The 380,242-nt window shown below is 64.4% G+C and carries 370 protein-coding genes, 3 tRNA genes, 1 pseudogene and 1 riboswitch (1 of these 375 only partly in view); of the genes and pseudogenes, 210 read left to right on the forward strand and 164 right to left on the reverse strand.

The window, feature by feature from the left end:
* Positions 1-735: the 3' portion of a methylenetetrahydrofolate reductase [NAD(P)H] gene (metF, locus tag CEY09_RS10990; RefSeq protein ID WP_088588652.1), read on the forward strand. It extends 108 nt beyond the left edge of the window; 735 of the gene's 843 nt are visible here — the last part of the coding sequence; its start codon lies beyond the left edge, outside the window; it ends in the stop codon at positions 733-735.
* Positions 736-817: 82 nt separating this feature from the next.
* On the opposite strand, the gene CEY09_RS10995 is transcribed toward metF, so the two are convergent.
* The 7 genes from CEY09_RS10995 to CEY09_RS11025 all read right to left on the reverse strand — a co-directional run bounded on the left by CEY09_RS10995 (position 818) and on the right by CEY09_RS11025 (position 8,142).
* Entirely contained in the window at positions 818-1,816 is a 999-nt protein-coding gene (locus CEY09_RS10995) for a tripartite tricarboxylate transporter substrate-binding protein (RefSeq protein WP_088588653.1), read from the reverse strand.
* Positions 1,817-1,942: 126 nt separating this feature from the next.
* Entirely contained in the window at positions 1,943-2,707 is a 765-nt protein-coding gene (locus tag CEY09_RS11000; protein ID WP_088588654.1) for a DUF3800 domain-containing protein, read from the reverse strand.
* A gap of 349 nt (positions 2,708-3,056) precedes the next feature.
* Positions 3,057-3,920 (reverse strand): proteasome-type protease, encoded by an 864-nt coding sequence (locus CEY09_RS11005; protein WP_088588894.1) that lies wholly within the window; start codon positions 3,918-3,920, stop codon positions 3,057-3,059.
* Positions 3,921-3,974: 54 nt separating this feature from the next.
* The gene (locus CEY09_RS11010) at positions 3,975-4,778 is read right to left on the reverse strand and encodes a transglutaminase family protein (RefSeq protein ID WP_088588655.1); all 804 of its coding nucleotides are present in this window, start codon (positions 4,776-4,778) and stop codon (positions 3,975-3,977) included.
* 13 nt (positions 4,779-4,791) lie between these two features.
* Positions 4,792-5,790 (reverse strand): alpha-E domain-containing protein, encoded by a 999-nt coding sequence (locus CEY09_RS11015; protein ID WP_088588656.1) that lies wholly within the window; start codon positions 5,788-5,790, stop codon positions 4,792-4,794.
* 2 nt (positions 5,791-5,792) lie between these two features.
* A complete protein-coding gene (locus tag CEY09_RS11020) occupies positions 5,793-7,223 on the reverse strand; it encodes a circularly permuted type 2 ATP-grasp protein (protein ID WP_088588657.1) in 1,431 nt (476 codons plus the stop codon).
* A 244-nt stretch (positions 7,224-7,467) separates the two neighbouring features.
* A complete protein-coding gene (locus tag CEY09_RS11025; protein WP_035213137.1) occupies positions 7,468-8,142 on the reverse strand; it encodes a 5-formyltetrahydrofolate cyclo-ligase in 675 nt (224 codons plus the stop codon).
* A 126-nt stretch (positions 8,143-8,268) separates the two neighbouring features.
* Here CEY09_RS11025 and CEY09_RS11030 point away from each other — a divergent pair, with 126 nt between their 5' ends.
* On the forward strand, positions 8,269-10,398 hold the full coding sequence (locus CEY09_RS11030; protein ID WP_088588658.1) for a lytic transglycosylase domain-containing protein: 2,130 nt from the start codon (positions 8,269-8,271) through the stop codon (positions 10,396-10,398).
* Positions 10,395-11,498 (forward strand): tRNA nucleotidyltransferase/poly(A) polymerase-related protein, encoded by a 1,104-nt coding sequence (locus CEY09_RS11035; protein ID WP_088588659.1) that lies wholly within the window; start codon positions 10,395-10,397, stop codon positions 11,496-11,498. Before CEY09_RS11030 ends, CEY09_RS11035 begins: the two co-directional genes overlap by 4 nt.
* A gap of 21 nt (positions 11,499-11,519) precedes the next feature.
* Here CEY09_RS11035 and CEY09_RS11040 read toward each other — a convergent pair whose 3' ends face one another.
* From CEY09_RS11040 to CEY09_RS11050, 3 genes are all read right to left on the reverse strand, one after another.
* Positions 11,520-12,707, reverse strand: a complete 1,188-nt coding sequence (locus tag CEY09_RS11040; RefSeq protein WP_088588895.1) for a class I SAM-dependent methyltransferase — start codon at positions 12,705-12,707, stop codon at positions 11,520-11,522.
* 127 nt (positions 12,708-12,834) lie between these two features.
* The gene (locus tag CEY09_RS11045) at positions 12,835-14,646 is read right to left on the reverse strand and encodes a DEAD/DEAH box helicase (protein WP_006224793.1); all 1,812 of its coding nucleotides are present in this window, start codon (positions 14,644-14,646) and stop codon (positions 12,835-12,837) included.
* 279 nt (positions 14,647-14,925) lie between these two features.
* Positions 14,926-15,687, reverse strand: a complete 762-nt coding sequence (locus tag CEY09_RS11050) for a uracil-DNA glycosylase (RefSeq protein WP_088588660.1) — start codon at positions 15,685-15,687, stop codon at positions 14,926-14,928.
* Positions 15,688-15,809: 122 nt separating this feature from the next.
* Between CEY09_RS11050 and CEY09_RS11055 the strand changes: the two genes are divergently transcribed.
* The 3 genes from CEY09_RS11055 to CEY09_RS11065 all read left to right on the forward strand — a co-directional run bounded on the left by CEY09_RS11055 (position 15,810) and on the right by CEY09_RS11065 (position 20,030).
* Entirely contained in the window at positions 15,810-16,316 is a 507-nt protein-coding gene (locus tag CEY09_RS11055; protein WP_088588661.1) for an RNA polymerase sigma factor, read from the forward strand.
* An 11-nt stretch (positions 16,317-16,327) separates the two neighbouring features.
* Positions 16,328-17,329 carry a FecR family protein gene (locus CEY09_RS11060; protein ID WP_167390060.1) on the forward strand — a complete coding sequence of 334 codons (1,002 nt, stop codon included), beginning with the start codon at positions 16,328-16,330 and terminating at the stop codon, positions 17,327-17,329.
* Positions 17,330-17,540: 211 nt separating this feature from the next.
* The gene (locus tag CEY09_RS11065) at positions 17,541-20,030 is read left to right on the forward strand and encodes a TonB-dependent siderophore receptor (protein WP_234818268.1); all 2,490 of its coding nucleotides are present in this window, start codon (positions 17,541-17,543) and stop codon (positions 20,028-20,030) included.
* 51 nt (positions 20,031-20,081) lie between these two features.
* Here the strand turns inward: CEY09_RS11065 and tenA are convergent, their stop codons facing one another.
* Together tenA and CEY09_RS11075 are read right to left on the reverse strand one after the other, a co-directional pair.
* On the reverse strand, positions 20,082-20,744 hold the full coding sequence (gene tenA, locus CEY09_RS11070) for a thiaminase II (protein WP_088588664.1): 663 nt from the start codon (positions 20,742-20,744) through the stop codon (positions 20,082-20,084).
* A 100-nt stretch (positions 20,745-20,844) separates the two neighbouring features.
* Positions 20,845-21,630, reverse strand: a complete 786-nt coding sequence (locus CEY09_RS11075) for a 3-hydroxybutyrate dehydrogenase (protein ID WP_088588665.1) — start codon at positions 21,628-21,630, stop codon at positions 20,845-20,847.
* A gap of 292 nt (positions 21,631-21,922) precedes the next feature.
* Here CEY09_RS11075 and CEY09_RS11080 point away from each other — a divergent pair, with 292 nt between their 5' ends.
* On the forward strand, positions 21,923-22,585 hold the full coding sequence (locus tag CEY09_RS11080; RefSeq protein ID WP_377785531.1) for an N-acetylmuramoyl-L-alanine amidase family protein: 663 nt from the start codon (positions 21,923-21,925) through the stop codon (positions 22,583-22,585).
* Positions 22,586-22,653: 68 nt separating this feature from the next.
* On the opposite strand, the gene nhaA is transcribed toward CEY09_RS11080, so the two are convergent.
* Positions 22,654-23,880 (reverse strand): Na+/H+ antiporter NhaA, encoded by a 1,227-nt coding sequence (gene nhaA, locus CEY09_RS11085; RefSeq protein WP_088588667.1) that lies wholly within the window; start codon positions 23,878-23,880, stop codon positions 22,654-22,656.
* Between the two features lie 319 nt (positions 23,881-24,199).
* Between nhaA and CEY09_RS11090 the strand changes: the two genes are divergently transcribed.
* Positions 24,200-24,595, forward strand: coding sequence for a hydrogenase (locus CEY09_RS11090; RefSeq protein WP_088588668.1), 396 nt, complete (start codon positions 24,200-24,202; stop codon positions 24,593-24,595).
* Entirely contained in the window at positions 24,576-25,730 is a 1,155-nt protein-coding gene (locus CEY09_RS11095; RefSeq protein ID WP_088588669.1) for a glycosyltransferase family 4 protein, read from the forward strand. Before CEY09_RS11090 ends, CEY09_RS11095 begins: the two co-directional genes overlap by 20 nt.
* Positions 25,731-25,758: 28 nt before the next feature.
* On the opposite strand, the gene CEY09_RS11100 is transcribed toward CEY09_RS11095, so the two are convergent.
* From CEY09_RS11100 to CEY09_RS11115, 4 genes are all read right to left on the reverse strand, one after another.
* Positions 25,759-26,223: an HIT family protein gene (locus CEY09_RS11100; RefSeq protein WP_088588670.1), complete on the reverse strand. Its 465-nt coding sequence runs from the start codon at positions 26,221-26,223 to the stop codon at positions 25,759-25,761.
* Positions 26,220-26,669 (reverse strand): GNAT family N-acetyltransferase, encoded by a 450-nt coding sequence (locus CEY09_RS11105; RefSeq protein ID WP_088588671.1) that lies wholly within the window; start codon positions 26,667-26,669, stop codon positions 26,220-26,222. The genes CEY09_RS11100 and CEY09_RS11105 overlap by 4 nt, the downstream gene beginning before the upstream one ends.
* 23 nt (positions 26,670-26,692) lie before the next feature.
* Positions 26,693-28,159, reverse strand: coding sequence for a polyphosphate:AMP phosphotransferase (pap, locus tag CEY09_RS11110; protein ID WP_088588672.1), 1,467 nt, complete (start codon positions 28,157-28,159; stop codon positions 26,693-26,695).
* Between the two features lie 86 nt (positions 28,160-28,245).
* Positions 28,246-29,100: an MBL fold metallo-hydrolase gene (locus tag CEY09_RS11115; RefSeq protein WP_088588673.1), complete on the reverse strand. Its 855-nt coding sequence runs from the start codon at positions 29,098-29,100 to the stop codon at positions 28,246-28,248.
* Positions 29,101-29,200: 100 nt separating this feature from the next.
* On the opposite strand from CEY09_RS11115, the gene CEY09_RS11120 reads away from it, so the two are divergent.
* Complete coding sequence (locus CEY09_RS11120) at positions 29,201-29,536, forward strand: ArsR/SmtB family transcription factor (RefSeq protein ID WP_006224778.1); 336 nt, start codon at positions 29,201-29,203, stop codon at positions 29,534-29,536.
* Positions 29,537-29,595: 59 nt separating this feature from the next.
* A complete protein-coding gene (locus CEY09_RS11125; RefSeq protein WP_088588674.1) occupies positions 29,596-30,843 on the forward strand; it encodes an NAD(P)/FAD-dependent oxidoreductase in 1,248 nt (415 codons plus the stop codon).
* A 7-nt stretch (positions 30,844-30,850) separates the two neighbouring features.
* Here the strand turns inward: CEY09_RS11125 and CEY09_RS11130 are convergent, their stop codons facing one another.
* The 7 genes from CEY09_RS11130 to CEY09_RS11160 all read right to left on the reverse strand — a co-directional run bounded on the left by CEY09_RS11130 (position 30,851) and on the right by CEY09_RS11160 (position 39,406).
* Positions 30,851-32,119, reverse strand: a complete 1,269-nt coding sequence (locus CEY09_RS11130) for a phenylacetate--CoA ligase family protein (protein WP_088588675.1) — start codon at positions 32,117-32,119, stop codon at positions 30,851-30,853.
* Positions 32,120-32,201: 82 nt separating this feature from the next.
* Positions 32,202-33,056 (reverse strand): ABC transporter ATP-binding protein, encoded by an 855-nt coding sequence (locus tag CEY09_RS11135; RefSeq protein ID WP_088588676.1) that lies wholly within the window; start codon positions 33,054-33,056, stop codon positions 32,202-32,204.
* Positions 33,057-33,116: 60 nt separating this feature from the next.
* Positions 33,117-34,457 (reverse strand): ABC transporter substrate-binding protein, encoded by a 1,341-nt coding sequence (locus CEY09_RS11140; RefSeq protein ID WP_006224772.1) that lies wholly within the window; start codon positions 34,455-34,457, stop codon positions 33,117-33,119.
* A gap of 138 nt (positions 34,458-34,595) precedes the next feature.
* On the reverse strand, positions 34,596-35,660 hold the full coding sequence (locus CEY09_RS11145; RefSeq protein WP_006224771.1) for a branched-chain amino acid ABC transporter permease: 1,065 nt from the start codon (positions 35,658-35,660) through the stop codon (positions 34,596-34,598).
* A gap of 25 nt (positions 35,661-35,685) precedes the next feature.
* Positions 35,686-36,615: a branched-chain amino acid ABC transporter permease gene (locus CEY09_RS11150; protein WP_006224770.1), complete on the reverse strand. Its 930-nt coding sequence runs from the start codon at positions 36,613-36,615 to the stop codon at positions 35,686-35,688.
* Between the two features lie 11 nt (positions 36,616-36,626).
* A complete protein-coding gene (locus tag CEY09_RS11155; protein ID WP_006224769.1) occupies positions 36,627-37,424 on the reverse strand; it encodes an ABC transporter ATP-binding protein in 798 nt (265 codons plus the stop codon).
* Positions 37,425-37,429: 5 nt separating this feature from the next.
* Complete coding sequence (locus tag CEY09_RS11160) at positions 37,430-39,406, reverse strand: AMP-dependent synthetase/ligase (protein WP_006224768.1); 1,977 nt, start codon at positions 39,404-39,406, stop codon at positions 37,430-37,432.
* Positions 39,407-39,575: 169 nt separating this feature from the next.
* Between CEY09_RS11160 and CEY09_RS11165 the strand changes: the two genes are divergently transcribed.
* The 3 genes from CEY09_RS11165 (at position 39,576) to CEY09_RS11175 (ending at position 41,400) form a co-directional block, all read left to right on the forward strand.
* On the forward strand, positions 39,576-40,283 hold the full coding sequence (locus CEY09_RS11165; protein ID WP_006224767.1) for a Crp/Fnr family transcriptional regulator: 708 nt from the start codon (positions 39,576-39,578) through the stop codon (positions 40,281-40,283).
* Between the two features lie 66 nt (positions 40,284-40,349).
* Positions 40,350-40,811 (forward strand): MarR family winged helix-turn-helix transcriptional regulator, encoded by a 462-nt coding sequence (locus tag CEY09_RS11170; protein ID WP_088588677.1) that lies wholly within the window; start codon positions 40,350-40,352, stop codon positions 40,809-40,811.
* Positions 40,812-40,974: 163 nt separating this feature from the next.
* Complete coding sequence (locus tag CEY09_RS11175) at positions 40,975-41,400, forward strand: organic hydroperoxide resistance protein (protein WP_006224765.1); 426 nt, start codon at positions 40,975-40,977, stop codon at positions 41,398-41,400.
* A gap of 1,166 nt (positions 41,401-42,566) precedes the next feature.
* Here CEY09_RS11175 and CEY09_RS11180 read toward each other — a convergent pair.
* The 6 genes from CEY09_RS11180 to CEY09_RS11205 all read right to left on the reverse strand — a co-directional run bounded on the left by CEY09_RS11180 (position 42,567) and on the right by CEY09_RS11205 (position 49,439).
* A complete protein-coding gene (locus tag CEY09_RS11180; RefSeq protein WP_006224764.1) occupies positions 42,567-43,289 on the reverse strand; it encodes an ABC transporter ATP-binding protein in 723 nt (240 codons plus the stop codon).
* A gap of 18 nt (positions 43,290-43,307) precedes the next feature.
* Positions 43,308-45,236, reverse strand: coding sequence for a branched-chain amino acid ABC transporter ATP-binding protein/permease (locus CEY09_RS11185; RefSeq protein ID WP_088588678.1), 1,929 nt, complete (start codon positions 45,234-45,236; stop codon positions 43,308-43,310).
* 3 nt (positions 45,237-45,239) lie between these two features.
* Positions 45,240-46,112 (reverse strand): branched-chain amino acid ABC transporter permease, encoded by an 873-nt coding sequence (locus tag CEY09_RS11190; protein ID WP_088588679.1) that lies wholly within the window; start codon positions 46,110-46,112, stop codon positions 45,240-45,242.
* A gap of 143 nt (positions 46,113-46,255) precedes the next feature.
* Positions 46,256-47,419: an ABC transporter substrate-binding protein gene (locus CEY09_RS11195; protein WP_088588680.1), complete on the reverse strand. Its 1,164-nt coding sequence runs from the start codon at positions 47,417-47,419 to the stop codon at positions 46,256-46,258.
* Positions 47,420-47,753: 334 nt separating this feature from the next.
* A complete protein-coding gene (locus CEY09_RS11200) occupies positions 47,754-48,695 on the reverse strand; it encodes a LysR substrate-binding domain-containing protein (protein WP_167390061.1) in 942 nt (313 codons plus the stop codon).
* A 111-nt stretch (positions 48,696-48,806) separates the two neighbouring features.
* Positions 48,807-49,439 carry a LysE/ArgO family amino acid transporter gene (locus CEY09_RS11205; RefSeq protein ID WP_006224759.1) on the reverse strand — a complete coding sequence of 211 codons (633 nt, stop codon included), beginning with the start codon at positions 49,437-49,439 and terminating at the stop codon, positions 48,807-48,809.
* A 148-nt stretch (positions 49,440-49,587) separates the two neighbouring features.
* On the opposite strand from CEY09_RS11205, the gene CEY09_RS11210 reads away from it, so the two are divergent.
* Both CEY09_RS11210 and CEY09_RS11215 read left to right on the forward strand, forming a co-directional pair.
* Positions 49,588-50,487: a LysR family transcriptional regulator ArgP gene (locus CEY09_RS11210; RefSeq protein WP_088588682.1), complete on the forward strand. Its 900-nt coding sequence runs from the start codon at positions 49,588-49,590 to the stop codon at positions 50,485-50,487.
* 19 nt (positions 50,488-50,506) lie between these two features.
* Entirely contained in the window at positions 50,507-51,007 is a 501-nt protein-coding gene (locus CEY09_RS11215) for a copper chaperone PCu(A)C (RefSeq protein ID WP_088588683.1), read from the forward strand.
* Positions 51,008-51,189: 182 nt separating this feature from the next.
* On the opposite strand, the gene gdhA is transcribed toward CEY09_RS11215, so the two are convergent.
* Positions 51,190-52,536: an NADP-specific glutamate dehydrogenase gene (gene gdhA, locus CEY09_RS11220; protein ID WP_088588684.1), complete on the reverse strand. Its 1,347-nt coding sequence runs from the start codon at positions 52,534-52,536 to the stop codon at positions 51,190-51,192.
* 431 nt (positions 52,537-52,967) lie between these two features.
* Positions 52,968-53,579 (reverse strand): LysE family translocator, encoded by a 612-nt coding sequence (locus CEY09_RS11225; protein WP_088588896.1) that lies wholly within the window; start codon positions 53,577-53,579, stop codon positions 52,968-52,970.
* A 125-nt stretch (positions 53,580-53,704) separates the two neighbouring features.
* Here CEY09_RS11225 and CEY09_RS11230 point away from each other — a divergent pair, with 125 nt between their 5' ends.
* Positions 53,705-54,625 carry a LysR substrate-binding domain-containing protein gene (locus tag CEY09_RS11230; protein WP_088588685.1) on the forward strand — a complete coding sequence of 307 codons (921 nt, stop codon included), beginning with the start codon at positions 53,705-53,707 and terminating at the stop codon, positions 54,623-54,625.
* On the opposite strand, the gene CEY09_RS11235 is transcribed toward CEY09_RS11230, so the two are convergent.
* On the reverse strand, positions 54,607-55,395 hold the full coding sequence (locus tag CEY09_RS11235) for an exodeoxyribonuclease III (protein WP_006224753.1): 789 nt from the start codon (positions 55,393-55,395) through the stop codon (positions 54,607-54,609). The two genes, CEY09_RS11230 and CEY09_RS11235, sit on opposite strands and share 19 nt — an antisense overlap.
* Before the next feature lie 133 nt (positions 55,396-55,528).
* On the opposite strand from CEY09_RS11235, the gene pyrE reads away from it, so the two are divergent.
* Positions 55,529-56,215: an orotate phosphoribosyltransferase gene (gene pyrE / locus CEY09_RS11240; protein ID WP_006224752.1), complete on the forward strand. Its 687-nt coding sequence runs from the start codon at positions 55,529-55,531 to the stop codon at positions 56,213-56,215.
* Between the two features lie 127 nt (positions 56,216-56,342).
* Here pyrE and gatB read toward each other — a convergent pair whose 3' ends face one another.
* The 3 genes from gatB to gatC form a co-directional block, all read right to left on the reverse strand.
* Positions 56,343-57,800 (reverse strand): Asp-tRNA(Asn)/Glu-tRNA(Gln) amidotransferase subunit GatB, encoded by a 1,458-nt coding sequence (gatB, locus tag CEY09_RS11245; protein WP_006224751.1) that lies wholly within the window; start codon positions 57,798-57,800, stop codon positions 56,343-56,345.
* 115 nt (positions 57,801-57,915) lie between these two features.
* Positions 57,916-59,433, reverse strand: coding sequence for an Asp-tRNA(Asn)/Glu-tRNA(Gln) amidotransferase subunit GatA (gene gatA / locus CEY09_RS11250; RefSeq protein ID WP_088588686.1), 1,518 nt, complete (start codon positions 59,431-59,433; stop codon positions 57,916-57,918).
* Between the two features lie 3 nt (positions 59,434-59,436).
* Complete coding sequence (gene gatC, locus CEY09_RS11255; RefSeq protein ID WP_006224749.1) at positions 59,437-59,745, reverse strand: Asp-tRNA(Asn)/Glu-tRNA(Gln) amidotransferase subunit GatC; 309 nt, start codon at positions 59,743-59,745, stop codon at positions 59,437-59,439.
* Between the two features lie 227 nt (positions 59,746-59,972).
* Between gatC and CEY09_RS11260 the strand changes: the two genes are divergently transcribed.
* From CEY09_RS11260 to rodA, 5 genes are all read left to right on the forward strand, one after another.
* Positions 59,973-61,016, forward strand: a complete 1,044-nt coding sequence (locus CEY09_RS11260) for a rod shape-determining protein (protein WP_006216320.1) — start codon at positions 59,973-59,975, stop codon at positions 61,014-61,016.
* A gap of 84 nt (positions 61,017-61,100) precedes the next feature.
* Positions 61,101-61,985: a rod shape-determining protein MreC gene (gene mreC / locus CEY09_RS11265; RefSeq protein WP_035213078.1), complete on the forward strand. Its 885-nt coding sequence runs from the start codon at positions 61,101-61,103 to the stop codon at positions 61,983-61,985.
* Positions 61,972-62,532, forward strand: a complete 561-nt coding sequence (mreD, locus tag CEY09_RS11270; RefSeq protein WP_035213076.1) for a rod shape-determining protein MreD — start codon at positions 61,972-61,974, stop codon at positions 62,530-62,532. The genes mreC and mreD overlap by 14 nt, the downstream gene beginning before the upstream one ends.
* Positions 62,533-62,547: 15 nt before the next feature.
* On the forward strand, positions 62,548-64,476 hold the full coding sequence (gene mrdA, locus CEY09_RS11275) for a penicillin-binding protein 2 (RefSeq protein ID WP_088588687.1): 1,929 nt from the start codon (positions 62,548-62,550) through the stop codon (positions 64,474-64,476).
* Entirely contained in the window at positions 64,473-65,609 is a 1,137-nt protein-coding gene (rodA, locus tag CEY09_RS11280; RefSeq protein WP_006224745.1) for a rod shape-determining protein RodA, read from the forward strand. The genes mrdA and rodA overlap by 4 nt, the downstream gene beginning before the upstream one ends.
* 1,068 nt (positions 65,610-66,677) lie before the next feature.
* Here rodA and CEY09_RS11285 read toward each other — a convergent pair.
* The 5 genes from CEY09_RS11285 to argB all read right to left on the reverse strand — a co-directional run bounded on the left by CEY09_RS11285 (position 66,678) and on the right by argB (position 71,934).
* Complete coding sequence (locus CEY09_RS11285; protein ID WP_006224744.1) at positions 66,678-67,730, reverse strand: Ldh family oxidoreductase; 1,053 nt, start codon at positions 67,728-67,730, stop codon at positions 66,678-66,680.
* 12 nt (positions 67,731-67,742) lie between these two features.
* Positions 67,743-69,236 carry a DASS family sodium-coupled anion symporter gene (locus CEY09_RS11290; protein WP_035213074.1) on the reverse strand — a complete coding sequence of 498 codons (1,494 nt, stop codon included), beginning with the start codon at positions 69,234-69,236 and terminating at the stop codon, positions 67,743-67,745.
* Positions 69,237-69,535: 299 nt separating this feature from the next.
* Complete coding sequence (gene slmA / locus CEY09_RS11295; RefSeq protein ID WP_088588688.1) at positions 69,536-70,111, reverse strand: nucleoid occlusion factor SlmA; 576 nt, start codon at positions 70,109-70,111, stop codon at positions 69,536-69,538.
* Positions 70,112-70,166: 55 nt separating this feature from the next.
* On the reverse strand, positions 70,167-70,913 hold the full coding sequence (locus CEY09_RS11300) for a pyrimidine 5'-nucleotidase (protein ID WP_088588689.1): 747 nt from the start codon (positions 70,911-70,913) through the stop codon (positions 70,167-70,169).
* Positions 70,914-71,031: 118 nt separating this feature from the next.
* Positions 71,032-71,934 carry an acetylglutamate kinase gene (gene argB / locus CEY09_RS11305; RefSeq protein ID WP_006224740.1) on the reverse strand — a complete coding sequence of 301 codons (903 nt, stop codon included), beginning with the start codon at positions 71,932-71,934 and terminating at the stop codon, positions 71,032-71,034.
* A 264-nt stretch (positions 71,935-72,198) separates the two neighbouring features.
* On the opposite strand from argB, the gene CEY09_RS11310 reads away from it, so the two are divergent.
* Positions 72,199-72,987, forward strand: coding sequence for a MetQ/NlpA family ABC transporter substrate-binding protein (locus CEY09_RS11310; RefSeq protein WP_088588690.1), 789 nt, complete (start codon positions 72,199-72,201; stop codon positions 72,985-72,987).
* A 152-nt stretch (positions 72,988-73,139) separates the two neighbouring features.
* Here CEY09_RS11310 and CEY09_RS11315 read toward each other — a convergent pair whose 3' ends face one another.
* The 4 genes from CEY09_RS11315 to CEY09_RS11330 all read right to left on the reverse strand — a co-directional run bounded on the left by CEY09_RS11315 (position 73,140) and on the right by CEY09_RS11330 (position 75,562).
* Entirely contained in the window at positions 73,140-73,634 is a 495-nt protein-coding gene (locus CEY09_RS11315; protein WP_088588691.1) for a peroxiredoxin family protein, read from the reverse strand.
* Positions 73,631-74,374 (reverse strand): BON domain-containing protein, encoded by a 744-nt coding sequence (locus CEY09_RS11320; RefSeq protein WP_088588692.1) that lies wholly within the window; start codon positions 74,372-74,374, stop codon positions 73,631-73,633. The genes CEY09_RS11315 and CEY09_RS11320 overlap by 4 nt, the downstream gene beginning before the upstream one ends.
* Positions 74,371-74,964, reverse strand: a complete 594-nt coding sequence (locus CEY09_RS11325) for a phosphoheptose isomerase (RefSeq protein ID WP_006224736.1) — start codon at positions 74,962-74,964, stop codon at positions 74,371-74,373. The genes CEY09_RS11320 and CEY09_RS11325 overlap by 4 nt, the downstream gene beginning before the upstream one ends.
* Before the next feature lie 115 nt (positions 74,965-75,079).
* Positions 75,080-75,562, reverse strand: coding sequence for a YraN family protein (locus tag CEY09_RS11330; protein WP_088588693.1), 483 nt, complete (start codon positions 75,560-75,562; stop codon positions 75,080-75,082).
* A 68-nt stretch (positions 75,563-75,630) separates the two neighbouring features.
* On the opposite strand from CEY09_RS11330, the gene rsmI reads away from it, so the two are divergent.
* Positions 75,631-76,566, forward strand: a complete 936-nt coding sequence (gene rsmI / locus CEY09_RS11335; RefSeq protein ID WP_088588694.1) for a 16S rRNA (cytidine(1402)-2'-O)-methyltransferase — start codon at positions 75,631-75,633, stop codon at positions 76,564-76,566.
* Between the two features lie 3 nt (positions 76,567-76,569).
* Positions 76,570-77,154, forward strand: coding sequence for a methylated-DNA--[protein]-cysteine S-methyltransferase (locus tag CEY09_RS11340; RefSeq protein ID WP_088588695.1), 585 nt, complete (start codon positions 76,570-76,572; stop codon positions 77,152-77,154).
* Positions 77,155-77,185: 31 nt separating this feature from the next.
* On the opposite strand, the gene CEY09_RS11345 is transcribed toward CEY09_RS11340, so the two are convergent.
* Positions 77,186-78,142, reverse strand: coding sequence for a septal ring lytic transglycosylase RlpA family protein (locus CEY09_RS11345; RefSeq protein ID WP_088588696.1), 957 nt, complete (start codon positions 78,140-78,142; stop codon positions 77,186-77,188).
* Positions 78,139-79,011: an RNase adapter RapZ gene (gene rapZ, locus CEY09_RS11350; protein ID WP_006224731.1), complete on the reverse strand. Its 873-nt coding sequence runs from the start codon at positions 79,009-79,011 to the stop codon at positions 78,139-78,141. The genes CEY09_RS11345 and rapZ overlap by 4 nt, the downstream gene beginning before the upstream one ends.
* A gap of 186 nt (positions 79,012-79,197) precedes the next feature.
* Between rapZ and CEY09_RS11355 the strand changes: the two genes are divergently transcribed.
* Both CEY09_RS11355 and CEY09_RS11360 read left to right on the forward strand, forming a co-directional pair.
* Complete coding sequence (locus tag CEY09_RS11355; protein ID WP_088588697.1) at positions 79,198-79,956, forward strand: c-type cytochrome; 759 nt, start codon at positions 79,198-79,200, stop codon at positions 79,954-79,956.
* 12 nt (positions 79,957-79,968) lie between these two features.
* A complete protein-coding gene (locus tag CEY09_RS11360; RefSeq protein ID WP_088588698.1) occupies positions 79,969-81,252 on the forward strand; it encodes a cytochrome c in 1,284 nt (427 codons plus the stop codon).
* A 7-nt stretch (positions 81,253-81,259) separates the two neighbouring features.
* Here the strand turns inward: CEY09_RS11360 and CEY09_RS11365 are convergent, their stop codons facing one another.
* The 9 genes from CEY09_RS11365 to CEY09_RS11405 form a co-directional block, all read right to left on the reverse strand.
* Positions 81,260-82,693, reverse strand: a complete 1,434-nt coding sequence (locus tag CEY09_RS11365) for an aminotransferase-like domain-containing protein (RefSeq protein ID WP_088588699.1) — start codon at positions 82,691-82,693, stop codon at positions 81,260-81,262.
* Between the two features lie 22 nt (positions 82,694-82,715).
* Complete coding sequence (gene hprK, locus CEY09_RS11370) at positions 82,716-83,642, reverse strand: HPr(Ser) kinase/phosphatase (RefSeq protein ID WP_006216298.1); 927 nt, start codon at positions 83,640-83,642, stop codon at positions 82,716-82,718.
* Between the two features lie 21 nt (positions 83,643-83,663).
* Positions 83,664-84,119 carry a PTS sugar transporter subunit IIA gene (locus CEY09_RS11375; RefSeq protein ID WP_006224727.1) on the reverse strand — a complete coding sequence of 152 codons (456 nt, stop codon included), beginning with the start codon at positions 84,117-84,119 and terminating at the stop codon, positions 83,664-83,666.
* A gap of 377 nt (positions 84,120-84,496) precedes the next feature.
* Positions 84,497-84,835: a ribosome hibernation-promoting factor, HPF/YfiA family gene (gene hpf, locus CEY09_RS11380; protein WP_006216296.1), complete on the reverse strand. Its 339-nt coding sequence runs from the start codon at positions 84,833-84,835 to the stop codon at positions 84,497-84,499.
* Between the two features lie 221 nt (positions 84,836-85,056).
* Complete coding sequence (gene lptB / locus CEY09_RS11385; RefSeq protein ID WP_088588700.1) at positions 85,057-85,851, reverse strand: LPS export ABC transporter ATP-binding protein; 795 nt, start codon at positions 85,849-85,851, stop codon at positions 85,057-85,059.
* 33 nt (positions 85,852-85,884) lie between these two features.
* Positions 85,885-86,535 carry a lipopolysaccharide transport periplasmic protein LptA gene (gene lptA / locus CEY09_RS11390; RefSeq protein WP_006224725.1) on the reverse strand — a complete coding sequence of 217 codons (651 nt, stop codon included), beginning with the start codon at positions 86,533-86,535 and terminating at the stop codon, positions 85,885-85,887.
* Entirely contained in the window at positions 86,532-87,164 is a 633-nt protein-coding gene (lptC, locus tag CEY09_RS11395; RefSeq protein ID WP_006224724.1) for an LPS export ABC transporter periplasmic protein LptC, read from the reverse strand. Before lptC ends, lptA begins: the two co-directional genes overlap by 4 nt.
* A gap of 37 nt (positions 87,165-87,201) precedes the next feature.
* Complete coding sequence (locus CEY09_RS11400; RefSeq protein ID WP_081534199.1) at positions 87,202-87,810, reverse strand: KdsC family phosphatase; 609 nt, start codon at positions 87,808-87,810, stop codon at positions 87,202-87,204.
* Positions 87,807-88,796, reverse strand: a complete 990-nt coding sequence (locus tag CEY09_RS11405) for a KpsF/GutQ family sugar-phosphate isomerase (protein WP_006224722.1) — start codon at positions 88,794-88,796, stop codon at positions 87,807-87,809. The genes CEY09_RS11400 and CEY09_RS11405 overlap by 4 nt, the downstream gene beginning before the upstream one ends.
* Positions 88,797-88,900: 104 nt before the next feature.
* On the opposite strand from CEY09_RS11405, the gene purT reads away from it, so the two are divergent.
* The 8 genes from purT to CEY09_RS11445 all read left to right on the forward strand — a co-directional run bounded on the left by purT (position 88,901) and on the right by CEY09_RS11445 (position 98,017).
* A complete protein-coding gene (gene purT, locus CEY09_RS11410; RefSeq protein ID WP_088588897.1) occupies positions 88,901-90,118 on the forward strand; it encodes a formate-dependent phosphoribosylglycinamide formyltransferase in 1,218 nt (405 codons plus the stop codon).
* Between the two features lie 289 nt (positions 90,119-90,407).
* Positions 90,408-90,953 carry a GbsR/MarR family transcriptional regulator gene (locus CEY09_RS11415; RefSeq protein ID WP_088588701.1) on the forward strand — a complete coding sequence of 182 codons (546 nt, stop codon included), beginning with the start codon at positions 90,408-90,410 and terminating at the stop codon, positions 90,951-90,953.
* A 128-nt stretch (positions 90,954-91,081) separates the two neighbouring features.
* Complete coding sequence (locus CEY09_RS11420) at positions 91,082-92,656, forward strand: cytochrome ubiquinol oxidase subunit I (RefSeq protein ID WP_006224719.1); 1,575 nt, start codon at positions 91,082-91,084, stop codon at positions 92,654-92,656.
* Positions 92,657-92,669: 13 nt separating this feature from the next.
* Entirely contained in the window at positions 92,670-93,824 is a 1,155-nt protein-coding gene (gene cydB, locus CEY09_RS11425) for a cytochrome d ubiquinol oxidase subunit II (protein ID WP_088588898.1), read from the forward strand.
* A gap of 16 nt (positions 93,825-93,840) precedes the next feature.
* The gene (gene cydX / locus CEY09_RS11430; protein ID WP_006224717.1) at positions 93,841-93,966 is read left to right on the forward strand and encodes a cytochrome bd-I oxidase subunit CydX; all 126 of its coding nucleotides are present in this window, start codon (positions 93,841-93,843) and stop codon (positions 93,964-93,966) included.
* A gap of 77 nt (positions 93,967-94,043) precedes the next feature.
* A complete protein-coding gene (gene cydD / locus CEY09_RS11435; RefSeq protein ID WP_234818285.1) occupies positions 94,044-95,720 on the forward strand; it encodes a thiol reductant ABC exporter subunit CydD in 1,677 nt (558 codons plus the stop codon).
* Positions 95,717-97,411 (forward strand): thiol reductant ABC exporter subunit CydC, encoded by a 1,695-nt coding sequence (gene cydC, locus CEY09_RS11440; RefSeq protein ID WP_088588703.1) that lies wholly within the window; start codon positions 95,717-95,719, stop codon positions 97,409-97,411. Before cydD ends, cydC begins: the two co-directional genes overlap by 4 nt.
* A 54-nt stretch (positions 97,412-97,465) precedes the next feature.
* Complete coding sequence (locus CEY09_RS11445; RefSeq protein WP_088588704.1) at positions 97,466-98,017, forward strand: adenine phosphoribosyltransferase; 552 nt, start codon at positions 97,466-97,468, stop codon at positions 98,015-98,017.
* Positions 98,018-98,211: 194 nt separating this feature from the next.
* On the opposite strand, the gene CEY09_RS11450 is transcribed toward CEY09_RS11445, so the two are convergent.
* Positions 98,212-99,102: a LysR family transcriptional regulator gene (locus tag CEY09_RS11450; RefSeq protein WP_006224713.1), complete on the reverse strand. Its 891-nt coding sequence runs from the start codon at positions 99,100-99,102 to the stop codon at positions 98,212-98,214.
* Positions 99,103-99,485: 383 nt separating this feature from the next.
* Here CEY09_RS11450 and CEY09_RS11455 point away from each other — a divergent pair, with 383 nt between their 5' ends.
* The 8 genes from CEY09_RS11455 (at position 99,486) to CEY09_RS11495 (ending at position 108,209) form a co-directional block, all read left to right on the forward strand.
* Positions 99,486-99,869, forward strand: coding sequence for a DUF4148 domain-containing protein (locus CEY09_RS11455; RefSeq protein WP_088588705.1), 384 nt, complete (start codon positions 99,486-99,488; stop codon positions 99,867-99,869).
* Positions 99,870-100,099: 230 nt separating this feature from the next.
* On the forward strand, positions 100,100-101,299 hold the full coding sequence (locus CEY09_RS11460) for a tyrosine-type recombinase/integrase (RefSeq protein WP_023087357.1): 1,200 nt from the start codon (positions 100,100-100,102) through the stop codon (positions 101,297-101,299).
* Positions 101,296-102,417, forward strand: coding sequence for a PDDEXK nuclease domain-containing protein (locus CEY09_RS11465; RefSeq protein ID WP_023087358.1), 1,122 nt, complete (start codon positions 101,296-101,298; stop codon positions 102,415-102,417). The genes CEY09_RS11460 and CEY09_RS11465 overlap by 4 nt, the downstream gene beginning before the upstream one ends.
* Before the next feature lie 336 nt (positions 102,418-102,753).
* Positions 102,754-103,143, forward strand: a complete 390-nt coding sequence (locus CEY09_RS11470; RefSeq protein ID WP_023087359.1) for a hypothetical protein — start codon at positions 102,754-102,756, stop codon at positions 103,141-103,143.
* A 764-nt stretch (positions 103,144-103,907) separates the two neighbouring features.
* Positions 103,908-104,735, forward strand: coding sequence for a DUF932 domain-containing protein (locus CEY09_RS11475; protein ID WP_023087360.1), 828 nt, complete (start codon positions 103,908-103,910; stop codon positions 104,733-104,735).
* A 79-nt stretch (positions 104,736-104,814) separates the two neighbouring features.
* Positions 104,815-106,863, forward strand: coding sequence for a ParB/RepB/Spo0J family partition protein (locus CEY09_RS11480; RefSeq protein ID WP_023087361.1), 2,049 nt, complete (start codon positions 104,815-104,817; stop codon positions 106,861-106,863).
* 62 nt (positions 106,864-106,925) lie between these two features.
* A complete protein-coding gene (locus CEY09_RS11485; RefSeq protein ID WP_023087362.1) occupies positions 106,926-107,135 on the forward strand; it encodes a hypothetical protein in 210 nt (69 codons plus the stop codon).
* Between the two features lie 759 nt (positions 107,136-107,894).
* Positions 107,895-108,209 (forward strand): DUF736 domain-containing protein, encoded by a 315-nt coding sequence (locus tag CEY09_RS11495; RefSeq protein WP_023087363.1) that lies wholly within the window; start codon positions 107,895-107,897, stop codon positions 108,207-108,209.
* A 69-nt stretch (positions 108,210-108,278) separates the two neighbouring features.
* Here CEY09_RS11495 and CEY09_RS11500 read toward each other — a convergent pair whose 3' ends face one another.
* Positions 108,279-108,572 (reverse strand): helix-turn-helix domain-containing protein, encoded by a 294-nt coding sequence (locus CEY09_RS11500; protein WP_023087364.1) that lies wholly within the window; start codon positions 108,570-108,572, stop codon positions 108,279-108,281.
* A gap of 318 nt (positions 108,573-108,890) precedes the next feature.
* On the opposite strand from CEY09_RS11500, the gene CEY09_RS11505 reads away from it, so the two are divergent.
* The 10 genes from CEY09_RS11505 (at position 108,891) to CEY09_RS11555 (ending at position 116,241) form a co-directional block, all read left to right on the forward strand.
* Positions 108,891-109,241, forward strand: a complete 351-nt coding sequence (locus CEY09_RS11505; protein WP_023087365.1) for a DUF2958 domain-containing protein — start codon at positions 108,891-108,893, stop codon at positions 109,239-109,241.
* Positions 109,242-109,554: 313 nt separating this feature from the next.
* Positions 109,555-110,313 (forward strand): DUF2285 domain-containing protein, encoded by a 759-nt coding sequence (locus tag CEY09_RS11510; protein WP_023087366.1) that lies wholly within the window; start codon positions 109,555-109,557, stop codon positions 110,311-110,313.
* A gap of 125 nt (positions 110,314-110,438) precedes the next feature.
* Positions 110,439-110,720 carry a helix-turn-helix transcriptional regulator gene (locus CEY09_RS11515; protein WP_023087367.1) on the forward strand — a complete coding sequence of 94 codons (282 nt, stop codon included), beginning with the start codon at positions 110,439-110,441 and terminating at the stop codon, positions 110,718-110,720.
* 26 nt (positions 110,721-110,746) lie between these two features.
* A complete protein-coding gene (locus CEY09_RS11520; RefSeq protein ID WP_023087368.1) occupies positions 110,747-111,580 on the forward strand; it encodes a replication initiator protein A in 834 nt (277 codons plus the stop codon).
* A 253-nt stretch (positions 111,581-111,833) separates the two neighbouring features.
* Entirely contained in the window at positions 111,834-112,472 is a 639-nt protein-coding gene (gene parA / locus CEY09_RS11530) for a ParA family partition ATPase (RefSeq protein ID WP_023087369.1), read from the forward strand.
* The gene (locus CEY09_RS11535; protein ID WP_023087370.1) at positions 112,469-112,732 is read left to right on the forward strand and encodes a hypothetical protein; all 264 of its coding nucleotides are present in this window, start codon (positions 112,469-112,471) and stop codon (positions 112,730-112,732) included. The genes parA and CEY09_RS11535 overlap by 4 nt, the downstream gene beginning before the upstream one ends.
* Positions 112,729-113,262 carry a DUF2840 domain-containing protein gene (locus tag CEY09_RS11540; RefSeq protein WP_023087371.1) on the forward strand — a complete coding sequence of 178 codons (534 nt, stop codon included), beginning with the start codon at positions 112,729-112,731 and terminating at the stop codon, positions 113,260-113,262. The genes CEY09_RS11535 and CEY09_RS11540 overlap by 4 nt, the downstream gene beginning before the upstream one ends.
* Positions 113,259-113,846, forward strand: a complete 588-nt coding sequence (locus CEY09_RS11545; protein ID WP_023087372.1) for a S26 family signal peptidase — start codon at positions 113,259-113,261, stop codon at positions 113,844-113,846. The genes CEY09_RS11540 and CEY09_RS11545 overlap by 4 nt, the downstream gene beginning before the upstream one ends.
* Positions 113,843-114,286, forward strand: a complete 444-nt coding sequence (locus CEY09_RS11550) for a hypothetical protein (RefSeq protein ID WP_079279440.1) — start codon at positions 113,843-113,845, stop codon at positions 114,284-114,286. The genes CEY09_RS11545 and CEY09_RS11550 overlap by 4 nt, the downstream gene beginning before the upstream one ends.
* Positions 114,283-116,241: a relaxase/mobilization nuclease domain-containing protein gene (locus tag CEY09_RS11555; RefSeq protein ID WP_023087373.1), complete on the forward strand. Its 1,959-nt coding sequence runs from the start codon at positions 114,283-114,285 to the stop codon at positions 116,239-116,241. Before CEY09_RS11550 ends, CEY09_RS11555 begins: the two co-directional genes overlap by 4 nt.
* Before the next feature lie 38 nt (positions 116,242-116,279).
* Here the strand turns inward: CEY09_RS11555 and CEY09_RS11560 are convergent, their stop codons facing one another.
* Entirely contained in the window at positions 116,280-116,570 is a 291-nt protein-coding gene (locus CEY09_RS11560) for a DUF3861 domain-containing protein (protein ID WP_023087374.1), read from the reverse strand.
* 9 nt (positions 116,571-116,579) lie between these two features.
* Positions 116,580-117,254 (reverse strand): TetR/AcrR family transcriptional regulator, encoded by a 675-nt coding sequence (locus CEY09_RS11565; protein ID WP_079279441.1) that lies wholly within the window; start codon positions 117,252-117,254, stop codon positions 116,580-116,582.
* Positions 117,255-117,442: 188 nt separating this feature from the next.
* On the opposite strand from CEY09_RS11565, the gene CEY09_RS11570 reads away from it, so the two are divergent.
* From CEY09_RS11570 to CEY09_RS11670, 21 genes are all read left to right on the forward strand, one after another.
* A complete protein-coding gene (locus tag CEY09_RS11570) occupies positions 117,443-118,930 on the forward strand; it encodes an efflux transporter outer membrane subunit (RefSeq protein ID WP_079279442.1) in 1,488 nt (495 codons plus the stop codon).
* An 8-nt stretch (positions 118,931-118,938) separates the two neighbouring features.
* Positions 118,939-120,105 carry an HlyD family secretion protein gene (locus CEY09_RS11575; protein WP_088588706.1) on the forward strand — a complete coding sequence of 389 codons (1,167 nt, stop codon included), beginning with the start codon at positions 118,939-118,941 and terminating at the stop codon, positions 120,103-120,105.
* A 4-nt stretch (positions 120,106-120,109) separates the two neighbouring features.
* Positions 120,110-121,642, forward strand: coding sequence for a DHA2 family efflux MFS transporter permease subunit (locus CEY09_RS11580; protein ID WP_088588707.1), 1,533 nt, complete (start codon positions 120,110-120,112; stop codon positions 121,640-121,642).
* Between the two features lie 36 nt (positions 121,643-121,678).
* On the forward strand, positions 121,679-122,179 hold the full coding sequence (locus CEY09_RS11585; RefSeq protein ID WP_049875170.1) for a MarR family winged helix-turn-helix transcriptional regulator: 501 nt from the start codon (positions 121,679-121,681) through the stop codon (positions 122,177-122,179).
* 99 nt (positions 122,180-122,278) lie between these two features.
* Entirely contained in the window at positions 122,279-123,223 is a 945-nt protein-coding gene (locus CEY09_RS11590) for a LysR family transcriptional regulator (protein WP_023087379.1), read from the forward strand.
* The gene (locus tag CEY09_RS11595) at positions 123,220-123,468 is read left to right on the forward strand and encodes an EexN family lipoprotein (protein ID WP_023087380.1); all 249 of its coding nucleotides are present in this window, start codon (positions 123,220-123,222) and stop codon (positions 123,466-123,468) included. Before CEY09_RS11590 ends, CEY09_RS11595 begins: the two co-directional genes overlap by 4 nt.
* An 83-nt stretch (positions 123,469-123,551) precedes the next feature.
* On the forward strand, positions 123,552-124,709 hold the full coding sequence (locus tag CEY09_RS11600; protein WP_260442158.1) for a patatin-like phospholipase family protein: 1,158 nt from the start codon (positions 123,552-123,554) through the stop codon (positions 124,707-124,709).
* 249 nt (positions 124,710-124,958) lie between these two features.
* Positions 124,959-126,956 carry a conjugal transfer protein TraG gene (locus CEY09_RS11605; protein WP_023087382.1) on the forward strand — a complete coding sequence of 666 codons (1,998 nt, stop codon included), beginning with the start codon at positions 124,959-124,961 and terminating at the stop codon, positions 126,954-126,956.
* The gene (locus tag CEY09_RS11610) at positions 126,953-127,417 is read left to right on the forward strand and encodes a ribbon-helix-helix protein, CopG family (RefSeq protein ID WP_023087383.1); all 465 of its coding nucleotides are present in this window, start codon (positions 126,953-126,955) and stop codon (positions 127,415-127,417) included. Before CEY09_RS11605 ends, CEY09_RS11610 begins: the two co-directional genes overlap by 4 nt.
* Positions 127,414-128,439 carry a P-type conjugative transfer ATPase TrbB gene (trbB, locus tag CEY09_RS11615; protein ID WP_023087384.1) on the forward strand — a complete coding sequence of 342 codons (1,026 nt, stop codon included), beginning with the start codon at positions 127,414-127,416 and terminating at the stop codon, positions 128,437-128,439. The genes CEY09_RS11610 and trbB overlap by 4 nt, the downstream gene beginning before the upstream one ends.
* Entirely contained in the window at positions 128,436-128,819 is a 384-nt protein-coding gene (locus tag CEY09_RS11620) for a TrbC/VirB2 family type IV secretion system protein (RefSeq protein WP_023087385.1), read from the forward strand. Before trbB ends, CEY09_RS11620 begins: the two co-directional genes overlap by 4 nt.
* A complete protein-coding gene (locus CEY09_RS11625; RefSeq protein WP_023087386.1) occupies positions 128,816-129,085 on the forward strand; it encodes a VirB3 family type IV secretion system protein in 270 nt (89 codons plus the stop codon). The genes CEY09_RS11620 and CEY09_RS11625 overlap by 4 nt, the downstream gene beginning before the upstream one ends.
* A 15-nt stretch (positions 129,086-129,100) precedes the next feature.
* Positions 129,101-131,551 (forward strand): conjugal transfer protein TrbE, encoded by a 2,451-nt coding sequence (trbE, locus tag CEY09_RS11630; RefSeq protein ID WP_023087387.1) that lies wholly within the window; start codon positions 129,101-129,103, stop codon positions 131,549-131,551.
* Entirely contained in the window at positions 131,548-132,276 is a 729-nt protein-coding gene (gene trbJ, locus CEY09_RS11635; RefSeq protein WP_023087388.1) for a P-type conjugative transfer protein TrbJ, read from the forward strand. Before trbE ends, trbJ begins: the two co-directional genes overlap by 4 nt.
* An 11-nt stretch (positions 132,277-132,287) precedes the next feature.
* Complete coding sequence (locus tag CEY09_RS11640; RefSeq protein WP_023087389.1) at positions 132,288-132,581, forward strand: EexN family lipoprotein; 294 nt, start codon at positions 132,288-132,290, stop codon at positions 132,579-132,581.
* The gene (gene trbL / locus CEY09_RS11645; protein ID WP_023087390.1) at positions 132,578-133,945 is read left to right on the forward strand and encodes a P-type conjugative transfer protein TrbL; all 1,368 of its coding nucleotides are present in this window, start codon (positions 132,578-132,580) and stop codon (positions 133,943-133,945) included. Before CEY09_RS11640 ends, trbL begins: the two co-directional genes overlap by 4 nt.
* A gap of 12 nt (positions 133,946-133,957) precedes the next feature.
* Positions 133,958-134,662, forward strand: coding sequence for a conjugal transfer protein TrbF (gene trbF, locus CEY09_RS11650; protein ID WP_023087391.1), 705 nt, complete (start codon positions 133,958-133,960; stop codon positions 134,660-134,662).
* Positions 134,659-135,816 (forward strand): P-type conjugative transfer protein TrbG, encoded by a 1,158-nt coding sequence (gene trbG, locus CEY09_RS11655; RefSeq protein WP_023087392.1) that lies wholly within the window; start codon positions 134,659-134,661, stop codon positions 135,814-135,816. Before trbF ends, trbG begins: the two co-directional genes overlap by 4 nt.
* Before the next feature lie 2 nt (positions 135,817-135,818).
* On the forward strand, positions 135,819-137,099 hold the full coding sequence (locus CEY09_RS11660; RefSeq protein WP_023087393.1) for a TraB/TrbI/VirB10 family type IV secretion system protein: 1,281 nt from the start codon (positions 135,819-135,821) through the stop codon (positions 137,097-137,099).
* Positions 137,096-137,344, forward strand: coding sequence for a DUF2274 domain-containing protein (locus CEY09_RS11665; protein ID WP_003160610.1), 249 nt, complete (start codon positions 137,096-137,098; stop codon positions 137,342-137,344). The genes CEY09_RS11660 and CEY09_RS11665 overlap by 4 nt, the downstream gene beginning before the upstream one ends.
* A gap of 658 nt (positions 137,345-138,002) precedes the next feature.
* Positions 138,003-139,142 carry a porin gene (locus CEY09_RS11670; protein ID WP_088588709.1) on the forward strand — a complete coding sequence of 380 codons (1,140 nt, stop codon included), beginning with the start codon at positions 138,003-138,005 and terminating at the stop codon, positions 139,140-139,142.
* A 177-nt stretch (positions 139,143-139,319) separates the two neighbouring features.
* Here CEY09_RS11670 and ilvA read toward each other — a convergent pair whose 3' ends face one another.
* Positions 139,320-140,828 (reverse strand): threonine ammonia-lyase, biosynthetic, encoded by a 1,509-nt coding sequence (gene ilvA, locus CEY09_RS11675; protein ID WP_006224710.1) that lies wholly within the window; start codon positions 140,826-140,828, stop codon positions 139,320-139,322.
* Between the two features lie 107 nt (positions 140,829-140,935).
* Between ilvA and CEY09_RS11680 the strand changes: the two genes are divergently transcribed.
* The 4 genes from CEY09_RS11680 to CEY09_RS11695 all read left to right on the forward strand — a co-directional run bounded on the left by CEY09_RS11680 (position 140,936) and on the right by CEY09_RS11695 (position 146,703).
* Positions 140,936-141,556, forward strand: coding sequence for a YqaA family protein (locus CEY09_RS11680; RefSeq protein ID WP_088588710.1), 621 nt, complete (start codon positions 140,936-140,938; stop codon positions 141,554-141,556).
* Between the two features lie 131 nt (positions 141,557-141,687).
* Positions 141,688-145,647, forward strand: a complete 3,960-nt coding sequence (locus CEY09_RS11685; RefSeq protein WP_088588711.1) for a DUF3683 domain-containing protein — start codon at positions 141,688-141,690, stop codon at positions 145,645-145,647.
* Between the two features lie 192 nt (positions 145,648-145,839).
* Positions 145,840-146,283, forward strand: coding sequence for an Hsp20/alpha crystallin family protein (locus tag CEY09_RS11690; protein ID WP_088588712.1), 444 nt, complete (start codon positions 145,840-145,842; stop codon positions 146,281-146,283).
* A gap of 30 nt (positions 146,284-146,313) precedes the next feature.
* Positions 146,314-146,703, forward strand: a complete 390-nt coding sequence (locus tag CEY09_RS11695; RefSeq protein WP_088588713.1) for an Hsp20/alpha crystallin family protein — start codon at positions 146,314-146,316, stop codon at positions 146,701-146,703.
* An 87-nt stretch (positions 146,704-146,790) separates the two neighbouring features.
* Here CEY09_RS11695 and CEY09_RS11700 read toward each other — a convergent pair whose 3' ends face one another.
* Positions 146,791-147,759, reverse strand: coding sequence for a Bug family tripartite tricarboxylate transporter substrate binding protein (locus CEY09_RS11700; protein WP_088588714.1), 969 nt, complete (start codon positions 147,757-147,759; stop codon positions 146,791-146,793).
* A 165-nt stretch (positions 147,760-147,924) separates the two neighbouring features.
* Complete coding sequence (locus CEY09_RS11705; RefSeq protein ID WP_088588715.1) at positions 147,925-148,644, reverse strand: YggS family pyridoxal phosphate-dependent enzyme; 720 nt, start codon at positions 148,642-148,644, stop codon at positions 147,925-147,927.
* A gap of 200 nt (positions 148,645-148,844) precedes the next feature.
* On the opposite strand from CEY09_RS11705, the gene CEY09_RS11710 reads away from it, so the two are divergent.
* Entirely contained in the window at positions 148,845-150,086 is a 1,242-nt protein-coding gene (locus CEY09_RS11710; protein WP_006224703.1) for an aminotransferase-like domain-containing protein, read from the forward strand.
* Between the two features lie 191 nt (positions 150,087-150,277).
* Positions 150,278-151,294, forward strand: coding sequence for an amino acid ABC transporter substrate-binding protein (locus CEY09_RS11715; protein WP_006224702.1), 1,017 nt, complete (start codon positions 150,278-150,280; stop codon positions 151,292-151,294).
* 98 nt (positions 151,295-151,392) lie between these two features.
* Here the strand turns inward: CEY09_RS11715 and CEY09_RS11720 are convergent, their stop codons facing one another.
* The 3 genes from CEY09_RS11720 to dprA all read right to left on the reverse strand — a co-directional run bounded on the left by CEY09_RS11720 (position 151,393) and on the right by dprA (position 153,995).
* A complete protein-coding gene (locus tag CEY09_RS11720; protein ID WP_006224701.1) occupies positions 151,393-151,866 on the reverse strand; it encodes a hypothetical protein in 474 nt (157 codons plus the stop codon).
* The gene (locus tag CEY09_RS11725; protein ID WP_006224700.1) at positions 151,863-152,771 is read right to left on the reverse strand and encodes a hydroxymethylglutaryl-CoA lyase; all 909 of its coding nucleotides are present in this window, start codon (positions 152,769-152,771) and stop codon (positions 151,863-151,865) included. Before CEY09_RS11725 ends, CEY09_RS11720 begins: the two co-directional genes overlap by 4 nt.
* Positions 152,772-152,882: 111 nt before the next feature.
* A complete protein-coding gene (dprA, locus tag CEY09_RS11730; RefSeq protein WP_088588899.1) occupies positions 152,883-153,995 on the reverse strand; it encodes a DNA-processing protein DprA in 1,113 nt (370 codons plus the stop codon).
* Positions 153,996-154,219: 224 nt separating this feature from the next.
* Here dprA and def point away from each other — a divergent pair, with 224 nt between their 5' ends.
* Both def and fmt read left to right on the forward strand, forming a co-directional pair.
* A complete protein-coding gene (def, locus tag CEY09_RS11735; RefSeq protein ID WP_006224698.1) occupies positions 154,220-154,732 on the forward strand; it encodes a peptide deformylase in 513 nt (170 codons plus the stop codon).
* Between the two features lie 103 nt (positions 154,733-154,835).
* The gene (fmt, locus tag CEY09_RS11740; RefSeq protein ID WP_088588716.1) at positions 154,836-155,777 is read left to right on the forward strand and encodes a methionyl-tRNA formyltransferase; all 942 of its coding nucleotides are present in this window, start codon (positions 154,836-154,838) and stop codon (positions 155,775-155,777) included.
* A 4-nt stretch (positions 155,778-155,781) separates the two neighbouring features.
* Here fmt and CEY09_RS11745 read toward each other — a convergent pair whose 3' ends face one another.
* From CEY09_RS11745 to CEY09_RS11765, 5 genes are read right to left on the reverse strand one after another with little or no spacing between them, the layout of a single operon-like run.
* A complete protein-coding gene (locus CEY09_RS11745) occupies positions 155,782-156,300 on the reverse strand; it encodes a class IV adenylate cyclase (RefSeq protein ID WP_088588717.1) in 519 nt (172 codons plus the stop codon).
* A 20-nt stretch (positions 156,301-156,320) separates the two neighbouring features.
* Positions 156,321-156,947 carry a pyridoxamine 5'-phosphate oxidase family protein gene (locus tag CEY09_RS11750; protein WP_088588718.1) on the reverse strand — a complete coding sequence of 209 codons (627 nt, stop codon included), beginning with the start codon at positions 156,945-156,947 and terminating at the stop codon, positions 156,321-156,323.
* Positions 156,948-156,962: 15 nt separating this feature from the next.
* Positions 156,963-157,589 carry an HAD hydrolase-like protein gene (locus CEY09_RS11755; protein WP_088588719.1) on the reverse strand — a complete coding sequence of 209 codons (627 nt, stop codon included), beginning with the start codon at positions 157,587-157,589 and terminating at the stop codon, positions 156,963-156,965.
* 30 nt (positions 157,590-157,619) lie between these two features.
* Positions 157,620-158,186, reverse strand: a complete 567-nt coding sequence (locus CEY09_RS11760; protein ID WP_006224693.1) for a hypothetical protein — start codon at positions 158,184-158,186, stop codon at positions 157,620-157,622.
* Between the two features lie 36 nt (positions 158,187-158,222).
* Positions 158,223-158,810, reverse strand: a complete 588-nt coding sequence (locus CEY09_RS11765; protein ID WP_006224692.1) for an LOG family protein — start codon at positions 158,808-158,810, stop codon at positions 158,223-158,225.
* Positions 158,811-159,041: 231 nt separating this feature from the next.
* Between CEY09_RS11765 and CEY09_RS11770 the strand changes: the two genes are divergently transcribed.
* Entirely contained in the window at positions 159,042-159,602 is a 561-nt protein-coding gene (locus CEY09_RS11770; protein ID WP_006224691.1) for a ferritin-like domain-containing protein, read from the forward strand.
* A 79-nt stretch (positions 159,603-159,681) separates the two neighbouring features.
* Here CEY09_RS11770 and rimO read toward each other — a convergent pair whose 3' ends face one another.
* Both rimO and CEY09_RS11780 read right to left on the reverse strand, forming a co-directional pair.
* Positions 159,682-161,028 (reverse strand): 30S ribosomal protein S12 methylthiotransferase RimO, encoded by a 1,347-nt coding sequence (gene rimO, locus CEY09_RS11775; RefSeq protein ID WP_052017870.1) that lies wholly within the window; start codon positions 161,026-161,028, stop codon positions 159,682-159,684.
* 148 nt (positions 161,029-161,176) lie between these two features.
* Positions 161,177-161,428 (reverse strand): helix-turn-helix domain-containing protein, encoded by a 252-nt coding sequence (locus tag CEY09_RS11780; protein WP_006224689.1) that lies wholly within the window; start codon positions 161,426-161,428, stop codon positions 161,177-161,179.
* Between the two features lie 282 nt (positions 161,429-161,710).
* Here CEY09_RS11780 and CEY09_RS11785 point away from each other — a divergent pair, with 282 nt between their 5' ends.
* Both CEY09_RS11785 and CEY09_RS11790 read left to right on the forward strand, forming a co-directional pair.
* Positions 161,711-162,004, forward strand: a complete 294-nt coding sequence (locus CEY09_RS11785; RefSeq protein WP_088588720.1) for a CopG family ribbon-helix-helix protein — start codon at positions 161,711-161,713, stop codon at positions 162,002-162,004.
* Positions 161,989-162,285: a type II toxin-antitoxin system RelE/ParE family toxin gene (locus tag CEY09_RS11790; RefSeq protein WP_088588721.1), complete on the forward strand. Its 297-nt coding sequence runs from the start codon at positions 161,989-161,991 to the stop codon at positions 162,283-162,285. The genes CEY09_RS11785 and CEY09_RS11790 overlap by 16 nt, the downstream gene beginning before the upstream one ends.
* Positions 162,286-162,315: 30 nt before the next feature.
* Here CEY09_RS11790 and CEY09_RS11795 read toward each other — a convergent pair whose 3' ends face one another.
* Entirely contained in the window at positions 162,316-162,948 is a 633-nt protein-coding gene (locus tag CEY09_RS11795; RefSeq protein ID WP_088588722.1) for a LysE family translocator, read from the reverse strand.
* Between the two features lie 96 nt (positions 162,949-163,044).
* Between CEY09_RS11795 and rsmB the strand changes: the two genes are divergently transcribed.
* From rsmB to CEY09_RS11830, 7 genes are all read left to right on the forward strand, one after another.
* Positions 163,045-164,382: a 16S rRNA (cytosine(967)-C(5))-methyltransferase RsmB gene (gene rsmB / locus CEY09_RS11800; RefSeq protein ID WP_088588723.1), complete on the forward strand. Its 1,338-nt coding sequence runs from the start codon at positions 163,045-163,047 to the stop codon at positions 164,380-164,382.
* A 39-nt stretch (positions 164,383-164,421) separates the two neighbouring features.
* Positions 164,422-165,012 (forward strand): DUF4390 domain-containing protein, encoded by a 591-nt coding sequence (locus CEY09_RS11805; RefSeq protein WP_088588724.1) that lies wholly within the window; start codon positions 164,422-164,424, stop codon positions 165,010-165,012.
* Positions 165,009-167,324, forward strand: a complete 2,316-nt coding sequence (locus CEY09_RS11810; RefSeq protein WP_088588725.1) for a sensor histidine kinase — start codon at positions 165,009-165,011, stop codon at positions 167,322-167,324. The genes CEY09_RS11805 and CEY09_RS11810 overlap by 4 nt, the downstream gene beginning before the upstream one ends.
* 11 nt (positions 167,325-167,335) lie before the next feature.
* Positions 167,336-168,028 carry a response regulator gene (locus CEY09_RS11815; RefSeq protein ID WP_088588726.1) on the forward strand — a complete coding sequence of 231 codons (693 nt, stop codon included), beginning with the start codon at positions 167,336-167,338 and terminating at the stop codon, positions 168,026-168,028.
* Complete coding sequence (trkA, locus tag CEY09_RS11820) at positions 168,025-169,404, forward strand: Trk system potassium transporter TrkA (RefSeq protein WP_088588727.1); 1,380 nt, start codon at positions 168,025-168,027, stop codon at positions 169,402-169,404. The genes CEY09_RS11815 and trkA overlap by 4 nt, the downstream gene beginning before the upstream one ends.
* A 50-nt stretch (positions 169,405-169,454) precedes the next feature.
* Positions 169,455-170,924: a TrkH family potassium uptake protein gene (locus CEY09_RS11825; RefSeq protein WP_088588728.1), complete on the forward strand. Its 1,470-nt coding sequence runs from the start codon at positions 169,455-169,457 to the stop codon at positions 170,922-170,924.
* 327 nt (positions 170,925-171,251) lie between these two features.
* Entirely contained in the window at positions 171,252-172,493 is a 1,242-nt protein-coding gene (locus CEY09_RS11830) for a YbdK family carboxylate-amine ligase (RefSeq protein ID WP_088588729.1), read from the forward strand.
* A gap of 24 nt (positions 172,494-172,517) precedes the next feature.
* Here CEY09_RS11830 and CEY09_RS11835 read toward each other — a convergent pair whose 3' ends face one another.
* Complete coding sequence (locus tag CEY09_RS11835) at positions 172,518-173,453, reverse strand: methyltransferase domain-containing protein (protein WP_088588730.1); 936 nt, start codon at positions 173,451-173,453, stop codon at positions 172,518-172,520.
* Between the two features lie 315 nt (positions 173,454-173,768).
* On the opposite strand from CEY09_RS11835, the gene CEY09_RS11840 reads away from it, so the two are divergent.
* Positions 173,769-174,251 carry a ComF family protein gene (locus CEY09_RS11840; RefSeq protein WP_088588731.1) on the forward strand — a complete coding sequence of 161 codons (483 nt, stop codon included), beginning with the start codon at positions 173,769-173,771 and terminating at the stop codon, positions 174,249-174,251.
* Positions 174,252-174,356: 105 nt separating this feature from the next.
* Positions 174,357-174,827, forward strand: coding sequence for a tRNA (cytidine(34)-2'-O)-methyltransferase (locus CEY09_RS11845; protein WP_088588732.1), 471 nt, complete (start codon positions 174,357-174,359; stop codon positions 174,825-174,827).
* Between the two features lie 228 nt (positions 174,828-175,055).
* Here CEY09_RS11845 and CEY09_RS11850 read toward each other — a convergent pair whose 3' ends face one another.
* From CEY09_RS11850 to CEY09_RS11870, 5 genes are read right to left on the reverse strand one after another with little or no spacing between them, the layout of a single operon-like run.
* Positions 175,056-176,048, reverse strand: coding sequence for a Bug family tripartite tricarboxylate transporter substrate binding protein (locus CEY09_RS11850; protein WP_006224677.1), 993 nt, complete (start codon positions 176,046-176,048; stop codon positions 175,056-175,058).
* Positions 176,049-176,097: 49 nt separating this feature from the next.
* A complete protein-coding gene (locus tag CEY09_RS11855; protein WP_088588733.1) occupies positions 176,098-177,180 on the reverse strand; it encodes an NAD(P)H-dependent glycerol-3-phosphate dehydrogenase in 1,083 nt (360 codons plus the stop codon).
* Positions 177,181-177,195: 15 nt separating this feature from the next.
* Positions 177,196-177,735 carry a protein-export chaperone SecB gene (secB, locus tag CEY09_RS11860; protein WP_006224675.1) on the reverse strand — a complete coding sequence of 180 codons (540 nt, stop codon included), beginning with the start codon at positions 177,733-177,735 and terminating at the stop codon, positions 177,196-177,198.
* 39 nt (positions 177,736-177,774) lie between these two features.
* Positions 177,775-178,032, reverse strand: coding sequence for a glutaredoxin 3 (gene grxC, locus CEY09_RS11865; protein WP_088588734.1), 258 nt, complete (start codon positions 178,030-178,032; stop codon positions 177,775-177,777).
* Between the two features lie 50 nt (positions 178,033-178,082).
* Entirely contained in the window at positions 178,083-178,505 is a 423-nt protein-coding gene (locus tag CEY09_RS11870) for a rhodanese-like domain-containing protein (protein ID WP_006224673.1), read from the reverse strand.
* Positions 178,506-178,689: 184 nt separating this feature from the next.
* Between CEY09_RS11870 and gpmA the strand changes: the two genes are divergently transcribed.
* The 7 genes from gpmA to CEY09_RS11905 all read left to right on the forward strand — a co-directional run bounded on the left by gpmA (position 178,690) and on the right by CEY09_RS11905 (position 187,053).
* Positions 178,690-179,442: a 2,3-diphosphoglycerate-dependent phosphoglycerate mutase gene (gpmA, locus tag CEY09_RS11875; RefSeq protein ID WP_006224672.1), complete on the forward strand. Its 753-nt coding sequence runs from the start codon at positions 178,690-178,692 to the stop codon at positions 179,440-179,442.
* Positions 179,443-179,631: 189 nt separating this feature from the next.
* Positions 179,632-181,224 (forward strand): peptidoglycan DD-metalloendopeptidase family protein, encoded by a 1,593-nt coding sequence (locus CEY09_RS11880; RefSeq protein ID WP_088588735.1) that lies wholly within the window; start codon positions 179,632-179,634, stop codon positions 181,222-181,224.
* 85 nt (positions 181,225-181,309) lie between these two features.
* Positions 181,310-182,755, forward strand: a complete 1,446-nt coding sequence (locus CEY09_RS11885; protein WP_006224670.1) for a S41 family peptidase — start codon at positions 181,310-181,312, stop codon at positions 182,753-182,755.
* Positions 182,752-183,507, forward strand: coding sequence for a HesA/MoeB/ThiF family protein (locus CEY09_RS11890; protein ID WP_006224669.1), 756 nt, complete (start codon positions 182,752-182,754; stop codon positions 183,505-183,507). Before CEY09_RS11885 ends, CEY09_RS11890 begins: the two co-directional genes overlap by 4 nt.
* A gap of 139 nt (positions 183,508-183,646) precedes the next feature.
* Complete coding sequence (locus tag CEY09_RS11895; RefSeq protein WP_088588736.1) at positions 183,647-184,843, forward strand: GGDEF domain-containing protein; 1,197 nt, start codon at positions 183,647-183,649, stop codon at positions 184,841-184,843.
* 81 nt (positions 184,844-184,924) lie between these two features.
* Positions 184,925-185,644 (forward strand): FadR/GntR family transcriptional regulator, encoded by a 720-nt coding sequence (locus tag CEY09_RS11900; protein WP_088588737.1) that lies wholly within the window; start codon positions 184,925-184,927, stop codon positions 185,642-185,644.
* Positions 185,641-187,053, forward strand: a complete 1,413-nt coding sequence (locus tag CEY09_RS11905) for an FAD-binding oxidoreductase (RefSeq protein WP_088588738.1) — start codon at positions 185,641-185,643, stop codon at positions 187,051-187,053. The genes CEY09_RS11900 and CEY09_RS11905 overlap by 4 nt, the downstream gene beginning before the upstream one ends.
* A gap of 1,340 nt (positions 187,054-188,393) precedes the next feature.
* On the opposite strand, the gene thiC is transcribed toward CEY09_RS11905, so the two are convergent.
* Positions 188,394-190,307: a phosphomethylpyrimidine synthase ThiC gene (gene thiC / locus CEY09_RS11910; protein WP_006224665.1), complete on the reverse strand. Its 1,914-nt coding sequence runs from the start codon at positions 190,305-190,307 to the stop codon at positions 188,394-188,396.
* A 328-nt stretch (positions 190,308-190,635) separates the two neighbouring features.
* On the opposite strand from thiC, the gene CEY09_RS11915 reads away from it, so the two are divergent.
* Positions 190,636-191,193, forward strand: a complete 558-nt coding sequence (locus CEY09_RS11915; protein ID WP_006224664.1) for a SecDF P1 head subdomain-containing protein — start codon at positions 190,636-190,638, stop codon at positions 191,191-191,193.
* A 113-nt stretch (positions 191,194-191,306) separates the two neighbouring features.
* On the opposite strand, the gene CEY09_RS11920 is transcribed toward CEY09_RS11915, so the two are convergent.
* Positions 191,307-191,735 carry a helix-turn-helix domain-containing protein gene (locus CEY09_RS11920; RefSeq protein ID WP_088588739.1) on the reverse strand — a complete coding sequence of 143 codons (429 nt, stop codon included), beginning with the start codon at positions 191,733-191,735 and terminating at the stop codon, positions 191,307-191,309.
* Positions 191,736-191,835: 100 nt separating this feature from the next.
* Here CEY09_RS11920 and CEY09_RS11925 point away from each other — a divergent pair, with 100 nt between their 5' ends.
* Positions 191,836-192,633 carry a transcriptional regulator gene (locus CEY09_RS11925; protein ID WP_088588740.1) on the forward strand — a complete coding sequence of 266 codons (798 nt, stop codon included), beginning with the start codon at positions 191,836-191,838 and terminating at the stop codon, positions 192,631-192,633.
* On the opposite strand, the gene proB is transcribed toward CEY09_RS11925, so the two are convergent.
* From proB to CEY09_RS11950, 5 genes are all read right to left on the reverse strand, one after another.
* Positions 192,556-193,692 (reverse strand): glutamate 5-kinase, encoded by a 1,137-nt coding sequence (gene proB, locus CEY09_RS11930; protein WP_006224661.1) that lies wholly within the window; start codon positions 193,690-193,692, stop codon positions 192,556-192,558. The two genes, CEY09_RS11925 and proB, sit on opposite strands and share 78 nt — an antisense overlap.
* A gap of 55 nt (positions 193,693-193,747) precedes the next feature.
* The gene (gene obgE / locus CEY09_RS11935) at positions 193,748-194,884 is read right to left on the reverse strand and encodes a GTPase ObgE (protein ID WP_088588741.1); all 1,137 of its coding nucleotides are present in this window, start codon (positions 194,882-194,884) and stop codon (positions 193,748-193,750) included.
* 256 nt (positions 194,885-195,140) lie between these two features.
* Entirely contained in the window at positions 195,141-195,401 is a 261-nt protein-coding gene (gene rpmA / locus CEY09_RS11940; protein WP_006224659.1) for a 50S ribosomal protein L27, read from the reverse strand.
* A gap of 34 nt (positions 195,402-195,435) precedes the next feature.
* Complete coding sequence (gene rplU, locus CEY09_RS11945) at positions 195,436-195,747, reverse strand: 50S ribosomal protein L21 (RefSeq protein ID WP_006216228.1); 312 nt, start codon at positions 195,745-195,747, stop codon at positions 195,436-195,438.
* 282 nt (positions 195,748-196,029) lie between these two features.
* Positions 196,030-196,788: an IclR family transcriptional regulator gene (locus tag CEY09_RS11950; RefSeq protein ID WP_088588742.1), complete on the reverse strand. Its 759-nt coding sequence runs from the start codon at positions 196,786-196,788 to the stop codon at positions 196,030-196,032.
* 131 nt (positions 196,789-196,919) lie between these two features.
* Between CEY09_RS11950 and CEY09_RS11955 the strand changes: the two genes are divergently transcribed.
* The 19 genes from CEY09_RS11955 to CEY09_RS32145 all read left to right on the forward strand — a co-directional run bounded on the left by CEY09_RS11955 (position 196,920) and on the right by CEY09_RS32145 (position 212,754).
* Positions 196,920-198,077, forward strand: coding sequence for a fumarylacetoacetate hydrolase family protein (locus CEY09_RS11955; RefSeq protein WP_088588743.1), 1,158 nt, complete (start codon positions 196,920-196,922; stop codon positions 198,075-198,077).
* A 166-nt stretch (positions 198,078-198,243) separates the two neighbouring features.
* Positions 198,244-199,209, forward strand: a complete 966-nt coding sequence (gene ispB / locus CEY09_RS11960; protein ID WP_088588744.1) for an octaprenyl diphosphate synthase — start codon at positions 198,244-198,246, stop codon at positions 199,207-199,209.
* A 175-nt stretch (positions 199,210-199,384) separates the two neighbouring features.
* A tRNA-Pro gene (locus CEY09_RS11965) sits at positions 199,385-199,461 on the forward strand.
* Between the two features lie 447 nt (positions 199,462-199,908).
* Positions 199,909-200,760 carry a ParA family protein gene (locus CEY09_RS11970; RefSeq protein WP_088588745.1) on the forward strand — a complete coding sequence of 284 codons (852 nt, stop codon included), beginning with the start codon at positions 199,909-199,911 and terminating at the stop codon, positions 200,758-200,760.
* A gap of 3 nt (positions 200,761-200,763) precedes the next feature.
* On the forward strand, positions 200,764-201,162 hold the full coding sequence (locus tag CEY09_RS11975) for a hypothetical protein (protein WP_088588746.1): 399 nt from the start codon (positions 200,764-200,766) through the stop codon (positions 201,160-201,162).
* Positions 201,163-201,191: 29 nt separating this feature from the next.
* Positions 201,192-201,383, forward strand: coding sequence for a toxin-antitoxin system protein (locus tag CEY09_RS11980; protein ID WP_194956956.1), 192 nt, complete (start codon positions 201,192-201,194; stop codon positions 201,381-201,383).
* Positions 201,383-203,026 (forward strand): hypothetical protein, encoded by a 1,644-nt coding sequence (locus tag CEY09_RS11985; protein WP_088588748.1) that lies wholly within the window; start codon positions 201,383-201,385, stop codon positions 203,024-203,026. Before CEY09_RS11980 ends, CEY09_RS11985 begins: the two co-directional genes overlap by 1 nt.
* Positions 203,023-203,553 carry a hypothetical protein gene (locus CEY09_RS11990; RefSeq protein ID WP_088588749.1) on the forward strand — a complete coding sequence of 177 codons (531 nt, stop codon included), beginning with the start codon at positions 203,023-203,025 and terminating at the stop codon, positions 203,551-203,553. The genes CEY09_RS11985 and CEY09_RS11990 overlap by 4 nt, the downstream gene beginning before the upstream one ends.
* Before the next feature lie 397 nt (positions 203,554-203,950).
* Positions 203,951-204,409, forward strand: coding sequence for a hypothetical protein (locus tag CEY09_RS11995; RefSeq protein WP_088588750.1), 459 nt, complete (start codon positions 203,951-203,953; stop codon positions 204,407-204,409).
* Between the two features lie 7 nt (positions 204,410-204,416).
* Positions 204,417-205,874 carry a hypothetical protein gene (locus CEY09_RS12000; RefSeq protein ID WP_088588751.1) on the forward strand — a complete coding sequence of 486 codons (1,458 nt, stop codon included), beginning with the start codon at positions 204,417-204,419 and terminating at the stop codon, positions 205,872-205,874.
* Between the two features lie 130 nt (positions 205,875-206,004).
* Positions 206,005-207,057, forward strand: coding sequence for a PFL_4669 family integrating conjugative element protein (locus CEY09_RS12005; RefSeq protein WP_088588752.1), 1,053 nt, complete (start codon positions 206,005-206,007; stop codon positions 207,055-207,057).
* Positions 207,058-207,069: 12 nt separating this feature from the next.
* Positions 207,070-207,645 (forward strand): hypothetical protein, encoded by a 576-nt coding sequence (locus tag CEY09_RS31915; RefSeq protein WP_143219549.1) that lies wholly within the window; start codon positions 207,070-207,072, stop codon positions 207,643-207,645.
* A 25-nt stretch (positions 207,646-207,670) separates the two neighbouring features.
* Positions 207,671-207,919 carry a hypothetical protein gene (locus tag CEY09_RS12010; RefSeq protein ID WP_143219550.1) on the forward strand — a complete coding sequence of 83 codons (249 nt, stop codon included), beginning with the start codon at positions 207,671-207,673 and terminating at the stop codon, positions 207,917-207,919.
* A gap of 97 nt (positions 207,920-208,016) precedes the next feature.
* Entirely contained in the window at positions 208,017-208,424 is a 408-nt protein-coding gene (locus CEY09_RS12015) for a single-stranded DNA-binding protein (protein ID WP_234818270.1), read from the forward strand.
* Positions 208,425-208,947: 523 nt separating this feature from the next.
* On the forward strand, positions 208,948-209,142 hold the full coding sequence (locus CEY09_RS31920) for a hypothetical protein (RefSeq protein WP_143219551.1): 195 nt from the start codon (positions 208,948-208,950) through the stop codon (positions 209,140-209,142).
* Complete coding sequence (locus CEY09_RS12025) at positions 209,120-211,663, forward strand: DNA topoisomerase (protein ID WP_088588756.1); 2,544 nt, start codon at positions 209,120-209,122, stop codon at positions 211,661-211,663. The genes CEY09_RS31920 and CEY09_RS12025 overlap by 23 nt, the downstream gene beginning before the upstream one ends.
* Positions 211,650-211,958 (forward strand): hypothetical protein, encoded by a 309-nt coding sequence (locus tag CEY09_RS12030; protein WP_088588757.1) that lies wholly within the window; start codon positions 211,650-211,652, stop codon positions 211,956-211,958. The genes CEY09_RS12025 and CEY09_RS12030 overlap by 14 nt, the downstream gene beginning before the upstream one ends.
* Positions 211,959-212,084: 126 nt before the next feature.
* Positions 212,085-212,399: a glycosyltransferase family 9 protein gene (locus CEY09_RS32490; protein WP_272938457.1), complete on the forward strand. Its 315-nt coding sequence runs from the start codon at positions 212,085-212,087 to the stop codon at positions 212,397-212,399.
* Between the two features lie 193 nt (positions 212,400-212,592).
* A complete protein-coding gene (locus CEY09_RS32145) occupies positions 212,593-212,754 on the forward strand; it encodes a hypothetical protein (RefSeq protein ID WP_158218661.1) in 162 nt (53 codons plus the stop codon).
* Positions 212,755-213,119: 365 nt separating this feature from the next.
* Here the strand turns inward: CEY09_RS32145 and CEY09_RS12040 are convergent, their stop codons facing one another.
* The 8 genes from CEY09_RS12040 to CEY09_RS12075 form a co-directional block, all read right to left on the reverse strand.
* Positions 213,120-215,396, reverse strand: a complete 2,277-nt coding sequence (locus tag CEY09_RS12040; protein WP_088588759.1) for an SNF2-related protein — start codon at positions 215,394-215,396, stop codon at positions 213,120-213,122.
* A 72-nt stretch (positions 215,397-215,468) separates the two neighbouring features.
* Complete coding sequence (locus tag CEY09_RS12045) at positions 215,469-216,083, reverse strand: hypothetical protein (RefSeq protein WP_088588760.1); 615 nt, start codon at positions 216,081-216,083, stop codon at positions 215,469-215,471.
* A 45-nt stretch (positions 216,084-216,128) separates the two neighbouring features.
* The gene (locus CEY09_RS12050; RefSeq protein ID WP_088588761.1) at positions 216,129-216,560 is read right to left on the reverse strand and encodes a patatin; all 432 of its coding nucleotides are present in this window, start codon (positions 216,558-216,560) and stop codon (positions 216,129-216,131) included.
* Between the two features lie 261 nt (positions 216,561-216,821).
* Positions 216,822-217,925 (reverse strand): DUF6094 domain-containing protein, encoded by a 1,104-nt coding sequence (locus CEY09_RS12055; RefSeq protein ID WP_088588762.1) that lies wholly within the window; start codon positions 217,923-217,925, stop codon positions 216,822-216,824.
* A gap of 69 nt (positions 217,926-217,994) precedes the next feature.
* Positions 217,995-218,615 (reverse strand): DUF3275 family protein, encoded by a 621-nt coding sequence (locus CEY09_RS12060; protein ID WP_088588763.1) that lies wholly within the window; start codon positions 218,613-218,615, stop codon positions 217,995-217,997.
* 152 nt (positions 218,616-218,767) lie between these two features.
* A complete protein-coding gene (locus CEY09_RS12065) occupies positions 218,768-219,004 on the reverse strand; it encodes a hypothetical protein (protein WP_088588900.1) in 237 nt (78 codons plus the stop codon).
* 93 nt (positions 219,005-219,097) lie between these two features.
* On the reverse strand, positions 219,098-219,439 hold the full coding sequence (locus tag CEY09_RS12070) for a hypothetical protein (RefSeq protein ID WP_088588764.1): 342 nt from the start codon (positions 219,437-219,439) through the stop codon (positions 219,098-219,100).
* A 90-nt stretch (positions 219,440-219,529) separates the two neighbouring features.
* On the reverse strand, positions 219,530-220,138 hold the full coding sequence (locus tag CEY09_RS12075) for an outer membrane lipoprotein (protein ID WP_088588765.1): 609 nt from the start codon (positions 220,136-220,138) through the stop codon (positions 219,530-219,532).
* A gap of 298 nt (positions 220,139-220,436) precedes the next feature.
* On the opposite strand from CEY09_RS12075, the gene CEY09_RS12080 reads away from it, so the two are divergent.
* The 3 genes from CEY09_RS12080 (at position 220,437) to CEY09_RS12090 (ending at position 222,047) form a co-directional block, all read left to right on the forward strand.
* Positions 220,437-221,042, forward strand: a complete 606-nt coding sequence (locus tag CEY09_RS12080; protein WP_143219552.1) for a hypothetical protein — start codon at positions 220,437-220,439, stop codon at positions 221,040-221,042.
* Between the two features lie 18 nt (positions 221,043-221,060).
* Positions 221,061-221,336, forward strand: a complete 276-nt coding sequence (locus CEY09_RS12085) for a hypothetical protein (RefSeq protein WP_088588767.1) — start codon at positions 221,061-221,063, stop codon at positions 221,334-221,336.
* 249 nt (positions 221,337-221,585) lie between these two features.
* The gene (locus CEY09_RS12090; protein ID WP_088588768.1) at positions 221,586-222,047 is read left to right on the forward strand and encodes a DUF3577 domain-containing protein; all 462 of its coding nucleotides are present in this window, start codon (positions 221,586-221,588) and stop codon (positions 222,045-222,047) included.
* Positions 222,048-222,527: 480 nt separating this feature from the next.
* On the opposite strand, the gene pilM is transcribed toward CEY09_RS12090, so the two are convergent.
* From pilM to CEY09_RS12155, 13 genes are all read right to left on the reverse strand, one after another.
* Positions 222,528-222,905, reverse strand: a complete 378-nt coding sequence (pilM, locus tag CEY09_RS12095; protein ID WP_223264753.1) for a type IV pilus biogenesis protein PilM — start codon at positions 222,903-222,905, stop codon at positions 222,528-222,530.
* A gap of 116 nt (positions 222,906-223,021) precedes the next feature.
* Positions 223,022-224,263 (reverse strand): shufflon system plasmid conjugative transfer pilus tip adhesin PilV, encoded by a 1,242-nt coding sequence (gene pilV, locus CEY09_RS12100; protein WP_088588770.1) that lies wholly within the window; start codon positions 224,261-224,263, stop codon positions 223,022-223,024.
* A complete protein-coding gene (locus CEY09_RS12105) occupies positions 224,260-225,246 on the reverse strand; it encodes an ATPase, T2SS/T4P/T4SS family (RefSeq protein WP_223264754.1) in 987 nt (328 codons plus the stop codon). Before CEY09_RS12105 ends, pilV begins: the two co-directional genes overlap by 4 nt.
* Before the next feature lie 8 nt (positions 225,247-225,254).
* On the reverse strand, positions 225,255-225,821 hold the full coding sequence (locus CEY09_RS12110) for a type 4 pilus major pilin (RefSeq protein ID WP_234818271.1): 567 nt from the start codon (positions 225,819-225,821) through the stop codon (positions 225,255-225,257).
* Positions 225,822-225,871: 50 nt separating this feature from the next.
* Positions 225,872-226,921, reverse strand: a complete 1,050-nt coding sequence (locus tag CEY09_RS12115; RefSeq protein ID WP_158218662.1) for a type II secretion system F family protein — start codon at positions 226,919-226,921, stop codon at positions 225,872-225,874.
* Complete coding sequence (locus CEY09_RS12120) at positions 226,908-228,614, reverse strand: GspE/PulE family protein (RefSeq protein ID WP_088588773.1); 1,707 nt, start codon at positions 228,612-228,614, stop codon at positions 226,908-226,910. Before CEY09_RS12120 ends, CEY09_RS12115 begins: the two co-directional genes overlap by 14 nt.
* Positions 228,615-228,620: 6 nt before the next feature.
* Positions 228,621-229,136, reverse strand: a complete 516-nt coding sequence (gene pilP, locus CEY09_RS12125; RefSeq protein ID WP_088588774.1) for a type IV pilus biogenesis protein PilP — start codon at positions 229,134-229,136, stop codon at positions 228,621-228,623.
* Positions 229,126-230,454: a type 4b pilus protein PilO2 gene (gene pilO2, locus CEY09_RS12130; protein ID WP_088588902.1), complete on the reverse strand. Its 1,329-nt coding sequence runs from the start codon at positions 230,452-230,454 to the stop codon at positions 229,126-229,128. The genes pilP and pilO2 overlap by 11 nt, the downstream gene beginning before the upstream one ends.
* Before the next feature lie 10 nt (positions 230,455-230,464).
* Positions 230,465-232,222: a PilN family type IVB pilus formation outer membrane protein gene (gene pilN / locus CEY09_RS12135; RefSeq protein ID WP_088588775.1), complete on the reverse strand. Its 1,758-nt coding sequence runs from the start codon at positions 232,220-232,222 to the stop codon at positions 230,465-230,467.
* Positions 232,222-233,217, reverse strand: a complete 996-nt coding sequence (locus CEY09_RS12140; RefSeq protein WP_088588776.1) for a TcpQ domain-containing protein — start codon at positions 233,215-233,217, stop codon at positions 232,222-232,224. The genes pilN and CEY09_RS12140 overlap by 1 nt, the downstream gene beginning before the upstream one ends.
* A complete protein-coding gene (locus tag CEY09_RS12145; protein ID WP_158218663.1) occupies positions 233,218-234,465 on the reverse strand; it encodes a TraB/TrbI/VirB10 family type IV secretion system protein in 1,248 nt (415 codons plus the stop codon).
* Between the two features lie 74 nt (positions 234,466-234,539).
* Positions 234,540-235,508, reverse strand: a complete 969-nt coding sequence (locus tag CEY09_RS12150) for a TrbG/VirB9 family P-type conjugative transfer protein (RefSeq protein ID WP_088588778.1) — start codon at positions 235,506-235,508, stop codon at positions 234,540-234,542.
* A complete protein-coding gene (locus CEY09_RS12155; RefSeq protein ID WP_088588779.1) occupies positions 235,508-236,317 on the reverse strand; it encodes a VirB8/TrbF family protein in 810 nt (269 codons plus the stop codon). The genes CEY09_RS12150 and CEY09_RS12155 overlap by 1 nt, the downstream gene beginning before the upstream one ends.
* Positions 236,318-236,563: 246 nt before the next feature.
* Here CEY09_RS12155 and CEY09_RS12160 point away from each other — a divergent pair, with 246 nt between their 5' ends.
* Positions 236,564-236,776 (forward strand): hypothetical protein, encoded by a 213-nt coding sequence (locus CEY09_RS12160; protein ID WP_088588780.1) that lies wholly within the window; start codon positions 236,564-236,566, stop codon positions 236,774-236,776.
* The gene (locus tag CEY09_RS32150; RefSeq protein ID WP_157814457.1) at positions 236,773-236,934 is read left to right on the forward strand and encodes a hypothetical protein; all 162 of its coding nucleotides are present in this window, start codon (positions 236,773-236,775) and stop codon (positions 236,932-236,934) included. Before CEY09_RS12160 ends, CEY09_RS32150 begins: the two co-directional genes overlap by 4 nt.
* Positions 236,935-236,939: 5 nt before the next feature.
* Here the strand turns inward: CEY09_RS32150 and CEY09_RS12165 are convergent, their stop codons facing one another.
* The 8 genes from CEY09_RS12165 to CEY09_RS12200 all read right to left on the reverse strand — a co-directional run bounded on the left by CEY09_RS12165 (position 236,940) and on the right by CEY09_RS12200 (position 244,612).
* A complete protein-coding gene (locus CEY09_RS12165) occupies positions 236,940-237,959 on the reverse strand; it encodes a type IV secretion system protein (protein WP_088588781.1) in 1,020 nt (339 codons plus the stop codon).
* Position 237,960: 1 nt separating this feature from the next.
* Entirely contained in the window at positions 237,961-238,098 is a 138-nt protein-coding gene (locus CEY09_RS32155; protein ID WP_158218664.1) for a hypothetical protein, read from the reverse strand.
* Between the two features lie 167 nt (positions 238,099-238,265).
* Entirely contained in the window at positions 238,266-239,027 is a 762-nt protein-coding gene (locus CEY09_RS12175; RefSeq protein WP_088588783.1) for a TrbJ/VirB5 family protein, read from the reverse strand.
* A gap of 638 nt (positions 239,028-239,665) precedes the next feature.
* Positions 239,666-242,299, reverse strand: a complete 2,634-nt coding sequence (locus CEY09_RS12180; RefSeq protein WP_088588784.1) for a VirB4 family type IV secretion system protein — start codon at positions 242,297-242,299, stop codon at positions 239,666-239,668.
* Positions 242,290-242,622, reverse strand: a complete 333-nt coding sequence (locus CEY09_RS12185) for a VirB3 family type IV secretion system protein (protein ID WP_088588785.1) — start codon at positions 242,620-242,622, stop codon at positions 242,290-242,292. The genes CEY09_RS12180 and CEY09_RS12185 overlap by 10 nt, the downstream gene beginning before the upstream one ends.
* 4 nt (positions 242,623-242,626) lie before the next feature.
* A complete protein-coding gene (locus CEY09_RS12190) occupies positions 242,627-242,917 on the reverse strand; it encodes a hypothetical protein (protein ID WP_223264756.1) in 291 nt (96 codons plus the stop codon).
* A 73-nt stretch (positions 242,918-242,990) separates the two neighbouring features.
* Entirely contained in the window at positions 242,991-244,046 is a 1,056-nt protein-coding gene (locus CEY09_RS12195; RefSeq protein ID WP_088588787.1) for a TadA family conjugal transfer-associated ATPase, read from the reverse strand.
* The gene (locus CEY09_RS12200) at positions 244,046-244,612 is read right to left on the reverse strand and encodes a lytic transglycosylase domain-containing protein (protein ID WP_167390064.1); all 567 of its coding nucleotides are present in this window, start codon (positions 244,610-244,612) and stop codon (positions 244,046-244,048) included. Before CEY09_RS12200 ends, CEY09_RS12195 begins: the two co-directional genes overlap by 1 nt.
* A 1,120-nt stretch (positions 244,613-245,732) precedes the next feature.
* On the opposite strand from CEY09_RS12200, the gene mobH reads away from it, so the two are divergent.
* The 3 genes from mobH to CEY09_RS12220 are packed head-to-tail and all read left to right on the forward strand — an operon-like array spanning position 245,733 to position 250,629.
* Entirely contained in the window at positions 245,733-247,826 is a 2,094-nt protein-coding gene (gene mobH, locus CEY09_RS12210) for a MobH family relaxase (protein WP_088588790.1), read from the forward strand.
* Between the two features lie 3 nt (positions 247,827-247,829).
* Positions 247,830-249,944, forward strand: a complete 2,115-nt coding sequence (gene traD, locus CEY09_RS12215) for a type IV conjugative transfer system coupling protein TraD (protein WP_088588791.1) — start codon at positions 247,830-247,832, stop codon at positions 249,942-249,944.
* Entirely contained in the window at positions 249,934-250,629 is a 696-nt protein-coding gene (locus CEY09_RS12220; protein ID WP_143219553.1) for an IncC plasmid conjugative DNA transfer DtrJ family protein, read from the forward strand. Before traD ends, CEY09_RS12220 begins: the two co-directional genes overlap by 11 nt.
* A 206-nt stretch (positions 250,630-250,835) precedes the next feature.
* On the opposite strand, the gene CEY09_RS12225 is transcribed toward CEY09_RS12220, so the two are convergent.
* The 4 genes from CEY09_RS12225 to CEY09_RS12240 all read right to left on the reverse strand — a co-directional run bounded on the left by CEY09_RS12225 (position 250,836) and on the right by CEY09_RS12240 (position 255,382).
* Positions 250,836-251,939 carry a glycosyltransferase family 4 protein gene (locus CEY09_RS12225; protein WP_088588793.1) on the reverse strand — a complete coding sequence of 368 codons (1,104 nt, stop codon included), beginning with the start codon at positions 251,937-251,939 and terminating at the stop codon, positions 250,836-250,838.
* A gap of 773 nt (positions 251,940-252,712) precedes the next feature.
* The gene (locus tag CEY09_RS12230) at positions 252,713-252,937 is read right to left on the reverse strand and encodes a cold-shock protein (RefSeq protein ID WP_046804283.1); all 225 of its coding nucleotides are present in this window, start codon (positions 252,935-252,937) and stop codon (positions 252,713-252,715) included.
* Positions 252,938-253,029: 92 nt separating this feature from the next.
* Positions 253,030-253,890: a universal stress protein gene (locus CEY09_RS12235; protein ID WP_046804282.1), complete on the reverse strand. Its 861-nt coding sequence runs from the start codon at positions 253,888-253,890 to the stop codon at positions 253,030-253,032.
* Between the two features lie 10 nt (positions 253,891-253,900).
* Positions 253,901-255,382 (reverse strand): SulP family inorganic anion transporter, encoded by a 1,482-nt coding sequence (locus tag CEY09_RS12240; RefSeq protein WP_046804281.1) that lies wholly within the window; start codon positions 255,380-255,382, stop codon positions 253,901-253,903.
* A gap of 521 nt (positions 255,383-255,903) precedes the next feature.
* Between CEY09_RS12240 and CEY09_RS12245 the strand changes: the two genes are divergently transcribed.
* Positions 255,904-257,508 carry a peptide chain release factor 3 gene (locus CEY09_RS12245; protein ID WP_046804340.1) on the forward strand — a complete coding sequence of 535 codons (1,605 nt, stop codon included), beginning with the start codon at positions 255,904-255,906 and terminating at the stop codon, positions 257,506-257,508.
* A gap of 43 nt (positions 257,509-257,551) precedes the next feature.
* Entirely contained in the window at positions 257,552-258,808 is a 1,257-nt protein-coding gene (locus tag CEY09_RS12250) for an MFS transporter (protein ID WP_143219554.1), read from the forward strand.
* Positions 258,809-258,838: 30 nt separating this feature from the next.
* On the opposite strand, the gene CEY09_RS12255 is transcribed toward CEY09_RS12250, so the two are convergent.
* The 3 genes from CEY09_RS12255 to CEY09_RS32160 form a co-directional block, all read right to left on the reverse strand.
* Positions 258,839-259,315: a hypothetical protein gene (locus tag CEY09_RS12255; protein WP_046804279.1), complete on the reverse strand. Its 477-nt coding sequence runs from the start codon at positions 259,313-259,315 to the stop codon at positions 258,839-258,841.
* Complete coding sequence (locus tag CEY09_RS12260; RefSeq protein ID WP_088588795.1) at positions 259,305-260,933, reverse strand: hypothetical protein; 1,629 nt, start codon at positions 260,931-260,933, stop codon at positions 259,305-259,307. Before CEY09_RS12260 ends, CEY09_RS12255 begins: the two co-directional genes overlap by 11 nt.
* A gap of 845 nt (positions 260,934-261,778) precedes the next feature.
* Positions 261,779-261,922 (reverse strand): hypothetical protein, encoded by a 144-nt coding sequence (locus tag CEY09_RS32160; protein ID WP_158218665.1) that lies wholly within the window; start codon positions 261,920-261,922, stop codon positions 261,779-261,781.
* Between the two features lie 3 nt (positions 261,923-261,925).
* On the opposite strand from CEY09_RS32160, the gene CEY09_RS32780 reads away from it, so the two are divergent.
* From CEY09_RS32780 to cfa, 5 genes are all read left to right on the forward strand, one after another.
* Complete coding sequence (locus CEY09_RS32780) at positions 261,926-262,183, forward strand: NrtR DNA-binding winged helix domain-containing protein (protein ID WP_420093582.1); 258 nt, start codon at positions 261,926-261,928, stop codon at positions 262,181-262,183.
* Positions 262,184-262,573: 390 nt separating this feature from the next.
* Positions 262,574-264,184 carry a chaperonin GroEL gene (gene groEL, locus CEY09_RS12265; protein ID WP_046804277.1) on the forward strand — a complete coding sequence of 537 codons (1,611 nt, stop codon included), beginning with the start codon at positions 262,574-262,576 and terminating at the stop codon, positions 264,182-264,184.
* Positions 264,177-264,515 carry a TraR/DksA family transcriptional regulator gene (locus CEY09_RS12270; protein WP_088588796.1) on the forward strand — a complete coding sequence of 113 codons (339 nt, stop codon included), beginning with the start codon at positions 264,177-264,179 and terminating at the stop codon, positions 264,513-264,515. Before groEL ends, CEY09_RS12270 begins: the two co-directional genes overlap by 8 nt.
* 51 nt (positions 264,516-264,566) lie before the next feature.
* On the forward strand, positions 264,567-265,214 hold the full coding sequence (locus tag CEY09_RS12275; protein ID WP_088588797.1) for a class I SAM-dependent methyltransferase: 648 nt from the start codon (positions 264,567-264,569) through the stop codon (positions 265,212-265,214).
* Between the two features lies 1 nt (position 265,215).
* Positions 265,216-266,403, forward strand: coding sequence for a cyclopropane fatty acyl phospholipid synthase (cfa, locus tag CEY09_RS12280; RefSeq protein WP_088588798.1), 1,188 nt, complete (start codon positions 265,216-265,218; stop codon positions 266,401-266,403).
* Positions 266,404-266,513: 110 nt separating this feature from the next.
* Here the strand turns inward: cfa and CEY09_RS12285 are convergent, their stop codons facing one another.
* Positions 266,514-267,521: a tyrosine-type recombinase/integrase gene (locus tag CEY09_RS12285; protein WP_088588799.1), complete on the reverse strand. Its 1,008-nt coding sequence runs from the start codon at positions 267,519-267,521 to the stop codon at positions 266,514-266,516.
* A gap of 96 nt (positions 267,522-267,617) precedes the next feature.
* Here CEY09_RS12285 and CEY09_RS32165 point away from each other — a divergent pair, with 96 nt between their 5' ends.
* Complete coding sequence (locus tag CEY09_RS32165; protein WP_158218666.1) at positions 267,618-267,863, forward strand: hypothetical protein; 246 nt, start codon at positions 267,618-267,620, stop codon at positions 267,861-267,863.
* A 68-nt stretch (positions 267,864-267,931) separates the two neighbouring features.
* On the opposite strand, the gene CEY09_RS12295 is transcribed toward CEY09_RS32165, so the two are convergent.
* The 3 genes from CEY09_RS12295 to vapB form a co-directional block, all read right to left on the reverse strand.
* On the reverse strand, positions 267,932-268,432 hold the full coding sequence (locus tag CEY09_RS12295; protein WP_088588800.1) for an ankyrin repeat domain-containing protein: 501 nt from the start codon (positions 268,430-268,432) through the stop codon (positions 267,932-267,934).
* Positions 268,433-268,722: 290 nt separating this feature from the next.
* Entirely contained in the window at positions 268,723-269,124 is a 402-nt protein-coding gene (vapC, locus tag CEY09_RS12300) for a type II toxin-antitoxin system tRNA(fMet)-specific endonuclease VapC (RefSeq protein ID WP_088588801.1), read from the reverse strand.
* Positions 269,124-269,354, reverse strand: coding sequence for a type II toxin-antitoxin system VapB family antitoxin (gene vapB / locus CEY09_RS12305; protein ID WP_006227461.1), 231 nt, complete (start codon positions 269,352-269,354; stop codon positions 269,124-269,126). Before vapB ends, vapC begins: the two co-directional genes overlap by 1 nt.
* A gap of 215 nt (positions 269,355-269,569) precedes the next feature.
* On the opposite strand from vapB, the gene CEY09_RS12310 reads away from it, so the two are divergent.
* The 3 genes from CEY09_RS12310 to CEY09_RS12320 all read left to right on the forward strand — a co-directional run bounded on the left by CEY09_RS12310 (position 269,570) and on the right by CEY09_RS12320 (position 271,782).
* Complete coding sequence (locus CEY09_RS12310) at positions 269,570-269,962, forward strand: DUF1801 domain-containing protein (RefSeq protein ID WP_088588903.1); 393 nt, start codon at positions 269,570-269,572, stop codon at positions 269,960-269,962.
* A gap of 339 nt (positions 269,963-270,301) precedes the next feature.
* Entirely contained in the window at positions 270,302-271,348 is a 1,047-nt protein-coding gene (locus CEY09_RS12315) for a hypothetical protein (RefSeq protein WP_088588802.1), read from the forward strand.
* A gap of 68 nt (positions 271,349-271,416) precedes the next feature.
* On the forward strand, positions 271,417-271,782 hold the full coding sequence (locus CEY09_RS12320) for a lysozyme inhibitor LprI family protein (protein WP_234818273.1): 366 nt from the start codon (positions 271,417-271,419) through the stop codon (positions 271,780-271,782).
* A gap of 54 nt (positions 271,783-271,836) precedes the next feature.
* Here CEY09_RS12320 and CEY09_RS12325 read toward each other — a convergent pair whose 3' ends face one another.
* Positions 271,837-273,045 (reverse strand): ABC transporter substrate-binding protein, encoded by a 1,209-nt coding sequence (locus CEY09_RS12325; RefSeq protein ID WP_088588803.1) that lies wholly within the window; start codon positions 273,043-273,045, stop codon positions 271,837-271,839.
* A 51-nt stretch (positions 273,046-273,096) separates the two neighbouring features.
* Entirely contained in the window at positions 273,097-273,828 is a 732-nt protein-coding gene (locus CEY09_RS12330; protein ID WP_088588804.1) for an enoyl-CoA hydratase/isomerase family protein, read from the reverse strand.
* Between the two features lie 172 nt (positions 273,829-274,000).
* Between CEY09_RS12330 and CEY09_RS12335 the strand changes: the two genes are divergently transcribed.
* Entirely contained in the window at positions 274,001-275,623 is a 1,623-nt protein-coding gene (locus CEY09_RS12335) for an AMP-binding protein (protein ID WP_088588805.1), read from the forward strand.
* Between the two features lie 45 nt (positions 275,624-275,668).
* Here CEY09_RS12335 and CEY09_RS12340 read toward each other — a convergent pair whose 3' ends face one another.
* Complete coding sequence (locus tag CEY09_RS12340; protein ID WP_088588806.1) at positions 275,669-276,310, reverse strand: TetR/AcrR family transcriptional regulator; 642 nt, start codon at positions 276,308-276,310, stop codon at positions 275,669-275,671.
* A 219-nt stretch (positions 276,311-276,529) separates the two neighbouring features.
* Between CEY09_RS12340 and CEY09_RS12345 the strand changes: the two genes are divergently transcribed.
* From CEY09_RS12345 to CEY09_RS12365, 5 genes are read left to right on the forward strand one after another with little or no spacing between them, the layout of a single operon-like run.
* Positions 276,530-277,009, forward strand: a complete 480-nt coding sequence (locus CEY09_RS12345; protein WP_035213629.1) for a MaoC family dehydratase — start codon at positions 276,530-276,532, stop codon at positions 277,007-277,009.
* 5 nt (positions 277,010-277,014) lie between these two features.
* Positions 277,015-277,890 (forward strand): SDR family NAD(P)-dependent oxidoreductase, encoded by an 876-nt coding sequence (locus tag CEY09_RS12350; RefSeq protein ID WP_088588807.1) that lies wholly within the window; start codon positions 277,015-277,017, stop codon positions 277,888-277,890.
* Entirely contained in the window at positions 277,887-278,372 is a 486-nt protein-coding gene (locus CEY09_RS12355) for an acyl-CoA thioesterase (RefSeq protein WP_088588808.1), read from the forward strand. Before CEY09_RS12350 ends, CEY09_RS12355 begins: the two co-directional genes overlap by 4 nt.
* Positions 278,373-278,392: 20 nt before the next feature.
* The gene (locus tag CEY09_RS12360; protein WP_088588809.1) at positions 278,393-279,970 is read left to right on the forward strand and encodes an aldehyde dehydrogenase family protein; all 1,578 of its coding nucleotides are present in this window, start codon (positions 278,393-278,395) and stop codon (positions 279,968-279,970) included.
* Positions 279,971-279,986: 16 nt separating this feature from the next.
* On the forward strand, positions 279,987-281,192 hold the full coding sequence (locus tag CEY09_RS12365) for an acetyl-CoA C-acyltransferase (protein WP_088588810.1): 1,206 nt from the start codon (positions 279,987-279,989) through the stop codon (positions 281,190-281,192).
* A gap of 18 nt (positions 281,193-281,210) precedes the next feature.
* On the opposite strand, the gene CEY09_RS12370 is transcribed toward CEY09_RS12365, so the two are convergent.
* The 5 genes from CEY09_RS12370 to CEY09_RS12390 all read right to left on the reverse strand — a co-directional run bounded on the left by CEY09_RS12370 (position 281,211) and on the right by CEY09_RS12390 (position 285,131).
* Positions 281,211-281,600 (reverse strand): SecDF P1 head subdomain-containing protein, encoded by a 390-nt coding sequence (locus tag CEY09_RS12370; protein ID WP_088588811.1) that lies wholly within the window; start codon positions 281,598-281,600, stop codon positions 281,211-281,213.
* A gap of 62 nt (positions 281,601-281,662) precedes the next feature.
* Entirely contained in the window at positions 281,663-283,144 is a 1,482-nt protein-coding gene (locus CEY09_RS12375) for a caspase family protein (protein ID WP_088588812.1), read from the reverse strand.
* Between the two features lie 8 nt (positions 283,145-283,152).
* Entirely contained in the window at positions 283,153-283,773 is a 621-nt protein-coding gene (locus tag CEY09_RS12380; RefSeq protein WP_088588813.1) for an anti-sigma factor, read from the reverse strand.
* A gap of 2 nt (positions 283,774-283,775) precedes the next feature.
* Positions 283,776-284,441, reverse strand: a complete 666-nt coding sequence (locus CEY09_RS12385; RefSeq protein WP_088588814.1) for an RNA polymerase sigma factor — start codon at positions 284,439-284,441, stop codon at positions 283,776-283,778.
* Between the two features lie 111 nt (positions 284,442-284,552).
* The gene (locus CEY09_RS12390) at positions 284,553-285,131 is read right to left on the reverse strand and encodes a hypothetical protein (protein WP_088588815.1); all 579 of its coding nucleotides are present in this window, start codon (positions 285,129-285,131) and stop codon (positions 284,553-284,555) included.
* Between the two features lie 175 nt (positions 285,132-285,306).
* Between CEY09_RS12390 and CEY09_RS12395 the strand changes: the two genes are divergently transcribed.
* The 13 genes from CEY09_RS12395 (at position 285,307) to CEY09_RS12455 (ending at position 298,723) form a co-directional block, all read left to right on the forward strand.
* Entirely contained in the window at positions 285,307-285,768 is a 462-nt protein-coding gene (locus CEY09_RS12395; RefSeq protein WP_088588816.1) for a hypothetical protein, read from the forward strand.
* Between the two features lie 172 nt (positions 285,769-285,940).
* On the forward strand, positions 285,941-286,837 hold the full coding sequence (locus tag CEY09_RS12400) for a hypothetical protein (protein WP_234818274.1): 897 nt from the start codon (positions 285,941-285,943) through the stop codon (positions 286,835-286,837).
* A 1-nt stretch (position 286,838) separates the two neighbouring features.
* Complete coding sequence (locus CEY09_RS12405; RefSeq protein WP_088588817.1) at positions 286,839-288,443, forward strand: hypothetical protein; 1,605 nt, start codon at positions 286,839-286,841, stop codon at positions 288,441-288,443.
* Positions 288,433-289,329: a glycerophosphodiester phosphodiesterase gene (locus CEY09_RS12410; protein ID WP_234818275.1), complete on the forward strand. Its 897-nt coding sequence runs from the start codon at positions 288,433-288,435 to the stop codon at positions 289,327-289,329. The genes CEY09_RS12405 and CEY09_RS12410 overlap by 11 nt, the downstream gene beginning before the upstream one ends.
* 113 nt (positions 289,330-289,442) lie before the next feature.
* Positions 289,443-290,762, forward strand: coding sequence for a histidinol dehydrogenase (gene hisD, locus CEY09_RS12415; protein ID WP_088588905.1), 1,320 nt, complete (start codon positions 289,443-289,445; stop codon positions 290,760-290,762).
* On the forward strand, positions 290,759-291,526 hold the full coding sequence (locus CEY09_RS12420) for an SDR family NAD(P)-dependent oxidoreductase (protein ID WP_006227068.1): 768 nt from the start codon (positions 290,759-290,761) through the stop codon (positions 291,524-291,526). Before hisD ends, CEY09_RS12420 begins: the two co-directional genes overlap by 4 nt.
* Positions 291,523-292,560, forward strand: coding sequence for a LacI family DNA-binding transcriptional regulator (locus tag CEY09_RS12425; RefSeq protein WP_006227069.1), 1,038 nt, complete (start codon positions 291,523-291,525; stop codon positions 292,558-292,560). The genes CEY09_RS12420 and CEY09_RS12425 overlap by 4 nt, the downstream gene beginning before the upstream one ends.
* Positions 292,561-292,613: 53 nt before the next feature.
* A complete protein-coding gene (locus tag CEY09_RS12430) occupies positions 292,614-293,600 on the forward strand; it encodes a Bug family tripartite tricarboxylate transporter substrate binding protein (protein ID WP_088588819.1) in 987 nt (328 codons plus the stop codon).
* A gap of 32 nt (positions 293,601-293,632) precedes the next feature.
* Complete coding sequence (locus tag CEY09_RS12435; RefSeq protein WP_006227071.1) at positions 293,633-294,418, forward strand: HpcH/HpaI aldolase family protein; 786 nt, start codon at positions 293,633-293,635, stop codon at positions 294,416-294,418.
* A gap of 300 nt (positions 294,419-294,718) precedes the next feature.
* Positions 294,719-295,933: an ABC transporter substrate-binding protein gene (locus CEY09_RS12440; RefSeq protein ID WP_088588820.1), complete on the forward strand. Its 1,215-nt coding sequence runs from the start codon at positions 294,719-294,721 to the stop codon at positions 295,931-295,933.
* Entirely contained in the window at positions 295,930-296,805 is an 876-nt protein-coding gene (locus CEY09_RS12445) for a carbohydrate ABC transporter permease (protein WP_088588821.1), read from the forward strand. Before CEY09_RS12440 ends, CEY09_RS12445 begins: the two co-directional genes overlap by 4 nt.
* Positions 296,805-297,659: a carbohydrate ABC transporter permease gene (locus tag CEY09_RS12450; RefSeq protein WP_088588822.1), complete on the forward strand. Its 855-nt coding sequence runs from the start codon at positions 296,805-296,807 to the stop codon at positions 297,657-297,659. The genes CEY09_RS12445 and CEY09_RS12450 overlap by 1 nt, the downstream gene beginning before the upstream one ends.
* A gap of 8 nt (positions 297,660-297,667) precedes the next feature.
* The gene (locus CEY09_RS12455; protein ID WP_088588823.1) at positions 297,668-298,723 is read left to right on the forward strand and encodes an ABC transporter ATP-binding protein; all 1,056 of its coding nucleotides are present in this window, start codon (positions 297,668-297,670) and stop codon (positions 298,721-298,723) included.
* Between the two features lie 15 nt (positions 298,724-298,738).
* Here CEY09_RS12455 and CEY09_RS12460 read toward each other — a convergent pair whose 3' ends face one another.
* On the reverse strand, positions 298,739-299,761 hold the full coding sequence (locus tag CEY09_RS12460; protein WP_088588824.1) for a LacI family DNA-binding transcriptional regulator: 1,023 nt from the start codon (positions 299,759-299,761) through the stop codon (positions 298,739-298,741).
* Positions 299,762-299,874: 113 nt separating this feature from the next.
* Between CEY09_RS12460 and CEY09_RS12465 the strand changes: the two genes are divergently transcribed.
* From CEY09_RS12465 to CEY09_RS12475, 3 genes are all read left to right on the forward strand, one after another.
* Positions 299,875-301,020 carry a cupin domain-containing protein gene (locus tag CEY09_RS12465; protein WP_006227077.1) on the forward strand — a complete coding sequence of 382 codons (1,146 nt, stop codon included), beginning with the start codon at positions 299,875-299,877 and terminating at the stop codon, positions 301,018-301,020.
* A complete protein-coding gene (locus tag CEY09_RS12470) occupies positions 301,020-301,730 on the forward strand; it encodes an alpha/beta fold hydrolase (protein ID WP_088588825.1) in 711 nt (236 codons plus the stop codon). The genes CEY09_RS12465 and CEY09_RS12470 overlap by 1 nt, the downstream gene beginning before the upstream one ends.
* Positions 301,731-301,810: 80 nt before the next feature.
* Positions 301,811-302,260, forward strand: a complete 450-nt coding sequence (locus CEY09_RS12475) for a hypothetical protein (RefSeq protein WP_088588826.1) — start codon at positions 301,811-301,813, stop codon at positions 302,258-302,260.
* A 4-nt stretch (positions 302,261-302,264) separates the two neighbouring features.
* On the opposite strand, the gene CEY09_RS12480 is transcribed toward CEY09_RS12475, so the two are convergent.
* From CEY09_RS12480 to CEY09_RS12515, 8 genes are all read right to left on the reverse strand, one after another.
* Positions 302,265-303,068, reverse strand: a complete 804-nt coding sequence (locus CEY09_RS12480) for an N-acyl homoserine lactonase family protein (RefSeq protein WP_088588827.1) — start codon at positions 303,066-303,068, stop codon at positions 302,265-302,267.
* The gene (locus tag CEY09_RS12485) at positions 303,065-304,297 is read right to left on the reverse strand and encodes an alpha/beta fold hydrolase (RefSeq protein ID WP_088588828.1); all 1,233 of its coding nucleotides are present in this window, start codon (positions 304,295-304,297) and stop codon (positions 303,065-303,067) included. Before CEY09_RS12485 ends, CEY09_RS12480 begins: the two co-directional genes overlap by 4 nt.
* Positions 304,242-304,985, reverse strand: coding sequence for a GntR family transcriptional regulator (locus CEY09_RS12490; RefSeq protein ID WP_088588829.1), 744 nt, complete (start codon positions 304,983-304,985; stop codon positions 304,242-304,244). The genes CEY09_RS12485 and CEY09_RS12490 overlap by 56 nt, the downstream gene beginning before the upstream one ends.
* A gap of 117 nt (positions 304,986-305,102) precedes the next feature.
* Positions 305,103-305,816, reverse strand: a complete 714-nt coding sequence (locus tag CEY09_RS12495; protein ID WP_088588830.1) for an ABC transporter ATP-binding protein — start codon at positions 305,814-305,816, stop codon at positions 305,103-305,105.
* Positions 305,813-306,553 (reverse strand): ABC transporter ATP-binding protein, encoded by a 741-nt coding sequence (locus tag CEY09_RS12500; protein WP_088588831.1) that lies wholly within the window; start codon positions 306,551-306,553, stop codon positions 305,813-305,815. The genes CEY09_RS12495 and CEY09_RS12500 overlap by 4 nt, the downstream gene beginning before the upstream one ends.
* Complete coding sequence (locus CEY09_RS12505; RefSeq protein ID WP_234818276.1) at positions 306,546-307,514, reverse strand: branched-chain amino acid ABC transporter permease; 969 nt, start codon at positions 307,512-307,514, stop codon at positions 306,546-306,548. The genes CEY09_RS12500 and CEY09_RS12505 overlap by 8 nt, the downstream gene beginning before the upstream one ends.
* A gap of 5 nt (positions 307,515-307,519) precedes the next feature.
* Positions 307,520-308,380 (reverse strand): branched-chain amino acid ABC transporter permease, encoded by an 861-nt coding sequence (locus CEY09_RS12510; protein WP_088588833.1) that lies wholly within the window; start codon positions 308,378-308,380, stop codon positions 307,520-307,522.
* A 27-nt stretch (positions 308,381-308,407) separates the two neighbouring features.
* Positions 308,408-309,628 (reverse strand): ABC transporter substrate-binding protein, encoded by a 1,221-nt coding sequence (locus CEY09_RS12515; protein WP_088588834.1) that lies wholly within the window; start codon positions 309,626-309,628, stop codon positions 308,408-308,410.
* A gap of 206 nt (positions 309,629-309,834) precedes the next feature.
* Here CEY09_RS12515 and CEY09_RS12520 point away from each other — a divergent pair, with 206 nt between their 5' ends.
* The 9 genes from CEY09_RS12520 (at position 309,835) to otnK (ending at position 318,551) form a co-directional block, all read left to right on the forward strand.
* Entirely contained in the window at positions 309,835-310,248 is a 414-nt protein-coding gene (locus CEY09_RS12520) for a carboxymuconolactone decarboxylase family protein (RefSeq protein WP_088588835.1), read from the forward strand.
* Positions 310,245-311,159: an NAD(P)-dependent oxidoreductase gene (locus CEY09_RS12525; RefSeq protein ID WP_088588836.1), complete on the forward strand. Its 915-nt coding sequence runs from the start codon at positions 310,245-310,247 to the stop codon at positions 311,157-311,159. Before CEY09_RS12520 ends, CEY09_RS12525 begins: the two co-directional genes overlap by 4 nt.
* A 116-nt stretch (positions 311,160-311,275) precedes the next feature.
* The gene (locus tag CEY09_RS12530) at positions 311,276-312,253 is read left to right on the forward strand and encodes a Bug family tripartite tricarboxylate transporter substrate binding protein (protein ID WP_088588837.1); all 978 of its coding nucleotides are present in this window, start codon (positions 311,276-311,278) and stop codon (positions 312,251-312,253) included.
* A 237-nt stretch (positions 312,254-312,490) separates the two neighbouring features.
* On the forward strand, positions 312,491-313,129 hold the full coding sequence (gene otnC / locus CEY09_RS12535) for a 3-oxo-tetronate 4-phosphate decarboxylase (protein WP_006227082.1): 639 nt from the start codon (positions 312,491-312,493) through the stop codon (positions 313,127-313,129).
* 87 nt (positions 313,130-313,216) lie between these two features.
* On the forward strand, positions 313,217-314,536 hold the full coding sequence (locus CEY09_RS12540) for an MFS transporter (protein ID WP_088588906.1): 1,320 nt from the start codon (positions 313,217-313,219) through the stop codon (positions 314,534-314,536).
* A 40-nt stretch (positions 314,537-314,576) separates the two neighbouring features.
* Positions 314,577-315,362 (forward strand): 2-oxo-tetronate isomerase, encoded by a 786-nt coding sequence (gene otnI / locus CEY09_RS12545; protein ID WP_088588838.1) that lies wholly within the window; start codon positions 314,577-314,579, stop codon positions 315,360-315,362.
* A gap of 10 nt (positions 315,363-315,372) precedes the next feature.
* Positions 315,373-316,347, forward strand: coding sequence for a D-erythronate dehydrogenase (gene denD, locus CEY09_RS12550; RefSeq protein WP_088588839.1), 975 nt, complete (start codon positions 315,373-315,375; stop codon positions 316,345-316,347).
* A 45-nt stretch (positions 316,348-316,392) separates the two neighbouring features.
* Positions 316,393-317,301, forward strand: a complete 909-nt coding sequence (ltnD, locus tag CEY09_RS12555) for an L-threonate dehydrogenase (protein WP_088588840.1) — start codon at positions 316,393-316,395, stop codon at positions 317,299-317,301.
* Entirely contained in the window at positions 317,298-318,551 is a 1,254-nt protein-coding gene (otnK, locus tag CEY09_RS12560) for a 3-oxo-tetronate kinase (RefSeq protein WP_088588841.1), read from the forward strand. Before ltnD ends, otnK begins: the two co-directional genes overlap by 4 nt.
* Before the next feature lie 38 nt (positions 318,552-318,589).
* Here otnK and CEY09_RS12565 read toward each other — a convergent pair whose 3' ends face one another.
* The gene (locus CEY09_RS12565) at positions 318,590-319,297 is read right to left on the reverse strand and encodes a FadR/GntR family transcriptional regulator (protein ID WP_088588842.1); all 708 of its coding nucleotides are present in this window, start codon (positions 319,295-319,297) and stop codon (positions 318,590-318,592) included.
* 123 nt (positions 319,298-319,420) lie between these two features.
* Entirely contained in the window at positions 319,421-320,317 is an 897-nt protein-coding gene (locus CEY09_RS12570; protein WP_088588843.1) for a LysR substrate-binding domain-containing protein, read from the reverse strand.
* A gap of 181 nt (positions 320,318-320,498) precedes the next feature.
* On the opposite strand from CEY09_RS12570, the gene CEY09_RS12575 reads away from it, so the two are divergent.
* The 18 genes from CEY09_RS12575 (at position 320,499) to CEY09_RS12660 (ending at position 343,450) form a co-directional block, all read left to right on the forward strand.
* Entirely contained in the window at positions 320,499-321,830 is a 1,332-nt protein-coding gene (locus tag CEY09_RS12575; protein ID WP_006227090.1) for an MFS transporter, read from the forward strand.
* A complete protein-coding gene (locus tag CEY09_RS12580; RefSeq protein ID WP_088588844.1) occupies positions 321,827-322,945 on the forward strand; it encodes a M14 family metallopeptidase in 1,119 nt (372 codons plus the stop codon). Before CEY09_RS12575 ends, CEY09_RS12580 begins: the two co-directional genes overlap by 4 nt.
* Positions 322,946-323,365: 420 nt before the next feature.
* Positions 323,366-324,709, forward strand: a complete 1,344-nt coding sequence (locus CEY09_RS12585; protein ID WP_234818278.1) for an MFS transporter — start codon at positions 323,366-323,368, stop codon at positions 324,707-324,709.
* Entirely contained in the window at positions 324,709-325,806 is a 1,098-nt protein-coding gene (locus CEY09_RS12590) for a M14 family metallopeptidase (protein ID WP_377785527.1), read from the forward strand. Before CEY09_RS12585 ends, CEY09_RS12590 begins: the two co-directional genes overlap by 1 nt.
* Before the next feature lie 255 nt (positions 325,807-326,061).
* Positions 326,062-326,925: an ABC transporter permease gene (locus CEY09_RS12595; RefSeq protein ID WP_234818279.1), complete on the forward strand. Its 864-nt coding sequence runs from the start codon at positions 326,062-326,064 to the stop codon at positions 326,923-326,925.
* A 3-nt stretch (positions 326,926-326,928) separates the two neighbouring features.
* Positions 326,929-327,975, forward strand: coding sequence for an ABC transporter ATP-binding protein (locus CEY09_RS12600; protein WP_088588847.1), 1,047 nt, complete (start codon positions 326,929-326,931; stop codon positions 327,973-327,975).
* Positions 327,976-327,983: 8 nt separating this feature from the next.
* The gene (locus CEY09_RS12605) at positions 327,984-328,865 is read left to right on the forward strand and encodes an ABC transporter permease (RefSeq protein ID WP_088588848.1); all 882 of its coding nucleotides are present in this window, start codon (positions 327,984-327,986) and stop codon (positions 328,863-328,865) included.
* Positions 328,866-328,891: 26 nt separating this feature from the next.
* Entirely contained in the window at positions 328,892-330,139 is a 1,248-nt protein-coding gene (locus CEY09_RS12610) for a metal-dependent hydrolase family protein (RefSeq protein WP_006227097.1), read from the forward strand.
* Between the two features lie 5 nt (positions 330,140-330,144).
* Positions 330,145-331,803: an amidohydrolase family protein gene (locus CEY09_RS12615; RefSeq protein ID WP_088588849.1), complete on the forward strand. Its 1,659-nt coding sequence runs from the start codon at positions 330,145-330,147 to the stop codon at positions 331,801-331,803.
* Position 331,804: 1 nt separating this feature from the next.
* Positions 331,805-332,782: a CobW family GTP-binding protein gene (locus tag CEY09_RS12620; RefSeq protein ID WP_088588850.1), complete on the forward strand. Its 978-nt coding sequence runs from the start codon at positions 331,805-331,807 to the stop codon at positions 332,780-332,782.
* 93 nt (positions 332,783-332,875) lie between these two features.
* On the forward strand, positions 332,876-333,925 hold the full coding sequence (locus CEY09_RS12625; protein ID WP_088588851.1) for an ABC transporter substrate-binding protein: 1,050 nt from the start codon (positions 332,876-332,878) through the stop codon (positions 333,923-333,925).
* A gap of 265 nt (positions 333,926-334,190) precedes the next feature.
* Positions 334,191-336,203, forward strand: a complete 2,013-nt coding sequence (locus CEY09_RS12630) for a TonB-dependent receptor domain-containing protein (protein WP_234818290.1) — start codon at positions 334,191-334,193, stop codon at positions 336,201-336,203.
* Positions 336,204-336,424: 221 nt separating this feature from the next.
* Positions 336,425-337,195: an SDR family NAD(P)-dependent oxidoreductase gene (locus tag CEY09_RS12635; protein ID WP_143219555.1), complete on the forward strand. Its 771-nt coding sequence runs from the start codon at positions 336,425-336,427 to the stop codon at positions 337,193-337,195.
* Positions 337,196-337,244: 49 nt separating this feature from the next.
* A complete protein-coding gene (locus tag CEY09_RS12640; protein WP_088588853.1) occupies positions 337,245-339,452 on the forward strand; it encodes an alpha-ketoacid dehydrogenase subunit alpha/beta in 2,208 nt (735 codons plus the stop codon).
* Positions 339,430-340,158 carry an SDR family NAD(P)-dependent oxidoreductase gene (locus tag CEY09_RS12645; RefSeq protein ID WP_234818280.1) on the forward strand — a complete coding sequence of 243 codons (729 nt, stop codon included), beginning with the start codon at positions 339,430-339,432 and terminating at the stop codon, positions 340,156-340,158. Before CEY09_RS12640 ends, CEY09_RS12645 begins: the two co-directional genes overlap by 23 nt.
* A gap of 10 nt (positions 340,159-340,168) precedes the next feature.
* Positions 340,169-340,870: a GntR family transcriptional regulator gene (locus tag CEY09_RS12650; protein WP_088588855.1), complete on the forward strand. Its 702-nt coding sequence runs from the start codon at positions 340,169-340,171 to the stop codon at positions 340,868-340,870.
* Between the two features lie 12 nt (positions 340,871-340,882).
* Positions 340,883-342,127 (forward strand): dihydrolipoamide acetyltransferase family protein, encoded by a 1,245-nt coding sequence (locus tag CEY09_RS12655; protein WP_088588856.1) that lies wholly within the window; start codon positions 340,883-340,885, stop codon positions 342,125-342,127.
* A 126-nt stretch (positions 342,128-342,253) separates the two neighbouring features.
* On the forward strand, positions 342,254-343,450 hold the full coding sequence (locus tag CEY09_RS12660) for an ABC transporter substrate-binding protein (protein WP_088588857.1): 1,197 nt from the start codon (positions 342,254-342,256) through the stop codon (positions 343,448-343,450).
* 21 nt (positions 343,451-343,471) lie between these two features.
* Here CEY09_RS12660 and CEY09_RS12665 read toward each other — a convergent pair whose 3' ends face one another.
* The gene (locus CEY09_RS12665; RefSeq protein WP_088588909.1) at positions 343,472-344,362 is read right to left on the reverse strand and encodes a LysR substrate-binding domain-containing protein; all 891 of its coding nucleotides are present in this window, start codon (positions 344,360-344,362) and stop codon (positions 343,472-343,474) included.
* Positions 344,363-344,552: 190 nt separating this feature from the next.
* Between CEY09_RS12665 and CEY09_RS12670 the strand changes: the two genes are divergently transcribed.
* The 10 genes from CEY09_RS12670 (at position 344,553) to CEY09_RS12715 (ending at position 356,437) form a co-directional block, all read left to right on the forward strand.
* Positions 344,553-346,022, forward strand: coding sequence for an NAD-dependent succinate-semialdehyde dehydrogenase (locus CEY09_RS12670; RefSeq protein WP_088588858.1), 1,470 nt, complete (start codon positions 344,553-344,555; stop codon positions 346,020-346,022).
* An 18-nt stretch (positions 346,023-346,040) separates the two neighbouring features.
* On the forward strand, positions 346,041-347,675 hold the full coding sequence (locus CEY09_RS12675) for a GMC family oxidoreductase (protein ID WP_088588859.1): 1,635 nt from the start codon (positions 346,041-346,043) through the stop codon (positions 347,673-347,675).
* A 43-nt stretch (positions 347,676-347,718) separates the two neighbouring features.
* On the forward strand, positions 347,719-348,921 hold the full coding sequence (locus CEY09_RS12680) for an ABC transporter substrate-binding protein (protein ID WP_088588860.1): 1,203 nt from the start codon (positions 347,719-347,721) through the stop codon (positions 348,919-348,921).
* A gap of 81 nt (positions 348,922-349,002) precedes the next feature.
* The gene (locus CEY09_RS12685; RefSeq protein ID WP_088588861.1) at positions 349,003-349,917 is read left to right on the forward strand and encodes a branched-chain amino acid ABC transporter permease; all 915 of its coding nucleotides are present in this window, start codon (positions 349,003-349,005) and stop codon (positions 349,915-349,917) included.
* Positions 349,914-351,695, forward strand: coding sequence for a branched-chain amino acid ABC transporter ATP-binding protein/permease (locus CEY09_RS12690; RefSeq protein WP_006227113.1), 1,782 nt, complete (start codon positions 349,914-349,916; stop codon positions 351,693-351,695). Before CEY09_RS12685 ends, CEY09_RS12690 begins: the two co-directional genes overlap by 4 nt.
* Positions 351,696-351,704: 9 nt before the next feature.
* Positions 351,705-352,427: an ABC transporter ATP-binding protein gene (locus tag CEY09_RS12695; RefSeq protein WP_088588862.1), complete on the forward strand. Its 723-nt coding sequence runs from the start codon at positions 351,705-351,707 to the stop codon at positions 352,425-352,427.
* Positions 352,428-352,437: 10 nt separating this feature from the next.
* Positions 352,438-353,628, forward strand: a complete 1,191-nt coding sequence (locus tag CEY09_RS12700; RefSeq protein ID WP_088588863.1) for a CaiB/BaiF CoA transferase family protein — start codon at positions 352,438-352,440, stop codon at positions 353,626-353,628.
* Between the two features lie 11 nt (positions 353,629-353,639).
* Positions 353,640-354,581 (forward strand): hydroxymethylglutaryl-CoA lyase, encoded by a 942-nt coding sequence (locus CEY09_RS12705; protein ID WP_088588864.1) that lies wholly within the window; start codon positions 353,640-353,642, stop codon positions 354,579-354,581.
* 61 nt (positions 354,582-354,642) lie between these two features.
* Complete coding sequence (gene otnI, locus CEY09_RS12710; RefSeq protein WP_088588865.1) at positions 354,643-355,428, forward strand: 2-oxo-tetronate isomerase; 786 nt, start codon at positions 354,643-354,645, stop codon at positions 355,426-355,428.
* 28 nt (positions 355,429-355,456) lie between these two features.
* A complete protein-coding gene (locus tag CEY09_RS12715; RefSeq protein WP_088588866.1) occupies positions 355,457-356,437 on the forward strand; it encodes a Bug family tripartite tricarboxylate transporter substrate binding protein in 981 nt (326 codons plus the stop codon).
* A 12-nt stretch (positions 356,438-356,449) separates the two neighbouring features.
* On the opposite strand, the gene CEY09_RS12720 is transcribed toward CEY09_RS12715, so the two are convergent.
* Complete coding sequence (locus CEY09_RS12720) at positions 356,450-357,355, reverse strand: EamA family transporter (RefSeq protein ID WP_088588867.1); 906 nt, start codon at positions 357,353-357,355, stop codon at positions 356,450-356,452.
* Positions 357,356-357,420: 65 nt separating this feature from the next.
* The gene (locus tag CEY09_RS12725; RefSeq protein ID WP_088588868.1) at positions 357,421-358,065 is read right to left on the reverse strand and encodes a LysE family translocator; all 645 of its coding nucleotides are present in this window, start codon (positions 358,063-358,065) and stop codon (positions 357,421-357,423) included.
* A 192-nt stretch (positions 358,066-358,257) separates the two neighbouring features.
* On the opposite strand from CEY09_RS12725, the gene CEY09_RS12730 reads away from it, so the two are divergent.
* On the forward strand, positions 358,258-358,728 hold the full coding sequence (locus CEY09_RS12730; protein ID WP_088588869.1) for an Lrp/AsnC family transcriptional regulator: 471 nt from the start codon (positions 358,258-358,260) through the stop codon (positions 358,726-358,728).
* 64 nt (positions 358,729-358,792) lie between these two features.
* Here the strand turns inward: CEY09_RS12730 and CEY09_RS12735 are convergent, their stop codons facing one another.
* Positions 358,793-359,704 (reverse strand): tripartite tricarboxylate transporter substrate binding protein, encoded by a 912-nt coding sequence (locus CEY09_RS12735; protein ID WP_234818282.1) that lies wholly within the window; start codon positions 359,702-359,704, stop codon positions 358,793-358,795.
* A 188-nt stretch (positions 359,705-359,892) separates the two neighbouring features.
* Positions 359,893-360,816 (reverse strand): LysR family transcriptional regulator, encoded by a 924-nt coding sequence (locus tag CEY09_RS12740; RefSeq protein ID WP_088588870.1) that lies wholly within the window; start codon positions 360,814-360,816, stop codon positions 359,893-359,895.
* A gap of 151 nt (positions 360,817-360,967) precedes the next feature.
* Here CEY09_RS12740 and CEY09_RS12745 point away from each other — a divergent pair, with 151 nt between their 5' ends.
* The gene (locus CEY09_RS12745) at positions 360,968-362,140 is read left to right on the forward strand and encodes a M20 aminoacylase family protein (RefSeq protein WP_088588871.1); all 1,173 of its coding nucleotides are present in this window, start codon (positions 360,968-360,970) and stop codon (positions 362,138-362,140) included.
* Positions 362,141-362,156: 16 nt separating this feature from the next.
* Here CEY09_RS12745 and CEY09_RS12750 read toward each other — a convergent pair whose 3' ends face one another.
* The 7 genes from CEY09_RS12750 to CEY09_RS12780 are packed head-to-tail and all read right to left on the reverse strand — an operon-like array spanning position 362,157 to position 370,528.
* A complete protein-coding gene (locus CEY09_RS12750; protein WP_088588872.1) occupies positions 362,157-364,619 on the reverse strand; it encodes a mechanosensitive ion channel family protein in 2,463 nt (820 codons plus the stop codon).
* A 44-nt stretch (positions 364,620-364,663) separates the two neighbouring features.
* On the reverse strand, positions 364,664-365,443 hold the full coding sequence (locus tag CEY09_RS12755) for a 3-oxoacyl-ACP reductase (RefSeq protein ID WP_088588873.1): 780 nt from the start codon (positions 365,441-365,443) through the stop codon (positions 364,664-364,666).
* A gap of 1 nt (position 365,444) precedes the next feature.
* Positions 365,445-366,446 carry an ABC transporter substrate-binding protein gene (locus CEY09_RS12760; protein WP_088588874.1) on the reverse strand — a complete coding sequence of 334 codons (1,002 nt, stop codon included), beginning with the start codon at positions 366,444-366,446 and terminating at the stop codon, positions 365,445-365,447.
* 20 nt (positions 366,447-366,466) lie between these two features.
* A complete protein-coding gene (locus CEY09_RS12765) occupies positions 366,467-367,231 on the reverse strand; it encodes an ABC transporter permease (RefSeq protein WP_088588875.1) in 765 nt (254 codons plus the stop codon).
* Positions 367,228-367,992: an ABC transporter ATP-binding protein gene (locus CEY09_RS12770; protein WP_088588876.1), complete on the reverse strand. Its 765-nt coding sequence runs from the start codon at positions 367,990-367,992 to the stop codon at positions 367,228-367,230. Before CEY09_RS12770 ends, CEY09_RS12765 begins: the two co-directional genes overlap by 4 nt.
* Complete coding sequence (locus CEY09_RS12775; protein WP_088588877.1) at positions 367,989-369,449, reverse strand: acyl-CoA reductase; 1,461 nt, start codon at positions 369,447-369,449, stop codon at positions 367,989-367,991. The genes CEY09_RS12770 and CEY09_RS12775 overlap by 4 nt, the downstream gene beginning before the upstream one ends.
* The gene (locus CEY09_RS12780) at positions 369,446-370,528 is read right to left on the reverse strand and encodes a LuxE/PaaK family acyltransferase (RefSeq protein ID WP_088588878.1); all 1,083 of its coding nucleotides are present in this window, start codon (positions 370,526-370,528) and stop codon (positions 369,446-369,448) included. Before CEY09_RS12780 ends, CEY09_RS12775 begins: the two co-directional genes overlap by 4 nt.
* A gap of 69 nt (positions 370,529-370,597) precedes the next feature.
* Positions 370,598-370,689: riboswitch (TPP riboswitch) on the reverse strand.
* A gap of 166 nt (positions 370,690-370,855) precedes the next feature.
* On the opposite strand from CEY09_RS12780, the gene CEY09_RS12785 reads away from it, so the two are divergent.
* Positions 370,856-371,161, forward strand: coding sequence for a type II toxin-antitoxin system RelB/DinJ family antitoxin (locus CEY09_RS12785; RefSeq protein ID WP_088588879.1), 306 nt, complete (start codon positions 370,856-370,858; stop codon positions 371,159-371,161).
* Positions 371,162-371,236: 75 nt separating this feature from the next.
* On the opposite strand, the gene CEY09_RS12790 is transcribed toward CEY09_RS12785, so the two are convergent.
* Together CEY09_RS12790 and CEY09_RS12795 are read right to left on the reverse strand one after the other, a co-directional pair.
* Positions 371,237-371,312, reverse strand: a tRNA-Phe gene (locus CEY09_RS12790).
* Positions 371,313-371,443: 131 nt separating this feature from the next.
* Positions 371,444-371,519 (reverse strand) — tRNA-Phe (locus tag CEY09_RS12795).
* 273 nt (positions 371,520-371,792) lie between these two features.
* Between CEY09_RS12795 and hemA the strand changes: the two genes are divergently transcribed.
* The 5 genes from hemA to CEY09_RS12820 all read left to right on the forward strand — a co-directional run bounded on the left by hemA (position 371,793) and on the right by CEY09_RS12820 (position 376,108).
* Positions 371,793-373,067, forward strand: coding sequence for a glutamyl-tRNA reductase (gene hemA, locus CEY09_RS12800; protein ID WP_006227134.1), 1,275 nt, complete (start codon positions 371,793-371,795; stop codon positions 373,065-373,067).
* An 84-nt stretch (positions 373,068-373,151) separates the two neighbouring features.
* Complete coding sequence (gene prfA / locus CEY09_RS12805; protein WP_088588880.1) at positions 373,152-374,234, forward strand: peptide chain release factor 1; 1,083 nt, start codon at positions 373,152-373,154, stop codon at positions 374,232-374,234.
* A 10-nt stretch (positions 374,235-374,244) separates the two neighbouring features.
* Positions 374,245-375,078, forward strand: coding sequence for a peptide chain release factor N(5)-glutamine methyltransferase (gene prmC, locus CEY09_RS12810; RefSeq protein WP_088588881.1), 834 nt, complete (start codon positions 374,245-374,247; stop codon positions 375,076-375,078).
* A 132-nt stretch (positions 375,079-375,210) separates the two neighbouring features.
* On the forward strand, positions 375,211-375,537 hold the full coding sequence (gene grxD, locus CEY09_RS12815; RefSeq protein ID WP_006227137.1) for a Grx4 family monothiol glutaredoxin: 327 nt from the start codon (positions 375,211-375,213) through the stop codon (positions 375,535-375,537).
* Between the two features lie 7 nt (positions 375,538-375,544).
* Entirely contained in the window at positions 375,545-376,108 is a 564-nt protein-coding gene (locus CEY09_RS12820) for a UbiX family flavin prenyltransferase (RefSeq protein ID WP_006227138.1), read from the forward strand.
* Positions 376,109-376,150: 42 nt separating this feature from the next.
* On the opposite strand, the gene CEY09_RS12825 is transcribed toward CEY09_RS12820, so the two are convergent.
* Complete coding sequence (locus CEY09_RS12825; protein WP_088588882.1) at positions 376,151-377,224, reverse strand: tetratricopeptide repeat protein; 1,074 nt, start codon at positions 377,222-377,224, stop codon at positions 376,151-376,153.
* A 173-nt stretch (positions 377,225-377,397) separates the two neighbouring features.
* Between CEY09_RS12825 and CEY09_RS12830 the strand changes: the two genes are divergently transcribed.
* Positions 377,398-378,192: a MetQ/NlpA family ABC transporter substrate-binding protein gene (locus CEY09_RS12830; RefSeq protein ID WP_088588883.1), complete on the forward strand. Its 795-nt coding sequence runs from the start codon at positions 377,398-377,400 to the stop codon at positions 378,190-378,192.
* A gap of 28 nt (positions 378,193-378,220) precedes the next feature.
* Here the strand turns inward: CEY09_RS12830 and CEY09_RS12835 are convergent, their stop codons facing one another.
* The 3 genes and pseudogenes from CEY09_RS12835 to CEY09_RS12845 all read right to left on the reverse strand — a co-directional run.
* On the reverse strand, positions 378,221-379,036 hold the full coding sequence (locus CEY09_RS12835; RefSeq protein ID WP_088588884.1) for an SDR family NAD(P)-dependent oxidoreductase: 816 nt from the start codon (positions 379,034-379,036) through the stop codon (positions 378,221-378,223).
* Positions 379,033-379,824, reverse strand: coding sequence for a citryl-CoA lyase (locus CEY09_RS12840; protein WP_088588885.1), 792 nt, complete (start codon positions 379,822-379,824; stop codon positions 379,033-379,035). Before CEY09_RS12840 ends, CEY09_RS12835 begins: the two co-directional genes overlap by 4 nt.
* Positions 379,821-380,111: pseudogene (locus CEY09_RS12845) on the reverse strand (AMP-binding enzyme); the annotation flags it as partial. The gene CEY09_RS12840 and the pseudogene CEY09_RS12845, both read right to left, overlap by 4 nt.
* Positions 380,112-380,242 lie beyond the last annotated feature (131 nt).

The following is a 380,242-nucleotide window of genomic DNA, read 5'->3' on the forward strand; positions in this document are numbered from 1 at the left end:
CCCAAGTACGTCAGCGTGACCTTCGGCGCGGGCGGTTCCACACGCGCCGGCACGGCAGACGCCGTGCGCACGCTGCGCAACCTGGGTTGCGATGCCGCGCCTCACTTGTCGTGCGTGGGCGCCACGCGCCAGGATCTGCGGGACATCCTCCAGGCCTACAAGCATGAAGGCGTGCGGCGCGTGGTCGCCCTGCGCGGCGACCTGCCTTCGGGCATGGGCGGCGATGCGGGCGAATTGCGCTACGCCAACGAACTGGTCTCGTTCATCCGTGAAGAGACCGGCGACTGGTTCCACATCGAAGTGGCGGCCTATCCCGAAATGCATCCGCAGGCGTCCAATCCGTCGGCCGACCTGGACCATTTCGTGGCCAAGGTGAAGGCCGGCGCCGACGCGGCCATCACGCAGTACTTCTTCAACGCCGATGCCTACTTCGACTTCGTCGACCGGGCCCAGGCCAAGGGCGTGCGAGTACCGATCGTGCCGGGCATCATGCCCATCACGAACCACACGCAGCTGCTGCGCTTTTCCGAAATGTGCGGCGCGGAAGTGCCGCGCTGGATCCGGCTGCGCCTGGCAGAGTTCGGCGACGACAAGGCTTCCATCCGCGCCTTCGGCGTGGACGTCGTCACCGAGCTGTGCCAGACCCTGCTGGACAACGGTGCGCCGGGCCTGCACTTCTACACCTTGAACCACGCGGAAGCTCCGCTGGCGGTGTGGAAGGAGCTGTCGCTGTAGTCGTTGCGTCGCGTACGCGATGGGAAAGGCCGGCAGAAATGCCGGCCTTTTTTTCATGCTTGAAGCGGGCGGGGGCCCAGGTTCAATCCGCGTACACGCCCACCTTCCTGATGATGCCGCCCCATTTGTCGACTTCGGACTGCAGCCAGGTCTGCAGGCCTTCCGGCGTCTGCTTGGATTCGGGCACGATCTCGGCGCCCAGCTCGGCCATCTTCTGCGAGAAGGCCGGATCCTTGAGCGCCGTGCGCAGTGCCGTGTTGAACTTCGCGATGGCCTCGGGCGGCGTACCCTTGGGCGCATAGACGCCATGCCACACCTTGACCTCGAAGCCCTTCAAGCCGCCTTCCTGCAGGGTCGGCGAATCCGGCAGCGCCTTGATGCGATCCAGCGTCGTGACGCCATACAGCTTCACGCGTTCCGCCTTGATCTGCGGGATGGTCTGCGTGGTCTGGTCGCACAGCACGTCGACCTGGCCGCCCAGCAGGGCGGTCATCGCCGGGGCCGTACCGGCGTAGGGCACGGTCGTGAACTGCACCCCTAGCGACTCTTGCAGCAACATGCCGCACAGCTGCGACACGGCGCCCAGTCCGGCGTTGGCCAGGTTGACCTTATTGCCGTTCTCTTTGGCGTACTTGATGAAGCCCGCCATGCCGTCGGCGGGCAGGTCCTTGCGGCCCAGCAGCGTCATGGGCACGTCCGCCACCTGGCCGACATACGCAAAGTCCGTCAGCGGATTGAACGACAGCTTGCGGTACAGCGCCGGCGCCGTGGCCATGCCGTTGTGGTGGATCAGGAAGGTATAACCGTCAGGCGCCGCGCGCGCGACGTGCTGGGATGCCAACGTGCCGCCCGCGCCCGTCCGGTTTTCAATGATGATGCTTTGGCCCAGCGTCTTGGCCATGGAGGCGCCCAGGCTGCGCGCGACCACGTCCGTCGGGCCGCCCGCCGCGAACGGCACGACAAGCGAAATGGGATGGTTCGGATACGCGCCTTGCGCGCTGGCGGAACCCCAGGCAAGGCAGGACAGGGCCAGCATGGGCCAGGCGGCACGCGTCGCCGCGCGCGCGAAAATTGGGGGCATGTCTCGCTCCTTGTGGTTTTCTCGGACCCGCGAACGCATCGCGGACCACAGCCAGTGTGGCGTGTCATGCCAAGGATGAGAATTTGCCGTTTCACAAGCCGGGCTTCGGCAGCGGGAAAGGCGGGTTTACGCGATACCCCGCGCATCCAGCCCGCTATACGGCAATGCAGCGGCCTTCATGCGATCATGGAAATAATGATGGAAAATTTCCCAATCGTCATATTGGCTCGATTCCACTTGATAGGCGCATAGCCTGCCGATAAGGCCACATATCCAGTCTGCGCATTGAAGTGTCTGGAATAGGTGGCTTTCACCTTGAAGCGGCGGTTCGACCAGTGCTCTGCACCGGTCTGTTTCGGCGGCGAACATTGCGAGCGTGCAGGCCTCCACATTCGTTTCTCGCCAGACGCTGCCGGCTTGCTGTTCATCGAGCAACACCATGAACGTGGCGTCTCGCGCAGCACAAAACTGGTCTGCCTGACGGACGAGTTGCAGCAGATGATGCATGAAGACCTTTGCGGGCTCGTGGGCTGCGGTGTCGGTCGTTTTGTGCTCGCCGCCATAGATCACATGGCCACCGAACTGCCTTAGCTGATTGAGCAAACGTGCGGTGCCAGTCCTCAGCTCTCGATACTTCTCCACATTCTTGACGGTGTAGAGTTGTGCTCCCTTTTTCTCCCATCGATACGCAGGTTGATCCTGTCGCTCAAGCTCAAACTTCAAAAGTCGGCATTTCAGCTTGTAGAAGTAGATGGCAAAGTCACGTACTGCAGCAACGGGTAAAAGCAGTCCCCCAAATCCAAAAACGGGGCTGGTTCTGTGTCGTTCGTGGTCACGGGAGACGAAGGGGCCGATATGACCGAATTCGTCCAGATACACGACATAATGCATGGCGAAATCCTCTGCGCGGCATGCTTGGCGCATGCGATTGGACGCAGTGTAGGACGTGGAAAATCGGGAGGTTTGCGCCAGCGCGCGGAAATGTCACCATTGCTCTTCCCATGCGGGCGCATTCTGTCGAGCAAAGACACGAAAGCCCGCGACAATTGCTTGCGCGGGCCTCGGAAGGTGGGCACATGACGAGCATATGCGTTGAGAAGACTTTAGGTGAATCCGGGGCTTAGGTGCAAGCGGTAAGGTCGCAGAATTGCCCATGCAGCAGTCAACATCGTCGTTATCAGACCGAATCCGAACCCAGCGTATCCGGCAGTAGCCGAAAGCGGTCGACGTCGGTCCGGCCTTAATTCGCCTGATCCTTGCCCGGATCCTCAGCCAGCACCTGCGGGGTCGGGTAGCTGGGCTGCGGGGCGTTCACGGGTTCGATGCGCAGCGGCTGGTGGACGCGGCTGGGCGGCACGAGCGAACCGGGGTCATCCGGGTTGGTCCACAGCGGGTCCGGGATTTCGGCGAAGACCTGGCGCAGGCGTTCGCCCCAGGTGCCGCGGATCATGCGGAAGTACTCGTTGTGCTCGTCGATGCTGGCGAAGTGCGTGACGCGCAGCGCGTTCGTGTCGTAGACCAACAGGTCCAGCGGCAGGCCCACCGAAATGTTCGAGCGCAGCGTGGAGTCCATTGAGATCAGCGCGCACTTGGCGGCCTCGTCCAGCGAAGTGTCGGGACGGAGCACGCGGTCCAGGATGGGCTTGCCGTACTTGGCTTCGCCGATCTGGAAGTACGGGCATTCCTGGCCGGCTTCGATGAAGTTGCCGGCCGAATACACCTGGAACAGCCGGCAGCGCTCGGCGCCAATCTGTCCCCCGAAAATCATGCTGACGTTGAAGTCCACGCCTTGCTCGTGCAGGGCGGGGGCTTCGCGTTGATAGACCTCGCGCACGGCGGCGCCGACGCAGCGGGTGGCCTCGAACAGGTCGGCCGCGTTCCAGATGGTGTCGCCGCCTTCGTCGTGCTGGCGGGTCAGCACATGCAGCACGGCCTGGCTGACCGCCAGGTTGCCCGAGGTCATCAGGACCATGACGCGCTCGCCCGGGCGCTCGAAGACGGTCATCTTGCGAAAGACGCTGATCTGGTCGACGCCCGCGTTGGTGCGGGAATCAGACAGGAAAACCAAGCCGGCGTCGAGGCGGGCTGCTACGCAGTAAGTCATGATCGAAAATTTGAAAAAACCACGCCGCATTGTATTGCGGCGCGGGTGCGGCGGTTATTGCTGCCCGGAGGTCTGGACCTGCACGCTGATCTCCATGGATTCCTCGCCGCCGCCGCTGCGCACGCCGCGCACCGGCGAGGCCGAGTCATAGTCGCGCGCCACGGCCAGCCGGCAATGGCTGTCCGAGGCAAACTGGCGGTTGGTGATGTCGACGCTGGTCCAGCCGATGTCGGCCAGCCAGACATCGGCCCAGGCGTGGCTTGCCGAGTGTTCGGTCGTGGTGTGCACGTAGCCGCTGACGTAGCGGGCGGGCACGCCCAGGCCGCGCACGCAGGCCAGGAACAGGTGGGCATGGTCCTGGCAGACGCCATGGCCCATGGTCAGCACCTGGCTCGCCGCCGTGGTCACATCGGTCGTGCCCGGTTCGTAGGCCACGCGGTCACTGATGGCGTTGGCGAGCGCCAGGATGTCGTCTGGCGTCGTCAGCCCGCCGGGCAAGACCTCGCGTACGAAGGCCATGATCGTGTCGTCGGCCTGCGTCAGTGGCGTCTGCACGCAATAGGCATGCACGGGCAGGCGGCTGTCCTCGCCGCCTAGCAAGCCGCGCGCAAGCGGCGCGACCTGTACCTGCCCGACCACGCGCAGCTCGATGTCGGTATGCGGGTGGTTCAGCGTCAGCGTGTGCGTGATGTTGCCGTAGGCGTCCACCTGCTTTTCCAGCGCGCCGGGCGCTTCGATGTGCCAGCGCAGCACGCGCTGGTGCTCGTCGTCGCGCGGCGTCAGCCGCAGCGTCTGGATGCTGTAGGTGACCGGCGCGGTGTAGCGGTAATGGGTGACGTGGGTGATGAACTGTTTCATTGCTGTCTCCGTGTTATGCCGACAGCGGGACCAGGAAGTCCTGGCTGATCCGGTTGCCCAGGTCGTTGATGCGGTCCAGGAAGTGGTCCAGATACTGGTGCAGCCCGCTGTCGAGGATGTCCTCGACGCGGCCGTATTGCAGTTCGGCGCACAGCATGCCGGCGCGGCGTTGCGTTTCGGTCGAGCGCTGGTTGGAGACGCGCGCCAGATCGTCGGCCACCGCCCGCATCGACGCCAGCAGCGAACGCGGCATGTCGCCGTGCAGGATCAGCAGTTCGGCCACGCGGTCCGGCGTGATCACGTCGCGGTACACCTTGCGGTAGATCTCCAGCCCGGACACCGAACTCAGCAGGGCGGACCAGCGGTAGAACTCGCTTTGCAGCGCGGCGGTGCCGCTTGGTTCGGGGCGCGCCTCTTGCGTGCCGCTCTGCGACGCGCTCTGCGACCCGTTGCCGCCGCGTTCATGGAACTTCACGTCCAGCATGCGGGCGGTGTTGTCGGCGCGTTCCAGGTGCATGCCGATGCGCAGGAAGTACAGCGCTTCGTCCTCCAGCATCGTGCCGATAGTGACGCCGCGCGCCAGGTGCGAACGGAACTTCACCCATTCGAAGAATTCGCCCGGGTTGCGCTCCAGCAGGCCGGTGTGCAGGTGCTTGAGCAGTTCAAGCCAGGTGGTGTTGTAGGTCTCCCAGACTTCGGTCGTCAGGCTGCCGCGCACCGCGCGCGCATTCTCGCGGGCGGCACGCATGCACGAATAGATGGACGAGGGGTTTTCGGGGTCGCGCACCATGTACTGCAGCACGTCGTGCGGCGAGATGGCCGCGTACTTGCTTTGGTATAGGCCCTGCAGTTCAGAGATGCGCAGCACGCCCAGCCACGAGCCCTCGCGCGTCTGCGTGTCTTGCGGCAGCAGCGACATCTGCAGGTTCACGTCCAGCATGCGCGCGGTGTTCTCGGCGCGTTCGGTGTAGCGGCACATCCAGAACAGGTTGTCGGCGGTTCGGCTCAGCATGTTCAGTCCTCCAGAACCCAGGTGTCTTTGGTGCCGCCGCCCTGGCTGCTGTTGACCACTAGCGAGCCCTCGGTCAGCGCCACGCGGCACAGGCCGCCGGGCACGGTGCGGATGTCCTTGCCGCACAGCACGTAGGGACGCAGGTCCACGTGCCGCGGCGCAACGCCCGATTCCACATAGGTGGGGATGGTGGACAGCGCCAGCGTCGGCTGCGCGATGTAGTTGGCGGGGTTGGCGCGCACGCGGTCCTTGAACGCATCGACTTCGGCGCGTGTGGAGGAGGGGCCGACCAGCATGCCGTAGCCGCCCGCGCCGTGCACTTCCTTGACCACCAGGTCGTGCATGTTGGTCAGCACGTGGGACAGTTCGTCCGGCCGCCCGCAACGCCAGGTCGGCACGTTCGACAGGATGGGCTCTTCGCTGAGATAGAACCGGATCATGTCCGGCACGTAAAGGTAGGTGGACTTGTCGTCCGCGATGCCGGTGCCGATGGCGTTGGCAAGCGTCACGCGACCGGCGCGGTACACCGACAAGAGACCCGGCACGCCAAGCGCCGAATCCGCACGGAACGACAGGGGGTCGAGGAAGTCGTCGTCCAGCCGGCGGTAGATCACGTCCACTTTGCGCGGGCCTTGCGTGGTGCGCATGTAGACGGTGTTCTGCTCGACGAAGAGATCCTGGCCTTCGACCAGTTCCACGCCCATCTGCTGGGCCAGGAAGGCATGCTCGAAGTAGGCCGAGTTGTACATGCCGGGTGTCAGCACCACCACGGTGGGGTCGTCGCCGCCGTGCGGCGCGACCTCGCGCAGGTTGTCCAGCAGCAGGTCGGGATAGTGCGCCACCGGTTCGACCTTGATGCGGCTGAACGCGTCCGGCATCAAGCGCATCGACATCTTGCGGTTCTCAAGCATGTAGGACACGCCGGAGGGTACCCGCAGATTGTCTTCCAGCACGTAGAACTCGCCCGCGCCCGCGCGCACGATGTCCACGCCGGCGATGTGGCAGTAGATGTCTTCCGCCACGTCCACGTCCTGCATTTCCGGGCGGTACTGGGCGTTCAGGAACACCTGTTCGGCCGGCACGATGCCGGCGCGCACGATGTCGTGCCCATGGTAGATGTCATGGATGAACATGTTCAGCGCGCGCACGCGCTGCTTCAAGCCGGCTTCCAGATGACGCCATTCGTCGGCGGGGATGACCCGGGGGATCAGGTCGAAGGGAATCAGGCGTTCGGTGCCGGCGGCGTCGCCGGCGACCGAAAAGGTGATGCCGACGCGGCGGAAACTCAGGTCGGCTTCGAGCCGTCGCACGGCCATGGCTTCGGCCGATTGCTCTTGGTGCCAGCGCTCGAAGGCCTGGTATTGGGAGCGTATGCCGCCGGCGCTGTCGCGCATTTCGTCAAAAGCGGCTGGACGGGATGATCTGTCCTTCATGGCTCCTCCGATGCTGGGTGCTGCGGCCAGCCGGCACGCGGCGGCCTTGCACACGGTCATTACCCGGCCGATACGTGGCCAGTCCCAAAGAATAAGCAACCCGCATGCCAGCTTTTCGGGCAAGCCGGGGCCTTGGGCACAATATCCTCCCAAGGGCGCCGAAACGCCATCCCCCGCCGCGCGTAGAGCACCAGCGGTACTGTATGCACCGTATTGGTGCATGCCGCCGGGCCTATCTGGTGCGTCAGTTCATCCGGTACGTGTGTAGCGTGGTGCCGCTCGTGGCGCCTTGTTCCAGCGGCGCATGCGGCACCCAGCCGTCCTGCGTCAGCACGGCGTCCAGCGGGTAGTCGTGCGCGGCCGGGACATAGTCGGCGTCCAGTTCGCCGCAGCTCCAGGCGATGCCGATCGTGACGAACGGGTGGCCGCGTTCGCGCAGCGCCGCCAGGGTGCGGTCGTAATAGCCGCCGCCGTAACCCAGGCGGTCACCCTGATCCGTGTAACCGAGCGTCGGCACCAGGACCACGTCGGGCAGGACTTCGGCGCCAGCCACGGGTTCCTGGATGCCGTAGGGGCCGGCGCGCAGTTCCGCGTCAGGGGTCCAGGGAAGGAAGGCGAGGGGGGCGTTGCGTTCGCGCACCACGGGCAACGCCACCGCGACGCCGTTTTCCACCCATTGCGACAGCAGGGGGCGCAGGTCGGGCTCGTCCGCCATGGGCCAGAAAGCAGCCACGGTGGCAGGCGCCGGACGGCCGGCTCGGGCCGCTTCGTCGCGCGCCACATTCAGCCAGGTGAACAGACGCGCTCGCATCAGCAAACCGCCACGGCTGCGCTGGTCTTCGGGCATTTCGGCACGCAGTTTCCGCAATCGCGTGCGGTGCTGGACTGCGGTATCCTCTGGAGTATTTTGCGTAGTCATGCAGTGGCTGTGATGGGGGTGGACAATGAAGGCGAACATGCTGGAATCGGGCATGCAGGAATCTGAAACGCCAGTCGGCATGCCGGCGTGCAGGGCCGGTGTATGACGGCAAATGAGGGACGCGGCATGACACAGATTCTGCAAGTCCGACGGTATCAGAAAACCGGCCGGAAATCCCCGGGCGGCGCCGTCGCTTCGGACCCCCGTGCGGGGCTGCGCCGCTGGCTGCCGCTGCTGGCCCTGTTCACCGCCGCCTGTGCGCCGGTTGACGCGCAACAGCGCAGCGCCGCCGTCAATCCCCAGCCGCAACCCGCCGTCCAGGCGACGCAACCCATCATCTCGGTGCCGCCCGCCGTGCTGGCCGGCCTGCCGCCCACCGCCGACACGCCTGCCCTGGCTGCCGTGGTGGCCGCGCGCGAAGCGATGAACCGCAAGCAGTGGTCCGTGCTGGGGGCGCTGGTGCCGCAGGCCAAACCCGACACGCTGGGCATGTACCCCGAATACTGGTTGCTGCGCTATCAGCTCTGGACCCCGCCCGCCACGGGCCGGCCCACGGCCGACCTGCAGCGCTTCATCAGCAGCAACGGCGACGCCTACCTGGCCGACCGCCTGCGCGGCGATTGGCTGTTGGCGGCGGCCCGCAGCGGGGATTTCGAAACCGTGCGCAAACTGGCGCCCGTGAAGAACAGCAACGCCCAGATTGAATGCGCCATCCTGGACGCCAAGCACATGACCGGCCAGCGCGCCACGGCGGCGCAAGCCACGGCGGTGTTCGCGCCGGGTGGCGCCTGCTGGGCGCTGTATGACCAGTTGGTGGCCGACAGCATCCTGGGCTGGGAACAGCTGGAGCCGCAGCTGCGCGACGCCATCGAGGCCGACAAGACGGCCGACGCGCGCAAGCTCGTGCAATACATGTTCGAGGCGCGCGACATCAAGACCTACGACCTTCTGATGAAGGATCCGATGAAGTGGCTGACCCGGCAAGACCGCATGCCGGTAGGCCGCAACGAAAAAGAGCTGGTGACCATCGCGCTGGCACGCCTGGCGCGTTCGGACGTCAGCGTGGCCGATTCCTATCTGCGCCGCGAATGGGCCAAGTCCATGTCCAAGCCGAACCTGGCCTGGGTGCGCGGGCAGTACGCGCTGATGGCCGCCCTGAGGCTGGATAGCCGCGCCGACGACTGGTATCACGAAGCCGGCCACATCCGCATGACGGACTACAACGCCGGCTGGAAGGTGCGCGCCGCGCTGCGCCAACCGAAGATCGACTGGAAGTGGGTCATCGAGTCCATCGACGAGATGCCCGCGTCGCAGCGCGATGACCCCTCCTGGGTGTACTGGAAGGCGCGCGGCCTGGCCGCGACCGGCCGCAAGGACCAGGCCAACGCCCTGTACGCCAGCATTGCCGACCGCTTCGATTTCTACGGCCAGTTGTCCGCCGAGGAACTGGGCCGCCGCATCAATGTGCCGCCGCGCCCCGCACCCGTCAGCGACCGCGAAATCGCCGAGGCCCGCGCCAATCCCGGCCTGCAGCGTGCCGTCCAGCTGTTCCGCCTGGGCTGGCGCGGCGAAGCCGTGCCCGAATGGAACTTCACGTTGCGCGGCATGAGCGACCGCCAGTTGATCGCGGCCGCCGAACTCGCCCGCGCTGAAAACATCTACGACCGCGTCGTCAACACGTCCGACCGCACGGAAAAGGAATTCGACTTCAGCCAGCGCTTCATCGCGCCGTTCGAGGGCCGCGTCACCGCCAAGGCCAACGCCATCGCGCTGGATCCTGCCTGGGTCTACGGCCTGATCCGCCAGGAATCGCGTTTCATCATGGACGCGCGCTCGCATGTGGGCGCCTCGGGCCTGATGCAGCTGATGCCGGCCACCGCCAAATGGGTCGCGGGCAAGATCGGCATGACCGATTTCACTCCGGCCAGCGTCAACGACTTCGACACCAACACCGTGCTGGGCACCAATTACCTGAACATGGTGCTGCGCGACCTGAACGGGTCGCAGATGCTGGCTAGCGCCGGCTACAACGCCGGTCCGCGGCGGCCGCACAACTGGCGCTCGACGTTCACGCATCCGGTCGAAGGCGCCATCTTCGCCGAGACCATCCCGTTCAATGAGACGCGTACCTACGTGAAGAACGTGATGTCCAACGCGGTCTATTACGCGGCGATGTTCAGCGGGCAGTCGCAGTCCCTGAAGGAACGGCTGGGCAATATCGTGCCGATCGGCGCCGAGAGCACGTCGATTCCATGACGCGGGATCCGGCCATCGACGGCTTGCAGGTCTATATCGTGGGCGGTGCGGTGCGCGACGCGCTGCTCGGCCTGCCGCCGGGCGACCACGACTGGGTCGTGGTGGGCGCCACGCCCGAAGACATGGTCCGCCGTGGATTCATCCCGGTCGGCGGCGATTTTCCGGTGTTCCTGCACCCGCGCACCAAAGAGGAATACGCGCTGGCGCGCACCGAACGCAAGTCCGGCCGCGGCTACAAGGGGTTTACGTTCTACACCGGCGCCGACGTGACGCTGGAAGAAGACCTGCGCCGCCGCGACCTGACCGTCAACGCCATCGCCCAGACGCTGGACGGCGAACGGGTCGATCCCCTGGGCGGCGAGGCCGACGTGCGCGCGCGCGTCTTTCGCCACGTGGGCGAAGCATTCGAAGAAGACCCGGTGCGCATCTTGCGGCTGGGCCGCTTCGCGGCGCGCTTTCCCGACTTCGCCGTGGCCCCCGAAACGCTGGCCTTGTGTCGGCGCATGGTCGACGCCGGCGAGGCTGACGCCCTGGTGGCCGAGCGCGTCTGGAAGGAATTGTCGCGCGGCCTGATGGCGAAGAAACCGTCGCGCATGCTGGGCGTGCTGCAGGAGTCCGGGGCGCTGGCCCGCGTGATGCCCGAACTGCAAGGCGTGAAGGAAGTGGGCGCCGACGTGGACCGCGCAGCGGCGCAGGCGTTATCACTGGCGGGGCGCTATGCCTTGCTGTGCCGGCTGACACCCGACCGCGAGGCGCTGGGCCGGCGCATGCGGGTGCCCACCGAATGCAATGATTACGCCCGCTTGCTGCCCGAGGTGCTGGCAGGCCTGGACGCCGCCGAAGGGGGCGGCGCGGATGCGCACCTGGCGCTGATGGAGCGCGCCGACGCGCTGCGCAAGCCCGAACGTTTCTTCGATCTCTTGAAGACGGCTTCGGTCTTGCAACCCGTGGACATGGCGGCGTGGCAGTCGCGTGCGGGCGCCGTGCGCGGCGTGGACGCGGGGGCGATTGCCCGCGCCTGTGCGGGCGACCCGGCCCGCATCAAGGACAGCGTGCGCCAGGCGCGCCTTGAGCGTTTGGAACAGCTGCAGGCGGACTGAGGCCGCCCGGCCCTCCCGCCGCTACAGCTTGCCCAGCCGGTCGCCGCGCGCGAACCCGGCCAGCGACTCGGTCACGCCTCGGCCCACGGCCAGCACCTTGAAGAGTTCGCCCATCTCGGCTTCCGACAGCAGCTTCTGAACCGGCGCCACGGCTTGCGCGTATTGCTGCGCGTCTGACGGGTCCAGCTGGGCCAGCAAGTCCATCAGGCCGGCGTTCATCAGGAAGCGGGCCTGCGATGTGTAGCCCAGCACTTGCAAGCCGGATTCCATCGCCGCGTCCGCCATGGCGGTGAAATCCACGTGCGCGGTGATGTCCTGCAAACCCGGCGCGGTGAAAGGGTCGCCATGCGCATGGTGGCGCAAATGGCACATGAGCGTGCCGCCCGCGCGCTGCGGATGGTAGTACTCGCTGCGGGGGAAACCGTAGTCCACCAGCAGCGCCGCGCCGCGTTCCAGCCAGCTGCCCATCGCGGCGATCCAGGCCTCGCCTTGCAGATTGATTTCGGACACGTAGCCCGGCAGCGCCGGCATGCGTGCGGCAACGGCCGAGGCCAGCGCGACCGGGGCGGGGCGGTCTTCCCAGATGAAGCCCCCGCCGGCATCCAGCGCCACGCCGCGTTCCTGCACGGCGCCGGCGGCGTCCCAGGTGAACAGCGATACGGGCATCGCATCCAGCACTTCGTTGGCCAGCACGCAGCCCGCGAACGCATTGGGCAGCGCATCGAGCCATTGCACGCGATCGCCGAACGGCGCCAGGCGCGCCGCCTGGCGGGCGCGCAGGTCTGCGGACACTTCCAGGATCAGGTACCGGGTCTGGTCCAGCCCCATCGCATCCAGCTCGCGCAGCACGCCTTCGGCCAGCGCCCCGGTGCCCGCGCCGAATTCCAGCACGGCCTGCGTCTGCGTCTGACGCAGCACCTGGGCCGCCTGCCGGGCCATCGTGCGGGCGAACAATGGCGTCAGTTGCGGCGCGGTGACGAAGTCGCCCGCGGGCGTCTTGGCGTCGTCGTCGCCGTCGGCCAGCTTCACGTTGCCGGCGGCGTAATAGCCCAGGCCGGGCGCATACAGCGCTTCCGCCATCCAGTGGTCGAACGGCAGCCAGCCGCCGTTGGCCGTGATCGCGGCGCGCAGGTGCGCGGCAGCGGCGTCGCTATGTTCCTGGGCGGCGGCGGACAGCGGGGGAAGATTGGCGGGAGCGGGGCGTTGCATGGTCGAAGAAGGCGTGGTCATTGCGGCATTTTCCCAAAAAAAGAACGGCCCTGCTGCGCGCGTTTGCCGGCCTCAAAAGACAAACCCCGCGACGGGCGCGGGGTTTGTTTGGGGTCAAGCGGGTGAATTAGCCGCGGCGGTCAGCCGGCTTGGCGAAGCGCTTGGCGGGGCCGCCGGGGCGCTTGTCGAACGAGGGCTTGGCGCCACGGAAACCGCCTTCCGGACGGTCGCCGCCGCGGAAGCCGCCTTCGCGCTGGGGACGGTCGCCGAAGCTGGGACGATCGCTGAAGCTCGGACGGGCATCACGGTCACCGCCGCGGAAACCGCCTTCACGGGGAGCACGCTCGCTGAACGGGCGGGCATCGCGCTGGGGACGATCACCGAAGCTGGGACGGTCGCCGCCGAAGCTGGGACGCGCATCGCGGTCGCCGCCACGGAAGCCGCCTTCACGCTGGGGACGGTCGCCGAAGGGACGATTGCCCTGGTAGCCGCCTTCGCGCTGGGGACGATCACCGAAGCTGGGGCGGTCGCTGAACGAACGGGCCGGGCGGTCGCCGAAAGGACGATTGCCTTGGTAGCCGCCTTCGCGCGGCGCACCGTCGCGATTGCCTTGGTAACCGCCTTCACGCGGCTTGAACTCGCCACGCGGGGCGCCGTCACGCGGGCCGCCGAACGAACGGTTTTCACGGTTGCCTTGGTAGCCGCCTTCATGACGCGAACCACCGAAGCCGCCAGGACGCTTGCCGAACGGCTTGCCGCCACGCGGGGCGCCGCTGCCGCCAGCCGACGGACGCGGCGTGCGCTTGGGTTCCAGGCCGGCGATCACTTCAGGCGTGATCGATTGACCGATGTAGTGCTCGATACGGCGAACCTTGTGGCGCTCGGAGTGCGTCGCCAGCGTGAACGCCAGGCCGCTGCGGCCGGCGCGGCCGGTACGGCCGATACGGTGCACGTAGTCTTCGGCTTGCATCGGCAGGTCGAAGTTGACGGCGTGGCTGATGCCTTGCACGTCGATGCCGCGGGCAGCCACGTCGGTGGCAACCAGGATACGCAGCTGGCCGCGTTGCAGTTGCGACAGCGTACGGGTGCGTTGGCGCTGGTTCATGTCGCCGTGCAGGGCAGCGGCGGCAAAGCCTTGGTCGGCCAGGCGGTCGGCCAGGTCATCGGCGCCGCGCTTGGTCGACGTGAAGACAATGGCTTGGTCCAGCTTGGCGTCACGCAGCACGTGATCCAGCAGCTGCATCTTGTGGCTGGCATCGTCCGCGTACAGCAGGCTTTGCGTGATGTTGGTGTGCTTTTCCTTGGCGCCGGCCATTTCGATACGCTGCGGGTCGCGCATCATTTTGGCAGCCAGCTTGGCGATCGTGCCGTCCAGCGTGGCCGAGAACAGCAGCGTTTGGCGATCTTCCGGCAGGCGGCTGACGATGGTTTCGATATCTTCGATGAAGCCCATGTCCAGCATGCGGTCGGCTTCGTCGAGCACCAGCGTGTGCACGGTGTTCAGCTTGACGCGGCCCGATTGCAGGTGGTCGATCAGGCGGCCGGGGGTGGCGACCAGCACGTCAACGCGGCGCGACAGCGCCTTGAGTTGCGCGCCGTAAGGCATGCCGCCCACGACGGTAGCGGTGCGCAGGTCAGCCAGCTTGCGGCCATACGTTTCGGTCGCTTCGGTGACTTGCAGAGCCAGTTCGCGGGTCGGGGTCAGCACCAGCACTTGCACGCCGACGCCCTTGTTGGCGGGCATCTGGGCAATACGGTGCAGGGCCGGCAGCATGAAGGCGGCGGTCTTGCCGCTGCCCGTCTGCGAGGACACCATCAGGTCGTGACCGGCCAGCGCTTGCGGAATGGCAGCGGCTTGGACGGAGGTGGGGGTGCTGAAGCCAGCTTCTTGAACGGCCGACAACAGAGCGGGTGCAAGACCCAGGTTTTCGAAAGACATTACTTTCCCTTGCCGCAATCAATGCGACGCAGTGCTTGGTCGGGCCAGGGGATTAGGCGGCCGGATCCAGGCGACGGTTGATGGAGCATCGTGCCGACCGAATCAACCGTGCGCGTGGCGCGTTCTCGTATACAGAGTGGAACGCAGGGCGAAAGGAAAGGAGGTCAGGAATCGATGATAGTTCGGCATGGGGCCGGGGCGTAGGCTGCCCGGCAGACTGCAAAAAATTCCGCTAAATCAAGGCGGTAAATGCCGAACTCGTTTTGTGCAGTGCGGCGATCATAACCCGAATTCGCCTTGAAAGGGAATTATTTTTTTGTCCAGTCCCCAATCAATAGGGTTTTTCCCTTGGTCGACGAGCCAGTCGTTGGTCGCCCGGAAGTGGCCGCAGCCCAGAAAAGGCACCGGGGGACGCCGGGCGGAAAGCGGGGAGGGATGATTGGACATCAGGACGAGGTGGCCGCTGTTGTCGGGCAGCAACATCCGCTTGGCCTGGGCATGGGCGCCCCACAGCAGGAAGGCCTTGGGCGAGGGGTCCCGGGCGACCAGCGAAATCAGGGCGTCGGTCACGGTTTCCCAGCCGCGCTTGGCGTGGGAGGCGGGCTGGCCGTCTTCCACCGTCAGTGCGGTATTCAGCAGCAGCACGCCCTGGTCCGCCCATCGGCTCAGGTCGTTGCCTGCCGGGACGGGCGTGCCCGGGAACTCGTGTGCGATCTCATTGAAGATGTTGCGCAGGCTGGGCGGACGCTTGCAATCGTCGGGCACCGAAAACGCCAGGCCCTGGGCCTGGCCCGCGCCGTGATACGGGTCTTGCCCCAGGATCACCACGCGCACGTCCGATGGCGCCAGCCCGTGCAGGGCCCGGAACGGCGTGGCGGGATAGACCACCGCGCCTTCGGCAAGGCGCATTTCGACGTGGGCGGTGACCGCGGCCAGCGCGTCGGCGACGGCACGGCTACCGAACGCGGCGGCCCAGGCGTCGGGAAGTTGCGCCGTCTGGGCGGCGAGGGCGTGGGGAACGAGGCGGTTATCGATCGGCATGGGCGCGATTTTGGCATAGGCAAGGCGCCGCGTGCCGGCGTGGCGGCACGACGGGGATTTGTTTATTAATTGAGAATCATTGTTAATATTGCCGCCTTCGTGCCTTTGCCGCAGTGGCCCTCATGTCCCGTCCCCCCAGCAGCCTGAAAGCCTGGCTCGCCCATTACGGCGAGTTGGTGGGCGCGTGGGCCAAGCGCAATTCCAGGCCTTGCGATGCCGAGGACGCGGCCCAGGACGTGATGGCCGGTTTGTTGAGCGGCGGCAACAGCGGCGTATTGAATGGCAAGTCCTATCTGTTCCGAGCCGCGCAGAACCGGCTGATCAGTGAGATCCGGCGGCAGACGCGGCATGACGAGGTGTCGCTGGAGGCGTGGGCGTCAGATGACCCTGCGCAGTGGCATGATCCGGAGTCCGACGCGCGTGCGCGCCAATTGGCCGATGCGCTGGAATGCGCGCTGGCCAACCTGCCGTTGAAGAAGCGGCAAGCCTATGTCTGGTGTCGCCTGGAGGGCTATACGCAGCCCGAAGTCGCTGCCCGGATGGGCGTGGCGTTGAACACGGTCGAGCGCTATATCATGGACGCCACGCGGGAAATCCGCGAACAGCTGAAACACTTCTGCCCGGATTGATCCGCCGCGCAATGACAGACCCCATCGACCCAGACACCCTGACGGATCCCCGCGATGCGGCGGCCTTTTGGTTCGCCCGCGTGCATTCGGAACAGATGAGCCAGGCCGAACGGCAGCAGTTCGACGCGTGGCTGCGGGCAGACCCCGCGCACGACCTGGAATACCGGCGCGCGCGCGGCATCTGGAATGCCAGCAGCCAGTTGGGCGAAGACCGGTTGCGCGCGCTGCTGCAAGAGGCGCCCGCTGCTGCCCGCCGGCCCCGGCCCGTATCGTCGCGCCGCCGTGTCATGGCGGGCGTGGCGGTGGCCTGTACCGCCGCTGTGGTGGCAGCCGTGGTGTTGCCACGATGGATCGCGGGGGATCCCGGCTACTCGGCGCAGTACGCCACGCAGCCGGGGCACCGCCAGCACGTGACGTTGCCTGATGCGTCGGTCGTCGACTTGAACACGGCTACGACATTGTCGGTGGCGCTGTATGACGACCGCCGCGTGGTGGCGCTTGCTGCCGGAGAGGCCACGTTTTCCGTGACGCCGGACGCCAGCCGGCCGTTCTACGTGGAAGCGGGCGGCGCGACCGTCCGCGTGACCGGCACGCGATTCAACGTGCGGCGCGACGGCGACGCCGTGCGTGTGGCCGTCGAGGCCGGCACGGTGGCGGTCGAGGCCGGGCATTGGTGGAACCGCAGCCAGGTGCTGTTGAGCGCGGGGCAGGGCACCCGCACGGTCGAGGAGGGGCGCCTGTCGCCCTCCGAAAAATGGGACGTGCCAAACTTGCTGGCCTGGCATGCCGGCCGTGCGGTGTTCCGCGATGTCCCGCTGGCCGACGCCGTGGCCGAGATGAACCGTTATGGCCACGCGCCGATCCGCGTGTCCGGCGCGGACGTGGCCGCGATGCGGGTGTCGGGCGTGTTCAGCGTCGACAACCCCCGGGCGTTCCTGGACTTGTTGCCCGCGATTGCGCCGGTGCGCGTGCAAGCCGGCCCGGATGGCTCGTCCCTGATCGTCCGCCGTTAGCCAAGCAAGGCCGACGGTCCGCCGCCACCTTGCACGGCGAATGAAATTACGAATAGTTACTATTCAACAGCGTTTTTCCATCAGGGATTTCACCGCGACAGGCGTCTTGTCTCCCAAGGGCATCGATCCGATGCCGCTGCGCCGCCAGAATCTTCCGCATCCTGCTGACTGGCGAGCCCTGTCTCAAGACCCCTCCAGGAATGCTAGTCCCGTGAACCGTATCCCTTCTGGACCCTCTACCCGCGCCGCTGCGCGCCTGGCTGTGCCGACGCGCGGGTTGACCGTGCTAGCCGTGTCCGTGCTGCTGGCGCTGGCCATCCCGCAGCCTGCCGCCCAGGCGCAGGAGGCGCCGCTGTCCTTGAACATCCCCGCGCAATCGCTGGAAGGCGCATTGACGCAACTGGCGACGCAGGCCGCGCTGGAATTGGCCTACGCGCCCGACACCGTGCGGGGCTTGAAGGCGCCCGCGTTGTCGGGCACCCTGACGCCGGACCAGGCGTTGCGGGCCTTGCTGGCGGGCACGGGATTGGTGTTCGAACGGTCTGGCAGCAGCGTTTCCGTGTCGCGCCAGACGGTCGGCGACACGTCCAGCGTCATGTTGAACACCATCACGGTCGTGGGCAAAGGCAACTCGATCACTGAAGACACGGGCTCCTACACCACCGGCGCCATGAACACGGCGACCAAGCTGCCGCTGACCATCCAGGAAACGCCCCAGTCGGTCAGCGTGGTCACCCGGCAGAAGCTGGACGACTTTGCCATGCAGACGATCGATGACGTGGCCAATAGCACCACCGGCGTCACGGTGAACCACTGGAGCAACGATCGCTCGCGCTATTTTTCGCGCGGCTTCACCATCAACACCTTCCTGATGGACGGTCTGCCCGTGTCGTACGAGACGGACACGTCCACCTACAGCACCACGGCGATGTACGACCACGTGGAAGTCGTGCGCGGCCCCACGGGTCTCATGACCGGCATGGGCGACCCCTCCGGCACCATCAACTTCGTGCGCAAGCAGCCGACCGATGCCGCCCAATTCATCGCTACCGCGCGTGCGGGCTCCTGGAACAATTTTTCGGGTGAATTCGACGCGAGCGGCCCGCTGAACGACAGCGGTTCCGTGCGCGGCCGCTTCGTGACGTCGCAGCAATCGCGGGACTACTTCACCGATGGCTACAGCAGCCGCAAGCAGCTGTATTACGGGGTGCTGGACATCGACATCACCGACAACACCACGCTGACGCTGGGCGGGCATTCCAACCGCGAAGACAACCCCGGTTCCGAATGGATGGGCGTGCCCACCGCGCCGGATGGCTCGCCGCTGGACATCCGGCGTTCGCGTCGGTTCTCGCCGTCGTGGAGCTACTGGGACAAGAGCGAGTACAGCCTGTTCGCCGAACTGAAGCACACCTTCGACAACGGCTGGATCGCGCGCGCAGCGGCCCGCGGGGTCAATGGGAAATCGTCGCTGGATGGGGCGTACTTCGTGTCGGGCGACTACGACGCGCAAGGCGGAATCGTGTACGACGTGATGGGTGGGCGCTACGACTACGACAAGAAGCAGCGCAGCTTCGACGTGTCCGCGCAAGGCCCCATCATGCTGTTCGGCCGCGAGCACGAGATCGCGGTGGGCGCGAGCTATCGCAACGACAAGTGGCTGGACGACGGCTACAGCTATCTGGACGAGCCGGGCGGCTACTTGATGGTGTCCGGCGTGAATCCGTACACGTGGAATCCGGATTCGCTGCGCCGCCAGGACTTTGTGCGTGACACCATGTGGCGCCGAGACCAGCGCTCCGAGCTGACCTCGGGCTACGCCACGGGGCGCTTCAGCCTGGCCGATCCCCTGAGCATGATCCTGGGCGCGCGCATGGACTGGTTCGACTTCGACAACAAGCAGACCCAAGGCAGCTGGAGCAGCCACCGCAAGTTCGGCGAGGACGCCCACTTCACGCCGTACGCCGCACTCATCTACGACCTGAACGACAACCATTCGGTCTACGCCAGCTACTCCAGCATCTTCAAGCCGCAGTACTACCTGGACACGTCCGGCACCGTGATCAAGCCGGTGGAGGGCACCAACTACGAGATCGGCCTGAAGGGCAGTTACCTGGACGAGCGCGTCAACGCCGCCATCGCGCTGTTCTCGACCACGCAGACGAACCTGCCGCAGGCCGTCACGGATATCGCGTCCTGCTTTGTCGCCACCAATTGCTACCGTGCCGTGGGCGAGGTGAAAAGCGAGGGCGTGGAGATCGACATCAATGGTGAGCTGCTGCCGCGCTTGAATGTTGGGATTGGCTATTCCTACACGCGCGCGAAGGTGTCCAGCGGCGGCGTGGACGGCGCCGCTGGCCAGCCCTACGCCAGCTACATCCCGCAGCACCAGTTCAAGCTGGCCGCGATGTACCACTTGCCGGGCGCCTACGAGAAATGGCGCGTCGGCGGCGCGCTGCGGGCGCAAAGCAAGATCACCACGCAATCGCTGACCGGCAGCGCCGGGTACGTCATCAAGCAATCGCCTTACGCGCTGGTGGACCTGGTGGCGGGCTACCGGGTCAATCGCCAGCTGGATATCCAGTTGAACGTGAACAACCTGTTCGACAAGCGCTACTTCGAGTCGATGCAGGGCAACAATGGCGGCAATTACTACGGCACGCCGCGCAGCTTCCTGCTGAGTACGCGCTATCAGTTCTAAGCACGGGCCGGCACGCCCAACGGGGCAGGCAGACCCCCGCCCGTTCCGGACTCAGACCGGCCAGCCGGCCTGGCGGTGGGCCGAGTCCCAGAACATCCATTCCAGTTGGGCGGCGTGCGTGTAGGCCTGGTGCATGGCCTCGCGCGTTTGCGCCGACGCCGTTTCCGCGGCGCGGTCTACCGAGGCGATCACGGAACGCACCAGCGCGTGGAAATCGTCGCCGGCATAGGTGTCGATCCACGCCGCGTAGGGATTCGGGCGCGTCGCGCGGGCATGGATCTCGCGGCCGATCTCGGCATAGATCCAGAAGCACGGCAGCAAGGCGGCGAGCGCCACCGGGTAGGGCGCGCTCCAGGCGGTGGCGATCAGGAAGCTGGTGTAGTGATGGCTGGCGGGCGTCAGCGGGGTGGCTTCGAAAGTGGCCGCGTCGATGCCGAACTGCTTCATGAAGCCCGCGTGCAGCGAACGCTCGGCCACCACTGCGCCTTTGGCCGCGTCCGCGAATTGCACGACGCCGTCGGCGTCGTCCGCCTTGGCGGCCGCGATCGCCAGCGCGCGCCCGAACGCCACCAGGTAGTGCGCGTCCTGGATCATGTAGTGCTTGAATGCGTTCTCGTCGAGCCGGCCGCTGGCCAGTTCCTGGTTGAACGGCATGTCGCGCGTTTTTTCATAGAGCGCGGCGTTGCGCGCCCAGGCGTCAGAGCTGAAAGACATGGGATTCCTTATGCCCGCAGGCAGGCCTATGACGGCCAGCGCGCAACGCCGCGCGCCGGCTCAACGGCATAAGGGTATCAACTTCGGCGCATCCGTTCGCCTATTGCATGTACCAGCCGTGGCTGACCACGAATGACTGGCCGGTGAAGGCCGCGCTGGGAAAGGCGCACAGGAACAACGCGGTCTGGGCCACGTCTTCGACGGTGGTGAAGACGCCGTCCACCGTATCGCCCAGCATCACCTTCTTCACCACGTCTTCTTCGCTGATGCCCAGTTCGCGGGCCTGCTCGGGGATCTGCTTTTCCACCAGCGGCGTGCGCACGAAGCCCGGGCAGATGACGTGCGAACGCACGTTGTGCGCCGCGCCTTCCTTGGCCAGCACGCGGGCCAGGCCCAGCAGCGCATGCTTGGCTGCCACGTAGGCGGACTTCAGGGGCGAGGCTTCGTGCGAATGCACCGATCCCATGTAGATGACCACGCCGCCGCGATTGTCCTGGTACATGTGCTTGAGCGCCGCCTTGGTCGTCAGGAAGGCGCCGTCCACGTGGATGGCCTGCATCTTCTTCCAATCCGAAAAGGCGTAGTTCTCGATGGGGTTCACGATCTGGATGCCGGCGTTCGAGATCAGGATGTCGATGCTGCCGTAGGCAGCCGCGACCTTGTCGATGCCCTGGTTCACGGCGTCTTCGCTGGTGACGTCCATCGCCACGCCCATCGCCTTGCCGCCAGCCTGCTCGATTTCGCGGGCAACGGCGTCGGCGCCGGCCTGGTTCAGGTCGGCGATCGCAATGGTCGCGCCTGCGCGTGCAAGCGTCAGGGCGATTTCCTTGCCGATACCGCTGGCGGCGCCGGTCACTACGACGACTTTTCCATTCAACTGGCTCATGCTGCAACCTCCGGTTCAGGAATGCCGGCGGGCCCGTGCATGCTGCATCGTGGCGGGGGCCGGCAACAGGCCTTGCGGGGGAAGGCGCAGGTGCGCAGCCCCAACGCAAGGAGCATTCCTGGATGGTAGTCCTTCAGCTTGAGCAACGCCTGAATGCCATCGGGCCGCCGGTTGCCGGTAACATCTGGCCCATTCTGGCGGCTGGGCCTTTCCCAGATGCCTACCCTTCTTGCAGGCGGTCATCAGCGTGGCATCAGCTTTCATCCATCGTTTCCAAGGCACTGCGGCGTGCCTGGCGTTATGCGCGGGCGTCCTGCTGGGGTTGCCCGCGCAGGCCGCGCACATCGTGGTGGATACCGGGCACACCCCCAACCGGCCGGGCGCGACGAGCGCAAGCGGGCGGGTGGAGTACCTGTACAACCTGGATGTCAGCAATCTGGTGGCGGCCGATCTGCGCGCGGCCGGCGACCGCGTGACCCAGGTGGCAGCCAATGGCGCCGAAGTCGAACTGGGCAAGCGTTCGCGCATGGCGCCGACGGCGGATTTCTTTGTCTCGATCCATCATGACTCGATGCAACAGCAGTACATCGACGCGGGCCGCCAGCGCGAGTTTGCCGGCTTCTCCGTGTTCGTGTCCGAGCGCAATCCCAAGTATGAACAGAGCCTGCGTTGCGCGCGCGCCATCGGCGAGGAGCTGGTGGCTGCCGGCGAAAAGCCTTCGCTGTACCACGCCGAACCGATTGCCGGCGAAAACCGGCCGCTGCTGGACCGTCGCCTGGGCGTGCATCGTTTCGACGGGTTGGCGGTGTTGAAGACGGCGCCGATGCCTGCCGTGCTGGTGGAGGTGGGGGTGATCGTGAATCCGGACGAAGAGCGCCGCCTGGCTCGCCCCGAGGTCGTCAAGCGGGTGGCGCAGGCGATCGCGAATGGTGCGCACGCCTGCCAGCAGCCGTAGCGCAAGGCACGCGACAGCGCCGCCACCTTCGATTTTTCAATTCCAGATCGTCGGCGGCGGCGACTGGGTCAGTGAGGACTCATCTTGGCGGTTTCCAGCGGCTTGCCACTCAGGCGCAGCAGCAGGAATCCGGCCACCGCCGAAGCCAGCGAACCGGTCAGTACGCCGATCTTGGTGGCGTCTACGGTTGCCGCGTCGGTGAAGGCCAGCGCGCCGATGAAGAGGCTCATCGTGAAGCCGATGCCGCACAGCAGCGCCACGCCGTACAACTGCGTGAACGACGCGTGGCGCGGCAGGCTGGCGACGCCCGTCTTGATGGCCAGCCACGCGAAGCCGAACACACCCAGTTGCTTGCCCAGGAACAGGCCTAGCGCCACGCCTAACGGCACCGGTTGCGCCAGGCTGTCCAGCCCCATGCCGGCGAACGACACGCCCGCATTGGCAAAGCCGAACACCGGCACGATCAGCAGCGCCACGGGCTTGTGCAGTGCGTGTTCCAGGTCATGCAGCGGCGAATGCGCTTGCGGCTGGCCGGCATTGCGGGGACGCAGCGGGATCGTCAGCGCCAGCGCGACCCCGGCCAGCGTGGCATGCACGCCGGACTTCAGCACGAAATACCACAGCACGGCGCCGATCAGCAGGTAGGGGGTCAACCGCAGCACGCCTGAGCGGTTCAGGCAGAACAGGCACACCAGCAAGGCGCCCGCCATGACCAGGGCGAAGACGTTCAACTGCGAGGTATAGAACAGCGCGATGATGACGATGGCGCCCAGGTCATCCAGGATCGCCAGTGCGGTCAGGAAGATCTTCAGCGAGGTCGGCACGCGGCTGCCCAACAGCGCCAGGATGCCCAGTGCGAAGGCGATGTCGGTGGCGGCGGGGATCGCCCAGCCGCGCAGGGTGTCGGGGTTGCCCAGGTTGATCAGCACGTAGATCAGCGCTGGTACCAGCATGCCGCCCAGCGCGGCGATGCCCGGCAGGACGATTCTTGCGGCGCCGCGCAATTGGCCATCCAGCACCTCGCGCTTGATCTCCAGACCCACCAGCAGGAAGAACACGGCCATCAGGCCGTCGTTGATCCAGTGCAGCACGGTTTCTCGGAGCACAACGGGCCCCGTCTGGAAACCCAGTTTGGTGCCCAGTGCATCGAAGTAGAGCGGGGCGGCCGGGCTGTTGGCGATGAGCAGGGCTGCCAGGGCGGCGGCCATCAGCACGTAGCCACCCAGCGCTTCGGATTGCAGGAAAGCCTGGAGGAAAGAGGGGCGGTGCGAATGAGCCGGAACCTGCGGGGCCACTGGGTCTCCTCGGTAATGTTTTGTTAAGATGACAATTTGAAGCTGAATTTTAACTGAATAAATTCTTCGGATTGGATCGTTGATCGCTAACTTCGGCCAATTTCGATGAACATATTTAAAAACTCGCCGAATTCGAAGGAAAACGTGTGGATGGGCATTGCGGCCTCTACCAATGACTTCCTTTAGGATTTCGACTAAATTTCGGTCTTTGATGCGTCGACACGTAATAGATATTTCAGTCGATTTCTAAAACAGCTTTTTTCTTGAGCATATTGACCAGCTTGTGGCTTGCGATGCCGCCTGGCGACCTCTCTAGCACATGACCCTGCCTACCTTATCGGTGCTGATCCATACACCCGCTAACTCCGGCGCGAAGAGCCGTCTGGTCGAAGTGGGGGAGTCCTTGGCGCTTCCCGCAGGCCAACCCACGCATGGCCATTACTACGTCAAGCGCTTGGCGCCCAGCATGCGCCTATTGACGTGGCAACGGGAGGGGTCACGATTCGATTTGTCCCGTACTGGCGGAATCCGCGTGTGGACTGGCCGCGAACTTGCGGCGTCGGAGTGCGCGCACGAGTGCCAGGCGCAATCCGCGCTCCCGCTGGAGCCGGACGACGTTGCCTACCTCGAAGCCTTCCTGCTGCTGCAGAACCGCAGCTGGAACGATCTCAACGCTGCTGAAGACGAGTCAGCCCATGATGCCCACACCCGTTGAATCGCAGGCCGGCAACGCCGGCGCCTGCCTGCGCATCCTGCACACGGAGGCTGCCACGTCGTTCGGCGGGCAGGAATTCTGCATCTACAAAGAGATGATCGCCATGCGCGAGCGCGGCCATCACCTGGAGCTCGTCTGCCAGCCCGGAGCGGAGCTCGGAGATCGCTTGAGCGAGGCTGGCTTCACGGTACACCGCATCGTCATGGATGGCGCGGGCAACTTCCTGCGCGGTGTGGTGTTCATTCGGCGCCTGCTGCGGCGCGAGCGTTTCGACGTCGTGAACACCCACAGCCGCCGCGACACCGTGCTGGCCGCCATCGCGGCGCGCCTGGCCGGCACGCCGTTGATCGTGCGCACGCGGCATCTGGCCAAGCCCATCAATTCCCTTTATGCCTATACGTGGCTGGCGCACCGCGTCATTGCCGTCAGCCGCTATGTGCGCAAGCAATTGCTGGATGGCGGCGCGCGGCCGGAGTCGGTCGCGACGATCCATTCGCCGGTCGTGTTGCCGCAGGTACGCGAAGGCGCTTGCGTGCGCGATGAGCTGGGGCTGCCCCCGGACGCGCTGGTGGTGGGCTGCGTTGCCGTGATGCGGGCCGAAAAGGGCCACGGCGATCTGATCGACGCATTCCATCTGGTTTGCTCCCGCTTCCCGTCGGCCCATCTTGTCCTGGTGGGCGACGGCATGCCCTTGTTTGACCAGCTGCAGGCCAAGGTGTCGGCATTGGGGCTGGCGGACCGGGTGCACTTCACCGGCCGCCGGCACGATATCGGCAACGTGCTGATGGCTTTGGACGTCTTTGCCCTGCCCACGCACCGGGAGGCCCTGGGCACGGTGTTCATCGAAGCCGCGGCGATGGGCGTGCCCGTCATCGGCACGGACGTGGGCGGCGTGCCGGAAACCATGCAGGCCGGCGAGACCGGGCTGCTGGTGCCGCCGCGCGATCCCGCCGCGCTGGCGGTTGCGCTGGAAACCCTGCTGGCGAACCCGGCCCTGCGCCGTAGCATGGGCGACGCGGGCCGCGAGCTTATCCGCGGCCAGGGCCTGTTTTCCGCTGAGCGCACCGCAGGCCAGGTGGAACATGCCTACACGCATTGGCTGGCCGAACTGGGCCGACCCGTGCGCGTGGCCTGAGGTCTTATCTACCGGCAGGCGCCGGCGTTCAGTGCATGAGCAACGCGTTCATCGCCTCGATCACGCGGTTGCGATAGCGCGGCAGCAGGGCCTGCGTACGGGCCTGGCGTTCGCGCCATTCCGCAGGCTCCGAACCGACAGCGACGCGGGGCGCTGCCCAGATCGGGTCGGGGAAATGGCGGTCGCCGCGCCAGCGCGGAATTACATGCCAGTGCAGGTGCGGCACCATGTTGCCCAGCGACGCCAGATTGATCTTGTCCGGCGTCAGCACCGATTGCTGCGCCTCTTCCACCGCGTATACGGCACGCATCAGCAGATCACGCCCGTGCGTGGACAGGCTGGTCATTTCAGCCAGGTGAGCGTTCCAGATCACACGGGTGAAGCCAGGATAGTCGGCATCGTCCACTTCGATCACGCGCAAGTGCGGGCCACGCCACAGCAGCGTGCCGCCGTCTTCCTGGCACAGGGGGCAGTTCGGGTCGCGAGCGCTCAAGCCATCACCTTGCGGTACTGAATGAAACCGGAGCGGTCCGCGATGCGGTCGTACAACTGCATCGCGGTCGCGTTGGTCTCGTGCGTCAGCCAGTACACGCGCGCGCAGTTGTTGGCGGCGGCCTGGCCGTAGACGTGTTCGATCAGCTTGCGGCCCGCGCCGGTGCCGCGCACGTCCGGGTCCACGTACAGGTCCTGCAGATAACAGTAGTCGCCTGCGGTCCAGGTGGAGCGGTGGAAAATCCAGTGCACCATGCCGATGGCGCGGCCGCTGTCGTAGGCAAGCGCCGCGTGCATGGGCTCGGCGGGGTCCAGGAAGCGCGCCCAGGTGTTGCGGGTGACCGCGTCGTCGATGCTGACGCGATAGAAATCCTGGTAGCCCTTCCACAGCGGCAGCCAGACTTCGAAGTCAGCGGCGACAATGGGGCGGATGTCGGCGGTACTCATGGCGCAGGGCCTCCTGTCGGGATTCAGAGTTGGTTTTCCATCGCTTCGACGACGTGTCGCAGCACTTGCAGCCGAGCGTAGCGCTTGTCGTTGGCGGACACCAGATGCCAAGGCGCGTGCGCGATGTCGGTGCGGGCCAGCATCTCGTTGGCGGCGGCCGCGTATTCCTTCCATTTGTCGCGGTTACGCCAGTCGTCGGGCGTGATCTTGAAATTCTTGAAGGGCGATTTTTCGCGTTCCTTGAAGCGTTCCAGCTGCACGTCGGCGGTCACGGCCAGCCAGAATTTCAGCACGATCGCGCCGCTGGCCGCCAGTTGTTCCTCGAAGTCGTTGATCTCGGCGTAGGCGCGGCGCCAGTGGGCGGGCGCGGTCAGCTTCTCGACGCGTTCGACCAGCACGCGGCCATACCAGGACCGGTCGAAGATCGCGACGCGGCCATGGCGGGGCAACTGGCGCCAGAAGCGCCACAGATAAGGGCGTGACAGTTCATAGCTGTTCGGGGCGGCGACCGGCGTGATGTCGAATTGCCGGGCGTCCAGCGCATGGGTCACGCGCCGGATGGCGCCGCCCTTGCCGGCGGCATCCTGCCCCTCGAACACCAGCACCAGCGAACGGTCCTGGAATTTCCTGGACCGCGCGGCGCGGGCCAGCCGGCCTTGCAGCAGGCCGAGTTCGGACTCGTAGTCGCCCTTGTCGACGCGGGCTTCGTAATCCAGTTCGCCCAGGCGGTCGACAATGCGGGCAGGCGCGGAATGCGCCAGGAACGATTGCGGAATGCGGGGCACGCCGCGCTGGCGCATCGCCGCCAGTACCGCCTCGGCGGTGCGGGCCGACCGCAAGTTCTCGTCGGCACTGGGGATAACCACCCAGGGCGCGTGGCCGCTGTCGGTGTGGTTCAGGACAACCTGGCCGCCTGCGCGGATGCGGTCATATTTCTTGTAGACCTTCAAGTCCACGGGGCTGACCTGCCACGAGGTTTCGGGGCTGGCCAGGAGGCGCTCTGCCCGCTCCTTTTGCGCCTTGGCTGACAGGTGAAACCACAGTTTGACGATCTGCACGCCTTCGGCGGCCAGCATCGCCTCGAAGCGGCGGATCGCGGCGGATTGCGCTTCGATGGCGTCCTGGTTGGGCTTCTTGCGGGCCGATTCAATGATCAGCGGCGCATACCAGGATCCGAACACGATGCCCGTGCTGCCCTTGGGCGGCAGGTCTTTCCAGTAACGCCAGAAAGGCGGCCGGTCCTGCTCGTCGCCCTCAGGGGGGCCGTAGGCCAGCGTCTTGATGTGGCGCGGGTCCATCCATTCGTTCAGCAGGTTGACCGTGGCGCCTTTGCCCGCGCCGTCGATCCCCGCCACCACGATCAGCAGGGTCTTTTCTGCCTTTTCAAGGCGCTGGTATTGCGCGTTCAGCAGGGCGACGCGCAGCCGCGCTTCCACCGGTTTGAATGCTTCCTTGGACAGGCTGGGGTCGGCTTCGGCTTCTGCGAACATGGGGAATCCGTCTGATCGGCAATCGGGAGATCGGCCGATCTTGCGGGATAAGCGCTCGCCGCGCAAGTGCGGCGCGGGCGCCCGAGTCAGAGCCCGTCGATGGGGATTTTCAGGTAGCGCACGCCGTTGTCCTCCGGCGGCGGGAAATGGCCGGCGCGGATGTTCACCTGGATGGCGGGCAGGATCAGGGTGGGCATGGACAGGGTGGCGTCGCGCCGGGTGCGCATGGCGACGAACTCGTCTTCGCTGATGCCGTCATGCACATGGATGTTGGCGGCGCGCTGTTCGGCCACCGACGTCTGCCAGTGGGCTTCGCGCCCCGCTGGCGGGTAGTCGTGGCACATGAAGAGCCGCGTGCCGCCCGGCAGGCCCAGCAACCGCTGGATCGACCGGTATAGCTGATGGGCGTCGCCGCCGGGGAAATCGCAGCGCGCGGTGCCCACATCCGGCATGAACATCGTGTCGCCTACGAAGGCGGCGTCGCCCACCAGATAGGCCATGTCGGCCGGCGTGTGCCCGGGCACATGGATGGCCGTGGCCTCCAGTGTGCCGATGCGGAAGGTTTCGCCGTCGGTGAACAGATGGCCGAACTGGGAGCCGTCCAGCTGGAATTCGGGCTCCAGGTTGAAGATCTGCTTGAACACGCCTTGCACGGTGCGGATGCTTTGCCCGATGGCGATGACCCCGCCCAACTGCCGCTGCAGATAGGGGGCGGCCGACAGGTGGTCCGCATGAGCGTGTGTTTCCAGCAGCCATTGGGTGGTGAGGCCCGCCTGGCGCACATAGGCCGCCACGCGGTCGGCGCTGGCGGTGCTGCTGCGCCCGGATTTGGGGTCGTAATCCAGCACCGAATCGATGATGGCGCAGGCGCTGCCGTCGTGCACGACATAGGTGACGGTGGCGGTGACGGGGTCGAAAAAGGCTTGGATGTGAGGATTCATGGCCGCCCGCAAATAACAATATATATATTTAAATAATATTGTTTGATAATTTATCCGTCAATATAATGATCCGCTACTATCCGAATTGCCGATACGCCTTATGAATGCCGCCCTGACCGACTGCGAACTTGCCGTCTTGCGCGAATCCGCCGCCCAGGCCTGCGCGCTGCTCAAAGCGCTGGCCAACGAAGACCGCCTGCTGCTGCTGTGCCAATTGGTGCAGAACGAACGCAACGTGAGTGAACTGGAATCGCTGACCGGCATCCGCCAACCGACCTTGTCCCAACAGCTGGGCGTGCTGCGCGACGAGGGGCTCGTCACGACGCGCCGCGACGGCAAGTACGTCTACTACCAGATGGCCAGCTTCGAAGTCAGCCAGGTCATGAAGACGCTATCCAGTTTGTACTGCGGCCGCGCAATGGAGTCACTGGCGTGAACCCGGACTGGTCCGCCCTTGAACCATTCAAAAGCCGGTAACCCGGCGCGGAGACAAGCATGCCCCAGGTACAGTCAGCACCCGCCGCATCCGCCGATTTCGACGTGGTGGTGGTAGGAGGAGGCGCCGCAGGCATCGGCGTGACCGCCAGTTTGCTGCGGCGCCGGCCGGATTTGCGCATTGCCGTGATCGAACCCAGCGACAAGCATTATTACCAGCCGGCCTGGACGCTGGTGGGCGGCGGCGCGTTCGATGTGAAGAAGACCATGCGTCCGACCCGTTCGGTAATGCCGTCGCGGGCCACGTGGTTGCATACGTCGGCCGCGGGTTTCGAGCCGCAAGCGAACCGGGTGCGCCTGGCCGACGGCGGCTGCGTGACGTATCAGCAGTTGATCGTATGTCCCGGCCTGCGGCTGGCCTGGGACAAGATCGACGGCCTGTCCGACGCGCTGGGCCAGAACGGGGTGACGTCCAACTATCGCTACGACCTGGCGCCCTACACCTGGGAACTGGTGCGGTCGATGAGGCAAGGGCAGGCGTTATTCACCCAACCGGCCATGCCGATCAAATGCGCGGGCGCGCCGCAAAAGGCGATGTATCTGGCCTGCGACCATTGGCGCCGGACCGGTGTGCTGGACCGCATGCATGTTGAATTCGATCTGGCGGGCGCGGCGCTGTTCGGCGTGCCCACGTTTGTGCCGCCGCTGATGCGCTATGTCGAGAGCTATGGCATCGACCTGGCGTTCAATTCCGCGCTGGTGGCCGTGGATGGGCCGGCGCGCAAGGCCTGGTTCGATGTGAAGGGCGCCGACGGCCGTGTGTCGCGCGTGGAGAAGTCTTTCGACATGCTGCACGCCGTGCCGCCGCAAGTGCCGCATGACGTGGTGCGCGACAGTGCGTTGGCAGACGCGGCCGGCTGGTGCGAGGTCGACCCCGGCAGCTTGCGGCATGTGCGCTTTGACAACGTGTTCGGCCTGGGCGATGGCATCAGCACCAGCAACGCCAAGACGGCCGCCGCCGCGCGCAAGCAGATCGTCACCGTGGCCGAAAACCTGATCGCGGTGCGCGAAGGCCACGCCATGCCCGTCACGTACGACGGCTACGGCTCGTGCCCGCTGACGGTCGAGCGCGGCCGCATCGTGCTGGCCGAGTTCGGCTACGGCGGCAAGCTGCTGCCCACCTTCCCGCTGGACCCGACGGTGCCTCGCAAGAGCGCGTGGTTCCTGAAGGCCACACTGTTGCCGTGGATCTACTGGAACGGCATGCTGCGCGGCCGCGAATGGCTGGCGCGGCCGCTGGGCAACTGAATCTGCGCTACTCGTAGGTGCGTACGTCGTCGATGACCTTGCCGTCGTTCGGCAGGCCGTCGGCGTCTACCCATTCCACGTCGGCGCGCAGCTTGGTCACGTCGCGCACGGATTCGGCGATGCGGTTGGACAGCTCTTCGCCGCGTACCCGCGAGTCCACCTTCAGCACCATGCGGTCCGAACCGGTGCTGCCGCTGATGACGAGGCGGGCGCGCAGGATTTCAGGGTGGCGCCGCACCACGTCAGCGACCTGCGAGGGGTGGACGAACATGCCGCGCACTTTGGTGGTCTGGTCCGCGCGGCCCATCCAGCCCTTGATGCGGGTGTTGGTGCGCCCGCAAGGCGAAATGCCGGGCATGACGGCCGACAGGTCGCCGGTGCCGAAGCGCACCAGCGGATAGTCCGGATTCAGCGTGGTAACCACCACTTCGCCGACCTCGCCGTCAGGCACGGGCTCGCCAGTGCCGGGGCGCACGATTTCCACGATGATGTCTTCGCCCAACACCAGCCCCTGGCGGGCAGGCGTCTCGAAGGCGATCATGCCCAGGTCGGCGCTGCCGTAGGCCTGGTAGCCTTCGATGCCGCGGGCCGCCAGCCAGTCGCGCAGCGACGGCGGAAAGGCTTCGCCCGACACCAGCGCGCGTCGCAGCGAATCCAGCTTCACGCCCAGTTCGTCGGATTTCTCGAGGATGATCTTCAGGAAACTGGGCGTACCCGTGTAGCCGCTGGGCGCCAGGTCCTGAATGGCTCGCACCTGCTGTTCGGTCTGGCCCGTGCCGCCGGGAAAGACCGTGCAGCCCACGGCATGCGCCGCCGTCTCCATCATGGAGCCGGCCGGAGTGAAGTGGTAGGAAAAGCAGTTGTACGCCAGTTCGCCGGCGCGAAAGCCGGCAGCATACAGGGCGCGCGCAAAACGCCAGTAATCCGCGCGCGCGCTTTCCGGTTCGTAAATGGGGCCGGGCGAGGCGAAGACGCGCATCGCCTCTCCCCAGCCGATCGCGGAGAATCCGCCGAAGGCTTTGGCCGGGCCCGCAGGCGCCGCCGCATCGTCTCGGCTGTGCTGCTGGCGTTCCAGCAGTTCGTGCTTGCGCAGCACGGGCAGGCGGGCCAGCGCCGCGCGCGACGTGATGGTGGCGGGGTCAACGCCGCGCAGCTGTTCGGCGATTGCCGAGGCGCGCGCGATCGCTCGCGTAATCGCGCCGGGCAAGGCGGCCATCAGCTCGCGCTCGCGTTGCTCGGGCGCTCGGGTTTCCAGGACATCGAAAAACTCGGACATGGGATCGCACCCTCTCGTGTGCCGTACTGCGGTGTCGTTGCCGGCGGGGCACCGGTCCACACCGGCGCTGCCGCTCCAGGGATCAGGCCAGCCAGCGTTTGCGGCGGCGGTAGAACTTGTTGTCGCGGAAACTCTTTCTTTCGCCGCTGGAAATGCCCAGGTAGAACTCTTTGACGTCCTCGTTCTGGGCCAGGTCCAGCGCGGCGCCGTCCATCATCACGCGCCCGTTTTCCAGGATGTAGCCGTAGTCGGCGTAGCGCAGCGCGATGTTGGTGTTCTGTTCGGCCAACAGGAAGCTCACGCGTTCGCGCTGGTTCAGATCGCGCACGATCTCGAAAATCTCTTCCACGATCTGCGGGGCCAGGCCCATGGACGGCTCGTCCAGCAGGATCATGTTGGGGTTGGCCATCAGCGCGCGGCCGATAGCGGTCATCTGCTGTTCGCCGCCCGACGTATAGCCGGACTGGCTCCCGCGGCGCTGCTTCAGGCGCGGGAAGTATTGGTACACGCGTTCCAGCGCGGCCGCGGTGTCGCCGCGGCTCATGCTGCGGGTGTAGGCGCCGGTCAACAGGTTCTCTTCGATGGTCAGGTGGGCAAAGCAATGCCGACCCTCCATCACCTGCACGACGCCGCGCTTGACCAGTTCGGCCGGCGACAGCCGTTCGATGCGCTGGCCGCGGTATTGGATATGGCCCTTGGTGACGTCGCCGCGCTCGCCCTTGAGCAGGTTCGAGATGGCGCGCAAGGTCGTGGTCTTGCCCGCGCCGTTGGCGCCCAGCAACGCCACGATCCTGCCTTCGGGCACCTGCAGGGACACGCCCTTGAGCACCAGGATCACGTGGTTGTAGATCACCTCGATCCCGTTCACGTCGAGCAGCACGTTGGGCGCTTCGGCGGGGGAGGGGGCGATGGATGCAGCAGTTGTTGCAGCGGTCATGACGATTCCTGCGGCGTGGTGGCGGCGGGCGCCGGCAAAGGCGCCCGCCGCCGGTTCACATCAGTTCTCGCAAGTGCGGGGCGTGATGTTCTTTTCCTTGGCGTACTTGGCCGCGGCTTCCTTGACCATCGGGTCCAGAATGGTCTTGTCGGCCTGATACCAGTCGGAGGCGACCTTGAACTTGGCGCCGTCCCACTGCACGATGCGGGCCCAGTCGTCGCCCTTGTGGTTGCTGCACGAGGTCTTGACCGGGCGCATGATCTGGCCAAAGCCCAGCTTGTCCAGCTTCTCTTGCGTCAGGTTCAGGTTCTCGAAGCCCCAACGCACCTGGTCGGGCGTCAATGCCTTGCCTTTGCCGAACTTCTCTTGCGCCGTGCGGATCGCTTCCACCTGCAGCATCGAAATCATCATGCCGCGCGTGTGGGCGATGGTGCCCAGCGTGTTCTTGGCCGTCTTGTCCGAGCCCTGGCCCTTGTCGTAGACGAACTTCTTCAGGTCGTCATAGACCTTGTCGTGCTCGGCGCCGCTGTTGTGCACGGTGATGGCGTTGTAGCCCTTGGCGACGTCGCCAAGGTCCTTCACGTCGCCTTCAGAGCCGGCCCACCAGATCGCGTACATCTTGTCGCGGGGGTAGCCGCTGGCCTGCGCTTCGCGGATGGCGGTCGGCGTCATGATGCCCGCGCTCCACAGCAGCACATAGGCCGGACGCGCCTGGCGGATCTGCAGCCACGTGGACTTCTGTTCCACACCCGGCGCCGTCACCGGATACAGCACCAGCTCGAAGCCTTCCTTGGCGGCGCGTTTCTGCAGCAGCGGGATCGGTTCCTTGCCGTAGGGCGAGTCGTGGTAGACCAGGGCGATCTTCTTGCCCTTGAGCTTGTCCATGCCGCCTTCTTTCTTGGCGATGTCCTGGATCATCACGTCGGCCGCGGTCCAGTACGTGCCCAGGAGCGGGAAGTTCCACTCGAAGACGCTGCCGTCCACCGACTGCGACAGGCCGTAGCCCATCGTTTCGACGGGCACCTTGTCGACCATGGCCTTGTCGCTGACCGCAAACGTGATGCCGGTGGACTGGGTGTCGAAGCCCGAAGCCCCCGTGCCCTTGCCCTTCAGGCGCTCATAGCATTCCACGCCGCGGTCGGTGGCGTAGGCGGTCTCGCATTCTTCGTACGTGATCTTGACGCCGTTGACGCCGCCATCGCGCTCGTTGACCAGCTTCAGGTAGTCCAGCTTGCCGTCTGCCCAGGGTATGCCCAGCGGCGCGAACGACCCGGTGCGATACACCAGCAACGGAACGAACTGCTCTTCGGCCGCCATTGCCGGCGTGGCCACGGCGCCGACGGCGCCGGCTGCGGCCACCAGGGCTGCCGCCAACTTCAGGTTAAGACGCTTCATCTCCATTTACCTCCTGCGTGGTGTTTGGGGCAGTAAACCCTGGGACACCGGGATTGGCCCGGTCTTGAGCCGGGTATTCAGGATGTGGGCCACGGCACTTTTGCCGCCGCGGTCCGCAGAAATCAATGCGAAATCAGAATACGGTCAATGCGGGAACGGCCAGATGCGCAGCTTCTCTTTGCCAATGCTCCACAAGCGCGCCAGCCCGTGCGGTTCGGCGATCAGGAAGAACACGATCAGCGCGCCGAACACCATGTGTTCGATGTGCGCGGCGGTGTCGACCGACAGCGGGATGCCGAGCGCGTGCGGGATGTTCGACAGCGCCACCGGCACCAGCACGATGAAGGCCGCGCCGAAGAAGCTGCCGATGATCGAACCCAGCCCGCCGATGATCACCATGAACAGCAGCTGGAACGAACGCGTCAGGTCGAACGCCAGCGGCTCCCACGAACCCAGGTGGATGTAGCCCCACAAGGCGCCGGCTACGCCGACGATGAACGAACTGACGGCGAACGCAGTGAGCTTGGCGTACATGGGCCGGATGCCGATGACCGATGCCGCCACGTCCATGTCGCGGATCGCCATCCACTGGCGGCCGATGGCGCCGCGCACCAGGTTCTTGGCCAGCAGGCTGAAGATCACCACCAGGATCAGCACGAACAGGTACTTCTCCAGCGCGCTCTGCACGGGCAGGCCGAAGGCCGTCAGCGGCGGCACCGACACGTTGCCCGACGACGAGTAGTTGGTGAAGAACGGGATGCGCAGGAACGCCCAGTCCACGAAGAACTGCGCGGCCAGCGTGGCCACAGCCAGGTACAGGCCCCGGATGCGCAGGCTGGGGATGCCGAAGATCACGCCCACGATCGTGGCGAAGCAACCGCCCAGCAGGATCTGGATGACCAGCGGCATGCCGGGAAAGCGCACGCCGAAGTTCCAGGCCGCATAGGCGCCCACCGCCATGAAGGCGCCGGTGCCCAGCGAGATCTGGCCGCAGTACCCGACCAGGATGTTCAAGCCCACGGCGGCCAGCGACAGGATCAGGAACGGGATCAGGATGGCGCGCAGCAGGTAGTCGGACGACAGCGCCGGCACGGCGATGAACGCCACGGCCAGCAGCAGCCAGATGAAGATGCGGTCCTGGCGGATCGGGAAGATCTGCTGGTCGGCCCGGTAGCTGGTCTTGAATTGGCCGTTTTCGCGATAGAACATGTTTTTATCCTAGAGGGCCTGGTGGTTACACGCGGTCGATGATCTTCTCGCCGAACAGCCCTTGCGGACGGAACAGCAGGAACACCAGCGCCAGCACATAGGCGAACCAGATTTCGATACCGCCGCCCACGAGCGATCCCAGGTAGACCTCGGACAGCTTTTCCCCCACGCCGATGATCAGGCCGCCCAGAATGGCGCCCGGCACCGAGGTCAGGCCGCCCAGGATCACCACCGGCAACGCGCGCAGCGCCGCGGTGGACAGCGTGAACTGCACGCCGAACTTCGATCCCCAGATGATGCCGGCCACCAGCGCGACCAGGCCCGCCACGCACCACACGATCACCCAGATGCGGTTCAGCGGGATGCCGATGGATTGCGCGGCCTGGTGGTCGTCGGCCACGGCGCGCAGCGCGCGGCCGGTCGAGGTGTATTGGAAGAACAGCGCCAGCACGGCCACCAGCAGGGCGGCAATCACGGCGGCCGTCAGGTCTTCCAGGTTGATGAGCAGCCCGCCTTCGAAGACGGTGTCCAGGATCATCATCGGATCCTTGGGCATACCCACGTTGATGGAATACACCGAGCTGCCGAACGTGATCTGGCCCAGGCCGTCCAGGAAATAGCTGATGCCCAGCGTGGCCATCAACAGGGTCGTGGCTTCCTGGTTGACCAGGTGGCGCAGCACGAAGCGTTCGATGGCGACGGCCAAGAGGAACATCACCATGGCGCTGACGATGAACGCCAGCACGTTGGCCAGGATCATGTTGTCAAAGCCGAGCCAGCGCGGTATCCATTCCGAAAAACGCGCCATGGACAGCGCGGCGACCAGCACCATCGCGCCCTGCGCGAAGTTGAAGACGCCGGACGCCTTGAAGATCAGGACGAAGCCCAGGCCGATCAGCGCATACATCATGCCGCTCATCAGGCCGCCGAATAAGGTCTCTAGAAAAAATCCCATGTCTGTTCGCCTTAGTGCGAGACGCCGAGGTAGGCGCGGATGACGTCTTCATTCGCGCGGACTTCGTCCGGACGCCCGTCGCCGATCTTCTTGCCGTAGTCCAGCACCACCACGCGGTCCGAGATATCCATGACCACGCCCATGTCGTGCTCGATCAGCACGATGGTCGTGCCGAATTCGTCGTTCACATCCAGGATGAAGCGGCTCATGTCCTGCTTTTCCTCGATGTTCATGCCGGCCATCGGTTCGTCCAGCAGCAAGAGGCGCGGCTCCATCGCCAACGCGCGGCCCAGGTCCACGCGCTTTTGCAGGCCGTAGGGCAGGCGGCCGACGGGCGTCTTGCGATAGGCCTGGATCTCGAGGAAGTCGACGATGTTCTCGACGAATTCGCGGTGCTGAGTCTCTTCGCGCTCGGCTGGCCCCAACCGGAAGGCTTGCGACAGCAGCCCGCACTTCATGCGCAGGTTGCGGCCGGTCATGATGTTGTCCAGCACGCTCATGCCTTTGAACAAGGCCAGGTTCTGGAACGTGCGCGCGATGCCCATTTCGGCGGCGCGGCGCGGGTTCATCTTCGAGAAGCGCTCGCCCCGGAACGCGATGCCGCCTTGCTGCGGCGTGTAGACGCCGTTGATGACGTTCAGCATCGAACTCTTGCCCGCGCCGTTGGGGCCGATGATGGCGCGGATCTCGTGCTCGCGCACATTGAAGGAAATGTCCGTCAGCGCTTTGACGCCGCCAAAGGACAAGGAGATGTTCTGCATGTCCAGCATGACGTCGCCGATACGCTGGTCGCGGTCGTTGTTGCTCATGATCTCTACGCGGCCTTGGCAGTGATGGCGGGAAACGTCTTGACGGGGCGGATCTTCAGGTCGGCCGAGATCTTGCCGGAGCGTCCGTCTTCGAACTTCACTTCGGTCTCGATGAACTGCGATTGCTTGCCGCCGAACAGGGCGTCGATCAGCACGCCGTACTTTTGCGCGATGAAGGCGCGGCGCACCTTGCGCGTGCGGGTCAGTTCGTCGTCGTCCGGGTCCAGTTCCTTGTGCAGGATCAGGAAGCGGCTGACCTGCGAGGCCGAGAGCTTCGGGTCGGTGGCCAGGTCGGCATTGACCTGTTCCACGCATTCCGCGATCAGCTGATAGACCTCGTCCTTGGCCGCCAGGTCGGTATAGCCGGCGTAGGGCAGTCCGCGGCGTTCGGCCCAGTTGCCCACGGCTTCCAGATCGATGTTGATGAAAGCGCAGACATCTTCGCGATCTGCGCCGAAGGCCACGGCCTCCTTGATGTGCGGGAAGAACTTGAGCTTGTTCTCGATGTACTTGGGCGCAAACAGGCTGCCGTTGGCCAGCTTGCCCACGTCTTTCGCGCGGTCGATGATCTTCAACTGGCCGTCGGTGTCCAGGTAGCCGGCGTCGCCGGTATGGAACCACCCGTCGGCGCTGCGCGCTTCGGCCGTGGCGTCCGGATTGCGGTAGTACTCCTTGAAGAGGCCCGGACTCTTGACGAGGATCTCGCCGTTGTCCGCCACCCGGATCTCCACGCCGGCCACCGGCGGGCCGACGGTATCGTCGCGCACATGGCCGTCGGGCTGCACGCAGACGAACACGGACGTTTCGGTCGAGCCGTACAGCTGCTTCAGGTTGATGCCGATGGAGCGGTAGAAGACGAACAGGTCGGGGCCGATGGCCTCGCCCGCGGTGTAGGCCACGCGCACGCGGCTCATGCCCAGCGCGTTGCGTAAGGGGCCGTAGATCAGCACGTTACCCAGCGCATAGCGCAGGCGGTCCCAGGCGTTGACGGATTCGCCGTCCAGGATCTTGGTGCCCACGCGGCGCGCCAGGTTCATGCAGGCGCCGAACAGCTTGCGCTTGATGAAACCCGCGTCTTCCATGCGGATCATCACATGCGTCAGCAGGCCTTCCAGCACGCGCGGCGGCGCGAAGTAGTAAGTGGGGCCGATGTCGCGCATGTCGATCGACACGGTGTCGGGCGATTCGGGATGGTTCACGGTGAAGCCCGTGACCAGCAGCTGCGTGTAGGAGAACATGTTCTGCCCGATCCACGCGGGCGGCAGATAGGCCAGCACGTCTTCCTGGTCGGTCAGCTTCTCCATGTCGGACACGGCGCGTGCGCGGTCGATCAACGCGTGGTGGGTCAGCACCACGCCTTTGGGCTTGCCCGTGGTGCCCGAGGTATAGAACATGGCGGCCGGGTCGTGTGGCTGCACGGCAGCGATGGCGCGGTCCAGGTAGTCGGCGTGCTGGGCGGCGTATTCCTGGCCCAGCGTCTCCAGCTTCTCATAAGACAGCAGCATGGGGTCCGCGTAATGGCGCAGGCCGCGCGGATCGTCGAACACCACGTGCTTCAACGCCGGGCACTGCTCGCGCACTTCCAGCATCTTGTCGACCTGTTCCTGGTCTTCCACGACGGCCACGCTGATCTCGGCGTCTTGCAGCACGTAGACCATTTCTTGCGCGACGGCATCCTGGTAGAGCGGAACGGGGATTGCGCCCAGCGACTGCGCGGCCATCATCGCCATATACAGGCGCGGACGGTTTTCACCGATGACAGCGACGTGCATGCCGGGCCGGATGCCCAACGAGGCAAGGCCGTTCGCCACGTGCCGGACATGTTCGGCCACGTCGGACCACGTAAGGGTTTGCCAGATCCCCAGATCTTTCTCACGTATCGCGGGCCGCGACCCACGAACTTTGGCATGCGCGAACAGCAGCGCTGGAAAGGTGTCCAGCGCCGCCGGCACCTGTGCAGATGCGGGCGATGAATGTGCCACGTTGTCTCCTCCGGTTTGGGCACATCGCGCCAGGGGTCCGCGGGAGCGGCAGTGGCGATGAAGGGCTTGACCAGTTGGTTTTAGATTTACGGCAGGAGTTAAGGTATAAGGTTGGGTTGCTACCAACTGTCACCATCGCGACATTCAAGGAACTTTTAGGGTATTCCCGATGCAGCTAGCCGACTCCCTGCAACTTGCCGCGGCCTGGTTCCGTTTGCTCAACGCCGAACAGCAAACGCGCGTCGAGCGGGACTTGACCGTGCAGCAAGCCGTTGCCGGATCGATCATAGAGCGCAAAGGTGAACTCGCCCAGGCATGGATTGGCGTATTGGCCGGATTGGTCAAGGTGTCGGTCGGCAATGCGGAAGGCAAGGTCGCGTCGCTGACCGGCGTGCCCGCCGGCGGCTGGATCGGCGAAGGTTCGTTGCTCAAGCGCGAAGTCCGCAAGTACGACATCGTCGCGCTGCGCGATTCGGTGGTGGCGCGCTTGCCGGCCCCCACTTTCGATTGGCTGCTGGACACCAGCATCCCGTTCAACCGTTATCTGCTCCATCAACTGAACGAGCGCGTGGCGCAGTTCATCGGCAAGGCGGAGTACGACCGTCTGCTGGATCCGGACGCGCGCGTGGCCCGCTGCCTGGCCGAGCTCTTCAACCCTTTGCTGTATCCCGGCATGGGGATGCGCCTGACCATTACGCAAGAAGAAGTCGGCTATCTGGCCCGGGTATCGCGCCAGCGCGCGAACCAGGCGCTGCGCAAGCTGGAAGAGGCGGGCCTCTTGAACGTGGAGTACGGCGCCGTCCGGGTGCTGGATCTTGACGGGCTGAAACTGTACGGCTCCGACCGCAGCGCGGTCGAGGGCGAACAGGCGCTCTGAGCGGGTGCAGATTTCTTTTTGAAAAAAGCGCTTGACGTTAAATAGCGCGCTATTTAATATTGCGCAATGAAATCCAGACCCAAACCCAAAGGCGCTTTCAACCCGCTGCTGCTGGACAGCCAACTGTGTTTCGCCCTGTACTCGACCTCGCTGGCGATGAACAAGGTGTACCGCAAGCTGCTGCGCGGGCTGGACCTGACCTATCCACAGTACCTGGTGATGCTGGTGCTGTGGGAGGGCGACGAGATAACGGTGACGGATATCGGCGACCGCCTGTTCCTGGATTCCGCGACGCTCACGCCGTTGCTCAAGCGCCTGGAGGCCGCAGGCCTGGTCAGCCGCAAGCGCGCCGTGGACGACGAGCGCCAGGTGATCGTGTCGCTGACCAAGCAAGGCCGCGACCTGCGCGAGCAGGCCCAAACCGTGCCCCACGCCATCGCCGGTGCAGCACAATGCACGCTGGACGAGGCGCAGGGCATGATGAAGACGCTGCACGCGCTGCGGGAAAAGCTGGCCGACAGTATTTGAAGTGAGGGGTGACGGGCGCCGTCATCCGCTTAAATAAATAGCGCACGATATAGTTGTGTGCTATTAATATAGTTAGCAGGTTTGCATGTCATCGGTAAGCGCCAGCGCGGGAGGGCCCGCCCGGCGAGGCAGTTCAACTTTCATCCTACAAAGGAAACGCACCATGTCTATCGAAAAAGTCCTGTACCGCGCCAATGCCACCGCAACCGGCGGCCGCGAAGGCCGTGGCGTCAGCGATGACGGCAACCTCGACGTCAAGCTGACCACGCCGCGCGAACTGGGCGGCGCAGGCGCAGCCGGCACCAATCCGGAACAACTGTTTGCCGTGGGCTATTCCGCCTGCTTCCTGGGCGCCATGAAGTTCGTCGGCGGCCGCGACAAGATCGCCATTCCGTCGGACGTGTCGGTGAACGGCATCGTCGGCATCGGCCCGATCCCCACGGGCTTCGGCATCGAAGTCGAATTGAAGATCTCGCTGCCCGGTATGGAGCGCGAGTTGGCCGAGAAGCTGGTGGCCGCGGCGCATATCGTTTGCCCTTACTCGAATGCGACGCGTGGCAATATTGACGTGACGTTGACGATTGTCTGATCGTTGGGTCTCTTAGGGCGCGTGGGTGAGCTTCGTAGGTCGCCCGCCGACTGCGGCCGCCCGGGCGGCGCGCAATCGGCATACGCGCTTCTGGGCGTCGTGGCGATGCTCGCTTGCGCGCCACCCGTCTCTCGCAGTCGCCGTAGGATGGGTGGAGCGCGGCAAATCCGTTACAGGAACGATGCTAGACATCGCGCGCAACCCATCGTGCCGTCATTGATTGATGTGAATGATATGCGCCGATGAAAGCGATGTCCGGCATGCGTCGATGATGGGTTACGTGCGGCACGCTGCGGTCTTCGTAGCTAGACTCGAACGCACTCCACCCATCCTACGAAAAACAGCAAGACGCACGCACCAGTAGGATGGGTGGAGCGCGGCAAATCCGTTACAGGAACGATGCTAGACATCGCGCGCAACCCATCGTGCCGTCATTGATTGATGTGAATGATATGCGCCGATGAAAGCGATGTCCGTCCTGCGTCGATGATGGGTTACGTGCGGCATGCTGCGGTCTTCGTAGCTAGACTCGAACGCACTCCACCCATCCTACGAAAAACAGCAAGACGCACGCACCAGTAGGATGGGTGGAGCGCGGCAAATCCGTTACAGGAACGATGCTAGACATCGCGCGCAACCCATCGTGCCGTCATTGATTGATGTGAATGATATGCGCCGATGAAAGCGATGTCCGTCCTGCGTCGATGATGGGTTACGCGCGGCACGCTGCGGTCTTCGTAGCTAGACTCGAACGCACTCTACCCATCCTACGAAAAACAGCAAGACGCACGCACCACACGCGAAGCGGCATCACTCCGACGCAAGACTTCGCGTAAGCCCCACGAGGCCGCCTGCGCGGCCGGCATGGGGCGGGCCCCGCAAGACCCTCCACCACACCCCACGATCGATGCGAAGCCAAAGAACCCCATTCGCCCCGGCCGCGGTGAGATTGCAGCTGATGGAGCCCGGCGCGTAGGTGGCCTGCGGTGTGCGGGGAGTCGATAAGCCCGAGGGAATCTGAAGGCCGCGGCCGCAGGCCGCAACGAAGATGACGAAGGGGCAGTCCGGAGCGAAGGCTCCGGACCGCGATCGTTGACCCGCGCACCGCAGGCCACCTACGTGCCGGGCGGCCTTAAGAACCCAAACGCCCGCGCACAAAATCCCTGCTAATGCCCACCCCCGAGATAAGCAGCAACCACCGCCGGATCATCCCGCAGCTTCTCCGCGCTGCCATGAACAGAAATGCGCCCGTTCTCCAGCACATACCCATAATCCGCCACATTCAACGCCGCGGCCGCGAACTGTTCCACCAGCAACATCGTCACTCCCTCGTCCTTTAACCGCGCAATGATCCGGAACACTTCCTCAACCAGGATCGGCGCCAGCCCCATCGACGGTTCGTCCAGCAGCACCAGTTCGGGATTCAGCATCACCGCGCGCGCCATTGCCAGCATCTGCTGCTCACCCCCCGACAGCGTGCCGGCCAATTGCTCGCGGCGTTCCTTCAGCCGCGGGAACAGGTCCATGGCGCGCCCCAGGTCGGCCTGCACGTCGCCCTTGGGGCGGCTGCCCGTCAGGCGCGGGAAGGCCCCCAACAGCAGGTTGTCGGTCACCGACAGCGTCGGGAACACCCGACGCCCCTCCGGCGAATGGGCCAGGCCCAATCGCGCGATGCGGTGTGATTCCAGGCCGTCAATGCGCTTGCCGCTTAGCGTGACCTCGCCCGCAGTCGGGCGGATCATGCCGGACAGCGCACGCATCGTCGTCGTCTTGCCGGCGCCGTTCGAGCCGATCAGCGTCACGACCTTCGCCTTCGGCACCTCCATGCTGATGCCGTGCAGCACCTTCACCTTGCCGTAACCCGCTTCCAGATTCTTGATCGATAGCATCTTGTTGTCCTCTTGGCGTCAGGCGGGCGCGCCGCCCAGATACGCCTCGATAACCTTGGCGTTGCTTTGCACTTCGTTCGGCAGGCCTTCGGCGATCTTCTGGCCGAAGTCCAGCACCGACACCGTGTCGCACACTCCCATCACCACATCCATATGGTGTTCGATGAGGATCAGTGTGATGCCGTGGTCGCGCACCTTGCGGATGATGGCCAGCAGCTCGACGATGTCGGGCGCGGTCAGGCCGGCCGCGGGCTCGTCCAGCAACAGCAACTGCGGGTCCAGCGCCAGCGCGCGGGCGATTTCCAGCAGGCGCTGCTTGCCATACGGCAGGTTGCGGGCTTCCTCGCTGGCCAGCGACTCCAGGCCCACGAATTCCAGCAGCGCCATCGCGCGGGCCCGGGCGCCTTGCTCTTCGCCCTTCCACTTCGGCGTGCGCAGCGCGATGCCGGCCAGCCCGGTGGTGAAGGTGTGGTGCAGGCCCACCAGCACGTTCTCCAGCGCGGTCATTTCGCCGAACAGCTGCACGTTCTGGAAGGTGCGCGCGATGCCGGCGGCGGCGATGTCCGCGGGCGCCAGGCCAACCAGCGACTTGCCCGAGAACTCCACCGCGCCGGCGGTCGGCACATAGATGCCGGTCAGCACGTTCATCATGGTGCTCTTGCCGGACCCGTTAGGGCCGATCAGGCCGTGGATGGTGCCGCGCTTGATGGTCAGGTCCACCTCGTTCAACGCCTTCAGGCCGCCGAACTGCATCAGCACGCTCTTGGCCGTCAGCAGCGTTTCGCCCTTGCCGGCCACGGCCGCTGCTTCGGGGACCGCGTCTTGTTCCTTCACCAGGTCCGACTTGACCGTCAGCGCCGCGCGGCGGGTCGAGAAGAACAGGTTGCGGACGAAGCCGACGATGCCGTCGGGCAGGTAATACACGACGAACAGGATCATGGCGCCGAAGATGGTCAGGCGCCAGTCGGTCACGGCGTCCAGCCAATACGAGAAGACCGCCAGCACGATGGTGCCGACGACGGGCACCACCACGCGCCGCGGTTCGGCGCGGCCCTTGGACACCGCGACGATGCTGCCCACCGTTACCAGGATGGCCACGGCCAGTGCGATCAGCCGGAAGGTGCCGATGTCGTCCAGCATCTTGGGCAGCAGCACGATGATGGACGCGCCCAGCAGGGCGCCCGTGCGGCTCTTGCGGCCGCCCATGATGATGGCCAGCAGGAACAGGATGGTCAGTTCGAAGTTGTACGTGTTGGGCGAGATGTACTGTTCGGAGTAGGAGTACAGCGCGCCCGCCAGACCGGCGAAACCGGCGCTGATCACGAAGGCGAATACCTTGTGCCGGTAGACCGACACGCCCATGCAGTCGGATGCGATCGGGCTGTCGCGCAAGGCCTCGAAGGAGCGGCCCAGGTGCGACTTCAGGATGCGGTGCACGACGATCAGCGAGATCACCAGCAGCGCGCCCACCAGCCAGAAGTACTCGCTCTTGGTCAGGATGTGGCCGCCGATGGACGGCTTGGGAATCTTGATGCCCAAGGGGCCTTCGGTCATGAAGGTCATCTCGTTGATCAGGATCTGGATGATGGTGCCGAACGCCAGCGTCACCATGGCCAGGTAGGGCCCCGTGACCCGCAACGCCGGCAGCGCCAGCACCGCGCCGAACGCCGCTGCAATCAGAATGGCGGCGGGAAGAATCACCCAGATGGGCATTTGCAGATGGAAGAACAGCACGCCGGCGACATACGAGCCGATACCGAAGAGGCCTGCATGGCCCAGCGATACCTGCCCGGTGTAGCCCACCACGATATCGAGCCCGAACAGCAGGATCGAATAGATCATGATCGTTTCGATCAGATGCAGGTAGTACGTGTTGGTCACGCCCAGCGGCACGGCGGCCAGGCATGCGATCGCCACGATGGATAGCAACAGGTGCAAGGGTTTCATCGCTTACACCTTCTTGATCGCGGTCTTGCCGAACAGGCCGGCGGGCTTGAAGGTCAGAACGAGCAGCAGCAACACCAATCCCGGCACGTCTTTGTACCCCGTCGAAAGATAAAAACCGGTGGTCGTCTCGGCGATCCCCAGGATCAGCCCACCCACCACGACGCCCATCCCGCTGGACAGGCCGCCGATGATCGCCACGGCGAACGCCTTCAGGCCCAGCACTGCGCCCATGGTGGCGCCGGTCAGCGTCAGCGGCGCCACCAGCACGCCAGCGAACGCCGCGGTCAGCGACGACAACGCATATGAGAAAGTGATCACCATGCCGGTGTTGATGCCCATCAGGCCGGCTGCGTCGCGGTCATTGGAGGTGGCCACGAAGGCCTTGCCGTAGATGGACTTGCGATTGAAGATTTCCACCAGGATCATCATGCCCAGCGCCCCGAATACGACCAGCAGCTCCATGGGCAGCACGTTGGCGCCGAACACCTGGATCGGCGCCTCGGGCAGCGGGGAGGGGAAGCGCAGGTCGTCGCGGCCCCAAATGTTTTCGGCCACGTTCTTGAAGATGATCCCCAAGGCGATGGTGGCCATGATCCAGCCGAACTCCGACCGCGTCTTGATGGCCGGCCGCACGCCGACCCGTTCGACGAGCGCGCCTTGCGCGAAGCCGAATATGCAGACGATGGGGATCATGACCCAGTAGTTCACGCCCAGGCCGACCAGCGTCAGCCCGACCAGCGCGCCCAGCATCAGGGCTTCGCCCTGGCCGAAGTTCAGGGTGCCCGACGTGGCGAAAGTAAGCTGGTATCCGAACGCGATGACGGCATAGATCATGCCTAGCGCGATACCGCTATAGATAAGCTGTAGAAGAATCATGGTGTGTGTCTTGAGGCGCTGTGTTCCGTCCCAACCCCCTTGGGCAGAACGCTGTTTTCAGGCGGCTGCATGCCCCGCACCCGATGCCCGGGGCGCGGGCGGCGGCGGCCGGGAAGCCGCCGCCTTCCTGCTTTTTTCCAGGCTTAGTTGGCCTTGACGACGCGGCCGCCCTTGACCTCGCCGATGACCACTTCCTTCGCGGTGATCGCGTCGTGGTTGTCGTGCGTGAACGGCTTGTTGTAGGTCATCACCACGCCTTCGACCGGCGTTTGCAGGTTTTCAAGCGCTTCGCGGACCTTCGGGCCGTCGGTGGAGTTGGCCTGCTTGATGGCGGCTGCCAGCAGGAAGATCGAGTCGTAGCCCTGGGCCGCCGACACCGGCGAATCTATGCGGTTGTTCTTGGGCTTGAACTTGGCCAGGTAGGCGTCGATGAATGCCTTGCGCTTGGGGGTGTCAGGGTCCTGGATGAAGGTCTGCGGCATGCGCGCGCCTTCGCCGTTGGTGCCCGAGTTGTCGATGTAGTTGGCCATCGAGAGCGTCCAGCTGCCGATAATCGGCACCTTCCAGCCCAGCTTGGTCATGCCGTTGGCGATCTGCGCCAGTTCGGGGCCGATGCCGTAGGTCAGCACGGCTTCGGCGCCGGCGGCCTTGGCCTTCAAAAGCTGGGCCGTCATGTCGACGTCCTTGATGTTGAACTTTTCGACGGCCACGGCCTTGATGCCCTTGGCGTCCAAGGCCTTTTCCAGGTCTTCGCGGCCCAGCTGGCCGTAGTTGGTGGAGTCGGCCAGGATCGCGACCTTCTTGTAGCCGCGGCGGGTGATCGCTTCTTCCACGATCATCGGAGCCTGGATGCTGTCATGCGCCGCGTTGCGGAACACGTAGTTATCGGGGAATTCCGGCGCCTTGAACTGGTGCGTGATCACGCTGCCCGTGGCCACGTTGTTGAACACGGGGATCTTGGCGTCCTGGTAGAAGCGCTGCGAGGCCAGTGCCACGCCCGTATTGATGTACCCGACCGTGGCCGCGACCTGTTCCTTGTTGATCAGTTCCTGGGCGATCTGCACGCCGCGTTCGTTCTTGGCTTCGTCGTCGCGCTCGACGGCAACCAGCTGGCGGCCGAGTACACCGCCGTTCTTATTGATTTCTTCGATGGCCAGACGCACGCCGTCGCGCATGCTGACGCCCATGGATGAGGAGCCGCCGGTGTACGGGCCGGCCACGCCGATCTTGATGGGGTCGGCGGCGTAGGACGCGGCCGATGCGGCAAATGCAAGGGTTCCTGCTAGCAGCTTCAAACGAAAATCCATGGATGTCTCCGTTGTAATTAGATTGACTGCGTGGAAAACCGGTTGCCGGCGCCTGGCGGCGAGAAATCGATGTTGCGGCGCGCTCCTGTGTTGCGTGTTGTGACTGTCTGCTTAATCGCTTACGCGAATCTGACCCGGCGGGGTTTTTCCGCGTAAATACCTAGTACGGGCGCAAGGGGCGCGGGCCAGGCGTTGCAATGCAGCATGGCCAGGCGCGGCAAGCGGGGTCTTGCAGGGGGCCAAGGCGTGCGACGGGCGGACAGCCGCGTTGGCCGCATGCTAGCCAGCGAGGGGAGCAGTCGCGCGGAAATTCATTCCGCCCGTTACTGGAAATTTATTCCTGACGGGCCGGCAGGCCGCATGGCCATTGGGCTGCCTGTTTGCAGACGTCTGCGAGCCATAGGGAAAACGCTTGGACGGCGCGGCCCGGCGGGCGGGACATTTCGGTGCACAGGTGGTACTGGGATTCACCGGGGATGTCGATGTCCAGCACGCGCACCAGCTTGCCCTCATCCAGCCATTCCGCGGCCAGGGTGCGGCGGGTCAGTGCCAGCCCCTGGCCGGCGCGGGCGGCGGCCAGCATCATCCCCAGATCCACCAGCCAGACCCCGCGCGAGGGTTCAGGCCAGTCCAGGCCGGCCGCGTCCAGCCAGGGGCGCCAGGGCTCCATCGGGCAGCGCAGCAGGTCGGCATGAGCCAGGTCCGCGGGGCGATTGAACGGGCCGTGCGTGGCAAGATACGACGGCGAGCAGACGGCGAACACGGGGTCGGCCGTGAGCTGGCGCGCGTGCAGGCCGGGATACTTGCCGCTACCGAACCGTACCCAGACGTCGGCGTTGGGCGGCATGATGTCCAGATAGGGGATAGACAACATGATCTCCAGCTCGACGTCCGGATGCGCGGCGGTGAAGCCGGGCAGGTAAGGGATCAGCACCTGGCGGGCAAAGGTGGGTGTCGAGACGACGCGTAGCGGTTCCGGCTTGGGTTCGCCGCGCTTGTGCAGCGAGGCGTCCGACAGCAGGTCCAGCGCGGTGCGCACCTGGTTCAGGTAGTCGCGCCCGGCGGCGCTGAGCGTGGCGCCCCGGCTGCTGCGGATGAAGAGCGAGACGTCCAGCAGGGCTTCCAGCGCGGCGATGCGCTTGCCGATGGCGCTGGCGGTGACGAAAAGTTCTTCGCTCGCGCGTTCGAAAGAGCCCAGGCGGGCGGCCGCTTCGAATGCCTGGATGGCAGCCAGCGGCGGCAGCCGCACATCTTTGGAAGGAGAGGGTCCGCGCATGATCGTCTGGCGGGCCGGCCGTGCGCCCGACGAAAAAGTGGCAACGGAGAGATTATAAAAGTGATGGCGGCGCACCGTCCGAGCGCGCCGCCCTGATGCGGAAAGCGGGCCTTAGACGCCCTTGATGGCCAGGCTGACCGCCAGCCCGGCCATGACCACGGCGATGACGCCGTCCAGGATGCGCCAGGCCGAGGCGCTGGCGAAGAAGCGGGCGAACAGGCGTGAGCCGATGCCCAGCACGGCCAGCCACAGCAGGCTGGCGGTGAAGGCGCCGGCGGCGAACGCCATGCGGGCGTCCTCGAAGCCGTGCGCCAATGAGCCCACCACCACCATGTCGAGCCAGAAATGGGGGTTCAGCAGCGAAAAGCCCAGCGCGCCCAGCATGGCGGCGCGACGCGACGGTACTACGTCGCGTGCGGCGGCCAAGCCGCCCGTGGCCGTCCAGGCGCGGCGGGCCGATTGCACGGCGTACCAGGTCAGGAAGGCCACGCCGAACCACAGCACGGCGGTCGTCAGCCAGGGGAACCAGGCCGTCAGCGCCTGCAGCCCGGAAACGCTGGCGAAGATGAACACGGCGTCGATCAGCGCGCAGATGGCCACGACGCTGAGCAGATGCGCCCGCATCAGGCCTTGGCGCAGGATAAAGGCGCTTTGCGCGCCCACGACGGCGAACAGGCCCAGCCCGGTGGCGGTTCCGCTGGCCCAGGCGGTCAGGAAGAGGGGGGATGACAAGGTGGCGAACATGATGCAAATACCTGTAACTGCAACGCCTGTGGCGGCGCTTTGATGATGGTTCCAGAGGCATTGCGCACTCTGGTGATAGCGTATTTTCCCTTGCGCGCCAGATGAAATACAGCTAATTTTCCTTCACTATATTAAGTAAAACTAATCCATGAAACTCGATCACGGCAACTTGCGGGCGCTGGCCGCCGTTGTGCGCGAAGGCAGCTTCGAGCGCGCCGCGCTGTCCCTGAGCGTGACGCCGTCGGCGGTGTCGCAACGAATCAAGGCGCTGGAGGACCGCATGGGCCGCTTGCTGGTCCAGCGCACCGTGCCGGCGGCCGCTACGGCGGACGGCCAGGTGCTGGTGCAACTGGCGGAACAGACGGCGCTGCTGGAACACGATGCGCTGAATCGGCTGGGCGTGTCGGACGACGAGGTTCCCCACGCCAGCATCCCCATCGCGGTCAATCACGACAGCCTGGAGACCTGGTTCGTCGACGCGGCCCTGCAGTTTTCGGCCCGGACGCGGGCCACGCTGGACATGCTGTCCGAAGACCAGGACCACACGGCGGCACTGTTGCGCAACGGGTCGGTGCTCGGCGCCGTGACCACGCTGGCCGATCCCGTGCAGGGTTGCCGCATCCACGCGCTGGGCAGCATGCGTTACGTGGCGACCTGCACGCCGGATTTCCACAAGCGCTATTTCGCCCATGGGGTCAACGCGCAGACGTTGGCGGAAGCGCCGGTGCTGGTGTTCAACCGCAAGGACGCCCTGCAGGCGCGGTTCGCGCACAAGATCTCGGACCCGGCGCCGTGGCAGCCGCCTGTCTGGTGGGTGCCTTCCACGCGCGCGTTCGTGCAGGCCACGCTGGGCGGGCTGGGCTGGACGATGAATCCGCTGCCGCTGGTTCAAGAACACCTTGATGCCGGTCAGCTGATGCTGCTTCGGGGCCGCGCCTGGGAGGATGTGCCGCTGTATTGGCAGCATTGGCGGGTAAACTCCGAGGCGATGGAAGCCTTGACCGATTCGGTTCTGTCGGCCGCCCGCAGCTTGGTCCGGCGGCGTTAACCCACTAGGAGGACACCCCATGAACATCCGCAAGTTCGCACTCATTGCCGCCCTGGGCCTGTGTACGGCCGGTTCGGCGTGGGCGAAGGACTACAAGGTCGGCCAGATCGAAATCGACGACCTCTGGGTCCGCGCGTCGGCGCCGGGCCAGTCCAATGGTGCGGGGTATATGGATATCGACAACGATGCCAAGACGGAAGACCGCCTGCTGTCGGTGTCGTCAGAGGCCGCCGAGCGGGTCGAACTGCACACCGTGCAGACGGAAAACGGCGTGTCGAAGATGCGCCAGGTCGAAGGCGGCATTGCGCTGCCCGCCGATACCGAGGTCAAGCTCAGCCCGGGCGGCTATCACGTCATGTTCATCAAGCTGAAGGCGCCGTTCGCTGACGGCGCAACCGTGCCGGCCACCTTGAAGTTCGAAAAGGCGGGCGAAGTCGCGGTGCAATTCAAGGTCAAGCCGGCCTCGCACAACCCCGGCATGAGCCACGGCGGCATGGACCACGGCGCGATGAAACACTAAGCGCCCGCGCTGCCCGCGCCTGCTGTCGCGGGTGTGTTTCACCTGAACAGACTCTCAATCGGGCAAGTCTGTCCCGACCAGAGGCAGGTCTACCCCAATCGGGGCCGCGCGGAGCCGGCTTCGCCGGTCCGCAGCGGCGCCCCCCTGGGGGGGAAGCGCGCAGCGCTGCGGGGGGGGGGAGGTTAATACAGCCCTTGCTGACGCATCGCGTCGGCCACCTTCACGAAACCGGCAATGTTGGCACCGTCCAGGTAGTTGACGTATTCACGCTCGCTGTGGCCGTGACGCACGCAGTTCTCGTGGATGTCGCGCATGATGGCGTGCAGGCGGGCGTCGACCTCTTCGCGCGTCCAGGCCAGGCGGGCGGAGTTCTGGGCCATTTCCAGGCCCGACACGGCCACGCCGCCGGCGTTGGTGGCCTTGCCCGGGGCATACAGCACGCGGGCGGCGATGAAGGCCTTGGCGGCTTCCAGCGTGGCCGGCATGTTGGCGCCTTCCGCCACGCACAGCACGCCGTTCTTGATCAGCGTTTGCGCATCGGCCAGTTCCAGTTCGTTTTGCGTCGCGCACGGCAGGGCCACGTCGACAGGCACGTGCCACGGGCGCTTGCCGGCTTCGTACTTCAGGCCGAATTGCTGGGCATACGTGTCCAGGCGGCCGCGCAGGTCGTTCTTGATGTGCATCAGGGCGACCAGCTTCTCGTGCGTGAAGCCGGCTTCGTCCACCACGGTGCCGTTGGAGTCCGACACGGTGACGACCTTGGCGCCCAGCGACATGGCCTTCTCGATGGCGTATTGCGCCACGTTGCCCGACCCCGAGACCGACACGCGCAGGCCGTCGAAGGACTTGCCCACGCGCTTGAGCATCTCTTCAGCGAAATACACGGTGCCGTAGCCGGTGGCTTCGGGGCGAATCAGGCTGCCGCCGAAGGTCAGGCCCTTGCCCGTGAAGACGCTGGCGGTGGAATTCGACAGCTTTTTCATCATGCCGGCCATGAAGCCGACTTCGCGCGCACCCACGCCGATGTCGCCGGCCGGCACGTCGGTGTCCGGACCCAGGTGGCGATACAGTTCGATCATCAGCGCCTGGCAGAAGCGCATGACTTCAGCATCGGACTTGCCCTTGGGGTCGAAGTCCGAACCGCCCTTGCCGCCGCCCATGGGCAGCGTGGTCAGCGAGTTCTTCAGCGTCTGTTCGAATGCCAGGAACTTCAGGATGGACAGGTTCACCGAGGGGTGGAAACGCATGCCGCCCTTGTACGGGCCGATGGCCGAGCTGTGCTGGATGCGGAAAGCGCGGTTGACCTGGGCACGGCCCTGATCATCGGTCCAGCACACGCGGAACTGGATCACACGTTCCGGTTCCACCAGACGCTCAAGCAGCGCGTGCTCGGCATAGTGAGGGTGCTTCTCGATGAAAGGCCACAGGCTCAGCATCACCTCCTGGACGGCTTGCATGAACTCAGGCTGCTGCGGGTCGCGCGCGGCGACGCCACGCAGGAAGTCGTCCAGACTCTGCACTTTCAACATGATCTCCTCGGGGGTGCTTCGAACAGGTGCGGGTGTGCGCCGTTTTGGGGCGCGAATTATTTGTTCTGGTGCATTTATCGCACCAGCATGGTGCGGAATTGTAGGGGCAAATTGTTGCCCTGCGCAAAGCCGGAAACGCCGCCATCACCTTGATATCTAAGCACTTTTCTATGTCTTATATTGGGGACATATTAAATCACACGGAACAGGGTTTACAGGGGTGAAGACGTGATCCGACGGCGTTAGCCTTGTATTTACAGGGAAAATAAATATGTCCCCATTTTATGTCTTGATGTACGGGGGCTGCGAAATGGCGCATCCCTCAGTAAATAAGGGGCTCGCGGCGGTATCCGCGTGTCCTGAGCCCCGTTCTTTCTCTACTATACGTCCCCATTAATTATTTGAGAAAGATCACTTGAATTGGCGCGGAATCAGACCTGCACGACCGCCAGCGCGGCGCCCAATGCCATCAAGATGGCGCCCACCACCCGGTCAGCGGTGCGTTGGTGGTCCAGCAGCAGCCGGCGCAGGATGACCGACGACACCGACCACGCCACCACGCTGAACCACACCCAATGTGCGAAGGACATGAACAGCCCGTAGCCGAACTGCTGGGGCAACGGCGTGCCCGGCGCCACCACCTGCGTGTAGGTGCTGATGACGAACAGGGTGGTCTTGGGATTCAGCGCATTGGTCAGGAAGCCGCTGTACAGCGCCTGCCAGGCCGAAATCGGGGGGCGCGCCGACAGGTCCCGGCTGACCGGCGTGCGGTTGAAGAAGGTCTTCCAACCCATATAGACCAGATAGCAGGCGCCCGCCAGTTTGATGCCTTGCAACACGGGCTGCGCGTAATGGGCCAGCAAGCTCACGCCGAACATCGTATAGAACACGTGGACCTGCACGCCCAGGGCGATGCCGAGCGCACAGACAAGGCCCGTGCGCCGGCCGAACAGGTAGCTGTATCGGGTCACCATTGCAAAGTCCGGCCCCGGACTGATGACGGCAAGGACGGTGATGAGGGCAACGGCGATCAGTTCGGTCATGGCAGCGGCGGCGGAAAAGGCGCGCAATAGAGGCTTCGGAAAGGGTGCTCATTCTGTGATGCTGGCGCGGCAATGAAAAACGATTTTTAATGCCTGATATCCGTTAGAAAAAATCACCTATTGCGATGAAACTTCCCCCGCTGGGATCCCTGCGTGTCTTCGATGCGGCGGCCCGTCATGAAGCCTTCGGCCGGGCGGCAGAAGAGTTGCACGTCACACACGGTGCGGTCAGCCGGCAGATCAAGCAACTGGAGCAGGCACTGGGGCTGGTCTTGTTCGAACGCCGGAATCGGGCTGTTTTTCTGACCGATGCCGGGCGCCAGTTGCTGGTTCTGACGCGCAGCCTGTTCGAGCAATTGGCGGCCGGCTTGGCGCAACTGCGTCAACCTGCTGCCGACGCGCCGCTGGTGCTGTCATGCGAACCGACGATCGCCATGATGTGGCTGATTCCGCGCCTGCCCGATTTCCAGCGGGCGCATCCCGGTATCCAGGTGCATCTGTATGCGGCGGGCGGCCCCGTGGACTTCGCGGCGCAAGGCGTGGACGTGGCACTACGGCGCAACGATTTCGAATGGGACGCGGCCTTGCATGCGGAGCGCGTATGCGATGAATGGACGGGCCCTGTCTGCCGGCCGGGCGTGGCGGGCAGTCCCGGCGAGCAAGCCTGGAACGGTTCGCCGGCCCTGGGCAGCGCAACCCGGCCGGGCGCCTGGCGGCAATGGGCGCAGGCCTCGGGCCACAAGGCCCCGCGCAAGGCCGGGCCAGTCTATGAACATTTCTATCTCAGCCTGCAGGCAGCCGCGGCGGGTCTAGGCATTGCCATCGGCTCGGCGCTGATGGTGCGGGACGCGTTGCGCGACCACCGGTTGGAGGCGCCTTGCGGATTCATCCGCGACGGTTCGGCGTACTTCCTGTTGTCGTCTCGTCCCTACGGGGACGATCCCCGGGCGGTGGCGTTTCTGGCATGGCTGCGCCAGCAGGCTGCGGCGTCGTTGCCGGATGCGGAGGGCCGCGACGCCGGGCCGGATCAGAGCGTGGCGTCGTAGTCGATCGTCAGCGGCGCGTGGTCCGAGAAGCGTTCGTCCTTGTAGATGGCCACGTTACGGGCGCGGGCGGCGATGCCGGGGGTAGCGATCTGGTAATCGATACGCCACCCGACGTTCTTGGCCCAGGCCTGGCCGCGGTTGCTCCACCAGGTGTACTGGTCGGGCCGGTCGTCGATGGTGCGGAACACGTCCACGAAGCCGCGTTTGTCGAACACGTCGGTCAGCCAGGCGCGTTCCTCGGGCAGGAAACCGGAATTCTTCAGGTTGCCCTTCCAGTTCTTCAGGTCGATTTCCTTATGCGCGATGTTCCAGTCGCCGCAGATGATGAATTCCCGGCCGGTGGTCTTGTGCTCGTGCATCAGGGCGTCGATCCAGGGGCCGAAGCGGTCCAGGAAACGGTACTTGGCTTGTTGCCGTTCGTCGCCGCTCGATCCCGACGGCAGGTAGGCGCTGATCACCGACAGGTTCTTCCAGTCGGCGCGGATGATGCGGCCTTCGGGGTCGAATTCCTCGCAGTCCAGTCCGACGTTCACGCGTTCGGCGGCATCGCGCAGGTAGATGCCCACGCCGCTGTAGCCCTTCTTGACCGCGTGGTGGAAGTGGCCGGTATAGCCGGGCGGGTGGCGCAGGTCATCGGTCAGGTCCGCGTCGGCGATCTTGATTTCCTGAAGGCAAAGGACGTCTGCGGCATGCTTGTCCATCCAGGGTTGCAGGCCCTTGCGGAAGGCGGAACGGATGCCGTTGAGATTGATGGACGTGATGCGCAGCAAAGCGAGACTCCTGTAGAGCGGCCGTGGGGGCCGGAACAATGTCAGGAATTTAACCGACTCGGCGGCGGGGTCGGGCAATAGCCCTGACACCGGATAAAATGCCGGGGTTTGCCATCTACCGGATCCCCCTCGTATGCCCGCCGCCACCTCTTCCGCCACCTCCCTCGATTTTGTCCGCTTTGCCCTGAACGAAGGCGTGCTGCGCTTTGGCAGTTTCAAGGTTAAATCGGGCCGGATCAGCCCCTATTTCTTCAATGCCGGCCTGTTCAACAGCGGCGGTTCGGTCGGCAAGCTGGCGCAGTTCTACGCGCAGGCGCTGCTGGATTCGGGCGTGGAATTCGACATGCTGTTCGGCCCGGCATACAAGGGGATTCCGTTGGCGACCGCAACGGCCGTGGCGCTGGCCGGCCACCCGGCCATGCAAGGCCGTGGCGACGTGCCGTTTGCCTACAACCGCAAGGAAGCCAAGGACCACGGCGAAGGCGGCACCCTGGTCGGCGCACCGCTTAAGGGCAAGGTCGTCATCATTGACGACGTGATCACGGCAGGCACGTCGGTGCGCGAATCCGTTGAGATCATCCGCAGCGCGGGCGCCGAACCGGCCGCCGTGCTGATCGCCATGGACCGCATGGAACGCGCCGGCCCGGACGATGCGCTGTCGGCGCATTCCGCAGTGCAGGACGTGGCCAAGACCTACGGCATCCCGGTCGTGGCGATCGCGTCGCTGTCGGACATCATGGCTTTGTTGCAAGACGACGCATCGTTCGCTGAAAACCGCGACGCCGTGCAGGCGTACCGGACGAAGTACGGGGTGAAGTAAACAGGAGGCAAAGGGCTGGCGGGTGCGTGCCAGCCCGCTCAACCGTTGACCCTCCCCATTCTTCGCAAAAGAAAAGGCCGCGGCAATGTGCCGCGGCCTTTTATCCGTCTGATTCCCGAAGGAACGATCAGCTGTCGAGCTTCTGCTTGAGCAGGTCGTTCACTTGCTGCGGATTGGCCTTGCCGCGGGCGGCCTTCATGATCTGGCCCACCAGCGAGTTGAACGCCTTTTGCTTGCCGGCCCGGTACTCTTCCACGATGGCCGGGTTGGCGGCCAGCACCTCGTCGATCATGGCGCCGATGGCGCCCGTGTCGCTGATCTGCTTCAAGCCACGCGCGTCGATGATGGCGTCGGCGTCGCCGCCGTTCTCGCCTGCCCACATGGCGCCGAAGACTTCGCGGGCGATCTTGTTGGAGATCGTGCCGTCGATGATGCGGCCGATCAGCGCGGCCAGCGCCGGCGCCTGCACGGGCGAATCGGCGATGCTCTTTTCGTCCTTGTTCAAGGCGGCAGCGACTTCGCCCATGACCCAGTTCGCAGCCAGCTTGGCTTGACCTGCCGGCAGCGCGCGCGCTACGGCTTCGAAGTAGGCGGCCAGATCGCGGCTGACGGTCAGTTGGGCGGCGTCGTAGGCAGGCAGGCCGAATTCCGATTCGAAGCGGGCGCGCTGGGCGGCCGGCAGCTCGGGCATGGCGGCGCGCACTTCGTCGACCCAGGCGCTGGAGATCACGAGCGTGGGCAGGTCGGGGTCGGGGAAGTAGCGGTAGTCGTGCGCATCTTCCTTGCTGCGCATGCTGCGCGTTTCGTCGCGGTCGGCGTCGTACAGGCGCGTTTCCTGCACGACCGTGCCGCCGTCTTCGATCAGCTCGATCTGGCGGCGCGCTTCATAGACGATGGCGCGTTCCAGGAAGCGGAACGAGTTGACGTTCTTGATCTCGGTACGGGTGCCGAATTCCTTCTGGCCGACCGGGCGCACCGACACGTTGGCGTCGCAGCGGAACGACCCTTCCTGCATGTTGCCGTCGCAGATGCCCAGCCAGACCACCAGGCTGTGCAGGGCGCGGGCATAGGACACGGCCTCGGCGGCCGAGCGCATTTCCGGTTCCGTCACGATTTCCAGCAGCGGGGTGCCGGCGCGGTTCAGGTCGATGCCGCTGGCAGGCGAGCCGTTGGCCAGCGTGAAGTCGTCGTGCAGCGATTTGCCGGCGTCTTCTTCCAGGTGGGCGCGCGTCAGGTTGACGGTTTTTTCTTCTTCACCCACGAAGAACGACAGCGAACCGCCCACGACCACCGGCAGCTCGTACTGGCTGATCTGGTAGCCCTTGGGCAGGTCGGGGTAGAAGTAGTTCTTGCGCGCAAAGACAGAACGCGGCGCGATCGTGGCGCCCACGGCCAGGCCGAATCGGATGGCGCGCTCGGCCGCGCCGCGGTTCATGACCGGCAGGCTGCCCGGCAAGGCGAGGTCCACTTCGTTGGCATGCGTGTTGGGCGCGGCGCCGAATTCAGTGCTGCTGCCCGAAAAAATCTTGGAGCCGGTGGAAAGCTGGGTGTGCGTTTCCAGGCCGATTACGATTTCCCAGTTCATTATCTGTAGTTCCAATCAATAGTGCCGCGGCGGAGCGCGCCAGCGGCGCCGGGCCGCCCCAAGGCGCTGGCAGCCCCCTTGGGGGGCAGCGAACGGAGTGAGCGTGGGGGCCTCATCAGAGCGGGGACCGCGTATGCCAGTTGGTGACTTGTTGGTAGCGGTCGGCGATGGCCAACAGGCGGCCTTCGTCGAAGTAGTTGCCGATGATCTGCAGGCCGACCGGGCGGCCCGAGCCGAAGCCGCACGGGATCGACATTGCGGGCAGGCCGGCCAGGCTGACGCCCAGCGTGTAGACGTCGGCCAGCCAGTCGGCCGTCGGGTCGTCGCGGTTGTCGCCGATGTTCTTGGCGACCGTCGGGGTGACCGGGCCCATGATCACGTCGCATTGGCCGGCATAGGCGCGCTGGAAATCCTGCGCGATCAGGCGGCGCAGGCGCTGCGCTTGCAGGTAGTAGGCGTCGTAATAGCCGTGCGACAGCACGTAGGTGCCGATCAGGATGCGGCGCTTGACCTCGCTGCCGAAGCCTTCGGCGCGCGAGCGGCTGATCATCTCGGTGAGATCGCCGTACTGCTCGGTACGGTGGCCATAGCGCACGCCGTCGTAGCGGGCCAGGTTGCTGGACGCTTCCGCGGGGGCGATGACGTAGTAGGCGGGAATGGCCAGTTCGGTGCGCGGCAGCGACACCGGCACGCGCACGGCGCCCAGCGCTTCGAACTGGGCCAGGGCGGCTTCCACCGCCGCGGCCACGTCGGCGGCCAGGCCGGCGCCGAAATACTCTTGCGGCACGCCGATGCGCAGGCCCTTCAGGGGCTGGCTGCCGGCGGCGTCAAATGCGGCCTGGGCCGAATCGAAGTCGCGGCGGACGCGGCCCGGTTCGTTGACGGCGGCGTCGCACTTTTCCAGGCTGGTGGCGTCGCGCGGATCGAAGCCGCTGACGACATCCAGCAGTTCAAGCAGGTCGCGGCTGCTGGCGGCCAGCGGGCCGGCCTGGTCCAGGCTGGAGCCGAAGGCCACCATGCCATAGCGCGAGACCGTGCCGTAGGTCGGCTTGATGCCGCTCACGCCGCACAGGGCAGCGGGCTGGCGCACCGAACCGCCGGTGTCGGTGCCGGTGGCGGCGGCCACCAGGCGGGCGGCCACGGCGGCGGCCGAACCGCCCGAGGAGCCACCCGGTACGGCGGCGTGGTCCCAGGGGTTCTTCACGGCGCCGTAGGCCGAGTTCTCGTTGCCGGAGCCCATGGCGAATTCGTCGCAGTTCAGCTTGCCGATGGACACGGCGCCGGCCGCGCCCAGGCGTTCGACGACGGTGGCGTCGAACGGGCTGACATAACCTTCCAGCATCTTGCTGCCGGCGGTGGTGCGCCAGCCGCGGGTCACGAACGCGTCCTTGTGGGCGATGGGTACGCCGGCCAGCGGGCCTGCCGTACCATCGGCCAGGGCGGCGTCGGCGGCGCGGGCCTGCGCCAGCGTCAATTCAGCGTCAATATGTAAAAAGCAATTCAGGCCGCTGGCCGCATCGGCGGCCGCCAGGGCGCTTTGCGCCAGTTCCACGGCGCTGACCTGGCGTTGGGCGAGGGCCGCGCGCAAAGCGGCGATCCCCTCGAATTGGGTGTGCAAGGCGGGTTTCGTCATGGCTCAGTCCAGGACTTTAGGGACCAGGAACAAGCCTTCCTGGGCGTCGGGGGCGTTGGCCAGCAGCGCCTGGCGGCGGGCTTCCGAGCTGGCCTCGGTCACGGCGTCTTCACGCAGGCGCAGCACGATGTCCTCATGGGCGGACAGGGGGTGGGCCAGGGGTTCGACGCCTTGGGTGTCGACGGCCTGGAGCCGTTCGATCAGGTGGAGGATGCCGTTCAACTCGGCCTGCGCGACGGTGCGCTGGTCGGGGGTCAGTTCGATTCTGGCCAGCCGGGCAATGCGGGCCACATCTGTGTCATTAAGCGCCATAGGGATTGCAAAATCGATAAGCGAAGGCCGAAGGGCGGGACTGGGCAGTATGCATGCGCCAAACCCGTTACAAAGCTTGAATAGCCTGCATTTATGCGCTATTTCCGGTGAAATTATAAGTTATGATTCACGGTTTAATCGCCGTGATGACAGGCGGACCCGACGTTTTTCGGGCCAAACGCCCCATGGCATGAACCCAATTCCCCCCAGAATTTAGCTGAGCTCCCATGTTCGGATTCCTGCGCAGTTATTTTTCCAGCGATATGGCGATCGACCTCGGTACCGCCAATACGCTGATTTACGTCCGCGGCAAGGGCATCGTGCTCGATGAGCCCTCCGTGGTCGCAATCCGTCATGAAGGCGGGCCTCACGGCAAAAAGATCATCCAGGCCGTCGGCCACGAAGCCAAGCAGATGCTTGGCCGAGTTCCCGGCAATATCGAGGCCATTCGGCCCATGAAGGATGGCGTTATCGCTGACTTCACGGTCACCGAACAGATGCTCAAGCAATTCATCCGCATGGTGCACCCCCGCAACATGCTGGCGCCCAGTCCGCGCATTATCGTCTGCGTGCCCTGCGGCTCCACCCAGGTTGAACGTCGCGCCATCCGCGAATCGGCGTTGGGCGCGGGCGCGTCCCACGTCTTCCTGATCGAAGAACCCATGGCCGCGGCCATCGGCGCCGGCCTGGCCGTCTCCGACGCCAGCGGCTCCATGGTCGTCGACATCGGCGGCGGCACCACCGAGGTGGCGGTCATCTCGCTGGGCGGTATGGTCTATAAGGGTTCCGTGCGCGTCGGCGGCGACAAGTTCGACGAAGCCATCGTCAACTATATCCGCCGCAACTACGGCATGCTGATCGGCGAGCCCACCGCTGAACTGATCAAGAAGGAAATCGGGTCCGCATTCCCGGGTTCCGAAGTCCGCGAAATCGAAGTCAAGGGTCGCAATCTGGCCGAAGGCGTGCCGCGCAGCTTCACGGTCTCGTCCAACGAGATCCTGGAATCGCTGACCGACCCGCTGAACCAGATCGTGTCCGCGGTAAAGATCGCCCTTGAGCAGACCCCGCCCGAACTGGGTGCCGACATCACCGACAAGGGTATCGCCCTGACCGGCGGTGGCGCGCTGCTGCGCGATCTGGATCGCCTGCTTCAGGAAGAGACCGGCCTGCCCGTCGTGGTGGCCGACGATCCCCTGACCTGCGTCGTGCGCGGTTGCGGCGAAGCGCTGGAACACCTTGAGAAACTGGGCGCCATCTTCATCAACGACTAATACCGCCCGCCAGCCCGGAGCCTCGCTTTTTCACGGCTCCGGCCGCTGCGGGAGCGACGGACGCGGGTGCCCGGGCTGAGATTCATGCAACGACAAGGGACCCCCCCCCTATTCAGGCGCGGCCCACCTGCGGAGGTGCGGCTGGTCGTTCTGGTCGTCCTTGCTTTGGCCCTGATCATCATGGATTCGCAATGGCGCATGCTGGAACCGGCGCGCCGTGCGATGTCCGTGGCGCTTTACCCCTTCCAGCGTGCCGTCATGGCGCCGCGCGACCTCGTCCAGCAAGTCAATGAGTGGGTCAACGCGGCCAACCTCATCCGCAGCGAAAACGAAGCCTTGCAGCGCCAGCGCATCGAACTGGCCCAGGTGGCCAGCCATGCGGCGCAACTGGCCGCCGAAAATGCGCAACTGCGCCGCCTGCTGGGCGTGACCGACACCGTGGCGCAATCGGCCGTGGTGGTCGAAGTCATGTACGAGCCCACCAACGCGTTCACCCAGCGGCTGGTGTTCAACAAAGGCAGCAAGGCCGGCCTGGCGCCGGGCATGCCCGTCATCGACGAAGGCGGCGTGGTCGGCCAGATCGTGCGCGTAACGCCGATGACGGCCGAAGCCGCCCTGGTGACGGACGAGCAGGTCTCCATCCCCGTCCAGCTGCTGCGCAACGGGCTGCGCCTGATCGCGTTCGGCGGCAATTCGCCGGGCAAGATGGAAGTCCGTTACCTTGCCGCCAATGCCGACATCAAGGAAGGCGATACTATCGTTACCAGCGGCGTCGGCGGTTTGTTCCCTGCCGGCCTGCCCGTGGCCAAAGTGACCTCGGTCGAACGCGACACCGCATCCGGTTTTGCGCGGGCCGTGTGTGAACCGCTGGCCCACCCCGAACGCTATCGCCACTTCCTGGTCTTGCAGGTGGATGTGGCCCGCGCCGAGTCCAACCGTCAGGAGGTCGATTCCGGTGGATCGGACTAATCAATCGCAACCCAGGCGCCGCCTGGGTACCCCCAGCAACGTGCATCCAGACCGCCTGTCCGGTCCGGCCCACGGCGTTTTCGTCTGGGCCACGGTGCTGCTGGTGTGGCTGGTTTCGCTGCTGCCGTGGCGCTTGTGGCAGGGCGCGCCCGACGTGCTGCTGCTGATCATCGCCTTCTGGTGCGTGCACGAGCCGCGCCGCGTGGGGCTCTTCACCGCGTTCTTCTTTGGCTTGCTGATGGACGTGCACGACGCGGGTCCGCTGGGCGAGCACGCCTTGTCGTACACGCTGGTCGCCTACGGCGCCGTCGTGTTGCATCGCCGCCTGCAACGGTTCGACCTCTGGAGCCAGGCGATGCATATGCTGCCTGTCTTCTTCATCGCCCGCTTCCTGACCCAGATCATCCACGCCTGGCTGGCCGGCAAATGGCCGGGCTGGGACTGGTGCATCAGCGTTGCCATCACGGCTGCCCTGTGGCCGTTGGCGGGCTGGGTCCTGCACTTGCCGCAGCGCGGTGCCGACGACGCCGAATCCTCCTCCGCCTGATGGCGGCGTCGCCTCATGTTTGAATTCAAGAAAACCGGCCAGCAGCAGAAGCAGCGCTTCCGCCTGCGCGCCTGGGTCGGCGGCGTGTTCGCCCTGGCGTGCTTCGGCGTGCTGGTGGGCAGGTTCTGGTATTTGCAGGTCGACCGCTACGAAGGCCTGTCCGAGCGCGCCGACCGCAATCGCATCGCAGTCGTGCCGATCCCGCCGCGCCGCGGCGAAATCCTGGACCGCAACGGCGAAATCCTGGCGCGCAACTACCGTACCTACACGCTGGAAGTGGTGCCCGCCCACGCCGGCAACATGAACGAGCTCTTCGAGCGGCTGACTGAAGTTGTCTACATCAGCCCCACCGACCAGCGGCGCTTCAAGCGGCGCGCGGCGGAGTCCAGCCGCTACGCCAGCTTGCAGCTGCGCAATAACCTGAACGAGACCGAGGCCGCGTGGTTCGCCGCGCACTCGTTCCAGTTCCCGGGTGTCGAGCTGCGTGCGCGCTGGGTGCGCGAGTACCCGCAGGGCCTGTCGGCCGCGCACGTGGTGGGCTACATCGGCCGCATCGCCGAAGGCGACAACGAAGAATTGGAACGCGCCGGGCAGTTGGGCAACTACCGCGGCACCGACGTCATCGGCAAGAAGGGCATCGAGAAGACCTGGGAAGAGCAACTGCACGGCCGTACCGGCCTGGAAGAGGTCGAAGTCACTGCCGGCGGACGCCCCATGCGCACGCTGCGGCGGATCGACCCGGTGCCGGGATCGGACATCATGCTGTCCATCGACCTGGGCTTGCAGAAGGTGGCCGAAGAGGCCTTCGAGGGCCAGCGCGGCGCGCTCGTCGCGATCGACCCCGACACGGGTGAAGTCCTGGCCTTCGTGTCGCAACCGTCCTTCGACCCCAATCTGTTCGTGGACGGCATCGACGTGGACAACTGGCGGATGCTGAACGAGTCGCCGGACCACCCGCTGATCAACCGCCCGCTGTACGGCACCTATCCGATCGGTTCGACGTATAAGCCCTTCGTGGGCCTGGCCGCACTGGAACTGGGCAAGCGCCGCGCGACCGACCGCATCTCCGACCCCGGCTATTACGAATTCGGCGGACAGAAATTCCGCAACGCGGGCGGCGCGGCCTACGGCATGACTGACATGCACAAGGCGATCGTGGTGTCGTCGGACACGTATTTCTATTCGCTGGGCCCCGAGATCGGCGTGAACGCGCTGCACGATTTCACCAAGCAGTTCGGTTTTGGCCAGATCACCGGCATCGACCTGGAAGGCGAAAAGCGCGGCGTGCTGCCGTCCACCGACTGGAAGCGTTCGGCCTACAAGGACAAGGACCGCCAGCGCTGGTACGCCGGCGAGACCATTTCCGTGGCCGTGGGCCAGGGCTACAACGCCTTCACCTTGCTGCAGCTGGCGCAGGGCACGTCGACGCTGGCCAACAATGGCCTGTATCGCCGCCCGCATCTGGTGCACGCGGTACGCGACCCGCGCACGGGCGTGGCCAAGCCCACCGAGTCCGCGCCCGATTACCGGATTCCGTTGAAGCAGGCCAACGTGGATGTCATCAAGAACGCGATGGCGGATGTGGTGCGGGCCGGCACGGCGCGGCGCGCCTTCGCCAACGCCCCGTACCAGGCGGCAGGCAAGACGGGCACGGCACAGGTGTTCAGCCTGCGCGGCGGCCACTACCGCGCCAGCGCCATCGACGAACGTCTGCGCGACCACGCGCTATTCATGGGATTTGCGCCGCTGGAGCATCCCCGCATTGCCGTGTCGCTGATCGTCGAGAACGCAGGCTGGGGCGCCAGCGTGGCCGCGCCCGTGGCGCGCAAGGTGTTCGACTACTGGTTGGCCAAAGACCGGCAGGACAAGATCGTGCGGCCGGACCGGGCCGATCCGCTGGCGTCCGTTGAATCCATTACTTCCGACGTGGTGCGCCAACAATGAAGCGCCTGGGCCTTATCCTGCTACGCGTGTTCACGGCGTTCGATTGGCCGCTGCTGGCGATTCTGATGATGTTCGCCGCGCTGGGCCTGACCGTCATGCATTCGGCGGTGGGCGGCACGGACTGGCGCTTCGCGGAGCAGTCACGCAATTTCATCATCGCGTTCTTCGCGATGTGGACGATGTCGCTGATCCCGCCCAAGTGGCTGATGAAGCTGGCCCTGCCATTCTATGTAGTGGGCGTGGTGCTGTTGCTGGGCGTGGAGTTCTTCGGTGAAACCAGCAAGGGCGCGACCCGCTGGCTGAACCTGGGTGTGACGCGTATCCAGCCGTCCGAGATGATGAAGATCGCCGTGCCGATGATGCTGGCCTGGTACTTCCAGCGCCACGAAGGCGCCGTGCGCATCCGCGACTTCCTGGCGGCTGCCGCGATGCTGGCCGCGCCGTTCGGCCTGATCGTGCTGCAGCCTGACCTGGGCACGGCACTGCTGGTGTTCGGCGCGGGTTTCTTCGTGATCTATTTCGCGGGCCTGTCGTTCAAGTTGCTGGTGCCGGTGATGCTGGCGGGCATCATTGCGATTGGGACGCTGGTGTATTACGAAGACCAGCTATGCGAGCCGGATGTGGACTGGGTGGTGCTGCACGACTATCAGAAGCACCGGGTTTGCACGCTGTTGAATCCCAGCTCCGATCCCTTGGGCAAGGGCTTCCATACGATCCAGTCGATGATCGCGGTGGGCTCGGGCGGCGTCTACGGCAAGGGCTACATGAAGGGCACGCAGACGCACCTGGACTTCATTCCCGAACGCACGACCGACTTTATTTTCGCGGTGTACGCCGAGGAATTCGGCCTGTACGGCGGCATCGCGATCCTGGTGCTGTACGGCCTGATGATGGCGCGCGGCCTGACGATCGCATCGCGCGCATCGTCGCAGTTCGGCCGCTTGCTGGCGGGGGCGCTGACGATGATGCTGTTCATCTATGTGTTCGTGAACGTGGGGATGGTGACAGGGATCCTGCCCGTCGTCGGCGTGCCGTTGCCGTTCATGAGTTACGGGGGGACGGCGTTGTTTACGATGGGGATCGCATTCGGGATCATGATGAGTATTAGCCGACATCGGTCGGTTAAGGCTTGATTGCTGGTGTCGGGCGGGCTGGTGATTCCTTGAGGGGCTCGGTGGCGCTGCGGGTCGGGTTCGTCTTACTGCAGGTCGTGATTCGTCTTGCTGAGGATCGTGCTTCGTAGGTTGCCCGTCGGTGTGAGCGTCATGGCCACTCGCGCCCACGATTGCGGTCCGGCGCCCGGGCGCCGGACGTCCCCTTCGTCATCTTCGTTGTTGCCTACGGCAACTGCCTTCAGATTCCCTCGGGCGCATCGAGGTTGCTCGCGTCCATGCCGCCCACACCGACGGGCTCGCGCCGTCTTGGTTTGGTGCGGTGCTGGACCTGTGTTCAGTTTCGAGTTTGCGTGGCCCGCCGATTGCGGCCGCGCAGGCGGCCGTAATCGGCATACGCGCTGTGCGTCGTCGGGGTGGTGATCGCTTGCGCGCTTGCGTGGGGGGCGTGCTGATGGGTCCGCAATCACGTGGGGTGGGGTAGAGATGGGCGGCAAGCCGCCCATCCGGCAGCAGGGTTCAACTGACGAAGCTTGTAGGATGGGTGAAGCGCGGTTGGGTTTTTGGAAGAACGATTGCCTCGATCGCGCGCAACCCATCTCTTGGCATGCTTCGTGATGGGTTACGTGCGCTGAACGCTCGTGTTCTTGCCGGTGTCCGCACGCACTCCACCCATCCTACGAACGGCGAACAACGCTCCGGCCTACACGCGTAGCGGCTTGCTTCCGACGCAAGACACCGCGTAAGCCCCCAAAGGCCGCCCGGGCGGCCGGCCGGGGGCGGGCCCCGCAAGATATCTCTCACCCCAATACCGCGTGCAAGAACCCTAAGCACACGGCTCCCCCCAATGGACGTCAGGTTGCAACTGCGCGAGCCCGTCGCGGCGGAGGCCTGCCGTGCGCGGGGCGTCGATAAGCCCGAGGGAATCTGAAGGCAGTTGCCGCAGGCAACAACGAAGATGACAAAGGGGGGGGCCGCCGAGGCAAGTCCGGAGCGAAGGCTCCGGACCGCAATCGTTGACCCGCGCACGGCAGGCCTCCGTCGTGACGGGCGTCCTAAGAACCAGCACCCGTCACTAAGTACGTACCGTCAACCCGGTAACGCCTCCGGCACACCCAGGTCGGCTGCCAGCTTCTTCAAGCCATCCCAGATCCGGCTATCAAATTCCACCGAATCGGCATTCACGGCGCGGTTGCGGGCTTCGTATTCGCCCGGATACTGCACGGATTCCACGCCGGGTTGCGGCTTGCATGCGTGCAGGTAGTCGATGAACGCGCCGACTTCCATCGTTCGCCAGTCGGTGTTGAAGTCCACCTGCGGATCCAGCAGCAGCGCGAACATGTTGTTCGTCGCCACGCCGATGCGCGGGTGTTCGGGCTGGATCGTGCCGCCGCCGGACAGGACGCCTGCCAGCAGTTCGGCCACCAGCCCCAGCGCGTAGCCTTTGTGGCCGCCGAAAGGAAGCAGGGCGCCGGGCGGGTCGGTGAAAAGGGCGCCCGGGTCCGTCGTCGGGTTGCCGTCGGCGTCGATGAGAGATCCCGGGGGCGCTTGTTCCCCCTTGGCCGCCAGCACGCGCGCCTTGTTCACGGCGATGGAACTGGTGGCCATGTCCACGATGAAGGGCGGACGGCCGCCCGGCAGCGGGCCGGCGAAGCACAGCGGGTTCGTGGTCAGGCACGCCTGCGCGCCGCCGAACGGCGCCACGGTGGGCGAGCGGTTGATCACGTTGGTGAAGGCCAGCAGGATCAGGCCCTTGGCCGCCACCATTTCGCCGAAGTGGCCCATGCGGCCCAGGTGGTGGCTGTGGCGCAGGGTTACGATGCATTGGCCGTGTTCCTGCGTGCGCTCGATGGCCTTTTCGATGACGACTTTGCCGACGTACTGGCCCAGGCCGTGGTGGCCGTCGTAGGCCAGCATGGCGCCGCGGTCGTTGACCAGTTCGGGCCGGCCGTCCGGCTTGGCGAGGCCTTCGGACAGCACGCGCCGGTAGTTCGTCAGGATAGACAGGCCGTGGCTGGTGTAGCCCACCCGGTCGGACTCGACCAGGTGTTCGGCCACGTCGCGGGCGATGTCTTCGGGTACGCCTTGCGCCATCAGCACGCGGCGGCCGTATTCATTGGCTTGGGCAATGGAGAGTTTCATGATGCGTACTCCTTAGAGCCAGCCGAGCCAGCGCCAGTACGTCGCGCCCATCACCAGCATCAGCAGGTAGCCCACGATGGTGACGATGATGCCGACTTTGGCGAACTGCTTGGCGTTGAAGGTTTCCGTGCCCAGGCACACCATGTTCTGCGGCGCGTTGATGGGCAGGATGAAGCCGTAGCTGACAACGAAGCCCAGCAGCATGGTCATGCCCAGGCGGCTGAAGTCGCCCGGCAGCGTGGCCAGCACCGAGATCAGGATGGGCAGCATGGCCGAGGTCAGCGCGGTGGCGCTGGCGAAACCCAGGTGGATGACGATCAGGAACGCGGCAAGGATGGCGAAGATGGCCAGCGGTCCCAGGTGATCCAGCCCGGTGTGCGCCACGACCTGGTTGCCCAGCCATTGGCCCGCTTGCGTCGTCAGCAGGGCGGTGCCCAGGCTGATACCCACGCCGAACACGATCACCGTGCCCCATGGGATGCGCGATTGCACGTCTTTCCACGTCATCACGCCAAAGCGAGGCAGCATCAGCAGGACCAGGCCGAAGTAGGTGGTCGACGTGGTGTCGAACTTGTGCAGTTTGCCTTCAGTCGACCAGAACAGCAGCAGCATGACCGACACCGCCATCAGGCGCTTTTGCGCACCCGTCATGGGGCCCAGCTCAAGCAGCGATTTTTCGACCGCTTCCTTGCCTCCGGCGATGCTATCGCTTTCCGGCGGCAGCATCTTCAGCACCACGATGATCAGCACGGCCGACATGATCAGCGACCAGGGGGCGCCGGCGATCAGCCAGTCCGACCACGCCACGCGTTCGCCCAGCATCTTTTCCATGAAGCCGACCGTCAGCAGGTTCTGGGCGGCGGCCGTCTGGATGCCGACGTTCCAGATGCTGGTGGCTTGCGCCACGATGATCATGATGCCGGCGGCGATGTTCGAGCGCTTGTCCACGCCGAAAGCGGCGATGACACCCATCATGATGGGCACCACGGCGGCGCTGCGGGCGGTGGCGCTGGGTACGACCAGGCTCAGCACGATCGTCACGGCGATACATCCGATCAGGATGCGGCGCGTGCTGGTGCCGACCTTGGACAGGGTGACCAGCGCGATGCGCCGGTCCAGCCCGGTGAAGGTCATGGCGGCGGCAATGAACAAGGCGCCGGTGACCAGCGCCAGCGCCGAATTCGCAAAGCCGGTCAGCGCCATGCTGATGGCGGCCGACGTGCCGTACAGCACGTTCGGGTCTTTGATTGTCGGAGCCGTGCCCAACAGGAAAGCCATCAGCGTCGTGATCATGATCGCGCTGGCTTCGTAAGACACGGCTTCGGTAATCCAGACCACCACGGCAAACGCCAGGATCGCCAGCATGCGGTGTCCCGCGACCGGCAGGTCGGCGGGCAGGGGCATCATCAACACCCCGATCATCACCAGGATGCCGGCGACGAGTCCGATTGGGATTTTTGCTTTCTTTGGGGCTTGCGAGGCAGGGACAGCGGCTGGCGCGGTCATATCCATCTCCGGTTAAGGTCAAACTACCGACACACTCCCCGCGAGCACGGGTTATTCAATTCGATGTGTCGGTGCTACAGGATGATCGTGACGGCATTGAGGAAAACCCGTATTGATGTGGGTCAAACCGAAGAAGATTTGCGCTTGTGGAAAACCCACGTGGGGCATTATGCTCGTCCGCCCTCGCTGGTCGCAAGTCTAGGAATGTTGCATAAATGCACCCTAATTGTGCCGAAGCCACCGCGACGGCCACGACATTCTTACGTTAATTCGTTCGTGTTATGGCGCAAATGCGCTATTCAACCCAGCGCCAGGCGCAGCTGCTCGTCCAGGTGCAGCGTGGGCGCCACGCGCCAGCCGCTCTGCGCATACCGCAGCCACCGGCCCAGCACCAAGTGCGTCAGCAGGCTGGCATGCGCGGCCACATTGGCGTCCGGCGGCAGGCCGCCGTCCGTGATGGCGATGCGCAGCGACTGCTTCAGCGACGTTTCGATGCGGTCATTGATGTGGTTGATGCGCTCTTGCAGCCGATTGTCTTCCGTGACCAGCGCGTCGCCGGTCAGCACCCGTGTCATGCCCTTGTTGCGTTCCGAGAAGGTCAGCAGCATGGAGACGGTCTTGTGCGCTTGCGGCACCCCATAGGGTTCGGCGACGGCAATCTGGTTCACCAGCGTGAAGATGCTGGTTTCGATGAATTCGATCAGCCCTTCGAACATCTGCGCCTTGCTGGCGAAGTGCCGGTAGAGCGCGGCTTCCGACACTTCCAGGCGCGCGGCCAGGGCGGCTGTGGTAATGCGGGCCGCATGCGGCTGCTCCAGCATCTCGGCCAGTGTCTGCAGAATCTGGGTCTTGCGCTCGCCGGGTTTGCTCGCCATGGAAGGGACTGCTCTCGCGCAGGCTTGACGGTGAAGGGGAGGGAGGAGCGCGCCGCTATCCCCGCAGGGGACGTCGGCGTAACAACAAATCACTGACGGAGTTTACCCGCAAGTCGACGTAGGCCGGACGATGCGAGCGGCCGCGGGAAAAGGGCGTGCCGGGGTGATAGACGTGCACGGTACGTACACCCGCCTGGCGCGCGCCGCGCAGGTTGGCCAGCGTGTCTTCCACCAGGACCGCGCGGTGGGCCGGCACGCCTTCGCGGGCCAGCACGTAGCGCAGCAGGGCGGGCGACGGCTTGGGGCGGAATTCGCCGTGCAGGCGCATGTGCTCGATGGCCCACAGGCTGTCGAACTGGTGCAGGATGCCCAGGCGGGACAGCACCGCGCGGGCGTAATGCAGCGGCGCGTTGGTCAGCAGCACCTTGCGGCCGGGCAGTTGCCGCAGCTTGTAGGCCAGCGCCTTTTCGGCGCGCACCAGCGGGTTGACGTCGAAGTCGTGGCTGCGGTGCAGGAAGTCATGCGGGTTCACGCCGTGATGCCGAACCATGCCGATCATCGTGGCGCCGTAGCGCTTCCAGTACAGCCGTCGCACGTCGTTGGCCGTGTCGATGTCGACATTCAAGGCCTCGGCCACGGCCATCGTCATGCCGTGGTCGATCTTGGGGAAGATGGCGTGCGAGGTGTCGTGGAGCGTATTGTCCAGATCGAACAGCCACAGGCGTTCGGAATCGCCCGTGGCCTCGCGGCGCGAGCGGCGCAAGCGCACCGCCGGTCGCAACAATTGTCGGCGCGCTTGCATCAAAAACGCCACCGGAGAGACATGGCACAGCCGTCCCGATCCGGGCCGCGCGGATCCGGCTCCGCCGGTCCGCAGCGGCGCCCCCTGGGGGGAAGCGCGCAGCGCTGCGGGGGGGGCATCAATGCGAGCTGATCATCGTGCCGACACCCTGGTCGGTCAGGATTTCCAGCAGCAGGCAGTGCGGCACGCGGCCGTCGACGATGTGCACGGAATTCACGCCGTTCTTGGCGGCGTCCAGCGCCGACGAGATCTTGGGCAGCATGCCGCCCGAGATCGTGCCGTCCGCGAAGAGTTCGTCGATGGTCTGGGCGGACAGGCTGCGCAGCAGCTTGCCGGCCTTGTCCAGCACGCCCGGGGTGTTGGTCAGCATCAGCAGCTTTTCAGCGCCCAGCACTTCGGCCATCTTGCCGGCGACGACGTCGGCGTTGATGTTGTAGGCCGTGCCGTCTTCGCCATAGCCGATGGGCGAAATCACGGGGATGAACTGGTCGTCTTGCAATGCCTTCACGACGGCCGGCTCGACCAGCGTGATGTCGCCCACGAAGCCGATGTCGATCGGTTCGTTGGGGTTGTCCTTGTTGGCCATCAGCTTCTTCTGGGCCTGGATCAGGCCGCCGTCCTTGCCGGTCAGGCCCACGGCCTTGCCGCCGACTTCGTTGATCATCATGACGATGTCTTGCTGCACCTGGCCGCCCAGCACCCATTCGACCACTTCCATGGTCTCGGCATCGGTCACGCGCATGCCCTGGATGAAGGTGCCTTGCTTGCCGATGCGGCGCAACGCGTCGTCGATCTGCGGACCGCCACCGTGGACGACCACCGGGTTCAGACCCACCAGCTTGAGCAGCACGACATCGTGCGCGAAGCTGCGCTGCAAGCGCTCTTCCGTCATGGCGTTGCCGCCGTACTTGACCACGATGGTCTTGCCGTGGAATCGTCGGATATACGGCAGTGCTTCAGACAGCACAGCGGCTTTGACAGCGGGGGACGAAACGGCAGCAGGGTCGGGGGTGTCGGTCATGGCAGCTAAGTCGGCAAAATAAGTATGAGAGGTTAGAAAAAATGCCTGCACAAAATCGCGTTCGGAACGCGGTAGCGCAAGCATACGACGGATTGTAGTACCCACGCGTTTCATATGCCTAAAACCTATGTCCATATGCCCGACAAATAACCGGCATTCAGGTAAATTGGGGGCGTTTTCGAGAACGTGGCGCCCCGCAAAAGGGGGCGAATCCGCATCCGGGTGGACATCGGCCCCCATTTTTATCCTTATAAGAGGCAACACATGCGTTTGAACTTCGTCCGCGCTGCCCTCGTGGCATCGGCCTTCCTGGTGGCAGCCAATGCCGCCCATGCTGAAAAAGTGGTGGTGGGCGCGACCCAGGTGCCGCATGCCGAGATCCTGGAAGTGGTGAAACCGCAGCTGGCCAAGCAGGGTGTCGAGCTCGACATCAAGGTGTTCAGCGACTATGTGCAGCCTAACCTGCAATTGGTCGACAAGCAGCTGGACGCCAACTTCTTCCAGCACAAGCCCTACCTGGATTCGTTCAACAAGGACCGCAAGGCCACGCTGGTGCCGGTGGCGCTGGTCCATGTCGAGCCCTTTGGCGGCTACTCCAAGAAGATCAAGAGCCTGGCCGAACTCAAGGACGGCGCCATCGTCGCCATCCCGAACGACCCGTCCAACGGCGGGCGCGCGCTGGTGCTGCTGCAAAAGCAGGGCGTGATCAAGCTGAAGGACCCGTCCAACATCCTGGCGACCGCCGCCGATGTGGTCGAGAACCCCAAGAAGCTGAAGTTCCGCGAGCTCGAAGCCGCGATGCTGCCGCGTTCGCTGGATGACGTGGACCTGGCGCTGATCAACACCAACTACGCGCTGGAAGCCGGGCTGGTGCCGACCAAGGACGCGCTGTTCATCGAAGGCGCCGATTCGCCCTACGCCAACATCCTGGTGACCCGCACGGACAACAAGGATGCGCCGGGCATCAAGAAGCTGGTCGATGCGCTGCACACCCCCGAAGTGAAGAAATTCATCCAGGAAAAGTACAAGGGCGCCGTGGTTCCGGCTTTCTAAGCCCGTTCTCCGCTGTCTACCGCAGGAACCGCCCGCTTGCCGGGCGGTTTTTCTTTGGACAGCGGCCGCCGGGCGGCAGAGTAACTGCCCTCGGCCTGGCGAAAAAAAACCGCCCAAAGGGCGGTCTTCTTAAACGGGCGATGCGGCGGGCATCAGCCTGCCGCCAGCGCCTTTTTCACGGTGGCGTGGAATTCGGCCACATCGTATTCGCCCAGATAGCGCTTGATGATGTGTCCCTGCTTGTCGATCAGGAACGCCGTGGGCGTCAGCCGGATGTCGCCGAAGGCGCGCGCGATGTCGCCTTTGGTGTCCAGCGCCACGGGGAAGGGCAGCTTGCGCTGTTCGGCGAAGTTCAGCACGAAGTTGGGCGGATCGTAATCCATGGCGACCGCCACGGCCTCGTAGCCCTTGGCGGCGTACTCTTTATAGGCGGCAATGGTTTCCGGCATCTGCTTCACGCAGGTCACACAGCTGGTTGCCCAGAACTTGACCAGCACGACCTTGCCGCGCAAGTCCTGCATCGAGAAGGTCTTGCCTTCCAGCGTGGTGAACGTGACGTCGGGCGCCGTCTGGGCGGGGCGCCAGACGAACCAGGCGCCGATGCCGACCGCGACCAGCACGGCCAGGGCTACGATGGCTTTTTTCATTTGATGGGCATCGCTTCAACGCCATTGCTCGTGCCGGCCGCGCTGTTATCGCTGGGTGCTGCGCCGGCGCCGCTTTGAATGGGCGCTTTGGTTTCGGTGGAGGCGTCTCGGGTGCTGCTGTTGGACAGCCGGATCGCTTCCTCGCGGCTGATGGTTTCGAACAGTTTAACCACCTTGGCGACGCCGCCGACATCGGCGGTGGCGTTGGCGGCGTACTCGCCCTCGGCCTGGGTGACCTTGCCCATCAGGTAGACGACGCTGTGGTCGGTCGTCAGCGCGATGGTGCCGGACGGCACATACTTGGTGTTGATCAGCGCGGTCTTCACCTTGGAGGTGAGCCAGGTGTCGTTCGAGCGGGTGCCGAACGAGGCGATGGGGCCCACATTCAGCTGGTTGATGACCTGTTTGACGTTCTCGACGCCTTGCGCGATGGCGGTCGCCTGGGATTTGGCTTCCTCGGTGGGGACGTCGCCCGTCAGCAGCAGATGGCCGCCATAGGCCATGGCGTTGACCCGCGCGGTATCACCCAATTTCTGCGAGATCTGGCTTTGCGCCTTGAAGGCCATGTTCTGGTCTTCAAGCTGGGTGCCTGACGTGCGGCGGTCCGTGACCACGACCGCGGTGGTGGCGGCGGCGCCGCCCACGATCAGGGGCGCGCAGGCCGTCAGCGAGAGCGCCGCGGTGGACAGTGCGGCCGCGAGCATCAGGGGGCGGACTGCGGTTCTGACGTCAGAAATCATTCGGTGTCTCCAAGCAGAAGAGCGTCGATACCGTCGCACAGTGCGTGCAGCAGCAGAATATGGACTTCCTGGATCCGCATCGTGCGATCGCTGGGAACACATAGATGGACGTCCATGGGCGTAATGAGTTCCCCCATGACGCCGCCGCCCTTGCCCGTCAGGGCCAGCACGTGCATTTCGCGTGCACTGGCGGCTTCCATGGCGCGGACCACGTTGGGGGAATTGCCGCTGGTGGAAATCGCCACCAGGACGTCGCCGGCCTGGCCGAAGGCGTTGACCTGGCGCTCGTAGATTTCGTCGAAGCCGTAGTCGTTGCCGACGGCGGTGAGGATCGCGGTGTCCGTATTGAGCGCGATGCCCGCCAGCGGCAGGCGTTCGCGTTCGAAGCGGCCTACCAGTTCGGCGATGAAATGCTGCGCGTCCGCGGCGGATCCGCCGTTGCCGCAAGCCAGAATCTTGCCGTTGTTCGCCAGGGCGCCGAATAGCACGTCCACCGCCACTGCCAGCGGTTCGGCCAGGACGTTCATACTTTGTTCGCACGCAGCCATGGCGTCGCGAAAGTGCGACGTCATACGAGAGGTCATATCCATGGGCGCGATTATCTCACGGGGCGGTCGCGCTGTTCTGTCGATGCGTAACGACGTTGCGGCAGGGCGTTACGGGGGCGCCGGGCCGGTGGCGGGACGCGCCAGGCGGCAAGCGCAATCAGGGCAGCAGGAACGCGCCGCGCAGCCATTGCGGCTGGCCGGCGTCGAACACCACGGCATCAAAGCGCGCCGCCGGCTGCCTTCCCTGCCAGTGACGCCGGGCCAGTTCCGGCAGCCATTGCGCCGCGGCGCGGGTCAACCGGGCCTGCTTGTCGCGGCCGATGCTGGCCGCCGCACCGCCAAAGCGCGTGCGTCCCCGTGCCCGGACTTCAACGAAGACCAGCGTGTCGCCGTCCCGCATGGCCAGGTCGATCTCGCCCGCCCGCGTCCACAGGTTGCGGGCCAGCAGCACCAGGCCTTGGGCCTGCAGCAGGCGCAGCGCGGCGTCTTCGTGCTGGTCGCCGCGGCGTTGCATGGGCGAGCGGCGCGGGGGCGCGTCCTCGGGGGCTGCGCGCTGCCGGGCGCGGCGGCGGCGCTTGTCGGCCCGGCGGCGGGCCGCCAGCGCCAGTTCACAGGCCAGGCGCAGCGTGTCGTCCGTCATGGGGGGCTTCCGAAATAGGCGGGCATTGGCGGCTACACTGACATGGTTTTCCGTGTCAGTAGGCTGCAATGAATCAAAATGTCTCACCCCCGCCTGCCGGCGATGCCTGGAGCCGCGTTGCCGAACGCGTGGCCGGGCAGCATTGGCCCGCGTCGACCTTGTACGTGGTGGCCACGCCGATCGGCAATCTGGGCGACTTGGGGCTGCGAGCCTGGCATGCCCTGCAACGCGCCGATGTCATCGCGGCCGAAGACACGCGCGCCAGCCGTACCCTGCTGGACGCCTGGGGCGTCAGCACGCCGCTGATGGCGGCCCACCGCCACAACGAGGCCGCCGCTGCCCAAACCATCTGCGAACGCCTGGCCCAGGGCCAGCGCGTGGCGCTGGTGTCCGATGCGGGCGCGCCCGCCGTCAGCGATCCGGGCGCCCGCGTGGTGCGCGCGGTGCGCGAGGCCGGTTTCACCGTCGTGCCGGTGCCGGGTCCCAGTGCGGTGATCGCGGCCTTGATGGGCAGCGGCGTCACCACCGACGAAAACCCGGCCTATGCCTTCGCCGGCTTCCCGCCGCCCAAGGCCGTGGCCCGCCAACGCTGGCTGCGTTCGTGGTGCGCCTTGCCTGCGCCTGTCGTCATGTTCGAATCGCCGCACCGGTTGGCCGCCACGCTGGCCGACCTGCTGGAAGTCTGCGGCCCCGACCGCCAACTGACCGTGGCGCGCGAACTCACCAAACGGTTCGAAGAAATCGCCACCATTACGCTGGGCGAAGCCGCGGCCTGGCTGGCGGCCGACTCGCATCGCGAACAAGGCGAATTCGTGCTGATCGCGCACGCCCAGGCCGGTCAAGACGTCGACGAGGAAGCCGACCCGCGCACCGATGTGCTGCTGGACGCGTTGCTGGAATCGATGTCCGTGCGCGACGCCGCCCGCGTGGCCGCCAAGGTCACGGGCGTGGCCCGCGACGTGTTGTACAACCGGGCGCTGGCCCGCAAGAAGTCGTCGGAGTAAGGCATGGTGTATTCAACGGTCGTGTCGAACAAACCCGCCGACCCCCTCGAACCGATCGCTTACCGCGACATGGCCACGCCGCTGGGCGAACTGCGCCTGGTGGCCAGCCCCAAGGGCCTGCGCGGCGCGTGGTTCACCGATCAGGAATTGCTGCCCTCGGCCGAAGGCTGGACGCATACGGAAACCGATCCCATCCTGGAACAGGCGCGGCGCGAGCTGGAAGAGTGGTTCGCGGGCAAGCGCCAGGGTTTCGACGTGGCGCTCGACCCGGTCGGCACGACGTTCCAGCACAAGGTCTGGCATGCGTTGTGCGCCCTGGATTTCGGCAAGCTCACCAGCTATGGCGATCTGGCGCGCACCGTAGGGCGGCCCAAGGGCGCCCAGGCGGTCGGTGGCGCGGTCGGCCGCAATCCGATCATCATCATCATCCCCTGTCACCGCGTGATCGGGGCCGATACCTCGCTGACGGGATTTGGCGGCGGGTTGCCGCGCAAGCAGGCGCTACTGGCGCACGAAGGCAATCGGTACGTCAGCCGCAACGCGCGGGCGCGCCGCGTCTGCGACGGGCAGGCCGAATTGCCCTGGTAAGCATAGCGGCTGACGCGGGCGGGCCCGTCGCTTATTGCGTGGCGATGCTCGGCAGGATGCCGATGCGGTCCGAGACCAACTGCACGTCGTTCATGGCGCTTTGCCGATCGGGGTAGGGCCCGATCCTGACCCGGTACAGGTTGTTGGACTGCTCTACCTGGGCGGGCGGCGCGCCCGCTGCGCCCAACTGCGAATTGATGCGGGCGACGAGCGATTGCGCGTTGGCCGGCTGGCTGAACGCGCCGACCTGCAGATACACCGTGCCGGCGCCGCCCGACGGGGCCTGGCGAACCGGCGCGGAGCCGGGCGCGGGGCCTGGCAGCGGCTCGGCCGTCAGCGCGACGGGCGTGGCGGCCACCGGCGCCATTACGGGCATCGAGCCCGTGGCCGATGCGGGTTCCGGTGCGGCCGGCGCGCCTTGCGAGGCCAGGCGCCGGATCTCTTCCTGCGGAATGCTCTCTACCACCACCTGACCGCTGCCCGGCCCGATGATGCCCAGCTTGTACGCAGCGACGTACGACAGGTCCATGATCCGGTCGCTATGGAACGGCCCGCGGTCGTTCACCCGCACGACGATCGTCTTGCCGTTGACCAGGCTGGTGACGCGCGCATAGCTGGGGATCGGCAGCGTCGTGTGGGCGGCCGTCATGGCGTACATGTCGTAGGACTCGCCGATGGACGTGGAATTGCCGTGGAATTTCTTGCCGTACCAGGACGCGATGCCGCGCTGCTTGTACGGCTGGCCGCTGGTGTCGGGCACATAGCGCTGGCCGAACACCACGTACGGCCGGTTGGCGCCGCTGGCGTAGGGTTCGATGCGCGGCACCGCATCGGGCACCTGGTCCAGGTTCGACGGGGGATTCGCATCCGGGCCGTCGTCCTTGTAATACCCGCCGCCCTTTTTGCGTCCACCGGTGGAAGAACATCCGGCCACGGCAATGGCCAGCAACAGCATCAGGATCAGGTGGAGCGGGCGGGACAGGGTCATGCGGATTCGACGGGCAATTGGTTGCGGTGGCGCACCAGCAGGGGATCGTGGTCGGCAAAGCGCAGTGCCAGCTGTTCGACCACATAGACCGAGCGGTGCTGGCCGCCGGTGCAGCCGATCGCCACGGTGAGGTAGTTGCGGGTGTCCTGGGTGTACTGCGGCAGCCAGCGGTTCAGAAAGCCGGCGATGTCGTCGATCATCTGCCCGACCTGCTCGTACCCGGCCAGCCACGTGGCTACGGGCTCGTCGCGGCCGGTCAGCGGACGCAGGTTGCGGTCGTAGTGCGGGTTCGGCAGGCAGCGCACGTCAAACACCAGATCGGCGTCGCCGGGCACGCCGCGCTTATAGGCGAAGGATTCGAACGTCAGCACCAGCGGCGCGCGGTCGGCCTGGATCAGGTCGCGGACCCAGGCGCGCAATTGGCCGGGCGTCAGGTCCGAGGTGTCAATCACGTGCTCTTGTTCGCGCAGCGGCGCCAGCAGTTCGCGCTCCAGCGCGATGCAGTCGGTCAGCGAGGGCGCGGTGCCGCCGCGCTGCAGGCGATCGGTCAGCGGATGGCGGCGGCGGGATTCGGAGTAGCGCTGCACCAGCGTGGCGGTGTTGGCGTCCAGGAAGACCACGCGCAGGCTGGTGCCCATGGCGCGCAGGGCCGTGACCACATCGGGCAGTTCCGCCAATTCGCCGGGGGACCGGACGTCGATGGCGACGGCAACGCGCTCCAGGCCGTCATCGCGTGCGTTGGCGATGAACTCGGTCAGGAAGCGCACGGGCAGGTTGTCGACGCAGGTGTAGCTCGCATCCTCGAGCATGCGCAGGGCAACGGATTTGCCTGAGCCTGAGATGCCGGTGACAAGGACGACTTTCAACATGGACATGATTGTGGCACGCTTTTTCCAGGACGATGCCGGCGGGATGGCATCTGATATGGCCGTAAACTGGGAATCTGCGCCTGTACCGTTTCAACTGCCCTGGCGTAAGCTTGGGGCCGGATACTTTGATCGATTCACTTACGCGCCCCGCCGTCATGCGCTTCGGGGGATTGGAATTCGACATAGATGTTAGCCCTCATTTCCTTTCGTAGTGTTTCACTGCCGCGGTTTGGGGCGATTTTCCGCGTGATGGCCATGGCTGTTGTTGCCTTTATGACAACGTCCGCGCTGGCGCAGCCGGCCTCCCCAGACACCTTGCGCCCCGACACCATGGCGGCCCGGGTCGCGGCCTGTACGGCCTGTCATGGGGCGCAGGGCCGGGCCGGCACCGACGGCTACTACCCGCGCCTGGCCGGCAAGCCGCAGGAATACCTGTATCACCAGCTCCTGAATTTCCGCGATGACCGGCGCCAGTACCGCCCCATGGCGCATCTGCTGGCCGGTTTGCCCGACGACTACCTGCGCGAGATGGCCGCGTATTTCTCCGAACAGCACGTGCCGTATCCGGCGCCCGTGCGCGCGCAGGTCTCCAGCGCCACGATGGAAGCGGGCCGCACGCTGGCCTTGAACGGCGACGCGGCCCGCGGCCTGCCCGCCTGTGCGTCCTGTCATGGCGCGGCCCTCAGCGGCCTGATGCCGGCCATCCCGGGCTTGCTCGGCTTGCCCCGCGACTACATCGGCTCGCAGATCGGCAGCTGGAAGAACGGCTTGCGCCGCGCCGCCGCGCCCGACTGCATGGCGGACATCGCCGACAAACTTACCCCTACCGACATCGGCGCCCTGGCGGCGTGGCTGTCGTCGCAACCGGTCGTCGAGCCCTATGCGCCCGAGGCCGCCGGATCGCTGCGCCTGCCCGCCGAGTGCGGCAGCCAGGCGCAACGCTGAGAGGGGGCCCCGATGAAACTGCTAAAGAGAATCCTGGGTGTGGTGTTGCTGGCGGCGGTCGTCACCGCAGGCAGCCTGTATTGGCTGGGCACGCGCGATGACACCAGCACGGGGCCTGCCGCGGCGTCGGCCGACGCCTCCACGCTGATCGAGCGCGGGCGCTACCTGGCGCTGGCGGGCAACTGCATGGCCTGCCACACCAGCCGGGGCGGCAAGGCGTTGGCCGGCGGCACACCGATACCGACGCCGTTTGGCACGGTGTATGGGCCGAACATCACGCCGGACGACAAGACGGGCATCGGCACCTGGACCGCCGACGATTTCTGGCAGGCCCTGCACAACGGCAAGTCCAAAGACGGCACCTTGCTGTATCCGGCCTTCCCGTACACCGAATACACGCGCGTCACGCGCGCCGATGCCGACGCGCTTTATGCCTACCTGCGCAGCGTGGCGCCCGTCAGCCAGCCCAACCGTCCACCCGAACTCGACTTCCCCTACGACCAACGCGCCTTGCTGGCCGCGTGGCGCGCGCTGTATTTCAAGCCGGGCGTCCAGGAGCCCGAAGCGGGCCAGTCGGTGCAGTGGAATCGCGGGCGCTATCTGGTGGAAGGGCTGGGGCACTGCGCCGCCTGCCATACGCCGCGCAACAGCCTGGGCGCGACGCGTTCGTCCGAATCGCTGACGGGCGGCGTCATTCCCGTGTTGGACTGGTACGCGCCGCCGCTCACGAACGACATGCAGACGGGCATGGGCCGCTGGACGGCGGCCGATATCGCGGCCTTGCTCAAGACCGGCATTTCGGCGCATTCCAGCGCCAGCGGCCCGATGGCCGAAGTGGTGCTGGGCAGCACGCAGCACCTCACGGATGACGACGCGCTGGCGATCGGCGTCTACATCAAGTCGCTGCCGGCCACGCCGGCCTCCCCGCAGCGGCAGAGGGTGGCGGCGGCGCCAGCCGCGATGGAACTGGGCAGCAAGATCTACGAACAGCAGTGCGCGCAATGCCATCAGGCCAAGGGCGAGGGCAGTGGCACCGCCTGGCCGGCGCTGGCGGGTAATCCCACGGTCACGGCGCCGTCGCCGGTCAACGTGATACGCATGGTGCTCGACGGCGGCTATGCGCCGGCAACGGCCGCCAATCCCCGGCCGCACGGCATGCCGCCGTTCGGGCAGATCCTGAACGACAACGATATCGCCATGCTGGTGTCCTACTTGCGCAATAGCTGGGGCAATGAGGCCGGCGGCGTCACCGCGCTGGAGGTCAAACGAGCGCGGGCGGCATCGACGTTGAATTGACGCCGTGCTAGCTTGATCGGACGGCGCGCGCGCAGGCTTGCCGCGCCAATTCGCCCAGCACGCGGATAGCGGTGTCGTGGGCGGCGTCCCAGGGGTGGCCATAGTTCAGGCGCAAGGCGCTGGCGAACTGGCCGCTTGCCGAAAATATCGGGCCCGGCGCCACGCTGATGCCGCGCGCCAACGCATCGCGGTGCAGGGCCAGGGCGTCCACCGCGGCGGGCAGTTCCAACCACAGGAAGAATCCCCCTTGCGGACGCGTCACGCGCGTGCCGGCCGGGAACTCTCGTGCAATCGCGTCGGCCATGCGCTCTTGCTGCGCCTGCAGCGTTTCGCGCAGACGGCGCAGATGGCGGTCGTAGCCGCCTTGTTCCAGGTACTCGGCGATGGCGCCTTGCGCGGGGCCGGAGGCGGACAGGGTGGAGGTCAGCTTCAGCCGCTGCACGCGTTGCGTGTAGCGCCCGGCGGAGGCCCAGCCGATGCGGTAGCCTGGGGCCAGGCATTTCGAGAACGACGAGCAGTGCAGCACCAGCCCCTGCTTGTCGTAGGCCTTGGCGGGCACGGGCCGCGCGGCGCCGAAATACAGTTCGCCGTAGACGTCGTCTTCGATCAGCGGGATGTCGTGGCGCGCCAGCAATTCGACCAGTTGCCGTTTCTTGTCGTCGGGCATCAGGCTGCCCAGCGGGTTCTGGAACTGCGTCATCAGCCAGCACGCTTTGGGCGCATGCCGCTGGATGGCGGCTTCCATCGCGTCCAGGTCGATGCCGGTGCGCGGATGGGTGGGTACTTCCAGCGCCTTCAGCCCCAGCCGCTCCAGCGCCTGCAAGGCGCCATAGAACGTGGGCGCTTCCACGATGACGGTGTCGCCCGGCTGCGTGACCGCTTGCAGGCACAGGTTCAAGGCCTCTAGCGCGCCGTTGGTCACGACGATATCGCTGGCGGGCACGTTGATGCCGCCGATCAGGTAACGCAGTGCGATCTGGCGGCGCAGGCCCGGATTGCCAGGGCTCAGGTCTTCGACGGTATCCAGCGGGTTGTGGCGTTTCAGGTGCGAGGCCATCGCTTGTGCCAGCCGCGGCAGCGGAAACAGCAGGGGCGAGGGAAAGGCAGAGCCCAGCGGCGTCACGTCGCGGTTGCGCACGGAACCCAGGATGTCGAAGATGCGTTCGCTGATTGCCAGCTCGGTGGAGTCACCGCCAGGGCACGACGCGCCGGGTTCAGGCGGCAGGGATTCCGCGGGGGCGTGGACGTAGTAGCCCGAACGCGGCTGGGCGCGAATGAGGCCCTGGGCTTCAAGCAGGTAGTACGCCTGGAATACGGTGGAGGGGCTGACGCCGCGCGCGGCGCAGGCGTCGCGCACGGACGGCAGCTTGTCGCCCACGCGCATCACGCCGTCACGGATCGACTTGGCGATCTCGGCGGCAAGTGTTTCGTACAGGCTCACGGTGCCGCGTGGCGACGCGCGTTCATTTGCTGCTTTGCAGGATCGCCATGGCTTGGCGTTCCATGAACTCGCCCAGCGTATCGATCCCGCGCAGCTTGAGTATCGTGTTGCGCACGGCGGCCTCGACCAGCACCGCCAAATTGCGGCCGGCGGCCACTTGCAGCATCACCTTGCGCACGGGCAGGCCCAGCATGTCTTGCGTGATGTCCTGCAGGGGTAGGCGTTCGAACTTGTCTTGCGCGGTGGCGCGCACCAGATGCACGATCAGCTTCAGCCGCATCTTCCGGCGCACCGAGGTCTCGCCGAAGATGGTGCGGATGTCCAGCAAGCCCAGGCCGCGCACTTCCAGCAGGTTCTGCAGCAGCTGCGGGCAGTGGCCTTCGATCATGTTGGGGGCGGTGCGCGAGAACTCCACGGCATCGTCGGCCACCAGGCCGTGTCCGCGCGAAATCAGTTCCAGCGCCAGTTCGCTTTTGCCCAGGCCGGATTCACCGGTGATCAGCACGCCCAGGCCCAGCACGTCCAGGAAGACGCCGTGCACGGTGGTGGTGGGCGCAAGCTTCTTGCCCAGGTAGATGCGCAGCAGGTCGATCAGTTGCGCGGCCGCCACCGGGGTCGACAAGAGCGGCACCTGATGCTGGTCGCATTGGTCGACCAGGTCTTGCGGCGGCGTCAGTCCGTCGGCCAGCAGGATGGCGGGCACGCCGCCGATCAGCAGCTCGTCCATGTGGTGCATGCGGCGACGCAGGTCGAACCGCGTGTAGTACGCCAGTTCTTCCTGCCCGAACACCTGGATGCGCGACGGGTGGATCAGGTTCAAGTGGCCGACGAGGTCGGCTGCCGCCATGCCGTCATCGGGAATCGCGCGGTCAGCGGCGCCTTGGCCCGAGATCCAGTTGAAGGGGATTTTGTCGGCGTTGTCGTCGACGAGTTCCTGCACCGTGAGCATGGCAGCGTTTCCGCGGAGGGGTCAGAGTTGGCCGGTCGTGAGCATCTTGTGGACGATGGCCGGGTCGGCCTCCGTGGCCAGGGCCTCGCGCAATGCCTTGTTGGACATGAGTTGAGCGAGTTCGGCCAGGATGTCCAAGTGCTGCTGGGTGGCCGTTTCCGGCACCAGCAGGCAGAGCAGCATCGACACCGGTTGCCCGTCGGGCGCGTCGAAGGTGATGGGCTGCGCCAGGCGGATGAATGCCGCCAGCGCCTGCTCCAACCCCTTCACGCGGCCGTGGGGAACGGCTACGCCCTGCCCAAGGGCAGTGGAGCCAAGACGTTCCCGGGCAAACAGGCTGTCGAACACGAGCGCGCGTGCCAAGCCATGGTTGTTTTCAAAAAGAAGGCCAGCTTGTTCGAACGCCCGTTTCTTGCTCGTGGCGAGCATATCGAGCACGACGTTGCCGGCGGGTAGGATGCGCGACAAATGATTCATCGGATCATTATATGGTTATATGACGCAGTGCAATAAATTGGCCTTGCGCCGCGCCCATTGCGTGGGCGGACGACGGCACGGCAAGAGCGACAGCATAGACTGATCACGCGGGATTGTGGGCATTCCAGGGGGCAACGCGGTGTCCAAATGGCCGGATTCGGCCCGAAATGCCGGAAAACGACAACGCGCCTGCGATTCGCTGGAACAACCGGGAATTCGGGGACAAAGCTTCGTGGGGGAGTGACGCGGGAGGGGTAGTGCGGGGAGTTTGCCGATGCCCCGGCTGGACTGACGTCTAGCGGGACACCGGGACTTAGGCAGGATTTTTACAATCGCTGTTTAGCTTGATCGCCCAGGGCGAGTGATCATGAAGCGCATTACTGCTGGGGTGGCGAGAGGCTCGCCGCTTGCCGCTTCACGGACTCCGCTGAGTGACTTCGTACCTTGTCCTTGTGCTTGATGACCTGACGGTCGACTTTGTCAGCAAGAAGGTCTATGGCTGCATAGAGGTTTTCATCGGTTGCTTCACAATGAATGTCCTTACCGCTTAGACGCATGGTGATTTCGGCTCTATGCCGCAGGGGCTCTACTGAGAGCATGACCTGGGTATCGATGACGTGATCGAAATGCCGCAGCACTCGCGCCAATTTGTTCATGACATATTCCCGGATTGCCGGGGTGACGTCGAGGTGACGACCGCAGATGCTCAGGTTCATAGTGTGCTCTCCTTCTAAAAGAGAAAAAAGGGTGCGCAAAATGCGCGGTGAGGTCGTTAGGCGTTCTCCTTGATTGGGTGGCTTCGTTAAGTACTAGTGTATAGACTCGGGCCGATAAAACAAGCTGACCTAGCGCAAGAACATGGCATTTTTATGGCGGAGTCCCTGGGGCGTATTGTCCCTTGCCCGAGAGAGGGCTAGGGGTCTTCCCCAGGTGCCTGTTACATGCGGAAGTGCTCGCCCAGATAGACGCGGCGCACGGCCGGATCGCCCACGATTTCGTCGGGGTGGCCGTCGGTCAGCACCTTGCCTTCGCTGATGATGTAGGCGCGGTCGCAGATGCCCAGCGTTTCGCGCACGTTGTGGTCGGTGATCAGCACGCCGATGCCGCGGCCCTTCAGGAACCGCACAATGCGCTGGATTTCGATGACGGCAATGGGGTCGACGCCGGCAAAGGGCTCGTCCAGCAGGATGAAGCGCGGGCTGGTGGCCAGCGCGCGCGCGATTTCCACGCGGCGGCGTTCGCCGCCCGACAGCGAGATGGCGGCATTGCTGCGGATGTGGCCGATCTGGAGCTCTTCCAGCAAAGACTCCATCTGCTCGTTGATCTTGGGCGTGGACAGCGGGCGGCCGTCCTCGCCGACCTGCAATTCAAGCACGGCCCGGATGTTCTGTTCCACCGTCAGGCGGCGGAACACCGAGGCGTCCTGGGGCAGGTACGACAGGCCCATGCGCGCGCGCTTGTGGATCGGCATCGCCGTGATGACCGAGCCGTCGATTTCGATGCGGCCGGCGTCCGCGGGCACCAGGCCCACGATCATGTAGAAGCTGGTGGTCTTGCCGGCGCCGTTGGGGCCCAGAAGGCCCACGACTTCGCCGCTGACCACGGACAGGGAGACGTCCTGCACCACGGTCCGGCCGTTATAGGTCTTGCGCAAACCGGTTGCGCGCAGGCTGCCCTGCTTGACCCCCGAGGGGGCGGAGGTCACGGGGGTCGGCACAGAAGGTTGGTTCATCGTGGCTGCGAGTGGTGTTGCGTGGGGAGCGGCTTAGCGCCCTTTCTTGGCGGCTTGCTGCTTGCGGCATTCGGCGACTGCCGCGTCCGACTTGGCGCGCGGTTCGGCAACCGAGCGGACCCGGCCTCCGGCTGCGGCGGAATTGGGGCCGCCCTGGGCCTCGTACGTGCCGGTTTTCTCGTTGTAGCGTACCCGTTCGCCGCGAATCGTGTCGAACGGTTTTCCACAGACGTAACGGATAACGACGGCCTGGCCGATCAGGTCGAAGGTGCTCTTGGTGCCGTCGTATTCGGCGCGCAGGCCCTTGCCTTCGATCAGTTCGAAGGTCTCGGGGCGCTCCTGGCGGATGGTCACGACCTTGCCCTTGTTGGCGGTGGCCGTGCCGTATTGGCCGCCCTGGGCGTCCTCGTGCATTTCCAGCGTGTCGGAGGTCAGGGTCATCAGGCCGCGCGTCATGTTGACGTTGCCCGTGAAGACGCTTTGCTTCTTCACGTCGTCGTAGTGCAGGGTGTCCGACAGGATCAGCGTGCTGGGCTCCTCGGCGGGGGTTGCCGCCTTGCTGGCGCCGGCCGCGGGCTTGGCGGCGGCGTCCTGTGCGTGTACCGGCGCAAGCACCGATGCCGTCAGCAGGACGGCGCCAATCAGGCGGGTCGTCGGGGCAAGGAGAATCCGGAGGTCGGTCATGGTTTCTTCTGATCAGGGTTGTTGGCGGGTATCTCGGTCCGGCGCTGTTGCTTGCCTTCGGAACCGGCGATCTCGACGTCCGTCGACGCGGATACCTGCAATTGGCGTGTTTTGTTGTTGTAGTGCATGCCCTTGCCGTTCATGCGCGAACGGCCTTTGATGACTTCGGCGGGCAGGTCGGTAAAGACCACGTCATCATCGGGCAGGATAATCAACTGCTGGCTGCGCACGTCCAGCATGTCGTTGTTGGCGTCGGGCTGGCGATGCACGTGGGCGTCGCCGTTCATGACGATGCGCTTGCCGCCTTGCTCCATCACGGCGGTCTTCGAGACGCCCACCGTGATCGGGTTGGCTTCGCGCTGGCCCACCGCGCGGGGCGCGGTGATGTGGTACGAATCATCGTCCGGGAAGTGCTCGGCGTATTCGCCTTCCAGGCGGTTGATGGGGCGCCCCGACGGGTCGGTACGCAGCATCACGAAATTGCGCGACCACGCGTCCATCTCGTGCGTGAGGCGCCGCGGCGGGTCCACCTGGATGGCGCGCTGCGCGTAATCGGCCGCCCACCACGAACTGGTGACCAGCACCAGCAGGAGGAACAGCGCGATCAGTGAGGGGAAACGTTCTTTCATCAGGTTCGCCGCAACGGCGTATGCGTATTCAAGAGGGTCATTGGATGGCGCCCGGGCCTAACAGGCCTGGGGCCGCCAGGAACGCGCCCAGGCGCCCTTGCGAGGCCAGCAGCAGGTCGCAGCATTCGCGCACCGCGCCGCTGCCGCCGGATTGCGTCGATACCCAATGCGCCGCCTGGCTGACGTAGCCCGGGGCGTTGGGCACGCTGGCGGCGAAGCCCGCGCGCTGCATGGCCGGCAGGTCGATGATGTCATCGCCCATATAGCCGGTCTGGTTCAGTTGGACACCCAGGCGCTGCGCAAGTTCTGTCAGGGCGGCGCCTTTGTCGCGTACGCCCTGCGTGACTTCCGCAATGCCCAGTTCCGCGGCGCGGCGCGCCACGATGGGGCCCGAGCGGCCGGTCATCAGCGCCACCGTCAGCCCGCCTTCCATCAGCAGGCGCAGGCCGTGGCCGTCCAGTGCGTTGAAGCGCTTCTGCAGTTCGCCGCTTTCGCCATAGTAAAGGCTGCCATCGGTGAGTACGCCGTCGACGTCGAACACCATCAGGCGCACGGCCGCGGCGCGGTCGCGCACGGTGGCGGGGATACGGGCAAGGACCAGCGCTTCGGCCGGGTGAGTCACGGAAGCAGGAAGATTCATAGTCATACCACTTTAGCGGCCATCAGATCGTGCATGTGCAAGGCGCCGAGCAGCGCGCCGTCATTGTCCAGCACCAGCATATGGTTGAGCCGTTGTTCGTCCATTTGCTGGGCGGCCTCGACGGCAAGCGCGTCGGGGTTGATGCTGCGTGGCGACCGGGTCATGCCCGCCTCCACGGTCAGACTGCGGATATCGCCGTGCCGGGCGATCAGGCGGCGCAAGTCGCCGTCGGTGAAGATGCCCAGCGGGCGGTGCTGCGCGTCGGTCACGACCGTCATGCCCATGCCCTTGGCGGACATGACTTCCAGCGCCTGGGACACGGGGGTGCCGGCCAGCACGATCGGCAGGGCGCTGCCGTGGCGCATCACGTCGCGCACGTGGGTGAGCAGGCGGCGGCCGAGGGCGCCGCCCGGATGCGACCGCGCGAAATCCTGCGGGCCGAAGCCGCGGGCTTCCAGGCAGGCGACGGCCAGGGCATCGCCCAGGGCCAGCGCGGCCGTGGTGCTGGCGGTGGGCGCCAGGTTCAGCGGGCAGGCCTCCTGGGCCACGCTGCCGTCCAGGTGCACGTCGGCCAGCAGCGCCAGTTCCGATTGGGGGTTGCCGGTGATCGCCACCAGCTTGGCGCCCATGCGGCGCGCCACGGGCAGGATGGTCAGGAGTTCCTGCCCGGCGCCCGAATACGAGATGGCGATGACCACGTCATCCTGCGTGATCATGCCCAGGTCACCATGGACGGCCTCAGCGGCATGCACGAAAAAGGCGGGCGTGCCGGTCGAGGCGAACGTCGCCGCGATCTTGCGGGCGATATGGCCGGTCTTGCCGATGCCGGTGACGACCACGCGTCCGCGGCACGCCAGCAGCAGGGCGACGACCTGGGTGAAGGTGTCGTCCAGCCGCGCGGACAGGTCCAGTAGACCCTGACTTTCGATTTGCAGCGTTCTGCGCGCAGATGCCAGCGCGGTGTCGGACGATGTGGTGGGATGATCAGTCATGCGGCGATTTTAATATCAGTATGCGGGTTTGCCCCCGGCAGGGGCGTATGGCATCCTGGCGGCTGTTTTCAACGGCTTTCAATCCTTCTATCCAGGCCCGCTCCATGTCCAGCATTTCCAGCCCCGTCCTTGGCACGCCCCTGTCCCCCTTGGCCACCCGAGTCATGCTGCTCGGATCAGGCGAATTGGGCAAAGAGGTCATCATTGCCCTGCAGAGGCTGGGCGTGGAAGTCATTGCGGTGGACCGGTACGCCGACGCGCCGGGCCATCAGGTGGCGCATCGGGCACACGTGGTTTCGATGACCGACGCGGACGCCCTGAAGAAGATCATCGAACAGGAACGGCCGCACGTTATTGTCCCCGAAATCGAGGCCATTGCCACCAGTTTGCTGGTGGAACTGGAAGCCGCCGGCGTGGCGCGCGTCACCCCGACCGCCCGCGCCGCCCAACTGACCATGAACCGCGAGGGCATCCGCCGCCTGGCGGCCGAGACCCTGGGCCTGCCTACCTCGCCCTACAAGTTTGTCGATACCGAGGCGGAATTGCGCGCCGCTATCGATGGCGGCATCGGCTACCCCTGCGTCATCAAGCCGGTCATGTCCTCGTCGGGCAAGGGCCAATCCGTGATCAAAAGCGCGGATGACGTGGCGCAATCCTGGCGCTACGCCCAGGAAGGCGGCCGGGTTGGAGGGGGCCGCGCCATCGTCGAAGGCTTCATCCGCTTCGACTACGAAATCACGCTGCTGACCGTGCGCGCCCGCGGCGCCGACGGCAAGATCGAGACCCGTTATTGCGAACCCATCGGCCACAAGCAGGTCGACGGCGACTACGTCGAAAGCTGGCAGCCACACCCCATGTCGCCCGCCGCGCTGGCCCGCGCCCGGGAAATCGCCCTGGCGGTTACGTCCGACCTGGGCGGGCTGGGCATCTTTGGCGTCGAGCTCTTCGTGGCCGGCGATCAGGTCTGGTTCTCGGAAGTCAGCCCGCGTCCGCACGACACCGGCATGGTCACCATGATCACGCAGGCCCAGAACGAGTTCGAACTGCATGCCCGCGCGCTGCTGGGGCTGCCGGTGGACACCACCCTGCGCCAGCCGGGCGCCAGCAGCGTCATCTATGGCGGGGTGGACGCCGCCACGGTCACGTTCCACAACGTAGCCGAAGCGCTGACCGAATCCGGCACTGACATCCGTCTCTTCGGCAAGCCGGAATCCTTCGTGAAACGCCGCATGGGCGTGGGCCTGGCCGTTGCCGAGGACGTGGCGACCGCGCGCGCCAAGGCCAAGCGCGTATCCGCCGCCGTGTCGGTCAAGGCCGGCTGACGCCGGCGGGCCTGGCCCGTCCCCTTTAATTGCTGCCGGGGGCGCCGTCCTCCTTTACAGCCACCCGCCTCACAAGCCGGTGGCTGTCTGCATTGGGGCGCCTGCGGCGGTCATATCCGGTGGGTAACTTAGCCCGGGCGGCCCGCGGGGCAGGCTTGCGCCATTACCCCTGCGGGCAGTGTGGTTTGCGCTTTCTCACAGTTTGTTCGATAATTTCAGGAATTACTGAAAACGGTGTAACTGTGTATATCAGCCAAGCCGCTGTCCTGACCTGTTGGCGTCGATACTCATGGTTCTTACCCCCCAAAACGAACGTTTCGTGCTGCATTTTGGCGAAATGGGCAGCCGTTGGGGCGTGAACCGCACCGTCGGCCAGATCTACGCCTTGCTGTTCCTGCACCCTGAACCGTTGAACGCGGACGACATCGCCGAAACCCTCGGGTTTTCGCGTTCGAACGTCAGCCTGGGCTTGAAAGAGCTGCAGTCCTGGCGGCTGGTCAAGCTGATCCATCAAGTGGGCGACCGCCGCGACTACTTCGAGACGCCCAAAGACGTCTGGGAGATCTTCCGCATCCTGATGGAAGAAAAGCGCAAACGCGAAATCAATCCCACCCTTACCCTGCTGCGCGACACCCTGCTCGAGACCCCCTCGGGCCCCAACGACGCCTACGCGCAGCAGCGCATGACCGAAATGCTGGAGCTCATCGAACTGTCTTCCGGATGGTTCGATGAGGTTCAACGCCTGCCCCCGGAGACCGTACAAAAGCTCATGCGACTGGGTTCGCAAGTGCAGAAAGTGCTGGGCTTCGCCGGCAAATTGCGGGGCAAGAGCTAAATCCCCATGCGCCCCGATTTTTCAGGAAACCTCTATGAAGTTGTATCCATCGCCCGTAACATGGCGCGAGAGACGGCCTGGGAACCATGCCGGTTGCCGCGGCACCTCAACTGCTTGGGAGCGCCCCAATGATTGATCTCGACGTCGTAAATCTGTCGCGATTCCAGTTTGCCGCGACCGCGCTTTACCACTTCCTGTTCGTCCCTCTCACGCTTGGCCTGTCGTTCATCCTGGCCATCATGGAAAGCGTGTACGTCATGACCGGCCGCCCCATCTGGAAGCGGATGACGATGTTCTGGGGCACGCTTTTCGGCATCAACTTCGCACTCGGTGTCGCGACCGGCGTGGTGATGGAATTCCAGTTCGGTATGAACTGGTCCTACTACAGCCACTATGTGGGCGACATCTTCGGCGCGCCGCTTGCGCTTGAAGGGCTGATGGCCTTCTTCCTGGAAGCCACTTTCGTCGGCCTGTTCTTCTTCGGCTGGAACCGCATGTCCAAGGTCAGCCACCTGGTGGTGACCTGGTTGGTGGCGTTCGGCACGAACTTCTCGGCGCTGTGGATCCTGATCGCCAACGGCTGGATGCAGAACCCGGTGGGCGCGATCTTCAATCCCGACACCATGCGCATGGAGATGACCGACTTCGCGGCGGTGATCTTCAACCCGGTGGCCCAAGCCAAGTTTGTGCACACGGTCAGCGCGGGTTATGTTGCCGGCGCCATGTTCGTGATGTCGATCAGCGCCTGGTACCTGCTGAAAGGCCGTCATACCGACCTGGCCAAGCGTTCGATGGCGGTGGCCGCCAGCTTCGGCCTGGCCGGCGCGCTGTCGGTCGTGGTGCTGGGCGACGAAAGCGGCTACCTCACGACCGAACATCAGAAGATGAAGATCGCGGCCATGGAGTCCATGTGGCACACGGAACCCGCGCCCGCGTCCTTCAACCTGATCGCGATCCCCAACCAGGCCGAGCGCAAGAACGACTTCGCCATCGAGATCCCCTACGTCATGGGCATCATCGGCACGCGTTCCCTGACCACGCCGCTGCTGGGCATCGACGACCTGATCCTGCGTGCCGAGAACCGCATCCGCGACGGCATGGTGGCCTACGAGGCCTTGCAGAAGATCCGCGCCAACCCCAAGGACACGGATGCGCGCATGACCTTCGACAAGACCTGGCCGGACCTGGGCTACGCCTTGCTCGTCAAGCGCTACCAGGAAGACATGAGCAAGGTCACCGAGGCCGACATCAAGAAGGCCGCGGTAGACACCGTGCCCAATGTGGCGCCGCTGTTCTGGGCGTTCCGCATCATGGTGGCGGTGGGCATGTACCTGATCCTGTTCTTCGGCGTGGCCTTCTGGCTGGCGTCGCGCGGCCGGCTGGACAGCCGCCGCGGCCTGCTCAAGGTGGCGCTGTGGAGCCTGCCGCTGCCGTGGGTCGCCATTGAAAGCGGCTGGTTCGTGGCCGAATACGGCCGCCAGCCCTGGGTGATCGAAGGTGTGCTGCCGACGTACTACGCCGCATCCGGGCTGACGATTGCCGACCTGGCGATCAGCCTGGCTATCTTCCTGGTGCTGTACACGGTCCTCTTGATCATCGGCGTGAAGGTGATGTTGCACGCCATCAAGGCGGGTCCGAAATCCGATGGGCCGGTGGCGGGCAACGCCGCCGCCGATCCTGTGCGCGCCGCCGTGCGCGCCTGAGGGGGAGAAGCAGATGGATACCCTTATTCCTTTTGACTATGGCACCTTGCGCGTGATCTGGTGGGCGCTGCTGGGCGCCTTGCTGATCGGCTTTGCCGTCATGGACGGCTTCGACCTGGGCGTGGCCGCCTTGCTGCCGGTGGTGGCCAAGACTGACGCCGAGCGCCGCGTGGTGATCAACGTGGTGGGCCCGGTGTGGGAGGGCAACCAGGTCTGGCTGATCACGGCGGGCGGCGCGATCTTTGCCGCCTGGCCGCTGTTGTATGCCGCGTCGTTCTCCGGGTTCTACCTGGCGATGATGCTGGCGCTGATCGCGCTGATCCTGCGTCCCGTGGGCTTCAAGTACCGCAGCAAGATGGAAGGCACGCGCTGGCGCAACAGCTGGGACGGTGTGCTGTGCTTTTCGGGCGTCGTCGCCTCGCTGGTGTTCGGTGTGGCGGTCGGCAACATCATTCTTGGCGTGCCCTTCACGTTCCAGGGCTCGGCGCTGCGCATGGTGTACGAGGGGCATTTCTACCAGCTCTTCACGCCGTTCGCCCTGCTGTGCGGGGTGCTGAGCGTGGTGATGCTGGCCATGCACGGCGCGGTGCTGCTGGCCTGGCGCACGGAGGACCCGATTTCGTCCCGGGCCCGCAATTGGGGGCGCCTGCTGGCCTTGCTGACGGTGGCGCTGTTTGTGGCGGGTGGATTCTGGGTGGCGGGCGGCTTGAGTGGGCACGTCATTACCAGCGCGGTCGACATGAAGGGTCCGTCGGACCCCATGCTCAAGACCGTGACCGTGCAGACAGGCGCCTGGATGGCCAACTACGCGAAATGGCCGCTGATGTGGATCGCGCCCGCGTTGGGCGTGGCCGGTGCGGTGTTGGTGCTGCTGCTGTTGAGCGTCCGCGCGCACGTCCTGTCGTTCCTGGCGTCCGCGCTGTCGATCACCGGCGTCATCCTGACGGTGGGCTTCTCGCTGTTCCCGTTCCTGATGCCGTCGTCGACCAATCCCCAAGCCGGCCTGACCGTCTGGGACGCGTCGTCCAGCCACCTGACGCTGTGGATCATGGTGATCGCGGTGGCCATCTTCCTGCCGATCGTGACGCTCTACACCGCCTGGGTGTATCGCGTGATGCGCGGCAAGGTCACCCATGATTCCGTGGGCGACACGCCCAACTCTTACTGATAAAGGAGCCTCCACCATGTGGTATTTCTCGTGGATACTCGGCTTGGGTCTGGCGTGTGCGTTCGCTATCCTCAATGCAATGTGGTTCGAGCTGCGTGAAGGGCATTCGCATGACCCGCGCGCCAGCCGTAGCGACGAGTGAGCGGCGGCGCTAGCACCCTCGAGCACGACCCGTCCGCCAGCCTGCAGAAACCGCCGCGCGAACAGTCGGGGTGGCTGATGGCGCTTGCCAAGGCGGCGAGGGTTCCGCTGATGGTGGCGGGCGCTGCGCCGCTGGTCAGCGGCGCCTTGCTGGTCGTGCAGGCCTGGCTGCTGGCCAGCGTGCTGGATGCGGCGATCGTCCGCCAGGCGCCGCGCCAGGAATTGCTGGCAAGCATCCTGGGCATCGCCGGCTTGATGCTGCTGCGCGCATGCATCACCTGGGCGGGTGAACGCGCCGGGGCGGACGCGGCCGAACGCATCAAGCGCCATGTGCGCCAGTCGCTGTTTTCCCGGCTGGTGGCGAAGGGCCCCTATTGGAGCCGCGGCAAGGCGTCTGGCGAACTGGCCAGCGCAGTCGTGGACCAGGTCGAGGCGCTGGACGGCTTTTTCGCCAAGTACCTGCCTGCGATGGCCGCTGCCGCCATGCTGCCCGTGGCGTTTTCCGTGTTGCTGTTGCCCGTGGACGTGATCGCGGGCCTGGTGCTGCTGATCACCGCGCCGCTGATTCCGCTGTTCATGGCGCTGGTGGGGTGGGGCGCGCAAGGCGCCAGCCGCCGTCACCTGCGCGCGTTCGCCCGCTTGTCCGGCTTCTTCGCCGACCGCTTGCGCGGGCTGTCCACCCTGAAGCTGTATGGCCGCGCCGAAGCCGAGGCGGCTTCCGTGGTGGCCGCCAGCGACGCGCTGCGCCAGCGCACGATGTCGGTGCTGCGTATCGCCTTCCTGTCGTCCGCCGTGCTGGAGTTCTTCGCCGCGCTGGGCGTGGCGGGCGTGGCCGTATATATCGGGCTGACCTATCTGGGGTTCCTGGACGTGCGGTGGTCGCCCCTGACCTTGCAGGCGGGCCTGTTCTGTCTGCTGATGGCGCCTGAAGTCTATGCCCCGCTGCGCCAGTTCGCCGCGCACTATCACGACCGCGCCACGGCACTTGCCGCCGTCACGCAGATCGCGGTGCTCTTCGATGGCCTGCCGCAAGACGACGCCGCCGAGCCGAAGGCGGCCGGACGCGGAACCGTCGTGCCGCCGGCGTCGGAAGCCGGCGCGCCCGTCGAGGTGACGGGCCTGCGCGTGACGGCGCCGGGGCGTGGGCAGCTGGTGCTGGCCGACGCCGCGTTGCGGCTGGTGCCGGGCGAACAAGTGGCATTGATGGGCCCCAGCGGCATCGGCAAGTCCACGCTTATTGAAGCCATTGCCCGGTTGCGGCCATTCGATGGCGAGGTGAGCATCGACGGCGTGCCGCTGGGCGATTGGGACGAAGCCGCCTTGCGCCAGCGCGTGGCGCTGATCGGGCAGAAGCCGCAATTGCTGGCCGGGTCGATCGCCGACAACATCCGGCTGGGCCGGCCGGGCGCATCCGACACCGATCTGCGGGAAGCCGCCCGGCGCGCCTGTGTGCTGGAGTTTTCGGACGCGCTGCCGCAGGGCCTGGACACGCTGCTGGGCAGCCGGGGCCATGGCCTGTCGGGCGGGCAGGCACAGCGCGTGGCGTTGGCGCGCCTGTTTCTGCGGGATCCCGGGCTGATCCTGCTGGACGAGCCCACGGCGCATCTGGACGAGGCGACCCAGGCCCGGGTGCTGGATGAAATCCTGGAATTCTCCGCAGGCCGCACCTTGCTGCTTGCGACGCATGCACCCGTGGTGGCGGCCCGCTTCGGCCGCGTGCTGCGAGTAGCGGGCGGGAAAGTGGAAGACGCATGAAGAATCTGTTGTTGCTGCTGCCGCTGTACGCACGCCGGAAAAGCGGGCTTTTACTCGCATTGTTCTGTGCGCTGGCCACGGTGGCCGCGGGCGTCGGCTTGCTGGGCGTGTCCGGCTGGTTCCTGACGGGCGCAGCCCTGGCGGGGGCGGGCGGGGTCTTCAACCTGTTCGCGCCGTCCGCGCTGGTGCGTGGCTTGTCCTTTTTGCGCATCGTGTCGCGCTATGCCGACCGCGTGGTGGGCCACTCGGCCACGTTGCGCCTGCTGGCGGATCTGCGCGCCACGGTGTTCGGGGCGCTGATCCGGCTGACGCCGCGCCAGTTGGCGAAGTACCGCAGCGGCGATCTGGTGGCGCGCATGACGGGCGACGTCGACGCGCTGGATACGGTCTTCCTGTTCGTGCTGGCGCCGTTGGCCACCGCGATCCTGGGCGGCGCCGTGCTGACGGCGGTGCTGGGCATGTGGGTGCCTGCCGCCGCGCTCGCGTTTGCGCTGGCGTTGCTGACGGCCTGTGTGCTGGTGCCGGCATGGTTGCTGCGGGCGGCGCGCAAGCCGGGCGCCGCCGCCCAGGAAAGTGCGGCCGGCCTGCGCGCGGCGACGCTGGACGCGGTGGATGGCCACGCCGACATGGTGGCGTTGCATGCGCAGGCGCCCACCGCCGCGCATTTCGAACGGCTTTGCGAAGCCAGCGCGCTGGCGCGCCGCAGCCAGGCCCGGGTGGCGGCACGCGGGCAATGGTTCCTGCAAGTCGCGGCCGGCGTTTCGGTGTTGGCGTTACTGTGGTTCGGATTGGGGACGCATGAAGCGGGGCTGATCGAGGGACCCGTGCTGGTGGGTCTGCTGCTGGCCGTCATCGGCATTTTCGAAGTGGCGGGGCCCATCATGCGCGGCGCGTCCCGCATGGGTTCGGCCATGTCGGCGGCGGCGCGGATCCGCGAGGTGACGCAAGCCCAGCCCGACATGCAGGACGCGGCCACGGTGCGCGCCTTGCCGTCCGCCGGCGTGCTGGAGTTGGACGGGGTGGTGTTCCGCTATCCGGCCCGGGCGGAGGGTGCGCGCCCGGTCGTCCTGGACGGCATCGACCTGCGGGTGGAGCCCGGCGAACGCGTCGCCATCGTGGGGGCCAGCGGGCAGGGCAAGTCCACGCTGCTGCATCTGATCCTGCGCCTGGAAGACCCGCAAGCGGGACACGTGCGCTTTGGTGGCTGCGACGCGCGCGATTGCGCGCAGGCGGACTGGCACCGGCGCATTGCCTTGCTGTCCCAGGACGCGCCCGTTTTCCTGGGCACCTTGCGCACCAATCTGCTGATCGGGGACCCGCAGGCCGACGATGCGGCCCTGTGGGGCGCGTTGGACGCGGCCAGGCTGGGCGATTTCGTGCGCGGCCTGCCCGACGGGCTGGACACCTGGGCGGGCGAGACCGGTTCGCAACTGTCGGCAGGCCAGGCGCGCCGCCTGTGCCTGGCGCGGGCGCTGCTGTCGCCGGCAGCGGTCATCGTGCTGGACGAACCTACGGCCGGCCTGGATGCCGCGGCGCAAGCCGACTTCTTCAACGACCTGGAACGCGCGGTGCGGGGACGCACCGTGGTGCTGGCGACGCACGCGGCGTTGCCCCCCGGCGCCGTCGACCGCTGCTATGAATTGCGCGGCGCGCAATTACATGACTTGTCACCGGCGGCAATCCTGGCTTAAGCGCGGTGGCAAGGTTATAGTTCGCCTTGCTTCAATTCTTCAGGGCCGCCTTCCATGCAGACCGACAACGCCGAGTACATCCGGCGCACCATCCGCAGCGTTCCGGACTGGCCCCAACCCGGTGTCGTGTTCCGCGACATCACGCCGGTTCTGCAAGACCCGCGCGCGTTCCGGGTGTTGATCGATCTGTTCGTCTACCGCTATATGCGCCAGCGCCTTGACCTGGTGGCAGGCGTGGACGCGCGCGGCTTCATCGTGGGCAGCGTGCTGGCCTATGAACTGAATTTGGGTTTCGTGCCGGTGCGCAAGAAGGGCAAGCTGCCTTACCGCACCGTAGCCGAGGAATACTCGCTGGAATACGGCAATGCCGCCGTCGAGATGCACACGGATTCCGTGCGCACCGGCCAACGCGTGTTGCTGGTCGATGACCTGATCGCCACGGGCGGCACCATGCTGGCCGCGATCAAGCTGCTGCAGCGCCTGGGCGCGAACGTGGTCGAAGCGGCCGCCATCATCGATTTGCCCGACCTGGGCGGCTCGGCCAAGGTGGCCGCCACCGGCACGCCGCTCTATACGGTCTGTCAGTACGGCGACGCAACGCCGTAAGCGACCCCGATTGCAGGGCGTAGGATGGGTGGAGCGCGAGGGTTCTTAAGCAAGAACGCAGGTGCTCAGCGCGCGAAACCCATCAAGCAGCCTGTGCGTTGTGGCTGACGCTGGCAAGAACCCACCGCTGCTTGATGGGTTTCGCGCGCTGAAGGTCGGAGTTCTTGGCACTGAACCCTCGCGCTCCACCCATCCTACGAATCCGATAAGCGGGGCTGGATGAAGTCCAGGAACGCCTTGGTCTTGGCGGGCAGCATGCGCGAGGGCAGCAACGCGAACAGGGGCAGGGGCGTCAGGCTCCAGTCGGGCAGCACCCGCACCAGCCCTGCCTGCTTGATGGCGCGTTCCATTGCATCGAACACCAGCAGCGGCGTGATGCCCAGGCCCTGGCCGGCCAGGCGTCCCAGCATGCCCACATTGTTCGCCGACAGGCGGCCGGACACTTGCACGCGTTCCACCTTGTCGCCCGAATGGAGCATCCAGAAGGATGATTCTTCGCGCATCGTCGGCCGCAGGCATTCGTGGTGCGTCAGGTCGGCAGGCACCCGCGGTTCGCCGTGGCGGGCCAGATAGTCGGGCGAGGCATACAGTTGGTGCGCCATCAGCACGATCTTGCGCGAGATCAGGCTGGAATCCGGCTGCTGGCCGAAACGCAGGATCAGGTCGAACGGATTGCTGATGGGGTCGATCGGGCGCATGCTCAGATCGAAATCGCATTCGATGTCCGGATGCTGCTCGCGGAATTCGCTGATGACGGCGGGCAGGAACAGCTGGGCGAGGCTCGTGGGCAGCGAGATGCGCAGGCGGCCCTTGGGCTGCACCGCCATGTCCAACAGCTGGTCGTGCGCAATGCGCGCTTCTTCCACAATGTGCCGGCAGCGTTCGAAGTAGATGGCGCCGGCTTCAGTCAGGTCGATCTTGCGCGTGCTGCGGTTCAACAGGCGCATGCCGACGCTGCGTTCCAGTTCGCTGACGCGGCGCGAGAGCGTGGAGGTTGGAATATTCAAGGCTTCCGCCGCATGGCTGAAGTTCTTGCGCTTGGCGACTTCGACAAAAAGCGCGATGTCGTTAAGCTGGATATCCATAGTGCCCTCTAAACTCAAATTTCCATTTCTGGCAGATTTGTATGATAAATGGAATTATTGTCCCGCCAGCAGAAATGTCTATTTATCCACACGGAACATCCCATGCCTTGGGTGGTGGGCGCATGTTCCGTCACCCAGCTTGCTTCCAGCTGAATGCCCGCAAGGCTTGCGGTATCTTGCTCTACCAGGGGACTGCGCAATAATCGCGCAGATTGCACCGGATACATCGTGCAATTGTCCCATCGGTGAAAATATGTTCACCAAAATAAGGGTTTTTACTAGGCGCCAATCGCCAGATACTTCGTCCCAGCAATCAAACAGTCACATCGCACCTGCCAGCCTGGCAGAAGACGGTGTGCAAGGTTTAGGATGGAGTCATCACAATGAAAGCCCTAGCAACTGCACTTATGGTTACCGCAACCCTGGTTGGCATGACCGCCGCCCACGCCGATGGCAAGACGCGTGAACAGGTTCAACAAGAACTGCAAGCCGCCAAGGCCGCAGGCCAGGTCACGTTCGGTGAACTGGACTACCCGCCCGCCACCGCGACGCAAACCAGCATGACGCGCGACCAGGTTCAGCAAGAACTGCAAAGCGCCAAGGCCGCCGGCCAGGTCACGACCGCCGAACTGGACTACCCGCCGCGCGCCGCCGTGTCGCAATCGGGCGGCAAGACGCGCGAACAAGTCCGCCAGGAATTGGCCGAAGCCAAGGCCCGCGGCGAATACACCTTCGGTGAACTGGACTACCCGCCTAAGGGCAAGTAAGTCCCGCCCCGGGATGGTCACGAGAAACCCCTTGAGACGCCGAGGGGTTTTTTATTTCAGGATGACTCCCGCACCGTACTTCGCTGGACTACGCCATAGCCCGCTATAGCAGGTTTATCAAGGACTTAGGCGAGTTCAACATATGCCGGTGCTTTCCGAAACTTGACCCGACTTTCCTGCTGCTGGCCCCTACAAGGCTCCTGGAAACCGGGTCTTTCCGAGGAGTCATCATGGCAAAGATCAAGCTCACCAAGTCCGCTGTCGATGCGGCACAACCCCAGGCGCAGGCCATCGAACTCCGGGATACGCTGGTGCCCGGCTTCTTGTGCAAGATTACCCCGTCAGGCCGCAAGGTGTTCATGCTCCAGTATCGGACGAACGCCGGCGAACGTCGCAAGCCTGCCTTGGGCCAATACGGGGAACTGACCGTCGAACAGGCGCGCTCGCTCGCGCAGGAGTGGCTGGCCCAGGTGCGCCGGGGTGGTGATCCCGCCGCCGACAAGGCCGAGGCGCGCAAGGCGCCTACCATCGAGGAGTTGTGCAAGAAGTTCATGGAGGACTACTCCAAGAAGCGCAACAAGCCGAGTACTCAGGTCGGCTATCAAGGCGTCATTGACCGCAACATCATTCCGCTGCTGGGCCGCAGGAAGGTTCAGGACGTGAAGCGACCTGACATCGCGGGCTTGATGGAAAAGCTCTCATACAAGCAAACCGAGGCGAACAAGGTCTTCAGCGTCTTGCGCAAGATGTTCAACATGGCCGAAGTGTGGGGCTATCGGCCTGACGGCACCAATCCGTGCCGCCATGTCCCGATGTTCCCTGCCGGCAAGTCCACCCACCTCATCAGTGACGAGGACATGGGCAAGCTGTTCCGGCAGCTCGACAAGATCGAGGCCGAGGGGCTGGAGAACTACGTCATTCCGCTGGCGATCCGCCTGCAATTCGAGTTTGCCGGCCGCCGCTCCGAAATCGTCACGCTCGAATGGGAATGGGTCGATCTGGAGAACCGCCGCGTCGTCTGGCCCGACAGCAAGACCGGCGGTATGTCCAAGCCCATGAGCGAGGAAGCCTACCGGCTGCTTTCGACCGCTCCGCGGCAAAAGGACAATCCTTATGTGCTGCCGTCGCCACGCCATCCGGGGCAACACCTGACCACGGGCGAGTATTACGGCGGTTGGAGCCGTGCGCTCAAAGCGGCGGGTGCGACGCATGTGGGGACGCACGGCATCCGCCATCGTTCGGCGACCGACATTGCCAATTCGGGCATCCCGGTCAAGGTCGGCATGGCGCTGACGGCACACAAGACCGTCGTGATGTTCATGCGCTATGTCCATACCGAGGATGACCCGGTGCGCAAGGCCGCCGAGCTGGTGGCGAACCGGCGCAAGACGATCACTGGCGCATCGCGCAGCGTGGAGGCGACGGCATGAGCAAGCGGACGCTATCGGCGGCGGGGAAGACTCCCGCCGCCTTGCCTGCCGGCTACGCCGGCATCCACAGCGGCATCGTCGAACTGCTCGATGCCGCACGCCAGGCGGCGGCCCGCAGCGTCAATGCGCTGATGACGGCGAGCTATTGGGAAATCGGCCGCCGCATCATCGAAGCCGAGCAACGGGGCAAGCGACGCGCGGGCTACGGCGAGCAGTTGATGGAACGGCTGTCCGCTGACTTGACCGCGCAATTCGGGCGCGGGTTCGGCGTGAACAACCTAGAGAACATGCGGCGGTTCTTCCTCGCGTATCCTCTTTCCGCAATTTCCCAGACACCGTCTGGGAAATTGGGCCTCGCCGAACTGGCGCAAGTGTTCACGCTGCCGTGGTCGGCCTACACGCGATTGCTGGTGGTCAAGGACGACCACGCCCGCCGGTTCTACGAAGCCGAAGCCCTGCGCGGCGGCTGGAGCGTGCGCCAGCTCGACCGGCAGATCAACAGCCAGTTCTACGAACGCACGGCGCTGTCGAAGAACAAGGCGGCGATGCTGGTCAAAGGCGCCGTGCCGAAGCCGGAGGATGCCGTCAGCGCCGGCGACGCCATCAAAGACCCGTATGTGCTGGAGTTCCTGAACCTCAAGGACGAGTATTCCGAATCCGACTTGGAACAAGCCCTGATTCGCCGGCTGGAGGATTTTCTGCTGGAGTTGGGCGATGGTTTCACCTTCGTCGGGCGGCAGCGTCGCTTGCGCATCGACCAGACCTGGTATCGCGTCGATCTGCTGTTCTTCCATCGCAAGTTGCGCTCTCTTGTCATCATCGACTTGAAGCTCGGTGCGTTGACCCATGCCGACGTGGGACAGATGCACTTGTATTGCAATTACGCGAAGGAACATTGGACGTTCGGCGACGAGAACCCGCCCGTGGGGTTGATCTTGTGCGCCGACAAGGGGCACGCCTTGGCGCGGTATGCGCTCGAAGGCTTGCCGAGTAAAGTCATGGCGGCGAACTACAAGATGGTGTTGCCGGATGCCGAAGTGCTGCAAAAGGAACTGGAGAACACGCGGCTGTTGATCGAGTCTCGCGGAACGCTTCTCCTCAAGAAGCGCAAGAAATAGCCGGGCGTCCCAGCGTGCCGCTGTCGCGCTGTCGTGCTGCGCATCGAGCCGCCTGCGGCGTCTCGCCCCTGTCGGGCTTCCATCGTCCCCTCGCTTCACTCGGCTGACGCCTCCGGCCCTTGCGGGCCTGCGCGCTCCGCTTGCCTGTCCGAGCCTTCGATGAATGTAGCTGGGCGGTCTTGCTGTTCCCTTCACCGTACCACGGCGTTCTCGCCGTAAAGGGCTGCGCGTGCTCGCACGCTTGCGGCCGTGGCCGTCTTCGACCCTGTGACGGCTTGCGCTGCGCCGTGCTGGCGACGGTTCCGGGCAATTCCGCCCGTGCAACCGGAGATCGTCATGAACGATAAATCGCATGTTTCCCTCGAACAACACGTTTGCCTGGTCTGCGGCACTCGCTTCGACACCGGCGCGATCCTGCTGGACAAGCGCCTGCGCGCGAGCATGGAGCGCCATACGGCGACCGGCTGGGGCTTGTGCCCTGAACACCAGAAGCTGTCCGACGATGGCTTTGTCGCGCTGGTCGAGTGCGACCCGCAGCGCAGCGGCTCGCCGGGCGGCGGTAATCGCGTGAAGCCCGAACAGGCATATCGGACGGGCCGCCTGGCGCACCTCAAGCGCGAAGCGTTCGCGCAGGTGTTCAACGTGCCGATCGCGGCCGACCAGCCGTGCGTCTTCGTTGAACCCGGTGTGATCGAGCAGTTGCAGACGATGACGGCGGCGAACTGATCGCGCCTGGTGCCATCCGGTGCGCTGCCCTGCGGGGCGGCGCACCTTTTTTTCTGCTGCGCCCTGGTGCCGATGACTTCGCGCCTGCGGCGCTGCGCGCTGGCGCTTGCACTCCAGGGGAAGTGCCTTCGACACATCCCCGCCGCACTTCGCTTGGCGCCCCTGAAAGACCGCCGCCCCGGCTGCGCCGGCGCGGAAATACCGATGCCGCAAAGGCCGTTTGTCCACCACAGAAGATCCACGCTGCATCTTCACGACTGCATGGGCGTCCCCGGCCAGGAGGCACGGCCGGTCGCGCTGTCGTGCTTCGCATCGAGCCGCCTGCGGCGTCTCGCCCCTGACGGGCTTCCATCGTTCCCTCGCTCCGCTCGGCTGACGCCTCCGGCCCGGCTTCCAGCTTCGGGCCTGCGCGCTTCGCTTGCCGTGCGGTCAGCACATAGGGATGGCCGTTGCCTTGTCCAGCCGTCTCCCCTGACTTCATCACCTTGTCCGCGACTGTAGCCCGCGCCCGTGTGCCGTCAAGGCGCGCAAGGCCGTGTCCTCGGCTGCGCCTGCGGGCCGCACCAACCCTGCGCTTGTTTCCTTGACGGCCCCCGTCCGCGCGCTCCTGACCGTCGCGGGCGATGAACTCAGGAAAGACGGTGGCAACAGGGCCAACCGGGTTCCTCGTGCCGACCGCACCAAACAGCCGAAAGGCTGGGCTCCGAATCTAGGAATCCGGTGTGCGGTTTGAACAGCAAACCCTTTTCGTCAGGAGAAATGCCATGCAACTCGCATCCCGATTCGCTTCCCGTTCCCCGTCGCTGCGCAGCGATTACCCGCTGTCCGACGATCAAATCCGCAGGGTCGCGCCGTCCATCTTCGCGGACGCGCCGCACGAAAGCCGTTCCGAGCGGTACGCCTATATCCCGACCGCCGCCGTGCTGGCGGAGCTTCGCAAAGAAGGGTTCCAGCCCTTCATGGTGTGCCAGACCCGCGTGCGCGACGAAGGCAAACGCGAACACACCAAACACATGCTGCGCCTGCGCCACTCAAGCCAGATCAACGGCGCGGAAGCCAATGAAATCGTGCTGCTCAATTCCCACGACGGCACGAGTTCTTACCAAATGCTCGCGGGCATGTTTCGGTTCGTGTGCAGCAACGGTCTTGTCTGCGGCGACACCGCGGCAGACGTGCGCGTACCCCACAAAGGCGACGTGGCCGGACTGGTCATCGAAGGCGCTTACGAAGTCTTGAGCGGCTTCGACCGCGTGCAGGAATCCCGCGATGCCATGCGTGCCATCACCTTGAACGATGGCGAATCCGAAGTGTTCGCCCGCGCCGCGCTGGCCCTCAAGTACGACGACCCCGACAAGCCCGCGCCCATCACGGAATCGCAAATCCTGATGCCGCGCCGCTTTGATGACCGCCGCCCGGACTTGTGGAGCGTGTTCAACCGCACGCAAGAGAACCTGACCCAAGGCGGCCTGCGCGGGCGCAGCGCCAACGGACGCCGCCAGCAAACCCGCCCGGTGCAGGGCATCGACCAGAACATCCGCCTCAACCGTGCGCTTTGGCTGCTGGCCGATGGCATGCGCCAGTTGAAAGCCTGAATCCCCACGCGGCAGGGGCAGGCAGCAGCCCTTGCCGCTTCTCTCGCTGCTGCATCCCTAACCGCAAGGAGTTATCACCATGAACGCCGTTACCCAAATCGAAACCCGTGCCATCGAAACCGCCGCGCCGCTGGAAGTGGCCGACCCGACCAAGAACCTGATTTTGGTTCCGCTCTCGCAGTTGCTGCCGCGCCGCTCCAAGCGCAACGCACGCAAGACCCCGCGCCTGTCCATTCCCGAACTGGCCGCGAGCATCGCCCGCATCGGTCTGCTGCAAAACCTCGTCGTCATCCTGTCCGCCGATGGCGAGCAATACGAAGTGGTGGCGGGCGACCGCCGACTGACCGCGTTGAAGCTGCTGGCGAAGAAGAAGCGCATCGCCGCCGACTTTGAGGTGCCTTGCCTGCTGGTGCCGGACGCTTCGGCCCGTACCGTCAGCCTCGCGGAAAACCTGCTGCGCGAGCAGATGCACCCGGCCGACCAGTTCGAGGCGTTCGCCGCGCTGGTCAAGGAAGGCCGGCCCATCGAGGACATTGCCGCCGACTTCGGCGTGTCCCCGCTGGTGGTGCAGCGCCGCTTGAAGCTGGCCAACGTCTCGCCGCGCCTGCTGGCCGACTACCGGGCCGCAGCCGTCACGCTGGAACAGTTGATGGCCCTGACCATCACGGACGACCACGCCGCGCAGGAAGCCGCGTTCTACGGTGCGCCCGAATGGCAGCGTGGCGCGTCCGCGCTGCGCGAACGCCTGACCGAGCGCGAAATCGACGCCACGCATCCGCTGGTGCGCTTCGCCGGGCTGGACGCCTACACGGCGGCGGGCGGTGGCATCCGCCGCGACCTGTTCGCGGAAGGCGATGCCGGAACCTACCTGACCGACGCCGCGCTGCTGGAAACGCTGGTGCGCGACAAGCTGGATGCGCTGGCCGGGGACGTGCGCGCCGAGGGTTGGGCGTGGGTCGAAGCCGTGCCGCACATGAGCTATGCAGAGCGGCAGGCGTTCCAGAACGCGCCGCGCCAGCGCCGCGAACCGAGCGCCCGCGAAGCCCGCCGCATCGCATCGCTGCAAACCCGCCTCGACAAGATCGACGCCGAACTGGAAGAAGCCTACGACGCCGAGGACGAGGACAAGACCGAAGCGCTGGAACCGCGCCGCGAACAGGTCGCCGGGGAACTGCAAGCCGTGGAGGAAGCCTTGCAGGGCTACGCCCCGGACGTGCGCGCCGTGGCCGGTGCAATCGTCACCCTCGACCGCAGCGGCGAAGCCGTGATTCATCGCGGGCTGCTGCGCGAAGCCGAAGCCAAGGCGCTGCGCATGCTGGAACGCTTGCGGCAGGGTTTCGGCAGCGAGGAAGGCGAAGCCGGGAACGACGACGAAGGCGAGGACGCCGAGCAACCCAAGGCCGCGAGCCTGTCCGACCGGCTGGCGCAGCGTTTGAGCGCACATCGCACCGCCGCGCTGCAAATCGAAGTGGCCCGCCATCCGCAAGTCGCGCTGGCCGCGCTGGTGCATGGCATGGCGCAGACCGTCTTGCAGGACAGCCACTACGGCCACGACTTGCCGCTGGGCGTCAGCCTGAAAGTGCAAGACCGGCTGGAAGGCATGGCCCCCGACTGGCCCGAATCGCGCGCCGCCGTGGCCCTGCGCGAGTTGCAGCAGGTTGCGGGCGAAGCGCTGCCGCAGGACAGCGCCGAACTGTTCGCCGCGCTGCTGGCGATGGAGCAAGGCGAACTGGTGCGGCTGCTGGCGGTATGCGTGGCGGCGACCGTGGACGTGGTGACGCCTCGCGCCACGGCGCACCAGCCGGGCGCGGAACTGGCGCAGGCCGTGGGGCTGGACATGGCCGCATGGTGGCAGCCCACCGCAGACGGGTATTTCCAGCATGTGCCGAAGGCCGCGATTCTGGAAGCCGTGGGCGAGTTCGCACCGTCGCACGCTGCTCGACTGGCGAAGTTGAAGAAGGCCGACATTGCCAGCGAGGCGGAACGGCTGGCCGATGGTACGGGCTGGATGCCCGCCATCTTCAAGACCGAAGGCCCGGAAGCTGCGCCGGAGGAAGCGCAGGCGCAGGACGCCCCGGAGGATGCCGAGGCAATGGCGGATGAACCCGCCGAGGCACTGGCCGCTTGACCCGCGCCGAAGGCAAGCGCCCCGGCCTCGACCGGGGCGCTTTGCTTGAAGGAGAAGCCCCCATGACCCGCACCACCACCAGCCGCCCGCGCATGGCGGCGACCTATGCGCCCGGCACGGTACGCGCTCGCCGCTGGCACGGCGAAGGCGACGTGCGCGGCTACCGTCCGCCCCCTGGCTGGACAGCCTGCGCCGACCTGACCGACTTGCATCCCATCACGGGCCGCGCCTTGCCGCGTGCCGTGTGGTGGATCATCGAAACCAAGGAATAACGAGCAGCACCGGCCCCAAGCCGTTCCGCCTTGGGGCCGGTGGTCGAAGATCCGGGCGCGGCGGTGGCCGCGCCCGGTTCCAGCATCCAGAGCAAAATCGCCACGTCGCCGCCTTCGACCAGGCGGCGACGTGGCGGACGTGCAAGTGCCTTGCACGCGGTACAGCCATCGGCGCCCGCTGGCGCGGGCAAGGTTTCGATGGCGCCCCGCCGCAATGGGCGGGGCTTGTGGGGCTACGCCCCGGCTTGCTGCGGCAGGTTGTGCCAAAGCGTGCCGTCCTCGACGCTGGCGGTTCGCGCCTGTACGTCACGAAGGACGGTTCACCGACACGCCACCCGGCTTCGCTATGGAGCATCCACGCCACGCCTCAACCACGTCGTCGCAATCTGCGGCAAGGAGCGTTCTCGCTCGTCGTTGGGGTATTGGCCTTGCCCGCGTCAGGGCGCAGGCCGGTGAAGCCGTCATGCGGGGATGCCGAGTCGGCCACGTCTCCATTCGGGAGCGGGCGGCCGGTGCGTCCTTGGCTTGTCGTGAATCCTGGCGAGGGAACGGCTGCGCCTTGGGCTTCATGGCCGCAACCTTCCAGCGAAAACAATTTCCCCTGCGCTGCGCGCATTCCTCGCGGGACAAATTCTTTTCGCTTCCAGGTTCTCCACGGTGTTGCGACCGCTGCGCGGTGCGGCCAGCCCATCCCCCGCCGGCCGGATCACAACAAGGACGCACTGGCGCGACCTTGTTCAACCCGAAAGGAGAAACATCATGGCTAACATCGGCACCTTCACCGCAGAAAAAGACGGCTTCACCGGCCAGCTCCGCACCCTGACCCTGAACGTCAAGGTCAAGCTGATTCCCAACGACAAGGGCGACACCGAGAACGCCCCCGACTTCCGCCTTCAGGCGGCCGGCCACGACATCGGCGCGGCGTGGAAGAAGACCAGCGAAGCCGGGCGGCCCTACGTGTCCGTATCCCTCGACGATCCTTCGTTCCCGGCGACGGTCTATGCCCGCCTGATCGAGAACGAGGACGGCACGCACGACCTGATCTGGTCGCGCAACAAGCCCAAGGCGGCCTGACGGCGCCCACCGCGCCCCGCCCATTACGGCGGGGCGCCGTGCTGCTGGCGCAGCACGTCACGCACGCGCCTACGGCGTGTCGCGTTCCTTCAACACCGCCTCAAGCTCCTGGCGCACCTGCGCCAGGAGCTGATCGGCCTTGCGCGTGCTGTCGCCGGAATAGGCCAGCGTCAGCAACGTGAGCGGATGCACGTCCATGACCTCGCACAGCTCGGTCAGCTTGTGTACGGTCGGACTTTTCTGGTCGCGCTCCAGCGAACTCATGTAGGTACGGCTGGACACGTCGGAGAACGCTTCCTGGCTCAAGCCGCGCGCTTTCCTGACCGTCCGTATCGCCGTCGCCAATGAGTGCTTCGCCGCCACCTATGGTTTCCCCTGAAAAACCAAGATGACAGCCCATTGCGCCCTATAGGGCTACAATCTATAGTGTTCATTTGGCGTTATTGTTTTCCTTCTTCGTGACTTTACGGAAATCCGTATCGACGGCTTCCGTCAGAACCAGGGAGCCGCCTTCGTGCTTTTCCTGATCTGCGCAATGCCGCTTCTGTGTTTCCGAGCATGTCCGGATTCAGTCGCTTGCGACTTCGTGTTTTCGCATGAAAGCACGCATTCGCTTCGACGCTTACGTGCCTTGGTGGCAAAGCGTATTCATGCATTTTCGGCTTCGTGGGATTTCAACCCGTGAACCAGCCACTTCTTACCACCGAACAACGTACGCAACTGCTCGCGGCCGGGAAGGCGCGCGCGGCCGGCCATTGCATCGACCCGTTGCCTGTCGTGCGGCTGTTCACGCCGGACGCGCACGCGACCTGGCTGCTGGTTGCGCTCGATCCCGCCGATGGTGATACCGCCTGGGGCTTGATCGACCTCGGCATCGGAATGCCGGCGCTGGGGACGGTCAAGCTGTCCGATCTGGCTGGCATCGTCGGGCCGCGTCAGCGACCCATCCGGCGCGACCTGTATTTCCGCGCCACCCGGCCGCTATCGGAGTACGTGCAACTCGCGCAGCGCGACGGCTCCATCCCGGATTGACCGGGGCGTATTGTGTCTTTCTCGATCTCGTGTAAGACGGCTTCGGTCTGAATGAGAACTCTTGCACCAGGCGAGTGCGAGCTTGACCGAAAGAGACATGATGTACGGCGGAGCTTGCGGCAGGGTATCCGATGCTGCGCGCCGTTCCCGAGCTGCGCAACCGTCGCACTAGGACGATCCATGCAAGGCTTCGGAGCCAATCGGTCTTGACTACTTGCCAGCTTATTCCTCTTCGATGACGAAATGCCGATGATGCCGTAGCCCTGCATTTCAATGTCCGTGGCGACGCTCCTGCCAACAGGGAGGTCGCATCATGGCCGATCGAAGCGTCGATTCTTGGTATCCCACCGCTGCGTATCTCTATTCGTTGCACCTGGACGGTCCCGCACTCGCCTGGGAGTATCTGCGCCGCCATCCCAACTACCGGCGCGACTGGCTGCGCCGTCGCCAGCAGCCGGAGGCCGCGCACGCCTGGGGGCTGCGCCTGCTGGAAGACCCGACGCTGGATGCGCGTGACGCGCATCCAGCCTGGTTCCCTGACCATGCCGCCGTGCTCCAGCTCTACCCTGATGCCGACCCGCCGCTGAAAGCACACGCCTTCGAGTTCTGGTGCATCCCCGGTCACAAACACCTGGTTCACGACGGCAAGCGCCTCTTACTGACGGCGCGCTGGCCCGGCTGCTGCGTGAGGCTCGCACTGGCGCCGGGCTTGGCCGACGGTCTTGCCTACGTCTATGCCGTTCGCGCGGGCGCCGTGCCTTGCGCAAGCCATCGCACGATAACGGCCGAGTTGGACAAGCTGGCGGCGCTGAATGCGACGGCCGCGCCTGCGGCAGCGGCCCGTGCGCGGCCCACACCCGCCGCGCTGCTGGAACTGCACACCTTGCAGGCGCTCGACGCGACCCTCGCGGGCGCGTCCTTGCGCGAAATCGCCGAAGGGCTGTTCGGCACCGAAGCCGTGGCCGCCGGTTGGTATGCCGACGGTGGCCTGCGCTCGCGCGTGCGCCGCCTCGTGCGGCGCGGCCAAACGCTGATGCGCGGCGGCTACCGCCGCCTTGCACAGCTCGATTGACCTGCACAGGGTCGTTTTGCCTGCACCGCAAAACGACCCTCTGCGCAACGCATCGCTATCTTGAGACTGACTCCATCCGGCTGCGCTCGTGCTGCCGGCGTCCTTGCCAGATGGAGGTTCATCCGATGCGTCCCGCTCCCTTGCGGCCTGCCGCCGCACCCGCCACCACACTTGCACAACCCCAACGCTATCTCACCAACGACGAAGCCGCCGAGTACCTGCGGCTTTCGCCGCGTACGCTCGAAAAGCAGCGCGTGATCGGCAATGGGCCGAAGTTTCGCAAGTTCGGCCGCCGCGTCATGTACGCGGTGGCCGACCTCGATGCCTGGGCCGACCAGCGCAGCTACGAAACCACGTCCGATCCCGAATACGCCGAGCATCACTCGGCCGACAGCCGTGCGCGCTGATTGGTGGCTCGCCGGTGGCCGTCGCTATGTCCAGCCCATCGCGGGAGCGGGAACAGCTCGACCTGTTCCGCGCCTTGCCGGGCGATATGGTGCCGCGCGATGCCCAGGACTTGATGGCGTATCCGTTCTTCTCTCTGGCGAAGTCGCGGCGCACGGCGCCGATCGACTTCCGCAGCGGCAACGTCACGATCCGCGTGGAGGGCACGCAGGAGCACGGCATAGCGACCATTTGGGACGCGGACGTGCTGATTTGGGCGGCTTCGCAGATCGTGGAAGCACGCGACGCGGGCTTGCGCCCGTCGCGGCTGATGCAGGCCACGCCCTACGAGATCCTGCGCTTCATCGGACGCGGGGTATCGCTGCGCGACTACCAGCGCCTCAAGGCCGCGCTCGACCGGCTGCAATCGACCACGGTGGCGACTTCCATCCGCGAGATGACCGGGCGGCGGCTGCATCGCTTCTCGTGGATCAACGAATGGAAGGAACTGGCCGACGCCCACGGCACGCCGCTGGGCATCGAGCTGATCCTGCCGGACTGGTTCTATGCCGGCGTGCTCGACGCCGCCCTGGTGCTGACCATCGACCCGGCGTATTTCCGGCTCACCGGCGGCATCGAGCGATGGCTGTACCGCCTGGTGCGCAAGCACGGCGGCAAGCAGCCTGGGGGCTGGCAATTCGACTTCCGGCACTTGCACCGCAAGTCAGGCAGCACGGCGAAGCCCTACGACTTCGCCTGCGACCTGCGCGCGCTGGTCGCGCGGCAGTCGTTGCCCGGCTATGTGCTGGGCATCGAGCGGATGCTCGACACAAACGAGGAACTATTGACGTTCCGGCCCGTGCTGTCCACGGCACGGGGATAACTCGGGGACAACGTGTGGACGGCCTCGTGCTATCAGGCGTGCTGGGTATCGTGCTATCGGGCGTGCCCCTATCGTGCTATCAGGCGTGCGAAATCGCTGGAAAGCCAATACTGGCGCGGGTTTCGTCATCCTCTAACTTCCCTAACTTAAAAGCTCTAACTATTGATAGGAGCGCGCCGTTTCGGTGGATAACCGCGAGACGGCACCACACGCAACAGCCAAAGCCCGGCTTTCCAACATGGAGGGCCGCGCCATGATCGTCGCGGTGCTCAACCAGAAAGGCGGCGTCGGCAAGACCACGCTCGCCACGCATGTCGCCGGCGAACTGGCGATGCGCGGGCAGTCGGTCATCCTGCTCGATGCCGACCCACAAGGCTCGGCGCTGGACTGGACGCAGCGCAGAAGCCAGCAGGGCTTGCCACGGCTGTTCAGCGCCGTGGGCCTCGCCCGCGAGACGCTGCACCAGGAAGCACCGGAGCTGGCCCGTCGCGCCGATCACGTCGTCATCGACGGCCCGCCGCGCATCGCCGCCTTGGCGCGCTCCGCGCTGCTGGCGGCCGAGCGCGTACTGATTCCGGTGCAGCCCAGCCCCTACGACTTGTGGGCTTCGGCCGAGATGGTGGCGCTGATCCGCGAGGCACAGGTGTTCCGGCCCGCACTGCGCGCGGCCTTTGTCGTCAACCGGCGCGTCAGCACCACCATCATCGGCCGTGAAGCACGCGGCGCGCTCGCCGAGCAACCGCTGCCGGCGCTGCGCTCGGAAGTGCATCAGCGCATCGTGTTCGCCGACAGCGTGGCCGCTGGCCGGCTCGCACGCGAGACGGCACCGGACAGCGCCGCCGCCCGCGAGATCGCGGCGCTGACCGACGAGCTGCTGCGGTGGCCGACATGAGCCAGCGCAACGGCAAGCGCATCGGCATCGGCGCACGTCCACCGGCGAACCCGCACGCCGAGGCGTGGGTTCGCCAAGGCGATCCCGACGGCATCCAGAAAGCCGACCTCTACACCGCACGCCTGACTCTCGACATCACGCCCGCCATGCGGGCGCGCATCAAGGTATCGGCGTTCACGCAGGGCGTGACCGTGGCCGAACTGCTGCGCGCGTTGCTGGAACGCGAGTTTCCCGAAAGACGCACGGAGAACCTGCCATGACCGCATCCGCTCTGGCGGCCACGGCTGCGCCGCCGCCATCGCTCGCGGTGCTCGCCGGCCAGGCCGGCATCGCGCCGCTGACGCGCGTTTCGCTTGCCTACATCGAGCAGCGCATCGACGTGTACCTGCGCTTCGGCGAACCGGCGCGCACTATCCGGCTCGACCGCTGGCGGCGCGTCGCGGTGTTCCTGCCGCGTGCGATGTTCTGCCGCATCCACTGGCAAGCCAACGACTACGGCACGATTCGCTGGCAGCTCATCGTGATGCAGGCTTGCACGCCGCTGGACGCGGCGCAACGCATCCCCGGCGTGTTGCCGGGTGCGCGCCTGCTGCTGCACGCCGAGGGTGAACCCGCCGTGCGCGCCGTGCTGGCACAGCTCGACGCCATCGAGGCGCAGAACATCGCGCCCGCCGACGTGTCGCCCGCGTACTGGCGCACGCTCGGCAACCGGCTCGCTGCACGCTTGCCATTGCCGGCGTACACCGCCGAGCGGCACGCCGCCTGGCTGGCCGGGAGGGCGCTGCCATGACGACTGTTCCCACACCTGTCGTCCCGCCACATCCTCGCTCGCGCGGGCGCGCTCGCATCGTCGTGGCGACACTGGCCGCCGTCGGCTTCGCTGCGCTGGCCTGGGCGTCCTTCGTGTCGCCGCTGCCGCGTCTGGCCTACAACCCGTCCGACAGCGTGGCGGTCGGCTGGTATCGCATCGACCCGTTCGACCCGCGCACCGCCTCGCTGCCACGTCCGTTGTCCGTGGACAGCATCGTGCTGGTGCCGCTGCCGGCCGAGGCCGGTACGCTTGCAGCGCAGCGCGGCTACCTGCCGGTGCGCGTGCCGCTGCTCAAGCGTGTGGGTGCGATTGCGCCGCAGGAGGTGTGCATCGCGGGCGGTGTTGTCCGCATCGACGGCGTGCCTTCGGCTGCCGTGCTGCGTACCGACCGGCTGGGCCGGACGCTGCCATCCTTGCAGCTTTGCCGCCGCCTTGAACCCGGCGAGCTGTTCCTGTTGAGCGTGACAAATCCGGCATCGTTCGACAGCCGGTATTTCGGCCCGGTCAGCGCATCCACCGTGATCGGCGTCGCGCATCCGGTCTGGCTGGAGACACGCCGATGATGGCCGCCGATTCGCTGCGCTTCATCGTGCCATCCGGCGTGTTCTTCCGCTGGCCGTCGCCGTGTCGTCGCGCGTGTCGTGCGAGCGCATCCGCGCTGCACGTCGCGCAACATCCGGCGGCGCTTTCCCCCGTGCAGGCATCTTGCCTTGAACGCGCCCGGCCGATGGCCGTGGCTGCGTTCCCCGGCGCGCAGGCTGCAAGCAACCCTGCGCCGCCGGGCCGCCGATGCCCGGAGCGTCAGCGCAGGGCAAAGGCGGAAGGCAAGATAAAAGGTAGCGGCACATGGCCGCTTGAAAACCTTGTCTGCACATGGGGGGAGCGCGGCACGCGCTCAGGGGCGGCAGCGTGCCGCGAAGGTGCGCAATGCCGCATTGGCCTTGGCGAAATCGCGTGCTTCGTCTGCTGGACTGCGCCGGTCTTGGATGGGGCTACGCTATGAGCCAGCGCGACGATGACCACTTTCGCGTCCGGCCTGGTGCTCCGAAACAGCGCGGCGACGCCTACATCAACAAGGTGCTGCGGCAGGCCAACAAGACCGGCGCGAAGCTCGGCAAGGCGGCCGGCAAGGTCGGGCAGCGCCCCGGTTCTCGGCTGGGCCGCGGCCACGTCGCGGCGCGCTTCGCCGGTCGGGGACTTGGGGCCAACGCCCGGCGCGTGACGATCAAGGCGCGGCTGGTGAATCTGGCGAAGGCCGGGCTGCGTTCGACCGCCGCGCATCTGCGCTACATCGAGCGCGAAGGCGTCGATCGCCAAGGCGGGCCGGGCCATGCCTACGGGCCGACGACCGACGAGGCGGACACCAAGGCGTTCGAGGAGAGCGGGCGCGAGGATCGGCACCAGTTCCGTTTCATCGTCTCGCCGGAGGACGCCGAACAGCTCGACGACCTGCGCACCTACACCCGGCACCTGATGGCGCGCATGGAGGCCGACTTGGGTACGCGGCTGGAATGGGTTGCGGTCGATCACTGGAACACCGACAACCCGCACACGCACGTCGTCTTGCGCGGCAAGGACGACACCGGCAAAGACCTCATCATTTCCCGCGACTACATCGCCGAGGGAATGCGCCGCAGAGCATCGGAACTAGCGACGGAATGGCTCGGGCCGCGTACCGAACTGGAGATGCAGCGCGCCATGCAGCGCGAAGTCGATCAAGAGCGGTGGACGGGGCTGGATCGCACCTTGCAACGTGAGGCCGTGGACGGCCTGGTGCGACCGGAGGCGTTGGCCGAACCCCGGTTGCAGCGCCAGCGGCAAATGTTGATCGGCCGCCTGCAACGCTTGCAGCGTATGGGGCTGGCGACCGAACAGCAGCCCGGCACCTGGGCTGTCCACGCCGACGCCGAAACCACGCTGCGGGCAATGGGTGAGCGCGGCGACATCATCCGCACCATGCAACGGGCCATGAGCGGCCAGCAACGCGAGCTGGCCGTGTTCCAAGCTGGCGAGGATGGCCGCGCCATCATGGGCCGCGTCGCCAGCAAAGGACTGGCCGATGAGCTGTACGACAAAGGCTATTTGATCGTCGATGGCACGGACGGCAAAGCGCACTATGTCGCGCTGCCGCCGCGGTCGGAACTGGAGCAGTACCCGACCGGCGCCGTGGTGGAAGTCAAAGGCGCGGCCGACGTGCGCGCGGCTGACCGCAATATCGCCGCGCTGGCCGTCGATGGCGTGTACCGTACCGATCATCACCTGGCCGTGGCGCAAGGACAGGCGACGTCCGACCGCGACCCGCGCGAGGTCGTGGCCGCGCATGTGCGCCGGCTCGAAGCCCTGCGCCGCGCCGGCATCGTGGAGCGCGAGGCCGAAGGCGTCTGGCGCGTCCCCGGCGACCTGGCCGAGTGTGGCCGCCAATACGACGCGCAGCGGCTCGGCGGCGGCGTGGCGGTGGAACTGAAATCTCACCTGCCCATCGAGCGGCAGGCGCGTGTGATCGGCGCCACCTGGCTCGACCAGCAGTTGATCGGTGGCGGCAAGGGGCTGGGCGACCTGGGCTTTGGGGCCGAGGTGAAGGATGCGCTACGCCAACGCGCGGACTTCCTGGCCGAGCAGGGCTTGGCCGAGCAGCGCGGACAGCGCGTCGTGCTTGCGCGCAACCTGCTGGCGACGCTGCGCGGGCGCGAGCTGGCGAAGATCGGACAGGACATCGCCGGCGAAACCGGCCTGGAGCATCGGCCAGTGGCCGACGGGCAGCGCGTCGCTGGTATCTACCGGCGTAGCGTCATGCTCGCCAGCGGGCGCTACGCCATGCTCGATGACGGCATGGGTTTCTCGCTGGTGCCGTGGAAGCCCGTGATCGAGCAGCGGCTGGGCCAGAAGCTCGCCGCCACAGTACGCGGTGGCGGCGCATCTTGGGAAGTTGGGCGGCAGCACACCCTTTCCGTTGGTTAGCTGCCAGTGCACGGGCTTTGCTTTTCGATATGGTGCTATCAGGTGCCTTTCTTCAGCGTGGTCATGAAGTCACGGAAATGCGGAGCGAACACCTGGAAAAGCGGATGCTCCCTATTTTCCAGCATCACTTCGCTGAACAGCTTGAGCCCCACTGCGAGGGCTGCTGCGGAGGCGGGGTCAAAATCGACACGCTCACGGACACGATCAACGATCGCAAAGATATTGTCGTGATTGCCTACCTCGAACTGTAGCGGTTGCCTGTTGGGCAGCAGGCTATCGTGGGCATCGACAAGGTGTTCGACGGTTATGCGGTAACGATGCTGTTTCATGGCTGGTCCTTACCTATCGCGTCCGTAGGCGCGCATGAACGTCGTTACAGCGTCTTTCGCCCACCGATCTCTTTGGGCAGCGGACGCCGGAGCATCAGGGTGCATTACGCACTGCATCTGGGCCTCACCGCGCACCATGTTCACGAACAATGAGGCCGCGGAGTCGAGTCCGATGCTTCCAAGATCCAGCTCTCCCTTCGAGGCAGCGACTTCCAGCGTCTCCGCAACGATGTTGTTTATGGCGGCGGGGCCGGCCAGGTAGAAGCGTCTCCCGAGCTCGGGAAACCTCGGCGCTTCGGCCGCAATCATGCGGTATAGCGCCAACCCGTCGCGCGACAGCACAATCTCCAAGTAGCCGAGCGCCATCGCGTTCAGAATATCGGCGAGCCGTTCTTCTGGAAATTTGGGTTTACGAACCGCTCTAAGAAACCGCTCACATTCGGCCTCGACGACGGCCACGAACAAAGCTTCCTTGTTCGGGTAGTGTGAATACACCGTCGATTTCGATACGCCGGCGGCCTGCTGAATCATGTCGGTCGTCGCAGCGCTAAAGCCGTTTGCCAAGAAGACAGTCCTTGCGCCGGCAAGGACAAGGCGTGCTTTTTCTGATTGCACTGCGCCCCCAACGGACGAGGGATGCTTGGAAGGCGTGCTCGCCTTCGAGCGCGCTGACGAAGTGGTCATGTGTTCGGTCCACCGCTGCGGAAAGTAAAGCCGCACGATAGCACATAAGCGGTTCAAGTCAAACCGATCGGTACCGCACCGTCTTTCCACAACATGTTGAAAATGCTTGATTTCATGTTTGCGCTCCGCTCTTGACTAAACCGAGCCGCTCGGTTTACATAGCGCCATGCCAAGTCACGGGTGCCTCCATGTCAAGCCCATCGCTCCAATATTCATCCTTCGTCGATAAGCCCTCTGCCGCATGGCGTAAAACCGCTGCGGCGGCGATTTGCTGCGCAGTCCTGGCGTCATGCGCCTCCATCCCGGACCTGGGGCCGATGGAAAAGCCCGCATCAATGGACGGGCTTGCGGCCGACAAGAGCCTTGAGGCGCCTGTCGGTGAATGGCCGACGCAGGCGTGGTGGAAGTCCTTTGGCGATCCGCAACTCGACCAATTGATGGGCGAAGCGCTGGCTAACTCGCCGTCGATGGCGCAAGCGCAGGCTCGCCTCAATGCCGCTATTGCGCGATCGAAAGGTGCGCGCGCAGCGCTGTTTCCCTCTGTCTCACTGGACGCATCCGCCAGCGAGCAGAAGCTGACGTACAACAGCATCTTCCCAAGGGATGTCGTTCCCAAGGGGTGGAACGACTATGGCGCGGCTTCTCTGAATTTCGGATGGGAACTCGACTTTTGGGGAAAGAACCGCTCCGCACTGGATGCGGCCACATCCGAGGCGCTGGCGGTGCAAGCCGATGCCGCCGCAGCTCGTGTCCTGCTGACGACGGAGCTTGCAAGCCGCTATGTCCAACTCAATGGCTTGCATGTACAGCGCGATCTGGCGAGAGACACGCTCAGAAACCGTGAGGACTCCGAGCGCATGGCGATGCGGCGCGTTGACCAGGGTCTCGATACACAGACAACACTGGAACAGGCACATGCGAGGGCCAAGCTGGCACGGGCTGACTTGGCCGACGTGGAAGAGCGGATAGAACTGGCTCGCAATGGGATCGCGGCTCTGCTGGGGCGTGGACCGGATCGTGGTCTGGATATCCACGAGACGCATCTTTCGCCGAGCCTGTCCCTAGCGCTTCCGGAAACATTGAAGAGCGATCTGATCGGGCGCAAGCCCGAAATCGTGGCAGCGAGATGGCGTGTGGAGTCGGCCGCCAAGCGTATCGGCGTTGCAAAGGCAGGCTTCTATCCCAGCGTCAATCTGGTCGCCCTGGTTGGCTACGAGTCGCTGGGTCTGAACCGCCTGTTCGACTCAGGTTCCGATGCGGGCCGCGCTGGAGTCGCCATTCACCTGCCCATTTTCGAGGGCGGAAGGCTCCGGGCGAATTACAGCCGAGCCTGGGCCGAATACGAGTTCGCAGTAGCCAGCTACAACGATGCGCTGGTCCAAGCATTGAGAGAAACCGCGGACGCAGTGAGGAGCTTGCAAGCGCTTCCGATCCGCCTCGAAGCAACGGAGTCGGCGGTCGTTAGCAGCGACAAAGCCTACCAACTCGCCAAGCGCCGCTACGAGGGCGGCCTATCCAACTATCAAACCGTGCTGACGACGGAGGATGCCGCGCTCAATGCGCGGATGGCCGTCAATGCCCTGTGGGTGCGCGGCCTATCCCTAGACATTGCGCTGACAAAGGCCCTTGGCGGCGGCTTTTCCGATTCCTCAATGAATGAACAGGTGACCCGATGAGTGCTCCGATGCCCCCTGACCCTCAGGATTCTTCCGCAACGCCGGAGGCTTCACAAAAGCGAGCGAAGCGCAAACGTCTCGTTTTAATCGCGACGGTTGGTTTGGTCACCATCGGTGTTCTCTACGGTGCGTGGGCGCTTCTGTTCGCAGGCAAATCCGTCACCACGGATAACGCCTACACGGCAGCGGAAGTGGCCCAGATCACACCACTCGTTGCCGGCCCTGTAAAGGAAGTCAAAGTCAGTGACACGCAGGCCGTCAAGGCTGGCGACGTGCTGGTGATTCTGGACGATACCGACGCCAAGATTGCTGTCGCGCAGGCCGAGGCGGATTTGGCGCGTACTCAGCGCCAAGTACGGCAACTGCTGGGAAATGACGAGAGCCTTGCGGGACAAGTGGCCCTGCGGGCTGCGGAAATCGCCACCGCTCGCAGTGATCTGACCCGTGTAACTGCCGCCTATGAAAAAGCGGTCATCGACGAGCGCCGTAGGCAGAATCTGGTCGAAGAAGGCGCCGTCTCGAAAGAAGAGCTCACGAATGCGCAGACGCAGTTGCGCGAGGCACGGGCTGCGCTGGACCAGGCTCAAGCCCGAGTTCGCGCTGCCGAGGCCGCAAAGGAAGCTGCAAGCGGCGCCCGGACGGCCAACTCGGCGCTGATCGTCGATAGCACGGTCGATGACAACCCCGCCGTACTCGCGGCGAAGGCGCGACTTGACCAGGCGCGCGTGAATCTTGAACGGACGGTGCTGCGTGCGCCCTTCGATGGCGTCATCGCGCAACGTTCGGTGGAGATTGGACAACAGGTTCAGACAGGCGTGCGACTGATGACCGTGGTGCCGATCGGCCGCATCTATGTCGATGCGAACTTCAAGGAAGGCCAGTTGCAGAAGGTCCGCCCCGGGCAGCACGTGGAACTGACCTCGGACCTCTACGGCAGCGATGTCGTTTATACGGGCCGTGTCGAAGGCTTCGCCGGAGGATCAGGGTCTGCCTTCGCAGCGATTCCCGCGCAGAACGCCACGGGCAACTGGATCAAGGTGGTCCAGCGGCTACCCGTCCGGATTTGGATTGATCCCGAGCAGTTGAAGCAGCATCCGCTGCGGGTCGGTCTGTCAATGGAGGCTACCGTCGATCTGCGCGACCACGGTGAGTCCCAGCCGGTTGCGACGAGGTAGTGACATGACTTCCTCTGAACACAAGCCGCTTTCCGGGATGGATCTGGTCATCGCGGCAATCATCCTGTCTCTGGCGAATTTCATGGTGGTGCTCGATACCACTATCGCCAACGTAGCCATGCCCACGATCTCGGGGTCTATGGGTGTCTCGACGAGTCAGGGCACTTGGATCATCACGTCCTATGCTGTTGCCGAGGCCATCACCATCCCCCTGACCGGCTGGCTCGTTCGCCAGGTCGGCGAAGTGCGGTTGTTCATGATCTGCGTCGTGGCATTCGTTCTGTTCTCCGTGTGCTGCGGCCTGTCATGGTCTCTGGAAAGCCTCGTCTTCTTTCGCGTGTTGCAGGGATTGGCCGGCGGACCGCTGATTCCATTGTCATCGACGTTGATGCTGGCGGTGTTCCCCAAGAACAAGTCAAACATCGCGCTCTCGCTGTGGGGAATGATGACGGTCGTGGCCCCGATCTTCGGCCCAATGTTGGGCGGGATCATTTCGGATAACTGGCACTGGGGCTGGGTATTCCACATCAACGTCGGGTTCGGCATCTTGGTCATGCTGGGCGCCATGAAAGTGCTTCGAGGCCGGGACGAACCCACGGAGCGTTCCCGCATCGACGGAATCGGCCTGGCGCTTCTGGTGGCTTTTGTCACAAGCTTCCAAATCATGATCGACAAGGGCCGCGAGCTGGATTGGTTCGCTTCGCCGCTAGTGGTCACGTGCGCCATCGTTGCGGCCGTTTCGCTGATCTATCTGATTATTTGGGAACTCACCGACTCCGATCCTGTGATCGACCTGAGCGTCTTCCGCTCGCGCAACTGGCTGGTTTCCTCCATCACGCTGAGCCTGATGTTCGGCATCTTCTTCGGCAACATCGTGTTGACGCCTCTGTGGCTCCAGCAACAGATGGGATACACGGCGACATGGGCGGGCTTCGCCACCGCGCCGATGGGCATTCTCGCGGTGGCGACTTCACCGATCGTCGGTCGTCTCCTGCCGAAGGTTGACCCTCGTTGGATCGTCACCTATGGCATGGGTGTTTTGGCCGTCTCGTTCTTCATGCGGGCGCATCTGACGACCCAGGCCGACTTCATGTCGGTAGCCATCGCGATGTTTGTCCTCGGCGCTGGCATTCCCGCCTGCATGATTACGCTGACCTCGTTGGGTGTTTCCGACCTGCCGCCCGAGCGCATTGCGAATGGAGCCGGCCTGCAAAACTTCCTGCGCGTGCTCTCAATGGCGCTTGGATCGTCCCTGACCCAAACCTATTGGGAGCACATGTCGAAGGCAAGCCGGTCCGAGCTGGTTTCCATCATCGACCCGAATGCAGGGCATGAAATCGCTTCTGCGGCAGTGCACGCCGGAATACCGCCATCGAGTTCTACAGCATTTTTCTCGCGCCTGGTCGATGGTCAGGCTGTGATGCTGGCTACGAACGACTTTTATGCTCTGGCCACCGTGCTGATGATTCTCTCGATCGGCGCTATCTGGCTGGTCAAGCGGCCGAAGGGGCCACTCCAGAAAGTCACGGGGCATTGATCCAAGGAGCGTGAATACTGCCGACGGGAGTGTGACATGCAATTGATGTACGCAAGAGAAAGCAACGCCGATGTGCCACATGGTCTCATTCATCTGATGAGCCGGACCAACATGGCGATTTGGCATCTCATCACTCAGAGAACGTCTGCGCTGGGCGGCCTTACAGGCATGCAGGCGAGCGTGCTGCTGCTGTTGGCGTGCCGCCAAAGCATGACCTCCGTTGATCTTGCGCGTGAGTACAAGCTCTATCCGAGTGGCATTACACGACTGATAGATCGTCTGGTTAGTCGAGGGTTGGTTCAGAGGGTTCCTTGCGAGCGTGATCGCAGAGTGACGTACATCCTCGCAACACGCGATGGCAAGGAAGCAGCTTCGCAACTGCCGTCGGTCTTTGACGGCGCTTACACCATCCTCTTCGATGGAATGAATGAGAACGATGTTGATGCTCTCAAGCGATGCTTGAGGCACATGCTTCTAAACGCGCGCGCAGCGGAAGAGCTGAGCAATTCACCTGTAAATCAGAGCTTTCTAACTTAACCGAGGTTCTACTGCCGACAGCTTTCGTGGCCTGCGACAACGATGGGAACCGTGCAAATTGCACCGGCAAGGCGCGAGCGGTCCGCTTAGGAGACTGCGATGGAAATACGCCATCTTCGCTGCTTTATTGCAGTCGCCGAGGAATTGCATTTTGCTCGCGCTGCCGAGCGGCTGCACATTGAGCAATCTCCCCTGTCGCGCGCGATCAAAGAGCTGGAAGAAGACTTGGGTGCGCAGCTTTTCGTGCGCAATACACGCAGCACCCGACTGACTCGTGCAGGCCAGCTATTTCTGGAACATGTGCCGCGCGTCTTCACGGCTTTGCAGCAGGCGCGCGACAGCGTGAAGGCGGCTGCCAACGGTTTTCATAACCAGTTGCGCGTTGCGTTATCGGATGGCATCCCGCCTTCGCGCTTCTCAACCTTTCTGGCATTGTGTCGCGAAGAAGAACCGGAAATCGAGATACGTCTATCTGAAGTTTCGCTGGCCCAGCAGATCAAAGGGCTGCACGACGATCTTTACGACGTGGGGTTTGCTCGGTCGGATGAGGTTGGCGACGGCATCGTCGCCGAAGCTGTCTGGAGCGATCCATTGATGGTGGCGGTGCCCTCTCGGCACCCTCTATTGACGTACAAGCGCATCCCACTGGAGGAAGTTCTGCGACATCCGCTGGTGCTTGGCGATCCCCATGCGTGCGAGGGATATACGCGGCAGATTGAAAGGGTGCTGCGTAGGGTCGATCAAGAACCGCTGATCGCCGAACGGGTGGCCTCCGTTGATCTGATGATGGCAATGGTGGCAGCAGGTTTCGCCCTTGGTCTGGCCGGGGCTTCGCAGATCGCCGCCAGCCGTGAACAGGGTGTGATCGCGCGGCCTCTGGCTGGTCGCACACCCATGCTCACCACTTACCTGCTGCGCCGGGGCAACGAGCCTTCGGAAGTGTTGGCTCGTTTCATCGAGAGAACAAGCACTCTTGAACCATCCGCGACGAAGAAGCCGACCGTACTACCTGACCTTGATGCTTCGGAGGAAATCGAGCCATGAACAAGATTGTGCTGATTCTGCTTGCTGCGATGCTGACCGCCTGCGGCAAATCCGAACCCACCGAAACGGTAGAGGCACTTGCCGCCAATCCCGAGCGATTGAAGGAACTGCGGCAACAGTGCAAGACGGATCGCGCCAAGCTGGGCGACGAACTCTGCAATCGTGTGGCCGAGGCGACGAATCGACGGTTCTTTGGCGATGGGAAAGTGCCCTATACACCGCCGAAAGAGCAGCCGAAGTTTTGATCGGGCCATCACCTACCTAATTATCAAGCGGGCCCGCGATGCCACATACTAGGCCAGCCATTAGTGCTGCGAAGACGGCTCTCGTGCTGTCCGGTGGCGGTGCACGCGCCGCCTACCAGGTCGGCGTGCTTCAGGCTTTGGTGACGTTGCGCCGTGAATACCTGGGCGAAGGGGCACCCAACCCCTTCGGTATCCTATGCGGCACTTCGGCAGGCGCAATCAACGCCGCCGCTTTAGCCTGTCGCGCAGACTCCTTTGACGCTGGCGTGGAAGCTATTGCCGCAGTTTGGCGCAACTTCAATGCTGGTCAGGTGTATCGCACCGACGCGCTTGGTATCGCTCGCAGTGGCGCACAGTGGCTGAGCGCGATCTCGGTAGGCTGGATGTTGGCACGCTGGCGCAAAGAAGGGCCGCATTCACTACTGGACAATGGACCACTAGCCGAACTGCTGCGACATTGGGCGCCTTTGGAACTGCTGCCGCACATGTTGGCCCAGCGCCATCTGCGTGCGCTGGCGATCGGCGCGTCCAGTTACACCAGCGGCGAGCACTTCACCTTCTTTGAGTCCACCGGCGACATGACGGGCTACGAACGCTCGCAGCGGCTGGCCGTGCCTATGCGGCTGGGATTGGCGCACTTGCTCGCTTCGGCGGCTATCCCATTCGTGTTCCCGGCACAACGCATCGAACATACGGAGCATGCCGGCTGGTACGGCGACGGCTCGATGCGGCAGACCGCGCCGATCTCTCCGGCCATCCACCTGGGGGCACAACGTATGCTCATCGTCGGCGTCGGTCGGATGCATGAACCTCGCGGGCGAATCGTGCGTAACGGCGGCTACCCGACACTGGCCCAAGTCGGAGGACACGTGCTGTCGAACATCTTTCTCGACGCGCTCACGGTGGACATCGAGCGTATGGAGCGCGTCAACCGTACCCTTGGAATGATGACGCTGGGCCAGCGCATGGCCACCTCACTACGCCCGGTGAAGGCGCTGGTGATTGCGCCGAGCGAGCGCATCGACGACATTGCGGCACGCCACCAAAAGCACCTACCGCGGGCCGTGCGCGCTCTGTTGCGCGGCGTCGGCTCGTCCAGCGCGAGCGGCGACTTGAGCGGCGCCGCCCTGGTCAGCTATCTGCTGTTCGAGGCTCCATTCACCCAGGAGGTAATGGCGCTGGGTGAACGCGACACGCTGGCGCAACGGCAGGCAGTTTGCGAATTTTTCGGGTGGCTTTGAGGAAATGGGTGCTGCACTTCGACTCTCAGGATGCGGGCATTCGCATGTGCCGCGCGTATATCGCTCGACACGCCATAACCCGCCGCCGTAGGCGGCGTTTTCCGTACATTCGCCCGTGCATGAAATCTTGCTTTTTCCGCGATATTCCTGCCGATAACAGTCTTTGACCAACCCTTGACCTGACTCCGATCCTCACGTGTGCGGCACGCCTTTGTGCCGCGTGACAACGAGGAGAAAGCGGAGGCCGGGATGCAAGGTCAAGGCGTGCTGTTCGGGCAAATCGGTGTCGTGTTCGGCATCGTAATTGCCGGCGTGTGGAGCGCCACGCAGTGGACAGCCGCCGCCTTGGGCTATCAAGTACGCCTTGGCTCGCCCTGGTTCGACTTACTCGGCACGCCGGTCTATCACCCGTGGCGCTTGTTCGAGTGGTGGTTCTCGTTCGACGCATACGCGCCGCGCATCTTCGACACCGGCGGCGCAATCGCTGGTGGCAGCGGCCTGGTGGCCGTGCTGGTCGCCATTGCCATGTCCGTATGGCGCTCGCGGCAATCGAAGCTGGTCACGACCTATGGCTCTGCGCGCTGGGCCGACGCCGCAGACATTCGCAAGGCCGGCCTCGACAAGCCTGCTGGCGTGTTTCTCGGCCTTCATCGTGGTCAATACCTGCGGCATGAAGGCCCGGAGCATGTCCTGACCTTCGCGCCGACGCGCTCCGGCAAAGGCGTCGGCTTGGTCGTGCCCACGTTGTTGAGCTGGCCGGCGTCCGCCGTCATCCACGACATCAAGGGCGAGAACTGGCAGATCACGGCCGGCTGGCGTTCACGCTTCTCGCACTGCCTGCTGTTCAACCCGACCGATCCGAAGTCGGCCGCTTACAACCCACTGCTGGAAGTCCGACGCGGCGCGCATGAAGTGCGCGACGTACAGAACATCGCGGACATCCTCGTTGACCCCGAAGGCGCGCTCGAACGCCGTAACCATTGGGAGAAGACTTCGCACGCGCTGCTGGTCGGCGCCATCCTGCATGTGCTGTATGCGGGCGAGGACAAGACGCTGCGCGGCGTCGCCAACTTCCTGTCCGATCCCGCGTGCCCGTTTGAGCTGACGCTGCACCGGATGATGACGACGTGGCACCTCGGCGACGTGCCGCATCCCGTCGTCGCGTCCGCGGCGCGCGAGGTGTTGAACAAGTCCGACAACGAGCGGTCGGGCGTGCTATCCACCGCCATGTCGTTTCTCGGCCTGTACCGCGACCCCACGGTGGCCGAAGTCACGTCGCGCTGCGACTGGCGCATTGCCGACCTGATCGCGTCCGAGCATCCTGTCTCGCTGTACCTCGTTGTGCCGCCGTCCGACATCAGCCGCACGAAGCCGCTGGTGCGCCTGATCCTCAACCAGATCGGCCGACGCCTCACCGAGTCGCTCGACGGCAGCGATGGCATCGCGCGTCGTCACAAGCTGCTGTTGATGCTCGACGAGTTTCCGGCGCTGGGCCGGCTCGACTTCTTCGAGACAGCGTTGGCATTCATGGCCGGCTACGGCATCCGCAGCTTCCTCATCGCGCAGTCGCTCAACCAGATCGACAAAGCCTACGGCCAGAACCATTCCATCCTCGACAACTGCCATGTGCGCGTGACCTTCGCCACCAACGACGAACGCACCGCCAAACGCATCTCCGAAACGCTCGGCACCGCAACCGAGCTCCGTGCGCAGCGCAACTACGCCGGCCACCGGCTCGCACCGTGGTTGGGGCACCTGATGGTGTCGCGCCAGGAAACCGCGCGCCCACTGTTGACGCCTGGCGAAGTGATGCAGCTCTCGCCCGACGACGCCGTGGTGATGGTGTCCAGCGTTGCGCCGATCAAGGCCAAGAAGCTGCGCTATTACGCCGACACCAATTTCAAGCGCCGCGTGCTGCCGCCGCCCGCGCTCGCGGCCGGACGCTACGCAGATGCGCCGCCGGTTCGGCCCGACGACTGGAGCGGGCTGGCTATCCCCGCTGTTCCGGTCGCGCCTGCCGCTGGCCTGGCGGACGACGACACTGCCGCTGCCGACGGCGGGCCGCGTCGGCAGCCAGAGCTATCCGAAATCTCCGAATACAACCCCGAACAGCAGCCGGCCGACAACGACCTGGCGCTGCTCGATGACGACGACCTGCCGCTGCCACTTCCCCGCCAACTCGATCCGGCCATGCAGCGCACGGCTCGGCTGGCGTCCCTCGACCAAAACGACGGGATCGAGCTATGAGCCAGTACCGCCTCAACCTATTCATTCCGCACGAACACGCCAAGCGCCTCGACGAGCTGGCTGCCAAGAAAGGTGTGTCCAAGTCGTCCATCGTCGCGGCAGCGCTTGCGTCATGGCTGTCGCCTGACGCGGGCGACCAGCGCGAGGCCGCTATCGCAAAGCGGCTTGACCGACTGACGCGCCAGTTCGAGCGGCTGGAGCGCGATCAGAACATCGAGATCGAGACGCTGGCGCTGTTCGTCCGCTACTTCCTGACGGTCAGCACGCCGGTTCCCGAGGCGCATCAGGAAGCGGCCCGCGCGCAGGGCAAGGCGCGCTTCGAGCAGTTCGTCGAACAGCTCGGCCGCCACTTGATGCGCGGACGTAGCCTCGTGCGGGACGTGGTGGAGGAACTGAATCCCGATGCTGCGCGGCTCGATGACGCGGCGGCGCTGGCCGAAGCGCAGGAGCGTGCCTCATGAGCACGCAACCGCTGTCCTTCGCCACCACGTCGCTCGACCGCCGCATCCGCATGTTGCGCACGGCGATGGGGCCACTGATCGCCGCCGCGCTCGAAGACCCCGACGTGGTGGAAATCATGCTCAACCCCGACCGCACGCTATGGGTCGATCGCCTCTCTTCGGGCCGCGCGCCGTTGGGCGCGGAACTGCCCGAGGAAGACGGCGAACGCATCATTCGCCTGATCGCCGCACATGTCGGCGCGGAGGTGCATCGCGGGCAGCCGCTGCTGACCGCCGAGTTGCCGGAAACCGGCGAACGCTTCGAGGGCATTCTGCCACCGGCTGCGCCGGGGCCAGCCTTCGCGCTGCGCAAGCGCGCTGTCGGCGTCATCCCGCTGGATCGCTACGTCACCGACGGAATGATGACCGTCGAACAGGCCGAGTTCCTGCGCGTCGCCGTGCGTGAACGGCAGAACATCTTGATCGCCGGCGGTACCAGCACCGGCAAGACCACGCTCGCCAATGCCTTGCTCGCAGAGATCGCCGCCACCGGCGACCGCGTGCTGGTACTCGAAGACACCATCGAATTGCAGTGCGCGGCGCGCGACCACGTGCCGCTGCGCACCCGCGCCGGCGTCGTGTCCATGACCGAACTGGTACGCGCCACGATGCGCCTGCGCCCTGACCGCGTGATCGTCGGCGAGGTGCGTGGCGGCGAGGCGCTGGATCTCATCAAGGTGTGGGGCACCGGCCATCCCGGCGGCATCGCCACGATCCACGCCGGCTCCGCGCTCGGCGCGCTCCTGCGCTTGGAGCAACTGATTCTCGAAGTCGCCGTGAACCCGCCTCGGGCGCTCGTCGCCGAGGCGGTCAATGTCGTCATCCACATCGCCGGCCGCGGCCGGCGCCGTCGTATCGAGAGCATCGCCCGCGTCTTTGGCTTCGACGGCGTGGGCTATCGCCTGGCGGATGCGCTGGAGCAGCCGCTTCCAGAAGTGCCGCTTTCTTCCCCGTCCCCTAACCACCTTGGAGAACTGCCATGACGCAGACGCACGCCCATGCTTTCCGCCTTTCCGTAAATCCGGTTTCCATCCCCGCACGCCTGCGCCGCCTGGTCGGGCCGGCGCACCACGGCCTGTTGTCGGCGGCCGTCATGCTGGCGACCGCCGGCACGGCACAAGCCGCCGGTTCCTCGATGCCGTGGGAAGGGCCGCTGCAATCCATCCTCGAATCTATCCAAGGGCCGGTCGCGCGCATCGTCGCGGTCATCATCATCATCGCCACCGGCCTCGCGCTGGCGTTCGGCGACACCAGCGGCGGCTTCCGCAAGCTGATCCAGATCGTGTTCGGTCTGTCCATTGCGTTCGCTGCATCGAGCTTCTTCCTGTCGTTCTTCAGTTTCTCCGGCGGAGCCGTCGTATGAGCACGGCCACCGACCTGCCGGGCTTCGAGGTGCCTCTGCATCGCTCGCTGACCGAACCGATCCTGCTGGGCGGTGCGCCGCGCACCGTGGCGATCGCCAACGGGACGCTGGCCGCGGCCGTGGGCTTGGGCCTGCAACTCTGGATTCCCGGTGTCGTGCTCTGGATCGTCGGCCATTCGCTGGCGGTGTGGGGTGCGCGCGTCGATCCGCAGTTCATGCAGGTGTTCGCCAAGCACCTCAAGCACAAGCCGCTGCTGGACGTGTGACGGGAGGACGCCGCAATGCTTAACCTCGCCGAATACCGCCAGCGCCCGGCCTTGCTCGCGGACTGGCTGCCGTGGGCCGGGCTGGTCGCGCCCGGCGTCGTCTTGAACAAGGACGGCAGTTTCCAGCGCACGGCACGATTCCGCGGCCCCGATCTCGACAGCGCCACGCAAGGCGAGTTGATCGCCGCGTCTGCACGGCTCAACAACGCGCTGCGCCGGCTGGGTTCTGGCTGGGCCTTGTTCATCGAGGCAGAGCGCCAATCCGCCGCCGACTATCCGCATTCCGACTTCCCCGAACCGTTGTCCTGGCTCGTCGATGAAGAACGCCGCGCCGCGTTCGAGGAATCGGGCCATCACTTCGAGAGTGCCTATCACCTGACGGTGGTTTTCCTGCCGCCGGAGGAATCCCGCGCCCGCGCCGCGAAGTTGCTCTACGAGAACTCGCCCGGCGATGGCGTGGATTGGGGCGGCCGCCTCGATGCCTTCGTGGCGGAAACCGATCGTGTGTTCGACCTGCTCGACGGCGTGATGCCGGAAATCGCCTGGCTGGACGACAGCCAGACGCTGACCTACCTGCACGCAACCGTCTCGACGCGGCGCTACCGGATCGGTGTTCCCGAAGTGCCCTTCCATCTGGACGCGCTGCTGGCCGACTCCGCGCTGGTCGGTGGCCTGGCTCCCACGCTGGGCGACCAGCATTTGCGCGTGGTGTCGGTGCGCGGCTTTCCGACCTCGACCTGGCCGGGCTTGCTGGACGACCTCAACCGCTTGGGCTTTGCCTACCGATGGAGCACGCGCTTCCTCTGCATGGACAAAGCCGAGGCGGAAAAGGAACTGGGCCGCCTGCGCCGCCAGTGGTTTGCGAAAAGGAAGAACGTCGTCGCGCTGCTGCGCGAAACGATCTTCCAGCAGGAAAGTCCGCTGGTCGATACCGACGCCAGCAACAAGGCAGCCGATGCCGACGCGGCCTTGCAGGAGCTTGGCAGCGATCAAGTCGCGTTCGGCTACCTCACCGCCACGGTGACGGTGCTCGACGCCGACCCGGCCGTGGCCGACGAGAAGCTGCGCATGGTGGAGCGCGTCATCCAAGGCCGGGGCTTCGTGACCATCCCCGAAACCCTCAATGCGGTGGATGCCTGGCTGTCGTCCATTCCCGGCAACGCCTACGCGAACGTGCGCCAGCCCATCGTCTCGACGCTGAACCTGGCGCACATGATGCCGCTGTCGGCGGTATGGGCCGGGCCGGAGAAGAACGACCACCTCGACGGCCCGCCGCTGATCGTCACCCGCACCGATGGCGCAACGCCGTTCCGCTTGGTCACGCACATCGGCGACGTGGGGCATACGCTGGTCGCCGGCCCGACCGGCATGGGCAAGTCGGTACTGCTGGCGACACTAGCCTTGCAGTTCCGCCGCTACTTCGGCTCGCGGATCTTCGCCTTCGACATGGGCCGCTCCATGCGCGCCACCATCCTCGGCATGGGCGGCGAGCACTACGACCTGGGCGCCGATGGCGGCATCGCGTTCCAGCCGCTCGCCCGCATCGACCATGAGGGCTATCGCTCCTGGGCCGCCGAATGGGTGGAAGGTCGCCTGCTGCATGAAGGCGTGACCGTCGGCCCGGACGAGAAGGTGGCCATCTGGTCGGCGCTGGGCAGCCTCGCCGGTGCGCCGCAGGAACAGCGCACGATGACCGGGCTTTCCGTGCTGCTGCAATCGAACGCGCTGCGCCAGGCACTCGCGCCTTATGTCCTGGGCGGCGCGCACGGAAAGCTGCTGGACTCCGACCATGACCGGCTGGGCATGGCCGGCGTGCAGGGCTTCGAGATGGAAGAACTGATGCACAGCCCCGCCGCCGTGCAAGCGGTGCTGCGCTACCTGTTCGCTCGCTTCGACGAGCGTTTCGATGGTGCGCCCACGCTGCTGATTCTCGATGAGGCGTGGCTGTTCCTCGATGAACCGTCTTTCGCGGCCCGCATCCGGCAATGGCTCAAGACGCTCAGGAAAAAGAACGTCAGCGTCATCTTCGCTACGCAGAGCCTGGCAGACATCAAGGATTCGACCATCGCGCCCGCGATCATCGAAAGCTGCGCGAGCAGGATTTTCTTGCCTAACCCGCAGGCCACCGAGCCGCAGATTCGCACGATCTACGAGGGCTTCGGCCTCAACAGCCGGCAAATCGAAATCGTCGCAACCGCGCAGCCCAAGCGCGACTACTACTACCAATCGCGCCTCGGCAATCGCCTGTTCGACCTCGACCTGGGGCCGGCCGCGCTCGCGTTCGCGGGCGCATCCACACCGCAAGACCAACGCGACATCGACCGCGTGCTTACCGATGCCGGCGTGGCGGGCTTCGCCGGTGCCTGGCTACGCCATCGCGGCCTCGATTGGGCGGCTGACCTGCTGCCGTCCGCGCCATCCGCCGCGTCCTTTCTCGCTCCCCAACCACAGGAGATTTCACCATGAAGATTCGCCTTCTTTCTCTAGCCATCGCTGCGTTGATCGGTGTCACGTCCACCGCGCAGGCGCAATGGGTCGTCGTCGATCCGACCAACCTCGTGCAGAACACGCTGACCGCGGTTCGCACGCTGGAGCAGATCAACAACCAGATTCAGCAACTCCAGAACGAAGCGCAGATGCTCATTAACCAGGGGCGCAACCTGGCGAGCCTGCCGTTCAACGTGGTCAACCGGCTGCGCTCGACGCTGGCGACCACCCAGCAGCTCATCGCACAAGCGCAAGGGTTGGCGTTTCAGGTGCAGAGCATGGATCAGCAGTTCGCGCGCCTGTACCCGGAGCAGTACGCCGCGACCGTGAGCGGCAACCAGATGTACCAAGATGCCCACCAGCGTTGGCAGAACACGCTCGAAGGCTTGCAGACCGCGATGCGGATGCAGGCGCAGGTATCGCAGAACGTGACCGAGGACGAGGGCGTGCTGACCGATCTGGTCGGCCAGAGCCAGTCGGCCACGGGCGCCTTGCAGGCCATGCAGGCGACCAATCAGCTTTTGGCCTTGCAGGCGAAGCAATCCATTCAGGCGCAGCAGCTCCAGCTCACGCAGGGGCGCGCGGTGTCGCTGGAACTGGCGCGTCAGGCCGCCGCCGTCGAACGTGGCCGCGAGGTGACGCGACGCTTTCTCGGCACCGGCACGGCGTACACGCCGCAGTCGGTCAACTTCTACGGCAACTGACGGGCACGGCCATGAAGCACGCGCCCGTCCTGTTTGCCTTCGTGTGCCTGCTGGCGGGTTGCGACCGGCGGCAGGCGCTGTCGGTCGATGCACTGGCCGACAATCCGGCACGGCTGCATGCGCTGCGTGCGCAGTGCCGGCATGGCGAACATGACGGCGCGTTCTGCGCACAGGTCGCCCAAGCCGACCTACGCCGTCTCCTCTCCGGCCAAGCCGGCCCGGACGAATATCAGACGCTCGCCGATCTGCCGCCGATCCCGGCCAGCTTCGACGGCCCCGACGCGCCGCTGGAGGAACGGCCATGAACGACGTTTCGATCATCGACCACTTCCTCAACGTCTTCTCGACCTACATCGACTCCGGCTTCGGCCTGCTGCGCGGCGAAGTCGCGTTTCTGACCGCAACGCTGGTGGCGATCGACATGACGCTCGCCGGCTTGTATTGGGCGCTCGGCCACGCCACCGGCCAGGGCGAAGACGTGATGGCGAAGCTCATCCGCAAGGTGCTCTACGTCGGAGCCTTCGCCTACATCATCGGCAGCTTCAACATGCTGGCGAGCATCGTGTTTCGCTCGTTCGCTGGCCTGGGCCTAACGGCCACCGGCTCGACCTTGAGCATGGAGACGTTCCTGCAACCGGGGCATCTCGCCAAGACCGGCATCGACGCGGCAGCGCCGATCCTCGACCAGATCAGCGAGATGGCCGGCTTCCCCGAGGTGTTCATCAACCTCACACCCATCGTCGTGATGTTCCTCGCTTGGCTGGTGGTCATCCTCTGCTTCTTCGTGCTGGCGGTGCAGCTTTTCATCACGCTGATCGAGTTCAAGCTGACCACGCTCGCCGGCTTCGTGCTGGTGCCATTCGCGCTCTGGAACAAGACCGCGTTCCTCGCCGAAAAAGTGCTCGGCAACGTGGTGTCGTCGGGCATCAAGGTGTTGGTGCTGGCCGTCATTGTCGGCATCAGTACGGGCTTGTTCGCCGAGTTCCAGGTCACGCCCGATGAACCTTCCATCGACCATGCGCTGGTCGTGATGCTGGCCTCGCTCGCCATGCTCGCGCTCGGCATCTACGGGCCGGGCATCGCCACGGGCCTTGTGTCCGGCTCGCCGCAGCTCGGGGCCGGCGCGATGGCTGGTGCGGCGCTAGGCGCGGCGGGAACAGCCGTCGCTGTCGGCGCTGCCGCTACCGGCGTTGGCGGTGCTGTTGCTGCCGGTGCTCGCATGGCGCCGGCCGCCGCCAGCGCCATCGGCAGCGGCGCCCGTGCCGCCGCTTCGACCGCGACCGGCGCGCGGTCGGCGTTCCAAGCCGGTTCCGCCGCCGCCGGCGGCGGCGCGAAAGGCGCAATGGCTGGCCTGGGCAATGTTGCTAAGACTGGCGCGCAAGCAGTCGGCCAGAAGGCCGCCGCCGGGGTGCGCTCAGTTGGGCAGCGCGCAGCCGCCGCGTTTCGCTCGGACGGCGCGGGCGCCGCCGCATCCGGTGCCAGCGCATCCGGTCAGGCCGCGAGCGAAGCACAAGCCAACACTGCCGAGCAGTCGCAGCCCGCCTGGGCCAAGCGGCTGCACCGCCGTCAACAGATCGCCCATGCGGCGACCACTGCCGCGCACACATTGCGCGGCGGGGACGGCGGTGGCTCGGCGCAAGGCCCAAGCCTGGGCAATTCCGATTCTTGAGGAGAACGAGCCATGCGATTCAAGCGACCGCAGGTGCGCTACGCCGATACACCGCAGCCTGCCACCCCGTATCAAGCCGCCGCGCAGGTGTGGGACGAGCGTATCGGCTCGGGCCGCGTGCAGGCGAAGAACTGGCGGCTGATGGCCTTCGGCTGCCTCGTGCTCGCCCTGCTGATGGCAGGCGGCCTAGTCTGGCGCTCGGCGCAGTCCATCGTCACGCCCTACGTGGTGGAGGTGGACAAGACCGGCCAGATTCGCGCCGTCGGCGAAGCCGCCACGCCATACCGACCGGCGGATGCGCAGATCGCCTACCACCTCGCGCACTTCATCACGCTGGTTCGCTCGCTGTCCATCGACCCGATCGTCGTGCGACAGAACTGGCTCGACGCCTACGACTACACCACCGACCGCGGCGCGGCTGTACTCAACGATTACGCCAGCAAGAACGACCCGTTCGCCCGCGTCGGCAAAGAATCCGTGACGGTGCAGATCACCAGCGTCACGCGCGCCAGCGATTCGTCGTTCAACGTGCGCTGGACAGAACAGCGATTCATCAATGGCGCACCGGCCGGCACCGAACGCTGGAACGCCGTGCTTTCCATAGTCCTGCAAACCCCGCGCACCGAGCAGCGCCTGCGCAAGAACCCGCTGGGCATCTACGTCAACGGGCTGTCGTGGAGCCGCGAACTGGATGCGTCCGAAGGAGCCAAACCATGAAATCACTGCAAACCCGTCCTCTGCTATTACCCAAGCCCGGCAGTATCGAAAGAAAAACCCGTGTTGGGCGCAGCCAACCAGACGCCGACGAAAACGAATACCGCCGGCGTTTGAACGATGGGCTGATGCTGGCTTTCCCGCTGTTTTCGCCGCGCTTCGGACTGGATCGCCAAGTCCTCTACACGGTCAGCTTGTTGACCTTGGTGGCTGCGCTCGCTGGCTGCGCCTCGCAAGGCAAGCCGCCGCCACGCATCTCGCTCGATGAGCCGGTGCAGGCGCAGGCGCTACCGGAACCGCCCAAGCCTGTCGAAGTGGTGACGGTGCCGAAGGTGTTGCCGCTGCCGGCGCAGATGAAGCCACTGCCGGAAGCGGACGAGGCCAAGCCCGCACCGGAACCGGCCGACGAAACTGTGCGCGTGTCGCGCGCCAACGCCGAGGCGCGCATCGCGCCAACGCGCGAGGGCTACGTCAATGCGATTCAGGTCTGGCCCTTCACCGACGGCGCGCTATACCAAGTCTATGCCGCGCCGGGGCGCGTCACCGTGATTTCGCTCCAGCCCGGTGAGGAGCTGGTAACGGTCGCCGCCGGCGATACCGTGCGCTGGATCGTCGGCGACACATCCAGCGGCGCCGGCAACGATCTGCGCGTGAACGTGCTGGTAAAGCCCATCCGCTCCGGCCTTAAAACGAACGTGGTCATCACTACCAGCCGGCGCACCTACCTGATCGAGCTTACCTCGACCGACAAGGCATGGATGGCGTCGGTATCGTGGGAGTATCCGAAAGACCAGATGCTCGCGTTGCGGCGTCAGGATCAAGCCGCGCAAGCGGCCGCGCCGGTCGATACCGGCTTGTCGCTGGAAAAGATCCGCTTCCGCTACGCGATCAGCGGCAGCAATCCACCGTGGAAGCCGTTGCGCGCCTTCGATGACGGAGAGAAGGTCTATATCCAGTTTCCACCGGGTATCGCCCAAGGCGAACTGCCGCCACTGTTCGTCATCGGCGCGCAGGGCGACGGGCAACTGGTGAACTACCGCTTCCGCTCGCCGTACTACATCGTGGATCGGCTGTTTGGCGCGGCCGAACTGCGTCTCGGCGGAGACAAGGGCGACATGGTGCGCATCGAGCGTACGGATGGCACGCGGGGGAACTGACCATGAGCCACGACGGAATCCCGGACGTGCCGATTCCTGATGCCACGCCGAAGGTCGCGCCGGAGAATGTGGCGCTGCGGGCGCAGCCACGCCCGGTGACACGTCTCAATCGGCGCACGCTGGCGCTGCTGACTGGCGGCCTCGGCGTCGCGGTGCTGGGCGCAACGATGTGGTCATTGCAGCCGACGCACCGGCGCGGCGGCAACGAGCCGGCCGAGCTTTACAACGTGGATCGCGTGTCGAAGTCCGAAGGACTCGACCAGCTTCCCGCCGACTACTCGAAGCTGCCGCCGAAGGTGCCAGAGTTGGGGCCGCCGCTGCCGGGCGATCTGGGGCCGGCTATCGTGAACTCGCAGCAGCCAGCGGTGGCCCGCTACACGCCGCCCGGCCAGGATGCGGCGGCAGCCGAGCGTGACGCGAGGCGCAAGGAAGCCGAAGCGGCAGCGGGATCGTCGGTGTTCTTCCGCTCCAGCAACCAGCGTGCCGCTTCTGCGCCTGCGCAAGTGGCGGCTGCCGGCCCGTCATCTGGCTTGCCCGGCTTCGACCCGCAGGCCGCTGGGCCGGCCTCGACGGCGGCGCAGCCTGCCGACCCGACCACAGCTCAGAACCGGCAAGACCAGAAAGAGGCGTTCCAGAAAGCCGGAACCACGGAAACCCGTAATTCCGGCAACCTGCAAATGCCGTCCTCGCCCTATCAGGTAATGGCGGGGACGGTAATCGCGGCGGCGCTGGTGACAGGCATCAAGTCGGACTTGCCCGGCGACGTGATCGGCACGGTGACGGAGCCGGTGTACGACACCGCCACCGGCCGCTATCTGTTGGTCCCGCAGGGTTCGCGCATCTTCGGCAAGTACAACAGCCAGGTCGCCTACGGGCAGAGCCGGGTTCAAGTCGTCTGGAACCGCATCATCCTGCCCGACACGTCCTCGCTGACGCTGGACAACCTGGCTGGCACCGATCCGGCCGGCTACGCCGGCCTGGAGGATGGCGTCGATTGGCATTGGGATCGCGTCTTCGCCGGTGCGGCGCTGACGACGCTGCTGGGCGTCGGCGCCGAACTGGCCGCGCCGGAGAACCGTAACGGCGATCGCGTCATCATCGCCGGCCGCGACAGCCTGCAGGACAGCGTTAATCAGGTCGGGCAGGAGATGACCCGGCGCAACCTCAACATCCAGCCCACTTTGACCGAGCGGCCGGGCCTGCCGGTGCGCATCATCGTCAACCGCGACCTGGTGCTGCGGCCCTACCAGCCGCTGTTCTTCAATCGGGGAGCTTCGCAATGAGTACGACCAAGAAGCTGCGGCTCGGGCCGCTGCCCAAGACCGAGAGCATCAAGCTGACCTTCGCCTGTCCGGCCGGCCTCAAAGCCGACCTCGACCGCTATGCGGTGCTGCACGCGCAGACCTACGGCGAAACGGTCGATGCAACGACGCTGATCCCGCACATGCTGGAGGCATTCATCGCCGGGGATCGGGGATTCAGGAAGGGAGCGGCAGTCGCCAAGGCTTCGCCGCCGAAACCGCCCTGATGCTGTGGACGAGTCCGCTAGCATCCCCATGACGGAAGCGCAGCCCACGGGCTGCGCTTCGCTTTTGAGGGCGTCTTGCGATAAGTTGGGGCTATGATGACGACGCGACCTTGCCCGCTACGACGCCCCTGCGTTTACTACCGCGAAGCGCCTATGCGGCACCTAGCTCGATAAGCAGCAAGAGCACATGGTGGTCGAAATCTGGCCTAACCTCTCGCCCCATAAGACCTTTCGCACCGCTGCATGTCCGCACTAAGGGCTTGACAGCGGACATTTTTTATTGCCCGCAAGGCAGTGCGGCGGCGACACAGTGTGGCGTTTTTGCCGCAAAACTGTGCGCTCGCGTCAACAAGTGTTGTCGATGAATCCAGGCTGCCGAGCGGGCCGAACGCATCGGTTGTTCTATTTGCGAGCAAAGATTCATATTTATTTTCAAGGCGTTAACGCGGATTTCCACGCCTGGCGAAGAGTCAGCTGCGCGTCATTATCCCAACCATGGAAAGTAGTTCGTCGAAATCCGTGTTACTTCGGGTTGCCGCAAGCCGGACACTAGATTCAGTGCAGACGCCGCCTGCTGGTTCGCAGCGGCACGCGAAGGCCCCGTCGTTCGGACGGCGCGTTTGCGGCTGCCTTTCATCTCGCCATTTTGGGGATTTACATGAAGAAGACGCTATTGGCCGTCGCGTTGCTGGCAGGCTTTGCCGGCGCCGCGCAAGCCGCCGACTCCGTAACGCTGTACGGCTTGATCGACGCCGGTGTCGGCTACGAGCAGGTGAAGTTCAATGGGGTGTCGCAAAGCCGCTTCGGCGGTGTGCAGGGCGTGAGCAGCGGTTCGCGCTTCGGCCTGCGCGGCACGGAAGATCTGGGCGACGGCCTGCGCGCCGTGTTCACGCTGGAAGGCGGTTTCGGTCCCATGAACGGCAATTCGCTGCAGAACGGCCGCCTGTTCGGCCGTCAAGCCACCGTGGGCCTGGACAGCGATTCCTGGGGCCGCCTGGAATTCGGCCGTCAGACGAACCTGGCGTCGAAATACTTCGGTTCGATCGACCCGTTCTCGATCAGCTACAACACCGCCAACATGGGTACCACGTTCGGCAGCGCCAACACGATGCGCCTGGACAACATGGTCCTGTACCAAACCCCGAGCCTGAACGGCTTCAAGGTAGGCGTGGGCTACTCGTTCAGCGCGGACGACACGCTGACGGAGAAGACTAGCTCGACGGGCGTGGTCACTCCGGGTCAAACCGGCTTCGCTACCGGCAACAACAACCGCGTTCTGACGGCCGGTGTTCAATATGTCAACGGTCCGGTGAATCTGGCGGCCGCGTACGACCGATTCGACCCGACCAATGATCGCGCTGGCGGCAAGAATGCCGCACGCATCCAGGAATACATCATCGGCGGTTCGTACGACTTTGAAGTCGTGAAGCTGGCTGCTGCTTTCGGCCAGACCCGCGACGGCTGGTTCGTGGGCCAGAACATGGGCACCACGCCCGCCGGCATGAACAACCTGGGTTCGTTCAAGCTGGCTGACGGCTTCCGCGCCAACTCGTACCTGATCGGCGCCACCGTGCCGCTGGGCCGCCACGCCATCTTCGGTTCGTGGCAGCGTGCGACGCCGGGCAACGACAAGCTGACGGGCGACGACGCCACGTTCAACGTGTACAGCCTGGGCTACACCTACGACTTCACCAAGCGCACCAACCTGTACGCGTACGCCTCCTACGGCGACAACTACGCGTTCCAGCACGATGCGCGCGACACCGCCGTCGCGATGGGTATTCGTCACCGGTTCTAAGCGGCAACGCGCCCGGCCGGACCTTGCTGAATGCGCGGCTTATCTCCGTGAGCCGCCGAGTGACAGCGAGCCCCCCCTACATGGGTCCGGTCGATCGCGCTTGACGGTCAGAAGGGAAGGGCCTCCGCAAGGAGGCCCTCTCGCATTGGGGCGGCGGTGGGATGCCTGGCGCCGCTGCTACAGGAACAGCTTGTAGGCGGGGTTGTCGGTCTCGTTCCAATGCGGATAGCCGAGTTCGGCCACGAACGTGCGGAACTGCTTCTTGTCGGCCGCCGGCACCTGGATGCCGATCAGGATGCGGCCGTAGTCGGCGCCCTGGTTGCGGTAATGGAACAGGCTGATGTTCCAGTCCGGGTTCATCGCGTTCAGAAAGCGCATGAGCGCGCCCGGGCGTTCCGGGAATTCAAAGCGGTACAGCAATTCATCGCGCGCCAGCGCCGAACGCCCGCCCACCATGTGGCGCAGGTGGGTCTTGGCCATTTCGTCGTGCGTCAGGTCCAGCGTGTCGAACCCGTGGCGGCGGAAGTTCGCGGCAATCTTGTCCGGTTCGGTGGCGGACGACACCTGGATGCCGACAAAGACGTGGGCGCGGTCCGCATCCGAAATGCGGTAGTTGAATTCCGTCACGCTGCGTTCACCCACCAATTCACAGAAGCGGCGGAAGCTGCCGCGCTGTTCGGGCATGGTCACGGCGAAGACGGCTTCGCGCATTTCGCCCACTTCGGCGCGTTCGGCCACGAAGCGCAGGCGATCGAAGTTCATGTTGGCGCCGCAGGCGATGGCCACCAGCGTCTTGCCCTTCAGATGGTGTTCGGCCGCGTACTGCTTGGCGCCGGCAACCGCCATGGCGCCTGCCGGTTCCAGCACGCTGCGGGTGTCCTGAAAGACGTCCTTGATCGCCGCGCAGATCGAATCCGTGTCCACCACGACGAAGTCGTCGACGTACTTGCGGGTCAGCTTGAAGGTTTCAGCGCCCACCATCTTGACGGCGGTGCCGTCCGAGAACAGGCCCACGTCGTTCAGTTGCACGCGTCGGCCGGCGCGCACGCTGCGCAGCATGGCGTCGGAGTCCTCGGTCTGCACGCCGATGATCTTGATCTCGGGCCGCAACTGCTTGATGTAGGCGGCCACGCCGGAGATCAGGCCGCCGCCGCCGATGGCGACGAAGATGGCGTCGATCGGGCCCGGATGCTGACGCAGGATCTCCATGCCCACCGTGCCCTGGCCGGCGATCACGTCGGGATCGTCGAAGGGGTGGACGAAGGTCAGCTTTTCTTTCTTTTCCAGGATCTGCGCGTGCGCATAGGCGTCGGTGAAGCTCTCGCCCGCCAGCACGACCTCGCCGCCCAGCCGGCGCACTGCGTCGATCTTCACCTGCGGGCTGGTCGTGGGCATGACGATGACGGCGCGGCAACCCAGGCGGCTCGCGGCCAGCGCCACGCCCTGGGCGTGGTTGCCGGCCGAGGCCGCGATGACGCCGCGATTGCGCACGGCGGGCGTCAGGTTGGCCATCTTGTTGTAGGCCCCGCGCAGCTTGAAGCTGAAAACCGCCTGCGTGTCCTCGCGCTTGAGCAGGACCGTGTTCGAGATCCGCTGGGACAGCTGGGGCGCTATTTCCAGCGGCGACTCGACCGCGACGTCATAAACCTTGGAAGTCAGGATGCGTTTCAGATAATCAGTGGACATGGACCGCGCGTAGGGACAAGAGTGGGGACGTGGGCACGATTATTGCAGGGAAAGGCCCCAATCGTTTCCGACCTGGGTCCTCTTGCGCGCGGCTACACTCGCTCATCATGGAAGAAAGCCTCTTATCTGCTGTTCACTGGCTCCTGGGGATGCTGGCACTGCCCTCGGTGGGCTTGTCGGCCATCTTCACGGTGTCGCTCGTTTCCGCCACGCTGCTGCCGCTGGGCTCCGAACCCGCGGTGTTCGGCTACATCAAGCTGTCGCCGGACATGTTCTGGCCGGCCGTCCTGGTGGCCACCGCCGGCAATACCGTGGGCGGCGCAATCAGCTACTGGATGGGCCTGGGTGCCGAAAAAGCGGTCGAACGCTGGAAAGAGGCGAAGGCCCCCACGCCGCACCCGCGAAGCGGGCTTGCTGCCCCCCAAGGGGGCGTTCTCCCCTTGGGGCGGCCCGGCGGGGAGAATTATCCCCACCCGCACCCCGACGCGACCGAAGGCGGCCGCATGCGCGGACGCTGGAACGAGCGCGCGCACGACTGGATCCACCGGATGGGTCCGCCGGCGCTGCTGCTGTCCTGGTTGCCCGCAGTCGGCGACCCGCTGTGCGCGGTAGCCGGTTGGCTGCGCTTGCCCTTCTGGCCATGCGTCGTCTATATGGCGATCGGAAAATTCCTGCGCTATCTGGTCATGACCGCCAGCCTGCTGTGGTTCTTTCCCGGCCAACTCTGACACTGACACCACGCTTAAATAGGGACGGATATTCGCCGTTTCCTGCTGCTTTTGGCCGGCTTCCTAGGGGTATTTGGGGTCAAGTCCGCCCGATGGCATAAAATAATTTTTTATGGGCCCCTCTTGCCGCCATGAACGCCCCACTCGCTAGCCACATCTTGAACGGGGCGATGCCGCCCGCAGCACCCGCGCGATTGCGCGAAATTCCCTACAACTACACGTCGTTTTCCGACCGCGAGATTGTCGGCCGGTTGCTGGGCGAAGACGCCTGGAGCCTGCTCGGCGACCTGCGCGGAGAACGCCGTACCGGCCGCTCCGCCCGGATGCTGTACGAAGTGCTCGGCGACATCTGGGTCGTGCGCCGCAACCCGTACCTGCAGGACGACCTGCTGGACAATCCCAAGCGCCGCAAGCAGCTCATCGACGCCTTGCATCACCGCTTGGGCGAGATCGATCGCCGCCGCGAGCCGGGCTCCCCCACCGAGGAAGGCCACGATCCGCATCGCGACGAAAAAGTCGTCGGCCTGCTGGGCCGCGCCCGGTCCGCCATTGCTGCCTTCGAAGGCGAGTTCGACCAGACCGCCATGATGCGCAAGCAGGCGCAGAAGGTGCTGGGCCGCATCACGGCGCGCGACAACATCAAGTTCGACGGCCTGTCGCGCGTATCCCACGTGACCGACGCCACCGACTGGCGCGTGGAGTACCCCTTCGTGGTGCTGACACCGGACTCCGAAGACGAGATCGCCGCGCTGGTCACCGCCTGTATTGAGCTAGGCCTGACCATCGTCCCGCGCGGGGGCGGCACCGGCTACACGGGCGGCGCCATCCCGCTGACGTGGAAGTCGGCCGTCATCAATACCGAAAAATTCGACAAGCTGGGTAAGGTCGAGTCCTGTATTTTGCCCGGGCTCACGGAGCCCGTGGCCGTCATCCATGCCGGCGCCGGCGTGGTGACCAAGCGGGTGTCCGAAGCGGCTGAGGCCGCCGGCTTCGTGTTCGCCGTGGACCCGACCTCGGCCGAAGCGTCGTGCGTGGGCGGCAACATCGCCATGAACGCGGGCGGCAAGAAGGCCGTGCTGTGGGGCACCGCGCTGGATAACCTGGCCTGGTGGCGCATGGTCGATCCGGACGGCAACTGGCTGGAAGTCACCCGCCTGGAACACAACATGGGCAAGATCCATGATGTGGAGATGGCCCGCTTCGAGCTCAAGTGGTTCGACGGCAAGGGCAAGCCCGGCGAGCGCCTGCTCAAGACCGAAACGCTGGAAATCAAAGGCCGCGTGTTCCGCAAGGAAGGGCTGGGCAAGGACGTCACGGACAAGTTCCTGGCCGGCCTGCCGGGCATCCAGAAGGAAGGCTGCGACGGCCTGATCACGTCCGCGCGCTGGGTGCTGCACCGCATGCCGCGTCACACGCGCACGGTCTGTATGGAATTCTTCGGGCAGGCGCGCGACGCCATCCCGTCGATCGTCGAGGTCAAGGGTTACCTGGACGGCGAAGGCCGTGCTCGCGGCGCCATCCTGGCCGGCCTGGAGCATTTGGACGAACGCTACCTGCGTGCGGTGGGCTACGCCACCAAGAGCAAGCGCGGCGTGCTGCCCAAGATGGTCCTGATCGGCGATATCGTGGGCGACGACGATGACGCGGTGGCGGCTGCCGCCAGCGAAGTCGTGCGCCTGGCCAACACGCGCCACGGTGAAGGCTTTGTGGCCGTCAGCCCCGAGGCGCGCAAGAAGTTCTGGCTGGACCGCTCGCGCACCGCCGCGATCGCGCGCCACACCAACGCCTTCAAGATCAACGAAGACGTCGTGATTCCGCTGCCGCGCATGGGCGAATACACGGATCACATCGAACGCATCAACATCGAACTCTCCACCAGCAACAAGTTGAAGCTGCTGGGCGCGCTGGACGCGTACCTGTGCACGCCGCTGCCGGTGGGCAAGGCGGACGACGCCGACATCGACGGCACCCGCGCCGAAGTGCTGGCCGAGCGCACGCGTCAGGCGCTGGAACTGCTGGGCGCCACCCGCCAGCGCTGGCAATGGCTGCTGGACAACCTGGATCTGCCGCTGGGCCAGGCGCTGCCGGAACTGCAGGCGCTGGGGCTGGGCGACGTGCATGCCGCGCTCTCCGAGCGCCTGGCCGCGCAACCCGGCGCCCGCGTGTTCGACATCGTGCAGGACCGCACGATCCGCGTGTCCTGGAAGGTGGAAGTGCTGCCCGGGCTGCAGCGCGCGTTTTCGGGCGCCGCCTACAAGAAGATCGTCGATGAGCTGGTCGCCATCCATGGCCGCGTGCTGAAAAGCCGCGTGTTCGTGGCGCTGCACATGCATGCCGGCGACGGCAACGTGCACACCAACATCCCGGTCAACTCGGACGACTACGAGATGCTGCGCGAGGCCCATCAGGCCGTCGACCGCATCATGCAGATTGCCCGCGACCTGGATGGCGTGATCTCGGGCGAACACGGCATCGGCCTGACCAAGTACGAATTCCTGACCGAAGCCGAACTGGCGCCGTTCCAGGACTACAAGCGCCGCGTCGACCCCAACGGCCACTTCAACGCCGGCAAGCTGATGCCGGGCGCTGACTTGCGCCATGCCTGGACGCCCAGCTTCAACCTGATGGGCCACGAGTCGCTGATCATGCAGCAAAGCGACATCGGCGCCATCTCGGATTCCATCAAAGACTGCCTGCGCTGCGGCAAGTGCAAGCCGGTGTGCGCCACCCACGTGCCGCGTGCGAACCTGCTGTATTCGCCGCGCAACAAGATCCTGGCCACGTCGCTGCTGGTGGAAGCCTTCTTGTACGAAGAGCAGACCCGTCGCGGCGTCAGCCTGAAGCACTGGGAAGAATTCGAAGACGTGGCCGACCACTGCACCGTCTGCCACAAGTGCTACAACCCCTGTCCGGTCGACATCGATTTCGGCGACGTGTCGATGAACATGCGCGCCGTGCTGCGCCGCATGGGACGCAAGTCGTTCAACCCGGGCACGGCCAGCGCCATGTTCTTCCTGAACGCCAAGGACCCGGCCACCATCAACGCCACCCGCAAGGCGATGGTGGGCGTGGGCTACAAGGTCCAGCGCGCCGCGCACGACCTGTTTTCGGGCCTGGTGAAGAAGCAGACGGCCAAGCCGCCCGCCACCGTGGGCAAGCCGCCGCTGCGCGAGCAGATCGTGCACTTCGTGAACAAGAAGATGCCGGGCGGGCTGCCCAAGCAGGCCGCGCGCAAGCTGCTGGACATCGAAGACGCGAACTACGTGCCGATCATCCGCGACCCCAAGGGCACCACCGCCGATACAGAAGCGGTGTTCTACTTCCCTGGCTGCGGCTCCGAGCGCCTGTTCTCGCAAGTCGGCCTGGCCACGCAAGCCATGCTGTGGCATGCGGGCGTGCAGACCGTGCTGCCGCCGGGCTACCTGTGCTGCGGCTATCCCCAGCGCGGCAACGGCATGACGGACAAGGCCGAACAGATCATCACCGACAACCGGGTGCTGTTCCATCGCGTCGCCAACACGCTGAACTACCTCGACATCAAGACGGTGGTGGTCAGCTGCGGCACCTGTTACGACCAGCTGTCGGGCTATGAATTCGACAAGATCTTCCCCGGCTGCCGCCTGATCGATATCCACGAGTACCTGCTTGAAAAGGGCATCAAGCTGGAAGGCGCCAAGGGCGTGCGCTACATGTATCACGACCCTTGCCACACGCCGATGAAGCTGCAGGAGCCCATGAAGACGGTGCGCGCCCTGGTGGGCGACGACGCCATCAAGAGCGACCGCTGCTGCGGCGAATCGGGCACTCTGGCGGTGAGCCGGCCGGACATCTCCACGCAGGTGCGTTTCCGCAAGCAGGAAGAGCTGCAGAAGGGAGATGCCGCGCTGCGCAGCGACGGCTTTGCCGGCGACGTGAAGGTGCTGACCTCGTGCCCGTCGTGCCTGCAAGGCCTGTCGCGCTATGAAGGCGACACCGGCATGGACGCAGACTACATCGTGGTCGAGATGGCGCGCCACATCCTGGGCGAAGGCTGGATGGAAGACTACGTGAAGCGCGCCAACGCGGGCGGCATCGAGCGCGTTCTGGTGTAGGCGTCACGCCGCTTTCACACCCCTGCGCCACGCTGTGGCGCAGGGCGGACGATCCCTTTTTTCCCCATTTCGCCGACTCTTGAAGTCGGCGAAATTGCTCCCATCATTGGTCCTGAGGCGATCAGACCTGCGGTCGCACTAGCCGCGATTGCGTCGTGTCCTGATCTGTCCCTTTCCACTTGGGAGACCAACATGAGCAACTTTCCATTCAGCGATAGCGGCTTCGCGTCGGCCTTCGACGCGATTCAGGAACATATGGGGCGCGTCTTGCGCAGCGCCGGCGTGCCGGCGGCCTTGCGCGCCACCCCGCAAGCCTTGTTCCCCCCGGTGAATGTCGGGGTGTCTGGCGACTCGGTCGAAGTGGTCGCCTTTGTGCCAGGCATGCAGCCTGACGACCTGAACGTCACGCTCGAAAAGCGTGTGTTGACCATCAGCGGCGAACGTACCCCGCCGGCATTGCCGGAGAACGCCCGCTATTACGCGCGAGAACGGGCAGTCGGCCGGTATACGCGGGTGATCGAGCTGCCTGCCGACGTGGATCCAGACCTGGTGCAGGCGCGCTACACGGACGGCTGCCTGGCCATCTCGATCAAGCGCAAGGAGTCGTCCAAGCCGCGGGTCGTACCCGTGCAGTAAGTTCCGCCAACCGCATAAGGAGTACCGATCATGAATGAACGTAAAGATCTCACCGTGACCGCGGACGACTCGGCCAAGCGCGAAGACAGGGCAGTCACCGTGCCCGCCGTGGACGTCTATGAAGACCCGCAAGCCATCACGCTGGTGGCGGACCTGCCCGGCGTGTCCAAAGAACGGCTGCACATCAACGTGGAGTCTGACGTGCTGGTGATCGAAGGCGAGGCATCTGTTGCGACGCCGGGAGATCTGCAACTGGTGTTGGGCGAACTGCGCGCGCCTGTGTTCCGGCGCGCGTTCCGGCTTGGCCAGGAGTTCGACCGGGCGCAGATCAACGCCAGTCTGAAGCAGGGCGTCCTGACGCTTCGCATTCCGCGTGCGCGCGAGGCGCAGGCCCGGCGCATCCCCGTCACGGCGGACTGACGCCGGCGTCTCGCCGGCAGGCACAAAAAAAGCCGCGGCCCCAAAGGGCTGCGGCTTTTTTCCTAGGCCGGTCGGGCAGCGGCGCGATCACTCCAGCTTGATGTTCGCCTTCTTGATCACGTCGGCCCAGGCGCTGCGTTCCTGCTCGGCATAGGCCTTGAAATCCTGCGCCGACATCGGCATCGGGATCACGCCCATGTCCAGCATCTTCTGCGACACGGCCGGGGTCTTGAGCGTGGCGTCCAGGTCGGCCGACAGCTTCTTGACCACCGCTTCCGGCACGCCGGCGGGGCCCACCAGGCCCTGCCAGGCGTAGGCCGTAAAGTTGGCCACGCCTTGCTCGGCCATCGTCGGGGTGTCGGGCAGCACCGATACGCGCTCGGGCGTGGCGGCTGCCAGGACGCGCAGCTTGCCGGCCTTCACGTTGGGCAGGCCCGAGGCCAGGTCGATGAACATCACGTCCACCTGTCCGCCCAGCAGGTCCTGGATGGCCGGGGCGGCGCCCTTGTAGGGCACGTGCAGCAGGTTGGCGCCGGTGCGCTGCTTGAAGAGCTCCAGCGCCAGGTGGTGGGGCGAGCCCGCGCCGGCGGAGGCTGCCGTCAGCTTGCCGGGTTCCTTCTTGGCGGCGGCCAGCACGTCGTCGACCGTCTTGTAGGGCGAGTTGACGTTCACGGCCAGCAGCAGCGGGAACTTGGCGATGCCGCCGATGTAGGTGAACTTGGCCGGGTCGTAAGACAGCTTGGCGTACAGCGACGAGTTGAACGCCAGCGTGCCGGAGTCGGCCGTGCCGATCATGTAGCCGGTGGGTTCGGATTGCGCAATGGCGGTGGCGCCGATGATGGTGGCGGCGCCGGGGCGGTTCTCGACCACGATGGTCTGGCCCAGGGGCTTTTCCAGGCCGCTGGCAACCGTGCGGGCGACGACGTCGGCGCCGCCGTTGGCCGGGTAGGGCACGATCCAGCGGATGGGCTGCGTGGGCCAGGATTGGGCGGAAGCGGTGGCGGCGGCCAGCGACAGGGCGGCCAGCGCCACTAGGCGCCGTGCGGGGTTCTGCATGGGGTGTCTCCTCGTGCGGGGTCTGTATTGAGCGCGACGTCGGCGGCGTCGTGTCTTGCGCCGTCGGTCTGCGTCGCTATTTTTGCGACGCTATTATGCCTCGCGCGCCCGTCCGAAAGGGGACCTTGTGCCCCCCGGTTTTCCCGCAGTGCACCACGCCGCCGGCTACTGCGGATCGGGGTAGGTACGTGCGCCGAAGATCGCCGTGCCGATGCGCACTTCGGTGGAGCCTTCTTCGATCGCCAGTTCGAAGTCGCCGCTCATGCCCATCGACAGGCGGTCCAGCGAGATCCCGGCGATGTCCTCGTCCCGCAAGCGGTCGCGCAGCTGGCGCAGGGCGGAAAAGCACGCGCGCACCGCCTCAGGGTCGGGAGAGTTCACCGCCAGAGTCATCAATCCCTTCACCTTCAGGGTGGGGAATTCGGTGGCGATGCGGCGCAGGAAGGCAGGCACGTCTTCGGCGGCCATGCCGAATTTGCTGGGCTCGGTCGAGGTTTTCACCTGCACCAGCACGTCCAGCGTCCGGCCTTCGTTCAGCAGCCGGCGGTGCAGGGCTTCAGCCAGGTCGGGGCGGTCCAGCGACTGGACTTCGGTCGCGTCGCGGGCGGCGTCCTTCGATTTATTGGTCTGCAGGTGCCCGATCAGCACCCATTCCAGGCCTTGGCCCGCCAGCGCGGCGGCCTTCTGGCGGATCTCTTGCGTCTTGTTTTCGCCGAACCGGTTCAGGCCCAGCGCCATGGCTTCGCGGATCGCGTCCACATCGAAGGTCTTGCTGACAGGCAGCAGGACGACGCTGCCGGGCGCGCGTCCGGCGCGCGCGCACGCGTCGGCGATGCGTTGTTGAATCCGGGCAAGGCGCCCGGCCATGGTGTCTTCGACGGTCATGCAGCTCTCTTGCAGGAACAGGATGTCCCATAGTGTAGGACTCTTGCAGGATCGTTTCGCCACACCGGCCGCTTTCGCCGTTGACCCTGCGTAATCGCCAGGCTTAGAATTTACCGAGATTTGTTTATATTTCAATGTTCTATGCCCTCCCGGCGCCGCCCCTCGGGCGACACGGTCTCCCACCTTTCCAGTCCCCCGCCATGTCCAGCGCTGCGCCAGAATACGCCTTTGCCACGCCTTTCCTGAATCCCCCTGCATCCCCCATCCGATCGCTCATGCCCTACGCCATGCGGCCGGGCACGATTTCGCTTGCGGGCGGCTACCCCGCGCAAGAGCTGTTCGATGTGGAGGGCCTGTCGATCGCGTCGACGCAGGTCCTGGCCCGCCTGGGCGCCTGCCTGCAGTATTCCAACATCGACGGCCAGGCCAGCCTGCGCCACGAACTGGCGCGCCTGTCCGCCGCGCGCGGCCTGGAGTGCAACGCCGACACGGAACTGATGGTGACGGGCGGATCGCAGCAGGCGCTGGCGCTGTTGACCCGCGTGATGCTGCAACCCGGCGACCATGCCATTATCGAGTCGCCCGCGTTCCCGAATTCCGTCCAGGCGCTGCGCTACACGGGCGCCACGGTGCATACGGTGCCCTCCGGCCCCGACGGCATCGATGTGGACGCGCTGGATGAACTGGCGGCCCGCATCAAGCCCAAGATGGTCTGCGTGGTCGCGTCGTTCTCGAATCCTTGCGGCGCCACGCTGACGCGCCAGCGCCGACTGCGCCTGCTGGAGCTGGCGGTCAAGCACCGTTTCCTGATCGTGGAAGACGACCCTTACAGCGAACTGCGCTTTGCCGGCGAAGCGGTGCCGCCCATCGCGGCCCTGGCCGAAGGCGAAGCCCGCCACTGGGCGGTGTACCTGGCCAGCATGTCCAAGACCATGGCGCCCGCGCTGCGCATCGGCTGGCTGGTCGCGCCGCCCGAGATCCGCCGCCGCTGCGTCGGTGCCAAGGCGGCCGACGACATGGCCTCGTCCGCATGGATCCAGGAAACGGTGGCGCAGTACCTGGCCAACGGCCGCTATGAAGAGCACGTGCCGCGCATCCGCGCCGCCTACGGCCTGCGCTGCGACGCGATGGCCGAGTCCCTGGCCCGCGAGCTCAACGGCCGCATCAGCTTCAGCAAGCCCGAAGGCGGCATGTTCTTCTGGGCGCGTCTGACGGGTGACGTGGACGCCACGCGCCTGTTGCCGTACGCCATCGAGCACGAAGTGGTCTACGTGCCGGGCAAGGCCTTCTACGCCAATGCCGACCAGGCTGATCTCTTCGCTATGCGCATGTCGTTTGCCACCATGAACGAAAGCCAGATCGCCCAGGGCATGGTCCGGCTGGGCCGCGCGCTGGAAGCCTGCGAAGCCAACGAACCCGTCTCGATCTCGCTGGCGGCGTGATCGTGGCTTGACCGCGGCCAAGCCCGGCCGCGCAAGCCTTGGTTATGCTGGGAACCTGTCCGCCGGCGCCCGCATGCGGGGTGCGGGCGGATATACCTAAATAAGCGCTTGTTATTTGGCGCGGGCGCTTCATGTCTATAAGCTTCTCGCCTCGGCGCGTCCCCGCGCCCGGCATAACAGGAATCCAGGTCATGAACATTGCAAAAGGGTTGGTGGGCGCGGCGCTCTTGATGGCGGCGGCACAAGGCGCGCAGGCGGCAACACTGGACGTCGTGCGCCAGCGCGGCGCGGTGGCGTGCGGCACGACCACGGGCTTCGCGGGCTTCTCGGCGCCCGATGCGCAAGGCAAATGGCAGGGGCTGGACGTGGATCTCTGCCGCGCCATCGCCGCGGCGGTTTTTGGCGATGCCGACAAGATCAAGGTCGTTCCGCTGAATTCGCAGCAACGCTTCACTGCGCTGCAATCCGGCGAAGTGGACGTGCTGACGCGCAACACCACCGTGACGCAGCAGCGCGACACCGCTTTAGGCATCATCCACGCCGGCATCAACTTCTACGACGGCCAGGGTTTCCTGGTGCCGAAGTCGCTGGGCGTGAAGAGCGCCAAAGAGATCAACGGCGCCACGATCTGCCTGCAGACCGGCACGTCCAACGAGAACACGCTGGCCGACTGGGCGCGCGCCAACAACGTGACGTACAAGCCGGTGGTGATCGAGACGTTCAACGAAGTGGTCAACGCGTTCGCCGCGGGCCGCTGCGACGTCTTTTCCACGGACGCATCGGGCCTGGCTTCCATCCGCATCTCGAAGCTGCAGAATCCCGACGACTACGTCGTGTTGCCCGAGATAATCTCGAAAGAGCCGCTGGGCCCCTTCGTGCGCCAGGGTGACGACACGTGGCTGAACATCGTGCGCTGGTCGCTGTCGGCGATGATCGAAGCGGAAGAATACGGCGTGACGTCCAAGAACGTGGACGAACAGGCCAAGAGCGCCAACCCCAACATCAAGCGCATCCTGGGCGTCACGCCCGGCGGCGGCGCCAACCTGGGGCTGGACGAAAAATGGGCCTACAACATCGTCAAGCAGGTGGGCAACTACGGCGAGAGTTTCGAGCGCAACGTAGGCCAGGGCAGCCCGTTGAAGATCAAGCGCGGCCTGAATGCGCAATGGACGCAGGGCGGTTTGATGTACGCGTTGCCGATCCGTTAAATACAAGGCACGGCCATACAAGGCACGGCCAATATCGGCAGGATGGCGGAGCGCGCGGATTCGTCGGCAAGGATATCGTCGCCGATCGCGCGCAACCATCACCCCCGCCGGTACACCTGCGCGATCTTCACGAAGGCGCTGCGCAATTCGCGTGTGCCGCCCTGAAGGATCACGGGCCGTCCCCGGTGGGTGAACACCACCAGCCGTTTCGAGAACAGCATGGGCACGAAACGCGCATAGCGCACGTCTTCCCAGGCGACTTCGCGGCGCGTGAACCAGGTCTGGCGCAGGCCGCGGTCATCGATGGTGGTGATCGACGTCTGCATGTGCCAGGACACGAACAGCAGCCCCACGAAGCACAGCACCACCACCACCGCCAGCACGGTATCGAACGGCTGCGCGGGCGCACGGATGGCGGTCGTCACCACCTGCACGCCCAGCACCGCCAGGATCACCCAGGCCAGGATGCGTACCCAGTCGGGCCATGCCTGGCCCGACAGCGGCAGCGGGCCGATCTCGCGCAGGAGCGCGGCCCGGTCTTGCTCGGCGGGGGCGGTGTCAGGCGAGGTCATGCGGCCCGTTTGGCGGCGATTGCGTTGCCGGCACGGCTGGAACCCTTGCGGTTCAGGTGGGCCGACATCCATTGGCCGATATCGACCACGGCGTCGAAGTCCACGCCGGTGTCGATGTCCAGCCCGCGCAGCATGTACAGCACGTCTTCGGTGGCGACGTTGCCGGTGGCGCCCTTGGCGTAGGGGCAGCCGCCCAGGCCGGCGACCGAGGTATGGAAGATGGAAATGCCGGTTTCCAGCGCGGCCAGGATGTTGGCCAGCGCCTGGCCGTAGGTGTCGTGGAAGTGGCCGGACACGCGAGCCGGGTCGACTACGCGCGTCACCGCCGCCATCACGTCGCGCACGCGCTGCGGCGTGCCCACGCCGATGGTGTCGGCCACGTCGATCTCATCGACCTGCATCGCCAGGTAGCGTTGCGCCACGTCCACCACCGATTCCACGGGAACGTCGCCCTGGTACGGGCACCCCAGCGCGCAGCTGATGCTGCCGCGCACGCGGATGCCGGCTTCACGCGCGGCTTGCACCACCGGTTCGAAGCGGGCGATGGATTCGGCGATGGAACAGTTGATGTTCTTTTGCGAGAACGCTTCGCTGGCGGCGCCGAAAATCACGATCTCGTCCGCGCCGGCGGCCAGTGCGCCTTCAAAGCCCTTCATGTTCGGCGTCAGCACCGAATAGATCGTGCCGGGACGGCGTTCGATGCGCGCCATCACGTCTGCGCCGTCGGCCATCTGCGGCACCCATTTGGGCGACACGAACGAGGCGGCTTCCACATTGGGGAAGCCCGCCGCGGCCAGGCGGTTGACCAGTTCCACCTTGATGTCGGTGGGCACGAATTCCTTTTCATTCTGCAGACCGTCGCGAGGCGACACCTCGACGATCTTCACGCGGGAGGGCAAAGCCATGTCTCTTCCTGGTTCGGTATTGGGTGACGCAGCGCGCAAGGCTGCGGCGCTTGCGCCAATATTAGCGCCATCGCGAGGCACTTCGCTTGCACGGGGCGGGGGAATGCGGCCCTACTTCAGGCGCTGATAACGGCCGTCGTCCAGACGGGCGAGGCGGCCCTGCAATTCCAGTTCCACCAGCTGCGCTTGCAGGTCGCCGGTGTTGAGCGTCAAGCGCGCCTGCAGGGTATCGAGATGCAGCGGGTCGAAGCCCAGCGCCTCGAGCACGGGGTGGGCGGGCAGCGACGCTTCGGGCCGGGGGGCGCCGCGCACGCCGGGCATCGGGCCGCCGCCCAGCTCGTCGGTAATGTCGGCGGCCGTCTCCACCAGCTTGGCGCCTTGGCGAATCAACGCATGGCAGCCGCGCGACAGCGGCGAATGGATGGAACCGGGGATGGCGAACACCTCGCGTCCGCTTTCGCCCGCCAGCCGCGCCGTGATGAGCGACCCGCTTTGCTTGGCCGCTTCCACTACCAGCACGCCGCGCGCCAGTCCGGCCACAATGCGGTTGCGTTTGGGGAAGTGCGGGGGCAGGGCGCCCGTGCCCAGCGGAAATTCGGAAACCAGCGCGCCCTGCGCGGCGATGTGGTGCGCCAGATCGCGGTGGCGGGCGGGGTAGATGCGGTCGATGCCGGTGCCCATGACCGCCACCGTGCCCGCCCCGTCCGGGCCGGCGTCCAGCGCGCCTTCATGCGCCGCCGCATCGATGCCCAGCGCCAGTCCGCTGACGACGCGCCAGCCGTGCGTGGCCAGATGGCGGGCGAAGGCGCGGGCGTTTTCCTGGCCCCCGGGCGTGGCGTTGCGGGCGCCCACGACGGCCAGCGACGGGCCTTGCAGATAGGCCGGGTCGCCCGCCACGTACAGCAGGATGGGCGGGTCGGCGATGGTCAGCAGGCTTTGCGGATAGGTCGGGTCGGCCAGCGTCAGGATGTGCCGGCCGGGGGCGCTGACCCATTCCAGTGCGCTGTCCACCTGGGCCGCCATGTCCTCAGGCATGGGCGCGGCCAACTGGCGAGCCAGCGCTTCGGGAACCTGGCGGACCAGCGCCGTGGCGCGCTGCGCGTAGATCTGTTCGGGCAGGCCGAGCGCGCCCAGCAGCATGCAGGCGGTGGCGGAACCGATGTTGGGTTCCAGGGACAGCCGCAGCCAGGCGGACAGTTCGGCGGAAGAATGCGTAAGCGGCATGGGCAAGCGCGTGAAGCGTCGACGGGTGCGTGAGTGTCGCATGCGGGGCAGGCGACGCTGGGCGAGCGGGACAATACGCTCACACCATGCCTCTGTCGAACGTCGCAATAAGCGGGGACGCAGCAATGCCCGCAATGCTCGACTTAGCCGAAAACTATTAGAAATCAAGACTCTAATGAATTAAACTCTTAAGTAAGCATTCAATCACCGGCGACACCCCTGCAATGGCTTTACTTCCTATCCTTCGCTACCCGGACCCGCGCTTGCACAAAAAGGCAAAGCCGGTAGCCGAAGTCGACGACCGCATCCGTCAACTGGTGCGCGACATGGCCGAGACCATGTATGACGCGCCGGGCGTCGGCTTGGCCGCGACCCAGGTGGACGTGCACGAGCGCGTCGTCGTGATCGACGTATCCGAAGACAGCAATCAGCTGCTGACCTTGATCAATCCCGAGATCACCTGGCGTAGCGACGACCACAAGATCTACGAAGAAGGCTGCCTGTCGGTGCCTGGCGTCTACGACGAGGTCGAACGCGCCTCGCGTATCCGCTGCAAGGCGCTGGACATCGACGGCAAGCCTTTTGAATTCGAAGCCGACGGCCTGCTGGCCGTGTGCGTGCAGCACGAACTCGACCATCTGGAAGGCAAGGTCTTCGTCGAATACCTGTCTAACCTGAAGCAGAACCGCATCAAGACCAAGCTGAAGAAGGCCGAGCGCGAAGCGCTGCGCGACTGACGGGAAATCCCTCGTCCTACCCGCCGAGGGGAGGCGCCGGCTGGCCGGCAAAGCCGGATCCGCGGCGCCCCGGAATCCACTTTCATTCTTAGTTCTTCATCTCATGCGCCTAGTCTTTGCCGGCACGCCGGAATTCGCCCGTATCGCCTTCGACGCCTTGCGGGCCGCGGGCCACGACATCGCGCTCGTCATGACGCAGCCCGATCGTCCTGCCGGGCGGGGGCTGAAGCTGACGCCCAGCCCGGTCAAGCAGGCCGCGCTGGACGCGGGCATTCCCGTCGCCCAGCCGCGCAGCCTGCGCCTGGACGGCCGCTATCCCGATGAAGCCGCCGAGGCCCGTGCGCTGCTGGAGCAAGTCGCGCCCGACGTCATGGTGGTGGCGGCCTACGGCCTGATCCTGCCGCAATGGGTGCTGGACCTGCCGCGCCTGGGTTGCCTGAATATCCACGCCAGCCTGTTGCCGCGCTGGCGCGGCGCCGCGCCCATCCAGCGCGCGATCGAAGCCGGCGATGCGCAGACCGGCGTGACCATCATGCAGATGGACGAGGGCCTGGACACGGGCGACATGCTGCTGGAACGCGTGGTGCCCATCACGGGCGACACCAACGCGGCGCAATTGCACGACGCGTTGGCGCTGGCCGGCGGCGAAGCCATCGTCCAGGCATTGAATGCGCTGGACCAAGGCGGGCTTTCGCCCACCAAGCAGCCGGAAGCCGGCGTGACCTACGCGGCCAAGCTGGACAAGGCCGAAGCCGCCCTGGATTGCACCCAGCCGGCCGAACTGCTGGAACGCCGCGTGCGCGCATTCAACCCGGTGCCCGGCGCCAGCATCCGCCTGCCCGGCTTGCCCGATCCGGTGAAGGTCTGGCGCGCGCAGGCACTGGCGACGCCCACCACGGCGGAACCCGGCCGCGTGCTGCGCGCCGATGCGTCAGGCATCGATATCGCCACGGGCAACGGCGTGTTGCGGCTGCTTGAATTGCAGAAAGCCGGCGGCAAGCGCCAGCCGGTGGACGTGTTCGTGCGCGGCTGGCAGCCGGACTAAGGCGTTACGGCTGGCGGCCGGCCAGCAAGTCCAGGTAGGCGCCCGACAGCAACTGGGTGGGCGCCACGCCCAGCCCGTCCATCAGGGTGCGGGCTTCTTCCATGCCGGCCGCGGCGCTTTCGCCGTCGCGCAGCACCACTTCCAATTCCAGGAATTCCCCCAGGCCTTCCACCCGGTCCAGATGGATGCGGGTGCGTCCGGCCATGAACACCGTCCGCTGCTTCTTCACGCGGCCGATCGCGCCGTAAGCGTGCGTGAGGGCTTCCCGCAAGGTGTCAGGCGAATCGGTCGGCGAGATGACGTAGAAGCTTTCCTTCGGGCCCATATCGTCGGCGCGCTGGTAGAAGATCAGTTCGCCCGTGCCGTCGGCGAATGCGCGCAGCTTCAGCCGCCCATGCGTGCAGGTGAAGAAGGTATCGTCCTGGGCGATGGAGACGGGCTCCTGCCCAGACAGCGCGGCGGCCAGGGGCTCGATGGCCGCCAGGCTGTCGACTTGCGCCTTGATTTCGACGTTGCGGGCCATGGGGCGTCCTTCGGTGTGGATCAATACAGCGTGCTGGTGATGCGCGCCGGCAGGTCGCGGTCGTAGGTGGCGCCGTCGAAGGTGCCGGCGGTGAGGTCGGACAGGATGCGGCCGACGCTGGGCAGCGCGCTGCGTGGCACCTGCGTCTCCGGGTCCCACAGGCGTGAGCGCAGCAGGGCGCGCGAGCATTGGAAGTAGACCGTCTGCACGTCGACGATCAGCACGGAGCGCGGCAGCTTGCCGTCCACCTCGAAGCGCGCCAGCAGGGCGGGTTCCACGCTGATGCGCGCCGTGCCGTTCACGCGCAGGGTCTCGCCCACGCCCGGCACCAGGAACAGCAGCGCCACGCGGGGATCGGCCAGGATGTTCAGCAGGCTGTCGATGCGGTTGTTGCCGCGGCGGTCGGGCAGCAACAGCGTCTTTTCGTCTTCGACCACGACGAAGCCGGCGGGGTCGCCGCGCGGCGAGGCATCCAGCCGGCCGGGGCCCGACGTGGCCAGCACCGCAAACGGCGCTGCTTCGATGAAGGCGCGATAGTGCGGATGCACGTGATCCACCTCCTTCTTCAGCGAGGCTTCGCCGGGCGAGCCATACAGCGCCTGCAAGGCGGCGGCGTCGGTGACAAGGTGGGCGGGATCGGTGTGCATGGCGGAGGTCCGGGTTCAGGCCAGGATGGCGGGCAGGTCGTCGACGGCCAGGAAGATCGCGTCGGGGCCGCGTTCGCGCAGGGCATCTACATGGTTATAACCCCAGGCGACCGAACCCACTTGCACGCCTGCTTTACGGGCGGCGTCGATGTCGCGCATTTCGTCGCCCACCAGCAGGAAGCGTTCGGGGGCAACTTCGTGCCGGCGCATCAGGCGGTCGATCTTGGCGGCCTTGCCGAACAGGTCGGTGCCGCATTCGTAGTCGTCGAACAAGGCGCTTGCGTCCGGGCCCAACACGCGCTGCACGTTTTCAATGGAGTTCGAACTGATCACCGCCAGACGCAGCCCGGCGGCCTTCAGGCGCGCAAGCACGTCGGGGATGCCGTCGAACAGATGCACACTGGGATCGATGTCCTGCATCAGCGTGCGCACGTGCGACATGATCGCCGGCAGCTTCCACAGCGGGATGCCCAGGTACTTCAGGATTTCCGAGGCCTCGCGGTGGCGCAGGTTTTCGCGTTCCGACAAGTCGATTTTGCGAAAGCCGTATTTGGCGGCCACGGTGTTCAGGATGGAATTGAACCAGGGCATGGTGTCCGCCAGGGTTCCGTCAAAATCAAAAGCTGCGATGTCGTATTTCAAGTAAGAATCCATTAGCCGGCTGAGACGGGGCTACAAGCCGTTGGGGTGAAGCAGATAGTGCACGACCGGTGCCAGCGCTTCAAGCGGCGGGGCGCTGGCCACGACGCGCGCGGCGTTCGTCCACGGGTAGTCCAGCGCCAGCAGCCAGCCGAAGACGGCGGCCATGTCGCCCGGGGGCAGCGTCACCATGGTTTCGATCGTGATGGTCAGGTCGGTGGCGCGGTAGGGTTCGGCCTGGAATTTCCAGTCGTACCGGCCACAGCCCACGCGCACGTTGCCCGTGGCCTTTTCGGTCATGGCCACGATCCAGTCGCATTGGTAATCAGGCAAGCGGGCGCCCGGCTCCGGCCGCGACAGGTAGAACGTGTAGACGTTGTCGTAGGTCTGGCCGAACTTGCGCACCAGCGTATCGGCGATCGCGGCCAGACCATGCGATTCAGGCGGGAAGGCGATGGCCTGCGTGCGCAGGGCCATCTTCAGCACGGCGTCGTCGGCGAACGCGCGCGCCATGTAGTGCGGGCGGTTCTCGTCCTTGGCGTGGAAATAGTCGCGCAACACGGACTCGGTGGAGGAAGGGGACAACGAATCGAGGATCATTGCGTAGGCTTCCGTTGAGGGCATGAGAGGGCGGTTTTACGCCTTGATGGGGTCGAACCACTTCGAGACATTGGGCGCTTCGTAGATCGCGTAGCGGTCCAGCAGGACGGCGGGGTCTTCTTCCACGACCAGCATGTCGCGGTGCTGGGGGCGAATGAACGCTTCGTCGACGGCATGGTCCACGAATTGCACCAGCGCATCGTAGTATCCCGCGATGTTCAGCAGGCCGCAGGGCTTCTGATGCATGTTCAGCTGCGCCCACGTCCAGACTTCGAAGAATTCCTCCAACGTGCCGGCGCCGCCCGGCAGCGCGATGAATCCATCGGCCTTCTGGATCATCATGGCCTTGCGCTCGTGCATATTCTGCACCAGATGCAGTTCGGTCAGGCCCAGGTGCGCCTGTTCCTTCTTTTGCAGCATCTCGGGAATCACGCCGATCACGCGGCCGCCGCCGGCCAGCACTTCATTGGCGATGACGCCCATGATGCCGACGACCGATCCGCCATACACCAGGCCCAGGTCCCGTTTGACCAATTCGCGGGCCAGCACGCGGGCCTGCTCGATGTAGTCCGGGCGGGTGCCGGGGTTCGAGCCGCAATACACGCAAATGTTCTTCAGAGTCATAAAAGGTCGGAGATTGCCTGTCCCGTTACAGATTGCGTCACGGGCATTTCGGGAAGCCGATAGTTTACGCAAGGTTTGCGCAGGGTTCCCGCGGCCCGGGCGGCATGGCTAATGGGGGGCAGGAGCAATGTTTGGACACAGCAAGATCGCCCATGATCGGTAGACTGAGTTGTTCGGTACGACTGGAAATCCAGCGTCGTAGTGCATTCACTAACCCGAGGAGCTAACGATATGGAACAAGCAACCCAAAACACCCAGAAGGCAAACCGTCCGTTCGACATGGACGTGAAGGCCATCCGTGCCAAGGCGCGCCAGGACATTGAATCGGGGGCTGTCACCGATAGCTACCGCGCGGACCGGCAGACGGTGCTGAAGCTGCTGAATGAAGCGTTGGCCACCGAGATCGTCTGTGTGCTGCGCTATAAGCGCCACTTCTTCATGGCCCGCGGCTTGAATGCGGAGCCGGTGGCAGCGGAGTTCGCCGAACACGCCATGCAGGAACAAGAGCACGCGGACCGCCTGGCCGAGCGCATCGTGCAACTGGGCGGCGAACCGAACCTGTCGCCCAAGGGCCTCCTGGAGCGCAGCCATTCGGAATACGTGGAAGGCGCCACGCTGGAAGAGATGATCAAGGAAAACCTGATCGCCGAGCGCATCGCCATCGACAGCTACCGGCAGATGATCGATTACCTGGGCGAGCAGGACTCCACCACGCGCCGCATGCTGGAAGAGATCCTGGCGGTGGAAGAGGAACACGCCGACGACATGTCGGACCTTCTGGTCAAGCCGTAAGCAAGACGGCATAAAAAAACCCGGCCTCGCGAGGCCGGGTTTTCTCATTGCAGCGGCGCCCAGCGCCTAGCTGCATCGATCAGATCGCGTCGCCCCACAGGTCGTACTCGTCCGAATCGGTGACGCGCACGCGCACCATGTCGCCCGCCTTCAGGGGCTTGTCCGAACTGACGTAGACACAGCCGTCGATTTCCGGCGCGTCGGCGCTGCTGCGGCCCACGGCGCCGTCTTCGTCCACTTCGTCGATCAGCACGTCGATCTCGCGGCCGACCTTGCGGGCCAGGCGCGCGGTCGAGATCCCCTGCTGCAATTCCATGAAGCGTTCCCAGCGGTCCTGCTTCACGTCGTCCGGCACGGGGTTGTCCAGCAGGTTCGCGGGCGCGCCTTCCACCGGCGAATACTGGAAGCAGCCCACGCGGTCCAGCTGCGCTTCCTGCATCCAGTCCAGCAGGTACTGGAAATCTTCCTCGGTTTCGCCGGGGAAGCCGACGATGAAGGTCGAACGGATGGTCAGGTCGGGGCAGATCTCGCGCCAGCGCTTGATGCGGGCCAGGGTCTTGTCTTCGAAGGCCGGACGCTTCATGGCCTTCAGGATGCGCGGGCTGGCATGCTGGAACGGGATGTCCAGGTACGGCAGGATCTTGCCTTCCGCCATCAGCGGGATCACTTCGTCCACGTGCGGGTACGGGTACACGTAATGCAGGCGCGTCCAGACGCCCATTTCGGACAAGGCCAGACAGAGCTCGGTCATGCGGGTCTTGACCGGGCGGCCGTTCCAGAAACCGCTGCGGAATTTCACGTCCACGCCGTAGGCGCTGGTGTCCTGCGAGATCACCAGCATTTCCTTCACGCCGGCCTTGACCAGGCGCTCGGCCTCGCTCAGCACATCGCCTACCGGACGGCTGACCAGGTCGCCGCGCATCGACGGGATGATGCAGAAGCTGCAGCGGTGATTGCAGCCTTCGGAAATCTTCAGGTAGGCGTAGTGGCGCGGCGTGAGCTTGACGCCTTGCGGCGGCACCAGGTCCAGGTAGGGGTTGTGGTCTTGCTTGGGCGGGGCGGCGTCGTGCACGGCGCGCACCACTTCTTCATATTGCTGGGGACCGGTCACCGACAGCACGCTGGGGTGCACCTTGCGGATCACCGCTTCCTCAACGCCCATACAGCCGGTGACGATGACACGGCCGTTCTCGGCCAGCGCTTCGCCGATGGCTTCCAGCGATTCCGCCTTGGCGCTGTCGATGAATCCACAGGTGTTGACGACGACGACGTCCGCATCGTTGTATTCGGGCGTGACTTCGTATCCTTCGGTGCGCAATTGGGTCAGGATGCGTTCGGAGTCCACCAGGGCTTTAGGACAGCCCAGCGACACGAAGCCCACACGCGGCGCGCGACCCGGATTAGCGTCCTGGGCGGCCGCCGTGATGGCCTCCAGCGTCGAGTTGCTGCCATTGCTGGCGGAAGTGCCGGCGCCTTTGCCGGGCCGGGATTGCTCAAGAATTTCCAATCTGGTTCACCGTAGGTTCGCGCACCGGCTCATGCGGTGCGGCGGGGTATTCGTCAAATGTTCGGGTTCAGGCGGGTTTGCCTGGTTGGCGGGGCGGCAGGTCGCGCAGCGTTTCCGGGTGGAGGATGGCCACTTGCAGCAAGGTCTGCGCAGCGCCGGACGGATTACGCCGGCCCTGCTCCCAATCCTGCAAGGTGCGCACGCTGACGCCCAGCAATTCCGCGAAATCCGCTTGCGGCAAACCAACGCGGCTGCGCGCTTCGCTGATATGCGACGCCTGCCACCGGGCGGGAAGCGCCGGCGGTGCTACTTTCTTCATGACTCGTTCAATTTACGGGCAGCGCGACTGCTCGCCATCGCCAGGGTTCTTGCGATGCGCGGGGCAGCCACTGCGGGGAAGCGGGGAATTATACGGCAATGCCGTAGGGGGCGGTAGCGAAAGGGTTCCGCGGTGTGGCGTAGGCTGGGCGCCGTGCAGGGGCGTCTTCGCAACGCCGGGGACGTTCATACGGGAAATGGTCCGGTAGTGGTGCGTCCCTTATTAAGGGTGATATGGGTATGATAAGGTAATACTTCACAATACCTCCTTCTGGAGACTGCCATGCCCGCCGTCGCCGCTCGCCCTGTTGCAGTCAAGATCAACGACGACATCAAGACACGATTGAAACGCTTGGCGGAGTCGCGTCATCGCACTGCCCATTGGCTGATGCGCGAGGCGATCACGCAGTACGTCGAACGCGAAGAAAAGCGCGACGCCTTTCGGCAAGACACGCTCGAGGCCTGGAAGGAATATCGCAGCACGGGCCTGCACGCCACGGCGCAAGAGGTGGATGCATGGCTGGCCAGTTGGGGCGCTGATGAAGAACTGCCCGCTCCGCCGTGTCGCAAGCCGTAGTCAGATACGCACCCAACGCCATCCGCGATTTGGAACGTTTGCGCGAGTTCCTGCGGCCCGTGAATCCTGCTGCGGCCAGACGCGCCGGACAAACCATCATCCAGGCCATGCGTGTGCTTGCCCTGCAACCGCAGATCGGCCGGCCTATCGAAGATATGCCAGACGCATTCCGCGAGTGGGTGATTGATTTCGGAGACAGCGGCTATGTCGCGCGTTATCGAATCGATCCTGGCGCCGTCACCATTCTTGCCTTTCGCCACCAAAAAGAGCTCGGCTATTGAAAGCCTGGGCGCCCTGATCCCTTTTGCCCTTTACGGTGCCCCGCGTCGGTATAGCGCCAGCGTTCCCGCCAGGCCGATCATCAGGCTGCCGCAGACGCGGTTCAGCCAGCGCAGGCCCGATCCCTGTAAGGCGCGCACCAGTTGGGCGCCCAGCGTGGCGTAGACCAGCATGGTCAGGATATTGATGGTGGCCAGCACGCAGGCGACGATGGCGTACTGGGTCAGCAGCGGTGCTTGCGGGTCGATGAATTGGGGCAGGAACGCCGACATGAACAGCAGCGCCTTGGGATTGGTCAGCGCCACCATGAAGCTGCGTAACCCCAGCGTCAGGCCTGCGGGCCGGTCCGCGGCGGATGCGGCCGACGGCAGGACCAGCGCCGCGTCCGAGCGCAGCATCTTCCAGCCCAGGTAGGCCAGATAGGCCGCGCCCACCCACTTGATCAGCTGGAAGGCGACTTCGGAGGCCGCCAACACCACACCCAGGCCGGACGCCACGCAGCCCACCAGGATCAGATCGGCCAGCACCGCGCCGGCCATACCCCAGCCTGCGGCGCGCACGCCGTGGCGCGAGCCGTTGTTCAGGGCCAGCAGGGTCGTCGGGCCGGGTGTCACGATGGCGACGGCCGAAGCCAGGATGAACAGCAGCAGCGTGGCGGTAGTCATAAGAAAAGCGCTCCCAGGGAGAGGCCAGTTTGACGCGCGCGCCGCCATTCGTCCAGGTCCGGCTACCATATCGGTCTTATCCTCTGAATTCCCACCATGTCCACGCGTTCCGACTCCCCCCATCTGGCTCCCCCGCTTTCCTCCGTTCTTCTTTCCAGCGCGGGGGTGGTCGAGGGCGTGCTGGACGGCCGTTCCCTGACGGACGCGCTGACGGACGTGAGTTCCGCCCTGCGCCCGGCCACCCAGGCCGTGTCCTTCCATGCCATGCGTTATCTGGGCTGGGCCGATGCCGTGGGCCGTGAACTGGTCCAGCGCTACCCCAGCGTGCTGTTCGAATCGCTGCTCCTGGTATCCCTGACCTTGCTGAAAGAAGAGGGCGATGCCGCCGCCGCGTTGCCCGGCATGCCGGTGTACGCGCCGCATACGGTCGTGGACCAGGCCGTGACGGCTGCCTCCAATACCCGCGCCCTGGCGTCCTTCAAGGGCATGCTCAACGCCTGCCTGCGCCGCTTCCTGCGCGAGCGCGCGGCGCTGGAAGCCGCGGTGGCCGACAGCCCCGAGGCCCAGTGGAACCATCCTGGCTGGTGGGTCAAGCAGCTGGGCGTGGCCTATCCGCAGCAATGGCGCGAGATCCTGGCCTCGGCCAATGTGCCCGCGCCGCTGACCTTGCGCGTCAACCGGCGCCGCGCCAGCCGCGAACAGGTGCTGGCCGCTTTCCAGGAAGCCGGCCTGTCGGCCGAACCCGTGGGTCAGGCCGGCCTGGTGATGAGCAGCCCCAAGCCGGTGACCCAGTTGCCCGGCTTTGCCGAAGGCTGGTGGTCGGTGCAGGACGCCGGCGCGCAGTTGGCGGCTGAATTGCTGGCGCCGGCCGACGGCATGCGCGTGCTGGACGCCTGCTCGGCGCCTGGCGGCAAGACTGCCCACCTGCTGGAACTGGCCGACATCGATCTGCTGGCCCTGGATGCCGACGGCGAGCGCCTCGAACGCGTGGAACAGAACCTGGACCGCCTGGGTCTGGCAAGCAATCGCGTCCAGATGAAAGCGGCTGATGCGTCGGACCTGGACGCCTGGTGGGACGGCAAGCCCTTTGATGCCGTGCTGGCGGACGTGCCCTGCACGGCCTCGGGCATCGTGCGCCGCCACCCGGACATCCGCTGGCTGCGCCGCGAAAACGACGTGCGCCGCACCGCTACGCTGCAGGCCAAGATCCTGGATTCCCTGTGGCAGACCGTGGCGCCCGGCGGCCGCCTGCTCTATGTGACGTGCTCGGTCTTCCCGATCGAGGGCGCCCGCCAGGCCCTGGAGTTCCTGCAACGCCACCCCGAGGCCCAGCGGCTGGACGCGCCGGGCCAATTGCTGCCAGTTGCGGTCGATGCAACACCGGCAGCCCAACATGACGGGTTTTTCTACGCCTTGTTTGCCAAGCAGTCCTGAATCACCAAGAATAGGGGCATGACGGTGTTTCGGTGTCGTATGTCCATTATTTCGCGTTTATTTCTTGGGTTGTTGCTGGTATCTGCCTTGCTTTCCCTGGTGCCGGGCGGCGAGGTATATGGCGCTGAACCGAAGGTCGTACGGGTCGATCCCGTCGTGCGCAACGGCCGCCTCGAGATCGATGCCGACATCGAATTCGAACTGAATCAGCAGTTGCGGGACGCTGCCCAGCGCGGCGTCCCCTTGTATTTCACGGCCGATCTCACCATGACGCGGGAACGCTGGTGGTGGTTCGACAAGTCCCTGGTGGATACGTCCCGCACGTGGCGGGTCGTCTATAACGCATTGACCCGGCAATGGCGCGCGGGGGTGGGCGAACTGTCCTTCCCGGTGGCGTCGCTGGACGACGCCATGAGCGTCATCCGCCACATCCGCAATTGGCCCGTGGCGGACGCCGGCGAATTCGACGAAGGGGTGCTGTACGGCGGCCAGCTCCGGCTGCGCCTGGACACCTCGCTCTTGCCCCGCCCGTTCCAGGTGAACGCCTTGAATAGCAGCTCCTGGGCGCAGGGGACTCCCTGGATGGACTTCTCGTTCACGCTGAGCGGCAAGGAGAAAGATCCCTCATGAGGCTGTTGCTCCGGCTGGCCCTGATGGTGGGTGCCGTAAGCGGCCTGGCGTTGCTGGGTTTGCTGGCATGGTCCACGGGCAATGCCTCGCGCTTTGCGCGCTACTACGACACGTTGCTGGTGCTGAACGGCATTTTCGCCCTGGCGCTGTTCATCTGGGTGGTGGCGCTGACGGTGCGGCTGGCGCGCCAGATCCGGCGCCGGCAATTCGGCGCGCGCCTCACGGCGCGGTTTTCTTTGGCTTTCGCCTTGATCGGCGTGGTGCCCGGGGCCCTGATCTACACCGTGTCGGTGCAGTTCATGTCGCGCTCCATCGAATCCTGGTTCAACGTGCGGGTCGATACGGCGTTGGAAGCGGGCCTGAACCTGGGCCGTGCCGCCTTGGACTCCCTGCTGGCCGACCTGGATACCCGCGCGCGCTCCATGGCCATGGAGCTGAACCGCAGCACTGACAGCGGCGTGACGCTGGCCCTGACCCGGCTGCGCGAGACCAACGGCGTGCAAGAGGCCATGGTGTTCACGGGCAGTGGGCGCATGGTGGCGTTTTCCACCAGCCAATATGGCCAGTTGATGCCGGCGATGCCGCCGTCGACCGTCATGAACCAGCTGCGGCTGGCGCGCGGCTATTCCGCGGCCGAAGCCGATGACCCCGTTACGGCGGGCGCCGAAGGCGGGCTGCATCTGCGCGTGGTGATCCCGCTGACCGGGCCTGACCGCTACGACAACCTGCTGGGCGCGGCCTCCGAACCGCGCTGGCTGCAACTGCTGCAGCCCGTGCCCGAGCAGATTGCGCACAACGCCAATCTGGTGCAGCAGGGCTTTCGCGACTATCAAGAGCTGGCGCTGTCCCGCCTGGGGCTGCGCAAGCTCTATGGCATTACGCTGACGCTGGCGCTGCTGCTGGCCGCGTTCGGCGCAATCGCGGTGGCGCTGTCCCTGTCCAAGCGGCTGGTGCGGCCGTTGCTGAGCCTGGCCGGCGGCACGCAGGCCGTGGGCGTGGGCGACTACCGGCCGCTGCCCGAGCCGCCTGAACGCGACGAAGTCGGCCAACTGACGCGGTCGTTCAACGCCATGACACGGCAACTGGACGAGGCCCGGCGCATGGTGGAAAGCAACCGCCAGCAGCTGGAACGCTCCAACGTCTATCTGGAAAGCGTGCTGTCCAACCTGTCCTCCGGCGTGTTGGTGTTCGACGAGTCGTTCCGCGTCACCACGGTCAACCAGGGCGCCCAGACCATCCTGGGCGTGGACCTGCGTTCGGTGATCGGCCGCCCGCTTGAAACCGTGGACGGCATGCTGGAGTTCGCCAATATCGTGCGCCAGGCGTTTTCCACCCACGCGGCCGTGGGATCGGAGCGCCAGCACTGGCAGCAGCAGTTCGAGATCAGCCCGGCCCAGGGCGACGCGCCCGCCGCGCCGCAGCCGCTGACCCTGCTGGCGCGCGGCACCCACCTGCGAGTGGACGGGCGCGGCAACGGCTATCTGGTGGTGTTCGATGACATCACCGAAGTGATTTCGGCCAACCGGACCGTGGCCTGGGGCGAAGTGGCGCGCCGGCTGGCCCACGAGATCAAGAACCCGCTGACGCCGATCCAGCTGTCTGCCGAACGTCTGGCCATGAAGCTGGAAGGCAAGCTGCAGCCTGCCGAAGCGCAGATCGTCGAGCGGTCTACCAACACCATCGTCAACCAGGTGGCGTCGCTCAAGCAGATGGTGGACGACTTCCGCGAATATGCCCGCACGCCGCCGGCCGTCATGCAGCGCATCGATTTCAACGCGCTGGTGGCCGACGTACTGTCGCTGTATGGCTGGGAGCCGGAGGGCGGTGCGTCCCGGCTGACCGGCAAGGCCATGAACCTGGACGTGAACCTGGGGGCGGATTTGCCGGCGATCGAGGGCGATCCTACGCAGCTGCGCCAGGTGATCCACAACCTGATGTCCAACGCCCGCGACGCCATCGCCGAGTTGGGCGGAGAAGGCCGGGTCAGCGTCACGACTCAGCTGATGCGCAGCGAACAGCCCGACCGGGCTGATCAGCAGGCACTGAGATTTACCGTTGCCGACACCGGGCCGGGCTTCCCGCCGCAGGTGATGCAGCGTGCGTTCGAGCCCTACGTAACCACCAAGTCTCACGGGACTGGGTTAGGATTGGCAATCGTACGCAAGATTGTGGAAGAGCATGGCGGACGGATCGACCTTGCCAACCGCAAGGAAGGAGGCGCGCGGATTTCCATCTTGTTGACCCGGTTGGCTCCCGGGGCAGATACTATGGACGCGACCGCGCAAGAAAAGGATAATGCGGCTACGCAATAGGTGGATGCTTTATGGCCAGAATTCTGGTGGTTGACGACGAAGTCGGTATACGCGAGCTTTTGTCGGAGATCCTTTACGACGAAGGACACACGGTCGAATTGGCCGAAAACGCGGCGCAAGCGCGCGCCGCACGCCTTCGCATGCGTCCTGATCTGGTGTTGCTGGACATCTGGATGCCCGACACCGATGGCGTAAGTTTGCTGAAAGAGTGGGGTTCGCAAGGCCTGCTCGACATGCCTGTGATCATGATGAGCGGCCACGCCACCATCGATACGGCGGTCGAGGCCACGCGCATCGGCGCCATGGATTTCCTGGAAAAGCCCATCACGCTGCAACGTCTGCTGAAGACCGTTGCGGCGGGATTGGCGCGCGGGCGCGCCCCGCATCCGGCACCTGCCGCCGCGCATCCGGCCGCCGCCAGCGCTACTGTCGCGCTGGAAGACGAGCTGGATCCCCCGGTCTTGACGGTGGCGCCCGCCAACGAAGTGCCGGTCACGTCCAACGGCCAACTGGGCAGCATTTCGCTGGACCAGCCGCTGCGTGAAGCGCGCGACGAGTTCGAGCGCATCTATTTTGAATACCACCTGGTCCGCGAAAGCCACAGCATGACGCGCGTGTCCGAACGCACCGGGCTGGAACGCACTCACCTTTACCGCAAGCTCAAGCAATTGGGCATCGAGTCGGCGCGCAAGCGCAGCACATGAAAATCCTGATCATGGGCGCTGGTCGCGTAGGCACCAGCGTGGCCGAAAACCTGGTGTCCGAAGAAAACGACATCACCGTGGTGGATTCAGATCCCACGCAGCTTCAATACCTGCAAGAACACTTCGACCTGCGCGTCGTCCATGGCGACGGCTCGCAGGTGTCGGTGCTGGAAGCGGCCGGCGCCGCCGATACCGACCTGCTCATCGCCTGTGCGGCCTCCGACACCGCCAACATGGTGGCATGCAAGATCGCCCGCCAGCTGTTCAACATCCCCCGCCGCATCGCCCGCATCCGTTCGGCCGAGTTCCCGGAACACCCGGAACTGATGAGCGAAGACGGCTTCTGCATCGACGCCCTGATCAGCCCCGAACGCAGCGTCACCACCTATCTGCACAGCCTGATCGAGTTCCCGGAGGCCTTGCAGGTCGTGGAATTCGCCGAAGGCCGCGTTTGCGTCGTGACCGTGCGGGTAGGACATGGCAGTCCGATGGCGCATTCTCCCGTCGACAAGCTGCGCGACGTGTGGCCCGACGTGAAGGCGCGGGTGATCGACGTGCTGCGCGGCGGGCGTCCGCTACGGGCCGGCAGCGGCACAGTGATCGCCCCGGGCGATGAGGTCGTGCTGGTGGTGGATTCGCGCGATGCGCGCCGGGCCGTGCGCCAGCTGCGCGAAGCCGAACGCGCCGTGCGCCGCGTGATGATCGCGGGCGGCGGCAATATCGGCCTGCGCCTGGCGCGCCAGCTGGCCGAAGAAAAGTACAGCGTCCGCATCATCGAACGCGACCTGAAGCGCTGCGAATACCTGGCGACCCAGTTGCCCGACAGCGTGCTGGTCCTGCACGGCAGCGGCACCGACGAAGCCTTGCTGGAACGCGAGAACATCGAAGACATGGACACGTGGCTGGCGCTGACCAGCGACGACGAAGACAACATCATGTCCTCGCTGCTGGCCAAGCGCCTGGGCGCTCGCAAGGTGATCGCGCTGATCAACCGCCAGGCGTACGGCGAATTGATGCAGGGCAGCCATATCGATATCGCCGTGTCGCCGTCGCAGGCGACGATGAGCGAACTGCTGCGCCACGTGCGCCGTGGCGACGTGGCCGCCGTGCATCGCCTGCGCCAGGGCGTGGCCGAGGCGCTGGAAGCCATCGCCCACGGCGACCGCTCGACCTCCAAGGTGGTGGGCCGGCCGGTCGGGCAGATCAGCCTGCCCAAGGGCGCCAGCATCGGCGCGCTGGTCCGCGGCGACGAAATCATCCTGCCGGACGCCGACACCGTGATCGAAACGGACGACCACGTGATCGTCTTCGTACCCTCGCGCCGGCAGATGCCGCGCGTGGAAAAGCTGTTCCAAGTCTCGGCGTCGTTCTTCTGATGCCCACCCTTTCCCTGCTCCGCCGCGGGCATTGCGCCGGATAGGCTCCCATGAAGCGCGTTCTGGGCACCCTCTATATCCTGGGCCTGACCATGGTGATGTTCGCCCTCACCATGCTGATTCCGCTCATCGTCGCCTATGTCGGCGGCGACGCGGCGCGTGAGGCTTTCCTGAACGGCTTCCTGATTTCGGTGGGCATCGGGGGCGGGCTGGCCGCCTTGACCCGGCGCAGCCGCTGCGAACTGCGCGCGCGCGACGGTTTTGTGCTGGTCTCAGCCGTCTGGGCCGGGCTGCCGCTGCTGGCGGCCATTCCGTTGATGCTGTATTTCCACGGGGCCGGACTGCCGCTGTCTTTCACCGGCGCCTATTTCGAAGCCATGTCGGGGCTGACGACCACCGGCGCCACGGTCCTGACCAATCTGGACGCCTTGCCCGCGTCGATCAACCTGTGGCGCGCCACGCTGATCTGGATCGGCGGCATGGGCATCCTCGTGCTGGCGGTGGCGATTCTGCCCCTGCTGGGGGTGGGCGGCCATCAGGTCGTGCGGGCCGAAACGCCGGGCCCCATGAAAGACGAGCGGCTGACGCCCCGCATCGCCAGCACGGCCAAGGCCCTGTACGCGGTGTATTTCGTGTTTTCGATCCTGTGTTTCCTGGCTTACCGGGCTGTGGGGCTGTCCTGGTTCGAGGCCTGGTGCCACATGGCCACCACGATGGGGCTGGGCGGGTTTTCGACGTGGGACGACGGCTTCGCCCATTTCGACTCGGTGGCCGTGGAGATGGTGGCCATGGTGTTCATGCTGATCGCCGGCATCAACTTCGCCACGCACTTCAACGCGTTCCGCCAGCGCAGCGTGCGCGCCTATTGGCGCTGCCCGGAAGCGGTGCCTTACCTGGTCGTCGTCCTGGGCGTCGGGCTCGTCATTTCGGTCTTCCTGTACGTGAAGGGCGTCTACGGCTCGCCGCTGGAAGCCCTGCGCTACGGCATGTTCAACACCATTTCCATGGCCACCACCACCGGGTATGCCAATACCGACTTTGCGCAGTGGCCCCTGTTCGCGCCCCTGACCATGCTGCTGCTGTCGGGATTCGCGACGTCTGCCGGGTCGACGGGGGGCGGGATCAAGATGATCCGCGCCATCCTCCTGGTCAAACAGGCGAAGAACGAGCTTGTAACAATGTTGCACCCGCATGCGGTCAGTCCGGTGCGCATCAACGGCAGGGCAGTGGAAAGCCGGACCATGTCTTCCGTGCTGGCCTTCATGCTGTTCTACGGGCTCTCTATCGCGGTTTTCACCAGCTTGCTGCTGCTCTCCGGACTGGACCCCATCACGGCGTTCTCGGCCGTTTTCGCCAGCGTCAACAACACTGGGCCAGGCCTGGGACCCGTGGGCCCCATGGGCAACTTCGCGGTGCTGTCCGATTTCCAGATCTGGGTCTGCACCTTTGCCATGCTGATCGGCCGCCTGGAACTCTTAACCGTCCTGGTGCTGTTCACGCCCATTTTTTGGCGCAAATAAGGGCCACCAGGTCGGAAAAATCCTAAGGGATAACCCTAATAAGGGTTATCCCACCCCATCTCGAAAACCGCTTCCCGACTGCCATTGCGGCCGCCATCGGCCCGCAACCCGCGCCGTTTCTATGTTGTAAGCGCTTGCTCACTTCTCTTCAGAGGGCAAAACCGATTGCATCGCGATGTTGCACACAAATGTCACGATTTTCAATCGTTTTGCCACAAACCTGCGGCTATCATGCGTTCACAAGTCGCCGTCTAGTGCCCCCCGGGAAGTTACCGGGCTTCAAGGTCGAACGGCGCGTCCCTCATCAAACATTCAAAGGAGTCCGAGATGGAACAGATCCCGTTCATTTCGTCGGCCCCCAACACCTTGGGCATCGAACTCGAGCTGCAACTGATCGACCCCCGTAGTTTTGATTTGACTGCAGCCTCTGATGAGCTGCTGGCCCAAATGGCCAACCATCCCATTGCCGACCGCGTTAAACCGGAAATCACGCGGTCCATGATCGAACTGAACTCCTCGGTGCATGAGCACCCCATGGGCCTCTTGGCTGAAATGCGCGAGATGCGCGACGCCCTGGTCGAAGCGGCCGACGCAGTCGGCGTATCGGTCGCCGGCGGCGGCGCCCACCCCTTCATGCGCTGGCAAGAGCGCTCCATCTCGGACACCCCGCGCTTCCAGTACTTGGCCGAAATGTACGGTTACCTGGCGCGTCAATTTACGGTTTTCGGCCAACACATCCATTTGGGCGTGAAGAGCGGCGACGATTCCATCAAACTGTTGCGCCGCCTGTCGCCCTATGTGCCGCACTTCATCGCGTTGTCGGCCTCGTCCCCGTATTGCGAAGGCGTTGACACCCTGTTTTCGTGCTCGCGTCTGAACGCGGTGAACAGTTTCCCGCTGGCCGGCCACATGCCGCCCGAGGTCAAGGACTGGTACCAGTTCGAGGCGCACCTGTCGCAGTTGCGCGCCTACGGCCTGGCCGAAAGCATCAAGGACCTGTACTGGGATATCCGCCCGAAGCCGGAGTTCGGCACGGTCGAGATCCGCGTCTGCGATACCCCCTTGACGGTCGAGCGCGCCTGCCAGATCGCGGCCTTCGCACAGGCGCTGGCGGTCTTGCTGATGCGCGAGGATGACCCCAGCGACAACGCCTGGCTGTCCTATCGCAGCAACCACTTCCAGGCTTGCCGTTTCGGCCTGCAGGGCAGCTATGTCACGCCGGAAGGCCAGCGTATGCGCCTGATGGACCATCTGCGCGCCTTGTTCCAGCGGCTGATGCCGGTGGCCGAAGAACTGGGCACGGGCGACATGATCGCCGCGCTGCGCGACGAAGCCATGCGCAGCGGCAACGACGCCCGTTGGCTGCGCAGCCAGTTCCATCGTCTGCGCGATCTGCCGCTGGTGGTGGACGCCATGACGCACGCCTGGCGCGGCGAGGCGGCTGCGGCCGCCCCGGCGGAACCCACGGCCGTGCTGCGCCGGCGCATTCGCGCCAATTCAGAGCCTATGCAACCGCTGTCGGCCTCTGAACCCGGGGTCAGCGTGCCCCTGCCAGAACGCCTGCACTAAGCGGCTCGCCGCGGGCCCCTGGTTTCAGGGGTTCCCGCGGTGCCGGCCGCCGATCGCGCTGACGGACAGCCGGGTTTCCCCGGCCACCGTGCGGTGTGCAGCGGCGCGCCAGGCGTGGCCGTAGGCCACTTCAATCGTCAATGCAATCAGGCCGTCCGGCCGGCGTTGCGCTTCCAGCGCGGCGCACAGCCGGTCGCGCCAGTCGCGGCCGACCAGTCCGCCGCGGCGCCCCTCGGCGGGGTTGCCGCCCAGCGCACGCACGTCCGCCAGCAGCTTTTCAGGGCTGCGATAGGTCAGGGTCAGCAGTTCCTGGTCCATGACCGGGTCCGCAAAGCCGTTTTCCACCAGCAAGTCGCCAAAGTCATGCATGTCCACGAAGGACGGCGTAGCGGTCACGAGGCCCGCATCGGTCAGGGCCTGGCGCAGTTCGCGCAGGGTGGCCGGCCCCAGACAGGAGAACATCGCCAGTCCGCCCACCTTGAGGATGCGGCGCCATTCGGCCAGCACGGCGTGCGGGGCACGGTGCCAATGCATGGCCAGGTTGGACCACACCAGTTCCAGCGATTCGGGGGCCAGGCCGGTATCCGCCAGGTCTGCATGGATGAAGGCGGGGGCAGCCGGACCGCGGCGGGCCAGCTTGCCGATCCAGGCGCCCAGGCCCGCGGGCGCATGGCGCTTCCTGGCCTGTTCCAGCAGCGGGTCGCAGTTGTCCAGACCGGTATAGCCGGCGTCCGGATAGCGTTCGCGCAGCAGCGGCAGGTTGTCGCCCGCGCCACAGCCCGCGTCCAGCATCGCCTGAGGCTGCACTCGGATGTATTGCAGGCGGCCGAGCATGCGGCGGGCCACTTCCCCATAGAGGAATTGCGCGTCGGACAAGTCGCCGCGGCGGGCGAACTGCCGGGGCACGTCGGCGCTGACGAGGGGAAGGGAGGGAAGCGGTGCGGATTCTGGCAGGGACATTTCGGTCGCGCCCGCGTCTTCGCCGCGGGGCGGAACATGATTTCATGAGGGATGGCACACATTATTGCGCATCCCGGCGGCCGGGTCCGATTGTCCCTACAGGGCATGGGGCGGCGGCTGTGGTCCAAGATCGGCTGCGATTGCCCACTATGCGGCGCGCGGGTGGCGGGCGCGCGGCTATGCCGCGGATGTGAGGACGACATCACCGCTACGCCGGGGGAGCGGCCCCGGTGCTCCCGCTGCGGGCTGAGGCTGCCCGCCACCGCGTCGGCTTGTCCGGCCTGCCTGGGTACGCCACGGGCCTATGGGCGGACGATGGCCGCCTTCGATTACACGCCGCCTGCCGACGCCCTGATCCAGATGCTGAAGACCCGTCTGCGCCTGAGCATGGCGCCTGTTTTGGCGCGTTTGTTGGCCGCCGTGATCCGGCGCGAAGGGGGACTGCCCGCCGGCGTCCTGCTGGTGCCGGTGCCCGCCAGCCGCGCGTCGCTACGGCTACGGGGCATGAACCCGGCAGGCGAGATCGCCCGCAGTCTGGCCGCCGAATTGGCGCTGCCCCTGGCGCGCAGCGCGCTGCGGCGGCGTCGCGAAACCCCGCGGCAGACGTCGCTGGGGCGCCGCGCGCGCCAGACGGGCGCGGCGGGGCTGTTCGTCGGATCGTCCCGGGTGCGGGGGCGTCACGTGGCGGTCGTCGACGACGTCATGACCACGGGCAGCACGGTCCAGGCCGCCGCCGAAGCCTTGTTGGCGGCGGGCGCGGCCAGCGTGACCATTCTGGTGGTGGCGCGTACGCCTTGAGGCGCGGGGTTGCCGTGCCGGCCAGCGCGTCCCGCCGGCAAATCGGCGACAATTCGCCTGAGCGGCCAATCTGGCGCCGCAAGCCGTCCTTGTTCCTTATCCGCCATGTTCCACGTCATCCTCGTCTGCCCCGAGATCCCTCCCAATACCGGCAACGCCATTCGGCTATGCGCCAATACCGGCGCCCAATTGCACCTGGTGCGCCCCTTGGGTTTCGAATTGGATGACGCGCGCATGCGCCGCGCCGGCCTGGACTATCACGAGTGGCAACCCGTGCGCGTGCACGACACGCTGCAAGAGGCGCTGGACGACACCGGCGCCGACGCCTCCAGCATCTACGCGTTGACGACGCAGGCGCAGCGCAGCGTGGCGGACATCGGTTTCAAACCGGGCGACGTGTTCGTGTTCGGCCGCGAAACGGCCGGGCTGTCGGCCGAACATCAAGCCATGTTCGCGCCCCAGCAGCGCTTGCGGCTGCCGATGCGCGCAGGCCAACGCAGCCTGAACCTGTCCAACGCCGTCGCGGTGACCGTATTCGAAGCCTGGCGTCAACAAGGCTTCGAAGGCGGCGTGTAGGATGGGTGAAGCGCAAGGGGGCGGCGCCATGAATTCCGACCTTCAGCGCGCGTAACCCATCAGGCAGCGGTTGCGTTGTGGCTGAAGCAGCCAAGAATCCGGCGCTGCTTGATGGGTTTCGCGCGCTAGCCATCGGCGTTCTTTCCGAGTGCAGCGCGCGCTGCACCCATCCTACGGCCGGTCGTCGGGCGGGCAAGCCCCGCCGTCACGTCGGCGCGTCCGCCGCGCTTAATCCAGCGACAGCTTCAGCTTTTCGATCACCTGGTCCCAGCGCGCCTTTTCGCTCTTGATGCGGGCGGTCAGGGCTTCCGGGGTGGACGCCGCGGGGGTGAAGTACTGCAGCGCCAGCTGCTTGCGGACAGCTTCGCTATCGATGATGCGGGCCAGTTCGCTGTTCAGCCGTTCGATGATCGGCGTGGGCGTGCCGGCGGGGGCCAGCACCGCGTTCCACGAAATGGCTTCGAAGTCGGGATAGCCTTGCGAGGCCATCGTCGGGATGCCCGGCAGCGCTTCGCTGGGCTGCAGGCTGGTCACGGCCAGCAGCTTGACCTTGCCGTCGCGGGCCTGCGGCACGGCGATGGCCGGCACCATGAAGCCGGCTTGCACGTCGCCGCCGATGATGGCGGTGATGACCTGCGGGAATCCGGAGTAGGGGATGTGCGCCAGGTCTACGCCCGCGCTTTCCTTGAACATCTCCATGGCCAAGTGGGCCGAACTGCCCGGGCCCACCGAACCGTAGTTCAGCGAATTGCCGCGGCCTTTGACCAGCTTGACGAAGTCCTGGACGTTGTCGACCTTCAGGCTGCCCGGCACGACCAGCACGTTGGGGCTGGTGCCCACCAGCGAGACGGGAGCCAGGTCGGTGAGCGGGTCGTAGCCCAGCGTCTTCTTGTACAGCGTGGGCGCGGTGACCAGCGGCCCGTTGATCGTATAGAGCAGCGTGTAGCCGTCGGGCTTGGCCTGGGACACGATGCGCGTGCCGATGTTGCCGCCCGCGCCTGGTTTGTTGTCGATGACGATGGGCTGGCCCAGCGCCTGCGACAGCGGCTCCGAGATCGTGCGCGCCAGGATGTCGGGCGACGAACCGGGCGGGAAGGGCACGACCATGTGGATGGGGTGGTCGGGCCAGTCGGCATGGGCGGCTGCCGGCAGCACGGCGGCCAGGCTGAGGCACAGGCCGCGCAGGAGCGGGCCGACCCGGAACTTGCGGGTTTGCGTCATGAAGGATGTCTCCTCGGAATCGTGCGGAAGTCTTGTTGTCAGAAAGGGATCAAAGATGGCCGCCCAGCGACGGGTCCAGCGGGCCGCCGGCATCCGCGCTTTCGTCGCGCGCGTCGCGCGCCAGCAGGGCGGAAACCGCGGTCATGGGCGCCACGCCGTCGAACAGCACGGCGCAGACGGCTTCAGTGATGGGCAGTTCGACATTGATGGCGCGGGCGCGGTCCAGCGCGGCGCGCGCGCAGCGCACGCCTTCGGCCGTGATGCCGCTGGCCAGGATGTCGGCCAGCTTGCGGCCGGCGCCGATTTCCAGGCCGACGCGGCGGTTGCGCGACAGTTCGCCCGTGGCGGTCAGCACCAGATCGCCCAGGCCGGTCAGGCCGGCGAAGGTCTCGGGGCGGGCGCCCAGCGCGACGCCAAAGCGCGTCATCTCGGCCAGGCCGCGGGTGATGAGCGCGGCGCGGGCGTTGGTGCCCAGCTTCAGTCCGTCTCCGATGCCGCAGGCGACCGCGATCACGTTCTTCAGCGCACCGCCCACTTCCACGCCGATCAGGTCGGCGCTGGCGTAGACGCGCAGCGCGGCGCCATGGAAGGCGGTGGTGGTGGCCTCGCGCAGGGCGGCGCTGGTGCTGGCGACGGTCAGCGCCACCGGCAGCCCCTGCGCGACTTCGCGGGCAAAGGACGGGCCGGATAGCGCGCCACCGATGGCGCCAGGCAGCGCCTGGCGCATGATTTCGTGGGGCAGCCTGGCCGTGTCGGCTTCAAAGCCCTTGCACGTCCAGACGATGGGGGTGTCCTGCAAACCCAGGACGGGCAGCCGGCGCGACAGTTCGCCGCAAATGGCGGTCAGCCCGGCCACGGGCACGCCCAGCACGATCAGGCGGCGCGCACCCTCGTCTTGCAGGCTGCGCAGCGTGGCGTCGAGATCGGAGGAGAAATTCAAGGCCTGGGGCAAAGCGATGCCAGGCAGATAGCGCGCGTTCTCGTGCGTGGCGGCCATGCTGGCGGCCTGCGCGGCGTCGCGCGCCCAAAGCAGGGTGGCGTGGCGGCGGCTGGAGGCCGCCGCCAGCGCGGTGCCCCAACTTCCCGCACCCAGGACGGCGACGCGCAAGCGCGGCTCAGTGGGATTGTTCATCGGGGCGCGGCGTGCTTATTGGCGGGTGGCGCTGGGGGGCAGGATGATGCCCGAGTCACTACCGGCGCCATTGCCGTTGGCGGCGCCTTGCTGCTGTTGCAGCTCGGCCAGGCGCTGCTCGTACAGGGCCTGGAAGTTCACTTCCGTCAGGTGCAACGGCGGCATCGAGGTGCGGGTGATCGCGTCGGCGATGTTGGCGCGCAGGTACGGGTACAGCATCGTCGGGCAGACAATGCCTAGCAGCGGATCCAGCTGCTCTTCCGGGATGTTGGCGGCTTCGAAGATGCCGGCTTGCGTGCCTTCGACCAGGTACACGACCTTGTCGTTGATGCGGGTGGTGACGGTGACGGTGACCGTGGTCTCGAACACGGTTTCGGCCAGACGCTGGCCGCCCACGGTGATGCTCACTTCAACCTGGGGCGCTTCTTGCTCCAGGAAGACGTGGGGCGCGTTCGGCATTTCCAGCGAAAGGTCTTTCAGGTAGACGCGTTGCAGATTGAACGAGGGCGCGTCGTTGCCGCCTTCTTGCTGGGTGTTTTGGTCTTGATCAGCCATGAGTGTTTCCGTTGGTGGGAGGGGGCAAAAATGAGGCGATTAGCCGTTGAGCAAGGGGGCAAGGCCACCCGAGCGGTCCAGGGCCATCAAGTCGTCGCAACCGCCGACATGGGTATCGCCGATGAAGATCTGCGGCACGGTGCGCCGGCCGGTACGTTCGATCATGACATCGCGCTGGGACGGGTCCCGGTCGATCTGGATGATCTCCAGGTCGGTCACGCCGCGTTGCTCGAGCAGCGCCTTGGCGCGCGCGCAATAAGGACAATAGTCCTTGCTGTACATGACAACTTTATTCATAGGCGCTCCTGCGATTCGGTAGGAAAAGGGAAGGGGACGGGCGCCCCGGTTCAACCCTTCTGGGTGACCGGCAGGCTGGCGGCCGACCAGGCGCGCATGCCGCCATCCAGCGGCACCACGTCGGCGAAGCCTTGCGCACGCAGCTTGGCGGCGGCGCGGGCGGAATCACGGCCATTGTCGCAAACCACGACCAGCGGCTTGTTCTTGGGCAGCGAGGCGGCCTTCTGTTCGATGTCGGCGGCCGGCACGTTGCGGGCCTGGGCGATGTGGCCGGCCTGGAATTGCTCGGCGGGGCGCACGTCGACCCAGACGGCGTTGCGCTGGTTGACCATCTGGATGGCTTCGCCGGTGCTGACGGCCGAGCCGGTGCGTCCCTTGCGGAGCGCCGGAATGGCCAGCATCACGCCGGAGATGACGGCGACGGCGACGATGAAGACGTTGTTTTTATCGAGCAAGAATTGCAGAAGATCCACGGGGCATCCTGAAGTACGGCGACAAGCCTGGTAGGGGCGAACCCTTGGCGTCCCCTTAGGTGCCGCGCCAGGGAAATGGACGGGTGCGCCGGGGCAAAATCAAGGGCAAAATCACTCAATTATAAAATGAGCGCATTCTTTAACCATCCCTTAACTTTAACCCGCGCGGAAAGCGTGCCAAACCATGCATAAACTTGTTCTGATGCGCCACGGCGAAAGCCAGTGGAATCTGGAAAACCGCTTCACCGGCTGGACGGACGTCGACCTGACCGAAACCGGCCGCGAACAGGCCCGCAAGGCCGGTGAATTGCTGAAGAAAGAGGGTTACACCTTCGATCTGGCCTATTCGTCGCTGCTCAAGCGCGCCATCCGCACCCTGTGGATCGCGCTGGACGCCATGGACGCCATGTACACCCCGGTGGGCGTGAACTGGCGCCTGAACGAGCGTCACTACGGCGCCCTGCAAGGCCTGAACAAGGCTGAAACCGCCGCCCAGTACGGCGACGAGCAGGTCCTGATCTGGCGCCGCGCGTACGCTATCGCCCCGGAACCGCTGTCGCTGGACGACAAGCGCCATCCGCGTTTCGACAGCCGCTACGCCAAGATCCCGGCCGACCAGCTGCCGGCCACCGAGTGCCTGAAAGACACCGTGGAACGCGTGTTGCCGTTCTGGAACGATTCCATCGCCCCGGCCATCCGCGCCGGCCGCAAGGTGCTGGTCGCCGCCCACGGCAACAGCTTGCGCGCCCTGATCAAGCACCTGGACAATGTGTCCGATGACGACATCGTCAACCTGAACATTCCTACCGGCCAGCCGCTGGTCTACGAATTGGATGATGACCTGCGTCCGATCCGCCACTATTATCTGGGCGATGCCGCCGAGATCGAGGCGGCCATGGCTGCCGTAGCAGCTCAAGGCAAGGCCAAGAAGGACTAAAAGGACCTGTTCACACCAGATGGAACCTCGCATGATTGCGCAATCCCCCTTCGGGCAGGCTGGAAATCGGGCGCCAGGCGTCGTTGCGGCCTCCTTGCGTGGTGCAGGCCACGCGGCGTCGGCCGCGCCTAGCCCGGCACCCGATTTCCAGCCTGTGCGAGGCTCCCTCCGGTGAGAGCAGGTCCTTCTATGCGTCGCACGGCAGGGGTGTTGTTGGCGGTCATGTTGACCGGTGGGGTGCTGTCGGCTCGCGCTGCGCCCAACGACCTTGCCGGACGCCAGTCCGACGCCGAACGTCAGCAGGCCGCCTTGCGGGACCGCATCGAAAACCTGCAAAAGGATATCGATGGCCGTGAGGCTGCCCGCAAGGAAGCGGCCGACGCGCTCAAGCAGTCGGAATCCGCCATTTCCAAGATCAACCTGCGCTTGCGGGAGCTGGCCGAGGCCAACCGCCAGGCGCAGGCCGACCTGACCGGCCTGGAAAAGCAGATCGGCGCGCAAGAGGTGGTGCTGGCAAAGCGCCGCGCGGAGCTCGCCGACCAACTGCGCACCCAGTACACCAGCGGCTTGTCGCCCTGGACGGCGCTGCTGTCCGGCGACGATCCTCAGGTGCTGGGCCGCAATCTGGGCTACCTTGACTACGTCTCCCAGGCCCGCGCCAACGCCGTGCAGGCGCTGCGGGCCGACATCGAACGCCTGGCGGCGCTGCAGACGCGCGCCGACGCGCGTCGCAGCGAGATTGAAAAAGTCGTGGCCGAAACGTCCGAGCAGAAGACCGCGCTCGTCGGCCAGCAGAAAGAACGCGCCACGCTGCTGGCGCAGCTGGAAGGGCAGATCGCCGCCCAGCGCGCCGAAGCCAATAAGCTGGGTCGAGACGATCAGCGCCTGTCGCGTCTGATCACCGATCTGGACGCGGCGATCACCAAGCAGATCGAAGAGGCCCGCAAAGCCGAAGAGGCGCGCAAGAAAGCCGAGGAAGCCCGCCGGGTGGAAGAAGCCCGACGCGCCGCCGAAGAGGCCAAAAAGCGCGCCGAGGCGCAACGCCGCGCGGACGACGCCCGCAAGAAGGCCGAGGCGGACCGCAAGCTGGCAGCCGACGACGCCGCCCGGCGCGACCGCGACAGCCGCGATGCGCGCGAAGCCGCCCAGGCCCGCGAACAGGTGGAAGCGGCGTCGCGCCAAAACCGCGGCCCGGTCGCCGTGGCCGACCCGGACGCCGCCGGATTACGTCCGGCTGAACAGCGGCACACCCGCCTGACCGACCCGGCCGACACGCCGGCCCCGGCAAAACCCGCGGATCCCCCCAAAAAGGCGGAACCAGTCGAAGCCGAAACCACTCCAACCCGCAGTGCATCGGCCCAGCAGGCCTCCCGTGCCACCCCGCTTGGCGGCGGTAACGGCTTGAAGCATGGCCTGGCCATGCCGGTGCGCGGGCAGGTGCAGGGCCGTTTCGGGGTAGACCGCCCGGATGGCGGCGTCTGGCGGGGCGTGGTGCTGCGCGCGCCGGAAGGCACCCCCGTCAAGGTGGTGGCGCCGGGCACGGTCGTTTACGCGGAATGGCTGCGCGGCTTCGGCAACCTCATCATTGTGGATCATGGCCAGCAATACCTGACCGTCTATGCTTACAACCAAAGTCTGCTCAAGCGAGTGGGAGATTCGGTGACAGGTGGCGATACTATTGCTACGGTAGGGGCAACCGGCGGCCAAGTGGAATCCGGCCTATACTTTGAAATTCGCCATCGTGGCGCTCCTGTGGATCCGGCCCAGTGGCTGGCCCAGTAAGGGGCATTGGCAAAATTGTCGTTGGTAAAAAACCGTTGGTGAATTACCAAACCCCATCGGCGAAAACAAAATTCGGGAAGTGTGCATGGGCACTCGTAAGTTTCGCGGTTTCGGTCTGATTGCCATCGGCGCGGTGGCTGGCGTATTGCTTAGTGTTGGCGTGACAGCCGTCGCCCAGCGCGGCAGTCCCTTGCCCCTGGACGAGCTCAGGCAACTGACCAGTGTTTTCGCGGCCATCAAGAACAACTATGTCGAGGCGGTCGACGACAAGACCCTGATCGACAATGCCATTTCGGGCATGGTCTCCAACCTGGATCCGCATTCCGCCTATCTGGATGCCGACGCCTTCCGCGAAATGCAGACGGCCACGCAAGGCGAGTTCGGCGGCCTGGGCATCGAGGTCGGCGCGGAAGACGGCTTCGTGAAGGTGATCTCGCCGATCGAAGGCACGCCCGCCGCGCGCGCTGGCGTCATGGCCGGCGACCTCATCATCAAGATCGACGACACGCCCACCAAGGGCATGACGCTGAACGACGCGGTCAAGCTCATGCGCGGCGCACCCAAGTCGCCGATCACGCTGACCATCATGCGCGCCGACCGTCCCCAGCCCATCGTGCTGAAGATCGTCCGCGACATCATCAAGGTGCGCAGCGTGCGCAGCAAGATGCTGGACAACGGCGTGGGCTACATCCGCGTCGCGCAGTTCCAGGAAAAAACCGGTTCGGACCTTGCCAAGGAACTGAAGGAACTGGGCGCCAAAGAGCCGCTCAAGGGCCTGGTTCTGGATCTGCGCAATGACCCGGGCGGCCTGTTGACCAGCGCCATCGGCGTGTCCGGCGCCTTCCTGCCGGCCGACGCCCTGGTGGTGTCCACCGACGGCCGCACGCCCGACGCCCGCCACAAGTACCTGGCCACGCCGTCGGAATACGCCCGCGGTGAAAGCAACTACCTGGCGGGCCTGCCGGCCTGGACCAAGACGGTGCCGATGGTGGTGCTGGTGAACGTCGGTTCGGCCTCGGCTTCCGAGATCGTGGCCGGCGCGCTGCAGGACCACAAGCGCGCCAAGGTGCTGGGCAACCGCACCTTCGGCAAGGGCTCGGTGCAGGTCATCCTGCCGCTGTCGGAAAGCACCGCGGTCAAGCTGACCACGTCGCGCTACTTCACGCCCAACGGCCGTTCCATCCAGGCCACGGGCATCGAACCGGACTACGTCGTTGCCGATACGGCAGACGGCGACCTGTTCCGCCTGCCGCGCGAAGCCGACCTGCAACGCCACCTGTCCAACCCGGGCACGTCGAACGAAGTGAAGTCCAATTCGGACCAGGACAACGTCGACGTTCCGACCAAGGTGTTCGAATTCGGCGGCAAGGACGACTTCCAGCTGCAGCAAGCGCTGAACGTGCTGGCCGGCAAGCCGGTGCAAAAGGGTTCGGCCCGAGCGCAAGCCAAGGCTGACGCCAAGGCCGGCGGCGGCACGCCCACGCGCATGAAGATTACGCCGACCGGAGTCGAGCCCAGCAAGGACAAATGAACGACGAGCAACTGCTGCGCTACGCCCGCCACATCCTGCTCGACGAGCTGGGAATCGAAGGGCAGGAAAAACTGCTGGCGGCGCGTGTGCTCATCGTGGGGGCGGGTGGACTGGGTTCACCCGCTGCGCTCTACCTGGCCACCGCCGGCGTGGGCGACATCACCCTGGCTGACGACGACGTAGTCGAGCTCAGCAACCTGCAACGCCAGATCCTCCACACCACCGCCAGCGTCGGCCGCCCCAAGGCCGAGTCCGGGCGCGACATGCTGGCGGCGTTCAACCCGCAAGCGCAGGTCCATGCCCGCGTCGAGCGCCTGAAAGACCAGGCGCTGTCCGACGCCGTCGCCGCAGCCGACCTGGTGCTGGATTGCACCGACAACTTCACCACGCGCCACGCCATCAATCGCGCCTGTGTGCAGCATCGCAAGCCGCTGGTGTCCGGCGCGGCGATCCGCTTTGACGGGCAGGTCAGCGTCTATGACCTGCGCGACGACAACGCGCCCTGTTACCACTGCCTGTTCCCGGAAGCCGACGACGTCGAGGAAGCCAACTGCGCCACGATGGGCGTATTCGCGCCGGTGGTCGGCATCATCGGCAGCATGCAGGCGGCCGAAGCGCTCAAGCTGCTGTCCGGCGTGGGCGAAAGCCTGTCCGGACGCCTGCTGTGGCTGGACGTGCGCACCATGCAATGGCGCAGCGTCAACGTCCAGCGCGACCCGGAATGCGCGGTCTGCGGCCATCGCGGGCACTGACCCAGCCGTCTCACGCCAAGCGAAAATTCGTCTCACGCCGTGGCCTTATTGCCCTCGGGGACAATATTAAAGGCTTGAAATACCTGCTATAACGCCAGCCAGCCTACTTAATTCTGGTGATGGCGATGGACGTGACGGTGTGGAAACAGGACTGAAGTTCAGCTTGCCCCGGTGGCGCCTGACGCGGTGGTTGACGCACGCCGGGCAAGACACGCCTCCCGATATCCGCGCGGCGCTGATCGCCAGCCTGTTCGGCACGCTTCCCATCTTTGCCGGCGGGGTCATCAATACCCTGATGATTTCCGGCGTGGTCACCTGGCGTCGCCCTGAACCCCTGTACATCTCGTGGCTGGTACTCGAACTGGTGCTGGCCATCATCCGGGTCACGATCCTGCGGTCCGCCTTGCGCGCCGCGCCCAAAGGCGGCAACACCCATACCGATCTCTACATCCTGCTGGCGCTGCTGTGGGCGTTCAGCGTGGGCTACGGCGTGTTCATCACCTTCCTCAATGGGGATTGGCTGGCCGCCACCCTGGCGGGCGTGTCCTGCGGCGCGATGGCCGGCGGCATCTGCTTTCGTAACTACGGCGCGCCCCGGCTGGTTGGCGCCATGATCTTCCTGAGCCTGGGCCCCATGTGCCTGGGCGCCTTGTTCACGGGCGAATACGTCACGGCCATCGTCTTCATCCAGATCCCGTTCTATCTGGTCAGTATGAGCATCGCCTCGCATCGCTTGAACCGCATCCTGGTGTCCACCATGCTGGCCGAGCGCGACAGCGAGCGCCGCGCCAGCGAAGACGCGCTGACGGGCCTGGCCAACCGCAGCGGGCTGCAGGTGGCGTTGGAGCGGGTGTGCGCCAGCGCGCGCGGGCACGACAGCCACGCCGCGCTGCTGTACATGGACATGGACGATTTCAAGCGGATCAACGACACCTATGGCCATGCCGCGGGCGACCAGGTGCTGACCACCATCGCCCAGCGCATGCGCGGCATGCTGCGGGTGGATGACGTGGCGGCCCGGATCGGGGGCGACGAATTCATCGTGCTGGTGACCGGCATCGACGCCACGGCGGCGCTGCGCTTGGGTGAACACTTGCTGCGCGACGCCTCGCAGCCGATTGCGCTGGCGGACGGCACGCGGGTCAGCGTGGGCCTGTCGATCGGCATTTCGATCATTTCGGCGGCCAATCGCAGCCCGCAGGCCGCCCTGGATTCGGCGGACGCCGCCTTGTACCGCGCCAAGGCGCGGGGCGGCCGCTGCTGCGAGATCGTCGGGGACGCCGAAGTCGAAGTCGCCACGCTTTCCAGCGGCAACGGAGAGCCTGCCACGGCTTGATAGGCGGCCGGGCAGATCATCAGTGGCTTTTTTTGGCCCAAAGTTATCAGATAACCTGAAAAGTAGTCCTATAATCTACCCATGTTGACCAAGACCCTGACCCTGACCGAACAGGTCGCCCGCCAGATCGCGACAGACATCGCCGACGGCGTGCATTCCGTCGGCGCCAAATTGCCGCCTGGTCGTATCCTGGCCGAGCAGTACGGCGTCAGCGCCGCCGTGATCCGCGAAGCGACCGAACGCCTGCGCGCCCAAGGGATGATCCAAAGCCGCCAGGGTTCCGGCAGCACGGTGGTGTCGCGCACGGGCGCCCAGGGCTTCCAGGTGTCCAGCGGCATCGGCGTGGACCGCGCCCAGCTGGCCAACGTCTACGAATTGCGGATGGAACTGGAGGGCGGCGCGGCCGCGTTGGCGGCCCTGCGCCGTAACGCCACCGATCTTGCCGCCATGGCCGAGGCGCTGGCCGCCCTGGAGGCCCATCTTGAACATCCCGAACAAGGGGTGGAACACGACGTGGCGTTCCACCTGGCCATTGCCGCGGCGACGCACAACAGCACTTATCAAGAACTGCTGCAGTACCTGAACCTGCAACTGCGGCTGGCGGTGCGCACTGCGCGGTCCAACAGCCGTTTGCAGGACGGCCTGACCGCGACCGTGCATCAGGAGCACGTCGCCGTCTTCGAGGCCATCCGCGCCGGCAATCCCGAACAGGCCCGCCAGGCGGCGGTCTTCCATTTGCAGCAGGCGGCCAGCCGCCTGCAACTCGATCCCCTCTTTTCCGCGGCAACGCAGACACCATGAGCGCATCCGATTTCACTCAACGCCTGACCCAGGCCCTGGGCCCTGACACCGTCTACACCGCCGACGCGGACATCGCGCCCTGGCTGTCCGACTGGCGCGGCCTGTACAACGGCCACGCCCAGGCCGTCGTGCGTCCGCGCACCACCGCCGAGGTCGCCGCCTGCCTGGCCTTGTGCCAGCAAGAGGGCGTGCCGGTGGTGCCGCGCGGCGGCAATACCGGCCTGTGCGGCGGTGCCACGCCGGATGGCAGCGCGAAAAACGTGGTGCTTAGCCTGGACCGCATGAACGCCGTGCGTTCCATCGACACGGTAGCCAACACGATGGTGGCTGAAGCCGGCGCCATCCTGGGCATCCTGCGCCGCGCGGCGCAGGACGCCGGGCGCCTGCTGCCGTTGAGCCTGGCGGCGGAAGACTCCAGCCAGATCGGCGGCAACGTCGCCACCAACGCCGGCGGCGTGAACGTGGTGCGCTACGGCATGGCGCGCGAACTGGTGCTGGGTCTGGAGGCCGTGCTGCCCACGGGCGAGATCTTCAACGGCCTGCGTACGCTGCGCAAAGACAACACCGGCTACGACCTGAAGCAGTTGCTGATCGGCTCCGAAGGCACGCTGGGCGTGATCACGGCGGTGGCGTTGCGCCTGTTCCCGCGCACCGATGTGCGTTCGGTGGTGCTCACCGCGGTGGAGTCGCCCGCGCAGGCGCTGCAGTTGTTCGAGATTCTGTTTGAACAATGCGGCGCGCGGCTGCAGGCGTTCGAATACTTTTCGGGCGATTGCCTGGACCTGGTGCTGACGCATGCGGAAGGCGTGCAAGAGCCGTTCGATCAGCGCTACCCGGCCTATGTGCTGGTGGAGCTGGCCGATACGGCGGACGAGGCGGGCCTGACGACGCTGCTGGAAAACGTGATCGGCACGGCGCTGGAACGCGGCCTGTGCCTGGATGCTGCGGTGTCGGCGTCGTTGTCGCAACTGCAGACGCTGTGGAAGCTGCGCGAAGAAATCTCGGAAGCCCAACGCGCCGACGGCCCGCACTTGAAGCACGACGTGTCGCTGCCGATCGAGCGCATCCCGGATTTCATGGTGTCGGCAGAAGCGCGCGTGCGCGCGCTGTACCCGGATATCCGCCCGTTCATCTTCGGCCATTTCGGCGACGGCAACTTGCACTACAACCTGTCACGCCCCGCAGGCGCCGACCGCAACTGGGTGGCGGTGAATGGCGCGGCGATCACGGATGCGGTTCTTGATGAAGTGAATCGCTATGGCGGCAGCATTTCCGCGGAACACGGGATCGGGCAGCTGAAGCGGGAACATTTCCTGCATAGCAAAGATGCCGTGGAGTTACGATTGATGCGTGAGATCAAGAAGGTGATGGACCCGGCGGGGATCATGAATCCGGGGAAGTTGCTGTAGGGGTGTTGTAGGTTGCTGCTTGAGGGTTATCGCGTTATCGCGTTGTCGTGGCTTCGTGGGACGCTCGTCGCCGGGGTCGGGTGGGTGGCGCGCGCCCACGATTGCGGTCCGGAGCCTTCGCTCCGGACTGCCCCGTCGTCATCTTCGTCCAGGCCTGCGGCCTTCCCTTCAGATTCCCTCGGGCGCATCAAGGTTGCGCGCCACCCACCCGACCCCGGCGACGAGCTGCGCCGTCTGAGTTCGATGCGCTGCTAGAGCGCTGTTTACTGACGAGATTTTCGGGGCCCGCCGAATGCGTCCGCGCGGGCGGCCGCATGAGGCATACGCGTCGTTGATGCGTCGGGGCGGTAGTCGCTTGCGCGCGGGGGGCGAGTGGTTTTCTATTGGCTCCGCAGTCAGAGGGGGAGGTGGAGCGACGGGTGGCCGGTGATGGGATCCGGCGATGTCGTTCCTCTGGCGAATTGATCGTCAATCGTAGGATGGGTGGAGTGCGGCAAATGCGGCATAAGAATCAGGACGCATGCCGCGCGCAACCCATCGTGTCGGCATGCATCGATGATGGGTTACGTGCGGCATGCCTTCCGTGTACTTGCGTAAATCGGAACGCACTCCACCCATCCTACGGAGCTTGATCCGCATCCTTGCACCCACACGCGAAGGGAAACACGCGACGACGCAAGACGATGCGTAAGCGCCCGAAGGCCGCCCGCGCGCCACCCGTCTAAATGGGAGGCCGGTGATGGGGTCCGGCGATGTGTCGTTCCTCTGACGAATTGCTCGTCAATCGTAGGATGGGTGGAGCGCGGCAAATGCGGCATAAGAACCAGGACGCATGCCGCGCGCAACCCATCGTGTCGGCATGCATCGATGATGGGTTACGTGCGGCATGCCTTCCGTGTACTTGCGTAAACCGGAACGCACTCCACCCATCCTACAGAGCATGATCCGCATCCTTGCACCCACACGCGAAGCGAAACACGCGACGACGCAAGACGATGCGTAAGCGCCCGAAGGCCGCCCGCGCGGCCGGCCGGGAGCGGGCATCGCAAGATCTTCCACCACGCCCCGCCGTGGAGAAGAACCTTAAGCACGCCGCCCTCCCCAGCCGCCGTGAGATTGCGGCTAGTGGAGTCCGGTGTGTTGGGGGGCTGGGGTGCGAGGGGCGTCGATAAGCCCGAGGGAATCTGAAGGAACTGCCGCAGGCAGTGACGAAGATGACGACGGGGCAGTCCGGAGCGAAGGCTCCGGACCGCAATCGTTGCCCCTCGCACCCCAGACCCCCAACGCGACGGACGCCTAAAGAACTCGACCCCCGCCGCACGCCATCACCAACAAAACCCCTACTGCCGCTGATAAACCTCAGCCCCCTTCTTAACGAACTCCACTGACTTCTCCTGCATTCCCTTCTGCAACGCGTCCTTCTCACTGACCCCTTGCGCCGCCGCGTAATCCCGCACGTCCTGCGTGATCTTCATGCTGCAGAAATGCGGTCCGCACATCGAGCAGAAGTGCGCCACCTTCATGGAGTCCTTCGGCAGCGTCTCGTCGTGGAATTCCTTGGCGGTGTCCGGATCCAGGCCCAGGTTGAACTGGTCGTCCCATCGGAATTCGAAGCGCGCTTTTGACAGGGCGTTGTCGCGGATCGCGGCGCCGGGGTGGCCCTTGGCCAGGTCGGCGGCGTGGGCGGCGATCTTGTACGTGATGATGCCGTCCTTCACGTCCTTCTTGTTCGGCAGGCCCAAGTGCTCCTTCGGCGTCACATAACAGAGCATCGCCGTGCCGTACCAGCCGATCAGCGCGGCGCCGATGCCGGAGGTGATGTGGTCGTAGCCGGGGGCGATGTCGGTCGTTAGGGGCCCCAGCGTGTAGAACGGCGCCTCGTGGCAGTGTTCCAGCTGCAGCTCCATGTTTTCCTTGATCATCTGCATCGGCACGTGGCCGGGGCCTTCGATCATCACCTGCACGTCGTGCTTCCAGGCGACCTGCGTCAGTTCGCCCAGCGTCTTCAGTTCGGCGAACTGGGCTTCGTCGTTGGCGTCGTAACCCGAGCCCGGGCGCAGGCCGTCGCCCAGCGAGAAGCTGACGTCGTAGGCCTTCATGATGTCGCAGATGTCTTCGAAGCGCTCGTACAGGAAGCTTTCCTTATGGTGCGCCAGGCACCACTTGGCCATGATCGAGCCGCCGCGCGAGACGATGCCGGTCATGCGGTCGGCCGTCATCGGAATGAACGGCAGGCGCACGCCGGCGTGGATCGTGAAGTAGTCCACGCCCTGTTCGGCCTGTTCGATCAGCGTGTCGCGGAAGATCTCCCACGTCAGGTCTTCAGCCTTGCCGTCCACCTTTTCCAGCGCCTGGTATATCGGCACCGTTCCAATCGGCACGGGTGAGTTGCGGATGATCCATTCGCGCGTTTCGTGGATGTGGCGGCCGGTGGACAAGTCCATCACCGTGTCGCCGCCCCAGCGGATGGCCCAGGTCATCTTCTCCACTTCTTCGCCGATGCCGGAGCTGACGGCCGAGTTGCCGATGTTGGCGTTGATCTTCACCAGGAAGTTGCGGCCGATGGCCATGGGCTCGACTTCGGGGTGGTTGATGTTGGCGGGGATGATGGCGCGGCCGCGTGCGATCTCGTCGCGCACGAATTCCGGCGTGATGGCGGCGGGGATGGCGGCACCGAACGATTGGCCCGGGTGCTGGCGCAGCAGGCGTTTGACCATCTTTTCGCCATCGGGGCCGCTGTCGCGCAGCGTTTGCAGATAGTGCTCGCGGCGCAGGCTTTCGCGGATCGCCACGTATTCCATTTCGGGCGTGACGATGCCGCGGCGCGCATAGTGCATCTGCGATACGTTGGCGCCGGACTTGGCGCGGCGCGGCGGGCGCTGCAGGTCGAAGCGCATGGCCGTCAGCTTGGGATCGGTCAGGCGTTCGCGGCCGTAGTCGCTGGTCGGCCCCGACAGCACTTCCGTGTCGCCGCGTTCTTCGATCCAGGCGCGGCGCAGTTCGGGCAGGCCGCGGCGGATGTCGATCTTGACGTCGGGGTCGGTGTAGGGGCCGCTGCAGTCGTAGACCGTCAGTGGCGGGTTCTTTTCCCCGCCGAACATTGTCGGCGTGTCGTCCTGCTCGATCTCGCGAAAAGGGACGCGGATGTCGGGGCGCGAGCCCGTTTCATACACGCGGCGCGATTTGGGCAGCGGTGCGACGGCCGCCGCGTCGACTTCGGCGGTAGCGGCCAGGAATTTGGGATTGGCGTTCATGGAAAGCTCCAAGCGAGTTGTTGGAGCCGATCGGGAATGGACTTCCGCCAGGCGTGCGGGGACACGTGGCGGAAATACGGCTCCCAGCATCGGCATTATCCGTACTGGTACGAAGGGACTCTCTCAACACGTCCTGCCGGAAAGGCGGGACGAGTACCCCTGCGCGAAAGCGAAGTATAGAGCCACTGCGAGGAGGGCTGGTATTACTGCTTTACATTTGGATTCAGTCTGGGGCGACAGTGTCATTCAGGTTCGGTACACTTTTTCAATGAAATGCCCGGCAGGCAGTCGTCTTGTCGGGACCAGCCCACTTAAGAAGGAATCGAGCATGCAACTGACCCTACGCAAATTGGCGCCCGCCCTGGTTGTTGTGACGTTGGCGCTAGCAGGTTGCAAGACCGCCCCGACGAAGTCGTCCGGTGCTGCGGCCACGCCCGAAGCCGGCCAGCAGGCAACGCAGCCGGCCACCGCCTCGTCGGTGGACTTCTACCTGGCGCAGCAGCAGCCCGCGCCGGGCTTGCGCGAAATCGCGCTGCCTGACGGCAAGCTCTACATGCAGCAGACGCCCGTGCTGACGCGCGCTGACCTGACCGACGCCGCCGCGCTGGTGGATCGCCAAGGCCAGAACTTCGTGGGCCTGCGCTTCTCGGAAGCCGGCGCACGCAAGCTGACGGACGTCAGCACCAAGAACGTCGGCAACCGCCTGGCCCTGGTGATCGATCAGGAACTGGTCGCGGCCCCCAGCATCGCAGAACCGCTGAACCGCGGCGTGCTGGCATTTGGCGTGGCATCGGCCCAGGCCGCCTCTGAAATCGCTGCCAAGATCCGTGGCGATGCCGCACCGGCTCCGGCCGCAAACGGTACGGCGCCCGCGCCCAAGCCCTGATCTTCAGGCGGGCCTGCCCCGCTTACGCAAGACATAAAAAAATCCGCATCGTTCGATGCGGATTTTTTTTGCCCGAATCAGGCGTAGGTATTCAGGGCAGGGCGATGCGGCGATCAGCCCGGCTTGCGTCCGCGGGGCTTGACGGCGCGGCGGGCGTGCGCGGTTTCGATGAAAGTCAGCGTCAGCGCTTCGAGTTGCACGCGGTCTTCGGGTGACAGCCCGTCGAACAGCGACGGCGCGATATTGGGATAAGGCCACGGCGCATGCGGGCGGCGCCGCTTGGGCAGGCGCGGCATGGTTTCGGCAACGCCGGCCGGCGGAAGCGTATCGGACAAGTCATAGCCTTCCATGGGTAGTTCCATGGGGCCCTTGCCGGTTTCAAGCCATTCCGCTTCGATTTTCAGAATCTGGGCTAGCTTGCGCACGGACCGGCTGGAGTGCCGAAGCCCGCTTTCGTAACTGGCGATTGCACTTTGCGAAATCCGCGCCAGACGCGCGAGCGTCTTCTGCGTGTGACCACGCAGAAGACGGGCTTGCTTCAATCGGTCTGAAAATGTCTTCACGCATCGATTGAAGCTTGCTCGTCATCTACTTTGGTGGCTATAAGAATCACTTAAGTAATAATTCGGGAGGCGTGTTGGCATGCAGGAACGGGGCAATGTGTTCGTCGTGCAACTTGATGAAATGACGAACAATAATTTTGTCGCTGCCTTGCGTGAATTCCAATGGCAGGTCAGCGCGTTCGAATCGCCGGCCGAACTCTTGGAGCACCTGCAGACGGAGGATGCCCATGCGATGGTGCTGCGTGGCCGGGGCAAGCGGATCCCGCAGCTGATTGCCGCGTTACGGCGTGCGGCGCCGGATGCAGTAGTGGTGTGGCAGGCGCCCGCTGCCACGCCGCGCGAACGTGTCGAGGCCCTGGAGGCCGGCGTGGATGCCTACAGCTCGGTGCGCATGGAAGCGCCCGAATGGGACGCGTTGCTGCGCAATGTGCGCCGGCGGTTGCTGCCGCCGGCGACCGACGGGCCGGCGTGGCGCGTGCTTGGACGCGAACGGATGCTGTCCGGGCCCGCCGGTGAACGGCTGCCGCTTACCGTGACGGAGCGTGCTTTTTTTATCCGCCTGTTGAATGCGCCCGGCCAATGCCTGCGGCGCGAACGGTTCTTTCCAGGCAACCCGCAAGAGGGCGCGCGCAGCGTGGATGTGCTGGTGTCGCGGCTGCGCAGCAAGGCGCGCCGTCTTGATATCGACCTGCCGGTACTCGCCGTGCGCGGGTGGGGCTACATCTTCCTGCAGCACGACCCGGGCACGACGCGGCAGGGTGGCTGGAACCCTGCGCGAAACGCCGCGTGTGCAAAGCCCTTAGAGCACGACCAGGTTGTCCCGGTGCATCAGCTCGGGGTCGGTCATGCTGCCCAGGATGCGGGCGATCTGGGATGACGGCTGGCGCAGGATGCGCCGCGTATCCACGGACGAATAGTTGATCAGGCCGCGGGCGCATTCGCGCCCCTGGCTGTCCACGCATGCGACGACGTCGCCGCGGCCGAACTCGCCTTCCACTTCCGTCACGCCGATCGGTAGCAGGCTCTTGCCTTCGCGCAGCAGCGCCTGCACGGCGCCGTCATCCAGCACGACGCGACCGCGCAGCCGGAGGTGGTCGGCCAGCCATTGCTTGCGGGCGGACCACACGGGCAGCACGGCGCGCAATTCGCTGCCGATGCATTCACCCTGGGCCAGGCGCGTCAGCACGTTGCGTTCGCGGCCCGAGGCGATGACGGTGTGCGCGCCGCTGTGGGCCGCGCGTTTGGCCGCCAGCACCTTGGTCAGCATGCCGCCGGTGCCGATGCCGCTGCCGGCGCCGCCGGCCATGGCTTCCAAGGACGGGTCGCCGGCTTGCGCATGCGACATGAACTTGGCTTCGGGGTTCTTGCGAGGGTCGGAGTCGTACAGGCCGCGCTGATCGGTCAGGATGATCAGCGTGTCGGCCTCGATCAGGTTGGTGACCAGTGCGCCCAACGTGTCGTTGTCACCCAGCCGGATCTCGTCCGTGACGACGGTGTCGTTTTCATTGACGATCGGCACCACGCCCAGGCGCAGCAGCGCGAACAGCGTGCTGCGAGCGTTGAGGTAGCGGTGGCGGTCGGCCAGGTCTTCATGGGTCAGCAGGATCTGCGCGGTGCGCAGGCCGTACTCGGCGAACGCCGCTTCGTAGGCCTGGCACAGGCCCATCTGGCCTACGGCCGCGGCCGCCTGCAGTTCGTGCATGACGGACGGGCGCTTGCGCCAACCCAGCCGCGCCATGCCTTCCGCGATCGCGCCGCTGGAGACCAGCACGATCTGCTTGCCCTGCTTGTGCAGGGCGGCGATCTGCGCGGCCCAGTGCGCGACAGCGGCGCGGTCCAGGCCTCGGCCTTCGTTGGTGACCAGCGACGAGCCGACTTTGGCGACGAGGCGCTGGGCGTGGGTGACGACGGAAACGGCAGGTGTTTCAGCAGACATGATGGGCGCCGGCTGCGGCGAAAAAAGACGTAATCGTAAGGACTGCGATTATGGCTTATTCGTCGCCGGCGCGCGGCGCGGCGGGCTTGTCGGCATCCGACCGGGTGTCGTCAAAGCGGGGGTCCGGCGCCACGTAGGTGCCCTCAGCCTGGTCGCGCGACACGTATTCCTTTTCGCGCTCGGCGTCCAGGTAGTCTTGCAGCGCGTACAGCAGGTCTTGCGTGCCTTCGCCCGTCAGGCCGGAAATGGCGAACACGGGGCCCTTCCAGTCGTAGAGCTCCAGGAAGCGGCGCTTGGTGTCTTCGGGGTCCGGCACCATGTCCAGCTTGTTCAGAACAAGCCAGCGCGGCTTTTCCGCCAGTTCCGGGTCGTAGCGGCGCAGTTCTTCAACGATGGCGCGCGCGTCGATCACGGCCTGCTCGACGGGGTCGGCGTCCGGATCCGGCGTGGACACGTCCACCAGGTGCAGCAGCACGCGGGTGCGCGCCAGGTGGCGCAGGAACAAGTGGCCCAGGCCTGCGCCTTCGGAGGCGCCTTCGATCAGGCCCGGAATGTCGGCCACGACGAAGCTGCGCGACGGCGAGGTGCGCACGACGCCCAGGTTGGGGTGCAGCGTGGTGAACGGGTAGTCCGCGATCTTCGGCTTCGCATTCGAGATGCGGGTGATCAGCGTGGACTTGCCGGCGTTCGGCAGGCCCAGGAGGCCCACGTCCGCCAGCACCTTCAGTTCCATGCGCAGGTAGCGGTGTTCGCCTTCCTTGCCGGGCGTCCACTGGCGGGGCGCGCGGTTCAGGCTGGACTTGAAATGGATGTTGCCCATGCCGCCCTGGCCGCCGGCGGCCAGCACGACTTTCTGCTCGTGCGTGTCCAGGTCGAACAGGACTTCGCCGGTTTCGGCGTCATGGATGACCGTGCCCACGGGCACGCGCAAGGTGATGTCCGGGGCGGCTGCGCCGTACTGGTCGGAGCCGCGGCCGTTCTCGCCGCCTTTGGCGCGGTGCAGGCGCGCGTAGCGGAAGTCGATCAGCGTATTGATGTTGCGGTCGGCTACCGCATAGATGGTGCCGCCGCGTCCGCCGTCGCCGCCGTCCGGGCCGCCTTTGGGGATGAATTTTTCGCGGCGAAAGCTCGCCACGCCATTGCCGCCTTTGCCGGCGACCACTTCAATGGTGGCTTCGTCTACGAATTTCATGGTGTTTGCGCGTGTAGTGGGTAATGGGGCAGGCGCCCAGGGGGCGCCGCCAGGAGGCATTGGAAAGCTTACTCGCCAATTGCCCTAAAACAAAAAAGCCCCCCACGCTGCACACACTTCGTGTGCTTGCTACCCCCCAAGGGGGCCGCATTTTGTCTTGGGGCGGCCCGGCGACAAAAAAGCCCTGCCGCATGCGACAGGGCTTTTGCCGTTCGGCAACGCGGTAAACCGCGTTGCGCTGACCGTGCTTGTCCGATTACTCGGCAGCGATGATCGAAACGGTCTGCTTGTTCAATGCGCCCTTGAAGCCGAATTGAACCTTGCCGTCGACCAGCGCGAACAGGGTGTGGTCCTTGCCCATGCCGACGTTCACGCCAGCGTGGAAGCGAGTACCGCGCTGACGCACGATGATCGAACCAGCGGGAATCAGTTCACCGCCGAAGGTCTTGACGCCCAGACGCTTTGATTCTGAGTCGCGTCCGTTTCGCGTAGAGCCGCCGCCCTTTTTCTGTGCCATGTTTAGCTCCTGCTAAGTGGTACCGAGTCGCTTCTTAAGCCGTGATGGCTTCGATGCGGATTTCGGTGTAGTTCTGACGGTGGCCCTGACGCTTCTGATAGTGCTTGCGACGGCGCATCTTGAAGATCTTGACCTTGTCGTGGCGGCCTTGCGCAAGAACCGTTGCCTTGACCACAGCGCCGGAGACGAGGGGCGTGCCAACTTTCAGTTGGTCGCCTTCGCCCACGGACAGCACTTGGTCCAGGGTGATTTCTTGCCCAATGTCTGCCGGTATCTGTTCTATCTTGAGTTTTTCGCCAGCGGCAACGCGATACTGCTTGCCACCGGTTTTTACGACCGCGTACATGGGGTGTTCCTTAAATAGGTAAATGGGTCTATCCGCGCGACCCGCCCTGCTGGGTGGGATTGCCGCCCTGGAAAGATCGCTTTCATGTCTTGATGCCAGAACCTGGCAAGAAGGAAGGCGCCTATGTGCTTTCAAGCGTAGTGCTTGGAAAGTACCCAGAGGGTTTACGCGAACAACCGACGTAATTCGGGCATTGCTGACCGAATCCAGGATATTAGCCCGGGACTTTTCAAAAGTCAAAAAGCCGTTGCAGGCTAAGGGCTTAGGTGTGGCGCCCAGGCTTCAAGCCGCGGGAATCACCCGCAACGCGATGTCGCGGGCCACCTGGCGGATGCCTTCCATCACGTCGCGCCGGTGGGCGTCGTCCAGGCGGTCGGTGGGGATCGATGTGCTGACCGCCACCCGCTTGCCCAAAGGCGTGACCCCGATGTAGGCCGCGTAGCAGACCAGGCCCGTCGCCACTTCCTCAAGATCCTGGCCCAGCCCCATCTGGCGCACCAGATCCAGTTCCTGGTAGAGCGCTTCGCGGGTGGCCAACGTGCGGTCGGTGACGCGCGGCAACTCAGCCGGCACACAGGCGGCCAGGGCGTCGGCGTCCAGGTTGGCCAGCAGCGCCTTGCCCAGAGCGCAGGCGTGGGCGGGCAGGCGCATGCCCAGTTCCGACACCAGCCGGACGGGGCGGCGGGCGTCTTCGCGGGCGATATAGACCACGTCGAAGCCGTCCAGCACGGCCAGTTGCACTACCTCGTTGCAGCGGGCGACGAAATCGCTGGCGGCTTCATGGAAGGCGGCTTGCAGGCCGTCGTGGCGCAGGTAGGCAAAGCCCAGCGCCATCAGTTCGATCCCGATCAGGTAGCCGCCGTCTTTGCGTTCGATCCAGCGCCGCTGCTCCAGGCAGTCCAGCAACAGGTAGAGGGTGCTTTTGGCCAACTGGCAGGTGTCGGCCAGTTCGGCCGCCTTGACCGGCGTGCGGCGGCCGGCAAGGACCCGCAGGATGTCGTGCGTGCGCCGGATGGCGGGAACGTCATAGTCGATAGCCACGGCGCATTATTTCCAATATGTTGGAATGAAATTCATAATATTGGACATGATAAGGCCATTCTCCTAGACTCGTCCTGCATCAACGGCCTGCCGCATCCCAGGCGATGACCGGCACAACGCGAGGAGACAACATGAATCCGCAGCACGACACACTGCCTTCCGATCTATCCCAGGCGTTGCTGGTGGGCCGGGTCTGGCGCCCGGCACCGGTCAACGGCCCCAGCGTGGTGGTGGTGCGCGACGGCGAGGTTTTCGACATTACCGCCACGGCGCCCACCGTGTCCGACTTGCTGGACCGGGCCGACCGCGTGGCGGTAGCGCGCAGCGCCGACGGGGAATCGCTGGGCGACGTGCGGGCACTGATGGCCGCCACGTTGCAAGGCGGGGAGGGGCCACGTTTGCTGGCGCCGTGCGACCTGCAACCGGTCAAGGCGGCTGGCGTCACCTTTGCCATCAGCCTGCTGGAACGCATGATCGAAGAAGAAGCCGGCGGCGACGCGAGCCGCGCGGACGAGATCCGCGTGCGGATGCAGGCGCTGATCGGCTCGGACCTCTCGCGCTTGCGTCCAGGCTCTGCGCAGGCGCTCAAGCTGAAGGTCGAATTGCTTGAACGCGGACAATGGTCGCAATACCTGGAGGTGGGCATCGGCCCCGATGCCGAGATCTTTTCGAAGGCACCGCCCATGGCCTCGGTGGGCTTTGGTGCCCAGATCGGCGTGCTGCCGGAATCCGAATGGAACAACCCCGAACCCGAAATCGTGCTGGCCGTGGACAGCCGCGGCGAGGTCGTGGGTGCCACCTTGGGCAACGACGTCAACCTGCGCGACATCGAAGGCCGCAGCGCCTTGCTGCTGACCAAGGCCAAGGACAACAACGGATCCTGCGCCATCGGCCCCTTCATCCGGCTGTTCGACGGCGACTTCGATATGGACAGCGTGCGCCAGGCCGACGTGTCGCTGCGCATCGACGGCGACGACGGCTTCGCGTTGAGCGGCGTGAGCCACATGCGGGAAATCAGCCGCGATCCGCTCGACCTGGTGCGCCAGGCCTGCGGCGCGCATCATCAGTATCCCGACGGCTTCATGCTGTTCCTGGGCACCATGTTCTCGCCCAGCCAGGATCGCAAGGGCCCGGGCACGGGATTCACGCACAAGCTGGGCGACCGCGTTGTGATCGCCTCCGAGCGCATCGGCGCCTTGGTCAACGAGGTGCAGTTGTCCACCGAGATCGCGCCCTGGACCTTTGGCGTGCGCGCGCTGTACGCCAATCTGGCAGGGCGCGGCCTGTAAAAGGATCGGGGGCCGGAGCAGGGGCGCAAGTGGGGCGGAGGTGGGGCGGCCGTGGCCGCCTGCTGCCCGTAACACCCCGTATAATCGCTGGTCGAATCCCCCGCCGCACGTGGCGGGCCCAGCGGTAAGAGCCCCCACGCGGCTCGTTTCACTTGTCGGATACGTCTTGAATCTCCCCGCGCTTATTGCCCCCATTGCTGACGATATGAAGGCTGTCGACGCGGTCATCCGCGAGCGGCTGAATTCCGATGTGGTCCTGATCCGCACGATTGGCGACTACATCATTGGCGCGGGCGGCAAGCGCATGCGCCCGGCCATGGTGCTGATGGTGGCGCGCGCCTTGGGGTACGAAGGGACGCACCACCAACTGCTGGCCGCCGTCGTGGAATTCATCCACACCGCCACCTTGCTGCATGACGATGTGGTCGACGAATCCGACCTGCGCCGCGGCCGGGATACCGCCAACGCCGTGTTCGGCAACGCCGCCAGCGTCCTGGTGGGCGACTACCTGTATTCCCGTTCGTTCGAGATGATGGTCGAGGCCGACTCGATGCGCATCATGAGCATCCTGTCGCAGGCCACCACGGTGATCGCCGAGGGCGAGGTGCTGCAGCTCTTGAACGTGCACGACCCGGATGTCTCGCAAGAGCGCTACCTGCAAGTGGTGCGCTACAAGACCGCGAAGCTGTTCGAAGCCGCCGCCCAAGTCGGCGCCATCCTGGCGGGCGCAACGCCCGAACAGGAAGCCGCCGCGGCCGCCTACGGCCGCCACGTTGGCACGGCTTTCCAGCTGGTGGACGACGTGCTGGATTACAGCGGCGACGCCGCCGCCCTGGGCAAGAACGTGGGCGACGACCTGCGCGAAGGCAAACCGACGCTGCCGCTGATCCGCGTGATGGAAGTGGGCACGCCCGAGCAGCAGCAACTGATCCGCGACGCCATCAAGACGGGCGACGCCGACTTCGCCGCCGTGGCCGCCGCCATCCAGGCGACCGACGCGCTGGAACACGCGCGTCTGGCCGCCGTCGCCGAAGCCGATCGGGCCCGCGAAGCCCTGTCCGCCTACCCCGCTTCCCCTTTCTTGAATTCTCTGCTAGAATTCTGCGCTTTCGCGGTGAATAGAGATCGCTAGCGCGGAAACCTGATTCGGGGAATTGAAAAGCAAGGTTGAAAAACCTGATTTTCAAAAAAACTGAATTTAGGTTCTAATAGCGGTCGCTGTTGATAGTGAAAAAACAGCAAGATGTTTGGTTGCACTGAGCGTAGCCGAGCAAGCAAGTAGGCAGAGATGCCTAAATAGTAAGACTCGGGGCGTAGCTCAGCCTGGTAGAGTACTGCGTTCGGGACGCAGGAGTCGGAGGTTCGAATCCTCTCGCCCCGACCACTCATTTGTGGTCGAATTTTTGGTGGTGTTCTCGACACCAGCAGCAAGAGCCGGAATCGCGAAAGCGACGCCGGCTTTTTTGCGTTTGCTCTCTTCCTGCGCCAGCAGGATGAACGTCGTCTCGATAGCGACGCCGGCTTCCTGAGCCATCAGCATAGCAGTCCGGTAATCCGGCAAGTGCGTGCCCTTTACATAGCGATCCAGGGTCTGTTGTTTCAGACCCCACGCCTTCGCCATGCTGTTCACGCTGCGCCCCTTGAGCGCAGCTTCTACGAATTCCTGATATTCCATCGCCAGTCCTATCTTGCCGAATTACACGGATTCGGGTAATGTCGCCCTGAATTACACAAAATAGTGTAACACAGAACTGTGTTTTAGCTAACGATAACCGCCCTTGAACGGGTATGCAACTGGGCCGTTGGCCCCACGCCGAAATAGAGGAACGCCATGCCACACGTGATCGCTGTCGCGTCCACCAAAGGTGGAGTCACGAAAACGACAACCTGCGCCAATCTCGCGGGAATATTCGCCGATTTTGGAATGCAGGTCTTGCTGTTCGATGCAGATGAACAGAACAGCTTGACCAAGTACTACCCCATCCAGCACAGGGCCGAGCATGGCCTGACGCGCGTCGTCACTCGTGGCGGCCTCGTCACTGAAGATTGCATCAGCAAGACGTCAATCCCAGGTATCGACATCGTTTGCTCGGACGCGGTATCAGGCAATCTGCAGACATGGTTGAAGGACCGCGAAGACCGGCTTTTAATTTTGCGCCGAGCGGTCCGACGCTCCGCAGCCGTCGACAAGTACCACGTGATCATCATCGACACGCAGGGCGCGGCTGGTGAACTGCAGAAGACTGCTGCTATGGCGGCGGACGTGATCCTGTCGCCCATCAAACCCGACGTGCTGTCGGCGGCTGAATTCGCCGACGGCACGCTAAGGATGATGGACTCGTTAAACAGCCTGTCCGACTTCGGTACCGACTTCCGCAGCGGAGACTTGTACGTAGTGATTAGCGCCTTGGAGCGCAATAACAATGCACGCCAGGTCGCGGATCAGATCCGCCGTAGCTTCGCAGGCCATAAGCAGGTCAAAGGAATCCTGAACACTGTAGTGCCGCATGCCGCCGCCTATACCGCAGCGGCGACCGCACGGGTCCCTGTTCACCAGTACGACCGCCGAAAAGTCGATAAGGCACCGTGGGACGTGATGCACCGCCTTGCCTGGGAACTATTCCCGGCATTGAGCGGCATTTATGTGGACGGTCAAGGCCAGGCTGAAGAAGTGGAGGCCTGAGCTATGAAAACCGCCACTCGAATGCTCGACCTGCCCGATATCGGTGACCTGTTTCGGGCAACCGCTCCCGCCGCAGGGGAGCAGCCGCCGCTCACTTTTTACGTGGCGGTGTCACCAGATCACGCACCGCTTGAAATGCGCCGCGCGCGCGCCGCTGCGGTGGTTCAAACGGCCCTCCTCGCTATGCGACCGATCGGCCTAGAACCCGCAGCAACGGCCCCGGCCGAAGTCTTCAGTTTCAGCGAAATGCGCCGCATGGGCGTATCGAAGAGTGAAGCAGCTCGCATATTCGAGGACCCAGTCCTCCACCGCTGCGTCCCCCATCCCATATTCATCGTGCCCGACCCTGTGCCGTATCTGAACGCGTGGTCGGCCATCAGCTCCGGGAGGATCGAGCCGTGACTACAAACAAGGAATTAGCTCTCCAGCACTTGGATACCGAACTAGGCCTGCTGCACCGTGCAACGCCCGAATCACCCGAGCGCGCCCTGCACCTTGGAATCGTTCTGGGCGCGGTAAGTGCGTATAGGAACCTGGGCGTGCTTGGCGAAGATGACCTGGTCTTCATGGCCACTGCGCTTGCCGGCGAAGACGACAAGCTTCCGATCCTGAGGGGGCACTGATGAAGCCGGCCTCAAAGAGAATCGACCTCACCCAAATGATCGCTTCGCGGTTGAGCGAGAGGTCTCCCGAACCCGCAGCCATCGACTCGGCCCTGACGAACGTCATAACCCTGAACGTTCGGGACGATTGTCGACTGTACGAGCGCAATCCGCGTACGGTCCGCAATGAGAAATACGACGAAATTAAGGAGTCCGTGCGCAAGCGTGGCCTCGATCAGATGATCTCCGTGACGCAGCGGCCAGGAGAGAAGCACTACATCCCGGCCAAGGGCGGAAATACCCGCCTGGAGATCTTGCAGGAGCTGGTCGCCGAGGGCGAAAGCCAATTCTTGCACATGGACTTCGTTATGGTTCCTTACCGTAGCGAAGCCGCCTTGCTCGCCGCGCACATGGTGGAAAACGACCAACGTTCTGGTCTTCTGTTTTGGGACGCTGCTCGCTCGACTTTTGACCTAAAGCAGGAATGGGAACGCGAGCGAGGATCGCCACTTTCCCTACGGGATTTCTCTGAGCTGCTTAAAGCCGAGGAGGGTATACAGGCGTCGCCGGCGCTTCTTAGCCACTACGGCTTCACCATGAAGCACCTTTCGGAGCTGGCGTGCGCCGCAACGCATCTCTCTAGGCGTGATGTACAGGACCGCTTCATCCCGGCGCGCAGCCGTCTGGCGACCGTTGCGGCCAAGCTCGGCGCCGACGCTGATCTGGAACAGGCATGGACGCTAGCAGTCGACCACATGCGCGATCGCTACGTCGCCACAAGAGCTCTGGACTTTGCGGCATTCAATGCACGCCTCGAAGAGAACTTCGGGCAGCGTACCCAACTCGCGACGGACGAGATTCAACGCGCGGTTTTACTCATCCAGGCTGACTCGGACATCGACGCGATCACCCTCATGCGCGAAGCGAAGCGGCCAAGTTCGACCATACCTGGCTCAGCCATCGGGGATGGCACTACGCAAGGCGAAAGCGTTTCATCGCTAGGGGCGTCGCTCAGCACCGATGTGGATACCGCCCCGCCGATACCGCGCGACGAGGTACAGACACCGTCCGCCGACCGACCACGGGACCGTCGTAGTGCGTCCTCCGAATCCCCCACGCAGCCGACAGAACGACTCGTAGATAGCCGCGAAGCGGCCGAGCGCGAGCTCTGGCACTCCCTGGAGGACCTTGTCGCAGCGACCCATCTTCAAGGGTGCCTCATGGCCATCGAGGAACTTCCCTTGCGTTTCATGGTGGAAGTCCCCGCAGACGTAGGGCAGGGCCGTGGCTCCCTGCAAGAGCAGGCTCTGCAGGGGGGGGGAAAGGCAGAACGCTACTACGCGTGGTGGTGGCTTGTGCTCTTGTCGCAACAGAACACGCCAGCAGGACTGCTGGTCATTCCGGAAACGGACTTTAAACGGCATGCCGATAGTACCGACGCCTGGCAGGACGCCTGCGAGGCGCTGCTCGGCGATCCCGTCTACGCGGATGGGTCCTATCACGTCGTGAGGCGTATGACCGATCCAAGCGACGCCACGGGCCCGTTGTACCTCCGGGTGATCCAGGCCGTGCGCATGTTCAACGAAGCCTTTCCCGAGCGATCCAGCGATGCATTTTGGCATTCGGTTGGCGTGCCTCTGGAGCTGATTGGAGGTGTGTCTTGAACTTCTTGGAGCTGACCCATCCGACGCTAAAGCGCAAAGCGTTGCGCGAGCTGAATCAGCAAATTCGTCGGCGCGCGTATGCCGACGGCGCAATACCCGAGCAAACGGCCGAGCTTCTCATGGCCGGCCTTCGCGACCGCGGGCTCGACGCCATGCTACCGGCAGTGACTGTGCGGATCTACGTCGACCAGGAGGCGCTGGTGGCGCAGCAAAGCGAACACCAGCAACGCCAGCAGCATATGGAGCAGCTTCGGAAGTTCGTCCGCGCCCAAGCAAGCGGGTCGCTGATCCGAGCGCTATTTCCCTCGATACCAGCTGCGGAGGTGGAGCAGATCCGCACGCAAATGCGTTTGAGTCAGCCCGGACCAGCCGTGGAGCTAGATCCTGGCGAGTACCTGCGCGTCCATAGCATCTGGAAAGAACTGCACAGCACCACTGTAGACGTTCGTGAACGATATCTCGCGCTTCACGATGCGTTCCCTCAGCACACGCTGCTGACGCTGTTTGCCGCACTTAACCAACGCTAACCGGAGGTGGTCGATGAGTTCGGAAAAAATTGCGGTTTCCACGGTCTCTCAAGCCTCTGGCTATGAAGGCGCCGTGCCTGTCACTGTGCTCAAAGGCACGCCGGCGCTGCGTCCTTTTACGTACACGCTCGCAATGCGGCGGGTCGTGGAGCGGGCAGCGGATCAACCGCCCATGAAAGCCATGGCGGGCCGAGTGGGCTTGGGTAGGAGCGGTCGTGGATAAGCTCTTCTTGCTACCTGCCTGCTATGTGATGCCGGCGAAAGGCGCTGCCGACCAGTATGTCGGCACGACGCTCGATTGGTTTCCTCTCGGTCACTATGGACTGCGCACTAGTGCGGCGAACGACCCGCAGTACGGTGCAGGCGAGTGGAGTGAATCGCCCACAGGGAGCTCGCAATGACTAGCTGGGACTTCGCGCTTGACCCATTCGGCAGACAGTTCGTCGCTAGAGCGGAGGCTGCCCCCTCGCCTCATCGGGACCAGGCCAATGAGCACTACCTTCTCAGGGTCTTGGACGCACCAATTACCATTCATCGGGCGTTTGTGGAGCTCGCCGGCAGTCTAAACGCCGCAGCGATCCTCAGCGACCTTGCCGCGCGCGGAGACCTCTCGGAATTAGCGGGAGACTGGGTCTATCTCGACCCGCTCGACTGGCATACACGCCTTGGGCTGTCCTACAAAGAGCAGCTCACTGCCAGAAAGTTGCTGGAGCGAAAGGGATTCCTTGAGACCCTTCGGACAGGAATGCCTCCACGTACCGCCGTGCGCGTGAATTGGCTCGTCGTAGACAAGGAATTGCGCATCCAGGCGAATAATGCCGCCTCGGCTCAGCCCTTTCCCGTCTTGAGCAGCTGACAGTCGTATGTCGACAAATATTGCCTACGACCGCCTGTGGCTGGCATTGAAGCAAAGCCGGCCGATCGCCTTTGGTCTGTTTCTAGCACGCATGACCGGGAATCCAAAGGCGGCGATCGTACTGTCCCAACTCGCGCACTGGACGCGAACGGGGCGCGACGTTGCCCAGACCAACGGCTGGATCTTCAAAACTCAGCAGCAGTGGTGGATGGAGACGGGGCTATCCCGCGCTGAGCTGGACACGGCGCGGCGCCGTCTTCGCACCTTAGGTTTTGTTGAGGAAACGCTTGCCGGCCGGCCGGCGACACTCTGGTACCGAATGAACCTGCCGAACATCGCACGGGCTCTAGAAGTCTGCAGAAAGGAGGCTCTACCGGTCGAGCTGACATTCGAATTCATGCGCGCACCGGAACGTGCCGTACGCGATTTGCTTGGCCCGACCACTGCATACCATCGGATCCTTGCCGATTTGACTGGTGGAGTGAACGCGGGCCTGTTGCTGTCTCGCTTGCTGCAGCTGCAACGTCGATCGATCGAATCGGGATATCCCTGGTTCAGTCTGACCGCGCTCAACTGGCAGGAAGACTTGGCCTTGAATCGACGGTCCCTGGAAAACGCGAAAGCTCGGTTGAAAGAGCTTGGGCTGGTCCAGGAATTCCACCTTAATAGAGGCGCTAAACGCGTCTACACGCAGGTGGATCCGGCGTTGTTATGTGAGCTGCTGCAGGAGCAGTTCGCCTCCCAAGCGACGGCCGCTAAAAGGGCTGAGGTGGCAGGTATCGCGACAACCCGTCGCCACCAAGCATTTCAAATGTCCACAGGTGTTGGGGCGCAACTCCAACAAAATCAAAGATCTCCGCAGGCCAATGTACGAATCGAGCAAGCTGGAAATTCCCATTCGGGAAAGCCAGATTGCGCGAAAGATCCATTGCAGATAGACGGAAAAGTACGTAGCAGTTTGCAGGATTCGTCCACTTCTATAAGGGGTACGAATACATCTTCGAAAACAGATACGACCACAACCCACGCACGCGCGCCAGAAGCTGTTTTGCTGCAAAACGCGTCCGTGGTGGTTGATGTGGACATCCTACTGTGGCCAGACGTTCTCCCAGCTGGAAGCCGAGAGGGTGCGACGTCGATCCTTGGCTATGCCCCGGCCGCTGTCCGGCAGACGTTGTTGGACGAGTACGGTGCCAGGGCGAGGAGACAGGCTGTCGCTAACCCTCTCGGGTACCTACGGCGACTTGTGCTCCTGGCCCAACAAGGGCGTTTCGTACCCGAACTTGCGCACCTTGAAGCTCAACGCCGGCGCAACCTTGCAGCCGTCTCCGCCTCGGTAAGGGAAGCGGAGGCCGCTGTGACGGGTGACGTCGCACCTGCTTTGCAGCCGTCGTCAAAAGAAGAAGGCCGCGCCCGCCTGGCAGAACTGCGAGCAGCGATGGCAGAGCGGAGGGCCCGAGCATGAGTGTTTTGCAGCAAAACAAGCTGATCCAAGGAATCCGCTCCCCAGTTGATCACGGTCAGGTGGAGCAGCGTTCTTTTGGAGTGGGCCAGCATCACCCAAATAAACATATTCAACAACGGAGAAGCGCCTGATGGCACCCAAAAAAATGGCGGTTGATTCGTCCCTGTCTGCGTTCGCGACGGCCGACACCTCCCCTTTTCCTGACCGCTACGACCTGGATGGCGAACGTCGCATCCTGGGCCCCTTGCTGGACGAGAATGACCCCGACCCTTCTAACCCGTTCTTCGGGCGCCTGCAGCTCTTCTACGAGCGAGAAGCGGAGTTCAAGCGGATGCGCCAATCTCATGAAGCTCGTGCAGGAGCCGATCCCTTGGTAGGGAACTCCGAGGCGCGACAGATACGAACGCTGCCCTCCCTTGTCGCGGAAAGCCAAGACGTAATGTCACTTCATACGTTGGAGGCGCTCCGGCTGTTTATGGGCAAAGCAGTTGAGCCGGGCAAGCAAGGGGCTCCCATCGCGGGCGGAAAGCGGGTCGCGGCTGCGCTGCGCTCTCTTTGGTCTCTGTCGTCTAACGACAATCCCTATGCTGATTGGGCATTGGTTGAAACCAAGGCTCGGATCGAAGACGTGCGTGCTTACATCAATGCGGAGCAAGCGCAACTTCTTCAGAAGCTAGAAGAGATGAAGAGCAAGGGCCTGACCTATTCGGTTCTTCAGTCGCGCGAGCCAGCGCAGATGCAGCTTGGGTTTGCGTCTCCTTACGGCTACATGGTGGCGCTGCTCATCGTGGAGGTCGACTATTTCACCCGCGTGCTCAAGAGCGCCCAGCGCCGCGATCTAGTATCAGGCCGCCAAGGACATGCGTTGCTGCAATCCGTAAAGCACAAGTGCCGGAGCGTATTCGAGCGTGTTTTGTACTGGCAGAAGTACCTGATGAAGGATGAACTCGTAGCGCTTAGCCGCGTCGATTTTGTAGCCGGGGCCGATGTCGTCGCTCAGCAGCGTGTGCAGGCAGTCAAGAATATCTTCGGAGACGTGCCCAAGGCGGTGTTCATGGGCGAAGACGCGCCTCGACACACGAAGCGTCGGCTGAACCTCTCGCCGGCAGAGCTGCGCCTATTGGATGCTGTGCCGTTGACGGACGAGGTCACGGCAGGCGTAGATAAGAACTTGCTGGCCTAGGTGGAGGCGATCATGTCATCACCCTCTGTAAATGCTGCGCGGGACCCCAAAGCAGGTTATTCGGCACGTCATGAGTTGCTGGTGTCGAGAACGGGTGCCGACCTGCCGTCTTATTCGTTCTCATCCGTATCTGTGGACATAAAAGCCTTTAAGGGTAAGGGAGCGTTCCGCTCCCTGTCGCGGCAGTTTGCGAACTCGGTGGCGCAGACAAGGGATGCCATGGACGCTCTGGCGCTGGACACGACCCGTTTCGAGGCAGGGTGTTACCTACGTTTGGTCGAGGAGCGCGGACGTGGAGCGCTGGGTCGCACCCGACTGCGCTGGTGCATCCGAGGACAAGCTCGGTACGTGCGCTTCGAAGCATTGCGCGACGTTCTGGCCGGCCTACCCCCGTCGGTCGTAGAGCACTTTCGGAACTGCGAAGTCAGAGCGGCGGAGCTAAATGTGTTGGAAAACGTATTGCGCCATGCGGTCGACCAGGTGGAGTCGTATTTACGAAATGGAGCGCTGCGCCAAAGAACCGGCTTTGGAGAGCCCTCTGCCGTTTTGCTGCAAAACAGCTCGGGCAATGGCGAAGGCGATGCTTAATGGGACGCTCGGTGGCGGGGCGGCAATGGATCGGCTGATCCTGCTCCTGCTCGCAGCGGCAATGTTCGCGAACGGTCTAGCTGCGATCGGCTTGCTCGTATGGGCAATCTTCCTTTTCCTGGTGGACGCGGAAATATGGGGCATACCTTTTGTCGGATCGTGCCTCTGCCTTGTTCTCGCGGCATGGGCCCACACCGCATTCGATGATCGGATCGCGCGCGCGACTGTTTTGCGGCAAAACGCGAAACCCTATGAACGAAACCAGCAACCTTGATGCCGCTTAAGCGGGGCGACTGACCCTGTCCCAGCGTCTCACAAACCTAACGAGGACAAACTTTTTTTGGAGCAGTGATATGGCAATGAGAAGCGAAATGAGCGGCAACGTTCTGATGAACCCCGTTTTGAAGACGGTCAAAGTGAAGGGCGAAGACCGTCAGGTTTGCGAACTTCGCGTGATGTGCTCCGAATACAAATCCGACGGACAAGGCGGGTACGTGCAGGACGATGCGCGGACGTTTCCTGTTCAGGCGACGATTTGGCACGAGGGAACGGCCAAGCGCGTTTATGAAGTCGTGCGGGTCGGCGCCGCGGTCACGGTTGTCGGGGCTACTTACGTGCGGCCCTGGGTCAATGAGCAAACTAATCAAGCTGAAGCCGGTATGTGCATGGACGCCGAACGCGTGAGCTTGGGGCTTCAACGGGTGGAGTCGGTGCTGTATCGCTCCAAGGCACAGGTTGATGCACAAAAGGCCCCCGATACGGCGCCGGCCGCGGTCTAACCAAATTTCATATTCCCAGGGGTGGCGAGGCCACCTCTGTCGTGGAGAAAGTAGAGATGCGTATCAGCACGAGAAGGCCGAAGTGGGAACAGTTCCGGGAATCGCACGTCCTGCGCGTTGGCAAAGAGCAACGGGTTCTGGGCAGAGTGGACCTTGTCGGGTCTGTCGGGTACTGGTGGCAGACGGCCGATAAAACGGATGTGGCCTACACGCTCCAGGACGCGAAGCGACGGGTCGAGGATTTGCTTAGGCTCAGCGGTGGTGTGGTCGTACTCAAGGGCGTGGGGGCAGGCCCTGTGGCTCGCGCAGCATAGGGGTCATCATGACTAAACGCGTTTTCGGAGGCTTGGGCTGGGTGCGGACGCCCGCTGTTGAGCTCGTCGTGGGGATTGCGGTCGTGTTAAGGAGGGCGCGCAATGTGACGATGAGACCTCCGCACATCATGTGGATGGTTTGTGCCCTCGTATGGTCTTGCGGTGTCCTGGGTGCCTTGGCCGCCCATCCCTCGACGGCAGGAGGGACCGTGTACGAACGACTCGCCAAATACCTCATCGGATGTGCGGCCTTGTTGCTCGCCGGGCGCGCGCTTGCGTCGGTCCGGCGGCTCGGCCGCGAGGAGATGACCAGAGCCCACTTTCAACGCAACGTCGGAACGCGCCCCGGCTGGCCGCGTCAAATTCTTCAGGAGGGAAAAAATGAAGACGCTGATAATTGCTGAGAAGCCCTCAGTCGCGCGCGACATTGCTGCGGCGATTGGTGGATGCCGGCAGGCGGGGAGTTGGTTGGAGGGGGAGCAGTTCATCGTGAGCTCTGGGATCGGCCACTTGGTGCAGCTCGGCGATCCAGAAGCTGGCCCAATGGTGGCGGGATTCGATGGGCTCCCACGGATCCCGGAACGGTTTTCCCTCAGCCCAATCCCTGGAACTATCGACCAACTCAAGCTCCTGGGGAAGTTGATCGCTCGCCCGGACGTAGCGCGGGTGGTCAACGCGTGCGACGCTGGCCGGGAAGGCGAGCTGATATTCAACTTGATTTACGAGTTTCACAACGGGCAAAAGCCAGTCTTTCGGATGTGGATCCAATCCATGACTGCGACCGCGATTCGCGAGGCCTTCAAAGGCCTGCGGCCGGCCGCCGCCTATGCCAGGCTGGGCGATGCAGCACGTAGCCGGTCGGAGGCTGACTGGCTTGTTGGCATCAATGGGACGAGGGCTGTTTCTGCATTGTCCGAGGCGCTCACAGAGCGGCGGGAACGTAGTTCTGTCGGGCGGGTCCAGACGCCGACACTCGCGATTGTTGTTCACCAAGAGCTCGCCATCCGGGCCTTCGTGGCGCGGCCATACTGGGAAGTGCATGGCACGTTCGCCGTGCAAGGCGGCGAGTATGTTGCGCGTTGGCGGGGAGCCTCCGTAGAAGGGGCGGACGGAGCGGATATATCGCACCGCATATGGGATAAATCTAAGGCTGATGCCCTCCTTACCCGATGCCGGGGCGCGGTGCCCACATCGGTGCGCGACGAGTTCAAGGAGGTGTCGAGCGCACCGCCCAAGCTGTTCGACTTGACCACGCTTCAACGGGAGGCGAATAGGCGCTTCAAGTTCTCCGCCAAAAAGACGTTGGACCTGACTCAGGCCCTGTACGAGAAGCATAAGGTCCTTACCTATCCGCGCACGGATTCCAACGCGCTGCCGGAAGACTACCTTGGCAAAGCACAAGCTGTAGTGCAAGCGCTGGGCGCGAGCGCGTACGCTGAGCACGCGAATCGCATCGTCGACAACAGTTGGGTGCGGCCGGATAAGAGAATCTTCAATAACGCGAAGATCTCGGATCACTTCGCGATCATCCCCACAGGGAAAATTCCGGAAGGGCTGAGCGATGGCGAAGCGAAAGTTTTCGACCTGGTCGTGCGCAGGTTTCTTGCGGCTTTCCATCCCTCAGCAGTCTTCGCCAAGACTGAGCGAACAACTGTCGTGGCCGGCGATTCATTCATTGCATCAGGCCGCGTGCTTCAGGAGGCGGGTTGGATGGCTGTGTACGGCAAGAAACACGATTCGGAAGATGATGGCACATCTCTTTGTCCCCTTGTCGTCGGCGAGAAGGCATCAAACGCGGGCATGAAGCTGGTAGCGCAAAAGACGAAGCCGCCCACTCGGTTCAACGAGGCGACATTGCTTGGTGCAATGGAGACAGCGGGAAAACTGCTGGAGGACGAAGAAATGCGGGACGCGATGCGCGATCGTGGTCTCGGCACCCCCGCAACGAGGGCTTCCATTCTAGAGGCGCTTCTTGCAGATCAAGACCGCGCCAAGCGCCTGATCGAGCCCTATCTAAGACGGGAAGGCAAGGAGCAGCATCTCGTGCCTACTGAGAAGGGCATCCAGCTCGTTCAGTTCTTGGAGGCAAACGGCCTCGAAGAATTGACGTCGCCCAGGATGACCGGCGATTGGGAGTGCAAGCTTCGACTTATGGAGCGCGCAGAGTATGACCGCTCCAACTTTATGGCCGAATCTGCGTTGTTCGCACGGCGTCTCGTGGATACGCTCAAGGCGCGCGCCGCGGCGGTTCCGCCGGCGCCAAAGAAGGCCCTTGCCGCTCCCTGCCCGCAATGCGGGGCTGGTCTAGAGGCCAGCGCGCGCCAGGTGCAGTGCAGCAAGGACTGCGGATACCGACAGCCCAGGTCGATTGCTGGACGCGAGCTATCCGATGCTGAACTGACTGCGCTTTACATCGATGGCAATACAGGCCTCCTTGAAGGCTTCGTTAGCAAGGCCAAGCGTCTGTTCAACGCCAAGCTTAAGCTGACTGCAGAACGACGGCTGGAGTTCGAGTTTGAGCCCCGTGCGGAGCCTGTCACTGGTGCGGGCGTCACTGCAGGCGGCACCCAGAAGATCTATCCGTGCCCGCTGTGCCGCAAGCCACTAAGGCTTCGGCAGGGTGCGAAGGGGGCCTTCTGGGGGTGTGCGGCATATCCAGAGTGCAAACACACACAGCCGGACGACGACGGCAAGCCTGGAGTCCGCACCTCGGCCGTCGCAGCGTCAATGCCTCCCGGGGAGGTGGCTCAGGCATCAGCCAGGAGGACGGTGCCGGCCGGCGCGGTGGGCTCCGGGTGTCCGACCTGCGGCTCCGGCCGGCTTGTTAGCCGCGCATCTGCGACTTCCGATAAGCGGTTCCTAGGCTGCAGTAAGTTCCCGCAGTGCCGCCACTTCGAATGGGAGAAGGGCAATGGCAAACCTTGATGTGCATATCCGATTCAGATCGGCAATTGGGTTGATGGGCCAGGTCTCCCTGACGTTTGATGAGGGCGATGGGCGCACTCGGGCGTTTGGCAGACTTGCGATCGATATGGGTCTAGGGAAAGCGGAAGGACCTGTCACAGCGAAGCTTGATGTCGCGTCAATGCGGCAGCTCGTCGACGGAATGATGGAGGCTATTTATGCGATTGAACGGACGGAGCGCCTATACGGGCACATGACAGACCTCAAGGCGCCGAACACTGACGAATGGCCCGCCCTGAGAGGAGGTGTCGCATGAGCTGCATGGCTCTCGGTCTTGGCCAGTCGGGCGTTGGACCACTATCTAGTCCTTGCTGACCTCCTTAAGAATCACCTCGGCGGCTCGGCCGACTTCACTTTTGTTCTTGGGCCTGACGAAGGCAATATGCGTGATCGCATTCATAGATTAGGTCGAAGGGATTTCAAGATCGAGTTTTGCCGGACGGTAAAGGAACTTGCCGCGCTGATGCACAATGCTCGTCTCGTCGTTTCAAACGATTGCGGTCCATCACACATCGCGCGAGGCTTATGCGTTCCATATGTCGGGGTCTTCAATGAACCAAATCCAGAGTGGTTCTGGAAGCGGCGCTACACCCGCGACGTTGTACCGAACAACGGCATGGCCGAAATCAATTCCATCGTGCCGGCACGGGTTCTACGGGCATGCCTGGACGTCCTCGTCCAACCCCGATTTTCGTGAAACGGGGATGTCCGCGTTAATACGCCTTTGGCAGGGGCTGGCCCCTCTATCGAAATAAAAAAGGGACGGATAGGCGGGCCTTGAATTTTTGGCTTTGGCCTCCATCAAGGTAGGTCCGGTGGCGTTATCACCGCCACCGGACACCCGCCGCCATTCGCGCTGCGGGTAACTTTATAGATCCGAAAGGAGATCTATGACGAAAGGTCAATACACCTTGAAGACCAAGGAAGAAGCGCACGAACTGAACGAGCTGTTCAAACGTTACGGCGCTGGCCTGACCGACGAGGAACTGCAGCGTATCGAGAAGTCCAAATATGCCAAAGTGCGCGTCCCGCTGAACGCTCCGAAGGACTAACCTTCGGAGCTGGAAGTCGGATTGGTACCCGAACTTCCTATAAGGGGAAGGTGCTCCAACACCTTCCCCTTATTTTTTGGATGAGCACTTTGCTGTGATCAGGGCGAAATATACAACATCGCGGCCAACCTCAATTTAGGCATTCTTGACTGTCTACTAAGACAACGTCGTGCATCGGTTCTTTTCAGACCGCCGCGGATGCTTAGGCGATCGTAACTTTCCGCGTATCCCAGCTGTGGGCCAGTTCGCTTAGGAAGCTGTGTTCGTACCGCTCGTTGACACTCCGTAGCAGCTATCGTCAGATACCAACTTCGAAAAAAAAGGGCCACCCTTATGGGGTGGCCCGTCCTCCTTGAGGGACGAAGTCAGCTTACCAACTGCTTCGCAAGGGCGACTTCAATGCTGTCGCCTCCCTGGTTGAGAATGTCGAGACCGGAATCAGGCATGTCGCCAGACGTGGACTGCGATACTGCAATCTTCTGTGCCATGAGTTGAAGGCAGCGCATTTGTGCCGACCCCTGATAGCCAAGAAAATCAACGTCAACGTCGCGCGTTTGCCCAATCCGCCAACTACGCCTTGCGGCCTGCTGCAACGTGTAGACGTTGTAGCCGGTCTGCATAAACAAGATGGTCGGAAACTCCAGCATATCCAGACCAGTCTTCACCAGCTCGGGATTGCAAACAAGCGCATCGATGCCGCGATCCACCTGCTCCATCACCCAGTCCTCCCGCTTTTCGGCGGACACGCTGGAACGAAGCACGGCACTGCGCAAGCCAGCCTGGTCAAGCAAAGCCTTTAGCCTGGCCGAAGTGTCGCGCGTGCCGGTATACGTGGTGTAGACCAGCGTGCGCCGACCATGCGCGGCCTCCCGCCTTACACGTTCCAGTAGCGCGCCTTCTTTGGGCGTCATCTCCTGGTTTCCGTATAGAGCCGGCAAGCTCAACAGCACCGACTTGGTATGCGGGTGCCACACAGTCTCCGGCCGAAAACAACATTCCGGCCATGCCAGAAGGGCGTTTAGAACAACCCCCATGAGAGACTTATCGCCGGCGCGAAGCGCGCGACGAAGTTCCTCAACCAAAGTACGCTCAAGGTACTGATAGGCGGACTCCATGTCCGGTGACATAGCGACCTCCACCATGCTCTCGCGATAAGGTGGAAGGACATCTTGCCCCAGTTGAGACAGTTTCAAGAACGCCGTGTAGGGGACCACATATCGCATGATTCCCTTCGGACCAAAACCCGGTCCTTTCACGGTTGAAACTGTCTTCTTGTCCCCCTTCGCCGTCCGATGGGATCCTGAATTGGATTCCTTATGGATGTCGATCAGGACGCCGTGCTCGCGCATGAAGGCCATTGTGGCCGAGGCCATTGAGCCCTTGGAATTGAAGTTGAACCCGTCCTCAATCATCATCCGCGGATGTAGGCGATAAAGAAGGTGGTAGAGATCGTCGGCATAGCCACCCATCAACGTGCCAGTCAGTGCGAGAGCCTTTGAGCACTTGCGTGCCAACACCCCCATTGCCTGGCCTTGAGCTGAGCCTTCGTTCTTGTACTCATGGCCTTCGTCTGCGATAAGCAACCCGAAGTACCCCTGGGGCAGATAGCGTTTGATGAACTCAGTGGGCTGAAACCCCCCTTGTCCAAAAGATACCTCCGTATAGGCAAGTGCCCGTTCCATGCGTTTAGCCTGGCGGTCCGAGAACACCAAGTCACCTTCTTCATCCATCAGATTGATGAACTCGTAGACGTTGTCCTGCAGCATGTCACCAAGCATGTCCTCGCCAAAGCGAGTCAGGAGATTGTCCGCAGTGCGGGGACCCACCGTTGGCATTTGAACGAGCGCCTTCTTGACCATATCGCGATAGGTCGTCGGGGTTGCGCGCTTTGGGATCAAGGTCCAAAGCCGCTCGCCACAATTGCACGCTCCACGACGTTCGTTTAAGGCCGAAGTCGCGAGCGCAGGGGTAAGCGGCACGCCATCTTCATTGCACACAAACTGACCGCAGCGCGGGCAGCAAGCGGCGCTTCTGCAAACCCGTCCCAATTCGGAATCGAACAGTACCGGCCGTGTTGCAAACGCAGGACGCCAATCGAACCCCATACGCATCCGGACACGCCCCAAGATGAAGAACTGAGGCGAAGTCGGCCGGTCGCGCATTGTCCGCAATTGAAGGAGCTTTCGAAGGGTGTCCGGACCGTTGAGGATCCAAACTTGCGCACCGGGCACAGTTGCCCGGATTTCCCGTCGCCATTTGTAAACCAAATGAGGCGGTGCGAGCACGAGCGTTCTAGGGAGACCAGCGTGATGGAGAAGTGTGGCTACGAGAATGCCCATAAGGGTCTTTCCCGTCCCCATCTCCGCATTGATAATTCCAGCAGGCGAATGCTGGGTCAACAAGGTGGTGATCGCGTGAACGACACGACGCTGTGCAGGAAAAGGTGTCCTCAACAAGGAGTCGATGATGACGTCCCAGTCGGCACGCTCAAGGTCATCAAAGATGGGAGGATTTTGTTTGCGTACAGCTTGCAGCAGACCAGACCCGAACTTGCTAATAAAGTCCGATAGCGGAATCCGACGAGTTTGATCCGGTTCAGCCTCGTTCAAGGCGGCGGCTTCTTCATGGAAGGTTGCATTCATTGTGGTGCTCCAAGAAAGAGAGACACCAAGCCCGGCCGGGATGGTGTCCCGGAAGGGTAGGGAAAGCGGTATTTACGCCTCGACGGCGAGATTCAATTGGCCGTTGCGGACGTACGACGAAATGCGCGCTGAGAAGTCGATAGGTATGCGCACAAAGATCGGGTGAATTCTTCCGGCCGGCCGGCACATCTCGTCAGTAAGATCGACGAGCAGCTCTGTGCTCAGCTCGCCCAAGATAAATTCACGCCAGTGGTCCATTAGAGGCACTTCGGAGACCTGTTTAACCAGGTTCCATACGCGATCATCCGCCGCGTCGGCCTCCGATGTGTCGACGCAGTCTTGTAGAACCCAACCACTGCGCGTTGCCCGTGATGGCTTCAATAGGGATGGGTCATAGATCCAGCAGTGTAGAAGTCCGCCAAAAAGGGTCTGTTTCGGCAGTCTGCCAGTGTGCTTATCCAACCTTTTGACGTCGCCGATCGAAATGACGGTTTCCACTGAAGATGAAGCCGTAACCAGTGTCAATTGCCGTAGCCCGCCCTCCTGTGTACCGAGCTGCAGCGATGCGAAAAGTTGTTGTACGGAACCATCTCGGCCGTAGAAGGAAAGGAAGGCGAGATCGCCATTGGGAAACCGGACGCAAGCGTCCACGAACAAGTCTTGCAGTTCGCGAATGCGGAAAATCATAGAAGCGCTCCTGTAAACATAAGCCGGTCGCGCCGGCCAGAAGAACTAGACCGCTGTAAGGTGCGGCAGCAGGTCGCGGATGTGTTGAATGGATCGAGCGGAAAGGCGTACCTCGAACAACCGATCAAGGTCTACGATTTGCTCCTCCAGCGACGGGGCTGCGTCGCACACAATGCGGCAGAAGTCCAAGAGGCTTCGCGCACGAGTTTGTAGTTCCAGCTCGTGGACGGTGGCGTCAGGAAGCGGAAGCGGCGCGCCGTCCAACTGCTCAACGTACCGTTCCATAGCTTCGCCATCGTCATGGAAGTCGTCGTGGAGGGGCTTGTGGGAACTGCGTGTCTCCCATAGAGAACCGGAGTTGAACGCCGATTCCGCCAATTGGAGGGCAGTACCAACGTTCGATGCTTCCACGCCGATCTTGATGCTATGTATATGAGGAATTTCGAAAGTGACGATGAATTTGGAAAGCGTTGTCATTGGGCGAATCCAAGCGACAGCGGGAGCCCCCTGCGGGGTTACCCGCAGGGGTTAGAAGGACACTCCAGGTCAGAGAGACCACGGTCAGGGCGTAAACCCATGGAGCCAAACCGAAAGGATGCCGGTTACGCCGGCGGCGGCCCGAGAACGTCGGGCTACGTAAAACGCTGTCATAAGCGCACCGAATATGCGCTTATGGCAGCACCCTCGCCAAGGCGAGGGGCTGGACAGACGTGGCGCTTGCCACAGTCATCAAGTCATTCAACGGATATTGACGAGCTGGCCCAAATCCGGACCCGGTGTGAAGTTGATTCCAACGATCGTGGGAACGAACTTGTCGCGCAGCACTATCGTGGTTCGCACATCGCCGTTACTGGCCTCCTCAAGCTGCACCTCTTGGTCCTTGACCTTGATGGTGTCGCCGCGGATCAATAGCTTTGTGCCGTCGTCTCCTTCAACAACACCGCTTATCTGGCCGGCCGCCAGTGCGAGCGCCAAATGCCAGTCGGAGAGGTTGCATAGAGGTCGCCTGTGTGCGACTTGGCCAGTATTGAAGATACGGCCAAACTGCGGCCACAAGGTCGCAGTTTCAACACGTTGAAGTTCGTCGTGCAGCTGCTCCGGGTCGATCTTCGTGGAGAAAAAAGCAAGCTCGCCCGCAACGTTTGGGATCAGGTAGGGCGCAGTTCTCCATTCCTTGGGAAGCTCTGGCGGCAGCTCGCCCTGACCAATCGTGCTGAGCCGCTTAACCACTTCCGGATCTGGTGCCTCAGAACGCCTTTTGACTCCTAGCACGACAAGCTGGCGAAATTCCTGCTCTGGCGCAAGGAAGGCTTGTATGCCCTCGAAGTTACGGGAGATCATCGTCGCGAACTGCTTGTCCATGACGTAGTGCGGGACTATCAAGACCAGCACACCGCCAAACGCTAGTGCCGGAACGGAGGCCTGATAGAAGACTTTCTCTAGGCGGTCATAATGCCTATCACCGGTGTGGCCCTTGTCGGCCACCACGGCGCCGTAGGGAGGATTCAGAAATAGAAGTCCCATCGAGCGAGCAGATACGAATGCGTCGTGTATATCCGCGTGCAGTGCGGTGCGCAAAAGATTCTTCGCGTGCCAGGCACGACCTTTGTCGAATTCGACGCCATACGTCTCCGTAGTTGGCGACCCATGAAGCGTGTCTACAGTCGACGCAATCCAGTGAAGTGCTGCGCCTTCACCGCAGCAGGGGTCATATAGTCTGGCGCCGGCATCGGGCTCCAAAAGTTCAAGTGCTGATGAAACCCGCGTAAGTGTTTCTTCGTCCGTTGGGAAATAGCCGTTTCGAACGAAGTTCTGAGCTAGCCTGGGGAAGATAAGTGCCATAGTGAGCTACTAGGAAGAGTTGATAGGGCAGGCCGGCAGATGCCGGCCCAGGATGTAGGGCAAAAGTTCCTACTTGGAATGCCACGTTTGAGAGGCCGCACGGAAGCTGTAGTCGAACCGCTTACCGAGCCAGTCCCGCTGAGACCGAAATAGCGCGCGGTCGACAGAAGGATCAAGCTTCACTGGCTGACGGGCTCTGATTAGCTCGCTGAGCTCTGCGCCGAAGATTTCCTGCAGCTCGCTGTCTTCAATATCGCCAATCGAGGCCACGGGCTCGTCGGGTGCGATAGCTTCAATAGTGGCCGGCGCTGGCAGAGATACAGACACCGGCGCAGGCATGGTGTCTGCTTCTGATTGAGCCGTGACAGGCGGGGACGTACGTTCCTCGTCGGCTGGATCAGGCTCGCTAGCTTGAGTCGGCATTTCGGCGTCATCGGGTTCATCGCTTTCAAGCATGACTTCGGCCAGCGCAGCCCGTATCTCAATCGTGATCTTTCCGTACCACGTGTAGGAGTGCGGATAGATTTTTGAGATCAAGAATTCACCTGGATAGGTGCCAGATTGGAACTGCTCCAGGATCTTGTCTTTGATCTTGAACTCACCGATCGCTGTTTGCAGCTCGCCGACGTTGAAGTCGCCATTGCCGCCTCGAATCGTCTTGACCTCCAGCGTGCCGGAAATCTTAATCATGGTGTTGCTCCAGAAATAAAAGCGGCCCCCGGAGGGGCCAAGATGAAGGTGAGGGGCTGCGGGCTAAAAGCCCGCACGGGGGATTGAAAACTATGCGTCGGGATCTAAGAGGTTCGAAGGTCCTGGTGCGGCTGGGTGAATTGCTGTTCACTTTACGAAGAAGCTGGATGATCAAGATGTCGTTCAAGCTTCGCCCTAATTTCCTTTGCTACGCCCCGCCATGAATGCGGGTGAAACAGCGGATTCTCGGGACACTCTTCGAGCGCTTCGTCGCTGAGCTGTGACACGGTTGTTGCGTGCTTGAGCAAGGCGTCGACGACAAACATCTGGGCAAGCGGTCCGAAAGAGGAATACTCCATCAGGTCCGCGACGCATTCGACGTTCGTCATTCGTTCGCTGGGGGAAGGGTAGGTCATAACAAGGCCTTCAAGAATATGAGGCCCCCGATCGGGAAGCCCCGATGGGTGAGAGAACGGCAAGCCCTACTTAGAGCTTTCGGTGAAGGAGCCGTCCGCCTGGTGCGTGACGACACGGTTTCCGACGTTGTTGAGACTGTCGTGCAACGTCTCGATGAACATGCTTTCCGGCACGACTATCCCAAAATTATTCAGGACGGTGCGGTAATAATCGAGATTTTTGCCGAAGGCATTCGATTCGAGAAGATTGGAGTAGAGATAGAAATCCGCTTCATCTGCCTGGGTGGCATCAAGAAGCTCGACCGGCCTGAGAATGACCATGAAGAAGTAGTTCAATTGGCGGTCCCAACCGAGATTCACGGTAACGGGATGATCTTTGTGAACGGTGTCAAAGTAATGGTTGCTCATTGCAGACCTCGAAATAGAACCCTATCGCCCCACGGGCGTGGGCCCGGATTGGGAAGAGGCAGGGCGCCGAGTGGACGCCGCTGCCTGGGCTTAAATCGGGACGACGCGTGTCGCGCCGGCACCGCTCAGAACATTTACCCGTTGACCGGGCTTTAACGGAACGTCCGCCTCTTGGGCGACCGCCTGCATCTGGCCGCTATCGAGCCTCACTACGACTTCGATACCCGCGGCTTGAGATACCTTGCGCTCGACGGAATTACCTGCAATTCCGCCAATCAAAGCGCCCAGGGCCGCTGCGACATAGGACCCCTTATGGTTTCCAATGAAGCTGCCTGCCAAGCCACCGAGTGTGGAGCCCGCAGCCATGCCTGCACCAGAGTTGTAGCTGGCCTGTATGGTGATAGGTCGTGCCGAAAGGACCGTCCCGGATTGGACCTGCTGCACCTGCTGGGCTTGCTGGTAGCTGTACACGCCACCTGATGCGCTTTGATTCGCACATCCGGCGAGTAGGCCGGCCGTCACTACCGTAGTAACGACGGCCGCGCGGCGTGTTTTTTGCGAGATGATCACTATGCCGTCTACGCGAGCGCGGACAGCAACAGTGAGCCTTGAGCCGAGCGCAAAGGCGCCCCAGATAAGTGAGCCAACGCAAATGCCAAAAGCGATAGAAAGGGCTGCAACGCTGAGGGTTGAACTCATGTCGGTTCTCCAAAATGAAAATGGGGAACCGCCGCCCCAGTCGGGGAGGAAAGTTCCCCGATGGGCTGAAAAAGACACTCCTGGTCGCTAGACCTGCGGTCACCGAATGGTGGAGCCAAACCGCGCACTGCAAAAGATGTCAGATGAGCTCTGACGGGCGTACTGGGCGGAATCCTACACACAACATGCACGGTTTGGCAAGAGCGCTACAGAGCTTTTTAGCTCCCGCGGAGCGTTCTATCATGTGCCCGTTGTGCTGCGCGGTGGCCCGCGATCTGGGCGCAACATAGGATAGAAATTGAACCTCGAACTGTCATCCCCGAAACGCATGAAGCGAAAGGCTTCAGCGGCAGTCTTCCTTGTCGCAGCTATCGGTATATCTGGTTGCGCTGGGAAAGTCCAAGGTCTCCAAGTGGCGCCCGATGGCTTAGACTTTGACTACACGGTAGACACTGGCGCGGCGCTTGGGGTTGTACGTGCGTTCGGGGATCAGGGCAAGACAGTTGTGGTGCTTGATCGGCCGTTGCCAGGCGATATTAGGTCTGTACCCATCTATCTGCAAGGAGGCGTACAGGCGTCGGCAGATGTGCAGGGGAACTACATTATTCTGGCGGGCAAGCCCGATCGGTTTACCGTGCTGCTGCCAGCAGGGAAGGTCGACGTCGTCCGATCTACTGCGCCTGCACAGCCGCCGCGGGAATCCGGTGGCGAGTTAGAGGATAGCCCTCAAGCGGAGGCAGCAACGCATCCGGACGACGGGGAGGAAATCGAATCCAACCTGGACTGGGGCGCGGTCGATGGCCAGCGTGCCGGTGCCGCCACATATCACGGGGGGCAGGTGCCCGCGAGGCCAGCCGGCCTTAGCGATGGACGGCAAGGCCCCCTACCCCAAAGCATTGAATAACTTGAAAAGGAATTTGCGATGAACATTCTCTCTCCCTGGATCAATAAACTGGCAGTGGGTTCGAAAGCAATGCACGCGCGCCTTGGTGACGTGACAGTGTTTGCCGTGTGCGGTGAGGAGCGGGAAGATCGAGAGGTTGAGTCAGTGTTCCTGGACGCGGACGGCAACACGCTAATGGTTATCGAAGTTGTATCCGCAGCAGAGCTGAGCGAGATAGACCCTTGCCGGGACCTGGCGCCCCGTCGCACTGCGACCGCGACGATATTGCCATTCAAGGCCGCAAGTCCACAGTAAAGGACTCGTGGGGGTCTGGAATTTCCCCACCGCGGGGTGCAAATCCCGTTGATTTCTCGGCCTCGCAAACGTAAGATATCGGCTAGAAAGCGCTCCGACTGCTTATGTCGGAATCTTTTGTAGCAAAGCGGTTTGGCTCCACCATTCGGTGACCGCAGGTCTAGCGACCAGGAGTGTCTTTTTCAGCCCATCGGGGAACTTTCCTCCCCGACTGGGGCGGCGGTTCCCCTTTTCTTTAGGAGATCCGTCATGGCTCAAGCAAACACCCCCAAGTACTTCGACGCCCACCTTCGTGGCCTCGGCTATGTCCGTCGCGTCCGCGAAGTTAAGCCCAAGAAAGGCGCGCCATTCCTGTCGTGCAGCATCAGCATCTTTCACGGTGAAGCGCAGGAAGGCAATGCGGATTCACTCACCTGGCTGAATTGCGACGTCAAGATTGTCGGCAAAGAGGCCATCAAGGTCATGACCGAAAAGCTTCAAGAAGCTGCGAACGACTCCAACCGAAAGGTCTTGGCGTCCGTGACCATCGGCGATCCGTACATCGATACCTATAAGATCACGACCGGCACTCGTGCAGGTCAAACAGGAGTAGTCCTTAAGGGCCGCTTGCTGAAGATCCACATGGCGAAAGTCGATGGCGTGTTGGTCTATCAGTACGTTGAACCCGAAGCTTCAGCTGAAGGTGTTCGAACTGGCACGGACGGCAACTAAGTCCAAGCCAAACCCCGAAACTCCACTTACGTGGAGTTTTCTTCAATGGACGCCGCCGGCGCCTATTGAAGAGAACTTCGCAGGTTGTTCAGTGCGCGCCGCACTCAAAATGGCGCATCCCGAGTATCTGGTTAGGCTGCTGAACAGGCCAGATGAAAAAAGCAGTGTCCTTCACCCTCATTCGATTCGGCGAATTGGCGTTCCTCGATCGAGACTGAGCTACCCGTCGCGGCCCTGAACCGGCCGCGGCTTTCTCTACGATTCTCCGCTCTGCTAAGGCAGGGCACTTATAGCCCGAGTAGGCTTGCCAGAGGCGATCACGTCGCTTCTGGCAAGCCTACAATTGAGCTTACTCGGGCGCCAACCCCCACCCTACATCCCAGGCCTGCAGCGGCCCATAACGCCTGTAACCTTAGCGCAAGAGCGCATCAACCCCCGCACGGCACTGCCTGGCGGGGGTTTTTTGTTGGAGACGTGCGGTCAGAGGACGTACACCACCGCACCTTCCGGGATAGCACCGGGCAGCACAGCTACTGCCGCCCCTGCCGATGGCGAGTAGAGGTGGCCGCTTCGGGCTATGCCCACCAGGTAGGGCAGCCCCGTCTCCTCTTCTGGGAACATCAGATACAGGTCGGGCTGGGCATCGCCGGGAACGAAGAAGACGTATGCCCTGCCGGCGTCGATGTGATTGGCAGTCCCGGCCTGCGGCTTGAACCAGGTCGGTAGATCAAGCGAGCTGTTGGGCGCAGGCCCGGAAAAGGCCGGGTTTACACGGGAAAACTGCGCGACTGCATTCGCATAGATCCGCAAGCTTCCGCCGGCGGAGCTCGCCTCCTGGTGAAGCAGCACATCAACCATGGTTTGGTCGGAACTTGACGCCCAAGCCGCTAAGAGCGTCAGCAGGGCGAATAGGGGAAGCATAAGCAGGCCCATAGAGTCGACGTCCTGTTAGAAAGCTAGCGCGACAGAGGCGATCATGAAATACCGCAGCATGTGTATCCCTGCCCGACGTTGCCGGCATACAGGCTCTTGCCCATGACCGTATAGAAATTCTGATTGCTGCCGGAGCTCGTCACGCTCGTGACGATCATGCCGGCCGGGCACCATGAATTATCTGCAGGGAGGTTGTCGCTTGCACGGCCGGCGAAGTAATACTCGCAACGCAGCTGCCCACCGCCGGACTTACGCCAAACGCCTGACTGGCACGCCAAGGGCTCTCCGATTCCTGTGCGGGCCACTAGACCATTTGCTTCGCAAGCCCAACCCTCGTTGGCAACACCGCCGACGTATAGATACTCGTAGGCGTTGAGCCGGCCATGCGAAAAGGTTTGTCCCATTGAACGCACGGCGCCGCCTCGAATCTCGCCATTGGTGACCACGTGGTTGTCGTGCAAGACGCGAAGCCAACCGTCATTGCCGGCGGTGTACCAGCCCGTGCTGCTTGCACCGTCGCTGCTCTGGACGATAAGGGCTCCCTTGGTGCTGACATTGCCGGAGGCCTCGACCGTCTGTGTTCGAACAGTGCGGACGTTGTTGAGATCGTTGCCGTTTACGTCGATGCTTGTGTTCATCCGGTTGACTTCCGGCCGGCCGGCGACGGCATTCCGGTAGAGATAGTCGGTTACCTGTCCGGCACTGTTGAAGAACAACGCGGTGGCCAAGTTTCCGCCCGGCAATGAAAGACCAAAGCTGGCGACCGGCACCTGCCAACTGCCCATCGACCCCTGAGCGATCGCGGGCTGCCTTGTGAGTACGAAGCCGCCGCCTTCCAGCATGGCGGCAGTTCGGCGCAGGTCCGTCTCTGGCACATCCGCCCCGCCTCCGCTAACGAGCAGCGCTTCAAGGACGGCCTGCCCGCCTTGAGTGGCCCGACGCACGGCGAGCGTGTAAGCCTGGCCATAGGGGTTGAGAAGAGGCACGGCTGCGGGCAAGTTTCCGGCGTTCCGTATTGTGTCCAGCGAGACAGTCACGGGGCCGCCCGCGGTAGAGGCCAGAAGTGCAGCGTAGTTGTTCTTGACATACGCGGCGGCGGCATTACCGACTTGCTTTTGATGGAAAGCAGCCTGCCGGCTTGTAATCGTTGCGACGTAATCGGCTTGATACCAGTTCCACAGTCCCATGACCGCTGCGAACAGAAGGGTCACGAGCAAGGCCTCAAGCACCGTGAAGCCAGCTTGCTTGCGTCTGGTCGCGCCTACTCGATAGTGTCGTTTCATGTTCGATTCCCAAATATCGCTGCCGCCTTCTGGGCCGCAATTTCCGTGTTCAGTCCGGCGAAATCGCCTTTCCGGATCTTCGCGCGTATTGCGGTGTCTTCTTTGCCATCCAACACCAGCCAGTTGATCTGTAGGCGCTTCGCAATACCCGTAGCTGTCTTTACGGTTTCAAGTTGTTGATGGATCACTGCAGCGATGTTGTCGGCCAGCATTGCATTGAAGGATTCGACAGAAGCGCCGGATCCGGCGCATAGCGACTGCAGCTTGGTGAACGTTAGCTCGGGGCTGTCGGCGTGGAGCGTTGTCAGAACAGGCCATCCATTGCCGCTCACGCGGACGACCTCAATGGCTGATGGCGGGTCACGTGTCTCGCCCAAGTAGAAGATGTTGGCGCGAGATCGAAGCCCCCGCATTAACTGTTCCTGATAGCCACCGTGCTCGCGCGCCACCTCGATTTGGATGGCACGTCCCTTTCCGTGAATTCCGTTCAGCGCCGTCTCTGGCGGGTCGGCTAGAGCAATGCCAAGGCCACCGTGCCGTTCAAGACGGTCAATAAAGATTGCGTCGGCCGTGGAAGTTTTGCCGTGCCGCATGCCCCCCGACACCACAACTAGGCCGCTCAGTTTTGGCCGAGTTAGGTGATTGAATAGCCGCTCTGCCATGCCGAGCGACTTCAATGGCCTTGTCTTTACGTCTGCCCTGGCGAGGATGAAGATGTCTTGAGAATCGACGTCAAAGAGCTGCGTCACCCGGAATTTCTCTTCACCCAAGGTGGCGGTAAATTCGGATTTTGTCAGCGTGCGAAGCGCCTGCCTGCATTGCTGTCGTAGCAAGTTGACGTCGGCCTGCAGATGGCCCGGCACCTTATCGGTGAGGGACTGGCTACCCTCCAGCTCACGAAGCTCCGCGTAATCAGGGCCGATGATCATGTCGACGAATCGCAGGTCAAGCAGGCTTGTAGCCTGCTCCAAGGTAACGGGCATCGTCTCCATCAGCGCGCAGTCAGTACGAGGTCGACGTTGCCGGTGGTCGGGCAATTCGTCATGCTGACGAACTGAGCCGTACGGGACAGATTGGCACGCAGCGGAATGCAGTTGCTGCTCGGGACCGCCCGATAAGTGATGACGAATTGCGTCGCTGTGCCCACAACGGTGACTTCTCCGTTCCAGCTGTGATAGAGGGTGCCGGTGGTCGCGCCAATCATATTGCTAGGAATTGCGCCGGCGGCCTGCAATGCGGCGGTGGTCACATTTCCATAGCCGTTCATGTCCCGCAGAAGCTTGGCACCCTTTACCAGCTGCGCGATGTTCTGAGCTTCTTGGTTGTTCTCGGTATCCTTGTTGAGGACGTAGTAGGCCCCGAAGATCGCCGCAGCCACCACAACCGCCAAGAGCATCCAGGCCAAGAAATTATCAACGGAAGCTCCTGCCTGGCGGGCGAGCGGTGTACCCGCATGAGGCAGGGCGTGTTGGTCGGTCACCGTCACTTCGCGCTCCGGCGCGGGCTCGCATTCAGCCAAGTGGTGGTTGATGGAGGAAGGGTTAACGTAGGTCGTCATGTAATGCTCCAAGGATGAAACAGTTGATGCTCTGCGCTATTCGCGCGCGGTTAGAAAGCTCGATCGCCCATTGCGGCGGTTTGCAGTCCGAATAGGCCAAAAAAGATGAGAGCTGCAAGTGCGGTCACGCTGATCAGGCCCACGTAGAAAAAGACCTTCCCAGAGGCTTCAAGGCGCTCTGCAGCAGTCTCAGCGGAGTTGGTCGCAAATTCAGACAGGGCAAAAGCGAAGCCCTCGCGAGACGCGATCGTGGTGATGTATGCGATGGATTCTTCGTCGGGGAACTTGTGGCCAGCAAGCTCCAAGGCGACGCCCAGGTTCTTGCCCATGCTCAGTCCATACATGGTGTCCTGCAAGCGCTGTTGCAGCCACGGGTTGGCGTGCTTGTGAATATGCACCATGGTCTGCAGGAGATCAGCGCCGGCATTGAGCAGAATTGCGAGATTGGAGAAGAAGACCGCACCCTGCATCGTCTTGTATGTCGACCACGGCGGCAGGCACTCAAACGCTGGACGTAGACGCCCCGTCCAGTTTGGCAACGACCACCGGATTGCGTAGCCCACGCTGACAAGGCCTAGCAGAATGAAGATGCCGTAATGCCGGACAATCTCGCTCATCCAATAAACGACGGCAGTCTGTCCGGTCCATGTTGCTGGATCGGAGCCTCTGGCGTATATCGGAACAACCTTAAAGGACACAAATGTGAGTAGGACTATCGCCATCACGACGATCACAGACGGATAGGAAACAGCGCTGACGATGGCTGATCGAACTCGCGCTTGACGCTTGATGTGCTTGATCGCGTCGTCGCATCCCGTGGCAATGTCGCCGGCCTTCTGGGCAGAAGCCAGCATAGAGATCTCGGTCGGCGGAAGCCATCCTTCGAACGCCTCTGCAAATCGGTCCCCGCTCATGCCGCTGGACAGTCTTACCAGAACCTCGTGCGCAAAAACGGCGATTACCGCCTTGGGGCGTCGCCCGTTTCGGCTGTGCGCCTTTTGAATGTCGACCAACGCGTCGTAGACCGGCACCTTGGACCGCGCCATGGAATACAGGGTGCGGTAAATGAGCATTCGCCGGCGGGAGCTAAGCTTTGCCATGGCGAGACCTCCATTGGCTAAACAGCGATCCGCTCTTACGTCCATGCAAGCGACCTGGTCGTTGCGGTCGCGCAGTTTCGTTGAGCCAGTCGTCACTATCCAGTGGCCGCACCATCAGCTCACCGAGGTCGGGGTCCACTCGGCCCGCCTCAATCAGGCGAATTAAGTGGGCGCACTGGGTGATCCCGCCCATCTTTTGGACCCAGTACTTTTGGGCGGAGAAGGTTCCCTGTTTGCGATAGACCGACATCAGGGCTGGGTTAGGAGAGACGACCTCGGCGCAGACTGTGCGTCCGACTAGGCCGCGGCGGCAACTAGGGCAACCAGACCCTCGTACACGAACGCCTGAGACGTCGCAGAAGCGCCGTACACGGTCTCGGAGCCCCACCTCAAGCCGATCCTCTACGTCGCAAAATGGAGCGCTGCAGTGCTGGCACAGGATAGGCACCAGCGCTTGATTGATGATGCCGATGAACAGGGTCGGGTCGGTTAGCAGGTTTCTCGGGACGCCCGAGTCTTCCAGGCGGTCGAAAGAGCTCATTGCGTCTTTCACGTGGAGCGTGGCCAGTGTTGGGTGGCCTGTGAGCGCTGCGCGAATTGCCGAGCGTACGGACGCCTTGCCACGAATTTCACCAATCAGGATCGAGTCGGGGTCTGATCGAAGCATGTGATCGATCGCGTCGACCCAGGCGGCTTCAATCTCTTCTTCACCGGTGCTGGCCGGGATTATTGGCTCTTGGACAGCGACATAGACGACATCGTTGCCATCGCGCTTGGTAACCACGCGAATGGGCTGTTCGACGGGATCCTCGGCCGTGGCGATGATAAGCTCGCCCTCGGCATGTAGAAGAGCCTGCTTGAGATAGTGGTTGAGTGTGGTGGATTTTCCGGAGCCAGTCGTGCCGGTCACCAGCACAATCCCGGACGTCTTGCGCGAAAACTGGCGTATTTGCGTGCATTGTTCCGGCAGATACCCAAGTTCCTCCATCGACTTCGGGGTGTCACCCGTGTCGGGATAGAGACGGATGACGAGCTTCCTCCCGCGGGCTGCAGGGCCGGTCGCGACTCGGCATACGAATAAGCCGGACTGGCGAGCGTAGCGCTCCATCAGGCGGGCATTCTGCTTTCGTGATGGCTCGTAGTTGTCGGGCTTTTCACACATCGACGTGTAGAGCGTCGATACCAGGTCTTCGGCGACGGCTCGATCGAGCGTGAACCGAGCTTCCGGAATGCCGTTGATTCGGTATTTCACATAGGTTTTATCCACGTCCGGCAAGAAGTGGATGTCGCTTGCACCGAGGCGCGCCGCCTCGGAGATCATTCGATTTATTTGTTCTTGCTGCGCTGTCTTTGTGCTTCCGGGGCCTTCGGTGATCGATAGCGAAGCGCCATCCTTGGCGGTTTGCTGCAGTCGTTTGATTTCGGAGTGGCTAACCAGCCGCGGGGAAAACGTCACACGGTTAAGGCGCAGGCGCGACATATAGGACATTACGCGCATGTCATCGCTGTGCTCCTCGTCGACGTAGAGCACACCGTCATCGGCCAATACGACGCGGTCGATGACGTACTCGGGAGCCTGCCACGCGCCGCCCACCGCGCTCAAGTTCTGAACGCGACGGAGCGGCTCGGCCGCTGAGGGGAGCTCCAGGTCCTCGGTGCCAGGGGCATTTGGGGCGTGGATCGTGGTGTCCATGGTCGCTTACCTTCCGGGTTGGAATGGCATGGCAGTGCCAGGGAACGGAGAGTTAAGCCGAACCGGGCCGTCGGATACCGCTTGCGGAGCTTCTGCGGAAAAGCCCAAGCGGAGATCTTGACCGTTGCGGGTCAAAACGACGCGGTCGACAGAAACGGCCTTCACGCGGTATCCCCCGGGCACGTCTTCGCCGGGCCGCGCAGTCGCCTGGGCGCCGCCGGCATACACGAGAACGGCGTAAAGCTGGCTGCCAACGCCTTGGACAGAGCGGACAGCGGGAACACCAGTCGCGCTGCGGTCTTCGACCCGCGAGGTTTTTTCGTAGGCCAGCTTTGCTTCGTTCATGCCGGTGAGCGCTTCGTACGTAAGCCGGCGGAGTTGAATGTCGGCAAGTTCCGCAAGCGTGCTCGCTGGCGGCGGGCTGTGATCAGTTGTTCGCACGACTTGCGCGCTGGCGTGTGGGGCCGAAGCAAAAAGCAAAGTCACGGCCGCGCAAAGCGCGGCTACGGTCCTACTTTCCATAGATCTCACCTTTCATCGAGTAGGAGAGCTTTCTCTCCTTGATGGTCGTAGACTGTTCCAGCAGGCGCACGCCCAGTGTGTCGAACCCTTTGAAAATGGAGTCTGCGGGCCAGTCGGAAGTTATTTCGAAGGTTGCGGTCGCCCAGTCCGGTGGTTGTGTGGTCCCTTGGCTACCTAGTTCTCCCGGACTGGGCGGAGCCTTTGGCGAGACCGTGATCGGAATAATCTGCTTTTGGAGATGCGACACCAGGCTGTCGACTCTGAAGCCGATGTCCGCCATCTCGTCGTCTCCGCCGGCCGGTGCTTTGGATATGACTCGCACGGTCGCCTGGTTGGCGTCTGCTTGGATAGAAACGGTGGCGCCTGGCGGGAAAGCGGAGGCTGCGGCCGCTCGGAAATCCAGGACAGTCGCGCGTGGTAGTCGCACGTACGCTGCCTCGAAGCCACTGGGCGTGCAGTTGAGACCTTTGAGTTCCCACGCGCTGACATAAAGTGGAGCTGATCGCGCGGCGTGCTCGCAATGTGCAATCATGGCCGGCACGGACGGCGTGGTCGTCCATGGATGCACCAGAGCTGCCGGCAGAACATTTTGGCCGCTATCTAGTTTGACGCGCGCCAGCTCTGCCTGGCGCAGCTGTTCCAGGCGTTCTTGCCGTTCACGCTCATGCTCACTCCACACGTAAAAGGCGATGGCGGATGAAATTAGCGCCAGCACCCCAGCTGCAACAAGCACCCATTCCCGCCGGCTTAGGCCAAAGCGAAGGGGCTTCAGCTTATGTTCCCTTGCTGCAGCTTTCTCAAGAGCCGCCAATGTGACGGACGCATCCCCCCCAAATTCGAGCTCTGGGGGTGCGTAGACCGTAACTTCCTTGCCCTTGGATGAGAGAAGGGCGTAGAGGGCTCGCACCGCCTCTTGAGCTTGCTCCAGGGTTTGAAAAACAACGTCGGAATCCGGTACTACGCCGCCGTCCTTAAACGCGACAATCGCGAACCGGCCATCTCCTACGGCGAAGGCTGCAATAAGGGGGTCCAGAGTGGACTGCCCTTCTTTGCGTAGGAGCAGGTCGGCCACGATCGAAGCCAGGCTGAACATGCCTTTCTGAACGCCCGCTTGTTTGCGGACGAAGCCGGCCTGAATGATCGTGGGGAGTCGCCGGATAGCGACGATGTCCATCCCGTCCCGCTTTCCGATCTCCCGAGCCTCCTTCATCACCTTTTGAGGCTGCGATAGCGTCTGCCAGTAAAGCCCGGACACGAGCGACTTCGAGCCAGCAGAGATGACCGTCACGCTGCCAGCGTGTGCTTGGGTTTGAGCCATAGTAGCCACCTCAGCTAGACCTCGCGCCGTACTGGCCAGAGGTATCCGTCATTTCTTGAATCTCGGAATCGTCCTCTAGCACAATCGGGGTGATCAGAATGACGACCACTTCACGCCTGTTGTTGGTGGAGCCGCCGCCACCGGTAAGCCAATTCGACGCGCTGAACATGCCGCTGCGATTGCCCCGATCGACGTTCTGCTCGAAGCCGGAGAGAATCAGCGTCTGGCCAGATCTCAGTCGCACGCGCTGCGAAAAGATCCGGCTATCAACCTCCGGAACCTCGATTGAGTTATCGCCACTGGTGACGGTTCGCAAGCGCGGGTCTGTGGAGAGGTTCATCGTGAACTGCAGGAGCATTTGATCGCTGTCGATCATGAACGGCAGCAGGTCCATCGAGAAACCCGTCGTGACGGTGCCGGGCGTCAGGGCCGAAGTTGATCCGACCTGCGCGGTTGCGGTGTTAGACACGGCGGCTAGGTAGCTCGTCTGCTTGGCAACCTGGACGGGCACGGGTTGATAGTTGAGTGTGGTGACAGAGGGCTGTGTCACGATTGACACGCGGCCTTGGCTCGACAGCGCGCGGAGAATGGCCTTTGAACCGGCGAACTGGCCAGCGGTGCCGGTTGCGGTGTCCAAGATCCCTATCGATGCAGACCCAGCACTCGATGCAGCAGTAAATGCATTCGCGACTGTGATCCCATAATTACCATTCAACGATTTATAGACCGCTGTCAGGTCCAAGCCCTGGTCGTCGGTCTCCGTCCGCTGTACGACCGCGACGGTGATGTTGAATAGCGCCTGACGCGTGATATTGCGATTCTCCGTCTTGAGATATGCAGCGATCCGGCTGAGCACGTCAGGTGTGTCTGTGACGGCGACGGTCCCCGTGCTGACAGACAGACTGGACTGCCCTAATCCGGGCGTCAGCATGCTCTTTATCATGCGATCGACGTCTTCGGCCAAGTTCGACTCAATCGAGACCATAGTGGTCTGCGTCGAGCCCCCTGAGACCGTGCTTCCGCCCGACCCGGAGGGCGAAGTGGCGCCGGACGCGCCTTGGCCGCCAGCGCCCGATGACGAGAGCTGGGTGCCGGACTGGACGACCGACTGCATATTGGTTTTCGACTGGATCGCGTATATGCGGAAGACTTTGGTGTCTAAGTAGTGGATCTGCACGGCGCCGTCGCGAAAGCTCCAGCTCAGCCCGAGGCGCGCGGTGACCGCGTCAAGAAGGCCAGGCAGAGGCTTGCCGTCCCAACGAATCCCTGAAATCGTCGTGTCACGAGCAGACATGGAGAGGGGCGCGGAGGCGGATCCGCCGGCGCCCAGCGCGCCTACACCCCCTGGCGGCATGGGTCCGCTTGAGCCGCTTGGTGGTGTCATATCGGGCGTCCGCGATCCCACGCGGCTCCCGCCGCTCAGCGCCGCGATAGCGTCTGCCGTGATTCGGACGGGAACGCCGCATAGAGCCGTTACCGTCTGCCCGAATTCAAAGACGCTGATCGGCGCGGCTGGAACAAAGGTGATTGGACATTGAAGCGGTGCTGGATACGCCGCGGTCGATGGCCGTAGGATCGGGGTTTTGGACACCCAAGGACGATCGATTACCTCGACAGCGCGATCGCGAACTTTGCGCATACTGGCCGCGGAGGCGGCGTGTTCGCCATAGGAATCATCAACGCGCGCCTCTGTGTCTTTTATCCGCTGCAGGGCGCAGCCTGAGAGTGTCGTCGCTACAGCCACAGCCAGTACGATTGCCCTTTTCATTACTTCTTCTCCCAGACTTCCAATACCTTGTTGTCTCGATATGCGAGACCTCGAAACTTCCTTTTCGCGACGTCGTACGCGGACAAGAGATCGTTTGCCGCATCCCAGAACTCGCCACGAAACGTGGCCGGAGCTTCAATGGCGTAGTCGAAGTCAGGTTGCCATTTCACGGACTGCCAGCCAGCCGTCTGCGCCCATTCGTCGAGCGTTTGCTGAACGGTCTTTCCGACATCGGCATGCCACTCCTGGACGGGTGCTGGCCCGACCGCATTGCCGGTGATGGGAACGTCGGTGCTGGATACGTCGACGGTAGCCACGACCGGGCCACTGCCCTTGGTGTCTACAGGCACCGTCTCGGCAGGGTGGGAACGACCGGTCGCAACGGCCGGCGCAGACCCTCCGATTGCGACTCCCATGAATGCCGCGAGACTCGCCCCGTCAGGCACAGACGGGGTCAGAGGCTGTACGGCTGCCTGGACGGGCGGGGCCGTCACGACGATCGGCTTGTAGGACGGATCCGGGCCTGCCGCTGCATCAGCGGCCGTGCGGCGAAATGCCAACTGTTCCCTGGTGGCGGGCGTCGACGCGCTACCGGTCTGCCTAGAAGGCGTCGCCATGCCGGTATAGCTACCCTCCGGGGGTAGGCCAGCCCGCCAAGCAAGTGCCTCCCGTCGCCCCAGCCTGAAGGCGAGGCGGGCTTCCATATGAGGAATGACGATATAGGGGGACTGGGCTTCCCATGCCAGCAAGATACGACCGCCTGGAGCATCGGCAAATATGGCGGGAATTTCGGTGCCTGGCGCGAATTGCAGATAAACCCTTTGGCCGTTGTCGAAGACCTGAACAGGAGAAATGCCACTGTCTCCCGATTGCTTCCAGTTGAATTCATAGAATGCGGGCCTCGCAACGGCAAACTCAGGCTGCGCGGCGACGGAGATCGGCGCGAGCAGCGCGAGGCAGACGCCCGCGAATAGGGAGGAAAGGCGATGCTCCATTTAGTAGCTCCTGACGATGTTCGGGTCGAGCACGAGGTCTCGCGCGACGACGATGTTGATCTTGTCGGCCGGTTCGAGCGTGAGCGTTCGCTTGATCGATTGATTCCGCTGCAGGATTTGCCTGACCGTATCGCTGAGGGCCTGGCCAGCAGTGCCCGTCAGCGTCGACGTGGAGCTGCCGTTGTTTGATCCACTGCTGCCGACGTTGATTGTCACGTTCTGGCTGTTGTCATAGCGGCCGGCCAATGCCGCCACAGCAGCCACGCCAAATGCACTGCCAAACCGCTCCCAGAAGTGGTCGTCGACCTTCGCGGCAATGCCGGCAGCTCCTGTGCGATCAGATATGTCCCAACCGCCCAGGGCCACTCTGGCGCCGCTCGGAAAGTCCATTCTGTTGACCGACATAAGCATGCGGCTTTGGCCTTCGGCTATATCCGTGCTTACCTCCCCGGTAAGGGCTGTACCCTTTTCAATCAGAAGGTGCGTGCCATGAACGCTGTCGTAGATATCCGATGTCACCAATGCTCGGAAAGTGCCTGGGGCGTCAGTGTTTAACGACTGTTGAATCACTGCTGGAATGATCCAGCCTTCTCGGATGTAGTACGGGGATGGGGCAGCGGACGCGAAAAGGGGGGATTTGATGCCGGCAGAGTTACCGACCTGTCCTCCAGGGGCGGCCTGCGGCCCGACACCTTGCCCGACCGTGTTGGCCGACTGGCCTCCTGGAGGGACCGGAGGCACATTCGGGCGCGCGAATCCGCTGGTATCAATGCCGGCCGCGGCGGCGATCGCTGTGACGTCGCGAAGGGCGGATTCGGGTGTAGCCATTGCGCGCGGTGACGGGCCGGAAGCGCCCGCCACAGGTTCATCCTGCTCTTGGGATTCCCAGAAGCCAATTTCGATACCAGAGAGATCCTCTTGCTGTGCCAGTCTCGTATTGCCGCGGTGCTCTTCGATCCGTTTGGCATCGGCTTCTGTACGTGTGGGCTGAGATGGCGCCGCCGGCTCTGCCGGCTGACTCGGATCCTTCGCGGGCGCATGGACTGTCTCTTCCTCGTTGCGAGCCAGGCGGTCCCGAAGCTGGTCTGCAATCAGTCGTTGGACCGCAAACGGGTTACCAGCTTCCTTCGCTGCGCGATCTTGCTCTTGTTTTTTGGCGCGAGCTTCCGCGGCAGACTCGGGTGCCACGCCGGCGATTCGTCGAATCACGACAAAGCCGAGAACGACCGCAATGAACGTGATCAGCACGATCTTGACCAGTCCACGGGACACAGCTGTGCGACGCTGCGGAGACGCCCCGGCAGGAGAATTTGTGACGGCGCTCATTGGTACGACGCATTGTTGAGGTTTTTGACACCCGACACGCCGCAACCGAACAGGCCGCAGGCCTTACCTCGGCGGTTGAATACACGGACTTCGTCCTTACGCAGCTTGAGGAGCGCGCCGTCGGGAAACAGGCGCTGAACGACAAAGTAGTTGCGGCGTACCGTAAAGTTGACGAGCTCAGCAGTTCCATCGGCACCCAGCGCGAAGATGGCGGGAATCTCCTGTACATCGTAAGGAAGCTGGATCCAGGTGAACTTGCCGTCATCGAACACCATGGCCGGCTTGAAAGGTGCATCCCCGTCAATGCGATAGTCAAAGTTCGCCTTGGAGATGTCGACAATATCGGCCGGCCGTGCGTCGTGGTCTGACCGGCCACTAGGAGCGGGGCGGCGGGCGGCAGGCCCGGGAGCCTCCCACTCTGAGGGGGCCATCGGCCCATTCTGCTTGCTCGGCATGGCGCCATTGCCGCCGAACGTGTCCAGGCCGGCCGAGGCCAGATCTTGGTCGGCGTCTCCGGTCCAATTCACGCGCTTGTAATACGAACCTTTCGAGGCAGAGACGAACGTGACCTGGTAGGTGCGCAGGTTCGTGATAATCGTGGCGGTATTGAGCAGGTTGTCGCCTTTCGACATCACAAACAAGTCGCGCTTCGTGCGCGCCGGCTTGAATGTCCAGCGGCTCGCGCTAGTGTCCGACGCGTAATAGCCCTTGAGGGTCTCCCCTGGCGCGAACTCCAGGTGGACCATCGTGAATGGGCGCATCAGCACGGGATAGTCGTAGTCGCGGTCAAAATTGAACGTGACCAGTCTCGCGTCTAGGGGCATAGGGACGGCCGCGTTGGGACCAGCGTTGGCCCGCTTTTGAGCAAGTGCCACCTCTGCTCTGACGTCGCTCTCTTGTGCTGCGAGGGTGCCCGAGCACAGCAGGCAGACGACAGCGGTAAGAATGCAAGTGACTCTGCGCATTACTGTGCTCCCAGAGGCCGGACGCTGCTGGGGCCGAAGTAATCGGTGAGCGTCCACCACTCGACCTTGACGCCCAGTGGATTGGATCGTTGCTCTTCGATGCCCTGTTTGTCTGTGGATAGCAAAAACCGGACGGTCAAGAGCTTGGTCTTGGGGTCGCCAAACTCCTTCCCGTTGACGCGCTCCTGAAGCGTCAGGAGCATGTAGGCTTGTTTTCCGTCTACGCTGTACGTAGTGGAATTCTCGGTGACCTCGCGTGTAAGGCCCTGCTGGTCTGCGATGCGAGCCCCAATGGGATCTACCTTGGCGAAGTAGTTCGTGACCTGGTCTGTGGCTGCGCCGATGGTCCAGCTGGTCGCCTTGGGAATGTCTACGTCGATTGAGTCGGACGGATTGGGCTTAATCGTCAGCAGCCAGGTCGCCCATTGGCGCAAAAAGAACGTCTTGTTAGCCGTTTCCGGGGTAAAGCGCTCTGCCACGCGATCAGAGATCCAGACGGCACCTGACCGCGCATCCCACTCGACAAAGTAGGGCGTCTGCTGCTTAAGCGGAACCAGTTGGAATAACGCAATTCCCTCAATGGTCGCGACGAGGAAAAATCCAAACGCGACGATTGCTGATCGATCGGCTTGTTGTAGGGGACGCTGAAAAACCGCGTAGTACAGTCGATGGGCGCGCTCGGTCAAGGGCAGCACATGTGCATCGAATTCTGGTGTGGCGGGTGCTTGACCAGCGGGGCCTGTAGTGTCCGCAGGGCGAAGATCGGGACGGCGGCGGCTCATGAAGCGGCTCATGAATTTGAGGGGCATGATTAGGCTCTGCGATGTTGGATGAGCGATGGCGCCGTGCGGTGAGCAAGGCCAATGCACTTATCTCTTGAAGAAAGTCCGTAGGAAGGGATAAACTGGGCCTGAAAGTTCGATCCGTGGCCTCGATTTATCTTGGCCAAACCAGCGGGCAGGGCGCCCATGCGGAGGCCCTCCATACCAGAATGATCCGAATTGCCGTTTGGTAGACTCGGATCCGTCGAACAAGAAACGTATGGGGTACTTTCCATGTCCAGAGCAAAACTCGTATTGCTGCTCGCAGTCGTCGCGATCGCCGGCGGCGCGACGGTATTTGCGCTACAGAAGCCGCAAGAGCGCGCTGCAACTATGTCGATTGAGCAATCCAGCGTGGCGAAGCGCGAGTCCTTCAAGCAGATGACACCGCTTTGCCTGGCGGGCATGGACTGCCCTGCAAACGCAGCTGCTGGAGAGAAAAAATGAGCGGACTTGTTGGCTTCGTTGTTCTCGGGCTCTTGGCGCGCGCCTTCCTGAAGGGGTTCGCCTCGGCCGGCCGCGAGGAAGGCGGCGGCGAGACTTACGCGACCCGCTTCGACAAAGAATGGGAAGAAGACTGGGACCGCGAAGCGCGGGAAGGCTGATCGCATTACCGCTTGCCTCCGCTACGCAGGATTTTCGCGGCCACACCTCGGCCTAGCATTCCGCGCCCGAAGCTCTGTGCGTTCGAGCTGCCGCCCGACACGAGCCCTTGAGCAAGACCTGGAACTTGCCACATCATGAAGGCTGCGATAAAGCCAAGAAGCGCGATAGCGATCATCGCGATCTCATTCGAAGCGAAATAGAGATCAGCTTCTTTTCGACTGTCGATCTTGTCGTAGAAACCGACCAAAGTCGGGACGATCCCTTTCGTTACCAGAACAGCGACGAACCACGCGACTAACTGCTGCAGCGACGCGGCGATCATGAAACGCAGCCAGCCATCGAACAAAAATGAGACGGCCGGAATGATGGAGAGGCCCACGAGCAATGGACCAAGGGCCAGGCCGAGCTGCAACATGACATACGACATTTGCAAGACGACGATGAATGCGATCGACATCAGCACCATCGCGATGATGGCAAGTACTTGGCACAGGAAGATCACCAAGATAATCGGCAGGTTCTTCAGGATCTCGAAGAAGCCAATCTGATCCTTGCTGACACATTCTGAAGGACGGGAGTCGACGATCCAGTCCAGAGGGTTCAGCGACCATCCACCGTGGATCTTGCAATAGAGCGACTTTTCAGATTCCTTCCGCTTGCCGTCGGCAATTAGCGAAATGGTATCCATCGTCAGCTTCAGTATTTCGACGGGATTCGCCGAGCCCTTTGTAATCTTGGTCGCGGCCTCTTGAGTGGCCGTAACGAACATATCGCGCGGTACCCCGTTCATGCTCTGGACGATTACCATGACAACCCCCATCCTCAAGATCAGGTTGAACAGGCTCACCAGAAACTTGACGGTGTCGCTGGCTAAAAAATAGTCGCGTAACAGGAACCACACGGCTGTGCCGGACGCTCCAACGGACAGGATGATCAGGCCTTCTTCTTTGAAGATATCGGCCATGGCAAAGCCTGCCGTGTTGACCGCCGAGAACGCTTGATTGAATAGGCTTGCGACGTCCACATCAGCCTCCGAATTGCCAGCCGAGCGCTCGCACGACGGCGTCGAGCGCGTAAAGCGCCGTCAACGCAATCACGACGGCAATAAAGCCGGCGAGCGCATTGGGTGATGTGCAGTCGATCTGCACGATGGCGAGGGCCACCGAAAGGCGCAGGGATTTCGCTGCGGCACGTAGCGGCTTGTGCTCAAGTCGCCCGCGCGCGGCAATTTCAACGCGATACCTACGCCGCTCCCTGCACACGATTCTGAGCTCGTGACGACTACGGCAAAGGACCAAGAGCACCCGCCGGAGAGGCTTTCCAGTCATGTCTATAGACCGAATTCGAGTGCCGGCATCTTTCCGATGGCGGAGCGCTTGCTGGCAGCTTCCTTCGCGACCGCGTCGTAACGCAGTTGGGCACCTTCCACGGATAGCTTGTTGAGGTCTTCTTTCGTCGCTCGGTCTTGTAGATCGAGGACGACCTGACGCTGCATAAGGCTGCGCATTTCAAGAAGCTCCCCGGCCAAGACACTCGACTGCTGGTTCAGCAGCTGCAGGCCTTGGACGTTTCCCTCAATGCCCGGTATCTGTCGGGACAACTGCCGGAGATTCGCGGCGCGAGACGCGAAGGCCTCCATCGTTGCAAAGTCCTGGTCAAGCTGTTTGCGGTAGACCCCGCCTTTAGTTTGTGCGAGGTGAACATAGGCCGTCCCCCAGCGCTCAGGCGTCATGTCTAGCGACTTCATCTCAGCGCTGGCGCTGTCGTACATGCGCTGAAGCTGCGACCCCGCCTGGTACAGGTCGGAGACACTCGAAACGAGATCGCGCATGGACAGGCCTTGGCCCCCATAAGCCTGATCCGCCAGGTTCAGCACGTTGCCGCCCAGGCGCTGTAGGTTCGTGATGTTCTGTTGCACCATCATCGTCTGTTGAGTCAGCTGCTGGGTTTGGTTCATAACGCTCAGCAGTTGTTGCGCGAAGTTGGCGCCGTCAAAGGTCGGAATCCCCGATGCCCTCGGCGCCGCGGTGATGCAACTTAGGGCGACCGCCGTGGCAGCGCGGATGAACGTCCTTCGGGTTGGTGATTGCATGCTCGGCTCCTCAATAATGAACACGGTTGTAGATTGCACCGTCGATGATTACGTCGATCGCGCGTGGCCCCTTGTATGGCAACCACACGACGCTGCTGTACACGTTTACGGTCGTCGGTACGCCGCCGCCTGCGTCGCCACCGAGACCGCAGTTATCGCAGACGTCCAACTGACCCACATACCCGCTCACGCACGCACGTGCACCGGCCGAGCCACCGTCGTCGCTGCTCGACTCCGAAGGGGCGTAGCTTCCCTGAAGGAGGTACTTAGGCCGCAAGGGCCTTGTCTCGCCAGTCGCCGCACCTTGAGCGACGAATTGGCTGCGGCGAGCCGGCGTATAGCCTGTTGGGCAAAGGTCATAGGGCTCCCGCGATTTTTTGGCGTAATTGTTGTTTCCCGCGATGGCGCATGTCGGAAACGGGCCCGGGGGAACCGCGTTCAAGACGCGCCATAGGCGATTGAGATAGCCATTGCATTGGCTGGGAGGCTTCATCCCTGCAAGGCACAGCAACACACCGCATCCCCATTCAGATCCGCCAGGCTCGTACTCCGATGTGTCTGGAAGCTGGGGCAGGGCCCCTGCCGCGTGCGTGGCCAATGAGGCCAGCAGCAACGTAGCTGCGACTCCGACAACGAACTTACGGATTTGGGACACGTGACACCTCCTGGAAATATGCCTCACGCCAGTCCGGACGGCCGGACGCTCGGTGATGGTCAAACAGGGCCTGCGCATCAAGCTCGCTTCTGAGCACAGCCAAAGATCGCGGGTCCAGGCGGAGAGCTACCTTGCGCATGAACCCATCCTTCTGCGTGAGGAAGTAGTCTTGTTTCGGCGTACCTTCCGCCAATTGGTCTATTTGCTGCGGATTCAGGCCGAGTTCGGTGAAGGCCTTGCGCAGCGAAGGTGACGTCTTGGCTGCCGGGTACGGCAGAACGATTCGGTTCGGGACGTTGTCGCGGATCGAGGCGTAGATTGGGGAGTTGATGTAGCGCTCAGGCGATTGAGCGTCCATCCATACGCAGCCGAGGAGCTTACGTAACGTGTCGATCCATTCCGCCAGTTTTCGTGCAAATATCGGCTCCTCCAGGTACCCCCACACCTCGGGCAACCCGATGAAGGTGGGCGCAACAAGGCCTGAGTTTCTGCGACTCTCGATCCTGTCCTGAATGCGATAGAAGCAATACAGAAGATAGGGAACGAGGACGTCTGGCTGAGCCAGGAGCTTTCCCATTTCAATGCCCAACGCAGCGGCTGCCCGGCCAGTGGCGATCTCGTCAAAGATATCGAGTTCGTTATCGAACCAGCGTGCGTTTAAGCTATCTCCAACCCATTCCGAAAGTGCATTGCGGAATGAACCGACGGGGAGTTGGACGTAGACCGCGTGGAGCTTCCAGTCTTTGCGCCGCAGCTTTATGGTTCCAAGGAGGGCCTTTTCCAGCTCTTCGCGATCGGCGCTGGTTGCCGAGTAGCCGCGTCGTTCGGACAGCGTGCAGATCCAGTCTTTAACGAACTTAAGGTGTCGTACTTCGCCGATCAACGACAGTGGATTGACCGTCAGCCGGTCTGCGCTGGTGTCCTCAGGATCGCAGTAGACGCCGCCCTGCATCATGATTGGAATGCGGCTCGAAAATGTGCGGTCGAAGATGAATACGTCCGATCCGGTGTACTTGCGGAACAAAGTCCAGCCTAAGTTCACAATCGTTGTCTTGCCTAGGCCGGTCTCGCCGCAGACGAGCGTGTGCCCGATGTCATGGTAGAAGCCAGTCCAGAAATACGGGGTGCCGTAATCTGTGGGAAGCCCTGCAAGAGCCGGGGATGGGCGCTTCATCGTGGTGCTCAAGTGCCGATTCTCTTTCGACCCTTGCGACACGGTGCGCAGCGGTACTGCACGCGCCACAACTTCAGATCGAAGCGGTGCCCAGCGCGCGATGTCTCGCCAGGCGCCGGGGATGGACGCAGACCATGTGGATAGGGTGCCAAGCGTCTCGACGAGGGGCAAGAACTTCGCACTTATCAATGCGTCTCCGACTTTTCCTGCTGTAGCTCTGGCCTGTTTCATGGCCTCGTCCCAATCCTCGACGCGCTCGCCCTGGAACGGCGCGGAAAACGAGGTCACGCTGAGGGTGTACTGGCCGTAAGCGATCTTTCCCCGGTTCACGTCTTTCTTCAGGTCTTCCGTTTCGTCGGCTGCTTCAACGCGACCTCTGTCCTCGCGCGGCGAGTAATTTGGATCGCCGGAGTTCGCTGCTACAGAAGCCAAAGCCCGCAAGTCCAAAGCGCTGGTGCGGTGGTATGACCCCATCTTCTCGATCATTCGAGTGCTGGCGCTGGCATCTTGGATTCGATAGACGTGGCTGATCGTCACTTCGCCGGGCACCTTAAGAAGGTCGTCCAGCGCATGAGGACGGAGGCGCGAAGGATAAAACTGGTGTGCGGCTGGCACGCCCGTGACCACACCAATGCGCTTGTAGCTCTCGGCTTTGAACAGGACGTAGTCCTCAGCCGGTATAACTTCCCCATTAGCCATCGATTCATCGAGGAAATCGACCATGGCCACCTCCGCACGACGTGGCGCCGCTGGAGCTGCGCACGACGCCAAGAAGGCGCCCAATGTGTCGCCGATGAGCCTTGTGAGCGTCAGCCCCGGCAGGCTGGCTCGCATCCGGGATAGGTGGTTTTCAAACTCCTTGACTGCAGCACTGAGCTCGACCGACGTATAGGCGAAGTCGGCTTGGTCGGACCATATGCCACGAAGCGCGTGAACGATCGCTTGGACAGGGCCAGCCTTTTCATGGGCCATCGCGTGGAAGAACCTGCCCGCGATGCGATCCAAGCCGGCGGAAGCGCTTAACGCGATGGCGACATAGTGCCGGTTTATGAAGTTGGATTTAGTCTTGAACGCGTTGCTGCGCTCGTCTTCGACGATCTGAGAGTACGGATCCGGCATGACCGCGGCGGTGTGCGGGTCACACTTTCGACGATGCGTGATGAACCAGAATGTCAACGGGTAGCGGCTGGCGACCTGAAATGCGTGTTCAGCTTGCTGCATGAGACCAAGCAGTTGCGCAGATGATTGACTATCGGTGTCTGGACCCGTGTACTCGAAGCAGGCCATCAACGAGGAATCCTTGTTGACGACGATTTGGTCGTTGTATCGGAACATCCACGGCAACAGTTCAGCCGTGGGCGCAAGGCCGCTTGCCCGGGCTGCTTCCAGTTCGCCCAACGTGCCGGCGTCGAGGCGGTAGCCCTCTTTCTCTGTCAATAGCATGGGAAATCTCTGCCGAAGCCGAAGGGGCGCTTGTTCCGCTTTTGGGTCCCAATAGCGCGAGGTGCGTAGTGGTCGTGCTGAGTCTTGTACGCCTGGTACACATCGATCTTGTCGGGATCCTTGCTCATCACGTACCGCAGGCCGAAATAAATAGGTATGCCTATGAGTGCCAACCAGAAGCTACGGCTTATGACTGCAAAGAGCGGCACGAGCAATAGGAACGCGCCAGCAGCTCGACGGTCGAGGCCGATGATGCGGCGCTTCTCGATGAGGGCTTTGTCGATCTCGACTTCGAGCTCGTCGACCAGGTCGCGTTCGTCCATCGCCTTAGGCCCCGATGGTGCACATCAGGTTTCGCCCGGATATCAGTGCCACGACGGTCGCAATACCGAATATCGAAGCTATGCCTCCGGCAAGGCGCAGAGCGAAGACCTTAACTTTCGACTGACCATCGTCGAGCAACCACAGCAGAATTGCGCCTACGCAGGCGACTAGGACCACAACAGAAATCAGCTCGTTGTTGACCACGGCCTGGAAGCCGCTGCACAGTCGCCCGCCAAAAATGCTCTGCGCAGATGCAGGTGCTGGCATGAGCAAGGAAACTACTGCATAGCTCATTAGCAGTAGTCGATCTGCAGGCTTGGCGAGGGAGCGACCACGGGCCCATACTTGGAGCTGGTTCAGGCGGGGACTATTCATAGTGTTGGTCCTGGAGTTGGATTTTCGAAAACAACAGTCGGGTTTGGTACGAGCCGTTCGCGTCCACTCCCAAGATCTCTCTGATCTCGCGCGGGCCCCTGGATGGCCCGACGCGCTGGGCGTGGACGACGAATCTGAATGTCGATGCGATCTGGCGGCGGAGGTCGTGCAAGGGCCAGTTCTGGGTCTCAGGGGCCATCCGCAACATTGATTCCAGCCGCGGCAGTGCCATCGCGCTGGAGTCAGCATGTAGAGATACCTGGCTTCCCGGATGCCCGGTATTCAATGCATCCAATAGGTCGAAGGCTTCGGCACCGCGTACTTCGCCGAGAACAATGCGGTCAGGCCGACAACGAAGGCTGAGCCTCACGAGGTCGCGGACGCTGATTCCCAGCGCTTGGTTTGCCTCAAGCGCGACATGGTTGGGAACGTTCAAGCGTAGTTCGGCCGTATCCTCGACCGTAATGACCCGATCCGAGCTAGGAACGAGGTCCAGCAATGCGTTGAGTAGTGTCGTCTTGCCTGCTGACGTGGACCCGCTTAGAACAATGTTGTGACGCCGCTCCACAACCCACTGAAAGAAGTCCCGGATTGTTGAGCCACCACGTCGCATTGCGGCTTTTAGCGAATCGAGCTCACGCTGCTCGCTGGCGGCTTCCGAAGGATCCACCGCGACGACGTCGAAAGCGCCGTTTTCGACGTAGCTGTCCAGCGAAATCCGCCGGGCAGCAAAGCGGCGGACGCAGAGCATGGATCCGCGAAGTGCTGTGGGTTTACGCGCCGCCGCGATTCGGAGACCTGGCAGGCGCGCATCGAGCAGCGGGGCGTTGGGTTTTCCGTTCTTGCTGGCAATCAACGTGATCGCTCGATCGACCTGTTCTTCGCTCAACGTGGCGTCGACCCGGCGCATGACGCCCCGCTCCTCCACCCATATGTCGTCAGCAGCGTTGACCATCACTTCATTGATATCTTCGGAAGCGAGGTAGGGTTCAATCGCGCTCAAATGCTGGCGGAGGATGTCTTCGGCATAGGAGGTGGAAATATCCATCAACGGCGCCCCTCGGAATCTTGTGCCTGGGACTGCGGCTGATGTTGGGCCGACGTGGCGGCGAGCGTCGGGCCAGCCGCGGCAGCCTGCTGTGTTGCTGGCATCCGGCCTACTTGCAGGCCCCGTTCGCCTCGGGGCACAAAAGGAACGTGGACAGGGATCAAGGTTCCCGCGCGAATCGCACTGAGCTTTGCCTGGATCTTGTTCGCATACGCCACACGCTTGTTGGGGCTTGCGGCGTTGTAGGCGCCTACGGCATCCCAGGTGACGCCTAGACGTTCAAAATTCTCGGCAAGGATCCACGCGCCTACGTACGCGGATACGCATGGGTTGAAGAGGTCCTGTTTGGACACGCCAAACCGCTGCAACCGTTCGAGGTGCATGCTGTTTATCTGAGTCAGGCCGTAGTCGCATGAAGCGTTTGCATTGGCGCAATTGACAGCGTCTGCTTTACCCGAAGATTCCTGCATAACAATGGCTTGCAAGAGCTGGACGTCTATTCGGTGATAGGCGGCTGCTGCTGCGATGCAATCAGCGTGCGCCGGCGAGGGAAGGAAGGCCCACATCGCTATGGCTGCGGCGAATCGATACCTGGTTGGGAACTGCACGGCGCACCTTGAAGGAAAAAGCCCCGCCAGGCACCGAGCCCGGCGGGTAAGCCAGCGGATCGGCAACGAGGGAAGCCGACGTGAGCACTTTCGCCGCGCGTCGGATATTTGGCACCTAGTGGATTAAAAAGCGTCGAAACGTTACTTTGCGACTGCGCTTGTCAGCCACTAAACGGTGTGATACCGGCTGGTGTCTATAGAGCGGCGTGAGGCGTATGTTTCCAACGCCGTGCCACTGGACGGAAACGTTTGGAAGCAAAGTGCTTCGAAGCAGTTGTTTCTTGATGCGTGACGAAGGAAACTAAATGCTTCGAAGGGGAAGGGGCCTAACCAAAGGCCGGGCACTTAAATCTGTGCCCTCAAAAGGCGCAAACGCTTAAGGGCTAAGGGCGAAACCCAAGGGGGAAGGGCAACCGCAAGGGCCAAAAAGGTCGACAAAGGTTTTTGGGCGCCTCGATCTTGGGGCGGTGAAGATCACCGAGGCTCTCCTTTTGTCAACATGTCGCAAGAGGTTACGTGTTGGAGAGGCCTGGTTTTCGCATTGACCCGTAAGCACGCTGGCGGCGAGGCTTGTCGCATTTTCCTCGCTGCCCACGCCCCATGACATACCTTCGGCATTCCACCTTTCGCCCGATTCGGCCGCCCGGGGCAATGCCGTTGCCGGACAAGGCCAAAGCGGAGATGCACCGCGAGCTAGGGCGTGTCTGCAACGGGGCTCAGCTCGCAGTTGCCCTTATTTGGCTTGGTCGATTTGATGGCTGGCAGACGGCCACTAGCGGCGAAGGTGGTGCGGAACTCTACGACGTTGCGTGCCAACAGCTGAGGCGCCTGCGTGGCCCGTTCAGCAGTCCTATTAGCTTCGTGGAATGGCTGGTCGACCTGCCGTGTACTCGTTGGCGTGCAGCCACAATCGACTCCACCAGCCAATGGGACCCCCTCGCCGAGCGCTTTACAGACTTTCAAGCCGCTTCGGGCAAGCTTGTGGTGGTTTACGCCTCGGACGTGGGCGCAGACGCATGGCGCAGTTACGTTAGAGGCTACCTGGCAGCGGCGTTGGTGCAGCTTGAGAGTACGAATCATGCTGGCAATCGAGTCTGACGTTGTATTGCTCGCCTGTGCGGGCGCAGCCGCCGGCGCGCTGTATTGGTTGCGGAGGCCGATGCCGGGCACGTCAAGCCAATCGCAGGTGGAGCCTGGCCCAGTCCAACAATCGGCTCCGAGCGCGCGGCACCTGGAAGTGTTGCCGGCACAACGCCTCTTTGACGTCACAGGGACCTCGCCTCTCGTAGAGTTGATTCGCCAGCGCATGGGATTCACTCCCGAGAATTTCGAGCGTGACGTGCGTCCGCTCCTAGCGGCATTTGCGGAATTCGTTCAGCTACTTCCAGCGTCTGAGTCGCATCATCACGCGCAACCAGGTGGACTCCTGGTGCATCTGCTTGAGGTCGCTGCGCACGCGCTGCACTTCCGGGATGCCTACAAACTCCCACTGGGTGTGGCGCCGGAAGAGCAAACGCGGCTGGCTGCGCGGTACACGTATGCCGTGCTCGTCGCGGGCCTGCTGCACGACATTGGGAAGCCTGTTACCGACGTCGTGGTGCAGCTCCAAGGCGCATCTGGAGAATCAAAGCCTTGGGTGCCTTTGGGCGGAACAATGCAAGAGCAAGGGGCTGACTGGTACACCGTCGATTTCCCGGCTCAAAGAGAGTACCGGAAGCACGAACGGTTGGGGTTGCCCTTGTTGCGCACCCTTGTTCCAGGTAAAGCGCTTGCTTGGATTGGCGAACATAGTCCCCTTATGGACGAGCTCTTCGACTACTTGGGCGGAGAACAGAGAAAGGGAGTGATCGCCGAGCTCGTGGGTCGGGCCGACAGGGAATCGGTAGCGAGCAACTTAGCCACTGGTCCGAGAACGCGCTTTGCATCGGCGCGCGCCGTTCCTCTCATCGAACGGTTGATGGGCGGGCTGCGCCGCGTTCTGGCAGAAGGGTCTGTTTCGATCAATCGGGCTGGGGCAGTCGGATTTTGTGATGGTGAGTCGCTATGGTGCGTTTCCGGGTCAATTGCCAAGCTTGTCAGAGACCATCTGGCGCAGACTGAGCAGCGTAGGCCTGGCGCAGCGGGCATTCCCGACGATAACTCGCGGCTATTCGACACCTGGCAGGAATATGGCGCAGCGATATCAAATGAAGCTGGTGCAGCCATCTGGACCGTAAAAATCGCGATTGGGACGTGGTCCCAACGCCTTACCGTCCTTCGATTTCCCTTGTCGATTCTGTTCCAGGACCCAGCCCAATATCCGGCGGCCCTGCCGCCTGGTGCAGTCTCTGTAGCTGATGTAAAAGCCCCGCGCGGCGCGGCAGGCGGACACGCCGACGACCACTGTCCGCCCGCCTCGCCTGTGGCGCCATCGGCGCCGGCAGAGCAGATGCCGCCTGCGCACGAAGAGCCGATCATAGAAGCTACCGATGTTGGTGCAGGCGATGACAAGCCTGTTGCTGGCACGAGCCCCGGCGTTGAAGACCTTCCCGAGATGGATGATCTCGATCCAGATGTTGTTGGCGTGGTGCAGGACGGCAATTCGTTATCTGCCTCGATCGAATTAGAAGCGGATGATCAGTATCTCGACGATATCGATAGCGCGATTCCGGAGCTGGTCCAATCCCCAGAGGTTGAAGCACCCGAATTGATGAGTGCGCCAGTTGCCCCACGTGTGAGGGCTGCGCCAGCTCCGGCGGCGCTGCCTGCCATGCCGGCTCGCAAGGCGAACGTAGAGCGCTTCATGGCCTGGATTCAATCCGGTGTCAGTTCTGGATCAATTGCATACAACGAGGCCAACGCCGCAGTGCATTTCTGTGAAGAAGGCATGCTTCTGGTGTCGCCAAAGATCTTCAAGGACTACGCGGACAACTTCGAGGCGCGGATCGACATGCCCACGTCTACGGATGGCGCGCCATCCAAGGAGCCGTGGCGGGTTCTGCAACAGCAGTTTCAAAAGTCGGAGTACCCGCAGAAGAGCGGAAGCGGCTCCTTTCTCCACCGATACAACGTCAGTGGTCCAGGCGGCAAACAGTTGACGGGGATCTTGATCCCCGGACCGGAACGCTTCTTTCAGCCCGTCCCTGCGGCCAACCAGTTATTGAAGCCGGCGTCCGCCGGTGCGAGCGCCTGATCTATGTCCCACCCTTACGAGAACCTCTTTCGGCGCCCATATGAAGTAGTTTCGTCGATGGCCGCACTTGCATCGGTCGGTGCGCTTTGGACCTATCAAGGGTTGTATTTGGTTACCCCTGCGACAGGGGGAGTTTTAAGTGTAGGACTGCTTTCGCTGGCCGCCATTCGAGCTCGGCAAGCGAGACGCCTCATCCGATTCCAACGCAACCTCCGGAGTCTACCCACCTATTCGCTTGCCGCTGACGAGATCCCGTGCTCGTCAACAGAGTTGTTCCTTGGTAAAGGCTTCTATTGGACGCAAGAACACACGCAGCGTCTGTACACCGCCCGCCTTCCACAATACAAGCACTTGACGGCCCGCAATGAGCTGTATCAATGGGCCCGTCGGATGGAGCGACAGCACCCTGGTTGGATCGCAAATCAGCTGAAGAGGGACGCGTGGTGGAACTCGGTCAAGCCGCTGCCGCCAGTGGGCGGAGACCCTGTTATTCATGGCGTCGAGCCCGACGAGCGCGATATATGGTCCAGCCTGGGGGAGCGTGTCGGGCATACGCTTGTACTGGGAACTACGCGCGTCGGCAAGACTCGACTTTGCGAATTGCTGGTGACGCAGGACATTCGCCGCGGCGACGTTGTAATTGTTTTTGATCCCAAGGGAGACGTTGAGCTGCTGCTCCGAATGTATGCGGAAGCATGCCGCGCGGGCCGCGAGAAGGACTTCCACTTTTTCCACCTCGGATATCCGGATGCCTCGTCCAGATATTCACCAATTGCGACTTTCTCGCGTATTACGGAAGTCGCAACGCGGCTCGCCGGTCAGCTACCGTCCGAGGGACAAGCCGCTGCGTTCAGAGAGTTCGTTTGGCGCTACATCAACGTGATGGCGCGCGCGATGGTGGCGCTGGGGATGAAGCCCAGTTATGAGGTCATCTATCAAAACGCGGTAAACATCGACGACCTGTGCTTGAAGTATTTCGAATACTGGCTCGACCGCGATCACATGGGCTGGCGTGACGAGATGTCGGAGCCGGACAAGCAACTCCAGGCACAAGCGCAAAAGACAGGTCGAGCGATGTATCCGCTCCAGATCCTCAAGCTAATCCGGGACAAGGGCTGGCATGACCAGATCGCGGACGGTCTCGCGAGCGTTCTCACAAACGACCGATCGTATTTTGAGAAGCTGGTGTCGTCTCTCTATCCACTGCTGGAAAAGCTAACCACTGGACCAGTATCCAAGCTCCTGTCTCCAGATTATTCGGATCCCTCAGATCCGCGCACTGTATTCGACTGGCAGAAGATCATCGACACAGGCGGAATCGTCTATGTGGGACTGGACGCGCTCAGCGATTTCGAAGTCGCCGGCGCAGTCGGAAATTCAATGTTTGCCGACCTTACCTCTACTGCCGGGCGTCTATACAAATTCGGCTCCGGTTATGGACAGGCAATTCCCGGTAAAAAGCGAAACGTGTGTATCCATGCGGACGAGTTCAATGAGCTTGTCGGGGACGAGTTCATTCCGATGGTAAACAAGGCCGGCGGCGCCGGCTATCAGGTCACGGCGTACACCCAGACAGGCTCGGATGTGGAATCCAGGATCGGGTCGAAAGCGAAGGCGGATCAGATCTTCGGCAATTTCAACACGCTCGTGATGCTCCGAGTGAAGAACCTGCCCACAGCTGAAATTCTCACAGACCAACTCCCGAAGGTACAGATCTACACGCGCCAGTTGGACTCTGCGACTGGGGATGGAACAGATGATGGAGTAACCGATTTCACATCCCGAACGCAGGACAAGTATTCGCCGCGGGAGGTGCCGTTAGTAGACCCGTCAGACCTGGTGCAGTTGCCAAAGGGGCAGGCCTTCGCCCTTATTGAGGGCGGTCAGCTCGTAAAGCTGCGGCTACCTTTGGCAAGTAAGGATTCTGATCACCTCATGCCTGCCGGCTTAGCCGACGTCGTTAAGAGCATGCGTTCGACCTATAAGGCGTATTCGGACGCAGTTGATGCCGGCCTATCCGTCGACATGCACGACTTCGACAGCACGGGTTCAGCCTCTGAGCGTGCGGGCGAGGTCTCGTCCAATGTGACCGTGGAGGGTAGCGGCCGTGGCTTCTAAGGACAGAGCTTCCGGCGAGGATGCGGTGCGTGCCTTCTTTTGGCCTATTCACGCCGTTCTGCATCTATCAGTTTGGCTAATCGTGGTGATGTTCCTGTCCATCGTGGTGTCTCTCACGGTCGCGGTGGCCTTGCAGACCGACAAAGCGCCATCCAGGTACATGAGCGACCTGGTCGACTACTACCTGGAGCAAGCTCCAAATAAGAAGGCCGCCAATGACGCTGCCGGAATTTCTCGGGCATTGGTATTCGGTTGGCCTGGTGTGGCCGCTGCGCTGTCCGACGAGGCGAAGCCGGGTCCTAGCCTCCTTGGCGGGGCGATGCAAAGGTCCACACAGGGGCAGGGCCGCGAGCTGATACTGGTGACCATGCACGCCGTTGAACTGCTGGGTGTCCGACTGGTATTGCTGTTTAGCGCGTTGCCGGCGCTCGGGTTGTTATTGACGATTGCTCTAACGGATGGCCTGGTCGCGCGGTACGTCCGGCGAGAGTGCGGGGGGCATGAGTCTGCAACAAGACATACTCGCGCCAAACGTTTGCTGAATCGAGGCATCGTGCCTATCGTAGCCGTGGTGTGGCTCATAGTGCCAGCCCGGATGTCTCTAGCGCTGTTCTTTCTACCCGCTGCAGTGGGTGGCGCGGTCCTAGTGTGGATCATGGCCAAGTACTTCAAGAAGTACTTATAACTATGAACCGGACACCATCGATAGACGGTCAGGATTAACGGAGGGAAGGGATCATGCGCTTTGCTGCTATTAAGGCCTTCTTCCTCCCCGCCTTCACTCCGGCTACAGACGCGCTACCCATTTCTCCGGCTTAAGACCGCGTCATACCAGATGTGGATGCACCAATGGACTGGCGCTTGTCAATACGCTCAAAAATCGCTGACGCATCACGGTGAAAGCCATCGGGAATAAGCGGTTTCTACGCTCTCGGCCATTCCGGCAATTGTGAACTTGCGTTCGCTGCGAATGTAGGCTGCTCCAGCCTTGCCCATGCGCGTTCGAAGTGGGCCGTCCGCCGCCAGTGTGTCGAGGGCGTCTCGCAGCTGATCAACATCGCCGTAAGGAACAAGCAGGCCTGTCTCCCCGTGTTTGACGACTTCTGAGACTCCCCCGACTGAGGTGGCGACGACAGGAAGCCCGCACGCAGCGGCCTCGATAAACGACGTACCTAGCGCCTCGAACTCAGTGGCAAGTGCAAAAATATCGCACCCGGACAGGACGTTTTCGATATCGTTACGGCGTCCTAGGAAATGAACCCGACCCTCGCATCCGAGGGCCCGTGCTTGCTCGTTCAGGCTCTCAAGCTCTGACCCGTCTCCCGCAACGACAAGGTGGTTGTCCGGCCCGCTTGTCAACAAAGGGGCAATGGCGGTCAGCAGCAAGCGATGCCCTTTTTGCGGACGCAAGTGACCGACGCAACCGATGACCAGGGCATCACCCTCAATGCGCAGCTCGGCACGCAGTGTGGATTGAATGGCAGGCGTCAACGGGGCAACCGCGGTAAACACGGTATCAAGGTCGTTCAGCCGCACGCCACGGGCAAGGAGTTGCTGCGTCACGTAATCGCTGACTGCAATTACCTTGTGGGGGAGCCCCGTGTAGCTCCAGAGCGAGCCCGGCCGCTTTGCCAGATGTCTGGTACGCACAATCAAGGGTGTGCCCGCCAATCGCGCCGCTGCTGCCGCGATGACGGTGTCGCGCCGACTATGCGTGTTGATAACGTCGTATTGCCCCGATGAAAGAAGCCGCCAGACGCGATAGACGCCTTTGACGTAATTGACCGATCCATCCATGGAAAGGGGGTGCACCGTAAACCCTTCATCGGTCAAACGACAGAACAGTCCACTGCCGGGTTGGCAAATTGCTTCCATTTGATGACCGCGTTCGCGCATGCCTCGCATCTCCTTGAGTATGCGATGCTCCTGTCCGCCAAAGCCGGTAGCGGCTTCCGAATGAATGACGCGCAGGGACCTGGATGGGGCCGCCTTCATGCGCGCAGCTCTCTGCCGTCACTCAATATCAAGGAAGGCTGGGCCTTGATGTTCACGCTAAGTCCCCTTCCCGGCTGCAATCGATCAGTTTTTCACGGTATGACAAGAGGGTTTCGGCATAAACGCAGTCAGTCTCTGTAACTTTTCCCCACGGCGTCGTATTGCCCACGACAAGGGCGAAGGAGGTAAACCCTTTCCTTGCTATGAGTTCGGTAGGCTCATGGGAAAAAACAAAACCGGCTTCATGAAGCGAACGTACAAGGTCTGGTGGACGTATCAGAGCCACGTAATAAGGAGATCGGCATTGCTTGGTCTGGGCAGGCACGGCATCGCGGTGCCATATATCAACCAGCCTTGGCGGTTGGCCATCACCGGGCTGAAAAGTGTATCGAAACAATGGGGGGAGTTCGTTGTTGATATGCCGCGTCATGTCGCCGGCATGGGTCGCGTTCGCGGCATGCATGCGAAGCAAGTCAGTCCGAGGCTGCCTCCCCGTGTATTGACGGTCCAATCGTAGGGATCCAGGCATGACCCACTCGTGCGATGGCCCGTCTTCAGTAGCTGACTGTTTGCCCGTGTGCAGGGCGCGCAGTAAAGGGGGCTTCGATGTCATCTATGCTCCTGAAAGCGTTCGTGACGCCAGTTTGAATGGACCGACGACCTTCCTCAGTTGGGATGCGATCGCCAACAGCCGAATATGGAGGTGTACCGACGCGGCGGGGGGGCAACGTGGACAACCTCGGCGTCGTAGCCGTGTAGATGGCACATGCCGCTCATTTGCCGCCTTCTTCCAAGAAGAACAAGTTGACTGCCTGAGGTCGGGCTTCGGTTTCAGGTGTAGATAATTCGAAGCCAAAGCGCTGCCCCTTCTTGAGTGCTTTTCCCCCAGCGCGCTGCAATTCCTGTAGTGAGACGTACACCTTCGGCAGCCTGTCGTCTCGTGAAATCATCCCAAACAGCCCGGACCGCGCAACGAATTTCACTGTCCCTATGATCATGGGTGCTCCCTCCGGATAATTGTCGCCAGCCTACGTGTCGAACTCAGATGGAGCCGGCCTCTGGCCGGCTCCCGTTCAACGTTGGCGATCTATTACCGAATGATCAAAACCGGCACCGAACTTGTTCTCAACATCGTCGCAGTTGTACTACCCAGGATCATGTGGCGAATTCGAGAATGTCCATACGCGCCCATGACGAGCAGGTCACAATTGCTCTCTGAAGTTTGCGCGGTAATCACCTTCTCTGGCTCACCGGCCACGATCGCAGTGTCAATATCGAATCCGGCTTCTTCCAGTGTTTTGCTGGCCCACTGCGCCTGATCACGGATATTGGGTGTGTCTTCGTCGGCGATGACCACGCGGCCAGCCAGGCCCTGCAAAAGGGGACTGCACGAAACGGTTTCCACCATCTTGCGGCCTGCTGCGCTTCCGTCAAATGCGAGCAGGAAACGGCGAGGCGCAACGAATTTCCCGCCCACTGCCAGGACAGGACGCTGAATCGTACGCACGACGCGCTCGGCGTGATGGTCGATATGCCAAATTGATGGGCTTTCGTGAGCGGGGGCAACATGCTGGCCCAGAACGACCAAACGCGTACTTGCCTGAAACTCGACAAGGGTTTCCACGAGAGATCCGTGGCGCTGTAGCGTATCTATATTCTCGGCGCCCGCGGCCATGGCGCGCTCTCGCGCGGCTTGCAGAATCTGTCGTCCATGTTGCTGGGCGAGTTTGCTGCGCTGCTCGTCCAGGGACGTCAACTCTTGAAGCAGATGTTCCTGCGCGTCGAACCCAATGGCACCGCTATAGTCGCTGACGGCGGCTCGCTCTGGATGACGATCAAGCACGTGCAGGAATTGCAGGGGCGTTTGCAGGCGCAGCGACGACCATACGGCGTAATCACAAACGGCTGTTGACCTGGCGGTTCCATCGATACATGCGATTATTTTTTCCATATCTTCCTCCTTAGTGGCCCATCAACCTGTCCATCGCGTCGGGCTTGTCGTGAATAGCAAACCGATCAACTAGCGTGGTGCTGGCCTCGTCCATTCCGATGACTTCCACTTCTGCGCCCTCGCGCCGGAATTTGAGCACCGCGGTGTCAAGTGCGCCAACTGCGGAAATGTCCCAGAATCTCGCGCGGCTGACGTCAATCTGCACGCGTTCTATAACTTCTTTGAAATCGAACGATTTCACAAAGTTCTCGGCAGACGCGAAGAAAACCTGGCCAACGACCGTGTACGCCCGCACCGTACCTTCCTCGCGGACTTCGGAAGTAATGCGCAGCACGCGTCCGACCTTGTGAGCAAAGAAAATGCCGCTCAGGAGGACGCCAACAAGCACGCCCTTTGCAAGATCGTGCGTACCGACCACCACGATAACGGTCGCCACCATCACAATGCTTGAGGTTTTCGGATGTTGGGCAAGTCCTTTGATTGATGCCCAGTTAAACGTACCGATCGACACCATGATCATGACGGCGACCAGTGCGGCCATGGGAATCTGCTTTACCCACGGTCCCAGGAACACAACCATGATCAGCAGGATCACGCCAGCAGCAAAAGCTGACAAGCGGCCTCGACCGCCGGACTTCACGTTGATGACGGACTGGCCAATCATCGCGCAACCCGCCATCCCACCCAGGAAGCCAGAGGCAATATTGGCGATGCCTTGGCCAGCGCATTCGCGGTTGCGGTTGCTTGTGGTGTCGGTCAGTTCGTCAACAATGGAAGCGGTCATCATTGATTCGAGCAGGCCCACGACCGTCAGGGTGGCCGCGTACGGGAAAATGATCTGCAGGGTTTCCAGGTTGAACGGCACATCCGGAATCAGGAAAACGGGCAGGCTGTCAGGCAATTCACCCATGTCTCCAACCGTTCTGATGTCCAGCCCCATGTACATGGAAATACCCGTCAAAACCACGATGCAGATAAGGGGGGAGGGAATCGTCTTGGTCACATAGGGGAACAGGTAGATAATCCCCAAGCCCGCCGCCGTCATCGCGTAGACAATCCAGCTCACGTTCGTCAACTCAGGCAGTTGTGCCAGGAAAATCAAGATTGCCAGTGCGTTGACAAAGCCTGTCACGACAGACCGCGAGACAAAGCGCATGAGCACGCCCAGGCGCAACGCGCCAGCAAGAATCTGAAGCACGCCGGTCAGCAGGGTGGCCGCCAGCAAATATTGAAGGCCATGATCTTTCACGAGGGTGACCATCAACAAGGCCATTGCACCCGTTGCGGCCGAAATCATGCCGGGCCGGCCGCCAGCGATGGCGATCACGACTGATATACAGAAGGACGCATAGAGGCCGACCTTGGGATCGACCCCCGCAATGATGGAGAACGCGATCGCCTCGGGAATCAGGGCGAGCGCGACAACGATGCCCGCCAGCACATCGCCGCGGACGTTTGAGAACCATTCTTCTCGAATTTTTTTTAGGGACATTGGATGCATGCAATGGGTCCGTACAGGCATACCGGGCACATCGGCCAAGAGAGGCGTGCGCGCGGCATGAAACCTGAACCGAAACGGTTCTAGCGGTTCTTATACGGACTGGGAAACGGGAAGCTCAGCGGCCTACATGCGGCGCTGAAGGAAATGCTGGACGCGGAACGCGGGCGGAGCCACGTTGGACGGTTTGCTACATTGGATAATGTCGTCTAGAGTGAGACGTAGGAGCGCATCATCATAACAGCTTTCTTAGCTTGATGCGCCTTGCAATCATTCCCATCCCCCCTCCTTGCCGATGTAAGCCACTTCCTCCCCCTCCCAGTAGCCTTACCGATCGGTCGCCGATTTTGAGCGGACTTTCACCCCATGCTTGGCGGTCTGTTGCGACGGTATCGGTGGATTTCAGTGTATTTGGGCTGGGCCGATTTGATGGTTGCATGGCGCATGCGCAACGCCGCAGCGCCTTGGCGAATGTCTCGTTGGCCCTGATTTTGGCCCTACCGAGGCGGAGAATCATGCTTACTTTGCAGCAAGAGCGCGCACGTCGTCGCACGTTCGCGATCATTTCGCATCCTGACGCGGGCAAGACCACACTCACCGAAAAACTACTACTTCATTCCGGGGCGATTCACATCGCCGGGAGTGTCAAGGCGCGCAAAGGAAGGCGTCATGTCGTCTCGGACTGGATGGACATTGAGAAGCAGCGCGGAATTTCCGTCGCGAGCTCGGTGATGCAGATGGAGTATCGCGGCCATGTACTGAATCTGCTTGACACCCCCGGCCACCAGGATTTTTCCGAAGATACGTATCGTGTCCTTACCGCAGTGGACGCGGCACTGATGATTATCGACGCGGCTAATGGCATCGAAGCTCAGACCCTGCGTCTGATCGAGGTTTGCCGCGCGCGACAGACTCCCATTATCACTTTCGTCAATAAAATGGACCGCGAGGTGCGCTATCCGTTGGAACTTGTTGACGAGTTGGAACAAGTGCTCGGCATTCCTATCGTGCCTTTTTCGTGGCCCATTGGAATGGGGCGCAACTTTCACGGCGTCATTGACGCAGCGCGCGCGACAGTGAAGACGTTTTCTCCGGGGTGGCACGACAAGCTCATCTCGCCCGAGGCGGTCTATGGCTTTCATGAAGTCACTAATACGTCGTCGGGTGACGCTATCCGTGATGCACGGACGGAACTTGAGTTAGTACTGGCGTCGGCGCCGGCGTTTTCTGAAGTCGCGTTCCATGAAGGTCGGCAGAGCCCCCTTTTTTTCGGTTCGGCCGTGAACAACTTTGGGGTTCAAGAGGTGCTGGATGCGTTGGTTGATATCGCTCCTTCCCCTCAGCCGCGGCCGGCACTTGAACGCACGGTAGAAGCGATTGAATCCGAATTTACAGGAGTAGTGTTCAAGATCCAGGCGAACATGGATCCCCTGCACCGCGATAGGATCGCATTCATACGTGTTTGCTCGGGCCGATTCGGCAGGGATGCCAAGTATCTGGTGACGCGCACTGGAAAGATGATCCGTGCCGGCGCACCGGTATCGTTCCTATCTCAGCGCAGGGAAGCTATTGAGCAGGCCTACCCGGGCGATATTGTGGGACTACCCAACCATGGAGCGCTCCAGTTGGGTGACACACTCACCTCTGGCGAACCTCTGCATTTTCTTGGACTTCCGTTTTTTGCTCCGGAGATATTCAAGCGGGTCGACATCGACGATCCAATGAAGGTGAAACAGCTAAAGTCCGCCCTGCTTCAACTTGGGCAAGAGGGTGCGATCCAGGTATTCCGGGACACTTCTGGTGCTTCGGTACTGCTTGGCGCTTTTGGCGAATTGCAGTTTGACGTTGCGCTGGAGAGACTGCGCCATGAATACGGAGTTCCGGCTCGATTGCACGAGACAGCATTTCGTACAGCCCGATGGGTGTCTGCGGCAACCCCGGAAGAACTTGCCAAGTTCGTCTCTCACCATCCGGGGCGGATTTATCAAGATGCAGTTCAAGCGCCTGCCTACCTTTTCAAGACCCGATCCGAATTGGACGTGATCAGTGAGCAGTGGCCGATGATCCGTTTTCATCAGATGCGCGAGAGTATTGGCCGACTTGCCCTCACTCAGCTCTAAACCCTCGTAGGACGTTCCACAACGCGAAACACATGGTGTTTCATTGAAAAACTACATTCGATTCCTGCTTGATTGCCCCAATCCGCTGGTGTTCGGCATGACGCTTATGCTGGCGTCCAGCCTAGGGCAAACCTACTTCATCGCCATCTTCGGTGTCAGCCTACGTAGCGAGTTCAGCTTGACGGACGGTTCTTTAGGAGCACTTTACGCGGGAGCGACCGTGATTAGCGCGTTAACCCTCAGTCGCGTCGGCCGATGGATCGATAGAACTACCGTCCCGCGTTTCACGGTAGCTGTCGTATCGATGTTGGCCTTGGGATGTCTGACGATGTACCTATGTACGGGTCCGGCTTCGCTCGTCGTCGCATTCTTTCTACTCCGGCTCTGCGGGCAGGGCTTGATGGTGCATACGGCATTGACCGCTACGGCGCGTGCTTTCTCCGTGAATCGAGGCACGGCTATCAGCGTCGTCGCGCTCGGATTGCCGCTCGGCGAGGCAGTTTTACCCAGCTTGACGGTGTTCGCGATATTGACCCTGGGTTGGAGGAACACGTGGATGCTGGTGGGAAGCAGCCTGCTGCTGCTGGCGTTGGTCTCGCTACGGCTGCTGAGCGAACCTCGAAAAGTTAAAGAGGACTGTGTCCGCACGCGCATGGAAGAGGCGAGGGAGCAGAAACTTCAACTGCCCACGCCGGCTAGCGGTGAGCCGTCGCTTTGGCGGGATCGCCGGTTTCAACTTTCGATGCCTGCTATCTTGGCTTCGCCCTTCATATCCACAGGCTTCTTCTTTCACCAGGTGCGTCTGGCCTCAGAAATGAGGTGGTCGATGGCCTGGGTTGCCACGGCATTTGTCGCCTATGCAGTAGCCCGCGTCGCGGGCATGATTGCTGCCGGCCCTTTGATCGATCGATTTGCAGCAAGCAGAGTGCTTCCGGTTGTTCTTATTCCGCAGATGATCGCGCTCTTGTTGGTTGCAATGCTAGGTGGTGACTGGGTCGCGATCCCGTATTTCACGCTATTCGGTATTACCTCAGCGCTTGTCAATGTTCTGGCTACGGCGCTCTGGGTAGAAATGTTCGGCCCAACCCGTTTAGCTTCGGTGCGCGCCTCCGTGGAGGCGATGAACGTACTGGCGACCGGCGCTTCACCGCTAATGCTTGGTCTGTTGATTGACGCCGGGGTCGGGCTTGCGCATCAAGCGCTGGCTTGTGCCATTTACTGCTTGTTGGCAAGCATGCTCGCGTATCGGCTTGCAAGCGAGTCCAGGGGCGTCGCGCCGTCGGCAGGTCACAGATGCTAGAGACGTCGACTTCGCAGCTCGCTGGGACGCTCAAACACCAACATATTGACGGCAGATTCCTGCCAGAAGAAGCTCTACGCGCTTGCCTCCCTTGACGTATCCGATCTGCACCAATTGACCGTACTCAGCCCACTGGAACAGTGAGAAGCATGACAGCTCTCCGAAGAGGCGTATGCCCGCGCCTGGGTGAGTGGCAAGTTGCAGCAATGCCCGCTCGCAGACTGCCCTGGCTTCCTCTGGCAATGTGCGGACCTCACAACGATAGGCTTCGGACTCAGCAACCAATTTCTCGTCATTTAGTGCGCGTGTATGCCATGCCAACTCAGATGGCTCGGTCAGCTGCGACAGTAATAACTGCGAGATAAGTATCGGATTGACACTGGGATTGTCCAGGCAGGATTTGCCCAAGGTGGACCAGTACGCAAGCAATTGTTCGGGGCGAGAAAAGTGCTTATCTTGGTTTTTCACCGCGGCGGCGTACAAGGCGTCCGGAATATCAATGAGCATTGGGGTCTCCATGTAAGCCCACAGGGGATCGGTTCATCGGCGCGGATGCGTCTGTTTCCGCGCCTGGACTGGAAAAGGGTGGCCGCGATGGCATTGCTAGATGCGCGGCAAGATCTTGGCGGGCGTCGCGTGCTCTCGCCAGGAGTTCATGCAGAACGGTCAGAGGGGTTGGCGAACGAAGGTCCAACTGCAAGGCAGTCACGCCCACTGCGGTGCCTGCCATTCTTGCCTGTGCGTCCAAGGCGAGCAGTTCTGGTCCAATCGCATCTAACAGCACATAGTTGCGCTGACGGTTATGAAGAGCGCCAGCGCTTATGCCAACGACCGGATGTCGTAGTGGCACGCCGGCGTTCTGCAATGCCAGGCTCGCCGCGCACACGCTATGCATCGGAATCGGGTCGGACGATTCGCGCACCTCAACCGCAAGCCGGCATGTCCTTGGATAAACACTCTTCGTCGGCAGAACGGCAGCCAGCGCATTCTTGATAAATGCCGCCAGTTGCCAGTCGCGATGTTCAAGCATGCGATCACGTTCAACTTCGCGCGCGTCGAGCGTGGGCATTTGGACGTGAACGAGGAATCGCTCTCTTGATCGATTCAAGGGGGAGCTTAGCTGCGGGGGGACGCTGGCATCTCCGAGGGTGACTGAGCACAGCGTCTGGTTTTGGCTTTGCGAGACAAGGGCGGAACCGTGCGCCTCGGGAAGCAAGCCAAAACACGTCGATGATGGGAGCAGATGAAGCGCATGCCTGCCGTCTGTACGCAATTGACCGCCCAGTAGCCGGGTACGAACCAGTTGAGCATCGAACGCCTTCGCTGCCGCCATTCGCGCGTATGCCGCATCACGGGAGCGCGCCGTCGTGCGCATAGCTTCTACAGCGCGCCAAAGCGGGTAGCGATCGAACGAAGCAAGCGCTTGTTTTGCCGTAGCGACCGGCAGCGCCTGCTCGGCGAAGGCCTCAATTTCCTTGATGCAGGCTTGCATTTGCAGGTGTGCAAAAGCGATTGCATCGATGACGACATCTTCTGGCATTTCTGCCGCCTGGGCGTTGACCATTGTGAGCGTCTGCGCCGTCCCACTCGCCAGAACCGTCAAGTCCGCCTGCCCACGGATATCGGAAGAAGGGTTTAGCGTAAAGCGCCCTTTCGACAGAGCTACCCGAGCTGCGCCTAGCGTCGCGATTACAGGCAGATCCGATAAGCGCAGCACAGCGGATGTCACCAACAAGGCGCCGAGTTCCGCATCGCAACCGGGGTCCAAGGACACTATGTTTATGACTATCTGAATCTCGTCCCGGCAGTGAGGATCGAAGCAGTGTTGAATAGCACGATAGACGGTGTGTGCTATGCCGCTTTCGCGCGGTGTCATGCCGCTCTCTCGACGCGTGTTGACGGGGGGAAGACCGCTCGCCCCAGCATTGCATTCGTAGTAATCCACCCTCAACGCTAGGCCGTCGGGCTTGAGCCAGTCCGGCGCGCGGCGTGTCACCGTTGCCGACAACAGCATATCGCCGATTTTGAGCTGAACTGCCTTGTCGGCAAGGTCGTCGAAATTGGCGTGCAGTAGCGCACACGGCAACTGTCCGTAATGGAACACTTGGTCAAAGGGCGTGCGCATGCACGTTCTCCTAAGTCAACGAACAAGCGCTGAGGTGCGTACCAAGCGGCTACTAGAGGGAGAAGGGGAGCGACACATTGCTCACGCAATGTGCATATCACTTCAGAAGCAAGCATGGCACTGAATGCGTGATTCAGCGCTTAAGGAAATCTCCAGAGATGGAGTCTTGCCTGAGTGAATTTGAATTTACATGGGATGAGGAAGGGAGTTTTGTTTATTCTACCTAGCACATTGACATCGGTGCAAACGTTGCCCAAGGTGCTTATCGTCCCCCATTCCTTGGCTCAGGGGCTCTTCAGCCTCACCAAGGCGGTATACAGGAGCCATGACGTATGAGTCGTATAGGCGAACCGGAGATTGTATTTGTCGTCTCTACAGTCGCTCATGAACAGCCTCTGGTACTCACTATGGGATCTTCGGAGTCGCTGCCGTGGGAAAAAGTCTCGGCGCAGTTCCCCTCTTTATCCGCGCAAGTCCGCGCTTGGCTTGAACACCGGTTGAACACTTCTAGCAGCGTGGAGCAGTTGTATACCCATGCCGAACGGTATCTCCTAGGAGAGCCGGAAGCCCCTGTCTTGTCGGTGAGCTATCTATCAAATATCCATCTATCGAAGACACCTGGACGCGACTGGAAATCTTGGTATGACTACTTGCCCTGGGAGGATCGTCGTGAGAACGATACTAGGACGCCCTTCGACATCAGCGCGTTGGTATCCTCCCTAGAGCGGTGGTGTCCTACCGCGCGCTCTCCTCTACACCAAGCACGATTGCGCAATCGAATAGCGATCTTGTTTGGTTTGCCGCCCCATACGTGGCGAGAAGACCGGGCTCTCTCACGCTTGCAACTACTCCACGCGGCAGGCTTGATATCCGACATGGAAGGCGGCGCACTGCACGACCACACGGTCGCGGGGCGAGCAATGGAGCACGATCATCGCCGAATACTGGCGACTGCGGTCTCCCGTGTACGGGCCAATTTGTTCAGTCACGTCATGCTCTTTAGCTTTGCTCCACCCAGATTCACATTGTTGGAATTGCAGCTAATTGCCGAGGCGGTTTTGGGGAGGCGTGTTCACAAACAGAACTTTCGCCGATGGGCTGAGCCTTATGTGGTTCCTGTGATTCCCAATGTGTCGCGCGGTTCACATGGCAGGCCTGCGCGCATGTTTTCTATTCGTGCTTCGGCTTATCGGGACGAGCCGGCAACCGGTCCGGCGCGCCCACGATCTGATAGAATTGTTTTCACTTAGTTCAAATCCCGCGTCGTACTTACACCGATGTAAACACTATTCCGCATCCTTCCTGGGTCTCGTCTTATGGAAGTTCGTCAGTTCCAGGCTGCCCGCTAGGGCGCCGTCTGACTCGATGTGGAACGCAACGCGGGTTTCTCGGCAGGTATTCCTCCCACCTCGCTTTTTCTTTCGTCGTGCACGCGCACGTCGACGGCTGTCCGCTTCCCCCTTTTCTCTTCCTGATCAGACTTCCGCGCGCTGCAGTCCGGCTGCCGTTTCTTGACGTGCAGAACGAGGCTTCGAGATCCAGGTTCGTGGCATTCCGATGATTACGTAATCCGAGCGCGGATGTGCTCGGCTCGTTTCTGACTGGATGCCGTGTGTCTAACTCCTAATGCGGAGAACACGATGTCAGAAAAAGAGATCGTTGTTGGTATCGATGCATTGATTCGCATCGCTCGCGGTGCGGAACGGATGGCCGGCGTGGCAGCGGTAACCCTTGGCCCGCGTGGCAGGCCGATCATTCTGGAACGCGCTCACGGAACCCCCATGATTTCCCGAGATGGCTACGAGGCAGCATGTTCTGTCGAATTTGAGGATCCTGTCGAGAACCAAGGTGCGCAGACCTTGCTGCAGGCGGGTGCTCGATCAAGGGACCTCACCGGAGATGGCGCGACGACCGCGATGCTGCTGGCCAGCGCGACGCTGCATGAATGCGTCAAGGCTATCGTGACCGGCGCAAATCCGGCGCAGGTGAAACAAGGCCTTGATCGCGCAACCGGGGCGGTTGTGGAGCATCTTCGCGATGCTGCTCAACCGTGCCGACAGTTGCCAGCGCTTGAGCGCTTGGCATGGGCTGTTTCGTATGGTGATCAAGGGGTCGCTAGCCTATCTGCCCAAGCCATTCTTGAATGCCCGGATCCTGGCGCTATCACGATAGAAACCGCAGAGCGAGTCCAGGACACCTTGCTTCGCCCGACAGGATTGCGCTGGAACGCCGGCCCATTGTCCTCCCGCTTCGCGTCGGACGCGATGCGAGGCATGGTCGTCCTGAACAATCCCTACATTGTCGTGTCGCAAGATCCCTTGGATAGCACGGAAGACATGGCGCTGATGCTGGAGCGTGCAGCGCCGCTGACGCAGCCATTGGCGTTCATCGCGCCTGCGATCTCGGCGCCTGTTTTGGCGATGTTGTTGTCGAGTCGGGCGTCTGGCTTGGTGAACTGTTGCGCCATTGGCGTTCCAGAGAACGCGCAATCCGAATGGCTGCAAGACATCGCCACGGTGTCAGGTGCAACGCTGGTCCAGCGCCTCACAGGACAGGGCCTTGGAGACTTGCGCATCGATCAATGGGGAATGGCCGAGCGCCTTGAATCCGGGCGGGGCACAACGCAAGCCGTTGGCATGTTGCCGCCCGAGGAGGACATGGTTAGAAGCCATATTCAAGTCATGCGTGCAAACCTGGAAGCAACACCCGACGCTACGCAACGCGAGCTGATCGGAGCGCGAATTGCACGCTTGTCTCGCCAGGCTTGCACCCTGGCGCTGGCCGACATGGGCGATGAACACGGCCGTATGCGTGTGCATCTGGCTCAGAGAACCCTGCAGGTTTTGCGCGCCGCAATGCGTGAGGGCGTTGTGCCGGGAGCGGGCGTGGGTCTGGTCCGAGCGCGATCGTCGCTGAACGAATTGCAGCACGCCTCTCCTGACGAGTCGGCGGGAGCGGAGGCCCTCCGTGTCGCACTTGTCCAGCCGTTGCTACGAATTGCCCGTAACGCCGGTGAGGCGCCGCACGTCGTTATGGAAGCGGTGGAACAAGGCGAGGGTGCTTTCGGCTTCGACGCGGAGCGCGGTGATTTTGGTGATCTGGCTGCGCGCAATGTGATAGACAGCGTGGATGTTGTCGTGAACGCGGTGCGCGTCGCCACGCGCACCGCCGGTGTCTTGCTTGGGACCCTTTGCGCGGTCGTAGACGCGCCACAGCACGAGTTCGTAAGAACAGGGGAGGTACATGACTGAATTTAACCGAACCGTGTTCTGGGACCGTCTCGAGCACGAGTTGGCAGCGTTGAACGCTCAGCTTGACGACGCCAGGGAGGCCGCTTCGGTGGTGCATCTGGACCAATCCAGCGTTGGCCGCTTGACGCGAATGGATGCCATGCAACAGCAAGCGATGGCGCTTGATTTTCGGGAGCGCCTAGCCACACGGCAACGCAGGGTGGTCGCGGCGCTGCAGCGCGTGGAAAACGGCACATTCGGACTGTGCTGCCGGTGTGGTGAAGATATTGACCCGGCCCGTCTCGATGCGGATGCAGCCACCGTCTTCTGCCAAGAATGCATGGAACCGTAATGCGCGTGAAGACAGATGGCTGGTCGCGCATCCATCACTTCGGACTAACAGATGCGTGAGCCAACTTTTGGTGGTCTTGTCGACGACGCGCTTGGGCCTAGTGATCTGCACCGCAAGCGGATTGAATACGTCAGGGGCTACATAGAACTTGTCGGCGCCCGCCGCGTGCTGGACCTGGGGTGCGGCGAAGGTGATCTCTTGTTGGCGCTTGCCTCAATGGAGCAGTTGGAACGATTGATCGGTGTGGACGTGAGCCGGCAGCGGCTCGGAATCTGCCGTGCCGCGCTGGATTCGATTACACCGGCCCCGGCGGCAGTCGTGGAGCTTGTCGCCGGGTCATACGCAGATGCTCGTGTGGCATTTCCGGATATCGATGTCGCGATCATGCTGGAATCCCTGGAGCATTACTGTCCGCGCAGACTCTCACGCATTGAGAAGACGATTCTCGCTGGTTACCGCCCCAAGCGCCTTCTGATCTCTACGCCGAACAAGGGTTACGACATCGAGAAAGGTCTATCCATGCATCATCGACGCCATGCTGAGCACCATTTCGAGTGGTGTCAGGCACGCTTCAGAAAATGGGTGCAGGGCGTTGCGCTCCGGACCGGATACAAGGTGCGCCTTGATGGTATCTGGCGGCCAGACTCAACGTGGGAACCCACAACTCAAATAGCAATTTTTGAAGCTATCACGGAGTAGCATGAAGAATAATCACGTCTCCAAGACCGTAGCGTCGCTTCCTTCGCACGCCAGCACGCCGCCGATACGACGAGCGCGCGACACCTTGACCGCATTCTTGTCCGAGGCCGGGATAACGGTGAATGGACCCAACCCTTGGGATATCCAGGTGCACGATGACAGCGTGTTTGATCGTGTTTTGGCGAAGGGTAATCTTGGCTTGGGCGAAGCCTATATGGACGGGGCGTGGGATGCCGAGCAGCTTGACGCTTTCTTTCACCGCGTTCTGCGCGCCCGGCTGGACCAGCGTGTAGTTCCTGGGCGGTTATTGATCCACGCGCTTACGGTACGGCTGCTAAATCGGCAAAGCATGCGGCGTGCGTGGCAGGTAGGAAAGACGCATTACGACCTGGGAAATGACTTCTACACTGCAATGCTCGACCCGCGCATGACGTATACCTGCGCCTACTGGGATGGCGCGAATGATCTCACCACCGCGCAGGAGCAAAAGCTGGACCTGATCTGCAGAAAGCTGGATCTTCGTCCCGGGATGCGCTTGTTGGATATTGGTTGCGGCTGGGGAAGCTTGATGGGTTTTGCCGCAGAGCACTACGGCGTACAGTGCGTGGGCGTAACTGTATCTAAAGAGCAGGCGCAATGGGCGCAGCATGCTTACGCAGGCCTGCCGCTGGAGTTTCGCTTGCAGGATTACCGCACGATAAATGAGCGATTCGATCGCATAGCCAGCGTGGGCATGTTCGAACATGTTGGACGAAAGAACCTGCGGACCTTTATGGAAGTGGCACACCGTTGCCTGCACGTCGATGGTCTGTTCTTGTTGCACACGATCGGCAAGAACCAGACGGACACCACGCCTGACCCCTGGATCGACAAGTACATTTTTCCTAACGGCGACCTCCCCTCAATTACCCAGATCGGTTCTGCTTCAGAGGGCCTGTTCGTCACGGAAGATCTGCACAACTTCGGAGCGGATTATGACAAGACATTGATGGCTTGGTATCGAAATTTCGAACATGCCTGGCCCCGCTTCCAGGCTAAGTTGGGGCAACGGTTCTACCGGATGTGGAGTTATTACCTGCTGTCGTGCGCGGGCGCATTCCGAGCGCGAGATATTCAGTTATGGCAATGGGTACTCACGCGCGATGGCTTGGAGGGAGGGTATCGTCGGCCAACGCTCTCCGTTGTGTAAAAAGTCGGAGCGCCCTATCGGGGTAACAGCCGTGCTCCCGTTGACTCGCTGAAGGTGGTCTGTATAGCGCACTAATGCAAAGACGATATTTCACATGCGTACTGCGTGAATCACGTGTGAGTTGTTCGAACTACACATTGAATCCAAGCATCTTCCAAGCGACGCATGGCGTCATGCACCTGGTTCGGCGCCAAGTGCGCGTATCGCTCCGTCATTTCGATGGACGAATGCCCTAAAAGATCGCGCACGACCAACAATGGAACCCCTGCCATTACTAGCCAAGATGCGCAAGTATGACGTAAATCGTGAATTCGAAAATCTTCAATCTTTGCCTTGCTGCAGAGAGTACGGAAGCTCTTCTGGATGGTACTTAAAGGTTTGGTGTGGTCTCGGGGGGATGGGAAGACCCAAGGCGATGCGGGGCAGTGCTCTGCGCGCCATGCGGCCATTGTGCCGAGGGCCTGAAGGGCCGGGGCGTTGAGTGGAATGACTCGGTGCTTCTTGGTTTTGGTGTCTTTACTTTCGAGGGTTATAAGTCGCTCCTCGATGCGGACGCGCTGCAGACGAAGCCTCAGTAGTTCGTTTCGCCGGCAGCCGGTGTGCAGTGCCAACTGGATAAACGAGGAGAGGTGCGGTCTTACCGCTATCGTCTGGGCTACAGAGATCATGCGCTGTGCCTCGCCCCGTGTGATCCACCTCGTCCTGCCTTCAGGTACCGGCAATGCCATACCGACGAGGGCATTCGGTAAGTTCAGTTCATGCAGGAAGTTGTACCAATTGATTGCGGCACTCATGTCGTCCAGCTCGCGGTTGATCGTCGCCGGGCTGACGCCAGCCGTTTGCCGGAGGGTGATATATCGATGGATTGTGGACCGCCTCAGACTGCGGACTGTGCGCCCTTTGAAGAAACGATCCAGCTGCAGTTGGCTGTACCGAAATCGCTCGGTATCCTTGCCGGAGGCTACGTAGGCCTGCATTACGGTGTCGAAAGTAGGATTGTCGTCGACAGTGCCGTCTTCTGCGTGGTTGTGCGCGGCATCGCTCACGGGATGGATCGGCGGACGCGCTGGGGCCAAAGTACGGGAAACGTGGTGAGCTGATGCGAGAGAATCGTCCATGTTAGTGGCCGGCCGTTACGCGCAGGAAGCGCTCGGGGAATGGACACGAACGACCGGTATTCGTAAATATTTAGAAAATGATGATAACATATTGACATGAATCGATATTTTCGCAAAGTTGCGGGTTCTTTTGGACGTAAGCGCTCAGAGCGCTTGCGGGATTTCGTCCTGGAATCGGGCCAGGGCGGAACCAAAGACGTATCGATTCAACAGCTGGGCGATTTTGCTCGCGCCGCGAAGACCACTGCGTTCGGGACGCAGGAGTCGGAGGTTCGAATCCTCTCGCCCCGACCACTTGATGTGGTCGAATTTTTGAAAGTGTTTCCCGACACTTTTAGCTAAAAGCCGGTATCGCGCAAGCGGGCCGGCTTTTTTGCGTTTGCTCTCCTTTCACATAGCGATCCAGGCGCTTACTCATCTGGGAACACGGGTTCCGCGCCTGCCTCTTCCAGAAGGTCGGCCAGCTCGTCGGCGCCTTTTTCGGTAGCCCAGGCCCAGGCGTTCCAGCCTTCGTTGTCGCGTACGTCTGCTTGGGCACCGTGGGCGAGCAGCAGCCGCGCGATATTCAGATTGCCACGCGCCGCGGCAGCCATCAACGGCGTGCCGCCGTCATCCATGACGGCGTCTACGTCAGCGCCCGCCTCCAGCAGCAAGGCGACCACGGCTTCTCGGTCCCAGCTTGCTGCTTGATGTAGCGCGGTCAGCCCGTGGCCGGCGCGGCAGGACAGGTTGGCGCCGTGGGCGAGCAGGACGCGGACGGCATCGGCCGCGCCATCTGTGGCGGCGCAGAACAGCGCGGTGCCGCCGAAGTCGTTGAGGGTGTTCACGGACGCGCCCAGCAGAAGCGCCTGTTCGATGGCCGCGGTGTCGTTCTTGCTCGCCGCGTGCAGGAGTTGTTGGTCTGGAGTCATAAGGTAGGTGGGTGTCGGGGAAAGCTGGTACGCGAACGTTACACGGTGCGGTATGACCGCGGCGCAAGTCGGCCTGATTCGACGCGTTGATGGCCGGGCCCGTGCCAGTGCTGGCGGCCAGCGATCCGGGGATGACGGTCGGCCTCTGGTCGTTGGTGGCGCGGGCTACCTCGCTATTGCGGCCGCCAACGTGACATCTGGAGAGTCGGGTAGAGCTTCATGAGTTTCGGCCTGAATATGGCCGCAGCGGGATCGACGGTATGCCGGTCGCGGCGCTGGTTTCCCGGCAATCAGACCGTCCAATCCTCCAGACGAAGGCCGGGTACGCGGGCGAACTCGCGGGTATTGTTCGTCACGAGGACGAAGCCTTGAGACCGGGCGTGAGCCGCAATCATTGCGTCGTAAGGACCGATGGGCGTGCCAATTTTTGCCAGTTCCGCCCGGAGCTGGCCGGTGTGGGCGGCAGCGGCGCGATCGTAGTCGAGGACTTCAAGGCGAGCCAGGAAACCCTCAACGACGGCTTGATTGTGCGCGGGTGCGGCTGATTTCTCCGCACCGTAGATGAGCTCCATTGCGGTGATCGTGCTTACGCACAATTGTCCTTGCCGCAGATTGAAGGCTTGCCGCACCGCATCCGGCTTGCTCTTGATCGTGAAAATGCAGATGTTCGTATCGAGCATGAACTTCAGCATCAGAAGCCCTCGCGTGTCTGATCGCCAGGCTGCTCGCGGTCGACCAGATAGTCGGTGGTCACCGATTCGCCGTCGAACCATGTGTCCCAACTTTCGCCGGAGGGCACCAGCAGACGTGCACGACCGATTGCGATGATGTCGACCCGCGTGACGTCAGGCGGCAACGCGACGGCCTTAGGCAGGCGCACTGCCTGGCTGCGGTTGCTCTTGAAAACAGATCCTTGGTCCACGGTATTCTCCTTGGGATATACGCTTGGAATATACATTGTAAGGTTGGCACCCGCCTGTACGCAATGAAGCCGATAGATGGCCCACTTGGCATTCAGCAGCCCTCGGTTTACTTTCGACGCTTATCAGCGACCGGAGCCATGCCGTGGCAGAAAATCCTCCCGCGAGGTCCACCAAGGCAGCGAAGCGTCCCAGCGCGCAGCCTGCTGAACCCGTCCTGCTGTCTGGCGGCAACCCGCAAATTCCCAAAGGCGAAGGCGATGGTCCGGTGCAAGCCTATATTGCGGCCATGCCGGGCTGGAAGCGCGATCTGGGCCGTCGGCTTGATGCGCTGATCGTGAAGGCCATTCCGGACGTGCATAAAGCCGTCAAATGGAATTCGCCGTTTTACGGTTTGAAGGGCGAGGGCTGGTTTCTCAGCCTTCATTGCTTCACCAAGTACGTCAAAGTCGCCTTCTTCCGCGGGCAGTCGCTGCAGCCTGTGCCGCCGGGGGCCTCCAAGAGCCAGGACACGCGATATCTGGATATTCGCGAAGACGATGTGCTGGACGAGGCTCAATTCAGCGATTGGGTCAGGCAGGCCAGCCAGTTGCCGGGTGAACGGATGTAAGAGGGCAAGGCAGGGGCGGTGCGAGAGCGCAGTGGGCCCTCTGTGGACCGCTATCGCCGACGCGTGCGAAACACTCGCAACAATAAATTACGCCCTTCGTGATGGGTCGTCAGCGCCCGCATGGCGCCGTCCGTGGCCCCCGGCATAGGCGCAGCCCGCGCCAGGGCTTGATTCCAGCGGGGCGTCCCTTCGCGCAGGCAAGCAGGGGCCTGCCAAAAGGTGCGCGTGATGGCTGGCCGGGCCATGTTTCTGTGCGCGATCCGGTGGTTGCGGCGTCATTCCAAATCAGTAGGATGCGCGATCACGCATCTGACTCCGCCTCATCCAAGGACCGATCCCATGACGCTGCCGCGACCGCGAGTTGCCCTTTCCACCCTGATGCTTGCGCTCGCCTTGTCGGGGTGCGTGACCGTGCCGGATTCGCACGGCGAGGGCACCATGGATGATCCGCGCTACGCGCAGCTGCTGGACTTGATCGATAAGGCGCTGAAGTCGAACATGGCGGTGGTGCTGGTGGCCGACGTGATGCCGCATGCCACGCTGAACGACGCGGAGTCCATGATGAAATGGACCGGCAATGTGATCTTCACGCATGAGCAGATGCCGAACATCACCTTCGGCCGCAAGTTCCAGAACAATGCGCTGCAACGCGACAAGGACGCTACGTATCTGTTCAAGGCGTTCGAGGTGCATATCTTGCCTCCGGGCAAATACCTGCTGACGGGTGGCGACGATTACAAGCTGAATGCCTTGCTGGACCAGGTGGGCGCGCGCAGCGGTCCGGCAGGCTCGGGCCGCGGCGCCAAGGGCACCGCATACCTGTCGCCGGAGCTCTATCGCGAATATTACAAAGAGACCAACTGGCACGAAGGCACCACTGGCACCCAGCTCAAGACGCGTACGGTCTGCACGGCGGTGCACCGGGGCACGGGCGCCTGCGTCAGCTGGGGCGAAGAGCAATACACCGAAACCACGCAGGGCTCTCGCGCCGGCTATTACGAGCAAACGGATTCGCGGGACATTCCCGCAATCAAGGTGGCGTCGCGCCTTGCGCCGAAGCTGGCGCTGGGCAGCTTCACGCTCAAGGGTGGCCAGTTTGTGCTGAGTCAGCGCGTGCACATGAAGACGCCCAGCTACCAGTACAAGCAGTCGGGTTGCCGCGCGGTCGATCCGAAGAAGATCGAGTGCCCCCTCGAAGATTTCACGGTCTACACGCGCCCGGCGCCCATGGACTTCACCCAGAAGCTCATCGCGCAACGCGACCTGAGCGATGCGCACCGGCAACTGCTGTCCACCTTGCAACCCATGCAGATCACGCCGTTGGGCAAGCAGGGCATGGAGGATCCGATCTGGGGCGTGCCGCTGTCGATAGGCAGCGGGAAGTAAGCTGTCGACCGTCTCTACCCTCTAGAGAACTTCACACCGTGATCCGTCATCGGGTCCTTGCAGCATCGTTGGCCCTCGCCAGCAGCGCTGCGGCGGCTGCGCCTTCATTTAACTGCGCCAAAGCCACCACGCCGGTCGAAAAATCTCTTTGCGGGAATTCCGTGCTGGGCGGCCAGGATGCGGCCGTCGCGCAGCAATACAACGCGGTGCGCGGCAAGCTTGACGCCGACGCGGCCAAATCGCTGACTGCCGACCAGCGTTACTTCCTGAGCGTGCGCGACAGGGTCTATGCCGAACCTTTTTCGGGCAGCACGCCGTTCAAGGAGATCGCCACCAGCATGGATCACCGCCTGCGGTTCCTGAACTGGTGGTTCGCGAAGTGCCGCCCGCCGGTGTCAAAGACGATGGTTTCGGTCCGCCTTTTTGCGGCATGAACGGCAGCCTGTCCGGCGACTGGTTCGCGGTGCGCTGACCCCGGGCCGGGGCGCCTACTTGGCCGCGACCAGCGGGCAGCCGCCCTGGTTCAGCGGGCGGAACGCGTTCTCGCCCGGGATGGTGCGCAGGATCTTGTAGTAGTCCCAGCGCGCTTTGGATTCCGAGGGCTTCTTCACTTCGACGAGGTACATGTCGTGCACCAGCCGGCCATCTTCGCGCAGGTAGGCGTTGCGGGCAAACATGTCGTCGATCTTCATGCCGCGGATTTGCTTCATGACGGCGTCGCCCTCCAGTGAGTTGCTTTCCTTCACGCCTTTCAGGAAGGTCAGCACGGAAGAGTAGACGCCGGCCTGCGCCATGGTGGGCACGCGCCCCTTCATGCGTTCCGCGTAGCGCTTGGTCCAGTCGCGCGTGCGATCGTCCATGTCCCAGTAAAAGCCGGTGGTCAGCACCAGGCCCTGCGCCTGCTCCAGGCCCACGCCGTCGACGTCGGTGATGAACATGAGCAGGCCGGCCAGTTTCTGTCCGCCTTTGATCAGGCCGAATTCATTGGCCTGCTTGATGGCCATGGTGGTGTCGCCGGAGGAATTGGCCAGCGCCACGATCTCGGCCTTGGAGGCCTGGGCTTGCAGCAGGAACGAGGAAAAGTCGTTTGAGGCGCGGGGATGCTTGACCGCGCCCAGCGTCTGGCCGCCGGCCTGTTTGACGGCGTTTTCCGTGTCGGCCTGCAAGGCGTGGCCGAACGCGTAGTCGGCCGTCAGGAAGTACCACTTCTTGATGCCGGACTCCGTCAGCGCGCGGCCGGTGCCGTTGGCCAGCGCGTAGGTGTCGTAGGTCCATTGGGCAGTCGAGGCCGAGCAGGCTTTGCCCGTCAGGTCCGAGGTGCCGGCGGTCGACGCCAGGAACGCGATGTTGGACGTGCGCGTGATTTCCTGCACGGCCAGCGCGACCGACGAGGTCGGCACGTCGACGATGGCCTTCACGTTGTCCTGGTCGATCCAGCGGCGCGCGGTGGCGGACCCGATGTCGGCCTTGTTTTGGTGATCGCTGGCGATGACTTCGATCTTGCGGCCCAGCACCGTGGACCCGAAGTCCTCGACCGCCATGCGGGCGGCTTCGACTGAGCCTTGGCCCGAGAGGTCGGCGTTCATGCCGGACAGATCGGTCAGGACGCCGATGCGGATGGGCTTGTCGGACTGCGCATGCGCGGCCGGCAGCGCGAAGGCGCAGGCGACGAGCAGGGCGCTAAGCAGTGGTTTCATGTCTTTCCTCCAGGATGGGTGCCCGCTCTGAGGCGGGTCTAAAAGGCGGATCTAAACGCCAGTGGCGGGGGACAGCAGATGGCACAACAGGAATTGATCGGTCTGCGCGTGGGCGTAGGCGTTGGCGTCGAATTGGGCGTCGATGGCGCGTTTGGTTAGCCGCAGCGCCAGCGGCGGGCAGGCGGCGGCTTCCCGCGCCAGGTCCGTGGCGGTGCGTAGCACCTCCCCGGTGGGGGCGATGTCGTCGGCCAGGCCCCAGTCTTCAGCGGTGTCGGCATCCAGCCGCAAGTCGGTGAAAAGCGCACGCTTGGCGCGCGCCGGGCCGACCAGGCTGGCCAGGCGGGGCAGCCCGCCCCAGGCCAATGGCAGCCCCAAGCGCACCTCCGGCAGGCGCAGGAACGCGTCGGCGCCCAGCACGCGCCAGTCGCAAGCCAGCGCCAGCACGGCGCCGCCGCCGACGGCCGCGCCTTCGATGGCGGCGATGGTCACTTGAGGCAGCTCGCTCCAGGCGCGGCACAACGCTTCGCCGCGCGCCAAGGCGCGCTGCGTCATTAAGGGATCGTCGTGGTTCCAGAGTGCGGGGTCTTTCAGGTCGATGCCCGCGCTGAAGACGGCGGGCGTGCCGGTCAGCACGACGGCGCGGACGCGGTCGTCGCGCGCCAGTTCGCCGGCGGCGTCGATCAGGGCGTCGATCGCCGCCAGATTCAGGGCGTTGGCCTTGCCGCCGCGGTCGTAGCGCACCACCGCCACGTCCTCGTCGCGCTCGATTGAAACCATGCTCATTCGCTGTCCTTGGCGTTTAGTTCGTGGATATACTACCAAGTATGTTGAAAGTCGCAAGACTTCGCCGGCTGTCTGGCAGGGAGTGTGCGGGTAAGTCCGCATTCGCCAGTCCTGGATGGCGGCGGAAAAGTCATGAAAAATAAAGCGAAATAACAGAACGAGGAGACGATTGATGAACGACGAGGCTCGGGCGGCCGTTCCCGAACGCCAGGTGTGCGTGCTGCGCTATCTGCTGGAGAGTCAGGCCAAAAAGATACCGGACAGAATCTTCGTCCGTTTTCATGGCGGCCCGACGTGGACCTATGCGCAGACGTTGGCCCAGGTTCGCCAGCGCGCGGCCACGCTGCGCCGCGAAGGCGTCAAGCAGGGGGATCGGGTGCTGTGCTGGATGGGCAACGGGCCGGAGCTGCTGGCCAGTTGGTTCGCCATCAATTACCTGGGAGCGGTGTACGTGCCGCTGAACACGGCGCTGCGCGGCCGGCCCCTGGAGCACGTGCTGGAGAACGCCCAGGCTTCGCTGATGCTGGCGCATCGGGCACTGGTCGAACGCTTGCAGGCGCTGTCGCCCGGCGCGCTGACCCGCGTGCTGCTGACGGGCGAGGGCGAGGCGCCGCCCGCCGCGCCGCCCGGCGTGTCGTTCGCGGCGCTGGTGGACGGGGCGGGGGAACCCGCGGCGGATCTGCTGGCGACCGAGGCGCCGATCGAACCCTGGGACATGCAGTCCATCATGTACACGTCCGGGACCACGGGTCTGTCCAAGGGTGTCGTCACGTCCTACGTGCAGCTCTACACCATGGGGCCGGACGCCTTCGATTGCATCACCCCCGATGATCGCTGCATGATCGCGGGCCCGATTTTCCACTGCGGCAGCACGCTGTACGTGTACGCGATGCTGGCCTACGGCGGATCGATCGCCATGGTGCCGGAGTTCCGCACGGCCGAGTTCTGGGACGCGATCCGCGATACCGAGAGCACGGTGGTGCTGTTGCTGGGCGTCATGGCCAACTTCCTGCTAAAGCAGCCGCCGTCGCCGCGCGACCGCGAGCACACCCTGAAGAAGGCGTTCATCGTGCCGTTCGGGGAAGACGCCCCGGCATTCCAGGCGCGTTTCGGCGTGGACTTGTACACGGTCTACAACATGACTGAAATCGCCAGCCCCTTGAGCGCCGGCCCCGGGCTGACCGAAGCGGGCCGCTGCGGCAAGCCGCGACCGTGGTTCGAGCTGCGCGTGGGCGACGCGCAGGACCGCGCGGTGCCGGACGGCCAGGTGGGCGAACTGTTGATCCGGTCGCATCGGCCCTGGGCGTTGTTCAGCGGCTATTACCGCAATCCCGACGCCACCGCCGCATCAATGCGCAACGGCTGGTTCCATACTGGCGACGCGTTCCGGCGCGACGCAGAGGGCACGTTCTTCTTCGTGGACCGCTTGAAGGACGTAATCCGCCGGCGGGGCGAGAACATCTCGTCGTTCGAGCTGGAGGGCGAGATCTGCGCGCATCCTGCTGTGCGCGAGGCCGTGGCCGTGGCGGTGCCCAGCGAGCACGGGGAGGACGAAGTGCTGGCGGTGGTGACGGCCGTGGAGGGGGCGCAGGTGGAGCCCGGCGCGTTGATCGGCTGGCTGGCCGAGCGCGTGCCGCACTACATGGTGCCGCGCTATGTAAGGGTGGTCGAGGAGTTGCCGAAGACCGCCAGCGGCAAGCTGCAAAAGCACGTGCTGCGCAGCGAGGGGCTGGCCGACGGTACGTGGGACCGGGAGGCGGCGGGCATACGACTGCGCCGCGAACGGCTGGCGTGAAGGGGGGGGCGGCCTCTGCCCCGAGACGGGGCGGGGCCGCCGCCTTCAGGTGCGGGCGCCCAGGCCGGCGATGATGGTGTGGACCACCTTGTTGGCCAGGATTTCGCGGTCGTCGCGCGTTTCGCCCAGGCGCGGCCGGTACCAGACGGCCAGCCAATTGATGGCGCCCAGCGCCGCCTTGACCGCGACCGAGACGTCGTCAATGGCCAGAGACCCGTCTTCCACGCCTTCGTAGGCCACACGCTTGAACAGTGCTTCGAAGTCGTCGCGGATGGTCATGAGTTCGGCCAGCGTCTGGCGCTGGGCCGGTGTGGTGGCGCCCAGGCGGTGCATGTGCACGCCCTGCACCACGACCGTTTCGAACGCCAGGTTCTCCATCATCGACAGCGCATGGTGCTTGAGCATCAGCGCCAGCCGGTGCGCGGCGGTGCCTTTTTCCTTCATCACCGGGCGCACCGCTTCGAAATTGCGCCGCATACCTTCGCGGTGCACGTCGAAGAACAGATCGGTCTTGGACCGGTAGTAGTGATAGACCCGGCCCTTGGTGGCCCCCAGCCGGCGCGCGACATCGTCGATGCTGGAGGCGTGGAACCCTTGCGCCATGAAGCACTCGGCCGCCGCGGTCAGCAGTTCGATATTGCCCATGCCGTCATCGCGTGCAGCCGTCACCGTAGGTTCCCCATTCATGCGCCTTTCTCCATCCATGCGTTGCGGCAAAGCGCCAGTTTAGCCAATTGCCTGTCCCCACACCGCGTGGCGGGCGGGTTTGCACGGACTCGCGGGACGGTCCGACCGGCTGTACAAATCAGAAAATCGAAGTTTATACTACTCGGTATGTTTTCGCGTCCTGGTGCGTCCATGTGGCGGTCCGCGACGCGCCCGCTTCTCGCCATCCCTTTGCTGCCCATGACCACAGACCTTGTTCAAGCCCCTTCCAGCCCTCAAGCCCTGGCCGACCAGGTGTCGCAGGAAATCGGCGTGTCGGAGTGGGTGACCATTTCGCAGGCGCAGGTGGACCTGTTCGCCGACGCCACGGGCGACCACCAGTTCATCCATGTGGATCCGGCACGCGCCGCCCGTGAAAGCGCCTTCGGCGGGCCGATCGCGCATGGTTTTTTGTCGTTGTCGTTACTGACCGCGCTGAGCCAGAAGGTGTTGCCGACCTTCGAGGGCGCCATCGGCATCAATTACGGCTTCGACAAGGTCCGTTTCCTGACGCCGGTGCCGGTGGGCGCGCGGGTGCGCGGCCGATTCGTGCTGAGCGAGTTCACGCCGCGCAACGCGCGTGAGTTCACCACCCGGTATGCCGTCACCGTCGAGATCGAGGGCGCCGCGCGTCCCGCGCTGGTGGCCGACTGGATCACCATGACCATTCTTCAAGGATGAACCCCATGAGCATTCGCTTTGATGAACGCGTCGCCATCGTGACCGGCGCTGGCCAGGGACTGGGCCGCAGCCATGCGCTGCAGTTGGCCGCGCGCGGCTGCCGCGTGGTGGTCAACGACTTCGGGGGCGCGGCGCAGGCCGTGGCCGACGAGATCCTGGCCGCGGGCGGCCAGGCCATCGCCGATGGCGGCAACGTTTGCGACAGCGCTGCCGTGGACGCCATGGTGGCGCGGGCGATGGATGCCTGGGGCCGCGTCGATATCCTGATCAACAATGCCGGCATCTTGCGCGACAAGACCTTCGCCAAGATGAGCGCCGACGATTTCAACGCAGTGATCGACGTGCATCTGCTGGGCTCGGCCAACTGCGCGCGTGCCGTGTGGCCGATCATGCGCGAGCAGCGCTACGGCCGCATCCTGATGACCACGTCCACGTCGGGCATGTACGGCAATTTCGGCCAGTCCAACTACGGCGCCGCGAAAGCGGGTGTGGTCGGCCTGATGAACGTGCTGCACCTGGAAGGCCAGAAGCATGGCATTCACGTCAATGCGCTGGTGCCCACCGCCGCCACGCGCATGACGGCCGAGATGTTCGATGCGGACGCGCTGCGGGCGCTGGACCCGGCCTATGTGACGCCCGCCGCCCTGTTCCTGGTGGCCGAGGGCGCGCCCAGCCGCACGGCGCTGCTGGCGGGCGCGGGGACCTATGCGCGCCTTGCCATCGTGGAAAGCGAAGGCGTCTATTTTCCCGAAGGCGAACGCACGCCCGAAAGCATTGCCGCGCATTTCGACGAGATCGCCAGTCTGGGCCGCCTGATCGAGCCGCCCGAGGGCCTGGCGCACGTCGCCCGCATTTTGAAGCGTGCGCAGGAGGCGGCATGAACGCCAATGCCCCGTCGCATTCCCCCACGCAACCGCCCCGCGCGGCGCCGCACGCCCGAAGCGACTATCCGCGCCTGCTGCCGATGACCACGCGTTTACGCGACATCGACGTCTACGGTCATATGAACAACGTGGTCTACAACGAATACTTCGATACGGCGGTCAACCAGACACTGGTTGAACTGGGCGTGCTGGACCTGAACAAGAGCGACGTGATCGGCCTTGTGGTGCATAGCCAGACCTCGTACTTCCGTCCCGTGTCGTTTCCCGACCGAGTCGTGCTGGGGTTGCGCGTGGGCCGCCTGGGCCGCACCAGCGTGACCTACGAGTTCGCACTGTTCCGCGGCGAAGACGAGACCGCAGCCGCACAGGGCAGCTACACCCACGCGTATGTCGACCGCGCCAGCAACCAGCCTGTTGAATTGCCGCCTGTCTTGCGGCGCGCGCTGGAGCCGTTGTTGCGCGCGTCGGCGCCGGCCTGAACGGCCGCCCGGGAGCGATCGTGATCGACCACACCCTGCCCCGCGTCACGTACTCGAACATCCACACGGACTTCTCCGCCGTGCATGACCTGCTGGACAAGCGGCTGCCCGACTTCGAGTCGCGCATGCTGGGGTTGGATTACCGGCATCGCTTCGATGGACGCGCGGTGGCGGGCGAGCCCTTGCAGGAATCATATTCGCCGATCGACCACTGGCTGCTGATCGGGCGTTTTCCCAGTGCGGGCGCCGACACAGTCGATCAGGCGATTGCCAGCGCGCGCCGCGCCCAACCAGCCTGGGCCGCGCAGGGGTGGGCGGCGCGCATCGCCGTGCTGCGCCGGTTGGCGATGGTGCTGTCTGAACGCAAGTACGACTTCGCCATGGCGACGATGATCGAAATCGGCAAGTCGCGGCTGGAAGCGCTGGGCGAAGCTGAGGAAGCCGTCGACCTGATCCGCTATTACTGCGATCAGGCCGAACGCAGCGACGGCTACCGGCAGCCACTGGCGCGCGCCTTCGACAATGAAAGCACGCACGACGTGTTGCGCCCCTATGGCGTGTTCGCGGTGATCGCGCCCTTCAACTTCCCGCTGGCGTTGTCCGTGAACATGGTGTGCGCGGCACTGCTGGCAGGTAATGCCGTGGTCTACAAGCCGTCGCCCCGCGCCGCGCTGACCGGCGCGTTGCTGTTGAGCGCCTGCGACGGTGCCGGCGTGCCGTCGGGCTGCGTGAATGGCGTATTCGGCGGGGCGCAGACGGGCGCGGTGCTGGCGCATCACGCGGGCGTCGACGGCTATGCGTTCACGGGCAGCCTTGAAGTGGGCATGGATTTGCTGCAGGCGGTGGCGGCGGGCCGCCATGCGCGTCCGGTCATCGCCGAGATGGGCGGGAAGAACCCGACCTACGTCACCGCCAGCGCCGATCTGGATGCGGCCGTGCAAGGCGTGGTGCGCTCGGCCTTCGGGTTGCAAGGGCAGAAGTGTTCGGCGGGGTCCAAGGTCTATGCGCACGACAGCATCCACGACGCCTTCCTGGACCGGCTTTGCGCCGCCACGGAGGACGTGTCCGTGGGCGACCCGCGCGAGCGCGGCGTCTTCATGGGGCCCGTGATCGACGAAGCAGCATGGCGACGCTACCGCACGGCCTGCGAAGACGTCAGGGCGGCCGGCCGGCTATTGGCGGGCGGACGCCGCCTTAGCGCGGGCGAACTGGCCTATGGCCATTATGTGCGGCCCGCTGTCGCGGCCGGCTTGCCGGCCGACCACCGGCTGAACCGCAAGGAACTCTTCCTGCCCTTCGTCTCGGTGCTGCCGTTCACCGATTTCGACGTAGCGCTCGACGACGGCAATGCGGTGGACTACGGCCTGACAGCCGGCTGCTATGCGCAAGAGCAGGACGAGGTCGACCGGTTCCTGAACCGGGCCCAGGCGGGTGCCTTGTATGTGAACCGGGCCAGCGGAGCGACCACGGGCGCCTGGCCAGGCATCCAGACGTTCTGCGGCTGGAAGGGTTCCGGCATGACCGGCAAGGGCGGCCTGGGGCCGTACTACGTCGCCCAATTCGCACGCGAACAAAGCCACACCGTCTGGCATCGCTAAGACACAGGAAACCATCATGAGAGAAGCCGTCATCGTTTCAACCGCCCGCACGCCCATCGGCCGGGCCTATCGCGGCGCGTTCAACGACACGACCGCGCCTACGCTGGGCGGCCACGCGATCTCGCACGCCGTGGCACGCGCGGGGGTGGCGCCGGGCGAGGTCGAGGACGTGATCCTGGGCGCCGCCTTGCAGCAAGGAACGACGCATATGAACGTGGCGCGCCAGGCGGCACTGCGCGCGGGCCTGCCCGCGCAGGTGGCCGCGATGACGCTGGACCGGCAATGCGCGTCAGGGCTGATGGCGATTGCCACGGCCGCGCGGCAAGTGACGCAGGAAGGCATGGATATCGTCGTGGCCGGAGGCCTGGAGTCGATCTCGCTGGTGCAGAACGACACGATGAACCGCCACCGCTGGTTCGACGAGGCGCTGATGCGCGAGCAACCCGAAATCTTCATGAGCATGCTGGAAACGGCCGAGATCGTGGCCAGCCGCTATGGCATTCCCCGCGCCGCGCAGGACGCGTATGCGTTGCGCTCGCAGCAACGTACGGCCGCCGCGCAGGCCGCCGGGCGCTTCGACGACGAGATCGTGCCGCTTGCCGCCGTCATGCTGGTGACGGACCGCGCAACAGGTCAGACGTCGGCCCAGTCGGTGACGTTGGCGCGCGACGAAGGCAATCGCCCGGATACCTCGCTGGACAGCCTGGCGAAGCTGCAGCCCGTCTTCAAGAACGGCCAGCGGTTGGAGGTCGGCCAGCACATCACCGCCGGCAATTCGTCGCAGCTCTCGGACGGTGCATCGGCCTGCGTGGTCATGGAAGCCGCCGAGGCGCGCCGGCGGGGCTTGAAGCCGCTGGGCACGTACCGCGGCATGGCGGTCGCCGGATGCGGCCCCGAAGAGATGGGCATCGGGCCGGTGCATGCGGTGCCGCGCCTGTTGGCGCGGCACGGCTTGAAGGTCGACGATATCGGCCTGTGGGAACTGAACGAGGCCTTTGCCTGCCAGGTGCTGTATTGCCGCGATCAACTCGGCATTCCGGACGAGCGCCTGAACGTCAACGGCGGCGCCATTTCCATCGGGCATCCTTACGGGATGTCGGGGGCGCGCATGGCGGGGCACGCGCTGATCGAAGGCCGCCGGCGCGGCGTGCGCTATGCGGTGGTGACGATGTGCGTGGGCGGCGGCATGGGCGCCGCCGGCCTGTTCGAAATCACCCCATAAGGGGATGGCCACAGGGCGTTATTTCGCGACGTTCTCGTCGTCCACGGTCAGCCCGCCGTCTTTCATGATGCCTTGCGCGATCTCTTCGGCGCTCTTGCCGGCAAAACCGTGTTCGCCCGCCGTGATGCGGAAGCTGTCGCCTTCCAGCGGGCTTTGCAAGGTGGCGGACGTGAGCAGTACGCCGTTTGACCGCAGCTGAATGCGTTTGCCCACGCGGTTGCGGGTGAAGTCGGCCAGGGCCTTTTGGCTATCGGGTTTCAATGCCACGTCAACGACGCGGGCGCCGGTGTGCGGGTCGGCGCTGGGCGTGGCGCTGGCGGCTTGCAGCGTGACGGTTTCGGCGTGCGCGGCCAAGGGCAGCGACAAGGCCAGGGCGGCGGCGCAGGCCAGATGCTTCATCAAGGGCATGGCAGTTTCCTTTGGCGAGGACAATAGCTCCATCCTAGCCGAAGTGCGCCGCGCCGACGAGTTCAGGGCCGGCCGGGCGTACGCATGACCGGCGGGCGCATCCAGGGCATTTCGGGCAGCCCCTGTATCTGCGGCATACCTGGGGCGGGCATGCCCAGGGGGTTGAGCGCGGCGTCTTGCAGCACGGTCATCCATTCGCGCGGGTCCATCGGTTCACCCATACGCGCGCGCACATCCAGCAGGTCCAGCGCGGCGCGGCGGTGGCCGGCTTCTGCGGCCTCGCGGAACAGGCGTTCAGCCACGTTGTAGTTCTTGGGCACGCCCCGGCCCATGCCGGTCAGTTCGCCCAGGTACGTTTGCGCGGGGGCGAAGCCCTGGTCGGCAGCGCGCTGATACCACCGGGCCGCCACCTTGTAGTCCTGCTCCACGTGTTCGCCGTTTTCGGCGATGAGGCCCAAGGTGGTCATGGCGACCACGTCACCTGCTTTGGCGCGGGCTTGCAGCGAGGCCAGCCTGGGCTCGTCCAAGTACTTCGCGCCCCGTTCAATTTCAAATTCCCACGCGCTCATGCGCGCCTTGATCAAGTCGCGGCCCAGCGTTGGCGAGGGACCGCGGCCGGCTTGCCCAGGCTTGCCCCCCGGCACGGCGGGCGTCTGGCCGTCGGCCAGTGTGGTGAAGGTGACCGTGCCGACCAGGCTGCTGGCGTAGTGCGGAATCTGCCGGTAAGCGGTGGCGACTTGCACATCGCCCGTCAGCTGCTTGAAGAAATTCTCGACCGGGGCGGACGCGGGCAGGGAGTCCAGGCCTTGCGCGAAGTAATACGCGTACGGGCTATGGCGCGGCCCTTCGTTGCCAAAGCCGTCTTCGGCCGTGGCGCCAGGCTGCGTCGAAAACGCGATCAGTTCGCCGCCCGCCGGCACGGTGTGAACCAGGCCCGCCGAGGGGGCGCCGCGCGTGAGATTCGTGCGGCACGCGTCCAGCACCATCAGCCTGGCGCGCACGTCGGCCCGGCGCAGCGCCTGCGACACGCGCTTGATGCTCAGCGAGCTTTGCTGTGCGGTGCGGATGCGGACTTCGCCCAGGGGCAACGCCAGGTCCACGCCAAACAGATAGTTCACATCGTCCACGGCCACCGCATGGCCGGCAAAGTACACCAGCGCCAGATCAGCGTCTTTCGCGCGCGTGGCGAACTCGTCGACGGCGGTTTCCATTTGGGCGGTGGTCAGGTCGGTAAGCAGCGTGACGTCGAACTGCCGCTTGCGCAGCGACTCGGCGATCAGGCGAGCGTCGTTGACCGGGTTGACCAGCGCGTTGGCGGGCACCGCGTAGCGGGCGTTGCCGATGACCAGCGCGTAGCGACGCTTGGCGGCGGTGGGTACGGGCGGAGCCGATGGAACTGACGTAGCCGACGGGGCCGTGGCCGGGTTGGCCATCACGCCCGCGGGCAGCGGCAACAAGCCCGCGCCCAACATGGCGGCAAGCAGCCGCCGGCGGGTCAAGGGCATCGCCATGGACATTGCAACCGGAAACGGATTCGTCTTCATGACTGGCCTCATCGACGGGGGCAAACGCCGGCCGGGCCGGGGGTAGCGGACAGCACGCCCAGCGCGTGGGCGGCGTCTTGCAACGAGGAGTCGCGCGCGGCGCTCAGCACGTATCGGCCGTCGGCGTCGGGGCCGTCCACAATCGACACGTCGTACTGGGACAAGGTGTTGCGCAGCTGTTTGGCGGTGAGCGCGTCGGGCAGGTCCACCACCAGGCGCGGGCAGGAACCGCCGCCACGCGTCAGCACGCCGTCGGACGCGGGCAAATCCGGCGACACGTCCAGAGGCGCTTGCTGCACCACCATGACCGACAGCATGATCGCCAGCGCCCAGCCCAGCGGCATCAGCGGGCTGGCGGGCGTGGGCCATAGCCATTGCCACAGCCGGCGGGCGCGGGACGGCAAGGGCTGCGCGGGGGGCGGGCGTTCGGCCAAGGCGCGCAGGAACGCGGAATCGCGGTCGGCCCGGCCGATGTCGTTATGGGCCAGTTGGCGCGCCTGGGCCAGGTTGCGCCATTCGTCGACCTCGGCTTGCAGTGCGGGGTCGCGCGCCATGTCGGCTTCAAAGGCGCGGCGGGCGTCGCCGTCGAGCTCGCCCGACAAATAGGACAGCACTCGGTCTTCAGACATGATCAGTCCATTCCTTTGCGCGTGCATTCGGCCACGAGCTTGCGTGCGGCGTGCAGGCGGCTTTTGACGGTAGGCACGTGCAGGTCCTGTTGCTTGGCGATCTGCTCCATGGGTATCTCGTCCAGATACAGGAACATCGTGGCGCGCAGGGTGTCGCTGAGTTTGTTCAGGCAATCGCGCATCCGCTTGACGAGCGACAGGTGCTCGTACGCGTATGCGGGGTCGGCGAAGGGGGAGGGGTCGCCCACGTCTTCGGCGTCGTCGAAGACGTTGTCGTCCTGTCCGCCGTCGCCTTCGGGCCGGGTCCACTGCACTTCAAGCCGCGTGCGCCGATGCATCTGGATCAGTTCGTGCAGCGAGCCCCGATACAGATAGCCGCCCAGCTTGCTGACCGCGAGTTCGTGCGCGGCCCACCCGCCGGCCGGCTGGCCGTGCTGGAAGCCTTCGTCCTTGAACGTGCGGGTTTGCAGGAACTTCATGAGCGCGTTATTGAAGGCGTCCACCACGCCTTCGGGCGAGGTGTTGAAGAATTTCTTGCGCAGCTTCAACGTGATGTGCTGCTCGGCCTTGTTGCGGAATTCCAGCGCGTAGCGGGGATCGGCATGCATGATGCGCAGCAGCGCGTCGACGTTGTTGATGACGTAGCGCTTGGGGTCGAGCGTGTTCATGGTTCAGATTCTTGGTGTCGAACTGGACGCGGAACGTCAGCCCATCGGCGGAAAATGCCGCAGCCCTCCGGGGCGAGGGCTGCGGCACCTTAGCCGCGCAGGGGCGGAAAATCAAGCGCGGCGGCGCAGCACGGCAACGCCGCGGACGGTGAAGGCCACCACGATGGCCAACGACAGGTAAAAGCCGAAACCGAAGCTCAGGCTGCTCCACAGCGACGACGCCATGTCGCCGGCCATGTTGCGGCTGGCGCGGGAGTTGCCCATGAAGCCGGCGAACTGGCGGGTGGCGTCCATGATTTCGCGCACTTGCGAGACCACGCCGGCCAATACGATCAGCCACAAGGCCAGCGGCACGAAATAGCCGAAGCGGGATGCGCGGTGTGGCAGCAGGGACGGCAGCAACGGGCCGACGACCGCCAGCAGCCACAACAGTGCGTAGATGCCCGCGCCCGTGCCGTGCGCGCCCTGGATATTGCCGCCGTTCTGCATGCGCAGCATGTCATAGAAGCTGAGGCTGGCGTTCGAGCCCATGATGCGCACCGTGATCACCGAGAACACCGTGGTGGCCAGCAGGAACAGCAGCGCGCCTGCAGCGTCGCCCCGATTGACGCGCTGGGCGGCGGTGGCGGCCCAGCGGGCGCCGTGTGTCTTGGCCTGGTTCAATACGTCGCGTGCCTCTTTGCCTTGCATGGTCTTTCCTTTTTGGTTCGGGCGGGGATGCCTGTATCTGTTGCTATGCGCGGCGCACGAAAAGGTTCGATTTATTTTTCGAAGAAATTTTTCGAACCTTTCCCGGCTTGGTGCGTAGCAGGGGACAAGGGCGCGGATTTTCCCGTCGCCATCCATCCACACGGAGAGTCGAAATATGTCCAACCCCACCCCGCTGACCGCCCTGTACCAGACCGTAGTGCAAGAAGAACTGGGCCTGGTCGCCCGTATTGATGAAGATGGCGACGTGCTGTTTCGCTACCCCGACCTGGGCACCATGTTCTTCAGCCTGAGCGAGTCGGATCCGGAATTTCTGCGCCTGGTCTACCCGAGCTTCGTGGACGCGGACGAACTGGGCCTGACCCGTGCGCAACTGCTGGAAGTGGTCAATGCGGTGAACAACCGCTGCAAGGCGGTCAAGCTGAGCCTGCAGCAAGACCGCGGTCCGAAGCCTGGACGCGTGTCGGCATCCGTAGAGAGCTTTGTTGCCCCGTCCGATACGCTGCCCGCCGAAGTGCTCTTGCGCGCCATCGTGACGCGTTGCGTGTCGGCCATCCGCCACTGCGCTGGCGAACTGGTGAAAGACGCGCTGGAACTCAAGCAGGCCGCTGCGGGTTGAGAAGCGCGCCGGCCGCGCGGAATTGAAACAACCCTGGCCCTGCGCTGTAACTTTGAGATACATTGCAGGGCTTTGACGGAAATTGCGCCTTGCCGCTGCGCGATTTCCGGCCACCATCATGATGTCGATGCGCCCGCTCTTACTCCGTTCTCTGATCTTTCGCCTTGTGACCATGCTGTTGTTGCTGGGAGGGTTGAGCGCATGCGCGGTCAAGACCAATTCCCGTGGCGGGCTGGTCTATGGCGTCGACACCGCCGCCCTCTTCGGTACCGAAATCGGCCAGTTCCCGCTACAGGACGGCGGGCAGGGCACGCTGCGCCGCGAGGGCAAGAACTTCTCGGTCAAGCTGTCGGGCAACCAGCGCGTGGTGCCCTTGAACAACGTGGACTCGGCCCGCGTCGCGCGCACCGAGAACGTGGGCTCGCGCACCGTGGTCGTCATCGAGACGCAACGGCGCAATTGCGACTACCGCTACACGGTGCTGGCGATCGAGGGGTCGGACGTGTTGTCGTGGGACCTGGGCAATTGCCGTGACCGGCCGGCGGTGCTGGTGCAGGACGACCGCAGCGCCATGACCTTCGATTTTCCGAAGGGATCCAACATCGAGCGGTTCGTCTACACGCAGGACGGCCGCATGCGCCGGGGCGACGTCAAGGCGGTGGCCGGCCTGAATCCGCGCGCCAAGCCCTTTGCCGACGAATCGTTATACCCGCCGGGGTACCTGGACTCGCTGCGCCTGTACGGCGTCTACCCGCCGCCTGCGGCCCCGGCCGCAAAGACCGGCAAATCCGGCAAGCCGGGCAAAACGCCCAAGCCCGGACGGCCTGCCACGCCGGACGCGCCCGCCAGGACGGCGCCCGCCGACAACCCGGCGGGCAGCCAGCCCCAGGGCCAAACGCAGACCGCCGGCCGGGTCGTTCCGCCGCCGCCCCAGCGCGTGCCGGGAGGCGATGGGCCTGCCGCGACCGCGAGCCCCGCGCCGCGCGCGGGCAGCGCGTCGCGTACGCCCGCCAAGCTGGACCTGCCCGATGAGGAAATCACCTCGACCCGTCTTGACCTGAGGGACTGACGTGCGGCAAGCCCAGATTCGCCAACTTCTTTTCCTGATCGTCCTGACGGTCATCTATCTCAGCTTCGAGCTGGGATTCAATGCGCGCCTGCTGGACGTGGTGGGCAGCCGCGCCACGCCGCACGACATCGAAGAGCTTGAGTTCTTCGGCCGCACGCTGTCCGGCATTGCCGCCGCGCTGGTAGTGCTGCAATTGCTGCTGACCCGGCGCCTGCGCACCGGCGGAAAGCCGTCATACCTGAAGATCGGCGTTGCCTGCGTCGTGACCGCGCTGGTGGTGTTCAGCGCCATCAAGGGGCTGGTGAACGTGCTGGTGGATAGCCGCGACGGCGATTTCCGCCGTATCGCCGCCAACGCCGGCTTGCTGCAGCGGTCGCTGGTGCAGGGCGACCTGCATCTGGACGGCCTGGTCGACGACGAGGTCTATGCGCGGCCCGAGGGCAAGGCGTTCCTGGCCGTGTTCCAGGTGCTGCTGTCCAATATCGACAACCTGGACGAGAAGGTCGAACCCAAGAAGCGCCAGGTGATCCGCACTGATCTGCAACGGCAGATGAAGACCTTCACGTTTGATGGCCGCGACGTCCGCATGACGGCGCCAGGCATCCGCGGCTATCACCAGGTCTACACCAGCGTGATGCAGTCAGTCGCCGATCGCTGGAAGCAGTATGCGGGCGTGCCGGTGGGCAACGACATCGGCCTGGCGCGCGAGCAGGACCGTGCCTGGAGCGACTACCGCAGGAACCTGTCCAAGCGGGGTTGGACGCCGGAGAGCGTGCCGGCGCGCTATCAGGGCCGCGTGGTGCAGGACGTGCGCAAGCGCATTCCGGTGCCGGGCGACTGGCAGCCTTATGACCGCGCCACCTTCAACGAGGCAGTGGCCCAGCAATATTGGAAGACCATGCGCAGCCGCACCGTCCATGTGGAAGGGGACGCGATTCCGCCGGGGCTGTCTTACGAGGACTTCGTGGCGCGTCCCGGCGTGCAGAGGCTGCTGCGCCAGACCCTGATGGTGCCCGCCAGCATGAGCGTGGCCGCCAACTACACCGATGCGGCCAGCTTCAAGCGCCTGTACGACGGCATGTTGGACCGCGCCGTGGATGAGGCGATGCCGCGCTTTTCCGCCCGCAACGAAGACTTCGGCCGGGGCGGCCAGCACTACAAGCTGGGCCAGGATGCCGCGCGGGCGGCGATCGTGCCCCCGGTGGCGCTGCTGTTCTCCCTGCTGGGCGCGGTGGGCCACTTCGCCAAGCTGCTGTATCTGATCGCCAAGCTGGTCGTGTGGGTGCGCACGCCTGCCGGGCAGGAGCCGGGCCGCACCGCGACGCGCGCAGCCGGCCTGGCGCTGGTGTTGACGCTGGTATGCGTCTGGACCGCGTTTTCCTTCATGCAGAACGGCGTGACCCAGAGCGAGCTGTTCCAGCAGATGTCGCGCGCGGAGTCCGGCCGGGATGATGAGTCGGCCGGCCAGGCGCTGCGCCGCCGCGTGCTGGCCAACATTGCGCACGTGGTGGTGGTGGGGCAGGCCTATACCTATCCCTTCAACGAGGCGGTGCGCACACGCGTGCTGGGCGGCATCAAGTATGGATACCACGGCGATGCGAGTTAAGCGCTTGATCGCGGCGCTGCTTGCCGCCGTGCTGCCCGTGTCCTGCGCCAGCGCCGCCTGCCTGGGCATGCAGGTGCACGCCCATCGCGGCGCGCCGACGTTGCCCGAGAATTCGCTGGCGTCGATCAGCGCCGCCTACGCGGGCGGCTGGGACGGGGTCGAAATCGACATGCAGCGCTTGCAGGACGGCCGTTGGGTGCTGCATCACGACGTGCTTACGGGCAGGACGGTGGGCGGCGTGGGACGCAAGGCCGTGCTGCAACTGAACAGCGCCGATTGGCGCGGCGCAAAGCTGATGGGGCAGGGCGGCGGGTCGCCGCCGCCGTTCCTGGACGACGCGCTGCGGGTTGCAGCCGCCCAACCCGCCAAGACGTTCAACGCCGAACTGAAGGTCGTCTACCGCGACTGCGCGCCGGTCAGCCAACTGGTCGCTGGCATGAAGCAATCGCTGCCGCACGGCAACTGGATGATTACGTCGGCCTTTCCAGAGGCGTTGCGCTGCGTGCGCGGTACCGACCGCCAAGGCTATCTGGGGCTGATCGTCTTTGACCCCCGGAATGCCGAATCCGTCAGCGCCAACCCCTTGGGCAAGTACGTGTCGCAGCGCGCCACGGCGCCCAGGCTCACCCGTCCGTGGCTGGCCAATCTGGCGAAAACCGTGGGCGCGCCGGTCGGCGTGCACGTGGACGCCCTGACGCTAGCTGCCAATCCCCAGCTGCTGCGCGACGCGGCGTCGGAATCGGTGCGGGTGTTCGTCTACGCGGTCGGCGGCGACGCCGCGCTGGCGCAGCAACTGCGTGCGACCCGCCAGCGGGAAGGCTATCTGCCGTCGGGCGTGATCATCGACGGTGACGCGCAGGCGTTTTGCCGGACGATGGGCGGTTAGGCGACGAGATCTGCGCCCGGACTGCGGGTTTCTCCCTATTTGCATACGTATGCAAGGATTCGAAAGTGGGCTCACTTTGTTTTGAACCCCGACGTATGCAGGGCCAGGAGACCATGATCCGTTATCTGAAGCGCGGCCGGACCGCCGCCGTAAAAACCGACGACGACGCCAAGGTACGCGCGACCGTCGAAGACATCATCCGCGATATCGAGACCCGGGGCGACGACGCCGTACGAGACTACAGCCGAAAATTCGACAACTGGGACCCGGCCGACTTCCGACTGTCGCGTGCGGAAATCGAAGCGGCTCGCAAGCAATTGTCGGCGCGCGAGATCGAGGACATCACGTTCGCCCAGGCCCAGGTCCGCAATTTTGCCCAGATCCAGCGGGACTCGATGCGCGACGTGGAAGTCGAGACCTACCCGGGCGTGGTGCTCGGCCACAAGCACGTGCCAATGAATGCCGTTGGCTGCTATATCCCCGGTGGCAAATATCCCCTGCTGGCTTCCGCGCACATGAGCGTGTTGACGGCCAAGGTAGCGGGTGTGAAGCGCATTGTGTCCACGGCCCCGCCTTATCAAGGCAAGCCGCACCCGGCCATCGTGACGGCCATGGACATGGCTGGAGCCGACGAAATCCTCGTGCTGGGCGGTGTGCAGGCCGTCGTCGCGATGGCGGTCGGAACGCCCAGCGTGGCGCCGGTCGACATGCTGGTTGGCCCGGGCAACATGTTCGTGGCCGAGGCCAAGCGGCAGTTGTATGGCCGGGTCGGCATCGATCTCTTTGCCGGTCCCACCGAGACCTTGGTGATCGCCGACGATAGCGTGGATGGCGAGCTGTGCGCCGTCGACCTGCTGGGCCAGGCGGAACACGGCCCCACGTCGCCCGCCGTGCTGCTTACCAACAGCGAAGCGTTGGCGCGCAACACGCTGGCCGAAGTCGAGCGCCAATTGGCCATCCTGCCCACCCGCGGCATCGCATCCCAGGCCTGGGCCGAGTGCGGCGAGGTCATTGTCTGCGACACCATCGAAGAGATGCTGCAGGTAGCGGACGACCTGGCTTTCGAGCACGTGCAGGTCATGACGCGCGACCCGGATTACTTCCTTCGCAACATGACCAACTATGGGGCCCTCTTCCTGGGGCCGCGCACCAATGTCAGTTTCGGCGACAAGGTGATCGGCACCAATCACACGCTGCCGACCAACCGGAACGCGCGCTACACGGGCGGGCTATGGGTAGGCAAATTCCTGAAGACCTGCACCTACCAGCGTGTGCTGACCGATGCGGCCAGCGCCAGGATGGGCGAATATTGCTCGCGGCTTTGCCACATGGAGAATTTCTCCGGGCATGGCGAGCAGGCCAACATCCGCGTGCGCCGCTACGGCAACCGGCCCGACCTGCCCTGGTACCAGCCGGTTGAGGCGCAGGCATGATTGCGCTGCCAAAAGGACCGGACTTCCGCCTGGACGGACGCCGGGCCCTGGTGACGGGCGGCAGCGGCGGCATCGGCCTGGCTGCGGCTGCCGGGCTGGGGCGCGCCGGCGCGCATGTGACGGTGGCGGCGCGGCGCGAACGCGAGTTGGCGCAGGTCTGCGAAGCGCTGCGCGCCGAGGCGATCGGCTGTGCGCCGCTGGTGCTGGACGTGACGGATTCCGCTGCCGTCGACCGGGCGATCGCGGCAGACGGGCCGTTCGACATCCTGGTGAACAACGCGGGGATGAATCGTCCCAAGCCCTTGGTGGAGCAGTCCGATGAAGATATCGACAGCGTGCTCGATCTGAACGTGAAGGCGGCGTTCTATACCAGCCGCGCCGTGGCGCGCAGGCTGTTGCAGGAGGGCATGCCCGGTTCGATCATCAATGTGTCGTCGCAGATGGGGCATGTCGGCAGCCCCCGGCGTACCTTGTACTGCGCGAGCAAGCATGCGCTTGAAGGTATGACGCGCGCGCTGGCATGGGAGTTGGGGGCGGCGGGAATCCGCGTGAATACCGTGTGCCCGACCTTCATCGAAACCCCCATGACGGCCGGGATGCTGGAGCAGCCCGGGTTTCGCGACTGGGTGTGCGCGCGCAACGCGCTGGGCCGGGTGGGCCAGTTGGAGGAAGTGATGGGCGCTATCGTGTTCCTTGCCAGCGAGGCATCCAGTTTGATGACCGGCAGCGCGCTGATGCTGGACGCGGGGTGGACGGCAGCATGAAGACCGCGCCTCGCGCCCAGGACGTAGCGGATCTGGCGGAAGTCTCGCAGTCCGCCGTCAGCCGGACGTTTACCCCTGGCGCCAGCGTCTCGGAAGAGACGCGCCGCAAGGTGCTTGCGGCCGCACAAAAGCTGGGATACCGGCCTAACGCGCTCGCCCGCAGCCTGATCACGCGGCGCAGCCGCATCGTGGCGCTGGTGATGAGCTATCTGGAGAACCAGTTCTACCCCCTGGTGATCGAAAAGCTGTCGCAAAAGCTGCAGAAAGAGGGCTATCACGTGCTGATGTTCATCGCGGAAGTCGATGAGGCAGCCGACGGCGTGCTGGCGGAAATCCTTCAGTACCAAGTAGACGGAATCGTCATGGCTTCCGCCATGCTGTCTTCCAACGTGGCGCGAAGCTGCGCGGAAGTCGGCGTGCCGGTCGTGCAGTTCAACCGGGTGTCCATCCTGGGCGGACTGGCGCGGCATGCCAGCAGCTCGGTTACCTCCGATAACTATGCGGGCGGCCAGATGGCAGCGCGGTTGCTGGTTGCGCGCGGGTACCGACGGTTCGGCTTTCTGGCGGGCCTGGAAGACTCTTCGACCAGCATCGAACGGGAGCGGGGCTACCGTGATGGACTGCACCAATTGGGCCATGCCGTGCATCGCCGTGAAGCGGGCCACTACGATTTCGATCGGGCGCAGGCCGCCGTTCGCCGCATGTTCGCCGACGATGCGCCGGACGCGTTGTTCGCGGGCAATGACCACATGGCGATTGCGGCGCTGGACGTGCTGCGCCAGGAGCTTGGCCTGCGCGTCCCGCAGGACGTGGCGGTGGTGGGCTTTGACGACGTGCCGCAGGCTTCGTGGGGCGCGTACCGGCTCACGACGATCCGTCAGCAGGTCGAACCGATGGTGGAAGCGACGGTGGGGCTGCTGCGCGAGCAGATGCAGGCGGAACTCCGCCCGCGCGACATCGTCGTGCCGTGCAGCCTGGTTGAACGCGCCACCGTCCGGGCAGGCCCTGGAAATGAATTTGCAGCAACACCTTGAAAGCGCGCGCAGACCGCGCTCATGACTATTCGCAGTTCGCAGGAGACAAACGCATGCGCAGCATTTTTGTACGTACCCTGACCGCCGTTGCGGCGGTGGGGTTGACGGCTTCCCTGGCCCACGCCCAGGCTGGCGCGCCGGCCTGGCCGGCGAAGACCATTCGCTATGTGGTGCCGTTTTCGCCGGGTGGCGTATCGGACGGCGTGGCGCGCCTGATGGCCGAGCAACTGAGTGCCCGATTGGGACAATCGGTGATCGTCGAGAACAAGCCGGGGGTGTCCGGGATCGTCGGCACGCAGCTGGTGGCTCGTGCGGAGCCGGACGGCTACACGCTGGTGGGCGGCACCATCACCACGCATGCCGTCAATCCGTTCTTCATCAAATCGCTGGGCTATGACCCCGTCAAGGATTTCACGCCCGTGGCACTGGTGGGCATGGTCAGCAATGCGCTGGTCGTGCGCGCCGACAGCCCCTTCAATACGGTGCAGCAAGTCATCGACGCGGCGCGTGCGCAGCCCGATGGCCTGACTTACGGCACCGCCGGGGCGGGTACGTCGCAGCATCTTTCGGGCCAGCTTTTCCAGTCCATCTCGGGAACGCGACTGCGGCAGATCGTTTACAAGGGCGGCTCGCAATCCATGGTGGACCTGATCGGCGGTCAAATCGACATGGTGTTCGAAACCGTGGCGGCGGCGCGTCCGATGATCGATTCCAAGCGCGTCAAAGTGCTGGGCGTGACCTCGGCGGCGCCGCTGGCGGACTTGCCCGGGGTCACGCCGCTGGCGCAACTGGGTTTGCCGGGATTTGAAATGCAGTCCTGGCAGGGCATTTTCGCGCCGGCCGGCACGCCCGCGCCGGTGGTAGACCGTCTGGGACGCGAGATCGCCGCCATCGTCAACAGCCCGGACGTGCGGGCCAAGCTGCTGATGCTGGGCGTCGCGCCGGATGGCCGCGGCGCTGAACCGTTCGCGCAATTCCAGCGCAGCGAAATCGATAAATGGGGCAAGGTGATCAAGGATGCCGGCATCCAGGCCGATTGATCGCTGCTAATGAACTTTGCCAGGAGACTTGCATGACCGAATCCCGTTTTCCTCTGGACGGCCGTCTGCCGGACATGCTGCGCAGCGGCAAGCCGTTGCGAGGACTGTTCAACGGCCTGCCCAGCCCGGCCATCGTCGAGATGTGCGCCTACGCCGGATTTGACTTCATCATTCTCGACAACGAACACGGCAGCGCCGACCTGGGGGTGACCGAGCACATGCTGCGCGCGGCCCGGGCAGCGGGTATCGCCTCGGTGGTGCGTTGCTTTGAACACGATCTGCCACGCATCCTCGACATGGGGGCCGGTGCTGTGCAGGTGCCCATGGTGGAAAGCGTCGAGCAGGCGCGGCGGCTTGTGTCCCTGGTCCGCTATCCACCCTTGGGGCGCAGGGGTAGCGCCTTCAGCACGCGCGCGGCGGGCTATGGCGCGTTTGGCGGCGCCGGCCATACGCAGCGCAGCAATGACGGGATCGCGTTCATCGCGATGATTGAAACGCCGGAAGCGATCGCCGTTGCCGCGGAAATCGCTGCGGTGGACGGCGTGGATGCCGTATTCATCGGTCCGAATGACCTGGCGCACGCGATGGGACATGGCAGCGATTGGACGGCTGCGCCTGTGCAACACGCCATCGAGCAGGGGCTCAAAGCCATCGCCTCCGCGGGGAAGTGCCCGGGCATCATTGCGCTGACGCCCGCTGACGAGGAAAAGTACGGCGCATTTGGCGCCCGCTATTTCGCCAACGTGTCGACCAGCATCATTACCCGCGCGCTGGCGCAGGCGGCTTGCGCCGGACGTGATGCGCAACTGCGGTATTGACGGGGTGAGGAAGGGCCGGACGGGCAGCGCCGGCTAGGGAAATCCCCAGGGCGCAAGCCCTGTCCGGGCGTCTCCGGCAAGCGGGGATGTTCGTTAACATCGTTTTATGCATTCGAATGCGTAAAGAGCGGGCCCGGTGCGCCGAGGTAGCCGCCAGAGGAGACGACAATGAAAAGAAGGCTATTTCTGCAGGGCGCAGGAGCATGCGCGGGACTGGGCGCGCTACCCTTCCGAAGTTACGCTGCCGACGCGCTCGGCCTGAAGGCAGGTAAACCGTACGCCGGAACCAGACTGGCGATCATGCTGCCGCCCTCGTCGCAGTTCCGCGCACAGGAAAAGCGCTTGCCGGAATTCGAGGCGGCCTCGGGCATCAAGGTGGCCTACCAGTACGTGCCTTATGGCCAATTGCTGGAAAAGCTTACGACCGAAGCCGTGGGGGGCAGTTCGGCTTATGACCTGGTGGCCTACCAGGACAGCTGGCTGGCATCGCTGGCCAATTACCTCAGCCCCATCGATGCGCAAGTGCGCGCCGATGGCGTCGATATGAGCCGCTATCCGGACGTGTACCGCAAGGCTTGCCAGTTCAGCGGCGCGACCTATGGCTTGCCGGTCCGCGCGCATCCCCAGTTGCTGTTCTACCGCAAGGACCTGTACGAGCAGGCTGGCATTTCACCGCCCGCGACCTGGGACGACATGTTGACGTCCGCCGCGGCCGTGCAGAAGCAGACAGGTGTTCCGGGCGTGGCCATGGACTATGTAAAAGGCAGCGGGTTTCAGAACCTGTGGCTGTGGTTCAACTGTCTTTGGGGACATGGCTCCGACGTGCTGGATGCCGAAGGCAAGCCGCTCTTTAACAACGCGGCAGGCGTGGCGGCGACACAAGCCTACGTGGATGTGCTGCTCAAGCATAAGGTGGCCAACCCGGGCTCCAGCCAATTCAACGAATACGACATGGTCAACGCCATGGCCCAAGGCAATGCGGCGACGATGATGGTCTGGTGGTGGACGTATTCCGTGTTGACGGGCGATCGTTCCCGCCTGAAGCCCGAACAGGTGGGATTTGCGCCGATGCTGCGCGTGGGGCAGGCGCAGTCGCCGACCGTCGCGATCGTGATGCCCTTCGGTATCTCACGCCAGTCGCGCCACCAGGAGGCCGCATGGGAGTTCATGAAATGGGTGTCCAACCCTGTCCTGGAAAAAGCCATCGTCTGCGATAAGAGCGATCCGCAAAGCGCGGACATCGTCGCGACGCACACGGCCACCTATCTGGACGAAGCCGTCAACGCAGCCAACCACGGCCTGCACCGCGCTGCCCTGGCGAGTTTGCAGCAAGCTCGAACGGTGCCGCAATTGGCCGCGTGGCCGCAAATTGCCACGGCGTTGGAAAGCGCCATTTCGGAGATCGTGTCCAGCGGAAAACCTGTCAGGCCCGCGCTGGATGACGCCGCGGCCCAGGTCGCCCGCATCGCCCGCCGCGCGGGCGGCCGTGGGCGTAGCCAGGAAAGCCGATCATGAAAGACCGTTATCTGAAGTACGCGCTGCTGGCCCCGGCACTCGTGGTGTGCGCCGCCACGCTGCTGTATCCGTTATGCCAATCGTTGTTCTATTCGCTGCACGACTGGAACCTGGGCCGTTCACCCACGCCGCAAGGCTATGTGGGCCTGCTCAACTATGTCGATCTGATTCTGCATGACCCGGAGTTCCTGGGCAGCGCCTGGGTGACGCTGGTGTTCACCGTGCCTTCCGTGGTGTTGACCATGGTGATCGCGTTGGGCCTGGCCATGCTGCTGGCGGGCGACGGCCGCTTGCAGGTTAACGCCCGCACGCTGCTGGTGATTCCGTTTGCCATGTCGCCCGCGTTGGTCGGCATCTCATGGCGGTTCATGCTGAACCCGGAGTTCGGCGTGGTCGATGCACTGCTCAAGACATTGGTGCCTGGCTGGAGCGGCGCGCCGGTCCTGGCCGATCCGGTATTGGCGATGGCGGCGCTGATCGCCGTGGACGTCTGGCACTGGGCGCCGTACTTCATGCTGACGTTCATTGGCGCGTTGGCCGCGTTGCCGCAGGACACGCTGGATGCGGCGCAAGTGGATGGGGCAGGGCGCGGAAGGATCTTCTTCGAAATCGTGCTGCCGCAACTCAAGCCCGTGCTCACCATCGCCATCCTGCTCAAGACCATTTTCTCGCTGAAGATGCTGGACCAGGTCGTGACGATGACGGCGGGCGGTCCCGGCACCGCCACCGACACCTTGCCGCATATGGTCTACAGCACCGCCTTCCGCTTCTACGACATCGGCTACGCCTCGGCGATGGCCTGGTTGCTGGCTGTCGTAATGATGGCGCTGGCGCTGATCTATTCTCGTTTTGCCATGGGGCGCCCATCGTGATGACGCAAACCGCAACGCTTCCTGCCCGCGCCGCCGCGCGCCCCTCTCGCCGCCGCGGCGTCCTGCGCCGGCTGGCCATATGGTTGATCGCCGGCGTCTGGTTCGCGCCGGTCGTCTGGATCGTGGCCACCGCCTTCAAGCCCCGGCTGGACGTATACAGCCTTGCGCTGGCTTTCCGACCCACGCTGGATAACTTCATCGCCGCTTTCGGTTCCCCCTATCTGCTGGGCGAGCGCCTGGCGAACAGCCTGTTCGTGACGGCGGGCACGCTGCTCATGGCCATTCCCCTGTCGACGCTGGCGGCTTACGCGTTCTCACGGTTCCGGTTCCCGGGCGGACAACTGGGGCCGCTTTTATTGCTTGCCACGCAGTTCCTTCCTCCGGTCATCATCGTCATCCCGCTGTTTGTCGTGTTCCGCAACCTGGGCCTGCTGGATACACCCTGGGCGCTGATGGTGGCGAACCTGTCGTTTGTCGTCCCGTACGCCACCTGGATGATCAAGGCCTTCTTCGATGCCTTGCCGCCGGATATGGAAGAAGCCGCTCAGATCGATGGCGCCTCGCGTTTGCGTGCCCTGTGGGATGTCGTGGTGCCGGTGGCGTTGCCGGGCATCGCCACCGCCGCCATTTTTTCGTTCGTCGTCTCGTGGAACGAGTTTTTCTACGCGCTCGTGCTGACGCGCGACCACGCAGTGACGTTGCCGGTCGCGCTGATGAGCGCACGCACCGAACAGGGCGACGCCTGGGACATCATGGCCAGCATGGGCTTGTTCATCATTGCGCCGATGCTGCTCATTTCGCGCTTCGTGCAGCGCTACTTCGTAAAGGGCCTGGTCGCAGGCGCGATTCGCTGAGGATAAACATGGCTTCCGTAAAACTGATTGATGTGGAAAAGCGCTGGGGCGGCGTGGTGGGCGTCGCGCGGCAGTCCCTGGACATTGCCGACGGCGAATTCGTGGTCTTCCTGGGCCCTTCGGGTTGCGGCAAGACAACCACGATGCGCATGGTGGCTGGGCTGGAGGAACCCAGCGCAGGTGAAATCTGGATCGGCGGACGGGACGTGACCGACGCCTTGCCCAAGGATCGCGATGTGGCCATGGTTTTTCAGAACTATGGGCTCTACCCGCATTTGACGGTGGGCGAGAACATCGCCTATCCGCTCAAGGTGCGTGGCATTGGCCGTGCCGAGCGGGCCCTGCGTGCACGCGAGGTCGCCGACAAGGTCGAGTTGGGGCATTTGCTCGACCGTCGACCGCGCGACTTGTCCGGGGGACAGCGGCAACGCGTGGCGCTGGCGCGCGCCATTGTGCGGCGGCCCCAGGTGTTCCTGATGGATGAACCCTTGTCGAATCTGGATGCGAAGTTGCGCGTTTCGATGCGTGCCGAGATCCGCCGCCTGCAGTGCGAACTACGCATTACGACGATCTATGTGACGCACGACCAGATCGAGGCGATGACGCTGGCTGACCGGGTCGTGGTCATGCGAGGCGGGCTGATCCAGCAGGTTGGCACCCCAGCCGAGGTCTACAACCGTCCGGCCAACCTGTTCGTGGCGGGCTTTGTCGGATCGCCGCCGATGAACCTGTTGCCCGCCCGCATGGCCGACGGTGGGCTGAGCGTCGAGGGGCAGCGCCTGAGCGGCCTGGCAGGGCCTGACAACACCGAGCTGGTGCTGGGCATCCGCCCTGAAGACGTGACACTGACGCCGGCCGGCGCGGGCGATCTGGACGGTGTCGTGTACATGTTCGAACTGACCGGCGACGCGGTGCTGGTGACGCTGGACGTGGGTGCTGCTCGGCTTTGCGTGCGCGGAGACCGCCATCTGCGCTACGGCATCGGAGAGCGCATCGGCCTGAGCCTGCCGCGCGAACACTGCCATCTGTTCGATGCCGCGACCCAAGCGCGGCTGGTGGATTGAGCCATGGCGTTCTGGTCAGGCCGGCCACGAGGCCGATCCCCGCAAGACCACTTCACCGGGCAGCCTCTCCTGGCGGGGGCGTCCGCCGGGTTGCAGGCGGCGCGCCTGCAGCATTTCCATGGCCCGGCGCGCCATCTCATCGATGGGCTGGCGCACGGTGGTCAGCGCATACGGGGCGCGCGCGCCTTCGGGGACATCGTCAAAGCCGGCGACCATCAGGCGCTTGGGAATGTCCCAGCCCAGCCGATGGCGGCAGGCGTCGATGACGGCCATCGCCATCTGATCATTGGCGCAGAACACCGCGTCGGGATTGGCGCCCCTGTCCACGGCCTGCAGGAATACCTCGTGCGCCTGATCGTACGAGAAACCGCCATCAAGCACTTGGCACGCGGGAAGACCGGCCGCGCGCAGCGCTTTCTGGAAGCCTTCGATCCGTTCGCGGCCCACGGGCGCTTCCCGCGGACCGCCCAGGCACAGGAAATGCTTTCGGCCGGCAGCCAGCATGCCCTGCGCGAGCGCCTGCGCGCCAGCGGCGTGATCGGTGGAGACCCCATCAACGGCGATGCCCCCAGGTTGCCGGTTGAAGAACAACACCGCGACGCCCTGGTCCGTGAAGCGCCGCACATCGTCGTCGTCCATGGTGGCGCATGCGATCAGGCCGTCCAGGGGATACCCCACCAGCCCGTGGAGCACGGGCTTGACCGACGCGTCGTCGTCGACGGCCAGCAGGATCATGTGCTGGCCCGCGCGCGCGAGGGCGTCGCCCAACGTGTAGAGCAGAGCCGGCGCGCTGCGCAAGGTGTACCGCGTGATCAGTACGCCCACGGCGTGGGATCGGCGGGTGATGAGCGAGCGGGCCAGCGCGTTGGGCGCGTAGCCCAGGCGCGCCGCCGTGGCCAGCACGATTTCCCGCGTTTCGTCCGAGATGTTGCTGCCGGGCTGAAAGCAGCGCGAAACGGTGGACTGCGCAACGCCCGCAGCCGTGGCGACGTCGTAGGAGGTGGCGCGCGGGCGGCGGTTTTTGGCAACAGGCGGCATGAGGCAGGCAGGACGATGGATAGGGTCGGCCCTATTTTGCATTCGAATGCGTTGACTTCACAACTCAATCCAACCTGGCGCCAGCAGGCGCTTTTTTTTGGGAAAGCACAGTAATGACTGAGATTGTCCTTGACCGCGAGGCGGCGATGGCGCGGGCGATTCCGCGCGAAGCCATGGTGGCGTGCAAGCTTGCCTTCATCGACTGCAAGCTGCCTGGCTCCGATTTGAAGGAGAACTACTCCATGATCGGCGCAGGCGTGACGCAATCCGAAGACCAGGTCGTGAACCTGACCGAGCCGCATGGCTTCAGCGTCGGTGCGGCGGCGATGCCCGCCGGCGTCACGAACAACCTGCATCTGCATTTCAGCGCGGAAGTCTTCGTGATCTATTCGGGCCGCTGGAAATTCCGTTGGGGCTCGGGCCCGGGCGCCGGTGAAATCGAGGGCGGCCCGGGCGACGTGCTGAGCATCCCGACCTGGATCTTCCGGGGTTTTTCCAATATCGGACAGGACACGGGTTGGATATTTACCGCCCTGGGCGGGGATGACACCGGCGGCATCATCTGGCATCCGGACATCCTGACGGCAGCCGCCGCGCACGGCCTGTTCCTGGGGCGGGATAACACCTTGCTGGAAGGCGCGCCGGGTCTGCCTCCGGCGGCGGAACTGATCCGTCCGCTTACGGAGCAAGAGATGGAAATGCTTCCGCGCTACACACCCGATCAGATGCGTCAACGCCACCTTGCCGCCGGCGCGCGCGACTGGTCGGCCAGCGGCTGGCTCGGCAATGCTGCAGGCGGCGGCTGCGAGCTCGCACCCGTGATCGGCTACGGCATGAGTGAAGAGCGCGGGCTGCGGGCACCCATCGGCAATCCGCATGGGTTTTCGCTGGACTGGATGCGCCTGGCGCCCAGGCAGACGACGCGCCGTTTCCGGTTGCGGGAAAAGCAGGTGCTGATGGTCATGGAGGGGGCCATGGACCTGGTGCTCAATGCGCCGGGGCAGGAAGTTCGCGTGCGGCTCGAAGAGCAGGCCGTGTATTCCGTGCCGGCCGGCGTCTGGCGGGAGGTCTCGGCCGGCGAATCGCCCGTTGTCGTCGCGGTGCTGTGCGCGGGAGACCAGCGCAAGCGCATCGAATGGCCTGACGAGGTGATCGAAGAGGCTGCCCGGCAGAACTGCGCGCTGGACCCCGACGGCTACATCGCGCCGCGTCACCTGCTGCCGGACAGTGCGATCGGCGTCGGCGAATTGAGAGCCTGATGGGCTCTCCGCTCCCGCTGGTGCTGATTGGCGGCACACTGTGTGATGAAGCCTTGTGGCAACCCATGCTGCACGCCGCGCCGGCGCTTGCGGCGCATGCGCGGATCTTGGCGTATTCCCGTTACCGGTCCGCGCAGGAAGCCGTCCGCGACCTGTTGCCGGACCTGCCCGGCCGCTTCGCCGTGGCGGGGTTTTCGCTAGGCGGATTCCTGGCGCTGGAAATGATGGCGCAGGCGCCCGAACGCGTGGCGGGGCTGGCGCTTATCGCCACCAATGCCCGCGCAGACGCGCCGGCCAATGCCCAGGCTCGCCGGCAGGCGGCGGTGGACGCCGAACGGGAAGGCGTGGCCTCCTATGTCCGCCGGGTGCTGTGGCCAAGCTACGTCGCGCCCAGCCGACTTGATGATGATGCGCTGATGTCATGCATTCTTGCCATGGCACGGCGAGTGGGGGCCGACACCTTCGGCCGTCAGGCCGACATCGCCGTGCTGCGGGCCGACAGCCTGCCGCGCCTGGCTGACGTGCGCGTGCCGACCCTGATCGTCAGTGGCGAGGCCGACCTGCTCAACCCTGCCGACCGCCAGCAGGAAATGGCGGACCGCATTCCGGACGCCCGCTGGGTCCGCCTGCCGCAGGTCGGGCATTTCGTGCCGCTGGAGGCGCCCGCCGCGTTGGCCGCCGCAGTGCGGCAATGGGCGGCCGGACTGTGAAGGACGTCTGGCGGTCCGTCCCGCTTTCCGCCTACACTTGCCGCTTTCTTCGTTCGCCGACCTCCCGCAAGGAAACGCCCATGACCGCACGCACCGCCTGGTTCCTGTCCTGCATGCTTTTCATGGGCGCCGCCCAGGCCGGGTCCGCCCCGGCCGAACTGTCCTGCACTTCGGAGAGCGGCAAGGTCGCGCTGAAAGGGGTGATCCCCTCGCCGTCATCTGAAGAACTGAACATCACGCTGAGCTATTTCGACGCGAACCTGAACTTCAACTCTGACACGCACGCCAACAGTCTCGTGGTAGAAGATTTTCCGCAATCGGTGTTCACGCTGCTCGCCCCATCCCCGGGAGGCGCGCTGACGCTCTATGCCTTGCCGTCCAGCGTGGCGGTGGCCAAGCAGGCCAACGGCGATATCGCGGGCAGCTTCCGGGCTAAGCTGGCTGGGCCCCGCCCTCGTTCGGCGGGCGGGGTGCAGACAGACCTCCCGCTCAAGGCCACGCTGCACTGCGATTACCGCTATTCGCTGTAGGCGGCTACAGGCCGTCGTTGCCGGGCAGGTGCAGCGCCACCACTTCCGTGTCGCCATCCCTGAACGCCGGATACCGGCTTCGGACCAGCGGGTCGTGCCCGGGCACGATATGGTGCGGCGACTCTGCGTGCTTTAGCAGCGTTTCATAGCCTGCCAGCATGTCGGCCACGTTCAGCACGATGGGAAACGGCGCGTCCAGGCCCATGTTGTCGTAGTAATGGCTGGCGTCGGAAGCCAGCACGATCCAACCGCGCGCCGTATGCACGCGTACGGCCTGCAGGCCTTGCGTGTGACCGCCGATGTGCAGCAGTTGCAGGCCTGGCGCGAGCTCGTCGTGGCCATGGTAGAAATCCACCCGCTTGTCATAGACCCCGCGCACCACGTCAAGCACGTCTTCCACCGCGTAGGCGTGGCGCAGCATGTCGAAGCGCATGTTGCAGCCGCAGGCGTAATGCAGCTCGCTTTCCTGCAAGTGCAGCCGGGCGTGCGGCAGCTTGCGCAGATTGCCGGCGTGGTCGTAGTGCAGGTGGGTCACGATCACGTCCTGGATGTCGGCCGCGGAGATGCCCAGCGTCTTCAACGCATCGATGGGGCAGCGCAGGAAATCGCGGCCGCGCACGCGGGCGGCCGCTTCGTTGAAGCCGGTGTCGACCAGCCAGACGCGCGGGCCCTGGCGGATGACCCAGACGAAATAATCCATCGGCATGGGGCCGTCGTGCGGGTCGGGCGGGGTAATGAAATTCTGGCCGCGTCGGCGCGCGACGGTGGCGTAGCGCAAGGCATAGACTTCGTGGTTCGGCAGCGTCATGCGATTCCCCGGGCGGTGCGGATGTGGTCGAGTTCGGGCTTCAGGTAGTCAAGCAGGCGTTGCGGGTTCTCCACCATGGGGAAGTGGCCCAGCTCGGGCATGGCGGCAAAGCGCGCGCCGGGAATCCGCGCGGCGACGCGGCGGCTGTCTTCGGGGCTGGCGGAGTAGTCGTAGGCGCCGGTCAGGAGCGACACGCTGAAGCGCCGGGTATCCAGGCCCGTCAGGTGTTCGGCGGCGTCGAAGTCTTCGCTGTAGAACCAGAGATCGTTGGCGTAGACGTTGAAGCCGCCTTGCGCGTAGATCCACGCGGCGTCGCGGCGCGCCGCCAGCGTGGCCGCCGGGCCCATCAGCCCGCGCACGTAGGCCGGGTTGTGCGCCGCTTGGTTGACCTGCGGATGGCACAGCATGGGTGTGCGCCGGCCGGTGGCCTTCCAGGGGGCTTCCAGCGCCACGACGCCCGCCACATCCTCCGGACTGCGGGCGGCGGCAACGAGCGCCATCGCAGCGCCCATCGAACAGCCCAGCAAGACGGCGGGGGAGCCTGCCACCTGGCGGATGACGGCTACGCAGGTCTGCAGATAGGTGTCGCGGGTCAGGCCCGTTTCGGTCCAGGCCTGGCCGGGCAGCGGCATGCTGCGGCCGTGGCCGGGCATGTCGAAGGCGATCATGCGCCATTGGCGGCGCAGGCCGGGGTCCGCCATCAGCGCGTGGTACTGGCGTGAATCGGCGCCGGCGGTGTGCAGCATCAGCAGCGGTGGGCCATCCGCCAAGCCGCTGGTTTCATAGTAGAGGGACGTGGAGGTCGCGCCCAGATCCAGGTTGGCGTAATGGCCGGTGATGGCGCTGCGGTCAAGCAGGGAGGGGGCCGCGGCGACCTGGCCACGCAGGATTTCGAACAGCCGTTCCAGGGGATGCAGCGCCTGGGCGATGGCCAGGGCGTCGCCTTTGACGCGCAGGCCCTGAGCCTGGCGATGTGCGGCGGTGAACGAGTGGTAGCCCGGAGGCGGGGTGGGATCCAGCAGCTTGCGCCAGGTATCGGGCGGAGCGCTGATGACGATGCATTGCGAGGGTGCGGCGGGCTGGCCCGCCCAGGCAGGGATCCGGTCTTCCGGATCCGCGCCCACTTGCAGCCAGATGGCGCACGGCAGGCCCCTGGCTGCGGAGATGAATTCGCTATCCTGCTGCGCCAGGGCCGCCGCGGCCCTCAGTTCCTGGACGATCGCCTTCACTTGCGGATGCCTCCTCTTGTTGGCGCCTGAGCACCTCGAGCGCGGTGCGTTCCGCGTTCACGATATGGCTCTGTGCGGCCGCTTGGGCGCCTTGTGGATCCCGAGCATGGATGCGCTCGAAGATGTGATCGATTTCGGCCATGCTTTCCGGCAGCCGTTCGGGGCGCGCGAACGAGGTCGCACGCAGCAGGTTGATGCGCGACAGCAGGCCGGGCAGCATGTCCTTGATCAGATCGTTGTCACAGCCCGACAGCAGCACGTCGTAGAAATCGCGCTTGGCGGCCAGCAATGCCGATTTGTTGCTGCCCTTGGCCTGGCGGTGCAGTGCGTCCACGGCCTTGCGCAGGCGCTCGACGTCCGTGTCGCTGGCCAGCCTTGCGAATTCATGCGCGGCAAAGCCTTCCAGCAGGGCCCGCAGGGAATAAAGGTCGCGGGCGGCCTTCTCGGTGATGCGCACCACCGTCGGGCCGCGGTGCGGCTCGATGGAGATCAGGCGTTCGGCCTCCAGCGTGCGCAGCGCTTCGCGCAGCGTGCTGCGGCTGATGTTCAGCTGTTCGCACAGTTCGGCTTCGCGCAGGCGTTCGCCGCCCTTGATGCGCCCGTCCATGATGGACGTGCGCAGGAATTCCTCGACGCGGGTGCGCAAGGTGGTCGGTTTTTCGAATACTGCGCCGGTGGGGGTGGGCATGGCTGTCTCTCGTTTAGCGTAACGGCGGGCGCGAGCGGCAGCGGGGGCTTTTGGCCCGGCTGCGGCGAACCGCCGGTTCAACGTAAAGACGCAATATATCCCGCCGGCAGGCCATGGCTATAGCCCGAGGTAGGCCGCGCGGACGCGGCTGTCTTCCAGCAGCGCGTTGCTCGGGCCGGACAGCACCATCGTGCCGGATTGCAGCACGTAGGCGTGTTCGGCCACCGACAGGGCCAGCCGGGTGTTCTGCTCCACCAACAGGATGGTCAGGCCGCTGCGGTGGATATCGATCATGGCCTGGTGCATTTCCTCGACGATCTTGGGCGCCAGGCCGTGGCTGGGCTCGTCCAGCAGCAGCAGGCGGGGTTCAAGCATCAGCGCCCGGCCGAAGGCCACCATCTGCTGTTCGCCGCCGGACAGCGTGCCGGCCTGCTGCCGGCGCCGTTCGCGCAGGCGGGGAAACAGGGCGTAGACGCGGTCGCAGCTGCGTTTGAGGCCGGCCGCGTCCTGGCGACGGGTATAGCCGCCCAGGTACAGGTTTTCCTCCACCGTCATTTCCGGGAAGACGTGGCGGCCTTCAGGGACGTGGGCGATGCCCAGTTCCGGGATGCGGTGCGGGGGCAGGCGCAGGATCTCCCGGCCGTCGAAGGCGATGCTGCCGCTAACCTTGTCCAGCAACCCCGAGATGCAGCGCAACAGCGTGCTTTTGCCCGCGGTGTTGGCGCCGACGACGGCGATGAAGCCGCCTTCGGGGACGTCCAGCGAGACCTCGTGCAGCACCGGGCTGCGGTCGTAGGAGGCGGTCAGCCCCTGGATCTGCAGCAGGCTCATGCGGCCACCTCCACCTGTTCCATGGATTTGCCCAGGTAGACCTCGATCACCGTCGGGTCGGCCGCGATGTCGGCGGGGCTGCCTTCGGCGATCTTCTGGCCGAAGGACAGCACCAAAATGCGGTTGCACAGCCGCATGATGGCGCGCATGTGGTGCTCTACCACGATGAAAGTGATACCGGATTCGTCGCGCAGCGTACGGATCAGGTCCAGCAGCGCGTCCATCTCGGATTCGTTCAGCGCCGCCATCACCTCGTCCAGCAGGAAGACCTTGGGATCGGTGCACAGCGCGCGGGCCAGTTCCACCCGGGCCTGCTCGGGAAAGGACAGTTCGCCGGCCGGCTTGGCGGCGATGGAGGACAGGCCGACACGGTCCAGGTTGTCTCGGGCGACCTGACGCGCGCGCGGCACGTCGTGGCGCAGCAGGCCGCCCACCAGCACGTTGTCCAGCACGGTCATTTCGGGAAACAGCGCCACGTTCTGGAATGTCTTGGTCATGCCGCGGGCGGCGATCTGATGGGGGCGCAGGCCGCTGACGTCCTCGCCTTCCAGTTCGATGCGGCCGCCCTGGCTGGCGTACAGGCCCACCAGCAAGTTGAACAGCGTGGTCTTGCCGGCGCCGTTGGGCCCGATCAAGCCCAGGATGTCGCCCCGGGCCACGGTGAACGACACATCGTCCACCGCTTTCAGGCCGCCGAAGCGCCGCTGGATGTTCGACACCTTCAGGATGTCAGGCATGCTGGCCCCGCGTCAGGTTACAGAGCCGCGCCCACAGCGCCGACAGGCCGCGCGGCTCGATCAGGATGATGGCGATCAGGATGAGTCCGAACGCCAGCTGCGACACGCCTGCGGTGTGCCCGGACAGCCAGTCGTTGAACACTTCTTCCAGCGGGATGATGACCAGCGCGCCGACCAACGGGCCCGCGACGGTGCCGACGCCGCCGATGATGCAGATCAGCGCCACGCGCACCGAGATGCCCACCAGCGAGAACACGGTGTCCGGGTCGAAGAAGTAGATGAACTGCGCGTACAGTGTGCCGCAGGCGCCCATCAGCGCGGCCGAGATCACGGCGGCCAGGATGCGCGTTTGCGCCGTGTTCACGCCGATGACTTCGGCAGCCTGCGGGTTGGCCTTCACGGCGCGCAGCCGGTAGCCCAGGCGCGAATGGCTGATCAGCGCGAAGACGATCGACGTGACCAGCGCGGCGCCCAGCATCAGGTAGTAGTACGGGATGCTGGACTTGAACTGCATCTGCGCCACGCCTTCCGAGAACGGGATGGACAGGCCGACCGGCCCGCCCGTCACCGATGCCCAGGTGTTGGCGATGGCGCGCAGCACTTCGCCGAACGCCAGCGTGGCCAGCGCGAAGTAGTGGCCGCGCAGCCGCATGGTGGGCAGGCTGAGCAGCGCGCCCGCCACGGCCGCCACCGCCATCGCGGCGACGATGCCCAGCCAGGGCGAAATGCCGTAGCGCATCAGCAGCAGGGTCGAGGTGTAGGCGCCCAGGCCGAAGAAGGCCGCGTGCCCCAGCGATATCTGGTTGGCCAGCCCGCCTACGATGTTCCAGGATTGGCCCATCGCGGCGAACAGCAGCACCAGCGTCAGGACGCGGATGCCGTAGCCCTGGTCTTCCATCAGCCAGGGGGCGGCCAGCGCAATGGCGAAAAGCGCGGCCCATGGCAGGGATTGTCGAGTCATGGTCATTACGCAGCCCTTTTCAAGAGACCTTCCGGGCGCACGGCCAGGACAAGGATGAAGATGGCGAACAGCACCAGGTTCTGCAGCTGCATGGGCAGCACCAGCGACGACAGCGACTGGATCACGCCGACCGCCACCCCGCCCACCACCGCGCCCATCACGCTGCCCAGCCCGCCCAGCACCACCGCCGTGAACATCAGCACGCTGAACTGCGCGCCGACGGTGGTGGAGGCCGTCAGGTAGGGCAGGATGATGCCGCCGCCCAAGGCGGTTAGCCCGACGCCCAGCCCGAAGGCCAGCTGGTGCACGCGGTGGGTGGAAATGCCCGAAAGCCGGGCGGCCATCGGGTCCTGGGCGGTGGCGCGCACCGCCATGCCCCACCAGGTTTTCTTCAGCACCCACCACAACGTCAGTCCGGCGACAGACGCCACCGTGAAGGCCAGCAGATAAGGCGCGCTCAGGAGGATCGGGCCGATCGACAGCGCCGTCATCTGATAGGGCGTCTGCACCGAGCGGAACTCGGATCCGAACAGGATCAGGGCCAGGTTCTCCATCACGATGAGCAGGCCCACCGTCAGGAAGATCTGCGCCACCGCCGGGGCCTTCAGCACCCGGTTGATCAGGAACTTCTGCGTCAGCACGCCCAGTACGAAGGCCACCGCGAACGACAGTAGCGACCCCAAGAGCGGGTCCAGCCCCAGCAGCTTCCAGGCGAAGTACGCGACGAACATGCCCACCATCAGGAACTCGGCCTGGGCGAAGTTGACGATGGAAACCACCCCGAAGACGAGCGTCAGCCCGATCGAGATGACCGCGTACACGCCGCCCAGCAGAATGCCGTCTACCAGCGCCTGCAAGAATTGCATGACAGTCCTCCGGTTCGCGCCGCGCGCTCAGCTGGCGGTGATGACGCGGCCCTTGGCCAGCGCCTGCGGCCACACCGACACCAACTCGTTGTTCTGCCACTGGACCATGACGGGTTGGGCCAGGGTGTTCAGACCGTTGGCGTCGAAATGCACGCCGCCGCCCGACATCACGCCGGCCCAGCCCTGGTCGTACTTCTGCGCGCGCAGCGCTTTCGATACGGCCTCGGGCTTGTCGGAGGCCGCCACCTCAAGGGCTTGGGCCAGCACGCCGGCGCATACGGCGTGTTCCAGGGCTTCGTGCGGCATGAAGGTGCCGAAGCGCTTGCGGTAACGCTCGGTGTATTCCGGCGCCTGGTCATAGTTGGCCGGGGCGATCGACAGCACGGCTTGCGAATACTGGCCCAGCGCCTTGGCGAAATCCGGGATCACGTAGCCCGCCGCGCCGCCCACGATCGGCACCGTCAGCCGTTGCTGGCGCATCACGCGGATGATCAGCAGGCTGTCGTTCAGGTAGGAAATCGGGAACACGATCTGGGCGTCGGACGCGCGCAGCTTGCTGATCAGCGGCGTGACGTCGGTGATGCCCAGCGGATAGGCCTCGTCCAGCACGACATGGGCGCCAGCGGCCTTGGCCGCGTTGCGCACGCCCACGGCTTGCGAGGTGCCGTAGGCCGTGTCTTCGTACAGCAGCGCTATCTTCTTGATCTCGGAGGCGCCCGCGACGACGGACGCGGCATAGTCGTATTGGGCGCGGCCCAGCACCGAGCCTTTGGACACCACCTGGAAGATGTGCTTGAAGCCGCGCTCGGTCAGCACGTCCGAGAACGACATCGTCAGCAGCGGGATGCCGCGGCGTTCGGTCACTTCGGACACAGCCAGCGTCAGCGACGAGGCATAGGCGCCGATCAGGGCCACGCAGCGGTTCTGCGTGATCAGGCGCTGGGCGACCGTGGCGGCGGTGGTGGGCTGCGAGGTGGCGTCCGCGATGATCAGCTTGAGCTTGGCGCCGCCCAGCGACTTGATGCCGCCGGCCGCGTTGACCTCGTCCGCGGCCAGTTCCAGCCCCTGCCGGGAATTGATGCCGAACTGTGCATTGGCGCCCGACAGCGGCAGGATCACGCCGACATTGATCTCGGCCGGAGCGGCCAGCGCGCGGGCGGGCAGGGTGGCCGCCAGCGCGGCCGCACCCAGTCCAGCGACAAATTCCCGGCGCCCGTGGCGCACGGCCTGTTTGGGGTTGCTTTTCATGCTTGTCTCCTGGCTTTTGTGGGTATGGGCGCACGGCAGCCAGCCCGGCGCGTTGCCGCATTATTGTGCGCATTTTTTAAGCAGTCAAGCATATTGTCCGACAATCTGACTATTGACGATCCGACAAAAATTGACTGACAATCAGACAAAATAAATCGAGCAGAAGCCCGATTCGACGCCCGTCACCCATCATCAACGAGGAACTCATGGCAGACACCAAATCCGAAACCCAAGCCCTGTTCGACCAAGGCCTGAACCTGCGCCGCGAAGTGCTGGGCACTGAATACGTGGACGGTTCGCTGGCCCGCGCCAACGATTTCATGATGGCGTTCCAGCACATCACGACCGAATGGTGCTGGGGTTACACCTGGGGCCGCCCGGGCCTGGAGAAGAAGACGCGCAGCATGCTGAACCTGGCCATGCTGACCGCACTGAACCGCCCGGCCGAAATCAAGCTGCACGTCAAAGGCGCGCTGAACAACGGCGTGACGGTCGAAGAGATCAAGGAAATCCTGCTGCAAGCCACCGTGTATTGCGGCATTCCCGCCGGCCTGGACGCCTTCAAGGTGGCCAACCAGGTGCTGGAAGAAGAAGGCGCCTTCAAGGAGCAGCAAGCATGAGCGCACCGCAAGAACGCGTGGGCTTGGTTGGCATCGGCAGCATGGGCTGGCCGATGGCGGCCCGCCTCGTGCAGGCGGGTTATGCCGTGACGGTGTTCGACGCCGTGCCGGGGCAGGCCGACAAATTCGCAAAGGAAGTGGGCGGCCAGGCCGCGGCCACCTGCGCCGCGTTGGCCGCGCAATCCGACATCGTCTTCACGATGCTGCCCACCAGCGCCATCGTGGAACAGGTGCTGGGCGGCGAACAAGGCGTGCTGGCGGGCCTGCGCCCGGGCAGCGTCGTGGTGGAGATGAGCTCGGGCGTGCCGGCGCATACGCAGCGGCTGGCCCAGGCCGTGGCCGCCGCCGGCAGCCAGATGGTGGACGCGCCCGTGTCGGGCGGGGTGCCGCGTGCGCGCACGGGTGAACTGGCGATCATGTTCGGCGGCCCGGCCGCCACGCTGGAGCGCGTGCGCCCCGCGCTGTCCGCCATGGGCACGTCGATCACCGCCGTGGGCGACGTAGGCAGCGCCCACGCCATGAAGGCGCTGAACAACCTGGTGTCGGCAGGCGGCTTCCTCATCGGTGTCGAAGCCATGCTCATTGGCCAGCAGTTCGGCCTGGATCCCAACGTGATCGTGGACGTGCTGAACGCGTCGACGGGCATGAACAATTCCACGCAGAAGAAGTTCAAGCAGTTCGTGCTGTCCCGCGAGTTCAATTCCGGCTTCGGCCTGGACCTGATGGTCAAGGACCTTGGCATCGCGCTGGGCATCGCCACCGATACCGGCACGCCCACGCCGTTCGCGTCGCTATGCCGCGAATTGTGGGCCTCTGCGGGCAAGACCCTGGGCAAGGGACAGGACCATACCGCCGTTGCGCGCCTGTCCGAGCAGTTGGCCGGCGTGGAACTGGCCGCCAAAAAACGCTAGGCGGCTTGCACACGGCGCGGCAACGGCCGCGCCGCCTTTTCAACCTGCATCACAAAAATCCGCCAGGACAAGGCGGAGGGCCGGCTGCTGCCGGCATAAACAGCGAGGAGCAAACCATGAAGAAGACTTTTCTGGCGACCCTGGGCGCCGGCCTGATCGCGCTTGGCACCAACGCATCCGCGCAGGGCTATCCCACGCGCGCCATCTCGATGGTGGTGCCGTACGCCGCGGGTGGATCCACTGACGGCCTGGCCCGCATCGTGGCGCAGGCCATGGGCGAGAACCTGGGCCAGACCGTGGTGGTGGAAAACCTGGGCGGCGGCGGCACCATGATCGGCAACCAGCGTGTGACCCGCGCCGCGCCCGACGGCTACACCCTCACCTTCGGCAACATGGGCTCGCTGGCCATCGCGCCGTCGCTGTATCCCAAGAGCAAGTTCGACCCGCGCCGCGACATGAGCGCCGTCGGGCTGGTGGCGACCGTGCCGATGGTGCTGTCCGTCAGCAAGAAAAGCGGCATCACCACGCTGCCCGATTTCGTTGCGCGCCTGAAGAAGAACGGCGCCGACGTGAACTTCGGCAATGCGGGGTCCGGGTCCACTAGCCATATTGCCGCGGCGTATTTCATGCACGTGACCCACACGCAAGGGATGCAGATCCCGTACCGCGGCGCGGGCCCGGCCATCGCCGACCTGATGGCGGGCACGGTGGACGCGGTGATCGACCAGACGGTCACGATGATCCCCATCCACGAGGGCAAACGCGTCACGGCCCTGGCGGTGGCCTCGGCCTCCCGCCTGCCGCAGATCCCCGACGTGCCGACCTTCGCCGAGGCGGGCGTGCCGGACTTCAACATGAGCGTGTGGAACGGCATCGCCGCGCCCGCCGGTACGCCGCCTGCGGTGATCGCGCGGCTGGAACAGGCCTTGGCCGCGGCGCTGAAGAGCCCTGGCGTGCGCGAGTCGCTGGACAAGCTGGCGGCCCAGGCGCCGGCTGAGAAAGAGCAGGGGGCGGCCGCCTTCCAGGCGCTGATCGCCCGCGACGTGCCGAATTTCGCGGCCTTGATCAAGGACGCCGGCATCACGGTAAATTGAGCCTGTCTCGGCTTCGAGGCTGACGGCGCGCGTGCTGGAGTGACGCACGATAGCCGGCGCAAGCGCGCCGGCAGCTTTTTTCATCAGATACGGGTTTACCCGGTATCTGTTCAAAAGCCATAATTTGTATGATGACCCGATAACTTCTATTCAAGAGACACGTCATCATGCTGGTTGTGAAGTCGACTTCCCCGCGGGCCTTCCTGCGGTTCCGCCCCTGCTTGCCAGGGGTGTTCCATGACTGAAGAATCCCGCGTCCGCGAAGAAATCTGCGTCGTCGGCGCCAGCCTCTACAACCGCGGCTACACCGTGGGCGCCGCCGGCAACATCAGCGCCCGGCTGGACGATGGCTGGCTGATCACGCCCACCGACGCCTGCCTGGGCCGGCTGGATCCCGCCGAACTGGCCAAGGTCGATCTGGACGGCCAATGGGTCTCGGGCGCCAAGCCTTCCAAGACCCTGGTGCTGCACCAGGGCATCTACCGCGCCAGCCCCGAGTCGCGCGGCATCATCCACACGCATTCCACGCATCTGGTCGCGCTGACGCTGGCCGGCGTCTGGCGGCCTGATGAAGTGCTGCCGCCCATCACGCCCTATCAGGTCATGAAGGTCGGCCGCATTCCGCTGATCGGCTATCGCCGGCCCGGCGACCCGCAAGCCGCCGCCGAGGTTGCCGCGGTGGCGGGGCAGGTGCGCGGCGCGCTGTTCGAGCGGCTGGGCCCGGTGGTGTGGGAACGCTCGGTTGCGCACGCGTCCTATGCGCTGGAAGAACTGGAAGAAACGGCCCGCCTGTGGCTGATGAGCGACCCCCGGCCCGCGCCGCTGGCCGCCGACGCCATTGAAGAGCTGCGCGCGACCTTCGGGGCGCGTTACTAGATAGATCCCCCATTCGTACAAAGCCGCCCGGACGCGTGTTGCGCGTATCGCGGTGGCGCACCCTCCTGGAGACTTGTCATGCCCCCGATGGAATTGGCGTCGACCGCGCCCGCTCAGGCGACGCAGCCTGAATCCCGCGAGACCGCCCGCGCTTACGCCAAGGTGTTCTGGCGCCTGGTGCCGTTCTTGATGCTTTGCTATGTGATCGCGTACCTGGACCGCGTCAACGTCGGCTTCGCCAAGCTGCAGATGTCGCAAGACCTGGGTTTCAGCGAAACCGTGTTCGGCCTGGGCGCCGGCGTGTTCTTCATCGGCTACTTCCTGTTCGAAGTGCCCAGCAACTTGCTGATGCACCGGCTGGGCGCGCGAATCTGGATCGCGCGCATCATGATCACGTGGGGCATCTTGTCCGGCATGTTCATGTTCGTCGAGACGCCCACGGGTTTCTACATCCTGCGCTTCCTGTTGGGCCTGGCCGAAGCGGGTTTCTACCCCGGCGTGATCCTGTACCTGACCTACTGGTATCCAGCCCACCGCCGCGCCAAGATCATCGCGCTGTTCATGTCCGCCATTCCGGTGGCCGGCATTTTCGGCAACCCCTTGTCCGGCTGGATCATGGAAGCCTTCCACGGCACGCACGGCCTGCAGGGCTGGCAGTGGATGTTCCTGATCGAAGCCATCCCCGCGCTGGTGATCGGTGTGGTCACCGTCATGTACCTGGACAACGGCATCTCCAGCGCCAAGTGGCTGACGGCCGAGGAAAAGCAGTTGCTGACCCGCGAGATCGAACAGGACCAGAAGCAGACGGGCACGCAGCAGCACTCGCTGCGCGCCGTGTTCGCCGACAAGCGCGTGTGGTGGATGTGCCTGATCTACTTCGCCTTCGTCGCCGGCCAATACGGGTTGACGTTCTGGATGCCGACGCTGATCAAGTCCACCGGTGTCACGGGCGCCTTCAATATCGGGCTGCTGAGCGCCATCCCCTTCCTCTGCGCCATCGTCGTGATGAACCTGCTGGGCCACTCGGCCGACCGCCGCCGTGAGCGCCGTTGGCACCTGATCGTGCCGGCGCTGGCGGGCGCGATCGGGTTCACCGCGGCGGCGTCCTTTGCCGACAATACCGTGGTGTCGTTGATCTGCCTGTCGATGGCCGCAGCCGGCGTGCTGACGTGCGCACCGCTGTTCTGGTCGCTGCCGACGGCCTTCCTGTCCGGCACCGCGGCCGCCGCAGGCATCGCCATCGTCAACTCGGTGGGCAACCTGGCGGGTTTCGCCAGCCCGTACATGATCGGCTACCTGAAAGACCTGACCAGCTCGACCGCATCCGGCATGTACGTGCTGGCCGCCGTGCTGGTCATCGGCGCCATCGCGGTCTGGTTTACGCCGGCCAAGCTGGTCAACCGCTGATGCCGCCACGCTATTTACCTTTTGACCCCAAGGATTCGCCATGCCGCGCCTAGCCGCCAACCTGACCATGATGTACACCGAGCATGCCTTCCTGGATCGCTTCCAGGCGGCTGCCAAAGACGGGTTTACCGGCGTCGAGTTCCTGTTCCCCTATGAATTCGCCGCCGCAGACTTGAAGGCCCGCCTGGCGGACAACGGCTTGACGCAGGCCCTGTTCAACGCGCCGCCGGGAGACTGGGGCGCGGGCGAACGCGGCATCGCGTCCTTGCCCGGGCGGGAAAGCGAGTTCCAGCGTGGGGTGGAGCAGGCGCTGGAGTACGCCGCCCAGTTGGGCAATCGCAGCCTGCATGTGATGGCCGGCCTGATTCGGCCGGGCGAGGACCGCGCGGCGCACCATGACACCTATCTGAAGAACCTGGCGTTCGCGGCCCGCGCCGCGGCAACGGCCGATATCACTATTGTGATTGAGCCGATAAACACCCGTGATATTCCCGGATTCTTCCTGAACCGCCAAGACGACGCGCAAGCCATCTGCGCCGAGGTCGGCGCACCCAACCTGAAAGTGCAGTTCGACTGCTATCACTGCCAGATCGTCGAAGGCGACATCGCCGTGAAGCTGCAGCGCGATATGGCGGGCATCGGCCACATCCAGATCGCCGGCGTGCCCGAGCGGCACGAGCCCGACCTGGGCGAATTGAACTACCCCTACCTGTTCGAGCGGATCGACGCGCTGGGCTACACCGGCTGGATCGGCTGCGAATACCGCCCCAAGGCCGGCACGTCCGCCGGGCTGGGCTGGGCCCAACCTTATCTTGCCAACCATTGAGCATCCCATCATGAAGATCCTGATCACCGGCGGCGCCGGATTCCTGGGCCAGCGGCTGGCCCGCAAACTGCTTGAACAAAGCACGCTGACGCTGGATGGCAGCGGCCCGCAACCCATCACGCAGATCGACTTGCTGGACGTCGTGAAATCCGACGCGCTGACCGATCCGCGCGTGAATTCGCAGGTGGGCGACATCGCCGACCCGGCGGTGCTGCGCCAGGCCATCGACACGGATACGCGCGCCATTTTCCATCTGGCGGCCATCGTCAGCGGCCAGGCAGAAGCGGATTTCGATCTGGGCATGCGCATCAACCTGGACGCCTCCCGCGCCCTGCTTGAAACGTGCCGCGCGCTGGGACACAAGCCGCGCGTGATCTTCACCAGCTCGGTGGCCGTCTACGGCGGTGCCTTGCCAGAAATCGTGCGCGACGACACGGCGCTGAATCCGCAGTCTTCCTACGGCACGCAGAAAGCCATCGCCGAACTGCTGCTGGCGGACTACACGCGCCGCGGCTTCGTCGACGGCCGCGTGCTGCGCTTGCCCACCATCAGCGTGCGCCCCGGCCGTCCCAATGCCGCTGCGTCCTCGTTCGCCAGCGGCATCATCCGCGAACCCCTGAATGGCGAAGCGGCGGTCTGCCCGGTCGGCGCCGACACGCGCTTGTGGCTGCTGTCGCCGCGTGGCGCGATCCAGGCGCTGATCGCCGGTTGCGAATTGCAGGCGGACGCCGTGGCCGACCGCGCGCCGATCAATCTGCCGGGGGTGTCCGTCACGGTGGCCGACATGGCGCAGGCGCTGCGCGAGGTGGCGGGCGATGAAGTCGCCGACCGCATCACGTGGCAAGCCGATGAACGCGTCGAACGCATCGTAGGCAGCTGGCCCGGCCGCTGGGACACCTCGCGCGCGACTCGCCTGGGCTTGAAAGGCGACAACAGTTTCGCGGACATCATCCGCGCCTACCAGGCCGACGACCTGCCGCGCTAAGCGGCGGACGGCGGCCTTCTTGGATTTCCCAGGACGACGAAAGACATGACTCTTACGCAACCTTCTTCACGCCGCGTCGGCGTCATCGGCCTGGGCGCCATGGGCGCGGGCATCGCGCAAAGCCTGCGCCGCGCCGGCCATGACGTGCACGTCTACGACATTCGCGCCGAGGCCGCCGCGGCCTTTGCCGCGCAGGGCGGCGTGGCCTGCGCCACACTGGCCGACATGGCCGCCGCGTGCGACATCGTGATCAGCGTGGTCGTCAATGCCCAGCAGACCGAAGCCGTGCTGTATGGCGAAGGCGGCATTGCCGCCGCCTTGCGCGCCGGCGCCGTGTTCGTGATGTGCTCTACCGTTGATCCCAGCTGGTCCATCGCGCTGGAAGCGCGGCTGGCCGAGCAGGGCGTGTTGTACCTGGACGCGCCCATCTCCGGTGGCGCGGCCAAGGCCGCTGCCGGCCAGATGACGATGATGACCGCCGGTCGCGCCGCCGCCTACGAGGCCTGCGGCGCGGTGCTGGAATCGATGGCCGGCAAGGTCTATCGCCTGGGCGACAGCGCCGGTGCGGGCAGCAAGGTCAAGATCATCAACCAGTTGCTGGCTGGCGTGCACATCGCGGCCGCCGCCGAGGCGATGGCGCTGGGCCTGCGCGAAGGCGTGGACGCGGACGCCTTGTACGAGGTCATCACGCACAGCGCGGGCAACAGCTGGATGTTCGAGAACCGCATGGCGCATGTGCTGGCGGGCGACTACACGCCGCTGTCCGCCGTGGACATCTTCGTCAAGGACCTGGGGCTGGTGCTGGACACCGCCCGGCACACCAAATTCCCGTTGCCGCTGGCATCGACCGCGCATCAGATGTTCATGCAGGCGTCCACCGCCGGACATGGCCGCGAGGACGACAGCGCCGTTATCAAGATCTTCCCGGGCATTACCCTGCCGGAGGCAAAATGAGCATCAAACTGGGCTGTATCGCCGACGATTTCACGGGTGCGACCGACCTGGCCAACAACCTGGTGCGCGCCGGCATGCGCACGGTGCAGACCATCGGCATTCCCGGCGCGCCGTTGCGCGATGACGCGGACGCCGTGGTTGTGGCGCTGAAGACCCGCACGCTGCCGGCGGGGCAAGCCGTGGCGCAGTCGCTGGCCGCGCTGCAATGGCTGCAGCAGCAGGGCGCCGAGCAGATCTACTTCAAATACTGCTCCACCTTCGACAGCACGCCGCTGGGCAACATCGGCCCCGTGACCGATGCGTTGATGACGCAACTGGGCACGGCCTTCACCATCGCCACGCCGGCGTTTCCCGACAACAAGCGCACGGTCTTCAAGGGCTATCTGTTTGCGGGCGACGTGCTGCTGAACGAATCGGGCATGCAGCATCATCCGCTGACGCCGATGACGGATCCGAATCTCGTCCGTGTGCTGTCGGCGCAGACGTCGCGCAAGGTCGGCTTGATCGACTACAGCGTGGTGGCGGCGGGCAGCGAGGCGATCCGTGCGCGCATCCAGACCTTGCAGGCGGAAGGTATCGAGATCGCCATCGTGGACGCGGTGTCCAACAACGATCTGCTGGCCCTGGGGCCGGCGCTTCGCGGCATGCAGCTGGTCACGGCGGGTTCCGGCGTGGCGATCGGCCTGCCGGGCAACTGGGGCCTGACGCCGGCCAACGCCGCCGGCCAGACCCGCGCCGCCGGTCTGCAAGCGGTGGTGGCAGGAAGCTGCTCCACCGCCACCAATGGGCAGGTGGCCGCCTTCATTGAAAGCGGCCGCCCGGCCTATGCGCTGGATCTCATGCGGATCGCGGCAGGCGAGGACGTGGTCGCGCAAGTGCTGGCCTGGGCCGAGCCCCGTATGCAGGACGGCCCGGTGCTGGTCTATTCCACCGCGCAACCGGATCAGGTCAAGCAGGCGCAGGGCGCATTGGGCGCGGCGCAGGCGGGCGCCATGATCGAAGAGGCCATCGCGCGCATCGCGGTCGGCCTGGTCGAACGTGGCGTGCGGCAACTGATCGTGGCGGGCGGTGAGACCTCGGGCGCGGTGGTGCAGGCGCTGGGGCTGGAACAGATCGCCATCGGCGAACAGATCGATCCAGGCGTGCCCTGGTGCGCGGGCTACACGCCGGTGGCAGAAGACGACGTCAGCATCGCGCTGAAGTCGGGCAACTTCGGCACGCCGGACTTCTTCATCAAGGCGTTCAGGTAGTTTCCGAGCTGGCGGTGCGGGCGAAACAGGCGACGCGCTTAGCGATGCGCCTGGCTCAGCCGCTTGGCCGCATTCACCATGTGGATGCGTGCCGCCTCGCGGGCGCCTTCCACGTCCTGGCTGCGGATGGCTTCGACGATGGCGATGTGTTCCTGCATCACGTCGCGCATCAGGTTGGCATGGCGGGCCTCGTTGCCGCGCGTCACGCGGGTGGCGGCTTCCAGGAACTGGCTGACGAAAGCCAGGGTGGTCAGGAAGTACGGGTTGCCGGTGGCGCGGGCAATGCTGCGGTGAAACGCCACGTCTTCCTTCACGCCGTCGCCGCCATCGGCGACCGCTTGCGAGATTGCGGCCAGCGCGCGGTCGATATCCGTCATGTCGCGCTTCTTGCGCACCGCCGCGGCCTGAGCCGCGATTTCGGTCTCCAGCGCGCGACGCAAATCCACGATGTGCAGGACGGCCTCCAGCGAGCTCAGCTCGGTGGCGTCGATGCGCAGCGCCCGGTTGCCCGTCAGTCCGGTGACGAAGACGCCGCTGCCTTGCCGCGCTTCCACGATGCCGTCTTGCCGCAAGCGCGACACCGCTTCGCGGATGACGGTGCGGCTGACGCCGAACTGTTCGGCCAGCATGGCTTCGGTGGGCAGCTTTTCACCGGGCAGCACGCGCCCCTCGTCGATTTCGGCGAGCAGGCGCTTGGCGACGGTGTCGGTCAGCGTGGGAGGGGAAGGAAGTCTTGGAAACGCCATGGATGATGAACGCAGAGAGGACGCGGCAGGCCGGTCTGAAGGCCTGCGGCTGAGTCCGGCGCCAATGATAACCGGTTGCCTGGGGCAGGGCCTGTCGGCATTGAAAGGCGCTACGCGCCGGCCCTAGGCCGCGGGCCCGGCACGCGCCGCCATCAGGCAATCGACGAAGCACTGGGCGGCCGGCGTGGGCGGCGAGTCGGCGCGCGTCAGGATGGACACGCGCGCGGCGGGCAGCTCGTGCGCCAGCGGCACCATGCGCAAGGGCCGCGGCATCAGCTGGTGGTCGAACAGGGCCCGCACGAAGATGCCCAGCGCATCGCTTTCGGCCATGATCGCCAGCGCGATGGCGATGGACTGACAGGGGATGATGTCGCGCGGCGGCGGCAGCCCGTGGGCGTCGAACGCCAGCCGCAGCAGGTTCGCCGGCGCCTGGATGTTGCCGGGCAGCAGCCACAGCGCGTCGTGCATGTCGGCCAGGCTGCGCGCATGGCGCAACGGATGGCCGATCCGCGCGCCCACCGCCATCGGCAGCGTGAACAGTGTCTGGCGCGCAAAGCCGTCGTCGATGTTGCCGTCGTATTCCGTCTGCACCAGCAGGTCGTAGCGGCCCGATTCCAATTGTTCGTGACTGTAGGGCGGCGCGACCTCGTTGAACGACACCGCCACGCGCGGCATCCGGGCGCGGAATGCCATCAGCGCGGCGGGCAGCGCCGTCAGCGCCGAAGAACTGATGGCCAGGTTCAGCGTGCCGCCTTCGCCGTCGCGCATCTGCCCGATTTCTTCCTGCGCTTTGCGCGCTTCCTGCAAGATCAGCACGGCGCGCCTGTATAGCGCCTCGCCATAGGTCGTGAGCTCTACGCCGCGTGCGCTGCGGCGCACCAATTCGGCGCCCACGCTTTGCTCAAGCTCGCGCAGGCTGCGCGTGGCGGCGGGCTGGGTGACGAACAGGGCACGGGCCGCCGCACGGATGCTGCGGTGTTCGGCGATCAGGACAAAAGTGCGCAGTTGGCGCAGGTTCATGGGTAGGGTCCGGAACCGGACCAGTCCGAAGACTGGGCAGGGATATAAGAAAAAGGTTTCACTGGAACAAAAATACTGTCTTTTCCTTATCGTGCGCCATCCGTATATTCATCCACACGGGGTCGTCACAGCGTCCGGGTCCACGGAACGGTCACCCCGGCACGGACATCAAGGGGAAAACATGTCTATCGCCATCGCCGCCACGCCTGGCCGGCAGGATCTGCATTCATCGACGATGCGCCGGCGCGTGATCGCCGGCACCACCATCGGCAACGCTCTGGAGTTCTTTGACTTCACCGTGTTCACGTTCCTGATGCTCGTCATCGGGCCGTTGTTCTTTCCGGCCGCCTCCAGTTATGGCCAGTTGCTGTTGACCACCGCCACCTTCGGCGTGGGCTTCCTGATGCGGCCGGTGGGCGGCATGCTGATCGGTTCCTACGCCGACCGCCACGGCCGCCGCGCCGCCATGACGCTGACCTTGTGGCTGATGGGGCTGGGCTGCGGGCTGATCGCGGTGGCGCCCACCTACGCCCAGATGGGGGTGATGGGGCCTGTGCTGATGGTGCTGGCGCGCTTGATCCAGGGCTTTGCCGCCGGCGGCGAGGTGGGTGCGTCCACGACGCTGCTGGTGGAGCACGCGCCGGCGAACCAGCGCGGCTTCTATTCCAGTTGGCAGTTCGGCAGCCAGTCACTGGGCGTAATGCTGGGCGCGCTGACCGTGGCGCTCTTGACGGCCGCGCTTACCAAGGAACAGATGCAGGACTGGGGCTGGCGCGTGCCTTTCGTGATCGGCATCCTGACCGTGCCGGTCGGCGCCTACATTCGCCGCAACCTGGAGGAAACGCTGGAGCCCGCCCAGGCGCCCGCGGCGACGCGCGCCGCCTCCACCCACCAGCCCCTGCGCCGCGTCTTCGCCGACCATAAGGCCCAGATCGTCAAAGGCATCCTGCTGGTGATCGGCGGCATGGTCTGCGCGCAGATCATCGGCTTCTACATGCCCGCCTACGCCAGCAAGGAACTGGGCCTGCCGGCCACCTCCACGCTCTTCGCCAGCGTGGTGCTGGGGGCCATCGGTTTTGTGCTGGCGCCGTTTGTCGGCATGCTGGCCGATCGGGTCGGGCGCAAGCGGGTCATCTTCTGGTCGCGCGCGGTGACCGTGTGCGCGTTGCTGCCGTGCTTTCAATGGCTGGTGTCCGCGCCCAGCACTGCGCGCCTGATGACGGTGATTGCGCTGCTGGCCATCCTGCTGGCGCTGCAGACGGCGCCCACCATCACCATGCTGCCCGAACTGTTTCCGAAGGCGGTACGCACGACGGGGATGTCCGTGGTGTATGGGCTGGGCATCTCTGTGTTCGGCGGCTTCGCGCAGTTTTTCGTGACCTGGCTGCTGCACGTCACCGGCAATCCGATGGCCCCCGCCTGGTACTTGATGGTGACCGTGACGCTATCGACCGTGGTGCTGTTCTGGATCCAGGACCGCACCGGCCATGAAATCGACAAGCAGGAGGCATGATGCCCAGCAGTACGAGCTACTTCCCCCGCAGCTACGCCGAATCGCGCGAGCGGTTCCTGTCCGACGCCGCGCGCCTGGGCGCCCACGTGCAGTCTTACCCGATCGAGGCGGTGGGCCGCGAAGGCGAGGCGCTGGCAACCGACACGGCGCTGATTGGCGCCCCGGGTGCCGAACGCCTGCTGATCATGACGTCCGCCACGCATGGCGTGGAAGGGTTCTGCGGCGCAGGCTGCCAGGCCGCATTGATGGACGATGCGCCGATGCTCAAGCGCGCCGCCCAAGCGGGCGTGGCGTTGCTGCTGGTGCACGCCGTGAATCCTTACGGCTTTTCGTGGATCGCCCGCACGGACGAGGGCAATGTGGACCTGAACCGCAACGCCCAGCCGTTCGACGGTAAGCCGCTGCCTATTAATCCCGGCTATGGCGATCTGCATCCGTTGTTGCTGCCGGCGCAATGGCCGCCGTCGGAAGAAAACCAGCGGGACCTCGCGCGCTACGTGGCCGAACATGGGCAGGCCGCGTTTGCGCAAGCCGTGTCGCGCGGCCAGTACACGCACGACGATGGCCTGTTCTATGGTGGCGCGGCGCCTGCCGCATCGCTGGCGAACCTGCGGCGCATCCTTCAAACGCAGGCCAGCCGCCATGCCCACATCGGGTGGATCGACGTGCATACGGGCCTGGGCCCGCGCGGGCACGGCGAGAAGATCTACGCGGGCCGGCGCAACGACGCCGAAGTGGCGCGCGCGCGGCAGTGGTGGGGCCTGGACATCGCCGTGCCGTTCCAGGGCACGTCGGCATCGGTCGACATCACGGGCCACCTGGCGGGCCTGATCTACCAGGCCTGCCCCGAGTCGTCGCCGACGCTGATGGCGCTGGAGTACGGCACCTTGCCGTTTGACGACATCGTGCTGGCACTGCGCGGCCGCAACTGGCTGCGGGCCAACCCGGACGCGCCGGCGGCGCTGCGCCGCGACATCCTGCAGGCCACGCAGGACGCGTTCTACTGCCCCACCGACGACTGGCACGGCATGGTGCTGGGGCAAAGCCGCGTGGCGGTGCTGCAAGCGCTGTGCGGGCTGGAATCCGCCGGGCTGGGAGCGTCCGCGGCGGCCTGACGAACCCGGCTTGGTCTGATTTTCACCTCGATCAGGCCGATCGTCGAACCCCAGCGGCCCGCCGGGACATCGCGCCAGATGTCCCGGATCCGACAGCCGTTTCGAAGATGCTGCGCAGCGCCAAAATCGCCGAAAACGTATTCCAGGAAGACGGAAAGCCCCGCGAAAAACCGGTTGTCCCATCCCGGCGAGGCCGATGTTGCACTGCGCTGGCGCGATGCGCCGCGAGAGGACGCGGCGGCGCGTCAAGACGTTCGAATGCTTGACGCCCGATCGGCGCCGGCGCATGCCGGACCCATCGAAACTTGAGAAAGTGAGCTTCTCCCGGCCGAATGCCGTCCGTATATTGCGTGCCACGCTGCGGGCGCCATCCACGGGCTTCGGGGCCTGCCGTCGCGCAGCGCAATAAGGGGGAGGAGCATGTCCACTGTCACGATGCCGAGGGCCAGCGGCCAAGGGCTTTATTCACCGTCCATGCGCCGGCGGGTTATCGCCGGCACCACGATCGGCAATGCGTTGGAGTTCTTCGACTTCACCGTCTTTTCGTTCCTGATGCTGGTCATCGGGCCCCTGTTCTTCCCCGAGGCGTCCAGCTATGGTCAGTTGCTGCTGACCACCGCGACGTTCGGCGTGGGTTTCCTGATGCGCCCGGTGGGCGGGATGCTGATCGGTTCGTATGCGGACCGCCACGGCAGGCGGTCGGCAATGGCGTTGACGCTCTGGCTGATGGGGGCGGGCTGTGCGTTGATCGCCGCGGCGCCGACCTACGCGCAGATGGGGGTGGCCGGGCCCGTGATGATGGTGTTGGCCCGGTTGATCCAGGGCTTTGCCGCAGGCGGCGAGGTCGGGGTGTCAACCACGCTGTTGGTGGAACATTCGCCGGCATCGAAGCGGGGCTTTTATTCCAGCTGGCAATTCGGAAGCCAATGCCTGGGCGTCATGCTGGGCGCGCTGGTGGTGACGCTTCTGACCGCGGCGTTGAGCCCTGAGCAGATGCAGGCTTGGGGCTGGCGCCTGCCCTTCGTGATCGGCATATTGACCGTTCCCGTCGGCGCCTACATCCGCCGCAACCTGGAAGAGACGCTGGCGCCGGTAGCGGCCGGCGTTGTTGGACCCGAGGCCAGCCGTGCCGGAACGGGCCATCAGCCGCTGCGCCGCGTGTTCACCGAGCACAAGGTGGTCGTGCTGAAGGGAGTATTGCTGGTGATTGGCGGCATGGTCAGCGCGCAGATCATCAGCTTCTATATGCCGGCCTACGCCAACCGGGAACTGGGCCTGCCGGCGACGTCCACGTTGTCTGCCAGCGTCGTGGTGGGCGCCATCGGCTTTCTGACCGCGCCCTTCATCGGGATGCTGGCGGACAGGGTGGGGCGCAAGCGGGTGATTTTCTGGTCGCGCGCCGCGACGGTGGCCGTTCTGCTGCCGAGCTTTCACTGGCTGGTTTCCGCGCCGAGCACGGGCCGTCTGATGGGGGTTATCGCGGTGCTGGGCCTGTTGCTGGCCTTGCAGACCACGCCCGTCATCACGATGTTGCCCGAACTGTTCCCGAAAGCCGTGCGCGCGACCGGGATGTCCGTCGTCTACGGGGTGGGAATTTCGGTGTTCGGCGGGTTCGCGCAGTTCTTCCTGACCTGGCTTTTGCATGTGACCGGGAGCCCGATGGCGCCCGCGTGGTATCTGATGGCGACGGTCGCGCTATCCACGGTCGCGCTGTTCTGGATACGTGACCGTACGGGTCAAGATATCGATTCTCGGGAGGCATGATGCAGACGGCCTCACGCTATTTTTCCCGCAGCTACGCCGAGTCGCGCGGCCGCTTCGAAACACGGGCCAGGCCGCTGGCCACGCACTTCCAATCCTATGGCATCGATGCGCGAGGGCGCCAGGGCGAGGCGCTGGCAACCGACGTTGCCCTGATCGGGGATCCGCGCGCCAGTCGGCTCTTGATCGTGAGTTCGGCCACCCATGGCGTGGAAGGTTTCTGCGGTTCGGGCTGCCAGTTGGCGTTGCTTGACGATGCGCCCATGCTGGAACGGGCGCGGCGAGCCGGCGTGGCGCTACTGCTGGTGCACGCGGTGAATCCCCATGGTTTTTCGTGGCTTGCCCGCACAGACGAGGGCAATATCGACCTGAACCGCAATGCGCAGCCATTCGATGGCGGACCGTTGCCGGTCAATGTCGGATATGCGGGGATACACGGCCTGCTGCTGCCCGAGGAGTGGCCGCCGTCCAGGAAAAATCAGCAGGACCTTGCGCGCTACGTGGCCGAGGCGGGGCTGCAGGCCTACGCGGCTGCCGTGACGGCGGGGCAGCATACCCATCCCGATGGCCTGTTCTACGGAGGAACCGGCCCGGCGGCATCGCTCCTGAATCTGCGGTCCATCCTTGGCGAATATGCCGGCACAGCGCGCACGCAGGTGGCGTGGATCGACGTGCATACGGGGTTGGGCCCGCGCGGCCACGGCGAAAAGATCTATGCCGGAAAGCGCGATGCCGCCGGCGTGGCACTGGCCAGGCAGTGGTGGGGGGCGGACCTGGCCGTGCCTTTCCTGGGCAGTTCCGCGTCGGCCGACGTGACGGGGTACGTCGGCGGGCTCTTGCACGAGGCATGTCCGGCGGCTAGCACCGCCGCCATATCGCTTGAATTCGGCACGGTGCCGTTGCCGGACATGGTGCAGGCGTTGCGCGGCCGTAATTGGCTGCTTGCGCACCCTGACGCCAACGACGCGCTGCGCCGGGACATTCTGCAGGGCATTCTGGACGCGTTTTATTGCGATGCCTCGGACTGGCACGGCATGGTGCTGGGGCAAAGCCGCGTGGCCGTGCTGCAAGCATTGTGCGGGCTGGTAGCCGCGCGCTGAGCCCAAGCTCCGCCGGCCCTGCAGTCCGTATGGATTCCCTGGGTTGCACCTGCTTCGGGCCTTCTGTCGCAGCGGGTTGCACCTGCACGGCCGGCTGCGCCAGGGAATACCCGCAAGTGCGGTGCAGTGTTGGGTTATCCCTAGTTGAGCCGGGCAGCAACCCATCGATATGCTTGGGTTAACCGAGCGAACCGAAGAGTTCTAACCGGAGGAGTTTCAAACCGAGCCGGCACCTCGCTGACAAGGAACCAGGATTTGCATAGCGCGCCTCCTTTGAACTCGGCCGTCACGGCCGCCCGGATCAAGCCCATTCGCGTGATCCCGTGGGCAACGTGGCTGCACCGCGTTTTCGTCGTCCTCATGTATGCGTTCATGCTCTGCCCCATCGTCCTGGTGGTCTGGCTGAGCTTCTTCAAGGACGCCATCCTCTACTTCCCCACGTCCGGCTACACGCTGTCCTGGTACGTGAAAGCGTGGCAGAACCCGGCGTTCGCCAACGGATTCCTGTTCAGCCTGCAAGTGTCGCTGGTGGCCGCCGCCATCGGCGTGGTGATGGGCGTGCTGGCGGCGGTGGGCATCGCCCGTTACCGCTTCCAGGGCAGCAAGGGCATCAACACCTTGCTGCTGTCGCCGCTGCTGATCCCCGGTATCGTCGCGGGCGTGGGCATCTACCTGTTCTACCTGCGCGCCGAAGAGATGCTGGACCAGGACATCATCGGCACCTTCGGCGGTCTCGTCATCGCGCACGTGTGCCTGACGATTCCGTGGACGGTGCGCCTGGTCACCGCCGGCATGGCCGGTCTGGACGGCTCCATCGAAGAGGCCGCGCGCAACCTCGGCGCCAGCGCGCCGGTCGCCTTCATGCGCGTGACGCTGCCGATGCTGCGCCCGTCCATCGTGGCGGCGGCGCTGTTCAGTTTCGTGGTGTCGTTCGAAAACCTGGAGCTGTCGCTGTCGCTGGTGGGGCCGGGCCGAACGACGCTGCCGATCGCCATCATGCAGTACCTGGAATTCAATCTGGACCCGACCATCGCCTCGGTGGCCTCGGTGCAAATCTTGCTGTTGGGGATCATCATGCTTGTGACCGACCGCTACGTGAAACTCAGTCAGGTGGTGTAAGAAATGGCGAAGGTCTCAATCGAGAATATCCGCAAGCAGTTCGGATCGGCGGTGGCGGTGTCGGATTTTTCACTGGAGATCGCCGAGGGCGAGCTGGTGACGTTCCTGGGCCCCAGCGGCTGCGGCAAGACCACCACGCTGCGCATGATCGCCGGTTTCATCACACCGACCGCGGGCCGTATCCGCATCGGCGAGACCGACGTGACCCGGCTGCCCGTGCACAAGCGCGACACCGGCATGGTGTTCCAGCGCTATGCGCTGTTTCCGCACATGACGGTAGCCGAGAACGTGGCGTTCGGGCTGGATATGCACAAGGTGCCCAAGGCCGACCGCGACGCCAAGATCCGCCGCGTGCTGGACATGGTGCGCATGACCGAACTGCGCGAACGCTATCCGCGGCAGTTGTCCGGCGGCCAGCAGCAACGCGTGGCGATCGCCCGCGCGCTTGCCATCGAGCCCAAGGTGTTCCTGCTTGACGAGCCGCTGTCCAACCTGGACGCCAAGCTGCGCCTGGAAGTGCGCGAAGAGATCCGTTCCCTGCAGCAGCGCCTGGGTCTGACGACCGTGTTCGTTACGCACGACCAGGAAGAAGCGCTGGCGATCGCCGACCGCATGGCCATCATGCACGACGGCATCGTGCAGCAGGTGGGTGCGCCCGCCACCCTGTATGAGCGTCCGGCCAATCTCTTCGTGGCGGACTTCCTGGGCAAGATGAACGTGTTCACGGGCCGTGGGCAGGCCGACAACCAGTTCCACACCGACACCGGCCAGCGCATCGCCACGCCGGGCGGGGCCGGCGCCACGCACGTGGGCGTGCGGCCGGAACGGGTGCGGCTGGCCGCCCAGCCCGAAGGCGGCAACGCGCTGGCCGGAGTGGTGGAATCGTCGTTGTACCTGGGGTCGGTGCTGGAAGTGCGCGTGCAGCTCGAAGGCGGCCATCGCATGATCAGCCAGATCGTCAACGGCGGCGCGGGCCGCGCCCAGCCGGCGCCGGGCGCGCGAGTCTACGCATGCTTCGAGCCCGAAGACTGCGTGGCCTTCACGCAATAGGAGCCCCCATGACAACCGCGATAAAAGACGGGCGGCCCAGCCGCTGGCTGGGGCCGGGGCTGGCCTTTCCGGCGTCGCTGGTGGTGCTGGTGATCATCCTGGTCCCCATCCTCCAGCTGGCGCGCTACAGCGTCAACCATTTCGATCCGGCGGACCTGATGCAGACCGCCTTCACCTTCGAGAACTACGCCAAGTTCTTCGGCGACCCCTACTACCGTGACATCTTCTTCACGACCTTGTGGGTGGCCGGGCTGTGCACCGTGCTGGCGCTGGTGCTGGGCTTTCCGGTGGCGTACTTCCTGGCGCGCACGCAAAGCCGGTACAAGAGCCTGTTCGTGATCCTGCTGGTGTTCCCGCTGATGGTGGGCAACGTGGTGCGCGCGGCGGGCTGGATGGTGGCGCTGGGCAACGCAGGCGTGGTGAACGCCGTGCTGCAGGGGCTGGGGCTGATCGACAAGCCGCTGACCCTGATGTACACGCCCACCGCGGTCGTCATCGGCACCACCGCCGTGGTCATGCCGTACCTGATCCTGACGCTGCAAAGCGTGCTGGAAGGCATGGACCTGTCGGTGGAGGAGGCCGCCCGCAACGTGGGTGCCAGCTTCTTCACGACGTTTCGCCGCATCGTGTTGCCGATCGCCGCGCCCGGCGTGGCGGCCGGCACGATGCTGGTGTTCATCCTGTGCATGAACGCCTACGCCACGCCCGTGCTGCTGGGCGGATCCGGCCTGACGATGATGGCGCCCGCGCTCTACGACCAGATCACGCGCGCGTCGAACTGGCCGTTCGGGGCGGCGCTGGCCGTCATCCTGGTGTGCGGCACGCTGGCCATCGCACTGGTCTCGAATTGGCTGATCCATCGACGCTACATCAAGACCATGGCGTCTTGACCCCGCATTTCCAACAAGGAACTTTCATGGCATCCGTATTGTTCAAGAACGCGAACCTGCTTGATCCCTTGCAGGCCGACCTACTGGAAGGCCATCACGTGCTAGTCGAGGACGGCCTCATCAAGGAAGTGTCGGACAAGCCCCTGTCCAGCGCATCCGCGCAGGTGATCGACGCGGCGGGCCGCACGCTGATGCCGGGGCTGATCGACCTGCACGTGCACGTGTTGGCGACCCAGCTGAACCTCAGCACGCAAGGCGTGCTGCCCGATGCGCTGGTCATGATGCGCGCGGTGCCCATCATGGCGGCGATGCTGCGCCGGGGCTTCACTACCGTTCGCGATGCGGGCGGTGCGGGCTGGGGGCTGAAATGCGCGGTGAACGAAGGCACGGTCAAGGGGCCGCGTCTCTTCATCTCGGGCCGCGCCATCAGCCAGACGGGCGGCCATGGCGACCCGCGCCCGCGTTCCGATCATCTGCGTCCGATGAGCTTTTGCGGCTGCTGTTTCCGTGCCGGCGACATCGGCCGCGTGGCCGACGGCATCGACGACGTGCGCCGCGCCGTGCGCCAGGAGCTGCAGATGGGCGCCGACCAGATCAAGATGATGGCCTCGGGCGGCGTGGCGTCACCCACCGACCCCATCGCGTCCTTCGGCTATTCCGAGGAAGAGATCCGCGTCATCGTGGACGAGGCCGCCAGCCGCCAGACCTATGTGATGGCGCACTCGTACACGGCCGATGCCATCGAGCGTGCCATCCGCAACGGCGTGCGCACGATCGAACACGGCAACCTGGTCGACGAGCGCGTGGCGCGCTTCATGGCCGAGAAGGGCGCGTTCGTGGTGCCCACGCTTGTCACGTACGAGGCGCTGGCCAACGAAGGGGCCGACTATGGCCTGCCGCCGGATTCGGTGGCGAAGATTGCCACGGTGCGCACCGCCGGCCTGCATTCGCTGGAAATCTACAAGAAGGCGGGTGTGAAGATCGGCTACGGATCGGACCTGCTGGGGCCGTCGCAGCGCTTGCAGAGCGACGAATTCCGTATCCGCAACGAGGTCCTGTCCACGCAGGAAGTCATCCAGTGCGCCACCACCACCGCGGCCGAAGTGCTGAACCAGGTGGGGCAGCTGGGCCGCATCCAGGCGGGCGCCTTGGCAGACGTGCTGCTGGTGGACGGCAACCCGTACCGCGACTTGTCCTGCCTGTTGGGGCAGGGCGAACATCTGGCCCTGATCATGAAGGGCGGGGTCATCGAACACAACGCACTGGGGGTGTAAGCGCCATGAGCGATCCCACGTTTTCGCAGTCCGAAGTCGGCGAGGAATCCCGCGACGTCAACGCCGCCAAAGGCTGGCATCCGCCGTCGGCACCGGTCTCGCGCGACCGCGGCCTGGGCCCGTTTCCCAGGCTGATCCTGCGCGGGGCGACGATCATCGACGGTACCGGCGCACCGCCCTGGGGGCCGGTGGACATCGTGATCGAGAACGACCGCATCACCGCGCTGGTCAACGTGGGCACGCCGCATAAGGCTATCGACCCCAAACGCCGGCCCGGCCCCGGTGACCACGAGATCGATTGCCACGGAAAGTTCGTCACCCCCGGATTCGTCGATGCGCACGCGCACATCGGCACGCCGTACCACGCCATGAGCGGCATCGTCCCGCCCGCCGACTACATCTACAAATTGTGGCTGGCGCATGGGGTCACGACCGTGCGCGAAATGGGCGCGATGGGCGGCCTGGGCTGGACGATGGAGCAGCGCGAGCTTTCCGCCGCCAACAAGATCGCGGCGCCGCGCATGGTGGTGCATTCCGTGTTCCCCGCCGTGAACGACCGCGTCAAGACGATCCACACGCCGGAGCAGGGCCGCGAATGGGTGCGCAAGCTGGCGGCGCGCGGCGCGGACGGCATCAAGTTCTTCGGCGCGCCGCCCGCCATCATGGAAGCGGCATTGGACGAAGCCGCGCAGCTGGGGCTGCGGTCCGGCTGCCATCACGCGCAGATGGCGGTCACGCGGGTGAACGCGCTGAAGTCCGCGCGCTGGGGGCTGACCAGTTCCGAACACTATTACGGCTTGCCGGAAGCGCTGTTCGAAGACCGCATCGTGCAGTCCTTTCCCACCGACTACAACTACAGCGACGAGTACTACCGCTTCGCCGTCGCCGGCCAGACCTTCATGCAGGCGGCGCAGCCGGGGTCGGCCAAGTGGCGCCAGGTCATGGACCAGTTCCTGGAGCTGGGCCATACCTTCGTGCCCACGTTCAACATCTACGACGCCAACCGCGACCTGATGCGCGCGCGTCGCGCCGACTGGCACGACGACTACACCTGGAAGGCCGTCTGGAAGTACTTCCAGCCGCAACGCGGCGGGCACGGCGCGTACTGGTACCGCTGGAGCACCACCAACGAGATCGAGTGGAAGCAGAACTACCGGTTGTGGATGCAGTTCATCAACGAATACAAGAACCTGGGTGGCCGCGTGTGCGCCGGCAGCGATTCGGGCTTTATCTTCCAGATCTACGGCTTCGGCTTCGTGCGCGAACTGGAACTGCTGCAGGAAGCGGGGTTCCATCCCATCGAAGTGCTGCGCGCGGCCACGTCGCAAAGCGCCGCGCTGCTGGGCATCGATGACGACACCGGCTCCATCGACGTGCAAAAGCGCGCCGACCTGCTGATCCACGACCAGAATCCGCTGACGGATTTCAAACTGCTGTTCGGCACCGGCGCCATGCGCCTGAACGACGACACGGCCAAGGTGGAATGGAAGCGCTGCCTGCAAACCACCATCAAATCGGGCGTGGTGTACGACACCGCCGAACTGCTGGCCGACGTGCGCAAGATGGTCAAGGACAGCTGGGAGCAAGATCCGGACGGCGAGCGCCCGCCGTTCGGCGAATCGCCGGCAGGCTCGCCCTGCGACGGCGGGCAAGAGGCATCCTGACATGGCCGTCGACCTCTTCCTGCTTTGCGGCTTCCTGGGCAGCGGCAAGACCACGCTGCTGGTGGACTACCTGCGTGATCCGGCGTCCCGCGACACGGGCGTGATCGTCAACGAGGCGGGCGAGGTTGGCGTGGACGGCGCCATCGTCGCCAATGACAGCGACAACGTGCCGATGACGCTGATGGCCAACGGCTGCGTGTGCTGCTCGCTGCGCAGCGATCTGGTCTATACCTTGAGCGCGCTGCTGGACGCGCCGCGCCCCGACGGCGAAGGGCCCTTGCAGCGGGTCATCCTGGAGTGCAGCGGCTTGTCGCGGCCCGGCCCCATCATCGCGTCCCTGGCGGATCCTGAGCTGGCCCGCCGCGGCCTGCGGCTGACGGTGGTCTGCACCGACGACTGCGCGCGCGACCCGGACGCATTGGCCGAGATGGACGAAGCCATGGCCCAGTTCGGCGCCGCGCACCGCATCGTGTTGACCAAGACGGACTTGCTGCCCGACGGCGCCCTGGACGCACGCGCCGTGCGCGCCGCCGCCCTGAACCCCTTGGCGGCCGTCATTGCCGACCCGGACCGCCGGCGCGCCGTGCAAGCCGCGTTTGCCCCGTCCCAAGGCGTGGCGGATCTGGCGGGGCTGGCCGCGCGGATGCTGACAGCGGGCGGGCAGGGGGTCGCGCACCCCCGCATCCGCGTCATGGCGGCCCGTGCCCACGCGGGCATCAGCTGGACGGATTTTTCAGAATGGCTGGACAACCTGGCCGGGCTTTGCGGCGAACGCCTGTTGCGGGTCAAGGCGGTGGTGCGCGTCAACGAATGCGCCGAACCCATCCTGATCCAATCGGTGGGCACCACCTTCAGCGCGCCGCAACGCCTGACCCGGCAACCCGATGCGCCCGACGCCATCATCGTGATCGCGCGCGACATCGATGCGGGCGAGATCCGCGCGTCCGCGCCGCACGCGCCCGTGGACATGCTGGCCTGAAGCACTTTTCGTACCGGGGCGCGCGGCCGGGCACAGCCGGCCACGCGTCCGCACCGTAGCAAGTCGTCAGTTCCCCTTCGATACGAGGTCGTTATGCAAGAGAAAAACCTGACTCGCCGTGGCTTCATCAAGACCGCCTCCGGCTTGGCGCTCGCTCCCGCTTTGGGCTGGGTGCCGGGCATGGCGCACGCCGCCGAAAAAGAAATCGTGGTGGGGACCTGGGGCGGCGACTACCAGAACCTGTTGCAGCAGATCATCAACCCTATCGTCGACAAACAAGGCGTGAAAGTCGTCTACGACACGGGCAACGCCGTGGGCCGCGTGACCAAGTTGCGCGCCGAAAAGAATTCGCGGCGCGGCAGCATGGACGTGGCGCTGCTGGGTGAAGTCGACATGTACGACGCCGAGCGCTCCGGCACGCTGGAACCGATCGACGCGAAGAAGCTGCCCAACTTGGCGCATGCGATCGGCGCGTTGAAGACGGCGTATTCGATCCCCCATATCTTCAGCGCGATGACGCTGGTCTACAATACCGAAAAATTCCCGACGCCGCCGGATTCATTGGAAGTGTTGCTGGACCCCAAACTGAAAGGGCAGGTGGGCTTTTCGGACATCCTGTACCTGTACAACGCCGTCTTCGTCGGCCTGGGCGCGGGCGGCGACACCAAGAGTTTTGACGGGGGCAAGCGCTTCCTGACCAAGCTCAAGGCGAATGCGCCGCGCATCTACCCGTCCAACGAGGCGGTCGCGGCCGCCTTCAAGTCTGGCGAGATCGCCATCGCGTGCATGTGGAAGGCGCGCGCGCTGCAATGGAAAGACAGCGGCCTGCCGGTGGGTTTCGTGATTCCCAAGGAGGGCTCGGTGCCCGTGTCGTTCGAGGCAGGCATCGCCAAGAACAGCCGCAACAAGGACGCCGCCTGGGAATACCTGAACGCCATGCTGGACCCGCAAGGCCAGATCGGTTTCGCCGAAAAAATGGGCTATGCGCCCACGGTGACCAACGCGTCCTTGCCGGAAAACTTGAAGCGCGTGGGTTTCTCGGAGGCGGAAGTGAAGCTCTTGCACGCCTATGACCTGAAGCGCCTGACGGAAGGCAAGGCCGACATGCTGGAATTCTGGAACAAGGAATTCAAGGCGGGTTGAGGCGCCGCTTCCGGATGCGGCCGGTCCGCATCCGGAGGGACATTGCAGATCGGTCCCCGTCTGCGATGGGCGGCCGATGAATCTACCCTGGACATCTTGCGTCAATCTTGAAATGTTATATCATTCGTCAGCTATTTGTAATGATATAACATCTGAGAGAGCGAAGATGAAAGGCAAGAAGCTAGGGGCGGTTGAGGAAAGAGGCGGGGCGAAGGCCCGGCGGGCCAGCCGCCGGGGGGCGTTGAAACCGCTGGTCTGCTCACTGATGCTGATCGCGCCGGTCGCGCAGGCCGAGGCCGAAACGGAGTCCGATCGCGCCAAGACGCTGGCCCCAATTACCGTGTCCGCCAACCCGCTGGGGCTGGACTTGAACAGCACGACGTTGCCCGCCTCGGTGCTCGAAGGCGATGCCCTGATCGAGCAGCGGTCCGGCACCTTGGGCGAGACCCTGAAGAACCTGCCCGGCGTCAACAGCGATACCTTCGGCGGCGGCGCGAGCCGGCCGGTGATCCGCGGCCAGACCGCGCCGCGGGTCAAAGTGCTGTCCGACGGTTCTGAAGTCATGGACGCGTCCAGCATTTCCCCCGACCACGCGGTGACGGTCGAACCGCTGCTGGCCGAGCGGATCGAAGTGCTGCGCGGCCCGGCGACGCTGCTGTACGGCGGCGGCGCGATCGGCGGCGTGGTGAACGTCGTGGACAAGAAGATCCCCACCGCGGTGCCGGAAAAGGGCATCGAGGCCGAAGCCGAACTGCGCGGCGCGACCGGTACCAAGGAACGTGCGGGTGCGGTGGGCATCACGGCGGGCGAAGGCCAGTTCGCGGTGCGCGTTGAAGGGATGAAGCGGCGCACCAGCGACTACGACGTGCCCGATTGGCCGGGCGGCAAGCTGGAAGGTTCGTACAGCGAATCCACCCAGGGCTCCGTCGGGATGTCGTGGATCACCCCGCGCGGATACGTCGGCCTGGCCTTCACACATCTGGAAAGCAAGTACGGCCTGCCGGGGCATAACCACGAATACGAAGGCTGCCACCCGCACGGCACGCATCTGCATTGCGGCGGGCACGATCATGACCACGAAGAAGAAGGCCATGACCATGATCACGAGCATGAACATGGCGGCGTGCCGTACGTGAAGCTGCGCAGCAACCGCCTGGACCTGCGCGCGGAGTACCAGGACCCCTTTGCCGGCTTCGAGAAGATCCGCGTGCGCGGTGGCCTGACCGACTACCAGCACGACGAGATCGAAGGTGGCCAGGTCGGCACCCGTTTCAAGAACAAGGGCTACGACCTGCGGGTGGAGCTGCAGCACAAGCCCATCGCCGGCTGGCGGGGCGTGGTGGGCGTGCAGAACGCCTATAGCGATTTCCGCGCCGAAGGCGAAGAGGCCTTCCTGCCGCGCAGCAAGACGCGGTCCAACGGCCTGTTCGTGCTGGAGGAATACCAGCTGAACGACTGGCGCTTCGAAGTGGGCGCGCGCCAGGACTGGCAGCGCATCTCGCCGTCGGGCGGCGCTTCGCGCAGCAGCCTGTCGGGCACGTCGCTGTCGGCCGCGGCCATCTGGGACTTTGCGCCACAGTATTCCGTGGCGCTGTCGCTGTCACGCTCGCAACGCCTGCCCAATGCGCAGGAGCTGTATGCGGACGGCGTCCACCTGGCCACCAATACGTACGAACTGGGCAATGCAGACCTTGGCCGCGAGACCTCGCACAACATCGACCTGACCTTGCGCAAGCATTCGGGCGACACGACGTTCTCGGCCAGCGTGTTCCACAACCGCGTGAAGAACTACATCTACGCGAACACGCTCGACCGCTACGAAGACTTCCGGCTGATCGAATACACGCAGCGCGACGCGGAATTCACGGGTGTCGAGGGCGAACTGCGCCATCAGTTCACGCCGGTGTTCTCGGCGGCGGTATTCGGTGACTATGTGCGCGGCAAGCTGACGGGCGGCGATGGCAATCTGCCGCGCATCCCGGCGGCGCGCGCGGGCGTGCGCGGCAACGTGACGTGGCAGCAATGGTCGGGCGGCGTGGAATACGCGCGCGTGTTCTCGCAAAAAGATATCGCGTCGTACGAAGACAGCACCCCGGGCTACAACCAGGTCAATGCCGTGGTCGCCTACCGCGGCCGCTACGGCGCGACCGGCTACGAGGTCTATCTGCGCGGCACCAACCTGTTGAACAAGCTGGCCTACAACCACGCCTCGTTCATCTCGTCGGTGGCGCCGCTGCCCGGGCGCAGCGTGCTGCTGGGCGTGCGCATGACGTACTGACAAGGCAGGGCGTCCGAGATGGACGCCTGGCCGCAAGACGGACGCCGGGGCCATGCGCCCCGGCGTTTTTTTGCTGCGCTGCGGGCGCACAGCCTCTACGGGTAGACCCCAAGTCCGATCTTGTTGACGCCCGAACATGCCGTTCCTAGAATCAGATTTGTGATCACATATCAGAAATAGCGCCCGGCAACCGCCGGTACGCGGGCAGCGGCGAAGCAGGCATGACCCAACAACTATTCAGTGTTCGAGACAAGATCGTTTTGATTACCGGTGCCGCGGGCGGTATCGGCGCTGCGCTCAGCCGGGCTTTCGCCCAAGGCGGCGCGACGCTGGTGCTGGCCGACCTGGCGGGGGAAAAGCTGGACGCGCTGGCGTCCGAGCTGCGCGAATCCGGCGTGAAGACCGGAGCCATCGCGCTCAGCGTGGAAAACCGCGAGGCCTGCGCGGACGCGGTGGCCGACGTGGTGGCGCGCTACGGCGGCGTGGACGTGCTGGTCAACTGCGCCGGCGTCAATACGCGCATGCGGCCCGAGCTGTACGCGGAAGACGTGTGGGACCGCATCGTCGACATCAACCTCAAGGGCACGTTCAACATGTGCCAGGCCGTGCACGCGCCGATGAGCCTGCGCGGCAAGGGCAAGATCATCAACATCGGCTCGATCCTGGCGCTGGCGTCCAACGCGGTGACGGCGGCCTATTCCGCCAGCAAGGGCGGTGTCCTGCAGCTGACGCGTTCGCTGGCGTGCGCCTGGGCGGCGGACGGCATCACCGTCAACGTGATCCAGCCGGGCTGGATCGACACGGCGCTGTCGCGCCAGGCGCGGGTGGACATTTCCGGCCACGCCGAACGGGTGGTGGCCACCACGCCGCTGGGCCGCTGGGGCGAACCCGAAGACCTGGTCGGCGCGACGTTGTTCCTGGCCAGCACCGCATCCGACTTCGTGACGGGCGCAAGCCTGGTGGTGGACGGCGGCGTGACCGCGCATATCTGAACGGCAGGCTCCCGGCCCGTCAGAGGCCGGTCTTGCGCAAGGAGAAGACATGCTTTTCGAGGACATCGGGCAGACGACAGAAGCGCGCACGCTGGTGGTGGAAGACAGCGATTGGGCGCAGCTGACGCGCGCCGAGGCCATGCGGTTGACGACCTTGTTCCTGGCGGCGCGCCGCTTCGAGGAAAAGATCCTGCAACTGGATAAGCTGAACCTGGTGCACGGGCCGGCGCATTCCAGCATCGGGCAGGAAGGCGGCGCGGCGGGCTGCGTCGCGGCCCTGCCTATCGATACGCTGATGAACGGCACGCACCGCGCGCATCACCAATGCGTCGCCAAGGCGGTCAATGCGCTGTATGAAGACGGCTTCGACCCGGCCGCCAGCGGGCTCACCCCGCGCATGCGCCAGGAGATCCAGGGCCTGATGCACGAGATCCTGGGCTTGAAGGACGGCTGGACGGGCGGGCGCGGCGGTTCCATGCACCTGCGCCGCGCCGACCTGGGCATCATGGGCACCAACGCCATCGTCGCCGGCGGCATCCCCATCGCCTGCGGCCACGCGTTCGCGGAAAAACAGCACGGATCGGGCAAGTTGATGGTCACGTTCTTCGGCGACGGCGCGGTGCATCAGGGCGCCACGCACGAGGCCATGAACCTGGCGGCGCTGTACGGCCTGCCCATGATCTTCTTCCTGGAGAACAACAAGTACGCGGTGTCGATGAGCGTGGAGCAATCCACGTTCCAGACCGAACTGCTGACGCGTCCGCAGGCGCATGGCATCGCTGCCGTCAAGGTAGACGGCATGAACCCCTTCGCCGTCTGGCTGGCCACGCGCTGGGCGCAGGCGCATATCGAACGCGAAGGGCGGCCGGCATTCATCCTGGCCGAGGTCTACCGCTACTACCATCAGAGCTCGTCGATTCCCGGCAGCGCCTTCGGCTACCGCACGCGCGACGAGGAAAACGCCTGGAAGGCGCGCGATCCCTGGCTGTTCCTGCAGCGTGAACTGACCGCGCGCGGCATCCTGGACGCCGACACCCTGGCTGCCATCGACGCCACCGTCACCGAGGCCGTGGAAGCGGCCGCGGACTCTTGCGTGGAAGGCACGGGATCCGCCACCCGTATCCGCGCCGCGCTGTGGCCGGCAGCCGCCAGCGTGGACGATCATTTGACCAGCGACATGCGTGAATTCGACGGCGCGCGCTTTGCCGAGGCGGAAGACTTCGATGTGGACGACATGGAAAGCCTGTCCTACATCGAAGCCATGTCGCGCACCATGGGCGCGCGCATGGCCGAAGACGATCGCATCTACGTGTTCGGCGAAGACGTGGCCAACATGGGCGGCGGCACGGTCGGCGCCACGCGCGGGTTGACGGACACCTACGCGGGCCGCCTGGTGAACACCCCGATCACTGAAAACGGCTTCTGCGGCCTGGCCACGGGCGCGGCGCTGTCGGGCCTGTGCCCGGTGGTGGAACTGATGTACAGCGACTTCTTCCTGGTGGCGGGCGACCAGCTGCTGAACCAGGCGGGCAAGATCCGCCACCTGTTCAACGGCACGGCCAACGTGCCGCTGGTGCTGCGTACGCGCATCCCGGGAGCGGAGGGCTACGGTTCGCAGCATTCCATGGACCCGGCCGGCGTGTTCGCGCTGTTTCCGGGCTGGCATATCGTGGCGCCGTCCAACGCCTTCGACTATGTCGGCCTGATGAATTCCGCGCTGCGCTGCCAGGACCCGGTGCTGGTAATCGAGCCGCAGGAGCTGCACAAGCGCAAGACGCTGGTGCCGAAAGACCTGGACTACTGCATTCCCATCGGCCGCGCCAAGCGCGTGCAGGAAGGCGACCAGATCACGCTGCTGGCCACGCTCAGCATGGTCGAGCGCTGCCGGCAGGTCGTCGAGGAAACCGGCGTGCGCGCCGACATCATCGACCTGCGCACGCTGTCGCAGCGCGATATCGACTACGACACCATCGGGCGTTCGGTCATGAAGACGGGCCGGGTGGCGATCGTCGAACAGACGACGCGCGGCGCCAGCCTGGGCGCGCTGATCGCCGACGAGATCCAGCGCCGCTATTTCGACTATCTGGACCAGCCGGTGCAGCGCGTCACGGGCCGCTGGGCGCCGCCCACGGTGTCGCAGGCGCTGGAGCGCGCGGCGCTGGCGGACGAGGACGACCTACGCACGCTGATCGCCGCCATGCGGCGCGACAGCGCCCTGGACCTCACACAAGGAAATGTCCGTGCCCTACGCGCTTGAAGGCAAAACCATTCTGATCACGGGTGCGGCCGGCGGCATCGGCAGCGAGACGGCACGCGTCTGCGCCGAACAGGGCGCCGCGCTGGTGCTGGCCGACCGCGAAGCCCCTGAGGCCCTGGCCGCCGAATTGCGCGCGCAGGGATCGGCGGCACAGGCGATCGCGTTCGACGTGACCGATCGCGCCGCGGCGGAAGCCGCCGTCCAACGCCTCGACAGGCTGGACGCGCTGGTGGCCAACGCGGGCTATTGCCCCTGGGACGACTGGAACGCCGACGGCTGGGACGACGTGTTCCGGCAGGTCATCGACATCAACCTGCTGGGCGTCATGCACCTGACCCGCGCGGCGCTGGCCAAGATGGCGCCGCAGGGCAGCGGCCGCATGGTGCTGGTGTCGTCCGTGGCGGCGCGCATGGGCGGCCTGGCGGCCAGCCCCCACTATGTGGCGGCGAAAGGCGGCACGCACGCTTTCGTGAAATGGCTGGCGCGCAAGGGGGCGGAGTCGGGCATCACCGTCAACAGCGTGGCGCCGGGCGCGACCGCCACCGCCATGGTGCAGGGCGCCGCCCTGGATGCGAATAGAATTCCTCTGCGACGCATGGCCCAGCCCCGCGAGATCGCCTTGCCCATCGCCTTTTTATGTTCGGATGGCGCAAGCTACATTTGCGGCGCCACGCTGGATGTGAACGGTGGCGTCTACATGAACTAGGCGCAAGAACATGGACAACAGCATCCTGGAAGGCCTGCTCGACAAGCAGGAACGCGTGACCGTCGCGGACCAGATCTATCAACAGACGCGCCAGCTCCTGATGAGCGGCGCGGTGCCGCCCGGGGAAAAGATCACCTTGCGCGGCCTGGCCGCCGCCTTGAACACCAGCCCGATGCCGGTGCGCGAAGCCGTGAACAAGCTGGTGGCCGAAGGGGCGCTGGAAATGCTGCCCAGCCGCGGCCTGCGCGTTCCGAAACCCAGCCTGCCGAAGTTTCGCGAGATCGTGCGCATCCGGTGCTGTCTGGAAGGTTTTGCCGCGGCCGAAGCCGTCAAAGTGATCAACGACGAGACCGTGGCGCGCATCGAACGCCACGCCCACGAGTTCGACAAGTTGGGGCACCAGCGCAAGATCGACACCTTGAAGACGATCGAAGCGAACCGGAACCTGCATTTCACGCTGTACGAAGCGGCGGCGATGCCGCTGCTGGTCACGATGATCGAGAACATCTGGCTGCAGATCGCGCCCCTGTTCTCGCTCAGCATGAGCAGCAAGGACCGGAAGTCGGAAAGCTGGGAATCGTTCAGTCACCACGATGCGCTGCTGGCGGCGCTGCGGCGGCGCGACGCCGATGGCGCACGCGGCGCGGTGGTGGCGGACATTTCCGATGCAGCGGCTTATATCGAGAAGACGGGCAATTTGGCCATCACCTGAAGCGAGTGAGACATGGATATCGAAGTCGTGATGCCCGCGATCGGCGCGGGCACGACGCAGGGCAGGATTCTCCAGTGGTTGAAGCAGTCCGGCGACACCGTCAAGGTGGGCGATATTCTGGCCGAAATCGAAACGGACAAGGCGGTTATTGAGCTGGAGGCCGTGGACAGCGGCGTGCTGGACCGTATCCATGTCGAAGCGGGCGACACCGCCGTGCCGGTGGGCGACGTCATCGCGACCTTGCTGGCGGAGCAGGACGCGCGTCGCGAGGCGCCTGCCCCCATCGCTGAACCGACCGCGCCCGTTCTGGCCATGCCGGCGCCACCTGCGGCCCAACCGGCGCAGGCAGTCATTGCGCCACCTGCCACCGCCGTCGAACCGCCCGCGCACCGGCTCTTCGCCAGCCCCTCGGCGCGCAGGCTGGCCCGCATCATGGGCGTGGACCTGCATGCGCTGACCGGCAGCGGCCCGAACGGACGGATCGTGCGCGTAGACATCGAGCAGGCCGCGCAGAAACGTCCCGCGGCGGATGCCAGGCCGGCAGCCAAGGCGTCCGCCACAGCCCCAGGCACGCTGACCCCGCACACCCCGATGCGCGCCACGATCGCACGCCGGTTGGCGCAATCCAAGCAGCAGATTCCCCACTTCTATCTGACCGTGGACTGCCGCATGGACGCGATGATGGCGGCGCGGCAGTCATTGAACGACAGCGCGCAGGCCAGCCCCGATCCCGTCCGCTATTCCCTGAATGACCTGTTGCTGCTGGCGGTCGCACGCGCCGTGGCGCGCGTGCCCGAGATCAACGCGCAATGGACCGACGAGGGTGTGCTGCGCCAGGAGCAGGTCGACCTGAGCGTCGCCGTGGCGCTGGAAACCGGCCTGATCACGCCGATCCTGCGCGATGCCGGCCGCATGGGACTGCGCGAACTCTCGGCGCAAGTCCGGCAATTGGCGGACCAGGCGCGCAGCGGCCGGCTGCGTCCCGACCAATACGAAGGCGGCAGCCTGACGGTATCGAACCTGGGCATGCATGGCGTGAAGTCGTTCGCGGCGATCATCAATCCGCCGCAGTCAGCAATCCTGGCCGTGGGCGCCGTGACGCGCCAACCGGTGGTGGACGGCGACGCGCTGACGATCGGCCACGTGATGAGCCTGACGCTGTCCGCCGATCACCGCGTGGTGGACGGCGCGCTGGGCGCGCGGTTCCTGAAGGAAGTCCGGCACTTCATGGAGCATCCCATCGAATTGATTCTCTAGCGGGTTGAGTGGAAAGGTTGTTCTAGGTGTCCACATCAGCAGCGCGCAGGGTGGACCGCGAACGGCGTACAGACCGATGGCGGCGGTAAGTCGAAGCACCATTACATAAAGTCTGGAGACAAAGCAATGAACAAGCAGAATCCGCTGACGCGCCTCGCGTTGGCTGCCGCCTTGGCAATGGCCGCGCAGGGCGCCTGGGCACAAAGCGAAATCAAGATTGGATACAACAGCGACATGTCCGCCAGCGGCTCGGCCGACTTCGGCGTGTCGGCCTTGTCGGGCGCGCGGCAGGCCGCCGAAGAGATCAACGCCGCCGGTGGCGTGCTGGGCAAAAAGCTCGTCATCGTGCCGCGCGATGACGTGGGATCCCCGCCCAAGTCCATTCAGAACGCTAACGAACTGGTGGACAACGAAAAGGTCGTCGCGATGCTGGGCGGCGTGAACTCGGGCAACATGCTGGCGTGGCTGCACATCGTGCAGCAGAAGAAGATCCCGACCATCTCGCCATCGGCGACCGCCACCGAGATCACCAACCGCTACAGCAAGGAACCGGCCAACTACATCTTCCGCGTGTCGATGCGGGACCTGGACCAGATCACGCTGTTGGCGGCGTATGCGGCGCGCGCCACGCAGAACAAGAAGGTCGCCATCATTGCCGACACGACGGGCTATGGGCAGCAGGGCGCCAAGGACGCAGCCGCCGTGTTGCAGCTGCACGGCATCACGCCGGTGGCCAACGAGAAGTTCGGTCCGAAGGATACGGACATGAGCTCGCAGCTGAACAAGATCAAGGCGTCGGGCGCCGACACGCTGATCGTCTACGCGCTGGCGGATTCCAACGGCCATCTGATGCGCAGCCAGGAGAAGATCGGCTACTACCCGACCACACTCGGTTCCTGGTCGAACCTCAGCCCCCCGTTCCTGCGCATCGCGGGCCCGGAACTGGCTAAGAAGATGATTTTCTCGGCATCCATCACGCAGGATTCCACGCCGCAGTCCAAGGCGCTGTACGACACCATCATGAAAAAGGAGGGCAAGCTGCCCACCTATGTGTTCGCCGCGCACGCGTATGACTCGGTGAAGATCCTGGCGGCGGCCATGACGCAGGCCAAGTCCACCGACGGCGAAAAGGTCCAGCAGGCGCTGGAGAACCTGGGCAAGGTCGACGGCGTGATCAAGAGTTATGCGCCGGCCTTCACCAAGGCCAACCACGAAGCGCTGTCGTACAAGGACTTCCGTCTGGTGCGCTGGATCGACGGCAAGGTGGTGTCGGTGGATGACGCCGTCACGCAGGCCATCAAGCCCGAAGACCTGAAGCAGTAAGCGGGCGCGCGGCCGGGCGGTTCAGGCCTGGCCGCGGCTCAGGTGGTTGACGAAGAGCTTGGCGGCGGTGGGCAGCGATTCGAACGAGCGCACGCAGATCTGGATCTTGCGGCGCGCCCACGGTTCGGCCAGCGGAATGATGCGCAGGTCGAACATGACCGAGTAGCGGCGCGCGATGTCCAGCGGCAGCACGCCGATGCCCAGCCCCGAGTTCACCATGAAGCACAGCGCGTCAAAGCCCGTGACCTGCACCTTGAGCCGGATGGTGCGCTTTTCGTCGCTGGCGGCGTTCGACAGGATGCGGTTGATGGCGCTGCCGCGATGCAGGCCGATGAAGTCGTGTTCCAGCGCGTCGGCAAAGCGGAAGGCGGGCTTGTCGCGCAAGGGGTGGTCGGCGGGAACGACCAGCGCCAGCGTGTCTTCGCGGTAGGGGTGGATCTCGACGTCGTCGTCGGGCGCGTCGCCGGAAAAGATGCCGACGTCCGCCGCGTTCTCGGCCACCGACTTGATGATGGTGGACGTGATCTTCTCTTCCAGGTCCACCTGCACGTTGGGGTAGTCGTTCAGGAACAGCTTGATGTCTTGCGGCAGGAACTGCGTGATGGCGGAGATGTTGGCGTAGACGCGGATGAAGCCGCGCAGGCCGCGCGAGTAGTCGCGCATCTGCACGGCGATCTCGTCCAGCTCGTGCAGGGCGCGGCGCGCCATGGTGGACAGCGCAATACCGGCCGGGGTGGGGCGGATGCCCTTGTTGGTGCGGATCAGCAGCCGGATCTTCAGGTTCTCTTCCAGCTCGCTGATGCGCTTGCTGATGGCGGCCGCGGCGATGTGCTCGTGTTCGGCCGCCGCCGCGATGGTGCCTTGTTCGACCACGCTGATGAAAAGCTTGAGGGAAGTGGGGTCTAAACGCATGGCGGCAGGCGAAGGCGGCAAGGGAACGGCCATTGTAGCGAGCGGCACGCTTGCCATCGCGTTTGGCGATGGCAGCATCGTTAATGACTGCTATTGGGGACGGCAAGCCCGTTGCTATTCTCCCCAAAAATAGCGACCGGCCCGCCTGTTTGAGCGGACGGCGCAAGAAGGATGGATGGAGCGCAAAGCAATGAATCTGCAGAATAGCCAGCTGCTGCGGCAGCAGGCGTACATTGGCGGCGCCTGGTGCGACGCCGACAACCGGGCCACCATCACGGTGCGCAATCCCTTCGACGCCAGCCCGCTGGGCACGGTCCCAAATCTGGGCCAGGCCGAAACCGCGCGTGCCATCGCGGCTGCCGATGCCGCGCTGCCGGCATGGCGGGCCAAGACGGGCAAGGAACGCGGGGCCATCCTGCGCCGCTGGCACGCCCTGATCGAGGCTAACAGCGATGACCTGGCGCTATTGCTGACGCTGGAGCAAGGCAAGCCGCTGGCCGAGGCCCGCGGCGAACTGAACTACGCGTTGTCGTTCGTGGAATGGTTCGCCGAGGAAGCCAAGCGCGTCTACGGCGACGTGCTGCCGCACACCCGCAGCGACCAGCGCATGCTGGCCATCCGTCAGCCGGTCGGCGTGTGCGCGGCCATCATCGCGTGGAATTTTCCGTCGGCGCTCGTCACGCGCAAGGTCAGCCCGGCGCTGGCCGCCGGCTGCACCGTCGTGCTCAAGCCTTCTGAATTGACGCCGTTCACCGCGCTGGCGCTGGCCTGGCTGGGCGAGCAGGCAGGCATTCCGCCTGGCGTGCTCAACGTGGTCATCGGCGACCCGGCCCCCATCGGCACGGAACTGACGCAGAACCCCACGGTGCGCAAGCTGACCTTCACCGGCTCGACGCAGACGGGGCGCCTGCTGATGCAGCAAAGCGCCTCCAACATCAAGAAGCTGTCGCTGGAATTGGGCGGCAACGCGCCGTTCATCGTGTTCGAAGACGCCGATCTGGACGAGGCAGTGCAGGGATTGGTGCTGTCCAAGTTCCGCAACGCGGGCCAGACCTGCGTATGCGCCAACCGCGTCTACGTGCACGCCAGCGTGGCGGACGCGTTCAACGAGAAGTTGCTGGCCGAGATCCGCCGCATGAAAGTGGGCGGCGGGCTGGAAGACGGCGTGACGCAAGGCCCGCTGATCGACCAGCGCGCCGTCGACAAGGTGACGCGCCTGGTGACCGACGCCACCGCGCACGGCGCCACGCTGCTGGCGGGCGGCAAGCTGCGCCAGGCCGGCACCCTGCTGTATGAGCCGACGCTGCTGACGGGCATCACGGATGCCATGGAACTGGCGCACGAAGAGATCTTCGGACCCGTGGTGGGCATCAGCACCTTCGACTCCGAAGCTGCCGTGCTGGCGCGCGCCAACGACAGCGCCTCCGGCTTGGCCGCCTATTTCTACACGGCCAACCTGGAACGCGTCTGGCGCATGATGGAAGGGCTGGAATACGGCATCGTAGGGGTGAACACCGGCGCGGTCTCCAACGAGGTCGGCCCGTTCGGCGGGATCAAGGAATCGGGCGTGGGCCGCGAAGGCTCGAAGTACGGCATCGAAGAGTTCCTCGAAATCAAGTACGTGTGCCTGGCCGGCAAGTCGTTCAACGCGCCGCGCTAACCCTTCCGGAACCCTGACATGAGCCAAGCCCAGCAAGCGTCCCTGCGGGACGCCGACTCGTTCGATTATGTGATCGTCGGTTCCGGCGCTGCCGGATCCATCCTGGCCAACCGCCTGTCGGCCGACGGCGCGACCGTTTGCGTGCTGGAGGCGGGCCCGCCGGACAACAGCCCGTTCCTGCACATTCCGGCCGGCTTCATCAAGGCGGTATTCAACAAGAAATACGCCTGGCAGTTCTCAAGCGAAGGCACGGCGCAGACCAACGGGCGACGCGTGCCGATCCCGCAGGGCCGCACGCTGGGCGGCTCCACGTCCATCAACGGCCTGGTCTACAACCGCGGCCAGGCGGCCGACTTCGACCATTGGGCAAGCCTGGGCAACCCCGGCTGGGCGTATGCAGACGTGCTGCCGTACTTCAAGTCGATGGAGCGCCGGGTGGGCGGCGACGACCGCTATCGCGGCCGCCAGGGCGAACTGCCCGTCACCGACATCGACTGGATTCACCCGCTGTGCGAGGCTTTCATTGCCGGCGCGGTAGAGCAAGGCCTTCCGCGCAATCCCGATTACAACGGCGCCGACCAGGCGGGCGTAGGCTACTTCCAGCGCACCATCAGCAACGGCTGGCGCATGAGCACGGCGAAGTGCTTCCTGAAGCCTGCGATGGCGCGCAAGAATTTGGACGTGCGCACCTATGCGCAGGCTACCCGCGTGCTGTTCGACGGCGCCCGGGCCGTGGGCGTGGCCTATTGCCACCCCGCGCATCCTGCCCGGGTGCGAGCCGTGCGCGCCAAGCGCGAGGTCATCGTGGCCTGCGGCGCGATCAACACGCCCAAGCTGCTGCAATTGTCCGGCCTGGGGCCGGCCGAGCTGCTGCGCGAGCACGGCATCCCGGTCGTATGCGATCTGCCCGGCGTGGGCGAGAACCTGAGCGACCACTATTCCGTGCGCATCGTGGCGCGCGTGAAGAACAGCCAGACCATGAATGAACTGGTCAAAGGCCTGAACCTGGCCGGCCAGATCAGCCGCTGGCTGTTCAAGCGGCCCAGCATCATGGCGCTGAGCCCATCGCTGCTGCACTATTTCTGGAAATCACGGCCGGAACTGACCGCACCCGACCTGCAGGGCGTGTTCACGCCTGCCAGCTACAAGGAAGGCTACGTCGGCGTGCTGGATGACTTTCCCGGCATGACGGCGGGCGTCTGGCAGCACCGCCCGGACAGCCGCGGCCAGGTCCGCATCCGCTCGGCCGACCCGCTGCAAGACCCCGTGATCCTGGCCAACTACCTGGCGGACGAACGCGATCAGCAGACGCTGGTGCGCGGCATTCGCCTGGCCCGCCGGCTGTTGCAGTCGCAGGCACTGGCGCCGTACTTCGACAGCGAGGCGCTGCCCGGCCCGCTGTGCGAATCGGATTCCGAACTGCTGGATTTCGCGCGCCGTTTCGGCGTGTCGTCCTATCACGTCAACGGCACGGCCCGCATGGGACCGGCGGGCGACAAGTACGCCGTGGTGGATGCGCAGCTGCGCGTGCACGGTGTGGAGAACCTGCGCGTGATCGATTCGTCGGTCATGCCCGCCATGCCGTCGGCGAACATTTGCGCCGCCACGATGATGATCGGCAACAAGGCGGCCGACCTGATCAGGAATTCCTGAAAACCCAAGATGCGGTCACTCGAGTGACCCGTTAGGAGACAACGTGTACACCAAGCATTTCCCCAAGATCATGAAGACCTTGCTGCTGTCGGCGGCGCTTGCGAGCGCCAGCGGCGCCGCGCTTGCCGACGACATCAAGATCGGTTTCAACAGTGACATGTCGGCCACCGGCTCGGCGGACTTCGGCATTTCGGCCCTGGCCGGCGCGCGCCAGGCCGCGGATGACCTGAACGCCGCAGGCGGCGTGCTGGGCAAGAAGGTCGTCATCGTCGAACGCGATGACGTCGGCGCCCCGCCCAAGGCGATCCAGAACACCAACGAACTGGTCGACAACGTCAAGGTCAACGCCATGCTGGGCGGCGTGAACTCCGGCAACATGCTGGCCTGGTTGCACATCGTGCAGCAAAAGAAGATTCCGACGATCTCGCCGGTGGCGACCGCCACCGACATTACCGGCCGTTACGCCAAGTCGCCGCCGAACTACGTGTTCCGCGTGTCCATGCGCGACCGCGACCAGATCGCGCTGCTGGCCGCCTACGCGGCGCGCGCCAGCAAGTCGGGCAAGGTGGCGATCATCGCCGATACCACCGGCTACGGCCAGCAAGGCGCAAAGGATGCGCTGGAGATCCTGGCGCTGCACAAGATCACCCCGGTCGCCAACGAGAAGTTCGGTCCCAAGGACACGGACATGAGCTCGCAGCTGAACAAGATCAAGGCGTCGGGCGCGGACACACTGATCGTCTATGCGCTGGCCGACTCCAACGCGCACGTCATGCGCAGCCTGGAGAAGATCAATTACTTCCCGACGACGCTCGCGTCTTGGGCCAACCTGAGCTCGCCGTTCCTGCGTATCGCGGGCCCGGAGCTGGCCGGCAAGATGATCTTCACCGCGTCGATCACTGAAGATTCGTCCAAGGAATCCAAGGCGCTGTACGACACGCTGATGAAGCGCGACGGCCGCGTGCCGACCTACGTGATGGCCGCGCAGGCCTATGACTCGGTCAAGCTGATCGCCGCCGCCATGGAGCAGGCCAAGTCCACCGAGGGCGCCGCCGTGCAGGCCGCCCTGGAGCAACTGTCGCAGGCGCAAGGCGTCATCAAGGCCTACCAGAAGCCGTTCTCGGCGGACAACCACGAAGCCCTGTCGGTCAAGGACTTCCGCCTGGTGCGCTGGATCGACGGCAAGGTCGTGACGGTTGACGACGACGTCACCCGCGCCATCAAGCCCGAAGACCTGAAGCTGTAAACGGCAGGAAAGCGGTACATCGAGGATCTCTCCCCCGCGGCGGCAGCGCTGCGGGGGAGTCGTCAAAAGGGGGCCTTCAGCATGCAAATACTACAAGCCATATTGAGTGGATTGGCCATGGGTAGCGTCTATGCCCTGGTCGCGTTCGGTTTCAGCATCACCTACACCACGACCAAGACGTTCAACTTCGGCCAGGGCGCGTTCCTGGCCCTGGCCAGCCTGATCGGCATCAGCGCGATTCTGCTGGTCACGCAGGGCAAGCTGATCGGCTTTCCCAGCCCCGAGGACGTGACCTGGGGATCGTTCCTGTTCGCGCTGCTGGCGGCCATGCTGGTCCTTGGCCTGCTGGGATTCGTGCTCTACATCACGGCCATCAAGCACTTCGTGGGCGAAGCGGGGCTGTCGTGGGTGATGAGCACCATCGGCTTTGGCATCATCATCCAGAACCTGGCGCTGCTGATCTGGGGCCCGGCCCCGATCGCGGTGGCCTCGCCGCTGGGTGAAGGCATCATCACGATCTTCGGCACCGGCGTGCGTCCCCAGGAGATCCTGGTGTTCTGCACCACGCTCGTCCTGATGATCGTGTTCGACTGGGCGCTGCACAAGACCAAGATGGGCAAGGCGGTGCGCGCGGTGGCGTTCAGCAAGTCCACCGCGAGCCTGATGGGCATCAATGCCAACGCGGTGGCGGTGGCGGTGTTCGTCATCAGCTCGGCGCTGGCCGCAATCGCCGGCGTGATGATCGCGCCGATCGCAACCGCCTCCGTGTTCGTGGGCACGCTGCTGTCGCTCAAGGCGTTTTCCGCCGCCATCCTGGGTGGGCTGGAGAACCCGCGCGGCTGCATCTTCGGCGGCTTCCTGATCGGGTTGCTGGAATCGCTGATCGGCCTTTGGTATTCGAACCTGCGCGAGATCGCCGTGTTCGCGCTGATCATCGTCGTGCTGTATTTCCGCCCGGCCGGTATCCTGGGCCGCGTGCACGCGGAGAAGGTGTGAACATGTCCAAACTCCTCATTCCGCTCGTCATCGCCGCCCTGGCCGTGGGTTTCGCCTATTCGGGGTTGAACGATTTCTACCTGCTGATCCTGTTCAACATCGGGGTCTATTACATCGCCGCCACCGGCTTCAACATCCTGGTCGGCCAGACCGGGCAGAAGTCGCTGGGCCACGCCGGCCTGTTCGGCGTGGGCGCCTACACCGTGGCGCTGCTGACGGTGAACTACCAGGTCAATCCGTGGCTGGCGCTGCTGTGCGCGGCGGGCGTGTCCGCCGTCTTCGGCGTGGCGATCGCCATCCCGGCGCTGAAGGTCAAAGGGCCCAGCCTGGCCATGGTCACCATCGCCTTCGGCCTGCTGATCGAAAAGATCGTGTCCGAATGGACGGACGTGTTCAAGGGCCAGGAAGGCTTCTACGGCATCACCGGCCTGACCTTCAACGGCGCCACGCTGGACAGCCGCCAGTGGGTGGTCGTGGTGGTGCTGGTGGGGCTGGCGTTGCATGCGATGACCTCGCTGTTGCTGAACGGTCGCTTCGGCCGCGGCTTCGCTGCCGTGCGCACCTCTGAAATCGCCGCGGAAAGCGTGGGCATCAGCGTGTACCGCTTCAAGATCCTGGCGTTTGCAATCAGCGCCATCACCTGCGGCATCGCGGGCGGGCTGGTCGCGCAGCAGAACCAGTACATCAACTCGGACTTCGTCAATTTCAACCTGTCGGTGTTCTTCCTGGTGCTGGTGCTGTTCGGCGGCCGCACCCCGGTCGGCTCGTTCCTGGGCGCGGTGGTGCTGACCGTGCTGGACGCCATGCTGGCGCGCTGGCCCGAAGTGCAGCATTTCGCCTATGGCCTCATCCTGCTGTTTGCGCTGTACGCCATGCCGGAAGGACTGGCCGGTTTGCTGCGCCGCGTCTTGCCGCAGCGCGGCCAGCGCGACGCCCTGGCACGCAGCACGAACGCGGCCGAATGGACGCCCAAGCGCACCGCACCGCCCGCCAAGCCCGGCCAGGGCCGGGCCGCACCCGAGTTCCTGGAAGTGAAGGACCTGTACAAGGCCTTCGGCGGCGTGGTTCCCACCAACAAGGTGTCGTTCTCGCTGGCGCAAGGCTCGATCGTGTCGCTGATCGGGCCCAACGGCGCGGGCAAGACCACGACCCTGAACCTGTTGTCCGGGCTGGTTGCGCCGGACGCGGGCAGCATCCGGTTCAAGAACAAGCAGATGGTGGGCCTGTCGGCCAACGAGATCGCGGCCTCCGGCATCGGCCGCACGTTCCAGAACTTGAAGCTGTTCGACGGCCTGACCGCGCTTGAAAACGTGATGGTGGGATTCTATCGGGTGCAGAAGTCCGGCTTCTTCTCGAACCTGCTGGGGTTGCCGGCCAGCCTGGCCGAAGAACGGCGCATGCGCCAGGAGGCATTCGCCATCCTGAAGTTCTTCGACCTGGACCGCTACGCGGACGATGCCGCCAACAGCTTGCCCTACGGCTTGCAGCGCCGGCTGGAGATCGCCCGCGCGGTGGCTGCCATGCCCGACCTGCTGCTGCTGGACGAACCCGCGGCGGGCCTGAACCCGGCCGAGACCGACCAGCTGACCGATCTGATCGTCAAGCTCAAGGGCATGGGCCTGACCATTCTGCTGATCGAACACCACATGGATCTGGTGATGGCCATTTCGGACCACATCGTCGTGCTGGACTATGGCGTGAAGATCGCCTCCGGCCTGCCGAACCACATCCAGGAGAACCCGAAAGTGATCGAAGCCTACCTGGGCGCGCCCGCATAGGAGACCACCATGAGCCGATTACTGGATATCAAAGACCTGGCGGTCAGCTACGGCGCCGTCAACGCATTGAAGCGGGTGTCGCTGCATGTGGACACGAACGAGATCGTGACCATCATCGGCGGCAACGGCGCGGGCAAGAGCACGATGATGCGCGCGCTGTCGGGCATCGAGAAGTCCACGGGGTCCATCGCGTTCGCCGGGCAGGACCTGGGTGGCGTCAGTGCGCACAAGCGCGTGGGGCTGGGCATCGCCCACGTGCCGGAAGGCCGCCAGGTGTTCCCGGATCAGACCGTGTTCGACAACCTGATGCTGGGCGCCTTCCTGCGCACGGAGCCGCCCTCGGAACTGGCCGCCGAGATCGAGCGCTGCTTTGCCATGTTCCCGCGCCTGAAAGAGCGCCGGGACCAGTACGCGGGCACCCTGTCGGGCGGTGAGCAGCAGATGCTGGCCATCTGCCGCGCGCTGATGAGCAAGCCGCGCATCCTGATGCTGGACGAGCCGTCCCTGGGCCTGGCGCCGCTGATCGTGGCCGAGATATTCAAGATCATCAAGTCGCTGAAGGAACGCGGCATGACGATCCTGCTGGTCGAGCAGATGGCCAATCAGGCGCTGGCGATATCGGACCGCGCCTATGTGCTGGAGGTGGGCTCCATCGTGATGGAGGGCACCGGCCAGGAATTGTTGGCCAGCGAGCGCGTGCGCGAGGCCTATCTGGGAAAACACAAGAGCTGACGAGGCAATCATGTCATCCAAACCATTGAGCGGGATCCGTGTGCTGGAGTTGGGCCAGCTGATCGCCGGGCCGTTCGCCGCCAAGATGCTGGGCGAATTCGGCGCCGAGGTGATCAAGATCGAGCCGCCCGGCAAGGGCGACCCCTTGCGCAACTGGCGCCTGATCCACGAGGGTACCTCCGTCTGGTGGCAGGTGCAGTCGCGCAACAAGAAATCGGTCAGCCTGGACCTGCGCCAGCCCGAGGCGCAGGACCTGATCCGCGCCCTGGTCAAGGACATCGACGTCGTGGTCGAGAACTTCAAGCCGGGCACGATGGAAGGCTGGGGCCTGGGCTGGGAAGACCTGCGCGCCATCAATCCGCGGCTGGTGATGCTGCGCGTGTCCGGTTATGGCCAGACGGGCCCGTACCGCGACCTGCCCGGCTTCGGCGCCATCGGCGAAGCCATGGGCGGCCTGCGCCACCTGAGCGGCGAGCCGGACCGCACCCCCGTGCGCGTGGGCATTTCCATCGGTGATTCGCTGTCCGCGCTGCATGGCGTGATCGGCATCCTGCTGGCGCTGCGTGCGCGCGACCAGAACGGCCAGGGCCAGATGATCGACGTGGCGCTGTATGAATCCGTCTTCAACATGATGGAGAGCCTGTTGCCGGAATACGCCGTGTTCGGCGAAGTGCGCCAACCGGCGGGCAGCAGCCTGCCAGGCATCGCGCCCAGCAATGCGTACCGCTGCCAGGACAACAAGTACGTGCTGGTGGCCGGCAACGGCGACAGCATCTTCAAGCGCCTGATGGGCGTGATCGGCCGCCCGGACCTGGCCGATGCGCCGGAACTGGCCAACAACGCCGGCCGCGTGAAGCACGTGGTGATGCTGGACGACGCCATTTCGCAATGGACGGGCCAGCACCCGCTGGACGAGGTTCTCGCCCGCCTGAACGAAGGGCAGATTCCGGCCGGCAAGATCTACGACGTGGCCGATATCGCCACCGATCCGCACTACCAGGCGCGCGGCATGATCCTGGACGGCGCGCTGCCCGATGGCACGCCGATCAAGCTGCCGGGCATCGTGCCCAAGCTGTCGGAGACGCCGGGCGAGGTGCGCAGCGCCGCGCCCGCTCTGGGCCAGGACACGGACGACGTGCTGGCCGGCCTGGGCATCGACGAGGGCAAGCGCGCCGACTGGCGCGCGCGCGGCATCATCTGAAAAGGACAGCCATGAACGAACCGAGCGCAACCCGCAAGAAGCTGTACATCCAGGACGTGGCGCCCCGGGACGGCTTCCAGAACGAAAAGCAGTTCATCGAGACGCAGGACAAGATCGACTTCATCAACGCGTTGTCCCAAAGCGGATTCGCCAAGATCGAGGCCACGTCCTTCACCTCGCCCAAGGCCATTCCGGCACTGCGCGACGCCGAAGCCGTGATGCACCAGATCGAACGCAATCCGGACGTGGTCTACACGGTGCTGGTGCCCAACGTGCGCGGCGCGCAACGGGCGCTGGAGTGCGACGTGGACGAGGTCAACCTGGTGATGTCGGTGAGCGAGACCCACAACCGCGCCAACCTGCGCATGACGCGCGAGCAGTCGTTCGAGCAGCTGAGCGACGTGGTCAGCGCGGTGCGCGGCAGCCGCGTCGCGGTCAACGTGTCGCTGTCGACGGTTTTCGGCTGCCCGATGGAAGGCGACATCAACGCCTTCGACGTGCTGGAACTGGTGGGGCGCTTCGCCGCGCTGGGCGTGGATGGCATCACCCTGTGCGACACGACCGGCATGGCCTATCCCACGCAGGTGGGCAAGATCAGCCGCGAGGTCCGCCGGCTGTTTCCGGATCTGACCACGACCCTGCACTTTCACAACACGCGCGGCATGGCGCTGGCCAACACGCTGGCGGCGCTGGAGGCGGGCATCGACCGCTTCGACGCGTCGCTGGGCGGACTGGGCGGATGCCCGTATGCGCCGGGCGCCAGCGGCAACGTCTGCACGGAAGAACTGGTGCACATGCTGGAACTGATGGGCTACGACACGGGCGTGGACCTGACCCGAATTTTGGGCATCGCGGCGACCTTGCCCGCGCTGGTCGGGCACGACATCCCCAGCCAGATCCTGAAGGCGGGGCCGCGCCTGACGCTGCATCCGGCGCCCGACTTCGGCGGGTAGCCCCGGCGGGGCGGCGGTGTGCTAAGTTGCCGGGAATGCCGCCCGGCCCGGAGAGCCCGCCATGCTGAAATTCGCCGCCAACCTGTCGATGATGTACCCGGAACATGCGTTCCTGGACCGCTACGCCGCAGCAGCGGCGGATGGTTTTCTGGGCGTGGAATGCATGTTCCCGTATGAAGCGCCCGCGGCCTTCGTGCGGGAACGCATGGATGCGGCCGGGGTGTCGCAAGTGCTGTTCAACGCGCCGCCCGGCGTGGTCAGCCAGGGCGAACGCGGGCTGGCCGCCTTGCCCGGCCGGCAAGCGGAGTTCCAGGCCGGGATCGAACAGGCGCTGTCCTACGCGACGGCGTTGTCCTGCTCGAATGTCCACGTGATGGCGGGCCTGGCGCCAGCCGACGTGCCGCGCGAGGCCCTGCTGGATTGCTACCGCGAGAACCTGGACTGGGCCGCGCGCCAGGCCCGTTCGGCCGGCGTCACGGTGCTGATCGAACCCATCAATACGCGCGACATCCCCGGCTATATCCTCAACCGCCAAGACGACGCGCATGCGGTCGTGCAGGCCGTCAACGCGCCCAATCTGAAGGTGCAGATGGACCTGTACCATTGCCAGATCGTCGAAGGCGACGTCACAGCCAAACTACGGGAATACTTGCCGACCGGACGCGTGGGGCACCTGCAGATCGCCGGCGTGCCGTTGCGCCACGAGCCGGATCGCGGCGAGCTGGATTATGGCTGGGTGTTCGGCGTGTTGCGCGAACTGGACTATCGGGGATGGATCGGCTGCGAATACCGGCCGGCAGGCGACACCTCCGCCGGCCTGCGCTGGCTGTCCCACGCCCGTGGCTGATGGCCGCGACTATTTCAGGAGACAGGTCATGACTACAAGCACCATCCGCCGGGCGTTGCTGGCGGCGGCGCTGTCAGCCGCCGCTGCGTTTTCCGCCAGCGCGCCCGCCGCGGAATATCCGGACCACCCGATCCGCTGGCTGGTGCCGTTCAGCCCCGGCGGCGGCAGCGACCTGGCTACCCGCATCGTCGCCAAGCACGTGGGCGCCACGCTGGGCCAGACGGTGGTGGTTGAAAACCGCCCCGGCGCCGCCACTATCGTCGCCGCGCAGGAAACGGCCCGCGCCGCGCCGGACGGCTATACGCTCATGACGGCAGGCATGAGCACCCTGGCGCTGAACCCGTCGTTGTACAAGAACCTGCCTTACGATCCGTTCCGCAATCTGTCGATGGTGTCCACGCTGGTGAACCTGCCCATTGTCCTGGTGGCCTCGCCGGCATCCGACCTGACCACCATGACCGACGTCTTGATGTATCTGCGCAGCGGCAAGCAGGCCAGCTACGCCTCGCTGGGCGTGGGCAGTCCGCACCATCTGGCCATGGAACTGTTCCTGCAGACATTCGGCGGGCAGGCCACGGCCATCCCGTATAAGGGCACGCCGCCCGCTTTGCAGGACGTGGCGTCGGGGGTCGTGCCCCTGATGATGGCCGACCTGGCCGCCGCGCGGCCGTTGATCCAGGCGGGCAAGCTGCGCGCCATCGCCGTGCCGGCCGTGCAACGTTCGGCGTTGCTGCCCGACGTGCCGACCTTCGGAGAGGCCGGCGCCTATCCCCTGGAAGCCGCGGCCTGGCAAGGCGTGGTGGCCCCGGCTCGCACGCCCAAGCCTATCGTGGAAAAAATCAGCCGCGCCATCGTGGCGGCACTGCAGTCGCCGGAGGTGGTCAAGCAATTGATGTTGCAAGGCATGGAACCCGCCGGCAGCACGCCGGATGCGTTCTTCACCTATGCGCGTGACGAACGCGACCGCTGGGGCGCGGTGATCCGCCACAAGGGCATATCGGCCGACTGAAGGCGCATGCCCTTAGTCGGGCGCCGGCACCTGGGCCTTGCGGCTGCGTTGCGCCGTGGCCGCGCAACCGGCCGACGCCAGGATGATCCCGCAGATAGCCAGCCATTGCGTCAGGGTCAGGTGTTCGTTCAGCACGATCACGCCGGCCAGCGCGCCCATCGCGGGCTCCATGCTGAGCAGCACGCCGAAGGTCTTTTGCGGCAATCGCCGCAGCGCCACCATTTCCAGCGAATACGGCAAGGCGCTGGACAGGATGCCAACTCCGATGCCGGCCAGGATCAGCTTGGGGTCCAGCAGGGCCATGCCCGCATGGGCCGCGCCCACGGGCAGCGCCACCATCGTGGCCGCCAGCAGGCCCAGCGACGTCGCCTGGCCGCCGTGCACGTTGCCGGCCATCTTGCCGAAGATGATGTAGAGCGCCCAGCAGACCGCGGCAGCCAGCGCGTAGGCGATGCCCGTCGGGTCCAGGTCATGGATGGATTGGCCGGTGGGGATCAGCAGCACGAGTCCGGCCAGCGCACAAGCGATCCAGACGAAGTCGATCGCGCGCCGTGACAGCACCACGGCCAAGGTCAGCGGCCCGGTGAATTCGATGGCGATCGCCACGCCCAACGGCAGCGTGCGCAGCGCCATGTAGAACAGCAGGTTCATGCACGCCAGCGTGACGCCGTACAGGGCGATCTTGGCCGCGTTCTTTTTGGTCAGCGGAAACCGCCACGGCCGCCAGAACGCGATCAGGATGATGGCGCCGATGACGATGCGGTAGGCGGTCGTGCCTTGCGCGCCCACTTCGGGAAACAGCGACTTGGCGAACGAGGTGCCGATACACAGCGAGGCCATGGCGCCGATCAGCGACAGGGTGGGAAGCAGGGTGGAGGCCGAGGCGTTCTGCCCGGTGTTCAAGGTGGCGGCGGTCATGGTGGCGAGGTGAAGCTCAAAGCGTTGGGGCGGTGCGCAAGATCAAAAAAGGCCTTGTCCAGCCATCACAGGCCAGGATTCACGGCGGTGGAGTAAAGCACGTACAGGGCCAGGCCGACCATGATGGCGCCCAGCAGGCCTTGCTGCATCCGCAGGAACCACGGATTGCGCCCGACCCAGCCGCGGATGCGCGACGCGCCGAACGCGAAGCAGCTGCCATAGGGCAGGCTCAGCACCTTCATCGTGATGCCCAGCACCAGCATCTGGACCCACACGGGCCCGTTGTCCGGCGTGGTGAACTGAGGCAGGAAGGCGATCATGAACAGCAGCACCTTCGGGTTCAGCAGATTCGTCATGAAGCCCTGCCAGAAGGCGTCGCGGGCGTCGCCCGGCCGGGCGCTCAGCGACACCTCGGCCGATTGCGCGCAGCGGATGATCGCCTTGATGCCCAGGTAACCCAGGTACAGACCGCCCGCCGCCTTGATGCCCACGAACAGCGCCGGGAAGGCCCGCAGCACGGAGGCCAGGCCCAGCACCACGGCCGGCACCTGGATGAAGCCGGCCGCCACATTGCCCAGCACGCTATGGAAGGCGGGGCGGAACCCCTGCGTCATGCCGCGGGACAGCGTCAGCGCCATGTCGGGGCCGGGCGTGAGCTTGAGCGCCGCATCGGCGGCAAGGAAAAGCAGGAAAAGCTGGAGTGAGGGCATTGCGGGATACGGCTGGAAATCCCGCGCGGCGGGGGGCAGGCTCCCAGTGTAAGCAAGCCGCCTGAATATTTCCTGCGTCCGCAGGGGCGGAAATGAAGTTTCCCGTCGAAATGGGGCCGGATTCCGTCGCGGGCAGGATTAGAATCTGGCGGGTAGCCCTATCCGCCCAGATACCACGCGTTCCGAGCCCCCATGGAACTAGACGATTTTGACTTTCAGATCCTGCAAAGCCTGCAGGAAGACAACCAGCGCACCAGCCAGGACGTCGCCGCACGCGTGAACCTGTCGCCCGTGTCATGCCTGCGCCGCATGAAGCGCCTGCGCGAAGCCGGCGTGGTCACGGCCGACGTGTCGGTGGTGGATCCCGCCGCCGTGGGGCGGGGGATCATGATGGTGGTGCTGGTGTCGCTGGAAAGCGAGCGCGCCGACAAGCTGGACCAGTTCAAGCGCGCGATGTCGGGCGCACCCGAGATCATGCAGTGCCTGTCAGTCACGGGCGAGGTCGATTTCGTGCTGACCCTGACCATGTCCGACATGGCCGAATACGAGGTCTTCGCCCAGCGCCACTTCTGGGGCAACCCCAACGTCAAGCGGTTCTCCACCCTGGTGGTCATGAACCGGGTGAAGCACGGGCTGACGGTGCCGATGCCTACATCGGCTTGAGCCCCAGCGCGTCGATCATCTGCCGGTACTTGGCGACCTGCGCCACCGCGTAGGCGTCGGCATCCTACTGGCTCATCGGCCGCAACAGCAGCCGTCCTTCGGCTTCCATCCGCTCGCGCAGGTCGGGCTGCTCCAACGCATACCCCACCGCGCGGCGCAAAGTGTCCACGGCTGGCGCCGGCGTATCCTGCCGCACGTAGTAGCCGCCCGCGATCGTGTAGACGAAGTCCGGGATGGTCTTGCTTTGCGAGATCAGCGGCAGCTTGGCCAGCGGCGGGGGCAAGGTGTCGGAAAAGCTGGTCAGGATCTTTATCTGCTGCTGCGCCGCCATGCCTTCCATCGCCTGTTGGTAGGGCAGGACGGCGAAATCGACCTGGCGGCCGATCAGGTCCTGCAAGGCGGGCGCCGCGCCGCGATAGGGCACGTGCAGGAATTCCGCACCCACGCGCCGGCCCAGGTATTCGGTCATGATGTGGTACAGGGAACCCACCCCGACGCTGCCGAAGGTCAGGGGCTTGGCGCCCGGCCGCTTGGCGTAGGCGATGAAGTCATCGACGGTCGATACGGGTAAGTCAGCGCGCGCCAACAGCACGATGGTGGCTTCGCTGATGGGCTGGGTCAGGCGGAAGTCTTCGGGCTTGTAGCGGGCCGCCGTGTTCAGGAACGGGCTCAGGATGACTTCGTTGGCCGACCCATGCAGGAAGGTGTAGCCGTAGGGGGCGCTGGTCAGCACGCGGCGCGCGCCCAGCATGCCCGCGCCACCGCCCACGTTCTCGACGATGACCTGCTGCTTGAGCGCATGGGCGATGTGCACGCCGAACTGCCGCGCCGAGGCATCGCTGGCGCCGCCGGCCGGATACGGCACGATCAGGCTCAAGGGCTTGTCGCCGGGGTAGTCCGCGGCCTGCGCCAGCGGGGCGGCAGCGCAGGCCGCCAGGCAAATGGCGGCCGCCCGGGCCGGTAGGTTCCAACGCATGCTGCTTCTCCCTTGTCATTGCTGTTGTCGAGGCAGCCGGGTTCCCGGACTGCTTCACGCAGTCTAGGCAGCGGCGTTTGCCCGCATCAATGTCGGGCGGCCGGTCGGATCATTGTGAATTCCGCAACGATGCGCTGCCGGCCTGGGAGGAGGCCTGCATCAGTGCGTAAGGTTCAGGCGCGGACGGCTCAGGCGCGCCGGGGCTCCAGGGCGGGAAACGTCTTCAGGATGTGGCGCAGCATGCTGGCGGTCGCGGGCGGCAGGTGCCGGCCCGCCAGGCTGATGACGTGCGTGCGGCTGTTGTTCAGGATGGGATTGGCCAGCGGCAGCGACACCATCTGGCGAAACTGCGCGCCTTTCAGCGGCATGGACAGCGGGTTCACGACATAGCCCAGCCCCTGGCTGGCGAACTCCCACAGGATCTTGAACGAATTGGTCAGCAACGCCGGCTTGAGCTTGACGTTTTCGTCCAGCTCCGCCGCCTGGATGTGCTGGCGCACGCCGAACGACTCATCCATCGCGGCCCAGCCGTGCGGCGCCAGGTCCGCCAGCCGCAAGGCCCGGCGCGTGCGCGCCAGCGGGTGGTCCTTGTGCACGTGCACGCGCATCGGCGCGGCGCGGGAATAGTGCGACCGCAGCCGCATATCGTTGGGCGGCTGGAACGCCAGGGCGATCTGCGCGCGTTCCTCCACGATGCAGCGCACGGTTTCGTTGGTGCCGGCCACATGGATGCTGTAGGTGATGTCGGGATGCTCGCGCACGAACGAAAGTAGGACGGGTTCCCACAGCATGTCGACGAACCCTTCGCCCAACGCCAGTTCGACGTGGCCGCGGGTGGCGCTTTTCAGGTTGTTGACCTCGGCCTGGAAGGACTCATTCAAGTCTTGCTGCCGGCGCGCGAACAGCGCCACCAGGCGTCCCGCATCGGTCGGCACGACGCCACGTCCGCGGCGTTCCAGCAAGATCAGCCCCGTGTCCGCCTCCAGCCGGGCGATGGCGCGGCTGATGGCCGACGGATCGGTATTCAACTGGTCGGCCGCGGCGCGCAGCGTGCCGGTCTCGATGACTTGCAGCAGACACAGCGTCCGCTTGAACTCCAGGACATCATCCATCAGGGCTTCCTTGCCGCGGTCTTGGCGTGGGATTGGATCGTTGCAAAAACCGCATCGATAAGACTTGATCATTGCTATCGGCTTTGTACCCGCGCCTGTCTATAGTCGGTAGCCGTATTTCCCCCAAGCCGCCTTACGGAGACCCCGCCCCATGGCCATCGTCCCATCGCCCGTCAGCCCCGACCTGCTGCATCAAATGCGCGAATGGCGCCGCGATCTGCACGCGCATCCTGAAACCGCCTTCTGTGAATTCCGCACGGCTGACCTGGTGGCCCGGGAGCTCGAGCGGGCCGGCGCTGTCGTTCACCGCGGGTTGGGCCAGACCGGCGTGGTGGGCACGATGACGCGAGGCGAGGGGCCGGTGATCGGCCTGCGTGCCGACATGGACGCGCTGGACATGCAAGAGCTGGGTGACGCCTCGCACCGTTCGACCATCGCCGGCAAGATGCATGGCTGCGGCCACGACGGCCACACCGCCATGCTGCTGGGCGCGGCGCATCATCTGGCCGGCGATCCCGGCTGGCGGGGCACGCTGCATTTCATCTTTCAACCTGCCGAAGAACACGCGGGCGGCGGGTTGGCGATGGTGCGGGACGGCCTGTTCACGCAGTTTCCCTGCGACGCCGTCTTCGCGCTGCACAACTCGCCCAACCTGCCCTTCGGAACGGTGGCAACCCGCGCGGGCACCGTGATGGCCAACTGCGATACCTACGAGATCACCGTGACGGGCAAGGGGTGCCACGCAGCCCAGCCCGAACATGGCGTCGACCCCATCGTGGCGGCGGCGCAGGTGGTCACCGCCATGCAGACCATCGTCAGCCGCAACGTGAAGCCCACCGATGCGCTGGCGCTGAGCCTCACGCAGATTCACGCGGGCGACACGTGGAACGTCGTGCCCAACAGCGTGCTGCTGCGCGGCAGTTGCCGCACGTTGACGGCCGCCACGCGCGACCTGGCCGAACGCCGGCTGCGCGAGGTGTGCGCCGGCGTGGCCATGACCTCCGGCACCACGATCGACGTGCAGGTGTTCCGCGGCTATCCCGCATGCATCAACACCGAGGCCGAAGTGCGCTTGGCCGCCCGGGCGGCCGCGCGGGTGGTGGGAGCGGAACAGGTGGACACGGCCTGCACGCCGCGGATGGGCTCGGAAGATTTCGCCTACATGCTGGAGCAGCGCCCCGGCGCGTATGTCTTCGTGGGTGCGGCGCGGCCAGGGCGGGACAATCCGCCTGTGCACAACCCGTACTACGATTTCAACGACGACATCCTGCCCTTGGGCGCGCACTATTGGGTGGAACTGGTGAAGGAAGCGATGCCGGCATAAGCCGCGGCGCTACGGTTCAGCCGGATTCGGTGGCTGCTGGCGGCGGCCGTGTCGCCAGCATGGCGCCGGCCTCGTCCGAAATGCTGCGCAGATGCAGGTCGCGCTGCGGGAACGGGATCTCGATGCCGGCCTGTTTCAGCGCCGTGTACATGCCCGTCAGCATGTCGCTGCGGATATCGATCCAGCGGTCGAAATCGGTGGTCCAGGCGCGCAGGCTGAAGTCCAGCGTGCTGGCGCCGAAGCCCATGAACAGCACCACGGGCGCCGGGTCGGCCACGATGCCGGGCGTTTGCCGCGCCACGCCGTTCAGCAGCGCGATCACCTGCGCAGGGTCGGTGCCGTATGCCAGCCCGACGCTGATTTCGATGCGGCGGCTGCGGTCCAGCATGGTCCAGTTCGTCAGTTTTTCGGACAGCAAGGTGCCGTTCGGCACGATCACGTCGGCGCCTTCGAAAGTCTTGATCCGCGTGGCCCGCATCCCGATCTCGCGCACTTGCCCCGACGTGCCGCTGATGTCCACGACATCGCCGGGCTGGATCGGGCGTTCGAACATCAGGATCAGGCCCGACACGAAGTTGTTCACCACGTTCTGCAGGCCGAAGCCGATGCCCACGCCCAACGCGCCAAACACGATGGTCAGTTGGCTGGTCTGGAAGCCCGCCGCCGACAGCGCGATGCCCAGGCCCAGCAGCAGCACCAGGTAATAGGTCAGCGACGCGATGCTGTTGCCCACCCCGCGAGGCAGCGCCATGCGCGTCAGCACCTCGTCGTGCAGGACCAGGCGGATGGTGCGCGCGGCCCAGAACGCGATCACCACCGAGATCAGGAACACCAGGATGTTGCCCAGGCTGATCGAGATCGTCCCGACGGCCAGCGTGTAAGACAGCAGTTCGGCGACGAAGGCGTAGGTCGCCCGCAGTACCCGGAAGCGGTCCATCGCGTAGACCGCCCAACCCACGGCGGCGGCCGCGGTCAACAGGCGGATCAGCAGTTGCACCAGCGGCGGCGCATGCTCGCGCGCCAGCCGGAAGCGAGAGATCCCCTGACGCGCTAGCAGCAGTTGCAGCAGCGTGGTGATGACGGTGACGCCCGCGTAGAGCACCAGCCCGAAGTAGCCGCTGCCGATGACGGCGCTGGTCAACATTTCGGCCAGGGACACATTGCCGAACAGGTTGGCGGCCAGCGACGCGCACAGCAGCGCCGCGGCGCCCCAGGCGATGGCCCGCAAGGCGCGCATCTGCCGCGTGGGGGCGACGGGCACCGCCTTGTGGCCGCGGCGCATCAACCACAGGATGGCGGCCAGCGCGACGGCAGTCAACGCCACGGTGGAAAGCCGGTAGAACAGCGTGTTGGCCAGGAACAGAAACCCCAGGCGCTCTGCCAGGAACAGGCCGGTGATGACGTGCGGCCACTGATCCATCTGGCGGCGGACCGAGGGCGGCAGCAAGCGCAGCACAGGCACGGCCGCCAATACCAGCGCGACCTGCTGCACCATTAAGGGGGCATCCGGCTCCAGCGCCAGCACGCCCAGCATGGATAGCAGCAGCCACGTCGACAGGGGGCGCCCAAGCACGCCGGCCGCGGTTTCGCTCATGACGCCCGCCCGGATCGCGTCCCGGCTTTTTCGCGCCAGCCATAGCAGCAGCGGCAGCAGCACCAGCTGCAATAGGCGCAGCGCGCGCTGGTTGCCGCTTTCGGCCGCGTTGTAATCGCGGGCGAAACGCACTTCGATGTCCAGCCCCGTGCGCAGCAGCGCCATCGTGTCCTGGCTCGAATCCGGTGTTTGGCTAAGGGCCCACAACGGGGGCGAATCCACGCGCATCAGGCGGGAATCGATGTAGTCGATGGCGTCGGTCACCGAACGCTGGCCGGCCTTGATCCGTTCCTCGATGGCGGCGGCACGCTGCTCCAGTTCGGCTTGCCGCGACAGCGGCCCGGACAAGGCCTGCCCGGCCGCGGTCAACTGCGCCAGCACCGCATCCATGCGGTCGGTCAGCGCGGGCGGCAGGTTGGCCGCACCCGCGGCGTCCTTGGTCGCCTGCCACGCGGCGCGCCGCCGGAACAATTCCGCCGCGTCGCTGGCGTACCAGGAGGTGGCCTGACGCAGGTCTGATCGCCAACGCGCCAGCCGGTGGGCGTCAAACAGCCAATGCCGCTCCAGGCTTTCCACCCGCATGATGGGCAGGGTGCGCAGCTGGGCGGGCTGGAATTCATAGAGCTTTTCGTCGGCGGACTTGGCGATGGCGTCCAGCGCGGGCGTGAACGCCGCGCCCGGGTCGGCCGTGGCGACGCGTTGCAGCACGCCTTCGGCGTACCGCAAGTCGGTATCCGCCCGCAGCGGGATGTCCGCCATCTGGATGGCCTCGGGCGGAGCAGGGGCGGGCGCCGCCGGCGTCGAGGCCGTTTGCGCGTTTGCCAGGCCGGGCAGGCCAAGCAGCAGTCCGAACAGGCAGTGGAGGATTCGTGCTCGGACGCGCATGTCGCGACTCCGTTGGGATGCGGCGAACCAGGGGGCTACCCACTCTAGCGCATCACCAGTCCGCCGTCCACGAACAGCACCTGTCCGGTCATGAATCCGCTCCAGTCGGACGCCAGGAACAGCACGGGGCCGGCAACGTCCTCCGGCCGGGCGATGCGTCGCAGCGGCGTGGCGGCGATCAACTGCTCGCGGAACGACTCCTGGGTATCGCTGCTGGCCTGGGTCGGGTAGACCAGCCCGGGGGCGACGCAGTTCACGCGGATGCCGTAGGGGCCCAGTTCGGTGGCCAGGTTGCGGCTGAACGCCACCAATGCCGCCTTGGCGGTGGTGTAGTCGTGATACGGCACCACCGGATGCTCGACCAGGTTGCTGGCGATGTTGACGATGGCGCCTTGCGCGCGCTGCTTGAAATGCGGCAGTGCGGCGCGGCAGACGTTGAACGCCGCACCGACGGCGCCGTCGAACTGCGATTGGTAGTCCTGCCAGCCGATGGCGTCGAACGCGGTGCGCCGCCGGGGATCGAACGCGTAATGGCGCAAGGCGTTGTTGACCACGATATCCAGGCGGCCCGCGTCCTGCACGATGCCGTCGACCATGGCGCTCACCGCCTCCGGCGAGCCGACATCGGCCTGCACGGCCCAGGCGTCGCCGCCAGCGGCCTGGCATTGCGCGACCACGGCCTCGGCCGCCTCGGCATTGCTCAGGTAGTTGACGACCACCGTCGCGCCTTCCCGCGCAAAGCTGCGGGCGATTTCGGCGCCGATGCCGCGGCTGGCGCCGGTCACCAGCACCACCTTGCCTGTGAACTTCAGGGCGGCGCTCATGTCAGGCTGCCGGCAGCAGGCTGGTGTCGACGGCGGCGGCCACGTCGATGCGATTCTGGATCAGGCCCAGCTCGCGGTAGGCATCGGCGGCCTTTTGCAGCAGGTCCAGATCCAGCGTGCCCAGCGGACGGCCGCCGGAAGCGATCGAGGCCGCATTGCGCAGCCGGATCACTTCCAGGTTGATGGCCCGGTCGGTGCCGTCGATGGCGCGCTTGCCGGCCAGCGTTGCGGCTTCTTCCGGCTGGGCGATCATCCATGCGGCGCTGTCGCGGTACGCCTTCAGGAACGCGCGCAGCAGCGGCAGCTTTTGCTGAAGGACGGATTCTCTCGCCACGAACAGGTCGCTGGACACGTTGAGGGTGTCGCGCACCTCCATCACATTGACCTCGCCCAGGCCGCGCCGGCGCCCCACGAGCAGGCCGGTGTCGGTGGCCGCGGTGGCGTCGACCTGGCCTTGCAGCAGCGGAGCGAAGTTCAGTACGCCCGTCACGACGATTTCAACGTCGGCTTCGGTCAGGCCGGCCTGGTGCAGCATCACCAGCAGGTTCTGGCGCGTGCCGCTGGCCAGGCTGTAGACGCCGATGCGCTTGCCCTTCAGGTCTGCCGGCCGTGTGATGTTGGCGGACTTCAGCGACACCACGTTGAAGACGTTCTGCGGATAGATGTCATAGATGGCGCGCAGCTTCTCGCCCTTGTCCAGGGCCATGAAGAACGAGCCCGGGTCGGTGAAAGCCACGTCGGCCTGGCCGCTGAGGATGTTGCGGATGGCGTCACCGCCGCCCGCGCCGGGCAGGTAGACCAGCTCCACGCCCTGCGCCTTGAAGAAGCCCTTGTCGGGCTCGGCCAGCAGGTTGGTGATTTCGCTGATGGGCTTGCTCCAGCCGGCCAACGTGACCTTGCCTGCGGCGGCGTCTTGGGCGCGTGCGGCCGCCGGCGCCAGGGACGCCGCGGCGAGGCTCGCGGCTGCGGTCAGCAGCGCGCGGCGGGTGGGGGAGGGGAGCATGGGTCGAGTCCTGAAGAATGTCATGAGTGATCGGCGTAGGGGCGCAGCAAGCGCCGCTCCAGCATCAGCGTGGCCTGATAGCCCAGCAGCCCGATGGCGGCGATGGCCGTCAGCGCCGCGAACATGAGGGGCGTGTCCATCATGCCCTGCGCAGCGATGATGACGGCGCCCAGCCCGCGGCTGGCGCCGATGAATTCGCCCACCACGGCGCCGACCAGTGCCAGCACCAGGGCCACGCGCAGCCCGGCCAGGATGCCGGGCAGCCCCGCGGGCAGTTTCAGGCGCAGCAAGGTCTGCGCGCGCGAGGCGCCCAGCATGCGGAACAGCTGCAGCCGGTTCGGATCCACCTGCCTCAAGCTGGTCAGCGTGTTTTCCATCAAGGGGAAGAAGCAGATCAGCGCGGTCATGACGACGGTGGGCGCCATGCCGAAGCCGAACCACAGCACGAACAGCGGCGCCAGCGCCAGCTTGGGCACGACCTGGCTGATGATGACGTAGGGCTTGAGCACGCGATCCAGCAAGGCCGATTCCGCCAACGCCACGCCCATCGCCAGGCCGGCTGCGCCGCCCAGCGCCAGCCCCAACAGCATTTCGGCCAGCGTGGCGCCGATGTGCGGCCACAGATAGCCGGTGGCAAGGCTCGTCCACAGCGTCGTGGCCACGGCGGAAGGGGCGGGCAGCACCAGCGCGGAAATGCCCGCTTGCCTGACAACCGCCTCCCAAGCGCCCATCAGGACGACCAGCAGCGCGACCGCCAAAAAGCGAGACGTGAAGGCGGGCTTCATGGGCGGGCCCCGTTCATGAATTCGAACACCTGTGCGCAATATGCATTGAACGCGGCGCCGTGCCGCATGGACTGCGTGCGCGGCGCGGGCAAGTCCACGTGCAGGTCGGCCACCATGCGGCCTTGGTGCATGACCGCGACGCGGTCGCCGAGGTAGACGGCTTCGCTGATGTCGTGCGTGACGAACAGCACCGTTGTCTTGCGCAGGCGGCACATCCGCATCAGGTCGTCCTGCAGCTCGCCGCGCGTGATGGCATCCAATGCCGCGAAGGGCTCGTCCAACAACAGCAGGGCCGGCGCAAGGATCAGTGCCCGCGCCAGTGCCACCCGGCTCTGCTGTCCGCCGGACAGTTGCCGGGGGTAATGCTGGGCATGGTCGGACAGGCCCAGCATCGCCAGCAGTTCGTGCGCGTGCGCGGTGTCCTCCGAAGACGGACGGCGTTGCAGCAACACGGGCAGCAGCACGTTGTCGATCACGCGGCGCCATTCCAGCAACGTAGGGGCCTGGAACACATAGCCCAACTGCGGCCCGGGGGCGGCGGGCGTACCGTCCCACAGGCGGATGTGGCCGGACTGCGGCCTCAGCAGGCCGGCGGCCAGTTTCAGCAGCGTCGTCTTGCCGCAGCCGCTGCGTCCGACCAGGCAATGAAATCCACCGGCCTCCAGTCGCCAATCGATACCGTCGACGATGGGTGGGCGGCCCGGGTAGGTATAGACCGCCCGTTCGATGTCCAGAAAAGGCCTGGTCACAGCGGCGTTCATGGCTCGTAGGACGCGAACGGATCGGCCGCGGCTTCGGCGGACTGCTCGATTTCAGTCATGCGGACGAGATCCAGCAAATTGAAGCGGCCATCGTGATGCCAGCCGGCTTCGGGCACGCTCATCGCGCCGATGGCGCTCACGCGGGTGACGCCTGCCGTGCCCAGTTGTTCGGCCAGGCGGTAGAGCTCTTCCGGCGTGGCGGCCACGCCGGCGGTCTGCAGGAATTCGCGGCGGCACGCCACTAGCGGCGCCACCTCGTCCAGCGCGTCGATGCCTGCCACCGTGATGCTGCGCTGCAGAGCGGTCGGCGCCAGGGAGGCCGCCTCATCGATGTAGGCCACGCTCCATGCCGTTTCCATGTCGCCGATCAGCGCGTCTGCGCCGTCCGGGGTCAGCGTCCATTCGATCGACTGCCGCCATTTCGCCGCGGCGGCAGATTCTTCCAAATCCAGCGCGCGCCGTGGAAAGCGCCGCTGCAGATTCGACAGCTCGCCCGCCAGGTAGCCCGCGAAATCGCGCGGCGAAACCGGGCCGCCGCGTTGCACATAGAACACGTGCGGCGAATAGCATCCCTGCTGGTCGTAGCGCATCACGTCCCACGCGGCGCGCCGGGCCAAGGCGGGCGCCTTCTGGGCATCCAGCGCCATTGCGCTGACCACGCCGAAACCCAGCTTGTGCCCGTGCGCCAGAAAGCGTGCCGTGACCGGCAGGCGGCGCTGGATGGCGTGCAGCGCGTCGTTGCCGCCGTAAGCCACGACCGTATCGGCCTGGGCATAGAGCGCCGACGCGTCTTCGTCGCCCGCGCCGCGCCACCACACCACGGCCAGGCAATCGGCCAGCGGCGGGTGCACCTCGGCCAGCAAGCGCGCGAACCAGCCTGCAAACAGCGGCTCGGCGCTGGGCAGTTTTCCGATGTTGCCGGCCTTCACCAGCAGCCCGCAGACCAGACTCCACAACGCCAGCGCGGGCACGTTGCCCGCCCAGCTATGCGCCAGCAGCTGCGGACCGTAGGCGCGCACCGCGCCGCCCTTGGCGGCAGGCTGGAAGCCGTCCAGTACTTTGGGGTTGGCGAAGTCTTCGGCCACGAAGCGGTGCAGTTGCGGCGCGCGGAATGTCTTGAAAAAGCCGGTCAGGCCCAGGCGCACCATCTCAACGTCGTAGCCGCTGACGATCGGCAGCAGCGCGTCGGCCTGCCGCCGGTACGGGTCGTTGGGGTCAAGCAGGCGGGCGATGGCGCGGTCGATGACTGCGATGATCTCCGACACCGTCATCGTCTTCAGGTGCTGCGCGCTGGCGCGTTTGACGCGCTCGGCAATCGCCTGCATCTGCAGCGCGGTCAACACCGGCACCGCGACGTCGACGCGCTGGCCATCCTGCTCGAACGGCAGGGTCTGCCATTGGACGTCGGCCGCAGCCAGTCCCGGCAGGTATCCGGCCTCGACCCGGACCGTGTTCATGGCGTTGCCGACCGGATGAATTCTTCCACCGCCAGCGAGCATCCCTTGGCCTGCGCGCCCTCGGCGCGGCCCAGCAGCAGGAAGCCGCCGTCTGCCGGCAGGCCGACGTCTTCCGTCAGGATGGTGTTGACCGAATTGAAGTTGCCCAAATCGCAGTGCGCCAGGATGCCGCGTTCACCGGCCGGCACGGTGCGGCCGGTGGCCGGATCGACCAGGCGCGAACGGATCCAGTGCGGCCCCGACTTGACCGACGGCACGACGGCATTGCCGTCGTCATAGAACTGCGTGCTCAGTTCCGTCATGCCGTACATGTTGATGCACAGCGTGCGCGGCACGCCCAGCAGGTCCGACAGTTCCGAATAGAACGTGTCCAACGGCAGTTCGCGCGACTGGCCTTTGTAGCCGCCGGTGTCCAGGATGCGGCTGCCCGGCGGCAGGCGGAACGCGCGGCCTTCCTTGCGCAGCGCATCGATCACATGCACGAAGCTGAAGCTGGCGCCCAGCAGCGCGTAAGGTTCGCCCCGGCGCTCGGCCTCTTCCAGCCGGCGCCACAAGCCGTCCAGGTCGATGCCCTGCGGCGACATGAAATAGCGGCTGTCTTCCGTGCCGAAGGCGGACTTCGCCAGCGCCAGATAATGCGCCAGCGACGAATTGGGCATCGCGATTTCATCCGGGAACAAGATCCCCATCGGCAAACGAGGCGTGCCCCGCATGACGCGCTTGTCGAAATTGCGGGTCATGGACAGGTCGTACACGTCCAGGTGCGGATGGAAATGCCGCCCGCGCATATCGGCGCGCGTCGTGCCGCTGGTCATGAACACGCGCTCGTCAGGACGGGGCGGCTCGCAGCGCAGCTCCATCGCCTTGAAGGCGTCGATGGGCACGGCCGGAATGTCGCTCCACGTTTTCACGTTGCGCACTGTCGCGCCGCGGCGCTGGCAGAAACTGCGATAGGGGGCGCTGGCGCCGTACTGATAGGCGAAGAGGCGCAGCGCGAGCTGATCGAACTGCTCGTCGGTGCAGCCGTCCTGGGCGATGAATTCGAGTAGTTCCGCGACCGGCGGGGCGACGTTGTTCATGGGCGTTCGTTGATTCCAGTACAGGGAAGCTCCGAAGCCCGCCTGCGCAAGCGGCGCAGGGGCGCGGCAGGACAAGGCGAATGCTCTTCTTACGCCGGCATGAACCGGGTCAAGTTCGCGGGTCTGAATCTCAGCACTGGCGTGCACCCCGGAGCAGGATCGATTTTACCCTGCAATGGGACTTCCCCCTTTTCCGGGCAACCATGTCATGGGTTCGGGTTCAGGATGTCCACCTTGGTTTTGGATCAAGTATTTGACAGCGGTTTTGTGTAATTCAATTGAATTACAATGCGGGAATCCCAAGTCTAGTCCACCAGGAGGCCCGCCATGCCCGCCACCGCTCTTGTTCAAACCCGCCTCGACCCCGTTCTGAAAGCGCGCGCCACGCAAGTGCTCAACAACATGGGCCTGACCGTGTCGGATGCCGTGCGTATTCTGTTGACCCGCGTGGCCAATGAAGGAACGCTGCCGTTCAATTTTGCCGTGGACCCTGCCGCGCATGACGCCTGGTTTCGCGCCAAAGTGCAAGAAGCCTTGAGCGACACGCGGCCAGCCGTGCCCAATGAAGAGGCCTCAGCCCACTTCGCCAAACGCCGCGCCGCCGCTCTGCGCAAAGCCGAGGGCAAGACGTGAAGGTGGAGTGGTCAGCGCTGGCGATGGAAGGCCGGAGGAACTCAGTGGCTGAGTATCGGCGCTAGGAGGAAATGTTGGTGGCCTGGGGCGGAATCGAACCACCGACACAAGGATTTTCAATCCTCTGCTCTACCGACTGAGCTACCAGGCCAACACGTACGCTTTGCAAAAAGCCCAGCGCGGCGGCTGGGCTTTTTCGGGATCTGTTGTCGGTAGTCTTCGGTTGCCTTCAGTTGTCTGTCTGGCTGCCGCGACTCCGGTATTCGATCCCGATAATTCTTTTGGTGGCCTGGGGCGGAATCGAACCACCGACACAAGGATTTTCAATCCTCTGCTCTACCGACTGAGCTACCAGGCCAACGAAGTCCGCAACTATACACAAATTTCTGGCCGCGCGCCAGCCAGGGCGGAAAAATCCTCTATCCCTTTTGGCCGGAGCGCTTGCGCCAAGTGTTGGGAGAATGGCACGCAAGGGTGCGACGCAGGGTCGCGGCAAGGGGGCGGATTGGCCTGGGGATAACCCGCAGGGGTATAATCTTTAACGGTCTGCTGTTACGGCTTGGGGAACTTTCCGCAGTATCGTCCCCACACCTGACGCATTGTTCTTGGTGGCAGTTCTTCACGCTTACTCATGTCGGTAGCTGTCCTCGCCTTCGGTCTGAATCACACGTCCGCGCCGGTTTCGGTTCGCGAACGCGTGTCCATGCCCGTCGATCTGGTCAAGCCCGCGCTGGAAGGCCTGCGTTCGGCGTTTGGCGGCTCGGTCCGCGAAGCCGCCATCCTGTCCACCTGTAACCGCACCGAAATCTACTGCGCTGCTGACGGCCACGTTGCCGATCAGTTGCCCGCCTGGCTGGCTGAACACAACCGCCTGGACGCCGGCACGCTGCGCCCGCACCTGTATCGCCACCATCAAGACGACGCCGTCCGCCACGCCTTCCGTGTGGCCAGCGGCCTGGATTCCATGGTGCTGGGCGAAACCCAGATCGTGGGCCAGATGAAGGACGCCGTGCGCGCCGCCGGCGAAGCCGGATCGCTGGGCACCTTGCTGCACCAGATGTTCCAGCGCACCTTCTCGGTCGCCAAGGAAGTGCGGTCCCAAACCGCCATCGGCGCGCAGTCCGTGTCCATGGCCGCCGCCGCCGTTCGCCTGGCCGAGCGCGTGTTCGGCAATCTGGACCAGGCCCGCACGCTGTTCATCGGCGCGGGCGAAATGATCGAACTGTGCGCCACGCACTTCGCCGCGCAGCGTCCGCGCAGCATGGTCGTGGCCAACCGCACGGCCGAACGCGCCGAAATCCTGGCCAACCGCTTCTCGGCCAGCACCATGAAGCTGTCGGACCTGACCGACCGCCTCTCGGAATTCGACGTCATCGTGTCCTGTACGGCAAGCTCCCTGCCCATCCTCGGGTTGGGGATGGTGGAACGGGCTACGCGCCTGCGCCGCCACCGCCCAATGGTCATGATCGACCTGGCCGTGCCGCGTGACATCGAACCCGAAGTCGGCCGCCTGGACGACGTCTACCTGTACTCGGTGGACGACCTGGGTCGCCTGGTGCAGACCGGCACTGACGCCCGCCGCGCCGCCGTCGTGCAGGCCGAAGCCATCATCGAAACCCGCGTTCAGGGCTTCATGCACTGGATGCAATCCCGCGAAGTGGTGCCCGTCATCCGCGACCTGCATCAGGCCGCCGAAGACGTCCGCGCCGCCGAACTGGAACGCGCGCGCCGCCTGCTGGCGCGCGGCGAATCGCCCGAAGCCGTGCTGGAACAGCTGGCGCACGGCTTGACGCAAAAATACCTGCACGGCCCGCTGGCGGCGCTGAACCGCAGCGAAGGCGACGAGCGCAAGCAGCTGCTTGCCTGGATGCCGCGCCTTTTCCCCGGCCGCGACTCCCGCCGTTAGCGAATCTGTCCCACGTCCCGCCTCCTGGCGGGCGTTCGTCTTGTGGGCGCCCGCTATTCCTGTCTTCTCTTTGGTCATTCCCCCATGAAATCATCCATGCGCAGCCGGCTGGAGCATCTGTGTCACCGCCTGACCGAGGTGGACGCGTTGCTGGCCCAACCGGAAACCGCGTCCGATATGGACCGTTTCCGCAAGCTTTCGCGCGAACGCGCCGAACTGGAACCCGTGGTCGAGGCGTTCACCGCCTTCGCTCGGACCGAGGAAGACCTGGCGACCGCGCAGGAAATGCTGTCGGACCCCGATATGAAGGCGATGGCGGAAGACGAGATCAAATCGGGCCGTGGCAAGCTGGAAGGCCTGGAAAGCGCGTTGCAGCTGTTGCTGCTGCCGCGCGACCCCAATGACGGCCGCAGCGTGTTCCTGGAAATCCGCGCGGGCACGGGTGGCGACGAAAGCGCGCTGTTCTCCGGCGACCTTCTGCGCATGTACACGCGGTACGCGGAAACGCGCGGCTGGCGCGTGGAACTGATGTCGGAAAGCGCGTCGGAGCTGGGCGGCTACAAGGAAGTGATCGCGCGGATCGACGGCGACGGCGCCTACGGCCGCCTGAAGTTCGAATCCGGTGCGCACCGCGTGCAGCGCGTGCCCGCCACCGAGGCGCAGGGCCGCATTCACACGTCGGCCTGCACCGTGGCCATCATGGCGGAAGCTGACGCGATGTCGGAAATCGTCATCAACCCGAGCGACCTGCGCATCGACACGTTCCGCGCCAGCGGCGCCGGCGGCCAGCACATCAACAAGACCGATTCGGCCGTGCGCATCACCCACTTGCCCACCGGGCTGGTGGTGGAATGCCAGGACGACCGTTCGCAGCACCGCAACAAGGACAAGGCCATGCAAGTGCTGGCCGCGCGCCTGAAAGATCAGGAAACGCGAGCACGGCAAAGCAAGGAAGCCGCCGAGCGCAAGAGCCTGATCGGCACGGGCGATCGGTCCGAGCGCATCCGCACCTATAACTTCCCGCAGGGCCGCGTGACGGATCACCGCATCAACCTGACGCTGTACAAGCTGCAGCAGATCATGGAAGGCGATCTGGAAGAACTGACCGGCGCGCTGATCGCCGAACACCAGGCCGAGCAGCTGGCGGCGCTGGGCGACGACATCTGAGGCGCGCGCCATGACCCAGACCCAGTTGAACAGCTTGCTGGCCGACACCCGGCTGCCGCGCCTGGAAGTGCGCATGCTGCTGGAGCACGTGCTGGGCAAGCCGCGCGCGTGGCTGCTGGCGCATGACACCGATCCGCTGGAGCCCCAGGTGGCGGCCGCCTACGAGGCCTTGCTTGCGCGGCGCGTGGCCGGCGAGCCCATGGCCTATCTGCTGGGCCACCGCGAGTTCATGGGGCACCGGTTCCGCGTGACGCCCGACGTACTGATTCCGCGCCCCGATACCGAAGTGCTGGTGGAGACCGCGCTGGAATGCGTGGCCGGCGTGGCGGGCCCCGCCGTGCTGGACCTGGGCACGGGCAGCGGCGCGATTGCGATCTCGATCGCCCTGGCCCGCCGCGATGCACGGGTGATGGCCTCGGATGTCAGCGCCGCCGCGCTGGCGGTTGCCGCCGGTAATGCCTGGGAGCTGACCGCGTCGGTGCGCTTCGTGGAAGGCAACTGGTACGAGGCCGTGCCTGCGGGCGAAGGCTTCGACCTGATCGTGTCCAATCCGCCCTACGTGGCCAGCGACGATCCGCACCTGGACCAGGGCGATCTGCGTTTCGAGCCGCGGGGGGCGCTGACCGATGGCGCTGGCGGCCTGGAGGACCTGGGCCATATCGTGGCGGGGGCCGGCCGGCACCTGAAGCCGGGCGGCGCGCTGTGGATGGAGCATGGTTGGGACCAGGCGCAGGCGGTGCGCGATTTACTGGCCGCCGCCGGCTTCGAAGACGTGCGCAGCTGCCAGGACCTGGCCGGAATCGAACGCATTTCTGGCGGGCGCTGGCGGGCCGCCGGGCGCTGACCGGCGCCGCTTGTTACAGATTCCGCCCCTGAATTCCCGACATAGGCCGGCGCCGCATCCGGGTAATCCGGGCGGTTTCCCCGGCTGTACCTATAATTGGCGTATTCCGTTATGCCTGTCCAAGAGACCACCATGAGCGACGTTCAAGAATTCATCCGCGAAACCGTGACCCAGCACCCCGTCGTGCTGTTCATGAAGGGCACCGCCCAATTCCCGCAATGCGGCTTTTCCGGCAAGGCCATCCAGATCCTGAAGGGCTGTGGCGTGAAGAAGCTGGTTACCGTCAATGTGCTGGAAGACGACGAAGTCCGCCAGGGCATCAAGGAATTCTCCAGCTGGCCCACCATCCCGCAGCTGTACGTGGCGGGCGAGTTCATCGGCGGCTCGGACATCATGAATGAGATGAACGAATCCGGCGAACTGAAGACGCTGCTGGAGCAATCCGGCGCCACGGCCTAAGTCGTCCATGCGGCGACTGGTCATCGGCATCACGGGCGCGACCGGCGCGCTCTATGCGGTGCGCATGCTGCAAGCGCTGCGCGGCGTGGACGATGTCGAGACGCATCTGGTGGTGTCCGCGTCCGGCGTGCTGAACATCAAGCATGAGCTTGATGTCAGCCGCCACGACATCTATGCGCTGGCCGACCACGTGCACTCCGTGCGCGACGTGGGTGCCACGCTGGCCAGCGGCGCGTTCCAGACGGCGGGCATGGTGATCGTGCCGTGCTCGATGCGTACGCTGGCGGCCGTGGCCCACGGCCTGTCCGATAACCTCATTACCCGAGCGGCCGACGTTACCTTGAAGGAACGCCGGCGCCTGGTGCTGATGGTGCGCGAGACGCCCTTCAACCTGGCGCACCTGCGCAACATGACGGCCGTGACTGAAATGGGCGGCATCGTGTTTCCGCCGCTACCGGCCTTCTACCACCGGCCGGCCTCCATCGAAGAGATGGTGGACCACACGGTGGCGCGCGTGCTGGAGCTCTTCGACATCGTCGTGCCCGGCCCGCATTGGGAAGGCATGAAGTAGCAGGGCCCCGCGGGACCCTGGTCTGGCCGGCACTGCTGCTGGCTACTGCACCAGCCCCAGTCCGTTCAGCGCGGCCAAGTTTTCCGGCCATTGGCGCGCGCGGGCGTTCTGCAGTTCGATGCGGGCCCAGGCCATCCAGCCTGCCCATTCGATGCGCTTGTCCCATGCGGTGCCCCACGCCTGCAAGGCCGCCAGTCCGGCGGCCGCATGCTGCTCGGCGGCATCGAAATCACCCGACGTCAACGCCAACTGTGCCAGCAGCAGCCGCGGTTCGCCCACCCACGGGTTGTGCGCGACCGCGGCTTCCAGCAGATGGCGGGCGCTGTCCATTTCCGTCAGCGGATGCATGCGCGTGATGACCTGCCAGTACAGCGCGCTGGCGGCCGCTTCGTCGCGCGGGCTGAGCGTGGCGCGGCATTGGTCGAACGCGGGCGGGAGGGGGATGCCGGTGTCTGCGGGCATGCGCGATAGCGGCGCCAGCAGATGCGACAGCATCGACAGGATGTTCGACGGCGGCTTCAACGGGCCGGGCCACAGCGACGAGGCCCAATTCGATTTCAGGTCGCGGCGCTGCTGCTGCGGATAGCCGGCGAAGATCTCGTCCTGCCAGCTGTGCCATTGCTCGCCGATGTCGGCGGCGGACACCACGATGAAGGCGGCGACCTGGCGCGGTGTGAAGGTGAACATCTGGCCGTCGGCGCCCTCCAGCGGCAGTCCATCGTTGCCTGCACCCTGGCCCTGCAGCACGGCCTGCACGAATTTCGTGCGCGGCATTGCGCAGAACAGGCTGACCCATTCTTCGGCTTCCGTGCCCAACACCTCGCGCAAGGTGGAGCGCTCGCGTTCGCGGTCGAACAGCGTCAGGTCCACGTATTCGTTGCCGTAGACGCTATGGAACAGGCCCAGCAGGCGCACCTCGCGCGGCTGGTTCCACAGCGTCAGTGTGCGGTACACGCCCAGCAGGTGGTGCTTGAACGTGCCCGCCTTGTGCCAGTCTTCTCCGGCGCTGCGCGCGAACAGCAGGTCCAGCAGCGCAGGCAGGTCCTCATCGACGGCGGCGTAGTGGTCGGCGAGCAGGGCGCGGGCCTGCGGATGGAGTTCGTTTGACGTGGGCATGGCGTTGGCGTGATGAATGAATGCAGCCGCTATTGTGTCCGCATGGCGCGGGCTTGTCATGGCGGCATGTCTTATATGGTTTTGCGCATATCAATATGAATATTCATCGCTTCCGGTTTTGAGGGACGCTCACTAGAATCGCGGGTCATTCTTCCTTTCCGTAGAGTCCCATCATGCGCCTTCGCCATTCCCTGGCCGTTCTTGCCTCGTTGATCAGTATTGCCGCCGGCCCGGCCATGGCGCAGGACGCCGAACTAAAGGTGGGCGTGACTGTCGGCCCGCACGCGCAGATCGGCGAAGTGGTGCAGCAGGTGGCGGCCAAGGACGGCCTGAAAGTGAAGCTGATCGAATTCAGCGACTTCATCCAGCCGAACGCCGCGCTGGATGCCAAGGAGCTGGACCTGAACATCTACCAGCACAAGCCTTTCCTGGACTCGCAGAACAAGGCGCGCGGCTACAAGCTGGTGCCTGTGGCGACCGCCGTGGTGCAGCAGATGGGCATCTATTCCAAGCGCCTGAAGTCGCTGGACGACCTGCCGCAGGGCGGCAAGGTAGCCATTCCGAATGACCCGACCAACGGCGCCCGCGCGCTGCTGGTGCTGCAGGCCGCCAAGCTGATCAAGCTGAAGGATGGTGTCACGGTGACTGCGTCGCTGTTCGATGTGGTCGAGAACCCCAAGAACCTGAAGTTCATCGAAATCGAAGCGGCGCAGTTGCCGCATTCGCTGTCGGATGTGGACGCGGCGGCCGTGAATTCCGCCTACGCCATCCCCGCGGGCCTGTCGCCCGCCAAGGACGCGCTGGCCCTGGAAAGCAAGGACGCGCCGTTTGCCGCCGTGGTGATCGCCGCGCGCGAAGACAACAAGAACGATCCGCGCATCGCCCGCTTCATCAAGGCCTACCAGTCGGATGAAGTGAAGGCGTTCGTGGCCAAGCAGTTCCCCGGCGCTTACTCGACGTCCTGGTAAGCGGAGCCGCGCCTGGCGGGTCGGCCCGTCAGGCGTATTTCCCCGTCAGCCCGCCATCGACAAGCAGCTCGGTGCCGGTGATGTAAGACGCGTCGTCCGACGCCAGGAACGCCACCGCTTTAGCGACCTCCCAGGGCGTGCCCATCCGGCCCATCGGCACTTGCTTGTCGCGCGCGGCCAGCGCCGCCTGGAGATCATCGGGATCGAACATGCGCGCCACGTTCTGCGCCACGCGCGGCGTATCGATCAGGCCGGGGATGACGGTGTTCACACGGATGCCGTCGGCGGCGTATTGCTGCGCCGCCATGCGCGCGAAATGAATCACGGCGGCCTTGCTGACGCTGTACGCCAGGTGCGGATAGCCGGTGTACCGGATGCCCGCGATGGACGACACCGTGACGATCGCGCCGCCGCCTTGATTGCGCATCAGCGGCGCCAGCAGACGCGTGGCGATGAGCAGGCTGGTCACGTTCACTTGCTGGATGCGGTCCCAGTCTTCCAGCGAAATATCTTCCGGCCCGCCCACCTTGCCGATGCCCGCGTTGGCTTGCAGGATATCGATGCGCCCGTAGCGGCGCAGCGCGGCATCCACCGCGGCCTGCATGGCGTCCGGGTCGGCCACGTCTGCCTGCACGGCCAAGGCGCTGCCTCCCGCCAATGCGACTTCATGCGCGGCGTCTTCGGCGGCGGCCAGGTTGGCGTGCAACGCCACGATGGCCGCGCCTTGGCGCGCAAGTGTCACGCAGCTGGCGCGGCCGATGCTCCAGCCAGCGGCCGATGTGCCGGCGCCGGCCACCAGCGCGATCTTGCCGGCCAGGCGCGTGTCGGTGCCGGCCGTCGTCATGCCGATTCCCCGCCGTCTTGCTGGTGTGTCTTGCCGCGGCCCACGTAGGGGATGGCGTGGTCGATGGTTTCCCAGATGTAGCGGCCCGACGGGCTCTGCTGTTCTTCGGCCACGTGCGAGACCAGGCCGGCGGCGCGCGAGATCACGGCGAACCCGCGCATCAGGTCGGTCGGCACGCCGATCTCGCTGAGCAGCGCGGCCACCGCGCCCGTGGCGTTGATGGTGATGTGTTTGCCATAGGTCTCGTCCACTGCTGCGGCCAGCAGGCGTAGCGCGTTCAGCGATGCACCGTCCAGATCCGGCTCGGCCTCGGCCAACGCCAGCAGCTTGATCGAACGCGGGTCGTCGGGCTTGTGCAGGTGGTGGCCGAAACCAGGCAGGGCGCGGCGCTGTTCGCGGAATTCGCGCGCGATGGCCAGCGCCTCGGCCCGGCCGTCTGGCGCTTGCTTGATGCGGTCGAGCAGGCGCGAGCAGTTTTCCATGGTGCCGACGAACTGGCTGCCCACCGCCATCAGGCCGGAGGCGACCGCGCCCTGCAGGTTTTCGGGCGCGCTCATGTAGATCAGGCGCGTGGCGATGGCGCTGGGCGTCATGCCGTGCTCCATCAGCGTCACCAGCACGGCATCGACGATGCGCATGTCCACCGGGCGCGCGTCGCGGCCCAGGATCTGCATGATCATGACTTCGGTGAAGGTCTTCTTGCCGATCAGGTCTTCGACCAGGTCGACGTCGCGGTACGACATCCCGGTAAGGTGATGGGCGCAGAGGCGGGTTTCGGGCGTGTTCATGGCGTCTCCTTTTGCGCGGCGTCGCGCACGGCGTTCTTCAGGACCTTGCCGACGCTGGAGCGCGGCAGGCTGTCATGGATATGGAATTGCTTGGGCGTGGCCACCGGACCCAGCAGCGCGCGCACGTGGGCCTTCAGCGCGTCGGCATCGGCCTGTGCGCCGGGGTGGAACTGCACGGCCGCGTGGACGGCTTCGCCCCACTTGTCGTCGGGCAGGCCGAACACCGAGCATTCGTACACCGCGGGGTGCGAGGACAGCGCGTTTTCGACATCCACGGGATAGACGTTGATCACACGTTTAGACGTTGATCGGTCGGCAAAGGGCCGTGAACGCTAGGTTTCGCGGGGAAATCGGGCCACGGGCTTTGCGGGAATCGCTGGAAGTACCCCCAGTTGTACCCCCAAAGGGGGTATCGGGA

Source organism: Achromobacter marplatensis, from assembly GCF_002209535.1.
Taxonomy (GTDB): Bacteria; Pseudomonadota; Gammaproteobacteria; order Burkholderiales; family Burkholderiaceae_B; genus Achromobacter; species Achromobacter marplatensis.

Excerpts from the sequence above, each read along its gene's own strand:
- fmt (WP_088588716.1), top strand. The coding sequence starts at position 154,836 with ATGCGCCTAGTCTTTGCCGGCACGCCGGAATTCGCCCGTATCGCCTTC.
- CEY09_RS11480 (WP_023087361.1), top strand. The coding sequence starts at position 104,815 with ATGAACGCCGTTACCCAAATCGAAACCCGTGCCATCGAAACCGCCGCG.
- CEY09_RS11690 (WP_088588712.1), top strand. The coding sequence starts at position 145,840 with ATGAGCAACTTTCCATTCAGCGATAGCGGCTTCGCGTCGGCCTTCGAC.
- pilV (WP_088588770.1), bottom strand. The coding sequence starts at position 224,263 with ATGAAACGACACTATCGAGTAGGCGCGACCAGACGCAAGCAAGCTGGC.
- CEY09_RS12425 (WP_006227069.1), top strand. The coding sequence starts at position 291,523 with ATGAAGACCGCGCCTCGCGCCCAGGACGTAGCGGATCTGGCGGAAGTC.
- CEY09_RS12840 (WP_088588885.1), bottom strand. The coding sequence starts at position 379,824 with ATGAACACGCCCGAAACCCGCCTCTGCGCCCATCACCTTACCGGGATG.
- CEY09_RS12590 (WP_377785527.1), top strand. The coding sequence starts at position 324,709 with ATGCAGACGGCCTCACGCTATTTTTCCCGCAGCTACGCCGAGTCGCGC.
- pilM (WP_223264753.1), bottom strand. The coding sequence starts at position 222,905 with ATGGTTGATGTGCTGCTTCACCAGGAGGCGAGCTCCGCCGGCGGAAGC.
- CEY09_RS12050 (WP_088588761.1), bottom strand. The coding sequence starts at position 216,560 with ATGACAACGCTTTCCAAATTCATCGTCACTTTCGAAATTCCTCATATA.
- CEY09_RS12520 (WP_088588835.1), top strand. The coding sequence starts at position 309,835 with ATGGCAGACACCAAATCCGAAACCCAAGCCCTGTTCGACCAAGGCCTG.
- rsmI (WP_088588694.1), top strand. The coding sequence starts at position 75,631 with ATGAATCAAAATGTCTCACCCCCGCCTGCCGGCGATGCCTGGAGCCGC.
- CEY09_RS11515 (WP_023087367.1), top strand. The coding sequence starts at position 110,439 with ATGCGTCCCGCTCCCTTGCGGCCTGCCGCCGCACCCGCCACCACACTT.
- CEY09_RS12610 (WP_006227097.1), top strand. The coding sequence starts at position 328,892 with ATGGCATCCGTATTGTTCAAGAACGCGAACCTGCTTGATCCCTTGCAG.
- CEY09_RS11355 (WP_088588697.1), top strand. The coding sequence starts at position 79,198 with ATGTTAGCCCTCATTTCCTTTCGTAGTGTTTCACTGCCGCGGTTTGGG.
- CEY09_RS12085 (WP_088588767.1), top strand. The coding sequence starts at position 221,061 with ATGAACATTCTCTCTCCCTGGATCAATAAACTGGCAGTGGGTTCGAAA.
- CEY09_RS11985 (WP_088588748.1), top strand. The coding sequence starts at position 201,383 with ATGAAGCCGGCCTCAAAGAGAATCGACCTCACCCAAATGATCGCTTCG.
- CEY09_RS11805 (WP_088588724.1), top strand. The coding sequence starts at position 164,422 with ATGTCCATTATTTCGCGTTTATTTCTTGGGTTGTTGCTGGTATCTGCC.
- CEY09_RS11060 (WP_167390060.1), top strand. The coding sequence starts at position 16,328 with ATGACAGACCCCATCGACCCAGACACCCTGACGGATCCCCGCGATGCG.
- vapC (WP_088588801.1), bottom strand. The coding sequence starts at position 269,124 with ATGCTGAAGTTCATGCTCGATACGAACATCTGCATTTTCACGATCAAG.
- rplU (WP_006216228.1), bottom strand. The coding sequence starts at position 195,747 with ATGTACGCGGTCGTAAAAACCGGTGGCAAGCAGTATCGCGTTGCCGCT.
- prmC (WP_088588881.1), top strand. The coding sequence starts at position 374,245 with ATGACCCAGACCCAGTTGAACAGCTTGCTGGCCGACACCCGGCTGCCG.
- CEY09_RS12785 (WP_088588879.1), top strand. The coding sequence starts at position 370,856 with ATGCCCGCCACCGCTCTTGTTCAAACCCGCCTCGACCCCGTTCTGAAA.
- CEY09_RS11040 (WP_088588895.1), bottom strand. The coding sequence starts at position 12,707 with ATGCAACGCCCCGCTCCCGCCAATCTTCCCCCGCTGTCCGCCGCCGCC.
- CEY09_RS12540 (WP_088588906.1), top strand. The coding sequence starts at position 313,217 with ATGGAATTGGCGTCGACCGCGCCCGCTCAGGCGACGCAGCCTGAATCC.
- CEY09_RS11285 (WP_006224744.1), bottom strand. The coding sequence starts at position 67,730 with ATGAAACTCTCCATTGCCCAAGCCAATGAATACGGCCGCCGCGTGCTG.
- CEY09_RS12070 (WP_088588764.1), bottom strand. The coding sequence starts at position 219,439 with ATGAGCAACCATTACTTTGACACCGTTCACAAAGATCATCCCGTTACC.
- groEL (WP_046804277.1), top strand. The coding sequence starts at position 262,574 with ATGTCAGAAAAAGAGATCGTTGTTGGTATCGATGCATTGATTCGCATC.
- CEY09_RS11360 (WP_088588698.1), top strand. The coding sequence starts at position 79,969 with ATGAAACTGCTAAAGAGAATCCTGGGTGTGGTGTTGCTGGCGGCGGTC.
- CEY09_RS11905 (WP_088588738.1), top strand. The coding sequence starts at position 185,641 with ATGAGCGCATCCGATTTCACTCAACGCCTGACCCAGGCCCTGGGCCCT.
- CEY09_RS32165 (WP_158218666.1), top strand. The coding sequence starts at position 267,618 with ATGAATCGATATTTTCGCAAAGTTGCGGGTTCTTTTGGACGTAAGCGC.
- gpmA (WP_006224672.1), top strand. The coding sequence starts at position 178,690 with ATGCATAAACTTGTTCTGATGCGCCACGGCGAAAGCCAGTGGAATCTG.
- CEY09_RS12670 (WP_088588858.1), top strand. The coding sequence starts at position 344,553 with ATGAATCTGCAGAATAGCCAGCTGCTGCGGCAGCAGGCGTACATTGGC.
- CEY09_RS12525 (WP_088588836.1), top strand. The coding sequence starts at position 310,245 with ATGAGCGCACCGCAAGAACGCGTGGGCTTGGTTGGCATCGGCAGCATG.
- mreC (WP_035213078.1), top strand. The coding sequence starts at position 61,101 with ATGCAACGACAAGGGACCCCCCCCCTATTCAGGCGCGGCCCACCTGCG.
- CEY09_RS12245 (WP_046804340.1), top strand. The coding sequence starts at position 255,904 with ATGCTTACTTTGCAGCAAGAGCGCGCACGTCGTCGCACGTTCGCGATC.
- obgE (WP_088588741.1), bottom strand. The coding sequence starts at position 194,884 with ATGAAATTCGTAGACGAAGCCACCATTGAAGTGGTCGCCGGCAAAGGC.
- CEY09_RS12435 (WP_006227071.1), top strand. The coding sequence starts at position 293,633 with ATGACCGAATCCCGTTTTCCTCTGGACGGCCGTCTGCCGGACATGCTG.
- CEY09_RS12025 (WP_088588756.1), top strand. The coding sequence starts at position 209,120 with ATGAAGACGCTGATAATTGCTGAGAAGCCCTCAGTCGCGCGCGACATT.
- CEY09_RS12380 (WP_088588813.1), bottom strand. The coding sequence starts at position 283,773 with ATGTCTGAAGACCGAGTGCTGTCCTATTTGTCGGGCGAGCTCGACGGC.
- CEY09_RS12740 (WP_088588870.1), bottom strand. The coding sequence starts at position 360,816 with ATGGATGATGTCCTGGAGTTCAAGCGGACGCTGTGTCTGCTGCAAGTC.
- CEY09_RS11970 (WP_088588745.1), top strand. The coding sequence starts at position 199,909 with ATGCCACACGTGATCGCTGTCGCGTCCACCAAAGGTGGAGTCACGAAA.
- CEY09_RS11345 (WP_088588696.1), bottom strand. The coding sequence starts at position 78,142 with ATGACCCTGTCCCGCCCGCTCCACCTGATCCTGATGCTGTTGCTGGCC.
- CEY09_RS12055 (WP_088588762.1), bottom strand. The coding sequence starts at position 217,925 with ATGGCACTTATCTTCCCCAGGCTAGCTCAGAACTTCGTTCGAAACGGC.
- gatA (WP_088588686.1), bottom strand. The coding sequence starts at position 59,433 with ATGACGAAACCCGCCTTGCACACCCAATTCGAGGGGATCGCCGCTTTG.
- CEY09_RS12015 (WP_234818270.1), top strand. The coding sequence starts at position 208,017 with ATGAGCGGCAACGTTCTGATGAACCCCGTTTTGAAGACGGTCAAAGTG.
- CEY09_RS11510 (WP_023087366.1), top strand. The coding sequence starts at position 109,555 with ATGGCCGATCGAAGCGTCGATTCTTGGTATCCCACCGCTGCGTATCTC.
- CEY09_RS12260 (WP_088588795.1), bottom strand. The coding sequence starts at position 260,933 with ATGCGCACGCCCTTTGACCAAGTGTTCCATTACGGACAGTTGCCGTGT.
- trbG (WP_023087392.1), top strand. The coding sequence starts at position 134,659 with ATGAAATCACTGCAAACCCGTCCTCTGCTATTACCCAAGCCCGGCAGT.
- CEY09_RS11000 (WP_088588654.1), bottom strand. The coding sequence starts at position 2,707 with ATGCATTATGTCGTGTATCTGGACGAATTCGGTCATATCGGCCCCTTC.
- CEY09_RS11155 (WP_006224769.1), bottom strand. The coding sequence starts at position 37,424 with ATGAGCAACAACGACCGCGACCAGCGTATCGGCGACGTCATGCTGGAC.
- CEY09_RS12185 (WP_088588785.1), bottom strand. The coding sequence starts at position 242,622 with ATGGACGAACGCGACCTGGTCGACGAGCTCGAAGTCGAGATCGACAAA.
- CEY09_RS11170 (WP_088588677.1), top strand. The coding sequence starts at position 40,350 with ATGAAATCCAGACCCAAACCCAAAGGCGCTTTCAACCCGCTGCTGCTG.
- CEY09_RS11795 (WP_088588722.1), bottom strand. The coding sequence starts at position 162,948 with ATGACTACCGCCACGCTGCTGCTGTTCATCCTGGCTTCGGCCGTCGCC.
- CEY09_RS11685 (WP_088588711.1), top strand. The coding sequence starts at position 141,688 with ATGAACGCCCCACTCGCTAGCCACATCTTGAACGGGGCGATGCCGCCC.
- CEY09_RS11670 (WP_088588709.1), top strand. The coding sequence starts at position 138,003 with ATGAAGAAGACGCTATTGGCCGTCGCGTTGCTGGCAGGCTTTGCCGGC.
- CEY09_RS12040 (WP_088588759.1), bottom strand. The coding sequence starts at position 215,396 with ATGAATGCAACCTTCCATGAAGAAGCCGCCGCCTTGAACGAGGCTGAA.
- CEY09_RS11585 (WP_049875170.1), top strand. The coding sequence starts at position 121,679 with ATGCAATTGATGTACGCAAGAGAAAGCAACGCCGATGTGCCACATGGT.
- CEY09_RS32145 (WP_158218661.1), top strand. The coding sequence starts at position 212,593 with ATGACGAAAGGTCAATACACCTTGAAGACCAAGGAAGAAGCGCACGAA.
- CEY09_RS12385 (WP_088588814.1), bottom strand. The coding sequence starts at position 284,441 with ATGAACACGCTCGACCCCAAGCGCTACGTCATCAACAACGTCGACGCG.
- CEY09_RS11605 (WP_023087382.1), top strand. The coding sequence starts at position 124,959 with ATGCAAGGTCAAGGCGTGCTGTTCGGGCAAATCGGTGTCGTGTTCGGC.
- CEY09_RS12775 (WP_088588877.1), bottom strand. The coding sequence starts at position 369,449 with ATGAACACGGTCCGGGTCGAGGCCGGATACCTGCCGGGACTGGCTGCG.
- CEY09_RS12600 (WP_088588847.1), top strand. The coding sequence starts at position 326,929 with ATGGCGAAGGTCTCAATCGAGAATATCCGCAAGCAGTTCGGATCGGCG.
- CEY09_RS11725 (WP_006224700.1), bottom strand. The coding sequence starts at position 152,771 with ATGGCTTTGCCCTCCCGCGTGAAGATCGTCGAGGTGTCGCCTCGCGAC.
- CEY09_RS12650 (WP_088588855.1), top strand. The coding sequence starts at position 340,169 with ATGGACAACAGCATCCTGGAAGGCCTGCTCGACAAGCAGGAACGCGTG.
- CEY09_RS12160 (WP_088588780.1), top strand. The coding sequence starts at position 236,564 with ATGTCCAGAGCAAAACTCGTATTGCTGCTCGCAGTCGTCGCGATCGCC.
- CEY09_RS11925 (WP_088588740.1), top strand. The coding sequence starts at position 191,836 with ATGCAGGAACGGGGCAATGTGTTCGTCGTGCAACTTGATGAAATGACG.
- CEY09_RS12620 (WP_088588850.1), top strand. The coding sequence starts at position 331,805 with ATGGCCGTCGACCTCTTCCTGCTTTGCGGCTTCCTGGGCAGCGGCAAG.
- CEY09_RS12455 (WP_088588823.1), top strand. The coding sequence starts at position 297,668 with ATGGCTTCCGTAAAACTGATTGATGTGGAAAAGCGCTGGGGCGGCGTG.
- rapZ (WP_006224731.1), bottom strand. The coding sequence starts at position 79,011 with ATGTTGAAAGTCGTCCTTGTCACCGGCATCTCAGGCTCAGGCAAATCC.
- CEY09_RS11575 (WP_088588706.1), top strand. The coding sequence starts at position 118,939 with ATGCCCCCTGACCCTCAGGATTCTTCCGCAACGCCGGAGGCTTCACAA.
- mrdA (WP_088588687.1), top strand. The coding sequence starts at position 62,548 with ATGTTTGAATTCAAGAAAACCGGCCAGCAGCAGAAGCAGCGCTTCCGC.
- CEY09_RS12370 (WP_088588811.1), bottom strand. The coding sequence starts at position 281,600 with ATGCCCTTGATGAAGCATCTGGCCTGCGCCGCCGCCCTGGCCTTGTCG.
- CEY09_RS11555 (WP_023087373.1), top strand. The coding sequence starts at position 114,283 with ATGAGCCAGCGCGACGATGACCACTTTCGCGTCCGGCCTGGTGCTCCG.
- CEY09_RS12355 (WP_088588808.1), top strand. The coding sequence starts at position 277,887 with ATGAACGCCAATGCCCCGTCGCATTCCCCCACGCAACCGCCCCGCGCG.
- pap (WP_088588672.1), bottom strand. The coding sequence starts at position 28,159 with ATGTTCGCAGAAGCCGAAGCCGACCCCAGCCTGTCCAAGGAAGCATTC.
- CEY09_RS11340 (WP_088588695.1), top strand. The coding sequence starts at position 76,570 with ATGGTGTATTCAACGGTCGTGTCGAACAAACCCGCCGACCCCCTCGAA.
- CEY09_RS11560 (WP_023087374.1), bottom strand. The coding sequence starts at position 116,570 with ATGAAACAGCATCGTTACCGCATAACCGTCGAACACCTTGTCGATGCC.
- CEY09_RS11185 (WP_088588678.1), bottom strand. The coding sequence starts at position 45,236 with ATGAAACCCTTGCACCTGTTGCTATCCATCGTGGCGATCGCATGCCTG.
- trbL (WP_023087390.1), top strand. The coding sequence starts at position 132,578 with ATGAACGACGTTTCGATCATCGACCACTTCCTCAACGTCTTCTCGACC.
- CEY09_RS11815 (WP_088588726.1), top strand. The coding sequence starts at position 167,336 with ATGGCCAGAATTCTGGTGGTTGACGACGAAGTCGGTATACGCGAGCTT.
- CEY09_RS11475 (WP_023087360.1), top strand. The coding sequence starts at position 103,908 with ATGCAACTCGCATCCCGATTCGCTTCCCGTTCCCCGTCGCTGCGCAGC.
- thiC (WP_006224665.1), bottom strand. The coding sequence starts at position 190,307 with ATGAACGCCAATCCCAAATTCCTGGCCGCTACCGCCGAAGTCGACGCG.
- CEY09_RS12105 (WP_223264754.1), bottom strand. The coding sequence starts at position 225,246 with ATGCCCGTTACCTTGGAGCAGGCTACAAGCCTGCTTGACCTGCGATTC.
- CEY09_RS12005 (WP_088588752.1), top strand. The coding sequence starts at position 206,005 with ATGGCACCCAAAAAAATGGCGGTTGATTCGTCCCTGTCTGCGTTCGCG.
- CEY09_RS12200 (WP_167390064.1), bottom strand. The coding sequence starts at position 244,612 with ATGTGGGCCTTCCTTCCCTCGCCGGCGCACGCTGATTGCATCGCAGCA.
- pilP (WP_088588774.1), bottom strand. The coding sequence starts at position 229,136 with ATGGAAAGTAGGACCGTAGCCGCGCTTTGCGCGGCCGTGACTTTGCTT.
- CEY09_RS12240 (WP_046804281.1), bottom strand. The coding sequence starts at position 255,382 with ATGTCCCTAAAAAAAATTCGAGAAGAATGGTTCTCAAACGTCCGCGGC.
- trkA (WP_088588727.1), top strand. The coding sequence starts at position 168,025 with ATGAAAATCCTGATCATGGGCGCTGGTCGCGTAGGCACCAGCGTGGCC.
- CEY09_RS12585 (WP_234818278.1), top strand. The coding sequence starts at position 323,366 with ATGTCCACTGTCACGATGCCGAGGGCCAGCGGCCAAGGGCTTTATTCA.
- rpmA (WP_006224659.1), bottom strand. The coding sequence starts at position 195,401 with ATGGCACAGAAAAAGGGCGGCGGCTCTACGCGAAACGGACGCGACTCA.
- CEY09_RS11455 (WP_088588705.1), top strand. The coding sequence starts at position 99,486 with ATGAAAGCCCTAGCAACTGCACTTATGGTTACCGCAACCCTGGTTGGC.
- CEY09_RS11485 (WP_023087362.1), top strand. The coding sequence starts at position 106,926 with ATGACCCGCACCACCACCAGCCGCCCGCGCATGGCGGCGACCTATGCG.
- CEY09_RS11310 (WP_088588690.1), top strand. The coding sequence starts at position 72,199 with ATGCGTTTGAACTTCGTCCGCGCTGCCCTCGTGGCATCGGCCTTCCTG.
- CEY09_RS11955 (WP_088588743.1), top strand. The coding sequence starts at position 196,920 with ATGAATCCGCAGCACGACACACTGCCTTCCGATCTATCCCAGGCGTTG.
- CEY09_RS12730 (WP_088588869.1), top strand. The coding sequence starts at position 358,258 with ATGGAACTAGACGATTTTGACTTTCAGATCCTGCAAAGCCTGCAGGAA.
- CEY09_RS12475 (WP_088588826.1), top strand. The coding sequence starts at position 301,811 with ATGACCGCACGCACCGCCTGGTTCCTGTCCTGCATGCTTTTCATGGGC.
- CEY09_RS11415 (WP_088588701.1), top strand. The coding sequence starts at position 90,408 with ATGGTTCTTACCCCCCAAAACGAACGTTTCGTGCTGCATTTTGGCGAA.
- CEY09_RS11320 (WP_088588692.1), bottom strand. The coding sequence starts at position 74,374 with ATGATTTCTGACGTCAGAACCGCAGTCCGCCCCCTGATGCTCGCGGCC.
- CEY09_RS32150 (WP_157814457.1), top strand. The coding sequence starts at position 236,773 with ATGAGCGGACTTGTTGGCTTCGTTGTTCTCGGGCTCTTGGCGCGCGCC.
- CEY09_RS12480 (WP_088588827.1), bottom strand. The coding sequence starts at position 303,068 with ATGACGCTGCCGAACCACGAAGTCTATGCCTTGCGCTACGCCACCGTC.
- CEY09_RS11885 (WP_006224670.1), top strand. The coding sequence starts at position 181,310 with ATGGGCACTCGTAAGTTTCGCGGTTTCGGTCTGATTGCCATCGGCGCG.
- CEY09_RS11150 (WP_006224770.1), bottom strand. The coding sequence starts at position 36,615 with ATGGGATTTTTTCTAGAGACCTTATTCGGCGGCCTGATGAGCGGCATG.
- CEY09_RS12255 (WP_046804279.1), bottom strand. The coding sequence starts at position 259,315 with ATGCTCATTGATATTCCGGACGCCTTGTACGCCGCCGCGGTGAAAAAC.
- traD (WP_088588791.1), top strand. The coding sequence starts at position 247,830 with ATGTCCCACCCTTACGAGAACCTCTTTCGGCGCCCATATGAAGTAGTT.
- CEY09_RS12075 (WP_088588765.1), bottom strand. The coding sequence starts at position 220,138 with ATGAGTTCAACCCTCAGCGTTGCAGCCCTTTCTATCGCTTTTGGCATT.
- CEY09_RS12495 (WP_088588830.1), bottom strand. The coding sequence starts at position 305,816 with ATGAGCCTGCTGCAGATCCAGGGGCTGACCGCCTCCTACGACCGCAGC.
- CEY09_RS12745 (WP_088588871.1), top strand. The coding sequence starts at position 360,968 with ATGGCCATCGTCCCATCGCCCGTCAGCCCCGACCTGCTGCATCAAATG.
- CEY09_RS11520 (WP_023087368.1), top strand. The coding sequence starts at position 110,747 with ATGTCCAGCCCATCGCGGGAGCGGGAACAGCTCGACCTGTTCCGCGCC.
- CEY09_RS12565 (WP_088588842.1), bottom strand. The coding sequence starts at position 319,297 with ATGGCGTTTCCAAGACTTCCTTCCCCTCCCACGCTGACCGACACCGTC.
- hisD (WP_088588905.1), top strand. The coding sequence starts at position 289,443 with ATGATCCGTTATCTGAAGCGCGGCCGGACCGCCGCCGTAAAAACCGAC.
- CEY09_RS12315 (WP_088588802.1), top strand. The coding sequence starts at position 270,302 with ATGACGCTGCCGCGACCGCGAGTTGCCCTTTCCACCCTGATGCTTGCG.
- CEY09_RS12175 (WP_088588783.1), bottom strand. The coding sequence starts at position 239,027 with ATGCAATCACCAACCCGAAGGACGTTCATCCGCGCTGCCACGGCGGTC.
- CEY09_RS12625 (WP_088588851.1), top strand. The coding sequence starts at position 332,876 with ATGCAAGAGAAAAACCTGACTCGCCGTGGCTTCATCAAGACCGCCTCC.
- CEY09_RS11225 (WP_088588896.1), bottom strand. The coding sequence starts at position 53,579 with ATGACCGAACTGATCGCCGTTGCCCTCATCACCGTCCTTGCCGTCATC.
- cydD (WP_234818285.1), top strand. The coding sequence starts at position 94,044 with ATGGCGCTTGCCAAGGCGGCGAGGGTTCCGCTGATGGTGGCGGGCGCT.
- CEY09_RS11300 (WP_088588689.1), bottom strand. The coding sequence starts at position 70,913 with ATGCAAGCGCGCCGACAATTGTTGCGACCGGCGGTGCGCTTGCGCCGC.
- CEY09_RS12835 (WP_088588884.1), bottom strand. The coding sequence starts at position 379,036 with ATGACGACGGCCGGCACCGACACGCGCCTGGCCGGCAAGATCGCGCTG.
- CEY09_RS11850 (WP_006224677.1), bottom strand. The coding sequence starts at position 176,048 with ATGACGCAAACCCGCAAGTTCCGGGTCGGCCCGCTCCTGCGCGGCCTG.
- CEY09_RS11545 (WP_023087372.1), top strand. The coding sequence starts at position 113,259 with ATGACGACTGTTCCCACACCTGTCGTCCCGCCACATCCTCGCTCGCGC.
- CEY09_RS12230 (WP_046804283.1), bottom strand. The coding sequence starts at position 252,937 with ATGATCATAGGGACAGTGAAATTCGTTGCGCGGTCCGGGCTGTTTGGG.
- slmA (WP_088588688.1), bottom strand. The coding sequence starts at position 70,111 with ATGGCGAGCAAACCCGGCGAGCGCAAGACCCAGATTCTGCAGACACTG.
- cydX (WP_006224717.1), top strand. The coding sequence starts at position 93,841 with ATGTGGTATTTCTCGTGGATACTCGGCTTGGGTCTGGCGTGTGCGTTC.
- CEY09_RS11470 (WP_023087359.1), top strand. The coding sequence starts at position 102,754 with ATGAACGATAAATCGCATGTTTCCCTCGAACAACACGTTTGCCTGGTC.
- CEY09_RS11810 (WP_088588725.1), top strand. The coding sequence starts at position 165,009 with ATGAGGCTGTTGCTCCGGCTGGCCCTGATGGTGGGTGCCGTAAGCGGC.
- CEY09_RS11125 (WP_088588674.1), top strand. The coding sequence starts at position 29,596 with ATGCCCCAGGTACAGTCAGCACCCGCCGCATCCGCCGATTTCGACGTG.
- CEY09_RS12150 (WP_088588778.1), bottom strand. The coding sequence starts at position 235,508 with ATGCGCAGAGTCACTTGCATTCTTACCGCTGTCGTCTGCCTGCTGTGC.
- CEY09_RS12395 (WP_088588816.1), top strand. The coding sequence starts at position 285,307 with ATGTCCAACCCCACCCCGCTGACCGCCCTGTACCAGACCGTAGTGCAA.
- CEY09_RS11290 (WP_035213074.1), bottom strand. The coding sequence starts at position 69,236 with ATGACCGCGCCAGCCGCTGTCCCTGCCTCGCAAGCCCCAAAGAAAGCA.
- hpf (WP_006216296.1), bottom strand. The coding sequence starts at position 84,835 with ATGAACCTGAGCATCTGCGGTCGTCACCTCGACGTCACCCCGGCAATC.
- CEY09_RS11325 (WP_006224736.1), bottom strand. The coding sequence starts at position 74,964 with ATGGATATGACCTCTCGTATGACGTCGCACTTTCGCGACGCCATGGCT.
- CEY09_RS11745 (WP_088588717.1), bottom strand. The coding sequence starts at position 156,300 with ATGGCCCGCAACGTCGAAATCAAGGCGCAAGTCGACAGCCTGGCGGCC.
- CEY09_RS11135 (WP_088588676.1), bottom strand. The coding sequence starts at position 33,056 with ATGACCGCTGCAACAACTGCTGCATCCATCGCCCCCTCCCCCGCCGAA.
- CEY09_RS11015 (WP_088588656.1), bottom strand. The coding sequence starts at position 5,790 with ATGCTGAGCCGAACCGCCGACAACCTGTTCTGGATGTGCCGCTACACC.
- CEY09_RS11120 (WP_006224778.1), top strand. The coding sequence starts at position 29,201 with ATGAATGCCGCCCTGACCGACTGCGAACTTGCCGTCTTGCGCGAATCC.
- CEY09_RS11760 (WP_006224693.1), bottom strand. The coding sequence starts at position 158,186 with ATGATCCTCGATTCGTTGTCCCCTTCCTCCACCGAGTCCGTGTTGCGC.
- CEY09_RS11695 (WP_088588713.1), top strand. The coding sequence starts at position 146,314 with ATGAATGAACGTAAAGATCTCACCGTGACCGCGGACGACTCGGCCAAG.
- CEY09_RS11420 (WP_006224719.1), top strand. The coding sequence starts at position 91,082 with ATGATTGATCTCGACGTCGTAAATCTGTCGCGATTCCAGTTTGCCGCG.
- trbF (WP_023087391.1), top strand. The coding sequence starts at position 133,958 with ATGCGATTCAAGCGACCGCAGGTGCGCTACGCCGATACACCGCAGCCT.
- hemA (WP_006227134.1), top strand. The coding sequence starts at position 371,793 with ATGTCGGTAGCTGTCCTCGCCTTCGGTCTGAATCACACGTCCGCGCCG.
- CEY09_RS12470 (WP_088588825.1), top strand. The coding sequence starts at position 301,020 with ATGGGCTCTCCGCTCCCGCTGGTGCTGATTGGCGGCACACTGTGTGAT.
- mobH (WP_088588790.1), top strand. The coding sequence starts at position 245,733 with ATGCTGGCAATCGAGTCTGACGTTGTATTGCTCGCCTGTGCGGGCGCA.
- CEY09_RS11750 (WP_088588718.1), bottom strand. The coding sequence starts at position 156,947 with ATGCACACCGATCCCGCCCACCTTGTCACCGACGCCGCCGCCTTGCAG.
- grxC (WP_088588734.1), bottom strand. The coding sequence starts at position 178,032 with ATGAATAAAGTTGTCATGTACAGCAAGGACTATTGTCCTTATTGCGCG.
- CEY09_RS12720 (WP_088588867.1), bottom strand. The coding sequence starts at position 357,355 with ATGACCGCCGCCACCTTGAACACCGGGCAGAACGCCTCGGCCTCCACC.
- CEY09_RS11640 (WP_023087389.1), top strand. The coding sequence starts at position 132,288 with ATGAAGCACGCGCCCGTCCTGTTTGCCTTCGTGTGCCTGCTGGCGGGT.
- tenA (WP_088588664.1), bottom strand. The coding sequence starts at position 20,744 with ATGTCTTTCAGCTCTGACGCCTGGGCGCGCAACGCCGCGCTCTATGAA.
- CEY09_RS12090 (WP_088588768.1), top strand. The coding sequence starts at position 221,586 with ATGGCTCAAGCAAACACCCCCAAGTACTTCGACGCCCACCTTCGTGGC.
- CEY09_RS11770 (WP_006224691.1), top strand. The coding sequence starts at position 159,042 with ATGGAACAAGCAACCCAAAACACCCAGAAGGCAAACCGTCCGTTCGAC.
- otnI (WP_088588838.1), top strand. The coding sequence starts at position 314,577 with ATGCCGCGCCTAGCCGCCAACCTGACCATGATGTACACCGAGCATGCC.
- CEY09_RS11625 (WP_023087386.1), top strand. The coding sequence starts at position 128,816 with ATGAGCACGGCCACCGACCTGCCGGGCTTCGAGGTGCCTCTGCATCGC.
- CEY09_RS12500 (WP_088588831.1), bottom strand. The coding sequence starts at position 306,553 with ATGCCTGACATCCTGAAGGTGTCGAACATCCAGCGGCGCTTCGGCGGC.
- CEY09_RS11900 (WP_088588737.1), top strand. The coding sequence starts at position 184,925 with ATGTTGACCAAGACCCTGACCCTGACCGAACAGGTCGCCCGCCAGATC.
- CEY09_RS12725 (WP_088588868.1), bottom strand. The coding sequence starts at position 358,065 with ATGCCCTCACTCCAGCTTTTCCTGCTTTTCCTTGCCGCCGATGCGGCG.
- CEY09_RS12430 (WP_088588819.1), top strand. The coding sequence starts at position 292,614 with ATGCGCAGCATTTTTGTACGTACCCTGACCGCCGTTGCGGCGGTGGGG.
- CEY09_RS11700 (WP_088588714.1), bottom strand. The coding sequence starts at position 147,759 with ATGCAGAACCCCGCACGGCGCCTAGTGGCGCTGGCCGCCCTGTCGCTG.
- CEY09_RS12630 (WP_234818290.1), top strand. The coding sequence starts at position 334,191 with ATGCTGATCGCGCCGGTCGCGCAGGCCGAGGCCGAAACGGAGTCCGAT.
- CEY09_RS12335 (WP_088588805.1), top strand. The coding sequence starts at position 274,001 with ATGAACGACGAGGCTCGGGCGGCCGTTCCCGAACGCCAGGTGTGCGTG.
- CEY09_RS12410 (WP_234818275.1), top strand. The coding sequence starts at position 288,433 with ATGCGAGTTAAGCGCTTGATCGCGGCGCTGCTTGCCGCCGTGCTGCCC.
- CEY09_RS11045 (WP_006224793.1), bottom strand. The coding sequence starts at position 14,646 with ATGTCTTTCGAAAACCTGGGTCTTGCACCCGCTCTGTTGTCGGCCGTT.
- CEY09_RS12665 (WP_088588909.1), bottom strand. The coding sequence starts at position 344,362 with ATGCGTTTAGACCCCACTTCCCTCAAGCTTTTCATCAGCGTGGTCGAA.
- CEY09_RS11200 (WP_167390061.1), bottom strand. The coding sequence starts at position 48,695 with ATGCGCGGACCCTCTCCTTCCAAAGATGTGCGGCTGCCGCCGCTGGCT.
- dprA (WP_088588899.1), bottom strand. The coding sequence starts at position 153,995 with ATGCCGCTTACGCATTCTTCCGCCGAACTGTCCGCCTGGCTGCGGCTG.
- proB (WP_006224661.1), bottom strand. The coding sequence starts at position 193,692 with ATGTCTGCTGAAACACCTGCCGTTTCCGTCGTCACCCACGCCCAGCGC.
- CEY09_RS12465 (WP_006227077.1), top strand. The coding sequence starts at position 299,875 with ATGACTGAGATTGTCCTTGACCGCGAGGCGGCGATGGCGCGGGCGATT.
- gatB (WP_006224751.1), bottom strand. The coding sequence starts at position 57,800 with ATGAACTGGGAAATCGTAATCGGCCTGGAAACGCACACCCAGCTTTCC.
- CEY09_RS12420 (WP_006227068.1), top strand. The coding sequence starts at position 290,759 with ATGATTGCGCTGCCAAAAGGACCGGACTTCCGCCTGGACGGACGCCGG.
- CEY09_RS32490 (WP_272938457.1), top strand. The coding sequence starts at position 212,085 with ATGCGTGATCGCATTCATAGATTAGGTCGAAGGGATTTCAAGATCGAG.
- CEY09_RS11880 (WP_088588735.1), top strand. The coding sequence starts at position 179,632 with ATGCGTCGCACGGCAGGGGTGTTGTTGGCGGTCATGTTGACCGGTGGG.
- CEY09_RS12655 (WP_088588856.1), top strand. The coding sequence starts at position 340,883 with ATGGATATCGAAGTCGTGATGCCCGCGATCGGCGCGGGCACGACGCAG.
- CEY09_RS12645 (WP_234818280.1), top strand. The coding sequence starts at position 339,430 with ATGTCCGTGCCCTACGCGCTTGAAGGCAAAACCATTCTGATCACGGGT.
- CEY09_RS11010 (WP_088588655.1), bottom strand. The coding sequence starts at position 4,778 with ATGAAACAGTTCATCACCCACGTCACCCATTACCGCTACACCGCGCCG.
- CEY09_RS11710 (WP_006224703.1), top strand. The coding sequence starts at position 148,845 with ATGTCCAGCGCTGCGCCAGAATACGCCTTTGCCACGCCTTTCCTGAAT.
- CEY09_RS11130 (WP_088588675.1), bottom strand. The coding sequence starts at position 32,119 with ATGTCCGAGTTTTTCGATGTCCTGGAAACCCGAGCGCCCGAGCAACGC.
- CEY09_RS12675 (WP_088588859.1), top strand. The coding sequence starts at position 346,041 with ATGAGCCAAGCCCAGCAAGCGTCCCTGCGGGACGCCGACTCGTTCGAT.
- CEY09_RS11030 (WP_088588658.1), top strand. The coding sequence starts at position 8,269 with ATGACACAGATTCTGCAAGTCCGACGGTATCAGAAAACCGGCCGGAAA.
- CEY09_RS11665 (WP_003160610.1), top strand. The coding sequence starts at position 137,096 with ATGAGTACGACCAAGAAGCTGCGGCTCGGGCCGCTGCCCAAGACCGAG.
- CEY09_RS11005 (WP_088588894.1), bottom strand. The coding sequence starts at position 3,920 with ATGACTTACTGCGTAGCAGCCCGCCTCGACGCCGGCTTGGTTTTCCTG.
- cydB (WP_088588898.1), top strand. The coding sequence starts at position 92,670 with ATGGATACCCTTATTCCTTTTGACTATGGCACCTTGCGCGTGATCTGG.
- CEY09_RS12195 (WP_088588787.1), bottom strand. The coding sequence starts at position 244,046 with ATGGATATTTCCACCTCCTATGCCGAAGACATCCTCCGCCAGCATTTG.
- CEY09_RS12505 (WP_234818276.1), bottom strand. The coding sequence starts at position 307,514 with ATGACTCGACAATCCCTGCCATGGGCCGCGCTTTTCGCCATTGCGCTG.
- lptB (WP_088588700.1), bottom strand. The coding sequence starts at position 85,851 with ATGAACCAACCTTCTGTGCCGACCCCCGTGACCTCCGCCCCCTCGGGG.
- CEY09_RS12755 (WP_088588873.1), bottom strand. The coding sequence starts at position 365,443 with ATGAGCGCCGCCCTGAAGTTCACAGGCAAGGTGGTGCTGGTGACCGGC.
- CEY09_RS12045 (WP_088588760.1), bottom strand. The coding sequence starts at position 216,083 with ATGATTTTCCGCATTCGCGAACTGCAAGACTTGTTCGTGGACGCTTGC.
- CEY09_RS12780 (WP_088588878.1), bottom strand. The coding sequence starts at position 370,528 with ATGAACAACGTCGCCCCGCCGGTCGCGGAACTACTCGAATTCATCGCC.
- CEY09_RS12515 (WP_088588834.1), bottom strand. The coding sequence starts at position 309,628 with ATGAAAAGCAACCCCAAACAGGCCGTGCGCCACGGGCGCCGGGAATTT.
- CEY09_RS12445 (WP_088588821.1), top strand. The coding sequence starts at position 295,930 with ATGAAAGACCGTTATCTGAAGTACGCGCTGCTGGCCCCGGCACTCGTG.
- CEY09_RS11090 (WP_088588668.1), top strand. The coding sequence starts at position 24,200 with ATGACCCTGCCTACCTTATCGGTGCTGATCCATACACCCGCTAACTCC.
- CEY09_RS11845 (WP_088588732.1), top strand. The coding sequence starts at position 174,357 with ATGTTCCACGTCATCCTCGTCTGCCCCGAGATCCCTCCCAATACCGGC.
- gatC (WP_006224749.1), bottom strand. The coding sequence starts at position 59,745 with ATGGCGCTTAATGACACAGATGTGGCCCGCATTGCCCGGCTGGCCAGA.
- CEY09_RS12180 (WP_088588784.1), bottom strand. The coding sequence starts at position 242,299 with ATGCTATTGACAGAGAAAGAGGGCTACCGCCTCGACGCCGGCACGTTG.
- CEY09_RS11550 (WP_079279440.1), top strand. The coding sequence starts at position 113,843 with ATGATGGCCGCCGATTCGCTGCGCTTCATCGTGCCATCCGGCGTGTTC.
- CEY09_RS12685 (WP_088588861.1), top strand. The coding sequence starts at position 349,003 with ATGCAAATACTACAAGCCATATTGAGTGGATTGGCCATGGGTAGCGTC.
- CEY09_RS11590 (WP_023087379.1), top strand. The coding sequence starts at position 122,279 with ATGGAAATACGCCATCTTCGCTGCTTTATTGCAGTCGCCGAGGAATTG.
- CEY09_RS11035 (WP_088588659.1), top strand. The coding sequence starts at position 10,395 with ATGACGCGGGATCCGGCCATCGACGGCTTGCAGGTCTATATCGTGGGC.
- CEY09_RS11465 (WP_023087358.1), top strand. The coding sequence starts at position 101,296 with ATGAGCAAGCGGACGCTATCGGCGGCGGGGAAGACTCCCGCCGCCTTG.
- pyrE (WP_006224752.1), top strand. The coding sequence starts at position 55,529 with ATGCCCGCCGCCACCTCTTCCGCCACCTCCCTCGATTTTGTCCGCTTT.
- CEY09_RS12660 (WP_088588857.1), top strand. The coding sequence starts at position 342,254 with ATGAACAAGCAGAATCCGCTGACGCGCCTCGCGTTGGCTGCCGCCTTG.
- trbJ (WP_023087388.1), top strand. The coding sequence starts at position 131,548 with ATGAAGATTCGCCTTCTTTCTCTAGCCATCGCTGCGTTGATCGGTGTC.
- CEY09_RS11855 (WP_088588733.1), bottom strand. The coding sequence starts at position 177,180 with ATGAACAATCCCACTGAGCCGCGCTTGCGCGTCGCCGTCCTGGGTGCG.
- CEY09_RS12570 (WP_088588843.1), bottom strand. The coding sequence starts at position 320,317 with ATGAACCTGCGCCAACTGCGCACTTTTGTCCTGATCGCCGAACACCGC.
- CEY09_RS12350 (WP_088588807.1), top strand. The coding sequence starts at position 277,015 with ATGAGCATTCGCTTTGATGAACGCGTCGCCATCGTGACCGGCGCTGGC.
- CEY09_RS12735 (WP_234818282.1), bottom strand. The coding sequence starts at position 359,704 with ATGCGTTGGAACCTACCGGCCCGGGCGGCCGCCATTTGCCTGGCGGCC.
- CEY09_RS11025 (WP_035213137.1), bottom strand. The coding sequence starts at position 8,142 with ATGACTACGCAAAATACTCCAGAGGATACCGCAGTCCAGCACCGCACG.
- CEY09_RS11580 (WP_088588707.1), top strand. The coding sequence starts at position 120,110 with ATGACTTCCTCTGAACACAAGCCGCTTTCCGGGATGGATCTGGTCATC.
- CEY09_RS11180 (WP_006224764.1), bottom strand. The coding sequence starts at position 43,289 with ATGCTATCGATCAAGAATCTGGAAGCGGGTTACGGCAAGGTGAAGGTG.
- argB (WP_006224740.1), bottom strand. The coding sequence starts at position 71,934 with ATGACCGACACCCCCGACCCTGCTGCCGTTTCGTCCCCCGCTGTCAAA.
- CEY09_RS11190 (WP_088588679.1), bottom strand. The coding sequence starts at position 46,112 with ATGATTCTTCTACAGCTTATCTATAGCGGTATCGCGCTAGGCATGATC.
- CEY09_RS11330 (WP_088588693.1), bottom strand. The coding sequence starts at position 75,562 with ATGACGGACGACACGCTGCGCCTGGCCTGTGAACTGGCGCTGGCGGCC.
- lptC (WP_006224724.1), bottom strand. The coding sequence starts at position 87,164 with ATGAAAGAACGTTTCCCCTCACTGATCGCGCTGTTCCTCCTGCTGGTG.
- lptA (WP_006224725.1), bottom strand. The coding sequence starts at position 86,535 with ATGACCGACCTCCGGATTCTCCTTGCCCCGACGACCCGCCTGATTGGC.
- ilvA (WP_006224710.1), bottom strand. The coding sequence starts at position 140,828 with ATGTCCACTGATTATCTGAAACGCATCCTGACTTCCAAGGTTTATGAC.
- CEY09_RS11020 (WP_088588657.1), bottom strand. The coding sequence starts at position 7,223 with ATGAAGGACAGATCATCCCGTCCAGCCGCTTTTGACGAAATGCGCGAC.
- CEY09_RS11680 (WP_088588710.1), top strand. The coding sequence starts at position 140,936 with ATGGAAGAAAGCCTCTTATCTGCTGTTCACTGGCTCCTGGGGATGCTG.
- CEY09_RS11400 (WP_081534199.1), bottom strand. The coding sequence starts at position 87,810 with ATGACTATGAATCTTCCTGCTTCCGTGACTCACCCGGCCGAAGCGCTG.
- CEY09_RS12190 (WP_223264756.1), bottom strand. The coding sequence starts at position 242,917 with ATGAGCTATGCAGTAGTTTCCTTGCTCATGCCAGCACCTGCATCTGCG.
- CEY09_RS11175 (WP_006224765.1), top strand. The coding sequence starts at position 40,975 with ATGTCTATCGAAAAAGTCCTGTACCGCGCCAATGCCACCGCAACCGGC.
- CEY09_RS12830 (WP_088588883.1), top strand. The coding sequence starts at position 377,398 with ATGCGCCTTCGCCATTCCCTGGCCGTTCTTGCCTCGTTGATCAGTATT.
- CEY09_RS12330 (WP_088588804.1), bottom strand. The coding sequence starts at position 273,828 with ATGAGCATGGTTTCAATCGAGCGCGACGAGGACGTGGCGGTGGTGCGC.
- CEY09_RS12440 (WP_088588820.1), top strand. The coding sequence starts at position 294,719 with ATGCTGCCGCCCTCGTCGCAGTTCCGCGCACAGGAAAAGCGCTTGCCG.
- CEY09_RS12615 (WP_088588849.1), top strand. The coding sequence starts at position 330,145 with ATGAGCGATCCCACGTTTTCGCAGTCCGAAGTCGGCGAGGAATCCCGC.
- CEY09_RS12235 (WP_046804282.1), bottom strand. The coding sequence starts at position 253,890 with ATGGAAAAAATAATCGCATGTATCGATGGAACCGCCAGGTCAACAGCC.
- rodA (WP_006224745.1), top strand. The coding sequence starts at position 64,473 with ATGAAGCGCCTGGGCCTTATCCTGCTACGCGTGTTCACGGCGTTCGAT.
- CEY09_RS11535 (WP_023087370.1), top strand. The coding sequence starts at position 112,469 with ATGAGCCAGCGCAACGGCAAGCGCATCGGCATCGGCGCACGTCCACCG.
- CEY09_RS11230 (WP_088588685.1), top strand. The coding sequence starts at position 53,705 with ATGAAACTTCCCCCGCTGGGATCCCTGCGTGTCTTCGATGCGGCGGCC.
- CEY09_RS11840 (WP_088588731.1), top strand. The coding sequence starts at position 173,769 with ATGGCCGCCTTCGATTACACGCCGCCTGCCGACGCCCTGATCCAGATG.
- CEY09_RS12760 (WP_088588874.1), bottom strand. The coding sequence starts at position 366,446 with ATGCTCCCCTCCCCCACCCGCCGCGCGCTGCTGACCGCAGCCGCGAGC.
- CEY09_RS12450 (WP_088588822.1), top strand. The coding sequence starts at position 296,805 with ATGACGCAAACCGCAACGCTTCCTGCCCGCGCCGCCGCGCGCCCCTCT.
- prfA (WP_088588880.1), top strand. The coding sequence starts at position 373,152 with ATGAAATCATCCATGCGCAGCCGGCTGGAGCATCTGTGTCACCGCCTG.
- CEY09_RS12490 (WP_088588829.1), bottom strand. The coding sequence starts at position 304,985 with ATGCCCACCCCCACCGGCGCAGTATTCGAAAAACCGACCACCTTGCGC.
- CEY09_RS11075 (WP_088588665.1), bottom strand. The coding sequence starts at position 21,630 with ATGAGCCAGTTGAATGGAAAAGTCGTCGTAGTGACCGGCGCCGCCAGC.
- CEY09_RS11260 (WP_006216320.1), top strand. The coding sequence starts at position 59,973 with ATGTTCGGATTCCTGCGCAGTTATTTTTCCAGCGATATGGCGATCGAC.
- CEY09_RS12325 (WP_088588803.1), bottom strand. The coding sequence starts at position 273,045 with ATGAAACCACTGCTTAGCGCCCTGCTCGTCGCCTGCGCCTTCGCGCTG.
- CEY09_RS11835 (WP_088588730.1), bottom strand. The coding sequence starts at position 173,453 with ATGTCCCTGCCAGAATCCGCACCGCTTCCCTCCCTTCCCCTCGTCAGC.
- CEY09_RS11105 (WP_088588671.1), bottom strand. The coding sequence starts at position 26,669 with ATGAGTACCGCCGACATCCGCCCCATTGTCGCCGCTGACTTCGAAGTC.
- CEY09_RS12345 (WP_035213629.1), top strand. The coding sequence starts at position 276,530 with ATGACCACAGACCTTGTTCAAGCCCCTTCCAGCCCTCAAGCCCTGGCC.
- CEY09_RS12460 (WP_088588824.1), bottom strand. The coding sequence starts at position 299,761 with ATGCCGCCTGTTGCCAAAAACCGCCGCCCGCGCGCCACCTCCTACGAC.
- pilN (WP_088588775.1), bottom strand. The coding sequence starts at position 232,222 with ATGAAAAGGGCAATCGTACTGGCTGTGGCTGTAGCGACGACACTCTCA.
- CEY09_RS11785 (WP_088588720.1), top strand. The coding sequence starts at position 161,711 with ATGCCCGCCGTCGCCGCTCGCCCTGTTGCAGTCAAGATCAACGACGAC.
- CEY09_RS11140 (WP_006224772.1), bottom strand. The coding sequence starts at position 34,457 with ATGGAGATGAAGCGTCTTAACCTGAAGTTGGCGGCAGCCCTGGTGGCC.
- CEY09_RS12275 (WP_088588797.1), top strand. The coding sequence starts at position 264,567 with ATGCGTGAGCCAACTTTTGGTGGTCTTGTCGACGACGCGCTTGGGCCT.
- CEY09_RS12715 (WP_088588866.1), top strand. The coding sequence starts at position 355,457 with ATGACTACAAGCACCATCCGCCGGGCGTTGCTGGCGGCGGCGCTGTCA.
- secB (WP_006224675.1), bottom strand. The coding sequence starts at position 177,735 with ATGGCTGATCAAGACCAAAACACCCAGCAAGAAGGCGGCAACGACGCG.
- CEY09_RS12225 (WP_088588793.1), bottom strand. The coding sequence starts at position 251,939 with ATGAAGGCGGCCCCATCCAGGTCCCTGCGCGTCATTCATTCGGAAGCC.
- CEY09_RS12695 (WP_088588862.1), top strand. The coding sequence starts at position 351,705 with ATGAGCCGATTACTGGATATCAAAGACCTGGCGGTCAGCTACGGCGCC.
- CEY09_RS12400 (WP_234818274.1), top strand. The coding sequence starts at position 285,941 with ATGCTGTTGTTGCTGGGAGGGTTGAGCGCATGCGCGGTCAAGACCAAT.
- CEY09_RS12750 (WP_088588872.1), bottom strand. The coding sequence starts at position 364,619 with ATGCGCGTCCGAGCACGAATCCTCCACTGCCTGTTCGGACTGCTGCTT.
- CEY09_RS12140 (WP_088588776.1), bottom strand. The coding sequence starts at position 233,217 with ATGGAGCATCGCCTTTCCTCCCTATTCGCGGGCGTCTGCCTCGCGCTG.
- CEY09_RS12060 (WP_088588763.1), bottom strand. The coding sequence starts at position 218,615 with ATGATTAAGATTTCCGGCACGCTGGAGGTCAAGACGATTCGAGGCGGC.
- CEY09_RS12110 (WP_234818271.1), bottom strand. The coding sequence starts at position 225,821 with ATGACGACCTACGTTAACCCTTCCTCCATCAACCACCACTTGGCTGAA.
- CEY09_RS12000 (WP_088588751.1), top strand. The coding sequence starts at position 204,417 with ATGTCGACAAATATTGCCTACGACCGCCTGTGGCTGGCATTGAAGCAA.
- CEY09_RS12010 (WP_143219550.1), top strand. The coding sequence starts at position 207,671 with ATGGATCGGCTGATCCTGCTCCTGCTCGCAGCGGCAATGTTCGCGAAC.
- CEY09_RS12155 (WP_088588779.1), bottom strand. The coding sequence starts at position 236,317 with ATGCCCCTCAAATTCATGAGCCGCTTCATGAGCCGCCGCCGTCCCGAT.
- CEY09_RS12765 (WP_088588875.1), bottom strand. The coding sequence starts at position 367,231 with ATGAAGCCCGCCTTCACGTCTCGCTTTTTGGCGGTCGCGCTGCTGGTC.
- CEY09_RS12575 (WP_006227090.1), top strand. The coding sequence starts at position 320,499 with ATGTCTATCGCCATCGCCGCCACGCCTGGCCGGCAGGATCTGCATTCA.
- cydC (WP_088588703.1), top strand. The coding sequence starts at position 95,717 with ATGAAGAATCTGTTGTTGCTGCTGCCGCTGTACGCACGCCGGAAAAGC.
- CEY09_RS12705 (WP_088588864.1), top strand. The coding sequence starts at position 353,640 with ATGAACGAACCGAGCGCAACCCGCAAGAAGCTGTACATCCAGGACGTG.
- rsmB (WP_088588723.1), top strand. The coding sequence starts at position 163,045 with ATGTCCACGCGTTCCGACTCCCCCCATCTGGCTCCCCCGCTTTCCTCC.
- otnK (WP_088588841.1), top strand. The coding sequence starts at position 317,298 with ATGAGCATCAAACTGGGCTGTATCGCCGACGATTTCACGGGTGCGACC.
- CEY09_RS11975 (WP_088588746.1), top strand. The coding sequence starts at position 200,764 with ATGAAAACCGCCACTCGAATGCTCGACCTGCCCGATATCGGTGACCTG.
- CEY09_RS11450 (WP_006224713.1), bottom strand. The coding sequence starts at position 99,102 with ATGGATATCCAGCTTAACGACATCGCGCTTTTTGTCGAAGTCGCCAAG.
- cfa (WP_088588798.1), top strand. The coding sequence starts at position 265,216 with ATGAAGAATAATCACGTCTCCAAGACCGTAGCGTCGCTTCCTTCGCAC.
- CEY09_RS11205 (WP_006224759.1), bottom strand. The coding sequence starts at position 49,439 with ATGTTCGCCACCTTGTCATCCCCCCTCTTCCTGACCGCCTGGGCCAGC.
- CEY09_RS11610 (WP_023087383.1), top strand. The coding sequence starts at position 126,953 with ATGAGCCAGTACCGCCTCAACCTATTCATTCCGCACGAACACGCCAAG.
- CEY09_RS11620 (WP_023087385.1), top strand. The coding sequence starts at position 128,436 with ATGACGCAGACGCACGCCCATGCTTTCCGCCTTTCCGTAAATCCGGTT.
- CEY09_RS12365 (WP_088588810.1), top strand. The coding sequence starts at position 279,987 with ATGAGAGAAGCCGTCATCGTTTCAACCGCCCGCACGCCCATCGGCCGG.
- CEY09_RS11780 (WP_006224689.1), bottom strand. The coding sequence starts at position 161,428 with ATGAAGAAAGTAGCACCGCCGGCGCTTCCCGCCCGGTGGCAGGCGTCG.
- CEY09_RS11210 (WP_088588682.1), top strand. The coding sequence starts at position 49,588 with ATGAAACTCGATCACGGCAACTTGCGGGCGCTGGCCGCCGTTGTGCGC.
- CEY09_RS12820 (WP_006227138.1), top strand. The coding sequence starts at position 375,545 with ATGCGGCGACTGGTCATCGGCATCACGGGCGCGACCGGCGCGCTCTAT.
- CEY09_RS11055 (WP_088588661.1), top strand. The coding sequence starts at position 15,810 with ATGTCCCGTCCCCCCAGCAGCCTGAAAGCCTGGCTCGCCCATTACGGC.
- CEY09_RS11375 (WP_006224727.1), bottom strand. The coding sequence starts at position 84,119 with ATGAATCATTTGTCGCGCATCCTACCCGCCGGCAACGTCGTGCTCGAT.
- CEY09_RS11765 (WP_006224692.1), bottom strand. The coding sequence starts at position 158,810 with ATGACTCTGAAGAACATTTGCGTGTATTGCGGCTCGAACCCCGGCACC.
- CEY09_RS11565 (WP_079279441.1), bottom strand. The coding sequence starts at position 117,254 with ATGACCACTTCGTCAGCGCGCTCGAAGGCGAGCACGCCTTCCAAGCAT.
- CEY09_RS11540 (WP_023087371.1), top strand. The coding sequence starts at position 112,729 with ATGACCGCATCCGCTCTGGCGGCCACGGCTGCGCCGCCGCCATCGCTC.
- CEY09_RS12605 (WP_088588848.1), top strand. The coding sequence starts at position 327,984 with ATGACAACCGCGATAAAAGACGGGCGGCCCAGCCGCTGGCTGGGGCCG.
- CEY09_RS11825 (WP_088588728.1), top strand. The coding sequence starts at position 169,455 with ATGAAGCGCGTTCTGGGCACCCTCTATATCCTGGGCCTGACCATGGTG.
- grxD (WP_006227137.1), top strand. The coding sequence starts at position 375,211 with ATGAGCGACGTTCAAGAATTCATCCGCGAAACCGTGACCCAGCACCCC.
- CEY09_RS11890 (WP_006224669.1), top strand. The coding sequence starts at position 182,752 with ATGAACGACGAGCAACTGCTGCGCTACGCCCGCCACATCCTGCTCGAC.
- CEY09_RS12510 (WP_088588833.1), bottom strand. The coding sequence starts at position 308,380 with ATGCAATTCTTGCAGGCGCTGGTAGACGGCATTCTGCTGGGCGGCGTG.
- CEY09_RS11720 (WP_006224701.1), bottom strand. The coding sequence starts at position 151,866 with ATGACCTCGCCTGACACCGCCCCCGCCGAGCAAGACCGGGCCGCGCTC.
- def (WP_006224698.1), top strand. The coding sequence starts at position 154,220 with ATGGCTTTACTTCCTATCCTTCGCTACCCGGACCCGCGCTTGCACAAA.
- CEY09_RS11460 (WP_023087357.1), top strand. The coding sequence starts at position 100,100 with ATGGCAAAGATCAAGCTCACCAAGTCCGCTGTCGATGCGGCACAACCC.
- CEY09_RS11165 (WP_006224767.1), top strand. The coding sequence starts at position 39,576 with ATGCAGCTAGCCGACTCCCTGCAACTTGCCGCGGCCTGGTTCCGTTTG.
- CEY09_RS12065 (WP_088588900.1), bottom strand. The coding sequence starts at position 219,004 with ATGACGAACGTCGAATGCGTCGCGGACCTGATGGAGTATTCCTCTTTC.
- ltnD (WP_088588840.1), top strand. The coding sequence starts at position 316,393 with ATGACTCTTACGCAACCTTCTTCACGCCGCGTCGGCGTCATCGGCCTG.
- denD (WP_088588839.1), top strand. The coding sequence starts at position 315,373 with ATGAAGATCCTGATCACCGGCGGCGCCGGATTCCTGGGCCAGCGGCTG.
- trbE (WP_023087387.1), top strand. The coding sequence starts at position 129,101 with ATGCTTAACCTCGCCGAATACCGCCAGCGCCCGGCCTTGCTCGCGGAC.
- CEY09_RS12770 (WP_088588876.1), bottom strand. The coding sequence starts at position 367,992 with ATGAACGCCGCTGTGACCAGGCCTTTTCTGGACATCGAACGGGCGGTC.
- CEY09_RS12640 (WP_088588853.1), top strand. The coding sequence starts at position 337,245 with ATGCTTTTCGAGGACATCGGGCAGACGACAGAAGCGCGCACGCTGGTG.
- CEY09_RS11315 (WP_088588691.1), bottom strand. The coding sequence starts at position 73,634 with ATGAAAAAAGCCATCGTAGCCCTGGCCGTGCTGGTCGCGGTCGGCATC.
- gdhA (WP_088588684.1), bottom strand. The coding sequence starts at position 52,536 with ATGTTGAAAGTGCAGAGTCTGGACGACTTCCTGCGTGGCGTCGCCGCG.
- CEY09_RS12825 (WP_088588882.1), bottom strand. The coding sequence starts at position 377,224 with ATGCCCACGTCAAACGAACTCCATCCGCAGGCCCGCGCCCTGCTCGCC.
- CEY09_RS11915 (WP_006224664.1), top strand. The coding sequence starts at position 190,636 with ATGCAACTGACCCTACGCAAATTGGCGCCCGCCCTGGTTGTTGTGACG.
- CEY09_RS11050 (WP_088588660.1), bottom strand. The coding sequence starts at position 15,687 with ATGCCGATCGATAACCGCCTCGTTCCCCACGCCCTCGCCGCCCAGACG.
- CEY09_RS12580 (WP_088588844.1), top strand. The coding sequence starts at position 321,827 with ATGATGCCCAGCAGTACGAGCTACTTCCCCCGCAGCTACGCCGAATCG.
- otnC (WP_006227082.1), top strand. The coding sequence starts at position 312,491 with ATGACTGAAGAATCCCGCGTCCGCGAAGAAATCTGCGTCGTCGGCGCC.
- CEY09_RS11570 (WP_079279442.1), top strand. The coding sequence starts at position 117,443 with ATGTCAAGCCCATCGCTCCAATATTCATCCTTCGTCGATAAGCCCTCT.
- CEY09_RS10995 (WP_088588653.1), bottom strand. The coding sequence starts at position 1,816 with ATGCCCCCAATTTTCGCGCGCGCGGCGACGCGTGCCGCCTGGCCCATG.
- CEY09_RS12285 (WP_088588799.1), bottom strand. The coding sequence starts at position 267,521 with ATGGACGATTCTCTCGCATCAGCTCACCACGTTTCCCGTACTTTGGCC.
- CEY09_RS12635 (WP_143219555.1), top strand. The coding sequence starts at position 336,425 with ATGACCCAACAACTATTCAGTGTTCGAGACAAGATCGTTTTGATTACC.
- CEY09_RS12390 (WP_088588815.1), bottom strand. The coding sequence starts at position 285,131 with ATGCAAGGCAAAGAGGCACGCGACGTATTGAACCAGGCCAAGACACAC.
- CEY09_RS11145 (WP_006224771.1), bottom strand. The coding sequence starts at position 35,660 with ATGTTCTATCGCGAAAACGGCCAATTCAAGACCAGCTACCGGGCCGAC.
- CEY09_RS11595 (WP_023087380.1), top strand. The coding sequence starts at position 123,220 with ATGAACAAGATTGTGCTGATTCTGCTTGCTGCGATGCTGACCGCCTGC.
- CEY09_RS11995 (WP_088588750.1), top strand. The coding sequence starts at position 203,951 with ATGACTAGCTGGGACTTCGCGCTTGACCCATTCGGCAGACAGTTCGTC.
- CEY09_RS11115 (WP_088588673.1), bottom strand. The coding sequence starts at position 29,100 with ATGAATCCTCACATCCAAGCCTTTTTCGACCCCGTCACCGCCACCGTC.
- pilO2 (WP_088588902.1), bottom strand. The coding sequence starts at position 230,454 with ATGGCTCAAACCCAAGCACACGCTGGCAGCGTGACGGTCATCTCTGCT.
- trbB (WP_023087384.1), top strand. The coding sequence starts at position 127,414 with ATGAGCACGCAACCGCTGTCCTTCGCCACCACGTCGCTCGACCGCCGC.
- CEY09_RS11715 (WP_006224702.1), top strand. The coding sequence starts at position 150,278 with ATGAACATTGCAAAAGGGTTGGTGGGCGCGGCGCTCTTGATGGCGGCG.
- CEY09_RS12030 (WP_088588757.1), top strand. The coding sequence starts at position 211,650 with ATGGCAAACCTTGATGTGCATATCCGATTCAGATCGGCAATTGGGTTG.
- CEY09_RS11195 (WP_088588680.1), bottom strand. The coding sequence starts at position 47,419 with ATGGATTTTCGTTTGAAGCTGCTAGCAGGAACCCTTGCATTTGCCGCA.
- CEY09_RS12120 (WP_088588773.1), bottom strand. The coding sequence starts at position 228,614 with ATGGACACCACGATCCACGCCCCAAATGCCCCTGGCACCGAGGACCTG.
- CEY09_RS11660 (WP_023087393.1), top strand. The coding sequence starts at position 135,819 with ATGAGCCACGACGGAATCCCGGACGTGCCGATTCCTGATGCCACGCCG.
- CEY09_RS12530 (WP_088588837.1), top strand. The coding sequence starts at position 311,276 with ATGAAGAAGACTTTTCTGGCGACCCTGGGCGCCGGCCTGATCGCGCTT.
- otnI (WP_088588865.1), top strand. The coding sequence starts at position 354,643 with ATGCTGAAATTCGCCGCCAACCTGTCGATGATGTACCCGGAACATGCG.
- CEY09_RS11445 (WP_088588704.1), top strand. The coding sequence starts at position 97,466 with ATGCAGACCGACAACGCCGAGTACATCCGGCGCACCATCCGCAGCGTT.
- hprK (WP_006216298.1), bottom strand. The coding sequence starts at position 83,642 with ATGCTCACGGTGCAGGAACTCGTCGACGACAACGCCGACAAAATCCCC.
- CEY09_RS32780 (WP_420093582.1), top strand. The coding sequence starts at position 261,926 with ATGCTCTTTAGCTTTGCTCCACCCAGATTCACATTGTTGGAATTGCAG.
- CEY09_RS12340 (WP_088588806.1), bottom strand. The coding sequence starts at position 276,310 with ATGAATGGGGAACCTACGGTGACGGCTGCACGCGATGACGGCATGGGC.
- purT (WP_088588897.1), top strand. The coding sequence starts at position 88,901 with ATGTCCAGCATTTCCAGCCCCGTCCTTGGCACGCCCCTGTCCCCCTTG.
- CEY09_RS12270 (WP_088588796.1), top strand. The coding sequence starts at position 264,177 with ATGACTGAATTTAACCGAACCGTGTTCTGGGACCGTCTCGAGCACGAG.
- CEY09_RS11095 (WP_088588669.1), top strand. The coding sequence starts at position 24,576 with ATGATGCCCACACCCGTTGAATCGCAGGCCGGCAACGCCGGCGCCTGC.
- CEY09_RS12700 (WP_088588863.1), top strand. The coding sequence starts at position 352,438 with ATGTCATCCAAACCATTGAGCGGGATCCGTGTGCTGGAGTTGGGCCAG.
- CEY09_RS11495 (WP_023087363.1), top strand. The coding sequence starts at position 107,895 with ATGGCTAACATCGGCACCTTCACCGCAGAAAAAGACGGCTTCACCGGC.
- CEY09_RS11405 (WP_006224722.1), bottom strand. The coding sequence starts at position 88,796 with ATGACTGATCATCCCACCACATCGTCCGACACCGCGCTGGCATCTGCG.
- parA (WP_023087369.1), top strand. The coding sequence starts at position 111,834 with ATGATCGTCGCGGTGCTCAACCAGAAAGGCGGCGTCGGCAAGACCACG.
- CEY09_RS12375 (WP_088588812.1), bottom strand. The coding sequence starts at position 283,144 with ATGAAGACGAATCCGTTTCCGGTTGCAATGTCCATGGCGATGCCCTTG.
- CEY09_RS12295 (WP_088588800.1), bottom strand. The coding sequence starts at position 268,432 with ATGACTCCAGACCAACAACTCCTGCACGCGGCGAGCAAGAACGACACC.
- CEY09_RS11830 (WP_088588729.1), top strand. The coding sequence starts at position 171,252 with ATGGAACAGATCCCGTTCATTTCGTCGGCCCCCAACACCTTGGGCATC.
- CEY09_RS31915 (WP_143219549.1), top strand. The coding sequence starts at position 207,070 with ATGTCATCACCCTCTGTAAATGCTGCGCGGGACCCCAAAGCAGGTTAT.
- CEY09_RS12115 (WP_158218662.1), bottom strand. The coding sequence starts at position 226,921 with ATGGCAAAGCTTAGCTCCCGCCGGCGAATGCTCATTTACCGCACCCTG.
- CEY09_RS11705 (WP_088588715.1), bottom strand. The coding sequence starts at position 148,644 with ATGACCGTCGAAGACACCATGGCCGGGCGCCTTGCCCGGATTCAACAA.
- CEY09_RS11215 (WP_088588683.1), top strand. The coding sequence starts at position 50,507 with ATGAACATCCGCAAGTTCGCACTCATTGCCGCCCTGGGCCTGTGTACG.